Origin of the sequence: Marinobacter sp. AL4B (assembly GCF_019916045.1) — a bacterium.
Lineage (GTDB): Bacteria > Pseudomonadota > Gammaproteobacteria > Pseudomonadales > Oleiphilaceae > Marinobacter.
On the sequence record NZ_JAILWZ010000013.1, the window covers coordinates 802,898 to 1,264,270 of the forward strand.

General features: G+C 54.5%; 414 protein-coding genes, 2 tRNA genes and 2 riboswitches (2 of these 418 only partly in view). Of the genes, 210 read left to right on the plus strand and 206 right to left on the minus strand.

Annotation, left to right across the window (positions count from 1 at the left end):
• The 8 genes from K5L82_RS14040 to K5L82_RS14075 form a co-directional block, all read right to left on the minus strand.
• A protein-coding gene (locus K5L82_RS14040) for a hypothetical protein (protein WP_223134570.1) crosses the window boundary here: on the minus strand, positions 1–64 show its beginning. Its footprint begins 251 nt before the window's first position; only the first 64 of its 315 coding nucleotides appear in the window; the start codon lies at positions 62–64; the stop codon falls past the left edge of the window.
• A gap of 74 nt (positions 65–138) precedes the next feature.
• Positions 139–867, minus strand: coding sequence for a hypothetical protein (locus K5L82_RS14045; RefSeq protein ID WP_223134571.1), 729 nt, complete (start codon positions 865–867; stop codon positions 139–141).
• 96 nt (positions 868–963) lie between these two features.
• Positions 964–1,416, minus strand: a complete 453-nt coding sequence (locus K5L82_RS14050; RefSeq protein WP_223134572.1) for a hypothetical protein — start codon at positions 1,414–1,416, stop codon at positions 964–966.
• A gap of 101 nt (positions 1,417–1,517) precedes the next feature.
• Positions 1,518–1,808: an Ada metal-binding domain-containing protein gene (locus K5L82_RS14055; protein ID WP_316933402.1), complete on the minus strand. Its 291-nt coding sequence runs from the start codon at positions 1,806–1,808 to the stop codon at positions 1,518–1,520.
• Positions 1,809–1,913: 105 nt separating this feature from the next.
• Positions 1,914–2,339 (minus strand): hypothetical protein, encoded by a 426-nt coding sequence (locus K5L82_RS14060; RefSeq protein ID WP_223134574.1) that lies wholly within the window; start codon positions 2,337–2,339, stop codon positions 1,914–1,916.
• A 92-nt stretch (positions 2,340–2,431) separates the two neighbouring features.
• A complete protein-coding gene (locus K5L82_RS14065; protein ID WP_223134575.1) occupies positions 2,432–3,097 on the minus strand; it encodes a hypothetical protein in 666 nt (221 codons plus the stop codon).
• 74 nt (positions 3,098–3,171) lie between these two features.
• A complete protein-coding gene (locus K5L82_RS14070; RefSeq protein WP_223134576.1) occupies positions 3,172–3,540 on the minus strand; it encodes a hypothetical protein in 369 nt (122 codons plus the stop codon).
• A gap of 111 nt (positions 3,541–3,651) precedes the next feature.
• Positions 3,652–4,089, minus strand: coding sequence for a hypothetical protein (locus K5L82_RS14075; protein WP_223134577.1), 438 nt, complete (start codon positions 4,087–4,089; stop codon positions 3,652–3,654).
• Between the two features lie 241 nt (positions 4,090–4,330).
• On the opposite strand from K5L82_RS14075, the gene K5L82_RS14080 reads away from it, so the two are divergent.
• Both K5L82_RS14080 and K5L82_RS14085 read left to right on the plus strand, forming a co-directional pair.
• Positions 4,331–5,296 (plus strand): integron integrase, encoded by a 966-nt coding sequence (locus K5L82_RS14080; protein WP_223134578.1) that lies wholly within the window; start codon positions 4,331–4,333, stop codon positions 5,294–5,296.
• Positions 5,297–5,500: 204 nt separating this feature from the next.
• Positions 5,501–6,103 carry a cysteine hydrolase family protein gene (locus tag K5L82_RS14085; protein WP_223134579.1) on the plus strand — a complete coding sequence of 201 codons (603 nt, stop codon included), beginning with the start codon at positions 5,501–5,503 and terminating at the stop codon, positions 6,101–6,103.
• Between the two features lie 40 nt (positions 6,104–6,143).
• Here K5L82_RS14085 and K5L82_RS14090 read toward each other — a convergent pair whose 3' ends face one another.
• From K5L82_RS14090 to K5L82_RS14145, 12 genes are all read right to left on the minus strand, one after another.
• Complete coding sequence (locus K5L82_RS14090; protein WP_223134580.1) at positions 6,144–7,202, minus strand: ribonucleotide-diphosphate reductase subunit beta; 1,059 nt, start codon at positions 7,200–7,202, stop codon at positions 6,144–6,146.
• Between the two features lie 28 nt (positions 7,203–7,230).
• Positions 7,231–9,999 carry a ribonucleoside-diphosphate reductase subunit alpha gene (locus K5L82_RS14095; RefSeq protein WP_133007001.1) on the minus strand — a complete coding sequence of 923 codons (2,769 nt, stop codon included), beginning with the start codon at positions 9,997–9,999 and terminating at the stop codon, positions 7,231–7,233.
• A 174-nt stretch (positions 10,000–10,173) separates the two neighbouring features.
• A riboswitch (cobalamin riboswitch) is annotated at positions 10,174–10,381 on the minus strand.
• Positions 10,382–10,450: 69 nt separating this feature from the next.
• The gene (locus K5L82_RS14100; RefSeq protein WP_316933404.1) at positions 10,451–11,188 is read right to left on the minus strand and encodes a substrate-binding periplasmic protein; all 738 of its coding nucleotides are present in this window, start codon (positions 11,186–11,188) and stop codon (positions 10,451–10,453) included.
• Between the two features lie 171 nt (positions 11,189–11,359).
• Complete coding sequence (nhaB, locus tag K5L82_RS14105; RefSeq protein ID WP_223134582.1) at positions 11,360–12,865, minus strand: sodium/proton antiporter NhaB; 1,506 nt, start codon at positions 12,863–12,865, stop codon at positions 11,360–11,362.
• A 136-nt stretch (positions 12,866–13,001) separates the two neighbouring features.
• Positions 13,002–14,492 carry a tripartite tricarboxylate transporter permease gene (locus K5L82_RS14110; protein ID WP_228258994.1) on the minus strand — a complete coding sequence of 497 codons (1,491 nt, stop codon included), beginning with the start codon at positions 14,490–14,492 and terminating at the stop codon, positions 13,002–13,004.
• An 82-nt stretch (positions 14,493–14,574) separates the two neighbouring features.
• Positions 14,575–15,111, minus strand: a complete 537-nt coding sequence (locus K5L82_RS14115; RefSeq protein ID WP_223134583.1) for a tripartite tricarboxylate transporter TctB family protein — start codon at positions 15,109–15,111, stop codon at positions 14,575–14,577.
• 83 nt (positions 15,112–15,194) lie between these two features.
• Positions 15,195–16,187 carry a Bug family tripartite tricarboxylate transporter substrate binding protein gene (locus K5L82_RS14120; RefSeq protein WP_223134584.1) on the minus strand — a complete coding sequence of 331 codons (993 nt, stop codon included), beginning with the start codon at positions 16,185–16,187 and terminating at the stop codon, positions 15,195–15,197.
• 324 nt (positions 16,188–16,511) lie between these two features.
• Positions 16,512–17,291: an IclR family transcriptional regulator C-terminal domain-containing protein gene (locus K5L82_RS14125; RefSeq protein ID WP_228258993.1), complete on the minus strand. Its 780-nt coding sequence runs from the start codon at positions 17,289–17,291 to the stop codon at positions 16,512–16,514.
• A 159-nt stretch (positions 17,292–17,450) separates the two neighbouring features.
• Positions 17,451–19,556 (minus strand): 3-hydroxyacyl-CoA dehydrogenase NAD-binding domain-containing protein, encoded by a 2,106-nt coding sequence (locus tag K5L82_RS14130; RefSeq protein WP_410505868.1) that lies wholly within the window; start codon positions 19,554–19,556, stop codon positions 17,451–17,453.
• Positions 19,557–19,634: 78 nt separating this feature from the next.
• Positions 19,635–20,858, minus strand: coding sequence for a CaiB/BaiF CoA transferase family protein (locus K5L82_RS14135; RefSeq protein ID WP_133006995.1), 1,224 nt, complete (start codon positions 20,856–20,858; stop codon positions 19,635–19,637).
• A gap of 14 nt (positions 20,859–20,872) precedes the next feature.
• Positions 20,873–22,033 (minus strand): acyl-CoA dehydrogenase family protein, encoded by a 1,161-nt coding sequence (locus K5L82_RS14140; RefSeq protein WP_223134586.1) that lies wholly within the window; start codon positions 22,031–22,033, stop codon positions 20,873–20,875.
• A gap of 25 nt (positions 22,034–22,058) precedes the next feature.
• A complete protein-coding gene (locus K5L82_RS14145; RefSeq protein ID WP_223134587.1) occupies positions 22,059–23,417 on the minus strand; it encodes a hypothetical protein in 1,359 nt (452 codons plus the stop codon).
• Positions 23,418–23,641: 224 nt separating this feature from the next.
• Between K5L82_RS14145 and K5L82_RS14150 the strand changes: the two genes are divergently transcribed.
• Both K5L82_RS14150 and K5L82_RS14155 read left to right on the plus strand, forming a co-directional pair.
• Positions 23,642–24,640: a LysR family transcriptional regulator gene (locus K5L82_RS14150; protein WP_133006992.1), complete on the plus strand. Its 999-nt coding sequence runs from the start codon at positions 23,642–23,644 to the stop codon at positions 24,638–24,640.
• A 164-nt stretch (positions 24,641–24,804) separates the two neighbouring features.
• Entirely contained in the window at positions 24,805–25,944 is a 1,140-nt protein-coding gene (locus K5L82_RS14155) for a DcaP family trimeric outer membrane transporter (protein WP_223134588.1), read from the plus strand.
• Between the two features lie 128 nt (positions 25,945–26,072).
• Here K5L82_RS14155 and K5L82_RS14160 read toward each other — a convergent pair whose 3' ends face one another.
• Positions 26,073–26,852, minus strand: a complete 780-nt coding sequence (locus K5L82_RS14160; protein ID WP_133006990.1) for an IclR family transcriptional regulator C-terminal domain-containing protein — start codon at positions 26,850–26,852, stop codon at positions 26,073–26,075.
• Between the two features lie 196 nt (positions 26,853–27,048).
• Here K5L82_RS14160 and K5L82_RS14165 point away from each other — a divergent pair, with 196 nt between their 5' ends.
• Genes K5L82_RS14165 through pcaF form a run of 3 tightly spaced genes read left to right on the plus strand, consistent with a single transcriptional unit; the run spans position 27,049 to position 29,851 of the window.
• Positions 27,049–27,867, plus strand: a complete 819-nt coding sequence (locus K5L82_RS14165; RefSeq protein WP_223134589.1) for a CoA transferase subunit A — start codon at positions 27,049–27,051, stop codon at positions 27,865–27,867.
• On the plus strand, positions 27,864–28,640 hold the full coding sequence (locus tag K5L82_RS14170) for a CoA-transferase subunit beta (RefSeq protein WP_133006988.1): 777 nt from the start codon (positions 27,864–27,866) through the stop codon (positions 28,638–28,640). Before K5L82_RS14165 ends, K5L82_RS14170 begins: the two co-directional genes overlap by 4 nt.
• Positions 28,641–28,648: 8 nt before the next feature.
• Positions 28,649–29,851 carry a 3-oxoadipyl-CoA thiolase gene (gene pcaF / locus K5L82_RS14175; RefSeq protein WP_223134590.1) on the plus strand — a complete coding sequence of 401 codons (1,203 nt, stop codon included), beginning with the start codon at positions 28,649–28,651 and terminating at the stop codon, positions 29,849–29,851.
• Positions 29,852–29,906: 55 nt separating this feature from the next.
• Here the strand turns inward: pcaF and K5L82_RS14180 are convergent, their stop codons facing one another.
• Both K5L82_RS14180 and zigA read right to left on the minus strand, forming a co-directional pair.
• On the minus strand, positions 29,907–30,890 hold the full coding sequence (locus K5L82_RS14180; RefSeq protein ID WP_262492660.1) for a CobW family GTP-binding protein: 984 nt from the start codon (positions 30,888–30,890) through the stop codon (positions 29,907–29,909).
• Positions 30,891–30,964: 74 nt separating this feature from the next.
• Positions 30,965–32,167 (minus strand): zinc metallochaperone GTPase ZigA, encoded by a 1,203-nt coding sequence (gene zigA, locus K5L82_RS14185; protein WP_223134591.1) that lies wholly within the window; start codon positions 32,165–32,167, stop codon positions 30,965–30,967.
• Positions 32,168–32,365: 198 nt separating this feature from the next.
• Here zigA and K5L82_RS14190 point away from each other — a divergent pair, with 198 nt between their 5' ends.
• From K5L82_RS14190 to K5L82_RS14205, 4 genes are all read left to right on the plus strand, one after another.
• A complete protein-coding gene (locus K5L82_RS14190) occupies positions 32,366–33,670 on the plus strand; it encodes a hypothetical protein (RefSeq protein WP_262492661.1) in 1,305 nt (434 codons plus the stop codon).
• 82 nt (positions 33,671–33,752) lie between these two features.
• Complete coding sequence (locus tag K5L82_RS14195) at positions 33,753–34,868, plus strand: hypothetical protein (RefSeq protein ID WP_223134592.1); 1,116 nt, start codon at positions 33,753–33,755, stop codon at positions 34,866–34,868.
• A gap of 1 nt (position 34,869) precedes the next feature.
• On the plus strand, positions 34,870–35,793 hold the full coding sequence (locus K5L82_RS14200; RefSeq protein WP_262492662.1) for a metal ABC transporter substrate-binding protein: 924 nt from the start codon (positions 34,870–34,872) through the stop codon (positions 35,791–35,793).
• Positions 35,780–36,541: a metal ABC transporter permease gene (locus tag K5L82_RS14205; protein WP_223134593.1), complete on the plus strand. Its 762-nt coding sequence runs from the start codon at positions 35,780–35,782 to the stop codon at positions 36,539–36,541. The genes K5L82_RS14200 and K5L82_RS14205 overlap by 14 nt, the downstream gene beginning before the upstream one ends.
• Here the strand turns inward: K5L82_RS14205 and K5L82_RS14210 are convergent.
• The gene (locus K5L82_RS14210) at positions 36,518–37,849 is read right to left on the minus strand and encodes a peptidoglycan DD-metalloendopeptidase family protein (protein ID WP_262492663.1); all 1,332 of its coding nucleotides are present in this window, start codon (positions 37,847–37,849) and stop codon (positions 36,518–36,520) included. The two genes, K5L82_RS14205 and K5L82_RS14210, sit on opposite strands and share 24 nt — an antisense overlap.
• A gap of 351 nt (positions 37,850–38,200) precedes the next feature.
• On the opposite strand from K5L82_RS14210, the gene K5L82_RS14215 reads away from it, so the two are divergent.
• Positions 38,201–38,836: a DUF1826 domain-containing protein gene (locus tag K5L82_RS14215; protein ID WP_223134594.1), complete on the plus strand. Its 636-nt coding sequence runs from the start codon at positions 38,201–38,203 to the stop codon at positions 38,834–38,836.
• A 10-nt stretch (positions 38,837–38,846) separates the two neighbouring features.
• Here the strand turns inward: K5L82_RS14215 and glmS are convergent, their stop codons facing one another.
• The 18 genes from glmS to K5L82_RS14305 form a co-directional block, all read right to left on the minus strand.
• Positions 38,847–40,679 (minus strand): glutamine--fructose-6-phosphate transaminase (isomerizing), encoded by a 1,833-nt coding sequence (gene glmS / locus K5L82_RS14220; RefSeq protein WP_223134595.1) that lies wholly within the window; start codon positions 40,677–40,679, stop codon positions 38,847–38,849.
• Between the two features lie 29 nt (positions 40,680–40,708).
• A complete protein-coding gene (gene glmU, locus K5L82_RS14225) occupies positions 40,709–42,073 on the minus strand; it encodes a bifunctional UDP-N-acetylglucosamine diphosphorylase/glucosamine-1-phosphate N-acetyltransferase GlmU (protein ID WP_133006981.1) in 1,365 nt (454 codons plus the stop codon).
• Between the two features lie 150 nt (positions 42,074–42,223).
• Positions 42,224–42,646, minus strand: coding sequence for a F0F1 ATP synthase subunit epsilon (locus K5L82_RS14230; RefSeq protein ID WP_133006980.1), 423 nt, complete (start codon positions 42,644–42,646; stop codon positions 42,224–42,226).
• A gap of 37 nt (positions 42,647–42,683) precedes the next feature.
• Positions 42,684–44,078: a F0F1 ATP synthase subunit beta gene (atpD, locus tag K5L82_RS14235; protein WP_133006979.1), complete on the minus strand. Its 1,395-nt coding sequence runs from the start codon at positions 44,076–44,078 to the stop codon at positions 42,684–42,686.
• A gap of 54 nt (positions 44,079–44,132) precedes the next feature.
• Positions 44,133–44,993 (minus strand): F0F1 ATP synthase subunit gamma, encoded by an 861-nt coding sequence (atpG, locus tag K5L82_RS14240; protein WP_133006978.1) that lies wholly within the window; start codon positions 44,991–44,993, stop codon positions 44,133–44,135.
• A 70-nt stretch (positions 44,994–45,063) separates the two neighbouring features.
• Positions 45,064–46,608, minus strand: a complete 1,545-nt coding sequence (gene atpA / locus K5L82_RS14245; protein ID WP_133006977.1) for a F0F1 ATP synthase subunit alpha — start codon at positions 46,606–46,608, stop codon at positions 45,064–45,066.
• Positions 46,609–46,636: 28 nt separating this feature from the next.
• Complete coding sequence (locus K5L82_RS14250) at positions 46,637–47,173, minus strand: F0F1 ATP synthase subunit delta (protein WP_133006976.1); 537 nt, start codon at positions 47,171–47,173, stop codon at positions 46,637–46,639.
• Between the two features lie 12 nt (positions 47,174–47,185).
• A complete protein-coding gene (locus K5L82_RS14255) occupies positions 47,186–47,656 on the minus strand; it encodes a F0F1 ATP synthase subunit B (RefSeq protein WP_114335134.1) in 471 nt (156 codons plus the stop codon).
• An 88-nt stretch (positions 47,657–47,744) separates the two neighbouring features.
• Positions 47,745–47,972 carry a F0F1 ATP synthase subunit C gene (atpE, locus tag K5L82_RS14260; protein ID WP_014423137.1) on the minus strand — a complete coding sequence of 76 codons (228 nt, stop codon included), beginning with the start codon at positions 47,970–47,972 and terminating at the stop codon, positions 47,745–47,747.
• A gap of 54 nt (positions 47,973–48,026) precedes the next feature.
• Positions 48,027–48,881 carry a F0F1 ATP synthase subunit A gene (atpB, locus tag K5L82_RS14265; protein ID WP_223134596.1) on the minus strand — a complete coding sequence of 285 codons (855 nt, stop codon included), beginning with the start codon at positions 48,879–48,881 and terminating at the stop codon, positions 48,027–48,029.
• A 15-nt stretch (positions 48,882–48,896) separates the two neighbouring features.
• Positions 48,897–49,229 (minus strand): ATP synthase subunit I, encoded by a 333-nt coding sequence (locus tag K5L82_RS14270; protein WP_262492664.1) that lies wholly within the window; start codon positions 49,227–49,229, stop codon positions 48,897–48,899.
• A gap of 275 nt (positions 49,230–49,504) precedes the next feature.
• The gene (locus K5L82_RS14275) at positions 49,505–50,386 is read right to left on the minus strand and encodes a ParB/RepB/Spo0J family partition protein (RefSeq protein WP_133006973.1); all 882 of its coding nucleotides are present in this window, start codon (positions 50,384–50,386) and stop codon (positions 49,505–49,507) included.
• Between the two features lie 60 nt (positions 50,387–50,446).
• Positions 50,447–51,241, minus strand: a complete 795-nt coding sequence (locus K5L82_RS14280) for a ParA family protein (RefSeq protein WP_223134597.1) — start codon at positions 51,239–51,241, stop codon at positions 50,447–50,449.
• 23 nt (positions 51,242–51,264) lie between these two features.
• Positions 51,265–51,909 carry a 16S rRNA (guanine(527)-N(7))-methyltransferase RsmG gene (gene rsmG / locus K5L82_RS14285; protein WP_223134598.1) on the minus strand — a complete coding sequence of 215 codons (645 nt, stop codon included), beginning with the start codon at positions 51,907–51,909 and terminating at the stop codon, positions 51,265–51,267.
• A 9-nt stretch (positions 51,910–51,918) separates the two neighbouring features.
• The gene (mnmG, locus tag K5L82_RS14290; RefSeq protein ID WP_133006970.1) at positions 51,919–53,805 is read right to left on the minus strand and encodes a tRNA uridine-5-carboxymethylaminomethyl(34) synthesis enzyme MnmG; all 1,887 of its coding nucleotides are present in this window, start codon (positions 53,803–53,805) and stop codon (positions 51,919–51,921) included.
• Positions 53,806–54,198: 393 nt separating this feature from the next.
• The gene (locus K5L82_RS14295; RefSeq protein WP_223134599.1) at positions 54,199–57,315 is read right to left on the minus strand and encodes an efflux RND transporter permease subunit; all 3,117 of its coding nucleotides are present in this window, start codon (positions 57,313–57,315) and stop codon (positions 54,199–54,201) included.
• Positions 57,316–57,318: 3 nt separating this feature from the next.
• The gene (locus K5L82_RS14300; RefSeq protein ID WP_223134600.1) at positions 57,319–58,410 is read right to left on the minus strand and encodes an efflux RND transporter periplasmic adaptor subunit; all 1,092 of its coding nucleotides are present in this window, start codon (positions 58,408–58,410) and stop codon (positions 57,319–57,321) included.
• Between the two features lie 23 nt (positions 58,411–58,433).
• Positions 58,434–59,018 carry a DUF3833 domain-containing protein gene (locus K5L82_RS14305; protein ID WP_223134601.1) on the minus strand — a complete coding sequence of 195 codons (585 nt, stop codon included), beginning with the start codon at positions 59,016–59,018 and terminating at the stop codon, positions 58,434–58,436.
• Positions 59,019–59,238: 220 nt separating this feature from the next.
• On the opposite strand from K5L82_RS14305, the gene K5L82_RS14310 reads away from it, so the two are divergent.
• Complete coding sequence (locus tag K5L82_RS14310; protein WP_223134602.1) at positions 59,239–61,059, plus strand: acyl-CoA dehydrogenase C-terminal domain-containing protein; 1,821 nt, start codon at positions 59,239–59,241, stop codon at positions 61,057–61,059.
• A 59-nt stretch (positions 61,060–61,118) separates the two neighbouring features.
• On the opposite strand, the gene K5L82_RS14315 is transcribed toward K5L82_RS14310, so the two are convergent.
• From K5L82_RS14315 to K5L82_RS14330, 4 genes are all read right to left on the minus strand, one after another.
• A complete protein-coding gene (locus K5L82_RS14315; protein ID WP_223134603.1) occupies positions 61,119–61,874 on the minus strand; it encodes a substrate-binding periplasmic protein in 756 nt (251 codons plus the stop codon).
• Between the two features lie 147 nt (positions 61,875–62,021).
• Positions 62,022–64,136: a TonB-dependent receptor domain-containing protein gene (locus K5L82_RS14320; RefSeq protein WP_223134604.1), complete on the minus strand. Its 2,115-nt coding sequence runs from the start codon at positions 64,134–64,136 to the stop codon at positions 62,022–62,024.
• A gap of 153 nt (positions 64,137–64,289) precedes the next feature.
• Entirely contained in the window at positions 64,290–65,129 is an 840-nt protein-coding gene (gene fghA / locus K5L82_RS14325; protein WP_223134605.1) for an S-formylglutathione hydrolase, read from the minus strand.
• Between the two features lie 54 nt (positions 65,130–65,183).
• Positions 65,184–66,311: an S-(hydroxymethyl)glutathione dehydrogenase/class III alcohol dehydrogenase gene (locus K5L82_RS14330; protein WP_262492666.1), complete on the minus strand. Its 1,128-nt coding sequence runs from the start codon at positions 66,309–66,311 to the stop codon at positions 65,184–65,186.
• Between the two features lie 195 nt (positions 66,312–66,506).
• Between K5L82_RS14330 and K5L82_RS14335 the strand changes: the two genes are divergently transcribed.
• Positions 66,507–67,376 carry a LysR substrate-binding domain-containing protein gene (locus K5L82_RS14335; RefSeq protein WP_133006961.1) on the plus strand — a complete coding sequence of 290 codons (870 nt, stop codon included), beginning with the start codon at positions 66,507–66,509 and terminating at the stop codon, positions 67,374–67,376.
• A gap of 22 nt (positions 67,377–67,398) precedes the next feature.
• Here the strand turns inward: K5L82_RS14335 and mnmE are convergent, their stop codons facing one another.
• From mnmE to rpmH, 5 genes are all read right to left on the minus strand, one after another.
• Positions 67,399–68,769, minus strand: coding sequence for a tRNA uridine-5-carboxymethylaminomethyl(34) synthesis GTPase MnmE (mnmE, locus tag K5L82_RS14340; protein WP_223134606.1), 1,371 nt, complete (start codon positions 68,767–68,769; stop codon positions 67,399–67,401).
• Between the two features lie 71 nt (positions 68,770–68,840).
• Entirely contained in the window at positions 68,841–70,544 is a 1,704-nt protein-coding gene (gene yidC, locus K5L82_RS14345; RefSeq protein WP_133006959.1) for a membrane protein insertase YidC, read from the minus strand.
• Between the two features lie 4 nt (positions 70,545–70,548).
• Positions 70,549–70,842: a membrane protein insertion efficiency factor YidD gene (gene yidD / locus K5L82_RS14350; protein WP_223134607.1), complete on the minus strand. Its 294-nt coding sequence runs from the start codon at positions 70,840–70,842 to the stop codon at positions 70,549–70,551.
• Entirely contained in the window at positions 70,842–71,240 is a 399-nt protein-coding gene (gene rnpA / locus K5L82_RS14355; protein WP_223134608.1) for a ribonuclease P protein component, read from the minus strand. Before rnpA ends, yidD begins: the two co-directional genes overlap by 1 nt.
• Before the next feature lie 15 nt (positions 71,241–71,255).
• Positions 71,256–71,390, minus strand: coding sequence for a 50S ribosomal protein L34 (gene rpmH, locus K5L82_RS14360; RefSeq protein WP_008172542.1), 135 nt, complete (start codon positions 71,388–71,390; stop codon positions 71,256–71,258).
• 642 nt (positions 71,391–72,032) lie between these two features.
• Here rpmH and dnaA point away from each other — a divergent pair.
• The 5 genes from dnaA to gyrB all read left to right on the plus strand — a co-directional run bounded on the left by dnaA (position 72,033) and on the right by gyrB (position 79,684).
• Positions 72,033–73,502, plus strand: a complete 1,470-nt coding sequence (gene dnaA, locus K5L82_RS14365; RefSeq protein WP_223134609.1) for a chromosomal replication initiator protein DnaA — start codon at positions 72,033–72,035, stop codon at positions 73,500–73,502.
• Between the two features lie 54 nt (positions 73,503–73,556).
• On the plus strand, positions 73,557–74,660 hold the full coding sequence (dnaN, locus tag K5L82_RS14370) for a DNA polymerase III subunit beta (RefSeq protein ID WP_223134610.1): 1,104 nt from the start codon (positions 73,557–73,559) through the stop codon (positions 74,658–74,660).
• Between the two features lie 18 nt (positions 74,661–74,678).
• A complete protein-coding gene (locus K5L82_RS14375) occupies positions 74,679–75,950 on the plus strand; it encodes an ABC1 kinase family protein (protein WP_223134611.1) in 1,272 nt (423 codons plus the stop codon).
• A gap of 110 nt (positions 75,951–76,060) precedes the next feature.
• Positions 76,061–77,194: a DNA replication/repair protein RecF gene (recF, locus tag K5L82_RS14380; RefSeq protein ID WP_223134612.1), complete on the plus strand. Its 1,134-nt coding sequence runs from the start codon at positions 76,061–76,063 to the stop codon at positions 77,192–77,194.
• 75 nt (positions 77,195–77,269) lie between these two features.
• Positions 77,270–79,684: a DNA topoisomerase (ATP-hydrolyzing) subunit B gene (gene gyrB, locus K5L82_RS14385; protein ID WP_223134613.1), complete on the plus strand. Its 2,415-nt coding sequence runs from the start codon at positions 77,270–77,272 to the stop codon at positions 79,682–79,684.
• Between the two features lie 83 nt (positions 79,685–79,767).
• Here the strand turns inward: gyrB and K5L82_RS14390 are convergent, their stop codons facing one another.
• Together K5L82_RS14390 and gabT are read right to left on the minus strand one after the other, a co-directional pair.
• Positions 79,768–80,529: a VC0807 family protein gene (locus K5L82_RS14390; protein WP_133006951.1), complete on the minus strand. Its 762-nt coding sequence runs from the start codon at positions 80,527–80,529 to the stop codon at positions 79,768–79,770.
• 179 nt (positions 80,530–80,708) lie between these two features.
• Positions 80,709–81,986, minus strand: coding sequence for a 4-aminobutyrate--2-oxoglutarate transaminase (gene gabT / locus K5L82_RS14395; protein ID WP_223134614.1), 1,278 nt, complete (start codon positions 81,984–81,986; stop codon positions 80,709–80,711).
• A gap of 184 nt (positions 81,987–82,170) precedes the next feature.
• Between gabT and K5L82_RS14400 the strand changes: the two genes are divergently transcribed.
• The gene (locus K5L82_RS14400) at positions 82,171–83,979 is read left to right on the plus strand and encodes an ABCB family ABC transporter ATP-binding protein/permease (protein WP_223134615.1); all 1,809 of its coding nucleotides are present in this window, start codon (positions 82,171–82,173) and stop codon (positions 83,977–83,979) included.
• 97 nt (positions 83,980–84,076) lie between these two features.
• On the opposite strand, the gene recD is transcribed toward K5L82_RS14400, so the two are convergent.
• Genes recD through recC form a run of 3 tightly spaced genes read right to left on the minus strand, consistent with a single transcriptional unit; the run spans position 84,077 to position 93,665 of the window.
• Complete coding sequence (gene recD, locus K5L82_RS14405) at positions 84,077–86,356, minus strand: exodeoxyribonuclease V subunit alpha (protein WP_223134616.1); 2,280 nt, start codon at positions 86,354–86,356, stop codon at positions 84,077–84,079.
• Positions 86,353–90,075, minus strand: coding sequence for an exodeoxyribonuclease V subunit beta (gene recB, locus K5L82_RS14410; protein WP_223134617.1), 3,723 nt, complete (start codon positions 90,073–90,075; stop codon positions 86,353–86,355). The genes recD and recB overlap by 4 nt, the downstream gene beginning before the upstream one ends.
• Positions 90,072–93,665, minus strand: coding sequence for an exodeoxyribonuclease V subunit gamma (gene recC, locus K5L82_RS14415; RefSeq protein WP_223134618.1), 3,594 nt, complete (start codon positions 93,663–93,665; stop codon positions 90,072–90,074). The genes recB and recC overlap by 4 nt, the downstream gene beginning before the upstream one ends.
• Positions 93,666–93,753: 88 nt before the next feature.
• On the opposite strand from recC, the gene K5L82_RS14420 reads away from it, so the two are divergent.
• The 6 genes from K5L82_RS14420 to K5L82_RS14445 all read left to right on the plus strand — a co-directional run bounded on the left by K5L82_RS14420 (position 93,754) and on the right by K5L82_RS14445 (position 103,145).
• Complete coding sequence (locus tag K5L82_RS14420; protein WP_223134619.1) at positions 93,754–95,454, plus strand: VRR-NUC domain-containing protein; 1,701 nt, start codon at positions 93,754–93,756, stop codon at positions 95,452–95,454.
• Positions 95,451–97,706 carry an ATP-dependent DNA helicase gene (locus K5L82_RS14425; protein ID WP_223134620.1) on the plus strand — a complete coding sequence of 752 codons (2,256 nt, stop codon included), beginning with the start codon at positions 95,451–95,453 and terminating at the stop codon, positions 97,704–97,706. The genes K5L82_RS14420 and K5L82_RS14425 overlap by 4 nt, the downstream gene beginning before the upstream one ends.
• 144 nt (positions 97,707–97,850) lie before the next feature.
• Positions 97,851–98,849 carry an HlyD family secretion protein gene (locus K5L82_RS14430; protein ID WP_133006943.1) on the plus strand — a complete coding sequence of 333 codons (999 nt, stop codon included), beginning with the start codon at positions 97,851–97,853 and terminating at the stop codon, positions 98,847–98,849.
• Positions 98,842–101,577 (plus strand): ribosome-associated ATPase/putative transporter RbbA, encoded by a 2,736-nt coding sequence (gene rbbA / locus K5L82_RS14435; protein ID WP_223134621.1) that lies wholly within the window; start codon positions 98,842–98,844, stop codon positions 101,575–101,577. Before K5L82_RS14430 ends, rbbA begins: the two co-directional genes overlap by 8 nt.
• A gap of 2 nt (positions 101,578–101,579) precedes the next feature.
• Positions 101,580–102,698 (plus strand): ABC transporter permease, encoded by a 1,119-nt coding sequence (locus K5L82_RS14440; protein WP_223134622.1) that lies wholly within the window; start codon positions 101,580–101,582, stop codon positions 102,696–102,698.
• Between the two features lie 54 nt (positions 102,699–102,752).
• A complete protein-coding gene (locus tag K5L82_RS14445) occupies positions 102,753–103,145 on the plus strand; it encodes a globin (RefSeq protein WP_133006940.1) in 393 nt (130 codons plus the stop codon).
• Between the two features lie 66 nt (positions 103,146–103,211).
• Here K5L82_RS14445 and K5L82_RS14450 read toward each other — a convergent pair whose 3' ends face one another.
• On the minus strand, positions 103,212–103,583 hold the full coding sequence (locus K5L82_RS14450) for a VOC family protein (protein ID WP_223134623.1): 372 nt from the start codon (positions 103,581–103,583) through the stop codon (positions 103,212–103,214).
• Between the two features lie 133 nt (positions 103,584–103,716).
• On the opposite strand from K5L82_RS14450, the gene K5L82_RS14455 reads away from it, so the two are divergent.
• Positions 103,717–104,232, plus strand: coding sequence for a lipocalin family protein (locus tag K5L82_RS14455; protein WP_223134624.1), 516 nt, complete (start codon positions 103,717–103,719; stop codon positions 104,230–104,232).
• 19 nt (positions 104,233–104,251) lie between these two features.
• On the opposite strand, the gene K5L82_RS14460 is transcribed toward K5L82_RS14455, so the two are convergent.
• From K5L82_RS14460 to def, 7 genes are all read right to left on the minus strand, one after another.
• Positions 104,252–104,328, minus strand: a tRNA-Pro gene (locus K5L82_RS14460).
• Between the two features lie 88 nt (positions 104,329–104,416).
• A complete protein-coding gene (gene glyS / locus K5L82_RS14465; RefSeq protein WP_223134625.1) occupies positions 104,417–106,498 on the minus strand; it encodes a glycine--tRNA ligase subunit beta in 2,082 nt (693 codons plus the stop codon).
• Positions 106,498–107,523, minus strand: coding sequence for a glycine--tRNA ligase subunit alpha (glyQ, locus tag K5L82_RS14470; protein ID WP_133006936.1), 1,026 nt, complete (start codon positions 107,521–107,523; stop codon positions 106,498–106,500). Before glyQ ends, glyS begins: the two co-directional genes overlap by 1 nt.
• A 136-nt stretch (positions 107,524–107,659) precedes the next feature.
• Positions 107,660–109,063 carry a Trk system potassium transporter TrkA gene (gene trkA, locus K5L82_RS14475; RefSeq protein ID WP_133006935.1) on the minus strand — a complete coding sequence of 468 codons (1,404 nt, stop codon included), beginning with the start codon at positions 109,061–109,063 and terminating at the stop codon, positions 107,660–107,662.
• Complete coding sequence (gene rsmB / locus K5L82_RS14480; RefSeq protein WP_223134626.1) at positions 109,060–110,361, minus strand: 16S rRNA (cytosine(967)-C(5))-methyltransferase RsmB; 1,302 nt, start codon at positions 110,359–110,361, stop codon at positions 109,060–109,062. Before rsmB ends, trkA begins: the two co-directional genes overlap by 4 nt.
• A 2-nt stretch (positions 110,362–110,363) precedes the next feature.
• Positions 110,364–111,299, minus strand: coding sequence for a methionyl-tRNA formyltransferase (gene fmt / locus K5L82_RS14485; RefSeq protein ID WP_223134627.1), 936 nt, complete (start codon positions 111,297–111,299; stop codon positions 110,364–110,366).
• Between the two features lie 96 nt (positions 111,300–111,395).
• The gene (gene def, locus K5L82_RS14490; protein ID WP_133006932.1) at positions 111,396–111,899 is read right to left on the minus strand and encodes a peptide deformylase; all 504 of its coding nucleotides are present in this window, start codon (positions 111,897–111,899) and stop codon (positions 111,396–111,398) included.
• A 299-nt stretch (positions 111,900–112,198) separates the two neighbouring features.
• On the opposite strand from def, the gene K5L82_RS14495 reads away from it, so the two are divergent.
• The 8 genes from K5L82_RS14495 to K5L82_RS14530 all read left to right on the plus strand — a co-directional run bounded on the left by K5L82_RS14495 (position 112,199) and on the right by K5L82_RS14530 (position 118,906).
• Positions 112,199–113,212 (plus strand): LysM peptidoglycan-binding domain-containing protein, encoded by a 1,014-nt coding sequence (locus tag K5L82_RS14495; protein WP_133006931.1) that lies wholly within the window; start codon positions 112,199–112,201, stop codon positions 113,210–113,212.
• 105 nt (positions 113,213–113,317) lie between these two features.
• Entirely contained in the window at positions 113,318–114,457 is a 1,140-nt protein-coding gene (gene dprA, locus K5L82_RS14500; protein ID WP_223134628.1) for a DNA-processing protein DprA, read from the plus strand.
• 46 nt (positions 114,458–114,503) lie between these two features.
• Positions 114,504–115,076 carry an L-threonylcarbamoyladenylate synthase gene (locus K5L82_RS14505; protein ID WP_133006929.1) on the plus strand — a complete coding sequence of 191 codons (573 nt, stop codon included), beginning with the start codon at positions 114,504–114,506 and terminating at the stop codon, positions 115,074–115,076.
• Between the two features lie 8 nt (positions 115,077–115,084).
• A complete protein-coding gene (gene hemF, locus K5L82_RS14510) occupies positions 115,085–116,014 on the plus strand; it encodes an oxygen-dependent coproporphyrinogen oxidase (RefSeq protein ID WP_133006928.1) in 930 nt (309 codons plus the stop codon).
• Positions 116,004–116,831, plus strand: a complete 828-nt coding sequence (gene aroE / locus K5L82_RS14515) for a shikimate dehydrogenase (RefSeq protein ID WP_223134629.1) — start codon at positions 116,004–116,006, stop codon at positions 116,829–116,831. Before hemF ends, aroE begins: the two co-directional genes overlap by 11 nt.
• A gap of 35 nt (positions 116,832–116,866) precedes the next feature.
• Positions 116,867–117,640, plus strand: a complete 774-nt coding sequence (locus tag K5L82_RS14520) for a motility protein A (protein ID WP_223134630.1) — start codon at positions 116,867–116,869, stop codon at positions 117,638–117,640.
• A 3-nt stretch (positions 117,641–117,643) separates the two neighbouring features.
• Positions 117,644–118,477: a flagellar motor protein MotB gene (locus K5L82_RS14525; protein WP_133006925.1), complete on the plus strand. Its 834-nt coding sequence runs from the start codon at positions 117,644–117,646 to the stop codon at positions 118,475–118,477.
• A gap of 117 nt (positions 118,478–118,594) precedes the next feature.
• Positions 118,595–118,906, plus strand: coding sequence for a PA4642 family protein (locus K5L82_RS14530; RefSeq protein ID WP_223134631.1), 312 nt, complete (start codon positions 118,595–118,597; stop codon positions 118,904–118,906).
• A 13-nt stretch (positions 118,907–118,919) separates the two neighbouring features.
• Here K5L82_RS14530 and K5L82_RS14535 read toward each other — a convergent pair whose 3' ends face one another.
• Positions 118,920–119,459, minus strand: a complete 540-nt coding sequence (locus K5L82_RS14535) for a gamma carbonic anhydrase family protein (RefSeq protein WP_133006923.1) — start codon at positions 119,457–119,459, stop codon at positions 118,920–118,922.
• A gap of 211 nt (positions 119,460–119,670) precedes the next feature.
• On the opposite strand from K5L82_RS14535, the gene prlC reads away from it, so the two are divergent.
• Positions 119,671–121,716 carry an oligopeptidase A gene (gene prlC, locus K5L82_RS14540; RefSeq protein WP_223134632.1) on the plus strand — a complete coding sequence of 682 codons (2,046 nt, stop codon included), beginning with the start codon at positions 119,671–119,673 and terminating at the stop codon, positions 121,714–121,716.
• 55 nt (positions 121,717–121,771) lie between these two features.
• Entirely contained in the window at positions 121,772–122,023 is a 252-nt protein-coding gene (locus K5L82_RS14545) for a YheV family putative zinc ribbon protein (protein ID WP_223134633.1), read from the plus strand.
• Between the two features lie 160 nt (positions 122,024–122,183).
• On the opposite strand, the gene K5L82_RS14550 is transcribed toward K5L82_RS14545, so the two are convergent.
• Positions 122,184–123,506: a Na+/H+ antiporter family protein gene (locus tag K5L82_RS14550; RefSeq protein ID WP_223134634.1), complete on the minus strand. Its 1,323-nt coding sequence runs from the start codon at positions 123,504–123,506 to the stop codon at positions 122,184–122,186.
• Positions 123,507–123,617: 111 nt separating this feature from the next.
• On the minus strand, positions 123,618–123,851 hold the full coding sequence (locus K5L82_RS14555) for a DUF1653 domain-containing protein (RefSeq protein WP_133006919.1): 234 nt from the start codon (positions 123,849–123,851) through the stop codon (positions 123,618–123,620).
• A 101-nt stretch (positions 123,852–123,952) separates the two neighbouring features.
• Here K5L82_RS14555 and K5L82_RS14560 point away from each other — a divergent pair, with 101 nt between their 5' ends.
• On the plus strand, positions 123,953–125,722 hold the full coding sequence (locus K5L82_RS14560; RefSeq protein ID WP_316933405.1) for a diguanylate cyclase: 1,770 nt from the start codon (positions 123,953–123,955) through the stop codon (positions 125,720–125,722).
• A gap of 3 nt (positions 125,723–125,725) precedes the next feature.
• On the opposite strand, the gene K5L82_RS14565 is transcribed toward K5L82_RS14560, so the two are convergent.
• The 3 genes from K5L82_RS14565 to K5L82_RS14575 all read right to left on the minus strand — a co-directional run bounded on the left by K5L82_RS14565 (position 125,726) and on the right by K5L82_RS14575 (position 128,419).
• Entirely contained in the window at positions 125,726–126,112 is a 387-nt protein-coding gene (locus K5L82_RS14565) for a DoxX family protein (RefSeq protein ID WP_133006918.1), read from the minus strand.
• Between the two features lie 118 nt (positions 126,113–126,230).
• Positions 126,231–126,881, minus strand: a complete 651-nt coding sequence (locus K5L82_RS14570) for a hypothetical protein (RefSeq protein ID WP_223134635.1) — start codon at positions 126,879–126,881, stop codon at positions 126,231–126,233.
• A 197-nt stretch (positions 126,882–127,078) separates the two neighbouring features.
• On the minus strand, positions 127,079–128,419 hold the full coding sequence (locus K5L82_RS14575) for an MATE family efflux transporter (RefSeq protein WP_223134636.1): 1,341 nt from the start codon (positions 128,417–128,419) through the stop codon (positions 127,079–127,081).
• 191 nt (positions 128,420–128,610) lie between these two features.
• Between K5L82_RS14575 and coxB the strand changes: the two genes are divergently transcribed.
• The 4 genes from coxB to K5L82_RS14595 are packed head-to-tail and all read left to right on the plus strand — an operon-like array spanning position 128,611 to position 132,885.
• Positions 128,611–129,735 carry a cytochrome c oxidase subunit II gene (gene coxB / locus K5L82_RS14580; RefSeq protein WP_223134637.1) on the plus strand — a complete coding sequence of 375 codons (1,125 nt, stop codon included), beginning with the start codon at positions 128,611–128,613 and terminating at the stop codon, positions 129,733–129,735.
• A gap of 57 nt (positions 129,736–129,792) precedes the next feature.
• Positions 129,793–131,376 (plus strand): cytochrome c oxidase subunit I, encoded by a 1,584-nt coding sequence (ctaD, locus tag K5L82_RS14585; RefSeq protein ID WP_223134638.1) that lies wholly within the window; start codon positions 129,793–129,795, stop codon positions 131,374–131,376.
• 14 nt (positions 131,377–131,390) lie between these two features.
• Positions 131,391–131,981 carry a cytochrome c oxidase assembly protein gene (locus tag K5L82_RS14590; protein ID WP_223134639.1) on the plus strand — a complete coding sequence of 197 codons (591 nt, stop codon included), beginning with the start codon at positions 131,391–131,393 and terminating at the stop codon, positions 131,979–131,981.
• 16 nt (positions 131,982–131,997) lie between these two features.
• On the plus strand, positions 131,998–132,885 hold the full coding sequence (locus K5L82_RS14595) for a cytochrome c oxidase subunit 3 (RefSeq protein WP_223134640.1): 888 nt from the start codon (positions 131,998–132,000) through the stop codon (positions 132,883–132,885).
• Positions 132,886–132,898: 13 nt separating this feature from the next.
• Here the strand turns inward: K5L82_RS14595 and K5L82_RS14600 are convergent, their stop codons facing one another.
• Positions 132,899–133,102: a twin transmembrane helix small protein gene (locus K5L82_RS14600; protein WP_133006911.1), complete on the minus strand. Its 204-nt coding sequence runs from the start codon at positions 133,100–133,102 to the stop codon at positions 132,899–132,901.
• Positions 133,103–133,197: 95 nt separating this feature from the next.
• Between K5L82_RS14600 and K5L82_RS14605 the strand changes: the two genes are divergently transcribed.
• From K5L82_RS14605 to hrpB, 7 genes are all read left to right on the plus strand, one after another.
• Positions 133,198–133,899, plus strand: a complete 702-nt coding sequence (locus K5L82_RS14605; RefSeq protein ID WP_262492667.1) for an SURF1 family protein — start codon at positions 133,198–133,200, stop codon at positions 133,897–133,899.
• Positions 133,900–133,932: 33 nt separating this feature from the next.
• Positions 133,933–134,574, plus strand: a complete 642-nt coding sequence (locus K5L82_RS14610) for a hypothetical protein (protein ID WP_223134641.1) — start codon at positions 133,933–133,935, stop codon at positions 134,572–134,574.
• 16 nt (positions 134,575–134,590) lie between these two features.
• On the plus strand, positions 134,591–135,688 hold the full coding sequence (locus K5L82_RS14615) for a COX15/CtaA family protein (RefSeq protein WP_223134642.1): 1,098 nt from the start codon (positions 134,591–134,593) through the stop codon (positions 135,686–135,688).
• Positions 135,685–136,602, plus strand: a complete 918-nt coding sequence (gene cyoE, locus K5L82_RS14620) for a heme o synthase (protein ID WP_223134643.1) — start codon at positions 135,685–135,687, stop codon at positions 136,600–136,602. Before K5L82_RS14615 ends, cyoE begins: the two co-directional genes overlap by 4 nt.
• Positions 136,603–136,637: 35 nt before the next feature.
• Entirely contained in the window at positions 136,638–137,303 is a 666-nt protein-coding gene (locus K5L82_RS14625) for an SCO family protein (protein ID WP_223134644.1), read from the plus strand.
• 91 nt (positions 137,304–137,394) lie between these two features.
• The gene (locus K5L82_RS14630) at positions 137,395–138,597 is read left to right on the plus strand and encodes a YbfB/YjiJ family MFS transporter (protein ID WP_133006906.1); all 1,203 of its coding nucleotides are present in this window, start codon (positions 137,395–137,397) and stop codon (positions 138,595–138,597) included.
• Positions 138,598–138,684: 87 nt separating this feature from the next.
• Entirely contained in the window at positions 138,685–141,159 is a 2,475-nt protein-coding gene (hrpB, locus tag K5L82_RS14635) for an ATP-dependent helicase HrpB (protein ID WP_223134645.1), read from the plus strand.
• A 9-nt stretch (positions 141,160–141,168) separates the two neighbouring features.
• Here the strand turns inward: hrpB and K5L82_RS14640 are convergent, their stop codons facing one another.
• A complete protein-coding gene (locus K5L82_RS14640) occupies positions 141,169–141,540 on the minus strand; it encodes a DUF6746 family protein (protein ID WP_223134646.1) in 372 nt (123 codons plus the stop codon).
• A 282-nt stretch (positions 141,541–141,822) separates the two neighbouring features.
• Between K5L82_RS14640 and K5L82_RS14645 the strand changes: the two genes are divergently transcribed.
• Complete coding sequence (locus K5L82_RS14645; RefSeq protein WP_223134647.1) at positions 141,823–142,998, plus strand: type III PLP-dependent enzyme; 1,176 nt, start codon at positions 141,823–141,825, stop codon at positions 142,996–142,998.
• A gap of 64 nt (positions 142,999–143,062) precedes the next feature.
• On the opposite strand, the gene K5L82_RS14650 is transcribed toward K5L82_RS14645, so the two are convergent.
• From K5L82_RS14650 to K5L82_RS14665, 4 genes are read right to left on the minus strand one after another with little or no spacing between them, the layout of a single operon-like run.
• Positions 143,063–144,250: a CynX/NimT family MFS transporter gene (locus tag K5L82_RS14650; protein ID WP_223134648.1), complete on the minus strand. Its 1,188-nt coding sequence runs from the start codon at positions 144,248–144,250 to the stop codon at positions 143,063–143,065.
• A gap of 10 nt (positions 144,251–144,260) precedes the next feature.
• A complete protein-coding gene (locus K5L82_RS14655; protein WP_133006901.1) occupies positions 144,261–144,656 on the minus strand; it encodes an ectoine synthase in 396 nt (131 codons plus the stop codon).
• Between the two features lie 50 nt (positions 144,657–144,706).
• Positions 144,707–146,137 (minus strand): GTPase/DUF3482 domain-containing protein, encoded by a 1,431-nt coding sequence (locus K5L82_RS14660; protein WP_223134649.1) that lies wholly within the window; start codon positions 146,135–146,137, stop codon positions 144,707–144,709.
• Positions 146,134–147,549, minus strand: a complete 1,416-nt coding sequence (locus tag K5L82_RS14665; RefSeq protein ID WP_223134650.1) for a DUF2868 domain-containing protein — start codon at positions 147,547–147,549, stop codon at positions 146,134–146,136. The genes K5L82_RS14660 and K5L82_RS14665 overlap by 4 nt, the downstream gene beginning before the upstream one ends.
• A gap of 82 nt (positions 147,550–147,631) precedes the next feature.
• On the opposite strand from K5L82_RS14665, the gene K5L82_RS14670 reads away from it, so the two are divergent.
• The 8 genes from K5L82_RS14670 (at position 147,632) to K5L82_RS14705 (ending at position 158,261) form a co-directional block, all read left to right on the plus strand.
• A complete protein-coding gene (locus K5L82_RS14670; protein WP_133006898.1) occupies positions 147,632–147,988 on the plus strand; it encodes a DUF6164 family protein in 357 nt (118 codons plus the stop codon).
• A 19-nt stretch (positions 147,989–148,007) separates the two neighbouring features.
• Positions 148,008–149,426 (plus strand): sigma-54 interaction domain-containing protein, encoded by a 1,419-nt coding sequence (locus K5L82_RS14675; RefSeq protein ID WP_223134651.1) that lies wholly within the window; start codon positions 148,008–148,010, stop codon positions 149,424–149,426.
• A gap of 311 nt (positions 149,427–149,737) precedes the next feature.
• The gene (locus K5L82_RS14680) at positions 149,738–150,823 is read left to right on the plus strand and encodes a TRAP transporter substrate-binding protein (RefSeq protein ID WP_223134652.1); all 1,086 of its coding nucleotides are present in this window, start codon (positions 149,738–149,740) and stop codon (positions 150,821–150,823) included.
• A gap of 80 nt (positions 150,824–150,903) precedes the next feature.
• Entirely contained in the window at positions 150,904–151,521 is a 618-nt protein-coding gene (locus K5L82_RS14685) for a TRAP transporter small permease subunit (RefSeq protein ID WP_223134653.1), read from the plus strand.
• Between the two features lie 16 nt (positions 151,522–151,537).
• Positions 151,538–152,908, plus strand: coding sequence for a TRAP transporter large permease subunit (locus K5L82_RS14690; RefSeq protein ID WP_133006894.1), 1,371 nt, complete (start codon positions 151,538–151,540; stop codon positions 152,906–152,908).
• A 55-nt stretch (positions 152,909–152,963) separates the two neighbouring features.
• Positions 152,964–153,746, plus strand: coding sequence for a 3-hydroxybutyrate dehydrogenase (locus K5L82_RS14695; RefSeq protein ID WP_223134654.1), 783 nt, complete (start codon positions 152,964–152,966; stop codon positions 153,744–153,746).
• Positions 153,747–153,765: 19 nt separating this feature from the next.
• A complete protein-coding gene (locus K5L82_RS14700; protein ID WP_223134655.1) occupies positions 153,766–155,754 on the plus strand; it encodes an acetoacetate--CoA ligase in 1,989 nt (662 codons plus the stop codon).
• 263 nt (positions 155,755–156,017) lie between these two features.
• Entirely contained in the window at positions 156,018–158,261 is a 2,244-nt protein-coding gene (locus tag K5L82_RS14705; RefSeq protein WP_133006891.1) for an NADP-dependent isocitrate dehydrogenase, read from the plus strand.
• A 40-nt stretch (positions 158,262–158,301) separates the two neighbouring features.
• Here the strand turns inward: K5L82_RS14705 and ybaK are convergent, their stop codons facing one another.
• The 4 genes from ybaK to K5L82_RS14725 are packed head-to-tail and all read right to left on the minus strand — an operon-like array spanning position 158,302 to position 161,928.
• A complete protein-coding gene (gene ybaK / locus K5L82_RS14710; RefSeq protein ID WP_133006890.1) occupies positions 158,302–158,772 on the minus strand; it encodes a Cys-tRNA(Pro) deacylase in 471 nt (156 codons plus the stop codon).
• A gap of 57 nt (positions 158,773–158,829) precedes the next feature.
• Positions 158,830–160,134: a DSD1 family PLP-dependent enzyme gene (locus K5L82_RS14715; protein ID WP_223134656.1), complete on the minus strand. Its 1,305-nt coding sequence runs from the start codon at positions 160,132–160,134 to the stop codon at positions 158,830–158,832.
• A 6-nt stretch (positions 160,135–160,140) separates the two neighbouring features.
• Positions 160,141–161,553 carry a D-arabinono-1,4-lactone oxidase gene (locus K5L82_RS14720; RefSeq protein ID WP_223134657.1) on the minus strand — a complete coding sequence of 471 codons (1,413 nt, stop codon included), beginning with the start codon at positions 161,551–161,553 and terminating at the stop codon, positions 160,141–160,143.
• 9 nt (positions 161,554–161,562) lie between these two features.
• On the minus strand, positions 161,563–161,928 hold the full coding sequence (locus tag K5L82_RS14725; protein WP_262492668.1) for a c-type cytochrome: 366 nt from the start codon (positions 161,926–161,928) through the stop codon (positions 161,563–161,565).
• 153 nt (positions 161,929–162,081) lie between these two features.
• Between K5L82_RS14725 and K5L82_RS14730 the strand changes: the two genes are divergently transcribed.
• The 3 genes from K5L82_RS14730 (at position 162,082) to K5L82_RS14740 (ending at position 164,992) form a co-directional block, all read left to right on the plus strand.
• The gene (locus K5L82_RS14730) at positions 162,082–163,305 is read left to right on the plus strand and encodes a sensor domain-containing diguanylate cyclase (RefSeq protein WP_223134658.1); all 1,224 of its coding nucleotides are present in this window, start codon (positions 162,082–162,084) and stop codon (positions 163,303–163,305) included.
• Between the two features lie 71 nt (positions 163,306–163,376).
• A complete protein-coding gene (locus K5L82_RS14735; protein ID WP_223134659.1) occupies positions 163,377–164,663 on the plus strand; it encodes a serine hydrolase domain-containing protein in 1,287 nt (428 codons plus the stop codon).
• A gap of 101 nt (positions 164,664–164,764) precedes the next feature.
• Positions 164,765–164,992: a hypothetical protein gene (locus K5L82_RS14740; protein WP_133006885.1), complete on the plus strand. Its 228-nt coding sequence runs from the start codon at positions 164,765–164,767 to the stop codon at positions 164,990–164,992.
• Between the two features lie 3 nt (positions 164,993–164,995).
• Here K5L82_RS14740 and K5L82_RS14745 read toward each other — a convergent pair whose 3' ends face one another.
• Entirely contained in the window at positions 164,996–166,096 is a 1,101-nt protein-coding gene (locus K5L82_RS14745; protein ID WP_223134660.1) for a hypothetical protein, read from the minus strand.
• Positions 166,097–166,239: 143 nt separating this feature from the next.
• On the opposite strand from K5L82_RS14745, the gene K5L82_RS14750 reads away from it, so the two are divergent.
• Genes K5L82_RS14750 through K5L82_RS14760 form a run of 3 tightly spaced genes read left to right on the plus strand, consistent with a single transcriptional unit; the run spans position 166,240 to position 170,718 of the window.
• Positions 166,240–169,725 carry a 7TM diverse intracellular signaling domain-containing protein gene (locus tag K5L82_RS14750; RefSeq protein ID WP_223134951.1) on the plus strand — a complete coding sequence of 1,162 codons (3,486 nt, stop codon included), beginning with the start codon at positions 166,240–166,242 and terminating at the stop codon, positions 169,723–169,725.
• The gene (locus tag K5L82_RS14755) at positions 169,722–170,273 is read left to right on the plus strand and encodes a hypothetical protein (RefSeq protein WP_133006883.1); all 552 of its coding nucleotides are present in this window, start codon (positions 169,722–169,724) and stop codon (positions 170,271–170,273) included. Before K5L82_RS14750 ends, K5L82_RS14755 begins: the two co-directional genes overlap by 4 nt.
• A gap of 31 nt (positions 170,274–170,304) precedes the next feature.
• Positions 170,305–170,718 (plus strand): response regulator, encoded by a 414-nt coding sequence (locus K5L82_RS14760; protein ID WP_133006882.1) that lies wholly within the window; start codon positions 170,305–170,307, stop codon positions 170,716–170,718.
• A gap of 28 nt (positions 170,719–170,746) precedes the next feature.
• On the opposite strand, the gene K5L82_RS14765 is transcribed toward K5L82_RS14760, so the two are convergent.
• On the minus strand, positions 170,747–171,019 hold the full coding sequence (locus tag K5L82_RS14765) for a hypothetical protein (RefSeq protein WP_133006881.1): 273 nt from the start codon (positions 171,017–171,019) through the stop codon (positions 170,747–170,749).
• A 555-nt stretch (positions 171,020–171,574) separates the two neighbouring features.
• Here K5L82_RS14765 and K5L82_RS14770 point away from each other — a divergent pair.
• The gene (locus tag K5L82_RS14770) at positions 171,575–171,811 is read left to right on the plus strand and encodes a hypothetical protein (protein ID WP_223134661.1); all 237 of its coding nucleotides are present in this window, start codon (positions 171,575–171,577) and stop codon (positions 171,809–171,811) included.
• Here K5L82_RS14770 and K5L82_RS14775 read toward each other — a convergent pair.
• Positions 171,780–172,292, minus strand: coding sequence for a hypothetical protein (locus K5L82_RS14775; RefSeq protein ID WP_223134952.1), 513 nt, complete (start codon positions 172,290–172,292; stop codon positions 171,780–171,782). The genes K5L82_RS14770 and K5L82_RS14775 overlap by 32 nt on opposite strands.
• A gap of 148 nt (positions 172,293–172,440) precedes the next feature.
• On the opposite strand from K5L82_RS14775, the gene queC reads away from it, so the two are divergent.
• Positions 172,441–173,106, plus strand: a complete 666-nt coding sequence (queC, locus tag K5L82_RS14780; RefSeq protein WP_223134662.1) for a 7-cyano-7-deazaguanine synthase QueC — start codon at positions 172,441–172,443, stop codon at positions 173,104–173,106.
• Entirely contained in the window at positions 173,106–173,765 is a 660-nt protein-coding gene (queE, locus tag K5L82_RS14785) for a 7-carboxy-7-deazaguanine synthase (RefSeq protein ID WP_133006878.1), read from the plus strand. Before queC ends, queE begins: the two co-directional genes overlap by 1 nt.
• Before the next feature lie 10 nt (positions 173,766–173,775).
• Here queE and K5L82_RS14790 read toward each other — a convergent pair whose 3' ends face one another.
• From K5L82_RS14790 to K5L82_RS14805, 4 genes are all read right to left on the minus strand, one after another.
• The gene (locus tag K5L82_RS14790; RefSeq protein ID WP_223134663.1) at positions 173,776–174,819 is read right to left on the minus strand and encodes an AraC family transcriptional regulator; all 1,044 of its coding nucleotides are present in this window, start codon (positions 174,817–174,819) and stop codon (positions 173,776–173,778) included.
• Positions 174,820–174,956: 137 nt separating this feature from the next.
• On the minus strand, positions 174,957–175,844 hold the full coding sequence (locus K5L82_RS14795) for an alpha/beta fold hydrolase (protein ID WP_223134664.1): 888 nt from the start codon (positions 175,842–175,844) through the stop codon (positions 174,957–174,959).
• A 114-nt stretch (positions 175,845–175,958) separates the two neighbouring features.
• Positions 175,959–177,710 carry an ExeM/NucH family extracellular endonuclease gene (locus tag K5L82_RS14800; RefSeq protein WP_316933406.1) on the minus strand — a complete coding sequence of 584 codons (1,752 nt, stop codon included), beginning with the start codon at positions 177,708–177,710 and terminating at the stop codon, positions 175,959–175,961.
• A gap of 12 nt (positions 177,711–177,722) precedes the next feature.
• Positions 177,723–178,622 (minus strand): helix-turn-helix transcriptional regulator, encoded by a 900-nt coding sequence (locus tag K5L82_RS14805; protein ID WP_223134665.1) that lies wholly within the window; start codon positions 178,620–178,622, stop codon positions 177,723–177,725.
• Positions 178,623–178,864: 242 nt separating this feature from the next.
• On the opposite strand from K5L82_RS14805, the gene K5L82_RS14810 reads away from it, so the two are divergent.
• From K5L82_RS14810 to K5L82_RS14825, 4 genes are all read left to right on the plus strand, one after another.
• Positions 178,865–180,148, plus strand: coding sequence for an MFS transporter (locus K5L82_RS14810; protein WP_223134666.1), 1,284 nt, complete (start codon positions 178,865–178,867; stop codon positions 180,146–180,148).
• A 143-nt stretch (positions 180,149–180,291) separates the two neighbouring features.
• A complete protein-coding gene (locus K5L82_RS14815) occupies positions 180,292–180,717 on the plus strand; it encodes a MarR family transcriptional regulator (RefSeq protein ID WP_133006873.1) in 426 nt (141 codons plus the stop codon).
• Positions 180,718–180,720: 3 nt separating this feature from the next.
• Positions 180,721–182,112 (plus strand): DHA2 family efflux MFS transporter permease subunit, encoded by a 1,392-nt coding sequence (locus tag K5L82_RS14820; protein ID WP_223134667.1) that lies wholly within the window; start codon positions 180,721–180,723, stop codon positions 182,110–182,112.
• Between the two features lie 190 nt (positions 182,113–182,302).
• Positions 182,303–183,361 carry a L,D-transpeptidase family protein gene (locus K5L82_RS14825; RefSeq protein WP_223134668.1) on the plus strand — a complete coding sequence of 353 codons (1,059 nt, stop codon included), beginning with the start codon at positions 182,303–182,305 and terminating at the stop codon, positions 183,359–183,361.
• Between the two features lie 49 nt (positions 183,362–183,410).
• On the opposite strand, the gene K5L82_RS14830 is transcribed toward K5L82_RS14825, so the two are convergent.
• The 4 genes from K5L82_RS14830 to K5L82_RS14845 all read right to left on the minus strand — a co-directional run bounded on the left by K5L82_RS14830 (position 183,411) and on the right by K5L82_RS14845 (position 187,708).
• Positions 183,411–183,692 (minus strand): Lpp/OprI family alanine-zipper lipoprotein, encoded by a 282-nt coding sequence (locus K5L82_RS14830; RefSeq protein WP_133006871.1) that lies wholly within the window; start codon positions 183,690–183,692, stop codon positions 183,411–183,413.
• 214 nt (positions 183,693–183,906) lie between these two features.
• Positions 183,907–184,455: a murein L,D-transpeptidase family protein gene (locus K5L82_RS14835; protein ID WP_133006870.1), complete on the minus strand. Its 549-nt coding sequence runs from the start codon at positions 184,453–184,455 to the stop codon at positions 183,907–183,909.
• A 123-nt stretch (positions 184,456–184,578) separates the two neighbouring features.
• Entirely contained in the window at positions 184,579–186,291 is a 1,713-nt protein-coding gene (locus K5L82_RS14840; protein ID WP_133006869.1) for a potassium/proton antiporter, read from the minus strand.
• Between the two features lie 106 nt (positions 186,292–186,397).
• Positions 186,398–187,708 (minus strand): NAD(P)/FAD-dependent oxidoreductase, encoded by a 1,311-nt coding sequence (locus K5L82_RS14845; protein ID WP_133006868.1) that lies wholly within the window; start codon positions 187,706–187,708, stop codon positions 186,398–186,400.
• A gap of 322 nt (positions 187,709–188,030) precedes the next feature.
• Between K5L82_RS14845 and K5L82_RS14850 the strand changes: the two genes are divergently transcribed.
• Together K5L82_RS14850 and K5L82_RS14855 are read left to right on the plus strand one after the other, a co-directional pair.
• Positions 188,031–188,654, plus strand: coding sequence for a YbhB/YbcL family Raf kinase inhibitor-like protein (locus K5L82_RS14850; RefSeq protein ID WP_223134669.1), 624 nt, complete (start codon positions 188,031–188,033; stop codon positions 188,652–188,654).
• A gap of 99 nt (positions 188,655–188,753) precedes the next feature.
• A complete protein-coding gene (locus tag K5L82_RS14855) occupies positions 188,754–189,605 on the plus strand; it encodes a DUF547 domain-containing protein (RefSeq protein ID WP_223134670.1) in 852 nt (283 codons plus the stop codon).
• On the opposite strand, the gene K5L82_RS14860 is transcribed toward K5L82_RS14855, so the two are convergent.
• Entirely contained in the window at positions 189,597–190,373 is a 777-nt protein-coding gene (locus K5L82_RS14860) for a YiiX/YebB-like N1pC/P60 family cysteine hydrolase (RefSeq protein WP_223134671.1), read from the minus strand. The two genes, K5L82_RS14855 and K5L82_RS14860, sit on opposite strands and share 9 nt — an antisense overlap.
• A gap of 205 nt (positions 190,374–190,578) precedes the next feature.
• On the opposite strand from K5L82_RS14860, the gene K5L82_RS14865 reads away from it, so the two are divergent.
• Positions 190,579–191,331, plus strand: a complete 753-nt coding sequence (locus K5L82_RS14865) for a c-type cytochrome (protein ID WP_262492669.1) — start codon at positions 190,579–190,581, stop codon at positions 191,329–191,331.
• Positions 191,332–191,405: 74 nt separating this feature from the next.
• A complete protein-coding gene (locus K5L82_RS14870; protein ID WP_223134672.1) occupies positions 191,406–192,137 on the plus strand; it encodes a DUF6969 family protein in 732 nt (243 codons plus the stop codon).
• On the opposite strand, the gene K5L82_RS14875 is transcribed toward K5L82_RS14870, so the two are convergent.
• Together K5L82_RS14875 and K5L82_RS14880 are read right to left on the minus strand one after the other, a co-directional pair.
• Entirely contained in the window at positions 192,115–192,360 is a 246-nt protein-coding gene (locus K5L82_RS14875) for an anti-sigma factor family protein (RefSeq protein ID WP_133006863.1), read from the minus strand. The genes K5L82_RS14870 and K5L82_RS14875 overlap by 23 nt on opposite strands.
• On the minus strand, positions 192,354–192,974 hold the full coding sequence (locus K5L82_RS14880; RefSeq protein WP_133006862.1) for an RNA polymerase sigma factor: 621 nt from the start codon (positions 192,972–192,974) through the stop codon (positions 192,354–192,356). Before K5L82_RS14880 ends, K5L82_RS14875 begins: the two co-directional genes overlap by 7 nt.
• Positions 192,975–193,637: 663 nt before the next feature.
• On the opposite strand from K5L82_RS14880, the gene ectA reads away from it, so the two are divergent.
• From ectA to K5L82_RS14900, 4 genes are all read left to right on the plus strand, one after another.
• Complete coding sequence (gene ectA, locus K5L82_RS14885; protein ID WP_223134673.1) at positions 193,638–194,153, plus strand: diaminobutyrate acetyltransferase; 516 nt, start codon at positions 193,638–193,640, stop codon at positions 194,151–194,153.
• A 175-nt stretch (positions 194,154–194,328) separates the two neighbouring features.
• Complete coding sequence (gene ectB, locus K5L82_RS14890) at positions 194,329–195,597, plus strand: diaminobutyrate--2-oxoglutarate transaminase (RefSeq protein ID WP_133006860.1); 1,269 nt, start codon at positions 194,329–194,331, stop codon at positions 195,595–195,597.
• A 49-nt stretch (positions 195,598–195,646) separates the two neighbouring features.
• On the plus strand, positions 195,647–197,101 hold the full coding sequence (locus tag K5L82_RS14895) for an aspartate kinase (RefSeq protein ID WP_223134674.1): 1,455 nt from the start codon (positions 195,647–195,649) through the stop codon (positions 197,099–197,101).
• 235 nt (positions 197,102–197,336) lie between these two features.
• Positions 197,337–198,329: an RNA polymerase sigma factor RpoD/SigA gene (locus K5L82_RS14900; protein WP_223134675.1), complete on the plus strand. Its 993-nt coding sequence runs from the start codon at positions 197,337–197,339 to the stop codon at positions 198,327–198,329.
• 16 nt (positions 198,330–198,345) lie between these two features.
• Here the strand turns inward: K5L82_RS14900 and K5L82_RS14905 are convergent, their stop codons facing one another.
• From K5L82_RS14905 to pdxH, 3 genes are read right to left on the minus strand one after another with little or no spacing between them, the layout of a single operon-like run.
• Positions 198,346–198,930, minus strand: a complete 585-nt coding sequence (locus tag K5L82_RS14905) for a DNA-3-methyladenine glycosylase I (protein ID WP_223134676.1) — start codon at positions 198,928–198,930, stop codon at positions 198,346–198,348.
• Positions 198,931–198,938: 8 nt separating this feature from the next.
• A complete protein-coding gene (locus tag K5L82_RS14910; protein WP_223134677.1) occupies positions 198,939–199,700 on the minus strand; it encodes a 4'-phosphopantetheinyl transferase family protein in 762 nt (253 codons plus the stop codon).
• The gene (pdxH, locus tag K5L82_RS14915; RefSeq protein ID WP_223134678.1) at positions 199,669–200,304 is read right to left on the minus strand and encodes a pyridoxamine 5'-phosphate oxidase; all 636 of its coding nucleotides are present in this window, start codon (positions 200,302–200,304) and stop codon (positions 199,669–199,671) included. Before pdxH ends, K5L82_RS14910 begins: the two co-directional genes overlap by 32 nt.
• A gap of 156 nt (positions 200,305–200,460) precedes the next feature.
• Between pdxH and K5L82_RS14920 the strand changes: the two genes are divergently transcribed.
• Both K5L82_RS14920 and yfbR read left to right on the plus strand, forming a co-directional pair.
• Positions 200,461–203,274 (plus strand): DUF748 domain-containing protein, encoded by a 2,814-nt coding sequence (locus K5L82_RS14920; RefSeq protein WP_223134679.1) that lies wholly within the window; start codon positions 200,461–200,463, stop codon positions 203,272–203,274.
• A gap of 23 nt (positions 203,275–203,297) precedes the next feature.
• Complete coding sequence (gene yfbR / locus K5L82_RS14925; RefSeq protein ID WP_223134680.1) at positions 203,298–203,900, plus strand: 5'-deoxynucleotidase; 603 nt, start codon at positions 203,298–203,300, stop codon at positions 203,898–203,900.
• Positions 203,901–203,917: 17 nt separating this feature from the next.
• On the opposite strand, the gene K5L82_RS14930 is transcribed toward yfbR, so the two are convergent.
• Both K5L82_RS14930 and K5L82_RS14935 read right to left on the minus strand, forming a co-directional pair.
• A complete protein-coding gene (locus K5L82_RS14930; RefSeq protein ID WP_223134681.1) occupies positions 203,918–204,937 on the minus strand; it encodes an SPFH domain-containing protein in 1,020 nt (339 codons plus the stop codon).
• A gap of 2 nt (positions 204,938–204,939) precedes the next feature.
• On the minus strand, positions 204,940–205,401 hold the full coding sequence (locus tag K5L82_RS14935) for an NfeD family protein (protein ID WP_223134682.1): 462 nt from the start codon (positions 205,399–205,401) through the stop codon (positions 204,940–204,942).
• Between the two features lie 221 nt (positions 205,402–205,622).
• On the opposite strand from K5L82_RS14935, the gene K5L82_RS14940 reads away from it, so the two are divergent.
• The 4 genes from K5L82_RS14940 (at position 205,623) to K5L82_RS14955 (ending at position 208,957) form a co-directional block, all read left to right on the plus strand.
• On the plus strand, positions 205,623–206,438 hold the full coding sequence (locus tag K5L82_RS14940) for an SDR family NAD(P)-dependent oxidoreductase (protein WP_223134683.1): 816 nt from the start codon (positions 205,623–205,625) through the stop codon (positions 206,436–206,438).
• Positions 206,439–206,534: 96 nt separating this feature from the next.
• Positions 206,535–207,650, plus strand: coding sequence for a GGDEF domain-containing protein (locus K5L82_RS14945; protein ID WP_223134684.1), 1,116 nt, complete (start codon positions 206,535–206,537; stop codon positions 207,648–207,650).
• Between the two features lie 51 nt (positions 207,651–207,701).
• On the plus strand, positions 207,702–208,481 hold the full coding sequence (locus tag K5L82_RS14950) for a class II glutamine amidotransferase (protein ID WP_223134685.1): 780 nt from the start codon (positions 207,702–207,704) through the stop codon (positions 208,479–208,481).
• Between the two features lie 68 nt (positions 208,482–208,549).
• A complete protein-coding gene (locus K5L82_RS14955; protein ID WP_223134686.1) occupies positions 208,550–208,957 on the plus strand; it encodes an NINE protein in 408 nt (135 codons plus the stop codon).
• Here K5L82_RS14955 and K5L82_RS14960 read toward each other — a convergent pair whose 3' ends face one another.
• The 5 genes from K5L82_RS14960 to K5L82_RS14980 form a co-directional block, all read right to left on the minus strand.
• Complete coding sequence (locus K5L82_RS14960; RefSeq protein WP_223134687.1) at positions 208,958–210,325, minus strand: WS/DGAT/MGAT family O-acyltransferase; 1,368 nt, start codon at positions 210,323–210,325, stop codon at positions 208,958–208,960. It lies immediately after the preceding gene.
• A gap of 114 nt (positions 210,326–210,439) precedes the next feature.
• Positions 210,440–212,317: an MFS transporter gene (locus tag K5L82_RS14965; RefSeq protein WP_223134688.1), complete on the minus strand. Its 1,878-nt coding sequence runs from the start codon at positions 212,315–212,317 to the stop codon at positions 210,440–210,442.
• 84 nt (positions 212,318–212,401) lie between these two features.
• A complete protein-coding gene (gene nirD / locus K5L82_RS14970; protein WP_223134689.1) occupies positions 212,402–212,776 on the minus strand; it encodes a nitrite reductase small subunit NirD in 375 nt (124 codons plus the stop codon).
• Between the two features lie 167 nt (positions 212,777–212,943).
• Positions 212,944–215,451, minus strand: coding sequence for a nitrite reductase large subunit NirB (nirB, locus tag K5L82_RS14975; protein WP_223134690.1), 2,508 nt, complete (start codon positions 215,449–215,451; stop codon positions 212,944–212,946).
• Between the two features lie 26 nt (positions 215,452–215,477).
• Positions 215,478–216,707 carry an NAD(P)/FAD-dependent oxidoreductase gene (locus K5L82_RS14980; protein WP_223134691.1) on the minus strand — a complete coding sequence of 410 codons (1,230 nt, stop codon included), beginning with the start codon at positions 216,705–216,707 and terminating at the stop codon, positions 215,478–215,480.
• Between the two features lie 372 nt (positions 216,708–217,079).
• Here K5L82_RS14980 and K5L82_RS14985 point away from each other — a divergent pair, with 372 nt between their 5' ends.
• Positions 217,080–218,291 carry a nitrate- and nitrite sensing domain-containing protein gene (locus tag K5L82_RS14985; protein WP_316933407.1) on the plus strand — a complete coding sequence of 404 codons (1,212 nt, stop codon included), beginning with the start codon at positions 217,080–217,082 and terminating at the stop codon, positions 218,289–218,291.
• A 44-nt stretch (positions 218,292–218,335) separates the two neighbouring features.
• Here K5L82_RS14985 and K5L82_RS14990 read toward each other — a convergent pair whose 3' ends face one another.
• The 3 genes from K5L82_RS14990 to K5L82_RS15000 form a co-directional block, all read right to left on the minus strand.
• Complete coding sequence (locus K5L82_RS14990; RefSeq protein WP_133006841.1) at positions 218,336–219,196, minus strand: ABC transporter ATP-binding protein; 861 nt, start codon at positions 219,194–219,196, stop codon at positions 218,336–218,338.
• A gap of 70 nt (positions 219,197–219,266) precedes the next feature.
• Positions 219,267–220,265 (minus strand): ABC transporter permease, encoded by a 999-nt coding sequence (locus tag K5L82_RS14995; protein WP_133006840.1) that lies wholly within the window; start codon positions 220,263–220,265, stop codon positions 219,267–219,269.
• Positions 220,266–220,277: 12 nt separating this feature from the next.
• The gene (locus K5L82_RS15000; RefSeq protein WP_133006839.1) at positions 220,278–221,642 is read right to left on the minus strand and encodes a CmpA/NrtA family ABC transporter substrate-binding protein; all 1,365 of its coding nucleotides are present in this window, start codon (positions 221,640–221,642) and stop codon (positions 220,278–220,280) included.
• 376 nt (positions 221,643–222,018) lie between these two features.
• Between K5L82_RS15000 and K5L82_RS15005 the strand changes: the two genes are divergently transcribed.
• Complete coding sequence (locus tag K5L82_RS15005) at positions 222,019–224,805, plus strand: molybdopterin-dependent oxidoreductase (protein WP_316933408.1); 2,787 nt, start codon at positions 222,019–222,021, stop codon at positions 224,803–224,805.
• On the opposite strand, the gene K5L82_RS15010 is transcribed toward K5L82_RS15005, so the two are convergent.
• The 7 genes from K5L82_RS15010 to K5L82_RS15040 form a co-directional block, all read right to left on the minus strand.
• Positions 224,714–225,412 carry a hypothetical protein gene (locus tag K5L82_RS15010; protein ID WP_262492670.1) on the minus strand — a complete coding sequence of 233 codons (699 nt, stop codon included), beginning with the start codon at positions 225,410–225,412 and terminating at the stop codon, positions 224,714–224,716. The genes K5L82_RS15005 and K5L82_RS15010 overlap by 92 nt on opposite strands.
• Positions 225,413–225,518: 106 nt before the next feature.
• Complete coding sequence (locus tag K5L82_RS15015; RefSeq protein ID WP_133006838.1) at positions 225,519–226,037, minus strand: Hcp family type VI secretion system effector; 519 nt, start codon at positions 226,035–226,037, stop codon at positions 225,519–225,521.
• Positions 226,038–226,262: 225 nt separating this feature from the next.
• Positions 226,263–227,063 (minus strand): energy transducer TonB, encoded by an 801-nt coding sequence (locus K5L82_RS15020; protein ID WP_223134692.1) that lies wholly within the window; start codon positions 227,061–227,063, stop codon positions 226,263–226,265.
• Positions 227,060–227,470 carry an ExbD/TolR family protein gene (locus K5L82_RS15025; RefSeq protein ID WP_223134693.1) on the minus strand — a complete coding sequence of 137 codons (411 nt, stop codon included), beginning with the start codon at positions 227,468–227,470 and terminating at the stop codon, positions 227,060–227,062. The genes K5L82_RS15020 and K5L82_RS15025 overlap by 4 nt, the downstream gene beginning before the upstream one ends.
• The gene (locus K5L82_RS15030) at positions 227,467–227,853 is read right to left on the minus strand and encodes an ExbD/TolR family protein (RefSeq protein ID WP_223134694.1); all 387 of its coding nucleotides are present in this window, start codon (positions 227,851–227,853) and stop codon (positions 227,467–227,469) included. Before K5L82_RS15030 ends, K5L82_RS15025 begins: the two co-directional genes overlap by 4 nt.
• Complete coding sequence (locus K5L82_RS15035; RefSeq protein WP_223134695.1) at positions 227,840–228,640, minus strand: MotA/TolQ/ExbB proton channel family protein; 801 nt, start codon at positions 228,638–228,640, stop codon at positions 227,840–227,842. The genes K5L82_RS15030 and K5L82_RS15035 overlap by 14 nt, the downstream gene beginning before the upstream one ends.
• A 105-nt stretch (positions 228,641–228,745) precedes the next feature.
• The gene (locus tag K5L82_RS15040; protein ID WP_223134696.1) at positions 228,746–229,498 is read right to left on the minus strand and encodes a sulfite exporter TauE/SafE family protein; all 753 of its coding nucleotides are present in this window, start codon (positions 229,496–229,498) and stop codon (positions 228,746–228,748) included.
• A gap of 96 nt (positions 229,499–229,594) precedes the next feature.
• Between K5L82_RS15040 and K5L82_RS15045 the strand changes: the two genes are divergently transcribed.
• The 5 genes from K5L82_RS15045 (at position 229,595) to K5L82_RS15065 (ending at position 234,492) form a co-directional block, all read left to right on the plus strand.
• On the plus strand, positions 229,595–231,082 hold the full coding sequence (locus tag K5L82_RS15045; protein WP_223134697.1) for an amidase: 1,488 nt from the start codon (positions 229,595–229,597) through the stop codon (positions 231,080–231,082).
• A gap of 142 nt (positions 231,083–231,224) precedes the next feature.
• Positions 231,225–231,833, plus strand: a complete 609-nt coding sequence (locus K5L82_RS15050; protein WP_223134698.1) for a hypothetical protein — start codon at positions 231,225–231,227, stop codon at positions 231,831–231,833.
• 153 nt (positions 231,834–231,986) lie between these two features.
• Positions 231,987–232,994: a methionine ABC transporter ATP-binding protein gene (locus K5L82_RS15055; protein ID WP_223134699.1), complete on the plus strand. Its 1,008-nt coding sequence runs from the start codon at positions 231,987–231,989 to the stop codon at positions 232,992–232,994.
• Positions 232,994–233,671, plus strand: coding sequence for a methionine ABC transporter permease (locus K5L82_RS15060; RefSeq protein WP_133006829.1), 678 nt, complete (start codon positions 232,994–232,996; stop codon positions 233,669–233,671). Before K5L82_RS15055 ends, K5L82_RS15060 begins: the two co-directional genes overlap by 1 nt.
• Before the next feature lie 38 nt (positions 233,672–233,709).
• The gene (locus K5L82_RS15065; RefSeq protein WP_223134700.1) at positions 233,710–234,492 is read left to right on the plus strand and encodes a MetQ/NlpA family ABC transporter substrate-binding protein; all 783 of its coding nucleotides are present in this window, start codon (positions 233,710–233,712) and stop codon (positions 234,490–234,492) included.
• Positions 234,493–234,570: 78 nt separating this feature from the next.
• On the opposite strand, the gene K5L82_RS15070 is transcribed toward K5L82_RS15065, so the two are convergent.
• Positions 234,571–235,224 (minus strand): peroxiredoxin, encoded by a 654-nt coding sequence (locus K5L82_RS15070; RefSeq protein WP_223134701.1) that lies wholly within the window; start codon positions 235,222–235,224, stop codon positions 234,571–234,573.
• 178 nt (positions 235,225–235,402) lie between these two features.
• Positions 235,403–236,764 (minus strand): alanine/glycine:cation symporter family protein, encoded by a 1,362-nt coding sequence (locus K5L82_RS15075; RefSeq protein WP_223134702.1) that lies wholly within the window; start codon positions 236,762–236,764, stop codon positions 235,403–235,405.
• Positions 236,765–236,962: 198 nt separating this feature from the next.
• Between K5L82_RS15075 and K5L82_RS15080 the strand changes: the two genes are divergently transcribed.
• Both K5L82_RS15080 and K5L82_RS15085 read left to right on the plus strand, forming a co-directional pair.
• Positions 236,963–237,394, plus strand: coding sequence for a CBS domain-containing protein (locus K5L82_RS15080; protein ID WP_223134703.1), 432 nt, complete (start codon positions 236,963–236,965; stop codon positions 237,392–237,394).
• A gap of 293 nt (positions 237,395–237,687) precedes the next feature.
• Positions 237,688–238,668 carry a GGDEF domain-containing protein gene (locus tag K5L82_RS15085; protein WP_223134704.1) on the plus strand — a complete coding sequence of 327 codons (981 nt, stop codon included), beginning with the start codon at positions 237,688–237,690 and terminating at the stop codon, positions 238,666–238,668.
• A gap of 34 nt (positions 238,669–238,702) precedes the next feature.
• Here K5L82_RS15085 and K5L82_RS15090 read toward each other — a convergent pair whose 3' ends face one another.
• Complete coding sequence (locus K5L82_RS15090; RefSeq protein WP_223134705.1) at positions 238,703–240,097, minus strand: MATE family efflux transporter; 1,395 nt, start codon at positions 240,095–240,097, stop codon at positions 238,703–238,705.
• Between the two features lie 171 nt (positions 240,098–240,268).
• Between K5L82_RS15090 and K5L82_RS15095 the strand changes: the two genes are divergently transcribed.
• The 3 genes from K5L82_RS15095 to K5L82_RS15105 all read left to right on the plus strand — a co-directional run bounded on the left by K5L82_RS15095 (position 240,269) and on the right by K5L82_RS15105 (position 244,356).
• Positions 240,269–241,141: a carboxylate/amino acid/amine transporter gene (locus K5L82_RS15095; protein ID WP_223134706.1), complete on the plus strand. Its 873-nt coding sequence runs from the start codon at positions 240,269–240,271 to the stop codon at positions 241,139–241,141.
• Between the two features lie 87 nt (positions 241,142–241,228).
• Positions 241,229–242,803 carry a methyl-accepting chemotaxis protein gene (locus tag K5L82_RS15100; RefSeq protein ID WP_223134707.1) on the plus strand — a complete coding sequence of 525 codons (1,575 nt, stop codon included), beginning with the start codon at positions 241,229–241,231 and terminating at the stop codon, positions 242,801–242,803.
• Positions 242,804–242,973: 170 nt separating this feature from the next.
• On the plus strand, positions 242,974–244,356 hold the full coding sequence (locus K5L82_RS15105) for a sodium-dependent transporter (protein WP_133006820.1): 1,383 nt from the start codon (positions 242,974–242,976) through the stop codon (positions 244,354–244,356).
• Positions 244,357–244,451: 95 nt separating this feature from the next.
• Here the strand turns inward: K5L82_RS15105 and K5L82_RS15110 are convergent, their stop codons facing one another.
• From K5L82_RS15110 to K5L82_RS15120, 3 genes are all read right to left on the minus strand, one after another.
• Complete coding sequence (locus K5L82_RS15110) at positions 244,452–245,030, minus strand: QsdR family transcriptional regulator (RefSeq protein WP_133006819.1); 579 nt, start codon at positions 245,028–245,030, stop codon at positions 244,452–244,454.
• A gap of 63 nt (positions 245,031–245,093) precedes the next feature.
• On the minus strand, positions 245,094–245,816 hold the full coding sequence (locus K5L82_RS15115) for a 3'-5' exonuclease (protein ID WP_223134708.1): 723 nt from the start codon (positions 245,814–245,816) through the stop codon (positions 245,094–245,096).
• Positions 245,809–247,683 carry a putative nucleotidyltransferase substrate binding domain-containing protein gene (locus K5L82_RS15120; RefSeq protein WP_223134709.1) on the minus strand — a complete coding sequence of 625 codons (1,875 nt, stop codon included), beginning with the start codon at positions 247,681–247,683 and terminating at the stop codon, positions 245,809–245,811. The genes K5L82_RS15115 and K5L82_RS15120 overlap by 8 nt, the downstream gene beginning before the upstream one ends.
• A gap of 101 nt (positions 247,684–247,784) precedes the next feature.
• Between K5L82_RS15120 and cobU the strand changes: the two genes are divergently transcribed.
• Positions 247,785–248,318 carry a bifunctional adenosylcobinamide kinase/adenosylcobinamide-phosphate guanylyltransferase gene (gene cobU, locus K5L82_RS15125; protein ID WP_223134710.1) on the plus strand — a complete coding sequence of 178 codons (534 nt, stop codon included), beginning with the start codon at positions 247,785–247,787 and terminating at the stop codon, positions 248,316–248,318.
• On the opposite strand, the gene K5L82_RS15130 is transcribed toward cobU, so the two are convergent.
• Entirely contained in the window at positions 248,315–248,911 is a 597-nt protein-coding gene (locus K5L82_RS15130; RefSeq protein ID WP_223134711.1) for a histidine phosphatase family protein, read from the minus strand. The two genes, cobU and K5L82_RS15130, sit on opposite strands and share 4 nt — an antisense overlap.
• 6 nt (positions 248,912–248,917) lie before the next feature.
• The gene (gene cobT, locus K5L82_RS15135; protein WP_410505869.1) at positions 248,918–249,970 is read right to left on the minus strand and encodes a nicotinate-nucleotide--dimethylbenzimidazole phosphoribosyltransferase; all 1,053 of its coding nucleotides are present in this window, start codon (positions 249,968–249,970) and stop codon (positions 248,918–248,920) included.
• A gap of 131 nt (positions 249,971–250,101) precedes the next feature.
• Between cobT and cbiB the strand changes: the two genes are divergently transcribed.
• The 10 genes from cbiB (at position 250,102) to bluB (ending at position 261,093) form a co-directional block, all read left to right on the plus strand.
• Positions 250,102–251,037, plus strand: a complete 936-nt coding sequence (gene cbiB, locus K5L82_RS15140; protein ID WP_223134958.1) for an adenosylcobinamide-phosphate synthase CbiB — start codon at positions 250,102–250,104, stop codon at positions 251,035–251,037.
• The gene (gene cobD, locus K5L82_RS15145) at positions 251,034–252,080 is read left to right on the plus strand and encodes a threonine-phosphate decarboxylase CobD (RefSeq protein ID WP_316933409.1); all 1,047 of its coding nucleotides are present in this window, start codon (positions 251,034–251,036) and stop codon (positions 252,078–252,080) included. Before cbiB ends, cobD begins: the two co-directional genes overlap by 4 nt.
• Before the next feature lie 43 nt (positions 252,081–252,123).
• Positions 252,124–252,332, plus strand: a riboswitch (cobalamin riboswitch).
• Positions 252,333–252,488: 156 nt separating this feature from the next.
• Positions 252,489–254,282, plus strand: coding sequence for a TonB-dependent receptor domain-containing protein (locus K5L82_RS15150; RefSeq protein ID WP_223134713.1), 1,794 nt, complete (start codon positions 252,489–252,491; stop codon positions 254,280–254,282).
• A 28-nt stretch (positions 254,283–254,310) separates the two neighbouring features.
• A complete protein-coding gene (locus K5L82_RS15155; protein ID WP_316933410.1) occupies positions 254,311–255,195 on the plus strand; it encodes a cobalamin-binding protein in 885 nt (294 codons plus the stop codon).
• 39 nt (positions 255,196–255,234) lie between these two features.
• Entirely contained in the window at positions 255,235–256,194 is a 960-nt protein-coding gene (locus tag K5L82_RS15160) for a FecCD family ABC transporter permease (protein WP_223134714.1), read from the plus strand.
• The gene (locus tag K5L82_RS15165; protein ID WP_133006810.1) at positions 256,194–256,967 is read left to right on the plus strand and encodes an ABC transporter ATP-binding protein; all 774 of its coding nucleotides are present in this window, start codon (positions 256,194–256,196) and stop codon (positions 256,965–256,967) included. The genes K5L82_RS15160 and K5L82_RS15165 overlap by 1 nt, the downstream gene beginning before the upstream one ends.
• Positions 256,968–256,989: 22 nt before the next feature.
• Positions 256,990–258,321, plus strand: coding sequence for a cobyrinate a,c-diamide synthase (locus K5L82_RS15170; RefSeq protein WP_223134715.1), 1,332 nt, complete (start codon positions 256,990–256,992; stop codon positions 258,319–258,321).
• Positions 258,314–258,925: a cob(I)yrinic acid a,c-diamide adenosyltransferase gene (gene cobO / locus K5L82_RS15175; protein WP_223134716.1), complete on the plus strand. Its 612-nt coding sequence runs from the start codon at positions 258,314–258,316 to the stop codon at positions 258,923–258,925. Before K5L82_RS15170 ends, cobO begins: the two co-directional genes overlap by 8 nt.
• Positions 258,926–260,395, plus strand: coding sequence for a cobyric acid synthase (locus K5L82_RS15180; RefSeq protein WP_223134717.1), 1,470 nt, complete (start codon positions 258,926–258,928; stop codon positions 260,393–260,395).
• On the plus strand, positions 260,392–261,093 hold the full coding sequence (gene bluB, locus K5L82_RS15185) for a 5,6-dimethylbenzimidazole synthase (protein ID WP_133006806.1): 702 nt from the start codon (positions 260,392–260,394) through the stop codon (positions 261,091–261,093). The genes K5L82_RS15180 and bluB overlap by 4 nt, the downstream gene beginning before the upstream one ends.
• A 4-nt stretch (positions 261,094–261,097) precedes the next feature.
• On the opposite strand, the gene K5L82_RS15190 is transcribed toward bluB, so the two are convergent.
• The 13 genes from K5L82_RS15190 to K5L82_RS15250 are packed head-to-tail and all read right to left on the minus strand — an operon-like array spanning position 261,098 to position 272,478.
• Entirely contained in the window at positions 261,098–261,997 is a 900-nt protein-coding gene (locus tag K5L82_RS15190) for a F0F1 ATP synthase subunit gamma (RefSeq protein WP_223134718.1), read from the minus strand.
• Positions 261,981–263,585, minus strand: a complete 1,605-nt coding sequence (locus K5L82_RS15195) for a F0F1 ATP synthase subunit alpha (protein ID WP_223134719.1) — start codon at positions 263,583–263,585, stop codon at positions 261,981–261,983. Before K5L82_RS15195 ends, K5L82_RS15190 begins: the two co-directional genes overlap by 17 nt.
• A gap of 34 nt (positions 263,586–263,619) precedes the next feature.
• The gene (locus K5L82_RS15200; protein WP_223134720.1) at positions 263,620–264,390 is read right to left on the minus strand and encodes a F0F1 ATP synthase subunit B; all 771 of its coding nucleotides are present in this window, start codon (positions 264,388–264,390) and stop codon (positions 263,620–263,622) included.
• Positions 264,391–264,398: 8 nt separating this feature from the next.
• On the minus strand, positions 264,399–264,677 hold the full coding sequence (locus K5L82_RS15205; protein WP_022990721.1) for a F0F1 ATP synthase subunit C: 279 nt from the start codon (positions 264,675–264,677) through the stop codon (positions 264,399–264,401).
• The gene (locus K5L82_RS15210) at positions 264,674–265,372 is read right to left on the minus strand and encodes a F0F1 ATP synthase subunit A (RefSeq protein ID WP_223134721.1); all 699 of its coding nucleotides are present in this window, start codon (positions 265,370–265,372) and stop codon (positions 264,674–264,676) included. Before K5L82_RS15210 ends, K5L82_RS15205 begins: the two co-directional genes overlap by 4 nt.
• Positions 265,372–265,686, minus strand: coding sequence for an ATP synthase subunit I (locus K5L82_RS15215; RefSeq protein ID WP_316933411.1), 315 nt, complete (start codon positions 265,684–265,686; stop codon positions 265,372–265,374). The genes K5L82_RS15210 and K5L82_RS15215 overlap by 1 nt, the downstream gene beginning before the upstream one ends.
• Positions 265,683–265,985 carry an ATPase F0F1 gene (locus K5L82_RS15220; RefSeq protein WP_223134722.1) on the minus strand — a complete coding sequence of 101 codons (303 nt, stop codon included), beginning with the start codon at positions 265,983–265,985 and terminating at the stop codon, positions 265,683–265,685. The genes K5L82_RS15215 and K5L82_RS15220 overlap by 4 nt, the downstream gene beginning before the upstream one ends.
• Entirely contained in the window at positions 265,982–266,392 is a 411-nt protein-coding gene (locus tag K5L82_RS15225) for an ATPase (protein ID WP_223134723.1), read from the minus strand. Before K5L82_RS15225 ends, K5L82_RS15220 begins: the two co-directional genes overlap by 4 nt.
• Positions 266,389–267,765 (minus strand): F0F1 ATP synthase subunit beta, encoded by a 1,377-nt coding sequence (gene atpD, locus K5L82_RS15230; RefSeq protein ID WP_133006798.1) that lies wholly within the window; start codon positions 267,763–267,765, stop codon positions 266,389–266,391. The genes K5L82_RS15225 and atpD (K5L82_RS15230) overlap by 4 nt, the downstream gene beginning before the upstream one ends.
• Positions 267,766–267,784: 19 nt before the next feature.
• Complete coding sequence (gene arcC, locus K5L82_RS15235) at positions 267,785–268,708, minus strand: carbamate kinase (protein WP_133006797.1); 924 nt, start codon at positions 268,706–268,708, stop codon at positions 267,785–267,787.
• Between the two features lie 33 nt (positions 268,709–268,741).
• Positions 268,742–269,743 (minus strand): ornithine carbamoyltransferase, encoded by a 1,002-nt coding sequence (locus K5L82_RS15240; RefSeq protein WP_223134724.1) that lies wholly within the window; start codon positions 269,741–269,743, stop codon positions 268,742–268,744.
• An 18-nt stretch (positions 269,744–269,761) separates the two neighbouring features.
• Positions 269,762–270,991 (minus strand): arginine deiminase, encoded by a 1,230-nt coding sequence (locus K5L82_RS15245; protein WP_223134725.1) that lies wholly within the window; start codon positions 270,989–270,991, stop codon positions 269,762–269,764.
• A gap of 14 nt (positions 270,992–271,005) precedes the next feature.
• The gene (locus K5L82_RS15250; RefSeq protein ID WP_228258977.1) at positions 271,006–272,478 is read right to left on the minus strand and encodes a YfcC family protein; all 1,473 of its coding nucleotides are present in this window, start codon (positions 272,476–272,478) and stop codon (positions 271,006–271,008) included.
• 227 nt (positions 272,479–272,705) lie between these two features.
• Between K5L82_RS15250 and K5L82_RS15255 the strand changes: the two genes are divergently transcribed.
• Positions 272,706–273,377 (plus strand): DNA-3-methyladenine glycosylase I, encoded by a 672-nt coding sequence (locus K5L82_RS15255; protein ID WP_223134726.1) that lies wholly within the window; start codon positions 272,706–272,708, stop codon positions 273,375–273,377.
• Between the two features lie 12 nt (positions 273,378–273,389).
• Here K5L82_RS15255 and cobS read toward each other — a convergent pair whose 3' ends face one another.
• From cobS to K5L82_RS15270, 3 genes are all read right to left on the minus strand, one after another.
• Positions 273,390–274,151: an adenosylcobinamide-GDP ribazoletransferase gene (gene cobS / locus K5L82_RS15260; RefSeq protein WP_223134727.1), complete on the minus strand. Its 762-nt coding sequence runs from the start codon at positions 274,149–274,151 to the stop codon at positions 273,390–273,392.
• Positions 274,152–274,248: 97 nt separating this feature from the next.
• Positions 274,249–275,640 carry an ATP-binding protein gene (locus tag K5L82_RS15265; protein WP_223134728.1) on the minus strand — a complete coding sequence of 464 codons (1,392 nt, stop codon included), beginning with the start codon at positions 275,638–275,640 and terminating at the stop codon, positions 274,249–274,251.
• The gene (locus K5L82_RS15270) at positions 275,637–276,323 is read right to left on the minus strand and encodes a response regulator transcription factor (protein WP_223134729.1); all 687 of its coding nucleotides are present in this window, start codon (positions 276,321–276,323) and stop codon (positions 275,637–275,639) included. The genes K5L82_RS15265 and K5L82_RS15270 overlap by 4 nt, the downstream gene beginning before the upstream one ends.
• A 228-nt stretch (positions 276,324–276,551) precedes the next feature.
• Between K5L82_RS15270 and K5L82_RS15275 the strand changes: the two genes are divergently transcribed.
• From K5L82_RS15275 to K5L82_RS15300, 6 genes are all read left to right on the plus strand, one after another.
• Entirely contained in the window at positions 276,552–277,253 is a 702-nt protein-coding gene (locus K5L82_RS15275) for a thermostable hemolysin (protein ID WP_223134730.1), read from the plus strand.
• Entirely contained in the window at positions 277,237–279,441 is a 2,205-nt protein-coding gene (locus K5L82_RS15280) for an AMP-binding protein (protein WP_223134731.1), read from the plus strand. Before K5L82_RS15275 ends, K5L82_RS15280 begins: the two co-directional genes overlap by 17 nt.
• Entirely contained in the window at positions 279,428–280,210 is a 783-nt protein-coding gene (locus K5L82_RS15285) for an SDR family oxidoreductase (protein ID WP_223134732.1), read from the plus strand. Before K5L82_RS15280 ends, K5L82_RS15285 begins: the two co-directional genes overlap by 14 nt.
• Positions 280,207–280,827: a tetratricopeptide repeat protein gene (locus K5L82_RS15290; protein WP_223134733.1), complete on the plus strand. Its 621-nt coding sequence runs from the start codon at positions 280,207–280,209 to the stop codon at positions 280,825–280,827. The genes K5L82_RS15285 and K5L82_RS15290 overlap by 4 nt, the downstream gene beginning before the upstream one ends.
• A gap of 120 nt (positions 280,828–280,947) precedes the next feature.
• Complete coding sequence (locus tag K5L82_RS15295; protein WP_223134734.1) at positions 280,948–281,814, plus strand: MBL fold metallo-hydrolase; 867 nt, start codon at positions 280,948–280,950, stop codon at positions 281,812–281,814.
• Positions 281,815–281,821: 7 nt separating this feature from the next.
• Positions 281,822–283,558 (plus strand): SulP family inorganic anion transporter, encoded by a 1,737-nt coding sequence (locus tag K5L82_RS15300; RefSeq protein ID WP_223134735.1) that lies wholly within the window; start codon positions 281,822–281,824, stop codon positions 283,556–283,558.
• 1 nt (position 283,559) lies between these two features.
• Here K5L82_RS15300 and K5L82_RS15305 read toward each other — a convergent pair whose 3' ends face one another.
• From K5L82_RS15305 to gdhA, 4 genes are all read right to left on the minus strand, one after another.
• Complete coding sequence (locus K5L82_RS15305) at positions 283,560–284,087, minus strand: response regulator transcription factor (protein ID WP_223134736.1); 528 nt, start codon at positions 284,085–284,087, stop codon at positions 283,560–283,562.
• A 1-nt stretch (position 284,088) separates the two neighbouring features.
• Positions 284,089–285,357, minus strand: a complete 1,269-nt coding sequence (locus tag K5L82_RS15310; protein ID WP_223134737.1) for a sensor histidine kinase — start codon at positions 285,355–285,357, stop codon at positions 284,089–284,091.
• A gap of 63 nt (positions 285,358–285,420) precedes the next feature.
• Positions 285,421–288,003, minus strand: a complete 2,583-nt coding sequence (locus tag K5L82_RS15315) for a PEP/pyruvate-binding domain-containing protein (protein ID WP_223134738.1) — start codon at positions 288,001–288,003, stop codon at positions 285,421–285,423.
• Between the two features lie 7 nt (positions 288,004–288,010).
• Positions 288,011–289,360 carry an NADP-specific glutamate dehydrogenase gene (gene gdhA, locus K5L82_RS15320; RefSeq protein WP_133006782.1) on the minus strand — a complete coding sequence of 450 codons (1,350 nt, stop codon included), beginning with the start codon at positions 289,358–289,360 and terminating at the stop codon, positions 288,011–288,013.
• Between the two features lie 248 nt (positions 289,361–289,608).
• Here gdhA and K5L82_RS15325 point away from each other — a divergent pair, with 248 nt between their 5' ends.
• Positions 289,609–291,612, plus strand: a complete 2,004-nt coding sequence (locus K5L82_RS15325) for a TonB-dependent receptor domain-containing protein (RefSeq protein WP_223134739.1) — start codon at positions 289,609–289,611, stop codon at positions 291,610–291,612.
• Positions 291,613–291,698: 86 nt separating this feature from the next.
• On the opposite strand, the gene K5L82_RS15330 is transcribed toward K5L82_RS15325, so the two are convergent.
• The gene (locus K5L82_RS15330) at positions 291,699–292,073 is read right to left on the minus strand and encodes a potassium channel family protein (protein WP_133007634.1); all 375 of its coding nucleotides are present in this window, start codon (positions 292,071–292,073) and stop codon (positions 291,699–291,701) included.
• A gap of 193 nt (positions 292,074–292,266) precedes the next feature.
• Between K5L82_RS15330 and K5L82_RS15335 the strand changes: the two genes are divergently transcribed.
• Positions 292,267–293,508: an efflux RND transporter periplasmic adaptor subunit gene (locus tag K5L82_RS15335; RefSeq protein ID WP_223134740.1), complete on the plus strand. Its 1,242-nt coding sequence runs from the start codon at positions 292,267–292,269 to the stop codon at positions 293,506–293,508.
• Positions 293,505–296,627, plus strand: a complete 3,123-nt coding sequence (locus K5L82_RS15340; RefSeq protein WP_223134741.1) for an efflux RND transporter permease subunit — start codon at positions 293,505–293,507, stop codon at positions 296,625–296,627. The genes K5L82_RS15335 and K5L82_RS15340 overlap by 4 nt, the downstream gene beginning before the upstream one ends.
• On the opposite strand, the gene K5L82_RS15345 is transcribed toward K5L82_RS15340, so the two are convergent.
• From K5L82_RS15345 to K5L82_RS15395, 11 genes are all read right to left on the minus strand, one after another.
• A complete protein-coding gene (locus tag K5L82_RS15345) occupies positions 296,566–297,501 on the minus strand; it encodes a MotB family protein (RefSeq protein WP_223134742.1) in 936 nt (311 codons plus the stop codon). The genes K5L82_RS15340 and K5L82_RS15345 overlap by 62 nt on opposite strands.
• Before the next feature lie 5 nt (positions 297,502–297,506).
• Entirely contained in the window at positions 297,507–298,283 is a 777-nt protein-coding gene (locus K5L82_RS15350; protein ID WP_133006777.1) for a MotA/TolQ/ExbB proton channel family protein, read from the minus strand.
• 86 nt (positions 298,284–298,369) lie between these two features.
• Complete coding sequence (locus K5L82_RS15355; RefSeq protein WP_133006776.1) at positions 298,370–298,771, minus strand: YkvA family protein; 402 nt, start codon at positions 298,769–298,771, stop codon at positions 298,370–298,372.
• Between the two features lie 19 nt (positions 298,772–298,790).
• On the minus strand, positions 298,791–300,434 hold the full coding sequence (locus tag K5L82_RS15360; protein WP_223134743.1) for a phytoene desaturase family protein: 1,644 nt from the start codon (positions 300,432–300,434) through the stop codon (positions 298,791–298,793).
• 164 nt (positions 300,435–300,598) lie between these two features.
• A complete protein-coding gene (gene pelG / locus K5L82_RS15365; protein ID WP_223134744.1) occupies positions 300,599–301,975 on the minus strand; it encodes an exopolysaccharide Pel transporter PelG in 1,377 nt (458 codons plus the stop codon).
• Positions 301,975–303,516 carry a GT4 family glycosyltransferase PelF gene (pelF, locus tag K5L82_RS15370; RefSeq protein ID WP_223134745.1) on the minus strand — a complete coding sequence of 514 codons (1,542 nt, stop codon included), beginning with the start codon at positions 303,514–303,516 and terminating at the stop codon, positions 301,975–301,977. The genes pelG and pelF overlap by 1 nt, the downstream gene beginning before the upstream one ends.
• On the minus strand, positions 303,513–304,496 hold the full coding sequence (locus K5L82_RS15375) for a tetratricopeptide repeat protein (RefSeq protein ID WP_133006772.1): 984 nt from the start codon (positions 304,494–304,496) through the stop codon (positions 303,513–303,515). The genes pelF and K5L82_RS15375 overlap by 4 nt, the downstream gene beginning before the upstream one ends.
• Positions 304,493–305,827, minus strand: coding sequence for a PelD GGDEF domain-containing protein (locus tag K5L82_RS15380; protein ID WP_223134746.1), 1,335 nt, complete (start codon positions 305,825–305,827; stop codon positions 304,493–304,495). The genes K5L82_RS15375 and K5L82_RS15380 overlap by 4 nt, the downstream gene beginning before the upstream one ends.
• A 6-nt stretch (positions 305,828–305,833) precedes the next feature.
• Positions 305,834–306,367: a hypothetical protein gene (locus K5L82_RS15385; RefSeq protein WP_223134747.1), complete on the minus strand. Its 534-nt coding sequence runs from the start codon at positions 306,365–306,367 to the stop codon at positions 305,834–305,836.
• A gap of 11 nt (positions 306,368–306,378) precedes the next feature.
• Positions 306,379–309,579 (minus strand): tetratricopeptide repeat protein, encoded by a 3,201-nt coding sequence (locus tag K5L82_RS15390; RefSeq protein WP_223134748.1) that lies wholly within the window; start codon positions 309,577–309,579, stop codon positions 306,379–306,381.
• 3 nt (positions 309,580–309,582) lie between these two features.
• Positions 309,583–312,342, minus strand: a complete 2,760-nt coding sequence (locus K5L82_RS15395) for an endo alpha-1,4 polygalactosaminidase (protein ID WP_223134749.1) — start codon at positions 312,340–312,342, stop codon at positions 309,583–309,585.
• A 222-nt stretch (positions 312,343–312,564) separates the two neighbouring features.
• Between K5L82_RS15395 and K5L82_RS15400 the strand changes: the two genes are divergently transcribed.
• Positions 312,565–313,251, plus strand: a complete 687-nt coding sequence (locus K5L82_RS15400) for a cytochrome b/b6 domain-containing protein (RefSeq protein WP_223134750.1) — start codon at positions 312,565–312,567, stop codon at positions 313,249–313,251.
• Between the two features lie 6 nt (positions 313,252–313,257).
• Here K5L82_RS15400 and K5L82_RS15405 read toward each other — a convergent pair whose 3' ends face one another.
• On the minus strand, positions 313,258–313,722 hold the full coding sequence (locus K5L82_RS15405; protein WP_223134751.1) for a c-type cytochrome: 465 nt from the start codon (positions 313,720–313,722) through the stop codon (positions 313,258–313,260).
• 137 nt (positions 313,723–313,859) lie between these two features.
• On the opposite strand from K5L82_RS15405, the gene K5L82_RS15410 reads away from it, so the two are divergent.
• The 4 genes from K5L82_RS15410 to K5L82_RS15425 all read left to right on the plus strand — a co-directional run bounded on the left by K5L82_RS15410 (position 313,860) and on the right by K5L82_RS15425 (position 316,117).
• Positions 313,860–314,285, plus strand: a complete 426-nt coding sequence (locus tag K5L82_RS15410; protein WP_133006766.1) for a hotdog fold thioesterase — start codon at positions 313,860–313,862, stop codon at positions 314,283–314,285.
• 266 nt (positions 314,286–314,551) lie between these two features.
• On the plus strand, positions 314,552–315,016 hold the full coding sequence (locus K5L82_RS15415; RefSeq protein WP_223134752.1) for a YchJ family protein: 465 nt from the start codon (positions 314,552–314,554) through the stop codon (positions 315,014–315,016).
• Between the two features lie 7 nt (positions 315,017–315,023).
• Positions 315,024–315,911, plus strand: coding sequence for an EamA family transporter RarD (gene rarD / locus K5L82_RS15420; protein ID WP_223134753.1), 888 nt, complete (start codon positions 315,024–315,026; stop codon positions 315,909–315,911).
• Positions 315,908–316,117 carry a DUF3565 domain-containing protein gene (locus tag K5L82_RS15425; RefSeq protein ID WP_133006763.1) on the plus strand — a complete coding sequence of 70 codons (210 nt, stop codon included), beginning with the start codon at positions 315,908–315,910 and terminating at the stop codon, positions 316,115–316,117. The genes rarD and K5L82_RS15425 overlap by 4 nt, the downstream gene beginning before the upstream one ends.
• On the opposite strand, the gene K5L82_RS15430 is transcribed toward K5L82_RS15425, so the two are convergent.
• On the minus strand, positions 316,114–316,995 hold the full coding sequence (locus K5L82_RS15430; RefSeq protein WP_223134754.1) for a LysR family transcriptional regulator: 882 nt from the start codon (positions 316,993–316,995) through the stop codon (positions 316,114–316,116). The genes K5L82_RS15425 and K5L82_RS15430 overlap by 4 nt on opposite strands.
• Before the next feature lie 93 nt (positions 316,996–317,088).
• Between K5L82_RS15430 and K5L82_RS15435 the strand changes: the two genes are divergently transcribed.
• The 11 genes from K5L82_RS15435 (at position 317,089) to K5L82_RS15485 (ending at position 328,787) form a co-directional block, all read left to right on the plus strand.
• A complete protein-coding gene (locus K5L82_RS15435) occupies positions 317,089–317,865 on the plus strand; it encodes a cation diffusion facilitator family transporter (protein ID WP_223134755.1) in 777 nt (258 codons plus the stop codon).
• Positions 317,866–317,992: 127 nt separating this feature from the next.
• Positions 317,993–319,672, plus strand: coding sequence for a methyl-accepting chemotaxis protein (locus tag K5L82_RS15440; protein WP_223134756.1), 1,680 nt, complete (start codon positions 317,993–317,995; stop codon positions 319,670–319,672).
• A 113-nt stretch (positions 319,673–319,785) separates the two neighbouring features.
• On the plus strand, positions 319,786–320,856 hold the full coding sequence (locus K5L82_RS15445) for a TRAP transporter substrate-binding protein (protein ID WP_223134757.1): 1,071 nt from the start codon (positions 319,786–319,788) through the stop codon (positions 320,854–320,856).
• A 108-nt stretch (positions 320,857–320,964) separates the two neighbouring features.
• Complete coding sequence (potA, locus tag K5L82_RS15450) at positions 320,965–322,086, plus strand: spermidine/putrescine ABC transporter ATP-binding protein PotA (RefSeq protein ID WP_133006759.1); 1,122 nt, start codon at positions 320,965–320,967, stop codon at positions 322,084–322,086.
• Entirely contained in the window at positions 322,079–322,936 is an 858-nt protein-coding gene (gene potB / locus K5L82_RS15455; RefSeq protein ID WP_207924302.1) for a spermidine/putrescine ABC transporter permease PotB, read from the plus strand. Before potA ends, potB begins: the two co-directional genes overlap by 8 nt.
• Positions 322,933–323,703 (plus strand): spermidine/putrescine ABC transporter permease PotC, encoded by a 771-nt coding sequence (gene potC, locus K5L82_RS15460; RefSeq protein ID WP_133006757.1) that lies wholly within the window; start codon positions 322,933–322,935, stop codon positions 323,701–323,703. The genes potB and potC overlap by 4 nt, the downstream gene beginning before the upstream one ends.
• The gene (locus K5L82_RS15465) at positions 323,700–324,740 is read left to right on the plus strand and encodes an extracellular solute-binding protein (RefSeq protein ID WP_133006756.1); all 1,041 of its coding nucleotides are present in this window, start codon (positions 323,700–323,702) and stop codon (positions 324,738–324,740) included. Before potC ends, K5L82_RS15465 begins: the two co-directional genes overlap by 4 nt.
• A 151-nt stretch (positions 324,741–324,891) precedes the next feature.
• Positions 324,892–325,968: an extracellular solute-binding protein gene (locus tag K5L82_RS15470; RefSeq protein WP_223134758.1), complete on the plus strand. Its 1,077-nt coding sequence runs from the start codon at positions 324,892–324,894 to the stop codon at positions 325,966–325,968.
• Positions 325,969–325,973: 5 nt separating this feature from the next.
• Positions 325,974–327,068, plus strand: a complete 1,095-nt coding sequence (locus K5L82_RS15475) for an ABC transporter ATP-binding protein (protein ID WP_223134759.1) — start codon at positions 325,974–325,976, stop codon at positions 327,066–327,068.
• Positions 327,065–327,925: an ABC transporter permease gene (locus tag K5L82_RS15480; protein WP_223134760.1), complete on the plus strand. Its 861-nt coding sequence runs from the start codon at positions 327,065–327,067 to the stop codon at positions 327,923–327,925. The genes K5L82_RS15475 and K5L82_RS15480 overlap by 4 nt, the downstream gene beginning before the upstream one ends.
• A gap of 4 nt (positions 327,926–327,929) precedes the next feature.
• On the plus strand, positions 327,930–328,787 hold the full coding sequence (locus tag K5L82_RS15485) for an ABC transporter permease (RefSeq protein ID WP_223134761.1): 858 nt from the start codon (positions 327,930–327,932) through the stop codon (positions 328,785–328,787).
• A 60-nt stretch (positions 328,788–328,847) separates the two neighbouring features.
• On the opposite strand, the gene K5L82_RS15490 is transcribed toward K5L82_RS15485, so the two are convergent.
• The 7 genes from K5L82_RS15490 to K5L82_RS15520 form a co-directional block, all read right to left on the minus strand.
• Positions 328,848–330,260 (minus strand): alanine/glycine:cation symporter family protein, encoded by a 1,413-nt coding sequence (locus tag K5L82_RS15490; RefSeq protein WP_223134762.1) that lies wholly within the window; start codon positions 330,258–330,260, stop codon positions 328,848–328,850.
• Between the two features lie 148 nt (positions 330,261–330,408).
• A complete protein-coding gene (locus K5L82_RS15495; RefSeq protein ID WP_133006750.1) occupies positions 330,409–330,852 on the minus strand; it encodes a universal stress protein in 444 nt (147 codons plus the stop codon).
• A 32-nt stretch (positions 330,853–330,884) separates the two neighbouring features.
• Complete coding sequence (locus K5L82_RS15500) at positions 330,885–332,171, minus strand: TRAP transporter large permease (protein ID WP_223134763.1); 1,287 nt, start codon at positions 332,169–332,171, stop codon at positions 330,885–330,887.
• Between the two features lie 38 nt (positions 332,172–332,209).
• A complete protein-coding gene (locus K5L82_RS15505) occupies positions 332,210–332,806 on the minus strand; it encodes a TRAP transporter small permease (protein WP_133006748.1) in 597 nt (198 codons plus the stop codon).
• A 112-nt stretch (positions 332,807–332,918) separates the two neighbouring features.
• Positions 332,919–333,947 carry a TRAP transporter substrate-binding protein DctP gene (dctP, locus tag K5L82_RS15510; protein WP_223134764.1) on the minus strand — a complete coding sequence of 343 codons (1,029 nt, stop codon included), beginning with the start codon at positions 333,945–333,947 and terminating at the stop codon, positions 332,919–332,921.
• Positions 333,948–334,088: 141 nt separating this feature from the next.
• The gene (locus tag K5L82_RS15515) at positions 334,089–334,628 is read right to left on the minus strand and encodes an alpha/beta hydrolase (protein WP_223134765.1); all 540 of its coding nucleotides are present in this window, start codon (positions 334,626–334,628) and stop codon (positions 334,089–334,091) included.
• Entirely contained in the window at positions 334,618–335,616 is a 999-nt protein-coding gene (locus tag K5L82_RS15520; protein WP_223134766.1) for an LLM class flavin-dependent oxidoreductase, read from the minus strand. Before K5L82_RS15520 ends, K5L82_RS15515 begins: the two co-directional genes overlap by 11 nt.
• A 185-nt stretch (positions 335,617–335,801) precedes the next feature.
• Between K5L82_RS15520 and K5L82_RS15525 the strand changes: the two genes are divergently transcribed.
• The 4 genes from K5L82_RS15525 to K5L82_RS15540 are packed head-to-tail and all read left to right on the plus strand — an operon-like array spanning position 335,802 to position 339,920.
• Positions 335,802–336,974: a mechanosensitive ion channel family protein gene (locus K5L82_RS15525; RefSeq protein ID WP_223134767.1), complete on the plus strand. Its 1,173-nt coding sequence runs from the start codon at positions 335,802–335,804 to the stop codon at positions 336,972–336,974.
• On the plus strand, positions 336,971–337,798 hold the full coding sequence (locus K5L82_RS15530) for a (Fe-S)-binding protein (RefSeq protein WP_223134768.1): 828 nt from the start codon (positions 336,971–336,973) through the stop codon (positions 337,796–337,798). The genes K5L82_RS15525 and K5L82_RS15530 overlap by 4 nt, the downstream gene beginning before the upstream one ends.
• The gene (locus K5L82_RS15535) at positions 337,795–339,252 is read left to right on the plus strand and encodes a LutB/LldF family L-lactate oxidation iron-sulfur protein (protein WP_223134769.1); all 1,458 of its coding nucleotides are present in this window, start codon (positions 337,795–337,797) and stop codon (positions 339,250–339,252) included. The genes K5L82_RS15530 and K5L82_RS15535 overlap by 4 nt, the downstream gene beginning before the upstream one ends.
• Positions 339,249–339,920, plus strand: coding sequence for a lactate utilization protein C (locus tag K5L82_RS15540; RefSeq protein WP_223134770.1), 672 nt, complete (start codon positions 339,249–339,251; stop codon positions 339,918–339,920). The genes K5L82_RS15535 and K5L82_RS15540 overlap by 4 nt, the downstream gene beginning before the upstream one ends.
• 23 nt (positions 339,921–339,943) lie before the next feature.
• Here the strand turns inward: K5L82_RS15540 and nfsA are convergent, their stop codons facing one another.
• Positions 339,944–340,681, minus strand: coding sequence for an oxygen-insensitive NADPH nitroreductase (gene nfsA, locus K5L82_RS15545; RefSeq protein ID WP_223134771.1), 738 nt, complete (start codon positions 340,679–340,681; stop codon positions 339,944–339,946).
• Between the two features lie 113 nt (positions 340,682–340,794).
• Here nfsA and K5L82_RS15550 point away from each other — a divergent pair, with 113 nt between their 5' ends.
• Positions 340,795–341,085, plus strand: a complete 291-nt coding sequence (locus K5L82_RS15550) for a YebG family protein (protein ID WP_223134772.1) — start codon at positions 340,795–340,797, stop codon at positions 341,083–341,085.
• 32 nt (positions 341,086–341,117) lie between these two features.
• On the opposite strand, the gene K5L82_RS15555 is transcribed toward K5L82_RS15550, so the two are convergent.
• Positions 341,118–341,843, minus strand: a complete 726-nt coding sequence (locus tag K5L82_RS15555) for a TrmH family RNA methyltransferase (RefSeq protein WP_223134773.1) — start codon at positions 341,841–341,843, stop codon at positions 341,118–341,120.
• Positions 341,844–341,991: 148 nt separating this feature from the next.
• On the opposite strand from K5L82_RS15555, the gene rlmE reads away from it, so the two are divergent.
• The 3 genes from rlmE (at position 341,992) to K5L82_RS15570 (ending at position 346,068) form a co-directional block, all read left to right on the plus strand.
• Positions 341,992–342,615, plus strand: coding sequence for a 23S rRNA (uridine(2552)-2'-O)-methyltransferase RlmE (gene rlmE / locus K5L82_RS15560; protein ID WP_223134774.1), 624 nt, complete (start codon positions 341,992–341,994; stop codon positions 342,613–342,615).
• A 375-nt stretch (positions 342,616–342,990) separates the two neighbouring features.
• Positions 342,991–344,397, plus strand: a complete 1,407-nt coding sequence (locus K5L82_RS15565; RefSeq protein ID WP_207924301.1) for a hypothetical protein — start codon at positions 342,991–342,993, stop codon at positions 344,395–344,397.
• Positions 344,398–344,442: 45 nt separating this feature from the next.
• Positions 344,443–346,068 (plus strand): AMP-binding protein, encoded by a 1,626-nt coding sequence (locus K5L82_RS15570; RefSeq protein ID WP_133006736.1) that lies wholly within the window; start codon positions 344,443–344,445, stop codon positions 346,066–346,068.
• Positions 346,069–346,179: 111 nt separating this feature from the next.
• Here K5L82_RS15570 and K5L82_RS15575 read toward each other — a convergent pair whose 3' ends face one another.
• From K5L82_RS15575 to K5L82_RS15590, 4 genes are read right to left on the minus strand one after another with little or no spacing between them, the layout of a single operon-like run.
• Positions 346,180–347,601 (minus strand): NAD-dependent succinate-semialdehyde dehydrogenase, encoded by a 1,422-nt coding sequence (locus tag K5L82_RS15575; RefSeq protein WP_223134775.1) that lies wholly within the window; start codon positions 347,599–347,601, stop codon positions 346,180–346,182.
• Positions 347,602–347,624: 23 nt separating this feature from the next.
• Positions 347,625–349,403 (minus strand): acyl-CoA dehydrogenase, encoded by a 1,779-nt coding sequence (locus tag K5L82_RS15580; protein WP_223134776.1) that lies wholly within the window; start codon positions 349,401–349,403, stop codon positions 347,625–347,627.
• An 11-nt stretch (positions 349,404–349,414) separates the two neighbouring features.
• A complete protein-coding gene (gene phbB / locus K5L82_RS15585) occupies positions 349,415–350,158 on the minus strand; it encodes an acetoacetyl-CoA reductase (RefSeq protein WP_223134777.1) in 744 nt (247 codons plus the stop codon).
• A 28-nt stretch (positions 350,159–350,186) separates the two neighbouring features.
• A complete protein-coding gene (locus K5L82_RS15590) occupies positions 350,187–351,554 on the minus strand; it encodes a malonyl-CoA decarboxylase (RefSeq protein ID WP_223134778.1) in 1,368 nt (455 codons plus the stop codon).
• Positions 351,555–351,704: 150 nt separating this feature from the next.
• Here K5L82_RS15590 and K5L82_RS15595 point away from each other — a divergent pair, with 150 nt between their 5' ends.
• The 5 genes from K5L82_RS15595 (at position 351,705) to K5L82_RS15615 (ending at position 357,569) form a co-directional block, all read left to right on the plus strand.
• A complete protein-coding gene (locus tag K5L82_RS15595; RefSeq protein WP_133006731.1) occupies positions 351,705–352,136 on the plus strand; it encodes a MaoC family dehydratase in 432 nt (143 codons plus the stop codon).
• Between the two features lie 14 nt (positions 352,137–352,150).
• On the plus strand, positions 352,151–352,696 hold the full coding sequence (locus tag K5L82_RS15600; protein WP_223134779.1) for a hydrolase: 546 nt from the start codon (positions 352,151–352,153) through the stop codon (positions 352,694–352,696).
• Between the two features lie 98 nt (positions 352,697–352,794).
• On the plus strand, positions 352,795–354,315 hold the full coding sequence (locus K5L82_RS15605) for a PAS domain-containing sensor histidine kinase (RefSeq protein WP_223134780.1): 1,521 nt from the start codon (positions 352,795–352,797) through the stop codon (positions 354,313–354,315).
• Between the two features lie 6 nt (positions 354,316–354,321).
• Entirely contained in the window at positions 354,322–354,957 is a 636-nt protein-coding gene (locus K5L82_RS15610) for a response regulator transcription factor (RefSeq protein ID WP_223134781.1), read from the plus strand.
• A 287-nt stretch (positions 354,958–355,244) separates the two neighbouring features.
• Complete coding sequence (locus K5L82_RS15615; protein ID WP_223134782.1) at positions 355,245–357,569, plus strand: molybdopterin guanine dinucleotide-containing S/N-oxide reductase; 2,325 nt, start codon at positions 355,245–355,247, stop codon at positions 357,567–357,569.
• A 39-nt stretch (positions 357,570–357,608) separates the two neighbouring features.
• Here K5L82_RS15615 and K5L82_RS15620 read toward each other — a convergent pair whose 3' ends face one another.
• Positions 357,609–359,006: a cytochrome P450 gene (locus tag K5L82_RS15620; protein WP_223134783.1), complete on the minus strand. Its 1,398-nt coding sequence runs from the start codon at positions 359,004–359,006 to the stop codon at positions 357,609–357,611.
• A 72-nt stretch (positions 359,007–359,078) separates the two neighbouring features.
• Complete coding sequence (locus tag K5L82_RS15625) at positions 359,079–359,399, minus strand: 2Fe-2S iron-sulfur cluster-binding protein (protein WP_133006726.1); 321 nt, start codon at positions 359,397–359,399, stop codon at positions 359,079–359,081.
• A gap of 176 nt (positions 359,400–359,575) precedes the next feature.
• Between K5L82_RS15625 and K5L82_RS15630 the strand changes: the two genes are divergently transcribed.
• On the plus strand, positions 359,576–360,628 hold the full coding sequence (locus K5L82_RS15630) for an AraC family transcriptional regulator (protein ID WP_223134784.1): 1,053 nt from the start codon (positions 359,576–359,578) through the stop codon (positions 360,626–360,628).
• A gap of 4 nt (positions 360,629–360,632) precedes the next feature.
• Here the strand turns inward: K5L82_RS15630 and K5L82_RS15635 are convergent, their stop codons facing one another.
• A complete protein-coding gene (locus tag K5L82_RS15635; protein WP_223134785.1) occupies positions 360,633–361,655 on the minus strand; it encodes an AraC family transcriptional regulator in 1,023 nt (340 codons plus the stop codon).
• A 139-nt stretch (positions 361,656–361,794) separates the two neighbouring features.
• On the opposite strand from K5L82_RS15635, the gene K5L82_RS15640 reads away from it, so the two are divergent.
• Together K5L82_RS15640 and K5L82_RS15645 are read left to right on the plus strand one after the other, a co-directional pair.
• Positions 361,795–362,691, plus strand: coding sequence for a fatty acid desaturase family protein (locus tag K5L82_RS15640; protein WP_223134786.1), 897 nt, complete (start codon positions 361,795–361,797; stop codon positions 362,689–362,691).
• 117 nt (positions 362,692–362,808) lie between these two features.
• Positions 362,809–365,958, plus strand: a complete 3,150-nt coding sequence (locus K5L82_RS15645; protein WP_223134787.1) for a PAS domain S-box protein — start codon at positions 362,809–362,811, stop codon at positions 365,956–365,958.
• A gap of 305 nt (positions 365,959–366,263) precedes the next feature.
• Here the strand turns inward: K5L82_RS15645 and K5L82_RS15650 are convergent, their stop codons facing one another.
• Both K5L82_RS15650 and K5L82_RS15655 read right to left on the minus strand, forming a co-directional pair.
• Positions 366,264–366,707, minus strand: coding sequence for a hypothetical protein (locus K5L82_RS15650; RefSeq protein ID WP_223134788.1), 444 nt, complete (start codon positions 366,705–366,707; stop codon positions 366,264–366,266).
• A 156-nt stretch (positions 366,708–366,863) separates the two neighbouring features.
• Positions 366,864–367,055 (minus strand): DUF2892 domain-containing protein, encoded by a 192-nt coding sequence (locus tag K5L82_RS15655; protein ID WP_223134789.1) that lies wholly within the window; start codon positions 367,053–367,055, stop codon positions 366,864–366,866.
• Positions 367,056–367,191: 136 nt separating this feature from the next.
• Here K5L82_RS15655 and K5L82_RS15660 point away from each other — a divergent pair, with 136 nt between their 5' ends.
• The 3 genes from K5L82_RS15660 (at position 367,192) to K5L82_RS15670 (ending at position 370,324) form a co-directional block, all read left to right on the plus strand.
• Positions 367,192–367,812: a Crp/Fnr family transcriptional regulator gene (locus K5L82_RS15660; RefSeq protein ID WP_316933412.1), complete on the plus strand. Its 621-nt coding sequence runs from the start codon at positions 367,192–367,194 to the stop codon at positions 367,810–367,812.
• Between the two features lie 171 nt (positions 367,813–367,983).
• Entirely contained in the window at positions 367,984–369,318 is a 1,335-nt protein-coding gene (locus K5L82_RS15665) for a hypothetical protein (RefSeq protein ID WP_223134791.1), read from the plus strand.
• A gap of 409 nt (positions 369,319–369,727) precedes the next feature.
• Entirely contained in the window at positions 369,728–370,324 is a 597-nt protein-coding gene (locus tag K5L82_RS15670; RefSeq protein WP_316933416.1) for a response regulator transcription factor, read from the plus strand.
• Here K5L82_RS15670 and K5L82_RS15675 read toward each other — a convergent pair.
• On the minus strand, positions 370,321–372,036 hold the full coding sequence (locus K5L82_RS15675; protein ID WP_223134793.1) for a hybrid sensor histidine kinase/response regulator: 1,716 nt from the start codon (positions 372,034–372,036) through the stop codon (positions 370,321–370,323). The genes K5L82_RS15670 and K5L82_RS15675 overlap by 4 nt on opposite strands.
• A 186-nt stretch (positions 372,037–372,222) precedes the next feature.
• On the opposite strand from K5L82_RS15675, the gene K5L82_RS15680 reads away from it, so the two are divergent.
• Positions 372,223–373,812, plus strand: coding sequence for a hyalin (locus K5L82_RS15680; RefSeq protein ID WP_223134794.1), 1,590 nt, complete (start codon positions 372,223–372,225; stop codon positions 373,810–373,812).
• Positions 373,813–374,089: 277 nt separating this feature from the next.
• Here K5L82_RS15680 and K5L82_RS15685 read toward each other — a convergent pair.
• A tRNA-Arg gene (locus tag K5L82_RS15685) sits at positions 374,090–374,166 on the minus strand.
• 91 nt (positions 374,167–374,257) lie between these two features.
• The gene (locus K5L82_RS15690; RefSeq protein WP_223134795.1) at positions 374,258–374,803 is read right to left on the minus strand and encodes a YaeQ family protein; all 546 of its coding nucleotides are present in this window, start codon (positions 374,801–374,803) and stop codon (positions 374,258–374,260) included.
• 70 nt (positions 374,804–374,873) lie between these two features.
• Here K5L82_RS15690 and K5L82_RS15695 point away from each other — a divergent pair, with 70 nt between their 5' ends.
• From K5L82_RS15695 to K5L82_RS15765, 15 genes are all read left to right on the plus strand, one after another.
• Entirely contained in the window at positions 374,874–375,239 is a 366-nt protein-coding gene (locus tag K5L82_RS15695; protein ID WP_223134961.1) for a CidA/LrgA family protein, read from the plus strand.
• Entirely contained in the window at positions 375,232–375,954 is a 723-nt protein-coding gene (locus K5L82_RS15700) for an LrgB family protein (protein ID WP_223134796.1), read from the plus strand. Before K5L82_RS15695 ends, K5L82_RS15700 begins: the two co-directional genes overlap by 8 nt.
• Before the next feature lie 110 nt (positions 375,955–376,064).
• A complete protein-coding gene (locus K5L82_RS15705; RefSeq protein ID WP_223134797.1) occupies positions 376,065–377,351 on the plus strand; it encodes a sensor histidine kinase in 1,287 nt (428 codons plus the stop codon).
• Positions 377,348–377,791 carry a response regulator gene (locus K5L82_RS15710; protein ID WP_262492671.1) on the plus strand — a complete coding sequence of 148 codons (444 nt, stop codon included), beginning with the start codon at positions 377,348–377,350 and terminating at the stop codon, positions 377,789–377,791. Before K5L82_RS15705 ends, K5L82_RS15710 begins: the two co-directional genes overlap by 4 nt.
• Positions 377,778–379,502 carry a putative bifunctional diguanylate cyclase/phosphodiesterase gene (locus tag K5L82_RS16760; RefSeq protein WP_223134798.1) on the plus strand — a complete coding sequence of 575 codons (1,725 nt, stop codon included), beginning with the start codon at positions 377,778–377,780 and terminating at the stop codon, positions 379,500–379,502. Before K5L82_RS15710 ends, K5L82_RS16760 begins: the two co-directional genes overlap by 14 nt.
• Positions 379,503–379,534: 32 nt before the next feature.
• Positions 379,535–379,966 carry a hypothetical protein gene (locus K5L82_RS15720; protein ID WP_223134799.1) on the plus strand — a complete coding sequence of 144 codons (432 nt, stop codon included), beginning with the start codon at positions 379,535–379,537 and terminating at the stop codon, positions 379,964–379,966.
• A 165-nt stretch (positions 379,967–380,131) separates the two neighbouring features.
• Complete coding sequence (locus K5L82_RS15725) at positions 380,132–381,694, plus strand: ABC transporter substrate-binding protein (protein ID WP_223134800.1); 1,563 nt, start codon at positions 380,132–380,134, stop codon at positions 381,692–381,694.
• A gap of 80 nt (positions 381,695–381,774) precedes the next feature.
• Positions 381,775–382,824, plus strand: a complete 1,050-nt coding sequence (locus K5L82_RS15730) for an ABC transporter permease (RefSeq protein ID WP_223134801.1) — start codon at positions 381,775–381,777, stop codon at positions 382,822–382,824.
• Entirely contained in the window at positions 382,821–383,753 is a 933-nt protein-coding gene (locus K5L82_RS15735; protein WP_133006706.1) for an ABC transporter permease, read from the plus strand. The genes K5L82_RS15730 and K5L82_RS15735 overlap by 4 nt, the downstream gene beginning before the upstream one ends.
• A 4-nt stretch (positions 383,754–383,757) precedes the next feature.
• The gene (locus tag K5L82_RS15740; protein ID WP_223134802.1) at positions 383,758–384,756 is read left to right on the plus strand and encodes an ABC transporter ATP-binding protein; all 999 of its coding nucleotides are present in this window, start codon (positions 383,758–383,760) and stop codon (positions 384,754–384,756) included.
• Positions 384,753–385,763 (plus strand): ABC transporter ATP-binding protein, encoded by a 1,011-nt coding sequence (locus K5L82_RS15745; RefSeq protein ID WP_223134803.1) that lies wholly within the window; start codon positions 384,753–384,755, stop codon positions 385,761–385,763. The genes K5L82_RS15740 and K5L82_RS15745 overlap by 4 nt, the downstream gene beginning before the upstream one ends.
• A gap of 69 nt (positions 385,764–385,832) precedes the next feature.
• The gene (pepQ, locus tag K5L82_RS15750; RefSeq protein WP_223134804.1) at positions 385,833–387,125 is read left to right on the plus strand and encodes a Xaa-Pro dipeptidase; all 1,293 of its coding nucleotides are present in this window, start codon (positions 385,833–385,835) and stop codon (positions 387,123–387,125) included.
• Positions 387,126–387,224: 99 nt separating this feature from the next.
• On the plus strand, positions 387,225–387,431 hold the full coding sequence (locus tag K5L82_RS15755; protein WP_133006702.1) for a bacterioferritin-associated ferredoxin: 207 nt from the start codon (positions 387,225–387,227) through the stop codon (positions 387,429–387,431).
• Between the two features lie 151 nt (positions 387,432–387,582).
• Entirely contained in the window at positions 387,583–388,059 is a 477-nt protein-coding gene (gene bfr, locus K5L82_RS15760) for a bacterioferritin (protein ID WP_133006701.1), read from the plus strand.
• 9 nt (positions 388,060–388,068) lie between these two features.
• The gene (locus K5L82_RS15765) at positions 388,069–389,421 is read left to right on the plus strand and encodes a phosphomannomutase (protein WP_133006700.1); all 1,353 of its coding nucleotides are present in this window, start codon (positions 388,069–388,071) and stop codon (positions 389,419–389,421) included.
• Positions 389,422–389,552: 131 nt separating this feature from the next.
• Here the strand turns inward: K5L82_RS15765 and K5L82_RS15770 are convergent, their stop codons facing one another.
• Positions 389,553–390,659: a phospholipase A gene (locus K5L82_RS15770; protein WP_223134805.1), complete on the minus strand. Its 1,107-nt coding sequence runs from the start codon at positions 390,657–390,659 to the stop codon at positions 389,553–389,555.
• A gap of 11 nt (positions 390,660–390,670) precedes the next feature.
• Entirely contained in the window at positions 390,671–391,009 is a 339-nt protein-coding gene (locus K5L82_RS15775; RefSeq protein WP_223134806.1) for a hypothetical protein, read from the minus strand.
• 206 nt (positions 391,010–391,215) lie between these two features.
• On the opposite strand from K5L82_RS15775, the gene K5L82_RS15780 reads away from it, so the two are divergent.
• Complete coding sequence (locus tag K5L82_RS15780; RefSeq protein WP_133006697.1) at positions 391,216–391,623, plus strand: c-type cytochrome; 408 nt, start codon at positions 391,216–391,218, stop codon at positions 391,621–391,623.
• A 48-nt stretch (positions 391,624–391,671) separates the two neighbouring features.
• Here the strand turns inward: K5L82_RS15780 and rep are convergent, their stop codons facing one another.
• The gene (gene rep, locus K5L82_RS15785) at positions 391,672–393,690 is read right to left on the minus strand and encodes a DNA helicase Rep (RefSeq protein WP_223134807.1); all 2,019 of its coding nucleotides are present in this window, start codon (positions 393,688–393,690) and stop codon (positions 391,672–391,674) included.
• A 144-nt stretch (positions 393,691–393,834) separates the two neighbouring features.
• Here rep and K5L82_RS15790 point away from each other — a divergent pair, with 144 nt between their 5' ends.
• The 4 genes from K5L82_RS15790 to rmf all read left to right on the plus strand — a co-directional run bounded on the left by K5L82_RS15790 (position 393,835) and on the right by rmf (position 399,891).
• Positions 393,835–395,562: a putative bifunctional diguanylate cyclase/phosphodiesterase gene (locus tag K5L82_RS15790; protein ID WP_223134808.1), complete on the plus strand. Its 1,728-nt coding sequence runs from the start codon at positions 393,835–393,837 to the stop codon at positions 395,560–395,562.
• A 56-nt stretch (positions 395,563–395,618) separates the two neighbouring features.
• Positions 395,619–397,940 carry a Tex family protein gene (locus K5L82_RS15795; protein ID WP_223134809.1) on the plus strand — a complete coding sequence of 774 codons (2,322 nt, stop codon included), beginning with the start codon at positions 395,619–395,621 and terminating at the stop codon, positions 397,938–397,940.
• Positions 397,941–398,002: 62 nt separating this feature from the next.
• Entirely contained in the window at positions 398,003–399,559 is a 1,557-nt protein-coding gene (gene gshA / locus K5L82_RS15800; RefSeq protein ID WP_223134810.1) for a glutamate--cysteine ligase, read from the plus strand.
• A 113-nt stretch (positions 399,560–399,672) separates the two neighbouring features.
• On the plus strand, positions 399,673–399,891 hold the full coding sequence (gene rmf / locus K5L82_RS15805) for a ribosome modulation factor (protein ID WP_133006692.1): 219 nt from the start codon (positions 399,673–399,675) through the stop codon (positions 399,889–399,891).
• Between the two features lie 9 nt (positions 399,892–399,900).
• Here rmf and fliL read toward each other — a convergent pair whose 3' ends face one another.
• Complete coding sequence (gene fliL, locus K5L82_RS15810; RefSeq protein WP_207924300.1) at positions 399,901–400,362, minus strand: flagellar basal body-associated protein FliL; 462 nt, start codon at positions 400,360–400,362, stop codon at positions 399,901–399,903.
• Positions 400,363–400,421: 59 nt separating this feature from the next.
• Between fliL and K5L82_RS15815 the strand changes: the two genes are divergently transcribed.
• Together K5L82_RS15815 and rsd are read left to right on the plus strand one after the other, a co-directional pair.
• On the plus strand, positions 400,422–400,928 hold the full coding sequence (locus K5L82_RS15815; protein ID WP_133006691.1) for a disulfide bond formation protein B: 507 nt from the start codon (positions 400,422–400,424) through the stop codon (positions 400,926–400,928).
• A gap of 109 nt (positions 400,929–401,037) precedes the next feature.
• Positions 401,038–401,517, plus strand: coding sequence for a sigma D regulator (gene rsd / locus K5L82_RS15820; RefSeq protein WP_133006690.1), 480 nt, complete (start codon positions 401,038–401,040; stop codon positions 401,515–401,517).
• An 89-nt stretch (positions 401,518–401,606) separates the two neighbouring features.
• On the opposite strand, the gene K5L82_RS15825 is transcribed toward rsd, so the two are convergent.
• The 3 genes from K5L82_RS15825 to K5L82_RS15835 form a co-directional block, all read right to left on the minus strand.
• Positions 401,607–402,311, minus strand: a complete 705-nt coding sequence (locus K5L82_RS15825) for an FKBP-type peptidyl-prolyl cis-trans isomerase (protein ID WP_133006689.1) — start codon at positions 402,309–402,311, stop codon at positions 401,607–401,609.
• 123 nt (positions 402,312–402,434) lie between these two features.
• Positions 402,435–402,821, minus strand: coding sequence for a DUF4124 domain-containing protein (locus K5L82_RS15830; RefSeq protein ID WP_133006688.1), 387 nt, complete (start codon positions 402,819–402,821; stop codon positions 402,435–402,437).
• Positions 402,815–403,345: a TIGR02444 family protein gene (locus tag K5L82_RS15835; RefSeq protein ID WP_262492755.1), complete on the minus strand. Its 531-nt coding sequence runs from the start codon at positions 403,343–403,345 to the stop codon at positions 402,815–402,817. The genes K5L82_RS15830 and K5L82_RS15835 overlap by 7 nt, the downstream gene beginning before the upstream one ends.
• A 54-nt stretch (positions 403,346–403,399) precedes the next feature.
• On the opposite strand from K5L82_RS15835, the gene K5L82_RS15840 reads away from it, so the two are divergent.
• Positions 403,400–405,355 (plus strand): ATP-binding cassette domain-containing protein, encoded by a 1,956-nt coding sequence (locus K5L82_RS15840; RefSeq protein ID WP_223134812.1) that lies wholly within the window; start codon positions 403,400–403,402, stop codon positions 405,353–405,355.
• Here K5L82_RS15840 and ppx read toward each other — a convergent pair.
• Positions 405,336–406,868, minus strand: coding sequence for an exopolyphosphatase (gene ppx, locus K5L82_RS15845; RefSeq protein WP_316933413.1), 1,533 nt, complete (start codon positions 406,866–406,868; stop codon positions 405,336–405,338). The two genes, K5L82_RS15840 and ppx, sit on opposite strands and share 20 nt — an antisense overlap.
• A 272-nt stretch (positions 406,869–407,140) precedes the next feature.
• Here ppx and trxA point away from each other — a divergent pair, with 272 nt between their 5' ends.
• A complete protein-coding gene (gene trxA, locus K5L82_RS15850; protein ID WP_014420340.1) occupies positions 407,141–407,467 on the plus strand; it encodes a thioredoxin TrxA in 327 nt (108 codons plus the stop codon).
• A 65-nt stretch (positions 407,468–407,532) separates the two neighbouring features.
• On the opposite strand, the gene K5L82_RS15855 is transcribed toward trxA, so the two are convergent.
• The gene (locus K5L82_RS15855) at positions 407,533–408,417 is read right to left on the minus strand and encodes a helix-turn-helix transcriptional regulator (RefSeq protein WP_223134813.1); all 885 of its coding nucleotides are present in this window, start codon (positions 408,415–408,417) and stop codon (positions 407,533–407,535) included.
• A 119-nt stretch (positions 408,418–408,536) separates the two neighbouring features.
• Here K5L82_RS15855 and K5L82_RS15860 point away from each other — a divergent pair, with 119 nt between their 5' ends.
• The 7 genes from K5L82_RS15860 (at position 408,537) to K5L82_RS15890 (ending at position 414,090) form a co-directional block, all read left to right on the plus strand.
• A complete protein-coding gene (locus tag K5L82_RS15860; protein ID WP_133006684.1) occupies positions 408,537–409,235 on the plus strand; it encodes an ABC transporter permease in 699 nt (232 codons plus the stop codon).
• Entirely contained in the window at positions 409,232–409,978 is a 747-nt protein-coding gene (locus tag K5L82_RS15865) for an ATP-binding cassette domain-containing protein (RefSeq protein WP_223134814.1), read from the plus strand. Before K5L82_RS15860 ends, K5L82_RS15865 begins: the two co-directional genes overlap by 4 nt.
• Positions 409,979–410,021: 43 nt before the next feature.
• Entirely contained in the window at positions 410,022–410,828 is an 807-nt protein-coding gene (locus K5L82_RS15870) for a substrate-binding domain-containing protein (RefSeq protein WP_223134815.1), read from the plus strand.
• Between the two features lie 65 nt (positions 410,829–410,893).
• Positions 410,894–411,763: a formate dehydrogenase accessory sulfurtransferase FdhD gene (fdhD, locus tag K5L82_RS15875; protein ID WP_223134816.1), complete on the plus strand. Its 870-nt coding sequence runs from the start codon at positions 410,894–410,896 to the stop codon at positions 411,761–411,763.
• A complete protein-coding gene (gene mobA, locus K5L82_RS15880; protein ID WP_223134817.1) occupies positions 411,756–412,343 on the plus strand; it encodes a molybdenum cofactor guanylyltransferase MobA in 588 nt (195 codons plus the stop codon). Before fdhD ends, mobA begins: the two co-directional genes overlap by 8 nt.
• Positions 412,340–412,825 (plus strand): molybdopterin-guanine dinucleotide biosynthesis protein B, encoded by a 486-nt coding sequence (gene mobB / locus K5L82_RS15885; RefSeq protein WP_223134818.1) that lies wholly within the window; start codon positions 412,340–412,342, stop codon positions 412,823–412,825. The genes mobA and mobB overlap by 4 nt, the downstream gene beginning before the upstream one ends.
• A 17-nt stretch (positions 412,826–412,842) precedes the next feature.
• Entirely contained in the window at positions 412,843–414,090 is a 1,248-nt protein-coding gene (locus K5L82_RS15890; protein WP_223134819.1) for a molybdopterin-binding protein, read from the plus strand.
• Here the strand turns inward: K5L82_RS15890 and K5L82_RS15895 are convergent, their stop codons facing one another.
• The 4 genes from K5L82_RS15895 to K5L82_RS15910 are packed head-to-tail and all read right to left on the minus strand — an operon-like array spanning position 414,091 to position 418,109.
• Positions 414,091–414,567 (minus strand): DUF6505 family protein, encoded by a 477-nt coding sequence (locus K5L82_RS15895; RefSeq protein WP_223134820.1) that lies wholly within the window; start codon positions 414,565–414,567, stop codon positions 414,091–414,093.
• On the minus strand, positions 414,564–415,268 hold the full coding sequence (locus K5L82_RS15900; protein WP_223134821.1) for a biotin/lipoate--protein ligase family protein: 705 nt from the start codon (positions 415,266–415,268) through the stop codon (positions 414,564–414,566). The genes K5L82_RS15895 and K5L82_RS15900 overlap by 4 nt, the downstream gene beginning before the upstream one ends.
• The gene (locus K5L82_RS15905) at positions 415,265–416,110 is read right to left on the minus strand and encodes an Mrp/NBP35 family ATP-binding protein (RefSeq protein WP_223134822.1); all 846 of its coding nucleotides are present in this window, start codon (positions 416,108–416,110) and stop codon (positions 415,265–415,267) included. The genes K5L82_RS15900 and K5L82_RS15905 overlap by 4 nt, the downstream gene beginning before the upstream one ends.
• Positions 416,111–416,129: 19 nt before the next feature.
• Positions 416,130–418,109 (minus strand): 4Fe-4S binding protein, encoded by a 1,980-nt coding sequence (locus tag K5L82_RS15910; protein WP_223134823.1) that lies wholly within the window; start codon positions 418,107–418,109, stop codon positions 416,130–416,132.
• 141 nt (positions 418,110–418,250) lie between these two features.
• Here K5L82_RS15910 and K5L82_RS15915 point away from each other — a divergent pair, with 141 nt between their 5' ends.
• The 9 genes from K5L82_RS15915 to K5L82_RS15950 all read left to right on the plus strand — a co-directional run bounded on the left by K5L82_RS15915 (position 418,251) and on the right by K5L82_RS15950 (position 425,582).
• Positions 418,251–418,829: a DUF3305 domain-containing protein gene (locus tag K5L82_RS15915; RefSeq protein WP_223134824.1), complete on the plus strand. Its 579-nt coding sequence runs from the start codon at positions 418,251–418,253 to the stop codon at positions 418,827–418,829.
• A complete protein-coding gene (locus K5L82_RS15920) occupies positions 418,829–419,440 on the plus strand; it encodes a DUF3306 domain-containing protein (RefSeq protein WP_223134825.1) in 612 nt (203 codons plus the stop codon). Before K5L82_RS15915 ends, K5L82_RS15920 begins: the two co-directional genes overlap by 1 nt.
• 90 nt (positions 419,441–419,530) lie before the next feature.
• Positions 419,531–420,142 (plus strand): molecular chaperone, encoded by a 612-nt coding sequence (locus tag K5L82_RS15925; protein WP_133006671.1) that lies wholly within the window; start codon positions 419,531–419,533, stop codon positions 420,140–420,142.
• A 40-nt stretch (positions 420,143–420,182) separates the two neighbouring features.
• Positions 420,183–420,374: a twin-arginine translocation signal domain-containing protein gene (locus K5L82_RS15930; RefSeq protein ID WP_223134826.1), complete on the plus strand. Its 192-nt coding sequence runs from the start codon at positions 420,183–420,185 to the stop codon at positions 420,372–420,374.
• 86 nt (positions 420,375–420,460) lie between these two features.
• Positions 420,461–423,346 carry a molybdopterin-dependent oxidoreductase gene (locus tag K5L82_RS15935; protein WP_223134827.1) on the plus strand — a complete coding sequence of 962 codons (2,886 nt, stop codon included), beginning with the start codon at positions 420,461–420,463 and terminating at the stop codon, positions 423,344–423,346.
• 15 nt (positions 423,347–423,361) lie between these two features.
• The gene (fdh3B, locus tag K5L82_RS15940; protein WP_133006668.1) at positions 423,362–423,970 is read left to right on the plus strand and encodes a formate dehydrogenase FDH3 subunit beta; all 609 of its coding nucleotides are present in this window, start codon (positions 423,362–423,364) and stop codon (positions 423,968–423,970) included.
• 85 nt (positions 423,971–424,055) lie between these two features.
• Positions 424,056–425,222, plus strand: a complete 1,167-nt coding sequence (locus tag K5L82_RS15945) for a formate dehydrogenase subunit gamma (protein WP_223134828.1) — start codon at positions 424,056–424,058, stop codon at positions 425,220–425,222.
• Positions 425,219–425,347, plus strand: a complete 129-nt coding sequence (locus K5L82_RS16685; RefSeq protein WP_262492763.1) for a hypothetical protein — start codon at positions 425,219–425,221, stop codon at positions 425,345–425,347. The genes K5L82_RS15945 and K5L82_RS16685 overlap by 4 nt, the downstream gene beginning before the upstream one ends.
• Positions 425,340–425,582, plus strand: coding sequence for a sulfurtransferase TusA family protein (locus tag K5L82_RS15950; protein WP_223134829.1), 243 nt, complete (start codon positions 425,340–425,342; stop codon positions 425,580–425,582). Before K5L82_RS16685 ends, K5L82_RS15950 begins: the two co-directional genes overlap by 8 nt.
• 11 nt (positions 425,583–425,593) lie before the next feature.
• Here K5L82_RS15950 and K5L82_RS15955 read toward each other — a convergent pair whose 3' ends face one another.
• Genes K5L82_RS15955 through moaB form a run of 4 tightly spaced genes read right to left on the minus strand, consistent with a single transcriptional unit; the run spans position 425,594 to position 428,114 of the window.
• The gene (locus tag K5L82_RS15955; protein ID WP_223134830.1) at positions 425,594–426,043 is read right to left on the minus strand and encodes a molybdenum cofactor biosynthesis protein MoaE; all 450 of its coding nucleotides are present in this window, start codon (positions 426,041–426,043) and stop codon (positions 425,594–425,596) included.
• 1 nt (position 426,044) lies between these two features.
• Entirely contained in the window at positions 426,045–426,305 is a 261-nt protein-coding gene (gene moaD / locus K5L82_RS15960; RefSeq protein ID WP_223134831.1) for a molybdopterin converting factor subunit 1, read from the minus strand.
• Position 426,306: 1 nt separating this feature from the next.
• Positions 426,307–427,518, minus strand: a complete 1,212-nt coding sequence (gene glp, locus K5L82_RS15965; protein ID WP_223134832.1) for a gephyrin-like molybdotransferase Glp — start codon at positions 427,516–427,518, stop codon at positions 426,307–426,309.
• 23 nt (positions 427,519–427,541) lie between these two features.
• Entirely contained in the window at positions 427,542–428,114 is a 573-nt protein-coding gene (gene moaB, locus K5L82_RS15970) for a molybdenum cofactor biosynthesis protein B (protein ID WP_223134833.1), read from the minus strand.
• 370 nt (positions 428,115–428,484) lie between these two features.
• Here moaB and rho point away from each other — a divergent pair, with 370 nt between their 5' ends.
• The 3 genes from rho (at position 428,485) to K5L82_RS15985 (ending at position 432,454) form a co-directional block, all read left to right on the plus strand.
• Positions 428,485–429,747, plus strand: a complete 1,263-nt coding sequence (gene rho / locus K5L82_RS15975) for a transcription termination factor Rho (RefSeq protein WP_114334854.1) — start codon at positions 428,485–428,487, stop codon at positions 429,745–429,747.
• A gap of 213 nt (positions 429,748–429,960) precedes the next feature.
• Positions 429,961–431,448 carry a 4-hydroxy-3-polyprenylbenzoate decarboxylase gene (gene ubiD, locus K5L82_RS15980; RefSeq protein ID WP_223134834.1) on the plus strand — a complete coding sequence of 496 codons (1,488 nt, stop codon included), beginning with the start codon at positions 429,961–429,963 and terminating at the stop codon, positions 431,446–431,448.
• Positions 431,420–432,454 (plus strand): 2Fe-2S iron-sulfur cluster-binding protein, encoded by a 1,035-nt coding sequence (locus K5L82_RS15985; RefSeq protein WP_410505863.1) that lies wholly within the window; start codon positions 431,420–431,422, stop codon positions 432,452–432,454. The genes ubiD and K5L82_RS15985 overlap by 29 nt, the downstream gene beginning before the upstream one ends.
• A gap of 4 nt (positions 432,455–432,458) precedes the next feature.
• Here the strand turns inward: K5L82_RS15985 and K5L82_RS15990 are convergent, their stop codons facing one another.
• From K5L82_RS15990 to K5L82_RS16015, 6 genes are all read right to left on the minus strand, one after another.
• Complete coding sequence (locus K5L82_RS15990) at positions 432,459–433,700, minus strand: heme biosynthesis HemY N-terminal domain-containing protein (RefSeq protein WP_223134835.1); 1,242 nt, start codon at positions 433,698–433,700, stop codon at positions 432,459–432,461.
• Positions 433,697–434,785, minus strand: coding sequence for a uroporphyrinogen-III C-methyltransferase (locus K5L82_RS15995; protein WP_223134836.1), 1,089 nt, complete (start codon positions 434,783–434,785; stop codon positions 433,697–433,699). Before K5L82_RS15995 ends, K5L82_RS15990 begins: the two co-directional genes overlap by 4 nt.
• Positions 434,786–434,808: 23 nt before the next feature.
• On the minus strand, positions 434,809–435,612 hold the full coding sequence (locus K5L82_RS16000) for a uroporphyrinogen-III synthase (RefSeq protein ID WP_223134837.1): 804 nt from the start codon (positions 435,610–435,612) through the stop codon (positions 434,809–434,811).
• A complete protein-coding gene (gene hemC / locus K5L82_RS16005; RefSeq protein WP_223134838.1) occupies positions 435,593–436,531 on the minus strand; it encodes a hydroxymethylbilane synthase in 939 nt (312 codons plus the stop codon). The genes K5L82_RS16000 and hemC overlap by 20 nt, the downstream gene beginning before the upstream one ends.
• Positions 436,532–436,639: 108 nt before the next feature.
• On the minus strand, positions 436,640–437,395 hold the full coding sequence (locus K5L82_RS16010) for a LytR/AlgR family response regulator transcription factor (protein ID WP_223134839.1): 756 nt from the start codon (positions 437,393–437,395) through the stop codon (positions 436,640–436,642).
• A gap of 15 nt (positions 437,396–437,410) precedes the next feature.
• Positions 437,411–438,391, minus strand: coding sequence for a sensor histidine kinase (locus K5L82_RS16015; protein WP_223134840.1), 981 nt, complete (start codon positions 438,389–438,391; stop codon positions 437,411–437,413).
• A 182-nt stretch (positions 438,392–438,573) separates the two neighbouring features.
• Here K5L82_RS16015 and argH point away from each other — a divergent pair, with 182 nt between their 5' ends.
• Entirely contained in the window at positions 438,574–439,980 is a 1,407-nt protein-coding gene (gene argH, locus K5L82_RS16020) for an argininosuccinate lyase (RefSeq protein ID WP_223134841.1), read from the plus strand.
• 50 nt (positions 439,981–440,030) lie between these two features.
• On the opposite strand, the gene K5L82_RS16025 is transcribed toward argH, so the two are convergent.
• The gene (locus tag K5L82_RS16025) at positions 440,031–442,475 is read right to left on the minus strand and encodes an EAL domain-containing protein (protein WP_223134842.1); all 2,445 of its coding nucleotides are present in this window, start codon (positions 442,473–442,475) and stop codon (positions 440,031–440,033) included.
• 218 nt (positions 442,476–442,693) lie between these two features.
• Here K5L82_RS16025 and lptM point away from each other — a divergent pair, with 218 nt between their 5' ends.
• Genes lptM through K5L82_RS16060 form a run of 7 tightly spaced genes read left to right on the plus strand, consistent with a single transcriptional unit; the run spans position 442,694 to position 451,040 of the window.
• A complete protein-coding gene (gene lptM, locus K5L82_RS16030; protein ID WP_223134843.1) occupies positions 442,694–442,885 on the plus strand; it encodes an LPS translocon maturation chaperone LptM in 192 nt (63 codons plus the stop codon).
• 32 nt (positions 442,886–442,917) lie between these two features.
• Positions 442,918–444,168, plus strand: coding sequence for a diaminopimelate decarboxylase (lysA, locus tag K5L82_RS16035; protein ID WP_133006651.1), 1,251 nt, complete (start codon positions 442,918–442,920; stop codon positions 444,166–444,168).
• A gap of 14 nt (positions 444,169–444,182) precedes the next feature.
• Positions 444,183–445,097, plus strand: a complete 915-nt coding sequence (dapF, locus tag K5L82_RS16040; protein ID WP_133006650.1) for a diaminopimelate epimerase — start codon at positions 444,183–444,185, stop codon at positions 445,095–445,097.
• Positions 445,098–445,114: 17 nt separating this feature from the next.
• Positions 445,115–445,870 (plus strand): DUF484 family protein, encoded by a 756-nt coding sequence (locus tag K5L82_RS16045; RefSeq protein WP_223134844.1) that lies wholly within the window; start codon positions 445,115–445,117, stop codon positions 445,868–445,870.
• A 23-nt stretch (positions 445,871–445,893) separates the two neighbouring features.
• A complete protein-coding gene (gene xerC, locus K5L82_RS16050; protein ID WP_223134963.1) occupies positions 445,894–446,841 on the plus strand; it encodes a tyrosine recombinase XerC in 948 nt (315 codons plus the stop codon).
• 11 nt (positions 446,842–446,852) lie between these two features.
• Positions 446,853–448,250, plus strand: coding sequence for a diguanylate cyclase (locus K5L82_RS16055; RefSeq protein ID WP_223134845.1), 1,398 nt, complete (start codon positions 446,853–446,855; stop codon positions 448,248–448,250).
• 33 nt (positions 448,251–448,283) lie between these two features.
• On the plus strand, positions 448,284–451,040 hold the full coding sequence (locus K5L82_RS16060; protein ID WP_223134846.1) for an ATP-binding protein: 2,757 nt from the start codon (positions 448,284–448,286) through the stop codon (positions 451,038–451,040).
• Positions 451,041–451,045: 5 nt separating this feature from the next.
• Here the strand turns inward: K5L82_RS16060 and K5L82_RS16065 are convergent, their stop codons facing one another.
• Entirely contained in the window at positions 451,046–451,411 is a 366-nt protein-coding gene (locus K5L82_RS16065) for a hypothetical protein (protein ID WP_223134847.1), read from the minus strand.
• 241 nt (positions 451,412–451,652) lie between these two features.
• Here K5L82_RS16065 and K5L82_RS16070 point away from each other — a divergent pair, with 241 nt between their 5' ends.
• Both K5L82_RS16070 and K5L82_RS16075 read left to right on the plus strand, forming a co-directional pair.
• Positions 451,653–452,252 (plus strand): hypothetical protein, encoded by a 600-nt coding sequence (locus tag K5L82_RS16070; protein WP_223134848.1) that lies wholly within the window; start codon positions 451,653–451,655, stop codon positions 452,250–452,252.
• A gap of 16 nt (positions 452,253–452,268) precedes the next feature.
• On the plus strand, positions 452,269–454,479 hold the full coding sequence (locus tag K5L82_RS16075; RefSeq protein WP_262492675.1) for a patatin-like phospholipase family protein: 2,211 nt from the start codon (positions 452,269–452,271) through the stop codon (positions 454,477–454,479).
• On the opposite strand, the gene K5L82_RS16080 is transcribed toward K5L82_RS16075, so the two are convergent.
• From K5L82_RS16080 to K5L82_RS16090, 3 genes are all read right to left on the minus strand, one after another.
• Positions 454,473–455,132 carry a GntR family transcriptional regulator gene (locus K5L82_RS16080; RefSeq protein ID WP_133006643.1) on the minus strand — a complete coding sequence of 220 codons (660 nt, stop codon included), beginning with the start codon at positions 455,130–455,132 and terminating at the stop codon, positions 454,473–454,475. The genes K5L82_RS16075 and K5L82_RS16080 overlap by 7 nt on opposite strands.
• A gap of 69 nt (positions 455,133–455,201) precedes the next feature.
• Positions 455,202–456,638 carry a cardiolipin synthase gene (gene cls, locus K5L82_RS16085; protein ID WP_223134849.1) on the minus strand — a complete coding sequence of 479 codons (1,437 nt, stop codon included), beginning with the start codon at positions 456,636–456,638 and terminating at the stop codon, positions 455,202–455,204.
• The gene (locus tag K5L82_RS16090; RefSeq protein ID WP_133006641.1) at positions 456,635–457,678 is read right to left on the minus strand and encodes an AraC family transcriptional regulator; all 1,044 of its coding nucleotides are present in this window, start codon (positions 457,676–457,678) and stop codon (positions 456,635–456,637) included. Before K5L82_RS16090 ends, cls begins: the two co-directional genes overlap by 4 nt.
• Positions 457,679–458,065: 387 nt before the next feature.
• Between K5L82_RS16090 and K5L82_RS16095 the strand changes: the two genes are divergently transcribed.
• The 3 genes from K5L82_RS16095 to K5L82_RS16105 all read left to right on the plus strand — a co-directional run bounded on the left by K5L82_RS16095 (position 458,066) and on the right by K5L82_RS16105 (position 461,126).
• On the plus strand, positions 458,066–458,857 hold the full coding sequence (locus tag K5L82_RS16095; protein WP_223134850.1) for an alpha/beta fold hydrolase: 792 nt from the start codon (positions 458,066–458,068) through the stop codon (positions 458,855–458,857).
• Between the two features lie 107 nt (positions 458,858–458,964).
• Positions 458,965–460,053 (plus strand): SMP-30/gluconolactonase/LRE family protein, encoded by a 1,089-nt coding sequence (locus K5L82_RS16100; RefSeq protein ID WP_223134851.1) that lies wholly within the window; start codon positions 458,965–458,967, stop codon positions 460,051–460,053.
• Positions 460,054–460,145: 92 nt separating this feature from the next.
• On the plus strand, positions 460,146–461,126 hold the full coding sequence (locus K5L82_RS16105) for an NADP-dependent oxidoreductase (protein WP_223134852.1): 981 nt from the start codon (positions 460,146–460,148) through the stop codon (positions 461,124–461,126).
• Positions 461,127–461,145: 19 nt separating this feature from the next.
• Here K5L82_RS16105 and K5L82_RS16110 read toward each other — a convergent pair whose 3' ends face one another.
• On the minus strand, positions 461,146–461,373 hold the 3' portion of the coding sequence (locus tag K5L82_RS16110) for a cation:proton antiporter (protein WP_133006637.1). Its footprint extends 1,620 nt past the window's final position; 228 of the gene's 1,848 nt are visible here — the last part of the coding sequence; its start codon lies beyond the right edge, outside the window; it ends in the stop codon at positions 461,146–461,148.

Below are 461,373 nucleotides of genomic sequence, written 5' to 3' on the forward strand. Positions count from 1 at the left end.
CTTTGGTTAATGCGATAAGCTCATCTCGCTGGGAGGAACTTGATTCAAAGGAGAATTGTTTCATTGAACCTCCATGCATATAACGCCCGAGTAATAGGCATGAGCTTGCGAGCGTCTTAATTGACGCGCTTGTTAGGGCTAATCCAGATGAACGCACAGTTCCTCCGAGTTAACCACTGCTTCATAAGCTTTTCGAAGGGTTATTGATACCCTTTCTGCATAATCAGCGTTATAAATCCGAGCAGGATGCTGGGGTGATTTTAAGAATACAGATCCATTTAACTCTCCATGGCCCTCTATCAAATGTGCTTTTACCTCTCGATGATAGCTATTAGGGCTTGCTGTTCTAATTCTCACATTCTGACTTTTCAAGTCAACCAAACAATAATCTATTTTGATAACCTGGACTAAAGCTTTATATGCTTTTGTATCTAGGGCGACAATAATTCTAGGTTGAATTTCTTTCAATACTTTTAAAACAACAGCTTTTCCCTCATTAACTCTAGACATGGGCACTTGTGATGAGTCTGGATTTTGAATCCAATCGAAATTAACGAATGCAAATAGCTTATTTGAACCTTCAGATAACGGTAGCTGAAGGACAGTTTCGACTATCGGTTTTAACGAGGTCCTAAATCCATTACTCCATTCTTCAAATGGCTCATTAAATTCAAAATTCCAATAAGCGCCATTAGCATCAAAGTTTCTTGCAGAATATTCTGCATCTACTTCGCCGCCCCCTGGGCTCGGTCCAACAAAAACTAGGGGCGCGTTCGATGCTCCGTAGCATCCTTCGGGAAAGACTGTATTAGGTTTGTCTTGTTCTTTTTGCCGTTGTAATCGGTCACGAAACTCTTCAAGACTCACATATACTCCTCTATGCCCTAACGCCAAGCTAAGCGGTGCCCTCACAAGGGCATCCGGTGGACGGCCCTCGGGCCGGGAACGTACTTAAGCGATTGGTTATGTATTGGTTCCCGCAGTACGAAGTTTTCGGAATATCTGGGCTAATACGTTGTTACCAAGAATCAAGCCGAAAGACAAAATCAAAACCACACACCAACCATAATTTATCGGTGCCTGAGCGCTTAGCTGAGTCACCACAACACTAAACGAGCGGATGAGCCAATAAACGCCGATCAAAAACACTCCTGCGGCTACAATTCCACTCTCAGGAATTATCGGTCCTGGTGTTTCGGTAGAAAAAGCTTTCTTGGAAATTTTCGGGGCTCTAAGCCATAAAATAATGCCAATACCGATGGGTACCAAGACGCCTGCTGTCAAATATCCAATGTTTGGTGAATTTGGCCCACTCCAGGCCCCAGGAACAAACGCAAGAGGCACATAGTTTCCCACAGTGCTAAGGGCCAAGTACGCGGCAAAAACTTTAATAACGATCTCGATGAGTGCTCTCATAGTCCTCTATACATAACGCTGAGCTAAGCGGCGCCACGACAGTGGCGTCCGGTGGACGGCCGACAGGCCGGGAACGACCTTAAGCGGCTTGTTATGGATTGCTAATTCGGGAGTTGTTTCCATGGATAGCTTCCATTGCCCTCTGGACCAGATTTCCATTCTTTATATTCTGCACGCATGCACCTACCGCATGGTCTGTAGCCTGCTTCTATTGCGTCCTGCTCATTAGCGAAGAAGACACGGTGCTGCGCATAGCCTTTAGAAAGAGCACCATTGGCTGCCGTGCAATCCAGGCGACCGTAAATTCCAGCTTTAGAATTACCGCCCAAGGTTCCAGGTGTTTCGCTAATGATTGTGGTTCCATCAGCCGCCAACAATTTATAGGTCTTCACGAATACTCCCTTATCCATAACGCCAATATTCAGCGGCGCCCTGACTAGGGCGTCCGGTGGAGGCCCACCAGGGCCGTAACGAACTGGAATGACTTGTTAAGCATTTCAATGCCGGAGCTTAAGGAAATATTCAAACTTTTCCTCAAGCTCATGAAGGGTACATTCCATCCAATTCTTCACCTCTTGGGATTCCTGAACGAGCTGCTTCCGCTGCTGACCCTCGGCAGATTCAAGCTCTGCCTCGATTCGCTGTAGGTTGACCATCTTTTTATAAACATCATCGATGAGATACTTTACCCATAAGGCGCACCCAAATAGAAAATATGCCTTGTTCGTTTTGCGTAGGAAATCAAACTCAGCACCCGGCCTTACCTTTCCTTCCACGCCAACATTGGCCAAAGCTTCGGCTATCACCAGGTAAACCTCATAGCGGCGATCAAACAGCTCGAATTTGAGACGCTGTCTATTTGTAGACCACTCCCGCCAAGCAATGAACGCGATTAAAAAAGAGATGATTACGGCTGAATCCATTGCTCTTCCTTGTGCTTAACGCCAGCAATAAGCGGCGCCCTGACTAGGGCGTCCGGTGGAGGCCGTAAGCCGGAACGAATTTGATTGCCTTGTTACGTGGATATTGTGTAAATGGAAAGAGCTAGCGATAAAAGCCCGAAGGAAACCGTACCAACGGTACCCCAGCGGGTCCATCCAGCAGCTTTTGAATTTTCAAGCTGCAACTTCTTTATATCTTGATGTTTCAATTTAATGATGTCTGCGAGCTGCTGAGCTTTCTGTCGTGGTATTTCCTTGGATGGTTCAATCTCTTCAATTAAGTCGATAAGCAGAGACCGCTCAGGGTCTTCAAGGCCGTCAAATGGAACCCGTTGCCGAATTTCGTGAAGATTATCGGCGATTTCGTCCAAGAGTTTGAGGATACGCTCTTTGATTTCAGTGAAATTTTCCGACTCAATAGAATCGCGTAAAATTTCTCGCAGATCATTTTTTACACGTTCAAGCTTTATTTCTCTTGTAGATTTCCCCCTACCGAAAAAATAATGCCTTGGACTTGCGTCGGTAATTTCTTCTAATACGCGAAGCTCTACATCGCCTCGCATCACCAGCTTCTCAATATTGTCATTTTTCTTATTTTTTTCGTCATCTAGGTAGCTAATGCTCCTAGATATTTCCCTGAACTCAACCTCGGTTTTTCTTCTAAACCACAGAAAGACAGTCATAACGCCAGTAATAACTACTGGCAGAACATAAGAGAGGTTTTCGAGAATACTACTCATTGAATGCCCTTATACGTAACGCTGAACGAAGCGGCGCGTCTTACGCGTCCGCCTTCCGTGACTTGTTATGCAATTTACTGATAATCTTCAAAAACTCTGACGCCAGTTGCTCTTTGTCCATCCCAATCAACGGTTTTAAATCTCAAAGCCTCTGAGTTAAAAAATAAATACATTTTTTGGGAACCTGCATCTAAGATCACTTCGCGAGGCTGATTAACAACCCAACTAACACCAGACCAACTATTAAGTTTTTCTATACTGCCATCGGGGCTAAACGAAAAAATATACTCTCGATCTCTCCAGCGATATGACCATGTTGTGCCGACTATTTTTGATTTGAAAGCAACTGCATCTACAACTTTTTCATAATTTTTAGATTGCTCAGCGGAAGCTTGAGACATGACCAAAAGACTAAATAAAAATACTGATATTACCCGAAGCACGTCAGCTCCTTATTCGTGCATAACGCTTGCAGCATGCGCGCCTGCGAAATGGAGCCAAAGGCGCAATGTAGTGGGCGTCGCCGTGCCTGCACTGGTTATGTTTGTTGGCAATTAAAGCTTTTTTTCGAGCTTGGCTCTTTTATTTTGCAATCTCATTTTCGCTGCATCAATGTCTTTTAAACTGGATATATCATTGAATACGCTGAGGCATATGGCGGCGGCAGCGCCCCACGCTGGGACTGACATTGACCAGACAAAAACTTCAGCAGCCTTTGGCAAAGGATAAGGAAACACCTTGATTGCCAAAATCGCTGTTACCGATGAGAAAACCAGGAACAGGGAAAAAGAGATTGCCCTAAAGCCGTGCTGTATGAGACTTTTATAACCATTCCCAATACTATCTATAAGCTTCTCTTTGTACTCAAGCTCCCTAATTTTTTCATTAATTTTTTTCCCTCGACTCCGTTGATTCAGCCAAAAAAGCCAACTGGCTGCAAAACCAAAAACAACGGAAATGACACACGCCAAGATTATTTCACTACTTTCCATAGTTACTGTTACCCCCTAAACATAACAGCAACTAGACCGCGTTCCGCGATATTGCAAAAAAGTGCGTTCTCGATAATGCCACTTTTTCATATCCGCGCCGCGCCTCTAGTCTCAACTTTAACAACAGGTTAGCGCAGTTTTGGCTGCCCCACCACGTAATCGCTTGACTTCTCGTTTTCGTGAAACCAATAATACTGTACAAATAAACAGCATCAAAGATTACAATCAAAGGTACGCCAACATGGATGGCATACAACCTCAACCGCGCCTTCGGGATCAGGTTCGCGCGGTCATTCGGGTTAATCGCTACAGCATTCGTACAGAAAAATCCTATTGGTACTGGATCCGTTTTTATATCCGCTTTCACCAGATAAAGCATCCCAAGGATATGGGGCCAAAAGAAGTAAATGAATTCCTCACCTGGCTAGCCGTTAACCGCAACGTAGCTGCAGCAACGCAGGCCCAAGCTTTAAACGCTCTTGTGTTTCTGTACTCCAAAGTTCTCGACATCCCCCTCGGGGAAATCGGTTCCGTTGTCCGCTCAAAAAAACCAAAGCGCTTGCCCGTTGTGCTCACCCACGATGAGGCTATGGCAATAATCGCACACCTCAAAGAACCCTATCGCCTTTTAGCTTCGCTCATGTACGGTTCTGGCTTGCGGGTAACGGAAGCTTGCCGTTTAAGAGTGAAGGATATTGACTTCAGTAACCAGGTCATCATTGTGCGGGATGGTAAAGGCGCAAAAGACAGAACAACGCTCATGCCAAGCACGCTGATTTCTGAATTAGAAAGGCAGATTGCTTCCATTCGAAAGGCTTGGAAAGAAAAAGACCTCTCCCTCCAAACACCAGTCAGCCTTCCGTTTGCGCTTGCCCGCAAGTACCCCAGTGCAGATATGTCACTGGATTGGCAATGGTTGTTTTCTTCGCACAGTCTGTGCAAAAACGACTTCGGTAAGGTAGTTCGCCACCACATTCACACGAGTTCAGTGCAAAAAGCGATAAAGGTGGCGGTTACTGCGACCGGAGTCGGCAAACCTGCAGGGTGCCACACCTTCCGCCATACCTTCGCCACGGAACTTCTAAAACGCGGCAACGATATCCGTACTGTGCAAGATCTACTCGGCCACGCAGACCTGCGTACCACCCAAATCTATACCCACGTGCTGGGCCAGGGCTTTGCGGGGGTGCGCAGCCCGCTGGGTTGATGGTTTCAAACTCCACTGGATCCAGAACTTAAGTACTGATACCCGAGTCGCAGGCAATTCACCCGTTATGTCGATTCGTTTGCTACCAGCGGCCCGGTAACGTACCTGTATATAGGCCTCTTTGGCTGGGCTTTGAAGCCCATTATTCATAGCAACCCCATTAACTTACTGGCTTGGGCGGTTGCCAACAGTGAAGGATACATCATGAGCGATCTGACAACTCTGCGAGACATCGTGGGCTTGGGCAATGCCGCCAGCCCGATCAGCGATTCTGCCCTGGTCATTATCGATGCCCAGAATACCTATCGTGAAGGCGTGATGAAGCTTGATGGCGTGGAGCCAGCGTTGGAGGAATGCAAAGCGTTGCTGGAGCGCTTTCGCGCCGCCGGGCGCCCGGTTTTTCATATTCAGCACGATGCGGGTGAAGGCTCACCCTATGATCTGAATGCCCCGATTGGTCAAATAGCCGATGTGGTGGCGCCGGTGGCAGGCGAGCCGGTCATCACGAAGAATGTTCCCAGTTCATTCGCCCAGACGGATCTGGACGAGCAACTGAAAAAAGCGGGCATCCAGAATCTGATCCTGGCCGGGTTCATGTCGCATATGTGTGTGAATTCCACCGCCCGGGCGGCGTTTACCTTGGGATATAACCCAACGGTGGTGGCCTCTGCCACAGCAACCCGCGCCCTGCCCTCCAAAGCCTCCGGTAAGGTTGTTCCGGCGGATCAGGTTCAGGAGGCAGCACTGGCTGCTCTGTCGGATTTGCCATCTGCCGTGGTTCCTTCCGCGGCAGATGTCCCTGACTGACCGGATTATTCCGGTGGGCAAATAAGCCGGCAGCGCGGTCTCACCACTCCAGCTGAGCCCCGGTCTGGTACTCAATCACCCGTGTCTCAAAGAAGTTCTTTTCTTTGCGCATGGTGGCTTGCTCATCCAGCCAGGGCGAGACGTTTTTCGCGCCCGGGAACGGCTCTTCCAGCCCTACGGTACGGGCTCGGCGGTTGGCCACAAACCGGAATTGTTCGGTGTGGTATTCCGCGGAGTAGCCCAGTATCGGGTCGCGCAGGATGTAGTTGGCGTAGTCGTGTTCGGCGGCTTCGGATTCTTCCCACATCTCGCGCACCGCTTTGGGGTCCAGGCTGATGTTTTCTTCTTCCAGTATCTGGTTGACCACTTTCAGGCCGAAGGCGAAGTGCATGGCTTCGTCGCGCAGGATGTACTGGAACTGCTCACCGGTGCCGCGCATCAAACCGCGGCGTTGCAAGGCAAAGATCGGGCTAAAGCCGTTGTAGAACCAGCAACCTTCAAACACCGCTGCAAAGAACAGGTACGACATGACGAATTCTTGCAGATCGTCTTTGTTGCGCAGGTTGATGTCGGGGCGCATGGCGGCATCCAACCGGCGGTTAGCCATCTGGATTTTGGCGTTAATCTGCGGCACCACGCGGTAGCGGTTGTAGATTTCGCTTTGGTCCAGGTTCAGGGTTTCAATGCAGTGCTGGTAGGTCCAGGTGTGCAGGGCCTCTTCGTACACTTGGCGCGCTTGGTAGATTTGCAGTTCCGGCGCGGTCATTTTCTCCATCACCGCCAGGCCGATGTTGCGCATGGCCAGAATGTCGGAGGTGGTCAGGTAGGCCAGCACGTTTTCGAACACATGCTTTTCCGCCGGGTTCAGGCGGTGGTGGTAGTCGTGAACGTCTTGCGCCATGTTCACGTCCAGCGGCGTCCAGTGGTTTTTGTTGGCGTTCATGAAGAACTCCCAAGCCCACGGGTATTTGAACGGTGCCAACTGGTTTACGTCGGTTTCGCCGTTGATCACACGTTTATCGTCAACGTTTACCGGCGCCACGCTGCTGTCAGCAGCGGGCGTGCTTTTTGGTTTGGTTTCGTCGTCCCAATTCAACATGGTTATGCCTCTCTGAATAAGTAAGTGGTTACTGACAGGCTTCGCAGTCGGGTTCGTCGATGCTGCACACTTGTGGCTGCGGCGCGGCAACCGGGGCGGCTTGTTCGTTCACGCCGGTGGCACCCAGGGAGCGCAGGTAGTAAGTGGTTTTCAGGCCCCGTTCCCACGCCAGTTGGTACAGCTCGTCCAGTTTTTTACCACTGGGTTCGGCCATGTACAGGTTCAGGCTCTGGGCCTGATCCAGCCATTTTTGACGGCGGGAGGCCGCTTCCACCAACCAACGGGCGTCTATCTCGAACGCAGTGGCGTAGCGGGACTTCAGTTCCGTGGGTATGCGCTCAATTTGCTGCACGCTGCCATCGAAGTATTTGAGGTCGTTCACCATTACGTTGTCCCACAAGCCTTCGGCTTTGAGGTCGCGCACCAGTGAAGGGTTCACCACGGTGAATTCACCGGAAAGGTTCGATTTCACAAACAGGTTTTGGTACGCCGGCTCGATGGATTGCGACACCCCCACGATGTTAGAAATAGTAGCGGTGGGCGCGATGGCCATTACGTTGCTGTTGCGCATACCGTGCTGGGCGATGAGTTCGCGTACTGGTGCCCAGTCCAAACGGCTGTCGGTGTTCACGCTGATATCGCCTTCCCGGCGCGCGCTTTTCAACAATTCGATGGAGTCGATGGGCAGTATGCCCTGGCTCCACAAGGAACCTTCGTAGCTTTCATAGGCGCCCCGCTCTGCAGCCAGCTCAGCGGATGCACGGATGGCGAAGTAGCTCAGCTGTTCCATGGCCACATCGGCGAATTCCACCGCTTGCGGGCTGGTGTACGGCAAGCCCAATGCGTAGAGCGCATCTTGGAAACCCATCAGGCCAAGGCCGACCGGGCGGTGCTTCAGGTTGGAATTGCGCGCTTGGGGCACAGCGTAGAAATTGATGTCGATTACGTTATCGAGCATGCGCACGGCGGTGTTTACAGTGCGCTCCAGGCGCTGCACATCCAGTTCACCGTTGGCGATGTGAGCCGCCAGATTCACCGAGCCCAGATTACAGACCGCGATTTCATCGGCGCTGGTGTTCAGAGTGATTTCAGTACACAGGTTGGAGCTGTGAACCACGCCCTTGTGCTGCTGCGGTGAGCGCAGGTTGCAGGGGTCTTTGAAGGTGATCCACGGGTGACCGGTTTCAAACAACACGGTCAGCATTTTGCGCCACAGCTGTTTGGCCGGAATGGTTTTGAACAGTTCGATCTTGCCTTCGGCAGCCAGTGCTTCGTAGTGCTCGTAACGTTCGCGGAATTCGTTGCCGTATAGGTCATGCAAATCGGGTGCGTCGCTGGGGCTGAAAAGCGTCCAGTCGCGGTCCTGGCGCATACGCTCGATGAGCAAGTCCGGCACCCAGTTGGCGGTGTTCATGTCGTGGGTACGGCGGCGTTCGTCACCGGTGTTTTTACGCAGCTCCAGAAACTCTTCGATGTCCAGGTGCCAGCTTTCCAGATAGGCACACACAGCGCCTTTGCGCTTGCCGCCCTGGTTTACGGCAACGGCGGTGTCGTTGACCACTTTCAGAAACGGCACGACGCCCTGGCTCTGGCCATTGGTGCCTTTGATGCGGGAGCCCAGTGCGCGCACGGGTGTCCAGTCGTTACCCAAACCGCCAGCCCACTTGGAGAGCATGGCATTGTCACGGATGGCGCCGTAGATGTCTTCCAGATCGTCGCCCACGGTGGTGAGGTAGCAAGACGACAGCTGGGAATGGCGGGTGCCGCTGTTGAACAGTGTCGGCGTGGACGCCATGTAGTCGAACGAGGACAACAGGTTGTAGAACTCGATGGCTCGGCTGTTGGGGTCATCTTCACGCAGGGCAAGGCCCATGGCTACGCGCATGAAGAATACCTGTGGCAGTTCCAGACGGTCGCCTTTCCAGTGCAGGAAGTAACGGTCGTACAACGTTTGCAAACCAAGGAAACCAAACTGCTGGTCACGCTCGGGTTTGATTGCCGCACCCAGCCGTTCAAGATCAAACGCGGCCATAGCTTCATCCAGCAGCTCGTAACGAATACCGGCGTGAATGAACGCGCTCAGGGCCTGTGGATAAACGTCGGCAAGGCTCAGGCTAATATCAAGATTCAGTGCGGTGACGCTTGCAAGGCGCAACTGTTCCAGCAACAAACGCGCGGTCACGGCGCTGTAGTCTGGCTCGCGTTCGATACGGCCACGAGCGGTCATAATCAGGGCACTCAGGACTTCAGCTTCGTCGATGCCGTTGTAGAGATTGCGAATGGCTTCTTCCACCAACGAATCGCCTTCAATGCCTTCCAACCCTTCGGAAGCCTGTTCGACCTGGCGTTTCATCAGGCCCAGATCCAGCGGCACAGTGCGGCCACTGGCTTGTTTTACGGTGAGATGGGGGTGCGCTTCCACCGGTTCGTGCTGGGCGCGCTCACGGGCGTGTTCTTCACGGTATAACACGTAGGCACGTGCCACTTTCTGTTCTTCGGCGCGCATCAGGGCCAGCTCAACCTGATCCTGAATGTCTTCGATATGAACCCGGCCACCGGCTTTCAGGCGGCGGCTGATCGCCTGCACAACCTGTTCGGTCACGCGGTGGACGGCATCGTTAATACGGGCAGATCCTGCAGCCTGATCGCCTTCAACGGCCAGAAAGGCTTTGGTAACGGCTACGCTGATTTTAGAGGGGGTGAAACTGACCAGATTGCCATTGCGCTTAATAACCTGCAGGGCTTCTGTGTCGGATGGTGAGGCGGGCCGTGGTTCGGCCTGGGCTGTAGCAGACATACCGTTATCTCCTGAATACGCGTGAGTTCTATAACCTTCGCGTACGCAGGACGAACAAAGCATCAACCCATGCGGGCTGTCGCTGTGCCATGTTCGTTGCTGCTCACCTTAGGGTGCCAAAATGCAGGCGCCTGAGTCGCGAAGGTGCAGTCGAGCGGTTTTCTTCGTGGCGATAGAAAACAGCACGTCTCTGGCAGGTCTTCGGACTCAGGAGCGTGAACCTTGTGGTTCGGCCTTGTGTGGCGACTTCCCGGCGGTTGCCAGTGTCTGTATGCCACGCTCGTTCCCCAATACCGCTGCGCGTCAGTTCCGGATTCTCACCGGATTCCCGGCTACCTTTTGAACGATGTGTTTGAAATTCACTCAAAACACAACATCTGGTAGCTAGCCAGAGACACCACAACTATATACACGAAATGTGAGAGAAACAAGATGGAGAAAGTTTTACTCGTTAGGGCGTAGGAAAACCTTGCAGCAGGGTAGCTATGTCACCCGTGTCGGCCGGCGACAACTCGCCTCGCTCTGCCAAACGGTGATAGGCCGCATCAAATTCGGCCTTAAGGGTTTGCGCCTCGGGTATGGCTGCAGAAAACAACCAAGCGCCCGTTCGGGTTCGGATTTCGGTTTCCTGGATCAGCGCATCCGAAAATCTCATCAATTCTTCCCGCACCGGATCACGGTAATCCAACAGATAATCGCCACGGCCGCGCTTGAGCATATCAATGGCCGAGCGGTGATTGGGAGCATCGGTTATGCGGATGTCGTCCTGCCGCTCCAGCCACGACCGAAGGCCACCGTACGTGAACCCGTTGACCAGTATCACCACCTGATCGCGTAAATCGTCTATGTCTGTTAACGGCGCTTGGCCTTCCCGATACCAAGCACTCAAGACAACGGAAACCAGGTTGATTTCGCTGTCAATCACCGCACCGTCCAGTGTAGGAACTTCGGTTAAACCTAACGCGAAATCGATGCTGCCGTTTTTCAGGTAGAGATAGGTGCGGCTAACGGGAAGGTACAGAAATTTCAGCTCGTAGCCCGCTTCTTTGGCTACTTTACGCGTTATACCCACCATCTCGCCCTCTGGCTCTCCAAACGCATTCTGGTAGGTAACCGGCGGAAATTCCATATAAGCCACGCGCAGGGTGCGGGCGTCAGAACCGGTGTGCTGGATAGTTTCTGCTTGCACAGTACCCACCGCCCCAATGAGGCACAGTCCGCTTACGAATACATAAATAAAGCGGCGCAATGCTCTGGGCAGGAGAAGGTTAAGGCGCATAACAACCCTCTGGAATCTCTTTAATGATAGCGAAGAGTACCAGATCAGAAGATTGCCTGTGCAATCCAATAGTCAAAATGCTCAGAAAGCGCTGGTGACCATATACAACCCAACACCGCCCATCACCAATGTGTAGGGGAAGGCCATGATCACCATTTTGCCGTAAGACAAACGTACCAGCGGTGCAATGGCCGAAGTGAGCAAGAACAGGAACGCTGCCTGGCCATTAGGCGTTGCCACGCTGGGCAGGTTGGTGCCGGTGTTGATGGCCACGGCTAACGTCTGGAAGTGCTCGTAACTGATGCTGCCACTATCCAGCGCCTGCTTCACTTCACTGATGTAGACCGTCGCCACAAACACGTTGTCGCTGATCATGGACAAGATGCCATTGGCGAGGAAGAACATACCCGGCTGCTGGCTTTCCGGCAGGCTCAGAACGTAATCGATAATGGGCTTGAACAGGTGCTGTTCGTGGATCACGGCCACCACGGCGAAGAACACCACCAGTAACGAGGTAAACGGTAGGGATTCCTGGAAGGCTTTGCCGATTTTGTGTTCATCGATCACGCCGGTGAACGAGGTGATAAGGATGATCACCAGCAGACCAATCAGGCCCACTTCAGCAATGTGCAGCGCAAGCCCCAGTACCAGCACCACCGCCGCCGCGGCCTGAACCCAGAGTGCTGCTTTATCGGAAGCGGTGCGGCTGGTGCGCTCGTTTTCAGCAAATTCTTCCAACACTCGGCGCACGGGTTTCGGCAATCGGCCGCCGTAACCAAACCAACGCAGTTTCTCCAGTGCCCAGCAGGTGCACAAGCCAGCAACCAGAACCGGCAAGCTCACCGGGGCCATGTGCACGAAGAACTCCACAAAATCCCAACCTACCACTTTGGCGATCAGCAGGTTTTGAGGCTCCCCAACCATGGTGGCCACACCACCGAGTGCGGTACCGATAGCACCGTGCATCAGCAGGCTGCGCAGGAAGGCCCGAAAGTTTTCGAGATCTTCCCGGTGCAACTCGACAACTTCGGCATCGCTATTGGCGTTGTGATCTTTCTGTTGATAGCCCTTGCCGGAAGCCACTTTGTGGTACACCGAGTAAAACCCGACCGCAACACTGATGATCACCGCCGTTACTGTGAGTGCGTCCAAAAATGCGGACAAAATCGCGGCGGCAATACAGAAGAGTAATGAGAGTGCGGATTTTGACCGCACGCCCACCAGAATTTGGGTGAAGGTAACCAGCAACAGCTCCTTCATGAAGTAGATGCCCGCCACCATAAACATCAGCAGCAAAATAACCGGGAAGTTAGTAAGCACTTCGCTGTAAACCGCATCGGCCGTGGTCAGCCCGATCAACAAGGCTTCGATCGCCAGTAACCCGCCCGGCAGCAAAGGGTAACACTTGAGGGCCATCGCCAGCGTGAAGATAAACTCAGCAATCAACAACCAGCCCGCAACGCTCGGCCCGAACACGTACATTACGATGGGATTGGCAATTAAAAACAACAGGATGACTTGTTTGTACCAAACGGGGGCGTTGCCGAGGAAATTCTGGCTAAAGCCGGAGATCACGGTTTTGGGCATTGAAAGACTCTTCTAAAACTCGGGGGGCTGACAAGTCTAACAATTATTACATTTAAATCCGTTATTTTCCTTGATATATGCGATTAGAGGGTATGGTTTATCAATTAAACCATACCCTCGTTCTATGCCACTCTATTCACTCGGCAGCGAGTTCTTCCTTTCTGGAAGCCCAGTAACGGTGCACGGCAAAGATCAGAGATGCCGCGGTAAGGAGTATGAACACCCAAGTGATCGGGCCTCGGTAGAAAATCGAAGGATCACCTTTACTGATTAGGATGGTTCGTCTCAAATTGTCCTCGAACATCGGCCCCAGAATAAAACCGATCAGGAAGGGCGCCGCAGCAATGCCGGTGCGATTGAAAATGAACCCCATAACCCCGAACGCCAGCATCAGACCGATATCAAATGTATTGTTATTGACGGCGTATGCACCATAGATACAAAACATTAAAACAATGGGGAGCAGTATGGTTTTCGGTATATCCGCAATCAAAGAGAAATACCGAATCGCTGCATTTCCCACAAACACAAGAACAAAGGAGCTCACCAGGATGCCGCAAAACAACGCGTAAACCAGAGGCAGATTTTCCTGGAACAGGACTGGGCCTGGCGTCAGGCCATGAATCATGAAAGCTCCGAGGATAATCGCAGTGATCACATCACCCGGGATCCCAAGCGACAATAGAGGAATCAGCGTGGCACCTGCGACGCCGTTGTTGCCGGCCTCAGCGGCGGCAACACCCTCAACCTCACCTTTCCCGAAGTTGGCTTTGCGAGGCGATGTTCTACGGGCTTCACTATAGGAGATGAACGCCGCAGACGTAGCGCCCGTGCCCGGAATCGCACCGATAATGACACCGATGATGCTACCCCGAATAATTGTTTTCAGGGAGCCCTTAAATTCTTTCCACGTCAGGGAAGCTCCGGTCACCGCCGTGCGTATATGCGGTGCCACTTTGGACGTATAAAACTCGATAACTTCAGGAATAGCGAACAGACCGATCAATAACGGAATGAACGACACTCGATCCATCAGATTATAGTTATCAAAGGTCAGCCGCTGAGTGCCGTATACCGCATCAAGCCCGACGGTGGAGACGATAACACCGAGCCCAGCAGCGATAAGCCCTTTGATCACTGAGGTGCCCGAGACCGAAACAATAATCGTAAGAGAAAAACAGATCAGCCAAAAATACTCAGGCGGCCCGAAATTCAGCGCGATCTTGGCCAGATACCCTGCAAAGAAGATCAACGCGACATTCGAAATCAAATCCGCAACAACCGAGGAATAAAGCGCCGTTTTCAATGCTTTTTTAGCTTGACCCTGTTGGGCCATGGGATAACCGTCCAGCAACGTGCAGGCTGCCGCCGGCGATCCGGGGGTACGGATCAGAATGGCCGTGATAGAGCCGCCGTACATTCCACCTTTATAGATACCCACCAGCAGCAGAATGGCGGTTACCGGTTCCATGGAAAAGGTAAAGGGTAGAGCCAGCGCGACCGCCATTGTAGCGGTCAGGCCAGGAATAGCGCCCACCACGACCCCGATCAGAACGCCGGCCGCGATTGCAAGAAAATTATCGACGCTCAGAAAAAGCGTTAAGACTTCTGAAATATTTTCCATCATGTTTAATCCGAAATGTTCTGTCTGATACCAGATGGGAGCTCAAACTCTGCTTCGAGCCCCTATTCGTGGCCGCCGGGGTACCTCAGATCTGGAAGATCACTTCCCAAAGTGTTCCAACGGGAAGTGGGACATTCAGCACGTAGATAAAGAGCAGCGTCACAACCACCGGAAAGACAATCGCCAATGCGTAAATCCTAAGTCCACGGAGATCGCTGGCGAGAAACAAGAACGCGCTGGCAAGCATGCCGCTTCCCATGGCCCCCAATTCTTCAAAAAAGATCGCATAAATGACCCCGGCTGCCAGAAGTAGGGCTTGTCGGGTCAGCGGCACACCGCGCCGAAGATCGTCAGACTCAGCGCGTTTGGGTGGCTTCATTATTCCGTCAATCATCAGAAGAAATGACAGGCTAAATACTAACCAGCCGGCAACCTGAGGCAGAAACCGTGGCGAAAGCAACGCATTCTGCATGTAGGGGGGCATGTTGATATGGGTAGGAACCACATAAAACAGAAAGACTGCTGCCAAGATGCAGAAAGCCCCACCCAGCATCGAATTGGGATTCAAGCGACCATGATGGCTCGCCGCGGCTTTGACGGAGTGAATCTCAGATGTTTCCATGGATGACCTCTGTATACTGATCAGCCTCAAAGAAAAAGGCGGGACGACTCTGCAGCCAACCCCGCCTCACTTAGCAGTTCTTATCAGCGTTTCAGGTTCGCCTGCTCCGCCACTTCAGACCATTTCGCCAACTCATCCTGAACAAACTTGCGGAAATCATCACCCGCTTCCGTGCCGGCAACCGCACCAAACTGCGGCAAGAACTTCTGAAAGTCTTCACCTGACATCATAGTGTCCAGCGCTTTCTGAAGCGTCACCAACCCATCTTCCGGGAACGACTTATGGGCAATCAGACCAAACCACGCTGAGGTTTCGTAGTTTTCCAATCCGTAGCCTTCGCCAGCCTTTTGCATTGCTGGAACACCCGGCAGGAATTCAGATTCGTTGGGTGTTGTTACCGCCAAGGCCTTGAGCTTGCCGGACTGAATGTGAGGGTACACCGTCGGCATGTTTTCGAACGCAACATCTACGTCACCCGCCAACAGGGCAGGCAAGGCTTCACCTGACCCACGGAAGGGCACGTGCACAAGGTTGGATTTCGTCAGGTTTTTAAACAGCTCACCGGACATATGAATAGAGCTACCGATACCAGGGGAACTGAAAGACAGCTCTTGCTCACGGGCGGCTTCGACGAATTCGGCAACGGTGTTGTAGGGGCTGTCGCCCGGAACCACCATGACGTTCGGAATATTGATCACGTTGCGGACAAACACGAAATCTTCAACGGGATCGTAACGGAGGTTTGGATAAATCGCTGCACCGATGGTATGGCCCGGTGACGCCATAAGCAACATATGGTCAGAGCCACGCCCGCCTCGGGCCAACTGACCAGTGGCAACGGTAGAGCCCGCGCCTGGACGGTTTTCCACAATAACGGTGTTCAATTCGCGTTGCAGCAGGTCCGCTACTTTTCGAGAAAGCAGGTCGGTTGTGCCGCCTGCGGAGTATGGGACCACCAAACGGATGTTGTCCTCAGGCCACTCATCTGCCTGAGCTGTGCTACCCAGAGCCACGCACGCCGCACCCACAGCACACAAGATCGAGCGCGTTAAACGAAATTTCATTGCTTTAATCATTTTTATGATTGTCCTCATAAGACTCTAATATGTTCGAATATCGAACTTATGTTCGCTTATTGTTCGCGACGCTAATTTCACACATTCAATAACGAGGTGCAAGATTTTTTTACTGCATTAAACAGCCGCCATTACAATTCATAAAATCCCGTATTCGCTCACGGCGAAATCGTGGCAACGCAGAGGCGCGCCCTAAATGAAAGCTTCAGGCTAAGTAGAGTTCGCCCTGAGGCGGCGATCGAAGAGAACGGTTAGGTTGACCCCTCTTTTCCCAGAGCCGTGCTAGGGAGCGGACAACCTAAAACGAGATAGGGCTGGGGTTGGTTAGGGCAGGACTTCGGCAATTTTTCGGGCGGCGTTCTGCATGATCGGAACGTATTCATCGACAATCCGATCCAGGGAAACGGAGCTGACATGACTACTCGAGTTCAACGCAAATCGTGCCTGACCGCGTCGATCGAGCACTGGCACGGCCAGCGCACGCATGCCTAGCTCCAACTCCTGATCTACGATGGCGTAACCATTGGTGCGGATTTTCTCCAGTTCCTGGCGAAGCTCATCGGGACCTTTGGTATAAGCGGTCAGTTTTTCGAACTGAGTCTTTTGGAGTAGATCTTCCAACTCGGGATTCGCTAATGCCGACATCAGTACGCGCCCACCGGACGTTGCATACGCTGGCAACCTGGCACCGATCTGCAGGTTAAGGGGGATCAAACCACGCCGAGGAATTCGAGCGACGTAAACAATATCAAGGCCATCCAGCACCAGTGCGGAGCAGGATTCACCCAATTGATAGGTCACCTCTTCCATAAAAGGCGTGATGGTATCGGAAAAATCCAGTGATGCGAGATAGGAGTAGCCAAGTTCGAGCACCTTGGCGGTCAAACGAAACTTTTTGTCCTCCAGCGAAACATAACCGAGCTTTTGCAATGTCAGCAAAAACCGTCGGGCAGCCGCTCGCGACAACTGGTTTTTTTCCGCAACCGCTGACAGTGTCATGGAAGGCGTGTCAGTGCCAAAAGACCGAATGAGTTGGAGTCCTCGAGCGAACGTCGACATAAACTCTTTGTCGGCCTTATGAACATCGATTTCTTTCTGACTCACCCGACACCATCCCTCTCATCATTGACTGAAACGATCGTTCGATAAGCGATCAATTTCTAAAGATGCGGGATGATGACAGTGAAAAATCAGCTATGCAAGCGGCCCTGATCCTCTGCGTTCAGGGCCGGGAGCCCGACCCCGAGCACCTCAACCAGAGCCTCAATTCGTTGTTGCCACCCAATCATCCAGGCTCTGGCCCTCCAGAACCAACGTTTCAAGCAGTGATGCGGGCGCCCAGTGTGCTTCTCCCGTTTGCTTTTGGAGAGCAAGCAGGCGCTCATACACATCTCTAAGTCCTCTGCGAGCTGCGTAAAACATTGGCCCCCCCCGATATGACGGGAAGCCATAGCCACACAGATAGACCACATCAATATCGCTCGGGCGCTGGGCAATGCCCTCCTCTAATATCCGGAAACCCTCGTTGACCAAAGCCAACAAATGCCGGTCGAGAATTTCCCCATCCGTAAAGGTGCGACGCACCACTCCGTGCTTGCGTGCCTGGGCTTCAATAACCTCCAGAACGGCCGGGTCCGAAGAGCGGGCTCGGGTTTCAGGGTCGTATTTATAGTAGCCAGCCCCTGTTTTCTGACCGAGCCGGCCCATTTCCACGAGGGCATCGGCAATGCAATAGCTACGAGGATCACCTTTCTGATCATCGGTGAGTGCTTGGCGCGCCTTATAACCAATGTCCAAGCCCGCCAAATCACCAACGGCCAGAGGCCCCATTGCCATGCCAAAATCCATCAGCGCTCTATCGATCTGCTCAGGCTCAGCACCCTCAATCATGCACAGCTGTGCCTCGCGTGCGTATTGCCGAAGCATTCTGTTGCCAATAAACCCATAGCAAACGCCAGACAGGACCGGCACTTTACTGATGCGTTTACCCAGCGCCATCGCAGTGGCAATCACATCGTCCGCTGTTTGATCTGTGCGCACCACTTCCAGCAAACGCATGACATTCGCAGGGCTAAAAAAGTGCAGGCCCACAACATCCTGTGGACGGGAGGTAAAGGCAGCAATCTCGTTGATATTCAGATACGAGGTATTGCTGGCCAGAATCGCGCCGGGCTTACAGACCTCATCCAGACGGCTGAACACCTGTTTTTTGACGTCCATGCTTTCAAAAACGGCTTCAATCACCAGGTCAACGCTGGCCAATGCTTGGTAGTCGGTACTGCCGTCAATCAATGCCTGACGTGCCTCGGCCTCTTCTTGCGACAGTTTGCCCTTACGCACGGTAACGCCATAATTTCTGGCAACCAGAGCCATTCCCTTATCCAGACCCTCTTGGTTCAGCTCCAACAGCGTCACGGGGATGCCTGCGTTGGCGAAAGCCATAGCGATTCCACCACCCATGGTGCCAGCACCAATAATACCGACCCGCTTGAGGGCTCGAGGGCTCACTGTTTTATCGAGGCCCAAAACCTTCGGAGCCTGACGCTCGGCGAAGAAAACGTGGCGCAGCGCAGCAGATTGCCCAGACTGAGTGCGTTCAACGAAGCGAGAACGTTCAAAGGTCAAGCCTTCCTCAAACGGCTTGGCCATCGCCACTTCCACACAATCGACGATACTCTGGGGAGCTTCCTGACCTCGCTTTCGCTTTTTCAGCATATTGCGGTATGCCTCAAAGTCCTCAGAGCTGAAACTATCCTGCGGAATGTGGTTATCGCGGATACGCGGCAAAGGAGAGCCCTCCACGATGCAATCTCTCGCGAAAGCAAACGCGGCCTCGGGGAGCGGATCGTCCAGTACCCGATCGATCAATCCCATCGCCAGAGCATTATCCGCACTGATTTTTTGCCCACTGGTCATCATATCCAGCGCCGGCTTAACACCAACAAGTCGAGGCACTCTCTGAGTACCACCGGCACCTGGAATCAGACCCAGTGTCACTTCCGGCAATCCAACAAAAGCTGAAGGCACGGCGCATCGATAATGACAGCTAAGGGTCAATTCAAACCCGCCGCCCAGCGCGTTACCGTGAATTGCCGCGATCACCGGCTTGCTTGAGGACTCAATCGCCGCATTCACTTGGGGCAGAGAAGGTTCCTGTATCGGTTTTCCAAATTCGCTGATGTCGGACCCTGCAACAAACGTCCGCCCCTCACACAATATGACCAAGGCTTTAGAGTCATCTTCTTGGGCCTGGGCCACAGCGTCAAAAATGCCCTGACGTACGCCATGAGACAGTGCATTCACCGGCGGGTTATTAATGGTGATTACACCCAATTCGTCGATACGATGATAACTAACCAACATAGATATGGTTCTCGTGCGGTAAAAAAACCGTGGCCGACCTGTTAAACACGGCACGCCACGGTGGAGAAAAAAGTGCCGTCGACGTTACAGAACGCCACCGGCGCGTAACGCCTGAAGGTCATCCGCAGACTTGCCTAGAATGCGTTGAAGTACGCCATCGGTATCTTCACCCAATAAAGGAGGCGCTTTGGAATAATTCTGTTTCGTTTTTGAAAACTTGATGGGATTGGCGATCCCCGGCACCTTGCCCAGCTCAGGATGCTCGAGCTCCAGCTTCATGTTCCGTGCTTTAACCTGCGGATCCTCGAAGACTTCCGCAATGTTCTGAATCGGGCCACATGGGACGTGAACCTTTGCCAGACAATTCATCCAGTCAAGGCTGGTTCTGGTCCGGGTGTATTCGCACAATTTCCCGACCAGTTCCTGACGATGAATGACCCGCTGCGGGTTGGTAGAAAACCGTGGATCTTCCGCGAGTTCGGGACAACCGGCAGCCTTGCACAACCGCTGGAACTGCCCGTCGTTGCCCACCGCAACAATGACCTGACCGTCCTCGGTCGGGAACGGCTGATAGGGTGCTAGGTTTGGATGATATTCACCGGTACGCCCCGGCACATCGCCGCTGCAGAAATAGTTCAGGGCCTGATTGGCCAGCCAGCTGACCTGCACATCCAGTAGGGCCATATCAATATGTTGGCCTTCGCCCGTTTTCGACCGATGGTGGATCGCAGATAGAATGGCGATTACCGCATTCATACCGGTGGTCAGATCCGCCACGGCCATACCGACGCGTTGCGGGCCGGCACCTGGCTGCCCATCCGCGGCACCGGTGATGCTCATCAGTCCGGACTGGGCCTGAATCAGGTAATCGTATCCGGCGTAGTCTGCCATCGGGCCGGTATGGCCAAAACCGGTGACCGAGCAATAGACCAACCCAGGGTTGATTGCGGATAGATCGCTATAACCCAGACCTTTTTTATCCAGACCGCCTGTTTTGAAGTTCTCCACCAATACATCGCACTCAGCCGAGAGCTCTTTAATCAGTGCCTGTCCTTCAGGTTTACCGATGTCCACCGTTACCGAGTGCTTACCACGATTGGCTGACAGGTAGTACGCCGATTGTTGAGTCGGGTTACCCTGCTCGTCTTTCAGCCAAGGAGGCCCCCAGTGACGGGTGTCATCTCCCAGGCCAGGCCGCTCGATTTTGATGACCTCGGCGCCCAGATCAGCCAGGATCTGGGTACACCAGGGCCCGGCCATTACACGCGACAAATCCAGAACACGAATACCGGATAAGGGACCAGACATAACCGCCTCCTTGCTCACGCTGCACCATTTAGGTCGCGGATCATTTGTTTCGCAATAACCAGCTGTTGAATTTGAGAGGTGCCTTCGTAAAGGCGGAACAGACGAACGTCGCGATAGAAACGCTCAACACAGTATTCACTGATGTAACCTGCTCCTCCGTGAACCTGCACCGCTCGATCAGCTACCCGGCCCACCATTTCGGTGCAATAGAGCTTGCAGCTGGCTGCGTTCATCGACACGGCAGCACCCGAATCGTATGAGCGGGCGGTTTCTTCAACCATGCATTTTCCCGCGTAGTACTCGGTCTGACTGTCCGCTAGCATGGCCTGAACCAGCTGAAACTGAGCGATCTCTGTGCCGAACTGCTTACGCTGATTGGCGTACGCGAGGCTCTCATCGATCAGGCGTTTGGCCGTTCCAACACTCAGGGCACTGATGTGCAACCGACCCCTGTCTAGAACTTTCATCGCAGTTTTAAAACCTTGACCTTCCTTACCGCCTATCACCGCATCAGCCGGAACACGAACATTATCGAAAATCACATCGCAGGTATGTGCGCCTTTCTGGCCCATTTTCTTGTCCGGCTTTCCGAGTGAAATCCCCGGCAGCGTCGCGTCGACCAAGAAAGCTGAAACGCCCCGGCCACCTTCTTCTTTCGTACCTGTTCGGGCCATCACCGTAAAGACCCCTGCCCTTGGAGCATTCGTGATGAAGCGTTTGCTGCCGTTAATCACGTACTCGTCTCCGTCGCGGCGTGCCGAGGTCATCACCGACCCCGCGTCGGAACCGGCATCGGCTTCGGTCAGCGCAAAGGAGCCAATCAGCTCGCCACTGGCCAGCTTCGGCAGGTATTCGGCTTTCTGTTCCTCGGTGCCATCAATGATGATGCCTTGTGAGCCGATCCCCACATTCGTTCCAAACATGGAACGGAAAACGGGAGAGGTGTATCCCATTTCCTGAATAATAGCGACTTCCTCAGACATGCTCAGACCAAGGCCGCCAAATTCTTCTGGAATGGACAACCCAAAGAGTCCCATCTCCTTCATTTCGTCGATAACGTCTTCGGGGATTCGGTCTTCTTCAGCCACCTGCATTTCAAGTGGCACGAGGCGATCTCGGACGTACCGACGAACGCTATCAACGAATTGATTCAGGGTTTCTTGATCAAGTGCCATCACGGCCTCCACAGTGCTTAAATACTTACGAAGTCTGTCCCAGTATGGGAGCAGCAAGGACGAGGGCTGCGCAAAGACCGCCGCTCAATCCCAAAAAGAGAAATGAATACTTAAGGTTCCAGCCGTAGGCAGCTATGCGCGCGTGATACCCTGTGAACCGTTCCAAAAGCAGGGCATTCGCCGAATACGGTGTGCCCGCAATGGTGATGCCCCACCCCGTAACCATGCCGAGACCCAGTGCAACGAGACTGGCTTGCGGCCAGATCGGCCCCATCACGCCACCAATCACTGTGGCAGTGACAATCGGATTAACCGCCACCATTCCCCCCAGGTAAAACACCCAAGGGATGCAGCACGCCGCCAACGAATACGCTCCGGCTGAAAGAGCAAAGTCATCGCCCAGTGAATTCAACGCCGTGACGGCCAACGCGCCCCCTAGAAACGACGCTCCTCCCATAATGGCGAGCTCATTAACCACATTCGCCAGAGTAGGCAACCGGGCAGTACCCGTGGACACGCGCCGGACCAGCAGACACAGGGCCGCTACGGTTAAACAACTGATAGTCACCGCTTGTGAATATCTCAGGCCGGCCCAGGTATTAAATGCAAAAGCTTCCAAGGAAACGAACAGCGCGAGGCCAATAAAGCGGGCCCAGGCCCCCAGAGCCTCGGCTGCGTCTTCTGAACCCGACTCAACCATCTCGATGCTGTCTTTACCCGACGTTTCCTTCTCACGGAACCAGATGCCCATCATCAGATAAATCACCGCAAACGGTATGCTCCAAGCCAACAAACTCCAGCTCGCCAATCCAGGCAATAATGTAACGGTCATAACCACCGCTACAGACAATGGTGATCCCATCGGCGAGGCTCCGAACCCACGAATAACCGCTCGCGCTGCGTTCCGCGAGGCCGCGTCGTCACCCGATAGCTTTACCCGGGCACCAATCATCGAGGCGACCAAGCCGACAGAACCGAAGTTCAGGGGGATCGCCAAAATACCCGTGCCAAAGCTCAGGCCCATATACCGACTGGAAGATTGACCTCTAAACAAACTGCGGGAAATCACCTCCAGATCTTTAGAAGTGCCAAGAACGCCGGATAACACCATAACCGATAAAATTAACCCAACGATCCCGGCCATACTCTGCATTGCGCTGCCCAGGACCCTGGGATCAAAAGCCAGCGCCAAAACGGTGACGATCAGAATTAACGTCGCAATGGTTCGAGCAACCGGACGCAGTAAACCCCACCCGAGAAAAATGGCGGCGCAGGCCAGAATCACGGTGATGGCTGCGCTGGCTGGCAAAAAAACAGAAGCGCCGAAAAACAGAGCTAGGTAAGCGATGCCGGATCGGAACTGCGAAAGGGTGAATGCTGCCATCATACGATCGATGAAAAACCGAGAGCCGCTCGAAAGCCACTTAACCTTTCATTTTCTCTGTCTAGGTTCTGGTTATCCATCGTGTCGTCTCGCCGATCTTTTTAGGTATGCCGGCACGATAACACTGGGAACAGAATGCCACTATTATATACTTTATATATCTGCCATTTAATTAATGTATAGCTCGGTGACCCCTACCCTCCCCGAGCCGCAAGGAAACCACCATGGCCTTCCAGTTAAAAATTGATCTCCGGCAACTGAATACTTTTTTGACCATTGCCAACACCGGAAGCTTCAGTAGAGCCTCCGAAAAACTGTTTACAGCGCAACCCGCTTTAAGTCGACAAATCCGGCTGATGGAGGAAGCTCTGAATGTGGAAGTGTTTGTTCGGCACGGCAGGGGCGTCATTCTGACACCCGCGGGTGAGCTGCTCTACGAAAAAGCGGTCACCATTTTTCAGGATTTGGAGCGGACTCAGGCATCCGTGTCGGCCATTGCCGGTGAAGTCACCGGGCAGGTGGTTCTCGGCATACTGCCGACGGCCGCACACACATTTTCCGGCGGAATCATCGAAGAATTCCGTCGCAATTATCCACAGGTCAACCTCGCGGTTAAATCAGCGATGAGTGGCACCTTGCAGCAACTGGTGGCACAACATCGCGTTGATCTGGCAATTACCTATAACGACGGCAAACAAAAACACCTGAATTACACCCCACTCATCGACGAGCGCTTTTATCTGATCGCCCCTCCTAAAAGCGAGGTGGCAGAACGTCAGGACATATCACTGAGTGAAGTTCTGGAGCTACCTCTGGTGATGCCGGAAGAAAAGCACGGGCTTCGGGAGTTGATGGAACGAGAAGCCATGCGCCAGCAACAAAAACTTGAGCTGGCAATCGAGGTCAACGCTTGGCCACTGATGACCGATCTGGTTAGACGCGGGCTCGGATACACGGTTCTTTCTTATGCCTCAGTTCACGAAATGGTGGGTCGCTCGGAAGTGGTCGCCATCCCAATTGTTACTCCGGAGTTGTACCGGTCACTCGCGATCGTAACGCCGAAAGACCTGCCTCCATCCCTTGCCACCCTTAAGCTGGCAGAAACCGTGCGACACCAGGCAACCCAACAGATTGAAAAAGGCATTTGGAAAGGTCGAGCCCTGCTTGCCATAAACCAGCAAGATGATGCCGTTGTTCGCAACGACGAGAATCCCAGCCACTAACGAGGCCCAACTTATATAATTAATATATACACATTATCTAAATTAGATAATGGTGCGAAGTCTATAACACTGATAGCTTGCTGCCCGCTCTAACAACGGCACCTTAGCCCTTGGCGTCCGGTGCTCTAAAAACAGAAAAAATAACACTTTGTAAGGCAGCAACGATGAAAAAAAACAAGCTATCCCTGGCAGTAAAACTTTTTTCCGGTGCATTGCTTTTGGGCACCGCGAGCGCCGCCAGCGCCGTCGAAATCCAGACCGACGACGCCACTGTAAACATCTACGGCTACGCCCGTCTTAATGCCTCCTATGATATCAATGAAGACATCAGCAAAAGCACAGGTACTCGCTCAGGCGATTTCAGCCAAGTAAATACCGGATCGGCGGAAGACGACGAGGTGAGCGGCTATTTTGGTGCAGATGCTGTTCAATCACGTCTTGGTGTCACCACCACATTGACCAGCGGTGTAAAAATTAACGTGGAAGGCGATTTCCGGGGTGGTACCAGCGGAGGTCAGTTCCGCCTGAGACATGCTTACGGCCAATACAAAAACTGGTTAGTAGGCCGCACTTGGTCAAACTATAACAGCTTCGTGGGCAACACCTCGGTGCTGGAAATGGACGGCGTTGCGGGCAATGCTGGCCTGTATAACCGTACGGCTCAGGTTCGTTACACCACTGGCGGCCTATCTCTGGCTGTAGAGGATCCGAAATCCAAGATTGAGGGCCAGCCATCCAAAACTGGCTTCCCAACACTGACAGCGCGTTATGAAAACAAGAGTGGTCGTCTGAGTTATGCCACTTCAGCGTTGTTGCAGGAGGTCGGTTACGACACAGGCAGCGACGACGACTCCGCCATTGGCTTCGCCGTGTTTACAGCCGCCAAATTCCAGCTGACAGATACGGTCACGATCCAGGGTAATGTGAATTATACCGATGGCGCTAACGGCTATCTGTGGCGTTCAGGCACCAACTACTACGGCGAAGACGCCTATCTGAACGGTGATAGCGTGGAAACCATTGTTGGCTATAGCGCCAATCTGGGCACCACGATCAAAGTTGGGCCGGGTAGCCTTAGTGCTGTTTACGGCATGACTTCGATGGATTGGGACGACGCTGCTGATGATGGTCTTGACGTCAACGACAAGCACGAGCGCAACACCAACGCCTTCCTGACCTATAAATGGAGTCCGGTAAAAGCCGTCACGCTCGGTGTTGAATATGGCCGCTACGAAGTGAAGAAGGTCAGTGGCGACGAAGGCGACGCAAACCGCTTGATGTTCGCCGCTCAATACAACTTCTAGCCCCCTCCGCCTCCCAAAGTGGGGGCTTTGCCTGGACAGGCTTTCTGCTCTGTCCAGGCTTTTTTCCAAGCACTGATCACTAGCCAAGCACCATCGGCCCATACGATCCTGGAACCCGGGCTAAGGTATTACTGTGTGGCCCGCTGTACCGATTGTGCTGCGTCCTGCAACCGTGGCAGATAAACGCTGATCAACGTCTGCCTATCGACCCGAGCGGCATTGGTGCTGATATTAATCGCCCCGAGAAGCTCCCCGCTGCCCGAAAACACCGGCACGGCAACGGAACGGAGACCTGAATCCAGTTCTTCATCGACGATGGCATAGCCTTGTTCACCCGCTTTATCGATGGCATGGCCCAGCGCCGCTTTATCGGTAATAGAGGCCTCGGTGAAACGCTCCAGCTGGACCCGGTCTAGAAAAGCAAGCCGTTCCGGTTCCGGCAACTGCGCCAACAATACCCGCCCCATTGACGTGTAGGCTGCTGGCAGTCGCGTACCTACCGACAGAGTAATCGCCATCAAACGGTGCCGCGCTGCAGACCGCACCACGTAAACCACGTCGTCTCCATCCAGCACGGCCAGAGACGAGGATTCTCCCAGCTCTGCGGTGATGTCTTCCAGGTACTGCTGGATAACCGTCCGGTACTGATTCGACGCCTGATAGGCATAACCCAGCTGTAAAACCCGAGGGGTGAGTTCGAACTGCCGACCGCTGCGCTTTACAAACCCAAGCGCATGCAGGGTCAATAAAAATCGCCGCGCCTTTGCCCTGTCCATGTCTGTGCGCGCGGCCACCTCTGTCAGGGTCATTCGTGGAGACTCCGAGTCAAAAGCCTGAAGTACCTCCAACCCTGATGCCAATGCTCCTACGAAATCCCTATCCCCGGGCTTAAGAATCTGCTCGTCCATTTTCGCTCCTTCAATGGGCTTCGGTGTAAATAGCAGCTCAGGATACCAGATAGTTCGCAATGCGAACATCTGTTGATATTTTCCCATTCGTCGCATTTTACTCTTGACGAAGAAATCCAAATCACGACATCATGTTCGCATTAAAAACTTATGTTCGTATTACGAATTGGCATTATAACGTACTGGAGACACCGCAATGGCTGAATTTCTTTCCCTACGGGAAGCCGTGAGTCGTTATATCCACGACGGTGACGCGGTCTGCCTGGAGGGATTCACTCACCTGATTCCGTTCGCAGCCGGCCACGAAATCATCCGTCAGGAAAAACGTGAACTGACCCTCATCCGCATGACCCCAGACCTGATTTATGACCAGATGATTGGTGCGGGCTGTGCAAAAAAACTGATTTTCTCGTGGGGCGGCAATCCCGGTGTAGGCTCGCTTCATCGAATGCGGGATGCGGTGGAAAGAAACTGGCCCAATACGTTGGAAATCTTTGAGCACAGCCACGCGGCCATGGCCTGCGCCTATGAAGCAGGTGCCGCGGGCCTGCCATTCGCTGTTTTACGTGGTTACGTCGGCAGCGACCTGCCAAAAGTAAATACCCAGATAAAATTCATCAATTGTCCGTTCACTGATGAACGCCTGGCCGCTGTGCCATCTGTTCGTCCAGACGTTGCCGTCATTCATGCCCAGCGCGCTGACCGAAACGGTAACGTGTTGATCGAGGGCATTGTTGGTATTCAAAAAGAAGTCGTTCTGGCAGCCAAACGCAGCATCGTAACAGTCGAAGAAATCGTCGATGACCTTGGCGCCTCCGTTAACGCATGTGTGCTGCCTGCCTGGGCAATAACCGCCATCGTTGAAGCGCCCAAAGGCGCAAGCCCGTCTTATGCCTTGGGTTACTACGACCGAGATAACGCCTTCTACAAAAGTTGGGATGAGATCGCCCGTGACCGGGAAACCTTCCTGACCTGGCTTCAACACAACGTCTTCGAGAAAGGAGCCGCATCATGAACCTTGAGTTTACCTCCTCGGAAATGATGAGCGTCACTGCTGCCCGAGCATTGACCAACGATATGACGTGCTTCGTTGGCATTGGTCTTCCTAGCGAAGCAGCCAACTTGGCACGCCTGACCCATGCGCCCGACATCACTCTGATCTATGAATCCGGCACACTGCAAACCAAGCCCGACGTACTTCCCCTATCCATTGGTGACGGAGAATTATGCGAATCCGCTCTGACCACCGTAGCTGTGCCCGAAATGTTTCGTTATTGGCTACAGGGTGGGCACATCAGCGTTGGCTTTTTGGGCACGGCCCAGATCGACCGCTATGCCAACCTGAATACGACCTTGATCGGCGACTATAGAGAACCAAAAATACGTCTCCCCGGTGGCGGAGGCGCTCCAGAAATTGCCACCAACGCGAAAGAAGTCTTCATTACCATGAAGCATTCCAAACGCTCGTTCGTAAAGGACGTGGATTTTGTGACGACATTGGGTTTCGGACGAGACGGAAAAGCTCGGAATAAGGTGCCCAATATCGGGCGTGGCCCCACGATTGTCATCACCGACTTGTGCATTCTTAAGCCAGACCAGGAAACCAAAGAGTTGGTGGTTACGTCCCTGCATCCAAACGTGACTCGGGAACAGGTGATCGAGGCCACGGGCTGGGAGATCCAATTTTCGGATCGACTAGAAACCACTCCCGAACCGACCCCAAAAGAACTAAACGTCCTGCGTGATCTAAAGGCACGCACGAACGCCCACCATGCCAGCCAATTGTGAGGTTTAATATGACTGACGTTTTTCTCTGCCATCCGCGCCGTTCGGCGATCGGCCGCTTTGGTGGCACCCTAGCCAGCGTTCGCCCAGACGACCTCGCGGCACATATCTTTAAAGCAGTTTTGCAGGAAGCCCCAGAACTAAACCCGGCCGCTATCGACGAAGTGATGATGGGCTGCGCCAACCAAGCCGGTGAAGATAACCGAAACGTGGCGCGCATGTCAGCGCTACTCGCGGGGATGCCCAGCTCAGTACCGGGCACCACGCTCAACCGGTTATGCGGCTCCGGCATGGACGCCGTAGGCACCGCTTTCCGTGCCATTCGTGCCGGAGAAATGGAATTGGTTTTGGCGGGTGGCGTGGAATCCATGTCTCGCGCCCCTTACGTGATGGGCAAAGCAACGTCTGCCTATTCCCGAGGGCAGATGATCGAAGACACCACCATCGGCTGGCGCTTCATCAACCCACTGATGAAAAAGCAGTACGGCACCGACTCCATGCCGGAGACAGCAGAGAATGTTGCCGAACAATTCCATGTATCGCGGGAAGATCAGGACCAGTTCGCTTTCCGGTCTCAGCAGAAAACCGCTCGAGCACAGAACTTAGGAATGTTCACCGAAGAAATTGTGCCAATCTCCATTCCGCGCCGGAAACAAGACCCCCTCATTTTCGACACCGATGAACATCCGCGCGAAAGTTCATTGGAAAAACTTGCGGCCCTGCCAACGCCCTTCCGTGAAAACGGTAGTGTCACCGCGGGCAATGCTTCAGGCGTTAACGACGGCGCTGCAGCCATGTTGGTTGCTAGCCAAGAAGCCGTAGATAAACACGGCCTCAAGCCAATGGCGAAAATCTTGGGCATGGCCACCGCGGGTGTAGAACCCGGCATTATGGGTATCGGGCCAGTGCCTGCGGTTAGAAAACTGCTGGAGAAACAGGGGGTCAGCATCGATGAAGTCGACGTCATCGAACTGAACGAAGCCTTCGCCGCCCAAGGTCTGGCCGTTCTGCGTGAGCTGGGCGTCGCCGACGATGACCCAAGAGTGAACCCCAACGGCGGCGCTATCGCACTGGGGCACCCACTGGGCATGTCCGGCGCCCGTTTGCTGATGACCGCAGCCTACCAGCTCCAACGCACGGGCGGGCGCTATGCCGTTTGTACGATGTGCGTGGGTGTCGGCCAAGGCATTGCGACACTGATTGAAAGGGTGTAACCCAAGACCCTTTCCGTCATTTTAAGCAGTGGGTCGTGCCTCCTTTGGCCCACTGCTAGTCGACAGCAGCTGCCCGAAGCTGATGATCCAGATCGTTTTGGTCGAGCGTATGACTGATCACTTCCAGCCGTGATTCATCGGTGGGCTCGGTTTCCAGTAGGGTCAGTGAACCTTGCACGGCATTGAACATCCACCAGCCATCGGTTGTATTCACCACTCCTTTAAAGCGTTCAAATCCCTCGTTGCAAGCCAAGCTTTGCAGAGCGGTCAGATCAAACACCGTGTCTTTATGGATGCGCCAGCCCATACTGGTATAGCCATCCCCTGTATTGAAATACGACTGCCAGGGCTCATCCACCAACGATGGTTTTTCAGCCAGAGCTTTGTCGTGGTGATGATGGTGAGCTTCTGGAAACCGAGGCGAAAGCTGGTCAGATTCCCCCGCCAACCATGCCAGAGGAAGCTGCCCTCCGCTGATTTTTTCGATGCGCCGCTTTGCCGGTTGCCAGTCACTCGCCCAAGCATCAAACCGGGCTAGCTGTTCGGGTGTGCACAGATCGACTTTGCTCGCCACCAACAACTCCGCTACGGCTACCTGATCATGAAACTGCCGGCTGGCAAGCACTCGCTCGTCTTCGAGCCGGCGCGGATCAACCAGGCAAACGGATGTAGAAAGGTTCAAGACATCTCGATAAAACTCCCCCGTCAGTGTTTCGATCACCTGTGCCGGATGACCCAGCCCGGTTGGCTCAATGAACAACCGATCCGGGCGTGAAAAACTGATCAGGCTGTTGAGCCCCATCTGCATCGGCAGGCCCGACACGCAGCACATGCAGCCGCCAGGCACTTCTTTCACCGCGACACCGTGATTCGACAGCATGGCGCCATCGATGCCCACCTCGCCAAACTCGTTAACCAGCACCGCCCAGCGCTCGCCATCCGGCTTTTGCTTCATCAGATTAAGAATTGCCGTGGTTTTGCCAGCGCCGAGAAAGCCAAGCACCAGGTGAGTGGGAATACGTGTCCGGATGTCTGCCATGGGTTCGTCGTTCTCTTCTTACAATCCATTGATGTGTGCGAGTCTAGAGGCTCATTGATCGTCTGAGGGCTCGGTTACTCCCAGATTGGGAACGGATCATTCAGGGTTTGCCAGAAGGCTTTCCCCGCCAACAACTGTTGTTCATCCAAAAGGCAGTCGTCCAGCTCGCGAGTCACAGCCGCCTGATCGATGTTCTGGCCAATAAAAACCAGTTCCTGGCGCATATCACCGAAGGGCTCAACCCAGGTTTCCATAATAGAGTTACGGTACTCGGTATCCTCCGGCCAATTTTCCTTCGGCACGGCTTTCCAGAACATGCCGACGAACCCGTGCCGCGCCATACCGCCTGCTTGGCTCCAGTGGCCCGCATACTCTGGTCGAGTGGCGAGCCAAAAGTAGCCCTTGGAACGTATCAGTTTGCCATTAGAAACGGGTTGATGCAGAAATTCATAAAATTTCGCCGGATGGAACGGGCGCCTAGCACGGTAGACAAAGCTGGAAATGCCATATTCCTCGGTTTCCGGGATGTGTTCGCCCCGCATTTCCTTTAGCCAACCCGGCGCCTGCTGCGCGCGCTCAAAACTGAATCGACCGGTATCCAGCACTTTATCCAGTGGCACCGCGCCCTGCTCAATGGCAACGATCTCCGCCTCTGTATTCAGACTTCCCAGCACGCCCTTGAGTCGCTCCAGTTCTTCTGGAGCAACCAGATCGGTTTTGCTGATCAACAAGATGTCGCTGAATTCAACCTGATCCACCAGAAGGTCTGCGACACTGCGCTCGTCTTCTTCGCCCAGACTTTCCCCTGCTTCCTGCAACAATTGCGCTTCATCGAAGTCCTTGAGGAAGTTCATCGCATCCACAACGGTGACCATGGTATCGAGACGGGCGATGTCAGACAGACTGATTCCATCCTCATCCGCGAAGGTAAACGTTTCCGCTACCGGCAAAGGTTCCGAAATTCCCGTGGATTCAATAACCAGACAATCGAAGCGGCCCTCGTCCGCCAGCCTACGCACCTCTACCAGCAAATCCTCACGAAGTGTGCAGCAAATGCAGCCATTACTCATCTCAACCAGCTTTTCCTCTGATCGATTCAGGGTGACTTCTTGCTGGACCTGGGCAGCATCAATATTGACCTCGCTCATGTCGTTGACAATCACGGCCACCCGACGTCCTTCGCGATTGTTCAGGATGTGGTTCAGAACGGTGGTTTTGCCTGCGCCAAGAAATCCTGACAATACCGTTACCGGAAGGCGCGTATCTTGAAGGTTCATTTTTTGTCTCCGTGTTGCGTTAGCTGTTCCGCACTGAACGTTGCTTTACATTAATAATGTTATAACATAACATTTCCAACTCTTCGGCGATACGCCCTTTAAGGATCAACAAACCTTCGACACCCCACACCTGGTGTTTGGCCTTGATGGGTTTTCCATATGCTTTATTGCAACGTTATAACATGTATTGGAGATTGTATGACTTACCCACCTAAACCACTCTCGTCTGCTCAGCGCCCTTTGGCTGCTTCGTTGGTATTGGCCTCAGCCACATTGCTGTCTGCTTGCGGTGGAAGTGACAGCAGTTCAGACGACGCCCATACGGAAATAAGCATTGAGACCGGCGGGCGCCTCGCCTTGTTTGATTCCGATGCATCGGCGCTGAAGTTTCTGAACTTAGACGACGCCCAGGTACTGACTTCAATGAGTATCGACGGCGGTTCCCCAAGCCTCTATGCCTCACCGGATAACCGGTATGCCATTGCTATTCAACGTGAAGACGATCGAGTGTCGTTTTTTGATAGCGGGCTTTATACCGAAGATCATGGCGACCATCTGCACGACTACGCTGAAACGCCCAGCGCGCTGTCCCTGACGCTGAATAATCACAAGCCGACTCACTACACCGCGGGCGACTCCTACGGTGTGGTTTTCTTTGACGGCGGTGCCGCTGCCAGCTCAAAAGTAACCGTTTTCTCTGATACCACTTTGGGAAATAACGCGACCCTCTCCAGCCTTGAACTTGAGAACAACATGCACGGCGTTGCCAAGCTGATCGACGGTCACCTGTTCGTGACTTACCGGGATAGTGCCATTACCGACACCACGCTCCCTGCCGCCGTCGAGCGTTACCACCTTGATGGTTCCAATTTCGAATTCGAAGAGCGCTACGGCGAAGCCTGCCCGAAACTTCACGGTGCCGCCGAAAACGCTCACAGTCTCGGGTTTGGTTGCGGTGACGGCGTACTGGTGATCGACCTCCACTCACCCGGCTATCCCGCAACCAAGCTGGCGAATCCTGAAGGTCTTGACGCACCGGCTCGCATTGGCACCCTCGTTGGCAACCACGACGTCGAAGAGTTGGTCGGTATTGCGGGAAACCGATTCTTCGTCATCGACCCGGAATCAACGAGCGCTGTTTATCGTGAACTGACCATTGGTGAAGGCGTGGGACGGCTTGCCCAAGGCTTCACCACCCATGGTGAAGTGTTCTATGTGCTTGGTGATGACGGCGGCCTGCGACTGTTTGATCCTGCCGATAGCTGGGCGCTACTTAACACAGTTCCGTTAATCGACGCGCCCACCGACGGCGATACCTTGGCCACAGCCGTTTCAGCAGCCCAAGAGCGTCTGTTCGTGTTGCACAACCAAACGGTGATCGAGGTGGATACGTCCACCGGCCAAATCGTTCGAACCATCACGCTCGATTTTGAGGCCTCTTCCATTGCGTGGCTGGGGCTAACCGAGGAAGCCCACCATGACGATGATGAACACGATCACTAACGTTCCCACCCACCCTTTATGAACCTCCCAGGGCAGCTCGGTGCATGCCGGCCTGCCCTGCTGCGTTAACGTTGGAGTATTTATGATTCGCCGTACGATTTCTTTGACCGCCCTTGCGCTGACGCTGCCCGCAGCCGGAGCCGTTGCAAACGAATTAAACCCCGATGTGAGCCTGACCCTGGATGGCTATTACAAGCAGAATGACACCGCGCTGTCACACCGGGACCAAGGCTTTGGTCTCGGCCATACCGAACTTTCCTTATCTTCCCCCATCGATGATCTGTTCTCTGGGCGATTGACCGCCGTTTTCGAGGAACATGACGGCGCGAGTGAGGTGTTGGTTGAAGAAGCTTACCTGCAGACCAACGGTTTGCCCGCAGGGCTCAGTGTTCGCGCAGGTCGCTTCCTTTCGCAGGTGGGCTATCTCAACGGCCGGCATATGCACGAAGATGACTTTGTCGAACGACCGGCCGCCTACCGTGCGTTATTAGGAAGCCACTACTACGATACCGGCCTGCGTGTGAATGCCCTGTTGCCTGTGCCGTTTTTCTGGCAAGTCGGCGCAGAAGCATTCGGTGGCAACGAGCTCTCAGAAGGCGACGAGGATATCGGAGTCTATACCGTGAACACTCGGGTCGGTGGTGACCTTTCTATCTCCCAAAGCTGGCAGGCGGGGCTGTCCTATCTGCACAACCGTCAGACTCGTGTCGAGAGCAGCGAAACAGAAGATCACCACGACGACCATCACGATGATCACGATCACAGTCACGGTGCCTCCTACACCGGTGAGAATCTCTACATAGCCGATGTCGTTTGGAAATGGTCACCGAATGGCAACAACCGTGAGCAGCAGGTGACGCTCAGCGCAGAATACCTCTATGCCGATGACCTGAACGAATTCGCGACTTCCGATGACGATCACGAAGGCTGGTACGTGTCGGGTGTTCACCAATTTTCCCCACAGTGGTCTGCGGGTGTCCGGTATGGTGAGGTAGAGCTGAGTCAAGCCCACGGTGACCACTTCCACAAGCAAGACCTGCAAGAAACGGACGTCATGCTGAGCTGGTCACGCTCCCACTTTTCAACCGTCAGGCTTCAATACACGCATCAGTCCGCAACCGGGTTTAGCGATGCGGATAACACCGTGGCGATACAATATGTGATGTCGCTCGGTGCGCACGGCGCCCATGGCTATTGATATGCGCCACTCACGATCCCTCATTCTGTGTGTTCTGATCGGGCTGGTTTCTTTGCCAGCCCGGGCAGATTTCCATGTATTTGCCTGTGAGCCCGAGTGGGCAACCCTGACCCGAGCATTGATGCCAGACGCTCACGTCACAACGGCGACTAGTTATCTGCAGGATCCCCATTACATTGAAGCGAGACCAAGCCTGATCGCCGCCATGGGCCGGGCGGATATTGCCATCTGCACGGGGGCATCTTTGGAAGCTGGCTGGTTGCCGACACTGCTTCAGCGGGCCGGCAACGCACAGGTTCAGCCGGGCCGGACCGGTCTGTTTTTTGCCGCCGCTCATGCCCGATTGCATGCGCCTCATGATCACGTAGACCGCAGCATGGGGGACGTACACCCGGAAGGAAATCCCCATGTGCATCTATCGCCGGATCAGCTACCCAAGATTGCCGAAGCATTGGCCCAGCGCCTCGGCGAACTCAGGCCTGAACACTCGGCCGATATTTTTGCTCGTTACATAACGTGGCGCGTGAACTGGAACAGCCACCGGGAACAATGGCGCGAAAGTGCGAAAGCCTTGGAAGGGCACTCCGTTGTCGTGCAGCACACCGGCTTCAGCTACCTGTTGAACTGGCTGGGTGTGGGCTCCACCGTGGATTTAGAACCGAAACCGGGGTTGCCACCGAGCGCCAGTCATCTGAGTCAGTTGCTGACCGATCCGGGGCTGGACAAGGCATCGGCGATCCTGATTGCCAGCCACCAGGACCGAAAGCCCGCTGAATGGCTGGTGAAACAAACGAATAAGCCGATTCTCGTGTTACCGGGAACGGTGACCGACAATTCACCAAACGACAATCTGGCCGGGTTGATTTCTACCATTGTGGGCCGCCTCGAAGCGAGCATCACCGAGGTGTCAGATGGGAGCCTTTGAGTGGCTGCTTCTGCCGGTATTGGGTAGCGCCCTGCTTTGCCTGCTGTTGGTGCCGCTGGGGTATCAGGTAATTGCCCGGGGCGTGATCTTTGCCGATCTCGCGATTGCCCAATGGGCGGCACTGGGCACCCTCGCGGGGTTGTACTTCATGCCGCACTACACAATTGCCGGGGCGCCAGTGAGCAGTTTGCTGTTCGCCCTGCTCGCAGCCATGACGGTTCACCTGATCTTCAGGCGGCTCGGCGAAGCCAAAGAGGCCTGGATTGGCCTGCTGTATGTGGTAGGTGCCAGTCTGGCGATACTGCTGGTAAGTGACGACCCCCATGGCGCTCAGGCTTTGCAACGTGCGGCCGCTGGCGATCTGCTATGGGCGAATTGGGAGCTGGTCATGGCAACAGCGATACTGGCCGCACTTGTCTGGTTGCTCGGCTGGAAGTTATCTGGATGGCTTTCCAGCGCAGCGTTCATGCCGGTGTTTGCGATCGCAGTGACCTACTCGGTGTCGTTGGCGGGCATCTATGTTGTGTTCGCAACACTGATTGTCACCCCGCTGATCGTGGGATCCATCCTAGGCAAATCGCCAATAGCCGCTGCTCTCTGTGCGATCACCGGACATCTGGTCGCCATCGTTGGTTCCGTGATGTTCGATGTACCGGTCGGGCCCGCCATCGTTATAGCAACACTGTTTACTGCGCTGCTTTGGCTTGGCGTTCGATCATTGTGTTCAGAAAATGGTCATCACTTGTGATTCAGCAGTGACAAACTCCGATCGACTGATTGCGTGCGCCATAACAGACATCTGTTCTCTTAGATTTTCTTCGAAGCGTGCGGCAGCCGTCTCGGGTATGGCCGCGGCAGTCGGAATATCGGCGGTCAAAGGATCAACCGGGCGACCATTGATGTGCAATTCAAAATGTAGGTGAGGACCAGTGCTGCGACCGGTATTGCCAGAGAGCGCGACCTTTTGGCCACGCTCCACATGAGCGCCTTTGCGCACCAGTATTTTTTGAAGGTGGAGGTAGCGCGTGGTGTGGGAGCCGCCATGATCAATATCGATATATTTGCCCGCATAACGGTGGTTACCCACCCGCCTGACAATACCGTCTCCTGTGCTGAAAATTGACGTTCCTATTGGGGTGGCAAGATCCACGCCGTTATGTGGTGACCGCCGCCCTGTTATCGGGTGCAATCGGTTCCGGTTAAAAACAGAACTCACCCGATAGGGCTTGTCAGTAGGCCATCGAAGAAAGGCTGGCGTCACGCTTTCACCGCTTTCATCGTAGTAATTGCCGTCATCGAAACGGAAAGCATTGTAGGTTTTTTTGCCACGAGTGAAGGATACGGCTCCAAGCCGCGTATTTCCCGTTGTTTGCTCGCCCAACATCTCGTGATCAACAATCACGGCATAGGCATCCCCGGCGCGGAGATCTCTACGAAAGTTCAACTGATTTCCCAATAATTGATCGATTAATAGAACCTGGGAACGGGTCAGTCCAGAACGAAGGGCTGAATTATAAAAGCTGCCCTTAACCGATCCCCGGAGCACTTCAGAGACCCAGTGGGTATCTGCCTCGAATGTCTGGTGGACGAATGATCCATCCGATTGTTTGCTGTAAACCACCTTCCGGGCAACATCCAGATGGAGTGTCAGTGCCGAAAAATCACCCTCATGATCGAAGGTCAACGATAGCTTGGTTCCCGGCGTCAAGGTCTCGAGCGACAAGTATTCGGCGTCTGCCTCCATAATTCTGTACAAGTCTTTCACAGACGCGCCACTGGCTTGGAAAATACTGCTCAGGGTGTCACCGGACTGCACCCGACGTTCAAACGTTTCGTGGGCGGGGTGATCTGCGGATGGTTTGACCGGCTCGGCTAACAGTTCGGCGTTATCCAATTTCTCCGAAAGATCATGTTCTTCAATGTCGTGGAAGAACACGCTCCCCTGCGTCAACGCACGGGAAGTTTCCATCGGTAGCAAACTGGCAACAAGAAGAATCACACCTGAAATCGCAAGGAAATATTTACGGATTGGTGTGAACATTGGGGATTTGTTCATTGTCGCAACGACTCCCGATTATTCGTGAACACGTCTCTCATTATTGAGCCTCGGACCCATCTGCCGAAAGACCGGTTTGGTGAGTCATAAAGCGATCGACGGAATGTCGGCTTGCCAACTCCATTGGGACCAATAATGGTGATGATCTCGCACGGATCAACCCAGACATTCACGTTTTCGACTCTTCACCGGCGTGATTAAGCGTGAGGTTCCTAAATCTTATATTATGTTATAACATAACATTTATCGATTCATCTATAACGCCACTTGACCTCCAAAAATAGTCTCGAGTAACCGATGGAAACGGATCGATGAATAAAGAGTGCAACACTCGACAGGAGAATGCTTGTTATGTCCGGAGAGATAAAGGGAGCCGTCATACCGGTGGCTGTCCACGGCGATAAACCGGAGAGCCTGACAGCGATATTTCAGGAAAACGTCAATTTAGCCATCTGGCAACGAACACTGCCTAAACAGGTAACCAAATTCGCCACGCAGTTTGCACTGGAGGCTCGCCGATTTGAGCGTTTCTTGGGCCTGGATGCGAAAGATCAGCTCGACCAGATTTTGCCCGGATGGGCTCTTGAGCTGCCTGGGGCAAGCGCTTGGCTAGACGACGTACAAGAACTTATCGAAATGTACCGCTGCCTGTTTGAACCCGCGGCCGTTGGCGTTCGTTTGCATGTGTTACCGAACACCATGTGTCCGCGTTTTCATACCGACCGGGTACCGACCCGTTTATTGGTTACGTATAGCGGCCGAGGCACTGAATGGTTGCCGGAAAGGATCATCAACAGGAGAAATGAACCGGGGCCATTGCCGGATCAAGAGGTTAGTGACCGAGACATTCAAGTGATGCCCACTGGTGCGGTGTGTCTGCTCAAAGGAGAAGCTTGGGTGGGTAACGAAGGTCGTGGTGTGGTTCACCGTTCTCCGGCACCCAGTAACCAGCCCCGGTTGGTCTTGGGGCTGGACTGGTTGTCATAGCCGGGGCTGGTTATTCGACCGTCACGCTCTTAGCCAGGTTACGAGGCTGATCTACGTCGGTGCCTTTCAGTACCGCGACATGGTAAGACAGCAGCTGCAGGGGCACGGTGTAAACGATTGGTGCGGTGATTTCGTGTACCGAAGGTAACTGCATCACGTGAATACCGGGTTCGGCTTTCACGCCGGCTTCTCTATCGGCAAACACGAACAGCTCGCCACCGCGGGCCCGTACTTCTTCGAGGTTGGATTTGAGCTTCTCAACCAAGTCGTTGTTCGGGGCAACCGTCACCACCGGCATCTCACTATCCACCAGAGCCAAAGGCCCATGCTTCAATTCACCGGCAGGGTAGGCCTCTGCGTGAATGTAGGAGATTTCTTTCAGTTTCAGCGCACCTTCCATCGCCACGGGATACTGTGAGCCGCGGCCCAGGAACAAACTGTGGTTCTTGTCCATGAAGGCTTTGGACATGCTCTCGATTTCACCATCCAGCGCAAGCACATCGCTGACTTGACCTGGCACCAGGTGCAAAGCTTCAACGATTTCGGCTTCTTTCTCCTCGCTCAGGCCATTGTGACGGGCCAAGGCAACCGAGAACAACAACAAAGCCACCAGCTGAGTGGTGAAGGCTTTGGTGGAGGCCACGCCAATTTCCGGGCCGGCCTGAGTCATGATCACTAGGTCGGATTCCCGCACCAGGGAGCTGCCCGGCACGTTACAAATTGCCAGTGCGGCACGGAAGCCGGCTTTTTTAGCCTGACGCAGCGCCGCAAGGGTGTCAGCCGTTTCGCCCGACTGCGAAATGCACAGGAACAGGGTGTCCTGCTGAATCACGTGCTTGCGATAGCGGAACTCGGAGGCTACCTCAACCGAACACGGCACACCGGCCAGTTCTTCGATCCAATAACGGGCAACCATACCCGCGTGGTAAGACGTGCCACAGGCAATGATCTGAACGTGGCGAACGTTCTCTAACAGTTTCGCGGCGTCGGTGCCTAGGGCCTGTTCCAGAACTCGGCTGTCGGTGATGCGACCCGTCATGGTCGCTTTGACCACTTTCGGCTGCTCATAGATTTCTTTGAGCATGTAGTGGCGGTATTCGCCTTTATCGGCCGAATCCGATGCATGCTCGAAACGGGTGATTTTACGTTCAACCACATTACCGTCGCGGTCTTCGATAGCGATCTTGTCTTTGCGGATGTCGGCGATGTCGCCTTCTTCCATGAACATGAAACGGTCGGTCACCGGCAGCAGCGCCAATTGGTCAGAAGCAATAAAGTTTTCGCCAATGCCAACACCAATAACCAGCGGGCTGCCTTCACGAGACACCACCATGTGGTCTGGCTCGTCGGCGTGGACAACCGCCAAAGCATAAGCGCCGCGAAGGCGGGTCATCGCCGTTTTAACTGCTTTGTACAGGTTGTTGTCGGCTTGGTAATGCTTGTTGATCAGGTGCGCAACCACTTCGGTATCGGTCTGGGAGGTGAACTCGTAGCCTTCGGCTTTGAGCTCGTCGCGCAGTTCCTGATAGTTTTCGATGATGCCGTTATGCACGATGGCCAGACGGTCACCGGACATGTGCGGGTGGGCATTCAACTGTGACGGTTCACCGTGGGTCGCCCAACGGGTGTGGGCGATGCCCATGTGGCCCGCAACAGGGTTGGCTTCAATCGCGTCAGCCAGTGCAGCGACCTTACCGACTTCCCGGGCGCGCTGTATCTGGGCCTCGGCACCCACAACGGCCATACCGGCGGAGTCGTAACCACGATACTCAAGTCGGCGCAGGCCCTCCAGCAGAATCCCCTGGACATCCCGTTCAGATACCGCTCCTACAATCCCACACATGCTGCTATCACCTGTTCGTTAATCGGTCTTTACGCTTTTTTAGGCCGTTCCCAGCCTGAAATATTCCGCTGCTTACCCCGAGCGACCGCCAAGTCGTGCTCGGCGACATCGCGGGTAATCGTGGAGCCCGCGCCAATGGTTGCGCCTTCGTCGACTTTCACGGGCGCCACCAAAGAAGTATTAGAGCCCACAAAAACACCGTCACCCAGTTCGGTGCGGAATTTGTTAACGCCATCATAGTTGCAAGTAATGGTGCCTGCACCCACATTCACATTACGGCCAAGAGAGGCATCGCCTACGTAACTGAGGTGGTTGATCTTACTGCCCTCACCGACGATGGCTTTCTTAGTTTCCACGAAATTGCCTACTTTGGTATTGGCCGATAACTCGGTACCGGGGCGCAACCGTGCAAAGGGTCCGATTTGAGCATTTGCGCCAACAACCGCGCCTTCAATTACACTGTGGGCTTTGATCTCGGCACCATCGGCGATGGTGGCATCTTTAATGACACAGCCAGGGCCAATGCTAACGTTGCTGCCAAGGCTAACCTTGCCTTCAAACACCACGTTGACGTCAATCCACAGGTCGTTGCCAATAGTGAGCTCGCCGCGCACATCAATGCGGGCGGGGTCTGCCAGCGTGGCGCCTTCGGTCATCAATCGTTCTGCTTGCTGCTGCTGATACCACCGCTCCAGTTCCGCCAGTTGCAGGCGGTTATTCACGCCCTGCACTTCGAATGCTGTCTGTGGCTGGGATACCGCTACACTCAAACCGTGCTCGACCGACATCGCAATGATGTCCGTCAGGTAGTATTCACCCTGAGCGTTGCTATTCGAGAGCGTGGGTAACCAGCTCTTAAGGTGCCTGGCAGACACGGCCAGAATGCCCGTGTTTACTTCTTTGATCGCCTGCTGTTCTGCGGAGGCGTCTTTCTGCTCAACGATGGCCTGCACCAGACCTTCCGCACTACGCACTATCCGACCGTAACCCTGTGGGTTGTCCAGATCGACCGTGAGTAATGCCAGGCGCTCGTCGTTGAGCTCTTCCACCATGCCTTGCAAGGTGTCTTTGCGGGTTAGCGGTACGTCGCCGTATAACACCAGCACTCGTGCGTCGTCTGGTAAGTCTGGCAACGCTTGGGCAACCGCGTGCCCAGTCCCCAATTGCTCGGTTTGCAGCACCCAGTTTACGCTGTCGTCCTGCAGGGAAGCCCGCACCTGATCTGCACCATGACCGATCACCGTGTGTATTTTTTCTGCGCCCAGCTGTTTTGCGGTTTCAACAACATGGTGCAGCATGGCTTTGCCGGCTACCGGGTGTAACACCTTCGGCAGTGCGGATTTCATCCTTGAACCCTGACCGGCGGCCAGAATAACAACGTGTAGCGGACTCATGGGGCGATCAACTCCAAATTCGTTGGTCATCTCATAGTAAAAAACCGCATCCCGATGAGGGGCCGCTGGTTTCCTTTCGGAACACCAACGCCCACCACCTGCGGATGCGGTTCACTGTCAGGCCTGTCCGGGCACTGACGCAAGTACTGCTTATCGCAGGTTCTTGCGCAGTTTCTGGATAGTGCGCAGCTGAGCGGCGGCTTCTGCCAACTCTGCTGCGGCCCGGGAGTATTCAAACTCACCTGATTTGTTTGACAGTGCCTTCTCAGCTTCCTTCTGGGCTTCCAGAGCTGCAGCTTCGTCTACATCTTTTGCACGAACTGCAGAGTCAGCCATCAGAGTCACGAGGTTCGGCTGTACTTCGATGTATCCACCGGATACGTACAGAATTTCCTCAGCGCCACCCTGCTTGATGATCCGCACTGCGCCCGGCTTGAGCGCAGACAATAGCGGAGCATGGCCAAACTGAATACCAAGCTCACCCTCGGTGCCGGTGGCGATCAACATCTCCACCAGACCAGAGTAAATTTTCTCTTCGGCACTTACGACGTCACAATGTACGGTCATAGCCATTTCTTACGCCTCTTGCGTCTGAAAGTGAAGAAAGGTGTTACTTACCTTCCTTCGCCTTCATTGCCTTAGCTTTCTCAATTGCTTCTTCGATGCCGCCGCACATATAGAACGCCTGCTCTGGCATGTCATCGTAGTCGCCGTTAAGAATTCCTTCGAAGCTGGCGATGGTCTCTTTCAGAGACACGTACTTACCGGGGGAACCGGTGAATACTTCAGCAACGTGGAAAGGCTGAGACAGGAAACGCTCGATCTTACGTGCGCGGGATACGATCAGCTTGTCGTCTTCTGACAGCTCGTCCATACCCAAAATGGCGATGATGTCTTTCAGTTCTTTGTAACGCTGAAGAACGTTCTGAACACCACGAGCAACGTTGTAGTGCTGCTCACCAATCACCAGCGGATCCAGCTGACGGGAAGTGGAGTCAAGCGGGTCGATCGCAGGGTAGATACCCTTGGACGCGATGTCACGGCTCAGTACCACAGTCGCGTCAAGGTGCGAGAAGGTGGTGGCTGGGGATGGGTCAGTCAAGTCATCCGCAGGTACGTATACCGCTTGGATAGACGTGATAGAACCGTCTTTAGTGGAGGTAATACGCTCCTGAAGCTCACCCATTTCCTGGGCCAGAGTCGGCTGGTAACCTACCGCTGAAGGCATACGGCCCAACAGTGCAGATACCTCAGTACCGGCCAAGGTGTAACGGTAGATGTTGTCTACGAACAACAGTACGTCACGGCCTTCGTCACGGAACTTCTCAGCCATAGTCAGGCCGGTCAGTGCAACACGCAGACGGTTTCCTGGGGGCTCGTTCATCTGGCCGTAGACCATCGCTACTTTATCAAGAACGTTAGAGTCCTTCATTTCGTAGTAGAAGTCGTTACCTTCACGAGTCCGCTCACCAACACCCGCGAATACGGAGAGACCGGAGTGCTCTTTCGCGATGTTGTTGATCAGTTCCATCATGTTAACGGTCTTACCAACACCGGCACCACCGAACAGACCAACTTTACCACCCTTGGCGAACGGGCAGATCAGGTCGATAACCTTGATGCCTGTTTCCAGCAGGTCGGCAGAGGCTGACTGGTCAGCATAACCCGGTGCTTTACGGTGAATGCCCCAACGCTCTTCTTCACCGATTGGGCCAGCCTCGTCGATAGGACGACCCAGAACATCCATAATCCGGCCCAGTGTTTTTGTACCAACGGGTACAGAAATCGGCTTGCCGGTATTTTCTGCTTTCAGGCCACGCTTGAGGCCTTCGGTGCTGCCCATGGCGATGGTACGTACAATGCCGTCACCCAGCTGCTGCTGGACTTCCAGAGTTGTTTCGCCACCTTCAAGCAGCAGTGCGTCGTAAACGCCTGGCACGGAGTCACGTGGGAATTCCACGTCGATAACCGCGCCAATGATCTGAACGATGTGTCCGCTACTCATGCTCGGTTCCTCGTTATCTAGTAGTCAATAAAACCAGTAGGTTAGTGAGCGCGATCAAACAGATGCTGCGCCGCTCACGATCTCCGAAATCTCTTGTGTGATCGCTGCCTGACGGGCCTTGTTATAGGCCAACTGGAGCTCATCAATGATGCCACCAGCGTTGTCAGTTGCGCTCTTCATAGCGATCATCCGGGCGGCCTGTTCACAGGCCAGATTTTCTACCACACCCTGATACACCTGGGATTCGATATAACGTGGCATCAACCCGTCAAGAATCGGACGTGAGTCCGGCTCGTAGATGTAATCCCACTGGCGACCGATGTCGTCATCTGAACCTTCCGGCAGAGGCAAGAGCTGCTCTGACTTCGGGCTTTGCGTCATGGTGTTCACGAACTCGTTGCTGATCAGGAACAGGCGGTCAATCTTGCCTTCCTCGAACGCAGTCAGCATCACCTTAACACTGCCAATCAGCTGTTCCGCACTTGGGCTGTCACCCATGTGGGTTAGAGCTGCCACCACATTTCCGCCGTAGCTGCGGAAAAAGGAAGCGGCTTTCGCGCCGATGGCACAGATATCGGTCTCAATACCTTTTTCTTTCCATTCACGCATTTCGCGCACGAGCAGTTTGAACGCGTTTGTGTTCAAACCACCACACAGGCCACGGTCTGAGGAAACTACAATGTAGCCTACCCGTTTGACCTCACGCTCCTGCATGAACGGATGACGGTAATCTTTATTGGACTTGGCAATATGTCCGATTACCTGACGCATCTTTTCCGCATACGGGCGAGTCGCCTGCATACGTTCCTGAGCTTTACGCATCTTACTCGCCGCCACCATTTCCATGGCGGAAGTGATCTTCTGCGTGCTCTTGATGCTTCCGATCTGGTTACGTATTTCTTTTCCGACGGCCATAAGTCACTGCCTTTTCAAGTTAGACACTCAAAGGGACCAGCAGGCCCGCTTATCCGCGGGCCCAATGGATTTACCAGCTCTGAGTGGTCTTGAATTTTTCCAGAGCAGCTTTCAGGCCGGCAGCGATGTCGTCGTTGAACTTACCTTCAGGACCGATTTGGTCGAGCAGTTCTTTCTGCTCGGCACGCATCCAGTCGAGAAGTTGTGCTTCAAAGTTCACAACCTTGTCTACGTCAACATCGTCAAGGAAGCCTTCGTTCGCTGCGAACAGCACAGTACCCATTTCAGCCACAGTCATCGGGCTGTACTGGTTCTGCTTCATCAGCTCGGTTACGCGCTGACCATGCTCAAGCTGCTTACGGGTCGCTTCATCAAGATCAGAAGCAAACTGGGCGAATGCCGCAAGTTCGCGGTACTGAGCCAGTGCCAGACGGATGCTACCGCCAAGCTTCTTCATGATCTTGGTCTGAGCTGCACCACCTACCCGCGATACCGAAATACCTGCGTTCATAGCAGGACGGATACCGGAGTTAAACAGGTTGGTTTCCAAGAAGATCTGACCGTCGGTGATGGAGATCACGTTGGTCGGAACGAACGCAGAAACGTCACCCGCCTGGGTTTCGATGATCGGCAGAGCGGTCAAAGAACCGGTCTGGCCTTTCACTTCGCCGTTAGTCAGCTTTTCAACTTCTTCAGCGTTGATGCGAGAAGCACGCTCCAACAGACGAGAGTGAAGATAGAAAACGTCACCCGGGTATGCTTCACGTCCTGGCGGACGGCGTAGCAACAGGGAAATCTGACGGTAAGCAACAGCTTGCTTGGACAGATCATCGTATACGATCAGAGCGTCTTCACCGCGGTCACGGAAGAATTCACCCATAGAGGTACCGGAGTACGGAGCCAGGAACTGCATCGCTGCAGGATCGGCGGCGCCAGCGGCAACGATGATGGTGTGGTCCATGGCGCCGTGCTCTTCGAGCTTGCGCACAACCGCAGCGATGGATGACTGCTTCTGACCAACCGCAACGTAGATACACTTGATACCAGTGTTCTTCTGGTTGATGATCGCGTCGATCGCAACAGCGGTCTTACCAATCTGACGGTCACCGATGATCAGCTCACGCTGGCCACGGCCGATTGGAACCATGGTGTCGATCGCTTTCAGACCAGTCTGAACCGGCTCGTCAACAGACTGACGAGCGATTACGCCCGGTGCAACCTTCTCTACCGGAGCGGTCTGAGTGTTACCCAGCTCGCCCTTTCCGTCGATCGGGTTACCCAGACCGTCTACTACACGGCCCAGCAGTTCGTTACCAACTGGTACTTCCAGGATACGACCAGTACAACGAACTTTCTGACCTTCGGCCAGATCTTCGTAGTCGCCCAGAACAACCGCACCAACAGAATCACGCTCAAGGTTCAGCGCCATACCGTAAGTGCCGTTGGCAAATTCAATCATCTCGCCGTACATAACGTCGGCCAGACCGTGAATCAGTACGATACCGTCAGAAACGGAAAGAATCGTACCTTCGTTCTTTGCTTCGGAAGAGATGTCGAGTTTCTCGATTCTCTTCTTGATGATGTCACTGATCTCGGATGGATTCAGTTGCTGCATGCCTTTGTCCTCAAACCTTGTGCTGAAATCAGGAGCCCAGAGCCTTGGCCATTCTAGCCAGCTTGCCACGGACTGAAGCGTCGATAACCAGGTCGCCTGTGCGTACTACCACGCCGCCGATCAGAGACTGATCTACTGCGGCCTCAAGCTCAACCTTGCGCTCCAGCTTTCTGGACAATGCGTCAATCAGTTTCTGTTGCTCGTCGCCCGACAACTCGAATGCGGTATCGATTGTCAGCTTAACGGATTGCTCCAAATCTGCACGATACAGAGCGAATAACGCAGAAACTTCTGGCAACAGGGCCAGACGCTTGTTTTCAGCAAGAATCAACAGGAAGTTTCTGAGTGCTTCAGGCAGCGGCTCTTCAAAACAGTCTGCGAAGAGTTCCGCCTTGCGTTGCTCAGACAAGCCAGGATTGGCCAGGATTTTCACTACCTCTTGGTCAGCCGCAACCTGAGCTGCGAAAGCCAGAGCCTGATCCCACTGATCAACGGCGTTCTGGTCCTGCGCGGCTTTAAAAACGGCTTTCGCGTAGGGTCGGGCTAACGTAGTTAGTTCTGCCATGATGACCCTCTATTAGAGTTCTGCGGCCAGCTTTTCCAGCATCTCGCTGTGAGCTTTGCCGTCGACAGAGGTTTCCAGAATCTTCTCGGCACCGGCAACAGCCAAAGCTGCTACTTCGTTTCTCAGTGCGTCGCGAGCCTGAACACGCTCCTGTTGAATTTCTGCCCTTGCCTGTTCAATAAGCTTTTCGCCTTCTTTGCGAGCGTCGTCCTTGGAGGCTTCGACGATCTGGGCGGCACGCTTGTTGGCTTGGTCAATCAGGGCTGCAGCTTCTTCTTTCGCTGTGCGCAGTTCGTTTGCAGCTTTCTCTTGAGCAAGCTCAAGGTCCAGTGATGCACGATCTGCGGCGGAAAGGCCATCTGCAATTTTCTTCTGGCGCGCTTCCATGGCTGCCGTGATCGGCGGCCATACGAACTTGACGCAGAACCAGACGAAAATAGCGAAGGCAATTGATTGCCCTATCAACGTAAGGTTTATATTCACGGCAATATACCTCTTGCTATTCGTTGCGTCCTGGTTTCCGGAAATAGGGCGCGGTGACCTGCACCAACGCCCTCAATTCGCGGGCTTATTAACCAGCAACAACGAAGATCAGGTACATCGCGATACCAACACCGATCATGGGAACGGCGTCAAGCAGACCCGCCATGATGAATGCTTTAGTTTGCAGCTGGTTAGCCATTTCTGGCTGACGAGCAGTAGATTCAAGCAGTTTGCCGCCCAGCAGACCGAAACCGATACCGGCGCCCAAAGCACCCAGACCGATGATCAACGCAGCTGCGATAAATACCATTTCCATTGAGAACTCCTCAGTTTTTTCAGATAGTTAAGGGTTTGTGTATTTAAGGGTAAATCAGTGATCTTCGTGCGCTGCACTGAGATAAACCACAGTCAGCACGGTAAAAATAAAGGCCTGAAGCGGGATAACCAGAATGTGGAAAATAGCCCAAGGTACGTTCAACGTCCACTGAGCCCACAACGGCAACAAGGCAATCAGGATAAACACAACTTCACCGGCGTACATGTTACCGAACAAACGCAGCGCCAGACTGATTGGCTTGATGATCAAAGCCAAAATCTCGAGCATTAGGTTAACCGGTATCATGGACCAATGATTGAACGGGTTAAAGGCCAGTTCCTTACTGAAACCACTCACACCTTTTACCTTGAAGCTGTAGTACAAGATAAGCAGGAACACGCCAAACGACATGCCAAAGGTGGCGTTTGGATCGGTGGTCGGTACAATTTTGAAGTATTCCAGCCCCATGGCGTGCGCCAAAGACGGGATGAAATCCACAGGAATGAGCTTCAAGACGTTCATCAGGAAAATCCAGACGAAAATCGTTAACGCCAACGGCGCAATCAGAGGGTTTTTGCCGTGGAATACGTCACGAACAAGCCCTTGGATAAACTCGAAACTCACCTCTACCAGGTTTTGCAGACCGCTCGGCACACCTTCGGTTACCCGAGAAGCGGCAAAACGGAACAAACCCAAAAATAGAAGGCCCATTGCGAGGGACCAACCCATGGTATCCACGTGGATTGCCATGAAACCCATGTCGGTAGCTTCCTGGGCGGTGGTTGCAAATGACCAGCTGGTCTCTTGCACGACACTGCCATCAGCCCGCTCATAGCCAGCCGGAAGCTTGCCATAGGTAAGGTTGGTTAGGTGGTGTTTTATATACTCTACTGGGGTATCAGCTGCCATACTGCTCTCGTCCAGTCATCGCTGTGGTTGCGGCCGGATGAGCCAGCGCAATGCCGTACCCAAAACAACCATCACAGCAAAAGTGAATAACAGAGCCGGTACATGTACTGGCTCCATTAAAGTGAAAACGGCCGCAAAAAAAATTGCGGTAAGGGCGAGCTTGATGCTCTCAGCCCTGAACATATTTCCCACCGCCACATCAATTTGGCGGGCGCCCTGATACCGGAAGGTTCGATGGGCAAAGTACGCGTTTGGTATGACAAAAATAAGACCGCCGGTAAACGCGGAATAACTCGCCAAACGACTTTCTGTTAACCAAAACAAACTGAGAATGATCAGCGCGGCCATCTCAATGGTGAGCCACTTTGCCAGCGGCACATACGTGATGGCTTTCCTGTAACGGGTCATATCACCTACTGTCATTCCAAGCGCGCGGAATTATATGTGTTAACCGATAGGTGTTCAACTGAGTTGAACGGAAAATCAGGGTGTTTTTTGATCAATTCGAGCCGTTCAACGTTTCAGTATCACACAAGTTGTGGTCTGCAACCTAATGCACAACCACATCTGGTGTTTATTATCGAAACTAGGCCTTTAGGATGATTTTGCTAAATTTATACGTGTTAGCGAATATGGCCTAAAATCCCGTCGAGTTCATCCAGCGATGTGTACTCAATCACTAGCTTGCCCTTGCCGCGCTTGCCATGAGCAATAGAGACCCGGGCACCCAAACGATCGGACAGATCGTCTTGCAAGGCACGAATATTCGGATCCAGTGCTTTTTTATCAGCGTCTTTCTCGGCAGGGGTTTCCTGCTGTAGCCGGCGAACCAGTGCTTCCGTTTGACGAACTGAGAGGGATTTGGCGACGACTTGCCGGGCCGCCTGCATTTGCTGTTCGGGCGGAAGTGTCAGCATGGCTCGGCCATGGCCCATTTCCAGATCGCCGTGCTCCAACATGGTACGTACGTCTTCGGTTAGCCCGATTAAACGCAAAAGGTTGGTTATGGTTGTGCGGGACTTACCCACAGCCTCGGCCACTTGTGCCTGGGTAAGGCCAAACTCGTCTTGCAACCGCTGAAGGGCAAAGGCTTCTTCAATAGGGTTGAGGTTTTCACGCTGGATGTTTTCAATCAGCGCCATGGCAATGGCGGCTTCATCCGGCACTTCACGAATAATGGCGGGGATGCTGTCGAGCTCGGCCAGCTGAGTGGCACGCCAACGACGTTCACCGGCAATCAGCTCATAGCGACCATCGGCAATGGGGCGAACAACAACAGGCTGCATCACACCCTGTTGGCGAATGGAATCCGCCAATTCTTGCAGTGCAGCAGGATCCATATCGCGACGAGGCTGGTAACGCCCACGTTGAATGAGATCAACAGGAATATCCTGCATCTCGCCGTCGCGCGTTGTGGTTTCGTCGCTCTGATTGAGGTTCACTTTGGAACCCTGCAACAGAGCCCCTAAACCACGTTCGCCCAAGCCTCGCTTCTTCGCCGCCATGGTAGTTGTCATTCTTCCTAGTGAAATAATGGATGCATGGTTGCCTGACGGCGAACTATGTTACACCGCAACGGCGCTGGATGTCTTTTTTGTGCCGTGCCTACGGACCATCTCACCCGCCATAGCCAGGTAGGCAATGGCGCCTTTAGAGGCTTTGTCGTAGTTCAGTGCCGGCATGCCGTAGCTCGGTGCTTCCGCCAAGCGCACATTGCGGGGAATCACCGCCCGATAGACCTTATCGCCGAAATACTCTCGTAACTGACCGGAAACATCGAGTGTCAAACTATTGCGCGGATCGTACATGGTGCGCAGGATGCCTTCCATCTCTAACTGAGGGTTCACCGTTTCCTTGATTTGCTCCACGGTGTTCATCAAAGCCGCCAGTCCTTCCAAGGCATAGTATTCACACTGCATAGGAATTAACACGGAATCGGCAGCAGACAGCGAGTTCACCGTCAACAAGTTCAATGACGGTGGGCAATCAATAAGAATATAGTCGTAATTATCCCGCACTTCACTCAAGGCCAAACGCAGTCGGTGTTCACGGCCAATTTCGTTCATCAGCTCGACTTCAGCGGCTGTCAGGTCACCATTACCCGGCAGCAAATCAAAACCGGCCGGATCAGTTTTTACCAATACTTCGTCTGCCGTTGCGCGCTTTGTCAGCAAATCGTAGCCTGACAGCTCAAGGGTATTTTTATCCACACCACTACCCATGGTGGCGTTGCCCTGTGGATCCATGTCGACCAGCAATACCCGGCGCTTGATGGCAACCAGCGACGCAGCAAGATTGACGCAGGTGGTGGTTTTACCCACACCGCCTTTTTGATTGGTCACTGCAATCACGCGCGTCATGCTTTGCCTCCTGCTGTTGCGGGTTACCGGGGTGATGGGTGCGGGGTGATGATCAACAGATGTCGCTCACCATCTGCACCTGGCACTTTCAGAGAATGGTTGGATTCTACCTGCCAACGGCTTGGAAGGGCAGCTACTTCATCATCCGGATACTGACCTTTCATAGCAAGAAACTCGCCGTCTTGCGACAAAAGTTGCTCACACCAGGTCACCAGATTCTCTAACGCGGTAAACGCCCGGCTACTGATCTGGCAAAACGGCTGCTCGGGTTGGCAATCTTCGGCGCGGCCGTGGATAACGTCCACATTATTTAAACCCAACTCCAGCACGCACTGGTTCAGGAATCGGGTTTTCTTGCCGTTGCTGTCCAAAAGCGTAAAGCGCTTGTCCGGAAACGCTATAGCCAGAGGAATACCGGGCATACCACCACCGGCACCGACGTCGAGCAAATGATCGGTGGTGATCCAAGGCATGATGCTCAAACTGTCCAGTAACTGACGCGACACCATGACCCGTTCATCACGAACCGCGGTCAGGTTGTAGGCCTTGTTCCATTTGTTCAGCAAAGCGAGAAAAGCCAGCAACTGCTGTTGCTGGCCATTGTTGATGGAAAGCTGCATTTCCGCCAGCCCATCTCGGAGCTGGCTTTGCCATTGTGGATAAGTCATAGGTTTGGATCAGGCGCTTTGCTTGCGGAGAAGGTCCCGCTTTTTCAGGTGAACCAGAATCTGGCTAATGGCGGCGGGGGTAACCCCTTGGATACGGGAAGCCTGAGCGACCGTTTCCGGGCGCACTTCCTGCAGTTTTTGCTTAATTTCATTGGATAAACCGCCGATCACCTCATAATCCAAATCCACTGGCAGCCGGGTGTTCTCGTTTTTACGCAAGCGCTCGATCTCATCCGCCTGGCGGGAAATGTAGCCTTCGTATTTAACTTCGATTTCCACCTGCTCGGCCACGACCGGATCTTCCGCACACTCACCGCCAATATCGGCAATGTGCTGGTAAACAATTTCCGGGCGGCGCAGCAATTCGGCCAGAGACTGGTCACGGGTCATCGGTTGCTTGAGGAATCCGTTGGCGCGCTCCCCAGCTTCGGTGTTCGGGTGAATACGAGTTTCTTCCAGGCGCCGACGCTCGCCGATGATGGCTTCACTCTTTTCACAGAACTTCTGCCAGCGCTCGTCATCCACCAGCCCCAGCTTACGACCGGTTTCGGTCAAACGAAGGTCTGCGTTGTCTTCGCGCAGAATCAAACGGTATTCGGCACGGCTGGTGAACATACGGTAAGGCTCACTGGTGCCCATGGTGATCAGATCGTCAACCAATACGCCCAGATACGCTTCGTCCCGGCGCGGATACCACTCCTCTTTATCTTGCGCACGCAGCGCGGCGTTGATACCCGCCAGCAAGCCTTGCGCACCGGCTTCTTCGTAACCGGTGGTGCCGTTGATCTGGCCGGCGAAGTACAGGCCCTGGATAAACTTGGTTTCCAGCGTGTGGCGCAGATCCTGCGGGTTCAGGTAATCGTACTCGATGGCATAACCCGGGCGCAGGATGTGTGCGTTTTCGAAGCCGGGAATGGATTGCACGGCTTTAAGCTGAATATCGAATGGCAAGCTGGTGGAAATGCCGTTCGGATAAAGCTCGTTGGTGGTCAAACCTTCCGGCTCAACAAAGATCTGGTGTGAATCTTTGTCCGCGAAACGATTGACCTTGTCTTCGATCGACGGACAGTAACGGGGCCCAACACCTTCGATGTTGCCGGCGAACATGGGAGAGCGGTCGAAGCCGCTACGGATAATGTCGTGGGTTTCTTCAGTAGTCCGCGTAACGTAGCAGCAAACCTGCTCCGGGTGCTCATCTCTGCTGCCAATGAACGACATAACCGGTGCCGGGGTATCGCCCCACTGCTCCTGCATGACCGAGAAATCCACCGTGCGCGCATCAATACGCGGCGGGGTACCGGTTTTTAAGCGCCCAACGTTAAAAGGCAGTTCCCGCAAGCGCTTGGCCAAGGCATTGGCTGGGGCATCGCCCGCGCGGCCGCCAGCATGGTTCTGCATACCAATGTGGATAACTCCGCCCAGGAAGGTGCCGGTGGTGAGAACCACCGTTTTTGCATTAAAACGGATGCCGGTCTGGGTCACCACACCCACCACCTGATCGTTTTCCACAATCAAATCATCGGCGGCTTGCTGAAACAGTGTGAGATTCGGCTGATTCTCCAAGGTGTGGCGAATCGCCGCTTTATACAGCACCCGATCTGCCTGAGCGCGTGTTGCGCGAACAGCCGGGCCCTTGCGAGCATTCAATACTCTAAACTGGATACCAGACTGGTCGGTGGCTCGAGCCATGGCGCCGCCCAAGGCGTCGATCTCTTTCACCAGATGGCTTTTACCGATACCACCAATGGCGGGGTTACAGGACATTTGCCCCAAGGTTTCAATGTTGTGAGTCAGCAACAGGGTTGCTGAGCCCATGCGCGCGGCCGCTAGAGCAGCTTCAGTACCGGCATGGCCACCACCAATGACTATGACATCGAAACGGGTCGGAAAATCCACACTACACCTCGGGAATCGGGGGATAAAATCAGGTGCGGGAGTATACCGCTTCGTCGACGAGATTGCAGTCAGAATGTGCAATTTTTAACCAGATTACGTGTAATCACAAACCGCTCAAACGCCACTGACAAGAAACGCAACATAAAGTCAGGTTTAATTTTTGGGGAAGAAACCGAAATCTACGTTTTTTCAGAGACTTGAATACAGCTCTTTATAAGTTCTTAAGGTTTTTATCCACAGAAAAAAGATCTGAAAAACCTGTGAAAAATTAACTTAACTATCTAAAAAATATAACTTTATTGGAAGTAATCCAAAACTCTTCCCAAACTTATCAAACAATTTATCCACAAATTCGGGAAGGCATAATAGGCCATCTGCGATAAATCACGGCGTTCATATCTGGCCGGAATCCTCAACCTTCCCCCCGGACAACCGCTCCAGCTCTTTTTCCACAGCATTGGCGGATTTTGCATATCGGGCCAGCAAGTTATACAACACCGGGATAATAAACAGCGTTAACGTGGTCGCGAAAATCAGCCCACCCAGAATCACCACACCGATCGCAGCACGGCTCTCCGCTCCGGCGCCGGTGGCAATCACTAAGGGCACCGCACCGAAGACTGTGGATATCGTAGTCATCAACACCGGCCGGAAACGAAGAATGGCACCTTCCAGAATGGCATCTCTGACTTCGTACCCCTGGTCCCGGAGCTGGTTGGCAAATTCAACGATGAGTATTCCATTTTTGGCCATCAACCCTAATAGCATGATGATGCCGATCTGGCTGTATATGTTCAGGCTGATGCCCGACCAAGCCAACGCCAGCAAAGCACCCGTGACCGCCAAAGGCACGGACAACATGATAATCAACGGATGAATCCAGCTTTCAAATTGTGCCGCCAATACCAGAAAGACAATCACGAACGCCAAGGCGAAGGTGACTACGATGGCCGATGACGATTCCTCGAACTCCCGGGACAAGCCTCGGTACGACACTCGCGCTTCCGGCGGCAAGTTATCCACAGCCAGATTGTTCAGATAGTCGAGCGCGGTGCCCAGATCATAGCCATCGGCCAGTGACGCACTGATCACCACCGCGGGTAACCGGTCAATGCGCTTGAGATCCGGGTTAGCACCAATTTCATCCACCGATACTAAGGCTTTCAACGGGATCAACTGCCCCCCTGCCCTCGGCCGCATAAATATTTGCTCCAAGTCGTTCGGCGTTGCGCGTTGCGCATCATCAGCCTGAACAATCACATCGTATTCCTGGCCGCGGTCCATGTAGGTCGTAACTTGACGAGAGGCCAGCATGGTTTGCAGCGTCAGGCCAACGTCTTCCACCGTAATGTCGAGATCTGCCGCCCGATCCCGGTCGATGTTGACCCGCAATTCCGGGCGAGTCAGCTCAAAGTCGCTGTCTACGTTCAACAGATTCGGGTTTTCTTTAGCCCGCTCAACGATCTCATCACTCCAGGCTTGTACCGATGCGTAATCCGAGCCTGCTACCACAAATTCCACAGGCTGACTGAAACCGCGCTGACCAAGGCCCGGCGGGTTAATCACATTGATACGAACGCCGGAAATGTCTGCAAGCTTTTCTCGTATTTCAGAGGTTACCGCTTGCTGCTTCACAGTTCTTTCATCCCAGGGAGCCAGCCCCATGATCATGAAGGCACTGTCTTCCTCGTCACGGAAGCCAACGATCGACAATAATCGCTCTGCCGTATCGTCATCCAGGTATTCGAGCAACTCTTGTTCAGCTTGTTGAACAAAATGATCGGTAAACTCCACGGTGGAACCCCGCGGCGCACCCACCGGCATGATGATCACCCCGCGATCTTCCGTCGGTGCCAACTCCTGTGGAAGATTCGGGTAGATCGCCGCAGCCATTACCAGCCCAGCCAGGCCCACCCCCAACAATAAGCCGGATTGGCTCAAGGAAAACCGCAATGCTTTCTCGTAGCCACGGGTCAGGCCATTCAATACTTTTTCACTGAACGCCCACAAACGATGTCCTTCTTCCGTTTCGGGGCTGTGTCTGAGCCATTTGGAACACAACATGGGCGCTAGCGTTAGAGCCACTAGGCTGGAAACAATCACCGCTGCGGCCAGTGTAAAACCGAACTCCGCAAACAGCCGCCCGATGTTGCCGCCCATAAACGAAATCGGCACGAAAACAGCCACCAAGGTCAACGTAGTGGCAATCACCGCAAAGGCAACCTGCTTGGCACCATGATAGGCCGCCAGCAATGGCGGTTCCCCTTCATCAATACGACGCTGAATGTTCTCCAACATCACGATGGCATCATCCACCACCAGGCCAATCGCCAGAATCACCGCCAGCAGGGTCAGCACGTTAATGGAAAAACCTAAAAAGCCTAAACCGATAAAGGATCCTATAACCGCAACCGGTATGGTCACTGCCGGTATAAGAGTGGCGCGCCAAGAACGCAGAAACAGAAAAATTACCAATATGACCAGCGACACAGAGATCGCCAGTGTGATCAGCACTTCTTTGATGGAGGCGCGGATAAAGATAGATTCGTCATAGCTTTCGGCAATCGACACTTCGGGAGGCAAGGTTTCACGTATTGATTCCAGCTCGTTTTTCACGGCGTCGGACACAGCAACGGTATTCGCTTTTGACTGACGAATGATGCCCATACCGATCGCCGTACGCCCGCTGGCCCGAAGCCGGCCAACATCGGATTCCACGCCCATGTGTACGTTGGCTACCTCGCCCAAGCGCAAGAGATCGTTGCCATCCCGGCGCACCACCAGATTACGGAACTCGTCCACTGTGGATAATCGGCCTTCAGCTCGTACCGTGAAATTGCGGGTAGCTGAATCAACCGACCCAGCCGGGAGTTCCACGTTATTGGCACGAAGGGCCTGCTCGACTTCCGCCACAGTAATATTTCGCGCCGCCAGTTTTTCCCGATCCAGCCACACCCGGATGGCGTAGCGGCGCTCGCCCCCGATACGCACATCGGCCACACCGTCCAGTACCGAAAAGCGATCACTCAATACCCGGTCAGCGAAATCACTGAGTTCGGCGGCGTCCCAAACGTCACTGGTCAGAGTTACCCACATCATGGGTCGCGCGTCGGAGTCGGCCTTGCGGACTACGGGGGGATCGGCTTCGTCCGGTAGCCGGTTCAGAATTCGAGACACGGCGTCACGCACATCGTTAGCGGCGATGTCGATATCTCGGGAGGTGTTGAATTCGATGTTGGTACGGGATTCGCCCTGTTCGGTGGACGATTCAATCGATCGAATGCCTTCTATTCCGCTGATGCTGCCTTCAATCACTTGCGTGATTTGGCTATCCACTACCTCTGCCGCGGCGCCGGTGTATTCGGTAGATACCGACACTACGGGCGGGTCAATATCCGGGTATTCCCGCACCGGCAAACCAAACAGCGCCGAGAGACCAAAAACAACAATTAACAGGCTAAGAACCGTGGCAAAAACCGGGCGCTTAATTGAAATGTCGGAGAGCACCATAAATCAGGACTCCCGAACCGATTCGAACCGGTTTTCGGGAATCGAACGATCAGACTCAAGCACACGAATGCGGTTCCCTGAGCTCAGCCGGTCTTGCCCGGTGACCACAACAGAGTCTTCGAGACTCAATCCTTCTTTGATTTCCACCCACCCCGGCATGCGATTGCCAATCCGGACGAGCACCCGGCGGGCAAGGCCGTCCTCTGCCAGGAACACGTACTTCTCATCACCACGCACCATCACTGCCTGTTCCGGGACCACCAGTGCTTCTCGTTGCTGCAGGGTCAGTGAGGCCGACATAAACTGCCCCGGCCGCAGTTGTCCATGGGAGTTGTCAATCACTGCGCGCACCGCCAAGGTTCGGCTTAATTCACTGATGCGGGTGGCAAGTTCCACCAACTGGCCTTCAAATAATTGGTCGGGAAAGGCCGGCGACACCGCTGAGACCGGCTGGCCAATCTTTACCTGGCCAACAAATCGCTCCGGTACTGAAAAGTTCAACTCAAGCTGGCCGCTGGAATCCAGCGTGGTAATGCTGGTTCCGGCTTGCAAAAAGGCGCCGGGGCTAATGTCTGAAAGCCCAATCACGCCAGCAAACGGTGCTTCGATGCGGTGGTTTTCCAAACGAACTTTGGCGGCTTCCAGCTCAGCCACCGCAACAGCGACCGAGGTTTGCAGCTCATCAACTTGGGACTGGGACACACTGTTGTTGGCCCGCAAACTTCGAGACCTGTCGTACTGGCGCCGGGCATCGGAAAGCCGCGCCTTCAATACCGCCAAATCGGCACGGGCCTGTCGGTCGTCCAAGCGAAGCAGAACATCCCCTTGTTGAACCGGCTGGCCAGGTTTTAGATTCAGCTCCACCACCCGACCGCTGGCTTCCGTCATCAATTCAACAGAATCAACCGGCCGCAGGTTAGCGACCGCAGAAATCTCATCGCTAATCTGGCGCAAATGTGGCTGGCCTACATTGACTGTCGTCGGCTTGGCTTGTTGACTTTGCTCTTCCGAAACCGGTTGCTGGTTCAGATATACACCTGCTCCCACCAGCACTATGACGATGACCGCCAGACCAACCAACCACTGCTTCCACATGAATGTCGACAACCTGTCCGTTATTAATTTTGCGAGTAGGAGCCCGCCCCTTTTTTCTGGATAACCAGCACCACTTCTCCCACCTTAATCCCCCACTTCGTCATCGTGGTCTGATTAATCAGGGTATCCGGCGTAATCAAATACATCCAATCGTCCATGCGCACATCAATCGTGCCATCCCCGTAGGCGACTCTGAGCAGATAGTTCATATGCAATGCGTTACCTTGCCAACGCATGTTGCCAGGCTTCACGACATCTCCAGCGTCCGCATTGTAACTGTTGCCGTCCGGCGTTAGAGTCCAAACCCGTGTCTGAATTTCACCATCATTGAAACGAAATACCTCGTCCAACGTGCCCGTACCATCGACATCCCAGCTCGCGACAATGTCGGCATCGAAAGTACGAATCACCTCACCCGAAAAGTTCTTGACCACTCCTCGGGCTGAAAGTTCGCCATTAAAAAACACCTGCGGTACCAGGACAGGTCCGGCGTCCTGATGGTTATCCAAAGATGGTCCAGCACAGCCCCCGAGCACCACTACCATCAACAGTATAAGACCTGACAAGCTCAATCTACGGGCCTTTCGAGAAACCCAATGACTTTGCATGATATTTACACTCCCGCACTTAATAAATGATGGACGACTCAATGATTTACGTGCGCAGAGGCCTTCTCGATCATCCCAAAACCCCCACCGTCATTTCAGCCAATTGTCCAAACTGACAGTGCGCACGGGGCTTTTCGTCAATGGCAGCTTTCTTTGAATGCCGTACAACTAAAAGCATCAGGGTCGTCGAGCCCTCTAATGCACACGGGAAGGATTGGATATGCCTCAGTACAAAGCCCCCCTGCGGGATATGAAATTTTTGATGAACGACGTGTTTGATTATCCACGTCACTACGCGGGTTTGAGCTCGGGCGAGAACGCCACTCCAGACATCGTTGAAGCGATCCTGAATGAATGCGGCCGCTTCTGTGAAGAAGAGCTGAGCCCGTTGTACCAGGTAGGCGACGAAGAAGGCTGCAAGCTGGAAAACGGCGAAGTAACCACGCCAAAAGGTTTCAAAGACGCATACAACCAGTATGTGATGGGCGGCTGGCAAGGGCTTTCGGCTCCTGAGGAGTTCGGTGGCCAAGGTCTGCCAGCTTCTATGGGCTTGTTGAAGCAAGAAATGATGGGGACCGCCAACTGGTCTTTCGCCATGTACCCGGGTCTATCTTTGGGTGCGATGAACACTATTTTCCTGCACGGCAGTGACGAGCAGAAGCAAACGTATATGGTTCCCCTTACTGAAGGCCGTTGGGGCGGCACCATGTGTTTGACCGAGCCCCAGTGTGGTACCGACCTTGGCCAGGTGAAAACGAAAGCCGAGCCCCAGAAAGACGGCACCTACAAACTGACTGGCACCAAGATCTTTATCTCGTCCGGTGACCACGATCTGACCGAAAACATTGTCCACATCGTACTGGCTCGCTTGCCAGGCGCCCCGAAAGGCACGCGCGGCATCAGCCTGTTCATCGTTCCCAAATTCCTGCCAACTGCAGACGGTGGCGTGGGTGAGCGTAACGGCGTTAACTGTGGCAGCCTTGAAAAGAAAATGGGCATCAAAGCATCCGCCACCTGCGTGATGAATTTTGACGATGCTACCGGTTTCTTGATTGGCCCCGAAAACGAAGGCCTCGAGTGCATGTTCACCTTTATGAACACGGCCCGTATCGGTACCGCCATCCAGGGTGTTGGCCCTGCAGAATTGTCCTATCAGTGGGCGCTTGAGTACGCCAAAGATCGTCGTTCCATGCGGGCTCTGTCCGGAAAAAAAGAACCTGACCAAGTAGCCGACAGCCTGATCCATCATGCCGACGTTCGCCGCATGCTGCTGACTCAGAAAGCCATCGCTGAGGGCGGTCGTGCCATGCTTTACTACGCAGCTAAGACAGCTGACCACATGGTTGAAGCGCACACCGCCCACGACGACGAAGCAGCCCAAAAGCACGACGATAAGCTTGGCTTCCTAACGCCAATTCTGAAAGGTTTCCTAACCGAGCTGGGCAACGAAGCAGCAAACCTCGGTATGCAGGTATTTGGTGGCCACGGCTACATTCGGGAACACGGTATGGAGCAGATCGCTCGGGATACCCGAATTGCCACACTGTATGAAGGTACTACCGGTATTCAGGCGCTGGACCTGCTGGGCCGTAAAGTGTTGCTGATGACCCAGGGTGGCGCGGTACGTGAGTTCACTCTGAAAGTTGCGAACTTCGCTCGTAAGCACCTGACCAACAGCACGCTGCGCCCAATGGCTGTTGAGCTTCTGAAACTGACGGCTCAATGGAACCTGCTGACGGTTCGCGTGATGCTTGCTGCTCGCAAAGACCGCGATGTGGTCAGCGCAGCAGCATACGACTTCCTGATGTACAGCGGTTATGTGTCAATGGCGTATATGTGGTTACGTCAGGCTGCGGTCGCGACTGACAAGCTGGAGAAGGGTGGCGAAGAGTCAGAAGCCTTCTATCAGACCAAAATTAGCACTGCCGAGTTCTACTATGAGCGCCTGCTGCCCCGTGCTCAAAGTCATGCCACCAGCATGCTGAGCCCAACCCGTAACCTGATGCAGATCGAAGCGGATAATTTGGCCTTTACCGGATAACTCCACCGGTAACCTTTCTCCCGGGTAGACTCTTCTACCCGGGATTTTTTTACTAAAGCTTATAGCCCGTATTTAGTCTCAATAGCCTGATACATACCATTTTCCTTCATGGCTTCCAGGCTTTCTTGCAACTTCTGAATCACTTCATCCGGGGTGTTCGGGTTCATCGCGAGATACAGTTCAGACTCGTTAAACGAATAAACCGGTTCCAAGCCTTCCACATCTTGCTGTGACGCAAAGTAAGGTCCCGCCAGTCGATCCGAGATCCACAAATCTACCTGGCCCAGTTCCAAACGCTTGGGGTTGATGTCATCACTTTCCATTTCCGAGACTTTATAGCCACGCTCCAATAGGTAGTTGGTCATCACATCGTTGCGAAAGCCTCCGTATAACATACCTTTGGTATCTTCCAACTTGTCGATGTCCAAGTTGGTGCCGGCGGCTGCAAAAATTGTCCACAGGTTCTTCGTCAACGGCCCTACCCATTTAAAATTAGGCGCCCGCTCTTCGGTGTAGGTTGTGCAGAAAATGCCGTGGTTTCGTTTTCTCAGGGCACGCTTGTAGCCGTAATCCCAATTTCGCAGCTTGATGACATGGTCCAGGCCCGATTTATCCAGAATCGCTTTGACCATTTCAGAACAGATACCATCCACTCCGTCACCGTTATGCTCAAACGCACGGCCTGTGGCGCTCATGTTGTAGGGAGGAAAGTTCTCGGTGTAGATGTAAAGCTTGTCGGAAGCAGAAACAGTTGCGGCCCCGCCGCCCAAGACCAGAATGCTCACCAACGCTATGAATTGACCCAATTTACGCACGGATACTCTCCTTTTTCATTTATAACCTACTGCCAATCTAAAAACTCAGCGAATATAGGATGTTGCAGGCTGGAGAGTACCCGATTGCCGGTCAGTCGTTTAGTATTAAACTGTTAGTTTTCGTAATAGTGCTACGCTGAGCACACGTTAGAACGTGACGTTCGCGGATAGCCACAGGCGGCGTCCTTCTTCTGCATTCGCGTACCGGTTTCCATAGCCGCTACCGTTGTCATACGCTTTATAGTCAATGAAATCTTCGTCCAGAAGGTTGTAAATAGTAGCGCTTACCGTAAGATTTTCTGTTGCTTTAAATTTCCCGCCCATATGCACCAGAGTCACTGATTTGAAGTCGCCTAGATCCGAATAGGAAGGGGCTCCACGTACCCGTTCTCTGGCACGATAACGCTCACTTTCATACTGTGCTTTCAAGAAAGCTGACCAGCGCAATGAAGGTGTCCAACGCAGCTCGGCGTTGGCCATATGCTCCGGAGTATCGGTAAGAGGCTCACCTTTCTGCTCTCCGGATTTCTGTTCGCTGTCGGTATAGGTGTAGTTCGCTGCCAAGCGCCAATCTTGTGCGAAAGGCACTGAACCGTGCAACTCCACCCCCTGAGTGATGGCTTCATCAATATTCTTATCCTGACCAAACACGTCGGCCAATGGCCAGTTACCTTTATCCACACACCCCGGGCGATTCGGGTCCTGTGCATAACTGCAGTTCAACAGATCCGGGCCTTCTGCAATCTTGTCCGTAAACTCGTTGTAGAAAACGGTTGCGCCAACACGGTAGCCCGCGGGTTTTTCATACATCACCGCAAGCTCGGTTGAGGTTGAGGTTTCAGGTTGCAGATCCGGGTTCCCAAACATTGGAATGGTGCCTTGGCCGGTAAACCCGACAACACCAGATTCCAGTTGTTCAAGGCCGGGCGTTTTATACCCCCGACTCACACCACCCTTGACGGTTAATTCCGGCGTAGAATTCCAAACCAGATAGGCTCGCGGGCTAAATTGGCCACCAAAAGAATCGTGGTGGTCGTACCGACCTCCCAGAGTCAGCGCCAAATCATCCGCCAGGAACCACTCATCTTCGACAAACAACGCTTTGGTTTTTTGTTTGAATTCCTGCTCTGCCACACCATCGATCATACGGGCATCAAACCATTGGCCTCCCACCGTCAGGACATGATTTTCCATGGGCATAACCAACTTACTGTCGATGACCCGATTCTCAGCCTTCAGTTCCCGATGCGAGCCGGGCGCTTTCCCCGGAACTCCGTTTGGAATGACCCGGCCGCCGGTTTCAGTGACGTTTCTCATAATGCTGGTTTCAAGCGTCCCGACAGCAAATCGTCCTGTATGGCCAACAGCAAATTGATCCCGATCGAATTCCAGTTCCGGGCCATAGCCGCGGGGGCCCAGCGTGCCCAACTGCCCTTCCGAGTTGTCGTAGTCCTGCTTGCTGGTTTCTATATCAAGCCATAAGTCGTGAGCATCACCCGGCGTGACCGTGAGTCTTCCGCCCACGGTGTATTGCTCGGACTCTACCGGGCTCGGCCCACGGGTGCTGACTTCAATCGGGTCACCATTGAGGTCCAAAAACTCCAATTCCGATTCATCACGCTCAAACCAACGGCCCCGAAGTTGCAGACCAATCAAGTTATCCACAAGAGGACCGGTGGTGTACGCACTGTAGGCTCTGCTGTCACCAAAATCGCTGTCTTGATTAAGTGTGGTTTCTGCAGTCAGAGAAGTTGTCCACTCCGGGCTGACCTTGCGGGTGATGATATTAATCACGCCACCCATGGCATCCGAGCCATAGAGAGTGGACATAGGACCTCGGACAACCTCAATACGTTCAATGGATGCTGGAGGGGGTAGAAAACTGGTGGCTGTTTGCCCAAAACCATTAGGTGTTACGTTACCTGCGGTATTCTGCCGCCGACCATCAATCAGGATCAGCGTGTATTCGGCCGGCATGCCTCGCATACGAATATCAAAACCACCTGTTTTACCTGCAGAACCGCTAACGTCCACACCTTCTACATCGGCAAGAATATCGGTGAGACTAAACGCTTGTTTATTCTGAATTTCTTCATGACCTATCACGGTAATGCTGGCCGGAGCCGCGGACTGGCTCTGTTCAAAACCCGAGGCTGACACCACGATTTCATCCAGCTCGACCGGCTGCGCTGAAACTTGCAACGTAAAACCCGAAGATACAACGGCAACCGCAGCCGAGAGAATGGAAATCCTGAACCGCATGAGCCACTCCTTTAAGTTGAAAACAAATACTAGGGGCAAATGATAATCTTTTACATTTGATAATTGCAACAACTTAATGAAGAGGAAAGTTTTCTCGAAATAGGGGATCTATGAAAAAGCCCCGAAAGTGGTCACCTGCGGGGCGAAAGGGTGTTACTGATTCAAATACTTCGCATGAAAGCGAAGGTGCTCTTCAATAAAACTGGAGATAAAGTAATAGCTGTGGTCGTACCCGTCATGCCGGTTCAGTTCCAGCGGATAGCCACTTAGTTTGGCAGCGGCTTCCAACATTTCTGGTTTCAGCTGCTCGGTCAGGAAGTTGTCCGCTTCACCTTGATCCACCAACGCCGGTACAAACTTGCTTGCCTTTTGCATCAGCAAGCTGGCGTCGTATTCGGCCCAGCTGGCGGTGTCTTTACCGAGGTAAGCGCCAAAGGCTTTCTTACCCCACGGGCAATTGACCGGATTGCTGATTGGGCTAAACGCCGAGACGGACTGGAAACGCTCCGGGTTGCGCAGTGCCAGCACCAATGCTCCATGCCCGCCCATAGAGTGGCCAGAGATGGAACGCTGATCGCTCACCGGGAACATGTCTTCGATCAGTGTCGGTAATTCGTTGAGCACGTAATCGTACATGCGGTAATGCTGGCTCCAGGGTACCTGAGTCGCATTCACGTAGAACCCGGCGCCCTTACCCAGATCGTAGCCGTCATCATCGGCCACATCGTCACCGCGGGGGCTCGTGTCCGGGGCAATGATGGCCACGCCCAGTTCGGCTGCTATACGATGGGCACCGGCTTTCTGCATGAAGTTTTCATCGGTGCAGGTCAGGCCAGATAACCAGTACAACGCGGGTACCTTTTTGCCATTGGAGGCCTGCGGGGGCAGGTAAATGGCAAACCGCATAGAACAGTTCAGCGTCTCGGAGTAATGACTGTACTGCTTGTGCCAACCACCAAAACTTTTGTTACTGCTCAGGTTTTCAATAGTCATTGCAACCTCTCAACACAACGGTCGCCTGCCTGATTGGCAGGCGACCTGATTTTATTACTTGTCGTAGTGGATAACGGTACGGATGCTCTTGCCTTCGTGCATCAGATCAAACGACTTGTTGATATCCTCCAGCCCCATGGTGTGAGTAATGAAGTCATTCAACTTGAACTCACCTTCCATGTAACGCTCAACGATGCCCGGCAGCTCGGAGCGGCCTTTCACACCGCCAAACGCAGTACCTTTCCAGACCCGGCCGGTCACCAACTGGAATGGGCGGGTAGAGATTTCCTGGCCGGCACCGGCCACACCGATGATGACCGACTCGCCCCAGCCTTTGTGACAACATTCCAGGGCCGAACGCATCACATCCACGTTACCAATGCACTCGAAGGAGTAGTCGACACCACCGTCGGTCAGCTCAACAATCACTTCCTGGATCGGCTTGTCGTAATCTTTCGGGTTGATGCAATCGGTCGCGCCCAGCTGACGCGCCAAGTCAAATTTGCTCTCGTTGATGTCGATGGCAATGATGCGGCCGGCTTTTGCCATAGTGGCACCAATTACCGCCGACAGGCCGATGCCGCCCATACCGAAGATGGCCACGGTGGCGCCCTCTTCCACTTTGGCGGTGTTCATCACGGCACCCATGCCAGTGGTCACGCCACAACCGAGCAAGCAGACTTCTTCCAACGGTGCTTCTTTGTTCACTTTGGCCAGAGAAATCTCGGGCAGTACGGTGTACTCGGAGAAGGTTGAACAACCCATGTAGTGATAGATCGGCTCGCCGTTCAAAGAAAAGCGCGTAGTGCCGTCTGGCATCAGGCCTTTGCCCTGGGTTTCACGAATCTTCCCGCACAGGTTGGTTTTACCCGAGGTACAGAATTTACATTCGCCACACTCGGGGGTGTACAGCGGAATAACGTGATCACCCACTTTCAGACTGGTAACACCTTCGCCGATGGACTCAACAATACCACCACCTTCGTGGCCCAGAATGGTTGGGAAGATGCCTTCGGGATCTTCGCCTGACAGGGTAAACGCGTCTGTATGGCACACACCGCTGGCAATCACCCGAATACGAACTTCACCCGCCTGTGGCGGCATCACATCCACTTCTTCAATGGATAGAGGTTGCTTCGGGCCCCAGGCAATGGCTGCTTTGGATTTGATGGTCTGAGTCATGTTGTGTGCTCCAGTTTTTGTCGGGCTTGGGCAGAGACTTCTGCCATGTTGATGGGATCATTGTATTATTATTCTTATGATAGATAATCCACCCACCGTACAAATCACCTTTACTGTACAGTAATAATAAGCAAGTGATTTGCTGGCGGTATCTTGTATCTAAGCTTACCCAACTCGTAACTCAAGGAACTGAACATGTTTATTTGGGAAGGGGTCAGTGAGTTTGTTGCGGTCGCGGAAGCCGAAAGCTTTACCGCTGCGTCGAAACGTTTGGGCATTTCAACAGCGCAAGTCAGCCGACAAGTCAGCGCACTGGAATCCCGGCTTTCGACCAAGCTGCTTTATCGCACTACCCGTAAGGTTTCGGTAACGGAAGCGGGCCAAACCTATTATCAGTATTGCCGTCAGGTACTCGATGGTTTGGAAGACGCCGAACGGGCCATGACCAACCTGCAACTTATCCCCAAGGGCAAATTACGGCTGACAGCGCCAGTGACCTACGGAGAAAAAGTGATCGCGCCCTTGGTGAACGATTTCATACTGCGCTACCCAGAGTTGGAGGTGCAACTGAATCTGACGAACCAAAAGCTGGATCTGGTCGGTGGCGGTTACGATTTAGCGATTCGGCTGGGAAAATTGGACGATTCGTCCATGATGGCCAAGCGGTTGTCATCACGAACCTTATACGTGTGCGCCTCACCAGATTACTTATCCACCTACGGCGTTCCCCATTCGCTTTCGGAACTGGATCGACACAATTGTTTGCAAGGCAACCTGGATTACTGGCGATTTCAGGATCGGGGCAAGCCCCACAACGTTCGCGTCAAAGGCACTATGAAGTGCGACAGCGGTTGGGCGTTGCTGGATGCTGCCCTGAAAGGTATCGGGATCGTGCAACTTCCCGACTATTATGTTCAGCCATCACTGGCCTGTGGAAAACTCATGAGTTTGCTGGAACATTATCACGAAGCCGACGATGGGATCTGGGCGATTTATCCACACAACCGACACTTGTCCCCAAAAGTTCGCATGCTGTTGGATTTCCTGGACGAATCATTAAGCTAAGGGCAAGTGAGGCTTGATCGCCTTACTTGCCGATACAGAACGAGCTAAAGATTTTACCTAGCAGTTCATCCGGGGTCAGGTGCCCGGTGATCTCGCCAAGCGAATCTTGCGCCGCTTTAAGATCTTCTGCCAACAACTCCCCTGCTCCGTAGCCCTGTAACTGGGACTGCCCTTGCAGCAAGGAATCTCTGGCCCGCTCCAAAGCGTCGAGATGACGACGCCGCGCCAAAAAACCACCTTCGGTAGTACTGGCGAAACCGATACAAGCTTTTAGATGATCACGAAGGATATCTAAGCCTTCAGCTTCTTTGGCTGCCAGCCGAACTACGGGCGCTGCTTGTGCCGATTCATCGCGGATACCCACGGGTTCACCAGACAAGTCCACTTTATTTCGGATCACCGTAACCGGTGCATTCTTGGGTAGCTGGTCGATAAAATCCGGCCAGATTTCGTGGGGTTCGGTTTTATCCGTGGTGGTAGCATCGACCATTAGCAGAATACGGTCGGCCTGTCGGATTTCATCCCAAGCGCGGGCAATACCAATCTGCTCGACTTCATCCGGGCTGTCGCGAAGCCCGGCGGTGTCGATGATGTGCAACGGCATACCATCAATGTGAATATGTTCCCTGAGAACATCCCGAGTGGTGCCTTCAATGGCCGTTACAATGGCCGCTTCCCTACCTGCCAAGGCATTAAGCAAACTGGATTTTCCGGCGTTCGGGCGACCGGCGATCACCACTTTCATACCGTCGCGGAGAATGGTGCCTTGCTGGGCTTCCGAAAGAATCTTTTCCACACGCTGTAACAGATCGTCGAGGTCGGTGGCGACTTTGCCGTCGGCCAGAAAATCAATTTCTTCTTCCGGGAAGTCGATCGCCGCCTCTACATATATACGCAGATGCGTTACCGCATCAACCAGATCGTCTATCTGCCGAGAAAACACACCCTGCATGGAACGTACGGCGCAGCGGGCGGCCTGTTCGGAGCTGCTTTCAATCAGGTCGGCAATGGCTTCGGCCTGAGCCAAATCAAGCTTGTCGTTGAGAAACGCTCGCTCCGAGAACTCGCCAGGGCGGGCCAACCGTGCTCCAAGATTGCAAACTTCTCGCAATAGCAAATCAAGAATGACCGTCCCGCCGTGCCCCTGCAGCTCAAATACATCCTCGCCTGTGAACGAGTTCGGGTTCGGAAAGTACAAGCCAATACCTTCATCAATCAGCTCAGCTTGAGTATCCAAAAAAGGGCCGAAATGTGCGTACCGTGGTTTGGGGTCAAACCCCAACATGGCGCGTGCAATCACTGATGCTTTCGGGCCCGAAACCCGGACGATACCCACCCCGGCTTGGCCTGGCGCGGTGGCAATTGCGGCGATGGTGTCAGTGGCTGGCTGCATGATTTTTGTCCCGACTAAAACTGACAAAGGCTCCACAGAGGAGCCTTTGTTGGGTTAGAAGTACCGAATGATCAGTACTTCTTGCCTGCAACTTCCGCTTCAATCTTGCGAGTAATGTACCACTGCTGCGAGATTGAAAGAATGTTGTTTACCAACCAGTACAGTACTAGACCAGCCGGGAACCAGAGGAAGAACACGGTAAAGATCAGTGGCATCAGCTTCATGATCTTGGCCTGCATAGGATCAGGCGGTGTCGGGTTCAGGCTCATCTGGATGAACATGCTGGCACCCATCAAGATTGGCAAGATGAAGTATGGGTCCATCTGGGACAAATCCTGAATCCACAGCATGAAGGGTGCATGGCGTAGCTGAACACTTTCGAACAATACCCAATACAACGAAATGAATACTGGCATCTGAACCAGAATCGGCAAGCAACCACCCAACGGGTTAATTTTTTCCCGTTTGTATAGGGCCATCATTTCCTGGGACATGCGCTGGCGGTCGTCACCGTAAAGTTCTTTCAAACGGGTCAGTTGCGGTGCCACAGCACGCATTTTTGCCATTGAACGATAGCTGGTTGCGGACAGGTGGAAGAACACAGCCTTTACCAGAACCGTCAGCAGAATAATGGCTACACCCCAATTACCGACAAGGCCATAGAACCATTCCAGAATGATGAACAATGGCAATGAGATAAAGAAGAGCCAGCCGAAATCTACGGTGCGGTCTAGGTTTGGCGCTAAGGCTTCCAGTCGATCAATGATCTTGGGGCCAACGTAGGCGGTTGCGCCCACTTCCGTTGTTTCGCCTGCAGCAACCGTTGTTGCCGGATAAACAAAGCCCATCACATGCAATTGACCACGTTGTGTTGTCTGGAATTGCGCTGATGTTTCCGAATCGGGTACCCAAGCGGTAATGAAATAGTGCTGCAGGAATGCCAGCCAGCCATTGGTCACTGATTGGTTAATGCGAGATTCTTTGAGGTCGTCGAAGTCGTATTTTTCATACGGATCTTCTGGTGTGCTCATGACCATGCCCAAGTACGCTTTGATACCCATACTGGCTTGAGCAGTAGGGTCGGGAGCCTGGTCCCGAACAATTTTACCCGTGAAATTACCCTGCCACGGACTGTCGGATTGGTTGTCGATCAGATAACGAACTCCAATCTCGTAGCTATCACGCTGGAACTGGTAGCGTTTGGTTATCTTAACGCCGGCCTCGGTGGTGAACGCCAAATCCAAATTCAGTTCGTCACTACCTTCTGCCAGAACAAACTCATTGGCAGAAGCCTCGAAGACTGGAGGCTTAGCGGCACTGCGGCCATCGGGTCCGTCGCGTCCAATCAAACCACTTTCGAGGAAATAGGTGCGGTTATTGGTATTGGAAAGGAGCTTTAAGGGTTGCTCACTGTTCAAAGATTCGTCGAATTCAAGCAGGGAGCTTTCGACGATGTTACCGCCAATGCGATCAACTTTCAGGTTATAAACATCGGTCTTCACTGAAATGTAACGGTTACCGATGTTTTCGTCGGTTGTTGTATTAACCGCTGCAACGCCACCCGTTTCGGGTGTGGAAAACTCTTCTTCGCCGTTACTGGAAGATCCACTCTCAGGCAAAACCATACTGTCCGCAGACTGGGTGCCATTAGAAATAGATTCTGTCTGAACTACCTGTTCGGTTTGTGGCTGGTGATAATCTTCGTTCCAGGCTAGCACCATCAGATAACTGACAATCGCGAGGCCGGCAAACAAAACGATGCGTTGAATATCCATAAACTTAGTGTCTGGTCTGAGTAGTGGATTGGAACGGTTCAGTTGGGCTAGCTGTTACTTGAGGGTGTTTATCCCCGTTTGATTCAGTGCCTGGCACTGGATCATAACCGGCGTCCCCCCATGGATGACATCTCAACAAACGTGCACCAGCCAAGTAACTGCCTTTGAATGCTCCGTGATGTTGAATAGCCTCAACGGCGTATTGTGAACAGGTAGGAGTGTGTCGGCAATGGCTAACCATCATGGGACTGATAGCGTACTGGTAGAATCGTATAGGTAACAGCAGAAGTTGACGCATTACTCGTTGCCTTGAGCGCTAGCATCTGACTGGGCGATGGCAACCTGGCGATACTTTTTCTTCACCCTGCGCCAAATGTCGTTCAGTGATGAACGTACATCGGGATTTTCAAGCTTATTCAACCCTTGCCTGCCTAAAACAATAATATCGAGGCTCGGCAAATCTTGCTGCAGTCTGAAGGTTTCTCTTACTTGGCGCTTTATTCGGTTTCTTTGAACCGCATGACGCAAGTTTTTCTTTGAGAAAATTAGACCGACCCTGGCGTGACCGAGGTTATTCGGGGCAGCCAGGATCAGAAAATTCCTATGCGGAACTTTCAGCTGCACGTCATCAAAGACTTTGCCGTAATCAGCTGGCTTCAGAAGCCTAACAGATTTTGGAAACGTCAAAGCCTTCATGAGGCAGAAATCAGCTTACGCAGACAGACGTGCGCGGCCTTTGGCACGACGACGGGAGATCACCTTACGGCCGTTAGCAGTCGCCATACGGGCACGGAAGCCGTGAACACGCTTGCGCTTCAGGACGCTTGGTTGGAATGTTCTTTTCATGATGATGTTCTCACAAATCGTAAATTGAAATTTGTAACTGGCTGCAAAATAGACAGCTGAAACAGGAGCGGCATTCTAGTCAAATCTGAGGGGAAGATCAATCGAAGACTGTTGTGCTGACGAAGTTTTCTCTGTGGGTAGATACCACAACGATGAATAATAAAAGTATTAGGTTCTTTTAAATTTCTTTTAAAGATTAATTATTACTGTTATTACGCACCCATTTTTCTGTGGATAATGGTAAAAAAAACAATAGGAACAGATAGATACGGTAATGATAAGGCTTGTGACATGTGTACCTGAGCCCTGTGAGTAAGATCAAGACGGATTGTGAACAAGTAGCTTTTGGAATCATGGAGCGAGTTATGCATCGATCGGTGCAGAGCTTTCACACAGGCCTCTACCCCGGATGTGCACAAGGTTCTGTGTATAACTATTTTTTAGTGGATTTCTGTACACAAGGCTGTAGATATGTCTGTAAGAGCCTGAAAGGCGTATATAATTGTTTCCACAGGGTGTTCATTACCTAGATGAACGCTCTTTTCCTAGAGGGCTGGTCGGGGTAGAATTCGTGGTCATCTTGAATAACGGGCCGAGTTTTCCCGTTTAGAAGCATAGTCAGGTAGTTGGGAGCAGGCGGTCTTGCCTAATAGTATGTGGCATCAATGTCTTGAAGTACTTCGGGATGAATTTCCCGCACAACAGTTTAATACCTGGTTACGACCTCTTCAGTCTGATCATCGTGAAGGGTTGTTGATGCTGTTTGCTCCAAACCGCTTTGTTATGGATTGGGTCAACGAAAAATATCTCAGGCGCATCGAAGAAGTATTGAAGGACCTGAATGGCGGTCAGGCACCTCGGGTTCAGATGAAGGTGGGCTCCGCACCCAAACCCGATGACCCTGTGGTCAGGTCTGTTCCTGAAGTGGATGAGACCGGGCACGCCGTTACCGAGGAAGAAAAAAATGTTGCGGCTACCGCCGTGCAGCGTCGCGCGGCACCGAGCCAGCCCGCGAGTCAGCCAGCACCGACAACGCCTTCAGTGGGTGGCGGTCAGCGTCGGTCAGTGCAAGTAGAAGGCGATATTAAGCACCAGAGTTTTCTTAATGAAACCTTTACGTTCGATACCTTTGTCGAAGGTAAGTCGAACCAATTAGCTCGAGCAGCGTCCATGCAGGTTGCCGAGAATCCGGGCGGCGCATACAACCCATTATTCCTCTATGGGGGGGTTGGCCTGGGTAAAACTCACTTGATGCATGCCATCGGTAATGAAATTGTTCGCCGAAACCCAAAGGCGAAAGTCGCTTACCTGCGCTCGGAACGTTTTGTGGCGGATATGGTTAAGGCGCTGCAATTAAATGCGATCAACGAATTCAAGCGCTATTACCGCTCGGTGGATGCGCTGTTGATTGACGACATCCAGTTTTTTGCTCGGAAAGAGCGTTCTCAGGAAGAGTTTTTCCACACCTTTAACGCACTGTTGGAAGGTGGGCAGCAGGTCATTGTTACCTGTGACCGTTTCCCGAAAGAAATTGTGGATATGGAAGAACGCCTCAAATCGCGATTCGGTTGGGGTTTGACGGTGATGGTTGAGCCGCCGGAACTTGAAACCCGGGTGGCGATTTTGATGAAAAAGGCCGATCAGGCTAAGGTGAAACTGAGCAGCGAAGCCGCTTTCTTTATCGCTCAGAAAATTCGCTCAAACGTGCGAGAGTTAGAGGGTGCGCTACGTTTGGTGATAGCGAATGCTCACTTCACCGGTTCTGAGATTACTCCTCCCTTTATCCGGGAAAGTTTGAAAGACCTGCTGGCATTGCACGAAAAGCAGGTCAGCATGGATAACATTCAAAGAACGGTCGCTGAGTATTATAAAATCAAAGTGTCTGATCTGTTGTCCAAGCGTCGTACTCGAACGGTCACCCGTCCGAGGCAAGTGGCGATGTTGCTTTCCAAAGAATTGACCAACCACAGTTTGCCCGAAATTGGCGATGCCTTTGGTGGGCGCGACCACACAACAGTGTTGCATGCGTGCAAAAAGGTCCGCGAATTGCAGGAGACCGACCCGGGTATCCGGGAGGACTATCAAAACTTTATGAGATTACTGACCACCTGATGCGACGGGTGGCAAGTTAATAACATTCACTTCCGATAACTGAAGCCGAGTGCCATGAAACTGACAATCAGCCGTGAATCCCTGCTTACTCCGCTGCAAAGCATCGCTGGCGTTGTGGAAAAGAAACAAACCATGCCGGTTCTGTCGAACGTGTTGTTGGAAGCCGAAGACAACACGTTGACTCTGACTGGTACCAACATGGAAGTCGAACTGGTAGGCCGGGTTACGCCGGTACACGTGGACCAGCCAGGCAGAATTACGGTTCCAGCGCGGAAATTGTCCGATATTTGTCGTGCTTTGGGTGACGAAGCGCCGATTGATTTGGCCCAAGAAGGCGACCGGCTGCACGTACGCGCCGGAAATTCGCATTTCACCTTATCTACCTTACCGGCCGAACATTTTCCCAACGTTGAAGACGAGCCCGAAAGCTTCCGTTTGGAACTCCCTCAAAAAGAATTGGGCCGTATGTTGGATGCAACGGCGTTCGCGATGGCGCAGCAAGACGTGCGTTATTACTTGAATGGCCTACTGTTGGAAGTGGATGCGGGCCACGTACGGACTGTCGCGACCGACGGTCACCGGTTGGCACTGGCGCACTTTGATATGGACACTGGGTGCCCCGAGCCACGGCAGGTGATTGTGCCCCGTAAAGGTATATTGGAACTGGCTCGCTTGCTGGATGACAGTGAGTCTCCGGTTACCTTGGTGATCGGAGACAACCATCTGCGCGCGACGGTGGGTTCTTACACGTTCACCTCCAAACTGATTGAAGGTAAATTCCCGGACTATAACCGGGTTATCCCGCGCGGCGGCGACAAAGTAGTTATGGCTGACCGTGCCACGCTGAAAAACACTCTACAGCGTGCAGGCATCCTTTCGCACGAGAACATCCGTGGCGTGCGTTTGAATCTTAAACCTGGTCAGCTCGAAGTTTTCGCGAACAACCCAGATCAGGAACAGGCCGAAGATGCACTGCCTGTGGACTATCAGGGCGAATCCCTTCAGATCGGTTTTAATGTAGGCTACCTGATCGATGTGATGAATGCGCTCAGCGACGCACAGGTGAAGGTAACTTTATCCAACCCGAACAGCAGCGCATTGATTGAAGCTGAAAATGATAATGGCTGTATGTACGTTGTCATGCCGATGCGTTTGTAATTATAGCGGGAGGAGTTGATGGGACCTGTAGTGAATGGAATCAAAGGTGCGTTCAGGATTGGTCAAACCCTGAGCGTACTCGGCCGTACCGGCGTGAATTGGGTGCGAGGCGATCGCCCCCCTACTCCAAAGCTGTTGCGTCAAACCTTCGAGAATCTGGGTTCGACCTATATTAAGCTCGGACAGTTCATTGCCAGTTCACCAACTTTCTTCCCGAAAGAGTATGTTGAGGAGTTTCAGTTCTGCCTCGACAGCACTCCGAATCTACCGTTCAGTGTGATTAAAAAGATCATCCGGGACGAGCTTGGACGTCCGATTAACGACGTTTTTTCAGAGATTGACCCGGTGGCCTTGGCGTCGGCGTCTATCGCCCAAGTGCACTCGGCCAAACTGGTGACCGGTGAAGACGTGGTAATTAAGGTTCAGAAGCCGGGTGTGGAAAACATACTGCTGACTGATCTGAACTTTCTTTATCTTTCCGCGCGTATTCTTGAGACTTTGGCGCCCAAGTTATCCTGGACTTCTCTGTCTGGGATCGTGGATGAAATCCAGAAAACCATGATGGAAGAATGCGACTTCATCAAGGAAGCCGATAACCTGAAGGTGTTCCGGGAATTCTTGGAAAGCACCGGCAACGAAGACGCGACCGTTCCCCAAGTGTACGAACACTGCAGCAGTCGTCGCATTCTCACAATGGAACGTTTTTACGGTGTTCCGTTAACGGATCTTGAGAGCATTCGTGGTTATGCGAAAGATCCGGAACGCACCTTGATCACCGCAATGAACACTTGGTTCTCGAGTTTGACGCAGTGTGAATTTTTCCACGCTGACGTACACGCGGGAAATCTGATGGTGTTGAAAGATGGTCGGGTGGGTTTTATTGATTTCGGTATTGTTGGTCGAATCAAACCCGACACCTGGCAAGCGGTGAGTGATTTCATTTCTGCGATTATGGTGGGTAATTTCCAGGGCATGGCCGATGCCATGATACGGATTGGCATTACCCACAGGGAAGTACAAGCGCAGAATTTGGCCGCTGACCTTCAGCGATTGTACAAGCAGATGGATAGAATGGTGCCCGATGAAAGCGCCTACCAAATGGATCAGGCGGAAGACGACGTAAACCATATACTGATGGACATGGTGAAAGTGGGCGAAAGTCATGGCCTGCACTTCCCTCGGGAATTTGCACTGCTACTCAAGCAGTTCCTGTATTTTGATCGCTATGTTCACATTATGGCGCCGGAAATGGATGTGTTCATGGATGACCGGCTGACTATGCTGCATTAACGAGCGTAGAAGCATAGCTTCTTGTACACTAGGGCAATGCTGGTGATCAGCATTGCCTTTTGTGTTTTAAGGCTCCTTGATTTCCATCTGATATTGAGATTCCCTCCTTTATGGCGCTCGTCAAACTCCAGACTCAATGGTTTAGAAACCTGGAGCCTGAACCGGTTCGGTTCTCCCCTTCGTTTAATCTTCTTTACGGTGCCAACGGTAGCGGTAAATCCAGCGTGCTTGAAGCCATTGGGTATTTAGGGCTGGGCCGTTCATTTCGCATATCTCGGCATCAGGCCGTGGTTGCTCATGGTCAGAGCAAACTCACCGTTTTTGGAGCTCTGGATGCAGGTCTTGATGAGCAGGCCGATGGCGACGGCGGTAATGAGTTGGGCGAACACCGTGTGGGGATTTCCCGAGATATTGCTGCTAAAGAAACGTCTTTGCGGGTAAACGGTGAATCGGTTCGTAGCCTGTCGTCATTGGCGAAACGATTGCCCGTTTCGGTGATCGACCCCGGAGTGTTCGATATCGTAGCCGGTGGCCCGGGTAAGCGACGACAGTTTCTGGATTGGTTAGTGTTCCACGTGGAACCTTCGTTTTCATCTTTATGGCAACAATGCCAGAGAGTGACATCACAGCGGAATCAAACGCTCAGAAATGGTAGAATCGATGAGTCGTTGATGAGGGTATGGGATAATCAGTTTTCCGTGCTTGCTGAATCTCTCAGCGACACTAGAGTCGCGGTTTTCCACAAGTTCAAAAGTGCCTTCAATGAAGTGCTTGAAGAATTGGACGCTGGTTGGACCGATGGCCTGAAACTTGAGTTTTATCCCGGCTGGGATCGAAACCATTCTTTGGTCGATGTGCTGAAGAATCACAGAGAACAAGAACGGCGGATGGGGCATACGCTTTATGGCCCAAACCGTGCTGATATTCGTCTGAAATTGGGCGGGCGTCCTGTGGCAGAAACCTTCTCCCGTGGACAGCAAAAGACCTTGGTTATTCTTATGAAGATTGCCCAAGGCAAGGTTTTGAGTGATTTGGGTAAACAGGTCACTTTTTTACTGGATGATATTAATGCTGAGCTCGATATCCGTCATCGGATTATGTTAGCTCGGAAACTCCAGGATTTACGTTGCCAGGTGTTTATTACGTCCATCGAACACCCGGAACCAGACGTGTTGTGGACGGATGGACAAACACCAGATTACAGAATGTTCCACGTGGAACATGGAAAATTGACGGAAGAATAAACTGGGTAAGATTTCAGTAGATCCTTTATGTACTGCTGAATCTATTACCGGGTATCACCTTCAGGAGTCTCGTTAATGAGTGAGTCGAATTACAATTCCTCCAGTATCAAAGTCCTTAAAGGGCTGGATGCGGTGCGTAAACGCCCGGGCATGTACATCGGTGATACCGATGATGGCACCGGCCTGCACCACATGGTCTTTGAATTGGTGGATAACTCCATCGATGAGGCTTTGGCAGGTCACTGTTCTGAAATCGGTGTATTGATTCATCCGGATGAGTCCATCACCGTTCAGGATAACGGTCGCGGTATCCCTGTGGATATTCATGCAGAAGAAGGTGTTTCTGCCGCGGAGGTTATCATGACCGTTCTGCACGCAGGCGGTAAGTTCGATGACAACTCCTATAAGGTATCGGGCGGTCTTCACGGTGTGGGTGTATCAGTGGTTAACGCCCTCTCCTCCAAGCTGACCCTGACGATTCGCCGTAACGGAATTGTGTATGAGCAGGTTTATACACACGGCGTGCCTAACGCACCTTTAGGGGAAGTCGGTGAAACTGATGCCTCTGGCACCAAGGTTCACTTTATTCCGTCACCGGAAACCTTCACCCAGATTAAGTTCCACTACGATATATTGGCCAAACGCCTGCGCGAACTGGCTTTCCTGAACAGCGGTGTACGCATTCGGTTGACCGATGAGCGTTCAGGCCGAGAAGAAGTGTTCGAGTACGAAGGTGGCCTTCGCGCGTTCGTTGAGCATCTGAATACCAACAAGACACCGATCAACCAAGTGTTTCACTTCAACCGGGAACGTGAAGACGGAATTGCGGTAGAAGTGGCAATGCAGTGGAACGATGCGTTCCAAGAGAATCTTTACTGCTTCACCAACAACATTCCTCAGCGCGATGGTGGTACCCATCTCGCAGGCTTCCGGGCTGCCCTCACCCGTTCTTTGAACAACTACATCGAGCACGAAGGTTTGGGCAAAAAGGCAAAGGTTGCTACCTCCGGCGACGACGCCCGTGAAGGTCTGACAGCGATTGTCAGTGTTAAGGTGCCTGATCCCAAGTTCTCGTCTCAGACTAAAGACAAGCTCGTTTCATCGGAAGTAAAAACAGCTGTTGAGCAGGAGTTGTACCAAAGCTTTGCCGACCATTTACAAGAGCACCCGAACGAAGCCAAGCTGATCGTCAACAAGATGATTGATGCGGCTCGTGCTCGTGAAGCTGCCCGTAAGGCTCGTGACATGACTCGCCGCAAAGGCGCTTTGGACATTGCCGGTTTGCCCGGTAAGTTGGCCGATTGTCAGGAGAAAGATCCGGCTCTTTCCGAACTGTTCATAGTGGAGGGTGATTCTGCGGGTGGCAGTGCCAAGCAGGGTCGTGATCGAAAGACGCAAGCTATCCTGCCTCTGAAAGGTAAAATCCTGAACGTCGAAAAGGCGCGCTTCGATAAGATGTTGTCCTCTGCCGAGGTTGGTACGCTGATTACGGCACTGGGTTGTGGTATTGGCCGGGAAGAGTTTAATCCCGATAAGCTGCGTTACCACTCCATCATTATCATGACGGACGCCGACGTGGATGGATCTCACATCCGCACCTTGCTGCTCACCTTCCTGTTCCGTCAGATGCGTGAAATCATCGAGCGTGGCCACGTGTTTATCGCTATGCCGCCGCTGTACAAGGTCAAGCGCGGTAAGCAGGAGCAGTACCTGAAGGATGAGAAGGCTAAGGTGACTTACCTTACCCAGACAGCTCTAGACGGCGCTCAGTTATTCGTAAACCCGGATGCACCTGCGATTAAGGATTCCGCTTTGGAAACCATGATCAAGGATTACCAGGCCGTGATGAACATGATCGACCGTTTGTCCCGAGCCTACCCGGCCAAGGTCCTGAACCAGATGGTGTATAACGACACCCTGGCCTTTGAACAACTGAAAGACGAAGCCGCGGTGGCAGCTTGGGTTGGTCGTTTGGGTGAAGGTTTGGAGCTAGATACGCGTACCGGTACCAAGTACACCTTCTCGGTTACCCGGGATGAAGAGCGTAACCTGTTTTTGCCGAAGGTCACTGTGTTTATGCACGGCATCCCTTACGAGCACGTGTTCGGTCACGATTTCTTTGAATCTACGTCGTACAAGGCAATCGCCGATCTTGGCGAAACCCTCGAAGGCTTGATTGAAGACGGCGCCTACATCCAGCGTGGTGAGCGCAAGCAACCAGTTCTGTCTTTCGCGGGTGCTTTGGCGTGGTTGATGAAGGAAGCCCAGCGTGGCCTCAACATTCAGCGCTATAAGGGATTGGGCGAGATGAACCCGGAACAGCTTTGGGAAACCACGATGGATCCTGAAAGCCGCCGGATGATGAAGGTCACCATCGAAGATGCCTTTGCGGCAGACCAGATCTTTACTACTTTGATGGGGGATGATGTTGAGCCTCGCCGTGACTTCATCCAGACCAATGCACTGGAAGTGACGAACCTGGATATCTGATTTCCCAGAACATCCGGTATAAAAAAACGCTGGTCTCCGAGAGGAGCCAGCGTTTTTTTGTTGCATGAGAAAACGGAACGGCGTTACTTGGAGGACTGTGCCCTCTTTCGCTCTTTTTCTTTCTCTTTTTCAATCAGGTGCGGAGACATAACCTCTTCTAAAGTGTGCCCGGTGAGGCGGCGAATGGTGCGCCACAGGTACCAGAAAATCAGCATCATCATCACCATGGACGGGATGGCTATCATCGGGTAGCTGACGAGCGTCATGCGCCCCAGCTCTTCGTTGAAGGCTTGTGTCCCGGCCGGGCTCACCACAATCCATTTGGCCAGAACGTAGTTCATGATGGATGAGAACAGAAACGTGCCGGCGAAAAAATAGCTGGCTTTTAGCAAGCGGTTCTCGAACTCAGCCACACTGTCCCGCTCTTCCAGAGATTGGTGAATCTTATCCACATCCAGAACATTCGGGTTATACAACAGTGTTCTGACCAACGGGTACTTGGTTCGGGTGGAGATCAATACCGCCAAACCAATCACCGCAGGAACCGCTGCTTCCTTGATGGCCAGCCAGCCAGCATCCAGTTCCAGCAGCCCAATACCACCGGTTAAAGCGACACTGATCAGCCCCAAAAGCGCGATAAAGTTCTTTTTGCGGTAGCGAATCAGTTCAAACAAGCCCCAGCTAAGAGGAAACGCCAAACCGATGATCAGTGCGTTGACGCTACCCAGGTGTTCATCGCCACTGAGCTTCATAAGAATCACTGAAGGAATGACAATACTGACCAGAAGATCAATCCACGGGCGTGGTTGATGCTCAGGAATGGTCGGGGAATTCTGGGAGGTCATGGTTACCGCCTGATAAATAGATCAAAAAATGGGTAAAGCGTATCGTTAGCCGCAACGGGCATTGGCAGTATACGACGAATTGAAAGGCTAGGGTAACCGCCCTTTTGAGTCGCACAGTTTGGAAATTAGAGCGCGAAAGGCCGGGCAATGGCCCGGCCTGGTGGGATGACTCGACGGGGTCAGGCGCCGGTATCTTTAAGACATTCTTCGACGATGTTAAGGCCTTCTTCCAGCACGTCGTCCTCGATGGTGACGGGCATCAGAAAACGTAAGGTGTTGCCAAACATACCGCAGCTAAGAAGGATTAGACCTTTCTCTTTGGCCTTCTTGGTAATCGATGCGGCAAGCTCTGGCAGCGGCTTGCGTGAATCTTTGCTTTCCACCAGCTCGAAAGCGGCCATGGGCCCAAGGTTGCGAACGTTATCAACGTGGGCAAATTGGGTTTGCCATTGATCGAACCGTTTTCTTAAGGTTTCGCCCAAGCGCCGGCTTTTACCCAGAATGTCTTCCTCCTTGATGACATCGAATACCGCCAGCGCCGCCGCACATGCAGTGGGGCTGCCGGTGTAGGTACCGCCCAATGAGTTGGGCCCGGAGGCATCCATCACTTTATCGGTGCCAACCACGGCTGAAATTGGCATGCCGTCGGCCATGGATTTGGCCATGGTCATGATGTCCGGCTCAATGCCACTGTGTTCGATCGCAAACAGCTTGCCGGTGCGGCCAAAACCGCTTTGAACTTCATCGACAATCAACAAAATGTCGTTGTCATCGCAGTACTGCCGCAGAGCTTTCAAAAAACTTGTCGGAGCGGCGTAGAAACCGCCCTCCCCCAACACCGGTTCCAGAACAATGGCAGCGGTATCGTCAGCCGGTGAATCGGTCTTCACCGTCATCATCAGGCCGCGCAGAGCCTCTTCCTCGGACACACCGTGGTAGGGAACAGGATACGGCGCCCGGTAAACCAGGCCGGGCATGGGGCCGAATGAGGTTTGGTAGGGAGCGGCTTTGCCGTTCATCGCCATGGTGAAGAAGGTGCGGCCGTGATACCCGCCATCAAAACAAATGACGTTGTGTTTGCCCGTAGCGGCTCGAGCAATCTTTACCGCATTCTCGAGTGCCTCAGCCCCGGAGTTGGCCAGCATAACTTTAGCGTGGCCGCGAACCGGCGTGACCTCGCTTAGTTTCTGAGCCAACTTCACATAGCCCTCGTAGGGCATAACGGTCTGGCAGGTGTGCATAAGTTTATCGAGCTGTGCTTTGACGGCCTCCACCACTTTCGGATGGCGATGCCCTATGTTGAGAACGCCAATGCCCCCGGCGAAATCAATCATTCGCTTGCCATCGGCGTCCCATAATTCGGCATTTAGCGCATGATCGGCAAACTGTTCATTGGGGCTCGCTGCCCCAGCGGCCACGTAACGTTCTTTGAGTGCTTGCAGTTCTTGATTACTCACGTGTGTATTCCCCTGCTTCAGAGAGATGAATGTCTAACTTCAGTGTAGGAAGTTCGCGGCTAGTACACAAACCGACCATCGAGGTGGCAGGCACACACTTGCGTTCTGCAGTACACTCCAGCAATTACTGAATAACTTTATCCACAGCCCGATAACCGGTTTCGCTTTGAACTAAGGATGCCCTGTGCGCGCTTACGCCGATAACGATTACCCAGCCGACCACAAGCCCGACTGGAAGCTCATCGCCGGGCTTTGGCCTTATCTGGCCGAATATCGGGGCCGGGTTGCGCTAGCACTGTGCTTGTTGGTGTTGGCCAAACTGGCCACCGTCGCCACGCCGGTGGCGTTGAAATACATTGTGGATTATTTGGATCAGACACAAACCGCAGACATGCTGCTCTGGATCCCGTCGCTCTTGGTCTTGGCCTATGGAGGCCTACGCTTTGGAAGCACACTGTTCAGCGAATTACGCGACGCTGTGTTCGCTCGAGTGGCTGAACGAGCCATGCGGCGAGTATCGCTGCGGGTGTTCGAGCATCTTCACCAGCGTGAGCTGGGGTTCCATCTCGACCGTAAAACCGGCGGGCTGGCGCGGGATATTGAGCGTGGCACCAACGGCATCAGTTTCTTGCTCCGCTTTACCCTGTTCAACATTGTCCCCACCTTGCTGGAAATCCTGATGGTGGCAGGCATTCTTTTGGTGGTGTTTAACGTCAGTTACGTGCTGGCCATTATGGTGGCGGTGGTGGTGTATGTTGTGTATTCCATCAAGATTACCGAATGGCGTACCCGCTTTGTGCGCGAAGCAAACGCCCGGGACAACGAGTCCAACTCACGGGCCATCGACAGCCTGCTGAACTATGAGACGGTCAAATACTTCAACAACGAAGGTTACGAAGCCGAGCTTTACGATGAAGATCTGGATAACTGGGAGCAGGCGCGGCTCAAGAACCGCCTGTCTCTGGCGGCTTTGAACATCGGACAGGCCCTGATCATCGGTGTCGCGCTGATTGTCATCATGACCATGGCGGTGCGGGAGGTGGCCAGCGGCGAGATTACCTTGGGCGATTTCACCATGGTGAACGCCTATCTGTTGCAGCTATTCATCCCTCTGAACGCTCTGGGATTCGTGTATCGGGAAATTCGCCAGGCGCTGGTTAATGTTGAGCGCTTATTCAAACTGCTTGGGGATAAACCGGCGATTCAGGATGCACCGGATGCCACGAATTTGATTGTGGATAACTCGGAAGTGCGGTTTGAGCAGATTCACTTTGCCTACCGGCCAGACCGCCCTATCCTTCAGGATGTGAATTTCTCCATTCCGGCCGGCCATACTGTGGCTGTGGTGGGGGCCAGCGGCGCAGGGAAGTCTACCCTCGCCCGTTTATTATTTCGCTTTTACGATGTGGATAAAGGCCGCATCAGCATCGATGGTCAGGATATCCGCAAGGTAACGCAGGATAGCCTACGGTCCGCCATTGGTGTGGTGCCGCAGGACACTGTGTTGTTCAACGATACTCTGTACCGGAACTTGGCCTATGGCCGACCCGATGCTACTGAAGAAGAAGTGCACCGGGCTGCGCGCATGGCCCATTTGGATAACTTTATCCACAGCTTGCCAGAAGGCTATAACACCAAGGTGGGCGAACGGGGTCTGAAGCTATCCGGTGGGGAAAAACAACGGGTGGCCATTGCCCGGGTCATTCTGAAAAACCCACCCATACTGATTCTGGATGAGGCCACGTCGTCACTGGATTCGCTGTCTGAGCAGGCCATCCTCAGCGCGTTGAAAGAAGTCAGCCAGCAACGCACAACCTTGGTGATTGCTCATCGGCTTTCAACGGTGCGGGACGCCAACACCATTCTGGTCATGGATAGCGGCCAAATTGTCGAGAGCGGCAGCCATAACGAGTTGTTAGTGCAGGGTGGCTACTACGCTAACTTATGGGAACAGCAACACAGAAGTGACGACAACGCCCAATCTAGCCAGTGAGCGGGAGGCCCCGCCAAAACTGTGCGGAGCCACGGATGGCGGAGCTCAAGCGCCACAGGGAAGTGCCGAAGGAGCGTGTTTCGGCGGGGCCTCCCGTTTACTGGCGCTCCGTAGACTCGTTATCCACAAGCCGAAGCGCCAACCCTGAAGCGCGAACCACCCGCTGATTAACCGCTTCGCTGAGCACCTGAGCATCGCCGGTGATCAGACTGAACCAATGCCGGGCTCGGGTGATCCCGGTATACACCAGTTCTTTGGTCATGACCGGGCTGAGCCGGTCCGGCAACACCAGACAGGTGTGGATAAACTCCGAACCCTGAGACTTATGCACAGTCATGGCGTACACCGTTTCCAACTGCTGCAAACGGCTTGGAGCAATCCAGCGGATGCCTTGCGTACCATCGCCGCTCGGGAATGCCACTAACCGACTTTCTATGGGCATGCCGTTGGCATCTCGATCCCACGTCACTCTGAAGGTAATGCCAATGTCACCGTTCATCAGGCCGAGGTTATAGTCGTTGCCGGTAATTAACACCGGTCGGCCGTGGTACCAAGGGTGTTGTTCCTTGATCAGATGTTGGGTCCGCAAATGCTCTTCTACCCGTTCATTCAAACCATCCACACCCCAAGGGCCCCGGCGCAAGGCACACAGAATCTGAAAGTCGTTGAAGGCAGTCAGCACCTGCAATGCCAACGCATCCCAATCCTCGCGGGGACTGTCGGCGGTCAGCCTGTGGCCATTCATCATCGTCAAATAGTGGTGATAGCCGACCGGAGCCGCCAGTTCTTTGTTATTCACAACCCTGCCCTGCCCGGCATTGCGAAACGCTTCCGGTGTACCGGTAACCGCGTGCTGGCAAATTTTCTGCAGTGTGGTGTCAAGATCGGGCTTTGGCGTGTCGCCGTTGAGCCAGATCACGTCATCGAAGCCGGCTCTCCACATGTTCTGGCGCATCGAGTTATCCACAGCACTGTTGTTGACTGCCTCGGATAACGCGCGAATGCCGCTGCCCTCCTCGAAACGGTAACTCTTGCGCAGCATCGCCACGGCCTGGTCCAAGGCGAGCCCCTTGGCGTCGATCAAGGCCTCCGGCAATGGTGTACCTGTCATGGCCGCCAGCCAGGCCGACGTTTCGGGCGTGTAATGGCCTGCATAGGCGCGCTGGCACAACTCGCCCAGCACAGCACCGGCGTCCACCGAGGCTAGCTGGTCTTTGTCGCCTAACAGAATCAGTTGCGCCTGAGCTGGTAGGGCATCGAACACCGAGGCCATGAGATCAACATCCACCATGGACGCTTCATCGATCACCAGAATATCCACCATCAACGGGTTGTCTTGGTGGTGGCGGAATTTTCGGGAGTCCGGCCGGCTGCCCAACAGGCGGTGTAAGGTTGTCACTTTGGTGGGGATATCATCCTGCTGTAAGCCGCCGGGCAGTTCCGGCAAGGGTAATTTGTTCACCGCGCCGGCAATGGATTCGTTCAGGCGTGCGGCGGCTTTACCAGTCGGTGCCGCAAGCCGAATGCGGTATTTGCGCCCGGCCCGCTCTGGAGATTCACCTGCGATTGCCTGCAGTGCCGCGAGCAGCTTCACCACGGTGGTGGTTTTCCCGGTGCCCGGGCCCCCGGTGATCACCGAAAATCGGTTGCGAGCTGCCAAGGCACACGCCAGTTTCTGATAATCGGTGTCTTCGTTTGGTTTAAACAGCGTGTTCAGTGCCTGCGACAGGGTGCGCGCCGCGGGGGAATCGGGTTCCGCCACGGCTGATGGCAACGCCAATCGTTGCAAAATGCCCTCGGAAATACGTTGCTCGTAACGCCACAGGCGACGCAGATAAAGCCGGCCATCGGTCAGAATCAGCGGCGATATTCGGCTGCCGTCGCTGACCGCAAAGGATTCCGATAAGGCGGATACGCAGCCCGACAAAGTGATTCGGGCCAGTAGATCCGCCGGTTTCAAGTGGTGTAGATCCAGCGTCACGCCCGGATTCAATTTATCCACAACAGGCGGTGCCCCAGACGAAGGTTCCTCCGGCGGCAGCGACAAGGTGGAATCGGCATCGGCCAGAAGAGTGGCCAAATCAATGCACACATGGCCCCGGCCCACTTGGTGGGAAATCAGTGCAGCCAAGAGGAATACAAGGGGATGCAGGGGGGTACTACCCTGCTCGTCGGACAAATCCCGAAGCAAGCGGGCAAAGCCCAAGTCCAGTGGTCGGATCCATTCCGCGTGCTGCCAGTGTTCTAACAGGGCATCAATGTTATCCACATTGTCTAATAGACGAGAGTTATCCACAGGCGATTTCGCCGGCTCGGCTTGGGTTTCATCACCCAAGTCCATTGTCATTTGCTGGTCATGGTTCCGGGTACGGTTCATGCGGCCACCTCCCCTGAGGCTGAGTCGCCGTCAAACAAAGCGTCCAGTTGCTCGATCAGTGTTTTCGGTGGTTTGTCGGTGAAGGCTCCGCCGCTGGCCGAGTTCACGCCGCGCAGGAACAGATACACGGCACCGCCGATATGTTGATCATAGTCGTAGCCCTGTATTCGGTCTTTTAACAAGCGGTGCAGCGCCAAGAGGTAGAGCACGTATTGCAGGTCGTAGCGTTTGTCCAGAATTGCTTCCCCCATGGCCTGATCGGTGTAGGCACTGTCTTCTTCACCCAAGGCATTGGATTTGTAGTCCAGCACGTAATACTGCCCGTTGTGTTCGAACACCAAATCAATAAAGCCCTTGATCATGCCATTGAACGTGTTTGCCTGGGCTTGAGGCCGGTCGGCGCCGTTGAGCGTGTGCGATTTCACCAACTGATCGAGTTTACGCACATTGACGTTGCGGCTTTCGAACCAGAACTCAAGCTCCGGGCGCAAGCTGGTCAACTGGGCCAGGGTCACCTGTTCGTCGCCTGAGCGTTGCAGGGGTATAGGTCGGGTAATCAGTGCCAATACCCAGTGTTGCAAAGGTTCCACCCAATCGCTCCAGCCACGGGTGCTGCAGCGTCGGGTCAGTTGTTCCTGCAGTTGATCTGGGTTATCCACAACCCACTGGAAACCATGATGGGTACACCACTCCAGCAGTTCGTGCAGGAAGGTTCCGGGGCCGGCGCCTTTCGGGAAGTGGTGATGGTTGCGGACGGCCGCCTCGGATGAGGTAGCCTCATCGTCCAGGTGGGCGCTTTCTTCCAACAGGTTCTGAGTTTCGGCGTCTTCAATTTCACCGGTGAAAACAATGCCCGTGCCGGCCATGCCGGTGTATTCGATCGACGAATAACTGGCTATCCACCAGTCTTCTTTGGCCTCCCGGCCGGACACAAGTGCCGGGCCGAGCGCTTCCGGAGTCTGTTCGGTGTAGAGCGTGTTGTCCGGTTCCGGTAATGGCATCACGATGATTTCCGGCCTGTCCTCGGCCAGTGTGTTCAGGCTCTGGCTGAGACTGTCGGCACCGCTGCCGGAAATCAGATATCCCAACCCGCTTTGCTGCCAGTTATCCAGGGCGGCGGCGCCCACCCAGGTAGCGAACCTGGCCCGGGTTAGCGCCACGTAGATTTTACGAATGTCTTCACCCAGGCGTTCCTGGTCGGCTTTGGCGACGTCGTCGGCACTCGGGTCGAACACGGTCACCAGCTTGTTGCTGTTGTGATAGCTGACAAAAGACTGTTTTTCACTCTGGGCACGGTAGGCGGTGCCAAAGGGCAGGAACACCAGCGGGTATTCCAGGCCCTTGGACTTATGCACAGTAATGACTTTCACCAAGGCGGCATCGCTTTCCAGGCGCAGGGTTCGGTGCTCGTCTTCTTCATCGGCAGCGCGCAAAATCTGAGTGAAGTGGTGCACCAGAGCATGTTCACCGTCCAACTGCAGACTGTCTTGTTGCAGCAATTCGGCTATGTGCAGAATATCGGTCAATCGGCGCTCACCATCGGGCCGTTGCAGCAAACGCCCGGGCACGTCAAAATCCATCAGGAAGCTGCGCAGCAAGGGCAGCACGCCTTGGCTGTGCCATTGCTGTTGATAATCGATAAACCGTTCGATTTCCCGTTCCAGCGCCAGTTCATCGCTGAGCAGTTGGTTCATCGCTTGCCAGGACTGGCCCAGTGTCGGGGTTGCCAGCGCAGCCCGGATGTAAGCCAGTTGCCGGGGTTCGGCAAAGGCTCGCAGCCAGGACAGCACTTCTTTGGCTTCCGGCGAGGCCAGCACTGATCCCCGGTCTGACAGGTACACGCTTTTAATGCGCCGGCGGCCCAGGGCATCGCGCACGGCACTGGCTTCATTGCGGTTGTTGACCAGCACGGCAATGTCTTGCGGGCTGACGGGTTCCAGATCGCTCGGGTCGTCTTGCAATACAAAACCGGCTTTTTCGCCCTGCCCCAGCGTCAGCAGGCGGGCAATTTCACTGGCACAGGTCTCGGCTATGTCGGCGGTGGCGGCACCCTTTGTGATGGCTTTTGGGCTGCCGTCTCTATTGTCCTCGTCGGATTCCTGAGTCCAGAACAGCAGGCTCGGTTGCGGTTTTCCGTTGACTGACCATACCCGTTTGGTGCCGTTGGCGGCGACACCCTGGAACGGCAGCGGCGAAGTATCACCTTGCCCAAACAGGAAGGCCCCGTCGCGGCTGTGTTGGTCGCTGTATTCGAACACCCGGTTAACAGCAGAAACCATCGTATGTGCGGAGCGGAAGTTTGTTCCCAAGGTGTAAGTGCGGTCTTGCACCCCTTGGCGAGCCTGTAGATAGGTGTAGATATCTGCACCCCGGAAACCGTAGATGGCCTGTTTCGGGTCACCAATCATCAGCAGGCAGGTATCCGGATGGTTCTCTTCAACCCGGTAGATGCGGTCGAAAATCCGGTACTGAACCGGGTCGGTGTCCTGGAATTCGTCAATCAGCGCCACCGGAAACTGGCGACGAATGGTGGCGGCTAACTGATCGCCTCTTGGGCCGTGTAGCGCATCATCGAGCCGGGTCAGCAGGTCGTCGAAGCCTATTTCCGAGCGCTTTTGTTTTTCCTCTTCCAGCCGCTGCGCGATCCAGTGGCTGGCGTGGCGCAGGATGTCGGATTTCGCGCTGGGCTGGTTCTGGCCAAATGCCATCAGTTCGTCGATGGCGTCGAACGCCGGATGATGCGGGGCCGGGTCGTCGCCTTTCAGGATGTTATCCAGCCCTTCAGGAGTCTGGTTTTTGAAGCCCGCGGAGGAATCCAGTTTTTCCGGCAACAAGTCGTCGGAGTTGGCCCAGGCCACCAGGGCATCCCAGGCTTTCAGCATAGTTTTCTTGCTGTTGCCATGAAGCCGTTTGCTCTTGCTGAGATCATTGAGCAGGTCGGTGACTTCACCTTGCCACTTGGCCCAGTCGTAGCGTTTCAGTGCGCTGGATTGGTTTTCTCTGTCGGTGACGGCCTGTTCGATAGCGCTGTGCACATCCGAGGGGGGCGTGCCCAGGCTTTTCGGATCGCCGATCAGGTTACGGACGGCGGCACGCAGATCTGTTGGGGTTTTCCAGTGACTCAGGGCTTCATCCATCAGCGCCGGTGGCAGCGGGTAAACAAAGGTGCGCCAGTAATCCCGGGCGACTTCATCCAGCAGCTCGCTCTGGTCGGTTTCCAGGGTGAGCTTGAACAGGCTACCGCTGTCGAAGGCGTGCTCGCTTAACATGCGGTTGCAGAAGCCGTGGATGGTGGATACTGCTGCTTCGTCCATCCATTCCGCAGCGAGCAGCAGTTTTTTGCGGCAGTCCGGCCAGCTGGCCGGGTCCGGGTAACTGTCATCCCGCAGCTTGTGGATAAGTGCTGTTTCCGCGGATGGCTCAAGGTTGGCCGCGTGCTCGGAAAACACCTCGGCGGCTTGGGTCAGCCGGGTGCGGATACGGTCTCGAAGTTCTTTGGTGGCGGCTTCGGTAAAGGTTACTACCAGCAGGTTCGGTGGTAGCAGGTCTTGCAAAGGGCTTTGCTCTGTCTGGCCGTGGCCCAGCACCAAACGCACGTATAAAATGGCAATGGTGAAGGTTTTGCCGGTACCCGCGCTGGCTTCAATCAGCGCGCTGCCGTTCAGGGGCAGTGCCAACGGGTCGAGATTGGGGTTTCGGTTGCTCGTGTGTTCAATCATGCCATCGTCTCAATCTGTTCAGCCGCTGATTTGCCCTGCTCGGCTTCCCACAGGGGAACATATAAGTCGTGCAGGAGCGCTTCAAATTCCCCGCTGGCCATGAGGGATTCCGGCGTATCGAAAGCGCCGCGCAGGTAGCCGGTGTCCCGCTCCAGAGCGGTGTTGTAGGCCTTTTCTACTTCATCAATGGCGCGTTCATGATCGCCTATGTGTTTCTTGCCACCATAGAAACTGGTGACCCAGGCAAAGCCGGCGTCGCAATGAATGGGTAAGGCCCGAGTGGTGGCCTCCATCCAGCGTTTCAGCACGGTGTTGAAGTGTTGTTTGGCTGAGGCGATGGCCATGGGGGCGAAGGTGAATTTACGGTCTTCCTCTTTGCCCAGGATCAGAGTGGTAAATGGTTGGCCACTGAGCTGCCCGGCCAGATGAATCAGCCAGTCTCGCATCAGGTTGGCGTAGCGTACTTTTTTACTGTAGCCGGAGCCGGTCAGCAAACCGGAACTGGCCACCACCAAGCGGCACAGGTCGCCGTCAGCATTTCGGCGCAAGCCGTCAATCAGGTCGGCTACTTCTACTGTTCCGGTGGTGTTGTTAAACGCGTAGTTGAAGGCCAAGGGCTCCGCCATGGCTTCGGGCCATTCCGCCAATGCGCTTTGGTAGCGCTCGAACAGGTTCGGCAAGCGCCGGGACAGTTCGCTGCGCAGCCGGTGTTCGGTGACACCCATACCCAGATCCCCTCGCCGGGCCATGCGGTCCAGGGTGGTTTCCAAACGCTCGTGCAGTTCCTCTTCGGTACCCGCTTTGATCAGGCTTTGCTGAATCAGCTCGTTATCCAGCTGCCAGCGGTCCAGCCCGTTCAGGTCGAAGTTTTCGTTGTCGGTATCGTCGTCTTCCACCTCTTCAAAGCGCACTTGTAGGCGGCGTTGGTAGAAGGTTTCGACCGGCTTTTTCAGGAAGCCGGCCAGATCGTTCAGGCTGATGGGCTCTTCCGGTGTTTGGTAGGGCAACGGAGTGTTCGTGTGTTCTCCGGCCGTTACGCCATGGGCGCTGCGCCATTCCCGCTCGTAGGTGAACAGACTTCGGCTTTGCAGTATCTCAGCCAGTGGCTTGGCGGCTTCTTCCGGGCTGTTTTCTGACCGACTGGATTTCGGGAAATAATCGCGGCTGAACGGCTGTAACGGGTGTTGAGTGGTCAGCGCGTTCGTCACCTTCTGATCCGGCTGGCCGGATACGCTCCACAGACTGTCGAGATGGTCCTGAAGCTGGGCCACCAACACCGAGGGTGGCCGCTCTGAGTCGTCCTTGATACTGCGCCCTACCCAGCTGATGTACAGCTGCTCACGGGCCGACAATAAGGCTTCGAGAAACAGGTAGCGATCGTCCTCACGGCGGGAGCGATCCCCGGGTCGATAATCCTGCGCCATCAAATCGAAATCCACTGGCGGTCGGGAGCGAGGGTAATCGCCGTCGTTCATGCCCAGCAGGCACACCTTGCGGAAGGGTATCGCCCGCATCGGCATCAGCGTGGCGAAGTTGACCTTGCCGGCCAGGAAACGCTGGTTCAGGCCGCCTTCGTCCAAACCGGACAGTAGCACGTCTTTGACGATGTTGAGCGGCAGTGGTTGCTCGTTCAGCCCGGCGGCCAGCGTATTTTCCAGCCATTGCTCCAGATGTCTGCGGAAGCGGTTAAGCAGCAACAGGTCACTGCCTTCGACCTTGTGGAAAAACTGTCCCAGCATGCCCGAGAACAGGGTCTCCCACTGTTCGGGCGTGCGCTGGGTTTGCAGCGCCTGCCACAAGGTTTCCAGTTGATGCACAAAGTCGCTCAGCCGGCCGGCGAGATCCGCTTGCAAACCGCCGATCTCGCCATAGGGTTCCACGCCCGCCCATGGATCATCGTCGCCCATGCCGTAGCCCAGCAGCATCGACCTTAAGCCGGATTGCCAGGTGTTGCGGTCCAGTTCTGCCGGTAAATCCAGACTTTCCCGGTGTTGGCCGTGTAGGCCCCAGCGGATGTTGGCACCTTCCACCCAGCGCCGAGCCAGTGGGATGTCGTCTTCGGTGATGCCGAAGCGATCACGGATGCCGGGAACTTCCAACAGGCTGATGATCTCGCTCACGCCGAAGCGGCTGCGGGGCAACGACATCAGCGTTTCCAGGGCAATCAGCACCGGTTCGTGGTGGCGCTGTCCTTGGTCGGAAATAGTGAACGGAATGTGACGTTTACGACCGGGCTGGTAACGGCCGAACACCGCCTGAATATGCGGTGCGTAAACGTTTATGTCGGGCACCATCACGATGACATCCCGGGGCCGGAGGTCCGGATCGGCATTGAACGCGGCCAGCAATTGGTCGTGCAGTATTTCCACTTCACGCTGAGGGCCGTGGGCTTCGTGGAAGGCGATGGAATAATCCCGGGTCAGGTCCAGCTCTCGCGCTTGCTCGCGGATTTCCTGCAGCGGGGTCAGGCTGTAGATGTCATTCTGCAGCTGGTTCAACAGGCGGGGAGTCTCGCCGCTGCCGTGCTCCGAGAAGATGTCGATCTTCTGGTCCGGGGTCTGGAAACTGCTGCGGTATTCTTCCGGGTTGTCGAATTCGTCCAGCAGACGGATGTAATCCCGGCCTTGCTTGCCCCAAGCCGCCAGTAGCGGGTTGGCGTGTTGGTGCAGCTGGTCCTTGTCATCAATCTGCGACAGCACCGGATGGGCCAGACCGCGCTTGCGGTTGGCGCGGAGCAGTTCCCGGTCGCTGATAATATCCGCCCAGTAAAACTGACTGGGGTTATGCACACACAGCACCACCTGGCTGAAGCGGCTGAGCACGTATAAGGCTTCCAGCGCTTGTCGGGGTAACGAAGACACGCCAAACACCACAATCCGTTTGGGTAACCGGCCGGGGTCGGCCGGCGTGGTGATGCGCTGGCCCTGTTCCATAAAACGGGTGTGGATATGTGACCGGCTGGTACCGGCGGCTTCGCCCACATCTTCAACCAGTTTGCGCCACAACAATGGTTGCCACAGGGTTTCCGGTGTCAGCGATTTTTCTTCGCCCCGGGGCGTGATGAGAACATCCCTGCCCTGCTCCCAGGCGGCCAGCCAGTCGGCGCGGAAGACCTGATACTGGTCGAACAGGTCGGCGACTTTCTCCGCCAGTTGAAAATTACGCAGGTCGGTATCGCTGCCTTCCAGAAAGCGAGCGAGCGGTGTGAAGGCATCGTCCTGCCCGACCAGTTCCGGTAACAGCCGGTACAATCGCCAGACCAATCGGCTTTTATCGAAGGGTGACTGCTCAGGTACTTCGCCCGCTGGTAACACCGCCCGGTAGGCCTGCCAGATAAAACGGGCCGGGAACAAAAAATCCATACCGGCAGCAATGCCCAGCCCGCCTTCCATACCGTCGTCGGTGCGTTTCTCCGCCAGTGCCAACTTCAGCCACTGGGCGATGCCGTTACTTTGAACCAGGAAGGTTTCGCTCTCCAGCGGCGGCAGCGAGTTTTGTCGGCATATGTACACCACCGCCCGGCGTAGATCTTCCAGATGGTTGGCGTGAATGGCGTGAAAGCCGGGTTCAATACTGTTGGTGTCAGGCATACCAGTGTTATCTTGATTCCGGAAAATGGGTCTGGGTGACAGGTTACCCCAAACCCGAGTTTGTTTCGTCAGGCAGGATAGCCCTTTCATGCGACAAGTGCGGTCGTATCCAAAAACAGCGGACCTTGAAAATCCCCTGTACTACTTAGAAAACATGAATACCTTGGTGGATTGGGTCGCTGAACACCACGGTGATTTGCTGACCGAAGGCGAGCGTGCGTGGCTGATAAACTTTCGCCAACTGCCTATCGCAGCCCGGGCTCTGTTGACTCGAATGATTATGCGCAGCGGTGAATTGTTCCGAGTGGATAAGTTGAATTACCCGGAACTGCCACAGCCGGAAACCGAAGCTGTGGCCGAGCTGATCGCGCAGCAATGGCTGGAGCCTGCCCCGTTGCTCGGCCTGGATGATGTGTTCCGGTTGTTTACGCTGGCGGAACTGCGGCTGAAGTATGCGGACTGGCTGGCGGACAAAGGTTGGCCCAAAAGCCTGCCCAAAGCCCAATTACGAGAAGTGCTTGCCGACACAGAGCCTGAACCTAATACAGTTGACCAGTGGTTCGAGCAGCCGGCGCCGCAAGTCGTGCGAGTTCAGGGCATGGATCTGTTTGATCGTATCCGCTTGATGTTCTTTGGCAACCTGCGCCAAAGCTGGACCGATTTCGTGTTGGTGGAACTGGGCGTACAGCAATTTGAAACCGTGCCTTTCACCCCCGAATCCCGGGCCTTTCAGCACCGGGCGGAAGTAGACAGTTACCTGCAGATGCACCAGTGCCGGGAGCGCTTGGACGAAGGCGAACCGGCTGACGACGTTTGGGCAGATATTCCCGATCCTGTGGATAACTCTTGGCTCACCAGCCGCCGGAATCGTCTGCTCTTGGAGCTGGGCCGACAGGCTGAGCGGCAAAGCAACCCGGAATTGGCATTGCAGGCGTGGGCCGCCAGCGGGCATCGTGAGGCCAGGCTCAAGCAGTTGCGATTGCTGGAACGCCTGAAGCGGTTCGAAGAGGCCTGGGCCATCGCCGGTCAGTGGCAAACCGGTGAATTGAGCGATGCCGAAGCCCAGGGGCTGGAGCGAATTCTGAAACGGCTGGCACCGAAAATGGGTGAACCGAAACCTCAAGAGCCGGCCAAACCATTAATTCGGGAACTCACCGTTACCTTGCCGAAACCGGACACCGGCTCTGTCGAACATGCGGCCTTGGCGCATCTCAGTACCGACGAAGCGCCGGTGTTTTATGTGGAAAACACGCTGATCAATGCTTTGTTCGGCCTACTTTGCTGGCCGGTGATCTTCAAACCCATCGCTGGCGCGTTCTTCCACCCATTCCATGCCGGCCCGGTAGACCTGACCCGCGAAGACTTTGTCGCCCGTCGACAGGCGGATTTTGATCAATGCTTCGCGGTGTTGAAAACGGGAACCTATCGGGAAAAGATTCTAGGCACCTTTCGAGCGAAGCAGGGTATTGCTAACCCCTTTGTGGTTTGGCCGGTGGTGACCGAAGCTTTGCTGGAGCGAGCTCTGGATTGTATTCCGGCTGAGCAGCTAAGTGCACTGTTCCAGCGCTTGCTGACCAACGTGAAAGAACACCGAAGCGGCTTCCCGGACCTGATTCGTTTTATCCCTGACGCCAAAGCTCCCGAACACCGTTATGAAATGATTGAAGTGAAAGGGCCCGGTGACCGATTGCAGGATCACCAACGCCGTTGGCTCGCCTTTTTTGACCAGCAAGGCATACCCGCCAGTGTGTGTTATGTACGCTGGCAAGAAGCCGAGGTGAGCTCATGAAGGTGGCCGTTCGGACCCTGTGCGAGTTTGCAGCTCGCCACGGTGATCTGGACTTCCGGTACATCCCGGCCCCGAGCGCAGAAGAAGGTATTGCGGGCCACCAAGCAATTCAGGATAACCGCGGTTACGGCTATAAAAGCGAGTATTCACTTACCGGAGAGTGCTTGGGGTTAGAGCTATCCGGAAGGGCTGATGGTTATAATCCGCACAACGGACGACTGGAGGAGATCAAAACCCATCGGGGGGATGTGTCCCGGATTCGTGCGCATCAACGGGCGCTGCACCGCGCCCAGTTACGGGTCTATGGCGCGCTGTTATGCCGCCAGGAAAAGCGCAAGAAGCTGGAGCTGGCGCTGGTTTATTTCGACATCGGCAAGAGCAAAGAGACCTCGATGCTGGAAACCGCCAGTGCTGACGAGCTGTGGCAAGAACTCGAAGCCCTATGCACCCTTTATAAAGCCTGGGCTGAACAGGAAGAGCATCATCGGGAACAGCGTAATGCCCTGCTGACGGGCCTTATTTTCCCGTTCCCGGACTTTCGCCCGCGCCAGCGGCAGCTGGCCGAAACGGTGTATAAAAATGCCGTAAAAGGCGAAACCTTGCTGCTGGAGGCGCCCACCGGCCTGGGCAAAACTCTGGGCACCCTGTTTCCGGCCTTAATGGCCATGCCCGCGGCGGATCAGGACCGACTGTGCTACCTCACCTGCCGAAATACCGCCCGACAGTTGGCGCTGGATGCTGTGGATAAGTTGCGTTCAGCCCAGGACCCGTTGCAGCCATGGCCGTTACGCACGTTGGAGTTGGTGTCTAAAGACGACGCCTGCGAGCACCCGGACAAAGCGTGTCATGGCGATTCCTGCCCGTTGGCGCAAGGCTTTTTCGATCGTTTGCCGGATGCTCGGGCTGAAGCCGTTCAAAGCAGAAGTCCACTTACTCAGGATGTTTTGCAGCAAATCGCTGCAGGTCATGACATTTGCCCCTATTTCCTGGCTCAGGAAATGGCTCGATGGAGCGATCTGGTGATTGGCGATGTGAACCGGATGTTTGACCAATCCGCTCTGCTCCACGGGTTGATTCGCCAAAACAACTGGAAGGCCGGTGTGTTGGTGGACGAAGCCCATAATCTGGTGGATCGTGGCCGTGGTATGTACTCGGTGCGGCTGGATCAGCAGCGTTTGCTGAAGGTAAAGAAAACCGCGCCCAAACCGCTGAAGTCGGCCTTGGAGCGAACCGCTCGGGCCTGGCAAAGTCTAATCCGCGATTACGGAGAGCAAAGCCAATCGGTGTTTTTGGCCACCCTGCCCTCTCAGTTATTGGGGGCCTTGCAGGCAATGGTGTCTACTATCACCGATTACCTCGCCGATAACCCACCAGACTTGCCCTTACAGGAAGTACTGTTTGAAAGTGTGGCGTTTATGAAGCTGGCAGACAGCTTCGGGGATCACTCTCTGTGTGAATTCCAACGCAGCGGTCGGGGGCGTGCCAGCTTAACGTTGCAGAACCTTATTCCAGCGGATTTTCTCAGAGACCGCTTTGCCGCGGCCAACTCGGTGCTGTTGTTCTCCGCGACCCTGAGTCCCGGCGTTTATTACCGGGATCTGCTGGGCCTGCCGGAACATAGCCGGTTTACCTCCCTGCCGAGCCCGTTCAGTGCGGACCAGTTGCAGGTGAACTTCACGCCCGGCATCAGTACCCGACAGGTACACCGGGAAGCGTCGCTGCAACCCATCGCGGAGGTGATTGCCAGCCAGTACCGACAGCGTCCCGGTCATTATCTGGCGTTCTTCAGCAGCTTCAAATACGCCAACGAAGCCAGCAGGACGTTGGCAGAATACGCCCGGGATATTCCGCAACGCAGTCAGCAACCAGGCATGAGCCCGGAGCAGCGTCGGGAATTCTTGGCCGGATTCCAGAAGCCCAACGGCAGTGTGGCTTTCGCGGTATTGGGTGGGGTGTTCAGTGAAGGCATTGATCTGCCTGGTGATCAGCTCATCGGAGCGTTTGTCGCCACTTTGGGTCTGCCGCCCTTTGACGCCTGGCATGAAATTCTGAAGGCGCGGCTTCAGCAGCGGTTTGGCAACGGCTATGACTACACCTACTTGATTCCCGGCCTACAAAAGGTGGCCCAGGCGGCAGGCCGGGTTATCCGAACGCCAGAAGACCAAGGGGTGATCTGGCTGATTGATGATCGTTTCATGAAGCGTTCAGTGAATCGATTATTACCGGGGTGGTGGTTTCCTGACCGCCAGTAAGCGTTTGGCCGCCCAACGTCATCTGGCATAAAACGGGTTGAATTCAAAAACTTTGCAAGCTAATTGACCCCTGTCAGAACCACTATTCCATTTTTCCTTATACTAATGGCCAAGACCGAATTTCTTTTTTATCAAGGAAGGGCTATGGCCAGTAAAGGTATTCACACTTCTTCTAAGCTCATTATTACGCTGGTTGTTTTAGCTACTATTGCCATTGCGGTTTACGTCTTAATGCCGAATGGCGATGAATTGCCCGAGCACATTGCTTCTGGCAATGGCCGCATCGAAGCCACAGAAGTGGATATTGCGACCCGCATTCCCGGGCGACTGGAATCCTTTGCCGTGCGTGAAGGCGAGATGGTAGAAGCCGGCCAGCAGCTGGCGGTTATGGACACTGACGAAATCAAGGCTCGTTTGTCGGCTGCGGAAGCCAATTTACGACAGGCGGAACAGGCTCGCTTACTGGCAGATGCAGTGGTAGTGCAGCGGGAAAGCGAGCGTCGCTATGCCGAAGCTGAATTGGCACGGATTGAGACCCTGGTTGACCGTGGCCATGTCTCCCGAGAACAACTGGATCGCACCCGCACGGCAGCAGAGACTGCGGGCGCAGCCCTGCAAGCGGCTCGGGTGCAAGTGGCCTCTGCAGAAGCCGGTATAGAATCAGCCCATGCCGCCATCCGGCAAATTCAGACCAATATCGATGACAGCGAACTCACCACTCCGGTGGGCGGGCGAGTGTTATATCGCTTGGCAGAGCCCGGCGAGGTACTAGCGGCCGGCGGCAAGGTTGCGACCGTGTTGGATGTCAGCGATGTGTATATGACTATTTTCCTGCCGACTTCTCAGGCGGGTCGGGTTCGAGTGGGTTCTGAAGCCCGGATTATTCTGGACGCCCTACCGGATTACGTGGTGCCCGCAGAAGTCAGTTTTGTGGCCGCAGAAGCTCAGTTTACACCCAAATCCGTGGAAACTCGCAGTGAGCGGGAGAAGTTGATGTTCCGGGTGCGCATTCGCATTAATCCGGACCTACTGAACGCTTATCGGGATCGCGTGAAAACCGGCGTACCCGGCGAAGCCTTTGTCCGTCTGGATGAAAGCCAGCCGTGGTCTGAACGTTTGGACGTGAGATTGCCCAATGATTAATTCCGTGGCTCGGCTGGAAGGAATCAGCCACACCTACGGGGAAACCATGGCACTGTCCGACATCACACTGGATTTCCCCTCTGGCTGCATGGTGGGCCTGATTGGCCCTGACGGGGTAGGTAAATCCACCTTGCTGGGACTGATTGCCGGCGCCCGCCAATTGCAACAAGGCCGTCTGGAGGTATTCGGCGGCGATATGGGCAGTTCCCGATTCAGGAATCAGGCCGCTCCGCGCATTGCCTATATGCCTCAGGGTCTGGGCGGCAACCTCTATCACACTTTGACTGTTGACGAGAACATTGCGTTCTTCGCTGACCTGTTCGGCTTGACAGGCCCCGCCCGAAAGCAGCAAATCGGTCGATTGTTGGATGCCACCGGCCTTTTAGCTTTCCGGGATCGCCCGGCCGGTAAATTGTCTGGGGGTATGAAGCAGAAGCTGGGTCTGTGTTGTGCACTTATCCACAACCCGGATTTGCTGATTTTGGATGAGCCCACCACGGGGGTAGACCCTCTGTCCCGCAAGCGCTTCTGGGATTTGATTGATACCATCCGCCAGCAAAGCACCGGCATGAGCGTGCTGGTGGCTACGGCCTATATGGAAGAGGCGGAACGCTACGATTGGCTGGTCGCCATGGATGCTGGCAGGGTGTTGGCAACCGGTTCCCCCGAAGCACTGCGCAAGCAGACACAGACGGCCAATCTGGACGATGCCTTTATTGCCCTGCTGCCGGAAACTCGTCAGGAGGGTGAGCGGGGCGAACCCGTAGCCGCCGGCGCGCTGGAGCCTGCGGCAAACGGCAGAGCCACACCCGCCATTGTCGCCAGCGATCTGACGTTGAAATTTGGCAGTTTTACTGCGGTTAAAGACGTCAGCTTTGCCATCCCGAAAGGCGAAATTTTTGGCTTTCTAGGTTCTAACGGCTGTGGCAAAACCACCACCATGAAAATGCTCACCGGCCTGCTCACTCCCACCGAGGGTAAAGTCGAGCTGTTTGGTGAGCCATTGGATGCCAAAGACCTGGCCACGCGTCGAAAAGTGGGCTACATGTCCCAATCTTTCTCCTTGTACGGAGAGCTGACCGTGCGCCAGAACCTAGAGTTGCACGCCCGGTTGTTCCATCTGCCTGCGGCCAAAATCATTGATCGCATTAACACCCTGACCCGGCAGTTCGGGCTGGATGGAGTGCTCGACCAGCGTTCTGGTAGCTTGCCTCTGGGTGTGCGCCAGCGTTTGTCTTTAGCGGTAGCCGTTGTCCACGAGCCGGAATTACTGATCTTGGACGAACCTACCTCTGGCGTTGACCCCGGTGCCCGTAACCGGTTCTGGCAGTTGCTGATGCGCTTGTCCCGGGAAGATGGTGTGACCATTTTCATTTCCACTCACTTCATGAACGAGGGTGAGCGCTGCGATCGTATTTCGTTGATGCACGCCGGAGAGGTGTTGGCCTGTGACACGCCCGAGGCGTTGATTGAACAAACGGGCGGTGACAGCTTGGAAGAAGCGTTCATGACGACGTTGGAAGCGGTGGATAAAGAGCCCGAACCGCAAGCCCATGGCGCTCTGCTGGGTGAGGATAACGGGCACGGCTTCCGCCACAAAGTCTTCAGTTCTCGGCGCTTGTTGGCTTATGGTCGGCGAGAAGCCCGGGAATTGTTGAGGGACCCTATCCGCATGGCGTTCGCTTTTGTGGGCTCTGCGCTACTTATGTTAATACTCGGTTACGGCATCACCTTGGACGTAGAAGATTTGTCGTTCGCCGTGCTTGACCGTGACCAGACACCCCAAAGCCGGGATTATGTGAGGGCCATATCGGGTTCCCGCTACTTTCGGGAGCACGCGGTTATTACTTCGGCAGAGGAACTGGATCAGCGAATGCGTTCCGGTGAACTGAGTTTGGCTATCGAAATCCCCTCCGGCTTCGGAAAAGATCTGAAACGGGGACGGACCACCGAGTTAGCATTGTGGCTGGACGGTGCTATGCCCTTCCGGGGTGAAACTATCCTTGGTTATGTGCAGGGAGTGCACGTCAGTTACCTGAGTGAGCTTGCCCGGCAGACATGGGGCCAGGTGCCTGCAATAAGCCTGATTAACCTAGAAGCCCGGTACCGTTATAACCAGGACTTCCGCAGTCTGGACGCTATGGTGCCAGCGGTCATTCCGATTCTGCTGATCTTTATTCCGTCGATACTGATGGCGCTGGGGATTGTGCGGGAGAAAGAGCTGGGCTCTATCACCAACCTGTACGTAACACCGGTTACCCGCCTGGAGTTTTTGTTGGGCAAGCAATTGCCTTACATTGTTTTCAGCATGATCAGCTACGTAAGTCTGGTTTTGCTGGCGTTGTACCTGTTTGATGTGGAGCTCAAGGGGGGAGTCCTGACACTCACGTTGGGGGCACTGTTGTTTGTAACAACAACAACGGCTCTGGGCCAAGTGATTTCCACCTTTGCCTCCACCCAGATTGCTGCGCTGGCCGCCACGGCCATTATTACCATTCTGCCTACCGTGCAGTTCTCTGGTCTGACCGAACCGGTATCATCCCTTAGCGGTGCCGGTGCCTTGATTGGGCCGATATGGCCTGCCACCTGGTTCCTGCAGATCAGCCGAGGTGTATTTACCAAGGGCCTTACCCTGATGGATCTGCAGGGCGCATTTTTGGCGTTGACAGTCTTTATTCCCGTGCTGACCGGATTGGCTGTGGTACTGCTCAGAAAACAGGGACGCTGAAAATGGAATCTTTAGGCAATATCTGGAACTTGGGTATCAAAGAATTGCGTAGCCTATGGCAGGACAAAGTGCTGATGATCTTTGTTCTGCTGGCGTTCACTCTGATGATTTATACCGCGGGTTCTGCTGGCTCCATGGAGCTACACAACGCCCCGATTGCCGTGGTGGATGAAGACCAGACCGTGCTTTCCGGTAGAGTCATCAGCTCCTTGCAGGAGCCTTGGTTCCAACCACCGGAAATCGTACGTTATGATCAGATTGATCACTTGCTGGATAAGGGCAGTCATACCTTCGCTCTGGTGATCCCGGAAGGGTTTGAGCGCAAGATCCGGCAAGGCCAGCAAGTGGATTTGCAACTGAATATTGACGCTACCCGGATGAGCCAGGCCTTTATTGGCACCTCCTACATTGAGCGTTTCGTCATGACGGAAGTGGCGGAGTTTCTGCAGCCCGGGAGCTCCACCAAGGATTTGCCCGTTACCCTGGTGACTCGCGCCAGTTTCAACCCGAATCTGGATGGTACCTGGTTTGGTGGCGTCATGGAGTTGATCACACAGATCACTCTGATCAGCATTATCCTGACCGGTGCTGCGCTGATACGGGAACGTGAACACGGCACTGTAGAGCATCTAATGGTGATGCCGTTGCGGCCCTTCGAGATCATGGCCTCCAAAGTCTGGGCCAACGGCGTTGTGGTGTTGCTGGTCGCATCTATGTCGATCACACTGGTTATTCAGGGGTGGCTGAATGTACCCATCGCTGGCTCCATTTGGCTGTTTTTGTTCGGAGCCTTGATCCACCTATTCTCCACCACTGCCATTGGTATTCTGATTGGTACGGTGGCTCGTACCATGCCGCAATTTGGCCTGCTGTTGATTCTCACCATACTGCCGTTGCAGCTGTTGTCGGGAGGCATTACGCCACGGGAGAGCATGCCGGAGCTGGTTCAGAATGTTATGTTGGCAGCCCCCACGACCCACTTTGTGACCATGGCACAGGCGATTCTTTATCGCGGTGCAGGGTTTGACGTAGTTTGGCCACAGATGTTGGCACTGGTGGCTATTGGTGGGGTGTTTTTTACTGCAGCACTGGTTTTATTCCGGCGGCATTTGTCGGTGTGATTAACCGCCAGTTACTCCCGTTTACTTCACTTATCCCCAAGGCAGACACAGCAGATGAATAACACCGATCTTGTTTTCCAGAGCTATGGCCGCTGTTGCCGAAAAGAAGAGTTCTTTGTCGATTTTTACGATTTCTTCATGGCGAGTTCAGACGCTATTCGTAAGCGCTTTGCGGACACCGATATGTCCGCCCAGCGACATTTGCTCCGTCACGGCGTGATGCAAATTATTCTTGTGGCCCGAGGCATGCCCGACCGTAAACTCCGGGATTTGGGAGAGAGCCACAACCGCAACAATTATGACATCCAGCCGGAATGGTATGGCTTGTGGGAAGAAGCCCTACTGAAAACCGTGCGCATGCACGATCCGGAATATACGCCCGCTTTGCGCATAGCTTGGAAAGAGGTGTTGAAGCCGGGGATTGATCTGATTCGTGGAGCTTACTAAGGCTCTCGGTGTGTGTTCTGAATGTTTAAAAGGCCCTGCAGTGGTTAGCTGCGGGGCTTTTTTTGATCAACCGAACTGGAAGAAGGCCAGTTTGTTGCCGTCTGGGTCACGGACGTAGGCACCGTAGAACTGGTTCGGGATACGCTGTCCCGGCTCGCCATCGCAGGTGGCGCCCAATTCAAGGGCTTTCTTGTGGAGGCTGTCGACGACTTCTTTTGAGCCTGGCTGAATCGCCAGCATGTTGCCATTGCCCGGTTGGTTCGGCTCACCGTTGAACGGTGTGCACACGGCCAGCATTGGCGAGCTCATGTCTTTACCAATAAACGCTATGCGGCCCATATCCAGCAGCACTTTTGCACCCATGTCGCCCAGCAAGTCGCTGTAGAACTGCTTGGCTTTGTCCATATCGCTGACGCCGAGGGTTACATATCCGATCATAAAGATTCTCCGTTAGTCGTTGAGGTTTGGGTATACGCAAAAAATCGGAAGTCAGAGCAGTTCACAATGATAGCGGAGTTCTTCGCTTTGTAATGCTATCGTCTCGGAAGCATTTTAAGACTAAGGATACCCCATGAAGCGCTATGCTCTGTTAAGCACCATACTACTGTTATTGCAGGGTTGCACCGGTCTACCTAAAGACATCGTCCCGGTCACCGGTTTCGAGAAGGAGCGTTTTCTCGGCACCTGGTACGAAATCGCCCGCCTCGACCATTCTTTCGAATCGGGCCTGAGCCAAGTCACTGCAGAGTACACCGCCAACCAGGACGGCAGCATTCACGTTCTGAACCGTGGCTACAACGAGGCCAAAGATGAATGGACAGAAGCCGAGGGCCGAGCCGTGTTTGTGGGTGACAGCCATGTGGGCCACTTGAAGGTGTCTTTCTTCGGGCCTTTCTATGGCTCGTACGTGGTGTTTGAACTCGAAAAAGAAAACTACTCGCGCGCTTACCTAACCAGCTACAACCGGGATTTCCTGTGGTTTCTGTCCCGAACGCCGGAGGTGAGCGAGGACGAATTGGAAGCGTTTAAAGCCAGAGCGGTGGCGGAAGGTTTTGAATTGGGGGAATTGATTGTGGTGGAGCAGTAAAAAAAGAAAAGCGGGAAAATGGTCGGCGTGGCAGGATTCGAACCTGCGACCCCTTCGTCCCGAACGAAGTGCGCTACCAAGCTGCGCCACACGCCGATCAACGGCCGGTATTATACGGATTACCGGCCGTTTTGCTAGCCCCTTCCCTGGGGAAATACCTACTTAAAACTGCGCGTTAGCCTGTTTACCCGGCAGTGGGTAACAGGGAAATATCCGCAACGCGGAGGAACAGATTGCGAAGACGGTTGAGCAACGCCAAACGGTTGTTTTTAACGGCTTCATCATCCGCCATCACCATCACTTCGTCGAAGAAGTTATCCACAGGCTCGCGTAGGCTTGCCAAGGAAGTCAGAGCGGTGGCGTAGTCGCCTTGCTCGAACAACGGCAATACTTTCGCGGCCTGTTCTTCAACCTTCTGTGCCAGAACTTTCTCGGGCTCATCCTGTAGCAATGCGTTGTCAACGGTTTCGCCGATGCTGTCACCGCCTTGCTTGGTCAGGATGTTCGATACCCGCTTGTTGGCACCGGCCAAAGCCAGGGCTTCTGAAAGCTGGCGGAAGGCTTCAACGGCTTTCACGCGGCGATTGAAATCCAGTGGGCAGGTCGGGCGACGTGCGTGCACGGCCAGATAGACTTCGGCACTGATGCCCTGCTCGTCGTAGAAAGCACGGAAGCGTTCGAGCATGTAGTTGACCACGGTGCTGGCAGTGTTCTCTTCAGTCAGTACCGTGAAGTTCTCTTCTGCCCATTCACACAGGGTCTGCAAATCCAGAGGCAATTCGCGCTCAATGATGATGCGCAGCACACCGAGGGACGCACGGCGCAGGGCGAACGGGTCACGAGTACCGGAAGGCGGCTGGTTGATGCCAAACAGCCCTACCAATGAGTCGATACGGTCCGCGATGGCGACGGCGCAACCGGTCAGGGTCGTGGGCAGGTCGTCACCGGCAAAACGCGGCATGTACTGCTCGTTCAGGGCCTTGGCAACGTCCGCGTGCTCACTGTCGTCGGTGGCGTAGTAGCTGCCCATGATGCCTTGCAGATCAGTGAACTCCAGCACCATTTCGGTAACCAAATCGGTCTTGGCGAGCATGGCGGCACGCTCGGCCAGCGCGGGATCACTGTCGATCGCGTCGGCGATTTTCTTGGCCAGTGCAGCGACGCGCACAGACTTGTCGTAAATGCTGCCCAGCTTTTCCTGGAAGACAATAGGTTTGAGCGCATCGATGCGATCTTCGAGCTTGGTTTTTCGGTCGGTCTCGAAGAAAAAGGCGGCGTCCGACAAGCGTGGGCGGATCACCTTCTCATTACCGGCAACCACCTGAGCCGGATCTTTGCTCTCCAGGTTGGCGACGGTAATAAACAGCGGCAGCATCTGGTCGTTGCTGTCCACCACGTGGAAGTATTTCTGGTGCTCCTTCATGGAGGAGATCAGGGCTTCGGCAGGCACTTTCAGGAAGCGCTCGTCGAAGCGGCCCATCAGCGGCACCGGCCATTCATTCAGAGCCGTTACTTCGTCGAGAAGGTCTTCATCGATAACGGCAACACCACCGGCTTCGTTCTTGGCCAGTGCGTTCACACCGGCACGGATCTGCTCACGACGCTCGGCGAAATCCGCCAGTACGTAACCTTCTTGCTTGAGGACGGTTTCGTAGTCAGCCGGGGTTGGAATGATCAGTTCTTTCGGGCAGTGGAAGCGATGGCCACGGGTTTTGTTGCCTGGCTTCAGGTTCATGATCGGGGTTTCGATCACGTTGTTGCCGTACAGCATGATCAGCCAATGGACCGGGCGCACGAATTCCGTGCGGTGGGCCCCCCAGCGCATGCGTTTGGGAATGGGCAAGGCCGACAGAGACTGATTGACCAGTTCGGGCAGAAGCTCAACGGTGGGCTTGCCCTTTTCAACGGTACGGAACACCAGCCAGGCACCTTTGTCGGTTTCCAGCGTGTCCAGTTGATCGGGGGTAACGCCCAATGAGGTGGCGAACCCGGTCAGTGCGCGGGTCGGGTTGCCGGCATCATCAAAGGCGGCTTTAACCGCGGGGCCGCGCTTTTCCACAGACTTGTCGGGTTGGGCATCAGCGAGATCCCGAATACGCACGGCCAAACGGCGTGGAGCTGCGAACGCTTCTACTTTGCCGAAGTCAACGCCAGCGTCTTCCAAGCCTTTGGTGATGCCTTGGGTGAAGGCGTCAGACAGGCCTTTGAGGGCTTTCGGAGGCAATTCCTCGGTGCCTAGTTCGACTAGAAAATCCTGTGTAGCCATTATGCTTTCCCCTGTTCCTGCTGTGCCTTTTTCGCTTTTCCGGACTTCTTGCTTTTGGCTTTGGCGTCAGCCGCATCGGCTGCTGCCAATACCTCTTTGCGAAGGGCTTCCGGGGCCAACGGGAAACCTTGCTTGCGACGGCTTTCAAAATAAGCCTGAGCCACGGAGCGAGCCAGGGTACGTACACGCAGGATGAAACGCTGGCGCTCGGTTACTGAGATGGCGTGTCGAGCATCCAACAAGTTGAAGGTGTGGGAGGCCTTGAGTACCTGCTCGTAGGCAGGCAGCGGCAGGCCGGCTTCGATCAGGCGGGCACTTTCCCGCTCGTAAACGTCGAAGCTGTGGAACAGGAACTCGGTGTCGGCGTGCTCGAAGTTGTAGGTGGACTGTTCCACTTCGTTCTGGTGGAACACGTCGCCGTAAGTTACTACGCCATCCGGGCCGTTAGTCCAGACCAGATCGTAGACGCTGTCCACGCCCTGCAGGTACATGGCGATGCGCTCAAGACCGTAGGTCAGCTCGCCAGTGACCGGGTAGCATTCAAGGCCGCCAACTTGCTGGAAGTAGGTGAACTGGGTGACTTCCATACCGTTCAGCCAGATTTCCCAGCCCAGACCCCAGGCACCCAGAGTCGGGGATTCCCAGTTGTCTTCCACAAAGCGGATGTCGTGTACCAGAGGGTCTAGCCCCAACGCGCGCAACGAGTCCAGGTAAAGTTCCTGAATGTTGTCCGGAGACGGCTTGAGGACAACTTGGAACTGGTAGTAGTGCTGCAGGCGGTTCGGGTTTTCACCGTAGCGGCCGTCGGTCGGTCGGCGGCTGGGCTGCACGTAGGCGGCGTTCCAGGTCTCGGGCCCGATGGAGCGCAGGAACGTAGCCGGGTGGAATGTACCGGCGCCGACTTCCATATCGAGAGGCTGGAGTACCACGCAGCCATGCTGCGCCCAGAAATTCTGCAATGCCAGGATCAGACCTTGAAAGGTCTTGATGTCTGGCGCGGAGTTATTGGTTGCCTTGTCTGTCACGACGATTGCCTGCTGGTCAGTCTGTGTGTGGCGCTCCGTTTGAACGGAGCACTCCGAAAATTTAAAACGCGCATTATACGCTGGCTGGCGCTGCTTTTCTAAGTGCCAATCTGCGTATTGATTTGTTTGCGATCAATCAGAAGAATGTGAGCCCCACGTGGAATAGCTTCTCCACATCCCGGATCCGGGATTTATCAACCAAGAACAAAATAACGTGGTCGTTCGGTTGCACGCGTAAATGATCGTGTGCGATTAGAACCTCGCCATGGCGAACGATCGCACCGATGGTGGTGCCCGGCGGCAGGTGGATCTCATCCAGCCGTCTGCCCACTACTTTCGAGGATCGATGGTCACCGTGGGCAATGGCCTCGATGGCCTCGGCAGCCCCGCGGCGCAGGGCGTGTACGTTCACCACGTCGCCCCGGCGCACGTGGGTCAGCAAGCTGCCGATGGTGGTTTGTTGTGGCGAGATGGCAACGTCTATGACACCGCCCTGAATCAAATCGACGTAATCGGGGTTGTTGATCAATGTGAGCACTTTGCGGGCACCCAGACGTTTGGCGAGCAGCGACGCAATGATATTGGTTTCGTCGTCGTTGGTGACCGCACAAAAAACATCGGTATTCTCGATGTTTTCTTCCACCAAAATGTCTTTGTTAGCGGCGCTGCCTTCGAGCACGACAGTTCTGCGCAATTTTTCTGACAACATGATGCAGCGGTCATGATCCCGCTCGAGAATTTTTACCTGGTATCGGCTATCAAGCGCCCGTGCCAGCCGGTAACCAATGTTGCCGCCGCCGCAAATGAAAATGCGTTTATAGGGCTTTGACAGAGGTTGCAACTCGCTCATCACCGAGCGGATGTGGTCGGTGGCTGCGATGAAGAACACTTCGTCGCCGTCTTCGATCACCGTATCCCCTTTTGGGATGATGGCGCGATCTTTTCGAAAAATTGCAGCAACCCGGGTGTCAATTTTAGGCATATGGGTGCGCAGATAGGAAAGCTCTCGGCCAACCAGAGGGCCGCCTTCGATGGCTCTGATCGCTACCAGTCGGGTCAGGCCTTTGGAGAACTCCAGCACCTGAAGCGTGCCGGGGTATTCGATCAGCCGGGTGATGTGTTTGGTGACCAGCTGCTCTGGGCTGATGATGACATCAATGGGAAAGCCCCGGAGTTTATCCAGATCTTTCTCGCTATCTTTGTTGTAAAACAGCGCAGGATTGGCCAAATAGGAGCCCGCGCGCACCCGACAGATGGTGGTCGGGGTTTTGTGCAGCAGCTTGGCAACCTGGCACGCCACCATGTTGGTTTCATCGCTGTTGGTGACAGCGATCACCATGTCGGCGTCTTCGGCATTGGCCTCGTTCAGAACCGCCGGATAAGACGCCTTGCCATGCACCGTGCGAATGTCGAGGCGATCTTGCAATTCTCTAAGGCGAACGCTGTCGCTGTCGATGACGGTAATGTCGTTGGCTTCGTTGGCGAGGTGTTCGGCCAGCGTACCGCCGACCTGACCAGCACCGAGAATCAGGATGTTCATGCGTCAGGTTTCTCCAGCACGGCGTAGAAAAAGCCGTCATGGCTGTCCGGATCCGGCAACAAATTACGGCCGGCTTCCATATCCAAGCCCCAGCTCGCTTCGATGGGAATCAGCTGAGCTTGCTCTTGCTGCTTCAGGAAGCGTTGAATGATGCGGTGGTTCTCTTGCGGAAACACCGAGCAGGTGGCGTATACCAAACGGCCCCCGGGTTTCAGAATAGACCACATAGCGTTCAGCAGGCCAAGTTGAATACCAGCCAGTGGCACGATGTCGGATTCCCGGCGCAACAGTTTGATGTCCGGGTGTCGACGGATAACACCCGTGGCGCTGCACGGCACATCGAGCAAGATGCGGTCGAAGGCTTGGCCGTCCCACCATTGTTCGATGTCCGCTGCATCGGCCTCTAACAGGCTGGCGGACAGGTCGAGCCGGTCCAGATTTTCTTGCACCCGGGGCAAACGATCGGCCGATTCGTCAATGGCGACTACTTCGGAAAGCTCGGCACAGTTTTCCAGAATGGCGCAGGTTTTACCGCCTGGGGCTGCGCAAGCATCCAACACCCGTTGGCCCGGCTGCAAATCCATCAAAGTGGTGCTTAGCTGAGCGGCTTCATCCTGAACACTGACCGCGCCGTCTTCAAACCAAGGCAGATTGTCTACTGGAACCGGGCGGTCCAATTGAATGCCAAGCGGGGCGAAGCGTGTAGCTTTGGCGCCAATGCCCGCATCGCTCAGTAACTTCAGGTATTCGTCGCGGCTAAAACGCAGGGCGTTAACGCGCAAGGTCATCGGTGCTTGGGTGTTGTTGGCATCGAGGATGGTTTGCCAGTGGTCGGGCCAGTTATGACGCAGTTTTTCCACCATCCAGACCGGGTGGCTGTAGCGGCTGCTGTCGTCGCCCAGCTCTGGGGCACCTTCCCGCTCGGCCGCTCTTAATACGCCGTTGACCAGCCCAGTCAGGTGTGGCCTATCGAGTGCACGGCACGCTTCTACGGTTTCGTTGAGTACGGCATAGGTGGCCTGCTCACTAAAGCGAAGCTGGAACAGGGCAACCAGCATTAAATGGTGAATCACCCGATCGGGTTTGCGAATCGGTTTTTTCAGTCGTTGGTTGAGCTCACCGTCGAGCCGGTGAAACCAGCGGCAGGTGCCGTAGCAAATGGCCTGTAACTGGGGCCGTTGCTCTGGTGGCAGCTGGCTCAGAGCATAGGGCAGGCATTGTGACAGCGACTGTCCGTTCTCGACGGAGAGCAGCACGTCGGCGGCCACAGCGCGAAACGGCAGGGAGTCATAGAACATAATCAGTTCAGCTCCTGTTCGGGCATCAGGACGGGTTTGCCGCCGTTAATCAAATCGTTCACGCTCAGGGCGCGGGTGCCGGGCAGCTGCACTTTGCTGACTCTCAGGCTACCAGTACCGCAGGCGATGTCGATGCCTTCACGTTCACGGCGAAGCACGGTGCCGGGGGCTTTGTCGCTACGCTGCTCTATGGCTTGAGCCTGGTGCAATCGAATGCGTTGTTCGCCCAGATCGGTGAAGGTGCCGGGCCAGGGGTTGAACGCCCGGATCAGCCGCTCGATGTCGGTGGCGCTGTTATGCCAGTTAATATGGCCTTCCTCTTTGGAAAGCTTGTGGGCGTAACAGGCTTCGTCGTCGTTCTGGGGATCGCCGGCCAGCGTGTTCTGGTTCAGTTTGGCCAACGCCTCCACAATCGCGTCGCCACCCATATCCGCTAGCCGGTCATGCAGGCTGCCACCGGTATCGTCCGGGTTAATCGGTGTCGCGGTTTTCAGCAGCATGTCGCCGGTGTCCAGGCCCACATCCATCTGCATGATGGTAATGCCGGTTTCTGCGTCACCGGCCGCAATGGCCCGCTGAATCGGCGCGGCACCGCGCCAACGAGGCAATAACGAAGCGTGGATGTTCAGGCAGCCGTGGCTCGGTATCTCAAGAACCGATTTTGGCAAGATCAGACCGTAAGCTGCGACAATCATCACGTCCGGTTTCAGGGCGGCCAGCTCTTGTTGCGCCTCTTCGGACTTCAAGCTCTGGGGCTGGAGCACCGGGATGTTGGCATCCAGCGCTACTTGTTTAACCGGGCTCGGCATCAGTTTGCGGCCCCGGCCTGCGGGCCGATCAGGCTGACTGTAAACGCCTACGACAGTGTGCCCTGCCGCAAGAATGGCTTTCAGGGCGATGGCAGCGAAATCCGGAGTTCCGGCAAAAACAATGCGCACGTTGGTGTTATCTCTGTGTTGTTGAATACGAAAAAACCGGGTCGTAACCCGGTCCTGAATTCGATGTGAAGCTGAGCGACATGATCCGGCTCGGACTCAGGCGCTCTGCTTGTGGAGTTTTTCCAGCTTCTTGCGAATACGGTTGCGCTTGAGAGAGCTGAGGTAATCCACAAACAACTTGCCGTTCAGATGGTCCATCTCGTGCTGGATGCAAACCGCCAGAAGTCCGGTGGCTTCAATCACGAACTCTTCACCGTCTCTGTCTTTGGCTGTGATCCTGACGTGTTCGATGCGTTTTACATCTTCGTAAAAACCGGGCACCGACAGGCAGCCTTCCTGCATGGCTTCCAGATCGCCATCCAGTACGTCCACTTTCGGGTTGATGAATACCCGCGGCTCGCTTTTGTCTTCGGACAAATCCATCACGATGATCTGCTTGTGCACGTTGACCTGTGTCGCCGCCAGGCCAATGCCGGGGGCATCGTACATGGTCTCGAACATGTCGTCGATCAGCGTTCGGATTTCGTCGGTTACCTCGTCGACCGGCTTGGCAATGGTGCGAAGACGCGGATCCGGGTACTCAAGAATATCTAAAATCATAGTGCTCTGGCTTCTCTGAAATGCGACAGCGTACTGCGCAAATTTTCTTCACAAATCTATTATGAAGGATGTGTGATGGGGGTATTATCCGATAAATTACCGATTGAGTACAAACTGATCAGTTAATAGTGGAATTCTATCGAGTATTCCGCAGAATTTACTGGAAGAACAAAAGATAACATCACAAATCCCCATACATCTTCTATAGTAACGGGAATAACAGTGTAACAAGCTGCGGATCATCTGTGGTGATGTTACCGAACGCTAAGATTCAAGGCACGCGATCAAGGATACAGACGATGAGGAAATTGTTGTACGCTCTGGCGGCTACTGCGCTGCTATTTACCTCTTGGGCCCAGGCACAACCCGAGTTCAAGGCTGACTATCCTGAGCGTTACACGGTCGTCAAAGGGGATACCCTTTGGGACATTTCAGGGCGTTTTTTGAACAACCCCTGGTATTGGCCGGAAATCTGGCACGTTAACCCTCAGGTTGCCAACCCTCACCTGATTTATCCGGGCGACCGTTTGGCGCTGGTTTACATTGATGGCAAGCCGCGCATTACCAAGGTGGCGTCCGGCGACGTGAAACTGTCTCCGCAGATTCGTTCTGAAGCTATTGATACGCCTATCCCCGCGATTCCGCTGGATGCCATTGCCAGCTTCCTGACTGACACCCGCATTGTCAGCCCCGAAGAAATTAACGGCGCGCCTTACGTTCTGGAAGGTGAAGACGGCCGCATCATCACGGGTGCCGGCGACAAGATCTATGCTCGTGGTGAAAAACCCGCTGATCGCGTCGGCGTGTTCCGCCGCAGTCAGGAGTTTGTTGATCCGGATACTGGCGAGTTCTTGGGGCTGGAGGCGCGGAGCATCGCCCGGGGTAACGTAGCGGCCGAGAACGGTGACGTACTGACCGTTAACTTGACCCGCTCCAGCGAAGAGGTTCGCATTAGCGACCGCTTGCTGGTGAGTGAAGACCGTCGATTGACCACTAATTTTATGCCTAGCTCACCCGATGATGAGATTGAAGGTAAGATGATTTCGGTCGATGGCGGCGTTAACCAAATTGGCCAGTACAATGTAGTGGCCATTAACCGCGGAGCCCGTGAAGGCATGAAGGCAGGTAATGTGCTGGCGGTGCTGAAAGCCGGCAACCGGGTTCGTGATCCCATTACCGGCGAAACCATTGAACTGCCCTCCGAGCGGGCCGGCCTGCTGATGGTGTTCCAGGTTTACGAGAAGATGAGCTACGGTTTGGTTTTGAAAGCAACCCGTTCGCTGTCGGTGGGTGACAAGGTCGTTAACCCCTGATATTTCACTATCTGCGCAGCGCATACAGGCTGCGCGTGATGGTAAGCAGTACCATTGAATGGCTGGGCTGGAGCGCCCGGCCATTATTGTTTTCAAGGATGAAAAATGTCGGAACAGGAATTTCTGCAGTCTGAAACCGGCCGCTGGCTGGTGCTTTCGCTTCTTCCCCGGTTTGGGGTGCGAGTTCGTGAACGCGTGCAAGCCAATACCCCCAGTCTGATTGATGCCCTCGATCTGAATACCGCGACCCTCAAAGCGTTGGGTATGGGTGCCGAAGCCATTGAGCTGGTGCATGCCTGGCAAGCGAGGGATGTTCATCATCCCAAAATCCAGCACGCGCTCTGGATTCATCAAGCGTGCTTGCAGTATGGCATTGAGATCATTGGCCAGAGTCATCCCGATTTCCCGGAGGCGCTGCGGCAGATACACAGTGCGCCGCTGGTGCTTTATTTGTTGGGCGATAGCCGGTTGTTGTTGCAAGATCAGATTGGCGTAGTCGGCAGTCGCAATGCCACTCGGCAAGGCTTGGATCACGCCCGGCAATTTGCCGCGGAACTGAGCAAGCGCGGCTTGCTGATCACCAGTGGCTTGGCGCTGGGCATTGACGGAGCAGCCCATGCCGGGGCGCTGGATGCCGGACACCCGACCATTGCTGTGGTGGGTTGTGGTCTGGATCGGCTTTACCCGGCGCAGCATCGTAAACTGGCGCACCGAATCGTGGATAACGGGTTGATTGTGTCGGAGTACCCGCCGGGCACCCAGGCACGGGCCGCCTATTTCCCGCAGCGAAACCGAATTATCAGTGGCTTGAGTCGTGGCGTACTGGTGGTAGAGGCAAGTTTGAAAAGTGGCTCGTTAATTACGGCGAGAACCGCTCTTGAGCAAGGCCGTGAGGTATTCGCGATTCCCGGTTCCATTCACAGCGCGGTCGCAAAAGGCTGTCATCAACTGATCAAGCAAGGAGCGCGACTGGTCGAAACCGCGGATGATGTGCTGGAAGAGTTAGGCACCTGGTGGTCGATGCAGGAAACGCCCGCGCCGGAGGTTGCCAGTCCGGTTAAAAAATTGGATCTGGATGGCCGGGAAATCGCGGTATTCGAGGCTTTGGGGTATGATCCACAGTCTACCGATGCACTGAGCCTTGCCACCGGATTACCGGCCGATCAGTTGATGCAGTCGCTTTTGCTTCTTGAATTGGAAGGTTTGGCGTGTTCCGCCCCGGGCGGGTACTTGCGGCGAGGCTAAACGGTGCATTTCCATTATCTGATCAAGCAGGTTGTACGATTTCTTTATGTCGCCAACGTCGTCCTTGAATGCCTGGCAACTGCACTGTGCCCGCCGCACCGTGTTGTCCGGCGGAGTAATTGCTTACCCCACTGAAGCGGTATGGGGGTTGGGGTGTGACCCTTGGAATCAACAGGCGGTAGAACGCATCTTAGAGCTGAAACAGCGGCCGATGGCAAAGGGCATGATTCTGGTGGCATCGTCCATTGATCAGGTGCGGTTTCTTTTGGACCCTTTGCCTCGAGTGTTGCAATGGGAAGCCGAGCAACACTGGCCCGGGCCCATCACCTGCTTGATTCCGGATGTACTAGAGCAAATTCCCGAATGGGTGCGGGGACAACACAGCACCATCGCCGTTCGGGTGTCTGATCATTCCTTGGTGCAGGACCTGTGTGAAGCGGCCGGAATGCCACTGGTTTCAACCTCATGTAACCCAGCAGGACGCGCTCCAGCGCGCAACATTTGGCAGGCACGGCGTTATTTTGGAAAGGAACTCGACCGAGTGATACCGGGCGCACTCGGGGGCAACCGTAAGCCCAGCCGCATTATTGATATCCTCACCGGAAAACAGTTTCGTTAGGAGCAAGCATGTCACAACAGCCGGATTCTCAGGTCGTTAAAGCGTATTTACTGGGCCTTCAGGATCGTATTTGCCAGCGTTTGGACGCGTTGGATGGTCAGGCTTCTTTCATCGAGGACAGCTGGGAGCGCCCCGAAGGCGGTGGCGGTATCAGCCGAGTGATTTCTGAGGGCAAGGTGTTTGAAAAGGGCGGCGTGAATTTCTCCCACGTGATGGGCGCCACCATGCCACCCTCGGCCACAGCGCATCGTCCTCACTTGGCCGGTGCACCTTGGCAGGCGATGGGGGTATCTCTGGTGATGCACCCGGAGAACCCTTATGTTCCGACCTCGCACGCCAACGTTCGTTTTTTCATTGCCACACCTGAAAAAGGCGAACCGGTGTATTGGTTCGGGGGCGGCTACGACCTGACCCCTTACTACGGTTTCGACGAAGACTGCGTGCATTGGCATCGCACCGCGCGCAGTGCTTGTGAACCCTTTGGTGACGACGTCTACTCGCGCTTCAAAACTTGGTGCGACGAGTACTTCTATTTGAAACACCGACAGGAACCTCGCGGTGTCGGCGGCCTGTTCTTTGATGATCACAACACCGGGGACTTCGAGCGGGATTTTGCCTTTATGCAATCCGTGGGCGACAGTTACATTGAAGCCTACGAGCCTATCGTGCAGCGACGGGTGGGTCATGCCTGGGGCGAGCGTGAACGCGATTTCCAGCTATATCGCCGTGGTCGTTACGTGGAATTTAACCTGGTGTATGACCGTGGCACGCTGTTTGGCTTGCAATCGGGTGGCCGGACCGAATCCATTCTGATGTCGTTGCCGCCGATGGTGCGTTGGGATTACAGCCGCCAACCGGAGCCCGGCAGCGAAGAGGCCCGGCTGACGGATTACTTCCTCACGGACCGAAATTGGTTGGAGGGTCTGGATGAACAATGAACTCTACGCGGTCATTGGAAATCCCATTAACCATAGCAAGTCGCCCCGGATTCACAGCTTGTTTGCCCAACAAACCGGTGAGCCGGTGGAGTACACCGCCATTCAGGCGCCGCTGGACGATTTCACCGGAACTGTAAAACGATTCTTTGAAGGCGGCGGCAAAGGCCTGAACGTGACTGTGCCGTTTAAGGAGGAGGCGTGGGCCCTCGCCGAGCACAGAACGCCCAGAGCAGAAAAGGCCGGAGCGGCCAATACGCTGTACCTAGATCAAGAAAATGATCTTGTGGCCGATAACACAGATGGTGTCGGTATTGTTCGCGATTTGCGCGATAACCAGAACGTACCGCTCAAAGGCGTGCGCATTCTTGTGCTGGGCGCGGGTGGTGCCGTACGGGGCGTATTGGGTCCGATCCTGGCGGAACAGCCTGCAGCGTTGACCCTCGCCAACCGAACCGTCGCCAAGGCCGAAGCATTGGTCCGTTTGTTTGCCGACGAGGCCGCCGACGCTGAGTTGTCAGCCTGCGGTTTCGAGCAGCCGGCACAGCCGTTCGATGTCATTATCAACGGCACCAGCGCCAGTTTGCAGGGTGATCTGCCGCCGATCTCCGGGAATGTGATCGGGCCGGATACGGTGGTGTACGACATGATGTACTCTCTGCAAACCACCACGTTCAATCAGTGGGCGCTGGATAACGGAGCGCAGCGGGTGTACGACGGGTTGGGCATGCTGATCGAGCAAGCGGCTGAAGCGTTTCAGGTGTGGCGGGGTGTCCGTCCGGAAACCGCTCCGGTTGTGGACGAACTGAGAAACGACTGAGCCGGGTTGGATAACCTCGGCCAAAAGGGAAGGTCATGGATATTCTGACGTTGGTAGGGCTGCTAGCCGGAGTTGTTATCGTTGTGCTTGCCATGCTGGCAAATGCCTCGATCATGACCTTCTTAAACTTGCCAGGCCTTGCGATCGTGCTGGGCGGCACCTTCGCGGTTACGTTGATCAAGTTCCGGTTGCCCACCGTTGCCAGTGCATTCCGGCTGGCGGCGAAAACGGTGTTCACCGATCGTCTTCCCCGTCCATCTTCGTTAATTCTCGAAGTGGGCGAGCTCGGGCGAATGGTGCGAAAAGAAGGTATTCTGGGTCTCGAAGAGCACGAAGCCAGCGATGAGTTTTTAAAGAAAGCCATTACCCTGTGCGTTGATGGTCACCCACCGGAATTGGTTGAAGAAGCCTTGCTGCAGGAAAGCCAGCAAATTGCCGAGCGTTACGAAGTGGCTGAGCGGGTGTTCCGCGGTATTGGTGAATCTGCACCTGCGATCGGCATGCTGGGCACCCTGATCGGCTTGGTGCAGATGTTGAATACTCTTGATGACCCTTCCACCATCGGGCCCGCCATGGCCATCGCTCTTCTGACCACCCTGTACGGAGCTTTTCTGGCCCAGTTGATTGCCCTGCCCTTAGCGGAAAAGTTGCAGCTGAAAGCCGAAGACGACGCTCGAAACCAATTGCTGATCATCACCTCGATCAAAAGCATTATGCGGGGTGAAAACCCAAGGGTGATGACCGAGTTTCTGGCTTCCTACTTGCCCCCCGAGCATCGAACCGATCTTGCGCCTGAAAAGGAGGCATAAGGTTTGTTGCTGCCCCGGCCACGTAAACGGCAAAAAGCCAAAAACGGTGCGCCAGACTGGATTGTCACCTTTGCTGATCTAGCTACCTTGCTGTTGACCTTCTTTATCTTGCTGTTGTCGTTTGCCGAAATGGACGTGGAAAAGTACAAAGCGATGGCGAACTCCATGTCGGTAGCGTTCGGTTCGCAAAACGTTATCGGTGAAGGTATTGGCGGTTCGCCGATCACCTTGGTGGAATCCGACACGGTGTCGCTGCCCGAACCGTCAGATAACTTGCAAGACCAGCCTGACTTTATTGACGAACGATCGGAGCAGCCGGAAATTCGCAAGATTCCGGGTGGTGTTCTGGATTTGAGTTCCAGACTGGTGCGAGAGCTGGAACCGGAAGCGGCGGCCGGTACGTTACAAGTGAACTACGACGAAGATCAGGTGGTTATCCGCTTTGCCGAGGAAGCGACGTTTCGGTCAGGGGAAGCGGCGATTAAGCCCAGTATGATTCCGATCCTTGAGCGAGTAGTGACGGTTTTAGCCGGTTGCGAGGGTGATGTGGTGGTATCTGGCCATTCCGACGACCGCCCTATTTCCAGCAGTAAATACCGCTCTAACTGGGACCTTTCCGCGGCACGGGCCGTATCGGTGGTGCATGAGTTGGTGATGAATCGGCAAATTCCCGCAGACCGGGTAATGGCAGCCGGGCGAGCTGAAACCCGCCCGTTGGCAGCGAATGACAGCCCGGAAAACAGGGCCTTGAACCGCCGAGTGGAGATATCCATCCGAAATCCCGAATGTGAGACGAACGAAGCGGTGGCAGATCTTCCGGTCGAAATTCTACCCTGACATGCGCAGCCTTATGCTTGCAGCGTAGATCCTCATAGTACTTTCATATAACTGACACAGTTTCAAAGCCTTATACTGTGCAGCCTTAATACTTGGAACCCATGGGGAGTAAGATCAATGAGCGGACCGGATAAACCGAAAGTCCTTGATGAATTGTGGAATGACGAGCGCGTTAAAAGCTTCCTGGATCTGGAGCCCTATGACAAAACGTTGCAGGCGGATCACTTCGTCCTACTGCGTGCCTATGAAGCCATGCGTGCCGAGGATTTCGAGCGTTTCGTCGGATTCTTTGTCGCTGCTGGCCGTAATCTGGATGCCACCGACGAGCACGGTGAAACCATGCTGGATCGCATCTCCCAGCATGGCCGCAGCGGCGATTACGCCCGCGCTTTAGAAAACGCCGGCGCCAAAACGCCAGCCGGAAACTGAGTTCCGGCTGAAGTTATTCTGAAGCGTCGAGGTATTCGTTCTTCAGCTTCACGTAGTTGGCAGCGGTGTACTTGAAGAAGGTTTTCTCTTTGTCGCTCAACGCTCGCGCTTGTTTACAGGGTGAGCCGACATAGAGGTAACCGGACTCAAGCCGCTTGCCCGGCGGTACCAGTGTTCCTGCTCCGATGATCACCTCGTCTTCAACGATGGCCCCGTCCATGACGGTGCAGCCCATGCCGACCAGCACTCGACTGCCAATGGTGCAACCGTGAAGCAGCGCTTTGTGACCGACGGTGACATCGTCACCGAGAATCAGCGGCCAGCCACCTGGGTTGAAATCACTGGCGTGGGTGATGTGCAAAACCGACCCGTCCTGAATACTGCAGCGATCGCCAATGCGGATTTTGTGCATGTCACCGCGGATCACCGTCATCGGCCAGACTGAGCAATCGTCGCCCATTTCCACATCGCCGATCACCACGGCACTCTCGTCTACCCAGGTACTTTTACCAAATTTTGGTGTGCTACCCTTGTGAGTTCGTACATTCGCCATTACATATACCTTTTACAGGCCTCGAATTGAGGCGAAGGAGTCTTTGGGAGGTAGGCTTTCCAAAAAACGCTCCTGCGGCACATCCATGTGGCGCTTCTGCTCCGCCATCCATGGCTACGCACATTTTTGAAAAGCCTACCTCCCAAAGACTCCCCCAAGCATTGGAGTTGCCTGAAAATACCTTAAACTGGAATAGCTGAGAAGGGGACCTATGAATAACCCGCTACTGACTGACGATCTGCTGCCGAAGTTCGAGCACATTCGCACCGAGCACATGGAAACGGCGATTGACCAGATTCTCAGCACGAATCGGATGAAGATCCAAGCGCTGGCTGAACAGGACGATCCCACCTGGGATACGTTGGTGCAGCCTATGCAGGCGATGGAAAACGCTTTGAGCAATGCCTGGTCGGTGATTTCTCATTTAAACGGTGTGATGAACAACGACGACCTGCGCAAGGTATACAAAAACTGTCTGGAAAAACTGACCGAGTACAGTACTGAAATCAGCCAGAACGAAGCCCTGTGCAATGCCTATAAGAAACTGGCCGCCCGGGACGATTACCAGAACCTCAGTGAAGCCCAGCGCAAGTCCATCGAAAACACCCTGCGCGATTTCCATCTGGGCGGTGTTGACCTGCCGGAGGACAAGAAGAAGCGTTACGCGGACTTGTCCCGCGAATTGGCAGAGCTCTCCAACAAGTTCAGTGACAACGTGTTGGATGCTACCCAGAACTGGTTCAAGCAGATTACCGATGTCAGCGAATTATCCGGTGTGCCGGAAAGCGCCATCGACGGTGCCCAACAGGCCGCTCGCCAAAAAGAGTTGGACGGCTATGTCATCACTCTGGATTTCCCCAGCTTTTATCCGGTGATGACCTACTGCGATAACCGCGAACTGCGTCGGGAAGTATACGAAGCCTTTGTGACCCGCGCGTCGGATCAAGGCCCGGATGCCGGTACTTGGGACAACACCCCGGTGATGGCCGAGATTCTTAAACGCCGCCACGCGTTGGCGCAGCTGTTGGGCTTTAACAACTACGCCGAGCGTTCATTGGCTACCAAGATGGCCCGCGGTGTGGATGAGGTGCTGGAATTCCTGAGCCAGCTGGCGGAGAAGTCCAAGCCCCAAGCCGAGAAAGAGTTCGCCGAGCTGAAGGCATTTGCCAAAGACGAGCACGGTGTCGACGACCTGCAAGCTTGGGACGTAGGCTATTACAGTGAAAAGCTGCGCCAGAAACGCTACGACATATCCCCCGAGACCCTGCGTCCCTGGTTCCCTGTGGATAAAGTGGTGCCAGGCCTGTTCCGGGTAGCGGAAAAGTTGTTTGGAGTGCAAATCGAAGAAAAAGCCGAGGTCGAAACCTGGCACGAAGAGGCTACGGCTTATTGCATCAGCCGCAACGGCGAGCCGATTGCCTGGTTCTACCTGGACCTCTTCGCCCGCCAAGGCAAGCGAGGCGGAGCCTGGATGGCTGATTGCCGGGTACGCTGGCGCAATATGCGCGGCCAGTTGCAGCTGCCGGTTGCCTTCCTGACCTGTAACTTCACCCCGCCGGTAGATGGTAAACCGTCGCTGCTGACCCACGATGAAGTGACTACCCTCTTCCACGAGTTCGGTCATGGCCTGCATCACATGCTGACGCAGGTTGAGGTGATGGATGTCTCCGGCATCAACGGCGTGGCGTGGGATGCCGTTGAGCTACCGTCCCAGTTCCTGGAAAACTGGTGCTGGAACCCGGAATCTCTGGCGCTGATTGCCAGCCACCACGAAACCGGAGAACCACTGCCGGAAGACCTGCTGCAGAAACTGCTGGCGGCGAAGAACTTCCAGTCCGGCATGGGCATGGTGCGGCAGTTGGAGTTTTCGTTGTTTGATTTCCGCCTGCATGCGGAATTCACTGATGAAGCCCCCACTAACCCGCTCGATATGCACCGGAAGGTACGTGAAGACATAGCCGTGGTTCAGGCGCCGGAGTTCAACCGCTTCCCGAACGGTTTCTCTCACATCTTCGCGGGTGGTTACGCAGCGGGTTACTACAGCTACAAATGGGCCGAGGTTCTGGCGGCGGATGCCTTCTCACTGTTCGAGGAAAAAGGCATCTTCGATCCAGAAACCGGTAAGGCGTTTTTGCAGAACATTCTGGAAAAAGGCGGCTCGCAGGAGCCCATGGAACTGTTCAAAGCCTTCCGGGGCCGCGAACCACAGGTGGATGCGTTATTGGAACAATCCGGCATCACTGGCGAAGTCGCCTGATACAATGAAAGCTGGCCGTGCTGATGCGGCCAGCTGGTTAATCTGGAGTTGAGTTATGCCGAGTCCAAAGCGTTTTATCGCCGGTGCGATTTGTCCGCGCTGTGCGGAGATGGACAAAATTACGATGTTCACGGATGACAAAGGCGATCAGGTGCGCGAGTGCGTGGCTTGTGGTTATACCGATGCCTTGTCTGAGGTTGAGCAGCCAGCGGCACCTGAAATTGAAACCCGGGTGAATACGCGGGGCAATGAGGACGACCATACCGTTAAGCAGGTGGTGTTTTTTAAGGCTGGTTCCGAGGACTGACTTGCTTGGGCTACTGGCTTTGTAGCCTGGTTGTTTGGGGGATGGTCGGGGTTCGGGAGAGGGGGCCAAAACGGAAAACGTGGTTTTCCTGATAGTTTTGGCCCCCTCTCCCGAACCACCCCGCAAAAAAGCAGGCTACAAAGGCAGGCTACGAAAAAGGTTAAAGAACCATAGCCGCCAACCACCCAAAGCCAAGTAGTGGCAGGTTGTAGTGCAGGAAGGTAGGAACAACCGTATCCCAAATGTGGTTGTGCTGACCGTCTACGTTCAGACCAGCTGTCGGCCCAAGGGTAGAGTCAGAAGCCGGGGAGCCAGCATCACCCAGAGCACCGGCGGTGCCTACCAAGGCAACAATGGCCAACGGGCTGAAGCCCATTTGCAGTGCCAGCGGAACGTACAACGCCGCGATGATGGGAATGGTGGAGAACGACGAACCAATACCCATGGTAATCAGCAAGCCCACCACTAGCATCAACAAGGCTGCGAGTGGCTTATTCTCACCAATGGCGGCAACCGAGCCTTCGACCAGATTGGCAATATCACCGGTTTCCCGCATTACTTCCGCAAAGCCGTTGGCAGCGATCATGATGAAACCGATCATCGCCAGCATCTTCATGCCTTCGGTGAACAAGTCATCCGCTTCCTGCCATTTAACAACGCCCGACAAGTTGAACAAAACGAAACCTGCCAGCGCGCCCAGGATCATAGAGCCCAGCCACAGCTGAACCACGAAAGCCACCACGATGGCAATCAGTGCCATGATCAACGTTTTCGGGCTGTATTTCACATCCACCCGTTCGGTTTGGCTGATCAGTTCTAGGTCGTAGCCACGACCGCCGCGGTAGCTGAAGAACACCGCGATCAACAGTCCCACCAGCATGCCCAAAGCGGGTAAAGCCATGGCAGACATAACATTTAATTCACTAGCATCGACACCGTTGTCTGCTACGTTCGCCAACAGTATTTCATTCAGGTAAATGCCACCGAAGCCCACCGGAAGGAACATGTACGGGGTGATCAAACCGAAGGTCAGTGCACAGGCCACCAGGCGGCGGTCCATGTGGAGTTTGGCCATCACATACAGCAGCGGCGGGACAACCAGTGGGATAAAGGCAATGTGGATGGGCAGGATGTTCTGGGAAGACATCGCAACCGCGACCAGCAGGCCGATAATCATGAAACGTATGCCGGTTGCTGCGCCGCCTTCGTCCTGTTTTCCGACCAGCGCCAAAGCCTTGTCAGCCAATGCGTGGGCCAGCCCGGATTTGCCGATAGCAACAGCGAAGGCACCCAAGGTAGCGTATGATAAAGCTACAGTTGCGCCGCCGCCCAAACCGGCGTTAAAGGCATCAATCGTGGATTCTAAAGACATCCCTGCGACAAGGCCGCCAGATATGGCGCCGACAATCAGGGCAACAACAACGTGGATACGGCACAAGCTCAGTACGAGCATGATCAGTACCGCGGCAACAACGGCATTCATGGCAAACTCCGGCTAAAAACTGAAGGTGAGCTGGCACCTTCAAGGCACCAGCGGTACGAAAAGTGGGCTAATGTGCAGGAAATGGCCGTGTCAGTCAAAGTGCTTATGTAACTAATCGTTGGAGTCTAACCGGGCAAACCGAGGTACGTCTTCCCCAGCAACCTGAACGGTTTCACGAAACATACTGAGCGGCCGCACCCATAAACTGTGGTCGCCGTATAAGCAACGGTAGACCACAAGCGACTCTTCGGTTTCGCTGTGTTGGGCCAAGCCAATGACCTCGTAATCCCGGCCCTTATAGTGGCGGTAGCGGCCCGGTGTAATAGTTTGCGGCGATCGGCTCATAGTGTTGCCCCGTGCGAAGTGAGCTATGCTCAGTGTGTGCGTAACGTCCAGCCAGTCGAACCAGAATTTTCAGCCGGCCGATGAGCAATGGTAGACGTCTTGTGAGAGCTATTCTATTTATTTTACTGTATCTGATTAGCCCAGCAGCTCTGTCGGGCAACATGGCTTTTCAATGGTTAGAAGTGCCCTATGGTGAGCTGTCTCTAGATGAAGTGCGAACCGTATCTTCGAATCAGTGGCAATCAGTGTCTGCTGATGAAACTTTCAACCAAGGCTTCAGCGACAGTGATTATTGGTTGAAAGTCTCTTTGCCTGTGGTTAAGCGCAACCGGCTTCTGGACATCGGCTATCCGCTGCTGGATGAAGTGTCTGTTTACTGGACGGTTGCCGGGCAAGTGATTGAAACCCATCACACGGGTGACACGCTTCCATTCGACAGTCGCCCGATTGTTCACCGTAACTTTGTGTTTTTGGTCCCCACCTCTACCAAACCGTTAACCGCTTGGGTGCGTGTGCACACGAATGGCTCAGCTCAGATACCGGTCTCAGTAATGCCCTCTGCGGATTTTCTGGCGAAGGAACAAGCGTCGTTTGGTTGGCAAGCCATGTTTGTTGGTGTCGTTTTAGCGCTGGTTTTGTATAACTTCTTTTTGTTCGCGATGGTCCGTGACACAACCTACTTGTGGTACGTGGCGACCGTACTCACCACGAGCTTGGTTCAGCTGAACTTTAATGGCCTTTTGTTCCAGTGGTTGTGGCCAAACATGCCGTGGTTGAATCAATTCGTAACCGCTCCGCTCGTGGGGGCCGCTTTAATTTTCGCGCTCACCTTCACCATCAAGTTTTTGGCGTTAAGGCAATTCAGTCCGACCAGCTATCGCCTGTTTTGGGTGTTTCGAGTGCTGGCGTTCGTATTCATTGGGTACAGCACTTTTGTGTCGTATCACTCCGGGATTGTACTGGTGAGCGCGTTGGCAGCTATCGGCACACCAGTGGTTTGGTTGGTGGCGCTGCGGCTCTGGCGTCGAGGGCAGGCGCTGGCGGGTTACTATGTTCTAGCCTGGACGCCTCTGTTAGTGGGACATTTGGCGTTGGCCACCAGCAAGTTAGGGCTAGTGCCCCGGAGTTTGTTTACGGAAATGGCTCCGCAAGCCGGGGTTGCGATTGAAGCGGTGTTGTTGTCTTTTGCTTTGGCCTACCGAATCAACATTGAGCGCGAGAAGCGTCAGGAAGCCCAGGATCATGCGTTGGCGGTTCAGCGCGAAGCTAATCTAATGCTGGAGAGCAGGGTTCAGGCACGGACTGAGGAGCTGCAAAGTGCCAATGAGTTGCTTAAAGCGGCGAGTTTGACCGATGGTCTGACCGGTGTTGCCAATCGTCGTCGTTTTGACGAGAAATTGAATGAGGAATGGCAGCGGGCCGTGCGTCATGGTCAGGAACTGAGCCTGATAATGCTGGATGTCGATCACTTCAAAAAAGTGAATGACTCCTTGGGCCACCTAACCGGAGACGATTGCCTGGTCGCGGTCGCCCATGCCATCGATAACGAAGTGCAGCGTTCTATTGATCTGCTTGCCCGGTACGGCGGAGAGGAGTTTGCGGTACTACTGCCAACCACTGATAGCGAGGGTGCTGCGATTGTTGCGGAGCGTCTGAGGGTGGCGGTTGAACGTTCTTCGGTGGAATCGGGTGGCGATAAAATTTCGGTAAATCTTACCATCAGTCTCGGGGTTGCGACCCTTCTGGCGAGCCAACATACCGACCCGCAAGAGATGATACGGCGCGCGGATGAAGCGCTTTACCGAGCCAAAAATACAGGTCGAAACCGGGTAGTGGTCTGGCGTGATAGCCAGACAACCACCGTTGATTGATGCTCAGTTTTTCAGTTTGTATCGGCCCGGGCCGAGGAAGATGAGCGCTAAAGCCGAGAATAAGAAAAAGCCTTGCAGTTCTAATGACCAGCCGCCATTGCTTCCGAGAGAAAGAAGTTGATGGCTGTGCACCAGCGCGATGGCCACAATCATGTTGAAGACAACGATGAGCGCACCGATACGAGTCTGGTAACCCAGAATAATCATCAAGGGTGCAAGAATTTCACCGATGTAAACGCCATACGCCAAGATGGTCGGTAGGTTGTGGCTGGCTAACTGGCCTTCGATAAAGCCAACGCCGTTGAGCAACTTAGACACCCCGTGGAATAGCAGAAGGCCGCCAAGAGTGAGTCGAATAATCAGTTTTCCCAAGTCTGCATTGTCCAACACGACAGTGTATCTCCTTAATTATTTCAACCAGTAAGGTAAGTTGCGCGCTTAGTTTAGCGTGTTGCTGAGTAGTCAGGAAGCAGCGGAGTAAAGCGAGGACTGGATCATTCCCGGAGGGTTAAAGCATACCTGGTCTGAGTGAAAACTGAATGTGGTTTCGATCCAGCAGGTGCTCCCAAAATTGGCGCATCCAGTCCCAGGCACGGTTGTTGACCTGATTTACGAAAGGTTCGAGATCAAGGCTGTAGTAATCGGGCGTTCCGGCAATCTGAAGTACCGTGATGGTAATGGCATCATCGAGTTCATTCGCAAAGGGTTCGCCAATTAACTCATGGACCAGCAAGTTGGCCCGGGTGGCCTCCAGGTCGATGAGTTCGCTGGCACGAATAGAACGGTTGTTGTCGTGCATCTCCTCCATCAGACGATGGCACATGTAGGCGCGGATGAGCAGCCCATCCAAACCGTCGTACTGAACCAGTAAAACCGAAGGCTGGGTGAAGTATTGGGCCGCGCCGGCGATGAACGGTTTGAACAGTTCTCTGATGCCGGCTTCCTGAGCGCATGCGTCTACGCATTCGATCAAACGAGGGGCCATTTCGATGTATTCGATGGCGAACTGGAACAGGCTGGTAGCAGGGTTCGCCCCCCCCACCACAATCGACGCCGGTAACCGGGCCACTTTTTCCTTCATCTGGCGCAGAAACTGGCCGGAACGAGCTTCTTTTCGTCGAGCCTGAGCAATAATCTCGAGTACTGCTTGTGGTGTCATTGCAGGAGACGCCGCTTTGTGTACGAGTTGAGGTCGCAAGGCCCCTCCTTGGTTTTACTAAGAGCAACCGGAAGCAGGTGATGGGGTGGCTGGCCGCCACGACATGCCTGCCATTTCTGGTTATTGTAGCCAAAATTCTCGAGGTTGCTGCCGCCGAGTGTTAAATAACGTTACAACTGCGGACGTTCGATTTTGGCTTATTGAGATCGAAACCAGAGATCGTGGCGCGTGTACTGCCAGCATAGCCAGCCCATGCTGGCGGCTCGGGCCAGCATCAGGCTGATCAGTGACAGCCACAAACCGTGATTGCCCCAGCCGGTTGTTAGCCACCAAATCGGAAGAAACACCACGAGTGCTGAAAACAACATCGTGTTTTGCATCTCCCGGGTGCGGGTAGCGCCGATAAAGACGCCATCCAGAAGGAATCCCCAGACTGCGGCGAAAGGCAGTAACCAAAGCCAAGGTAGATACTGCCAAGCTGTGAACTGCACTCCCTCAATGTCAGTCAGCAAACTGATCAACCAACGACCGCCAAGCACGAACGCAATCGTAAGTAGCAGTGCACCCCATATCGACCAGCGTAGGGCGCTGCTGAATACGGTTTTAAACTGATCTTTGCTGTTTTTGCCAATGGCTTCGCCGATCAATGCTTCGGCGGCATTGGCAAAACCATCGAGCGCGTTGGAGATAACCAGTAGGAAGGTGATCAAGACCGCATTGGCGGCAAGAATAATGTCTCCTTGCCGGGCTCCCTGCGCGGTGAAAAAGGCTAGCACCAGCAGTAAAGCGATGGTGCGCACCATAATGAAACGATTGACCTGAAGAATGCGTAAATAATCGGAAATTTGTCCGAACAGCTCCTTGGTCAGCGTTTGACCCTCGGGCATGCGCTTGAGCACGATGACGAAACCGATCGCGGTGGCGCCGTACTCGGCCAGAACGGTGGCCATGGCAACGCCACGGCTGTTCCAGCCCAAGACAGTCACGAAGAAAATATCCAGTGCTATGTTGATGCCGTTGGCTATGATCAGCATCACCATTGGGCCCCGGGGATACTGGGTACCAATCAGCCAACCCACTAACGTGTATTGGCACAGAACCGCGGGGGCGCTCCAGATACGAATCGAGGCATACTCAGCCGCCAGCTCCGCCACAGAAGGGCTCGGGTTCATCAAATGCAAACCAAGGGTGATCAGAGGCTGATGAAACAGAATCAGTAACAGGCCTATGCCTACCGCAAGCATTAATGAGCGCACCAACAGCGCAACTTGGGCGAAGGAATCCTGTTGGCCCCAAGCTTGGGCGGCGAGCCCGGTGGTCCCCATGCGCATAAAACCGAAGGTCCAGTACAAAATACTGAACAGGTTCGCGCCAACAGCAACTGCGCCGAGATACTCCGGGTTATCCAGATGGCCCAGCACGGCGGTATCCACCAACCCCAGAAGTGGCACCGTGAGGTTCGTCAGCATCAGCGGCCAGGCAAGCAGCCAAAGGCGATGGTCCGTTGGGCTGAAGATCTTTTTATGCAAATTTCTCATTAAAACGGGCCATTTATCTCATTTAGGTTTAATGGGATTTTTAGTGTTTTGCTAATCAGTGTCTACACTGATTATCGATGTATCCATAAGCAGGCTTTCACTCGCGGATGTTCTGGTGTTGCGAGCATTAGAACGAACCGCTGAGGGATGACGCAAAATCCGACAAGAATAACACTCTGTGGAGACACAGTATGCGCGTGCATGCCAAGCGGGCACTTGCCCTAGTTACTGGTCTGTTGCTTCCGACTGTTGTCATGGCCGACTGGACCATGAATATGACGCCGGGTGTAACCGGTACCAGCAATCAGATTTTCAGCCTTCACATGACCATTTTATGGATCTGCGTTGCCATCGGTGTGGTGGTGTTCGGGGTCATGTTTTGGTCGATCTTTGCCCACCGCAAGTCGCAGGGCTATAAAGCGGCCAACTTCCATGAAAACACGTTGGTGGAAGTACTCTGGACCGCCATTCCGTTCGCGATTCTGGTCGCTATGGCGGTGCCAGCCACGGCTACCCTCATCGAAATGTACGACACCACAGAATCCGAGGTCGATATCAAGATCACCGGGTATCAATGGCGCTGGCAGTATGAGTATATCAATGACGACTTCGGTTATTTCTCCAGCTTGTCGACTCCTCGTGATCAGATTGAGAACCGTCAGGCGAAGGGAGAAAACTATCTGCTGGAGGTCGATAAGCCGCTGGTCATTCCGGTTGGTAAGAAGGTTCGTTTTCTGTTGACCGCTAACGATGTCATCCACTCCTGGTGGGTGCCCGAATTTGGCGTGAAGAAAGACGCTATTCCGGGCTTTATCAATGAAACCTGGACCCGAGTGGACGAACCCGGGATTTACCGTGGGCAGTGCACGGAGCTGTGCGGCAAGGACCATGGCTTCATGCCTGTGGTGGTCGAGGCCGTACCTGAAGAGGAATATGTTGCTTGGGTGGCAGAGCAAAAAGAGGCCGCCGAAGCGGAGCGGCAGCTTACCCAAAAAGATTGGACCTTGGATGAGCTGATGGTGCGTGGCGAGAAAGCCTATGCCAGTGCCTGTGCGAGCTGTCACCAGCCAGACGGGGCGGGTATGCCCCCGGCCTTCCCGGCGTTGAAGGGTAGCCCGATTGCTACTGGCGATATGGCGGCCCACATCGATATTGTGGTGAACGGCGTCTCTGGCACCGCAATGCAGGCTTTTGGTGGGCAGTTGAGCGAGGTCGACCTGGCGGCTGTGATTACCTACGAGCGGAACGCGTGGGGTAACAACACCGGTGAGATGGTCACGCCGAAAGAGATCTTCGATTTCAAGAATAAAGAGTAGTTGACGCCAGATAACAACAATCACCAGCCATAAAAAACGGCGGTAACGGGGGTTTTCATGAGTGCGGTTGCAGATACCCACAACCAGGAACATCACCACGGCCCAGCCAAAGGCATCAGCCGTTGGTTGTTGACCACCAACCATAAAGACATCGGGTCTATGTACCTGATTTTCAGCTTTGCTATGTTCCTGCTGGGTGGCAGCATGGCGATGGTCATACGGGCGGAATTGTTCCAGCCGGGTTTGCAGATTGTTCAGCCCGAGTTTTTTAATCAAATGACCACCATGCATGGGCTGATTATGGTGTTCGGTGCGGTCATGCCTGCGTTCGTAGGTTTGGCTAACTGGATGTTGCCGCTGATGATTGGTGCGCCCGATATGGCGTTGCCACGGATGAATAACTGGAGTTTCTGGCTGCTGCCCTGTGCCTTCCTGATCCTGGTATCCACACTGTTTATGGAAGGCGGCGCACCCAACTTCGGCTGGACCTTCTATGCGCCGTTGTCCACCACCTACGGGCCACCAAGCACCACCTTCTTCATTTTCGCCATCCACATTATGGGCGTGTCATCCATCATGGGTGCCATCAACGTAATCGCCACCATCCTGAACCTGCGTGCGCCGGGCATGACCCTGATGAAAATGCCGTTGTTCGTCTGGACCTGGTTGATTACCGCGTTTCTGTTGATTGCTGTGATGCCGGTATTGGCAGGCGCGGTCACCATGATGCTGATGGATATTAACTTCGGCACCAGTTTCTTCGATGCCTCGGGCGGCGGAGATCCGGTGTTGTTCCAGCATGTGTTCTGGTTCTTCGGGCATCCTGAGGTTTACATCATGATCCTGCCGGCGTTCGGGGCCATCTCCCATATTGTGCCGGCGTTTTCCCGCAAGCCGCTGTTTGGCTATCCGTCGATGGTGTACGCCACCGGTGCGATCGCGCTGCTGTCGTTCTTGGTCTGGGCGCACCACATGTTTACCGTTGGCATTCCGCTGGCGGGGCAGCTGTTCTTCATGTACGCAACTTTGTTGATTGCGGTACCCACCGGGGTGAAGGTGTTCAACTGGGTAACCACCATGTTCCGGGGTTCGCTGAGTTTTGAGGCGCCTATGTTGTTTGCGGTGGCCTTTATCATCCTATTCTCGATCGGCGGATTTTCCGGTTTGATGCTGGCCATTGCGCCGGCTGACTTTCAGTATCACGACACCTACTTCGTAGTGGCGCACTTCCACTATGTGCTGGTGCCGGGCGCTATCTTCGGTATCTTTGCCTCCGCTTATTTCTGGTTGCCCAAATGGACCGGCAACATGTACGACGAAACGCTCGCCAAAACACACTTCTGGTTGTCGTTTGTGGGCATGAATCTGGCGTTCTTCCCCATGCATTTCCTCGGTTTGGCGGGCATGCCACGGCGGATTCCGGATTATGCGCTGCAGTTCGCGGACTTCAATATGGTGTCGAGCATTGGCGCCTTTATGTTTGGCGCCACTCAATTGTTGTTCCTGTTTATCGTAGTGAAGTGTGCCCGGGGCGGTGAGAAAGCGCCGGCCAAACCGTGGGATGGAGCAGAAGGTCTGGAGTGGACTGTGCCCTCGCCTGCTCCTTATCACACCTTCACAACCCCCCCTGAAGTGAAGTAACCGGGAGTTTTGTCATGGCTGATCAGCAGCAAGGCAAGCGCAGTAACAGCCGGGTCATTGCCTGGTGCATGACCGGCGTGGTGGGTATGTTCGCGTTTGGATTTGCCCTGGTTCCTTTGTATGACGTGTTTTGTGACATCACCGGAATAAACGGCAAAACCAGTGGCCGCTATGAAGCGGGAACCAGTGAACAGGTGGATGAGAATCGAACGGTTACCGTTCAGTTTCTGGCCAGTAATGGCCCCGGTATGAGCTGGGAGTTCCGGCCAGTGGTGCGCAGTGTGATGGTCCACCCCGGTGAACCGATGACCGTGAAGTTCTTTGCGGCCAATCCCACCGGCAATGACATGGTGGGGCAAGCAGTGCCCAGCCTGTCACCCTCGGAAGGCACCCTGTATTTCCACAAGACCGAGTGCTTTTGCTTCAACCAGCAGCCACTGGAGGCTGGCGAAAGCGTGGAGATGCCGCTGGTTTTTATCGTGGACCCAGAGTTGCCTGAACACATCACCAAGCTGACGTTGTCTTACACCCTGTACGATCAGGGTAAGCCCGTGGAAGTTTCTGGCCCTGCAACGGCAGACACAATAACCAACAATAACGGCTAAGCCATCGGAGAGAACTATGGCGGATCACCAGACCTACTACGTTCCCGAACAGAGTAAGTGGCCTATTGTCGCCACCGTTGGCCTTGGGGTCACCCTCTACGGTGCCGCATCAATCATGGTCAATGGCAATCAAGGTGAAAGTACCACCGGCTCATGGGTGATGTTCTGGATTGGCGCATTGATTATGGCTTACATGCTGTACGGTTGGTTCGGCAGTGTGATTCGTGAAAGCCGGGCTGGCTTGTACAGCGATCAGATGGACCGTTCGTTCCGTTGGGGCATGAGTTGGTTCATTTTCTCTGAGGTGATGTTCTTTGCCGCGTTCTTCGGCGCGCTCTTTTACGTTCGAATGTTTGTCGTGCCCTGGTTGGGTGGCGAGGGGGACAAAGGCAGCACCAACATGCTCTGGGAAGGCTTTCAGGCCAGCTGGCCTTTGGTAAATAACCCGGATCCGGAGGCCTATCGGGGGCCTAAAGAAGTCGTTGGCCCTTGGGGACTTCCGTTGGTGAATACCCTTTTGCTGGTTACGTCTTCTTTTACGGTGACCATAGCCCACCATGCGCTTAAAGCCGGTAATCGGGCCAAAGTGAAATTGTGGCTGGGTCTGACGTTGGCACTGGCCGTGGTGTTTTTGTTTGTACAGGGATACGAATATGCCCATGCCTACAGTGACCTAGACCTAACTCTGCAGTCCGGAATATACGGCAGCACTTTCTACATGCTGACCGGGTTTCACGGGGCACACGTGCTGTTGGGTACCATTATGCTGGCGGTCATGCTGATCAGAATCTCCAAAGGCCACTTTACCGAAGACAACCATTTCGGCTTTGAAGCCGCATCTTGGTATTGGCACTTTGTGGATGTGGTGTGGCTTGGGTTGTTCGTGTTTGTTTACGTACTTTGAGCGCCGGAGTCGATTACGGTGTCGGGTTGAGGGTAATCGAACCGGACCAGAGCGCGATCAATAACAGGACGAGCAACATTACGCTTAAGGCAACCCGGACCGCCAGGGAGTTCACCACTCGCCGGGTTTTGCCGCCATCGTGGATCAAGAAAAACAGACCGCTGAACAAGCTCGCGATGACGGCAAACAGCAGTATGACGATGGCGATTTTAAGCATGGGGGGATCCCGTTGTTATTGATTGTTTTGGCATTGGCGGAAGAGGTTTAGCCCCTCGCCTTATCTTCACTATAGCAAAGCATAGGTAGGCCGTTTTGATAGATCGCCGATGGCATTTTGATTGGCGTTTGCTTGTTTTCAGCGGGTTACTCCTGCCACTACTATTGAGTCTGGGCATCTGGCAATTGAACCGGGCTGATGAAAAGCAAACTTTGTTGCAAGTATGGCAACAACGAGCGAACGATAGGCCTTGGGCGGAAGTTGTGACGGGTGATTTACAACCCGGTTTGCCGGTCTATCTGACGGGGTTTTACGATAAGCAAAGCTGGTTGTTGGATAACCGTACCCGAGACGGAATGCCCGGTTATGAGGTGCTAACGCTATTTCGGCCGCTGGAAGGGCCCGCCGTCGTGGTCAATCGAGGCTGGGTGCCGGGCCTGCGAACCCGAGACCTGTTGCCGATGGTTGAAACCCCTGATGAACTTCTTACATTGGAAGGCCGTTTGGCGGAGTACCCGGAACCCCCGGTCTTGGCCGAAGTAAATTCATCCGAAACCGGTTGGCCGAAACGAGTGCAAGCATTGCCGAAAACCAAGGTTGCCGACTTCGTGCGCGAACCCGCTCCGATGACGGTCATGCTCTCTGACCCAAAACAACCCGGAGCCTATCGCGCCGACAGGGTGCCGGATGTGATGGGACCACAAACTCATTATGGATATGCGGTGCAATGGTTTGCGCTTGCCGCAGTGCTGACTATATTGACTGTAGTAGCGAGTTATAGGCGTAGCGAGACATAACAATAAAGAAAGCCTGAAAGGCAGGAGCCGATCATGACAACGACAACGGCTGACTCCATGAGTGGTCGAGAAACCCCTAGCCCCGAACAAACTCGACGTGGCCGGCGCACAGCGATTCTGCTGTTTGCTGTGGGCTTTGGGCCTATGGTGCTGGCAACCATCATGTTTTACACCGGTTGGCTGAACCCGGCCGGTCACACGAACAGTGGTGAGCTGTTGCAGCCGGTGGTTCCGGTACAGGTATTGAGCCTTGAAACTCATACTGGGGAGCCGTTAGCCGATCGATTTGGTTCTGACAAAACGGATCCCGAGTGGTTAATGCTGGTGACAGCGTCCAATTGCACTGACGATTGTGAGCAATTGCTGTACTTGGCGCGGCAAGTGAACATTGCCCTCGGCAAAGAGGCTGCGCGAGTCAGCCGTGCCGCTTGGTTGGGCGCGATGCCCGCAGCGCTGGATGCGCGCTGGGAGCAGGAATATCAACGTATGGAACGGCTGACGCTGATGCCAGGCACCACGCCGGACTGGCCGGAGGGTGTTAATCCAGCCAAAGAGCCCCGTATCTTGCTAGTTGATCCCTTTGGTAATGTCATGATGCATTACGGCACCGAACACACCGGAAAACAGATGCTGAAAGACATCAAGCAACTGCTGAAGTTATCGCAGATTGGCTAACCGGGAGGGCGATGCGGTGAACCAGACTTCAACCGAGGCCTTGGCCCGAAAACTGGTTGCTTGGTCCACATTGGCCTGCGCACTGGCGGTGGTTGTGATCATGCTGGGGGCATGGACGCGTTTGGTACATGCTGGCCTGGGCTGCCCGGACTGGCCCGGCTGTTACGGCTTTCTGACAGTGCCCCAAGGCGAAACCAACATCGCCATCGCGAACGCGCGTTTCCCCGGTACCCCCGTGGACGTTGCCAAAGGCTGGCCAGAAATGATCCATCGATACGCCGCTGGTACCTTGGGGCTGATAGTTTTTGGCTTGGCCATTGCGGCTATTCGCCATCGTCGCGAACGTTTGCCTTTGCGGTTGCCGTTGTTCATCGCGGGTTTCATTGTGCTGCAAGGCGCTTTTGGCATGTGGACGGTTACCCTGAAACTATGGCCGCAAGTGGTAGCGCTGCATTTGTTGGGTGGATTTACCACGCTTAGCTTATTGCTCCTTTTGACTTTAAGACTACGCAAGAGCGCAGGCATTCAGAATCTGGCGGCGGGGCGAGTGGCAGCCAGCCTCACCAAACTTCGTCCATGGCTATACGGTGGCTTGTTTTTGGTTGTGCTACAGATTGCCTTGGGCGCATGGACGGCCGCGAATTACGCGGCGGTGGCCTGTACAGATCTACCGACCTGCCAAGGTCAGTGGTGGCCGGACGGCATGGATTTCCAACATGGATTCGATATTGCGCAGCAGGTGGGGCCGAATTATCTGGGCGGGCAACTGACAGATGATGGCCGTATCGCCATTCATGTGACCCATCGAATGGGGGCTATGATTGTGCTGCTCTACTTGGGGCTGCTGTTAGCTCGACTTTGGCGGCATCGGGGCAGCAGTGGTCTGAACCGCAGCATCATGCTGGTGGCCTGCGTTCTGGCGCTTCAGTTCAGTCTGGGATTGGCTAACGTCTGGTTGCATATTCCGCTCGGCATTGCGGTGGCTCATAACGCCATGGGAGCCGGGCTACTGCTGTCGATGATCAACCTGATTTGGCGGCATTTCCAGTTACCGCATTCAAATACAGCGATGGCATCCCCTACAACAACCATAACTCGGGAGGTAACGGCATGAGTGAGCAAGCGAAAGCACTGCCGGTGCAAGAATCTACGGGCTCAGTAACACACATCTCGTGGCGCGATTATCTAGAGCTCACCAAGCCACGTGTGGTGGCATTGATGATTCTGACCTCTCTGATCGGCATGTTGCTGGCGGCCCCGGGTGTACCGGGCTGGGGCGTTCTGTTGTTTGGTAATCTCGGCATTGCTTTTTTGGCCGGCGCGGCGGCCGTGGTTAATCACGTAGTGGATCAGAAAATCGATACCGTTATGGCTCGCACCCGCAAGCGCCCGGTTGCCACAGGCCGGATAACTCCCTTTGACGCGATTCTGTTTGCTGTGGTGTTGGCGGCGGTGGGAATGGTCGTGCTCATGTGGCAGGTGAACGAGCTTACGGCCTGGCTCACTCTGGCCTCCTTGGTGGGCTACGCCGGTATTTATACCTTGTTCTTGAAACGCGCTACGCCGCAGAATATAACCATCGGCGGTCTTGCGGGGGCCATGCCGCCCTTGCTGGGCTGGACTGCGGTAACCGGGCAGGTGGAAGGACACGCGTTGCTGCTGGTGTTGATCATTTTTGCCTGGACCCCTCCGCATTTTTGGGCATTAGCCATTCACCGAAAAGAAGAATATGCCAAAGCAGGGATACCGATGCTGCCAGTCACTCACGGCAACAAATACACCGAGCTGCACATTGTGTTGTATACCGTCATGCTGCTGGTGGTTAGCCTACTACCGTTCGCTACCGGCATGTCGGGAGGCATCTACTTGGTGGGCGCTCTGGTTTTAGGCTTACGGTTCCTGCAATATGCCATTCGTTTGCTGAAAGGCGATGATCGCCGGGTAGCCATGGACACCTTCAAATATTCCATCGTTTATCTGATGGCGTTGTTTGTGGTGCTGCTGGTGGATCATTTCGTCTTTTTCTGAGCACTGGGCATAACACTTATCTGACAGGGGGCCTCATGGGGCGTTCGCTACGTATTACGCTGATCGCGTTGTTTCTGATCGTTGCTCTTGTTTTCGGCTTAACGGTAGGGCGCCAGGTGTTTCTGGCGAACAGCGAACCGGCACCGGCGCCAGACTTGAGCGAGTACAACACGTATGTGTACGACCAGCCGCGTGAGTTGACGGAATTCACCCTGACTAATGAACAAGGGAAAACCGTGACTCGGGACGACTTGAAAGGCCGGTGGAGCTTTGTGTTTGTGGGCTACACCAACTGCCCGGATATCTGCCCCGCGGCCATGGCGAATCTGCGTCAAACCGATAAATTACTGTCTGCCGAGCTACCACAGCCGGATTATTTGCTGGTGACCGCAGACCCAAAACATGACACTCCGGACACCCTGAAAGCGTATACCGGCTTTTTTGGCGAACATTTCCACGGACTGACCGGTGAGCTGGACACTCTAAGAGCGCTGGCGAAAAGCCTGAGTGCGGTCTTTGTGCACCGAGAAGTAGACGGTCAGCTTCTGGTGGATCACAGCGGTCACTTTGCGTTGTTGAATCCGGATGGCAAACTTCAGGCCTTGATTCAGCCCCCGCACAAGCCAAAAGAATTGGCGGAAGCGTTTGAACGGATTTACAGCTGGGCCAAGGAAAATCATGCCAGAGCTGCGGGTGCCTGAGCGTATAGGGGCAGAGTCCAGCTGACACAGATAACCGACTATCTTATACTCCGCGGCTATAACCTAATTCTGGCATAGTCGGGTCTTAACCATGAGTTCCTCATCGCAGGTTTCCAGCAAACAGCTATTCACCGTGTTATTGGCCGGCGGTTTGTTGCTGTTGGTGGTACATACCCTTGGCCGATTTATCTACACGCCTTTGTTGCCTTATTTGGTGGCGGATAACCAGATCAGTGCGTCCCAAGGCGCTGCGGTGGCTACCTGGAACTACTTGGGTTACCTGGTGGGAGCCCTGTTGGCTATTCGCTGGCACCGGATCGACCAGATCCGCTTCCTGTTACCGTTGTTCATGGCGGTGCATGTCATCACGACACTGATCATGACTCAAACTGACCATCTCACGGTGATGTCGGTGGTCCGCTGGGTGAATGGTGTCGCCAATGGCGTGATCTTCGTTCAGGCCCCGGCCCTGATTCTGGAATGGTTGGTTCTACGAAACCGCGCGTCTCTGAGCGGGCTGGTGTATATCGGTGTGGGTACAGGACTTTTGGTGTCCAGCGGTTTGGTGACCGGCCCTGCCGATGCTCTTGAAGGTGCGCAGCGCTGGTGGCCTGCCCTGTTGGTATCTATCCCGTTGGGCTGGTGGGGCGTTGTGCAACTGCGAAAGCTTGATGTGCCCGTTCGAGAGCAAGATGATTCCGGCAAAGCGATAACCACCACGCCATTGCTGGATCGCGCCAGTGTGCCGCTGTTCCTGAGTTACGCCGGCGCAGGCCTTGGATACATTCTGCCCATGACCTTTTTGCCGCTGCTGGCTAACCTCGAATTACCGGCCGACCATTTTCTGCAAGACGGCACCTGGATGCTGGTGGCCATCGTGACGATTCCTTCGCCGTGGTTCTGGAACAAACTCGGTGCCGTTATCGGCGATCTCCGAGCGTTAAGACTGAATTTCATCATCCAGTTGGCGGGCGTATTGGCGGCCGTCGTTTGGCCGGGCGCGGTTGGTTTGGTGTTGTGTGCCGTGCTGGTGGGTGGCACCTTTGTCGGGACGGTTTTACTCACCCAAAGAACCGGCCGTGCGTTGCATCCGCATCAAGGGCCAAGGCTGTCGGCAGCGATGGTGGCGTTGTATGGCTTTACCCAAATGGTCGGCCCATGGTTAACCAAGCAGTGGCTGGATGCCGGTGGCACGTTGTTATCTGCATTTGGGATTGGTGTAGCGGCACTGGCCTTTGGATTGGTGTTTGCGTTCTTTGTGCCTCGCCCGGAGGTTTGGCATTCTCGGTCGTGAGCTTAACTTGGCCAACTGAACCTTAGCCCGACCATGGTAACGTCCCGCACCACCCCCAAACCAAAAGGCTAAACCCAACAACAGCCCATGCTCCCAATAGAAACCATACTCCCAGAGCTAACCCAAACGCTGAACCAAAGCACCACAGCCTTGCTGCAAGCCCCCCCGGGAGCCGGTAAAACCACCAGGGTGCCATTGGCGTTGTTGGAAGCCGAATGGCGGGATGACCGAAAAATTCTGATGTTGGAACCGAGGCGGCTAGCGGCCAGATCTGCGGCGCGGTTTATGGCGAAACGGTTGGGGCAAGCCCCGGGGCAGATTGTAGGCTACCGGACCCGGTTGGATACCAAGGTTTCTGCGAACACCAAGATTGAAGTGGTCACCGAAGGCATTCTGACGCGCCTGATTCAGAACGACCCCATGCTGGAAGACTACGCTGCCGTGCTCTTCGATGAATTTCATGAGCGGTCCCTGCAGGCCGACCTGGGCTTGGCGTTGGTGCGGGAAACCCAGCAGGCGTTGCGGGAGGATCTTAGGATACTGGTGATGTCGGCGACTCTGGATACCGCGCCAATTGCCAAAGTACTGGGTGATGTGCCAGTGATCAGCAGTGAAGGCCGGGCGTTTCCGGTAGACGTGATGTACCGACCGCTGCCACGCAATGGCCGGGTGGTGGATCAGGTGGTGGCGGTGGTGCAGGAGGCTCTGCAGGATCAGACCGGGTCGGTGCTGGTGTTTTTACCGGGGGCTGGTGAAATTCGGCGGGCCGAACAGCAATTGCAGCGGCAGTTACCCGCCAATGTTCTGCTCGCCCCGCTCTACGGCAATTTGAAATCCGAGGAACAGGACCGCGCCATATCACCTGCCCCCGAGAGGGCGCGAAAGATTGTGTTGGCCACCGCCATTGCTGAAACCAGTTTGACCATTGAAGGTGTGCGGGTGGTGATTGATGCCGGCCAGCAGCGTCGGGCGGTTTTTAATCCTAACAGCGGCATGACTCGCTTGGTGACCGGCCGAGTCTCCAAAGCTTCTGCAGAACAGCGGAAAGGCCGGGCGGGGCGTATCGAACCGGGTGTGTGCTACCGACTGTGGAGTGAATCCGAACAGTTTGGGCTCGCGGATTTTACCCCGCCAGAGATTCAAGAAGCTGATCTGGCGCCTTTGGTATTGGAGTTGGCTCAATGGGGCGCTCGTACGCCTGATCAGGTGGCGTGGATTGACTCTCCGCCTCTCGCCCACTGGCAGCAGGCGGTCACGTTGTTGCAGTGGCTGGATTTGCTTGATGCCGAAGGTGCCATAACCGACCACGGCAAGGCCGCTCGGGAACTGGGGATGCATCCGCGCTTGGCGCACATGGTGCTTAAAGGGCGTGATTTGGGGTTGGGGCAACTGGCGGCTGAGTTGGCCGCGCTGCTGGAAGAGCGGGATTTGTTGAGCCCCGGTTCCGGGGCGGATCTGCACGAACGCATCCGGGTGTTGCGCGGCGAACGCGGTCATCGCGGGCTAGATGTGGCGCGGTTGAACGCGATCAAACAAGCAGCGAAACGACTTCACCGAGGGGAAACAGCTTCCGGGTTGCCGACCGAAACCGACGTCGGCCGGGTGTTGGCGCAGGCCTACCCTGACCGCATTGCCCGCCGCAGACCGGGCTGTACGCCCCGTTACCAATTGAGTAACGGGAAAGGTGCGGTGTTGCGGGAAGATGACGCTTTGGCACGCCACGAGTGGTTGGTCGCTGCCGATCTGGACGGCAAAGCCCGGGAAGCGACCATATACTTGGCGACACCGGTGGATCTTGCTGACCTAGAGCAGGACCTCGCGGCTCATATTGAGGATCGGGAAGAAGCCCTGTGGGATGATAAACGGGGCACCGTCGTGGCGCGAAAAGTTCGCATGCTGGGTTCTTTAGTGTTGGCTGAGAAGGCTTTGGCTCAGGTCGCGCCAGAATTGTTTCAGCAAGGACTGTTAGACGCGGTGCGTCGTAAAGGTTGGGATAGCCTGCCCTGGACTCCAGCAGCCCGGCAATGGTGCGCCCGAGTGCGATTACTGGCAGGAGAGTATCCCGGCGAATGGCCAGAGGTCAGCGGTTCTGCGTTGCTGGACACCTTGGAAATTTGGCTGGCGCCTTATTTAACAGGCATGAAACGTTGGACCGATTTGACCGGTCTGAATCTGGTTCAGGCGCTGAATACACTGCTGGATTACCCACAACAACAGCGGTTGGAAGAACTTGCCCCCCGTGCGCTGACGATACCCACCGGCCAGAGCGTCACCCTCGATTACAGCGCCGACAACGGTCCCGTGCTGGCGGCCAAGCTGCAGGCGTTATTTGGCTGGACGGAAACCCCCAAAGTTGCCGGGGGCCGCGTACCGGTGGTTATCCATCTGCTATCACCGGCCCAGAGGCCGTTGGCGGTCACCGCAGATTTGGCCAGCTTCTGGCGTAATGCATACCCCGAGGTGCGTAAGGACACTCGAGGGCGTTACCCCAAGCACCCTTGGCCGGAAGACCCGCTGACTGCGCAAGCACAGCAAGGCATCAAAAAACGACCGGCCAAGTGACGCAGTCGGCTATTTAATAATTGTGCGAGTTTTGGTCAGGTAAATCTGGCCTTCTTTTTTTACGGTGTCCGGGTCCGCGTGCTCTGAGGCCTTGTGCACCTTCTCGAGCCGCTCGGCAATATCTTCCAGCTCGTCATCCAGTTTGCCTAAGGCGTTTTCCAGGGTGTAGGTCAGCTGATGGACTTCGTGCAGCGACTCCGGGGTTAAATCCCTGGAAAGCACCTGTTCCAGCTTGTTGTTGTAGTCGGACAAATTCACAACGGCCTGGGTCAGAGTTTCCGCGGGTTCGCCTTTGAAATGGTTGTAGTCCTCGCCTGCAAACGCCGGAAAAGTAAACAGCAAGGTGGCAGCCGCGGTGGCCAGTTTTAGTGTTAGTGCCATGACAGGTTCCTTTACCCAGTTAGTGTAATGAGAATGATTAACGATATCGTTTGCGCTGTCTTTGAGATAAGTTAAGTTTTCCCGACCACCTGGAAAATTCCACCATGGCCCGCTGACATTGGCGGTTTTACTCGCTCCAAAAAACAGGGTTTATTATGGGTATATCTGCGCATTTGTAGTGTTTCAGAAAAAGCCCGATGATCGCGCAATCAAGGGGGTGCTGCAGCCGTGCTGCAGTGCCTTTTTTTATGTCTGCTTTCCCTATGGAGGGATGCACCACTGATGATCGACGCAGCCAACGCGAATATTGCTGATTACTACAACGCCGACACTTTTCAGCGTATCAAGGCTTTCTCGGAAACTAAGGAAACGCCCTTTGTTGTGATTGATACCGCCACCATTGACCGTCAGTACGACGAATTGGTGGAAGGCTTTCCCTACGCGAAGGTGTATTACGCGGTAAAAGCGAATCCGGCCCCGCAGATTCTGACTCTGCTGAAAGACAAAGGTGCCAATTTCGATATCGCATCGGTGTATGAGTTGGAAAAAGTAATGGCGTTGGGTGTCACCGGCGATCGAATCAGCTATGGCAACACGATCAAGAAGGTGAAAGACGTTCGTACCTTCTATGAAAAAGGTGTGCGCATGTTTGCCACGGATTCCGAGGCGGATCTGCGTAACATAGCGAAAGCTGCGCCTGGCTCGAAGGTGTACGTGCGTATTCTGACAGAAGGTACGCTCACGGCAGACTGGCCTTTGTCTCGGAAGTTTGGCTGCCAGACCGACATGGCGATGGATCTGTTGATTCTGGCCCGTGACCTGGGTTTGGTGCCTTACGGTGTGTCGTTCCACGTGGGCTCTCAGCAGCGTGAAATCGGTGCCTGGGATGCCGCGTTGAGTAAGGTAAAAGTCATCTTTGAGCGTCTGAAAGAAGAAGACGGCATTGAGCTGAAAATGATCAATATGGGCGGTGGTTTTCCGGCCAATTACATCAGCCGTACCAACGAGCTGAGTGTTTATGCCCAGGAAATTGCCCGTTTCCTTGAGGAAGACTTCGGTGCCGATCTCCCGGAAATCATCATTGAGCCGGGCCGTTCGCTGATTTCCAATGCCGGTGTGTTGGTGAGCGAGGTGGTGCTGATTTCGCGAAAATCACGCACCGCATTGCACCGATGGGTGTTTACCGACGTGGGTAAGTTTTCGGGTTTGATCGAAACATTGGATGAAGCGATCAAGTTTCCGATCTGGACAGAAAAGGAAGGGGTGGGCGAAGACTGCGTGATTGCCGGGCCAACCTGTGACAGTGCCGATATTATGTACGAGCATCACAAGTACCCGTTGCCTTTAAATCTGGCGAACGGCGACCGGATGTATTGGTTGTCTACAGGTGCCTATACCACTACTTACAGTGCGGTAGAGTTCAACGGATTCCCTCCGCTGAAGGATTACTACATCTAAAAGGTGTGGCGGACTGGCCGAGGTTAGCTGCCTGGGCGACCTCGGCCTAGGCCGCATCATTGAATCAGGTGCGGTTCAGCTTTAACCCGAAGGCGATGGGCAATACCAATACGCCGTAGGCAAAAATGGCCCAGACCGCATGACGGATATCGCCGGTCCAGTCTGCCAGAACCCCGCCCAGCATCGGCACGGAAAACGCCAGCGTGTAGCCGACCAGAAAAGTACCAGCGGACAGCCGTCCGGTTTCTTCGGACGGCACCAGAAGTGGCGGCAAGGCCACGAGAAGGATCAGCAATATTCCCGCACAAAAGCTCATGAAGGTGGCGCTGATGATCGACGGCCAGCCGGTTAGTAGAAGTGCACCGAGAGTCCCGCTAATGCTCAGAATGGCCATAATGACGATCAAGCTGCGGAGTCCTACCCACCGCCGTGCCATTTTTAGCATAACCAGAGAGGCGAAGACTTGCGCAAAGTTGTACCAGAACAACGCGTCCGGGAGCATGTCGAAGTTCCCCTGTTGTTCCAGCAGGTTGCCCATGTAAGCGTTGAGCCCAAAGAAGGATGAGCCGGATAGCCCCAGCAGTAAGCCCAAGCGAAGGGTCAGTGGGTTCTTCCAGTCAGGTAGCCAAGCGGTTTTCCGTAGCGGCCGAGCCAAATCCCGCTTGGGAAGAAACAGCGCTGCAGCGACTAACAGTGCCGGCAGCGACCAGGCCAGCAGGGTGGCACGCCAACTGTTTTCCAGCAAAGGCATCAGCACCGGCAGAGTAATGCCGGCCCCGATGAACTCGCCCATCAGCATGCCATTCATGTAAATAGCGGAGCCGATGGCCAGATGATGCGGCTCAAGCCACCGCGGTAACAGAGCCGGTAAGGCCGGCTGCATCATGGCCACACCAAGCCCCATGATCGCGCTGGCGATCATCAGTGTCAGGGTATCGGGCACTAACCCCCTGCCCGCTGAACCAATCACCATGATCAACATGGCTAGCGCCAGAGTGTTACGCGGGCCTATGCGGGAAATGGCGAGTGAACCGGGCATAGCGCCAATGGCGAGCATCAGAATAGGGAGAGTGGTCAGTGCGCCGGTGAGAGCTTGAGTCAGGCCCAGCTCGTCACTGATGAACGGTGCAAGCGGCGGCGCCACCAGCACAGGAATTCGTAAGTAAACACCGGCTAACCAAAGCAACACCGCCACCGGCAGCAGCTTGGCTGGCGATGGCGATGTGCTTGTTGCGGCGAGTTTTTTTGCCACGACGCGCGAATCAGTCTTCGCTGGTGTCGGGCAAGTAGGCACCGTCTTCGTCGTGAACTTCCTGGCCGGTCACTGGCGGGTTGAAAGAACAGATCAAACGCATGTCTTCAGTGCCACCGCGCAGGGTGTGTTGGTCGTGCTGGTCGAGTGCGTACAAAGTCCCGTCGGTGATTTCATGGGTTTCACCGGTGGCTTTGTCCGTAATGGTGCCATTACCGGCTACGCAGTAAACCGCTTCCAGGTGATGCTTGTACCACAGGTTCAATTCGGCACCGGCCGGGATGATGGTTTCGTGGAAAGAGAAACCCATGCCGTCTTTTTTCAGAAGCATGCGGCGGCTGGTCCAGCCCGGGCCCGTTACTTCGCGTTCGGTACCAATAATGTCTTGCACTCGTACGATTTTCATTCACATTCCTCATTGTGTGATGGAATAGCCTTACAGTATAAACATGCCCCTCAACCGCGGTTCAACCGCCAGTTGTCATAAGCGGCCATCGCCTGACCAATCGCTTGTGCGAGATTTTGCCGCTGCGAATGGCTCAAGGCTCTTTGTTTTCGGCACCGGTCCAGCGCTCGTTGGATCTCTCGCCGACTGGTTTTATCAAGCTGTTCCAGCCAGTGCTGATCGGCTGGCTCCAGTGCCAGCAAGTCGCGCCCTGCGTGGTTTCGGCGGCTGATGTGCCACCAGTGGTCGACGGCTCGCCCGAGAATGACATAGCCAAACTGGCTGTCCTGAACCGGGCCAAAGGTGGCGGACTGCAGTCCGTTCTGCAGAGGGCCGATATTGAGCGCTGGCAGCACCAAGCGATCGCCGTAAAAATAACTTCCCGCTGCGCCAATCAAGCCACCCACGAGAGCCCCCGTGCCCAATGAGGAGCCAAAGGTAAGCGCATCTACACCTGCGCCGCCCATGGCCCCGGCCCCGAACCCGGCGGTAGCCAGATACTTTTTGCTGACCGCCCAATGTTGGCGCGTATCTTCCGAAAACAAGTCGTGCTGGTTAGCCCATTCCAGCTCGGCTTCCTGACGAGTGATACGTTGGTGCTGGTAAAGGTGTTCGATGTCGATGCGCAGGGATTGCTCGCGCCGGCGCTGTCGTTTGTACCAGCGGTCTCGAAGAATTTCAGCGAGTGTCGCTTCGCTGGTGCTGGCGACTTGGTCCAGCGTAAGCGTGCGTTTCTCCTGATAGCTCATCAATTCTTCCAGAGCCCGGGCGATCATGCTGGCCGCCAGGCGCTGGCGCTGGCTTCGCTGCTCGGCCAGTAGCTGCGTGGCTTCCCCCAGAGGCTGTTCCCAGTCTGGCTCTAGCTGACCAAAGGTTCGCAAAAGGCCTAGATGTTGCTCAAACGGAGCGCGAACTGCATCGAATTTGCGTACAACTTGAAAGAACTGGCCAAGCGCTGATTGCCACACATCGCTGTAATCATCGGGACCAATGCTGTTGATCAACGCCAAGCTCGGGCGTCCGGTCCAGCGCAGGATGGTCATTTCCGCTTCGTGCTCGGCGCTGTACGGCACAGAGCCATCGACCACGTAAATAACGCCGGCACCTTCGATGATGGGGGTAAGCAACTCGCATTCGTCCACGTAGCGTTCGTCGCCTTTGTGCTGAAGTACGAAGGCTCGAACTGTATCGGGGTGGTCTGATGCCGACAAACTGTGAGCTTCCAGCCATTGCAGTACGCGTCTTGGGCGCTGAAAGCCGGGGGTGTCGGTCAGCGTATAAAGCTGTCGGCCATCCACCGTTAACGGGTAGCGCTGGCTGGCTCGGGTGGTACCGGGTTCGAGTGCGATGGCGATGGCGTCATTCTGAGACAGGGTCGCGACGACGCTGGATTTGCCTTTGTTCGGATGGCCGACAACCGCAAATACGGGTGATTGGGTCATAAGGTGGACGCTCCCGTGATCTGATAGGGGGTATCCGGCGGAGGTGGCAGCAAAGCTACCGTGGCAAAACCTTCGGGAAGCCTTTCGGTAAAGCGTAACCAAGGCTGAATTAGAGGGTTTTTCGGACACTGATTGGCATCGTTGGCCAACGGCAAAATCATGACTCGAGTGCCGGCAGGCCATTGCTCCCAAGCCTGTTCCAGAAAATCATGTAACTCGCCGGTGGGCGGCTCCCAGCAACGGGTAACCAGGATGACGGCTGGCGAGTTTTCCTGCGCAAAAGTCTTGGCCAAGGTGGCTAAAACGTGATCGTCTTCGGCTAACGAAGCTCTGCCCCCCGCTTTCAGAATTTGGCTGTCGTGCATGGTTAATTGCAGGGGCAATTCGGGCTCGCCGGCACCAGCCCAGCAAATCAGGTGACGGGTGTCGCACAAATCGCTGGCGGTGGTTCGAGTGCGGATATCCGGCAGGTCGTCGGCATCATTATGTTGGTTGCCGGTGTCGAGTGTGGGGGTTTCCATTCGGTACAGCAGCGCTTGCATGCCTGGGTGGCCGCGCAGCAATTGGCGCGCTTTACGGGCTGTTAGCCAGTGGCCCAGTCCTAACAGTAGCATTCTTGGAAGCATTACCCAGGTGACCCAGAGCATGACCACAAACGGCCACCAGCTGCCCCATTGCTCCGGGGTTGCTCCTTGGCTGGCGGGTGCGGCCCGGAAGAAACGAGTTGCTTCAACAAGCTCCAGAGATGGCACGGCAGAAGGCCACAACAACGACCAGGGTGTGGCGATGGTTTGAACTAAGCGGTGATAGCTAGCGGCGGCGGTATCGAGCGTGGTACTCCAGCCAAATGCCAAATCCTGAATGACCAGTAAAATGAATAAAGTGAACAAGCCGGTCAGGGCAAAGGCAACACCACCCGTGTGTCCGGCACGAGCCATGAGTGCCGGTTGTAGAGGAGCCAATGCACTTTCCGGCGCTTGCAGATTAAGGCGTTTGGTAAGCCAGGACCATGGCTGCCAACCCATCAGCGATTGCGCAGTGGTCGCAAGAGCCAGCAATAGTTGTAAAAGAACGAAGGCAAGAAACACGGTGATGTTGATACGTTGGCCGCCGTCGTAGAAAAGCAGGCCAGCCATCGCGAACACACCGAAAAACGCACCAACGGTAGCGAACCCGCTGTTGATGCGTTGCCACTGTTGTTGCACTTTGCGCCCAGCTTGCTCTTCGCTGCCGGGGCCGCTGAGTCGCCGCATATGATCGAGCCAACGCTCAGGAGTCGGGCTGATTCCCTGTTGTTCACAATCAAGTGCAAAGCGACGGTCCCGGCGGTGCAGAAATGCCGGGGATTGGTCCCTGTCCCGCTGGAAGCGGCTGTCTACGTCCAGCAATAGACGGAGGGTGTTCTGGCTCATGCAGAGTCCTGATAAATTCGATCGGGTTTGCTTTCCTGCTAGGATATAGCCAACGACGCTAACGAAGCCAGCCGGAAACCCTATGCCCCACCACTTGATGAATCTTCGCAACGTACCGGATGATGAGGCCGATGACATCCGCGCGCTGTTTGAAGAGCACGATGTCCGATACTACGAAACACCACCGAGTCGATGGGGCATCAGCATGGGCGGTTTTTGGGTGCATGATGATGACGAAGCGGCCCGGGCAAGAGCATTGTTGGATGACTACCAAGCGCAACGCTTGGCCCGGCAGCGCCAGGAATACGATGCCCGTTGTGAGCGGGGTGAGACCGGCCTTTGGCACCAGTTCCGTTCCCGGCCGGTAACATTTCTTGCGGCAATCATTGCGATTGCCGCTATTCTGAGTTTGACGTTGCTACCATACATTCGTCTGTAGTGACGATGGCGAGCCTTTCATGAAGCAAATTTTTCCTGATAAAAACAAAACCGGTTTGACCCGTGAGCTAATCGACGCAATGGCACCCATGTTTGAGCAGGCCAGTGCCGGAGCCATCGTTATTGATGTGGAGAGTCGCATCACCTGGATCAATCAATGTTATGCCGATTTGTTGCAATTACCGTCTCCCTCGTCGGTGGTTGGCAAAGAAATCTGGCGTGTGATTCCGCATACCCGAATGCCGGAAGTGGTTGCGACCGGAAAACCAATGCTGCTCGATATCATGGAGCACAATGAACAGCAGTTGGTGGTTTCTCGTCTGCCCTTTTATGACAATAAAGGCGCGGTCGTTGGTGCCGTGGCCTTTGTGCTTTACGACGACGTTCAGCCGTTGACGCCACTGGTTTCCAAGTTTCGGCGTTTGCACCAGGATTTGGCCGCTGCCAGAAAAGCGTTAGCCAAAAAGACCCGCGGCACTCGCTACAGTCTGACCGATTTTGTGGGTGCTAGCCCCCAGGCATTGGAAGTAAAACGGAGGGCTCGACTGGCATCCGGCCGAGATGTGCCGGTGTTGTTATTGGGTGAAACCGGCACAGGTAAAGAAGTGTTGGCACAGGCGATTCACTCCGCTTCGGAACGAGCGGAAAAACCGTTTGTCGGGGTTAATTTAGCGGCGGTGCCGGAAAACCTGCTCGAAGCCGAATTTTTCGGCGTTGCACCAGGGGCCTATACCGGTGCGGACAAGCGCACACGAGACGGCAAGTTTCAGCTGGCCAATGGCGGCACGCTGTTTTTGGACGAAGTCGGTGACATGCCCTTACCACTGCAAGCAAAGCTGTTACGTGTGTTGCAGGAAGGCGAAATAGAGCCGCTGGGCTCGAACAAACTCAGTTCTGTGGATGTTCGGGTGATTGCAGCTACCAGTCGGAATCTTGACGAGATGATGGCTGAAGGCAGCTTCCGTTCCGATTTGTATTACCGGTTGAACGTACTGGAAATTTGGATACCGCCACTGCGTGAGCGCTTGGTGGATCTGGGGATTTTGTCTGAGGTACTGTTGGGTGAAATCTGTGAAAGCCAAGGCCTGCGTGGTGAAATCACCGATGCCGGTATTGCGGCTTTGGGCGCTTATCATTGGCCGGGGAATATTCGGCAATTGCGGAACGTGCTTGAGCGGGCTCTGACCATGAGCGAAGAAGGTGAGCTTTTGGATGCAGATGCTATTCTGAAAGTATTACCCGGTGGCGATGCGGAGTCGGTCGCTAAAACGCCGTTCCGCCCTGTACGACCGCTGGCTCGGGTTGTTGCGGTGGCGGAAGCTCAGGCAATAGAAGAGGCGTTGGCGGCGTGTCGCGGTAATCGTACGCGAGCGGCGAAGCTGCTTGGGGTTTCGCGTTCGGTTCTGTATGAAAAACTGGCGAGATTGTCCGGAAAATAGGACGCATGTCCGGATTTCCAGACATTCAACTAAGACCTTTTGCGTTTTTTGTCCGGATTTCCGGACGTCCATATCGCACGTTTAGCATTGTGATTTGGTAAATTTCATTAAAATTCAGTGACTTATGTTGTTTGGCATAAGGGTTGCTGTATTGCGGGTGTAGTACGTCAGAACAACGCTTGAATAACAACTGACGCAACACTGTTGGACCACATAACCGCGCCAGTTGGATTTCCAGCGTTGTCTGATTCTATAAAAAGCCTACCGGCGGAATGACCGGATGGCGGACAACAACAAGAAGGATCCAATACATGTCGATCAAGCAAAAGCTCTCTCGTCTTACGTATGGCATCACTGCCGCGGCAGTGATCAGTGGCGGCCTCGCCAGCAGTGATGTACTCGCAGCCGAGAAAGTGCGCTGGCAAGTACCTCTGGCCTTCCCCTCGCATCTGATTGGTCTGACCACTCCGGTGAAGCATTTGAGTGAAAATCTCAAAGCAATTTCCGATGGCGACATTCAGTTGCGTTACTACGAGCCCGGGGAGCTGGTTCCACCGTTTGAAATTATGGATGCCGTTGGTAGCGGCAAATACCCGGCCGGTTATACCTGGGTCGGATATGATCAAGGCACCATTCCCTCCCTGCCGCTTTATTCCGGTGCGCCCTTCAATATGGAGCCACCCGCCTATCTGGCTTGGTATTACCAGGGTGACGGCCGTGAACTGCTGGAAGAAATCTACGCCGAACGCAACATTCACCCCATGCTATGTTCCATCATAGGCCCCGAGGGTGCAGGTTGGTTCGCGGAACCTATCAAAGGCGTGGAAGATTACGACGGCCTGAAAATTCGTTTTGCCGGCATCGGCGGCAAAGTTCTGGAAAAGCTGGGAGCTTCGGTGACCATGGTTCCTGGCGGCGAAATCTATCAGGCGCTTGAACGTAAGACCATTGACGCGACCGAGTTCTCCCAGCCTGCGATCGACAAGATGTTGGGGCTTGATCAGATCATCAAGAACTACATCATGCCGGGTTGGCACCAGACCCTGACCACCTCTCACCTGCTGGTGAACAAAGATACCTGGGAAGGCCTGGAGCCCGCGTCTCGCGCGTTGATCGAGATGGGTTGCGAAGCCGCCACGCTTAAGGGCTTTGCCCAGAGCGAGTGGGCGCAGCCTACGGCCTTGCGTGATTACGAAAAGGAAGGTGTAAACGCCCAAACCCTCCCAGAGCCAGTTCTGCGTGAGTTACAAAAGGTCACCGCCGAAGTGTTGGACGAAATCGCGGCCAAAGATCCGATGTTTAAGCGGGTTCTGACCAGCCAGCGCGACTTCATGGAACACCACTCCATCTGGCACTCCAAGGGCTACCTGCCCCGGGATTTCTACCAGTACGACTGATCACTGGATGATGATCATGACAGGCAGCGAATCAGCGCTGCCTGTTGTTCTCTCCTGCATCCGAAAGAATCGAGGTAAACGTGACGGACTCCAATACACCGGTGGGCGATCCAACCCTGCCCTACGATAAAGAGGGATTGCCCTCCAATGCACTTTCAACGCGACTGGATTGCCTCGTGGTCGCTGTCGGCCGACTGAGTTCCTGGCTATGGATAGGCGTGCTTTTGGTGGTACTGACAAATGTGTTCTCGCGCTATGTACTGCAACAAGGGTCGATCGCTCTGGAAGAGCTGTCCTGGCACCTGTTCGGGATCGCCACCATGCTCACGCTGGGTTACGCAGTGGTTCTGGATGACCATGTCCGGGTTGATGTGTTGAAAGAAAAGTTTCCGCTGAAGGCCCAAGCCTGGATAGAGCTGCTGGGAATCTTTTTTCTGGCGCTGCCGATTATCTATCTGATGATCGATGCACTGGTGCCATACGCTTGGAAAGCCTGGATCTATCAAGAACGTTCGCAGGCGCCCAGTGGCCTGCCGTACCGGTTTATTTTCAAGAGCATGCTGCCTCTTGGCCTGCTGCTTGTCATGGTGGCTTTATTCTCACGAGCCACCCGGTGCTCCACCTTGCTGTTTGGTTTTCCGAGAGCCATAGCGCCCACCCACGATGATCGCCGTTCCGCCGGCCATCCCAATCCTTGAGAACGAGACAGACGCTATGGGTGTAGAAGCAATTCTAGTTATCGCCATGTTTGCCAGCTTCATGTTTTTGCTGTTGCTGGGTTTTCCGGTGGCCTGGTCGCTGGCCGGTATTGGTCTGGTGTTCGGCATCGTCGGCCACGTCATGGTCGAGTATTTCGACTCCCCGATTTGGTATACCTGGCAAGGCACCATCGGTGTACTCGACGCCAGAATCTACGGCATTGTCGCCAATGAGTTAATGGTCGCGCTGCCGATGTTTATTTTTATGGGCATTATGCTGGACCGCTCCGGCATTGCTGAGAAACTGATGCACAGTCTGGTGCGGGTCTTGGGCCCTTTGCGCGGCGGCTATGCCGTGACCGTCGTCATCGTCGGAGTGTTGCTGGCGGCCTCTACCGGCATTGTCGGTGCCTCCGTTGTGCTCTTGGGCATGCTGTCGCTGGGACCGATGATGCAGGCCAAGTACAACAAGTCGCTGGCGGTGGGTACCGCATGTTCGGTGGGTACTCTGGGCATTTTGGTGCCGCCCAGCATCATGCTGGTGCTGATGGCCGATCGGCTGGGTACGTCTGATGCGTCTGTAGGCAAGTTGTTTATGGGCGCCCTGATCCCTGGGGTAATGCTCGGTGCCATGTACATCCTGTACATCCTGATAGCTTCCTTCATCAAGAAAGATCTGGCGCCGGCGCCGGAGAATCGTGAGCCGCTCGATGCCAAAGCGATTCTCGGTGTGATCCAGGCGGTGTTGCCGCCGATGGTGCTAATCATCGCGGTGTTGGGGTCGATTTTCTTTGGTATCGCCACCACCACCGAAGCTTCTGCCGTGGGTGCCGGGGGCGCGTTGTTGATGGCTTTTGTCAGCAAGCGCTTGAGCATGGAAACACTGAAAGAGTCGTTGTATCAGACCAGTCGCACGTCAGCGTTTATCTTTGGCATCTTCATTGGCGCCACGGTGTTTGCGTCGGTGCTGCGCGGATTGGGAGGTGACGAGGTCATCGAAGGCGCCATTACCGGTTTGCCCTTTGGCACGACTGGTGTGTTGCTGACGGTGCTGTTGATCACCTTCCTGCTGGGCTTCTTTCTCGACTGGGTTGAGATCACCTTGATCGTGCTGCCGCTGGTGGCGCCGGTGTTGTTCAAGATGGGCGTGGAGCCCGTGTGGTTCGCGATCATGTTTGCCATTTGCCTGCAAACCTCGTTCCTGACCCCTCCGGTCGGCTTTTCACTGTTCTACATCAAAGGTGTGTGCCCACCGGAAATCACTACTCGGGACATTTACCTGGGCGTATTGCCCTTCATTGCATTGCAAATACTGGCGTTAGCGTTGGTGTTCTGGTTTGAGCCGCTAGCAACCTGGCTGCCCAACGAAGTCTATGGCGGCTCTTGAGCCCACTTGCAGTGTTAACGACAGATCATAACGAAACAACAATAAGGGAACTGTGATGAAGCGTCTTCAACAGCAAACAGCGCTAGTAACAGGGGCTGGACGAGGTATTGGTCGGGCTATTGCGGAACACTTCGCCCGCGAGGGTGCCTGCGTGGCCGTCGCCGATCTCACGCTGGAAAGTGCGGCAGATACTGTAGCCGTGATTGAGCAGGCGGGCGGCACGGCGATGGCTCTAGCTATGGACGTGACCGATGAAGAGGCGGTAAGCCAAGGCGTTGCCGCGATTGTGGAAAAGTGGGGGCGGCTGGATATCGCCCTCGCGAATGCTGGTATTCAGCACATTGGGCCGGTACATAAATTGGCCTATGCCGACTGGAGTAAGGTGATGCATGTGCATTTGGACGGTGCGTTTCTGGTTACCAAAGCGGCGCTGAAGCAAATGTATGAGCAAAACAGTGGCACCATGCTATACATGGGGTCGGTGCATTCGCTTGAAGCGTCGCCCCTGAAAGCACCCTATGTAGCGGCCAAGCACGGCATGCTCGGATTGTGTCGAGCGGTGGCAAAGGAAGGTGCGGAATTTGGCGTGCGCAGTAACATCATCTGCCCGGGCTTTGTACGCACCCCGTTGGTGGATAAACAGATTCCTGAGCAAGCCAAAGAACTGGGAATCTCGGAACAAGACGTCATCAGCAAAGTCATGTTGAAGAACACCGTCGATGGCGAGTTTACAACTGTGGACGATGTGTCGGAGCTCGCGGTCCACTTGGCGGCCTTCCCATCCAATGCTCTAACAGGGCAATCTATGGTGGTCAGCCACGGTTGGCATATGCAGTAATAATTATCTGGAGGGGCCGATGAGTACAGCAGAACAATCAACGGTGGTTTGGACTCCGACAGAAACCACGTTGGCCAGTTCCCGGATGGGTCAGTTTAAACGCTGGCTTGAGCTCGAGGGATACGGCCCCTTCGTGGATTACCACGCGCTGCACCAGTGGTCGATCGACGAACTTGAAAGCTTCTGGCAGAAAGTCTGGGATTACTGTGGGTTGGTCTGCGACACCCCGGCTACTCGAGTGCTGGGGAGCCGAAAGATGCCGGGTGCCGAATGGTTCCCGGGTATGAAGCTGAACTTCGCCGCCAATTTGCTGCGCTGGGCGGACAATGATCACGCAGACAAAGAAGCGGTGGTCGCCTACTGTGAAACCCGTTCGGTGTTGCGAAAAAGCTACCGGCAACTGAAAGCCGATACCGGCGCGTTGGAAGCCTTCCTGCGCAGCGCAGGCATTGGCAAAGGCGACCGGGTTGCCGGTGTCGTCACCAATGGCTACGAAGCTTTGGTGGGCATGCTGGCCACAACCAGTATGGGCGCCATCTGGAGTTCCGCGTCACCAGATTTCGGAATCGGTGCCATCAACGATCGTTTCGGCCAGATTGAGCCGGCAGCGCTGATTGTGGTGAACGGTTATGGCTATGGCGGCAAAATCTTTGCGCGTCAGCAAGACTTCGCTGGTCTCATTGCCGGCTTACCCTCACTGAAAACAGTCATCAGCGTTCAGCAACTGCCTGAAGAAGCGCCGGTATCCGGCGATCGGGTGACGACCTGGGAGAAGGCTCTTGAACATGGCGCCGGACAAGCGCCATCGTATACTCCGGTGGGGCCGGATCATCCTGTTTACATCCTGTATTCCTCCGGTACCACCGGAAAACCCAAGTGCATCGTACACGGCACCGCTGGCCTGCTGATCAACCACGCCAAAGAACTGATGCTGCACGGCGATGTCGGCCCGGAAGACCGCTTCCTGTACTTCACCACCTGTGGCTGGATGATGTGGAACTGGCAAGCCTCAGCCCTGATGACCGGTGCCGCCGTGATTACCGTAGACGGCTCACCCGGCTACCCCAGCCTCGACTTTCTTTGGGAAACCGTGGCCAAAGAACGCGTTACTCACTTCGGCGCAAGCGCGCGCTTCATCGCCAGCTGTCGAAAAGCCGGGCTCAAGCCCGTGAAAAGCCACGACCAAAGTGCCTTGCGAGTCGTATTCTCCACGGGCTCACCGCTGCTTCCTGAAGACTACGATTGGGTCTACAGCGATGGCGCACCGAACGTATTGCTGGGCTCCATCGCCGGCGGCACCGACATCTGCGGCTGCTTCGTGGGCGCAACGCCGTTGTTGCCGGTACGCCGTGGCGAAATACAGTGCCGCATTCTCGGTGTGGATGCCGTTGCTTATGACGACGAAGGCAAACCGGTCAGCGGCGGCCGCGGCGAACTCGTCTGCCGCCAGCCGCTGCCGTGTATGCCTGTCAGCTTCTGGCAGGACCCGAACAACGAACGCTACCAAGACGCCTATTTCAACACCTTCTCCGGTGTATGGGCCCACGGCGACTTCATCGAATTCACCGAACACGGCGGCGCCATCATTTACGGCCGCTCTGACGCCACCCTGAACCCCGGCGGCGTAAGAATCGGCACCGCAGAAATCTACCGTCAGGTCGAAACCGTGGCGGAAGTGAAAGACAGCCTCGTGGTTGGTCGCCAAATCGAAGGCGACGTAGAAGTGGTTCTGTTCGTCGTGCCCGTCGAAGGCCGGAGTGTCACCGACGAGCTGATAAAAACCCTGAAAGCCAAAATTCGGGAAGGCGCCAGCCCAAGACACGTACCTAAGCACATCGTCGAAGTGCCCGATATTCCCTACACCCGTAGCGGTAAGAAAGTGGAGCTCGCGGTGGCCCGCCTGATGAACGGTTCAAAAAAAACTGATAACCGGGATGCGCTGGGTAACCCTGAAGCGTTGGATAAAATACGGGGGCGGCTAATGGAATCAGGCCTGCTGCCGGAATGATCTCAAGTTCAGTAACGCGTCAGCACGAAGCATGGAAATGTTAGAAAGTTTCGTAAATTCCCGCCGTTTCATCCAGTTGTAGTGAATGATCTGGCATTGTTCGTACGTTCTTATACTAAGATCGTAATCCATAAGCCGCAAAAAATGCTATCTTATTAGGTCTATCAAAAGTTCCGAATCAGTCATTGCCCCGGCCAGACGTTCACAAGACGACCGGCCTAGCCATGACCGTCCTGAACCCACCCTTTAGCCTGAGGACGAAAATGACCACATCCAAATCCAAGATCATTTACACCCTGACCGATGAAGCCCCCGCACTAGCCACCCGGTCACTGCTCCCCATTCTGGAATCTTTCGCCAAGCCGGCAGGCATCGAATTCGAAACAAGCGATATCTCTCTTGCAGCTCGTATTCTGGCAGGTTTCCCGGATTTGCTCGAAGAACACCAGCGAGTCACCGATGACCTGGCCGCATTGGGCGAATACACCAAAGACCCTGATGCCAACATCATCAAGCTGCCGAACATCTCTGCCTCTATTCCGCAGCTGCGCGCAGCGATCAAAGAACTGAACGAACACGGTTACAATCTTCCTGAGTACAAAGAGCACCCAGAGACCGACGAAGAAAAAGACGCCAATGCTCGCTACTCCAAAGTGCTGGGCAGTGCGGTAAACCCGGTTCTTCGTGAAGGGAACTCCGACCGCCGTGCCCCGGCAGCGGTCAAAGCTTTCGCTCGTAAATACCCGCACACCATGGGCGAATGGAGCCCGGCGTCGCGTACTCATGTTGCTCACATGAATGGCGGTGATTTCTACTCCAGCGAGCAGTCCGTTACTCTGGAAAAGGCCACAAACGCCCGCATCGTGTTCGAGAATACAAAGGGTGAACAGACCGTACTGAAAGCTGACCTGCCTCTGCAGGAAGGTGAAGTCGTCGACGGCATGTTCATGAGCAAGAAAGCGCTCTGCAAATTCTTCGAACAAGCGATCGAAGATTGCGAAAAGACCGGCGTGATGTTCTCCCTGCACGTGAAAGCAACCATGATGAAAATCTCTCACCCGATCGTATTCGGTCACGCGGTGAAGATTTACTACAAAGAATTGTTCGACCAGTACGGCGATCTGTTTGAAGAAATCGGAGTGAACCCGAATAACGGTCTGTCCTCCGTACTCGAGAAGATCAAGCAGTTGCCGGAGTCCAAGCAAGAAGAAATCCAGGAAGCGCTGCATAAGACTTACGAGCACCGTCCTGAAATTGCCATGGTTGACTCCGTGAAAGGTATTACCAACCTGCACGTGCCGAGTGACGTGATCGTCGATGCGTCGATGCCAGCAATGATCCGTAACTCCGGTAAAATGTGGGCCCGTGATGGCAAGCTGAAGGACACCAAGGCGATCATGCCTGAGTCCACCTATGCCACCATTTATCAGGAAACCATCAACTTCTGTAAGACCCACGGTGCGTTTGACCCCACCACTATGGGTACCGTGCCGAACGTTGGCCTGATGGCGCAGAAAGCCGAAGAATACGGCTCGCACGACAAGACCTTTGAAATCCAGGAAGACGGTATTGTTCGCATCGTTGCTGAGGACGGTACGGTACTGACCGAACACAACGTGGAAGAAGGTGATATCTGGCGTGCTTGCCAGACCAAAGACCTGCCCATCCGCGATTGGGTCAAGCTGGCTGTTAATCGTGCCCGCGCGACCGGTATGCCAGCGGTATTCTGGCTCGACGATGAGCGTGCCCACGATGCTGAACTGATCAAGAAGGTCAACACCTACCTGAAAGATCACGACACCGAAGGTCTGCACATTCGCATCGAGTCTCCGGTGCGCGCTATTCGCTGGACCATGGAACGTCTGATTCGCGGTCTGGACACTATCTCGGTCACAGGCAACGTGCTGCGTGACTACCTGACTGACCTGTTCCCGATCCTGGAGCTGGGCACCAGTGCCAAGATGCTGTCGATCGTGCCTCTACTCAATGGCGGTGGTTTGTACGAGACCGGTGCTGGCGGTTCTGCGCCCAAGCACGTGCAACAGTTGGTTCAGGAAAACCACCTGCGTTGGGATTCTCTGGGTGAGTTTCTGGCGACGGCTGTGTCACTGGACGAGCTGGGTGAGAAGCATGACAACGCCCGTGCCCGTATGCTGGGCCAAACCATGGACAAAGCGACTGAGCGTTTGCTGGAGAACAACCAGTCTCCATCCCGCGTAACCGGCGAGCTGGATAACCGTGGTTCCCACTTCCATCTGGCCCGTTACTGGGCAGAGGAACTGTCCAAGCAGGACAGCGATAAAGAGCTGAAGGAATTCTTCACCAAGTTGTCTGAGCAGTTGGAAGCCAACAAGGACAAGATTCTGGAAGAGATGACGGTGGTTCAGGGTAACCCGGCGGACATCGGCGGATACTACTACGCACCGGCTGAGAGGGTCTCTGAAGTGATGCGCCCAAGCGCTACCTTCAACAAGATCCTTGAGGATGCGGCTGCAGCCGTGAAGTAAGGTTCGACTCAGGCCGGGGATAAAACCCCGGCCTGTTTTCTTAGTTTTGCTGCAAAGGTGCGAAACCTGCACCAGCCAGTTGTGCGAGATCCGCCGGGGCGAGTTCGATTTCCAGTCCCCGTTTACCCGCACTGACGAAAATGGTGTCGTACTGCTCCGCAGTCGCATCGATGAATGTCTTCAAACGTTTTTTCTGGCCCAACGGGCTAACCCCTCCCAGTACATAGCCTGTGCTGCGCTGCACATCCTGCTTGTCGGCCATGCCGGCTTTCTTCGCACCTGCCGCTTTTGCGATCAGTTTTAAGCTGAGCATGCCGGTCACCGGCACCAGGCCTACCGCCAGTTCCTTGCCATCTACGGCCACGACCAGTGTTTTAAAAACCCGGTTCGGGTCAACGCCCATCTTGTCGGCGGCTTCATTACCGTAGCTTTCGGCCGACGGGTCGTGTTCGTATTCGTGCACGGTGTAGCTGATCTTCGCTTTTTTAGCGGCGAGAATTCCGGGAGTCATGGGTAATCCTGTTGCCTGAACGATGTGCCGGAATTAAAGCACGGACGGTAGCGGAGTTCACCCCCGATCAAACACTGGCCACAGCTCTGAAATTTCGCCCTTTGTTGCGTCGAAAACAGCCAGGTCTCCGAACTCAAGTAAGACGGCCTCGCTTTGGTGGGGGCGCAGGAATACCCGGTCACCGACCTTGAGCGGAACGCCTTCCGCGAGATTCAGCATTTCCTGATTGGTGGAGCGGCCGTAAAAGTGGTTGTTCAGCAAACCAGCCGGTGACACCGGGTTGGCCTTCCAGTAGCCGCCATAGATAAACGCGGTACGCGCGTGATTGGGGTTCCACAGCGCTTGCAGGCGGCCCAACCCGGGCGCCCCGGGGATGCGGGTACGACCCAAAAGCTTCAGTACCGGTGTCGCAATGAATGCAGCGCGTTGGTGGTCGGACAACGTTGGCACATCGAAATCGGTGGGCAGAACCAGCGCAGAACCTGCCGCCAGTTCATTAGCGGGGATTCGCCCGGCCATACCCTGATACAACTGATACGTCGTGGAGCCACCGGTGTTCAGGGTCAGGTCTGAAATGCTGCGGCCCAAGGTGCGCTCTGCGGTTTCCACAAACTGCTGATAACGAGCCATGGCTTGGTCGCGCAGCCAGTCCGTCGGTCCTGGTGCTTTGGCAATGTGGGGTTCGTACCCCATGAACCCGCTGAAGGTGAGCCATGTGGAACGTTCGATGCTCGAAAGTGCCCAAACTAACGCTTCCTGACGGGTAAACCCGCCCCGGTGCAGACCAATATCGATTTCAAGATTTATCCGCATTGGTTGTTTGAGCTGCTCGGCCAGTTGCTGGTACTCGGTCAGTCGTGCCGGAGAATCCACCAGCCATTGCAGTTGCGTATCGGGTTTGAAACCGCTTGGGGCCGCCTCAAGCTGTTTATAGAAACGGGCAGCACAGGTTACCGGAAGCGGTTTGCCGAGCAGGATGTCAGAGTCAGTCAAGGCTCGGGCTACCTGGTTGAGACTCGGTTGATGAAACAACATCAGTTTACGGGTGCCGACGCCCGTCATGGTGTGTTGGAGCAAGGGTATTGATGGCAAGGACTTGGCGACGATCCGGTAACCGAAACCCTCCCCAATGCGACGTTTTAAAACGGTGATGTTGTGGTTTAAGCGCTGGCGGTCGATCACCAGGGTTGGCGTTGCCAGGCCTTTTTCGCTCAGGGCTTTTTGCAGGGTTAGGAAGTAACGGGAGTGCCCGGCGGTTAGCGCTTCAGGCTTCAGTAAGCCGGCAGCGCCCAAACCACCCACTGCGACGCCGGCCAGCAGCAGATTGCGGCGTTGTTTGCGAAACGCTTCGCTGTGAGCCATGTTTGCTTATCCCGTCCTCGTGGGTTGGCTGAACAGGCGAGCCAGATAGGGGTTCAGGAAACGGCCGTTCGGATCAAGTGCTTCCCTCACTTCGCAAAATGCCTGCCACTGCGGATAAAGTGACTCGAAATCGGCCCCGGTGAGCGTGTTCAGTTTGCCCCAGTGTGGTCTTCCCCCATGTCGTTTCAGAATCGGTTCCACGGCCTCGAACAAGGGCGTATGGTCTTCTTCAATGAACCGATGTACGGCGATAGAAACAGAATCGCGCTGGTAAAAAGGGCTAAGCCAGGCATCGTCTGACTTTACAAACCTTACCTCAATGGGGAAGAACACCTCGGGGAATTGGCTTTCGATGGTATCGATTACTTCACGAAGCGCCGCCTGCCAACTGTCTCTCGGCAGGTGATATTCCATTTCATTGAAACGCACGTTCCGGGCGCTGGTGTAGTTCTGCCAGGACGAGGCTACCTTTACCTCGGTACTGAGGGTGCGCATGTAGCTACCAAGTATGAGCCGGCGAAGGCGTGGCGACCATGACAGATAATCGCGGGCTTGCTGGAGGTCCCGGGCGCCGTCATTCTGGTCGATGGCGTCGGTTTCCGATAGCGGCTCATCGGTGATGTCGTGGGTGCTGGTAAAACCCATGCCCGAGAACGGAATATAGAAGAACTCGTAGTTTCGGTGCGCTGTGGCCCGTGCGTCGGCGTTTTCGAGAATGTCTTCGACGGCCAACCATTCGGTGGTTTTTTTGAGCCGGTAGGGGCGCCGATTCTGCAGAGTTACATCGGTTACGAAGCCCAAGCTGCCTAGCCCGACTCGTGCTGCCTGGAAGATGTCTGGATTCTGGTCTCGGTTGCACGCCAGTACATCTCCCTGCGCGGTTACCAGGGTGAGTCCCTCAATATAGCCCGACAAACTCATCAGTTCAGCCCCGGTGCCATGGGTGGCTGTTGCCAGTAAGCCGCCGAGGGATTGTTGATCAATATCCGGCATGTTGAAAAGCGCTTGGTTGATGCTTTCGAGAGGTTGGCCAAGTTGGCCGAGCAGCGTGCCAGAGGCGATGCGGGCACGGCACAGGTCATCGTTGTGATCGAGGATACCGTTCAAGCGGGCCAGTGACACCAACACATCGTTGGTGGGCACCAACGGCGAGAACGAATGACCGGAGCCGACCGGGCGAATCTGGGCGTTTTTGTGGGCGGGGTCATTCAAGATATCCAGCAGTTCGCTGATCGAACGCGGCGCGAGCCGGTGGCTCGGGTTCGAGTTCTGCGAACCGGACCAATTTCGCCAAGTCATTGGGCCTGCGATGGTTGTTTTTTGGCCGGACGACGTTCGAGCATGGCTGAGTTCGGGCCATCCCGCTTGACTGGCAAGAGCGCTACCTACCAGTAAATTCAAAAACTGCCGTCGTTGCATGGTGCGCTCCTATATCTGTGCCGGTGTTGCCATGAAGGTGATCAGCGCCTGGAATTCTGCGGCGTTGCAATCCATGCATAGGCCATAAGGGGGCATGCCGCCCGTGCCCGACACGACGTTATTCAGCAGTGTGTCCATGCCTTTTTTCATGCGGGGTTGCCAAGCGTTCGTATCCCCGGTAAGTGGCGCATCGGAGGTACCGCTGCCATGACAAGCCATGCAGGAACGCTGATAAACCTCAGCAGTTTCGGGGTTCTCGGGGGTCGCTGAGCGAGCGTACTCGATGACCTCTTCAGATGGACTGGACGTTTTTGTGCAGCCAGATGACAGGCTGATCGACAGCAGCGCAAGGATAGCGCACGAAACAGATTTCAATGAACAGTGGGGTCGCATCATGGTGTATAAACGTGATTGAGTGTCACATTTATTTTTGACTAACTCGACATTAAAATCAAGCCATACTCGACTCTGCACCCGACAGTGACTATTTTTGAAGAGGGCCATAGAACTGTCAGGCAAGGTGTTTTCATGAGTCAGGGGCAACCAGAGGACAGCGGTACAGCGCCGTTGCAGGCAAATCGCAGTCCGCTGCGACGCGCGCTGTGGGCGGTCTTTGTGTACCTGCTGGTGGGCCTGGCCTGGATCCAGTTCTCCGATCAGCTGGCGGAAACTTGGTTTCAGGATGCCCGTGCGTTGTCGAAGGTTCAAACCTGGAAGGGCTTTTTATTCGTTGGCGTGACAGGCCTCACTTTGTTTATCGTCATGTTTCGCCAACTCCGCAAAGACCGGTTGCTTCTTTTGCTGCAGATTCGCCAGCGCAAGGTGATGCGTGAGCATGAGCGGCAGTTGACGGTTTTGCTGAATAACTTGCCCGGTATGGCTTTTCGCTTCAGAAATGATCTTCTTGGCAGCTTTATTTTTATTTCTGATGGTTGTGAAGAGTTGACCGGTTACAGCGCAGAAGAGCTGATGACAAAAGGCTCGCTCAGTAAATCGGGCCTGATGGGTGACGAACGCCGTATGGCGATAGCTCAGGAAGCAGCAGAATCGATTCGCCAGCAGGGTTTCTTTTCGATCGAATTTCCGATTACCCGAAAATGTGGACGGGACATTTGGGTTTGGGCCAGAGGGACCGGTTTGACCGACGATGATGGTTCTCGACTGCTTGAGGGGATCGTGCTGGATGTGTCCAAGCGAAAAGAACTGGAGCAGGAGCTGGAGGAGTTAGCCACAAAAGACGCGCTCACCGGGTTGCTGAACCGTCGGGAGCTGAGCCGCGTTCTTGCAGAGGAATTAGAGCGTGCGCACCGTTATCACCGGTCATTAGCAGTATTGTTGGTCGATTTCGATCATTTCAAAAAGGTAAATGACGGTTACGGCCATGCCGCCGGTGATCTTGTGTTATCCACCGCCAGCCAAATTCTGGAAGATAGTGTTCGTGCCGTAGATTCCGTAGGCCGATTTGGGGGCGAGGAGTTTGTGGTTGTCTTGCCGGAGAAGGGACAAATCGAAGCTTTGGATACGGCCGAAAGATTGCGACAGGCCGTACGTGAAAAACCGGTTATTCTGGCGACGGGTGAGCGTGTGTTGGTCACTGCAAGTATTGGTGTTGCGGTGTATCCGATACACGGTACGAGTGTCGAAGAGTTGTCAGCAGAGGCCGATAAAGCGATGTATCGGGCCAAAATGCGAGGGCGTGACTGTGTGGCCATAGCGCAGCCGGCACAGCCCATACATAATGAAACGACATAAGATCATACCTCAGGGGTAAGCAGCTCCCGGAGGAAGTGAAACCCGTCATTCTGATAATAAAGGCGCTTGTTATGCATTCACTCGCCCGTCGTGCTTTGCACACCTGCAAGGTGCCCCAAGACCTTTCCTCCCTTATTTTTCGTGACAGCTCAGGTGAACACCCTGAGCGTGTAAATCTGTCTCAAGGTGCGGTGGAGTCTATCTGGCAGAGTGTAGAGTCACTGTATCGTACCGGTGTTCATCCGGGTATACAGCTTTCGTTGAGGTACCGCGGCGAGCAAGTATTGCACCGGTCCATTGGCCACGTTCACGGCAACGGCCCGAATGATGGCTCGGGTGCGCCGAAAATTCCGATGAGTACGGAAACCCCTATTTGCTATTTTTCGGCATCCAAGGCTGTAACTGCGCTGCTCATCCATATGTTAGCGGAGCAAGGTCTGGTTAATCTGATGGACCCTGTGTCGTATTACTGCCCGGAGTTTGCGAAAAACGGTAAGCGCACCATCACCGTGCATCAGATTTTGTCGCACCGGGGTGGCATCCCCGCGATCCCTAAAGATACCCCCATTGATGTGCTGTGGAACAGAGACGAAGTGTGGCGTTTACTGTGTGAGGCCAAGCCGGTAGAAGTGGATGGCGCCAAGGTAGCCTATCATGCGATTACCGGCGGCTTTGTGCTCCAGCGGGTGTTGGAGAAAGTCACAGGTGACACCATCGAGAATTATTTGGACAAGTATCTGCGCAAGCCCATGGGCATGAAATGGTTTACCTACGGTGTGGCGCAGGACCATGTGCATGAATTGGCATCGAACTACGCCACCGGTCCAACGCCTCGTTTCCCCGTATCTTGGGTGGTGAATCGAGCTTTGGGGGGCGATATTAAAACCGTTGAGCAGGTAACCAATGACCCGCGTTTTCAGGAAGCGGTCATTCCGGCGGGTAACCTGTGTGGTACGGCGGAGGAAATGAACCGCTTTTTCCAGATGATGCTGGACGGCGGTATGTGGCAAGGCAAACGAATTTGTAGCGAGTTGACTATTCGTCGAGCCATTCAGCAATTTGGTTCCATGCAGCTGGACCGCACTATGTTGGTGCCTATGCGATTCAGCGCCGGGATGATGCTGGGTGGCAATCCGGTTGGTCTATGGGGACCGCAAAGCCGCCATGCGTTTGGCCATATTGGCCTGATCAACAAAATGTGCTGGGCGGACTCCGCTAGAGATATTTCGGTCAGTCTGCTTAACACCGGGTTCCCGATAGTGGGTCATCACATCCCGTCGCTCGCCCGATTTGTCTATACGGTTACCAAGCAGTTTCCAATACTGCCGGAGCAAGAAAGGCGGCTAACATCCGTATAAAATGGAACTTTTTCCATTTTATTGTTTTTTGTCTGACAGTTGGGCAAAATGGCAATTGGGTTTAGGATCGCCCATGATCTCAATGGATGAGGTGCCGCTGTATGAACCGATCAAATATGCCGATTGCCGATGCCTCTCGCGTTGAGTTGGGGCAGTACGACAGTGTCCGCACTCACGTGCGACAACAGGTGTGTGATGAAGTCCGGAAACTGGAACGCCGGATCGAAACCTTAAAGCTGACCCAAGCTCCACACGCCGAGATCATCATCTCGGCCTATGAGCGGATGATCGAGCGAAAACGAGGCTTTTTGCAGAATTGGGATATGTAGTGCCTACTGGCGGTGAGCCGTAGGCACTGTGCTCCAAACGACTTTTGCCTGATCTACGCTCTGATTGACGCAGTAGTCCGGATTAGGCACGGTTGGTACATCTTCCGGGTTTTCATCATCGTCCGGATCTGCTTCCGGATCTTCTATTCTGGCCGGCTCGTTATGTGAGGTGTAAATTTTCACCTGACTCGTGGTGTAATTCAGTTCGACACGCTGGCAGTCCGGGTTAGTTTCCTCAAGTATCACCCCGTGGCGGCGGTAGTCGATGACCGGCTGTTCGCTGTTTTTGATGAACAGCGCATCTTTCTCTTCTTGTCCGATGAACTCCTGACGTAATTCAATCCCGCCATAACTGCGGCTAACAAAGTCAGCCGTGGCCAGCTCCGGCTCGTTATACCCCGAAGCGCTGAAATGCGTTGCGCTGAATCGCGCGCCGGCGAGCAGACTTATTAATTCCGGTTGTTGATCTTGTTGGGCCGCATCGACGCTGCGCGCTACGTATTGGATGGTGCGGTAGACCTTTTCATCCAAACTGCTTTCATTGGCGGTTTTCGGGACATAGCGCCAGTCGAGCGTTTGGTATCGCCATTCGCGGTCGTTGAGGGCTAGCTGAGCGTTCGTGGCCGCTTGATCGGTGAAACGAATGCTGGCACCCGCACTGCGTGTGTTGTAGGTGCCCGCTATGCTTTGACCGATACGGTCGCTGATGTACTGGCGCCCATCGTCGAAGTTTTGCACGTTGCCCACGCTGATGATCTGGTTCATCAAGTCCAGAGGGTTCCGTACCTTGGTGTAACTGTTGCCGTCCTCGGCTGGCATAGCGCCAATGAAGATATCGATATGGCGGCGGATGTCTTTAGTCGTTTGCTGGTTTTCGGGGCTGTTACTGTCTCCGCTGGGCTCTATGCCGGCGTAGTAGTCACTAAACAGAGTGTGCTTGAGTGTTTCGGGTGCCTGGGGAGTGTCGGTTAGATCAAAGGTTGAAAAGGTAAGGTCAACATCACTGGCAGGGTTTAGCGCAGACGAACCGGAGCTGTCTGAGCCGCATCCTGAGACTGTGGCGACGGCCATGGAAAGCGTGGCATAGAGAAAAACAGATCTCATTTCGAGTGACCTCAGGGTGCGAAAACCATTGCGAACAGCTAAAGTAATGATTGCTGACAATAAACGATAAAGTAGACAGCTGCCCGCTCGGAGATCACATTTTGCAGCAACGGTTACGCGATACTTGGGTCCGGGCGCTCCTGATGGGCCTGTTTTTGGTTGTGATTGCCCTACCTTCCCAAACCTTTGCACAGTCCGGGTGTCGTGATGGCGTGTTGTCGTTGGGGAATGGCAGCGAAGGTATTCGAGATCTTAACGGGTGTCTGGCCTATCTAGAGGACCCTGACCAAAGCTTCAGCTTCGAAGACGTACGCAATCTGCCCCTTGGTCAATTCAATCGCCACTATGAAGGCGTGCTCAACTTTGGCTACACAGAATCGGCTTATTGGACTCGGCTGGATGTCAGTACTCGGGAGCTGCAAGGTCCTGCTGATTGGATGCTTGAGCTGGCTTTGCCGTTGGTGGACGATGTCCGTTTGTATGTTGTACGTGATGGTCGCTTGGTGGAGGAGCGCCGCGCCGGTTACTACGATGATTGGAGCGAGCGTGATTTAGCGGTTCCAAACCCGACGTTTCAGATTTCTTTCGCACCGGAGACGACAACGACGGTTTATCTTCGGGTAACCAACATCAACACGTTTCGATTGCCCATCACCCTGTGGCCTCGTGAGGGTTACATCGCCAAGGTGTCGTTTGATGAAGCCGTTCGAGGCATCCTGCTTGGCGCTATTCTGGCGATTCTTGCCTACAACTTGTTTGTTGCCGTCTCCGTGCGTGAGCGAAGCAATATTTACTACTTACTGTACCTGGTTTCCGCCGTGCTCTTTACAGCCACCGAACAAGTCCATGGGGTTCAGTTGTTCGATGAGCGCCCGGCACTGTTGAACAAAGATTACCTCCACTACCACATCATCTTTACGCTGTTTTTCGGGTTGCTGATGGCCCGTTCGCTCTTGGAAACCCGTCACCGATCGCCGGACCTCGATAAGGTGCTTGTAGTTTGCTTGTATGCGGTGGTGGCGACGTTCGTTTTAGCGTTGTTTATGCCATATGCGGTCACTATGGAGTGGATTGTGGTGGCATCCATTCTGATGAGTAGTCTTTTGATTGTTGTCAGTTATCTATCGTGGCGCTATTACAACCCCGCGGCTCGTGCGTACTTTTTTGCATGGGCAGCCGCTTTAATCGGATTTGGGGTTTATGGTCTGACGGTGATTGGCTACCTGCCGCTCAATACGTTCACAACTTACACGCCGCAATTTGGCCTTACGGCTCAGGTTATTCTGTTTTCGTTTGCCTTGGCTGATCGAATCAAACAGGTGCAGGGAGAGGCATTGGCGTGGAACAGGAAGGCTTTGGCCAACCTCCAGCGTTACCAGTCTTTATTCGATAATGTGATTGAAGGCGTCTTTCAGATGTCCCCAGAGCGGCGCTTCGTAACCGCGAACCCAGCGATGGCCGAATTGTTAGGTTACCGGAGTCGGCACGAACTGCTGCGTGCTAATCCCGATGTATTGGAAACCTTTATTGAGGATGGTTTGCTGAGACGCCTGGTTGTCGAACAGTTGGAGAGAGCTGGAACGGTGAAAGGCGTGGAAGCGAAATACCTGACCCGGAGTGGAGATGAGCGCTGGGCGACGATTTCGCTGCATACCGTTTATGACGCAGAAGGTATGCCGATGCATTTGGAAGGCACCTGCATTGATACCACTGAAAGTCATCAGCGACTGCAGATTGAGCGCGAGCGAGAGCAAGAGCGATTGGAAAAAGAACTGGCCCGGAACTCGGCGCAGGCAAAAAGTCAGTTCCTGGCCAACATGAGTCACGAGATCCGGACACCTTTGGCGGCGATTATTGGGTATGGGGAGACGCTGCTTGATAACGAGCTAAGCGAAAGCGAAAAACGCAGAAGCGCGGAAACCGTGGTACGAAGCGGTCGGCATTTGCTTGAGTTGGTAAACGATATATTGGACCACTCGAAAATTGATGCCAATAAACTCGATGTCGATGTGGTCCCGGTCAGTTTGCCGGAAATGCTGGATGAGATACAGGCATTTTTTGAGCCAAAAGCCAACGAAAAAGGCCTCGATTTCAGTATCATTTGTGACTACCCGCTGCCTGAAAAAATTCAGACGGACCCTACGCGTTTTCGACAAATAATTATTAATTTGTGCGGAAATTCTCTGAAATTTACCGAAAAAGGCTCGATTTCGTTGGTTGTTCGTTGCGATCGTGAGAACGAAATGTTGCACGCTCGTGTCGTTGATACCGGTATCGGTATGAAACCCGAGCAAATCGACCGGTTGTTTGATCCGTTTGCTCAAGGCAGCAGTGCGATTGCTCGGCAATATGGTGGCAGTGGCTTAGGCTTGAGCATTTCTCTTCGCTTGGCTGAATTGTTGGGCGGCAACATTCGGGTTGATAGCAGGTATGGCGAAGGCAGCGAATTTGAGGCAACGGTCAGCACTGGCTCGCTGCATGACAGTCACTTTTTAAAGGATGCTTCAGAATTTATTGAACGACGCCGGGCGATACCGATGGTGGCCGCACCAACGTTGAGTGGTTGTATCCTGTGTGCTGAAGACAACGAACTGAATCAACGGCTGGTATCGCTTTTGGTGGAACGAACAGGAGCCGAGTTGGTGCATGTTCTCAACGGTGCAGAGGCGCTGGAACGGGCCACCAAAGAAGCGTTCGATCTAATTCTGATGGATATTCAGATGCCGGTCATGAACGGTCGCGACGCGACGCTGGCTTTGCGGGAAGCGGGGGTAAACACTCCCATTATCGCGCTCACGGCCAATGTGATGACTGAAGACATCGTTGAATATCGAAAAGCCGGGTGTAACGGTTATCTGGCGAAGCCCATTGATAAACAGCAGTTCTATCAATCGTTGGCAAAGTATTTGGGGCGGAATGCAGGGGCCATGCCGACCACGTTTAGTGGACGGGTGTTGGTGGTGGAAGAGAACGATGATAACCGGCGCCTGGTTGAGCGCATGCTCAAGCGTATTGGTGCCGATCCTATTTTAGCGAGCAATGGCGAAGAGGCGGTGCGCACGGCCTTGGCCGACACTGTGCACTTGGTGTTGATGGGTCGGTTTTTGCCTGGAATGGATGGTGTGGACGCCACCCGGTTGTTACGGCAAACCGGATTCCGGCGACCGATCATCGCGTTTACCGGAGGCGATCAATCGGAAACGGACGCACTGATCAGTGCGGGTTGTGATGGTGTTTTGCGCAAGCCCACTGATTACACGCACTTGCAGGCGCTGCTGGATCGTTACTTGAACAGAGATGCAGGCGATGCCGTTGATGAAGATATCGGCTATTTATCGTCGCGATTTCTGGCCGGGCTGGCTGACCGGCAACAGCGCATGAACGAGGCTTTCGCCAGCCACGACTTGCCCAGTCTTCAGCTAGAAAACCATCAGATTAAGGGCACAGCGGGCGCTATGGGCTATCCGCTGATGACTGAGCAGGCGGCGGTTTTAGAACAGCACATCCGCAAAGAACTCCCGGATTGGCAGCGTATTCACGCCGGGCTGGATAAGCTAAACGACATGATTAATCGCGCCTTGGCAGAGACGGACCAAGGGCATGCTGATAACACAGGATCCGATGTATGAACCACAGCCAACACCGACAGGAACAGCATTCACTGAGCATGATGTACGGCACCTACGCTGACATCCTGTTCGTGCTTTTTCCTTTTTTGATTATTGCCATGCAGCGGCTTTGGGATGGAAATCTGTACCATACCTTAATGCAGCCGGACCTCAGCATTGCTGCCATTATTCTCGCCGGGTTGGCGATGGGGAAGTTTGTATTGGGGTTGGTGACTAATCAGGACCTGGGGCGCTATAAAGAGCGTATAGTGTTCTTTATCGCGTTGACGCTGTTTTTGGTGCTGGGGCCGGCCATCATATTGTTATTGAGCCTAACGAGTGATGCAGAAGTCCCCCGATTTGTGGCCTTCGTGCAGCCGGTTTTGTTGATTATTGCCATTTCGCTTTACACCACTGCAGTGAGCATTGCTAATCTTCTGACACGCACGAGTGACGGTGGCGGGCGGGTAGACCTGGATCAGCCCTATCCAGACAGCGCCGTGTCACGGGGGGCGGTAGACCACCCCCCGTTGGATTTGCCGAGACGAACCAACAACGACGCGCACTGAGTGAGCAGAATAACAAGTGAGGTACTGTGAAATGAGTGATCTTAGAGTCTTGGTGGTTGAAGACGAACCGTTGATGCGCGAACGATTGGTCGGCATGTTGCATAAAGCGGGTGCGACAGAGGTTAAAGAGTGTGGAGATGCCGCGTCAGCACGTGCTGCGTTCGATGCCAGCGAATTTAATATTGTATTACTGGACCTGGGCTTGCCGGACGGTAACGGCCATGAGTTGATGGCCGCGTTTAAAGCGGAGCGAAAGGAGCAACACATTGTGTTGGTAACGGCTGACGACTCGATTGAGAGTATTCAAAGGGCGATCAGCGCGGGTGCAAACGGTTACGTTGTAAAACCGTATTCACAGGAAAAAATTCACGATGTGGTTAATAACTTTGCCATGGTGCATGGTGGCGATATGTCCGTTATTGAAGGACTGAACCGGCACCATTGACCGGTTCAGTCGCTGACCAAGCTATAACTTACGCGACCTGGCGAGCAATCCATGAATTGTAGCGGGTTGCCAATGCTTTGACGTACCGAGCCTCGGCACCGTCGAGGTTGCTCAAGACTCCGTTAAAAATCCAGCCTCGTTCATAAACACCCAGTACGCGCTGTTCGTCGTCCAGATTGACGCGCTGATTCAGCTTCTTGCAAATGGCATCGAGCAGCGGCAGCTTCTCTGGTCTTCTGACCGAGGCATTGCGGTTGCTGCTTGGCTGGTTAGCGGCCCGCCTCATTGGTTGTCTTTTCATTGTCTTCTCCTTGCCTTTTGCTGCTGCAACAACAGAAAACCCCGGAGCTTGAAGCAACCGGGGTTTGGCAGAGAAGCTGCCCCGGTCGCTGCAATGGCTCCCGGGACTTGACCGAAAGCCGTTAGATGTCTTTCACCATGGCACGCTGGGCCTGCCCAATCGGGCAACCTGCGAATGTGTAAACATTGTGTTGGAAACGCATGATGGTCATATCAACTCTTAGAATTCGGTTCAGCTGTCAGTGTATAGCCAATTGCAGGGTTTGCAATAGCCTGGCCTATTCGGCAAACGCGTACAGACAGTTTTTCGGTTAGACCCCATAATTCTCATCGTCACGTGTTTTTACGTTGTGTAATCCGCGACACCTGCCTGGTGTCGATTGGATCTCTCCTTTCTGGCGCAGTCTTATGACTGCGCTTTTTTTTGCTTCAGAAAAAGTCATCTCGGTTAGTTCGTAGCCACTAGTTCGTACAGCATTAATGTTCCAAATTGGTGATAATTTGAGCACTAAAGAACATCAAACTGAAATGAACGAAGAGGTTGAAACCTAAGAAAATGCCCGAAGACCGCGCACGCGCCGTTAAGATATTTGTGTCTGACTTTATCGTGGAAATTGCTCTGGTTATTGCCGTTGCTGTGTACTTTGCGATGGCTCAAGGACAATCTGTTGGTGAGAACCTGACCTTCACTATGGTCGGCGCAGGATTGATGGCTGTCGCGACATACTGGACCTTGCACACTGCACGCAAAGGTCTGGAAGTTATCGCGCTTCGACTTCATCCGAGCAAATAATACGCTGCCAGGTCTGATGAAGGATTAAGGCATCGTTAGAGGCCCTGTGAACCGGTAATCCCAGCTGTTCAATCACTTGCTGACGAATAGCTGGCCATTGTCGGACCTGTTCCGGATTGAGCAGCGAAGACACCGATTCCAGTTGAAAGGCGGGCGTCATGCCCGCGGCACGGAACAGCCGGTGCAGCCAGAAACTGTCGAAGGTCCAAGCATCACAGAAAACCTGCTCTGGCAGTATCGCATTGAGCTGCTCGGCAATATGCCAAATGGAATGACCCTCTTCTTCGAGTTCTTGACGACTGATACCGTGAATCGCTTCTGCCCGAGACGACCAGTCGTGCCACGTTTTGTGCGGATCAATCAGCCAGCTGTGCTGGGTACCATCCGCCAAGCACACGCCCACCTCGATCGGATAGCCTGCGATCAAATCCAGACTGGATGCTTCGAAATCGATGAATGCCGGTTTCGTGGTAACGGTCATGAATAAGCGCTGATTGTTGCCGATTTTCACCCGAGTTTACTCCTGATCTTTCTTCTGTGCGAACCCAACAAGCCGCAGCGCTGTTACAATGTACCCTCGCTATGTATAACCTTGATGACAAATCCTCTTTTAACCCGGTGACCGTTCCATGACTGACACAGTTGTTGTTATTTTTTCCGGAGGCATGGACTCCTTTACTCTGCTTCATCTTGCCCGTGCCCGGGGCCACAAGGTGCATGCCCTGTCGTTCAACTATGGTCAGCGCCATGTGCGTGAACTGGACGCTGCTCGGGCCGTGTGTGAAGCCGAGGGGATTCCTCACAAGGTCATCGACATCCGGGCGATGAGCGAGGTGATGTCGGGGTCGGCTTTGACCTCGGATGCTGAAGTGCCCGAAGGGCACTACGAAGAGGACAGCATGAAAGCGACGGTTGTGCCCAATCGCAATATGATTCTGCTGTCACTGGCTACCGGTTATGCTATCACCGTGAATGCACAAGCCGTTTGGTACGGCGCTCACGGTGGCGATCACGCAATCTACCCAGATTGTCGCCCCGAGTTTGTCGAGAAAATGGATGCGGTATGCCGGGTGGCCAACTACGAACCGGTCGCCGTGAAAGCGCCGTTTATGGCGTTGGATAAAGGCGAGATTCTGGCGGAAGGGTTGAAGCTAGGGCTCGATTACGGTCAAACCTGGACCTGTTACAACGGGCGCGAGAAGGCTTGCGGCTTGTGTGGTTCCTGCGTTGAGCGGCTGGAAGCATTCGCTACCCACGGCATTGAAGACCCTTTGATGTATGAGCGTGGTATCTGATGTACCGGGTTAAAGAAGCGTTCTACACCTTACAAGGCGAAGGTGCCCAAGCAGGCCGCGCCGCGGTGTTTTGCCGGTTCAGTAAATGCAACCTGTGGAACGGGCGTGAGCGTGACCGCGTCAGCGCGGTGTGTAATTTTTGCGACACGGATTTTGTCGGAACCGATGGCCAGAATGGTGGCGTCTTCGAAACGGCTGAAGCACTGGCCGCGCATATTGGTGCACTCTGGCCTGAGGGGTTGGGAAAGCCATACGTTGTGTGCACCGGTGGTGAGCCGCTCTTGCAACTGGATGCAGAGTTGATTGCGGCATTTCATGACGCGAACTTTGAGGTAGGTGTCGAAACCAATGGTACCTTGCCTGCGCCCGAGGGGATTGACTGGTTGTGCGTCAGCCCCAAGGCAGATGCAGAGGTGGTGATTACGGAATGCGATGAGCTGAAACTGGTGTATCCGCAACCGCTGGCGATGCCGGAGCGGTTCACTGGGCTTATCCAGGCAAATCATTACTTTTTGTCGCCGATGGCCTCGCCTTCGATACCCGAACAGGCAGCAGATCCAGTCAAACAGAGTAATACCCGTAAAGCGACGGATTACTGCCTGGCCAACCCCCAATGGCGATTGACCTTGCAGATGCACAAAATCATCGGCATAGACTGACGGAGGGGGATCAGGCCCGCTTCGCCAGATTCGAGTTTGCGATTCTGTACTGGCTTGGGCTGTTCCCTGTCCAGCGCTTAAATGCCCGAGTGAAGTTCGCCGCATCGGCATAACCCAGAGCATCGGCAATCTGGGTCAGGTTCATCGAGGTGTTCTCCAGCAAGTCCTGAGCGCGTTCCAGACGCACTTCGTCCACAAGACTCTGAAAACTGGCGCCTTCCTCTTGTAAACGCCGTTTCAGTGTTCGCTCCGAGACGAAAAGCGTACTGGCCGCCCGAGCCAGTTTGGGCGGAAACGGGTGGCTGGCTTCGATTACTCGACGCACTTTGCTGGCCACCCCGGCGACCTCTCCTAGCTCTTGCAATGCTTGTTCGCACTGCTCTCGGGATGTTTCAGCTAGATGTTGATTGGCGAAGCGGGTTGATTGGCTGAGATGGCTGACGGGCACCACCAGGGCGTCTTCGGTTGCACCGAACTCAACGGGCACGCCAATCATGCGTCGGAAACGATTAAAGTGGCTCGGTTCTGGCCCTCGCCTCATGATTCTCAAGCCCGGCAACGTGGTGCCAAGGAGCTGTGTCCCCATAGATATGCAGCCGAACAACACGGCATCCAGAATAAAATTGAGAATCGAGCCGAGTTGAGTTTCGCAATTCACGGCATACCAGACGCTGGTCCCGGTCATGTGCTTTCGAACTTTTAGATGGGGCACCCGAAGCGTTAGATAGCGAGTCATTAGCTCGAGGGCTTCTTCAAGCGTGCGGCTGCTCATGATTGCCGTACCTAAAGCGCCGTGTAACGGCAGTTCAAGTTCTCGTGCCAACAAGATGCCCAGCCCTGGTTCGCCGCTTTCAACAATGGCTCGGGTAACGAATTCCGCAGCCTGAGCCTCGCTGACTCTGAGGTCGGTGGATTTCAGCCGCGTTGGGTCCAGTCCGACGCGTTGAATCAAGTCCCTTTCATCCACTCCAATAGTGTGGAGCAGCTCGGCCAGAGTGTGTAGATAGATGGCCGGCATGCCCAGATCCTGTGTGTTAGAAACTGAGACGCCCATGAGTTTCCTCGATCGTGGCGGTTATTGTTATGTATGTGGCAAAGATTATGGCCGCTTCGTGGCCTTGGTCCCATGACTTGGATGACGGGTCAATTAGCTGAAGAGGCCAATTCGGGGTGGTGCCGGAAGTAATCGACCTAGTTATTGTGGTGCTCGATAAAGCTGGACAACACCGCTGCAGAGCGCCTTGGGTTCTCGAGCATCGGAAGGTGACCAACACCGCGAAAGACCTGTATGTCAGCTTCCGGTGTGGCGGACTTGAACCAGTCAACACAGCGTGTAGGAGTAATGGTGTCTTTGTCGCCCCATTGCACTTGAAGCGGGGGCGTTTGACTTCCGAGATACCGGGTGGGTGCCATCGGGTCTGCAACCATGTCGTTAAAAATATGCTGCAATGAATGCCGCCGTTTCATCAGATCTGGGCCGAGCAAACCGGTCATAGCGATGCCGGGTAGCGTCGGTTTGCCACTCCCGACGCTGTTGAACATACGATAAACGCCCGCCCAATCCTGCGGAATGAGTACGGAATCTATGGTCGGGCGTGTGGGTGTGTTTTGTACCATGCCGGGAGACTCCGGGATGCCTGCGCTGTTCAGCAGGGTGAGTGTGCGGGGAGGTGCTTTAAGTTGGTGAGCCAGCAACGCGGCAATCGCGCCCCCCATGGAACTCCCGGCAATATGCAGGTGGTTGCTGCTGTATCCGGCCAGCCACTGACTAAGACGCTGGGCCTGGCTTTCATAGCCGTAATTAGCATCAGGGCGGTATTGGCTTTCGCCGAGCCCCGGTAAATCGGGCACTAATAAATGCCAATGCGAAGGTAATTGTTGCATCCAGAAGGCCCAGTTCTCCTTCATAGACGCAAAGCCATGGAGGAGGACTAGCGTAGGTGCGCCCGGCTGTGCTTGACCTCGTTCCAAAAACACCATTCGGTGACCATCCACCGAGGTTTCTCTGCGTTTGGCCCGTAACAGCAGGCGTTGGCCAGTGCGAGCTAATGGCCAAACGTTGGGCATGGGAAGTTTCATGGCAGATTCACCTGATCACGATGCATGGAATGTCAGTGTAACGGGAAGAACGATGGGTGCTATTGCTGCGAAGCCTGGTACTGCAGGCAGCAAGGTCACTTGGGTGGCTGGGTGTTAAAGCCGCAGATCGGTGATCACAGGATTGTGGTCGGAAGTCCGCCAGGGACCGTTAAGCTCAGGGGCGCTCTGGTAGCCCAGTGCCCGGGGTTCATCGGCGTTAATGTTCCAAATGTATACGTCTGCGACGTGAGGCATGAGCGCTTTATTGGCAAGCGCATAATCCAATGAGCCCTTCTCGCCTCGATAACGATAGCTGTGATATCGGCAGTCGTCGGGCTGACATGGGTGAAAGTGATGTAGCAGACTGGTGAAGCCAGCGGCGTAAAAGGTATCTAACGGCGTTTCTTGAGCATAGCTGTTGAGATCACCGGTGATAAGGGTGCCAGCCAGATGATCTGCCGTGGATAAGTTGGAAAGCCAGCCGATGATGGCGCGTGCTTCGCGGGTGCGGTGGGCGCTGAAGCAGCTTTGGCCGTCGTTCTGATCGGAATTTGGCCCCTTGGCGTTGCGGCAGGATTTCGATTTCAGATGAGGCACCACTACCCGTATAGCTTGGCCCCCCGTCACAGGCGTAAATATCTGCGCCAGCGGCGGACGACCTCTGTGTCGGTAAATGTCTTGTTTTAGCCGCAGCGCTTTGCCTTCGGGCCGTACCCGATCGTTGCGGAACACAAGGGCTGTTCGAATGGCATCGGAGCCGTCCCGTTTGGGCGTTTTTATAAAGTGCCAGGCTGGTCCAAGCGCCTGTGTGAATTGGGCTAACGCGCTGCGTGGGCCATAGCCATCGTTTTCAAGTTCCGTGACTGCCACGATATCCGGAGCAACCTGATGGATGGTGCCGACCAGACGGTGGAGTTGGTTGTTATGGGCGCTCAGGGTTTTGGCACCCCTGGGGGTTGGAAAACCGCCACGCTTCCCGTCGCCGTTGAAGTAGTTCTGAAGGTTCAGGGCCATGATCCGGGTGATATCGCCCGAAGGCTTAGGTTGAGCATCTGGCCTTGGTTCCGGTCGGGAAAACCTGGGATTGTCGTCGGGCTGAACCCGCCACTGGCCAAATCGGTAATCCAGCACACCACGGACCTTAGTCACCTGATCGCCGGCTCGGACCGTGTTGTCCTCACCCAGATCAAGCCAAGGCGTCGGAGCGGGGTCTTGGATGCTTTTACCATCGTCCAGAAGAACGCGATGCTCATGGTTTTCGAGCCTTTTCTGAACCGCCTGGTCACCGGGTGCCAGATACTCCGTAGGGATAATTTGATCGACTTTGGCCAGCGTCAGCTCACCAAAACGGGCCAGATTTTGATGTGCTATGACGGTCAGCGGAGCATTGAATGATACCCGCATATTTTCAAAGCTTTCCGGTGCTTGTGGCCACGGCAGCGAAAGCTCAACGGGCTCAGGGAGTGACGTCTGGCCGCAAACGGTGAGCCGGCTGACTTTCACCAGTTCTGTCAGGTCATGGAACTCTTTGACGATGCCGGTCAGTCGCAGCCGTTGGCCGGGGGTGGCCTTGCGGCGAGTATAGACGAACAGTGCTTCCGAGGTGGCCGGGTCGTTGTCCGTTTCTGCATCCGTTTGTTGAATGTAAAAACCGTTAAAGCCGTCTTGGTCGCTGGATGTGTAGGTTACAATGCCTTCGATCGAGACGGTTTGGCCCACCAGCGGTGAATGTGAACTCGCACTCTGGATCTGGTGGATAGCGGTGGCGGGTGACCCGCACTCTTGTGCAGCGGGCGCTACCGGGCTGGCTGTCAATAAAAACAGCCCGGCGACGGCGAGGAACATTCGGAAGAAAGGCTTGATCACAACGCCTGTCTGCTAAAGACCGGCGACCGCTTTAAGGGCTTGTTCACGTTTGCTTCCAAAACCTAGCTGGTCTGGGTTGACCAGTTCCAGTTGCTGCACCAGAGGATCCGGGTGGTCGCGGTCAAAGGTAATGCCCAACTGTGACAGCACGTAGGGCGCAAGGGCTGCACGAGTTTCAACCTGCAGGCTGCCATTCTGCATGCCGTAGTCACGCGCTACGATTTGTTGCTGGGCATCGGTTAGCCGTTGGTCCGGTGCGATATCAAGAGTTACTCGGCGCTGCCAGTCTTCATCGTGCTGAGCGTTATAGCGAGCTTTTTGGCGCAGTGCTTCCGGGGTGCTCTGAAAACGGCTGAGCGCGAAATCACGGAACTCCCGGTTGGAGCTGCACCAGGCACGTAGGTGCCAGTTGTTCCCTGCGCACACCAAAGAATGGGGTTCGAGCACACTCTCAACGGCTTCGGGGCGGCTGAGCGAAACGTAGCTGGCTTTGAGCAGACGCTTGTAACGAGTGGCGGCGACCACAGCGCGCATGGTTTCTGGCGCAACGTATCGGCCGGGGCCGGTAATAACCTTGTTCCCGGGCATTCCCAGTTCAAGCTCGGCGAGAGAATCATTGAGATTCTGCTGTTGGGCAAGCAGGTCCTGATATTCAGAGGCTTCGCCATGGGTAACCACAGGCTTGAAGTGGCTGGATGGCACATAGCCTTTGAGATGCCGGTCGTACACCAGGTTACCGGGTGCCACCTCTCGCAAGTAAGTGTTGATATCCTTGGAGGCCTGCTGGCGACCAATGCCGAAACTGTGGCAGATATGGTTGGTGGTCAGGCGTCCTTCCCATAGTGCTACGGTTTCGATGAGTCGATAGCGAAGCAAAAGATCCCAACGAATGGGCCAATCCGTTTTCTTCATAACCAGGCGCTCACAATTCCAGAAAATAGCTTCTTAATTATCTTACCCGTTAAGGGTTTAGGGGTCTGTTACGGCCCATTAATGTAAAACAATGTCAAATTAGGCCCAGTGTAATACAAGTCTCGGCATCTCCCTAGTTTCGGCTATCCCATAGACTGATTAAATGCTGGTCAACCGCCCAAGGATAATGCTGCTATCCTTCTCTTGAGCATGCCCACCTTGTCGATTATGCGGAGTCAGTCATGACCCGAATGGTAGCTTCTTTATCAGCACTGCTTCTGAGCATTGTCTTTCTAGTTAGTGGTAATGCATTTCTGATGACGCTGCTTGGCATTCGGCTGAGTATCGAGGAAGTGTCGCCAGATATCATCGGTTGGATTCTGGTGTGCTATTCCATCGGATTTGTCGTTGGCACCCTCTATGTCCATCGCATCATAGGCCGCGTGGGTCATATACGAGCGTTTGCCGTCTTTGCAGCAATGGCTGCCGCTGCTGCGTTGTTGTATCCGATGGCTGTGTCGGCCTTTTTCTGGGCGGCATTGCGAGTATTGTCGGGCTTCAGCGTCGCAGGGGTATTGGTGGTTATCGAAAGTTGGTTTTCTAGTCGCGCAACCAACTCCAACCGCGGCTCAATGTTCGCGGTTTATCAGATTGTGTTTTACCTGTCGGCAGCCGGTGGCCAGCTCGTGGTGAATGTAGGCAATCCTGCCGACTTTTTGCCATTTTCTTTGGCCGCCATCCTGCTGACGTTAGCCGTCATTCCGTTGTCGCTAACCCGAATGGAAGCGCCTGCGATAGAACACACCAATCGGATGTCGGTGTTCAAGCTGGCCCGGGAATCGTTTTCAGGTGTCGCGGGGGCCTTGGTGAGCGGGGTGATGATTGGTGGTTTTTACGCGCTGGGGCCGGTGTATGCCACCTTGGTGGGGCTGGATGTTGGAAAGACTTCTACTTTTATGGCTTCGGCAATTGTCGCAGCTATGTTATTGGCGTGGCCCATGGGGCGCATCTGTGATTTTTTTGATCGCCGCCGGGTTATGTTTTGGGTGGCTCTGATGGCTTGTTCGGCGGCCATTGGGGTTGCGGTGGTTGGCGCAGAGAGTTTGTTGATTCTGACTCTGCTGGTCGGACTGTTTACTGGTTTGTCCGCCACCCTGTACCCCATTGCTGTAGCGATCACCAACGACCGAATGGACAGCAATCGTATTGTGGCCGCCAGCGCGACACTCTTGCTCAGCTACGGTATCGGCAGCGTGATTGGGCCTATTACCATGGCTGAATTGGTCAACTTGTTGGGTCCGTCCGGACTGTTTTACGGCAATGCTGGTTTTCTAATCTTGCTGGCCGTGATTACCCGCTACCGGATCACGCAGACCGATGACGTTCCGGTGAATGAACAGGAACACTTTGTGCCTGCGATGCCGGAAGCTTCCGCGGTGCTATCAGAAATTGATCCGCGGAATGAGGAATTCTGCGAGTCCCCCGAAGCCGAGACGATGCAGGAGGAGATGCGCTCCGCTCATTAGGGAATTTCGTGCGTTTTTGGGGTTGGTTTCGCATTTGAATCTTTTCTCATTCCAACCGGTAGCTTACTATTGGTGAAAGTCTTGTACCGTTAGCGTCTTGCCCTATCTATAAGCAAACGCGACGTCATTGAGGAGTGAATATTGTGAGAGATCAATTTCCGTTTGCGGTTGCCCGTGTTACTCGCCGCTGGCGCAAAATGCTGGATGAGCGCTTGAAAGATCTGGGAGTTACTCAAGCTCGCTGGAGCACCATGGTTTATCTGAAGGAAGGTGGCGAAGGTCTGACCCAGCGAGAGTTGGCCAGTTTGATGGCGATCGAGAACCCAACGTTGGTTAGGCTGTTGGACAGCCTGGAGCAGCAGAACTTGATCGAGCGTCGCGCCTGCCCTAAAGACCGTCGTGCCCGAAGGTTGCACCTGACTGATGAGGGGGTGAGCTTTATGGAGGAATTGACCGAACGCGCAAACGAACTTCGTGAAGAAATGCTCGACGGCATTTCCGACAAAGAGATCGAGAGCGCACTGACTGTATTCCATAAGATCATGGAAAACGCAGAAGCGCAGAAATAAGCTTTGGCGGATAATACGATTGCCGGGCTTGAGGCCCGCTACGGTGAACGTTGGCGGTGGCTAGCTGTTGCCACTGTTGTACTTGGCACGATGGCAACGGTACTCAGCGCGACTGTCGTCAACGTCGCGCTTCACGATATTATGCTGGAGTTCGGTTTGCGCCAAGGAACCGTTCACTGGTTAGCCACCGGTTTTATTGCGGCTATGACCACCACCATGTTGGCGTCCGCTTGGTTGCTTGACCGCTTCGGTGTGCGTAAAACCCTCGCGATCGCAATGGCGTTGTTTGCTGTGATTTCGGTGGCCGGTGGTTTTGCCCAAACCCCAGCCCAATTGATCTCTGCTCGAGTGGGCCAGGGTGCTATGGCGGGTTTGATGCAGCCGATGGGCATGTACCTTGTGTTCCGAATCTTTCCGGCCGATCGGCGGGGTCAGGCCATGGGTATATACGGCATGGGTGTCATTTTGGCGCCTGCGTTGGGGCCTGTGCTCGGTGGTTTTCTTGTCGATCAATTCAATTGGCGTTATGTCATGTTCGCCCCTGCCCCGGTGACCTTAATAGGTGTTTTGATGGCCTGGCGCTTTCTGCCGGTTCCTGTATCCCGGCCTGCGCGTTACGCCTTTGATTGGCCGGGGTTGGTGATGTTGGGTGCGATTGTCGGCTTGACCCTGGATACCCTGACACGGCTTCAGATGCTCGAAGGCCATGAACTTAGGTTGCTTGTGCAGGCCGTTATGGTCTTGCTTCTAATGATGACCTTCATCAGACGTGAGCGAACAATCAAGCATCCGCTGGTGAACCTCGCGTTGTTGCGACAGCCTGTTTTTCTGTATGCCACCATCGGTGCTATGGCACTTGGGCTGGCGCTTTTCGGTTCTACTTATCTCATTCCACTTTTTGTGCAAACCACGTTGGGATTTTCGGCTACCGAAGCAGGTTTGCTGATGCTGCCTGCGGGTGTGGTGCTTGGCTTTATCTTCCCGCTCTCCGGCCGGCTAGCGGATAAGCGGAGTGCACGCAGTTTGGTGTTGTTCGGCATTGGCGTATTTGCGCTTTCCGCGGTTCTGTTTGCCTCAACAGGGCACTTTGCCGGTTTTGGTTGGCTGACGTTGTGGGCAGTGCTTGGTCGTATTGGCATAGGTTTTATGTTGCCAGCTCTCTCAATGGGTGCCTTAAACCCATTGCCGCCGGAACTTATGGGTGCAGGCTCCAGCAGTATCAATTTTGCCCGTCAGCTTGGTGGTGCGTTGGGTGTGAATATGGTGGCATTGACCATCGAGTTTGGTGAACATCAAAATGGTATACCTACGCTGCAGGCGTTCGAGTCTGCTTGGTGGTTGGTCGCCACTTTCGTCGCGCTGGCGGCCATACCGATCTGGAAAATGCGCGTTTAGTCAGCGTCTCCGCGTTACGAAACGGCAAGATACCCGCGATTGTCCACCGCCGATGGATGTTGACGGCGATTGATGCCGATATAATAGGCAGCTCTTGTTTAACGAGAACGCGTCCCGGCGATCCAAAATGAACTCTGAAGCCGAGTACCGGTCAGTCTTACCAACCGGCCCTGAACCGATGTGGAGTGTTATGCTGTTGAAATACGTTGTTTCTCTGGTGCTGAGCCTTGCTCTATGGGCTCCTACGCTGGCGGCGGCCGAAACCAGCCAGGCATCGCCTGCTGGAACGTCTAAGGATGCGAACAGCGCCAAGGTTGATCGCTCACCCCGCGTGCCTACCTTTTCCCTGAACGGCGATCTGGCCGGTGATCTGCAGGTGTTCACCACCGCCTATGAAGATACCTTTGCCGGTATCGGCAACGAGCTGGCCTTGGGGTATCTGGAACTGGTAAAAGCGAATCCGGGGATTGATCCGTGGTTACCGGGGGAAGGTACCCATATTACCTTGCCGAGAATGTATGTACTGCCGGATTCCAATCGCGAGGGTATCGTAATCAATCTGGCGGAATACCGTCTCTATTATTTCACCGACAGCGGTGTGCAGGTGTATCCGGTCGGAGTAGGCACGGAGGATAACCCATCTCCGCTGACCAACGCCAAGGTCACCATGCCGTTGGAATCACCAGCCTGGTATCCACCCGCAAGCATCCGTGCGGAGTATGAAGCATCCGGAGATTATCTGCCGCGGATGATTCCACCAGGGCCGGACAACCCCTTGGGTTCGCACGCTCTGATGCTTAGTGAAAAAGGCTATCTGATTCATGGCACCAATAAGCAGTTCGGTGTCGGAATGGCGGTTAGCCACGGTTGTTTTCGCATGTATAACGAAGACATTTCCCGCTTTGCTTACCAGGTATCCAAGGGCACACCTGTGCAGGTGATCCGTGAGCCGGTGAAGGTTGGCGCTTCTGGCGGTGAAATCTGGCTGGAAGTGCACCGTCCCCGTGAAGATTACACGGCGGAGGATCGGGAAGAGCTATGGCGTGAAACCATGGTGAAAGTCGAAGCATTCCAGAAGCAGCATCCGAATACTCAGGTTAAACGAATGGCTATTGAGGTTGCGGTTGATCAGGCTGATGGGATTCCCAGAATGATCGGTGAGAAGCTGACGCAAGTCGCTGCGGATGAGAGCACGGATAAAGCTAAGCCCGAAAAAACCGCAACATCCGGGCAAACCCTGTATTTCTGACACAAAAAAAGGCCGGTTTTACCGGCCTTTTTCGTGCTAAACGTTAGCCTTACTTCTGGCTAGCGCGCTGCAGCATGCGCTTGGCGCGCTCGTTCGCTTCGTTAGCGGACTTCTGAGCGGCACGGGCAGCGGCCAGAGCTTCTTCAGCAGTCTGCTGAGCAGTGCGAGCAGACTTGGAAGCACTGTTCGCAGTGTTCAGAGCGTTGTTAGCAGTTTGCTCGGCGGAGCTTGCAGTTGCATTCGCTTCGTCGATAGCAGCTTGATCAGTTGTGGCACAACCTGCAGTTAGAGCAGCGGCCATTGCAAACCCAGCGATCGTCAGTTTACGCATAGTAAATCCCCTTATTGGTCGTTTTATTTCCTGAGACCCGGAAGTCAGTCGGACGACTTCCTGTCAGTCAAGCCAGTAGGCAATGACTACCGGAGTCGTTAAACAGTGTAAAACACTCTGGAAGAAAATGTTAACTGCGTATACGGGAATTTGCATAGCTCATGACAGCAACGTAATGCACTGATGTCATGGCGTTAATCATCGATTGCGACGTTTAGGGCAAAATCCTGATCGGGGTTCCGTCATCAACCAGCTCCCAGATCTCGTCAATTTCTTCATTGGTCACCGCAATACAGCCGTTGGTCCAGTCCAGCCCCGTGAAGGCGAATGCCAGATCGCCTGCGTCATTGGGCAAGCCGTGAATCATGATGCTTCCACCAGGCTTCAGACCCCACGCTTCAGCCGCTTCTCTATCGTCCGGATTGGGGTAAGAGATGTGAATTGATTTGTAGAAATCGCTGTTGGAGTTGCGCCAATCAAGGAGATAGCTGCCTTCGGGCGTACGTTCATCGCCTTCGTAGAGCTTGTGGCCGACAGGGTTGTCACCCAACGAAATCCGGTAACTTTTTACCTTTTCTTCACCGTTAAGCAAGTACAGGCGGCGCTCGTTTTTCTTAACCAACACTTCGGTGATATCGAACGACAGAGGCGCTTTGGGTTCGGGCAGAATCATCCGCTCGTCGGCCCGAGCTAGCAACTCGGTGGCTGCCACTAAGCTTGGCAGAACAAGGAATAACACTGGCAGAAGGGATCGAAAAATCATAAAGCCGTACTATCGTCAGAACGTTAAATTTTGTACATGGAACTTATAGCATAGGGTGCAAGGGTGTGGGTAAGAGGATTTTGTTACATTTGTTGGCTTTACGTACCCTTGCACAGTTTTCGGTCAGGATTCCATTTTGAGGCCGACTTTGGTCACACGATCGGCCTCAATCGCTCTGGCAACTAACGAAACTGGGCCAAGGGTCACAATATCGCCGACCACCGGATGCCCTTTGGTGCGCTGGGCAAAGCACTTGGCGAGCGTCAGCTCTGAAGGCATTTCTTTGAGTTCGATGCCATAAACCTGTTCGACATCGCCGAGCAAAGCGTCTCCATTGAGCACGAAGTCCCCGAAGAAGGTCCGTTCCGCCAGGTGTTTGGGGATGTCTCGTGTGCTGAGCACCTTACTGAGTTCCGTCACGCCCACGGGTGTTGCGAACAGTGCGAGTACATCTCCGGCGCTGACGGTTAAGTCTGGACGTGGCTGAAGGCATTCACGGTTGCGAAAAACACCGGCGATAGCGGTGTGATCGGGCAGGCGCAACAAGCTGATCTCTTTCGGCTGATTCCAGCTCTTACCGCGAAGGGGAAAAAGCATCAGTTCGTGGTCCCCTGTGGCGGGGACATCCAGAGGAAACCGCCGGAAAGGTGCTTCAGTCGCTGGCACTTCCAGTTTTAGTTTTCTGGCCAGAGGCGCCATGGTAGTACCCTGAACAAGAAGCGAGACGAGCACGATAAAGAAGGCCGCGTGGAATACCAGCTTGGCGTCTGGTAATCCGGCAAGTACAGGGAAAAGGGCAAGTACGATAGGTACTGCGCCGCGCAAACCCACCCAACTGATAAACCCAATTTCTCTCCGGTTGAAACCGAACGGCCAAAGGGTGGCAACCACGGTAATGGGGCGGATCACAAAGATCAGAGCGAAGGCCAGAATCAAGCCGCTTCCAACCAGCGGAACCAATTCCGATGGGCTAACCAGCAGGCCGAGAATCAGGAATAGGCAAAGCTGTGCCAGCCAAGCCAGTCCGTCATGGACCTGAAGGATCAGGGGCATCATTTTCACCTGACGGTTCCCAACAACCACGCCGCTTAGGTAGATGGCCAAGAAGCCACTGCCCCCCACGGCATTGGTGGCCGCGAACACCGCCAACCCCGCCGCTGCTACCAGCAGAGGATAAAGCGCAGGGGTTAGATGAATCCGGTTTACCAAAGCCACAATCAAATAGCCGCCCAGCAAGCCGGCTGGGGCGCCAATGCCAAATTGCTGAAGTAGCATTAACAGCCCGGAAGCAATGGCCCCGTCTTGATGTTCGCTGATGAGAGTGACCAGCATCAATGTCAGGAAGATGGCCATCGGGTCGTTGCTGCCCGACTCGATTTCCAGGGTTGCGCTCACCCGTTCGTTCAGATGCAGGCCTCGACCTTGCAACAATGAGAATACGGCGGCTGCGTCGGTGGATGAGATAATGGCACCGATCAGTAACGCCATTAGCCAATGAAGGTCGAAGACCCACCAGGCAACAATGGCCGCGCCAACGGCGGTCATGGCCACACCCATCGTGGCCAGTAGTAATGCCGGTTTCAGGCCGACCCGGAAGGTTTCGGCCCGGGTGCGCATGCCGCCATCCAGCAGGATGACCGCCAGAGCCAAACTCGCGATGATGACCGCAAGCTCGACATCGTCAAACTCGATACCGCCAGGACCGTCTTCGCCCATCAGCATGCCCACACCCAAAAATACCAGAAGGACCGGCATGCCGACCCGGCTGGAAAGGGGGCTGAGGACGATACTGAAAACCAGCATCAGGGCGCCGATGAGTGTGAACGTGGGATCCATGAGACTCCAGATCAGAAGGTATGCCCGAGCTTCGGCCCAAACAAAGTGTTGCTTAAGTTGGCATTATGCAGGGGGACTTACCGCATTGATAGCGTCCCCGTGTTGCCTAATGGAGCTTAAGTCGTGGGTGCATCGCACGGCTGATTTTGTCCATCAGCCAGATTACTCCCGTGCGCACAAAACCGTGCAACGCAACTTGATGCATCCGGTACAACGAGACGTAGAACAGCCGTGCTACCTTGCCCTCAATATACATGCTACGACCAGACAGGTTGCCCATCAGATTGCCTACGGTCGTGTAGTGGCTGAAGTTGATTAAGGAGCCGTGATCTTTGTAGACAAAAGGTACCGGGTCTTTGCCTTCCAGACGGTTACACAAGGTTTTGGACAGAGCATCCGCTTGTTGGTGAGCCGCCTGAGCCCTTGGTGGTACCGGACGTTCCGAATTGGGTTGCGGGCAGGCCGCGCAGTCGCCAAAGGCGTATATATGGTCATCGTGGGTGGTTTTCAAGGTCTGCTCGACCACCAGTTGGTTGCCTCGGTTGGTTTCCAAGCCTTTCAGCTCAGTAAGAAACGCCGGAGCTTTGATGCCGGCGGCCCAGATGGTCATATCGGACGGGATTTCCGAGCCGTCTTTCATCACAAGGCTGTCGCTTCGTACTTCGCTCACCGGTTGGCCTGTCAAAACCTTCACTTCCTGTCGCTCAAGCTCTTGCGTGGCCGCGGCTGACAAACGGCCGGGCAAGGCTGGCAAAATCCGGTCGGCGGCTTCAATCACGCTAACTGAGACGTCTGAAGACTTGAGATGGTTCATGCCATACACCGGCAGCTCGCGGGATGCCAAGCGCAGTTCGGCGGCCAGCTCCACACCGGTAGCGCCGGCCCCGATAATGCTGATATTCAGGGCGTGAGGGTTGCCTTGCAGCGCTTCATGGTTTTTGCGGAGGAACGCGTTCAACAGCAGGCTGTGAAAGCGTTGGGCTTGGTGAAGGCTATCCAGGAACAAACAGTGATCTTGCGCGCCGGGTGTGCCGAAATCGTTGGCGGTGCTGCCAACTGCGATAACCAATGTGTCGTACTTGAGATGCCGCTCAGGCACCACTTCGTTGCCTTCGCCGTCGTGAAAGGCGGCAATTACGATTTCCTTGTTGGTGCGGTCGAGACCATTCATTCGACCCAGTTGGAATTCGTAGTGGTGTTTGCGAGCGTGTGCCCGGTAATTAACTTCGTTCGTGCTGGCATCCAGCGAGCCAGAGGCCACTTCGTGTAGCAGGGGTTTCCAAACGTGGGTCAGGCCATCATCGACCAGAGAAATGCGCGCTTTTTTCTTTTTACCGAGTTTGTTGCCTAGGCTGGTAACGAGCTCCAGGCCCCCGGCGCCGCCGCCAACGACGACAATGTGGTGCAGACTTTCCATAACGGTGAAACCTTAAAGAAGTGAAAGCCAAACACTCTTGATCAGATCAAAAACGCTTGGCTATCGCCTCTGGTTCCAGTTGGGCGGGGGCACGTGCGGACTCCAATACTAGCGGCAAAGTTGGTTCAAGGCAATTGCCCGCCCGATGGTATTGCATCTAAAGTATATAGTTATCAGTCGGTTGTGCTTTCCGACAGTGGTTTCAAAGTTTTGTTAATCTGAATCGGTATACTGGCTAGACAGCGAATAACTGTGAACCCATATCGCTTGGGTATAAGCTAGTCTAAGACAATAAAAGGACCGAACAGCAGGAGATACTATCGTGAAATTAGAGGTTGGTGGTGTTGAAGAAGGACGCCCGGTACCAGAGAAGTTCGCATTCGGTGTGTTCAATCCCGATAACCATATGAGCTTTGGGCCCAACCGTAACCCGGAAATGAGTTGGGAGGGAGCCCCTGAAGGCACCAAGAGCTTTGTTGTGATGATGTTTGATCCGGACGTGCCCAGTATTGCGGATGATGTGAACCAGGAAGGCAAGACCATACCCGCGGACCTGCCCCGGGTAGATTTCTTTCATTGGCTGTTGATAGACGTGCCCGCGACGACCAGCAGAATTCCGGAAGGCGAAGACAGCGATGGCGTCAGCCCGAAAGGTAAGCCGTTTGGCCCGGGAGCGGTGGGGGTACGCGGGATTAATACCTACACCCAGTTTCTGGCAGGCAACCCCGATATGGCCGGCACGTATGCCGGATACGATGGCCCATGCCCGCCATGGAACGATGAAATCATCCACCACTATCACTTTGAAGTGCACGCACTGGATGTCGAAAGCCTGAATCTGTCCGGCGAATTTGACGGCAACGCTGTGCGTGAAGCCATGGCCGGCCATGTATTGGCCAGTGCTCGGGTAACCGGTACCTACACTCTCAACCCTGAGTTGCGCTAAGCCCTCCGCACCCTCCTGCAGGACGGTCTGTCGGCGGAGGGTGTAACAATCTGGCCCTGAGTGAGTCTGGTATCTGTATCCACAGTTCGGAGGTGCCCGATGTCATTTAAGCTTCATTGTTCAACTTGGTTAGTCGCGTTGTTGCTGATAGGTGTGATGCCCGTGCGGGCCGACTCCTCAGAAGCCCTGTATGCCCCCTTCCAGACATTGCTTAGCCAGCACGTTATCGAACGAGCGTTGCCCGGCAACGGGCTGGTGACGGCCTTTGATTATGCCGGAGCGCTTGCGGATGACCGCACCGACCGCCTGCTGCTGACGCAGAGACAGGCTTTGGTCAATTTTGATCCGACCAACCTGAAAGACCGAAATGAGTCGATCGCCTTCTGGATCAACGCCTATAACTTTTTCATGATCGATAAAATTCTGTCCGATCGGCCTAATGGCCAATTGGTGTCATCTGTATGGGACTACGGCGGGCGAATTAATCCGTTTGTGGATTCGGTGTTCGAGCGTGAAATTTTTAACGTGGGTGGTCGTGACCTGAGTCTGGATGGCATCGAGAAGCGGATCTTGCTCGGCGATGAATATAAAGCTAAAGGCTGGAAGGATGCCCGGGTTCACTTTGCGGTGAATTGCGCGTCTACCGGTTGCCCTCCACTGAGAAATCGAGTGTATACAGAGCATAATCTGGAGGCCTTGTTGGCAGAAAACACCCGGAGGGCTTTTAATACCCCGCGCCATCTCGCGCTTGAGTCAGGCGAACTCTTTGTCACCGAGTTGCTTAACTGGTACGAGAACGACTTTATTGAGGCTGAAGGTTCGCTCCGGGCGTTCATTCTCAAGTGGGCAGAGCCTGAACGGAAAACACAGATTGAACAAGCACAGGGCCTCGATTTTAGCGTCTACGAATGGCAACTGAACCGGCCAGAAAACTTCCCGGAACTACGGTAGTGTTGCTCCTGGATCGTCATCGTTCCAGTTCAGAACGCGGTAATCGAAGTCCATCTCGATCGTCGGTTTCACGATCCGGAAATAAGGTGAAGCGTCGAAGTCTCTTGGGGTGAACAGAGAGTGATGTTTGACTCGATATTGCTCCCGAAGACAGTTGTCGCAGTCCGGATCATTCGCCGGCAGCATTTCTACCACCGGTAGAATGGGGTATCGCAGCAATTGAAAGGCCTCTGCGATAAAGGTTGAACAGATTGCCCGTGTGGGATCGCCACTGCCAAAGACCAGCAGTTTATGCCGGTGGCGTGATGGCACGGGCGGCGTGGGGAGCAGGTAGCGCGCCAGATCAAAGATGTTCCTCATATCGTACTGGTGGCCAATGCGGCTGCGGGCGTAGTCGGTCAATGTTCCAATCTCTGGATCAGAGAGCCCCACCGGGCGGCAGATCCGAGTATGCGATTGTCGGTAGTGTGACAGGGGTAATGGCCGAATACCTTTTTCAAGGTCAGCTTCAACCAATGTGTACGCTTCTCCGTCAGCCGAAGTGCCGAGCCCGGCATTCGGTCCCAGATACAGTGCTGCGTGAGACCAGGTCGATTGGGTCAGGTACTTGATGGCCACACTGATTCTCGTGGTTCCTTCCACCAGTAATACATCGCCGGGTTGCAGGGCGTTTACCAGCGCATCCCAGGTCGAAGTTCGAATGGAATTACGAGAAACCTCTTTCGATAAGTAAGTTGCCAGTCGCCGCGTTAACCAACTCAGTAGCATGGAACCTCCCGATCAGAAACCTTTGTTTATTAGTAGCACAGACACCGCTGTAAAGCCTGTCTTGAGGCAAGCCCCGTTCGCGCTGAGGCTTTCCATAAAATCTGTAACAACTGGATGGTCAAGGTGTCTAAACATTAACCGCTCCGGTGAGCGGGGGATGGACTGTGAGGGTCCGCTATATAACTCCTGAACGGAGAGAGATGTCATGATAAAAACACACGCTCTAGCGCAAGCAATTCATAACACCGGTCAACACCGGCGCGCCGCTTGGTGGTCGGCGGCCGTGATGACGGCCCTGTTGGGTACTGGCGGCGGTCTGGCCATTGCAGCTTGTGGCCCCTGCTCCCCATGCAAAGGAAAGTGTAAGGCCGGGCAGTATTGTAAGGCCGGCTGCAAAGCCGGGTGTAAACCCTGGGGGGCAAAGAACCCATGTGCCAGCAAAAACCCCTGTGCCGTGAAGAACCCTTGTGCCATGAAAGACGCCATGAACGCCCCCTGCGCTGGCAAAAATCCGTGCGCGATGAAAAAGAACTGCGCGCCGAAGGGCTGTAATCCTTGTGCAGCGGCGGGTAAGTGCGGCGCCAAAGCCAACCCCTGTGCTGCCAAGAAGGTAACTCGGCCAGCCGACTATCAAGCCTATAGCGGCGACCCCGCCACATTAGCGGCTTTGGGTGAGAAGCTGTTCAACGACACTTCGCTCAGCAGTAACGGTCTCGCCTGTGCCAGTTGTCATAACGACGGCGCAAGTTATAACGCCACCTTTACCAACGAATACCCTCACCCGGTCGCTATGGCGAAAAACATCTTCGGCATGGATCAGGTACATCTGGATGAGATGGTGCAAATCTGCATGGTGCAGCCATTGGCCACCGAACCCTTCCCGTGGGACAGCAAAGAGCTTGCTGCGCTGACCGCCTATATGGCCACGGTTCAGATGAACAAGGTTCAGGCTAATTAGGCTGAATAAACGATGAGAGGAGGAGCGCTGTTTTCGCTGTAACGGGCGAAAACAGCGTACCAAGGAGCAAAGCTATGCCTGAAACAATCCAGATTCCTGAGCTCACAAGCCTGAGTGATCACCAATTGGCGAAGAGCCTTGCTGCCATAGATGAGATTCGCGAATGTTACCGGGTGCTGGAGAAAGGCGGCTTGAACATCGTCGGTGAAGTGCTTAAAGACCAAGGCCCGTTTTATGAAATGGACCACTACCCGAAAGATGATGTGTATGACCGGGAAACCGATTCTCAGTACTACTACCATGCCCATCGGGAAGATCATGACGAACATGGTCATTTTCACCTGTTTGTGCGCGACTCGGGGCTATCGGACAGCGTGAAACCTGTACTCGGACCGACGGAGGGCGATCGGGTGGCGCATCTGGTCGCCATTTCCATGGATGCCTGGGGCTATCCGACCGATTTGTTCGCGGTAAACCGCTGGGTCACGGATGAAAGCTGGCTGCCGGCGGAATCGGTGATTGCTGCACTGGATCAATTTGCCATTGATCATGCGCATCCCAGTTGGCCGGTGAACCGATGGCTGACAGCGATGGTGCGCTGTTTTAGACCTCAGATAGCGGCGTTGTTGAGTCATCGGGATGCGGTGATCGCAGGTTGGCAGGGGCAACAACTGGAGCAGGTATTGGAGGACCGTTCTTTGGAGATAACCGGCAGTATTCCCATTGACCTGGAGAGTTGGGCGGCCAAGCTGATAGTAGAGCAAGTCAACAGGGCCGAACGGATCAGTTGTCCTGCCGGGTCTTGAGCGCGTCGGCGACGCGTTGATCAATTCTGCGTATCAATTCTTCGTCAGGCTCTACCGATGAGTGTGCTTGTATGAGGTCTGTGCTGGCACGGAGGTTGCCGATAAACGAGCGGCAATGCTGGCACATCATCAAGTGCATTCTGACGGCCAGGTTTTGACGCTTGGTCAGCTCACCATCAATGTAATCGCTGGCGATTTCCGCCAGATCTTTGCACATTAACATTTACCAGACTCCTGGAAGGTTTCCACCATCAGAAAGATTTTCTGCCTCGCTCGGTGTAAGAGCACCCGTAGGTTAGATGCACTGACATCCAGAATGTTACAGACATCTTCAGATTTGTGTTGGTGGGCCTCGTACAGCATCAACGCAGAACGCTGGGTTTCGGGCAACGCTGACAGATGTTTGTTCAGGCAGTCACTCAACGCGCCGTTTTCAAGCAACGTGTCGGCGGATTCATCAAAACGCAGAAGAGGCGGTTGCTCCCAGCGGCGTGAGCTATTGAATCTATCGGCTAACTCTGGATCCAGCGTTTCCGTGAAGTCGGTGCTAACTTCACGCTTGATCGTGCGGAGTTTGTTTTTGCAGCGGTTGGCCACGATCCGGTGCAGCCAGGTTTTCAAGCCGGATCGCGCCTCAAATTTATGAATAGCATCGATCACTGTGACCCAGCAGTCCTGAACAATTTCTTCTGCGCTTGAGGAGTCCAGGTAGAAACGGGCAACGGCGAGCATACCGGATGAGTATTGGCGCACAGCCTTTTCATAGGCGATGTTGTCGCCTTGCTTGAGGGCTTGTATTAAGGCGTATTCGGAGTCTTTAGGTGCCGCTGTATCCATGAATAGTCGTCCCGGGCGCGCTTAACTGGCTTATTAGAGTTATTGATAGTGTTTTGGAACGGAAAAAAGTTCCTTTGTTGTGGAACTGTTACTCAAAAAGATTAGGGCAAGACCGGTGTAATATCCAGCGTTTGAGTATGTCACGGTGAGCATAACGACACTTTCGCACCCCCAAACCAAAAGACCTAAAAGACCTAAGTAGGTTTTGTTAAGGCCGTCTTGAAGCCAATACAAAAGTCTGGCGGCATCAGTCGGGAGTAGGGGGTCAAAACTATCAGAAAATCCACGATTTTCGTTTTGAGCCCCTACTCCCGACTGATGCCTTCCCCCTCTTTAAACCAGCAGGCCAATGTAAAGGAATGAATTCAGTGAATGCGCCAATACTTGGAGCCCTAAAGGTTTTGCTGCCCGTTATTTTAAATTAACGAGTTTTAGGTGCCTGGGCTACGTTTAGGGTAAGTGGGTTGAAGTGCGCTTAAATGCCCGTGTTGCAGGGGCTGTGGCGCTTTTTATGGATGATTTTTGGTCCTTTTAAGCGTATACATGGCGAGAATTAATCCAAGGCTTCGGGGAGCGATCTCTGATCGAAATAGGTCTTTTGCTTGAAATATATTTCGTGCTCTATATAATTTATGCCTAAATTTTGACGTGAAACGACAAAACATGACCTCAGAAGGATCGAATACCACCGCCATTACCCTGCGTACACCTAGCAAGGATGATGGCTTCAGGCTCCACCAGTTGGTGGCGGAATGCCCTCCGCTAGACCCCAACTCGATCTACTGCAATCTCCTGCAGTGTAGCCACTTTGCCGAAACTGGCGTGGCTGCGGAGAAAGACGGCGATTTGGTCGGCTTTATCTCCGGATACATCCCTCCCCAACAGCCCGAAACAGTGTTTGTCTGGCAGGTGGCCGTGCATGAGAAAGGTCGTGGACAGGGCTTGGCCAAGCGGATGCTGAAAGAAATCGTGGGTCGTGACGCTTGTAAGGGCGTTACCCACATGGAAACCACGATTACGGAAGACAACGACGCTTCTTGGGCTTTGTTCCGCTCGTTCGCACGTGACCTGGGTGCCGAGCTCACCTACCACGAGCACTTTGAGAAAGGTATCCATTTTGGTGGCAAGCACGATTCCGAGTTCTTGCTGCGCATCGGCCCTTTTACAAAGTCTGTCTGAGAGCTCTGATTCACAGCGAGTGAATTATTGACCGCGATTTTATACAGCCCGGGCCGCCCGAGGTGGGCCTGTTATGTGGCTGAAATAAACGCCCGGTAGGTTTGTTGCGACCGATACGTTTTACCAGCAAACCGCCGCGCACAACCTCGAACCTACTATGCTAAGAGGCAAGACAATGGAAATTTTTAAGTCTACAGAATCCGAAGTACGTGTTTATTCCCGCGCCTTTCCGGTGGTTTTTAACCGCGCCAAGAACGCTCATTTGTACACCGAAGATGGCAAGCAGTACCTGGATTTTCTGGCCGGTGCTGGTTCATTGAACTATGGCCACAACAACGACATCCTGAAAAAAGCGCTGCTCGAGTACATCGAAGCTGACGGTGTGAGCCAAGGACTGGACCTGTTCACCACCGCCAAGCAGGACTTCATGGAGTCCTACAAGAAGAATATCCTTCAGCCCCGTGGCTTGAACTACAAAATGCAGTTTACCGGCCCGACCGGTACCAACTGTGTCGAAGCCGCGATGAAGTTGGCGCGCAAGGTGAAAGGTCGTACCAACATCATTTCTTTCACCAATGGTTTCCACGGTGTAACGACCGGCGCTGTAGCGGCTACCGGTAACAAGCACCACCGTGGTGGTGTAGGCATGCCGCTGGGCAATGTCGACTTCATGTTCTATGACGGTTATCTGGGTGAAGATGTGGACTCCCTGGCAATCATGGACAAGGTGCTGTCAGACAGTTCCTCCGGTATCGAAACTCCGGCTGCCGTAATCGTGGAAGCGGTTCAGGGCGAAGGTGGTTTGAACGCTGCTCGTGCTGAATGGTTGAAAGGTTTGTCAGAGCTGTGCGAAAAGCACGACATCCTGCTGATTCTGGACGATATCCAAGCAGGTAACGGCCGTACTGGTGAGTTCTTCAGTTTTGAATTTGCAGGCATCAAGCCGGACATCGTTACCGTGTCTAAGTCCCTGAGCGGCTATGGCCTGCCAATGGCCTTAGTGCTGTTCAAGCCAGAGCTGGATATTTGGGAATCCGGTGAGCACAACGGCACGTTCCGTGGCAACAACATGGCCTTCGTCACCGCCCGTGCTGCCATCGATACATACTGGAAAGACGACGCCTTTGCCGACTCGGTGAAAGCCAAGTCCAAACTCTTGGGCGAGGAACTGCAGGCGATTTGTGACCGGTACCCAGGCGAGTTCAAGGTGAAAGGCCGCGGTCTGATGCGCGGTATCGAAGCGGCAAATGCCGATGTCACCGGTCCGATCACCCAGTTGGCGTTCGAGAAAGGCCTGATCATCGAAACCAGTGGCCCGAACGACGAAGTGATCAAATGCCTGATGCCGTTGACCACCAGTGAGGACGATCTGCGCCGTGGTGCCCAGCTGCTGGGCGAAAGTGTCGATGAAATCATGCAGAAGGAAATCAGCAAGGCGTCTTAAGGCGCTTGCACTGATTTACTCCTATTCTGTAGATAGCAGAGGCAAATTTATGACTACGGCACAGCACACCGTCGAGAAAATCGGCGGTACCTCCATGAGCAACTACGAGGCCGTGCGCGACAATATTATTATTGGTAATCGCGATAAGACGGACCTCTATCAGCGGATCTTCGTGGTTTCTGCCTACGGCGGCGTCACCAACGAACTGCTGGAACATAAGAAGACCGGTGAGCCGGGCGTTTACGCCCTGTTTGCCGATGCAGAATCGGATTGGGCTTGGGGCGATGACCTGACCACCCTGATCAAGCTGCTGACCGACATCAACGGTGACCTGTTTGTCGACCCGATGCTGAAACAGCAGGCCGACCAGTTCATTACCGACCGCATTGAAGGGGTCCGGGGTTGCCTGATCGACCTTCAGCGCCTGTGTTCCTATGGCCAATTCCAGTTGGAAGAACACCTGCTGACGGTACGGGAAATGCTGGCGGGTATTGGTGAGGCCCACAGTGCCTTCAATACGGCGCTGAAACTTCAGCAAGAAGGCATCAACGCTCGCTTTGTTGATCTGACCGGCTGGCGTGACAGCGAGTTATTACCGTTGGATGAAAAGCTGCAGCAGGCGTTCGACAATGTCGATCTGAGCCGCGAACTGCCGATCGTGACCGGCTACGCCCAGTGTAAAGAAGGTCTGATGCGTACCTTCGATCGTGGTTACAGCGAGATGACGTTTAGTCGTATTGCGGTCATGACCAATGCCTGCGAAGCGATTATCCACAAAGAGTACCACCTGAGCTCTGCGGACCCGAACATCGTGGGCGAAGATAAGGTGGTTCCGCTGGGTCGCACCAACTACGACGTAGCCGACCAGCTGGCCAACCTGGGTATGGAAGCTATCCACCCCCGTGCCGGTAAGGGATTGCGCCAAAACGAGATTCCCCTGCGGGTGATGAACACGTTCGAGCCAGAGCACACCGGTACGCTGATCACCGGCGACTATGTCAGTGAAAAGCCGCAAGTCGAAATTATTGCGGGTGCCAAGGGTGTCTTTGCCATCGAAGTGTTCGATCAGGACATGCAAGGTGAGCCGGGTTCTGATCGAGCTTTGCTGGATATTCTGTCACGTTTCAAGGTGCGTTTTATCTCTAAAGACACCAACGCCAACACCATTACCCACTACGTGGATACAACGCTTAAGCATGTGAAGCGTGTGGTGAAAGCGATGGAAGAAGCCTTCCCGAATGCTGAGCTGAGCACCCGAAAGGTTGCTTTGGTTTCGGCCATAGGCAGTGATATGAAAGTGCCAGGTATTCTGGCTCGTTCAGTAAAGTCGCTTGCAGATAAAGGTATCAGCGTACTGGCGATTCACCAGTGCATGCGTCAGGTGGACATCCAGTTCGTGATCGATGAAGACCACTATGATTCTGCGATCGCTGCGTTGCACGGCGCTCTTATTGAGCCCCACAACCATGAGTACGCGATCGTCGCGGCGTCCGAGACGCCCTGAAAATTACCCGCAGACGAACACGGTCGCTTCGTCTGCGGGTAATGGAGGTTGTCTTGCCTCCCGATCGGGCGCCCGGCCGGCCGTCTCACATTCTCTGAGACCTATTGGTCGGGCGGTTCGATCCCTTCCGTTTCCCCACATCCATACTTCCTATTTCGGTTTTCCGCTGTTCGTGGGGAAATCCATGCCACCCCAATCGGCGTATTGTCAGTAAATATTAAATCGGTACTGAACGATGCGGATACTGGGCCAGCCAAGGTTGCATCCGACTCCGCCCTACGATGGTGAAAGGGATTCTCTGGTAGGGCTGTATTTCAAGGATGCGTCTCGTTATGACCTCTTGAGTGAAACTGCCGAACGGCGTCTGGCCAAACGGCTGATCCGGTCGCTACGGATCATTCATGCTGAACTGGCAATGCCTGAAGACACGCCACCCACCCTGCGGGAGGCGATTGGTAGTCTGGGCGACCTATGTGCCTTTTCACCCCGCTTTCGACGGGCTTATCGTCTCGCCATGGCCTGTCGTGAGCGTCTGATACAAAGTAATCTCAGGCTGGCGGTGCATATCGCACGCCGGTACGGCCATTATGGCATTCCGATGTCCGACCTCATCCAGGATGCCAACGTCGGCCTGATCAAGGCGGTTGAGAGGTACGACCCGAGCAAGGGATTTCGATTCTCGACATACGCTTACTGGTGGATCAGCGAGGAAGTCCAGCGTTGTCTGCAACGGGGAATGCGCGTGGTGCACACACCGGAGAATGTGGTGGAGGAGATCCGGCGTTTGCAGAAGGTTTCTATGCGTTTGCATCAATCTCTTGGTCGGGAGCCCACTCAGTCCGAACTGGCCCATGAAATGGAGGCCACACCCTCCAGAGTTGGTCAGTTGAGAGCCTTGGCATCGAGGGAGGTATCTACCGATGTCCCGCTGGTCGAAGACGGCTCATTCACTCTGGCAGACAGGCTCGACGCCGGCGTGCTTACCCGCCCAGATCAACCGTTCCAGGCGCGAGACCGGATGGTCCGTCTTGAGCGCATGCTAAGTGAACTGTCAGATCGGGAGCGGGATATTCTCACCCGGCGATATGGACTTGGCTTGATTGAACCCGATACCTTGCAAACGATCTCGGAACAGATTGGCCTCAGTCGAGAGCGCGTGCGACAGATCGAAAAAAGTGCGCTAAGAAAATTGCAGGCTCTGTTCGGTTCCAATTCTGACGGCGTCTAATTCGGGCTTGATAAGATCATTGTGCCAGCTGTTGGCATTCGATGTGGGCGTGGCAAGACACAAGGTGATCATTAACCATGCCGCAAGCCTGCATGAACGCATAGACAATGGTAGGGCCAACAAAATTGAAACCGACCTTCTTCAAGGCTTTGGACATAGCTTCGGATTCGGGCGTGCTGACAGGGACTTCTTCAATCGACCGCCAGTGGTTTTGTATCGGACGATGTTCGACGAACTGCCACAGAAACTCCGCAAACCCGGTGCCCTGCTCTTTCAGGGCCAGATACGCTTTTGCATTTCGAATAATGGACTGAACCTTCAGGCGGTTCCTGATAATCCCGGGGTCCTTCAACAATCGGGCCTGATCGTGCTCGGTGAACCGGGCGATTTTCAGCGGATCAAAGTTGGCGTAAGCTGCCCGGTAGGTGTCGTGTTTGCGTAAAATGGTTAACCAGCTTAGCCCGGCCTGCTGGCCATCCAGACACAATTTTTCAAACAAAGCCTGATCGTCATGCTCTGGTCTGCCCCAGACCGTATCGTGGTAATGTACGTAGAGCGGATCGGTACCACACCATGGGCATCGTTGTTGAGTGTCAGGCATAGTTGTTCCTAGCGTTTGGCTCGAATCGTCCGATGGTAGAGCGGGTCCCAAATGGTGTCCAGAGATTTGGCCGGCGCGAGGCTGTAATCCTCCGGGGGTGGCTCCAGCAAGGTAATAGCGGGCCAATTGGCTTCCTGGCCGGAGTCTTTGGTCTGATACACTAGCGTGGCGAGAAAGCCCTCTACGTAACAGCCGCAGCTTTGCCATTGTCGGTCGGGTTGGTCACCGTACAGCTCAAAGTCTTTTCGGACTTCCAGTGTTTGTAGGTTGCCGGCGATACCGCGGTGCGTTGCCTTCAGCCAGGCTTCTTTCAGAGTCCAGACCTTCAGGAACTCGTAGGGGTCGTTTGCGCGCATTAACCATTCTTGCTCTACCGGCGAAAACCAGCGTTTGGCAACGCCTTGCCAATCAGGCTTGCGCTGGCTGGGCTCAACATCGATGCCCAAAGGGCTTGGGCCAATCGCAACGGCATTAAGTCCCTGACTGTGACTGAGTGACAGGTACCACCCGGCCGGAAACTGTGAAGCTATAGGACGGCCATCAACAGGATGGCACTGTTCCGCTGGTGTGTTGCTGGCTTGGCTCAAACCTTGGCGAATCAGCCAGCGGCTGGACAGGTATTCGCCGCGGCGCGGGCCCTCCAGTTTTGCAAGCGTGTCGCGCTCAAACGTCGTTAGCCATTCCGGCAAAAAATCCGGTACACGCGAGATTTGGTGGCACAGCCAGATTTTAGGGGTGTCAGGGTTGTAGTCGTTGGATTGTCCAGGCATCCGCTTCTCTCACGTATTCAAATCGGTCGTGAAGCCGGCTGGGTCGTCCTTGCCAGAATTCGATTCGCTCCGGAACCACTCGGTATCCACCCCAGAAATCAGGAAGAGGAATTTCTCCAGAGCTGAATTTGCGTTTCATTTCCGCAACTTTTTGCTCGAGCAAACCCCGTGATGTAATCGCTTTGCTTTGTTCGGAAACCCAAGCGCCGATCTGGCTGCCCCGGGGTCTTGAGGTGAAATACCTCAATGACTCCGCTTTACTGACTTTCTCCACCGTGCCTTGAATCCGAACCTGACGATTCAGACCGATCCAGGGAAAGAGCAGAGCGGCGCGCGGATTCTGATCAAGTTCGCGAGCCTTTCGACTGCTGTAATTGGTGTAAAAAACAAAACCGCGGTCGTCGAAATACTTTAGCAGCACGGTCCGGATATCGGGCATCTGGTCTGCGCCGCTGGTAGCCAGAGACATAGCATTAGGTTCCAGAATACCAGCCTTACGGCTGTCTTCGAACCAATTCTGGAATTGAATCACCGGGTCGTCATGCACATGTTCGCGGTCAAGACCCTCACTTTCAAATTCCCGACGCATATCGCCGATATCCATAGAGCTATTCTCCGTTGGCGGTCACAGGAGTTTTTAAGGAGTTGAGGATATCCGGTTCTGCGGCTGCTGTCAGGTTTGGCTGACAAAGCCGCTGTCTGAACGCTATGCTTGAGTGGTGATCGTAGTGTATGAACATATCGAGTAAGGGAGAGTTTTGTGGGCCAATCAGCGGCAGGAAGTCATAGGGTCAGAAACCTGTTGATCGGGTTGTGTGTGTTACTGGTGCTGTACGCACTGGCCGGATTCCTGTTACTGCCATGGTGGCTGGAGAAAGAGCTTCCGAGTCAATTCAAAGACAAAATGGGATGGCAGGCCCAGATTTCCGACATTCGCTTTAACCCGTTTCTATTCAGCCTGGAAGCAGATGTGTTTTCGGCTCAAGACGCCGAAGACCGGCCCGTTGCCGCGTTTGAACATTTGCGAGTCAATCTGGATGTGTTGCAGCTTGCCAGGGGTGTGGTGGGGTTTGATGAAATACGCCTTATCAAGCCCGACGTGCGGCTGGATCTGCTGCAGGATTATTCCGTCAATTTCGTGCGGGACTGGAAGCAAGCGAATCCGGAAGCAGGGGGGGATGCACCTAAGGCGAATAAAGAAGCGTCTGAGCCACCTAAATTCTATTTTGGGCACTTGGCTATTGAGGGCGGCCAGTTATTATTCCGAGACTTTACTCAGGATGACACCGTCGAATTGGAGATTGAGCCTCTGGACCTTGCTGTTGACGATCTGGCGACTTGGTCGCGGGGTGAAGAGGATAGTCGCTACTCCATTCAGGCCGCCATCGGTGAGCAAACCCTTGAATGGGAGGGTGAGCTGAGTATTAACCCGCTGTATTCCGAAGGACGGATTCGGTTTTCCGATGTCAATTATAAGACCTTGGCCAAGTACCTTGAACCGTACCTTCCCTGGCAGTTAAAGGGTGGACGGGTCACCGTTGAGTCGAACTATTGGCTCTCGAACGAACGTGGTTTTCAACTCGAAACCTCCGGCGGAAAATTGGAGCTTAAAAAGCTGGCGCTAGCGTTGGCCGAGGGTATTGAAGAGCCTGCGCTGAATATTGAAGCCTTATCAGTAGATGGCGTGGGCTTCGATCTGACCGGTAAAGAAGCGCAGGTCGGTACGGTAAGGATCGAACAGCCGATGGTGTCGGCAGTCCGGCGATCTGACGGCAGTATTGACTGGCAAGCTTCGTTGCCGCCAGCCGAGACAACGCCAGCGGCTGAAACACCGCAGAGTCCTGATCAGTCGTTCCGCTGGGAGGTTCAGGGTGTTGAGTTAACGCAGGGTCGCTTGCGCTGGCGGGATGAGGCGGCTGCTCAGCCCGCGGAGCTGGAGTTGGTGGATTTGTCCGTTACCATCGGTAAGCTTTCTCACCGGACGGATGAGCCTGCGGCCTACGAACTATCCACCAAACTGGCCAGTGGCGGCCAAATTACCGCAAAGGGCCAGCTTACTCCCACTCCATTCAATTTTGAAGCCGCTTTGGCGGGATCCGGCATTGCTCTGGCAGCGGTTGAGCCCTACATACAGCTTGGCGCCAATGTCGAGGTGGAGGATGGCACACTGGGCTTTGATGGCAATCTGGATCTGGATGGACAAGATGCTCCGGTAACCGGCACCTTCAGCGGTTCGGCACAAATTACCGGCTTTGATCTGCGCCTGCCTGACCTAGAGGGCGAGTTGGTGTCTTGGCAGTTGCTGCGATTGGCACCGGTGGAATTCAATGTTAACCCGGCGCGCTTGGAAATCGGCACGGTCACGCTTGAGCAGCCCTCTCTTAATCTGGTTCGAGTAAAAGGCGGGGCTCACAATATTGAGCGCATTGTTAAATCCGATCCGGATGCTGGGGCCCGCGAGCAATCCGCCAATTCTGCATCCGAAAAGCACGGAGACAGCGAACCCGCATTTATTTTCCGGATTGGCGAGTTGCTCATTGATGGCGGCTCGGTGGGTTACACCGACCGAACGCTCACGCCCGTTTTCACTACCAGCTTTGAGGCGTTATCCGGTTCTGTGAGCGGCATCAGCAACGTGCCGCCCCAGCAGGGACTGGTTAATTTACAAGGCGAATTGGCCGGAGGAGCCCCGGTGAAATTCGAGGGCTCGTTGGGCGCTTTGGGCACGGATGAAACCAGTGATCTGAAGCTCACTATGGAAGGCTTGTCTTTGCCGGTACTTTCGCCTTACATCGGCCGATATTTAGGGTACGCAGTGGATGCCGGAAAGCTGAATCTTGAGCTGGACTACGAGATTACCGGCACGAGCTTGAAGGCCTCGAACCAGCTCCGTCTGGACCAAATGCGATTGGGCCAAGCGATCGCCAGCGAAGAAGCTGTCAATGCGCCAGTGAAGCTGGGTCTGGCACTGCTCACGAATCGAAACGGCATTATCGAAGTGGATTTGCCCATAAAAGGGGATATCGCCAATCCCGATTTCCGAATGGGTCAGGTGGTGATGAGCACCTTCGTGAATCTATTGGTCAAAGCGGCAGCGTCGCCGTTTAGTATACTCGGCTCGCTGGCGGATTTTGCCGGCTTCAACAGCGAAGAACTGGGCCGGGTGAGTTTCGTGCCCGGTAAAATTGCTTTGGCGGACGGCGAGGCGGAAAAAGTCGCCGCATTGGCCAAGGCTTTGAACGATCGGCCGGATTTACTGCTGAGTATTCGTGGCGCCGCGGCACCCAAAGCGGATGGCCTGGTGTTGTTAAAAGCACGGATGAGGACCGCCGGTGAAACCGTCACGGACGAGGCCTGGGCACGAGCGCAGCAGGAGTATCAAACTGGCGAACGCCAATTGCCACCGGAAGCTTTGAGTCAGCTGGCAGCCATGCGTGGGCAAACTGTTCATCGGTTGTTGCAAGACACCCACGGTGTGCCCGATGACCAGCTTTTCACACTGGATACCCTGCAACACTCGGAATTGGATGAACAAGGGAACGTGATCGTACCTTTCACGCTGGATGTGCGCTAAGTGCAGCCCAACAGGAAACTTGAATGAGTCTGAAGAAAACGCCCGTGAGCCATTTTTTTGCCTATGTGTCCCGGCTGCGCTGGATCAAACGCTGGGGCTTGATGCGTAATGCCATTGAAGAAAATGTGGCAACCCATTCGTGGGAAGTGGCGACCATTGCCCATGCACTGGCGCTGATCCGAAACACCAAATTTGATGGCCAGATAAACGCCGACAGGATTGCGACCGCCGCGCTCTATCACGATGCCACTGAAGTGATTACCGGGGATATGCCGACTCCGGTGAAGTACCACTCGAAAGTGATGCGGGAGGTGTTCGGCGACATTGAACACAAAGCTGAAACCGAGCTGTTGGCGTTGTTGCCAGATGAATTGCAGGATGCTTTTGCGCCCTACCTGCGGGAATCGCAGTGGACCGCGGAAGAACAAGAGCTGATCAAGTCAGCGGACCGGTTGTCGGCGCTGTTGAAATGTCGAGCCGAAATCCAGACCGGTAACAAAGAATTCGAGCCGGCAGCGGAGCAGATACTCCGGCGCCTGCAAGAAGACGCGTCACCCGAAGTGCAGTATTTCCTTGAGGTATTCGCGCCCAGTTACGAGCGCCCGCTGGACCACCTGTTGGGTTAGCGAGCGCCTGGTTACTTTTAGTTGGTGCCGGCTGAGGCAACCATGCCGCTGCGCAAGCTATCACGTACGGTATCTTCGGGGCTGCCGGCCAACTCTCGGAACATGCCCATAGAGCCCAGCAACGCGGTCGATTCATAAGGCACGAACACGCGCTCGCCGTCTTTGGCCATGGTCGGCAGGGCTTTGATGTAGCTTTGGCCCAGCAGATAGCCCACAACGGTACGCTTGTTCTCTTCATTTTCGCCGATGGCATTCAGTACCAGGCGGATAGATTCTTGCTCACCCTGAGCGCGCAGGATCGCGGATTCCTTATCACCTTGGGCATTCAAGATGGCAGACTCACGCTGGCCTTGAGCCATGGCAATAGCTGCGGCTTTTTCACCCTCAGCTTCCGTCACCGTGGCACGGCGCTTTCGTTCCGCGGCCATCTGCAGGCGCATGGCCTCCTCAACTTCTTCCGGCATGCTGATGTCTTGCACTTCCACTCGCGTGAGCTTTACGCCCCACTTTGACGCAGCTTCTTCCATTTCTGCCTGGATGGCGCTGTTTACTTCACTTCGGGATTCAAACAGTTTGTCCAGCTCCATTTTGCCCACCACCGACCGCAGAGTGGTTTTAGCCAGCACCTCTACCGCCTGGCTCATGTTGGCAACTTCGTAAACGGCCCGGCGAGGATCGATGATCTGGTAGTAGAGCGCGCCGTTGATTTTCACGGTCACGTTGTCGGTAGTCACTACCGGCTGGCCCGGGAAATCCATCACGGTTTCACGGCGGTCGATGCGGACTTCATCACTGGTCACCGGGTGGTATTCCTCACCCATGCGCATGTAACGAATCATGCTGATTGGGCGGGGCTTTTCGATAAAAGGAATGATGATGTTGATGCCGCTCTCGAGTACGCGGTTAAATGAACCCAGCCGCTCGATAACCATCACCTCGGACTGACGGATAATCACCAGACCTTTGGCAATAATGAAAATGCCGACAGCGACAATAATTAAGCTGATAACCAGCCCCGGAGTAATGAATGCTTCCATGTTTAACCTTCCTGTTTGGGTTGAGCTAGATGCACGATGGCGGTGGTGCCATCAAATTTTTCGAAAATCACTGCGGTGCCTTCCGGCAATTCGGGGCTGCTGCCATCGGACAGCTTCAAACGATAGAAATCACCGTTGACCTTGATGCCGGTAGCCCCATCAAAGTCACGCAGTTGCGTTCGATAGGTCATTCCGTGTTCGACGCCGGTGCCGGTGGTGCCGTAGGCCACGCCTTTGGGTGAAAAACGAGGGCGTATCCAGCGAATGGCAACGGGCACCGAAATGCCGGACATGACGCCCATGGTGACCAGTTGCCATTCAAACGGGGCGCCCAGAAAAGACACTAAGGCCGTTAGTGCTGCCGCAATGCCAAGCGCCAACAGCAAAAGTACACCGGAGGTGAGCTCAGCAAGGCTGAGGACCAAGGCCAGAATCAGCCATAAATGGGTAAGACTCCATTCCATAATCAGTTCCAAGCGAAGGGCATGAATTCAGAAGAAGCTTGATTGTAACCAATGAACTCGATGCCGTCTCTGACTCGCTGCACGGATTGTTTGTAAGTGTTGTGGCCGGAATGACAGCCTCAAGGGATGTTTGATGCCATGGCGAGGCTTCAACCAAGTATTACAGTGGAGGGGTACTACAGTATCCTGATTAACCAACAATAAAACAAAAGGCTGTCCGAATGAAAAATCTCAAAAACAAAGTCGCGGTGATTACAGGTGCGGGTTCAGGAATCGGCCGCGGGTTAGCCAAGTTGTTGGCCTCGAAGGGATGTCGTTTGGCGCTGTCTGATGTTAACGAAATCGGTTTGGCAGAAACGGTGGCTGCCTGTCGAGGGGCAGATGTCAAAGCCTACTACTTGGATGTCTCGGAGCGCGATGCGATATATGCCCATGCAGAGCAAGTGCAGGCCGATTTTGGAGCCGTTAACCTCGTCATCAATAATGCAGGCGTCGCTTTGTCGGCATCGGTTCGGGAGATGACCGATGACGATTTTAAATGGATCATGGATATCGATTTTTGGGGTGTGGCTCACGGTTCTCGTGCTTTTCTCCCGTACCTGATCGCGTCTGGTGAGGGCCACGTGGTAAATATCTCCAGTGTGTTTGGCTTTATCGGGGTGCCGAAACAGAGTGCCTACAATGCCGCTAAATTTGCTGTGCGTGGGTTTACGGAATCGTTGCGACAAGAAATGAAGCTTGAACGCCAGCCAGTTCAGGTTAGCTGTGTCCATCCGGGCGGAATTCGGACGAATATAGCCAACTCAGCTCGGATGGGTAAAACTGAAAATGCAGAGGCTCAACGCAAGGGGTTTGATAAATTGGCTATCACAACACCAGAAAAGGCCGCCGAGATTATCGTTAAAGGGATTCTGAAGAACGAATCCCGGATTTTGGTCGGGCTTGATGCCTGGGGAATCGATGCTATCAACCGGCTGTTGGGAGCAGCATATCAACCCTTAGTTGAACGTTTCTCTAGAAAGAACCTGTATAACTGAGCGTTTTCAAAGCCGTTAGGGAATAACACGGCTCCGTGTTTTATAGTCGGTCAATGTACTAGACTAAGTAGAAGCCTGATCTAGGTCAGAACCATTATGGATATGTTAAACCACCCGGACTTGGGCAAAGCGATGACGCTGAGCCGTTCCGGGCTAAGGGATAACCACCGCCGATCGCTCGCCCGGTTTTTGCTTTGGGTGACGGGATTGTCTCTCATGGTGTTCGCCACTCTTCAGCTGTTCAGTGGCTACCCTTGGGTATCGGCTGTTGAATGTGTAATTGGCGGTTTGGCCTTTGTTGGTGTTGCCAGAATCAATCACACTCCGCATTTTGAACGCTGGGTTTACGGCTATCTGTTTATCCTGTTCTCATTTTTCATTGTCATCATGCTCTTGCCGGACGCCTCCATGGCGGCGTTTGTTTGGGTGTTGATGATGCCTGTACTGGCTTATCTGTTGTTGGGTAGGCGCGAAGGCATGACGCTTAGTGTGCCTTTCATGGCCTTGGGTTGCGTTGTATACGTCGTTTTCCTGAGTGGCATCGAGGGGCTTAGTACGGCCGATTTCGTCATTGATTTCCTGAACATGGTGCTGTGTAGCAGCTTGATGCAGGTGTTCATGTATATGTATGAAGCCCGGCGCGAGGAAGCCGAACAACGATTGATTGAAGTGGCGCAGACGGATGCACTGACTGGGTTGGCTAATCGTGGGAATTTTCAGTCTACGCTGACTCGAACCATCGCTGAAAGTGAACGCAGCAACGCAGCTTTTGCGTTGGTGATGATGGATATTGACCACTTTAAAGTGATCAACGACACCCATGGCCATGAAGCCGGCGACTATGTGCTACAGGAAATCGGCCAGTGCCTGCGGGAACGGCTGCGTGTGACGGACTTTGTTGGCCGCTTGGGTGGTGAAGAGTTCGGCCTCATCTTGCGGGATGTTCAGCCTGACGCCGCCTATGAACTCATTGAAGAGCTCCGGCAGCGAATAGCCGCCCGAAGGTTGAACCTTGGCAATGCGGATATGGCGGTCACCGCGTCGTTTGGTGTGGCGCAATGGCCAGAAGATGGCCGTCAGACAGACACTTTATTCTCGGTGGCCGATCAGTATCTTTACCGGGGCAAGCGGGCCGGCCGTAACCAGGTAACCTCGTCGTTCAAAGCGCAACCCGCTCGCGAGAATGATGCCGCGGCTGGAGGTGAGGGCTGAATACGGTATGCTTGCGCCGACCGATGATTTTGCTCGAGGAACCACCGAAATATGTGTGAACTGCTGGCCATGAGCGCCAATACCCCGACAGACCTGTGTTTTAGCTTTACCGGCCTCACTCGCAGGGGCGGCGAAACCGGGCCTCACAAAGATGGTTGGGGCGTGGCCTTTTACGAAGGCAAGGGCATTCGCTGCTTCCACGACTCCGATGCCAGCGCCAGTTCGCGTCTTGCCGAAGTGGTCCAAACCCATCCGATCAAAAGCGAAGTGGCGCTTTGCCACATCCGGCAAGCCAATGTCGGCGAGATCTGCCTGGCCAATACGCACCCGTTTATTCGGGAACTCTGGGGCCGTTACTGGGTGTGTGCCCACAACGGTCAGCTCACCGGCTTTCGGACACCGGAGGGTTTTTACGAGCCGGTCGGCAGTACCGACAGCGAGGCGTTATTCTGCGACATGCTTAATCATCTGCGCAGCCATTGCGACCGGGACGACAGCTTGGAACAGATGGTTGAACGGTTGGTCAAATTGTCTTCGCAATACGCCAGCCAAGGTGTGTTTAATCTGTTGCTGAGCAACGGTGATTGGCTGTTCACCTATTGCACCACCAAGATGGCCAGCATCACCCGCCGAGCCCCTTTTGGCCCCGCGCGATTGAAAGACACCGATGTGACCATCGATTTCGAAGCGGAAACCACCCGAAACGATGTGGTCAGCGTGATCGTCACCGAACCTTTAACCACCGATGAAAAATGGGACATTTACCAGCCCGGGGAATGGCGTTTGTGGCGTCAAGGTGAGGTAGTCATGAAAGGTGGCGCAGATAATTAGGTGCGAGCTTTTCGGAACTTTCAACAGAAACCAATTTATAGCAAACATCCGGGAGGATGCAGACAAACATGATCGAAAGCAGGAATACCCACAGTAAGATTATTGGTTACCTACTCTGGATTTTCGGGTTTTTGGGTTCACACCGGTTTTATTACGGCAAGCCCATTACCGGCACCATCTGGTTCTTTACGTTGGGCTTGTTTTTGATTGGTTGGATCATCGACTTGTTTCTGATACCGGCGATGGACCGTGAAGCCGATAGCCGGTTTCAGGAAGGCCAAACCGACTATAACATCGCCTGGATATTGCTCACCTTCCTAGGTGTTTTTGGTGTGCACCGTATGTACATGGGTAAGTGGATAACGGGCATCATTTACTTGTTTACTGGTGGTTTGTTTTTCATCGGGGTGCTGTACGATTTCTGGACCCTCAACAGCCAGATTTCCGAGCGGAACAGTAACCTTCGCTTGAGTTGATTACAGGCCGGCGGCAGCTTCAAGCTCCGCCAAACCGTCCTCTAGGTAATCCAGCATTCGTTGAAGGCTTGGCAAGGTACGCCGGCATCCGATCAGGCCAAATTCGATTTGATCGTTGTAGCTGGTCAGGGTCATGTTCAACGCCAGGCGATCCATGGCGATGGATACAGGATACATACCCTCCAGCTTGGCGCCGTTCCAGTAACGGGGGGTATTCGGTCCAGGCACGTTAGAAATGACCACGTTAAAGGTTTGCCACTTGGGTGCCATGCCGGTTAGCAAATGGAAGGCTGCGGGTGCCAGGGTCAGGGCTGTGTAGTTAATAATCTCTTCGGGTGACATCTGGCGATAGCGCTGTTTGGCTTCTTGCATGCCTTGGTGAATTTTCTTCAGCCGTTCGCTCGGGTCCGCGAGGTCGGTATGCAGGTTGGCGAGAATCACCCCGACTTGGTTTCCGGAAGAGTTGTCGTCGTGGTGTAGTGAAACTGGCACCATCGCAATCAGTGGTTTGGCCGGAAGCGCACCTTGGTTGATTAGATAGGTGCGCAGGGCCGACGCAGACATGGCGGTCACAACATCATTAACGGTCGTTTCGTAGGCTGAGCAAACGGCTTTAATGCGCTTCAAGTCATAGGACTGCGCTGCAAAACGGCGCGACCCCGTGATCTTCTGGTTCAGCACGCTTCGGGGCGCGTGGAAAATGGAGCCATAGGCCGGGTCTTTACGGGCCTGATTGATGGTCTTTAGTAGCTCTTTTGCTACCGCTGGAATGGTGTTGAGTTGTCGGCCGGAATTTCCCAACAAATGCGCCACGCTGCTCCACAGGGATGTCGAGCGGTCGCTTGCTCCGGATCGGCTGCGCTCTGGCATGGCCCAAATTGGTGCCATGTTGGTTTCTTGCGGGTTGTCACTGAGCATTCGAGTGGCCATTTTCATGGCGGAGACACCATCCACCAATGAGTGGTGAACTTTCGTGTAGAGCGCAAACTGCCGGTCTTTCAGGCCTTCAATCAGATGCACTTCCCACATGGGCCGCTCCCGGTCCATCAGGTGCGAATGCTCGGCCGACACAAACGACAGCAGTTCCCGGATACGCCCGGGGGTTGCCAAGGCCTCGAAGCGAAAGTGATGCTCAAGGTCCAGATGCTCGTCCTCTACCCATCCCGGTTGGCCCAGCTTATAGCTTAAGCGCTGATTGAATGGCGGGGTGATGTGCTCTTGCTTCCGAAGTTGCTCGGCCAGCTGGGCAACATAGTCGTCCGGAGCTCCCTCCGGAAACGAAAAAATCTGAAGGCCACCCACATGCATTGGTTGCTGGCGTTTTTCCAACCAGAGGAACAGTTGGTCTGTCGGGTTCAAAGGCTTCACGGCAGATCTCTTATTATTGATATTGAAACCGATTCTAACGCGATTATCGCTGTACGGGATTGACCCAACACTCGTCGGATTTTGCACAGGAAGCAAGTCGCCGGATAAAACGCGTTAGGGGTGCGAGCCCCTCAACGTTTTAACGTTTTCTTCCAGTGCTTCGGCCGTTGCTGCTTCTGGACGGACAGGCTCGTCGGCAAGAAGATGAATACGCGACCAGAAGCGTTTTGGTAAGTGCGTGAGCGCCGGCCCACCGTAATGACTGAAAAAGCTTCCCCACAGGCCCCGAAGGGCGAGTGGCACCACCGGCACTGGCCGACGCTGTAAAATCAGCTCCACCCCGGCTCTGAACGCCGCGACTTCGCCATCCGAAGTCAGTCGACCTTCCGGAAAAATGCACACCAGGTTCCCAGCGGCCAGTTCCTCGTCGATTTTATCAAACGCCGCTTCGTAGATTTCCGGTACCTTCACTTTCGAGCCGATCGGGATGGTTTTGGCCATCCGGAAGAAGGTGCCCATCACCGGCGTGGCAAAAATGTGGTGGTCCATCACAAAGCGAACCGGACGACGCACCGCGCCGGCGATCACCGGTGCGTCCATATAGGACACGTGATTGCACACCAGCAGCGCTGCCCCCTCTTCCGGAATCCGGTCCAGATTGTGGTGTTTAACCCGGTAGATCGTGTGCGACATCATCCAGATCACAAAGCGCAGCGCGAACTCCGGTACCTGCTGGTACACGAAGGCCGCGACCATCAGATTCATGATCGACAACACCAGGAAAAACTCTGGAATGCTGAGCCCGATCACGCCGAGCACCAACATGCCCAACAGCGCACTGGCCACCATAAACAGGGCATTGAACACATTCAGCGCCGCAATCACGCGGGCCCGGGTTTCTGGCGGGGTTTCCTGCTGAACGAAGGCGTACAGCGGCACGATAAACAGGCCACCGGAGACACCAATGCCCAACAGATCCAGTGCGACCCGGCGGTAATTGCTATCGGTGAAGATCATCCACCAGTCGGAGGGTACCGGCTGTGCGGGCATGTTCAGGTAGAGATCAATACCGAACAGACTCAGCCCCAATGAACCAATGGGGACAATGCCCAACTCCACCTTGTGGCCGGACATTCGCTCACAAATCATGGAGCCCACCGCGATACCGACCGTAAAAATGGCTAAAAGAACCGTGACCACGGTTTCATCACCGAGCAGTTCATCCTTGGCGAAGCCGGGGAACTGGGTCAGGTAGGCGGCACCCAAAAACCAGAACCAGGAAATGGCCACAACGCTCAACAGCACGTTGTGGTTTTCTTTGGCAATGGCCATCAGCTTCCAGGTTTCTTTCAACGGGCTGAAGTTGATCTTCAGATCCGGTGCCGCAGCCTCGGCCTTGGGTATTTTCAACGCAGAAAACAGACCTGCCCCGGCAACCACCAACACCGCGATGGCGATCATTGGCCCCGGCAAAGGCGCTTTCATCATCACCCCGGCTACCAGCGTTCCGAGCAAAATAGCGACGAAGGTGCCCATCTCCACCAGAGCGTTGCCGCCCACTAACTCCGAGTTATCCAAAGCTTGGGGAAGAATCGCGTACTTAACCGGACCAAAAAAAGCGGACTGAACGCCCATCAAAAACAGCAGCAGTAACAACATCTCATGCCAGCCAAACCACAGCCCGACCGCGGCCACCGCCATGATCGCGACCTCCGCGAACTTGACCCAGCGAATGATTCCGGATTTCTCATAGCGGTCTGCAATCTGGCCGGCGACGGCAGAAAACAAGAAGAACGGCAGGATGAAGAGCATGGCGGCCAGATTGACCACCACGCTGGAAGACAGCCCAAACAGCCCACCGGCGTTATAGGTCACCAGCAACAAAAGAGCATTTTTGAACAGATTGTCGTTAAACGCACCCGCAAATTGGGTGACAAAAAACGGTGCAAACCGCCGTTCCGACAACAAACGAAACTGGCTGTGATCTTCCATAACCTGGGGCACTCCGAATCCGCGGGGGTTTGCCGCAGACTATACGCGGCACCACACCCGGTCAAGCGCCTTGAAATGCCCGCATCAGGCTGCCTGGAATTCTGCGCGACCGACCGAAACAGGAAGCTCCAACAGAATTCGATCACCGTCCAGCAGCACAGGGTAAGTCTTAAGCTGCACGCTGTCGTCCTCGAGACAGAGCCCAGAGCGCAAACTGAAATGCTGCTTATATAACGGCGAAGCCACCACCGGTTCACCATTCACATCCCCGGTAATCCCCCGCGCTAACACGTTTGATCCACTGAACGGGTCGGTATGGCTGACCGCGAACAGCGCCGGTAACCGATGCGGCAAATAAAACACCGCAATCGGCCCGTCTTTCGTCCAAACCGCAATGCCTGAATCCGGTACCAGGTCTTCAACGGTACAAATCAAATCCCAATGAGTACGAGCTTTCATAACGTTCTCCAACTGTCTGTCATGCCCCGTCGGGCCACCAAATAAGTTCCTGAGTGAGGTGGTGTGGGGCTGCTTTCTGCAGGAAAAAAGATGTCTGAGCAAAGCGAGTTATTTTTTCCGGAAGAAAGCAGCCCCATGCCGCCTTGCTTCTGCACCAACCCAAAGCTCTAGGCAGATTCCAAAACAGGCCGACGTTGCCCACGCTCTGAAGTCCACTGCTGCACCGGGTCCTTCTGCTCGGGCGCATTCACAAACTCCCGGAAGCGCTTACGCTTCTCCGGATCCTCAACCGCCGTCTTCCACTCACACTGATAGGTGTCGACAATCTCCGCCATGTGCTGCTCCAGCTCTGCACCAATACCCAGACTGTCCTCCAGCACCACCTGCTTCAGATACTCCAAGCCGCCTTCAAGGTTCTCCAGCCAGACACTGGTCCGCTGCAACCGATCCGCCGTCCGGACATAGAACATCACAACCCGGTCAATCGCTTGAATCAGCTCTTCATCGGACAAATCTGTCGCGAACAGGTCCGCGTGCCGGGGCCGCATGCCGCCATTGCCGCACACATACAAGTTCCAGCCCTTCTCCGTGGCAATCACCCCAAAATCCTTGCTTTGCGCCTCGGCACACTCCCGAGTGCAGCCCGACACCCCCATCTTCACCTTGTGAGGCGCTCTCAGGCCCTTGTAGCGGCTCTCTAGCAGGATCGCCATGCCGACACTGTCCTGCACGCCATAACGGCACCAGGTACTGCCAACACAGGACTTCACTGTACGCAGCGACTTGCCATAGGCATGGCCGGTCTCGAAACCCGCAGCGATCAGCTTTTCCCAGATTTCCGGCAACTCGCTCAAGGTGGCCCCGAACAGATCAACCCGTTGACCGCCAGTGATTTTGGTATACAAGTCGTATTCCTTGGCTACCTCACCCAGCACAATCAGCTTGTCCGGCGTGATCTCGCCGCCAGGAATGCGCGGCACGATGGAATAGGTGCCGTTCTTCTGCATGTTGGCCATGAACGTGTCATTGGTGTCCTGCAAAGGCACATGATCGGTGGCCAGAATGTGATCGTTCCAGCAACTGGCGAGAATAGAGCCCACCGTGGGTTTGCAGATGTCACAGCCCTGACCCTGACCGTATTGATTGAGCAGCCCGCGGAAGGAGCGAATGCCGTTTACTTTAACCAGATGGAAAAGTTCCTGACGGGTGTAGGCGAAGTGCTCGCAGAGATCGGTGCAGACTTCCACGCCCCGCTTCTCCAGTTCGCTGTCGACCACCTTCTTCAGGAGTGCCGTACAGCCGCCGCAGCCGGTGCTGGCTTTGGTCTCGGCCTTTACTCCTCCGAGGTCTGTGCAACCGGCATCGAGAGCACTACAGATATCGCCTTTAGTGACGTTGTGGCACGAGCAGATGGACGCCGTATCGGGCAGTGCATCGGCACCGAGGGTGGGTGCTCCGCCCTCGCTTTCCGGCAGAATCAGCACTTCCGGATTGCTGGGTAAGTCCAGCCCGTTGAGCGCGTATTGCAGCAGAGTATCGTAGTGGCTGTTGTCGCCTACCAGAATGGCGCCCAAGAGCTTCTGGCCGTCCTGACTGACGACCATGCGCCGGTAGTGGCCGGTCTGCTCATCGTGGAAGCGAATATTGCGCGCGCCGGCTGTTTGGCCGTGAGCATCGCCAATAGAGCCGACATCCACACCCAGGAGTTTCAGCTTTGTACTCATGTCGGCACCGGTGAAAGCGGCCTCGCTGTCGTTATTGAGGGCCGCCGCGAGCGTCCGGGCCATGGTGTAGCCCGGTGCTACCAACCCAAAGATACGGTTGTTCCACAGCGCGCACTCGCCGATTGCATGAATGTGGGGGTCGGAGGTAGTACATTGATTGGTAATGACGATGCCACCGCGCTCCCCAATCTCGAGACCGCAATCCCGGGCAAGCGTGTCCTGAGGCCGGATGCCGGCGGAGAACACAATCAAGTCGGTTTCGAGGTGGCTGTCATCGGAGAAATTCATACGCAAGCGGGCTTCATGGCCCGGCACGATGGCGTTGGTTGCCTTCTCGGTATGCACTTGAACGCCTAACTCTTCGATCTTGTGTCGCAGCAAGGCGCCGCCTTGGTCATCCAGTTGAACGGGCATCAGACGAGGGGCGAATTCCACCACACTGGCTTGCAAGCCAAGGCTCTTTAGGGCGTTGGCGGCTTCCAGTCCCAGCAGGCCTCCGCCCACTACGACACCGGTTTTGGCCTCGCTGGCACTGGCACGAATGGCGTCCAGATCTTCCAGCGTGCGGTACACAAAACAGCCGTCGTGCTCATTGCCGGCAATCGGAGGTACGAAAGGATAGGATCCGGTCGCGAGTACCAACTGGTCATACTGATAGACGCCTTTAGGCGTACTGACCACCCGATTGCAGCGGTCGATGGTGGTGACCTGCTCATTCAAGTGGAGGTCGATGCCGTTGTCTTCGTACCAATCGGCTGTGCCCATCGCCAGGTCAGCGTGGCTGGAGCCTGTGAAGTATTCAGACAGGTGAACCCGATCATAGGCCAGTTGTTTCTCTTCGCCAAAAACGAGAATCTGGAACGACTCCGCCGCAGGGGTCTGGACGAATTGCTCGAGAAAATGATGGCCGACCATGCCGTTGCCAATCACGATCAAGGTTTGTTTACTCATGGTATGTTCCTCTCCCAAGGCAGCGTTCACGCTGCTGCTTCACAATAGGGTTTGCCGAAAGCGATGGCGCTTCGGTAGTCGGTAATGTCTTGGGCGCTGCGAATCAGATCGGTGTACCAAGCGCCGTTCGCGGTGTCGCCGAGCAACAGGGCGCCGACCAAACGATCCTGTTCGATAAACAGGCGGCCATAGCGGTGCTTGGGACCGTCGCGCCATTGAATGGTTTGGGTGTCCGGGCCCGGTTCTACGCGGCCACAGGAGTAAATGGGAATGCCGCTGATCTTCAGGCGTGTGGGTATTTCAACCGGTTTAAAGCCTTGGTCATCCTCATGCCGGCAGAGGTGCTCGGCGAGTACTTGTGCCTGATGAAAGCCCGGTTCAACCAGACCGAACGTCTCGTTGCCGAATTGACTGCACTCCCCAAGTGCGTAGATGGAGGAATCGGATGTGCGCATCTGGCGATCAACGCAGATGCCTCGGTCACAGCGCAAGCCGGCTGCGGCAGCCAGTTTCGTGCTCGGAGCAATGCCCGTGGCGATCACCACCAGATCGGTGGCGAGCACGGTATCGTCTTGCAGTTGAACCGCCCGCACCTGTTTTTTTCCGAGCAGTGCTTTCGGCGCGTAACCGGTCAAAATGTTGAGGCCGCGACGCTCTAACAGTCTCTTCAGCATACCGCCGGAGGTGGGGTCCAGTTGCCGGTTCAAAATGCGATTGCTTCGGTGCAGCACAGTCACCGCCATGCCCCTTGCGCGCAGGCCTTCGGCCGCTTCGAGTCCCAGGAAACCACCGCCGATCACGACGGCGCGTTGGTAGTTGCCGGCTTTTTCGATCATCGCTCGGGTGTCCGCCAAGCTGCGAAACATCAGCGCACCGTCGAGACCTTCGCCCGGTATGCCAAGGGTGGACGGACTCGAACCGGTTGCCAGTATCAGCTTGCTATAGGGCTGTACATGGCCATGCGCAGTCTCGACTTGGCGTTGTTCAACATCAATACGAGTGACCGGTGTGTGGTTGTGCACTTGGATCCGGTGCTGTGAGAACCAATCATCGGGCTTGAGGACAAGGTCCGTCTCAGTGATTTCATTGGCCAGCAGGGAGGACAGCTGGATGCGGTTGTAGGCCGAAACCGGTTCTCCGTTGAAAACCACAATCTTGCTGAAAGGATGACCATTAGCGACGAGTTGCTCGATCAAGCGCTGAGCCACCATGCCGTGGCCGCAGATCACCAAGGGAGCGTTTTCGGTTGCGGTCATAATGAGCCCCTTTCCGGATTCCAAAAAAAACGCCGGCATCCCGCTTTCCTGAGAAAGCACGATGAACCGGCGCCAATGCCAACAACAATGATCAAGTGTTCAGCCAACCGTGGCCGAAGTTTCGTCCTTGATTTACGTAATGCGATCTCCGTGCCAGTTTTTTAAGGCTATATATTTCAATGGCTTAAAGAAATTGATTTGTGGGTTTGTTGTAAGGGCTGCCCTTTGGTAGGGCGTGATGCCCGAAGATGGGGCCTCAGAGGCTGGTCTGTTAATTGCTCAGTTTTAGGTTCAGCTATGTGAATAAGCGTTGGTGGACAGAGGCAGCGTTGCCTGAAACCTGTCAGCTGGTGCAACAACAGGAGCAATAACGTGAGCAAAACATCCGGTTCAGCTCGATCACAGACTGCCACCGCGGCTGATTTCCTGATCGCTTCGCGGCAATGCGAAGTCCGAAGTCTGGAGTACTTTTTGTTGATGGGACGATTGGTGCAGAGCGTCGGGCACCTGATCCATGGTTTGCAGCGTGAGCGAGGTGTCACCAGTCTATATCTGGGGTCGGACGGTCAGCAGTGCGCGGGTGAGCGAGCTGCCATTCTCCAGCAGACGGACAAGCACGCAGCCGACTTCGATCAGGCCTTGAGCGATATCCAGCAAGAGTTGATCGGCCATCCGGTCAGCAGTCCGTTGCTTAGCCATATTGCCAGTGCACTGCACGGCTTGGGGCAGCTTGCAGGCGTTCGCCAGCGAATTGAGCAGCAGGGGATCGCGGCAGAAGAGGTTGTCGATTGGTTTGGTGAGACCATTCATCAATTGATTACGGTGGTTTGCGAGGCGGCAGAGACCGTTGTGGAACCGTCGATTGCGGGCCTCCTCGTTGCCATGGTTCATGTGATGACCGGGAAAGAGTATTGCGGACAGGAACGGGCGGCTGGCTCGAACGGTTTTGCCCGAGGGCACTTTGATCGTGCACTGTCACGGCGCATGGCGCACCTTTTCGAGGCTCAGGATCGTTGTTTTGAGGTGTTCGTTGCCCACGCTCCTGAGGGCAGTCTTGCGCTTTGGCAGCAGCTTCGCGAGCATCCGCGGGAGCTTGAGATAGAACGGCTGCGCCAGATCGGTGTGTCGGTTGGGCCCTACAAACCCCTGGACCCGAAGTTGGCGGAACGTTGGTTTATGTTGATGACGGAACGCATGGACGATCTGAAAAAGATGGAGGATTCGGTCGAAAGTGCCTTTCACCATCGTTGTGTGGAACGTTATGCCGAGGCTCGGAGTTCATTGGCTGATCAGGCAACGCTGTTGGCTTCCCTTGAGGAAGGGGTGCAGGGGAGCCGGTCGATCCTGGATTTGATTCAGGAACAGAACCAACGTTTGCAGCAGATGTCTGAGGAGCTGCAAAGTGCGAAAGAAGCGCTGGAGGACCGGCGGGTTCAGGAAAAGGCGGTTCTGCTTTTGATGGAGCACCGCAAGATTGATGACGATGAGGCTCACCGGGTGTTACGCAAGTTGGCAATGGACCAGGGTAAGCGCTTGCCGGAGGTGGCGCGTGCGCTCATCTCCATGGCGAACGTGTTGACTTGAGTGCGGACCCCCCGGGCCCTGCTGGTGCAAAACCCGGGATTGGATTATGCCCTGGCCTTGGCCGGGGAGGTGTCAGCAAACGCCTTTTGCGGGCTGCTTCGACGGGTGTTGATGGTTTCAAGCTTTCGCTGTTTTTCGTACAGGAATGAAAGTACTTCCTGACGGTAATGAACGTACTGGGGGTTGTCCGCCAGAGCGACCCGGTCGCGAGGCCGGGGCAAGTCGATCCGCAAATCCTCACCGACGGTCGCTGACGGCCCATTGGTCATCATAATGATGCGGTCAGACAGCAACACGGCTTCGTCGACGTCGTGGGTGATCATGATCACGGTATTGTTTAATTCCTGCTGGATGTCCATCAACGAGTCCTGAAGATGGGCCCGGGTCAGCGCGTCCAGTGCCCCGAACGGCTCATCCATCAATAGCACGCTTGGCTTCATGGCCAAGGCCCGGGCTATGCCCACTCGCTGGGCCATGCCGCCGGAAATTTCACCGGGCCGCTTGCTGGCAGCGTGGGCCATATTGACCAGTTCCAGATTGTGCATAATCCACTCTTTACGCTCCTGCCGGCCCATCGTCTTTTTGAACACCTGGCGTACCGCCAGCTCGACATTCTCATAGACCGTCAGCCAAGGCATCAGTGCGTGGTTCTGAAACACCACAGCGCGCTCCGGGCCGGGAGAGTTCACTTCATGCCCGTCCAGCACGCAGCCGCCTTTGGAGGCTTGCAAGAGGCCGGCCACGATATTGAGTACAGTGGATTTGCCACAACCGGAGTGGCCAATCAGTGAAACAAATTCGCCCTTTTGTATTTTCAGGTTCACGTTATCCAGCGCAATGAATGGCCCTTTTGCCGTATCAAACGCCATTTCAACGCCCGTCAATTCAAGATGTAACTTAGCCATGGAATTCCCCTTATTCGCTTGCGGAGTGCCGAGACCGGCCTCTTCCGGAGTCAGATTCACAGAGTCGTATTCAGCGTCCTTCGTTCCAGGCCACCTTTCGTTGAATCAACTGCATCACTCGATCCAGAATAAATCCGATAAACCCGATGGCGAGCACCGCCACCATAATGCGGCTGAGTGATTGGCTGCTGCCATTCTGGAATTCGTCCCAGACAAATTTGCCCAGTCCCGGGCTTTGCGCCAGCATTTCAGCGGCGATCAGAACCATCCAGGCAATCCCGAGAGACACCCGCAGCCCGGTGAAAATCATCGGTATCGATGATGGCAGGACCACTTTACGAACATGGCTCCAGAACGACAGGTTGAGCACCCGAGACACGTTCAGCAGATCCGGGTTAACCGCTGTTACGCCAACGCTGGTGTTGATCAGTGTGGGCCATAAGCTGCATAGGGTGACGGTGATCATCGAGGTCAGGAAGGATTTCTCGAACATCGGGTCGTCGCTGACATAGGTGGCGGAAACCACCATGGTAACCAGTGGTAGCCAGGCCAGAGGTGACACGGGTTTGAAGATCTGGATCAGTGGGTTCACCGCCGCCTGAAAGTGCCGGTTTAGCCCGAACACGATGCCCAGTGGAACGGCGATCAGTGCCGCGACAAGAAAACCCGAGAGTACCGTCACCAAACTGGTGCCAATTTGATCGATGAAGGTCGGCGCGCCAGGGTAGTCGCGGATGCGAACTTCGGCGTCCGGATTATCCGCCAGAATGCGCGCGTTGCGTTCTTCTTGCATGGTGGTGAATCGGTCGGCTTTGGCCCGCTGTTCGGAGTGTTCCTGCCACAGCTGGCCGGTTTGTTCCCAGACCTGCGCCGGTCCGGGGAAAGCGCCCAATGACGTGTCGACCTGAGGCGCAGCGAGATGCCAGAAACCCACGAACACCAAAATGCCGATAAAGGGGAGTATCAATTGGCGGCCTGATGACGCTAGATTCGCTGGCGAAAAGTTCTCAAACAGCTGCCTGAGGCTGAAGCTCATAGATTGACCGAGTTTTCCGGTTAACGAATTCATCTGCATTCCCCCTTAAGGCGTCTGGTCAGCTTTCAGGCCGATCTCGAAACGATCGATGTAAGCGTTGGGTGTTTCCGGAGTGAACGGGACACCGTCGATTAACGTGCCCTGGTGCGGACGCTTGAAGTTTTCTCCGGAAAAATCCGGGAAGTCGCTGGCGGCCATCAGACCGTCGTCGACAAGTGATTGGGCTGCCTGAGCGTAAATGTCACCCCGGTATACTTTTGCGGCGGTGTCCATGTACCAGCTATCGGACTTGGGTTCAGGAATCTGGCCCCAGCGACGCATCTGCGACAGATACCAAATGGCATCGGATGGATACGGGTAAGTCGCGTGGTAGCGGAAGAAGACGTTGAAATCGGGCACCTCTCGGATATCCCCTTTCTCGTACTCAAAGGTTCCCGTCATGGAGTTGGCAATGACCTCCCGGTCGGCACCCACATAGCTCGACTGTGAAAGAATGCTGACCGCTTCGGCCCGGTTGGCGTTATTGTCCTGGTCTAGCCAGTGCGCAGCGCGGATCAGGGCGCGCAGCAGTCGCAGATGGGTATTCGGGTACTTTTCCGCCCACTCGGCCGTGACCCCAAAGACTTTCTCCGGGTTGTTGGGCCAGATTTCGAAATCGGTGATCACCGGTACGCCGATGCCTTTGAATACCGCTTGCTGATTCCAGGGTTCACCGACGCAATAGCCTTGAATGGTGCCGGCTTCCATCGTCGCGGGCATCTGTGGCGGGGGCGTCACGGACAGGTGTACGTCGGCTTCCAGCGTGCCGCTGGTGTCGCCTCGCTGAGGTGCGTAAAAGCCGGGGTTCAGGCCACCTGCTGCGAGCCAGTACCGTAGCTCATAATTATGAGTTGAGACCGGGAAAACCATGCCCATTTTGAAGCGCTCGCCTCGGTCCCGGTACTCATCGATGATGGGCTTCAGGGTTGCCGCGCTGATCGGATGTGCCGGTTTGCCACCTTCGTCGGCAAGCTGGGGTTTAATGGTTTCCCAGACGGCATCGGATACGGTGATGCCGTTGCCGTTAAGGTCCATGCTGAAGGCCGTGATGATATTGGCTTGCGTGCCGTACCCGATGGATGCACCGAGAGGCTGACCAGCGAGCATGTGGGCACCGTCTAACTCGGAGGTGATGACGCGATCCAGCAAGACCTTCCAATTGGCTTGGGCTTCCAGTTCAACAAACAGGCCTTCATCAAGGAAGTACCCTTGTTCCCAGGCGATGGCCAGAGGCGCCATGTCGGTAAGCTTGATGAAGCCTAGCTTGAGGTCCGGCTTTTCTGCCGGCCCAATCTCGCCGTGTGCCAATGAAGCCAATCCCAACAGCAGTGCCGTTATACCGGACCTTAGGTGTTTCGGGGTTCTTGCCATGATGTCGCTCGCTCTGAATAGTCAGCACCCCTTTAATAACGCAAAAGCGCCTGCCCTCCGTTTCCGGAAAGCAGGCGCCTTTGCCTGAATAGAGTGCTGATTTGTTTTAGTGATTCACAGAGTTTTCAGCACAAGCTGTGCCAGCTCCGGAAAACCCTTGAGATAATGGCGCTCAGACGGGTTGGTGGTGCTTAAGTAGATGACGCTCCGTCACCTCGGCTTGTCGTGTTCTGGTGCAAGAATGAGTGCTTTGCACCAACGTGAATCGTTTTCCAGAGACGGAACCTTGCGTTGGTGCGGTGTACAAGGGATGGCCCTTAAATTGCTTCAGACAGGGCAAGTCGAATAGGTAAAAAGCCAACAAAGAGGACACACTGTGAGCCGTCACCAGAATACGTCGATACCCACTGCGACCACTTGCCCGTATTGCGGTGTAGGCTGCGGCGTCCTGGCCCGAGTGGACGGTGTTGAGGGCGATAGCCGTCACCCGGCGAATCAGGGCCGTTTGTGTGTGAAAGGTTCGGCGCTGCACGAAACGTTGGCTACCGATAGCGAACGATCCTTTGGTCCCAGAGTTGACGGCAAAGAGGTTGATTGGGGGCATGCTATCGCTCGTGTCGCCTCAGCCATCAGCGATGCCGTGAGGAACCATGGGCCAGGGTCGGTAGCCTTTTACTTGTCCGGTCAACTTCTGACTGAAGACTACTATGCAGCCAATAAGCTGGCGAAGGGCTTTATCGGCACACCCCACGTGGATACCAACTCGAGGCTGTGTATGTCGTCTGCGGTGGCGGCCCATAAACGGGCTTTCGGCGAAGATTGCGTGCCGGGTTGTTATGAAGATCTGGAGTTGGCGGACCTGTTGGTGTTGGCTGGCAGTAACGCGGCTTGGGCGCACCCGGTGTTGTATCAGCGGATGAAGGCGGCGCATCGGGCTAGCCGCAAGGTGGTGGTCATCGACCCCCGGCAAACCGCAACAAGTGAACTGGCGGATTTGCATCTGAAACTCCGGCCCGGTACCGATACCCTGCTCTTCAATGGACTCCTGGTGTGGCTGGATGAACAGCAGGTGCTGGATGTGGAATACCTGAGGCAGCACTGCAGCGGGCTGGAGAGCACTCTTGAAGAGGCAAGATTGTCAGCGCCTGACACCGCGGCGGTTGCCCAAGGGTGCGATCTGGCGGTGAAGGATGTGGAAACCTTTTATCAGTGGTTTGCGGAAACGGAGCGAACCGTCACAGCATTCTCGCAGGGCATCAACCAGTCAATTGCCGGCACGGACAAAGGTAATGCCATCATCAATTGCCATCTGGCGACCGGCCGCATCGGAAAGCCCGGTGCCAGTCCCTTCTCATTGACCGGGCAACCAAACGCCATGGGAGGGCGTGAAGTGGGTGGGCTGGCGAACACGCTGGCCGCCCACATGGATTATGACACGCCGGGCGCCCGACAGCGCATGGCGGACTATTGGCAGACGGATAAGCTGGCGGATGGGCCGGGACTCAAAGCGGTGGATCTGTTTGAGGCGGTACACCGGGGCGAGATCAAAGTACTGTGGGTTATGGGCACTAATCCCGCTGTCAGTCTGCCCGAGAGCGCGCGGGTTCGGGAGGCCTTAGCGCGTTGCGACGTTGTGATCGTTTCAGACTGTGTGAGTGAAACGGATACCATAAGCTTCGCTGATATTCTTTTGCCAGCGGCTGGCTGGGGTGAGAAAGATGGCACCGTCACCAACTCAGAGCGGCGAATATCACGGCAACGCCGGTTTCTTCCGCTCTCGACCGGAGTGAAGCCGGATTGGCAGATTATCAGCGAGGTTGGACAGGCTCTAGGCCACACACAGGCGTTTAGTTACCGAAAACCCGCGGATATCTTCCGGGAGCATGCAACCTTGTCGGGGGTTGGCAACACCGGTGACCGGATGTTCAACATCGCTGCGCTGGCAAGCCTTACTGACGATGGCTACGAACAGATGCAGCCGATTCAGTGGCCCGTTAGTAACACTGAGTCTGGCGGTTTTGAGTCGACGGCTCGTTTGTTCAGCGACGGTCATTTTTCCACGCCAGATGGCCGTGCCCGGCTGGTGCCGGTTCAGGCGCGGCCGGCTGGCCAGCAACCGGGGGCTAGTTACCCGCTGGTAGTGAACTCCGGTCGCATCCGGGATCAATGGCACACCATGACCCGCACCGGACTGGCGTCGAAGCTGTTTGCCCACCGGGAGGAGCCGTTCATTGAGGTCCATCCGGATGATGTGGCCCGTTTCGGGCTGTCAGAGGGAGGGCTGGCCACCCTGACCGGGCCGTCAGGCCAGTTCGTCGGCCGTGTTCGGGGTACTGTCGGCCAAAGGCCGGGGGAAGTGTTTGTTCCAATCCATTGGAACGGCCAGTTTGCATCGTCGGCTTTGGCGTCTGAACTCATGGCTGCAACGGTCGACCCAGTATCCGGTCAGCCTGAGAGTAAGTATGGCATCGCGGCCATCAAACCGCTGACCGCCCAGTGGCAGGCCCGGCTGATACAGCCGTGGGGCCAGACGGACTTGCCTACGCCGATGGCGGCGGCCTTTGATTATTGGAGCCGCCAGGTGCTACCCAATAGCACCGGATGGTGGCTGGCGGGTAAGCACCGGGCAGACTGGAGCGAATTGGGCTGGCAGTGTTTCGGGCGTGAGCCGGAGCTCGTCATGGAGGACGAATCGAAAGGTACGTTTCGCGCGGTATGGTTAAAAGAAAACCGGTTGGAGGCCGTGCTTCTGGTGGAGTCCGAAGCCAGCTCCATGCCCGGAGTGGAATGGCTGGATCAATGTTTTGCCGACGCTGGCTTTGAGCTTGAACACCGGTGGTCTCTGCTTGCGGCAGGAAGTGCGGACATAGAGCCTGCCGGCGCGTTGGTGTGCAGTTGTTTCCAGGTCGGCGAAAACGCTATTTTGCGCGCCATTGGTGAGGGTTGTAACAGTGTGGAAGCGCTAGGAACCACACTGAAATGTGGTAGCAACTGTGGCTCCTGCCTGCCGGAAGTGCAGGCCCTGCTCAATTCGGCCCTTGAACAAGACACCGAGGACACCAGCCAGCCAGTCAGTCTAGAGGCTTTAACAGGGCGAAAGGCACCCGATACAGCAGATTCCGGGGCTGGTGAGAGATCTCGACGGTGCAGGTTTTTCGGTTAACACGGATGATTTTGCCTTGTTGCTGCTTGCGGCCAGTTCCGAAACGCGCATGCTCGCCTACTTGCCACTGACTGCTTTGCAGATGCGGGTTATGCATTTCAAAGACGTCGCGAGATAGCACGAGTTCTGCTTTGTTCGCCTGTTCCTTCAGAAACTGCCGTGTCGCATCGGCGGCACCGCTGGCGTGTAGCTGGTCCAGCACCTCATAGAACTGCCGGTTGTGAACCGAACCGTAGCGCCGCTGCCCGGCGCTGTATTGCAGAAGATGGGCAAATTCATGGCAGCAGGTATGCGCCAGCAGGTTCAATTCACTGACTTCCCCATCGAAATAGCCTCGCTCACGAATTTCCCGGGTAGACAGCCAGCCTTGGGCCGTTTCCGGCTGGCGTTTGGCGGCAATCATGCGCACGCCGTAATTAATCAGGTGTTGTTTGGTGCGTGGGTCGTAGCGGTGATAGGTGGCTTGTCCGGAACCGATCCGCAACACCAAGTCTGCCCGGCTATTACGCTCGCGCACCCAATCCCGGGCCGGCTGCCAAAGAATGTTCCGGGTGGCGTGGCACATGAGAGTGCCAATTGTCTTGCTTGTGTGTATGGAGTTGGACATGAGATCCCCGAGCGTCAGGGAGCATGTTAGTCAGGAAGGCTTGTGGGCTCAATCAAAAACGGCCAGCACAAAGGCCAGCCGTTTTGGTGAAACCGAACGCGAGGAATCAGGCCTCGATCGGCGAGCGCCAGTCGTCAGCACCGGAAGTACCGGCAACGGCGTGCTCCCAGGTCACCTTGCGGTAGGACAAAGACACGGTCACCAGCTGAGTGAAGTCAGCGTTGGCGGTGTCCTGGCAGTGGGGCATGTTGCAGTCGATGTCGATGATGGTGGCATCTTCCAGGATGGTGGAGAAGAAATGCTCCTGTTTCCCTTCTACGGAAGTGCGGTACCACTTAAGCTCGACTTTCGGCAGCATTTCACCAGAGGCAAGAGCGTTGTACATCAGCGGGGTGGACTTGTTCAGAGCGGAGGTGAATTTGAAGGGTTTGTGCACGCGCTGGCCGGAAGGCTGGCCAGACTGAGGGTCAGTCGGAACGGTAACAACGTGGCTGAATTCCTGAACCAGAACTTCGTCTTCGTGACCTTCAACGTAGATGTTGCCTACGGAATCCGAAGTGAAGGCACCAGCGGTGATGTTGCCCTGAGTTTTACCTTCGATACTGATATAACAAGGAGTTGGCATAGTCTGCTCCATGACGTGTGAATGAATAATGGTCCTTTGGGTAATCCCTGGACGCGATTATAGATTACAAGGACCGTGCCAGATTAGTTAATCAGTTCAAAAACAATGATTTGTGGCGTTTGTCGGTGGCGTAGGCAATTGGCTAGGCAAGTGATTGCTTAGAGGGTGGGCGAACACTTGCTGATCAGGCGAAAAGTTGCCCGCGCCGATCGACGGGGAGTGGAGTCAGCGCAGCTGGAAGCGAACCGGTAATGCATAGGTGAAGCTTTCGCCGCGCATTTCCGCGGGAACTTTCGGTAAGGGCGCAGCCTTAGCCAACATTTGCATCGCTGCGTCATCCAATAGGGTGTGACCGGAACTGTCGCGCAGCGAGTGGTCAACTAGCGAACCATCCCTACGGAACTCGAATACCACAACCGGAGCGCCCTGCTGACCGAGGCGGCGCGCTCTTCTGGGGTAGTTGTAGTAGCGGGCCAAGTGCTGGCTGAGTTTATTAAGATAACTCTGAATTTCTGACGCACTGCCTGCTGTTTGAAGTGGCACAGATGTCTGTTGTTGTTCGGCTTGGCCTTCTTCGCCAGAAGACACTGCAGCTTCTGTGGTTGGTGCTTTCGCGGTTTCCGGTTCTGATGTTTCAACCGGGGCTGGCACAGGCTCCGGATCCGGATCGACAATGGGCTCTGGCTCTGGCTCTGGCTCTGGCTCTGGCTCTGGCTCTGGCTCTGGCTCTGGCTCTGGCTCTGGCTCTGGCTCTGGTTCTGGCTCTGGCTCTGGTTCTGGCTTTGGGTTCGGTTCAGGTTTGGCGACCGGCTTGGGAGCGGGGGACGGCTCGGGCTCAGCAACAGGCTCCGGGGTATGGCGGCCAGCCAGGCTGATTTTAATGGCCGGGGCGGAATTTACCGCGTTGTCTCCCAGTGTGGGGAGTTGCAGTGGTTTGTTAGGCACTGCGAGCGCCAAGGCGGCCACCGTGGTGCAAAGGGCAATCACCAGGAACAGAGCTTTGAGGCCTTTGGGTGGCGTGTTCATGTGCCCGGCTCCGTTAATAACAGCACTTCCGTGTAGCCCCCATCTTCCAGCAGCCGCAACAAGCGCTCCAGATCGTCCATTGTGAGGCTTTGGTCTGCCGCGAGTTTCAGAGGTTCCGAAGCGTTTGGTTCCGGTAGTGCTGCCAGCAATGTGTCTTCCGTGAGTGTGTTGCCGCTGACCTGCCACTGGCCGCCGGCTTTCACAATTAGATCAGCCTCCGGTGCCTGTTGTTGTGCAGATTGAGCGCCGCCGGGTAATTCCGGTAGAGGTTCGTCGGTTAGCTGCCCGGCCACAATGAAGAACATCAGCAAAAGAAAGACTAGGTTGATTAACGGCAACAGTGCATCTTCAACCCGGTCCAGCAGACCTTTTCCAGACGTGGACGGTGGTGGTACCAGCGCGTTCATGGGGTTTCACGCTTCCAGTGAGCGGTAATGCCCGCGTGATCGAGAGCGCTTAAGGTGCTTGTGAAATTGGCCAATGCGGAATCAGGCGCGGCGGCCAGATTAGCTTCATTGACGCCGGCTGCCTTCAGCGCTGGCAACAATTCCGACAGTGAGTACTGACTTTCTTGCCACTTAACCGAGCCGCCTGCGGATATCAGAAGCTCCGGCAAGGGCTCGCCTGCAGCGTTCTGGCGGTCTTTGGTGCTGTTGGCCAACTCAAGATGATCCAGTGGCATCAGCCGAGTGGTCAGCATGAAAAATACCAACAAAATAAACACCACATCAATCAGAGGTGTAATCCGAATGGGCATTGGCCGGCTAGGCCGGGGATCAACCAGCTGCATGGGCAAAGCGCGGGTTGTTGTCGAAATTAGTGGGCGAGTGGTTTGACTCTTCTACGGGTGCTTCCGCTTTTTTGAGCTCGGGTTGAGTCGCATCAGCAGTGGTAACGTTGCCGTCAGCCGGCATCACGTTAAACACACTCACTAATGCACTGTTGATGGTTTTGTGGATCCGGCGCAAGCGAAACTCGATCCATGCAGCCAGTGCTGCAAAAGGAATTGCCACCACCAACCCGGCTGCGGTTGTCGCCAACGCTTCGTAAATGCCCCCGCTCAGCTGGCTGGCGTTGGCCCGGCCCTCGGTAGCGGCCATCGCACTGAAGGCTTCCATCATCCCCATAACCGTGCCGAGCAGCCCCAGAAGAGGTGCAAGTGCGGCAATCACTTCAATGATTTTAAGGGGGGCTTCAAAGGGTTCCAGCGAGTTCTGGGCATCCCGTACCGCGGTTTCCCGTACCGCCGCGATGTTGGTGCCGGACTGGCAAGCCGACATGGTATTGACCAGCAGGTGCATCAATGGATTAGCGCGCCCCAAGCGGCCCGCATCGGCACGGGTGGCTTCTACCCGGGTATCGGAGGGGGCTTGCTGCCAGTGTGCAACGAGTTGCTGCAATGGCTTGGTAAACCGGGGCGTGTAAAACGCGCCGAACAACATAAGATAGAGAAAGGTAGCCACGCCGATAAACGCAATAGCGATCAAAACGACCATCACAGGGCCGCCCATGCTGATTAGCTCGGCAAGGGGGCCATTATCGGTTAGGGCGGATAGAGTGCCTTGGGATGAAAACATACGTGCTGCCCGATCAATGGATAATTGATCGAAATGGTAATGATTATCAATTGAATTGCAAGTTACAATTCCGGAGAGTTCAGGTGGCTATAAGCGGCCCCTTGATCATCCAGTGGCCGCTTGCCACAACAGTCTCAGCGCCAGTAAGGTGAGTACCACATTGAAGGCGGTGCTGAACCAGCGGTTGCTCATGGTTTTCAAGATATGAAGCCCAATCCAGGTACCCGCGAAGCCGCAGGTAATCATGGCGAGGATGAACGGCAGCCAATCGGAAAAAACAAAACCGGTAAAGCCGAATATGAGCGCTTTTGGGGCGTGTTGCAGGGTCATCGCGGTGGCGAATGTCGAGACGGTTTTGAAGCGGTCTTCATGGATCTGTTTGATAAATGCGGCCACAAACGGACCGGTGGCGCCAACAAACAGGCTGATAAAGCTGGTAATGCCGGACGCAATAAAAATGCCGGCAGGGCCGAAAGAGGTTTTTGGCAGCTTTGGCCCCCAGCAGAGATACAGTACAAACACAGCAATGGATAGCTGCCAAAGCTGGGCCGGCATATCGATCAGCAGCCACGCGCCTAGCGCCGCGCCCGCCAGCACGCCGGGGGCAAATGCGAGGATCACGCGCCAGTCTATATGACGCCAGGTTAGCATCGCACGGCCAGAGTTTGAGCCCAGTTGAATCATGCCATGAACAGGAATAATAGCAGCCGCGGGCAACCACGACGCCATTAGCACCAACAGCAATACCCCTCCCCCGGCCCCCAGCATGGCGGTGAGCCCGGAAGTCACGACAGACGCCGCCAACAGGAATAAGGCGACTGCAGGGCTGAGGGCTTCGGGTAGTAGAGTCGGGTCCATGGCGCTCACTTAGGTAATGACGTAAGCTCCTGAGTTTCCGGTTTATACGACAAATGTCCATAGGTCTTTGGGTAGATAACAACAACAGGATTGCCGATGAAACAGTCTGAATATCTGTGCTATGACGCCACGGCCTTGGCGGATTTGATTCGCAGAGGCGAAGTGACATCGCAGGAATTAGTCGAAGCGGCCGTTGAGCGCGCCAATACCGTCAACGGCAAATTGAACGCAATTTGCCAGCCACAGTTCAGTGAAGCGAAGGCGCAATCGTTCCCTGCTGACGGGCCGTTTGCCGGTGTTCCTTTGCTGTTGAAAGATCTGGCTCAGGAACAAGCGGGCTATCCTTGTACCTACGGAAGCCGAGCTTATCGCGACCACGTGCCAGCCCAAGATTCAGAGTTTGTTCGTCGTGCTCGCAAAGGCGGCTTGGTGTTTCTTGGCCGTACTGCGACCCCTGAATTTGGTTTGAAGGCGGTGACGGAGTCAGAGCTTTGGGGTCCTACTCGAAACCCGTGGGATCTGAGCCGAACGCCCGGTGGCTCCAGTGGTGGTTCCGGTGCAGCGGTTGCTGCCGGCATTGTGCCGATGGCGGGCGCCAACGATGGTGGAGGTTCGATTCGCATACCCGCCGCTTACAACGGATTGTTTGGTCTGAAGCCCTCTCGGGGGCGCATTTCGCCGGGGCCCAATGTGGGAGAAGCCTGGACAGGCGCCTCTGCAGACCATGTAGTGACCCGCACGGTACGGGATAGCGCGGCCATGCTGGATGTTCTGGCTGGCCCGGCCAGCGGCGACCCGTTTCGAATTCCCGAGCCGGAAATGCCATGGCTTAAGTCGATGCAGCAATCGCCGGGTAAACTGAAAATTGGTGTATTTACGGCATCGCCCTACGACACCGACGTTGCTCCGGAGTGCGTGGCGGCGGTAGAAGAAACCGCCCGCCTGCTGGAAGGTATGGGGCACGAAGTGGAGTACGCCCGCCCCGAGTTTGACGGACTGGCCTTGGCCCGTTGTTACCTCTCGTTGTACTTCGGCGAGGTCTCGGTGATGGCCCAGCGCGCTAAAGAACGCTATGGCGCGACCGACAAAGAATTTGAGCTGGATACTCGCCTGCTGGCGATGCTGGGCAACACCATGCCGTTGCCCGACTACGTCGCGCGGCGGCAACAGTGGAATGACTTTTCCCGTGCGCTGGGGGCTTATTTCGATCGGTTTGATCTGTATTTGTGCCCCACAGCCGGACAGCTTCCCGCCAAAATTGGTGAGCTCGATACTCCGGCGCATCTGAAAGTTGCCGGGAAACTGATGTTGGCTCTGAAGGCCGGTAAGTGGGTGCATCGCAGCGGTCAGGTTGACCAGATTGCAATGGAAAGCCTGGCTCGTACCCCGTTCACCCAGTTGGGTAACCTCACCGGCACGCCTGCCATGTCGGTGCCGATGCACTGGACTCAAAGCGGCCTGCCTGTTGGCGTGCAGTTTGGTGCCGCGCACGGTGGAGAAGCACGTTTGCTTCAGCTCGCAGCCCAGTTAGAAGAGGTCAATCCGTGGTTTGATAACTACGAGCGGTTAAACAACGCGTTCTGACTTGCCCAGATGTATTTGGGCGCAGGGTTGAGATCTGCGCCCAAGCCCCCACGTTTATCTTTTCTTCAGTGAACACGCTATGCTGTAAGTCAGGGGTCAGGTCCCCTGACCACTCTGATGGCATCGAGGAGGCGAGCATCTTATGAACCAATCGATGGCAATCGACGATCTGGTATCCGTAGCACAGGCGGAAGCTATGGGGGAGTTAGATGCCCCGATGATGGCGATCGTGTTGTCCAGTGACCAAAGCTATGACCTACCCATCCAATCTCTGGAGACCGATGCCGACAAGGCCCGTTGGGGATTGATTCTGCGGGCTGCGCGAGAACACGTAGAGGCTGATGCGGTTGCTGTACTGTACCCGGCCTGGACAACGGTTCGGCGTAAACCCACCGAAGAGCAAGCTGTGGAAGCGGCAGTCGACGATGAAGAGCACCCGGAGGACGACGCTGGCCCCATCGACACTTTGTTTGTGCAACTGCACACGCGGGAGCGCATCTATTGGCGAGGTTTTGAGCAAATCAGGGACCCCCGGCACCAGCGCATCATCGGTTTTCGACGGATCAAGGCGTTATCATCCGACTACGATCGGGACAGCGCCCCCAACATTGCGGCATGGCTGAATACCCTGTTTGAGCCTTTGCCTGATGAGGGCGAAGAAACGGCGATCGATCGCGAGCTGGCAGATCTGCTGGAAGAGCCAGAGGTCAGTGCCGCACTTTACCCCAGGCAGTTGCGTTCCTTGCACTGATGCGGGTGAACGCCTCACGCTACGGGTAAGGGCAACTACCCACAAACGGCCCTTGGACAGTGGTTCGGGTTTGGCCGCCGAATACGTTATAATCGGCGGCTTTCACTCTGCCCCACGACGCTTTGACGAAAGCGCTTATCCAAGGCACTGACCATGATTGTATTTGACGAGGTAAGGAAGTCGTACCAGGTAGGTGGCCGGGACATTCCCGCGTTGCGCCCGACCAGTATGACCATAGAAACCGGTGAAGTTTTTGGCATTGTTGGCCACTCCGGCGCAGGCAAATCTACACTGATTCGATTGATTAACAAGCTCGAGCCTGTATCCGGTGGCCGCATTCTGATTGAAGGCGAAGACATTACCGGCTATTCCGCCGCGGAACTGCGTGCTTTTCGCCGCAAAGTTGGGATGATATTCCAGCATTTTAATCTGCTGTCCTCGAAGACGGTTGCCGATAACATCGCGTTTCCGATGAAATTGGCCGGCATTTATAGCAAAACCGAGATCAGGGAACGGGTCGAAGAGCTACTGGCCCGGGTGAGCTTGAGCGATCACGCCAATAAATACCCTTCGCAGTTGTCTGGCGGCCAGAAACAACGAGTGGGCATTGCGCGCGCGTTGGCTTGCCGCCCGACCGTGTTGTTGTGCGACGAAGCAACCAGTGCATTGGACCCCCAAACCACTCAGTCTGTATTGAAGTTGCTGGCCGATATCAACAAAGAGCTGGGCCTGACTATCGTACTGATTACCCACGAGATGGATGTGGTACGCCGGGTGTGTGACCGGGTCGCCGTGATGGATGCCGGGCGTGTGGTTGAAATGGGGCCGGTCAGCGAAGTGTTTTTGCACCCCCAACACCCGACCACCCGGGATTTTGTATTGGAAAGTGAGAGCATCGACGGCGATGAGCTGCAGGAAAACCTGCAGAAAGCGGATGGCCGAATCCTACGCCTGACCTTCAAGGGCGAATCGACCTACAAACCTCTATTGGGTAGCGTAGCCCGACAGTCCGGTGTTGATTTTAGCATCTTGTCGGGGCGCATCGACCATATTAAAGACACTCCCTATGGCCAGCTGACTCTCTCACTGATCGGCGGCGATGTTGAGGTGGCGTTGAAAGCGCTCGAAGCCGCAGATGTACACGTGGAGGTGGTGCGCTGATGGAAGCTTTAATGGAAAGCCTGATGGGCAACGTCGACTGGGCCGAGATTGGTATTGCCAGCTGGGACACCCTGGTGATGGTGGGCATGTCGCTGCTGTTCAGTGTGCTGATTGGCCTGCCGATCGGAGTGCTGCTGTTTTTGTTCGGCAAGCGTCAGTTGCTTGAACAGCCGGTGGCCTACGCGGTGTTGTCGTTTGTGGTCAACGTACTACGGTCAGTGCCGTTTATCATTCTGTTGATCGTGATGATTCCGTTCACGGTGATGTTGATAGGCACCTCCTTGGGCGTGGCTGGCGCGATCCCGCCTTTGGTGGCAGGTGGTGCGCCGTTCTTTGCCCGCTTGGTTGAAACGTCGCTTCGAGAAGTAGACCGGGGCATTATTGAAGCCACGCAGGCGATGGGCGCAAACATTCGCCAGATCGTATTTGGTGCCTTGCTGCCTGAAGCACTTCCGGGCATCATCGCGGGTATTACTGTTACAGCGATCACATTGGTTTCTTATGCCGCCATGTCGGGTGTTATCGGCGGTGGTGGCTTGGGTGATCTGGCCATTCGATTTGGTTACCAGCGTTTCCAAACCGATGTGATGGTTATTACCGTCGCTCTGCTGGTGATTTTTGTGCAGTTACTGCAAATGGCGGGTGATCGTTTGGTGCTGTATTTCAGTCGTCGGTAATCAAGAATAGTGAGCTTTTAAAGCAGGAGTATGTGTAAATGAACTTGAAGAAAACACTGGTGGCTTTGGCCGCCGCAGCGACTTTTTCAACCGCGGTATCGGCAGAGTCATTGTCTGTAGCCGCGACTCCGGTACCTCACGCCGAGCTGCTGGAATTTGTGAAGCCGGCATTGGCTGAGCAAGGCGTAGAGCTGGATGTGAAAGTGTTCACCGACTACGTTCAGCCAAACATTCAGGTTGACCAGAAGCGGATGGATGCGAACTTCTTCCAGCACCAGCCGTACCTGGATGAATTCAATGACGGCCGTGGCACCAGCCTGGTCACCGTAACAGGCGTTCATGTTGAGCCGTTCGGTGCCTATTCCACTAAGATCGAGTCTCTGGACGATCTGAAAGAAGGTGCGGTTGTGGCTATTCCGAACGACCCTACCAACGGTGGCCGTGCCTTGCTGCTGCTTCAGAAAGCCGGCCTGATCACTTTGAAAGATGAAAGCAAAATCACCGCGACTCCGCGTGACATTGCCGACAATCCGAAAAGTCTGGACTTCAAAGAGCTGGAAGCAGCCACTCTGCCGCGTATCCTGAATCAGGTAGACGTTGCCCTGATCAATACAAACTATGCGTTGGAAGCAGGTCTGAACCCATCTGAAGATGCTCTGATCATTGAAGGTTCAGAGTCTCCCTACGTCAACATTCTGGTTGCTCGTCCGGACAACAAAGACAGCGAAGCTATGCAGAAGTTGGCCAACGCATTGCAATCCGATGCCGTTAAAGACTTCATCATGGAAAAGTATGAGGGCGCGGTTGTTCCGGCATTCTGATCACCGGCAACTGTTTACTCTCAGACATAAAAAAGGGCAGGTATCACCTGCCCTTTTTACGTTTATAGCCCGCAGTGATTAATCACCGCCCCAGTTGGTTTTGGGATCTGGAGTCATCCGCAGGTAAGACTTAACGGCTTTATAGCCTTTCGGGAACCGCTCTTTGATTTCGTCTTCATCTTGAAGCGAGGGCACGATCACGACATCGCCACCTCGTTCCCAGTTACCGGGTGTCGCTACCTTGTGGTCGTCAGTCAGCTGCAGCGAGTCGATCACACGGAGAACTTCGTTGAAGTTCCGGCCAGTTGATGCCGGGTAAGTGATGATCAGGCGAACCTTTTTGTTCGGGTCGATCACGAACAGAGAGCGAACCGTCAGGCTGCTATCCGCATTGGGATGAATCATGTCGTACAGCTCGGAAACCTTGCGATCCTGGTCTGCAATGATCGGGAAGTTCACCTTGCAGCCTTGGGTTTCGTTGATGTCTTTGATCCAATCATGGTGAGAGTCGACCGGGTCAACACTCAGGGCAATTGCTTTCACGTTGCGTTCGGCGAACTTGTCTTTCAGCTTAGCCGTCAGACCCAGTTCGGTTGTGCACACAGGGGTAAAATCGGCCGGGTGCGAGAATAAAACACCCCAGCTGTCTCCTAACCATTCGTGGAAGCGGATAGTGCCTGCACTGGATTCCTGTTCAAAATCCGGTGCGGTATCTCCTAGGCGTAAACTCATGCTTGGTCTCCTTTCACGCATTGTTGTAAAACAGACGTTTTTGGCGGCGCTTGTGCCTGCCAACTGGATAACCCAGTTTATACAAGTAACCATGGAGTCGCAGGGGGCTAAATGCAAGGGGGCTTGATCTACCTCATCTGCAACACCCACTTCCGTGTGGGTGAATTCTTAGTTTGAATCAGTGCGTCCCCTGGCTCATCTGTTTATCGAAATAGTCTTTGGTTAGGCGGAATACCACCGGGCTGAGTAGCAGCAGAGCGATCAGGTTGGGTAGGGCCATCATGGCGTTCAGCGTATCGGCTAGCAGCCAGATGAAGCCCAGATTAACGGTGGCACCGACAGGGATCGCAATGATCCAGACAATCCGATAAGGCACAATTGCTTTTACACCGAACAAAAATTCGATGCTGCGCTCGCCGTAAAAGGACCAACCCAGAATAGTGGTAAAGGCAAAGATCGCCAGTGCGATGGCCACCATGTAATTGCCCAGACCCGGAAGACCGGTTTCGAAGGCCAGAGAAGTCAAGGCGGCGCCCGTTTCGCCCGATGTCCAAACGCCGGACGTGATAATCACCAAGCCGGTAATGCTGCACACAATGATGGTGTCGATGAAGGTGCCGAGCATGGCAACCATGCCCTGGCGAACCGGGTCTTTAGTTTGCGCAGCTGCGTGGGCGATGGGCGCAGAACCCAGGCCCGCCTCGTTGGAGAAGATGCCGCGTGCAACACCAAAACGGATGGCGGCCCAAACAGCTGCGCCGGCAAAGCCACCCTCGGCAGCCGCAGGACTGAAGGCATAGCTGAAAATCAGATCGAACGCTGCGGGAATTTCATGGGCGTTAATGGCGAGAACCACCAGCCCGATCATCACATAAGACACCGCCATGAAGGGTACCAGCGCACTGGCAACCTGACCGATGCGCTTGATGCCGCCGATCAGAACCATACCCACCAGCACCATTAGCACCAGGCCGGTAACCCAGTGTGGAATGCTGAAATTAACTTCCAGCACATCGGCGACTGAGTTTGCTTGCACGGTATTGCCAATGCCGAACGCCGCGACCGAGGCGAAAACAGCGAATAACACACCCAGCCACGCCCACTTTTTACCCAAGCCGTTGCGAATGTAGTACATCGGGCCACCTACGTGAGAGCCGCGTTCATCCACCTCACGGAACCGAACGGCTAGCACAGCTTCGGAATATTTGGTCGCCATGCCCACCAGCGCCGTCAACCACATCCAGAACAACGCACCGGGACCACCCAAAAACACCGCGGTGGCCACGCCGGCGATGTTACCTGTGCCGACGGTCGCCGACAGCGCGGTCATCAGGGCCTGAAATGGCGGAATATCCCCTTCGTCGTCACCGCCGCGAGCACGGCCGTTCCACATCAGGCGGAAACCTGCGCGGAGCTTCATGATGGGCATGAGTTTGAGGCCTAGACTCAGGAATAGGCCAACACCCAAAATCATGACCAACATGGGGGGTCCCCATACCAACCCGTTGATTTCACTTACAAAGTTAGAGATTGCTTCCATGAGGGCTCCCGGTGTTTGCGATGGATTGTGCGGCGGCTTTGGTGTGTTAAGAGATAACTGCTTGAGTTTAGTCGATAATTTCCACCTATGAAATGCTTGGCTGTGACGGTTTCCTATTTCGCAAAGAATTGCCTATGTTTAAAGAGAGGTTTGTCGGTCAGATAAGAGATTCTTTACCGTGATCAAAGGGGGTTGCCGATGCATACATTGAAGGTTTCTGAAGTTATGTGGAACCACATCGAGCCGATTCGGTGCGGGGAACCACTGACCAATGTGGTCAAAACGTTGTTGACCAATCACGTTACCGGATTGCCTGTGGTAGATGCACAGCGACGAGTATTGGGATTTGTGTCTGAACAGGATTGTATTCACGCGCTGTTGGTCAGTAATTATCACAGCGAAGGTGAGCCCAACGTAGACGATGTCATGTTTCGCAACCCAGTGACGGTGAATCCGGATACGTCTGTGGTGGATTTGGCGCAGAATCTGGGCGCGGGCAAACCGAAAGTTTATCCGGTGGTGGAAGACGGTAAACTCGTTGGGGTGGTTACGCGTTCAGCCATATTGGCTCAGTTGGCCAAAGCGGGCCAAACCATGGAGCGGTCTCGGTTTGCGAGCGCGGAAGATTAGCGAACTCGGGTAAATATCCCAAGGCAGGGGTTTTCTGATGACCTGCGCTCCAGACGCAATGCGAACTAGGTTGGTCAAAATTCACATCTTTTATGATGTCGTCAAGAGATACATGCCGTTATTATCGTCGCATGCTCGTTGCCAGTACAATGTAGATCGTTTTAGTGGATACTTTCTGACAATAATGTGTCTTTCGATGCATATTTGTTAAGAATCGTAGTCACTTGACGACCACCGCCCGGACGTACGCTAGGCTCTGGATTCCTCACCACTTTTGCTGGTCACTGCACTGCATGCTCTACCGCCTGAAAAATGATTTCCGGTTGTCCATCGTTACTCTGCTATCGGGCAGTGCGATTCTTGGTATCACCCCTTTTGCCATCATGCGGTTTTTGGATGGCAACTTGCTCGCAGGTTTCATTGATCTCGGCGTTTTGGTGGCTCTTGCCGGAAGCTTGATTTACGCCTGGATAACCCACGATACCTACCGCTCCGGAATTTTTCTCGCCATAGTCTGTTGCTCCGGTGCGGTCGCGGTGGGTATGTGGGTGGGTGAAGTCGGTTTGTTTTGGCTCTACCCTTGTTTGGTGACGACGTTCTTCTTAGCGCCCAGTCGAATTGCGGCGGTTCTCAATCTGGTATCTGTTCTGGCGATGATGACGGTTGAGAGTGCGTTCACCTCCTCTGTGAAAATGTGGACATTCTTTGCCAGCACCACGATTGTGAGTGCCTGTTCTTACGTATTTGCTATGCGCAATAAAGATCAGCGAAATCGCCTTGAGCAGTTGGCGACGATTGATCCATTGACCGGTGTGAAGAATCGCCGATCAATGGATCAGGAGTTGGATATGGCGGCGGCTAATGCAGAACGCACCGGCTTGTCTTATGCTCTGGTGATTCTGGATATTGATTACTTCAAGAAAATTAACGACGAGTATGGTCACGGTGTCGGTGATAACGTCCTGCGTGATTTGGTCGGTTTGATTGAGGAAAATACCCGCCGTACCGACCAGCTGTTCCGGTTTGGTGGGGAAGAGTTTGTGGTGTTGTTTCCGGGATTGGATGAAACCAACTTGAAAACCGTCGTTGCTAACCTTCAGCAGGGATTGCGAAAGTGGCTCAAAGGGCCGGGAGGCCCCGTCACGTCGTCCTTTGGAGTGGCCATGCTGCGTCATGGCGAGAGTGTGGCGAGCTGGTTGTCGCGAGCCGATCACGCACTTTATCAGGCCAAAGAATCCGGCCGTGATCGGGTGGTATATGGCGATGATTTCTGAAGAAATTGTCTGACCCCGACACTTCCCTCGCCTATTAATCTGCCTCCGCCTGCGGTTGGTAGCGGAACAAACGCCATCCCAGGAATACACTGGCGGACGTTAAACCGGCGGTAAGCCCTACCCAGAACCCCGCAGCGCCAAGCGAAGGAGCGATCCAGTCGGTAAACGTCAACACGTATCCCAGCGGCAACCCGACCACCCAAAATGAAAACAGCATGATCAACATGGGTACGCGGGTATCTTTATAGCCCCTCAGAGCACTGATGCAGGTAACCTGGATGACGTCAGCGATCTGGAACATGGCGGCAAAAGAAAGTAACCGAATGGTCACCGCTTGGACCTGTGGATCGTTGGTGTAAAGCGCCGCAATAGAGCCGGAAAAAACGAACAGCAATGTTGCAAACACTAAGGCGACGGCCGAAGCCAGTAATAGCGAGCTGCGTGAGATCAGCCGGGCGCTGTCGGGCGCTCGGGCACCCACCAAAAAACTCACCCTTAACGTGAGGGCCATGCCGATACTGAGCGGTAGCATGAACAGCAACGACACAACGTTCAGAGCGATTTGGTGGCCGGCGACGATCACTGGCCCCAGCGGTGCCAGAAACAGTGCGATCACGGAAAACATGCTGGCTTCGACAAAGATGGTAAAGCCGATAGGCACGCCCAGCTTTAGAATGTAACGAATGCCCGCCATATTGGGCTTAACCCGTTCTGCCAATAGGTGAAACTGCTTGAAGGTTTTGCTGCGATTTAAGTAAATCAGTAGAGCAATGGCCGCAATGCCGTTTGATAACGATGTCGCCCAGCCACAACCCACACCGCCCATGGCGGGAAGACCAAGCTTGCCGTAGATGAAAATGTAGTTAAGCGGCAAGTTAATCAGAGTGCTAAGCACCGAGAACATCATGATGACCCGGGTGTAGCCCAAACCGTCCGTGAGCCCTCGCAGCGCATTCATTAACAGCATGGCGGGAATGCCCCAGGCAAAGGCATTTAGATAGCCTTGGGTGATGAGCGCCGTATCGGTATCCATTTCCAGTAAGGCAAGAACCGGGTGCACGTTGGTTAAAAGCAACGCCATGATGACGGTGCCGCCCAGCGCAATGTAAATGCCCTGCCAGGTTGCAGGCATGATTTTGTTGGTGGTGCGAGCACCGTTGTAGCCGGAAATGATCGGCTGAAGCGCCCCAAGCAGGCCCATGAAAAACAGGAACAGTGGCATCCACAGGCTGCTCCCGATGCCAACGGCCGCCAGGTCCTCGGCACTGGCGTGGCCTGCCATCACGGTGTCGATAACGCCGTTAGCCATTTGCGCCACTTGCGCGATCAAGATAGGCCCGCCGAGCAACGCCAAGGTTTTCCACTCGGTGAGTGTACGGCTCATTAAAGGTTGTCGGGTTTCGGGTAACGGCTGGTGTGACTCGTCCATGGTGCTTAGGGCTTTTGCTGCATGTGTGTGAAAAAGCGAGGTTCAAAAAGAATAGGCAATCTTACTGCATTCATGTGAGCGGCGCTTATACGGAGTTGCACCGCTTGGTGCGCTGCACAATGCGGCTAAAACAAGTAAAGTACGACCCCGGATCTTCTAAGGTATTGCGATATGGTTTTTTTGATTCTCGTGACGGTCTTGTGGGCCTTCTCGTTCAGTTTGATCGGCGAGTTTCTTGCGGGGCAAGTGGATAGTGATTTTGCGGTATTGAGCCGGGTATTATTGGCCTCTTTGGTGTTTCTGCCATTTACGCGTTGGCGCGGTGTGCCGACCGGAATGAAACTCAGCATCATGGCCACCGGTATGCTGCAATTCGGCATCACCTATGTGTGCCTGTACCGTTCCTTCGCCTATCTATCGGTGCCTGAAGTTTTATTGTTTACCATCTTTACGCCTTTATACGTCACGTTGATTGACGATGCATTTTTTCGCCGCTTTTCCCCGATTGCTTTAGTGGCTGCGCTTGTTGCAACCTTGGGAGCAGGCATCATTCGGTACGATGGCTTAAGCGAGGACTTCCTGACCGGCTTTTTATTGCTACAGGTGGCTAACATCGCATTTGCCGCTGGCCAAGTCGGCTATAAACACGTAATGCGGAGGTATCCGTTGGATCTTCCTGGCTATCGCACATTTGGGTACTTCTTTTTTGGTGCGCTGGTGATCGCGTTGCCGTCGTTCCTGGTTTTTGGTAACCCCGACAAGTTACCTGCGACCACACTGCAATGGAGCATTCTTGCATGGTTAGGGCTGGCGGCATCCGGCCTGGGCCTGTATCTCTGGAATCGCGGAGCTTGTGAGGTGGATGCCGGCACGCTGGCGGTGATGAATAACGTGTTGGTGCCCACAGGCTTGTTGGTTAATTTATTGATCTGGAACCGGGACGCGGACCTCGCTCGGCTCGCACTCGGTGGCGCAGTGATCGCGCTTTCACTTTGGGTGAACGCAAGGTTCCACCCTCGTGCACGAATGCAGTTGGCCAGTTAATGTCTGAAAATCAGAGGTTTACTTTGTCGCCACTCAGTGCTTGCTATGCCTGCAACATTTCCACGATATCTCGGGGCGCTTTGTACTATGCGTGAAAATCTACCGGTCACCGATAAAGAAATCGACGTGGCCGCTGGCATGCGGCTGATCAGTACCACCGACCTCAGGGGCGTGATCACCTACTGCAATGATGATTTCGAAACCATCAGCGGGTATCCGCGCGATGAACTGATTGGCCAGCCACACAACCTGATTCGTCACCCCGATATGCCGGTAGCGACCTTTGCCAACATGTGGGGTTACCTGAAAGCGGGTAAAGCCTGGATGGGTGTTGTGAAAAATCGCACCAAGTGCGGTGACTATTACTGGGTTAGCGCTTACGTTACCCCTATATGGGAAGCTGGCGAAAAAGTCGGCTACGAATCGGTACGTGTCGCCACCACCCTGGAGCAGGTCGAACGAACGCAAAAGCTGTATGCACGGCTTTCGGCAGGCCGGATGCCGTCGGCGCGTATCAGCCGCATAATGTCTACGCTGCGCTCAGGCGCTCCATTCATCGTATCATTAGGGCTTACGTTGCTGGCGTTACAGCTGACGTCGCCTGTGTGGGCCGTGGTTGTTGCTACTCTGGGGCATGGTTTGGCGGCGTGGTGGATGTATGGTTCGGTGACCAAACGCCTGAAAAGCGTTCTGGGGCTTCGAAAAGACGCGTTTCAGGATCCGTTGATTGCTCAGACCTACTCCAGCGAGCAAGGGCTTTTTTCGAGGCTGTCTTTGGTATTGGTGAGCGAGGAAGCGCGTTTGCGGACGGCGCTGGCCAGAATTGATGATCAGGCTGAGTATTTGAACGATCAGGCGCAGGCTTCACGCACCTTTATTACTGACGGCGCCGGGGCTATTGCTCGTCAGCGCGCTGAAACGGATCAGACAGCGTCAGCGATCAATGAAATGACCGCCTCCATTCAGGAAGTGGCTTCGGCCGTCAACGACAATGCCCAAGAAGCCGAGCAGGCGAATCGTCTGGCCCATGACGGCAGTGCGCGCAGTACCGAAGCTCTGGCAGCCATTGAGCAATTGGTTGATCGGGTTGGCAGTATTGGTGCCTCGGTTAGTCGTTTGGGCGAGTCTACTCAAACCATTGGCGAAGCAGCTAATCTGATTTCAGACATCGCTGATCAAACCAACCTGCTTGCGCTGAATGCGGCGATTGAAGCGGCGCGAGCCGGAGAACAAGGGCGTGGCTTCGCCGTGGTCGCCGATGAAGTACGTTCTTTGGCTCAGCGCACGCGAGAGTCTACGGTTAAGATTCAGGAAGTCATCGAAAGTTTTCGAGCTCAGGTCGAAGAAACCAATGAGGCCGTTCGGGCCGGTGAGGCCATCGCGGGTGACGGGCTGAGCAAAGTCCAAGGCGCAGTTGGTGCGCTGAATGCGATTGTCAGCTCCGTTGATTCCATTTCTGACAGTTTCATCACGATGTCGGCGGCGTTCGAAGAGCAGAGCCAGGTATCCGATGAAATTAATCAACAGATTGTGAACATTGCAGGTCTGGCGGATCAGAGTGACGAGCAGGCGGAAGCCGCTCGGAGCAGTAGTGACAAACTGAGTACTATGGCTCACGGTTTGAAAGACTTGGTTGCCCGTTTTATCGATAAAACCCGTTAAACATCGGTAGTTTGAGAAGAATAAGTGGGCGCCTTCGAGCGCTCCTCAAAAGGCCAGCACTGGCATCATGTCGCCAGTGCTGGCAGAATTCTGCACCAACTGCGACGGTACCTTAAACCGGCGTGCATAAATTGTAGTTTCCTCAGCCAAAAGCACAGGAAGAAAAACACATGACACAGTCTAACTCCGCAGCTGGTTCGCGCGGACTTTGGTCGTCAAGACTCGCGTTTATTCTGGCGGCGACCGGGTCAGCCGTCGGCCTGGGTAACGTTTGGAAGTTCCCGTATGTAACCGGTGAGAACGGTGGCGGTGCCTTTGTACTGGTATACCTACTTTGTATTTTCATTATCGGTATCCCCATTATGATGGCGGAAGTGTTTATCGGTCGAAATGGCCGTCATAACCCGATCGCCAGTTTCCGTCTGGTGGCAGAGCGCAACCTCGCGTCTCCAGCCTGGCGGATATCTGCGATTGTCGGCATGTTCGCTGCGTTTATTATTCTGTCATTCTATTCGGTGATCGGTGGCTGGGCCGCTTCCTACATCGGCCATTCTGCTATGGGCGATTTCACTGGCGGCACCGCTGAAACCGTTGGCAAGCTGTTCGGCGATCTTTTAGCCAGCCCGGTGCAGCTATTGGCGTGGCACACCTTGTTTATGGCCCTGGTGGTATTTGTTGTGTCCCGCGGTTTGAAAGGCGGTCTGGAGCGTGCGGTTACTATTCTGATGCCAGCCTTGTTCGTGTTGTTGCTGGTTGTGGTTGGTTATGCAACCACAACCGGCCATTTCGGCGAGGCAGTCAGCTTCCTGTTCACTCCGAATTTTGAGGCGCTGACTGTTAAAGGTGTACTGGTCGCACTTGGCCATGCCTTCTTCACGTTGAGTTTGGGTATGGCCATCATGATGGCGTATGGCTCGTATTTGAGTCGTGATGTACCCATTGGCCGTACCGCCGTGAGCGTTGCTTTGATGGACACGGTGGTTGCCCTGTTGGCCGGTTTGGCCATTTTCCCCGTGGTGTTTGCCAACGGTCTGGAAGCGGGTGCCGGCCCTGGTCTGATTTTCCAAACGCTGCCGCTTGCCTTCGGCAACATGCCGATGGGTGGTCTGTTTGGCACTCTGTTCTTCGTGCTGCTGCTGTTTGCAGCTTGGACATCCGGTATCTCGCTGCTAGAGCCTGTGGTTGAGTGGGTTGAGGAAAAAACCGAGATGGGTCGTACGTTCAGTGCGATTCTGGCCGGTGGTGCGTGTTGGGCGCTGGGCATTGTGTCCATTTTGTCCCTGAACGTTTGGTCAGATGTCACGCCGCTGGGCATGTTTGCCGCGTTTGAGGGCAAAACTATGTTCGACCTGCTGGACTATTTCACAGCGAACATCATGCTGCCGCTATCCGGTTTGCTGACCGCTCTGTTTGTGGGTTGGTTTGTAACCAAGGAAACACTGCAGTCTGATCTAGTGATGAAAGGCGCTGCCTTTACGCTTTGGCACGTGCTGATTCGCTATGTCACGCCAGTCGCTGTTGTGATTGTGTTTGTCTACAACCTGATGGGTTAACAAGCACTAGTCTGATAAAAGAAAACCCGGCGCTGAGAACAGCGCCGGGTTTTTTTGTGTCTGCTCAAATGACGTTGGTTCGAGCGTGCAGCGGGCTAAACTTTTCCACCGAGCAAAATCCGTACGGCCGTGCAGGCGTCTTCCAGCTCCTCTTCTCTGGGTTCGCGGCCGCCGATAATGTCACTGTAAAGACAGGACTCCGCGATGCGAACCATGAAGTACGACAAGCTCTGAATGTTCATGGGCGGAGTCAGGTGCCCGGTGCGTATTTCATCCTTCAGTAAGCGGGTATTCACTTCTACGGTTCGGGCGTGCAGCGTGGAGTGCGACGAGGTGAGCATCTTCAAGGCGTATTCCGGGTCTTGATGCAGGAACTTTCGCAGTGGTGAGAAATGCAGAATGGTGATGTTGATATGACGAAACACACCAACCACGTAATCAACGCCATGCCCGGGGGTTATCTCGCGAGCTTCTTTGTACAGAGGTTCGTAAAGCGACCATAAAATTTCACCAATCAGCAGATCACGATTGCCCACCCAGCGGAACAGGGTCGCACGGCCGATACCTAAGTCGTCGGCAAGGGCGGCAAGGCTGATCTTTTCCCCTTTTAACCACATTCTTCGAGCCCGTTTGAAGGCATCGATAGGGGTTTTTTTAATGGTTGATTCGGTCACTTTGAACTCTTTGGTAAATGTGATTCCATTCTAGCGGTTGCAAAGGGCTTGGGCTACGGTCACCTATACCCATAGGTCACCGACGGGCGTGTCCGGGCTGAAATGATGAGCAATCTGGGCTTGTAACAGTTCGGCAGTCGCAATGGCATCAATCAGGGCACTGTGGCCGGCGTAGTGAGGCAAACCATAGCGGGTTCGGCTATCGGGCAGGCGGATTGATGTGGGCTTTTTGCCCACGAGTTGTTGCCAGCGCGAAGGCCGCCGCCGGGGGTGCAGGTAAGCCTCGATGGCCATGGTGTCGATGACCGGAAAACGCAGTTGTTCGTTTAACCGCCATTGCAAAGCGGTATTAAGAAAAGGGCGTTCGATATTACGATAATGCACCACCGGTATTCGCCCAATCAGGTGTTCAAACAGAGGGTCGAGCACTTCTTCCAGATCAGGTGCGTCTTGAATTTCAGCGTGGGTGATGCCGTGAATGGCGACCGACTCCTGATGCAACGGCAGTTTCGGGCGTACAATCTGGTGCCACGCTTTGCCAAGCTGGATGCCTTTCAGCGTGAATGGAACCAAGCCGATACTCACGATTGAGTGTTGGGTAACATCCAGCCCGGTGGTCTCAAAATCCAGTGCCAGCAGCGGAACGTCTTTGATCGGCGTTTCCGGGTTGGGGCAACCGGCTTCGTAAAATGCGCGAATTCTTGGGTCAACGGCTTTCTGAACTTGCGTGCGATAATTTTCCGGCCAGTTTTGTTTGCTATTCCGACTCTTGATGTTACTAGGCATTCCTGACCGTCCCTGCGTTGTAGCGGAATCTGAGGAATCTTTGAGCATTGCTGACAATCTGAAAGGCGTCTTTCAGATGGCTTCGTTCAAAGGGGGACAAGTCTTCAGGACGCACGTTGTTGTCGGGCTCGCGACCTTCTTCGATGGCTAAGGCCTGATGGCGAACTCGGACAATGGATATAAATTCCAGGGCATCACGCAGGTTGCCGGCATCGTCATCGACCAGCAGTTTGGTTTCGGCAATGTCTTTCAAGCGCTCAAACGAGTTCTGGGAGCGAGATCCGCAGGCCAGTGCGTGCACGCGGATCAGATCGGACAGCGGCGCGGTGCCCCGCCGCTTCAGGTTGAAGGTTTTTTGGTGCTTGCCGTCTTCTTCCAGCACGAACGTGCGGAAGAAGCCAAGTGGCGGTGTGCGGTTCAAGGCATTGCGTGCCATCAGCGTCAGAAATCTCTGGCTGCTGGAAGCTTTGTCGGCGACCAGGGTTTTCAATTGCTCGGCGAAATTGGTTTCACCGTGAATGCCATCCAGGTCGAAGAAAATGTTGCTGTTGAGTAGCGTTTGGCCGTTAGGATTATCAATCCAGTCGGTGAAGTATTTTTTCCACACCTTGAGGGGCTGGCGCCATTTTGGGTTGGTGGCCATGATGTCACCGGTGCAATAGGTGTAGCCACACTCGGCGAGGCCGTCTGACACGAACTTGGCCATTGCCAGGAAATATTCGTCGTGTTCTTCCGGAGTGAAACTGTCGTCGAGTATCAGGGCGTTATCCTGATCGGTTACGACCAGTTGTTCGTCCCGTGCCATCGACCCCAAGGCCATGTAGCAGTATGGAATGGGCGGGGGGCCGAGTTTTTCTTCCGCCAGTTCCAGCAGGCGCTGGCTGAAACTGCGGCCAATGCCGGCCATGGCGCTGCCGACCATGTGGGAATTGGCATCTTCGTTGACCATGCGCACGAAACTGTCGCGCACGTCTACACTGATTTTCTTCAAGCCCTTCACATTCTGTTGGCGGAAGATGTTGCTGACCAGATAGATACTGCTCTGGCTTTCGTATTTGATGATGTCCGATAGAGCGATAACCCCGCGCACTTCATTGCCGTCCATCACTGGCAGGTGGTGCACGTTGTTGTGCAGCATGGTCAGCATGGCTTCGAAGATAAAGGCCCGGCTACGGATGGTGATCAGCTCTTCCGTCATGATCTCACAGACGGGGGTTTCAGAGGCTAAGGCGTAGTTCACGGCCCGGGTGCGTAGATCCCGGTCGGTAATAATGCCCACTAGTTTTGGTGTGTCGCCGCTTTCGTCCATCAGCGGCAAGGACGATACGCCGTTGTCAGTCATAATCCGCGCCGCTTCTTGCAAACGCACTGTAGTAGGCGCGGACACCAGCGGTCGGGAAATCAGCCGGGTCACTTTCGCCGTCATGAGCTCGTTCGATTTTTCCCGGCGCGAGACGGCGGAGCGCAGACGACTGCGGTCCTCGATTTCAACGAAGTCGGCGAAGTTGTCGTCATGCTCCCAAAGGTAATGAAAGATATGATCGGGAATTTTGTAGATCAGACTGTCTTCGATGGCTTTGACCGGGAAGCGCACTTTTTTGTTCATCATCAGGCCGAACTGACCGAAAATCTCGCCCTCACCAGCCCGGCTGTATAGCTCACCCGAGCGCCGATAGATCTCGACAGCGCCACTGCGAACGTAATGCAGGCTATCGGCTTGATGGCCGAGCTCGACAATGTGCGTTCCTGCACGGACGTAAACCACCTCGATGTTGGTGACGATTTTGTCCAGCAACTCGTCGGACATTTCGTCAAAGGGCGCGTGTTGGGTAATGTGATTTTGAATGTCCAGCAGTTCGGCCTGCATGTTCTCTCCAGCGAATACAAGTTCTGGCCAAACTATAGCAGTTGTGGTTTTTTTTGGTGTACCTTTGGCACCCTTTCTCTCGGGTCTTCAGGAGGCTTGGCATGGCGGTGAAATTGCTGGTAACCGGAGGCATTCGTTCTGGCAAAACGGCGATGGCAGAACAGCGCGCGCAGGCGGCGGAAGCGTCTGTCGTGTATGTGGCGACGGCCACAGCGGGCGACGATGAAATGGCGCAGCGTATTCGCCGCCACCAACAGCAGCGGCCGGCTGGTTGGGGCTTGGTGGAAGAGCCGTTGCATTTGGCTCACGTGCTCAATGATTATCAGGAGCAATCAGCCAAGCCGCCTCTGTTGCTCATCGATTGCATGAGTCTGTGGTTGAGCAATTTGTTGTTTGCCGAAAGCGGGGTGTTTGAACAGGAACGAGCGGCTTTTCTGACAGCCGTGGAGCAGTATGCCGGCTCTGTTGTGGTGGTTACCAATGAGGTCGGGTTGGGCACCATTGGCATGGACCCGCTCACCCGGCGCTTTGCGGATGAGCTGGGTTGGTTGAATCAGGCGCTGGCCCAGCGCTGTGACGAAGTGGTGATGTCGATCGCTGGTTTGCCACTGACTCTCAAAGGTAGCCACACTTAAGGTTGGTGGCTGATCACGCTGCGAAAGATGCCAAACTCGGATTGATCAACCTGTATGCGGCTGCGGCAGGCGTAAGGCACCGCAAAGCCGGTGAAGGATTTCTCCAGCGGTATGCCCAAAACATCAGCCAGAGCCATTCGAATAACGCCACCATGGCAGACCACCAACACCTTTTGCCCGGACAGCTTCTCCTGCCAGTGATGAATGCTGTGGATCACTCGGTTGTAAAAGTCGGCGACCGGTTCACCGCCTGGTGGCAGGAAGTTAATAGGGTCTTTCCAGAAACGATTCAGACGATCACCGTAACCTGCCTCGACCTGTTCCGCGGTCAGTCCTTCCCACTCGCCAAATCCGATTTCCCGAAGCTCCTGTTCGATATGCAGCGGAATGTTCTGTTGCTTAGAAAGGGTTTCCGAAAACCGTTGGCAGCGGGCCATGGGCGAACTCACGATGGCATCCCAGTGGTCGGTGCTGGTGATGGCGGCGTGCATTTGCTGCCAGCCCAGTTCGCTTAACGGATCATCTTTGCTGCCCCGGAACATCGGGCCGCCTTCGGGTTCGCCGTGGCGTATCAGGTCGAGAATGGTGGTCATGGTGGTTTACTCTTCTGATTTTCCGCTGATGTTGGCATCTGCAAAGCTGGCCATTTGATTGTGCAAAGCGCAGGCGGAACGAAGCAGAGGTACCGCGACAGCCGCTCCGCTACCTTCGCCCAAACGCATACCAAGATCCAGCAAGGGTAACGCTTCCAGCGCCTCCAGAACGGCATTGTGCCCGGGTTCGGCTGAGCGGTGGGCGAACAGCAGCCAGTCGCGCACGCGCGGTTGCTGATGAACGGCGATCAGTGCAGCGGCCGACACGATGAACCCGTCCACAAGAACCGGAATACCCCGGGCCGCACTGCCCATAATAGCGCCGACTAAACCGGCGAGTTCAAATCCGCCCAATGAGGTCAGCACCGTCAGTGGGTCTTTGGAGTCACCGTGGCGGGCCAGGGCGCGCTCCACCACGGCGGCTTTTCGAGAGACGCCTTTGGCGTTCAGGCCCGTTCCAGGGCCAACTAACGGCTGTGGGCTGTGGCCCAGAAGAGCGCAAGCTATAGCCGAGGCGCTGGTGGTGTTGCCAATGCCCATGTCGCCACCAATAAACAGCCGGCAGCCAGCTGCTTTAGCACGTTTCGCAGCGTTGTCACCGCTGGTCAGCGCCGCTTCCACCTGTTCGCGGGTCATGGCGCAGGTTTCTGCCATGTTCGCTGTTGACGGTGCGATAATCTCGCTAATCACACCGGGCAGTTCCGGCACGTCTGCAACGGTGCCCAGATTCACCACCTCCAGACTGGCACCAAGTTCTTTTGCCATGACGCTGATGGCTGCGCCGCCATGGGCGAAGTTGGCAATCATCTGCGCGGTAACAGCCTGCGGAAAAGCGGATACGCCTTCAGCGCAAACGCCGTGATCACCGGCGAAAATGGCCATGCGAACCGGATCAACCGTAGGCGTTTCACTGCCCGACAAGCCCGCAAGTGTAATGGCAATCCGCTCCAGATTTCCCAGAGATCCGGGTGGCTTTGTGAGTACTTGCTGGCGAGCCAAGGCAAGTTCTGAATGTGCGTGGGACGGAGTGGGTGGCTGCTGAAGCCAGCTTTGGGGCAGAGGCATGGAGTGTTCCTTGTGAACGGAAAGAGAGGATGGTCTATCTGTGGCCCAATGGTGTCAAGGTAAGGCTTGAGTCGGGTAGACTTGCCGGCATTCTTCATGAGGGTGTGGTCTTGGAAGCGTTTTCGATGTCGGTAGCCGCGTGCTGTGTCGCGGTTTTGTTCGATGTATTGGTGGGAGAGCCGCGTCGCTGGCACCCGTTGGTAGGCTTCGGCCGTGCGGTTGTTTGGTTTGAGCATCGCTTTAATCGTCGGCCGCAACAAGCGGGTCGTAGTGTAGCGCTCGGTGGGATTTCAGCCGTGCTGTTGATGGCCCCAGTGGTTGCCGTGGCAGTACTGTTACAGGAACTGTTGAGTGGTTGGGCGGCGTTATGGGTGCAGGCAGCTGTGCTGTGGCTGGCCATTGCGCTGCGGGGCTTAGCCGAGCATGGCAAGGCGGTATCGGACGCTTTGCTGCAAGAGAATGGAGAGCAAGCCCGTGAAGCGGTAAGGCGCATTGTGAGCCGCGATGCCGAATCGCTCTCCGACAGCGGTGTGGCCGCTGCGGCCGCCGAATCTATGTTGGAGAACGGTGCGGATGCAGTCTTTGCCAGTTTGTTCTGGTTCCTGGTGGCTGGCTTACCGGGTGTGGTTTTGCACCGCCTGGTGAATACGCTGGACGCTATGTGGGGTTACCGTAACGAGCGCTACCTCTACTTTGGACGCTTTGCCGCCCGACTGGATGACCTTATGGGCTGGGTGCCTGCGCGGCTGACCGCCCTTACCTACGCGCTGATGGGCAACACGCGGCTAGGGATGTCGTGTTGGTTTCGTCAGGGAAAAACATGGGACAGCCCCAATGCCGGCCCGGTGATGGCGGCAGGGGCCGGAGCGCTGGGCGTTTCCCTGGGCGGCCCGGCACCCTACGCCAACGGAGTTAAACAACGCCCCCGGTTGGGCCGCGGCCCTGAGGCAAACGCCCAGACGGTTGATGGGGCCGTCGGGCTGGTTCAGCGAGGTGTGGGCCTGTGGTTGATTGTCTTGGCGCTGTTCGCCTTTGGTTTTCTGGCGGGAGGTGCAGTGTGATTCCGTTTCGTTCACCTGAGCGCCCGGAACACGGCGGCAGGCTGGAAGCCGCGGCCCGGAAATGGGGGATACCCCGAGACCAGTGGCTTGATCTTTCAACCGGTATAAACCCCGTGCCCTACCCTATTCCCGAGATTCCGTTAGAGGTTTGGCAACGCCTGCCCGAGCCGGATGACGGTTTGGAAGAGATTATTCGGCACTGGGCCGGGGCACCGGCTGATGCAGTCTGTCTGCCCGTGGCTGGAAGTCAGCAAGCCATCATGGCGTTGCCTGCAGTTCGTAAACGCGTGCATGGGCTTGGCCGGGTGGCGGTGCCCATACCGGGTTACAGGGAACACGGCCATGCCTGGCAACGGGCGGGCTTTGAAGTGGTGGGTATTTCCGCGGAGCAGGCATTGGCGGATGATCTGGACTGGCTGGCTTCAGTAGATGTGATGGTTTGGGTTAATCCAAACAATCCGACTGGGCAGGTGCTGATGCCAGAGCGATTGTTGGCCTGGCGGGAAAGGTTGGAGCGGCACGGTGGATGGTTGGTTGTGGATGAGGCGTTCATTGACGGACTTCCCGATCATACGCTCGACCCATGGGCAGGTTCAGCCAATCTTCTGATACTGAGGTCGTTAGGGAAGTTTTTTGGGTTGGCGGGAATTCGGGCCGGCGCTGTGCTGTTGGAACGTGGGCTGGCAAAACAATTCAACCACGAACTTGGGCCTTGGCCTGTAAGTGGCCCGACGCGATATTTAATGAAACGGGTTTTGGAAGACGAGACCTGGCAAGCAGGAGCATTGGCCAAGCAGCAAGAAGCCTCGATGAGATTGTCCGCTCTGCTTGAACAACATGGTCTGGGATCCCTTTCCGGCACTTTGTTGTTTCAGACGGTACAGCATTCGAAGGCAGCGGAAATTGCAGATCGTCTCGCCCGGTGCGGAATTCTGGTGCGGTGCTTCGATGCTCCCCAGGCTTTGCGCTTTGGTTTGCCCGCCGATGAGGCCAGCTGGCAGCGCCTGGCTGACGCTCTGTCGGGAATTTATATATGTCATTGACCACCCCCACCCCGGTTGGTAGTCTTGCCCGCGATTTCAGGTGCTCTGCATTTTCATTTCAGGCTGGCGATAGTCGGATGAATCCATAGAGTGAAACGGGAAGCTGGTGAGAGTCCAGTACTGCCCCCGCAACGGTAATCAGGTTAATAGCAATCCGTTACGCCACTGTGCCATAGGCATGGGAAGGTGATTGCTCCGGAGCACGGTCTCCGCCTGAAAGTCCGGAGACCGGCCTGAAAGACGGAGTTTCTCAAACTCCGTACACCAGACGTTGCGGAGGGCGACGGCGGTGGGTGATCCGGCTCATCAGCACTACACGCCCTCCACCCCCGTCCGAACACCTTAATTGTCCTTCGCAGTAACCAAGACCGACCGCGCGGGTGCGTGCGGTGAACTGTGAGTGATGATATGAACCCTTCGAAGGCCATTCCGGCGTTAATTTTGTTGCCTGTATTTGCAGCGACAGCCGATGCTAGCCAGCAAGAAACTCAAATATTGAACCCAATCGTAGTGACCGCCACTCTGGCTCCCAGTACTCAGGGCGAAAGCTTATCATCGGTGACGGTGCTTGAAGAGGAAGAAATTACAAGGCAACAGGCACTGCAGTTTTCGGAACTGCTGGAAAGTCAGCCGGGTATAAACGTTACGAATACCGGCTCATTTGGTAAGCAAACCAGTGTGTTCATTCGGGGGCATGACTCGTCGGGCGCAGTGTTGCTGGTAGATGGTATTCGTTTGCGCTCAGCAACTTCGGGTGCTCCAGCATGGCAGCACTTGCCGCCTCAAATGATTAAACGAGTAGAAATTGTTCGAGGTAGTCGCAGTAGCTTGTACGGCGCGGATGCGACCGGAGGTGTGATTCAGGCATTTACCTTGCCAGAGACCAAGCAGTCGGCCGGCGGTTGGGTGGAAGTCGGTGCAGGTAACTTTGATAGCCAGCAGTACGGTGCTGGGTTCTCCTTTGCTGAACGTGACACCAAAGTTAACGTAGGCACTCATTATTTTCGAACTGACGGCGCGCCAGTTGTCATTGGTGGTGAAGATAAGGCATACGACAACCATTCCTCCGTGGCGAGTGCGAGCCATGTATTTTCAAATGGCGTGAAAGTTTCCGGTTTATTCCTCAACGCGAATGGAACGACAGAATACGAAGGTGGCGAAACGGATTTCACTCTACAAACTGCAGGCGCCAGTTTAGATGCCCCGATCACTCGTTATTGGCGTGCAAAATTGCAGGTTTCCGATGCAAGAGATGAAGGCGAATCTTTTGCGCCGGGTAGCTCTCCTACTTTTTTCGATACTCAAAGCCGCACAACGAGGCTAGAGAATTGGCTGACTTGGGGCGTGCATGAATTTGTCGTAGGCGCTGAAAGAATGACGGATCAGGTGAGCAGCACAACAGCTTACGAGGAAAGCAGCCGTGCGAATAACGCCTATTTTGCTCAAGCTTTGCTCGGCTTTGGACCTGCAGACCTCCATTTGAGTATTCGCAATGATGACAATGAAGCCTATGGCAAACATACAACATGGGGCGCTGCGGCGGGCTACCAATTTGATCGTCAGCATCGTGTCCGCGTGAGTGCTGGAACCTCATTCAAAGCACCGTCGTTTAACGATTTATACTGGCCTAATTACGGAGATCCAACCCTGGAACCCGAAGAGGCGATCAGTTATGAAGTGGGGCTTGCAGGACGCTATACATCTTGGTTCTGGGACGTGGCGTTGTTCCAAAGTGACGTGGACGACCTGTCACTGTCCAGCAAGAATGGTGTCGATAATGTTCCTGAAGCTCGCCTACGGGGAGTTGAGGCATCGGCAGGACTAGAAGTAGACAAGTGGCTGATGAAACTGGCTGGAACCTTTGGGGATTACGAAGATAGTCAGACAGGTGATCAGTTAAGGCGCCGTGCAGAGCAATCGATACGCTTAGATGTCGATCGATTGCTGGGGCGCTGGAGTGTTGGCGGTACCGCTCGCGCAGAGAATCATCGTTTTAACGCTGCCGGTGAGGAAGGCCGCCTGCCAGGCTACGGGCTTGTTGACCTAAGAACAAGTTGGTCTTTTGCGCCAGATTGGGTGGCGAAGTTGTCGGTTAAAGATGTGTTCGATAAAACATACCATACCGCTAGTCGATGGACCGGAGATGTCTATACAACCGCAGGCCGCACGGCCATGCTGACTGTCCGCTACGACATTCGATAAACGATGTGATAACAGCGAGGAGGTGCCAGTGATAAAGCTGAAAGCTATAGCAATGGTGTTGAGCTTGATGCTACTGGCGCCATTTGGGTTGGCGGCGCCTGTTTGTGTTACGGATGATCAAGGGGAAGAAATTTGCCTGGATCAACCGGCCAAACGCATCGCTACCCTGTCCCCCGGTGCTACAGAACTGGCGTTTGCTGCTGGAGCGGGCGACAAGGTAGTCGCTGTGGTGAATTACAGTGATTACCCCGAAGCAGCCCTCAAGTTACCTTTGGTGGGCAATCATACCCGAATAGATTTGGAAGCGCTGTTGGCGCTTAAACCCGATTTGGTGATCACGTGGCGAACAGGTAATCCACCCGCGCAAATGGAGATGCTGCAGGCATTGGGTTTGCCCATGTTTGCCATTGAACCACGCACCTTCGAGGGCGTTTCCAAAGTCATTGAACAGCTTTCGATACTGGCGGGCACGGAACAGGAAGGTTTTGCGGAAGCGGAACGTTTCCGTAAAGGGATCGCTGTGATTGCAAAGCAGTACCGCGACGCAAAGCCCATACCGGTCTTCTATCAAGTCTGGCAGACGCCGCTGATGACCATCAACAATGATCACCTGATTGGCAAAGTGGTTCAGCTTTGCGGAGGGGTGAATGTTTTCGGCGACATGCCGCGGCTGGTGCCGAGAATCAGTGCCGAAGTGGTGCTGGCGGCAGACCCTCACGCAATTATTACCGGAAGCGTTGAGGGTATCGAAGATAACCAGCTTGATCACTGGAAGAACTACCCGGGAATGAGCGCTGTGGCAAAAAACAACCTGTTTTTTGTGCCGGCATCACCGATATCAAGGCCGACCCCCAGGCTTCTTGAAGCGAGTCGTGATATTTGCCAAAGGCTGGACGTTGCCCGTGGACGCTAGTAAAACCTGCAAAAACCTGGGTAAACAGGTGCCTGCACTATGACAAGATCTTTGTTGGTGCTCAGTGGGATTTCTTTGGCTGCTTTTATGTTGGCGCTGGCGATAGGCAGCGTAACGATTGCACCTTCGGAACTCTGGGCTGTCATTCAGGGTGAGGGCAGCAAGCTGAACCAGACCTTGCTGCTGGAGTTGCGCCTGCCACGTACCCTTGCCGCATTTGCGACTGGTGGTCTGTTAGCGGTGGCGGGAGCCTTGATGCAGGTGCTGCTACGCAACCCGTTGGCTGACCCGTATGTGCTGGGGCTGTCCGGAGGTGCCGCGGTTGGTGCGCTGTTGGCGATGTTGACAGGGATGGGGGCGTTGCTGATCTCTGGCTCAGCCTTCGCCGGCGCCATGTTGGCAATGGTGTTGGTGTTCGGTCTTGCCCATGGTACCGGCAGTTGGACCGCCTCGCGTCTGCTGCTGACGGGTGTTGTGGTGGCGGCTGGCTGGGGAGCCGTGATTACGCTGATGCTGGCCATTACCCCATCATACAAACTACCCGGCATGCTTTACTGGCTGATGGGCGATGTTTCCTACGCTCGTACCCCTTGGCCAGCGGTGATGGTGCTTGTGCTGGCTATTCTGGTGATTATGCCGCTTGCCAGAAATCTAAACGTGTTGGCGCGTGGCCCGATGCAGGCAGCGGTACTCGGAGTATCGGTTCGCCCGCTTGAGTGGACTATTTATGTGCTCGCCAGCCTGCTGACCGCGACGGCGGTAACAACAGCAGGCAGTATCGGGTTCGTAGGCCTGATTGTGCCGCATATGCTTCGTCTGGTACTGGGCAACGACCAGCGCATTATTTTGCCGGCCAGTGCCTTGGCCGGCGGCACTCTGCTTGTCTTGGCGGATACCCTCGCCCGCACTGTGATCGCGCCTGAGCAGCTTCCCGTGGGCGTAATTACCGCATTACTGGGCGTACCGACCTTCCTGTATCTACTGCACCGGAGCCGTTGATGAGCACGCTGCATACTTGCGATCTGATCATCAATGTACCCGGTAGAGCAGACGGTTTTCCTCTTAATTTGAGTGTGAAACCCGGTCAGACGTGGGGCGTGTTGGGCCCTAATGGGGCCGGAAAAACCACTCTGTTGCATACCCTCGCTGGCTTGTTACCTGCACGCAGTGGCCGAGTTGTATTGAACGATTCGCCGCTGATAGAGCTAAAGCGTCGTGACGTAGCGCAGCAGCTGGGCTTGGTGTTTCAGGAGCGTCAAGACAGTTTCCCTGCAACGGTTATGGAAACCGCATTGATTGGGCGTCACCCATGGTTGTCGCCTTGGGAAAACGAGCAAGCTGATGATCAAACTCGCGCGCAACAGGCATTGGCGACGATGGATGTTGATCATTTGTCTGACCGTTTGCTCAGTACCTTGTCGGGCGGTGAGCGTCAGCGGGTTGCGATCGCAACACTGATGACCCAGAACCCCGACATCTGGTTGCTTGATGAGCCGACGAACCATCTGGACTTACACCATCAGGTCAAAGTCATGCGTCTTCTTAGAAGCCAGTCTGTTACCGGAAAGGCCGTGTTCATGTGCCTGCACGACCTGAACCTGGCCGCACGGTGGTGTAGCCATGTATTGCTGCTTTACCCCAACGGTGATGCTTGTTGGGGGCCCGCTGACAGTATGTTGAAACCATCCGCACTTGAACAATTGTATAACCAAAAACTGGTGACCGTAGAGGCCGACGGCGCACCGGTGTTTGTTCCTGTGAGCTCCGGTTAATAACGATGACAATGGTGAAACTATGAACAAGTTCGTCCCGGCAGTAATGATTACCGGCCCCGCCTCGGGGCAGGGGAAATCCATGGTGACAGCGGCATTGGCCCGTCTACACCGGAATGCCGGGCGTAAGGTGCGAGTGTTTAAGCACGGGCCGGATTATCTCGACCCGATGGTGCTGGAGGTTGCATCCGGACACCCCGTCTATCAGTTACACCCTTGGATGACCGGAGAAGATGAGTGCCGCTGGCGGTTGGCTGAGGCAGCACAAGATGCGGACCTCATTTTGATCGAAGGCGCGATGGGATTGTTTGATGGCGATCCATCCAGTGCTGATTTGGCGAAACTTATGGGTATTCCAGCCCTGCCCGTTATCGACGCAGGCGGCATGGCTCAAACCTTTGGTGCTCTCGTGTTGGGTCTTGTCCGCTTTGACCCGGAGCTATCAATTTATGACGTGATTGCGAATAAAATTGGTAGCCCTCGCCATGGTGAAATGCTGAAAGAGCGGCTGCCTGAAGGTGTTCGTTTGTTAGGGGCTATCCCCAGAAACGATGCCATGAACATACCCGAGCGACATCTGGGGCTAATGCAACCGGCAGAGCTCGGTAATCTCGACCAGAAACTGGATGACGCTGCCCAAGTGTTGAAAGAGGCGGGGCTCGACGAATTGCCAAAAGCGGTGGAGATTCCCGCAGTTGAATCGGTAAATCGGCCCCAAGCACTGCTGGCCGGCGTGCGTATTGCGATCGCTCGTGACGCCGCCTTCAGCTTTATCTATCGCGCCAACACCGAATTACTGCAAGCAATGGGCGCTGAACTGCACTATTTCTCCCCGCTGGATGACTCGGAACTGCCGCCCGCGGATGCCCTTTGGCTTCCTGGCGGGTACCCGGAGCTGCATGGCAATACGCTGGCGGAGAATACTGCGATGGCGAATTCAATTCGTGCCTTTCATGGCGCGGGTAAGCCGATATTGGCGGAATGCGGTGGCTTAATGGCCTGTGCGCAAGAACTCTCGGATAAAGACGACGTGGTGCATTCGCTGTATGGCCTGATACCGGGCCGCGCGGCTATGGCTAAGCGTTTGCAAGGCATCGGCATGCACAGTCTGAAAACGGAGCAAGGCGATTTGCGAGGCCACACGTTCCATCGCTCTACGCTGGATACCTCGTGGCAGCCATCTGCTTATAGCCATAAGCAAGCAGGCACCGGCGGTGAGGCCGTTTTCTGCCAAAATGCTTTGGTGGCCAGCTATTTCCACGGTTATTTCCCGTCAGCTCCCGAATTGGTAGCCGCTATTTTTCGCGGACAGGCGCTGACTTTCTGTACTGACAAGGAGAAGACCTATGCGTGAACGCGCTAAAGACCCAGAACGCCACGCCAAGCGCATGGCGGCCAAGCAAAAAATCATGCAGGACCGCATCGCTCGGGCTCAGAAAGAGCAAGGTGTGTTACTGGTGCTGACCGGTCCCGGTAAGGGCAAAAGTAGCTCCGGCTTCGGCATGGTGGCTCGGGCTTTGGGGCATGGCATGAAGGTAGGCATTGTGCAGTTCATCAAAGGGGCGTTCAGCACCGGTGAAGAAGCGTTCTTCCGGGATCTGCCCAATGTGACCTACCATGTGATGGGCCAAGGCTACACTTGGGATACCCAAGATCGGGAGCAGGATGTTAAGAGCGCCAACGAGGCTTGGGACATCACCGCGGCCATGTTGAAAGACGACAGCTACGACTTGATCTTGCTGGACGAGCTGAACATTGCACTCAAATACGATTACATTGATCTTGATCGGGTGCTGGACGATCTGCAGGGCCGTCCGGATATGCAGCACGTCGTTGTAACCGGCCGCGGTGCACCCCAAGAACTGGTTGATCTTGCGGACACTGTTACAGAAATGGGCGTAGTGAAACACGCCTTCAAAGATCAAGGCATTAAAGCCCAGAAGGGTGTGGAACTGTAAATGCCCACCTTGATGGTTCAGGGCACCACTTCGGATGCAGGGAAAACCACTGTTGTGGCTGCCCTTTGCCGCTGGTTGGCCCGCCAAGGTGTGTCGGTTGCTCCTTTCAAACCCCAAAACATGGCTTTGAACAGTGCGGTAACGATGGATGGCGGTGAAATTGGCCGGTCCACCGCGCTGCAAGCCTTGGCGTGTGGCCTTGAACCGCACAGCGATATGAACCCGGTTCTACTGAAGCCCCAAAGCGACTGCGGCGCCCAGGTGATCTTGAGAGGCAAAGTCCACGGTAATATGGATGCCTTGGACTATCACGCCTACAAGGCTGAAGCCATGGCGTCGGTGATGGCCAGCTGGCGTGCGCTGAGTGGGCGCTACGACGTGATCATTGCCGAAGGTGCCGGCAGCCCAGCGGAGATTAATCTACGAGCCAACGACATTGCCAATATGGGCTTTGCCGAAGCAGCGGATTGCCCGGTGCTGTTGGTGGGTGATATCGACAAAGGCGGTGTTTTCGCACAGCTGGTCGGTACCCTCGAGTTGCTGTCTGAAACCGAGCGGGCAAGAACGGCGGGCTACATCATCAACCGCTTCCGGGGCGATATTGCGCTGTTGGAGCCGGGGCTCGACTGGCTTGAAACGCACACAAGCAAGCCGGTCTTCGGCGTGTTGCCATTCCTGCACGGGTTGGTGGTGGATTCCGAAGACAGTGTCAGCACTGAAGGCGATAGCCAAGCCGGCGCGTTGAACGTGGTGGTGCCGGTACTGCCGCGCATCAGCAATCACAATGACTTTGACCCGTTGCGGCTGCATCCGGGTGTAAATCTCACGTTTGTCGGCCCAGACCAACCCATACCTCCTGCTGATTTGATCATCCTGCCGGGCAGCAAAAGTACCCGTCACGACATGCAGTGGCTGAAACACCAAGGTTGGCCGGATGTTCTGCGCAAACATCTGCGCTATGGCGGCAAGGTGTTGGGGATATGTGGCGGCTTTCAGATGCTGGGGCAATGGGTTGACGACCCGAAAGGCCTTGAAGGCGAAGTCGGCCGCACAGAAAGCTTGGGCTTGCTGGAAATGAGTACGCGAATGGTGTCCGGCAAGCAGTTGAAGCAGGTGTCCGGCACCTTGACGGCGAGCGTGGCCGGGGCGAATACAAGCGTGGCGATGCAGGGCTATGAAATGCACAACGGGATTACCGAAGGCCCAGCACTGGCTCGCCCTTTTGCAGAACTGGAAGGCCGGCCGGATGGTGCGGTCAGTCACGATGACCAGATAGCCGGCACCTATATACATGGCCTGTTTGATGCGCGCGAAGCTTGTGATGCTATTTTGACTTGGGCGGGTTTGAACCAAACGGTTGCGCAGGCGGTAGATTACCAGAGCCACCGTTTACAGCAGTTAGATCGTTTGGCGGATCAAGTAGAAACCTGTTTGGATACCGGTCGGCTAAGGAGCCTGTTGCAGTTATGAGCAACCACAACGACCCGTTTACTGAAGCCCAGCAAGAAGGGCTGTACCGGGCTATTTTTGAACGCCGTGACGTGCGCTCGCAGTTTCTTCCCCACCCTATTCCGGACGATGTTTTAGCCCGAATCCTGAAAGCGGCCCATCACGCGCCGTCTGTTGGCTTTATGCAGCCGTGGGACTTCATCGTGATCGACAGTTTGCCGATACGGGAGCAGGTGCTGGCTAGTTTCAATGACGAGAACGCCAAGGCCGCTGAGAACTACACCGGCGAGCGGAAGGAATCCTATCGGAGCTTAAAGCTTCAAGGCATTATCGAAAGCCCGATCAACCTGTGCATCACCTGTGACCGTTCCCGGGGTGGCCCTCATGTGTTGGGCCGAAACTCGATCATGGAAATGGATCTGTTCAGCACCTGTCTGGCGGTACAAAACCTCTGGCTGGCGGCGCGGGCGGAAGGCATTGGTGTGGGCTGGGTCAGTATTTTGGACCAGAAGCAGTTGTCAGATATTCTGCAGTTGCCCGACCAGGTCTACCCCTTGGCGTATCTGTGCATGGGTTATGTCAGCGAGTTTTTGGATCAACCAGAACTGCAGGCGAAAGGCTGGCGCTCTCGTCTGCCGCTGGAGGAGCTGGTGCACGGAAATGGTTGGGGTAAGCCGATAGATCAAGTTAGCTTGATTGAGCAGTTGAAGAAAATCTGAAATTTTAGTCTGGTTGGCCGTGAGGTTTTTGTTTCTTCTTTAATGCTTCAAACCCAATAATCACATCCATCAACTCGTTGGTGATTTCTGTTTGACGCACCGATCGCATCTCCCCTTTTACCGCCTCAGCGCGCTCATTCACCGATTGCTCTGCCTGCTGCATCAGCGCTAGCCGAGCGGAGTTTTCGGTTACCATCGCTTCCGCGGAGGCGCGAAATACGCTGGCGAAGATGTGGCCATGAATCAGCGATGATAACAACGCGTCTGCCTCCATGGTGTAATCCGGAAGTGAGCGTGAACTCCAGTGCTTTTCACGCTGTAGCAGCAAGGGTGCCAGCGGAAGAAGACGCTGTATGCTTGGCTCCCGTGTGCCATGCTCGCCGCGTTGGGTAAACGCCAGGGTGACAGCCAGATTCTGTAGCGGTTGGTCCCGACTGAAGTGGTCTATGCGAGCAGCAATATCACCTGCAAGACGGCCGATACCATCCGCAGAGGCCGGTGGCAGTAAAACAGCTTCTGGCATCAGACCTTGATCACCGAGGGCATCGTTCATTTGCGCGCCGATACAGAGTAGGCGTTGCCTGCCGATCGTTTGGCTTTGGCAATGCAGCTGCACGGCGTCGGCGAGCACTTCATTGTAATTGCCGCAGAGGCCGTGGTCGGAGCCGAACACGATGACCAGATGCTCTGCTGCATCTGCGTGTCGCAGATTGATGCCGCCAGTTCGATAAGCGAAGGCGGCAAAGCCCTGTAGTATTGTCTGGTGATAGGCCTCAATAGAGCGGGCCGCGTGCTCATAGGGTGCCGCGTTAATTGCAGACAGGGTTTTCATGGTGTGGACGATGCCGTGAATGCCGGTCAGGGTCTTGCTGTGCCGGGTTAGCGCTTCAAGCGTCTGGGCCATAGCTGCCCCCGTCTGTATATGATGTTTGATCGCTGCGCGTTGCAGACAGCGCGGTGCGAGCGGCGATTATAATTCGGTCGCGGTCTTCTTTGCTCAGTTCTTTGTTTTCGCTGATGCGTTCGCCGATGAACTGAAAGCGCTTCCGGGGAGTGGCACGGATGCGGCTGATAGCATCGCTCAGTTGTTCTTCCGGCAAGGCATCGAAAAGCCCTTCCATTGCCGCAATCAGAACCGCCAGTTGTTCGGCAGCGGGCATGGGGTCACGCTCGGCCTGACGCAGCGCAGTGCGAACGGCGGCACCGCGGGTGAGGCGGGCACGGGTGGTGTCGTCCAGCCGGGTTCCGAAGCGGGCGAAGTCTTCCAGTTCTTCGAACTGCGACAGAGTAACTCGCAAGTTGCCGGCTACTTCACGCAGGGTGCGGCTTTGTGCCTTACCGCCCACGCGAGATACGGACAGGCCCAGATCTACGGCAGGAAACTGGTTACGGCGCACCAGCCTTGGAGACAGGTAAATTTGACCATCGGTGATGGAAATCAGATTGGTGGGAATATAGGCCGATAGATTCTCCGCCTGGGTTTCCACTACCGGCAAGGCGGTAATCGAGCCACCACCGGCTTCTTGAGTAAATTGGCCGGCTCGTTCCAAGAGGCGGGCATGCACGTAGAAAATGTCGCCGGGGAAGGCTTCACGCCCCGGTGGCCGGCGCAACAGCAACGACAGTTCCCGGTAGGAGCGAGCGTGATGAGTGAGGTCATCAAAAATCACCAGCACATCCTGGCCTTGATCGGAAAAGTATTCCGCCATGGCCATGGCGGAATAAGGCGCAATGTAAGCCAGTCCCGGAGTTTCTTCGTCGCCCGCCGACATAACGATGCTGCGGACCATCATGTCGCCCTTTTTCAAGGCTGCGATAACCCTCGATACGGCATCGCCACGCTGGCCAATGGCGCAATAGACACAGGTCACCTCTGATCGCGCCTGATTGAGTATGGTATCGATGGCGATGGAGGTTTTGCCGGTTTGGCGATCACCGATGATCAGCTCGCGCTGGCCTAGCCCCACTGGAACGGCGGCATCAATGGCTTTAAGGCCGGTGGCTAGTGGCTTGAAAATGGCTGAACGGCTCAGAATACCCGGTGCCTCTGCTTCGATAGGCGTTTCCGCTATGGCTTCAATAGGCCCCAAACCGTCTCTTGGGTGGCCCATGGCATCGACCACGCGACCGAGCAAAGCAGGGCCAACCGGCACGCTGACTACCTTACGGGTGCGGCGCACGTCCTCCCCCAGAGTAATGAACTCGGATGGCCCGAGTAGAATCACCCCGAGCCGACCAGGTTCCAAGTCCAGCACGATGCCGTGCACACCACATTCGAACACCAGTAATTCATCGGCCAGTGCACGGGCGAGGCCGGTGACGATAGCAACACCGCCGCCGACTTCGGTTACCTTGCCAACTTCAGTTATTACCGGTTTAGGGGCAGGCATTGCAAGCAGACGTTCCCGCCATGCCTCGAATTGCCCGGCCGAGTGCAGCCCAACGTGCGGTTGAGGCGGGGTTACGGCAGCAAGGGAATCGGTTTTGGACATAGCGGTTTATCTATCCTTATGTGAACAACCGGATTTAGGCCCCGCCGGGCTGAGTTCGCCCGGAAGCTCCGGCAGCCAACCGTTCATTTAACAACGCATCAAATTCTTCAGTGTAGCTGTCCACCGTCCAGGCCACCTGGGCACCGCCAACCCGCAGAACCAGGCCAGGTGACTGCTGAGAGTCGGTGTCAAATCGCAGGTTGATGCCGGGGAGTAGATCCTTGATATCGGCCCGTAGCAGCGCCTGTGCCGCCTCAGGCAGTGTGTCGCGAGTGGTTGCCACCGCTTCCTTGCTGTCGCCCGCCGCTTCAGATAGTTCGCTGGCAATCGGTCGCAATCGCGAGCTGACATGGCGAACGATGGCTTCTTCCAGGGATTCATCCGCGAGATCCCGCAGCGCTTTACGGGTGAGCTCCAGCAGGGTTTCTTCTCCAGCTCGCTGTAATTGCGCTGTGAACTTCTGGCGCTCGTGCTCAAGGTGCTTGTGCCAGTCTTGCTGTTCCTGCTCTAGCGTGGCGCGGGCTTCGGTCAGCAGGCTGTCGCGCTGGTCTTCCGATTCCCTTAGGGCCTGTTTGACCGCAGCATCCTGGTCAGACAAGAGCTGTATTTTCTGCTGGTGAAATTCCACTTCGGCGGCCTGGGCTTTTTTCTCGGCCTCTCCGGCTTCAGCCATGCGGCGGGTTATTTCAGCCTCGCGGGCATCAATTCCGTCGAGAATTGGACGATAGAGAAAGCGCTTCAACAGCCACACCAGTACCAGAAAGTTGGCGATCTGAGCGATAACGGTAATCCAGTCAATGGACATGATCGGCTCTAGCCTCCTGCGGCAACCTGCATGGCATCCCAGAATGGGTTGGCAAAAATCAGAATCATCGCCACCACAAAACAGTAGATGGCGGTGGATTCAATCATCGCCAGACTCACAAACAGGGTTCGTGACAGGGTTGGGGCGGCATCCGGCTGCTGCGCAATGGCGGCAATGGCTGCGGCGGCGGCGCGGCCTTCGCCAAGCGCCGGACCAATGGCTCCGATGGCAATGGTCAGGCCGGCGGTAAATATGGAAATGGCCGCAATAATGGCAAGATCGGTCATGATTTATCCTCTCTCTTGAGCGCTGGGTGGTCTGACTCTGCGGTAGCAGATGAAATATAGACGGTGGCTAGAATGGCGAATATGTAGGCTTGGATCATGCCCGTTAATAATCCCAGCATATCCATGATGACCGGGAAGAAAAACGGTGCGACCGTTAGCAGGATGGCTGCAATGACCGCGCCGCTCATTACGTTGCCGTAAAGGCGGATAGCCAGCGAAATACCCCGGGAGAACTCACCAATGATGTTGAACGGCAGCATGAGAACCGAGGGTTCAATAAAGGTTTTGAGGTAGTGCCCTACACCCCCACTAGCGATGCCGAACACAGGTACCGCCACCAGCACAGACAAGGCCAGTGCCGCTGTGGTGGAGAGCGACGATGTGGGTGGTGAAAACCCGGGTACCACCAACATCAGGTTTGATAACGCGATGAACAGGAACAGAGTGCCGGAAAAGTACATCACATGGCGCGCGGAGTTTCGGGTAACCTCTTCGATCTGGCTCTGAATCAGCTTTACAATTACTTCCAGCGCGGTGCGCCCGCGATGGGGCGGCATATCCGGGCGCAGGTTGCGGGTAATCAACATGGAAATGCCCACCAGCACCGCCATCACAATCCAGGTGTTAACGATGGTGGCGTTGACCTCCCAGCCCGCCAGCGTAAAAACGATAATGTCATCGGGGGTAAGCTGCATTACGCGCCATCCTGTGTTGCTGCTGTGGGTGCCTTGCTGATTCTGGCCCAGCGCACAGCAACAAGCCGCGCCAGCAAAAACGCCAGCGCGTAGCCGGCGATGGCCCAGTTACTGCCAGCAGAAGCCGTTACCAGAAAGCCAGCACCCAGCAGCACCGCTATCCGGCAAAACGAGCTGGCCATCAGCCAAAGCCCGGGCCGGTCAGCGCTCAAGGCGTGTCGCATGCCCCAAGCCAGCCCAACAAAGAACAATGCGCTGACGGGCAAGCCAAATGAAAAACCCAGCAATACTGCTGGCCAGTTTACTGTTATCACCGCTTACCTCCCTTATGATCCGGCCCTTCTTTTTCGATCCAGCCCCAGGCAATGATGCCACCCACCACCACGCAGCCCAGAATCAGTGCAATGGGCCAGGAAAAGTTCTGGGGCGCTACGTCGTTCAGCCACAACCCCAGGAAAGCACCCCCGACGGTTGGCACTGCAATTGACCAGCCAATGATTCCGAAGGCTCCCAGCCCGCGCAGAGGGCTGACCCCTGGCTCATCCCGTGACCGCTTCATGCGCTCGGCACTGCGCCGGATACTTTCTGCTGAGTGGTCGTTTTTCATGCTCATACCGTGGGTTTCTGCAAGTCTCCAAAACGCCGTACTATGCCCGCTTCCAGTCGAGACAAGGCTGAGCGTGCGATACGCTCTTCTTCATCCACTTCGATAAATGCAGCTTTGACGGTTTCATTTAAGGAGTCTAGATCCTTGCCTTGAACGCCGCGACGTATGGCGACGTCTACCTGAAAGCCTATTTTCACCAGCAGCCCTTCGTCGATGCCAAAAAAACGTTCGATACCGTCGACGCAGGTGAGAGTCAATACTGAGGGCACTAGCGCCGTCACGAAATCGGTATGGTTTGGGAGCATGCCGAAAGCACCGTTTTGCGCGGTAGCGAATAGCCGCTGCACATCGCCTTCGAACAGCGTCCGATTTGGCAGGCGCAGCGTTACCTGCATGGATTCGGCAAGGCTCATGACGTTTTCTCCAGATCTTTCAGGGAGCCAATCATGTAGTAGTCGGTTTCATTGTCGTGAAATTCGGTCTGGCTCAGGATGGTTTCGCACCCGTCGAGGGTGTCGCTGATGGGCACTCGCCTGCCGCTGTCGCTGGTCAGCGCACCGACGGTGAAAAAGGGTTGAGTGAGAAAGCGTTCAAGCCTCCGCGCTCGCGCAACGGTGGCCCGGTCGGCAGCCGCAAGTTCTTCCATACCCAGCATGGCAATAATGTCGCGCAGATCCTCGTATTCGGCCAGGGTGCGCCGTACTGCTCGGGCAATGTCGTAGTGGCGTTGGCCAACCAGGGCCGGCGTCAGCATGACTGAGGCGGAGGCAAGGGGATCCACCGCCGGGTAGAGGCCTTCACTGGCGCGCTTACGTGACAACACAACTGAGGCAGAAAGGTGCGAGAAAATATGAGCTGCGGCCGGGTCGGTAAAATCATCGGCCGGCACGTAAACCGCCTGAATAGAGGTGATGGTGCCGTTGCGCGTGGATGTAATCCGCTCCTGAAGTGTTGCCAGTTCCGTAGCCAGGGTGGGTTGGTAACCGACCCGGGAAGGCATACGTCCCATCAATCCGGAAACCTCAGAGCCCGCCTGCACAAAACGGAAAATGTTGTCGATGAGCAGCAGTACATCCTGCTTCTGCTCGTCGCGGAAATACTCCGCCATAGTGAGCGCGGTTTTGCCCACTAGAAACCGCACACCCGGGGCTTCGTTCATTTGCCCGAACAGCATCACAGTTTTATCCCGCACACCGGCGTCACCCATCTCGCGATAAAGTTCTTCCGCCTCTCGCGAGCGTTCGCCAATGCCGCAGAACAGGCTTACGCCCTGATAGTGTTGAACGGTGTTGTTGATCAGCTCGGTGATCAGTACGGTTTTACCCACGCCCGCACCGCCGAACAGACCGGTTTTGCCGCCGCGCTCAATGGGGGACAGCAGATCGATGGCCTTGATGCCGGTTTCCAGGATGTCGCTGTGTATGACGCGGTCTTCCAGTGCTGGAGGCGGTTGGTGAATGGAGCGTCGTACCGTGGCGGCAGGGGCAGGTTTGTCGTCAATAGGCTCGCCAAACACATTGAGCATGCGCCCCAGCACGGTATCACCTACTGGAACCTGAATGGGCATGCCGGTGGCCTGCACCGGCATGCCAAGCCCCAGCCCACGTACGGGAGCAAGTGCCATGCAGCGCACGGCGCCATTATTCAAAAGTGAGTTCACCTCCATCGCCAGACTGCCCGCGTAAACCAGATCGTGAATGCGAGGCGATGTCGTCGGAAACTTAACGTCGACAACGCCGCCGCGAATTCCAACAACCTGCCCACTATCTACGATCTGATTCGACATGCGTAACGGGCCCTAGTGATTAAGAGTTATTGATGGCGCCTTTACCGATGAGTGTGCCTGCGCGTCCAGTCAAAATGTCGAGAGCATCTTCCAGCCGGCCAATGCCGCTGATGCCGCCGAAATCTGCAAAATCAGCAGCTGCGGTCACCTTCGGCCCCATGGAGCCGGCGGGCACATCCAGTGTTCTGGCCTGCTCGGGGGTCACGTTTCGAACGGGTGCGGCGGCAGGCGCGCCAAAGTTACGATAGACCGCATCCACGTCGGTTAGCAGTAGCAAGGCATCGGCGTTCAGTTCTCTTGCCAGCAAAGCACTGGCGGCGTCCTTGTCGATCACGGCTTCCACACCGGTCATACTGCCGTCGTTACGGCGTAGCACCGGAATGCCTCCGCCTCCCGTACAGATAACAACGACGCCCTGATTAAGGAGTAGCTTCAAGACCCGCATGTCAGGGATTTCTTTGGGTGCAGGCGAGGGTACTACTCTGCGCCACTTGTCGCCGTCAGCCGCAATATGCCAGCCGGCGGCCGCTGCCCGGGATTCCGCTTCTGTTTTATCATAGACCGGGCCGATAAATTTGGTGGGTTTTTTGAAGGCAGGGTCGTCCCGGTCGACAACGACCTGAGTGAGCAGTGTTGCCACCGGGCGGTCGTGGCCGAGGGCGTTCTCTATTTCCTGCTCAATCATATAGCCGATCATACCGCCGGTTTCTGCGCCCAGCACATCCAGCGGATACACTTCTTCAGGTTTGTAAGCAGCGCCTTGCAACGCTAGCAAACCCACCTGCGGGCCGTTGCCATGGGTAATGACCAGCTGGTGCCCAGCGCGCACCAGTTTGGCCAGTGACTTTGCGGCGGCCTGCACGTTGGTGCGCTGGGCTTCCGCGGTGAGTGGCTCGCCGCGTTTTAACAGCGCGTTTCCGCCCAGAGCTGCAACAATCAGCATACAGTCATCCTTTATCTGCAATTCGAACCAGCGTCAGGCCCCGAGTGTAGCTACCAGCACTGCCTTGATGGTATGCATGCGGTTTTCGGCCTGATCAAACACGATGGATGCAGGGCTTTCGAAAACGTCGTCCGTCACCTCCATGGCGGTAATGCCGAACTCGGCTTCTATCTCTTTGCCTACTGTTGTTTCGGTATTGTGAAAAGCGGGCAAACAATGCATAAAACGGGCTCGCGGGTTGCCGGTTTTTTCCATCAGAGCGGCGTTCACCTGATAAGGCATTAACAGCTTGATCCGCTCGCCCCACCTCTCTTTTGGCTCGCCCATGGAGACCCAGACATCGGTGTAGACAAAATCTACCCCGGCGACGGCAGCAGCCAGATCCTCTGTAATCGTGATGCGGGCACCGGTTTCTTTGGCGAGTGTGTGGGCTTCTTCTATGATTGCCTGCTTGGGCCAGCAGGCTTTTGGTGCGCACAACCGCACGTCCATTCCCATTTTTGCGCCCCCGATCAACAAGCTGTCACCCATATTATTGGCGGCATCGCCAACATAAACATAGGCCACCTCATGCAAGGGCTTCTCAACGTGCTCTTGCATGGTTAGAAAGTCGGCGAGAATCTGCGTGGGGTGGAACTCATCCGTCAGGCCGTTGTAAACCGGAACTCCGGCATACTCTGCGAGTTCTTCAACAATTTTTTGGCCAAAGCCGCGGTACTCTATGGCATCGTAAACACGGCCCAACACCCGAGCAGTGTCTTTCACGGATTCCTTGTGGCCGATGTGAGTACCGGTAGGTCCAAGATAGGTAACTCTCGCGCCCTGATCGTAGGCAGCCACCTCAAACCCCACCCGTGTTCGGGTGGAGTTTTTTTCAAAGATCAACGCAAGTTCTTTACCATTGAGTTGAGGAACCTCAGTACCGGCGTATTTCGCTGCTTTAAGATCTTTGGATAGCTGTAACAGAAAACTGATTTCTTGCGGGGAGAAATCCCGTAAGGTCAGGAAGTGACGATTCTTCAGGTTAAACGCCATGATTTATATCCTCTACCGTCAGATGGGGTCACGCATTGTGGGGCAGCTCATGCAACGCCCACCGCCGCGGCCACGGCCTAGCTCGGCGCCAGGAATAGACAGCACTTCAATGCCTGCTGATTTCAAGGCTGCGTTGGTGTCGTCGTTGCGGTCGTAGCCGATAACGACTCCTGGGCTTAGCGCCAGCACATTGTTGCCATCGTTCCATTGCTCCCGCTCACGTTCGGCTGGGTCATGACCACCTGTTGCGACAACTTCCAGAGATTGATAACCGAGTACTTCTGCAACCACATCAAACAACGGTCTGGAATCCTGACGGAAAGCTAAGTGCTTATTACCGGTTCCCGGAGTGAGGTCGTAGCAGACCACTTCATCCGCAACCTCTTTGAACGCGGTGACAACGTTGCCGCCGCAGAATGTGAAAATGGTGTCCAAGTGCATGGCGGTTCGTGATTTCGGGATTTGACAGGCAATTACCCGTTCAGCCGTACCTGTTTCGAATAAGGCATTCGCCAGTTGCCCTACAGCCTGTGGCGATGAGCGCTCGCCCATACCCACAAGCACAGCACCGTTGCCCACGGGCATCACATCGCCGCCTTCGAGCGTGGCAAGGCCATGGTGTTTCGTAGGGTCACCCCAGAGCACGTCCACCTTGCCAGCAAATTTCGGATGGAAGCGATATATGCCCGCCATCAACAGGGTTTCGGGTTGGCGCGCAGCCCAGTACATGGGGTTTAGAGTTACACCGCCGTAGATCCAGGCGCTGTTGTCCCGTGTGAACAGGTAGTTGGGCAGCGGCGGCAGTACGAAGCCGTAGTGGCCCAAGTGATTGCCGAATAGTCCGGTAGGGTCGAACGGCAGGTCTCCCACTTCAAGTCCGCCAATCAGGTATTCCGATAGTTTGCTGCCTGGCAATTCGTCCATCCAAGCGCGTAGATCAGAAATCATCCCCACGCCTATGCCGTTCCAAGTAATTCGGTGGTCCAGAATCCATTTTCGGGCTTCTGGGATGTTCAGGGTTTCGGCCAGCAAATCGTTAACATCAAGAACCTCAACACCCCGATCCCGCATCACTCCAGCAAACACATCGTGATCTTTTTGAGCTTGCTTCACCCAGAAAACGTCATCAAACAGCAGAGCGTCGCAGTTGGACGGGGTTAGCCGTCGGTGTGCCAGACCCGGTCGGCAAACAACCACCTGCCGCAGTTTTCCGGTTTCTGAATGTACTCCAAGCTTGTGATCGGACATGGTCTGATCCTCCATTAAATGAGTGCAGCTGCACTGATAACCACCGAAATGAAAATGGTAAGAATTAAAAGCAAAGGCCAGATAAAAGCGATCCAGCGGTCATAGGACACACGGCCTATCGCCAGGCCACCGACCACTACCGCAAAGGTGGGGTTGATCAGGTTCACCAGGCCGTTGGCAGACTGGAAGGCAGTGACGACAAGATCGCGGCCCACATTGGCGAAATCAGCAAGCGGCGCCAGAATCGGCATGGACAGAACCGCCAGCCCGGATGAAGAGGGCACAAAGAAGCTCATGCCTATCTCAATCCAGAACATCAAATTAATAAACGCCAGTTCGGGGAGCCCGCCAAGGGATGTTTCGGCACTGTGCAAAATGGTGTCTGCAATCATGCCTTGGTCCATAATCACCACAATGCCTCTTGCAAGGCCCACTACCAGAGCAACACCCAAAAGATCGCGTGCACCGTCAACAAAACTGCCGGTGAGTTTCTTCTCGCCAAGGCGAGCAATAAACCCGATTACGATCGCTGCACCAAAAAACAGCGCACCCATGCGGGCCATCCACCAACCCTGTGACGAAACGCCCCAGATCATGACGACAAAGGTTGCAGAAAAAATCAGCAGGGCAACAATCTGTGTTCTGGTAAGTGTGGAGTCATCGACTTCATTCTCGTGCTTGCCCAGAAAAAGCCGTCGGTGAGCATCCCATTGCCTGGAAACAACCGAACGAGAAGGGTCTGCTTTTACACGAATGGCGTATCGCATAACGTAAGCTGAGCAAATTATTAGGCCGCCTATCAGCAGAACAAAACGCACGACAATGCCGTCAGTAAACGGAATTTGAGCCGCGTTGGCTGCGATGACCGTAGCAAATGGGTTAATGGTAGAGCCGAGTACACCGATTCCGGCACCGACTAGAATTATGGCCACCCCTGTTACTGCATCGTATCCGGCGGCCATCATTACCGGGATCAAAATGGCATAGAAAGCCAGCGTCTCCTCGGCCATGCCATAGGTTGTGCCGCCAATGGCAAAAAGGGTCATCAATATCGGGATCATCCAGACTTCATGGCCCTTGAGGTGTCGCATAGCGCTGCGTATCCCGGTATCTATGGCCCCTGTGGCGTTCATTACGCCGAGGAAGCCACCCAGGAAAAGTACGAAGAGGGCGACATCAATAGCGTTGGCTACGTAACTGTCCGGATCATAAAACCCGGCTGTGGGTGCGAGCATCACCTCTATAAAACCCTGAGGATTTGGCTCTACTGTCTGGTAAGTGCCGGGAACGGCTACTTCGCGACCGACGTCTTCGTTCATCGCCCGATCGTACTGACCTGCAGGTATAATCCATGTTAGGGCAGCAACAAGGATGATCAGTAGAAACAAGATGGTATAGGCGGTGGGAAACCGCGTAGCCAGATCCTGTTCCGGGTCAGCTTGTGAGTTGTCTGTTGGGAATTCCGGGGGTTGGGTTTTATCATTCACAGCGCATCTCCTTTTATCTACACAGTTCGATGTGTAGAGCTAGTGAAGGGACTCGGCTCCGGCTGAGAACAATTTGCTAGTGTGCAGCGAGGAGGTTGAGTACGATTTCCGGATCGTTAATCCTCAAGTTAATAGAACTGCGGGAAAAATGTTTGAGCTAGGTCACTATTAATACGAAAGCGATGTTAACTTTTGTCAATTTATCACTAAGCCAACGATGAGAAACTATGGGGTTTTCAAAAATTCAGGAACGCGCCATTGCACGTAAAGGCGGCATCGAAGAACTGAACGCCCTCCTGCCCAAAATGCCGTCAGCCGTGGCGCTGGCGGCGCGAACGGACGATCGCTATCTTTCGGAAATAACGCGATGCGTATTCAAGGCGGGCTTTGTCTGGCGGGTGATTGAGAACAAATGGCCAGATTTTGAAGCGGCCTTCGAAGGGTTTGTGCCCGCCTATTGGCAACAGGTGCCGCCAGAAGTTCTGGAAAGACTGGCCGAAGATACGCGGGTTGTCCGAAACTTGCAGAAAATTCGCACGGTGCCAGAAAACGCTCGGATGATTATGGATGTGGCGCAAGATCACGGCAGCTTTGGCCGTTTTCTGGCCGAATGGCCCCACGGAGATCAGGTGGGCTTGTTGATGTACTTGAAGCGCAACGGCGCCCGGCTGGGCGGTAATACCGCCCAGTATTTTCTGCGCCGGGTGGGCTGGGACGGCTTCATTATGTCCCACGATGTGGTGACCGCCTTGACTCGAGCTGACATTCTGGACGCATCACCCACCAGCAAGAAGGGGCTGACTCAGGCCCAGAACGCGTTCAATCAGTGGCACCAGGAAACGGGCTTGCCCATCAGCCACTTATCCCGGATTGTCTCCTTTACTGTGGATAACGATTAAGTCAAAAACACCTTACAAAAACATCAGCAGCACCAGCTCGCTGAACACCACGCTCGCCCCCAGAGCGTCGCCGGTATGACCGCCCAGCTGGCCGCGCAGGTATGCGCCCCAGCACAAGGCCACCAACAGCACCGCAGGCAGGGTGCCGATAATCAACAGAGGGTGCCAGAATGACAGCGTAGCGCTCAGAATCAGCACGAAGGCAGCAGCGATTGTTAGCCGAGCGTTAGAGAATTCGTCTGGTACGGGTTTGGATTTGCTTTTGTCCGGATCGGTGACATAAGGCAGTGTTGCCATGAGCAGCAAGGGCGTTAGCCGGGAAATGGCCGGAGCGGCCAGCAGCGCCAGCCAGATATGCTCAACCTCCATCAGCAGCGCAACCTTGAGCAGCAGGGCCATCACCAGCGCTACGGTGCCGTAGGTGCCGATCCGGCTGTCTTTCATGATCTCCAGTCTTTTCTTAACGGTATAGCCACCGCCCAGTGCATCGATACTGTCGGCCAGACCGTCTTCATGAAACGCCCCGGTGATAAACAGGTGCGCGATGAGGACGAGAACGATGGCAACTAATGGGCTGGCAACCAGCGAGAACAGCGTGAAGGCCACAACGTAAATAATGCCCAGCAGCAAACCGACCAAAGGAAAGTAAAGGCTGCTCTTGTTCATCAATCGCTGAGAATAGTTGATCTGTGCCAGCATCGGAATGCGGGTAAGGAAACCAACGGCCAGCCAGAAGGCCTGCCACTCGTTGTTCAGGGAAGGTTTGGTCGCCATGAAAACTCCGCTAAGTCGTAAACGGAGCATTGTACATTTCAGAGGGTGTGGATTCGCGTTTCTCTGCCCCGTATTATCGATAGCTAGACAAATCGTTTTACGGCTTTGCCGGAAGCCAAATCGTTACACAGAGCCCGTGCTTCCCGTCAGCTCTTCCCTCAAGGGACAACTTGCCTCCGTGGAGTTCTACAATACGCTGGGCGATAGCCAGGCCTAAACCCGCCCCCTGACCCTGTCGCTGATCGAGACGAGTGAAGCGGCTGAGTGCGCGCTCCCGATCTTTCACTGGGATGCCCGGCCCTTGATCGCAGATGGAGACTTTGAAGCCGCCGTTTACTTTACGCATGGTTGTGCTGACCTGAGTGCGCGGAGGGCTGTACTGAATGGCATTGGCCAGCAGTGAGCGCATCATGGTCGTGATGAGCGCGTTGTGGCAGTTGACCATGGCAAGTGGATAAGGGTTATCCAGCTCCGGTTCGATCTGTTTTTTCAGCGCCAGAGGTGCAACATCGGCAATACTTTGCTCCACGAGCTCGGCTAGATTTTGGGGCTCGGAGCGAAAATCGACCCCGGCATCGACCTTACTTAACAGCAGTAGCTGTTCAACCAGATGGACCATGCGATCAACGGCGGCCGTCAGGTTTTCGAATTCGCCGGGAAAACGTTCGGCTTGTTGCTCCAGATTCAGGCGTAAGGCAGCTAAGGGCGTTCGCAACTCATGGGCTGCATCAGCGGAAAAGCGACGCTCCCGTTCCAGAGCCTGATTCAGCCTTCTCAGAAGGCCATTTACGGCATGGACAAGGCCGGCGACTTCGCGAGGGGCCTGCCGGTCATCCAAGGGATGGATGTTCTCAGGCGCCATATTGCGAACGGGTCTTTCCAATTTCCGCAAAGGTTGGAACCCCAGCTGGATAGAGCCCACCACGGCAAGTGCAAGCAGGGGCAAAGCGAGAAGAAAAGGTAGCAGATTGCCCACCGCAATTTCCTGACTGAGTTCATCACGGACGTCTTCTCGCTGAGCGGATCGGATCCAGAAACCGGTTTCCGGGTCGTTCAGGGTGAATGTGCGCCACTGATAGCCCGCCACCTCTAGCCAGTCGAATCCCGGTTTAAGTCCCTGATCATCGTTAGCATTAAGGGTATCCAACACGGGATTACCATCTGGCGTCCATACCTCGAAAGCAAGTTTGCGTTCGTATTTGTGGCCCGCGCCATCGGCGAGAATTTCGTCTTCTTCTTCAGGGCCCTGATACGTGCTTTCAGGCAGTTGCAGGGTCAGCGACAGAGTGCGGGACAGTTGCTCAAATGATTGGGTGTCGGAAAGATGCTCTACAAGGCCCTGCACAATACGTGTGCTTTGCGCGAGTTCTGCATCAAACAGCTCTTCCATCTGGTGATCACTGACGTAATAACCCCAGCCAGCTGCAATTAACGTGATGAAAAAAACCGTGCCGGTTACCAGTAACGTCAGCTTGCGTGTCAGGCTCATTCCAAAGAATCCTTTCCTACAGCGTCGCTGTCCAGAAGATACCCAACACCCCTGAGTGTTCGAATGGCGGTTTTTCCTATCCTCCGGCGAAGGTGGTGCACGTGAACTTCCAATGAGTTGCTTTCCGCGCCGTGCTCCCAACCGTACAATTGATCTTCCAGTCGGCGGCGGGTGGCTACCTGGTCCGGATGGCGCATGAGATAGTGCAGTATCTGGAATTCACTGCGGGGCAGCATTACGGTGTCATTTCCGATGCTCAGGTTTCCTGTTTCCGGGTTCAAAGTGAGGCGACCAACACGAATCCCGACGATTGAATTATCTGCTCTCCCGCGCCGGGTCACAGCTCTGATGCGGGCTTTTAACTCCGCCATGGCAAAGGGTTTGGTGAGATAGTCATCAGCGCCGGAATCCAGACCTTGCAGCTTCTCGTCCAGATCGGTTCTTGCAGTCAGAATGATGATGGGCGTCTGGTTACCGTTCTGGCGGGTGCGCCGGACAATATCGAGCCCATCAACCCTGGGTAGGGTCAGGTCCAGAATGGCCAGATCAAAGTGCTCATCCGCAAGGGCGTTCAGGGCTTTCTGACCGTCATCCAGCCAGTCCACGGTATTCTGATCCTCCCGCAGCATGTCGAGCATGGTGAGGGCGAGCGGGTGGTCATCTTCTACCAAGAGTATGCGCATCAAACGTCGTCCATTTCTGAAAGTGCTCACGTTGAGTGTAATGGAACCTCACGAAAGAAAAGTACTTTACTTGGTCATTCTTAAGCGAGCCTTAATACGATGTTCCGTAAAACCTTAAGACGCTCTTAAGATTTCTACAGTGTTGGCTTAAGGCTCTATTAAGCCTCGTTCTCTAATCTGGCAGCCATGTTCCAAGGCCTTGTGCCCGACTGCTGTTGGAGAACGCATATGACTGACCCGATGACCCTGTCCATTTGTTGCCCGCCCGATTCCCCGGAGGTGTTGCCGACTGTGCGCTGTGCTGGACGTTGGTTTAGCGAGATCGTGCCACAAACAGCCATGGCGGAAACCGTTGCCGGGTTTATCCGTCGCCGGTTTTTGCAAGCATATGGGGCGGAACCCAGTTTGCGTATCCCTTCACTGCTGGCGCTGACCACCGTTCAGGGCAGCTTGATGGCAGCCGTGGGGGTGCGTAACGCCAGTCACGCTCCACTGTTTCTGGAGGATTACCTGTCAGTTCCGGTTGAGACAATGATGCCGGAAACGGGTGTTGATCGAAGCAGAATCGCGGAAATTGCCCACCTGGCCGGAGTGGAAGCTGGTGTCAGTCGTTACTTGTTTGCTTCTCTATCCGTCTGGTTGGACCGCACAGGTTATGACTGGGTGGTCTGCACCGGTACGAACCAGTTGCGAAACAGCTTTCATCGGTTGGGCATTGCCACTTCAGTGTTGGCGAAAGCCGACCCGTCGCGATTACCGGATGGTGGCGCGGGTTGGGGCTGCTATTACGACCATCATCCTGTGGTGATGGCTATTCGGGTCGCTGATGGTATCGCCGCATTGCGTGAGGCCGGCCTGCTGAGTTTGATTCAACACGTTGAGCGCGCGGACCACCTGACTGGCGGGAGGGCTTATGGTTACCCTGCCTGACTTGCTGCTCTCCCGGGTACAACGGCACCCTGACCGCATTGCTCTGAAAGGACTGGATACTGAGCTCAGTTATCAGCAGATGTGGCAATCCATCGAGGAACTGGCTGAGCGGTTGCAACAAATGGGTGTCAAGCGAGCCGGATTGTGTGGCGACAACACCGTTGCCTGGATACTGGCAGATCTAGCCTGTCTTGTGGCGGGGGTGGTCTGTGTGCCGGTGCCTGTGTTTTTCTCGAAAAGCCAGACATCCCATCTGGTGGAAAGAGCCGGGCTGGAATACCTGCTATTCAGTGGCGAAACGGATGGTGCCGAGTCTCTGGGCCAAGGGGTCTGGTTACAGCATTTACCGGCTTCTCTAGCGCCGGCATGGATGCCAAATCAAACAGCAAAAATTACGTTCACCTCTGGCAGTACGGGCACCCCGAAAGGCGTGTGTTTATCCGCCGGACAGATGGCTGCGACCACCCAAGCTCTTCGCGAACGGATTGGAGACGTGGCGCTGCAGCAACACCTCTGTATTTTGCCTTTGGCTACACTGCTGGAAAACATTGCTGGTGTGTACCTGCCGTTGCTGATGGGCGCGACGGTGACGGTTGTGCCACTGAAAACGTTGGGAATGACCGGCAGTAGTGGGCTGAATCTAAGCTGTTTGGTGGCTGGGCTTAACCGGTACCAGCCCCACTCCATCATTCTCGTGCCAGAGCTGGCTATGGCGCTGGTGAGCGCTGCCGAGCAACGAATCTTGTGCGGCGCACCATTTCGTTTTCTGGCGGTCGGCGGCGGCCGGGTTTCACCAGACTTGCTGGCGCGAGGACGTGCCGTTGGCCTGCCTTTCTATGAGGGCTATGGCCTGTCTGAGTGTGGTTCGGTCGTGGCGCTGAATGTGCCGGATGCCGAATGCGAAGGCACGGTTGGCCGGCCGTTATCTCATGTGAACGTTCGGGTGGATGGCCAGCGCCGAATCCTGGTTCGTGGCAACACGCACCAAGGCTATCTGGGCGATGAGCCGGTGGATGACGATTGGCTCGATACTGGCGACCTCGGAGCTATTGATGAAGACGGCTATCTCGTGGTTGATGGCCGGGCCAAGAACCTTCTGATCACCAGTTTCGGTCGCAATATCAGTCCGGAATGGCTGGAAAGTGAGTTGGTTCAGGCGCTTGGCGCCGCACAAGCGGTGGTGTTTGGTGACGGCGAGCCACAACCCAGGGCTCTATTGACCATTCAGGATGCACGTCCCTCGGGGGATTTGCGCCCAGCCTTGCTGGCCTTGAACACGCGCCTGCCGGATTACGCTCAGTTGCAGGCGGTGTACATCCGAAGCATCCCCCTGGCTCAGTCGGAGAACCACATTACCGCCAATGGCCGCCCCGTCCGTCATCAGATTCAAATGGATTTGCCTCTGCTGATAAAGAACTCCCACCCCTTATTTTTGAGCCCCGTCGGGGCAACTTCCACCTCCGGGGATACGAAACCTGGTCACGAAACGAGAGGAATATCCGATATGAATTTTTTCGACAGACTGCAATCCGAAACCGAAGAAGCCCGCGCCCATGTCACTAATGCGCCCGTGGTAGAAGCCATCCGTGAAGGTCGATTTAGTTTGGAAGGCTACAGCTGGTTTCTGACTCAGGCCTACCATCACGTGAAACATACCGTTCCTCTGATGATGGCTTGTGGTGGACGCTTGCCAGAGCATTTGGAGTTCGTTCGCAAAGCTTTGGTTGAATATATAGAGGAAGAGTACGGCCACCATGAATGGATCCTGAATGATCTGGAAGCCTGCGGTGAAAACAAAGAAGAAATCCGTCAAAGCAGCCCGGACACCTCCATCGAGCTGATGGTGGCCTATCTTTATGATCGCATCCAGCGTGGTAACCCGGCCGCATTTTTTGGCATGGTACAGGTGCTTGAGGGCACGTCGATTGAACTGGCCACACCGCTGGGCGAAGCCATCCAAAAGCAACTGAGCCTGCCTGATACAGCGTTCAGCTACTTGTACTCCCACGGCGCGCTGGACCAAGAGCACTTCGAGTTTTTCCGTAATCTGATGAATGATATTCGTGAGCCAGAAGATCAGCAGGCCATTATCGAGGCTGCCCGGATGGTCTACCGGCTGTATGGCGACATGCTGCACAGCATTCCGCTGGCTGCGGGTCATGAGGAGAGTCGTCATGAGGCTGCATGATCGGGCTTTCCTCTTAATAGGTGGAACTGGCGGTATCGGGAAAGCCTTGATAGATCTGTTGCTGGCGGCCGGTGCTCGGGTCGTTGTGGCTACTCGGCACCCGGAGCGCCTGGAAAACCGTACCGGTGTCTCGCCTGTGTATTTGGAATTATGCAGCCCGGAGCTAGATCAACAGCTGCAGCAGTTGAGTGAAGCCTGCCCCGCTATCGACGGGGTTATTCATTGCGCAGGCCAGAACCGGTTTTCGGCTCTCGAGACCATGGCGGTCAGTGATCTGGAAGCCCAACTTAATGTGAACCTTCGTTCGGCCATGCTGGTGGCCAGACATTTTGCTCCGCGTTTCCGAAAGGCGGGAACGGGGGCTTTGGTCTTTGTTGGTTCCACTTTCGGGAGCATTGGTTTTCCGGGTTATACGGCCTACTGTGCCAGCAAGTTTGGTTTGCGGGGGTTTACCGAAGCTCTAAGACGAGAGCTGGCGGATACCTTATTACAGGTTATCTATGTGGCTCCGAGAGCCACCGCAACAGCCATGAACCCGGATGGAGTGATAGAAATGAACCGGGCGCTTGGCAACGCGATGGACGCCCCGGAGAAGGTCGCTGCGGAAATCCTGACAGCCATGACGAAGGATGAGCGCCGACGCTTTTTAGGCTGGCCGGAAAAGCTGTTTGTCGTGATCAACGGTGTCCTCCCGCGGATTGTAGATAAAGCCATGTTGAAGCAGTTACCGCTGATTCGACGTTTTCTAGACTCAGGAGCGGTGTCATGAGATGGATCGTAATGATAGTGGTTTGGCTTGTGGCAGTGCCTGCCTGGTCGGCAGACTTCCAGGCTGAACTCTCGGAAATTCAAAAGCGCTGGGCCGAGATTCAGTACCAGATGCCCGAGAACGATCAGGAAAAGGCCTTCGAGAGGCTAACGACCGATGCGGAGGCATTTGCTGAGCGTTATCCGGAGAAGCCAGAGCCGCTGATTTGGCAAGGTATCGTATTGAGCACCTACGCCGGTGCCAAAGGCGGTCTGGGGGCTTTGGGTTTGGTCAAGCGGGCTCGAGCCGCATTGGAAGCGGCTTTGGCAATAGACGCTAGGGCTTTGGCGGGTTCGGCCTACACTTCGCTGGGGAGCTTGTATTATCAGGTACCGGGTTGGCCGCTGGGGTTTGGTGATGACGAAAAAGCCGAGAAATTCTTGAAAAAAGCCTTGGCCATTAACCCGGAGGGCATGGATGCGAACTATTTCTTCGGGGACTACCTGATTGAGCAAGGTGAGCCTGAGCGAGCCCGGGTGTATCTACAGAAGGTGATCGCCGCTCCCGGACGACCGGGCCGCGATCTTGCAGATGCAGGGCGCAAGGCCGAAGCTAAGGGCCTTCTGAACAAACTATAACCGGATACATGAGTCGATGAAGTGGGGCTGTCTCACGCATTAACCAACAAGCCTTCACCTGATATAGCTATACAGTATATACTTATATTTAAATTAAAGGTCAGGTCAGAGGTATGTGCCATGAGTCAGCCCATCGTTCAACACTTTTTCGATGAACCTACCAACACATTCAGCTATCTGGTGCGAGATCCGGACAGCCAGGCTTGTGCCATCCTTGATTCGGTTCTGGACTTTGATTACGCCGCAGGCCGCACCGATGTTCGTTCCGCCGACACCATTATCCAGTATGTTCGCGACAATGATTTAAAAGTTGAGTGGATTCTGGAAACCCACGTGCACGCGGATCATTTATCCGCTGCCCCGTATCTGCACGAGCAACTGGGTGGTAAAACTGGTATTGGCGCCCGTATTACCGATGTTCAGGAAATCTTCGGTAAGGCTTTTAACGCAGGCACCGAGTTCGCCCGAGATGGCAGTCAGTTTGACCGGCTGTTCAAAGAAGGCGACACCTTCACCATTGGTGGACTGGAAGGGCACGTGCTCCATACTCCCGGTCATACCCCGGCCTGCCTGACCTACGTCATCGGCGATGCCGCCTTCGTAGGCGACACCCTGTTCATGCCAGATTACGGTACGGCCCGCTGTGACTTCCCCGGTGGTGATGCCCGTACCCTGTTCCGCTCGATCCAAAAAGTGTTGGCCCTACCGGAGCAGACTAGAATTTTCCTGTGCCACGACTATAAAGCGCCGGGCCGGGAGGAATTCCATTGCATGACCACGGTGGCTGAACAGCGCGAAGCCAACGTGCATGTGCACGAAGGGGTTTCCGAGGACGAGTTCGTTAAGATGCGCACCGAGCGTGACGCGACATTGGATATGCCGCGTCTGATCTTGCCTTCGGTTCAGGTGAACATGCGGGCCGGTGAGATGCCTCCCGCGGAGGATAATGGTCAGGTTTATCTGAAAGTTCCCCTGAACCTGTTTTGAGCCGGGTATGAACCTGAAACGTTATTTGCCAATTCTGCAATGGGCTCCGGCGTACGGCCGTGGTGAGGCCGCCAGCGACTTAATTGCGGCAGCGATTGTGACGGTGATGCTCATTCCCCAATCGCTAGCCTATGCGCTGCTGGCGGGGCTGCCGGCGCAGGTCGGTCTGTACGCCAGCATTTTGCCGTTGGTGGCTTATGCGGTATTTGGTACCAGCCGTACTCTCTCGGTTGGGCCGGTGGCGGTGGTTTCGTTGATGACGGCGGCGGCTTTGGCACCCTTGGCGGCATTGGGCTCGGCGGAATACATGGCCGGTGCCGTGTTGATCGCCATTATGTCTGGCTTGATGCTCACCGTGATGGGCATTCTAAGGCTCGGTTTTTTGGCGAATTTCTTGAGTCATCCGGTGATTTCCGGATTTATTTCAGCCTCCGGTCTGGTCATTGCAGCCAGTCAGCTAAAGCATCTGTTGGGTGTGCAAGCGTCCGGCCATAACCTGCTGGATATTGGCCAATCTTTGCTGAGTGCTTTTGGCGACATGAATACCCCGACTTTGTTTGTGGGCGCAGGCACGCTGCTGTTCTTATGCTGGGCGCGGCACGGCTTGAAACCGTTGTTGGAAAAACTGGGCCTGACATCCCGCCTAGCTGATATCCTGACAAAAACAGCCCCTATCCTTGCCGTTCTTTCAACGACGTTGCTGGCCTGGCTGTTCAGACTGGATCAGCAAGGTGTGCGCTTGGTTGGGGAGATTCCTTCAGGCCTGCCTTCGTTAACATTACCGAGTTTGGATCCCGCGCTCTGGTCCCAATTGGCAGTCAGCGCCCTGTTAATCAGTATTGTCGGTTTTGTTGAATCCGTGTCGGTGGGCCAAACGTTGGCCGCTAAACGGCGCCAGCGTATCGATCCGGATCAGGAATTAATCGGCTTAGGTACGGCTAATCTCAGTGCCGGGTTTTCCGGAGGGATGCCGGTGACCGGTGGTTTCTCTCGCTCCGTAGTGAATTTCGATGCGGGTGCTGAAACGCCGGCGGCGGGCGCTTATGCCGCAGTCGGTATTGGGCTAGCAACCTTGTTTTTGACTCCGGCGATTGCGTGGTTGCCTCAAGCTACCTTGGCAGCAACCATCATTGTGGCCGTGGTCACCTTAGTTGACCTACCCGCCCTGCTCCGCACCTTCCGATACTCGCGCACCGACTTTGGCGCCATGCTGGCAACCATTGTGCTGACGCTGGTACATAGTGTTGAAGCGGGCATTATCGCTGGCGTGGGCTTATCGATCAGTTTGTTCTTGTACCGTACCAGCCGCCCGCATTGCGCGGTGTTGGGCCGAGTTCCGGGCACGGAGCATTTTCGGAACGTTTTGAGACACGATGTGGAAGTGTGTCCAAAAATCACCTTCCTGCGGGTGGATGAAAGTCTGTACTTCGCCAACGCGCGCTTTCTGGAAGAGACAGTCATCGAGCTTGTGGCCCGGGAGCTGGAGTTAAAAGATTTGGTGCTGGTGTGCCCCGCGGTCAATCTGATCGATGCGTCGGCGCTGGAAAGCCTTGAGGCGATGAATGAACGCCTTTCAGATGCGGGAGTCCGGTTGCATTTGTCCGAGGTGAAAGGGCCGGTGATGGATCGCCTGAAAGGCACCGAGCTGCTGCAGCGAATGGGTGGACAGGTTTTCTTAAGTACTTATCAAGCATGGAAAACGTTGAACGGGCACCATAGTGCGGCAGCGCCTTTCGAAGGCTGAGTCAACGCCACCGGGAATGCTTTTGCAGTTTTCGTTGCAAGGTTCGGCGATGCATATTGAGAGAGCGTGCTGTGGCGGAAATATTGCCATCGTGCTCGTTTAACACACGCTGAATGTGTTCCCACTCCATTTCTTCAACCGAAGGCGGTACAGGCCGCAGTTCCGGTTCGCCTTCAACGGGATCAAAACCGCGCATCAGTTGCTGAACGGTGACCGGTTTGCACAGGTAGTTCACCGCACCGCGACGAATTGCTTCAACTGCGGTGGCAATGCTGCCGTAACCGGTCAGCACCAGAACTTCCAAGTCCGGCTTTTCTTTGAGCAGTTCCGGCAGCAGCTGCAAACCACTTTCGCCGGCCAAGTTCAGGTCCAGCACGCAACGGTTAAAGTTCGTCTCAGTGACGGCTGCCAACGCGGAGGTATGATTGTGGGCCACCGCTGCGGTTATATCCTGGCGGGCAAGCGATCGAACCAGCACCTGAGTAAAAGCCTGATCGTCATCCACCAATAACCATTGTTCTTCGGGCATATTATTGAGCTCCGCTCGTATCGACGGTAATTGCAGGCAGAACGATCGTCATTGTGGTGCCTGACCCGCTGGTTTGGGCTTTCAGGCTTCCGCCAAGCCTTTGAATGGTGGCATTTGATAGAAAGAGCCCAACCCCCAAGCCATTGCGAGAATCGACGATTTCCTCGCCCGGCGCACCTTGTAGGGAGGATTCCAGCCCGTCCCCGTGATCTTCAACAATCAATTCAACCCGACCGTCACCTGACAGCCGGCTGCTGACCGATACCCAGTCCGGGCTTGCGGTCAGAGCGTTGGCAAGGAGGTTAAGCACCGCTTGGTCCAACGTTGTATCCACTTTCACGCGGGTGTCAGGATGGTTTTGGGACCAGTGCAACGGGCCCGAAGGCCACAGCAAAGTGGCTGATTCTCGCAGTCGCTCCAGCCAGCGTTTAACCGATACCGTTTCCTGTTGCGCGGTTTTGGCTTCCACTGCGGTTTTGGTGAGTTGTTGCAAGTGTTCACTGCAGAGCTGCACTTGTTGCTCCAGCATGTCCAAATCTTCAGACAATTCCGGAGTAGTCTTGCTCTGGGTGTGCGCACGGATTTCGTCAATCAGCAGCGTCATTGTGTTTAGGGGCGTACCCAAACGGTGCGCTACTGCAGCAGAGGACAGCCCCAAAGCGATTACTTGTTCATCCTGAAGCCGGCTTTCGCGAAAGGTTGAAAGCTGGCTCTGTTGATGACGAAGGTGACGGGCAAGCGTGCCCACCACCAACAAGAGAATGGCGGCCGTCAGGGCAAAAGTCGCCCACATTCCGATCAGATGCAATTGGGCCAGATCGCCGTCATGGTGATGGAGTACCACCGGGGTATGCCACAGAGCCAATGCGGTGTAGACCGCAATGCCCGCGAGTGTAAGCACAAAACTCTGGCGTGTGGGCACAAGAATAATGGCCACGGCGATGGGTAACAGCAAAAGGGAAACCAACGGATTGGTATAGCCGCCGGTAAAATACAGCCACCCGCCGATCAGTGCCAGATCCATGGCCAGCGTCAGGCTAACGGGTGAAGATGCCTGTGGAGGCCGACGGTTGAACCAGAGCCATCCTAAAGCCGCAAGTACACCGTACAACAGGCAAACCAGTAGCGCTTCAGCCCGGTTGGCCAGCTGAACCATGGTTTCGGCAACAGCAATCGCCACCAGCTGTATGGCTATGATGGCCAGCCGCATGCTCAGCAGATAGCGAGCCGCCTGACGAAAACCGGTTTGAGAGTAAGTGAACCATTCCATGGCCGCATTCTAACAGCAAGCAGCATGAAGGCCCTTGGATAAGGTGCGACTTTTTGTCTCGGATCAAACCGTGAAATAGCACACCAACTGCTGACTAAGAACATCTCCGGTCAGTTGCAAATGACCGGATGACAGGGAGTGCACGTGAACAGCTGCTGTAACGGGGTTGTCGGGTTCTATGGCGCTGTCAGCCTCAGCGGGTCTTAAGCGGTCGGGGTGGTATTGGCAGTGTGGCATGTCCGGGAACAAGGCCCCGTAGGCTATGCCGCTTTCAACCAGGTCCTGAAAGAAGTGAGAACCGTAGGATAAATCAGGCACCATGTCGCCGGCGTTCTCCGATACTTCAATCAGTGCGGCGACGCCGGCAATGTCGGAAAATCGTACGGGTACGCCGAGCTCCGGGCTGCTAGTGCCCCAGCGACCGGGTCCGATCAGCATGGTAGGTTCGGATGACAAACGCATGATTCGTCCAATCAGCCGGGCCACTTCGTAACGTTCGCTGGTGTTCAGATTGGCATAAACCGAAGCATCCACACGAATGATTCGAGTAATGGCGAGGCTGATATTGCCCCCCATAAAATGACCTCGGGTTTGGAACAGCAACCGGGATCTCGGCAAGGAATCAGGAATCTGAACGGGCCCGGTTTCGCCGATGGTGGCCAATGGGCGACATTGCACCAGATTGAACGAAGTTTCGCCTTGGTCATTCAAGTGCAGGGTAAACTCCACGTCTACGGGATGTCGGTAACCGGCTTCAAGAGTGGCCAATAGGCTCGATAATTGGGCAATAAAGCGACTGCCTTTCACTAGCGGTCGAAATGTCAGGCGCCAGACCGGGCCCTCAAGGCCGATTTGTTCCGCTCTATTCGTGGCGGCTCGGTCTAACTCGGCCAAATGTTTCATGGGCAGAGTTTTTGATGTACCAAGAAGCTGGCTTAGCGGACGGGTTTCGAGGTGTCCCGTTTCCAGGTCCAGCAAATCGACCAGATGCTGGGAATATTGGAAATTTTCATCCTGATTGCGAAACGGCTGCCGGGTGGGATGATCCAGAGCCATCACGCAGGCGTGGTCGCCTTCGATGCGGTCAACCGCCCGTGTGCCCAGCCCCATTACCAGCCGAACCATGCCGGCTTTGGGGTCCATTTTGCTGTCCCAAGCGAAGGTGTTACGCGATACGCCTACGCCGGCCGCGTCTGGTAGGTAATACCGGCCATGGAAGCGGCCGTTCACGCGCTGGATCAGCAAAGCCATGGGTTCTTCCCGCTGGTCCAGCCCGCGTCGTTTTCGGTATACCAGCGCTTCTTCGCTCATGGATGAGGCGTAGACTTCCCGAATGGCGTTTTCTAGCGCGGCCAGACGTTGCTCGGGAGAGCCTTGATTGACCAGAAAAACACTGTCGTATTTTCCCGCAAAGGCGTTGCCAAACCCATCTTCCTGTAGGCTCGAGGAGCGCACTAAAATCGGGTATTGCCCATAGTGATCCAGCAGTCGTTCCAGGTCCGCCCGAATTTCATCCGGAAACTGGCCATCCCAAATCCTTTGTTGCAAAGCCGGTGCTTCGCTCAGGTAGCCGCCTTCGGAACGTTGCCGCATGATGGCCGGCCAGAGGCCGTTGTGGACCAAAAATGAATAGTACGCATCGGTGCCCAGATAGTTGGAATCGTGCGGTTCCAATAACTCGGCCCACTGCTCAGGGTCGTCTGTGAACAAGATATTACGAGCCACCAGCATGCCTGTGGCTTTGCCGCCAATATAACCGCTGCCAATAAGCCGGCTGCGGATGCTGAGCAGATCTTCCAGTGTTAAATAGCGCCGGGCCAACTCCAGTATTTGCGGGTCCCGGCTGACCAGCACCTGTAGGACTTGTTCGTGCAACGCGGCGATGGCGCTGGGGTCCTGGTTGGCTAAGGCTCGGCTGGCATCCTGAAACAGACGATCCCAATAATCCAGAAGAGGTTGGTTGTGGAGGCGTTCCTGCTCGAGAGAAGCTTGGACTCTCGTCGCATCGCTACTGTAGGTGATGGGGTGAAACTGCCCATGGAGCTCGCGATGCGGCAAGAACATAGTGGGTGATTGTCGCCGCCAGACCTTGATCGGTTGCACCTGCACATCGTCCCCATGGCGGTGTACATCTAGAAGCACTTGGGTGGTCTGCCGGATACGGTCCAGCGTCATTCGGGAATGACGGTCTGGATGCAGAGCAAACCAGGCAACGGTATCCAATTCGAACAGGAACGGGCAAATCACGCGGAAGAAATTGCCCACCATGGCATCTGTGGCCCAGGCGTTCAGCAGCTCGCTCAGGCTGTCGCTGATGTAGAAAGCACCTCGGCCATGTTGTTCAATCAGTCGCCAAACCCGGCTGGTAAAGCTTTCAAAGCCGCCCAGAGCGTCTATCTCGATGGTGCGCACAGCGGGGTGGTTTTCAATGATCGGCGAATGATCGCCAAAGCGAAGATAGAGAATCTGTCGGCCTGAATTTGCGGCCGCTTCTACAAAGGGGAGGACGAAGCGGCGATAGTCATCGAGGTGGGAAACCCGCCAGACAACGTTATCGCCGATTCTGAGGTGATCCAGAACCTCGTCTAGCCCTGCCAGGCCGGTGGATACCCGGTCCGGGGACTGACGAGACTCTTCGCTGTTCATAGCAGGATCAGATAACGCCCATGGCGTCCATCGCTTTCGCTACCCGCAGGAAGCCGTTGATGTTGGCACCCACAACATAGTTACCTTCGGCACCGAACTCGGCGGCGGTTTCGTAACAGTTCTTGTGGATATCGATCATGATTTCCTCAAGGCGTTTCTGGGTGTAGTTGAAAGTCCAGGAGTCGCGGCTGGCGTTTTGCTGCATTTCCAGTGCGGAGGTTGCGACACCACCGGCGTTGGCGGCTTTACCTGGGCCGTAACAAATCTTGGCTTCTTGGAACAGCAGGATACCTTCCGGAGTGGTCGGCATGTTTGCGCCTTCAGCCACTGCGATACAGCCATTTTCTACCAAGATTTTGGCATCGTTTGCGTTCAATTCGTTCTGAGTGGCGCATGGCAGAGCCACGTCGCACGGAACGCTCCAGATGTTGCCATCTTCAACGTACTTGGCGTGCTTATGGATTTCAGTGTAGGCGCTGATGCGGCGACGCTCAACTTCCTTAATCTGCTTGAGGGCTTTCAGGTCGATACCGTTTTCATCAACGATGATGCCCTGAGAGTCGGAGCAGGCGATAACCTTCGCGCCGAGCTCGTGACACTTCTCGATGGCGTAGGTGGCAACGTTACCTGAGCCGGACACAACAACCGTCTTGCCTTCCAGTGAGTCGCCACGGGCTTTCAGCATTTCGTGGGTAAAGAACACAGTGCCGTAGCCAGTTGCTTCGGTACGGGCACGACTGCCGCCCCAATCCAGGCCTTTGCCGGTAAATACGCCAGACTCGTAGCGGTTGGTGATGCGTTTGTACTGGCCAAACATGTAGCCAATTTCGCGACCGCCTACACCGATATCGCCGGCTGGCACATCGGTGTACTCACCCAGGTGGCGATACAGCTCGGTCATCAGGCTCTGGCAGAAACGCATGATTTCGTTGTCTGAGCGGCCCTTCGGATCGAAGTCACTGCCGCCTTTACCACCGCCGATAGGCAGGCCAGTCAGGGCGTTCTTGAAAATCTGCTCAAAGCCCAGGAACTTGATGATGCCCAGATAAACAGACGGATGGAAGCGCAGGCCACCTTTATAGGGGCCCAGTGCACTGTTGAATTCAACACGGAACGCACGGTTGATGTGGATCTCGCCTTGATCGTCCTGCCAGGGCACACGGAAAATAATCTGACGCTCAGGCTCGCAGATGCGCTGAATAATTTTCTTGTCTGCGAACTCCGGGTACTTCACCAGAACGGGGCCGAGAGTTTCCAAAACTTCGTGGACCGCTTGATGGAACTCCTTCTCGCCCGGGTTGCGGTGAAGGACGTCCTGGTAGATCGGTACCAGCTTTTCGTCGAGTTTTGCTGTCATAGGAATAGCCCTCGGGATACGCGTATTGAAACCCAAAAAAAATTCGGGCGCCCAAAAAAAGGGCAGTGATTGCACCACAATCGCGCACCGTTTGGCAAGTCGATTGGTCAATTCTTGGCGCTTCCCTCATTAATAGGTACCTAAAAAGAGGTGCGGCATCGTGTCTCAAGTCAGGCCGCTTAGGGTCCTTTATGATTTTTATCATCCTCGCAACGTTTTGATGATTACTCCTAAAAGGATTCTTTTGAATGCTGAAAAATCTCCTGCCATGTTCTATTGGCTATGTTGTGGCTGGTTGCACGTTGGCTTTCCCGGCTCTGGCACAAGTTAGTGCAGATGCAGCTGTGTTGATTCGGGTAACCGAAGGTCAGTCGGCAGAAGCTGCTCGCCTTTCTGCTGCTGCAATTCAATCTGAGCCAGTGGCGCGATTGTCGTCCGATGCTTCCGTGTCGCTATCTCGCATGGGGGGGCGAGGTCTGGACCCGGTCGTTCGGGGCCAGAATGAAGACCGCGTAGATGTTCTGTTGGATGGCATGCGCGTAGAAGGCGCATGTCCAAGCCGTATGGACCCGGCGACCAACCGGCTCAGCGTGGCGTTAGCGCCGACGCTGGAGGTACGTACCGGCAACCGCACCCTGCGATGGGGCCCGATTGCCGGTGGCCAGATAGTGGCGACCACGGCAGCGCCAGTATTTGCGGATGACAATGTAACTGCCGGGCATTTAACCATCGGTGGTGCTGATAACGGTGAAGGAAAGTTGGTGAACGGCAGTGTGGCGGTGGGTCATAAAGAGACTTTTCTCCGTTTGGCCGGTGGATACGATGAATCCGGTGATTACGAAGACGGCGACGGCAAAGACGTTCGCAGTTCCTATGAAAACTCTGAAGGCCGCATAGATGCGACATGGACCGCGGAGAACGGTTTCTTTATCAAAGGCATGGCTAGCCGGCAGGAAGAGCGAGATGTCAGTTTTCCCGGCCGGGGCATGGACGCGCCGATCACGGATACTGATCTTTATCGCATGGAAATGGGTGCTCCCGTTTCAGGTGGCAGCTGGAATTTGATGGTTTGGCAGGCTGATGTCGATCACGTGATGGATAACTTCAGTCTGCGGCAGTCAATGATGAAAATGCAGACCAACTCGAAAACCCGCACCCAAGGTGCCCGGCTGGTACTGGATCAAACCATTAATTACACCAAAGATTTTGCTGTGGGTATCGATGTCGAACGTAATGACTGGGATGCCACTATGTTCAATGGTATGAGGCTCGATAATGAGGCTTCCCTTATGTGGCCTGGCGTAGAGCGAGAGCGGTTGGGCGTTTTTGTGGAAGGCTTTCACCAGATTCGTGCAAATGCGCGTTTGGGGGCCGGTATTCGTTATGATCGCATAGAAATGGACGCTACCCGCGCGGAGCAACGTTTCACACCTATGGCGGGCGGAATGATGTCATTCGCACCGGCTGAGTTGTATGCCAATGAGTATGGTGCAAAGACAGTCGCCGCTAACGATGACAATGTCAGCGGTTTTGTGACGGGTGAATGGCGTTTTTCACCGCAGCAGGCTCTTGAAGTTACCGCCAGTCACAGCGCACGCTCGCCCGGTGTTAACGAGCGTTATGTGGCTCGGAAAACCATGTCTGGCTCATGGGTCGGTAATCCAGGTCTGGATGTGGAAAAACATAACAAACTCGATGTAACGCTTTCCGGGCGGTCCGGAAATTGGCATTGGCGTCCGTCGATTTGGGTTGATCAGGTTGATGATTACGTACTGCGCTCTGAAAACCGTTATTACAACGTGGATGCCCGCTTGCTCGGTGTAGAGGGCGTGCTCGGTTGGAGTAACGGGACGTGGAGTACGAACAGTCGCTTTGCCTCGGTTCGTGGAGAAAACCGGGATGAAGATCAAGCGCTATCCCGCATTCCACCGATTCAGTTTAATCAGACCGTGGCTTGGACTCACCAGGGCCATGTCTTGGAAGTTGAGTGGGAGTTGGCCCGCCGGCAAGACCGGGTTTACCTGGAAGAAGACGGTGGTTTAGACCCGGATTCCTCCCCTGGTTACGGTGTGCTCAACCTGACGGGTTCCCATCCCGTAATGAAAAATCTCAGTCTGACTTGGGCGGTGGATAATGTGTTTGATAACACATGGGCTCGGCATGTCAGCAAAGACAATATTTCGGACGGAGGTATTTACCGTGTCAACGAGCCGGGCCGTACCGTTCGCGCCGCTTTAACGGCGCGCTGGTAAGTTTAGATATGGCGGTTGCCCGCTTCTCATAGCCGGCGGGTGACTCTTCCCCGGGCAGATGTTGAGTCTGTCCGGGGTTTTTTTGTTTAACTGCCCTTCCAATACCTCTGCATCTTCATAAACAGGAACGAAGCACTCCAAGTAATCAGCACCAAACCTGTGAGCCCTTCGATTCCGGTCAAAAAACGCAGTGCGCCAACGGGCTCTATGTCGCCATAACCCACGGTGGTGAATGTGCTGAAAGAAAAGTAGACACAGTCCAAAAAACTGCCGTTAAAGTTACCTTGTAGTGAGCCCCAAGTATCGGCGTGGTGCATAAGAAAGTAGGCAATAGCAAACACCCAAACCTGAGCAGTGTGGGCAATTAGTATGCCTAAAACAGCCGTCACCAAGCGTAGGTTGTGGCGAGCGTGCATGATTTTTAACAGGGCACTCAGGCGAACGAGCGCCTCACGGTGCATAAGCACGACAAGCACTACAATGAAAGCATTGATGAGTGTGGCGCTTGGAAGGTTGGCATAATCTGCTGACAACAAACGTATAGTACTCCTGACCGTGCTGTTTATTGCAATCTGGGGATGTCTCTAGGAAGTATAATGCTATTCGTCGCCTTGTTATGGCGGAACTTAATTTACCTTAGCCGGCTAACTCGCTATGTCCAAACGAATTATACCCGTCATTATTCTGATCGCCGGGGGGCTCGGATTTCTCTTTTTGAAAATGACCCGCCCAGAGCCTGCTCAGGTAACTGCTCTCGAGCGTAGCTGGCGGGTGCAGGTTCAAGTGGTTGAACTCGAAACCCACAGGCCTGTGCTACCCCTCTATGGCGAAGTCGTTGCGCCCGGAACGGTATCGGTGGTCGCTGCCATGGCAGGGCGCATTGCGGAGCGACCGGTGGCCGAAGGCCAGAGGGTTGAGCCGGGTGCTTTGTTGGTTGCGCTGGACAGTCAGGATGTCGAGCCTCTGCTGACGCAAGCGAAATCTCAGGTATCCGATCTTGAAGCGCAAATTCGGTCAGAACAGGTGCGCTTCCAGAATGATCTGAGTTCGTTAAAAAGTGAGAAGGCAATTCTGAACAATGCCCGTCGGCAAAGGGATCGTACTCAGGCGCTGGTTGAACGCAAGCTGGCCTCTCGAGAAAACTTGGAGGCAGCAACAGATTCAGCCGCGCGGGCGGCACTTACACTCAATGGGCGGCAACGAGCCGTTAATGAACACCCCGCGCGCTTACAGAGCCTGGAGGCCCGACTGGCGCAAGCGGAAGCCACCTTGGCAAGCACGCAGAGAGATGCCGAACGTGCCCGGGTTGTTGCCCCTTTTCAGGGAGTGGTGACCGATTTACAAGTTGCTGAAGGCGACCAGATAGCTCGAAACCAACCACTGCTGTCGATCTACAACATAAATGGCTTGGAGCTTCGTGCCAGAGTCCCTGACAGATATCGGGAAGAGTTGAGTGCGGCTTTGACTGCCGGCGACCAGCTTGCGGCCTACGACGAGCGGCGGCAGGTTCGTTTTCGGTTGGAGCGCTTTGCCGGGACCAGTGATCCAGCTGGAACCGAAGTCATTCTCACTCCGATCGGCGGAGCGGAGGGGTTGCGCCCCGGGGCGCTGCTGCCCGTTAGCCTTGAGCGGCCCGAGCGGGAGCGAGTGGTAGCCATTCCGTTCAGCGCGTTGTATGGCGCCGACAGTGTGTATCTGATGTCTGGCGAGCATCGCCTGAAGCGGATTAAGGTAAACCGAATCGGCGAAGCTCAAAGCAATAGCGGCGAACGCCGGTTACTGATATCCGGAGAACAGCTAACGCCCGGGGCACAATTGATCACTACGCATCTGCCCAACGCAGTGACAGGACTCAAAGTTGAAGTAGCCGATGCAGCGGGAGGTCTCTCCCGGTGAAACGTAAAAAAGGCGTAATTGGATTTTTTGTTCATCACCGGGTTGCCGGCAACCTGGTGATGCTCGTTATGCTTTTGGGCGGTGTATTGGCACTGACTCGAATGAACATCCAGTTTTTTCCGACTTTCGCCTTGGACATGGTGAGCGTTCGGGTGGTCTGGAGTGGGGCCTCTGCCGAGGATGTAGAGCTGGGCATTACCGATCCACTGGAACAAAAGCTACGAAGTGTAGACGGGTTGAAGAAAATGACCTCAACCTCTGCCCAGAGCGTGTCGTCGATCACGCTGGAGTTTCACGAAGGCACTGACCCGGTCCAGGCCGTGGATGATGTGCGTCAGCAAGTGGATGAATTCAACAACCTTCCAGCGGATGCGGAAGAGCCCCGGGTCACGCGGATAGAGCGGTACGAGCCGGTTGCTCGGTTGCTGGTATACGGCGACGTGGATCGCAGTGAACTGCGTGACATGGTGTATCGCTTTGAAGATGAGCTGCTGAGTCGGGGCATCGACCGGATCAGCATCCGCGGTTTGCCGGAACAGCAAATTAGTATCGACGTGCCGGTAGATCGCCTTGAAACCTTGGGGCTGACGTTGGAGCAAATCGCTGACCGGGTCGCATCAGTATCTAGAGATCTCCCTGCTGGAATGATGGCTCAACAGGATGCGACCCGGGAGCTACGCTCGGTGGAGCAGCGCCGGAGCCCTCAAGAATTTGAAGCGTTACCTCTTCTGAGTAACGATCGTATCCGGCTGCAACTGGGTGATGTTGCCATCATCCATCAAGAGAGTCGCGACAACCAGACGGTGATGGAAAATGCCGGCCATCCCGCCGTTGAGCTGCAATTGCAGCGAGTGGAGAACGGTAATTCTCTGGAGGCAGCCAGAGTGTTGGAGCGTTGGCTGGAGGATACTCGCTCGGGCTTGCCGCCTACTATCAAACTCGACGTTTACGACGAAACCTGGCAATTGCTGGAAGACCGAATTTCCTTGTTGGTAAACAACGGTTTGAGTGGTTTGGTTATTGTTATCACCCTGTTGTATTTGTTCTTGCCCGGGCGTGTGGCAGCTTGGGTTGCTATTGGTATCCCCACGGCATTTATGGCGGCGTTAGCGGTGCTGTGGCTGTTGGGTGGCTCCATCAACATGATGTCGTTGTTTGCATTGATCATGGCGCTGGGTGTGATCGTGGACGACGCCATTGTGGTGGGTGAAGACGCCGACGCCCACGCGCGATTGGGGGAAGAATCTATTTATGCTGCGGAAGGGGCTGCTAAACGGATGGTTTGGCCGGTACTGGCTTCTTCAATGACAACCGTTGCGGCGTTCATGCCGCTGTTGGTGGTGGGTGGAATTATCGGCAATATCTTGGGAGATATTCCGCTGGTGATGATCTGTGTGTTGGTGGCATCGCTGCTGGAATGCTTCATAGTGTTGCCTTCACACTTGCGGCGAGCTTTTATAACCACGACTAAACCAGATCAAGGCGGCGCCGATCACCGGAATCTCATAACTCGCTTTCGAGATCGATTTGAACAGGGTTTTGACCGTTTTCGCCACGGTCAGTTTCGACAATTTTCCCGCAGCAGTCTGGAACACCGAGGCGCCACCGTTGCCACAGCGGTGGCGCTGGCTTTGTTGACTGCGGGTTTGTTGGCTGGCGGGCGACTGGGGTTCAATTTCTTTCCGACGCCGGAACCTTCGGTGTTTTATGCTAACGCCAGTTTTGTTGCCGGCACGGATAAACGCACCGTAGAGAACTTCATTCACGATATGCAGCAGTCGCTCGCAGAAACCGATAAGGCCCTTGGGGGTGGTCTGATTTTAAACGCGGTAACCACCTATGGCGCCACTTTAGGTGCCGAAGGTAGCTCTCGAAACGACGATGAATTGGGTGCGATGTTGGTTGAGCTGGTGCCTTCTGATCAGCGTTCGGTCCGTAATCCGGATTTTATCCGAGAGTGGCGCAGCCGACTGAACTTACCTGCTGGCCTGGATGCTTTGAACATCACCGAACGACAGGCCGGGCCACCGGGGCGCGATGTGAATGTGCGATTGACCGGCAATAATGCGCCCGACCTGAAAAAAGCCGCAGATGAACTGGCGCAAGCCTTAAGTACTTTGCCCGGCGTGCTGGATGTGGAAGATGACATGCCTTGGGGACGGGAGCAGTTGATCTATCAAGTGAGCGCCTATGGCGAGGCTCTGGGTTTGACCACGGTTGACCTGGGCCGGCAGCTTCGAGCGGCGTTTGATGGTCGTGTGGCGCAGATTTATCAACAAGGCCGCGACGAGATTGAAGTGCGCGTGCAGCTACCGCAAAGCCAACGCGAAGAATACTCCACATTGGAACGTATGACCGTGCGTGCTCCGGATGGACGCTTTGTTCCTTTGATGCAGGTGATGAATCTGGATCATCGTCAGGGTTTTCAGGCGTTGCGCCATGCGGATGGTAAGCTAGCTGTGGAGGTGACATCGGCGCTAAATACCCGGATAGCCACCACAGACCAGGTGTTAGAAAGCTTGGAAGCCAAGGTGTTGCCTGATGTTGCCAGCCGGTATGGCGTGCGCTATAGCTTCGAAGGCCGGTCCGCCGACCAGCGTGAAACCATGGATGATATGAAAGCAGGGCTGATCATCGGTGTCGGACTGATGTACGTGGTATTAGCGTGGGTTTTTGCCTCTTGGCTGCTGCCTGTGATCGTCATGGCGATCATTCCGTTTGCCTTGGTGGGCGCGTTGCTGGGGCATTGGTTGATGGGCTTGCAACTGACGATCCTGTCGTTATTCGGCCTGTTTGGCCTGTCTGGAATTGTGGTGAATAACGCAATCATTCTGGTGGCCTTTTACAATCAACAGCGGCAGAAGGGGCTCGAGATTACCGATGCGTTGAACGAAGCAGTCGTTCAGCGGGTTCGCGCAGTGCTACTGACTTCGCTCACTACCATTGGCGGGTTGATGCCGCTGTTATTCGAGACATCACTGCAAGCTCAGTTCCTGATTCCCATGGCCACGTCTATAGCGTTTGGTCTGGCTTTGTCGACGGTGCTGGTGCTGCTGGTTATTCCGGCCCTATTGTCGTGGGTTGAGCACTTCCGGGCGTGGCGGAGCGAACATCGATGATGGTTTCGCCCTGTTCGCTACTCCTATGAATCAGCTCCCTCAGGCGCATGCGCTCTTCTTCTTGCGGTTCGTACATATCAACAATAATCTCGACCCGGCGATTCTTGGCGCGGCTTTCTGGGGAGTCATTTTCAACCCGCGGTTCGGTATCCGCGAGCCCCTTAACGGCCAGCCTCGTGGGCTCAACCCCGCCGGTTGCCAGCAACGCATTGGCAACGGCTGCGGCGCGGGCCGCTGACAAATCCCAGTTGCTGTAAAAACGGGAATTGCGAATTGGAATATCGTCGGTGTGACCCTCGACCGTCAGCTCGCCCGGAATATCCGCCAGTACCTCAGCCATTTCCAGTAGCAAGGTTTCGAACTCCCAGGTTAGCTCTGCCGAACCTGACGGGAAGGACCCTTTTTCCTCAACCCGAATAACGATACGGTGCTGATCTAAGTCGGCTTCGACTGTAATTCGCCCGTCTTCAAGCGCTTCAGCCAGTACCTCACGAATACGTGCTGCGTTGGCTTCGAGCGCTTCCTTTGCAGCCTCTTCCCGGGCTTCCTCCGTCGGGCTCTTGAGCGTCTCCAGCTCGGGTTTCTGATCGGTGGTGGTTTGGCGGATTTCATTGACCACTGTCGGCTCGGGCGGAGCCGGGGAGAACTTGTCAAAAATAGGGCTGGTCCCTTGAGGTATCTCCAAAGCGGGCACCTCGCGCTGCACACCAAAAGCTTTCGATAGCTCGCCGGCAATCTGCTTGAACTTCATTGCGTCGATCTCGGAGAACGACAACAAAAGCACGAAGAAGCACATCAGCAAAGACATCAGATCGGCGAAGGTAACAACCCACGCCGGGATTCCCGGTTTTTCCTCTTCTGGCAGCTCATCCATAGTGCTTATCCGCCGCTCGCCTCTTGCTCAGGTGCTTTATCGCGCTGATTCGGGGGCAAATAGCTCGAAAGCATCTGTTCGATAACGCGGGGGTTGGTACCTTGTTGTATGGCCACCAGAGCGTCGGTGTAGAGCATTTGCATGCGAGCCTCTTCGGTCATCCGCAGCGAGAGCTTGTCGGCAATGGGCGAGGCAATCATGGTGGCGATCATCGCACCGTAAAGCGTGGTTAGCAGTGCTACCGCCATGGCCGGCCCGATGGATTTCGGGTCTTCCATGTTGGACAGCATCTGTACCAGACCGATTAGCGTTCCGATCATGCCCATCGCCGGGGCCACGTCAGCCAAAGCGGTGAAGACTTTGGAACCGGAGCGGTTGTAATCCAGGGTCATCAATCGCTCTTTATCCAGCAGTTGTTTGATGGTTTCGTCGTTCTGACCATCGACCAGCATCTGGATGCCACTGGCGAGGAACGGGGAACTGACCTCCCGGCCCTCCAGACCCAGCGGCCCCTCTTTACGGGCAATGCTGGCAATCTCGACCAGTTCTTCGATGCTGTTCTGAGTTTCCGGAAGTTTGAACTTGAATGCCCGAGCTGCGGCCTTGAAAGCGCCGAGAAACTGGGGAATGCTAAATTTGGCTAATACCACCAAAAGACTGCCGCCTACCACAATCAGCAGAGACGCTGAATTGACAAAAACGTCTGGAGAAACGCCAAGAATCACGGCAGAAGCGATGAGTAAGATGGCGCCGACAAGGCCGATCAGAGTAGCGAAATCCACGAGCGCTCCGGAGAGTTTATTGGTTGCGAAAAGGACGAGAAGTGAGATTACCTTTAGTTAACAAAACGATCAATTTGCTTTGGTCTTTATTCTGGTTTTTCCGACAATTCTTTCCACGCTGCGTATTTGTGAAGGTCCGATTCCACCAGCTTCAGGCAAAGAGCCACTACACCTGCATCGTCGAGTAAGCCAAACCCAAAAATTAGATCCGGGATCAGATCGAGCGGATTCAACACATACAGCAAAGCGCCTGCGACTGCGGCAATGGTTTTCCATGGCACGGCGCGGTAACGACCGTTCCAATAATCCCGGATCAGGGAAAACATCAGTTTGATGTCGGTGCCGAAGCGCTGGAGGCGGCCGCTGCTTTTCACTTTGGCCTCGATCGCCTCCTGCCGTTGCAGCAGTGTTTCCAGATCGTCTTTACGGACCTTGCCCGCTTCTTGATTTAGTTGCTGTTCTGCGGTCCTTTTGGAAAACACTGCCATCGCTTTATACCTATCAGTTTTAGCCTACGAAAATACGTTTGGCCAATCCGGCGCCTTTCAGGCCCTGGATGGAGAGCGTGGTAATTAACCCCCCAATCATCGCGCCCACAAGTCCGCAGGTCAAAATGTCCTGCCCGGTCAGGTACAGGCCGGGGATGTCGGTTTTGGGCTTCAGCCAGCGCTGTTCAAATCGTTCAGGGGTATGGTCCAGACCGTAGAGCTCGCCTTCCTCGTAACGGCAGAACCAGGCGGTTGACAGCGGGGTGGACGTTTCTACGTAATCGATTTTGCCGCGTAGCTGAGGCAGCTTGTCATAAACTTCTTCTAGCAGCCTGTCGGTAATCTCGGTTTTAAGGGCCTCGTAATCCTCGCCGCGCTTGCCCCAGGTACTTCCTTGCCAGCATTCGAACATCTCCCAGGAAGTAGGTGCCACCACCTCCAGCGTTGAGGTGCCGGGCCAGCGATTCTGGTAATCCGGATCTTTTGCTGCGGGAAACGACAAATACACCACCGGGAAAGGTGCGTTGTGTGGGTCTTTCAGGAAGTTGCCCACACTGGCATCGTGGTCGGGCCCTGGATAAATCCAGAAGTTGGTGCGAGGCAAACCGAGTTCTTCCGGTGTTCCTTTGAGGCCGATGTACAGTCCGATATGTGCCATGGACGGTTTAATGTGCTTACGGTCTTGTGGATAACCGACCTTTTCCGAGACTTCTTTTGGCAGCAACCGCTCATAGGTGTTGATGACCCCGGCACCACTGATGATTTTCGGGGCCCGGATTTCTTCGCCATCGGCCATGCGAACGCCTACGGCTTTGCCCTTCTCAATCAGAATGTCGGTGACATCGGCGTAAGTAAATACTTCACCGCCTGCGGCCTGGATGCCCGGGATGATGGTTTTCGCAATTTCGGATGCACCGCCGACCGGGTAATAGCCACCGTGCAAATAATGTTTCGCGATGATGGCGTGAATCATAAAGCTGGACTGCTTGGGCGTTACACCACAGTCGCCCCATTGGCCGGTGATGGCGCCGATGAGTTCTTCGTTATCGGTCAGCTCCTTCAGTACATCGTACGTGGTGCGGTTGAAACAGTCCGGCAGGACTTTATTCAAGCCTTTAGAGACGAAGGGGCTAATCAGCGACGGCGAGAGTTTAGACAGGGTATACCACTGCATACCACTGGTAACCTGATCGAGCAGAGCCACGTAACGGTCGATGGCTTCGCCCTCTTCCGGAAACGCGTTCAGTAAGGAGTGTCGAAGGCCTTCTTTGCCCGCCCGCAAATTAACGACTTTATCACCGAGGAAAAAGCGGTCGTAGTTTTCATCCATCGGAGCCCACTTGAGATTGCTATCGGTGATGTAGTCGAACAAGCGACGGGCAAGCGTGGTGCTCACGCCCATATCACCAATGTAGTGAACGCCCACGTCCCATTCGTAGCCGTTACGGGCGTAACTGTGAGTGTAGCCACCTGCGGTGTAATGTTGTTCCAGAACCAGAACCTTTTTACCTGCGCGGGCGAGACATGCCGCAGCTGTTAGTCCGCCAATGCCGGAACCGATGACGATGGCATCGTAAGGGCCTTTTAAACGGTTAGCTCGGTATCGGGTGCCGATTCGGATGGTGCTGGGTTTGAGTTTTTTTGGAGTTATTGCCTCTGTCACTGCGGTATCCTCACGATCATGGATCGGGGCGGTCTGCGGATGCACTTCCAGTCAGCCGTCTCGGTATTATTTTTAGAATATCTTTTAGGATCCTACGGTTCGTGTTGCTTGTCCAGATACGCGCTCTGAAGCTTTGACGAGCAGCGCAATTACCTGGCTTGCGGTTAGCGCCCTTGTAACATGAAGGTTTCGTACTCAAGCCGGTCAAATTTACGGGACAGCAATGCCAGCCCGATGACCGATGACAGGAGGGTCGCGCCTGCGTATCCGTAACCGTAGAAATTTGCGCCCAGTTCGATGGTGGTTAAGGTGAAAATCAGGTTGCTGGCGAAAAAGATGACGCACAGAGACACGTTGATGTGGCGCGAATCCAGATAAAACAGCACGTTCTGGATCGCCAGCAATATCAGCTGCATGCTCACTGATACCAGATCGATGTAGAACATAGGCAGATACAAGGTGGAGATACCGATAGCGGCGAGAATCTCGTCGGCCCAGATGAACAGAATGATCAGTGTGAAGCTTTGCACCTTACAGATTTCGTAGATGCCGTTGCGCGCTACCCGCACCATCTCATCCCGAAAGCCGTTAATGTGGGCGAGGGTATCGCCTTCTCGGACGGCGGTGTAGAAACGGTCATAGGCTTCAGAAAAATCGGTTTCCATACGGACGAGAAACACCGCCATGCCTGGAATGATGGCCAGATAAGCCAGAAAAATTGAAAGATCGTAGATGGCCGAAGCCCGCAGAGTGCCAATCACGTGCTGCGAGGTGTCCGGGTGGAACCAGAAGATGAACTTGTCGGCCCAGACCGCGGCGTTGAACAACAGCCCGGTTGCAATCAGCGTAGGGAACACTTGTGAGCGCCGGGTGAAGCTGAAATCGATCAACTTGTCGCTGGGGTATTGTCGAATGATGCTGAACAGAAAACTGAACAGCAACAGGCTGTGCCCCAGAAGCAGACCGCCTAATAGACCCTCAAGGCCTAGGCTGGATAACAGCAAAGCGGCGACAATCGCGGTGGTGTAGCCAACGGCGAACAGCACCACAATCAGGTAATAGGATTTCATCCCTGACAGGAAGATGGTAACCGGCCAGAGGTTACACAGCACCACGAAATTGGCCAGCATCAGCAACTTATACAGCGTGCTGGTGTCTGGCAGCAAAAATAGTATTGCCGGCAACCCGCCCAGCAGTGCCAGTAGGGTTGAGAGCCAAAGCACGCCCATCAGATTGGGCAGAATCAGATCGTTGCGCTTCTCATAGAGCCGGTCGGCCACCCAGCGGGTAAACACATGTTGGAATAACCCCGAAAGCACCAGTGAGATGGCCATCAGGTAGGTCACCGACACTAAAAACTGCACGATCTCTAAATCACGGACCGCCAGTGTCAGGCTGACGATACCGATCAGCATCACTCCGAGTACCGAAAGCACCCAAGGGCCTGAACTGATGACGCTGGCAAGTCCGTAGGCGCCGATCAGACTGCTAAGGCTGTCGCGTTTAAGTATGCGTCTGAGTTCGAATCCAATACCCGCCATCAGTCTTCCCGGTTTTCGGCCGATAACGCCGTGTCGTAAATGTTTCGATACGAATCGTACATAGATTCCAAGGTGTAAAATTGTTTAACGCGAGCCAGCCCGGCGGCACTGGCTGTTTGCCAACGTTGTTTGTCCAGCAGAAGCCGGGTGGCTGCTCTGGCGGTGGCTTCCGGGTCTGCGATGGGCACCACCGCGCCACTACTTCCTAAACGTCTGTCTTTAACGGTGCCACCTTCGATTAACTCACGGCAGGCACCCACATCGGTGGCAAGGCAAGGCAGGCCCGCGGCATTGGCTTCCAGTATCACCAAGGGTAAGGCTTCGGAAATCGAGGTCAGCACCATCAGGCCCAGCTTCGGGAGGATGTCGTTTACGTTCTGGAATCCCAGGAATTTGACGCAGTTTTCCAAGCCCAGACTGCTGACCAATTCCCGACACTCTTTCACATAGACAGGGTCCTCTTCTTCCGGCCCGACGATCCAGCCTTCCACGTTGGGGATCACCTCGTAAACGGCGCGCATGGCCCGGATAAAGGTTTTGATGTCTTTGATCGGAACCACACGCCCGACAAGCCCCATTACCATGGGCACTTCATCGGGACGGGCAGCCAAAGCGCCTTCAAACCGGCTGGGATCAATCCCGTTGGGAACGATCTGGGTGAGAGCCGGTTCTGCGCCGTCGGCGAGCTGGCGTTGCTGGTTGCCTATGTAGAGCGAGATGATGGGGTCGGCCATTTGATAGGACATACGCCCCAAAGATTCGAAAAAACGGATCCAGAGTTTGCGAATGTACCCTAAATCATCATTCAGGTTGGTGCTGACCTTATCGGTAACATCTTTGATCCAATCAGCCTGTGACAGGTCGATTTTGCGTTCTTTGGTATAGATGCCGTGCTCGGTCAGAATGTAAGGAATACCCCGAGTCTCTTTTAGCATGGCACCCATCAAGCCTGCGTAACCGGTAGACACCGCATGAACCGCCCGGGTGGGCGGAATGTTCCGGGCAATTTCGGCGATTCGAAAAAGCGGCCCGTGCATGATTTTGATGGTCCAGAAATAATCGATGAACGAAGGGTCTGTGCAATATTTGTTATAACTTTCGTCGATCACCTTCCAACTTTCTTCGCTGTGCAGAAAGTCTTCTTTACTGATGCCACCTTTGCGGCCGAGGCTTTGAAAAATGTCACTGAATACCCCTTTCGGTACAGGGGCTTTGTTACGAAGCTGGCTGTGTAGCTTGCGCTGGGTGTCGAACGCTGCCCGATTGCCTTTGCGGGCTTTCGGCTTCGATTCCACTAACGGGTCCATCAGATAGTGACATTCAAGATGAATCACGTTCTCGGGCAGTTGGTATTGTTGTTCACCGTAATGGCTGCGGTCACCGCCTAGAAAGATCAGCGAGAAACGGTATTGGGGTAAGCCAGAGATGATTTGATGTACCCAGGACGAAACGCCGCCCCGGACAAAGGGATAGGTGCCCTCAAGCAACAATGTAATGTCGGCAATGGATGTTTCCGGTGCTGCCGGTTTTCGCCAGATCATAGCCAACCCTCCATTAATTCCTTTACCGGTGCGGACGGGCCGAAACGTGAACAGTTGGCCAGATGGAAACGCACTTTTTGGAAGTCTCGTGCCAGAAAAGCGACTTCGGCCAGGTACGGATATATCAGCTCGGGGGGGGCGCCGTTAGTCAGCGCGGCTTCAAATGCGTTGCTGGCGGCTTCGGTATGGCCCAGCGCCAACTCAATACGGCCTAGCAAACGCCAGTCGTTGTGAAACGACTTTGCCTCGGTCAGTTTGACCAGAACACGGTGGGCATTCTCAAGGTAATACTGTTTAAGCCCGCCTTGGGCAAGGCCCAGATACGCAATTTCCCACCAAGTGTGGGCGAGTCGGCGGGTCAGTCGGTGCCGGTCAGGATGCTCGGGGTCGTCGAGCAGCTTTTTCAGTTCCTGAGCACGGGTGGCAAGTTGCTTTTCCTTTTGTTCTAGCATCGAATAAGCCAACAGCCGTATGTCGTCGGAAGGGTCTTTGAGTGCTTCTTTCAAAATATCGACGGCTTCCTGATCAGTTAATTGCCGAGACGCGAGCAAAGCTTTCAGGCGTTTTTCGGACGAGCTTGCCTCACGCAGCACTTCCCGCAGACCGCCGTCACTAAAACCCAATTGATCACCCATATCCACCGGTCGGTAAGGCAACTCGGGTATGTCGGTTTCTTGCCAAGGGTTATGTCGCTCGGTTCGGGGCAAGCGAAGTGGCAGCAAAATGCCGGCGAACACGCCAATGCTGCCGATGACGGGCATGGCGAATTGCAGGGTGAATAGAAACAGACCAGATAATATCAGTTTGCGTCTATAGCTGGCGGGTAAAAGTGGCAGGCATACCACTGTGAACACCAATGTTGCCAATGCGTGCGCTGTTAAATAGGCTGACAGCGCCAGCAGTGAAGGCAGGTCGGTAAACAACGCAGCGAGGCCACCGGCCTCCAGCGTTAGCCCAAGCGAAATGAGCCAACCGCTCATGCCAGTTCCTTTTGTTGGCGCTCGAGCCATTCTGTGGGATGGGTCTTCTGTCCCAACGGCAATTGCTGAATGCGGGCGAACGATTCAAGATAACGCCCGGATTGCTGCTGCACGGCATCGGCAAGACGCTGCAAGTAGGCGGCAGCGCCAAGCTCGTCGGTCAGCGGCAGTAATACGACAATTTGGGTGTCTTCCGCTTCTGGGGGCTGAGTAATCACGTCTAAGCCTCGACGCATCTGTTGCATCATTTGGTAAACGTGAGTGGCTGAAGCTGCGCTGTTGAAGTTGAAATGCACAAGCGTGGAAGGCAGGTCGTGGTCGCGGGCGTCGCTATTTACCCGCGCAAGCTGGAACAGGAAGTGACGCCAATCAGCCTGTACTTGACCAGAAACCTGGCTGTGTTCCAGCAACATATCGGTCATGTGTCCCGTCATGATTGCCAGTAGGCGAAGTGTTTTCGGCTGAAAGCTGAAAAAAGGCATGGCCTCGACAGTGACAACGCCGATCATGTGCTGTTCAGAATCAATCAAAGGAAGCGCGAGTAGCAGCTGAGTATCCAGATCGCCGAGGTTGTTGCGGTATTCGGTGTGCACCGAAACCAGTGTTCTTTGTTCCAGTGCATGCACTAACAGAGGGTCATCAGGATCAAGCGGACTTGAGTTGCCCACGGTTGCGATGGGTTCTTTTGCCAGCTCACCTGCGTGGATCGGGTAGATTGCCGCTACCTGTAATTGCCCGTAGCGGACCAGCAAACGCATGATCAGCGCTCCGGTTTCTGCGTTGAGTCCGGTACCCCGGGCATGAGAAATCTCGCTATACAGCCGCCGCAACGCTTCGCGAAGGCTGTTGGAGTTACCGGCAAGCTGCTGCTCGAGACGGTCATGGGAAACTTTGAGAAGGTAAAAGTTACGAGTAAATTCTTCCAAACGCACGTGGCGGTATTGATTGGCGGCGACCAGTTTTTCAATGCGCCGGTCCCAGTAATCCCGAAACTCTCCGGCCAGTAAGCTGGTTGCCAGAATGCCAACCCCCCAGGTGTAAGGCAGCTGCTCGCCCGGCACGACGCTGGCCCGATACATCAGTGCGGCACCGGTGAACATGAGACTGGAAGACACCAGGGCCATCATGAACCCGTATCTCAGGCCAGCAACCAACGCAGCAAGCACCGGCCACGGGAAGGTTTCCCCGATAAACAACGGGTTTTCCGGGTTCAGCCAAACCCCTACAGCGAGAAAGAGCAGGGTCATGAGAATGGTTTCCAGCCACTTCACCCACACTGCCGTTTCTTTGCTTGAGAGACCAAGATCGCCGTATACGTCGGATTTTGTCATGTCGGTTTAACGCGCCGCTTCGATTACAGGCATTTCGTCCAGCAGATCTTCTAGTACTTTGTGGCCGGCAACCGCCACGCCCTCTCGGCCCCAGCCGGTGCGGGCTCCGGTGCCGGACCAGATCACTGAGTTGTCTTCGGCATCACGGAACACCAGCGTAAGGCCAACGGCCGGTTCGCCGTCGAGGCCATTCTTGTAGCGCCATTCATCAACGGTGCCTTCCACGATGATGTCAGCGCCTTGATCCATAGCCGTGGCAATCGCATCTTGCTGGCGATCGTGGTTATCGTAAATCAGTGGATTGTCGTCAGCTGGGAGGTAAAGCTCAACTTCAGAAGCGCCTCGAGCGCGAAGCAAGGCACTGAGAATGCTGGCCGCTTGGTCGCCGGCTTGCGGTGTCTGCGACAGGTTGCCCAGCGGAATCACAGCAAAGCGACTATCGAGATCGACAGGCTCGGATTGGGTTTGGCTTTGCATGACTGAGCAACCGGCCATAAAGGCCAGAGAAAGCCCGAGAGTAAGGGATCGCATGAGCATCATAAAAACTCCTGTTAATGACCTAAATAAAGGGTATACGTAAATTTTGCGTTTGCACGGGGTTGACCGCCCAGACTGTCGGAGCTGTAGCCAGCGGACAGAGCTAATTCGTCATCGCCCAATACGCGCCAGCCCAGGCCGACACGGGCACCAAAATCAAAGCTTGCGTTGGAAAGCACATAACCGGTGTCCAACGCTAAAAAGTAACGAGGCGAAGGCCGGGTTCGATACAGAGCATGAGGTTCACCGTGGGACCATTCGGATGTAAAACCAATGCGCTCATAATCCTCGCTCAGCAAGTCGCCAGGAGCGAGTGGCGTTTCCAGTAGAGACACGGTTTTAGATGACAAATCGTCACCAACGTCTAAAGACTGGTGTTGATAGTTCAGTGACAGACGCCAAGCGGGATCACTTTCGAACAGACGATGGGTGGCTTGCAGATTAGCATTGTACCCGGTGCCTATCTGACCACCGAAGGCTTCATCGATGGTACGGTAATCAAGGTTTCCGCTGACCGTCAGTCTGGACCACGGGGTGTAGCTAGTGGCAAGCGACAGTCGGTTGCCTGAGGTAAGCCACCAGGCCTCGGCGCTGTCGCTGACGCGCTCGTTAAAGGCGGCGCTGGCGGAAAGTGTCACGCTGTCAGTGGGTTGGCTGTCTAGCTTGATCTGGCCGGCTGCTTGCTCTCCGCCCGCGAAGGTGTAGGTGCCGATTTCAGCGGTGAACAAGTGATCCACAAAGTTGTTCTGCCATTGCAGTGTTCCGCCCGTGCCCGGTTTCGGCGTTTGTTTGAGCTGGCCCTGATCGTTGGCGCTGCTGTGTTCCGCCGAAAATAGCCAGCGGTATCGGTCGTGACTGAATTGGCCGGATACGCCAGCAGTGTTCAGAGAGAAACCACCGAGGTCCCGTAGCTCGATACCTGCTTGCAAGGCCCGATTGTCGGATTGGTAAAGCGGTTCGCGAGGTGATTGTTCCGGGTCCCGGAGCTTTGCATAAAGACGGTCGGTCACATCCGGGGGCAGCGTTTCGCGTTCGCTGGCGTGCAGAATGGCCTGTTGCCGCAGCGCGTCGGCTTCCGCATGTTTACCGGTTTCGTAGGTTTCTGAGTAATCGGCCAGAGCCAGCAGTTGGTTTGGTTCATCGGATAGTTGTTGGCGTGCGGCGCTTAACCAGGCGTTCGCTTTCCCGGGCTCCCCCAATGCGAAGTGGCCATAAACTTGAAGGGCGTAATCATTGGCTGCGGGTGAGTCCTCCAGCATGGCTAAGATGCGAGGTAAGCGCCCGGGTAAAAGCTCAGGTTGACCGATCAGGAACCAGCCCCAACTGGCCAGTATTCCGGTGTTCTCAGGTGCTAGGCGATAGGCCTGAACATACGCTTGTTGAGCTGCTGCGGTCTTGTTCTGGTGTTGGTGCATGCGTGCACTGAGTCGCCAGAACAGCGGGTCGCGTTTTGTTTGGCCTAAGCGTTCGTTCCAGGTTTTAAGCGATTTGGACAACTCCTTGAAGCGGCCAAGCGAGGCTTGCAGCTCGGCGGTGATGGCCAGATAGCGGGTTTCTCCGGTTTCCTGATATTGCTCCTCACTCAGACGAAGTGTTTCTTCAGGAGTGCCGAATTGCCAGGAATAGCCAATCAGTTGATCTCTTGTATCGACCGTCAACGTTCCTGCAGGCTGAGTGATGATTCGATGGTAGTACTGCTCGAGAACATCGGTTCGATTCAGAATGCGGGCCAGATCCAGTCGCATGATTTCGACTTCCTGTGCTAATGCTGGCTCTGTAGGCGTGAAATCCAACGCGGCTAAAGCGGCTTCCGGATTTCGAGTGCGCCAATGCAGGTTGGCTAGTTGAACTTGTTCTTCATCGGTCAGGTTCGGCGCCGTTTCCAACAGATCAATCGCCTCAAAAAACTGGCGATTGTTTGTTAACAGGGCAAGTTCACGTTGCCGGAGAGTGGAGCTGGCGGGATATTGTTGGGTGCCTTCCAGCAGGTACCGGTTCGCAGCTTGCCAGTCGCCAACGCTGACCAGTGCATCGGTCAGTTGTATGTAACCCTCTTCGGACAGCTGCCGACGCTTGGCCTGAATCTGATGCAATTCAACCAGCGTCGGCCACTGAAATAAGCCTTCAGCCAGATTGGTGGCTCGGTCGTAAGCTTGCGTAGAGTTGTCAGCCGGGGATTGTTCTAAAAACAGCGTGCGCCAATACGCCAAGGCTTTTTTCGGTTGATTGCTCCATTCATAGAGCTGGGCCAGTTGTTTCTGATCGGTTCGGCTGAGGCTCTGGCTAATGCTTTCCATGCGCTGTGCCGTTTCTAGTGCGTTACCCAGGTTGTTTTGCCCGAGCTGGTGCGCCAGCAACTGACGTTGAATCTCTATGTCTGACGGTTCGGCTTTCGCCAGCTGCGCTAACCAGCGACTGCCGATGTCGGGCTGTCCGGCAAAGTTGGCCAAGCGGATGCCCTGGCGTAATTGTTGTGTATTCAGTTTGTTTTCCCGGTGCAGCGCGAGGAACCGTTGTAAGGCGCGCTGTGGATTGCTAGTCGCCAAATCAAGTCGTATCAGGTTTGCTACAAAGGCCTCTGTTTCCTTGGGTGGCACGAGCTTATAAACAGAATCCAGTGTGTAGGCAGCGTCCCTTGGGTTACCTGTTGCCTCCTGAAGTTTTGCGAGCGATTGGCCTGCCCTCAGCCGTTTGGTCCCGGTTGCCAGTTCAAAGAACTGCTGTCGAACGATCAGTTGATCGTTGATCGTCAGTAGTGGCAAGTTGTCTGCCATGAGCGTTTCTTTGTCGCCAATGGCATAGGGCTGTAACAGGGCTTGCTTTATCGTGGTGGCAAGTTGGTTGCGAACCAGTACTTGTCCTAGCGTCGTTTGAGCGCGAAAAAATTTCCCTCGAAGTAGCTCGGTGAAAGCGGACATAGCCTCGATAGGTACATCGGCTTGCTTGATTAGGGGGGAGAGTGTGCCGATTGCGTTCGTGTGTTCACCAACTTTTTGTTGCATTCGGCCCAGTGTCAACCGCAACACCTGGTTGTCCGGGTCAGATTTGAGCAGGGTTTCTAGATAGGCGAGAGAAATACTGTCGGGTGATTCGAGGTATCCGGGGTCTTCGTAAATTGCCTGCCTCGGAAACAGTAGGTACAACGTCACCGTAATCAGCGCAGCCAAAGCCAGCAATGCAGGTATGCTGAAAAAAGCAGGTTTACGTTGGCGCATGGATCAACGGCACTCCATTTCGAAGCGGCCTGCTTGCTGCGTGTTCGAACGGAAGTGCAGCAAGTCGTTGACGGTATTTTGGCTCAGCTTGGTTCCTGTGACGCGGCATTGCGAGGTGCCCGACAACGCAAAATCCAGGGTCTGGTAGCCGTGTAATTCCATTTGAATATGCCAGCGTCCGTTTTTTCGGCTGCGCTGCCAGCTAACGAGCTGTGCGTTGGCGGAATCCAGCATGGGACCTGGTGACGGTTCAGATGCTAAAACTAGCATCGGGTCGTTTCCGGCGAGATGCACGAAACGCACCTTACCCACATCATGATAGCCCGCCACGCCTCGGCTCAGTGCCAGGTCGGGATACTGATTTTGGCTGATCCGAACGGTGGAAGGTGGCCGAGTGCCACGCCAGCGGTAGCTATTCTCGTCTGGCTGCAACAGAACGGAATAGTACTGCCCTTGCACGCGCTTGGCATAGTCACTCAAATACAGAGGCGTTACCGGCTGTGACAGGGCGTAATCGTAGATTTCTTTTAAGGCTTGAATCGCCTCGGGCTTGGTGCCGGAGTAAAAATGATAGTAGATCCCCAAGGGCTTCAGGCGGTTGTGGGATTCCAGAATCTTGAAGCTTTCGATCACGTTTCGAAAGCCGAAAAACGGGCCAGTCCATAGGTTGGTATACACGTTTTCATTCATCACCGGTGCATAAACCTGTAATTCATCCCCTATTGGCCGTGCATCCGGCCAAACACCGGCCAATTCGGAATCGAAAGGCAGCGGGTGGGTGTTGCCTCCGTTCACGTTCACCAGGCCCAATTCGCGCACGGCTCTTAGGGCTTCTGCCCCGGGGCGGGCATCGCCGGTCCAGAGAAACACCGATGCAGGTTTATTTTTCGGTGCCAGTCGCCGGTTGATGTAGGCGACGGAATCGTTGATTTCACGGTTTACGTTGGGCGTATATTGAGGCACAGCCATGGAATAGCCGTAAAGAGTTTCGTCCAGATTGGGCGCGGTACTGGTATCGCCCTCAAGCCGGGCCCAGAAAAAGGGGTGACTATAGGAGTGTGACGCCACTTCTACCTTGTCCATTGCGAACATGGATCGGGCACTGGCTTCGGCTTCGGCGCTGACATCAGGATAAAGGCCTTTTGGCGAGGTTTCGGCCTCAATCACTGACAAAGTATGAGGAATATTGTAGACCTGCAGGATTTTTTTCTGGATGGCCTCAGAGCCGAGTGGCCGGCCGGGCAGTTCGGCACGTGAAACCAAACCGTCACCGTCAATGTGCGCGGTGAGTATGCGCCGGCCACTTTCCGTAGTGCTATCGATAGCGGGGAACGCGGACAGTTTTAGCGCCTCCTTGAGGAAGGCGAATGGATCAAACAGCCAATAGGCTTGATCATCCGGTCCTTTTTCAAAGATAAAGCCAGCGGTGGCGACGGCACCTTTTTCGTGGGTATAAACCGGGCTGTAGTGTGCGCCGGACGCGTCGGTGACTGTTAGCCATGAATTCGCAGCGCCGGGTTGGGGTAATGGGGCAAAAGCGGCTGAGGGAATACGAGTGCTCTCGAAGTTGCCCATGGATGGGTGGCCTTCGGACACTTTTAGCTCTCCCTGAGGGGCAGCGGTACGACGGCTTTGCATCAACTTGTTGCACTGGATTGCAGTGGGGCGGAGGCCGAACAATACCACCGGGAAATCGGCCGATTGTGCTTTGCCGGCCCAGCGGCAAAAGCGGGATTTTCTTGCGTCAGTTTCCCACCAGGTGACGATGCCAGCGTATCGATCGGTTACCGGCTCTTTCGGCAAAGGCTGTTCGAGGGAGCGGTAAACCGGCACCAGCCCCAGCCGCTCCAGAACAATACCCAGCCGTCGATGGGCTGCGCTGCGGTCGGATTGGCCTTCTGGCAAGTCGTGATAAACCAGAACGTGGCGTTTTTTAACCACGGGGTTGGTTGGGCCAAGGCGGTTCAGGTTGTGGTCAGAGACATACGGAATAAAGCCGTCCTGCCGGAGCTGTTCCGATAATTCGAACGCGTTGGTCTTTGCATGGGCATAGTCGATGGCAATGATCGGTAGCTCAGGGTGTGCTTCACGCCAGTGGCTGAGTTGGCTCGTTAGCCATTCGCGGTCTTGATCAGATACCTTGTAGTATCGGCGCCCACCCGCCTCGAAACCATTGCGCCAAGACTCGAAAGCAAGGGCATCAACGTTGTTATGGGCCGATTCGGGCAAATGGAAGCCGCGATTGATGATGATCCGGCTATCCGGGAAGCGTTCGCGCATCGCGGCGATCAACAGCCCTTGCGCTTCTGCGAAAGCTTCAGGGTTCTCCCGGCCTTCATCGGTCAGAAGATGGCTGTCCAGTGTATCGAGAAAAACACCTTTAAAACCGCGTGCCATGGCCGGAGCCACCAATTGCTCGAGCATGAAATTGCGCACATCTTCTTTTCGGATGTCGAGCACATAGCTCTTCCACGCCGTGTTTTCCCCGAGCACCCAGTCTTTTTTCAGGCTTTGTGCAGCCTGGTCCGAATGCGCCATTTCACCGGCACTTAAGTAGGCAATCGGACGAGTGTTGCCTTTGTGGAGTAAGTTGAGACGGGCGTTGGTGGTCTGGCTGGGTTGGAGCACCAGCCAATCATAAGCATAAAGGTTGCCGATAGGGGCTTCGTGACCGTAATAAAAGCCGACATTCCGGGGCGAACCGGAGCTTGGTGAGCTGGCCGCCAGTGTGTGTATCGATAACAGCAGCGATGTGAGAAACAAAATATATCGATACATCGTGTGCAGAATAAGCTCTCTTTTATGCGGTGGGGCGGTCGTTCGACAGTCCGCCCCTGACTTTGCTTTTACGATCCAATGAGATTATAGAATTAAGGCTGGGTAGACAAGGCACACTGGGGCTCGAGGCGCGACAGGTGGGGATGCTTGCGGAACTAACAGCGACCGATTTGGTCCCTTAGCGAATCGAAAAGAAAAGGAACTGGTATGAAAACCATTCGGTTATGGGATTTGCCCACGCGATTGTTTCACTGGCTGTTGTTGCTGGCGATCGTGGGTGCGGTGATTACAATGAAATTAGGCATGCCCGAATGGCATGGCCGGTTTGGCCTGTTTGCAGTCGGTTTATTGAGTTTTCGAATATTGTGGGGCTTTGCCGGCTCGACTTACGCGCGCTTCGCTTCGTTTGTGCGCGGGCCCTCAGCGGTTTTTCGGTATCTCAGGGGGCAGTGGCAAGGGGTGGGTCATAATCCGCTGGGAGCACTCTCGGTGTTGGCGTTGCTGGGCTTGTTCGGGTTTCAGGCCGTAACCGGCTTGTTTGCTAATGATGAGATATCTTTTCAAGGGCCGTTATATTCGTTGGTGTCGTCAGACTGGAGCGATACCCTGAGCAGCTGGCATCGACAGACCGAATGGTACCTCTACGGTTTGGTCGCTCTGCACGTTCTGGCGGTGCTGTGGTATTCAAAAGTAAAGAAAGACAATCTTCTGCAGCCAATGATCACGGGTAAAAAACAGGTGACTGCTGGTGTCGCATCGGATGCAAAGGGTGGGGGGATTGTGGCTTTTCTGGTGTGTTTGGTGCTGGCCGGAGGGGTTGTTTTGGGTGCCAGCGGTCGATTTGTGTCACCGCCGCCGGCTCCCGAGCCGCCACCCCAGAGTTTGGGATGGTAATCCGCGTTACTTAGCGCGGAAGTTGTCGTGGCAGGCTTTGCAAGTCTTGCCCACGGCGGCAAACTGGCGTGCCAGCGCGGCTTTGTCACCCTCGGCGGCAACGGCTTGAAGCTTGTTGGCTTCACGGCCAAAGTTCATGCCCACTTCGCGGGCTTTTTCCGGTTGTTCAAAAAAATCGGGCTTTAAGCGGGTGTCGTCTGCTTTGTCCAGGGATGACCCTGGGCTGTACAGTGCGCCCATGCCGGAATTAGCAACAGCGGCAATGGCGTTCGCGGCTGCTTTCATCTGCTGATCGTTGTAGGCAACGTCGCCATCGACGGCTTGTGCTTTAATTTTCCCCATGTTCCATGACATGAACTGGTAAGCGCTTTTACGAGCCGTGATTTGGTCTTCAATGCTCATTTGGGCGGCTGCAGGTAGGGCAATCGTCAGTGCCAGAGCAGCGGTGGCGATTAGGCGTGTTTTTTTCATTTTCGATCCTTCTCTTTCTTGATCTGGTAGTAAATGGTAAAAGCGTTTATAAAGGCGTGGTTCTAAGCATGCTACCTGTATAGACTCACCCCATGACAAACGTATGCGTTTAAAGTTCAACCCGGAGACGTTTCACAATGGCAATTTGGACAGTAACCCCCAGTATTGAACAGATGACTGCGGCCAGCAAGAATACGGCGGTCGGTCATATGGGTATTGAATACCTCGAAATCGGTGACGATTATGTGAAAGGCCGCATGCCGGTGGATGAGCGCACCATTCAGCCGTTTGGCGTTTTGCATGGTGGAGCTTCGGTGGTGCTAGCGGAAACACTGGGCAGTATGGCCGCCAACTGTGTTCTGAGGGATAAGGGTACTGTTGCTGTAGGGCTGGATATCAACGCGAACCATATCCGCCCAGTGAGTGGTGGTTGGGTATATGGTACGGCGAAGGCCCAGCATATCGGCAGTGCAACTCAGGTTTGGGAAATTCGCTTGGAAAATGAGCAGGGTAAGCTGACCTGTGTTTCCCGTTTGACCATGGCTGTCACCAAACGCCGATAATCGGGTTGTGCCAGGGGGCAGGGTCAGTCGGTATACAGCGGGATTCGCTCGCGACCCTGCTCTTTGGATTGATACAGCGCCTTGGCGGGCTTTGTCGCTGAACGTTTCGGGTAGTAGCAGTACGAATTTCTCTCCGCCCATTCGGGCAATAAGATCAATTCACGCAACCGTGCTTGCATGGCGTACTAAACGCAAACAAGTACTTCGTCACTAATTAGACAATAGCCGCGCAGGCGATGCCTGATATTTACTGGAGTGATTGCTTTATGGAGGCAGCAAGTTCGTCTGAGATTTGCCCGTGCGGCAGTGGTGCAGATTACTCACGTTGTTGTCAGCCTTGGCACCTTGGCCAGCCTGCGCCCACGCCGGAAGCGTTGATGCGTTCCCGATATGCTGCTTTCGTCAAGCACAACGCCGAATACTTGCTGGCGACCTGGCACTCATCTACTCGCCCTCCGGAGTTGGCGCTGGAAGGCTCGCCGGCGTGGACGTCACTGAACATTATGGATAACAGTGAAAACGCAGATCGTGGAACGGTGCATTTCCGGGCGCTTTATCGGGCCGGCTCAGGTTGGGGCTACCTCGAAGAACAGTCTGATTTCATAAAACAAGACGGGCGCTGGTACTACGTGAGCGGCGCAACGAGTGAGGGCGATCACAAACCGGGTCGAAACGATGTCTGCCCTTGTGGCAGCGGCCGAAAATACAAAGTGTGTTGTCTGCGCAAGTGAGTGATTCATGAACAAGGCAGTTTCGGAAACCAGCAAAGGTGTGGCGTTTGGGTTGGCGGCTTACACCATGTGGGGCAGTTTTCCGCTTTATTTTGCGCTCTTTGAGGGGATTCCCGCCTGGGAGGTGCTGATTCACCGGGTGGTGTGGTCCTGTGTGTTTCTTGCGATGGTTATATCACTGCTGAAACGCTGGTCCCCGGTTAAAACCGCTTTGAAACGCCCAAAACGGTTGGGTTTTGTATTGGGGTGCGCCATTTTCATTGCTCTGAACTGGGGTATTTACATCTACGCGGTGGAAACCCGGCAAGTGATGCAGGCCAGCTTAGGTTACTTCCTGACACCTTTAGTTAATGTGGCCATGGGGCTGCTAATACTGGGCGAACGGATATCCCGGTTGCAGGTGGCCGCGGTTGCCTTGGCTGCCGTGGCCATCGTTTATCAAATCGTTCTGTTGGGCGTTTTGCCGTGGATAACCCTTGCGTTGGCCTTCAGCTTTGGCACCTATGGGCTGATGCGCAAAAAGGTGGATTTGGATGGCCTGTCTGGGCTGTTTGTTGAAACGCTCTTGTTATTACCGCTCGGCCTGCTGGCGTTGGCGTGGCTGTCGGCCCAGGAGTTGTCACATCTGACGGATAGCTCCCGCAGTGCCTTGCTGCTGATGTCCAGCGGAATTGTTACGGCGATTCCGCTGTTGGCCTTTGCCGGTGCGGCCCGTCGGTTGCGGCTGTCTACCGTCGGGTTTCTTATGTACATCAACCCTACCCTGCAGTTTTTAATTGCGATTTATGTGTTCCAAGAGCCGTTGGGTACCGAGAAGTTGATCAGTTTCGTGATGATTTGGGTGGCTTTGGCGATATACTCCTGGTCGGCATGGAATGGCAGGGCTCGGGCATGAAACAGCAGATTGCGGGTTACCACAAAGATGATGAAGATCATTGGGTTGCCCAACTGGCGTGCGGGCATAACCAGCATGTACGCCATGATCCGCCTTGGGTGAATAGGCCGTGGGTCATCAGCCCCAAAGGCCGGGAATCTATGTTGGGGTTCGAGTTGGATTGTAAAAAATGCGATCTTGCCGCCCCGGCGGATGAGCAGCCTTAGGCCATGGTTTCCAGATAGGCTTCCAGCTCGTTTGCCAGCCAGCCGACCACGGCACCCCCTTGGGCTTGCTCCGTTTCCAATGCACTGAAAACCTTCCACCATCGCGCGCTTCGGTGGTTGATGGTTTTCAGTTGTTCTTTTTTCAGTGCCTCTGCAATCAGTGGTAAGGGCAAGTCTGCCCAGCCAGCGCCCTCTATAACCGCATCCCGAATCAGTTCGTATTGTGTGAAAGCGAGATAATTGGCGGTTTCAGGTGACTCCGCCACCAGCTGATCGTCTTTCATGTAGGCCATAGTGACCTCTGTGTGGGCTACGAGCTGATCCTGAGTGACACGTTTCAGCTGGCACAGCGGATGGTCTGGTGCGGCGACGGTGAGCATGCGCACGTCAGCCAGTTCCCGGAACCATTGATAGCCCTCGCTCAACATTTCGGGCATCAAACCGTAGGCGACGTCGACGGATTGGTTTCGGACCAGGTTTGCGAGCTCCCGGGGCGGTGCCAAGTACACCGACAAGCTGGTTTGAGGGAATCTAAGTTTCAGATGTCTCAGAAGATCTCGCCAGATCACTTCTGGTATCGCATCGTCTCGAGCGATGCGCAGCACCGACTCCGCACCGCTTAAATGGTGCTGGCAACGTGACCGAATCTGGCCCGCTACTTGGTCGAAACGCCGGCAATCGGTCACGATGGATTGGCCAATCGCTGTCAGGTGTAACTGGTTGCCGCTGCGTTCGAACAGTCCGACTCCCAGCTCATCTTCCAGGGCTGCCAATACGGTGCTGACGGTGGTGCGGCTGCGATTAAGGTGCCGAGCCGCAGAGGCAATGCTGCCGTGATCGACCACCGATAGAAATGTTTTGATTTGTGATGCTTTCACGATGACTTCTTTCCGACGGATTTTCCGTCGCTCAGTGACTCACGCCGACGAATATATCCCGATAATATGGCCGCTTATTCACAGGAGGTCAAAATGTTTACTTCTCTAGCGCGGGAAAATATGGCGCTGAAATTATCTGCGGTCGGCGCCGGTTTGTTTGCGGTTGCCGGTATCGTGTGGGGCCTTTGGGTCGATTCTCTGGTTGTTCTTTTCGATGGCGCCTATTCGTTGGTTAGCTTGGCGTTATCCCTTTTGTCGCTGTATGCGGCACGCTTTATCCGCAGCCCCGCAACGGAAGACTATCCGTTCGGTATGGGTGCCGTAGAGCCGCTGGTTATTGCGGTTAAGGGACTGGTTATTGGGTTGGTGTGTGTGCTTTCGTTTGCATCGGCGGTGGTGTCTATTTTACAGGGTGGCCGCCCGGTGGAGGCCAGCATGGCGCTGATTTTCGGCGCTGTCAGTGTTGTGGGTTGTTTGGTGGTTTGGGTTTATTTGCGTTGGACCAGTCACCGCAACGGCTCTGGCCTGGTGCTGGCCGAGCAGGGGCAGTGGCTGATGGATACGGTATTAAGTGCTGCGGTAATGCTCGGCTTTGCTATCGCATGGCTGATAGAGCGCAGCGAATGGTCCGCGTTGGCGGTGTATGCCGACCCGGTCATGATGTTGCTGATCTCCGGATATTTCATGACCGTTCCCGTGAAAATGGTTCTGGGTGCCGTTCGAGAGTTGTTGCTTGCTGCGCCTGCAGAGGAGGCCATGGATGACATTCACAGCGCCCTGAAAGATCTCGGTGTGAATCCCGAGGCAGTGAAGGTGGCTAAGCTAGGACCAAACCTGTTACTAGAGGCGAAATTGGTGCGTATGGGCTGAGTTTGCACTCCGAGGTGAAAATTTGGTGAGAATGCGCTTAAGATGCGGCCATAATGGTCGATACCTATGACAACTAAAGCCGCCCATTGGCTATCGCCCACACCAACAATAACTCGGAGTCTCCGATATGCCCCTGATAAGCGCCCTGCGAATACGAACTCGATTGTTAATTGGTGTGTTGGTGCCGGTACTTCTCACCGCGGGAGCTATCGCCTGGATCACGGCTATGGAAATTAACGCCAATGGCCAGGCCGAGCTGGAGCGGCTGGAAGCCGAGTTGTTTGCAGCAAAGAAGCAGGGGCTTGAGGATCTGATTGAAGCCGTTAACGATGTCGTTGAAGAGGCTAAAAATAACCCCGCGCTCTCACCTGAAGAAGCCAAAAACGAGGCGCGAAAGCGTATTCGTACCATCTCGTTTGGTGAGTCCAATTACGTGTTTGCGTACACCCGGGATGTCTTTAATCTGGCGTATGCACCAAGCCCTGACAAAGAAGGCCCGACCACCAATCCTAAGGTTCGCCGGCTGGTAGGCGATCTGTTTCAGGCGGCAAGCCAAGATGGCTTTTTCCAGTACGAGTGGCCAAACCCGGCTTCGAACGGCGCTATTGAAGCAAAACTGTCGTACACCACGCTGGTGCCGGGGTGGGACTGGATGATCGGTGCAGGTGTCTATGTTACCGATATTAATCGGGTGCTGGCTGCGGCCGAGCGAGATATTGACGACACCATATCCGAGGCCATGTTATTTACCTTGGTTGCAACCATCGTTGTTGTGATCGTTGCGCTGATTGTGGGGTTGTTGATTGGTCGCACGGTGACTGTGCCGCTGAAGAACGTCAGTGACATGATGCAGGAAATCGCAAATGGCGACGGCGATTTACGCCATCGCCTGCCGGAAGATGGTACGGATGAATTGGCGGAGTTAGGGCGTCGGTTCAATCAATTTGTCATCAAGATGCAAACGACTATTCGCGAGGTAGGTATCACCACCGACCAGGTGGCCTCCGCCGCCGAGGAACTCAGTCGAGTGGCGAATGAAACCAGTCAGTCGGTGCAGGAACAAGGCTCTGAAACCGATCAGATTGCCTCGGCGATTAATGAAATGGCCGCCACCATTCAGCAAATTTCCGGTAACACCAACGAAGTAGAAAGCGCTGCATCGGATGCAGATCGCATGGCCCGTGAAGGGGGCGAGACCATCGCCAGCGCCCAAGGTGCGGTCACACAATTGTCGGGTGAAATCGAAAGCACCGCTGCCAGCATTAATGCGCTGGCTGATAAATCCGGTGATATTCAGCAGGTGTTGGATGTGATTCACGCGGTAACAGAACAGACCAACTTGTTGGCATTGAACGCAGCAATCGAAGCCGCTCGAGCGGGGGAGCACGGCCGTGGTTTCTCGGTAGTCGCCGATGAAGTGCGCCAGTTGGCGCGCCGGTCAGCGGAATCGGCGGATCAGATTGGCGAGATGATTGGTGGTTTTGTAGCGGAAACCAAAGCCTCGGTTGATCGGATGAATCATTCGCGGCGAAGCTCCGAAGAAACGGTTGAGCGGATTAACCACGCCACATCTGCTCTGAACACGATTGTCGGTTCGATCGCACAGATTCATGATCAGGTGACCCAGATTGCCACTGCGGCAGAGCAGCAAAGCCAGGTCGCGGAAGAGGTGAATCAGAACGTGGTGCGCATTGTTGATGCGGCGCAGCGAAGCGATACCGGTGTGACTCAGACCAACGAAGCCAGTCACGAATTGGCACGCTTGGGTGAGAGCCTGCGCGAGTTGGTCGCTCAGTTTAAGGTGTAATGCCGGCAGCAGTCTTGCCCATAGCAGCTGAAAGGGCGAGACTGTCCGTTTATTGTGGTTTAATAACAGGTTACTACATGTGATCCAAAGCGATAATAACGGAACCCTTTACTATGTTTATGCGTAATACCTTTATGGCAGCCCTCGCTGCGGTTGCTGTTCTCGCCAGCCCGTTCGCGGCAGCCGACAAAACCTACACCATTCGCCTGGCGGAAACTTGGGGCCCTAACTCCGGACTGCTTGGCGATACGTCCCGCAATATGGCCGCCATGGCTGAAAAGATGTCCAATGGCCGATTAAAGTTTCGAATTGATTCTTCCAACAAACACAAAGCTCCGTTTGGCATCTTCGATATGGTGCGCAATGGTCAGTACGATATGGGGCACACCGCCTCGTACTACTACAAGGGCACCATTCCAAACGCCATGTATTTCACCACCACACCGTTCGGCATGATTGCGCCGGAAATGTACGCTTGGTTCTACCATGACGAGGGTATGGAGCTGATGCAGAAGGTGTACGAGCCGTTCGGCTTGTTGTCCTTCCCGGGTGGTAATACCAGCAACCAGATGGGCGGCTGGTTCCGTAAAGAGATTAATTCACTGGACGACCTGAAAGGTCTGAAAATCCGGACGCCCGGGTTTGCTGGTGAAGTTATGTCCGAGCTGGGTGTCGCGGTTACCAACTTGCCTCCGGGAGAGCTGTATACCTCACTGGAGCGCGGTACCATTGACGCAGTGGAATGGGTGGGTCCGGCGCTGGATCTGAGAATGGGCTTCCACCAGATTGCTGATTATTATTATTCCGGCTGGCAGGAGCCGAGTGCCGAAGTTCAGTTCCTGATAAACAAGAAAACCTGGAACAAGCTGCCGGAGGACCTCCAAGAAGTCCTGCGAGTGGCGATGCGCACAGCAGCTTATGACATGTACATTCAAAGCACCCATGAAAGTGGGGCTGCCTGGGCTAGCATGAAAGAAGAATATCCGAATGTGACCCACAAAGTATTCCCGCGGGAGGTGATCGAAGCACTTCGCGAGACCACGAACCGTTTGCTGAACGAGTTCGCAGCGGAAGACGAGCTGGCAAATGAAATCATCACGTCTCAACGCGAATACCTGAAGCAGGTTCGTCCCTGGACAAACATTTCAGACAAGGCGTATTTGAACAGCGTAGCTGACCAGTAAACCGTCCTGTAAGGCCAAGGGGCGCGGGGTTGTGGAATACCCTGACGCCCCTTTTTGTTGGCCGGGGTTTCTGGAAAAATACGCTGCTAACTTTTTAGGCGGCGGCCAATGAAACAGACACTGCTTTCTTTGAGTAAACTCTCTAAGCAATTTGATGACCGCAAGGTATTGGATTCGCTGGACCTTGAGATCCTTGATGGTGAGTTTATAACGTTGCTGGGTCCTTCAGGCTGTGGAAAAACCACGCTTCTGCGCATGATGGCGGGGTTTGAACACCCGGATGATGGTTCAATTACCCTCGGTAGTCAGGACCTGACCCATACGCCTCCTGAGGCTCGTCCTCTGAATACCGTATTCCAGAATTATGCGTTGTTTCCGCATATGTCGGTTTTCGACAATGTTGCCTACGGCCTGAAAATGGAGAAACGCCCGAAGCCGGAAATTCAGCAACGGGTAGAAGAAGCGTTGGCCATGGTGCAGCTGGAGGAGTTTGCCAAGCGCAAACCGCACCAGCTTTCCGGTGGTCAGCAGCAGCGGGTCGCCATCGCCCGGGCGGTGGTCAAGCGCCCAAAAATGTTGCTGTTGGACGAACCCTTATCCGCGTTGGATTACAAACTGCGCCGCACCATGCAAGTGGAGCTGAAGCGTTTGCAGCGAGAGCTGGGCATTACCTTCGTGTTCGTCACCCACGATCAGGAAGAAGCCTTGTCTATGTCTGATCGCATTGTGGTGCTGAAAGACGGCCTGATTCAGCAGTTGGGCACCCCGCGTGAAGTCTATGAACGCCCTGCCAACCTCTTTACTGCCCGGTTTGTGGGTGAAACTAACTTCTTCCCGGGCCGCGTAGATTCCCTTAATGAAGACGGCACCATTATTGTGGATGTCTTCGGTTTGAAACGCAGGTTCCGTAAACCAGACTTTTCCGTTGTAGAAGGACAATCCTTGCACGTATTGCTGCGGCCGGAAGACATCCGGGTGCTGGCGCCGGGTGATGACGACGGCGTAGCCGGTAAGGTGGTGGAGCGGAACTATAAAGGCAGCACCCTGGATTCGGTGATCCATTTAACTGACGGCACCGAAGTGCTGGCGTCTGAATTCTTCGATGAGGATGACCCGACGTTCGACTATCGTTTGGGCGAGCCGGTCCGAGTCAGCTGGGTAGACGGCTGGGAATGGTTGTTGCCGGAAGAGCCGACGGTTGTCACCGAGGAAGGCTCCATTGATGGGTAACGCATTGCAGCAACCGTTCAGAACCGCCGTGTTGGTTCTGGTGTGGGGTTGGTTGCTGTTTTTGGTGTTTACCCCCAACCTGTTGGTGGTTGGTGCCAGTGTGATGACCCGGGACCCGAGCAACTTTATTGCTTTCCCGCTTAATCTGGATGCCTACCGCCAACTGCTAAACCCGCTCTATCTGGATGTGTTTCTGCACTCCCTGTATATGGCGGCTATGACCACGTTAATTTGCTTGCTGATCGGCTACCCGTTTGCGTGGTCCTTGTCGAAAGTGGCCAGAAAGAATCGAGTGTTATTGATCTTCCTGTTGATCGTGCCTTTCTGGACCAACTCCTTGGTGCGCACCTACGCCCTGAAGCTGATTTTGGCGACCAACGGATTGCTGAATAACGGTCTGATGGCGATGGGCATCATCGATGAGCCCATGCAGATGTTGTACACCGAGGGCGCCGTCATCATTGGCTTGGTGTACCTGTTGTTGCCGTTCATGATTTTGCCGTTATACACGGTGTTTGAGGATCTGCGCGAAGATTTCCTGCGGGCTTCTCACGACTTGGGTGCGGGCCGATGGTCAACGTTCGTCCATGTCATCGTGCCATTGACCCTGCCGGGCGTTTTGGCCGGCGTCATGTTGGTGTTGTTGCCGGCCATGGGCTTGTTCTTCGTGCCGGACGTGTTGGGTGGTTCGCGCAACTTGCTGGTGGGTAACGTGATTAAAAACCAGTTCCTGGATGCCCGAAACTGGCCCTTTGGTGCAGCGGCTAGCATCATGTTGACCTTAGCTATGGCATTTTTAATGTTTGCCCACAGGTTAAGTAAACGCCGAATCGGGGAGGACGGCGTATGAGCCGCTGGCTGCCCCGGACCTACCTGACTCTCGTCTATCTGCTGTTGTACGTGCCCATTGCCGTGCTGGTGGTGTTTTCGTTCAACGATTCACGCACCGGCTATGAGTGGGGTGGGCTCAGCCTGCGTTGGTATGAGGCGTTGTTTAGCAACCGCGCCATGGTTCAGGCCATGTGGAATTCCCTGTGGCTGGCGCTTTCGGCTGCGACGGTGTCTACCCTGATAGGTGCGCTTACGGCACTGGCCTTGCATCGGTACCGATTCCGCGGCAAGCAGGTACTGAACGGTATGTTGTTTATCGTGATGATGTCGCCGGAAATTGTGCTGGCGATCTCGCTGCTGGGGTTGTTCCTGATGGTGGGGTTGCAACTGGGTTATGTGTCCTTGCTGCTCGCGCACGTTACTTTCTGTCTGCCCTTTGTGGTCATCACGGTGATGGCTCGCCTGAGTGGTTTCGACGAGCGCTTGCCCGAGGCGGCCCGCGATTTGGGTGCCAGTGACTTCACCATGACCCGCACGGTGTTGATTCCGGTGATCATGCCGGCACTGCTGGCGGGGTGGCTGCTCGGTTTTACTCTATCGCTGGACGATGTGGTGGTGAGCACCTTTGTTAGCGGCCCCAGTTATGAAATTTTGCCTTTGCGCATCTACTCTATGGTGCGAGTGGGTCTGAAACCGGAAGTAAATGCTCTAGGTACCCTGTTGCTGGTGTTTTCACTGGTGATGCTGATGTTATCCCAATGGATCCTGTTAAGGAGTAAACGATGAAGAAACTGGCACTGGCCACGATGCTGGCGGTTGGCCTGACTGGCTGCAGCAGTTCTGAAGAAACCCAAGTGTTGAACCTGTATAACTGGTCGGAGTACATGCCGCAGGAAGTCCTCGATCGTTTCACCGAGGAAACCGGCATCCAGGTGGTTTACACGACGTACGATAGCAACGAGGCTATGTATGCCCGGTTGAAACTTCTGGACGACGGCGCAGCCTATGATTTGGCTGTGCCATCGACCTATTACGTCAGCAAAATGCGTCAGGAAGATCTTCTGATGCCGATCGACCGCAGCAAAATCGAAGGTTTTGATAATATCTCCCCCGAGTTGGTCAACCTGGACATCGACCCGGAAAACGCATACAGCGTGCCTTTCTTGTGGGGCACCACCGGCCTTGGTGTAGATACCTCAGATGTGGAAGGCGAAGTAACCGCCTGGGCAGACCTGTGGGATGAGCGCTTCGAAGGGCGCATCGTGCTGACCAATGACATGCGTGAAGTGTTCCACGTTGCTTTGCGTGTGTTGGGCCATTCTGGCAACAGCACCGATCCCGAGCAAATTGAAGAAGCGTATGAGAAGTTGACCGAGCTGATGCCGTCGGTTCGCACCTTTAACTCTGACGCCCCGCGTATGCCCTTCCTGGAAGGCGAAACCGACATTGGCATGATCTGGAATGGCGAAGCCGTAATGGGTCGTGACGCTTTGCCGACTCTGGAATACGTTTACCCGGCCGAGGGCATCATTGCGTGGCTAGACAGCTTCGTAATCCCGAAAAATGCGAAGAATCCGGAGGCCGCGCACAAATTTATCAGCTTCGTACTGAAGCCTGAAATTTCCGCGCTGATCAGTGAAGACATCGGTTACGCCACGCCAAACCTCGCAGCTCGTGAGTTGCTGGATGAATCGATTGCCAGTGATCGCGCCAGCTACCCCACCGCGGAAGACATGATTAATGCCGAGTTCCAGACCGATATCGGTGACGAAGCGTTGCAGGTTTATGCGAAGTACTGGGAAAAGCTGAAGTCTGGTCTTTAAGGCGTTTTCGCACATTGAATTGAAAAAGGGAGGCCTCGGCCTCCCTTTTTCGTGGGCCGTTTTCACACAACCGTCATATATGGTCTATAACTTCCTGATAACAAGAAGTTAGCGAAGTGCTTCGCTACAAAAATCAGAGGAAGGAACGACCATGAACGCGAATAAAACACGGAATGCGGCACTGCTGTGTACCTCTCTGTTGGCCGTAACAGCTGCCAGCCCGTTGTTAGCTGAAGAGCTCCGGCTTATTACATGGGGTGGCTACGCGCCGGACGAGGTAGTGGCGCAGTTTGAAGACGAAACCGGTATCGATGTGAAGATTACCTTGTCGAACAACGAAGACATGATTTCCAAGCTTCGGGCCACCGGCGGTGCCGGTTTTGATCTGGCTCAGCCGAGCCAAGACCGGATCGTGGGCGTTCAGCGTCAGTTCAATGTCTACAAACCCATCGATTACAGCCGAATCAATACCGACCAACTGCAGCCGTCTATGGTGAAGGCAACTCAGGAAGCCACTGCCTTAAATGGTAAGTCCTTCGGTGTTCCGGCCGTGTGGGGCACCAGTGGTTTGATTGTGCATAGCTCTGTGGCGGATACGGTTAAGGATTACACCGACCTGTGTGATCCGGCGGTCGCTGGCAAAGTGAGTTACCGGCTGAAGCGCCCCACCCTGATGGGCTTCGCGTTTGCGATGGGGATGGACCCGTTCGCGGCATACAACGATCGTGACGAATATGCGTCGATCATGGCGAAGGTCGAAGACAAACTGATCGAGTGTAAAGCCAACGTGAAAACCTACTGGACCGGTGGCGATCAATTGTTGTCGCTTCTGCGCACCGGCGAAGTGACCGCAGCCATGGCTTGGGATGCCGGTGGCTGGAAACTGAATGCAGAGAATCCGGAGATACAATTTGTTGCTCCGGAGTCCGGTGCTTTGGGTTGGATTGATACCTTTGCTATCCCACGTCGCAGCGAAAATGAAGAAGCGGCCTATAAGTGGATTAATTTCGTGATGCAGCCGGAAATTGCCGCGAAGATTACCAACGCCTCCGGTAATTTCACCGCGTCTAAAGCTGCGGACGAATTTGTGAAGGCGGACCTTCGTGATGCTTACCGCGCCAGCTTTGGCGAGCAAGCCATCACCAACATCAAGTGGTACCCACCGGTGCCACCAGGGCTGGAAGCCACTGAAGGGCAAGTGCTGGATCGTGTTCAAGCGGCGAACTGATCTGTATGGCTACACAATCAGATCTTTCCTGTAACGGGCTGGTGCGGCGCTTCGGCGCCCACAAAGCCGTCAATAACATTTCACTGGACGTGCCGGCAGGCACGTTCTTCTCCATTCTCGGCCCTTCCGGTTGCGGCAAGACGACGCTGCTGCGTCTGCTGGCAGGCTTCGATAAGCCGAACGAGGGTGATATCTATATCCGTGGGGAGCGGATGAACGATGTACCGCCCAATCGCCGGCCGGTGAATATGGTGTTTCAGCATCTGGCTTTGTTTCCCACCATGTCAGTGGGCGACAACATCGGCTATGGCCTGAAACGCCGGAAAGTGCCCGCGGCCGAACGCCGGAAACTGACCTCAGAGGTGCTGGAGCAGGTTGGACTACCCGGACTTGAACACCGTAATCCGATGGAATTGTCCGGTGGCCAGCGCCAACGGGTGGCTCTTGCCCGGTGTTTGGTACTGAAGCCTACCCTGTTGTTGCTGGATGAACCGCTCGGTGCGCTTGATCTTAAACTACGGGAACAAATGAAGGTGGAGCTTAAGCACCTTCAGAAGCAATTCGGTACAACCTTCGTTTACATTACCCACGATCAGTCGGAAGCCATGGTGATGTCGGATCAGGTGGCAGTGATGAAAGACGGCCGCTTTGATCAGGTGGCGCCACCAGAAGAACTCTACCGGGAACCAGCGACCCCGTTCGTGGCGGGCTTTGTTGGCGATAACAATCGACTGGCGGGAGACGTCATCTCGCTGGCCGACAATTTGGCGCAGATTCGGCTGGAGAACGGCGAGCTGGTGCGCGGGCGCGTGGCCGCAAGTGACCTTCAGCTCGGCGAACGTGCAGAATTGTACATCCGCCCTGAATCTCTGGTGTTCAACGATTCTAGGCCGGATAACCACTATTCGGTGATGCAAGCCAGAGTGAAGGCGACACTTTTTGACGGCGCGAACAGTCGGGTTGAAGCGGAGAGCAGTGGCAGCCCGATTTATGCTCGGTTGCCTCAAGACGGTTCGGCGCCGGCCTTGAACGCCGATAGTGCGATCAAGCTGGCTTGGGACCCTATGCTGGCTCGGGTGTTCAGAGCAGATCGGTCATGAAGTCTTCGGCGAGTCGTTTGTCACTCTGGCTGTTGCTGACACCCTTCCTGCTGTGGATTGTGTTGCTGGTGTTGGTGCCGCACATGCAGATGCTCAGGGTCTCGTTTCAGGTTCGCGAGAGCTGGGATACGCTGGCGTGGGGGCTGGAGCAATACCAGAATTTTTTCACGGAATCTTATTACTGGCGAACCTTTGTTCGCACCGGGGTAATGTCGCTGTTCACCACGTTTTTAACACTGCTGGTGGCTTTCCCCGTAGCCTGGTACATCGCCAAAATGGCCCGAGGCCGCAGCAAAGGCATTCTGTTTCTGGCTTGCCTGATTCCGTTTTGGGCCAGTGAGTTAGTACGTACTTACGGCTGGATGATTCTGCTGCGTGAAAGTGGCTTGTTCAGCTCCTGGCTGCAGGCGTTGGGTTGGGCCGATGGCCCAGTGGAAATGCTTTACAACGATGTCGCGGTCATTATCGGTCTGGTGTACAACGGCTTGCTGTTCATGGTGGTGCCTCTGGTGACCACGCTGGATGGCATGGATGAGAATCTGGTGGAAGCCGGCTACGACCTTGGCGGCGGTCACGCCACGGTGCTGCGGGAAGTCGTGGTGCCCTGGGCCATGCCCGGTATTGTTTCCGGGTGCATAGTGGTGTTCATGTTAACGCTTGGCAGCTATTTAACCCCTGTTTTGATGGGAGGCAAAGACAGCGCCTGGTTCACGGAACAAATCTTTACCCAGTTTATTACCCGTTTTAATTGGGAACAGGGGGCCGCTTTAGGGGTTCTGTTGCTGCTGCTGTCGTCGGTGATGGTGTGGTTGGGGCTCAAATTGTCTGGTCAGTCTCTTCGTAAGGTAATGGGGTAAACCTATGATTCGCTCCGTACCTCGTTCCCGTTTGTTTGATGGCCTCTACCTAGCCTATTTAGTGACTTTTTTTATTTACTTGGCCATGCCGCTGTTGGTGACCGCCGCCTTTGCGTTTAACGATTCCCAGTTCCCCTCGTTGCCATGGAAAGGGTTCACGTTGGATTGGTATTTGGCGAATGGTAGCGAAGGTCGAACGGGCCTTTTCCATGACAATGGTTTGCTCAATGCTTTGTGGGTGAGTACGAAAATTGCCTTTTGGGTGACTTTGGGCAGTGTGGCGCTGGGTTGCGTCAATGCCGTGTTATTTGAACGCCTGCAGTTTCGAGGCAAGGAATTCTTGTATTTGCTGATGCTGTTGCCACTGGTGATTCCCGGTGTGATTCTGGGGGTTTCTATTTTGGTGTTCTACAGCGGTACCGCGAACGAAGTGTCCCGGTTGTGGGGATTTGAGCTGGATGTCTTTCGACCGGGTATGACGCTGGTGGTGATGGGGCAGGTGGCCTTTATAACAACACTGGCTACGTTGGTAATTGGTGCGCGGTTGCGCAAGTTTGATCCACAACTGGAAGAAGCCGCACTGAACTTGGGTGCAACGCCATTGGTGGCTTGGTTCACCGTGACTTTACCTTGGTTATTACCATCAATATTCGGGGCGGCGGCAATGGCGTTTCTGATGTCGTTCGAGAACTTCAATACCACGGTCATGCTTACGGGTAGTGACACTCCACTTACCGTAGCGCTATTCAATCGGTTGCGAGAGGGATCTACGCCGGTACTCAATGCGGTGGCGTTGTTCTTGATGGCCGTATCCGGCTTGTTAGCGATGCTGACTTTGCGGCAAAAGCGAGGGGACCAATAGATCGCGGAAAGGAAAGAGTTGCCCTGCAGCTATCACTGGAAAGCTGCAGGGCATTACACATTAGCGCCAGATAGTGCTGTCGATTTTCTCGTCCAGCTCTGGGTAATCTGCGGATTTGAACTGCGGTACTACACCTTCTTTACGCTGAGCCAGATAGTCTTTCGTCAGCTTAATCACGGTGCCTGACAAGAGCACAATGGCAATCAGGTTGATCACCGCCATCAGACCCATAGACGCATCTGCGGCATTGAATACGGTGACGACGGCTTCGTAGCCACCCCAAATCACCATGCCCAAAGCAGCTAAGCGGAGAATGGTCAGGCCCAGTGTGTTGCCGCCTTTCAAGTACACCAAAGCGTTTTCAGCATAGGTGTAGTTCGCAACGATGGAGGTAAAGGCAAAGAACAGGATGGCGACGGCAATGAAGTAGCTGCCAAACTCGCCGAGGTGAACTTCCATAGCCTGCTGAGTCAGCTGGGTACCGGTCACTCCTGAACCTGGCTCCAGAACACCTGCCAGCAAAATCATGATGGCTGTGGCTGTACACACAACAATGGTGTCAACGAACACGCCGAATGCCTGTACCAGGCCTTGCGATGACGGGTGGTGCGGTGCCGGTGTGGCTGTAGCCGCAATGTTGGGCGCCGAGCCCATGCCGGCTTCGTTGGAGAACAAGCCGCGCTTGATGCCGTTCAGCATAGCCGCTGTGACGGAGCCAACCGCACCACCGGCTGCTTCTTCAAGGCCAAATGCACTTTTTACGATCAGCGCCAGAATGCCCGGAACTTCCGTGATGTTCATGGCCATCACGCCCAATGCTAGCAGCACATAGGCTCCGGCCATAAAGGGCACCACGAATTCAGCAAAACGAACGATCTTGCGCAGACCACCGAAAATCACCACACCCGCACAGGCTGCAATCACTACGCCCACGCCGAGCTTGGGCGCGCCGAATGCGCCTTGCATGGCATCGGCAATAGAGTTGGCTTGAACGGCGTTGAACACCAAACCGAAGGAAATAATCAGGCAAACCGCGAAAATGGCAGCAGCCCACGGTGCGTTCAGGCCCTTGGCGATATACACAGCGGGCCCCCCGCGGTATTGGCCTTTGCCGTCACGAACTTTGTAGAGTTGAGCCAGGGTGCTTTCCGCATAGCCTGTGGCCATGCCCACCAGAGCGACCATCCACATCCAGAAGATAGCTCCGGCGCCGCCCAGATAAAGAGCAACTGCTACACCGGCAAGGTTGCCGGTGCCAACGCGTGAGGCGAGGCTGGTACACAGAGCTTGGAATGGGGAAATACCGTGAACGTCGCTTTCGCGGGAACCACGGATGGCGCGTACCATCTCTCCGAAATGACGGAACTGCAGAAAGCCGAGGCGAACGGTGAAAAAGATGCCTACGGCGAGCAAACCGTAAACGAGAACATAGCCCCAAATAATAGAGTTGAGAAAATCGACAATTGCGGTCATCGACAAGCGCCTTGTGATTTGTGAATGTAAGGTAACCTAGAGGCGCGGCAGTTTAGCACGGTGAAATTTCACGCAGCTTGCGGATATCCGTGATACCCCGACAGCCAAAAATCTGCTGTCGGGGTTGTTCAGAGTGGCGCGAAAAGCGTCATACGACCAGTACGGGGCATTTGGCTTGGGAGGCCACCCGGTGAGAAACGCTGCCCAAAAACATGCCGTCTTTGTCGCTGTTGGTGCCTTTGGTACCGACCACGATGAGGTCGGTCTCCTTTTCCTTGGCGAACTTCACAATCACCTTGGAAGGCCTGCCCGCTTTCACGAAACCGCGCACTTTTGTGGCGCCGTGCTCCTTCGCAAACTCTTTCGCGTGGTTAACCACCTCTTTAGCGTATTCCGACAAAACCTTATCCGGGATGTCCATGTCGTCGGGCCGCCCGATGGATAAGGAGGCTTCGAATAAGCTGTGATGCTTGTAAACGCAGATGATGAAAATCTCAACCTCTGGTAACAGCCGTTGCAGTTCGATTGCCTTGTCTAGTGCCCGAAGCGATGTTTTGGAACCATCCACGGCCGCCAGAATTCGATTAAACATAGCAGTCTCCTGTTATTGGCCGGGTATCCGGCTTACTGCGGGTAAGCCAGATCCCTCAGGAACAACGCAATTTGCGGGAAGGCGATGATCAAGCCAGCGGCTGCCACCAGCATGAAAATGAACGGCGGCGTGCCACGGATAACTTCCAGGTATGGCCGTTTGAAAATCGCAATTGCGGTGAATATATCGCAACCGAAGGGCGGTGTGGCAGAGCCAATGGCCACCTGCAAAGTGATCAGAACACCCACCAGAACCGGGTCAAGGCCCGTAGACTGGATCGCGGGCGCGAAAATCGGAGTGAGCACCAGAATCACCACGATGGGGTCAACAAACATACAGGCGACGAAAAACGCGACACAAATCGCGATCAGAACCCCGACAGGCCCCGCTTCGTTGACGCCAACGGATTCGAGGATGGCTTGCGGAATCTGGGCAAAGGAGATGATCCAGGAGAAACCGTTACCTACAGCAACGAGAATGAAGACCACGGCGGTGATCAGGCCGGTTGATTTGGCAATCCGGTAAACATCGGTAAGTTTCAGCGAACGGAAAATCACGAATTCCAACAGAAATGCATAAAGCACGCACACGGCGGCCGCTTCCGTAGGGCTGAAAATGCCACCGTAAATACCGCCGACAATAATGACCGGGAACATCAGTGGCCAAGAGGCATCCCGTACCGACAGTGCACGCTGTTTCCAGCTGGCTTTTTCTTCCGTGGGCACGTTGTTCTTGTACGCATAAATCAGGCAGTACACCGAAAACATAAACAGGATTAACAAGCCCGGGCCAATGCCTGCAATGAACAATTCGGCAATAGAAGTTTCCGAAATAACCCCGTAGATAATCATCCCGATACTGGGCGGGATTAGAAACGCGATGTCACTGGCGTTAATGATCAAGGCCAGGGTAAAGGAATCAGAGTAACCGGCCTTCAACATCTTCGGGCGCAATGGCGAACCCACTGCAACCACAGTTGCCTGAGTTGAGCCAGATACCGCACCGAATAAGGTGCAGGAGGTAGCGGTACTGATCGCCAGCCCGCCTTTAACGTGACCGATAAACGACATGACCATGTTGATCAGCCGGTCTGCAGACTGGCCACGAGTCATAATGTCGGCTGCCAGAATAAACATCGGTACTGCGATCAACGACGCCGGCCGGATGCCGCCCATCATCTGTTGGATGAAGGTGCCCATCTGGCCGAAGCCGTCAAACATCATTACAAAACCAACCACCGCAGCGGTGATTAGCGGAATCATCATCGGGAAGCCCAGAAGCAGCAGCCCGATCATGATGAGCATCATAATAGTTGCCATAGTATGCGTGTCCTCAACCTTCCAGGTTTGTGCTGCTTTTAAACTTCCGATTCTGTGTCGGCATAACCGTCAACTACCCCTGTTGAAAGGTAAACATCCTTGCTGGTGAAGTTCTTGATGGCGGTGAGGAAGTACTGAATGCCTGTTATGGCAAAACCGATAGGTGCCCAGATATAAATCCACCAGATGGGAAGGCCCAAGGCTGGCAGGATTCGGCCCCGGCCGTGCAGTGTTTCGATGTAGCCGTATGAGTAGTAACACAGGAAAAACATAACAACGGATGTGAAGAGTGCGATGACGATCATCAGAACTTTGCGGCCACTGGCAGGAAAAGCATCGTAGACCGCTGACATGCGAATATGGCGACCGTGCCTAGCGGCATAACCAATGCCGGCGAAGGTGATCAGAATAATGAGGATTCGGTTGATCTCGCCGGAGAAAAACAAACCTTCTCCGAAAACAAAACGGCCTATAACGTTAATGCAGGTGTTGATGGCCATCAGGATAACGCCAGCAGCCAGCATGACTGCTTCGGTTTTGGCTATCCATTCGTCGATGGTGCCAAGGATGCCGGGTAAACCGGATTCATAGGTGCCGGTATCGTCTTCAACAGCCTCTTGAGGATGCTCAGACATGGGTGGTGCTCCACAACTAATTGCTCCCGGCCGTTAAAGCACACGACGGGGCAGATTTAAACCTTAGCCGGACAACAAAGGGTGGCCAGAGCCACCCTTTGAAACCTGCCGTTTATTCGCCTTTAACAGCTTCAAGGTCGGCTTTGAATTGCTTGAGGAGTTTCTTGCCGCCGTCGCCAGTCATCTCGATGAATTTTTCTTCAACTTGAGGTGCCCGTTTACGGAACGCTTCAATCTGTTCTTCGTTCAGACGGGTAACGGTAACGTCATCACCTTTTTCGACAATCTTCTCAAGTGCTTCATCTGCCAGGCCATCGATGTGTTCGATGATTTCTTCAAAGGCGAAGTCAGCGGCGTCTTGCACCAGCTTTTTGTCTTCGTCAGACAAACCGTTGTAAAAGTTTTGGTTTGCCATCATGGCGGTGGTGAACCAGCCGTGGCCAGTGAAAACCAGGTTTGGGGATACTTCGTACAGGCCACCAGATTCAATCCAGAAAATTGGGTTTTCTTGACCTTGAATCATGTTGGTTTGCAGCGCGCCGTAAACTTCACCCCAAGGCAGAGGCGTGGGGGTGGCACCAAACGCGGAATAGGTTTCAGACAACAGCGGGTTAGTCATCACCCGGATCTTTTTGTTCTGAAATTCTTCTGGCGATGTCACCGGCTCATCCACGGTGACCACGAATTCGCCTTCCGGGTACATCTTCAACAACTCCAGACCTTGTTCGGAATAGAGTTTGGGGAAATCTTCGTTGATCGCCTTGGACTCACGGAAAAAGTCGATCACCGTACCCATGTCGGTCGGCAGCAGGTAAGGGATGAAGAAGATCTGAGCTTCAGGAATCAGTGAGCCGGTGAAGCCAGGGGACTGATTCACGAAATTCAGGATGCCTGCCTGGGTCTGCTCCATGATGTCATCAGATTCACCCAGCTCACCAAAGCGGAAGACCTGCAATGAGTGGTCTGAGTTCTCTTCGATGTACTCTTTGAATTTGTAGGCGTAAACGTCTTGAACATCACCCTCGTATTCTTCGTGGGCGTAACGCCAGTTGGCGGCATTTACTGCGTTGGCAGCGGTCAGCCCGGCAAAAGCCAAAGCTGAAATACCGACCAGTTTCCGGAATTTGTTTGTGCTGTTCATTACGTGATCTCCGCTCGCTTTTTTTAGTTAGTTCCTTGTTAACTTTATAAAGACTGGCAAAACAAAGCGGTTTTCGCAAGGAAACAGCCAAAATTAGAATAAATGAAAAAGCGAATGGCGGGAGTGTGCAACGCTCTGATTTTAGTCCGGATTCTGTTCTACTAGACACGTTTTCAGGAACCGCCGAAACTCTCCCGATACCCTGCCTACGCTGTTTTCAAGCCGATGTCCGTCGGCTAAAACCAAGGTTTCCAGCTGCTGTTGATGGGCGAGCTCAAGAACGGGCATAACCGGCACAACATCGTCGTTCCAACCATGAATGATTTTTACGTGTTCGGCCTGAAGGGTCGGGCTGGATTGCGGGTACTTCGCCAAGGCAAGCGCCGGGGCCAGGAGAAAACAACCCAGTACCGGCGTGTTGGCACTGGTTTGGGCACAAACCCAGCCGCCCATGCTGGAGCCGGCCAGAATGGTGCGTGCCGGAGTGGCCCCTGCGGCGGTCATAGCGTCCCGCATTTGTTGAAGGCGGGTTTCCGGGTCTCTGGTACTGGTGTGGTCGATCGCCTCAGCGATAACGCCGGGGAATTCTTCAGCGACGGCTTTCATGGCTAGAACTTTTGTGCCTTTCGGGCCGCTTTCCAGCCCGTGAGACAGAAACACGAAAAAGCGATCATCCTTCATTGGATAAACTCTCGGCTAGAATGTTGAGTGCATGTTGGCGTTTCTCTGGCTCGTAAATATCGACGGTAAACATCAGTTCCTCGACTTCGATATCGGACAGCAAGGTATCAAGCTGTTGTGTAATGTCGGCCGAGTTGCCGAGTACTTGTAAGCCTAGGAAATCTTTGACACCGGCTTCTTCGGCGGTGTTCCACAGGCCATCCATGGAGTCGACGGGTGGCTTCATCCACAACGGCTGCCCGCGGAACAGTGCCAGAATACGCTGGTAACTGGTGGTGGTCAGGCGTTTGGCTTCGTTCATGGAGTCAGCCGGTATGGCCGGAATCGCCAGCATGGCGTAAGGCTGTTGGAGCTGTTCCGAGGGCTGGAAGTTGTCGCGGTATACTCGCAGAGCTTCCCGGTACAAACGCGGCGCAAAATGCCCGGCGAAGGCATAGGGCAGCCCGCGCATGGCGGCCAGCTGTGCGCTGTACAGACTGGAACCCAACAGCCAGATGGGTACGTTGGTACCGGCACCCGGAATGGCTTTGACTTGTTGTCCGGGCTGTAATGGGCCAAGCAAATTTTGCAGCTGTGCGACATCTTCCGGGAACTGCTCGGCACCAATGCCATCCCGGCGCAAAGCGCGGGCGGTAATCTGGTCGGTTCCTGGCGCGCGGCCAAGCCCCAAGTCAATGCGGCCCGGGTAGACACACTCCAGCGTGCCGAACTGTTCGGCAATGACCAGCGGCGGATGGTTAGGCAGCATGACACCGCCGGAGCCGACTCGAATACTCTTGGTTTTGCCAGCGATGTGGCCCACCAACACCGAGGTCGCGGAGCTGGTGATGCCTTCCATATTGTGATGTTCGGCCAGCCAGAAGCGTTTGAAACCCAGGTTTTCAGCGTGCTGGGCGTAGGCAACGCTGTTCGCTAATGTGCTGGAAACGGAATCACCTTCGCGGACGGAGGCCAGCTCAAGTAGCGAATAGTCGAGTTTTTTGGTCATGTAGCTCCCGGATCATGAGAAAGGTGTGACGTTACCATCTCAACATGGCGTCGATGGGAAAACTCTTCAAGGGCTCCACTGGAAATGGTTAGTCGAGAATCCGCTACTATATATGTATTGCGCAAGCACTTGCCCCAACGATAGTTTGAAAGTCTTCCGCGCTCATTTGTTGAAGGACAGGGTTGATGATCGAATTTACCGAAGTCGTGGTCGAGCAATTAAAGAAAAACCTTGGGGATACGCTGAGTGCCTTTGGCGGCCATGAGTATGAATGGCGTGAGGTGGGAGCGTACGTTCTCAGTCAGATGCTGATTTCGATTCTGTATTTGGCTTTGTTTTTCGGGGTGTACTTGGTGTTGATTGGGCTTATTCGGCTGGTGGTCGGTAAGCGCAATGTTAATAGCTCTACCTTTAAACACGGGAGAAGCGGGCTAAGGTATTTAACCGGGCTGGGTGCCTTGTTGGTGATACTGGCGCAATTCGGAGCGGGAGTTGAATTCTTAAAAGCGGTCGCGAGGGCGGGTTTGCTGGCGCTGGGTTTCTACGTGGCCTGGTTGGTTATCCGTCGCGTGACCGCCGAAACGCTGCGCCGAAACCGGTTGGATGCATCTATTCAGCAGTTGGCGGGCAATGTGTTGTCGGTGGTGATGACGACCTTTGCGGTGGTCACTATCCTCGCACAGTTCGGTTTTGACCTGTTGTCGATTGTGGCGGGCCTGGGGATTGTCGGTATAGCCGTGGGATTTGCAGCTCAGTCGACGCTTTCTAACTTTATTGCCGGTATTACTTTGTTGATCGAGCGACCGTTTCGTATTGGTGATTGGGTCACCATTAATGGCCAGGATGGCAAGGTGGTGAAAATTGCGCTGCGCACCACGTGGCTGCGGACTCGCGACAATATCTTCACCATGATTCCCAATGACAGTGTCGCTTCTTCAGAGATCGTTAATTACAGTGCCGAAGGCGCTACCAGGCTCAATATTTCGGTGGGTATTGCTTACAAAGAATCGGCCAAGGCGGCAAGAGACGTGATTATGCCGGTGCTTATGGCGCACCCGGAAGTGCTGCAGTCGCCGGGCATGGAGCCACGGGTGGTGCTTAAAAATCTGGGCGATTCCTCGGTGGATCTGGAAGTTAAAATCTGGATTACACCGGATAACCTGGATGTGCAGCCAACCATCATGGCGGACGTGTTGGAGCAGATTAAAGAGACACTGGATGAGGCCGGTATCGAAATACCTTTCCCGCATCTTCAGCTTTTTGTTGATGAAGCTAAAGGCTTGAAGCCGCTGATCGAGCCGCTTTACTCCAAAAATTGCATAGATCGTGCCACAGAGTCCGGAGGTGATAACGCGTGAGTGAACGGTTCTACGATGCCGCACCCAATGCCACCCGGGTCGCGCCAGCAAGGCCTGCCCCAAGAGAGTATCCAGCGAAGCCCGCCGAGGTGACACTGTTTGGAACCTGCGTGGTGGACCTGTTTTTTCCTGAAGCCGGGCTGGATGCCATTCGTTTGTTGGAACGCGAAGGTATTCGGGTGCATTTTCCACAGGAACAATCCTGTTGCGGTCAGCCGGCCTGGACCTCCGGTTATGTGAACGAGGCGAGAGACGTTGCCCGTTCCCAACTGGATGTGCTGGATAACGGCTTGCCGGTGGTGGTGCCTTCCGGATCTTGCGCCGGCATGTTTCGCCAGCACTATCGTGAAGTCTTTGCGGAGGAGCCAGAAACGCTGAAACGGGTCGAGGATTTAGCTGGCCGAACGTTTGAGCTGATCGAGTTTTTGCTGCATGTGTGCAAGGTTGAATGGAAGGATTTAGGCCAATCAACGCAGATTGCCTTGCACACGTCTTGCTCTGCTCGCCGGGAAATGAACACCCACCTGCATGCTCGGGAATTGCTGGCCAAACTGGATAATGTGGAAAGGCTGGAGCACAACCACGAAAGTGAATGCTGTGGTTTTGGTGGCACCTTCTCTGTGCGCATGCCGGAAGTGTCTGGCGCGATGGTACTCGATAAAACTCGCGCCTTGCGGGACAGCGGGGCAGCCGAAATGGTGACCGCCGATGGTGGATGCCTGCTGAATATCAATGGCTCGTTAGATAAGCAAAAGCAGACTTTCCGAGGCCGGCATCTGGCCAGTTTTCTGTGGGAGAGAATCAGTGGCGAGGGTGCATCATGAGCCAACGCATCCCCATGACAGAACTCACCAGCAGCTTCCGGGGCCGCGCCACAGAAGCTTTAGCGGACAGTCAGCTGCGGACCAATTTCCGTGTCGCTATGGACTCGTTGATGCAAAAACGAGCCGACGCTTTTCCTGATGAGCAGGAGCGTGAGCGGTTGAGGGAGCTGGGCAATCACATCAAAGCCCGAGCCTTGTCCCAATTACCGGATGCGCTGGAGCAACTGGAAGACAAACTCACAGAAAACGGCGTCCACGTGCACTGGGCTGAAACCACCGAAGAAGCCAACCGCATTGTCCATTCCATCATCGAATCAAAACAGGGCTCGCAGGTGGTAAAAGGCAAGTCCATGGTCAGCGAAGAGATGGAGATGAACGACTATCTGGCGGATCGGGGTATCGAGTGCCTGGAGTCCGATATGGGGGAGTACATCGTCCAGCTCGATGGTGAGAAGCCATCTCACATCATCATGCCCGCGATTCATAAAAATAGGCGGCAAGTGTCGCAGCTTTTCCACAATAAACTGGGCGTGGAAGAAACCGACGATGTGAACGAGCTGATTCAGATTGGCCGACGTACGCTGCGTAAAAAGTTCCTGGAAGCCGATGTAGGCGTATCGGGCGTCAACTTTGCCATCGCGGAAACCGGCACCCTGCTATTGGTGGAAAACGAAGGTAACGGGCGCATGAGCACGACGGTTCCGCCGGTGCATGTGGCGGTCACCGGGATCGAAAAGGTGGTGGCCAACCTGCGTGATGTGGTGCCGCTATTGTCCTTGTTGACGCGCTCGGCATTGGGCCAACCGATCACCACTTACGTCAACATGATCTCGGGCCCCCGCAAGCCAGACGAACTGGACGGCCCGGAAGAGGTGCATTTGGTGCTTCTGGATAACGGCCGAAGCGGGGCCTTTGCTGACGCGCAAATGCGCCAGACTTTGAACTGTATCCGATGCGGTGCCTGCATGAACCACTGTCCTGTGTATACGCGGGTCGGCGGCCATACCTATGGTGAAGTGTATCCCGGGCCGATTGGCAAAATTATCACGCCGCACATGGTGGGCTTGGATCATGTGCCTGATCATCCCAGCGCTTCATCATTGTGTGGCGCTTGTGGTGAAGTCTGCCCGGTGAAAATTCCGATTCCGGAATTGTTGCAACGACTGCGGCAGGAGAACGTAAAAGGCCCGGACGAACCGCCGGTTGTAAAGGGAAGTGGGACCAAGCACTCCCGCAAGGAACGCGCTCTTTGGCGTATCTGGGCTGCGCTGAATAGTCGGCCAGGGTTGTACAAAGGTTTGCTTTGGGCCGCAACTCGCTTTGGCAAGCTGACCCCCGGCAAGCTTGGCCCTTGGACTGAGAACCACACCGCACCGATACCGGCCCGCCGGTCCTTGCATGATTTAGCGAAAGCCCATCTTAACGCTGAGCAGAATCAGGGAGGGCAATCATGAGCGCCCGCGACAACATCTTGAACAAGCTCCGGGCTGGTTTGGAAGGAACAACACCAAGGCCCGACGAGTTCGACGAAGCGCTGGTAACTCAGCCCTGGCAGTACCCGCCGGAAGACCGAATCCAACGCCTGCGCAGTCTGATGGAAGCGGTTCATACTGAGGTGTACACGCTGGCGGCGGCGAATTGGCCGGCGAAGGTGCAGGAACTATTGGCTAGCCGAAAGCTCGCTAACCTGCTGTACGCACCGGGTACCAGACATGGGCAGCAGCTGGCGGAGTTCTGGGCGAAAGCCGGTGCCGAGCAAAACCTGCTGGCCTACGACCGCCCGATCGAGGAGTGGAAAGAAGAGCTGTTCTGGCAAGTGGATGCCAGTATCACCGGCACCGCAGGCGCGATCGCCGCAACCGGCTCCTTGGTGTTGTGGCCAGACCGACATGAGCCACGACTGATGAGCCTGTTGCCACCGCTGCATATCGCCTTGCTGAAGGCCAGTGAGATCGAAGATAACCTGTACGGCATGATGGAAAAACAGAGTTGGTCAGCGGGCTTGCCCACCAATCTTTTGCTGATATCGGGGCCTTCGAAAACCGCAGATATTGAGCAGGTGTTGGCTTACGGTGCCCATGGCCCGAAAGAGTTGGTTGTCCTCATCCTTGAGGACGCTTGAGTGCAGACATACCGGTTCGGTACTTACTTAATGCCGAATCCGCGTTTGTTCAAAAACTCTTTCATGTGGGCGCGCAGCTTACTGGTGAACAAGGGCTTCAACTGCTCGGACCAGTTAGTGTTTTTATTGCCGCCCGTACGCTCTTGGTAATAACGGGTCATGGTGTCGTCAAACTCGGCAACCTGAATTTCATCGTCAGAGTCGTCGTAAACGTCTTGTTTCAAAATGCTAGTCAGTGGCAGGCGCGGCTTCACTTCCGGGTTTTGGTCCGGGTAGCCCAGGCACAAGCCGAATACTGGATAGACATGCTCGGGCAGCTGCAATAGTTCGCTGACTTCCTGCGGATTGTTACGAATGCCGCCGATGTAACAAATACCCAGACCTTCCGACTCCGCCGCAACCACCACGTTTTGGGCCATCAAAGCAACATCGATACTGGCGACGAGTAGTTGTTCGGTCATGCCACGGGTGACCTCTGCACCGGATCGTTCGGCAGCTTCAGTCGAGCGTTTCATGTCGGCACAGAACACCAGAAAATCGGAGGCGCTTTCGACATAGGGTTGGCCGCCCGCCAGCTCCGCCAAGCGCGCTCGGCTTTCTGGGTTTACCACATGAATTACGGTGTAAGCCTGCACGTGACTGGACGTGGCTGCGCTCTGGCCAGCCTGAATCAGCTCCTCAAACAGCTCTTTGGGGATCTGCTGATCTTTGAACTTGCGGATGGAGCGGTGCGACTTCAGAAGTTCGATTGTTGGATTCATAGCCCCTCATCGGTTGTGATTAAAATCGTAAGCAAGGTTCCTATCCTCGGCTAATTGCGTGTACTATGCTACTGTATAAATATACATGCATTTAACGACTGCGAGGACGCCTCATGGCAGTGCAATCATTATACTTTTCTGATCGGGACGGACTGGAAATGGCGCTAAGCAACCCAGACACCATGCTCTTTCAAAGTAAGGCTGAAGCCGATGCCCGGGACAAGGTGCTGGAACTGGCAGAGAACGTAGCGCTCTGGTTGGAGAAAAACGTAGAAGGGCTTTCTGAAGACTTGGCTGAGCAGTGCGCGATGAGCATTGCCGAGCACAAAGACCTGTTCGCGAAAGCCATGAAAAAGCCGGAATTGCTGGCCGAGGCTACCGAGCCCGAGCCTGCGGAAAGCTGAGAGGCTGGTTCAGCGCCAGCCGGGGCAAACTATTAACGGTTCAGTTCGTAAGTCGCCATATTCACGGCTGAGGCCAGATTCAGGGACTCAATCGCCGCCGCGCCAGGGATGCTGTATCGATGGGCGTTGAGTTTGGTTAAAGCTGCGGCAGGGATGCCACGGGCTTCGTTACCGAACAGGTAACAATCGTGGCTTTGAAAGCCGGGCTGGGTAAGTTTGTCGCCGCCGATGTCCAAACAGGCAATACTCCGGTAACGCTGACTCAGAGCATCCAAACTGATATCGGTTTCCAGAGGCACATGAAAAATAGCTCCCATGCTGGAGCGGACTACCTTTGGGTTGTAAGGGTCAACACTGCCGGGGCTGAGCACGCAACGCATGCCGCCAAACCACGCCAGCGTGCGTAAAATGGTGCCCAGGTTGCCCGGGTCCTGAACTTCGTGCAGGTAAACGGCTTTTTTGCCGTCTACAGAATCGATGCTGGCGGCGGGGGGCAGAGGAACCACCGCGAGAATGCCTTGCGGGGTTTTGGTGTCTGCCAGCTGAGCCATTTGCCGATCACTGATCACCTGCTTGGGCCAAGGGCTACGCCAGTCTTGGTAAGTGCTGGTGACAAGCAATTGAGCCTGTTTCCAATGCGGGTTGCTGGCCGCCGCCTTTTCCAGTTCGAGCACCAGGTGCTCGCCTTCCACCAAGAAATGCCCCAAGGATTGGCGATATTTCTTTTGATGCAATTTCTTGATGTCGTCCAGCTTCACGGTTGGCTTCCAGTGTTAAGCAATGCTTGGCGTTGTGATGCCATTGTACTGGTGCGCCTGATGCTTGTCAGGCGCTTCGCGGCTTTTGCGGTCGCGTAGGCAGCGGCGTACAATGGCGCTTTCCCGCAGTAAACAGAAGACTATTCCGATGGCCCGTTCAAAAAGCAGTAACCGCTGGCTCGAAGAGCACGTCAACGATCCCTTTGTGAAACAAGCTCAGTTGGACGGCTATCGCTCCCGCGCCAGCTATAAGCTCCTGGAAATAAACGACAAAGATCGCCTGATTCAGCCCAGTGGACTGGTGGTAGACCTGGGTTCTGCGCCGGGCGGATGGTCGCAGGTGGCGGCGAAGCTGGTGGGCCACAAAGGCCGGGTGCTGGCATCGGACATCCTTCCCATGGATAACATCGCCGGCGTTGAGTTTATTCAGGGCGATTTTACTGAAGAATCGGTGTTTGACGAACTCATGGGCGCATTGGACGGAGACAAAGCGGATGTCGTTATTTCCGACATGGCACCCAATATCAGCGGCGTAAATGCTGCGGACCAGGCCGCGTCTATGTATTTGGTGGAGCTGGCGTTGGATATGGCGTGTCAGGTTCTGAAGCCGAAAGGCAGCTTTGTAGCCAAAGTGTTCCACGGTGAAGGCTACGATGAGTACGTTAAATCGGTACGCGCAGCTTTTGATAGGGTGTCGGTGCGCAAACCGGATTCCTCAAGAGCTCGCTCCCGTGAAGTTTATTTGGTGGCGAAGGGGTTTAAAGATGGCTGATGGGGATCTGCTCTGCCTGCTTCCCCAATCCTGAATTCCCTTGAGGTATTGTATCCCCCAGCCCCTGCGTTGGGTGGAGCCAATAACTGTTCTATCTCTCTTTCCATTGTTCTTGAATTTCCCCTCCGAGTTTCATTCTGCAAAACACGTTCACAGAATGTTTAGTTATTTCTTCTCTGATTTCTGGCTGCCTTTTAACTTAATGAATTTATTGGATATTTTTTTTCCTCTGAAGAATTTGTTCGTTTTCAGATAAAAACACCCTAAAAACCAAGTAAAAACCATTGATTGAGTGGGTGGTAATGCTTAGTATTCTGCTGGGGTTGAGCCTCAACTTTTGCATTTCCACATTCCGCTGGATGGAGAACAAAAACAATGTCCTTACAGAAGAGACCAACGGGCGGTGAGCAGCCGTCGACGTTAGGGGCGTTAAAATTACGCGTGCCCTTCGTGCACTACAAACTAGAAATTCCGGATATTCTGCAGGGTGCGATTCTTTGTGTTGTCCCTTTGAGTATCACCGCACTTATGACGTCCGTGTTAGGCATTCCGTTTGAAATCGCGGTTGCTTTCGTACTCTTCAACAACATACTTTACTTGTTGCATACGCACTTTGGTGACCCAACGGTGGCCGGTTGGATTACAGCGGGTATTCCTTTGTATGTGGCATTTTTGATGGGTTATCCCGAGGGGGAAGCCAGAATACTGGCGCTCATTGCGCTCCAGTTGACCGTTGCCCTGGTTTTCTTAGGACTCGGGGTTTTTAAGGGGGCGGATTCGTTAGTACGAAAAATGCCGATGTCTCTAAAGGCGGGCATCCTTATCGGGGCGGGGGTCTCTGCGGTGATGGGGGAATTCGCTGCAGACGGTCGTGTTTGGACCATGCCGATCACTATTCTGACGGGGGCCGTCCTCGGCTTCTTTATGCTCTTCTCTGAAACGGCGGGACCACTGCGTGCACGCTATGGCTTTTTCCGTTTTGTGGCTCAGTACGGTATAGCGATTCCATTCTTGATCGCCTACGTGTTCGGTCTGATCATCGGAGAGGTCGAAATGCCCGTGGTCGAGTGGGGCTTCACGACAATTCCGATGGGGACAATCCTTCAGGAATACAGCATCATCGGTCTAGGCCTGCCGCCGTTTCAGTACTTTATTGATGCGATTCCACTGGCTTTAGCTGCCTATATTATTGCTTTTGGCGACATCCTGGTTATGGACTCGCTGTTCAAGAACGCTGATAGTGTCCGTAAGGACGAAAAACTCGTTTTCAGTCCGCGCCGCAACAGTATCATCGTAGGGATTCGAAACACTCTCCACGGCATTTTTGCCCCTTTCATCAGCCTGTCTGGACCAGGTTGGACCGGCGGTCAAGCGCTCGTTATCAATCGTTATATGAACAACCCGCGTTCGGTTATGGACAGCTATTGGGGTGGTGCAACCAGTCTGTACTGGGGGATGACTATCGCCATTGTGTTGGTGCCCGTTGTGACCTTATTTAAGCCAGGGCTCAACATTGGTATGGCATTGACGTTGCTGATTCAGGGTTATTTGTGTGGATATCTGGCCATCGAAATGCTGGAACGTGAAACCAATCTTGAACGAGGCGTTGCGATTATTGTTGGGTCGGTTCTCGCCGTTAAAGGCGCAGCATGGGGGTTAGGTATCGGTCTCGTGTTATGGCTAGTGTTGGAAAAAAACTGGTTCGCAGACGCCTACAAAGCAACACATCACCAAGATGACGAACCTGCACCGGATACAGATGCTGTCGTCGACCGAAGTTAAAGGCAGCAAAGCGTCATCTAAGGGAACAACAAGAGGTTAAACGAAATGGAAAATATGTTTGAGGTCGGACTCGATAAAACAGAGGCGAATTATACGCCTCTGACACCGATCACCTTCATTCAGAGAACGGCCCTGGCGCATCCTTCGCGCACAGCGGTTATTCATGGGAACATCCGCCGGAATTGGCTGGAAACCTATGAGCGCTGCCTGAAAATGGCCTCGGCGCTGCGCAAGCTCGGGGTGCGTAAAGGCGATACGGTCGCTGCCTTGTTACCGAACATCCCTGAAATGCTGGAATTGCATTTCGCGGTGCCGATGATCGGTGCGGTTTTGAATGCCCAAAACACCCGGCTTGATTCAAAGACCATGACCTTCATGCTCAATCATAGTCGTGCCAAGGTATTCTTTACCGATAAAGAGTACAGCGACCGAGCTCGGGAAGCGCTCCAGGGTTGTGATGCCAAACCCACAGTCATTGATGTCGACGACCCGAACTTCGACGGTGGTGAACTAATTGGCACCTTGACCTATGACGCTTTGTTGGCGACCGGTGACGATGATTTCCAATGGGATATGCCTGACGATGAATGGCAGGCTATTGCCCTGAATTACACCTCTGGCACTACCGGTAACCCCAAAGGCGTTGTCTATCATCACCGTGGCGCAAATTTGAATGCCATGAGCAACGTCATTGGGTTCGGGCTCCCTGCAGGTGCTGTTTACTTGTGGACTCTTCCGATGTTCCATTGCAACGGCTGGTGCTACCCGTGGGCAGTGACCGCTGTGGCGGGCACTCATGTTTGCCTGCGTTCACCGCAGCCCAAGGCCATCTATGAGGCGCTTTCAACACATGGTGTGACACACTTTTGTGCCGCCCCGGTGGTTATGAACATGCTCATTAATGCCCCCGAAGAAGACAAAAAACCGTTTGACCAGCACGTAACAGCCGCAACTGGGGGGGCAGCGCCCCCTGCCGCAACTATTGAGGCTATGGAAGCCATGGGTGTGCAGGTGGTGCACTTGTATGGCTTGACGGAGACCTACGGTCCAAGCCTGATTTGCGAATTCCAGGACGAATGGAACTCGATGGATGCCAAGAGCAAAGCGGCCAAGATGGCACGGCAAGGCATTATCTCTTTGTCTATGACCGATATGATGGTTGCAGACCCGGTTACGCTTGAGCCCGTTGCAAAAGACGGAGTGAGCATTGGCGAGCTGTTTGTCCGAGGCAACTCCGTGATGAAGGGTTATCTCAGTAACCCAGAGGAAACTGCTAAGGCCTTTAATAACGGTTGGTTCCATACAGGTGATTTGGGGGTATGGCACAACGATGGCTATGTGGAAATCAAAGACCGTTCCAAAGACATTATTATCTCCGGCGGTGAGAATATTTCGACGTTAGAAGTCGAAAGTACTCTTTATGAGCACCCGGCGGTACTGGAAGCGGCGGTGGTTGCAGCCCCGGATGACCATTGGGGTGAAATTCCTTGTGCCTTTATAACTCTGAAATCCGGGAATGAAGGTTTGACGGAAGAGGATGTGGTGACTTTTTGTCGAAGCAAGCTGGCCGGTTTTAAAGTGCCTAAGAAGATCGTATTCGCAGATAATCTGCCGAAAACATCAACCGGCAAACTGCAAAAGCATGTGTTGAGGAGTCAGCTGACGGCATAGTGGTAGACTTGTTGTAATGCTGTAGCTATGTTCCCCCGGCCTCGGCCGGGGGCTTTTTTTTGGTCCAAAAAAACCCGGCTAGAAGCCGGGAATAAACAATGGGGTGGGAGGTTAAAGGGCGAAGCCCCCTAATTTGGTTTCCAGATATTCTTCAATGCCTTCCTGAGCCCCTTCCCGTCCGAGACCGCTGTTCTTCATGCCGCCAAATGGCGCGGCAGCGCTGGTGGGATTGATGTCGTTAATGCCAACAATGCCGAAATCCAGAGCTTCAAACGCTCGCATGGCGGTGGTCATATTGTTGCTGTAGATATAGGCAGCTAGGCCATACTCGGTGTCGTTGGCCATAGCGATGACATCATCTTCTGAACGATAGGTGATGATCGGAGCAACCGGGCCAAAGGTTTCCTCCCGATAGATTTTCATCTCAGGGGTTACGCCGGATAGCACGGTTGGGGCGTAGAAGTAACCGTCTGACAGGCCGTTATTCATCAAACGCAGGCCACCGGTCTCTACCTTTGCGCCTTTGGCAACGGCGTCTTTAATCTGGCTATCAACCTTTTGGATGGCCTGGTCGTTGATCAACGGGCCAATACCCACGCCTTCGGTCATACCGTTACCGGCCACCAGACGGTTGGCGCGGCTGGTGAGTTCTTTAATGAACGGTTCAAGGTGATCTTCGTGCACGAAAATACGGTTTGGGCTGATACAGGCCTGGCCAGTGTTCAAGAATTTCACCAGAGACAGGCCTTTGGCGGCATGCACTGGATCGGCATCAGGGAAGACAATGGCGGGCGCATGGCCGCCGAGCTCCATAGAGACACGCTTCATGTTAGCAGCGGCCAAACCGTTCAGTTTTTTACCGACAGGCGTCGAGCCTGTGAAGGTCAGCTTGCGAACCCTCGGATCGGTACAAAAGGCATCGCCCACCCGGGATGGATCCTGCACGGTCAGCATGTTAATCACGCCAGCTGGGAAGCCTGCTTCGGCGAAAATTTCCATCATAGCCTTTGCACACAAGGGTGTGCTTTCAGCTGGTTTCAGGATGACGGTACAGCCGGCGGCCAATGCGGGAGCAAGCTTGCGGGTAATCATGGAGATCGGGTAGTTCCAGGGCGTGATCGCGCCGACCACGCCAACCGGTGATTTCTGTACCATAAAGCGCTGGTTTTCCCTACCGGAAGGAATGCTTTGCCCGTATACGCGTTTGGCCTCTTCGGCAAACCACAGTAGGAAATCTGCACCGTACTGAACTTCGTTAAGGGATGCTTTCAGGGGTTTTCCCTGTTCGCGAGTCATCAGCTCTGCCAGTTCTCGCTTCTGCCGGATCATCAGTTCCCAGGCCCGGTAGAGCAATTGGGAGCGGTGATACGCCGTGGTTTTTTTCCATTCTTTAAAAGCACAATCGGCGGCCGTGATGGCCGCCTCAATATCCTGATCTGTGCAATCGAGCACTAACCCGATGACGTCACCTGTTGCAGGGTTGGTTACCGGGAGCTCAGAGCGTCCGGTTAACCATTCTCCGTTAATGTACATGAGGCGATACCTCTTGGTTGTTATTAAAAGTCTGTTTCCGATAGCGCCATGATGGCGTCGTCCCCGGATCGAATCGAGCTCAGGTGCGCAGTGCAGCGAGGCAAGATGTGATCGACGAAAAAGTTCGTGGTGGCCAGTTTGTTTGCTGCAAAAGAGCTTTGGTCAGCCGGATCATTTTCGGCGGCGGTAGCGGCTTTGAGCATCAGCCAGCCTGCGGTCACGATGGAACTAAGCATCAGGTAGTCGAAGGCAACGGCACCTGTGAATTGGTCGTCATTGCCGCGTTCCAGAACGATTCTGGTGGCATCTTCGAGGAACGCCACCGCTTGGTCAAATTTAGCCTGACGGTCAGCAGAGAGCACGGAGCGACTTTGCACCGGACCGGTGGACGGGCGAATATCATCCATCAGCTCGGCCATGGCTTGGCCATTGTCCCGGATCGTTTTACGACCGATCAGATCAAGGGCCTGAATGCCATTTGTGCCTTCGTATATGGGTAAAATTCGAGCGTCACGATAGTGCTGCGCGGCGCCGGTCTCTTCGATGAAGCCCATGCCGCCGTAACATTGAATGCCCAGGGAGGTAACTTCCTGCGCGATTTCTGTACACCACCCTTTAACCAGTGGTGTCAGCAGGTTAGCCCTTCGCGTATAGCGACTTTTGATGTCGTCAGGCAGACTCTCGGCGTTGGCATAATCCATCGCCACACAGCCTGTGTAGGCGAGCCCCCGAGCGGCTTCTGTCAGGGTTTTCATGGTCATCAGCATGCGGCGGACGTCCGGGTGCTTGATGATCGGTGAAACACCTTTTTCGCCGGGCGCTGTGCCTTGAGTTCGCTCGAAGGTATAGTCGCGCGCTTGTTGGTAGGCGCGCTCGGAAATGGAAACGCCCTGCAGGCCAACGGTCAGCCGTGCATTGTTCATCATGGTGAACATACAGGCCAGGCCCCGATTCTCCTCGCCCACCAGATAACCGATGGCGCCTTCGTTGTCGCCATAAGCCATGACGCAGGTAGGGCTGGCATGGATACCTAGCTTATGTTCCAGTGACACGGCGCGGCAGTCGTTTCTTTCCCCCGGTTCTCCGGACGCATCCGGGAGATACTTGGGTACGGCGAACAATGATATGCCTTTGACGCCGGGAGGCGCATCGGGAAGGCGAGCAAGCACAAGGTGGATGATGTTCTCCGCCATGTCGTGCTCACCCCAGGTGATGAAAATCTTTTGACCTTTGATCCGGTAGACATCGCCGTCCGGACGGGCTTGGGTACGAATATTTGATAAGTCTGAACCGGCCTGTGGTTCGGTCAGGTTCATTGTGCCGGTCCAATGCCCGGAAATCATTTTCGCCAGCAACTGCGCTTTCAGAGCGTCGCTGGCGTTCTCGGAAAGCGCCTCTACGGCGCCTTGAGATAACAAAGGACAGAGCCCCCACGCCATGTTGGCGGCATGCCACATTTCCTGAACCGGAATCGCCAATGAGAACGGCAGGCCCTGACCGCCAAACTCCGGGTCGAACTGCAGGCTGGCCCAGCCGCTGTCTGCGTATTGCTGGTAAGCTTCTTTAAAGCCTGCCGGGGTAGCCACTTTGTAGTCGCCATCCAGGCGTACACCGGTTTGATCGCCGGTGACGTTCGTTGGAGCGATGACGGAACCGGCAAAACGAGCGGCTTCTTCAAGAATGGCGGAAACGACATCCTCGGAAGCATCTTCGTAGCCGCAGGCTTTCGTCATTTCTGAAAACCCCGCGACGTGCTTCAGGGTAAACGCCATCTCACGGGTGGGTGCTCTGAACTCTGTCATGGTGTGCTCCCTTAAGCCATGTACTGGCCGCCGTTAACCGACATGTTGGTGCCGGTCACGAAGCTGGCTTCATCAGCTGTCAGGTAGGCTACGGCTCTGGCGATGTCTTCGGGCTTGCCAAGGTGGCCAACCGGGATGCCAGCAACAATGTTGTTCAGGACTTTTTCGGGTACCTGGCGAACCATAGGGGTATCGATATAGCCAGGGGAAACTGAGTTGGCGGTTACGCCTTTGCGAGCACCCTCTTGAGCAATGGATTTGGTGAAACCATAAATGCCGGCTTTGGTTGCGGCATAGTTAGACTGGCCGAACTGCCCCTTCTCGCCATTCAACGATGAAATGTTCACGATACGGCCAAATCCACGCTCACACATGCTTTCAAATACCTGTTGGCACATGTTGAACATAGACGTCAGGTTTACGTTGATGACCTGGTTCCACTGTTCGGGTTGCATTCTTTTTAGTGGAGCATCATTGGTGATGCCGGCGTTGTTAACAAGAATGTCGATTGGGCCAAGATCTTGTTCAACGGCGGCAACAAATGCTTTGCAGCCGTCAAAGTCGGTGACGTCTAGTGCGTAAATGGCGGCATCGATGCCTTCCTCGCGGAGGTTTGCCTGCCAGTCATTGGCTTGCGCCTCTTCGCCGGGCAAGTGAGTGCCTACTACTTTGCGACCCTGAGCGGCCAGCGCTTTGCTCATGGCGGTACCCAGACCACCGTTTGCTCCGGTAATAACTGCGATGCGATTAGTCATGGTGTTCTCCTTTCGTTTTACGGTTTGTCTATTTCAAGAGTTTCTTGATGTGTGATGACTGGGAAATGGTTCCCTCTGCTGTGTATTGCATACTGCGGTCAACAATCTTCGGAAGTTCGTACAGGTAATTCACCATCAGGCCGGCGGATTGCTTCAGGCCCTTGTCTGAGGTGTCAGCCATCCAATTCAGTCTCGCAACCTGAGCGCCGTTGCTTAAATGGAAGTGGGCTACCGGGTCGTTGGCCCGTGGCTTACCGGGTTTCAAGGAGCATAGGTAGGACGCCGCCAATTTCATGATGGCTTCTTGCTGGGCGCCGGTGGCATCAGCTTGGCCTGCTCGCACTGGATCCCGGGGTGGAGGAGTGTTTAGCCATTCTTCTCCGCCCGGCAGTTGGCTTAGCTGATCCGCCGGTGTGTTCTCCAACCAGCGACGGAAACCCGGAATGGGTGAGAGAGTGGCAAACTGTTTTAGCTGGGGGAACTCCACCTGAAGCTTGCTGACCACTTGCTTAATCAGGAAGTTGCCGAAGCTGATGCCTGCCAATCCCTGTTGGGCGTTGGAGATTGAATAGAAAATCGCGGTATCCGCTTTATCGATATCTTGAGTGGGGGCGTGTTCGTCCAGAAGCTTTTGAACGTTATCAGCGAGGCCGTTCACCAAAGCCACTTCGACGAAAATCAGCGGTTCGTCTGGCATATTGGGATGGATAAAGGCAAAGCAGCGACGGTCGAAATCAAGGCGGTTCTTGAGGTCGCTCCAGCTCTTGATGGCATGAACGGCCTCATAGGCGATTAGTTTCTCCAGAATGGCCCCGCTAGAATTCCAGCTGATTTCTTCCAGTTGCAACAAGCCGATGTCGAACCAGGTTGCCAGCAGATCGCGGAGGTCGGTTTCCAGCGGTTTCAGTTCCGGATAGTCTTTGCAAAGCTGTAACAGCTCTTCACGCATATCCACCAGAAACTTGACTCCGGAAGGCACGCCGTTGAATTGCTTCAACAGCGCGGTTCGGCTAGGAATTAATGCCTTGCGTAACGCCTGTGCGGCTTTGGTTTTCTCGTTGGCTTTGGCGTTATGCCATTGATCTATGGCGCCCTCTACGCTGGTTTCGTTCACGCCATAGTGTTCTGCAAGCAGGCCCAAAAAACGGGTTCTTCCTGTTATAGACAGTTTTAGGTAGGCCCGGCCGAGCAAGGCTGCGCGCTTGCGAGCTTCTACCTGGCCGCCGTTTTCGGCAAGGCAGTCGTCAATCCATTCCTTAACAGTGGCAAGGTCCGACTCCGGCAAATCTTCGGCGATGTTCATGATGTCTGAGCCGCGACGGCCCATTGATTCCAATCCGCCCGGAACCAGCTTTTTAAAGGCTCTTTCAAAAATGCTAACCGGTTGCCTCTGCATAACCGCGACTCCCTATGTACAAAGCGGTGTTGTCTTTGTGGATGACAGAAGGCTACCAGAGCATTTTCTAAAAACCAAGTAAAAGTACTTGGTTTGATGGATATAAACCAGTAATGTAGTGGGTGTATGGATCAATGAGAGGAAGAGACAATGCAAGAATTACACGGCTATTACCTGGAAGACCTTGAAGTTGGAATGGAGGCGTTCTACGCCAAAACGATCACCGAAGCAGATGTAGTGTTGTTCGCTGGTATCAGCGGTGATGACAACCCGGTGCATATTAATGCTGAGTATGCGAAGACCACGCCATTCAAAGAACGCATTGTGCACGGCATGTTCAGTGCAGCGCTGATTTCTGCCGTGTTGGGTACACGTATGCCGGGCCCTGGCGCCATCTATATCGACCAGCAGATTAAGTTCAAAGCGCCGGTTCATATTGGGGACACCGTTGTCGCCTCGGCAAAGATTATTGAGATCAATGAAGAACGACGTCGAGTGAAACTGGAAACCGTCTGTAAAGTGGGCGACACCGTAGTCGCTGAGGGCGTTGCTACGAACATGGTTGACCGCCGCCCGGCGTAAGTCTGGAGAGTATTATGTTAATGGATCAAGAGAAGTGCATCGTTGCCGTGATTGATGTGCAGGCCCGCCTGTTGGGCGGGGTGCATGAAAACGAGAAGCTGGTAAACAACTGCAGTTGGCTGGTACGCCTTGCCGGGTTGATGAACGTACCGGTGATTGGATCTGAGCAGTATCCTGATGGCTTGGGCCATACGGAAGAGGGTTTACGGGAATTGGTGGGGCCTGCCCACATCTACGGTAAGACTTTCTTCGCGTGTATTGATGACCCGGGTTTTGAAAAGGCGTTTCAAGCGCATGATCGCAAGCAAGTCGTTTTGTGTGGCATGGAGTCTCAAGCTTGTGTGATGCAATCGGCGATAAGGCTTCTGGAGAAGGGGTTGGAGGTGTTTGTGGTGGCGGATGCTATTTCCGCGCGCAACGCCTACGATACGGAAGTAGCGCTACGCCGGATGGAACAGGCCGGAGCCAGAATCGTGACCAAAGAAATGGTCGGATTCGAATGGCTTCGCCGCTCGGACGCGTCCCAATTCAAGGCCTTCAGCAAGGAATATTTGCGCTAGGCCGTCGCGGGGCCCAGGCACGCTGTGGCCAAGGGCCCCGGAGACCTTCAGAATAGGGGCTGATTAACGCAACCCGAGCTCCAGAGAATCTTATAGCAATGAAAAACCGCACCCCGGAAGAAGGGCGAACTGCTCTGACGGACGATGCCGAACGTAACCGCTTGTTGGCGGAAATGGCGGAACAATCTACTGACATGATCTCCCGGCATACCCCGGAAGATTGGCGGTTTATCTATGCTTCTCCGGCGGTAACGCACTTGCTGGGGTATTCGGTTGAAGACATTGTGGGTATCTCCGCCTACGACCTGTATCACCCCGATGACGTGGAGGATTTTCGCTTACGGGCGCCTACGGTTAACTACGACCGGGGTTTGTATACCCACACCTATCGGTTTCGGTGTAAAGATGGCCATTACACCTGGCTGGAAAGTACCAGTCGAACCATTCGAGATCCTGAAACCAATGAAATTCGGGAAATTCTGGTGGTGTCCCGAGACGCGAGCCACCGAGTCAAGGCGGATAAAGCCAGCCGTCGGCTAGCGCGAGTTCTGGAAAGTACTCAGGATCTGGTTATTTTTGCGAACCTTGATTTCACGGTTTCACATCTGAATGAAACGGCTCGAAATGCGTTGGCGCTGGAGCATACCGACTATAGCGCTTTCCCGCTTTCTTGCTTTGTGACCGAAAAAGGCCTCGGGACTTTGATGGAAGAAGGGTTCCCTACCGCAAAAAAAACGGGGAACTGGCGTGGCGAACTGACCATGCAGAGCCTGAAATCCGCCCGTATACCGGTCATGCTGGAATTGCTTGCCCACCGTTCTTTGCATGGGGATATCGAGTATTTCTCACTGGTCGCCCACGATCTGACAGAGAAGAAAGCCGCGGAAGAACAACTCAAGCAATACCAAGCTGATATCAATCACGCGAGCCGGTTGGTCACCATGGGCGAGTTGGCGTCTAGTCTTGCCCACGAGTTGAACCAGCCACTCTCGGCGATGGTGAACTACCTCCGGGGCATTGAGCGACGGTTTGCGGATAAGCCCACTCTTACCTGGAAAGATGTAGAGTTACCCATTACCAGAAGCATCAAGACAGCGTTGAGAGCGGGAGAGATTATTCATCGAATGATGGACTTTACCCGCAAACAGGAGCCGGTTGTTACCCGTCTTAATTTGTCGGAGTTGATCGGTGAAATGATCGATTTTTGCGAGAACATGGCGGAACGGCATAACGTGCGGATCGTGTTTGAACAACCTTCAGAGTTGCCGCTTGTTAAAGGCGACAAGATTCAGCTGGAACAGGTGTTATTGAATCTGGTTGTGAATGCAATAGAAGCAAGCCTATCAAAAGACGATGAAAAAGTGACCACCGTGACAATCAGCGTTAAGCCCCATGAGAACGATCAGTTGCGGGTTGAGGTGGATGATCAGGGGCGGGGCGTTTCGGAAGCGGATCGGTCTCGCCTTTTTGACCGCTTTTTTTCAACCAAGGAAGCCGGTCTTGGAATGGGGCTGGCCATCAGCCGTTCATTGGTAGAGAATCTCGAGGGTGAACTCTGGGCAGAAAACAACCCTGCCGGAGGAGCTCGCTTTTCATTTACTCTTAATATTGCTGATTGATCACTCATGAACCCGAATAAAGATGCACAAACAGTTTTCGTTATTGATGACGATACGGACGTAAGAGACTCTTTAAAGTGGCTGCTTGAGTCTGTTGGCCTTAACGTGCAGTCCTACGAAAATGCGTTGGCTTTTTTCGAGGGTTTCGATGCGCGTGCGAGCGGTTGTATTGTGATGGATGTGCGAATGCCCGGTCTTAGTGGTATTAACGCTCAAAAGAAGTTGCCTGAATACAATATCGAACTGCCTGTAATCATGATTTCCGCCCACGGAAATGTGGATATGGCAGTGACAGCGTTGACGCAAGGCGCGATTACGTTTATTGAAAAACCGTTTGATGATCAAGTGCTTATTGATCACGTTCACAATGCTCTGGAGAAAGATCGGGCCCGATTTGCTCAGCGTCGCTCGCAGTCGAGGATCCGGGAGCGCTATGACAGCCTGACCCGCCGAGAACGCCAAGTTTTGGAGCTGATTGTGAAAGGTCTATCGAATCAGGATGCGGCCGATGAACTCGGTATCAACAGGAAAACGGTTGAAGGGCACCGGGCGAACATGATGGCTAAGATGAAAGTTGATTCATTCGCCGAACTGGTGCAAGTAGCCATTGCCTTGGGGCTCGTTCGGGGCATAGCTCAGTAATTCAGTCTAATCGGTGCCTGCCCCTGCCGATCTCTGTGGGCACCGTATTTTCTCAAATTTTGTAGCTCACCTCCCTGGTGCGTTTTCAATTTTCTCCCATGACCGACGACGTGCACGACATCCTGAGTGTTTGCGCTCGGCTGCTTTTGCCTTTACATCGTTTGAGGCCTGATCTCTTGAAATTTATCAAGTAAAAATAATTGGTTTTTATTTCGATTACCGAGTACATGTACTCGGTTTTGTCCTATGATGTTGTGAGAAAACAACAACAGTAAGAGGCTTGATCGATGAAACCTGAGCATAAAACCGAAGGAACCCTGACCAGCAGCCATTGGGGAACCTACCGTGTTTGTACCAAAGATGGGCGTGTTGTCGCGCTCAAGGGATTTGAGAAGGACGAAGATCCTTCTCCCATTGGTCAAGGTATTGTGGATGTATTGGATGGTCCGACACGTATCAAGGCGCCAATGGTTCGACGCGGATGGCTTGAACATGGCCCGGGCCACGCGGATGGGAAGCGCGGTGCCGATGAATTTGTCGAAATTTCATGGCCTAGGGCGATCAAGCTGGTCGTAGCAGAGCTAAATCGCGTTCGAAATCGCTACGGCAACCCAGCCATTTTCGGCGGTTCTTATGGGTGGTCTAGCGCAGGGCGGTTTCATCATGCACAGAGTCAGCTCAAACGGTTTCTCAACTCGATTGGGGGCTATACGTACTCACTGAATACTTATAGCTATGCCGCTGCAGAAGTCACGTTGCCGCACGTACTTGGAGACTTCTACTCCATGGTAAATGGTGCAACCAGCTGGGATGTTATTAAGGAACACACGGATCTGTTCGTCGCGTTTGGCGGGGCTCCGACAAAGAATGGCCAGGTAACGAATGGCGGAGTAGGTCGTCACGTGCAGAAGCGAGGCATGCGGGAGGCCGCTGCCAATGGAACGAAGGTGGTAAATGTCGGCCCGTTGCGCTCAGACGTTCTCGAGGAAATGAATGCTGACTGGTTAGCAATTTATCCTTGCAGCGATGTTGCATTGCTGCTCGGCATTGCTTACACCCTCCAGGACGAGGGGTTAGCCGACACAGAATTTCTCTCCAAGTATACGGTTGGTTATGAGACGTTTCAGGCATACCTGGTGGGAAGGACCGATGGTATAAAAAAAGACGGTGACTGGGCTGCGGTCAAAACGGGCATACCTGCAGAGCGTATCCGCGACCTTGCGCGCGATATGGCTCGCAAGCGTACGATGATCTCTGTGAGTTGGTCCCTGACACGTCAGGACAACGGCGAACAACCCTATTGGGCTGCGATAGCGGTCGCATCAATGTTGGGGCAACTTGGGCTTCCAGGCGGTGGCATCGGCTTTGGTTACAGCGCCATGAATGCTATCGGAGCTAATTACCAAGGCATTCCCGGGGCGGCCCTGCCCCAAGGAAGCAATCCTGTAGAGAGTTTTATTCCCGTTGCTCGAATTACCGACCTCCTGATGCATCCGGGTGAGACTTTCGAATACAACGGGAGAACCGGAACCTATCCTGAGATCAAACTGATTTATTGGGCGGGCGGAAACCCGTTTCACCACCATCAGGATCTCGTTCGAATGAGGGCTGCGTGGCAGAAACCGGATACGGTGATTGTTCATGAATGGTGTTGGAATGCTCAGGCGAAACACGCGGATATTGTGCTGCCGGCAGCGACGTTTTTGGAGCGCAATGATATTGCATCTTCCAGTCGAGATCCTTTCCTTGTCTATATGCAAAAAGCGGCGGAGCCCGCGGGCCAAAGCCTGTCGGACTATGACATTTTTAGTAAACTGGCAGAAGAACTTGGAGCACGAGAAGCCTTTACGGAAGGTCGGGACGAAGAGCAATGGTTGAACGTGATTTACAACGAAACCCGGGAAAAAGCGGGTAAGAACGGCATCGAATTACCGGGTTTTGAGGCGTTCAAGAGTAAAGGCTGGTTTGAAAATGCGATGCCATCAGAACCTCAGGTTCTTTTAAAAGCCTTTCGCGATGACCCGCAGGCAAACCCATTGCGAACACCCAGCGGAAAAATAGAGATCTTTTCTGAAACGGTGGCAAGTTTCGGCTATGAAGAATGCCCGGGATACCCTTTCTGGAATGATCCTGAGGAGTGGTTGGGGCAAGAAAGCCCTGAATACCCGATGCACCTGATTTCTAACCAGCCAAAAACGAAGCTGCACTCTCAGTTGGATCACGGTTCTCTCAGCCGAAACTCAAAGATAAACGGGCGTGAACCGGTTGTTATTCACCCGATCGACGCAGCGAATCGGGATATTCAGGATGGCACCCTGGTACGTATCTTTAATGGCCGGGGCGCTTGTTTGTGTTCAGCGGTAGTGAGTGACGAAGTGCGCCAAGGTGTTTTACAGGTAAGTACCGGGGCTTGGTTTGATCCGCCAGAATCGGGCAATTTGGATGTGTCTTGTCGGCACGGTAACCCGAATGTTTTGACGCGAGACGAGGGAACCTCGCGTCTGTCGCAAGGCCCGAGCGCCATGACCTGCCTGGTCGACATTGAGGCATACCGTGGTGAGGTGCCGCCCATGAAAGCGCACACACCACCAGTGATCAGGCGCGATACCTAAAGGCGCTAAAGCCCTCGACACCTCGTGAGGCCGAGGGCTTTAGTCTGTTTTCTTAAGCTTCACTATCATTTTGGTATAGCCGCGAACAAAGTTCGACTGCACGTACTCAGGCTCTTCCAACACTTCAATGTCGTCGAAGCGCTTCAGGATTTCCTCCCAAAGAATACGCAATTGCATTTCCGCTAAACGATTGCCCATGCAGCGGTGTACGCCAAAGCCAAAAGACAGGTGTTTGCGCACGTTCTTGCGGTCAATGATGAACAGATCTGGATTTTGCTCGAACGCCCGTTCATCCCGATTGCCTGAGGCGTACCACATCACCACCTTGTCGCCTTTTTTGATCGTTTGGCCATTCAGTTCAACGTCCTGCTTTGCAACGCGACGCATGTAAGCCAAAGGCGTTTGCCAGCGAATAATCTCCGACACCATGCTGGGGATCAGGCTTGGATTCTGTTTGAGCTTGGAGAATTCGGCCGGGAATTGATTCAGTGCTAGCACCCCGCCGGTCATGGAGTTGCGAGTGGTGTCATTGCCGCCCACGATTAGCAGTACCATATTGCCCAGAAACTCCATTGGGCGGTTAATCATGGTACGCGTGTTCTCATTCGCCAACAGCAAGCTGATCAGGTCGAATCCGGGCTCTTCGCCAGCGGCTTTCCGGGCTTCTTTCTCCCGCCACAACAACGACATCTGTCTGGCCATGTCAGCGGATGCTCGGAAGGATTCGTCGATGTCGGCGGTGCCGCCGGTCGATTCCGGTGGGGCTGCGGCCATATCTGACCAATACGCCAGTTTATGACGTTGGTCATAAGGGAAGTCGAACAGGGTAGCCAGCATGCGGGAGGTCAGATCGATCGACACGTGTTGCACCCAGTCAAAGGGTTGGTCTATCGGCAAATGATTCAGTACATCCGCTGTCCGGCTGCGAATCAGACTTTCCATTTGCGCCAGATTTTTAGGCGCCACCACGCCCTGAACCGCCTGACGTTGAATATCATGCTTGGGTGGATCCATGGCAATGAAGGTTTCGATTTCCAGGCCCGGCGGCGGTGGGCCCAGCGAAATAATGGGTTCCGCCGAGAACAGTTCATGGTGGGTATCCACGAACATGATGTCTTCGTAGCGGGTTACCGACCAGAAAGGGCCGAAAGGGCTGTTCTTCTGATAATGCACCGGGCATTCGTCTCTCAATCGTTTGAAGTAGGAATGCCATAGGCCTTGCCGGTACAGAAACGGGTTGCTGACATCGATGTCCTCCAACGCGAGTGAAGACACATCGGGTAGCGGAATCTCTTTGAAAACAGGCGGGTTTTCACGTTTTCCTGCGCGTTTCTTGAGGTTTTGAAACGTGTGCATACCTTTGATTTGCCAGTGGATAGGTACCGCGGCAGCGGCTTTGTTTGCTACAGGTTCAAGTAAGGGGCTAAGTAGGCTCATGCAAACCTCCGGGGTCAGCTTTTTTTATTGAATAATGATCATCGAATAAAAACCGGTTTCGTGGGTGCGTGCCTACATTTGAAACTCCGGCAGCCGCACGACCAGCCCGTCCAAGGATTCCGAGAGGGTGACCTGGCAGGACAAGCGTGAAGTTTCGGATTTGTCGGGAGTGAGTTGCAGCATGCCCAGCTCATCGGCATTGATGTTACCGGTGGCCTGAATCCAGTTGTTGTCCACAATGACATGGCAGGTGCCACAGGCGCAGGCTCCCCCGCAGTCTGCGTCGATTCCGGGAATGCCGTTATCCACGGCTGCCTGCATCAGGGATTGGCCCTCTTCAATCTCCACCACATGTTCTGCGCCTGTGTGCTCGATGAACGTGATCTGCCCCATAAACACCTCGTTTGTGTTATTTCAAGGAATTGTTGTTCTCAGCGCAGGTTACGTTTTGCTGTGTTCCTCAGGCAGGTCATTACTTGACAGGTGGGGGTCATTAAAAGACTCTTGATTAATGTGTGAGCGATAAGCTGCACGTTTCAGCAACACATTAACGAACGGATATAACAAACATGACGAGCGCAGTTGATGTTGATGGGCCCAGCATTCCCTCCAGCTATAGCCGCTTAGCTGCGCGAGAGTTGGGCTTGCTGTCCCGTGACGTGTCGGAGGTCCTGCTGGGTACGCAGCTGTCTGTGGAGCAGTTTTTACAGGAAAGCACGTTGCTGACGCCGTATCAGCAACTTCAGATTCTGAGAAACTGTTTACGGATTGCTAAGGATGACGCCTTCGGGCTGCGTTTAGGTCAAAGGTTGACCTCACCCACTCATGGCGCACTGGGTTTTCTGGTGAACAGTAGCCCGGATTTGCTCACGGCTCTGCAGGCGTTCCAGGCCTATTTGCCAACGCGTATGAATCTGGCTCGGCTTGATTTGGTCGTTGAGGGCGAATGGCTGGAACTAAGCTGCGAATACGCCGTGGAACTGGAAGAGGAACTTCTTCGCCTACTGAGCGAGATATTCACCGTGATTTTTTTCGACACGGCCGAGTTCATCGTAGGGCGGCCGTTGCGTGAGGCCTGTATCAATTTCATGCACCAAGAGCCTGCATACTCGGCGCGTTATGCCGTCGATATTCCGGCAGCCATCGGATTTGGTGCCGATGCCTATGTGTTGAGAGTCCCTCTTGATGTCTGCAAGGTCCCGAATGCTTCTGCCAACCACGAAAGTTATGTCATGGCACTGCGCCATTGCGAGGCGATGCTGGCGCAGTTGAATCCGAATAAAAGTGCCTGCAAGTATCAGGTGCAGAAGATGATGCTGTCGCACCCACCTGGCGTGTTGAATGAGGAGGAGGTTGCAGCGGCTCTGTTTATTTGTAAGCGCACGTTGGCCCGGCGGCTGAAGCAGGAAGGCACCAGTTTTCGAGAGGTGCGGGATGATATTCTGTCGAAACAGGCGGTGGGGTACTTACTGGACAGTACACTGTCGGTGGAGGCGGTCGCAGGGTTATTGAATTACCACGACAGCGCGAATTTTCGGCGGGCGTTTAAACGCTGGTTTAGCCTCACACCGGACCAGTATCGCCGTCAGTATTCGGCTTCTGAGAGGTGCGTGTTGAACTGATTTTTCAAGAACTATGTTGGTTCTGCCTGCGATACTCACCCGGTGACACGCCCATCCATCTTCGGAATGCGCGAGTAAAGCTGGCCGTATCGGTGTAGCCCAAGTGGATGGCCAGCTCATCCAGCTTCATTTCGCTGCCGCTGAGTATTTGAGTGGCAGTTTGGCGCCGTTCTTCTTCAACGATTGCCCGAAAACTGCTGCCTTCCTGTTCCAGTTTTCGGCGCAGGCTACGGGGTGACATAGCGAGTTTACTGGCGACTTCGTCGAGCGTGGAGACCAGTCCTAACGAACCCAGTACTTGTTGCCGCACCAGTCCTGTCAGGCCGCTGGTTTGCCTTTGTTCAAGCTGGATTCGACACTGATCGTCCAGCATGCGAACGAGTCTTGGGCTAAACGTGGGCAGAGGTTGGTCAGCTGCTTCCGCGGAAACTAACATGGCGTTTCGGCTACTTTGGAATCGGGGTGCTACGCCCATGGTGTCCGTGAACAGTTCTGCATAGTCGGGCGGTGAGCCCTGCAATTCGGCGGCACAGATGCTTAGCCCAGATAGGCTAAGTTCTTTCAGTAGATTGATTCCGGTGGCCAGATCTCGTTCAAGCAGGAACTGGCTTAAATGAGAGGGGATAGGTTCCGGGTCCAGGCCTATTCCGAAACAACCATCCTCTTCAAACGTGTACATACGGCAGTAGGCGGTGCTTAAGGGTAGGTAACGAAGTGCAGTGTTGGCGGCATCCCGCAAAGTTCGGCTGGTTCGCAGGGCGAACCCCCACACTCCGAACGTTGACACGTTGTACTGCAGTCCCAGCTTGAACCCTAGGGCGGGCTCCTCCGGGATTGCCTGAATCAGGTTCTCGATCAGCCGAATTTCCTGTGCCCGAGTAATCAGCGCTTCCCCGTCCTGTAAATCCTCGCGAGTGATGGTCGTTCCGTTCAGGCAAATGTTCTCCGCGATACCGTGACTGGCAGCAAAGTTAATCATGACCTGGCTGATGGCAATTGGGTGAAGCGTGGGTTCTTGTTTTCGCATGGGCAAAGTGTATCGGTTTAGGTGCCTGCATGGTACTTGGCCTAAAGAGTCCCGTGATTGGCCATAGATGCCCTTGGGCAAAGTGTCGCGGGTGACTAGATTGATGGGGTGTTCGAATCCTTCCCATGAGACCAGAGCTATGTCGCAAGAAAATAAGAGTCCAAACCGCGAAGCGGTAAAATTTGCCAAACTTTATATGGGCGAGATGGCGTGGCCAACGGTGGTGCTGGTTGTTTTGGTGCTAGCGGGCTACGTGACCGGGTTGTGGTTGTTTGCGATTGGCTGGCTGAGCCCGGTGCCGGCAGTGTTGGTGTTGGCGGCGTTAACGTACATGTCGTATACCCCGGTGCACGAGGCCGTGCATGGCAATATTCACGGTGAACACGAGAACTTGCGTTGGCTAAACGACGCTTGCGGCTATCTGATGGCCCCCTTGATTGCTATTCCCTACGCTTCCCATCGCCTGGAGCACATGACTCACCACCGGTACACCAATCAGCCCGACAAAGATCCGGATTATATGATCAGCGGAATGGGCAAGGGGCTGAGGGGGGCTGTGGTCACTGTTTTCCGCTTTCTCTGGCTGCAAAACACGTTCTTTTTTCGCACACACTGGCGTAAAGCGACCCTCAAAGAACGTTTGGTCTATGGCACCGAAATTGCTATTTCACTGGGCTGGCGAGTGGTTTTTGTCATGCTGACGGATGCGGCTTATGCCGGTTGGGTGCTGTTCGTGAGTTATTTTATGGGCGGCTTTTTCACTGCCTACTGGTTTGCCTATCGGCCGCACATTCCCTATCAGGACCCGGCCCGTTACCGCAATACCAACAGCTTGATCATGCCGGTCTGGATGAAACCGTTGGGCTGGTTTTGGCTAGGACAAAATTTGCACTCCATTCACCATCTCTTCCCGCGTGTGCCATTTTATCGGTATCAAGCTCTGCACGATGACATCGAGCCGGTCTTAAGGGAGCAGGGCACGCCAATCGTGGGGATATTCAGCCGCAAGCCGGTGCCCGAGCGGCCCGCTAGGTAGGCGGTCCCAACTCACCCCGGAAGAGAGAAAGTGATGGAAATAAATGCGGTAACTGGCTAGATTCGGAAGGTTAGTCGGGATTTATAATAAGAGCCAAGAAACCATTTGAGAGGATCAATGGCCGCCAATCGCTTCCGCACCGCCAAACTTACTGACGACGAGCCCCTGCGTCTACGTGAACTGAACAAGCTTAGGGTGCTCGACTCCCCTCCGGAACGTCATTTTGATGACCTGGTCGAGCTGGCCGCTCAGATCTGTGAAAAACCGATCGCGCTGGTGTCGTTGGTCGATCGGGACCGGCAGTGGTTCAAGGCGGCCAAAGGAGTTTCGTTCCAGCAAACAGGGCGTGACGAATCATTCTGTGCTCACGCTATTCAGGGCTCCGGTATCCTGGAAGTGTTGGACACGAAGGCTGATGAGCGTTTCGCAGAGAACCCGTTGGTCATTGGTGAACCGCATATTCGGTACTATGCCGGTGCTCCGCTGGTCGGTCGCGCGGGTTTTGCCTACGGCACTTTGTGTGTGCTCGATACTTCGCCGAATCGCCCTCTTACGGAAGCACAGCGGGCTGGCTTGGAGCGGCTGGCGTTACTAACCGTTGACCGCCTTGAGGATTGGAGCTATCAGCAACAAGCGGATGTTAGCTCGAGAATCTTGTCGACTCTCCTCGATTCGATGCCAGACGCCGTGGTTTCCTGTGACAGTGACGGCAATCTCAGAGAGTTTAATCTGGCCGCAAGGCAGTGGCACGGTGTTGATCCAAGATTACTGGCGCCAGAACATTGGGCGAAGCATTTTGATCTGTATGAACCCGATGGCAGTGCTTTGCTGGCCACGGAAAAGGTACCGCTTCTGCGCGCCTGGCGGGGAGAGCTGGTTCGTAATGCGGAGCTGATGATCCGAGCGAAGGGTCAACCACCAAGAGTGGTTCTTTGCAATGGTCAGCGCCTCGTGGATGCGTTCGACCGGCCAATCGGTGCGGTTGTGACCATGAGCGATATCACTGAACTCAGGGCCGCCTCCAGTGATCTGCAACAGACGCGCGCCTATCTAGAGTCCGTTATCGACGCGTCTGTGAGCGTTGCCATTATTGCTACCGATACCCGTGGTTATATCTCACTTTTTAACTCAGGAGCAGAGAGGCTGCTGGGATATAGCTCCGAAGAAGTGGTAGGAGCCCAGACGCCTGCGCTATTTCATCTGGAATCCGAAGTAGCGGCACGGAGCGCAGAGCTTTCCAAAAAGTTCGGAAGGCAGGTCGAAGGTTTCGATGTGTTTGTCGCGTCGGCACGTGAAGGCATTCCGGAAACCTCAACATGGACGTATGTCCGCAAAGATGGCGAGCATCGTACTGTGCAGTTGTCGGTGAGCGCTCTTAAAGATGATGAGAATGCAACGACTGGCTATCTGGGCATGGCGGTTGATGTGACCGACCAGAGGCGGGCGGAACAAGAAGCGCAGCTTGCCAACGAGCGGTTTGGTGAAGCATTCAAATCTGCGGCCCAGGGCATGGCTCTGGTGTCACTGGAGGGGCGCTGGATGGATGTGAATGAAGCCATAACCAAGCTGTTTGGTTATTCGCGCGAGGCGTTGCTGGGGACCGACTTTCAGACTCTGACACACCCGGAAGATCTGGTCTCAGATCTGGCGTTGCTGAACGATTTGCTGGCTGGTCGAATTGATCAATATCAGATGAAAAAACGCTACTACCGTCGCGACGGTTCGGTCATGCACGCCTTGCTATCAGTAGGCTTGGTTCGCGATGAGAATCGACGGCCGCTGCATTTCGTGTCGCAGGTTCAGGACATCTCTGTCGAACACCAGGCCCTGCAGGAATTGGAGGAAAACGGTGCTTTTCTGCTGCAGCTATTCGATTCTCTGGCCGATGCGGTACTGGTGATCGACAGGGACACCCAGATTGTGGGCCACAATCTGGCGGCCGTGACGCTTTTCGAGCTACCGACTGATGCCACCGGCTCGCTTTTGAGTGCTCGTTTGCCAGAGTTAACCGAGCGACTGGACGGATCAAGCGGTCAGGGCTCTGCAGGATTGCTTGCGCGCTGGAATACGACGCTGACAATCGTGGGCAAGCAGCCCCTGCCCTTGGAGCTCAGTCTAACGCAGGTGCTGAGTCCCAGCGAGCAGAATCCAAGGTGGGTGCTAGTCGCCCGGGATTTGTCCGAAAGCCAGCGAAACGAATTGCTTAAAAATCAGTTCGTTTCGACAGTTAGCCATGAATTACGCACACCGCTGACGTCCATTTCCGGGTCATTGGGCCTGATTGCCGGAGGGGCGCTGGGGGAAATTCCGGAGCGGATAGGTGGCATGCTGCGCATTGCTCAACAGAATACGCAGCGATTAATCCAGTTGGTTAACGATCTGTTGGATCTGAATAAACTGTCGGCCAACGAAATGAACCTCGAAATACAACGCATTGAGGTTGCGGCGATTCTGGAGCAGGCCATAGACCAGATGAAAGGTTACGCCATACCTTACGGCGTGGAGCTTAGAATCACCGGTGATACTTCGGGGCACGTCAACGCCGACCCGGACCGGCTCTTGCAGGTTTTGTTCAACCTTGTGTCTAATGCCTGCAAGTTTTCACCGCGCGGTGCAATGGTGGACATCCATTGTGAACCCAATGCAGAGGATGGCGCCTTGATTAGTGTTGTGGATAGCGGCCCAGGTATACCGAAAGCGTTTCGGAGTCGCATATTCGAGCGCTTTGCGCAGGCGGATTCTTCAGAAAATAGAGTCAAAGGTGGTACCGGTCTGGGCCTTGCGGTCACCAGAGAGTTGGTTGAGCGAATGGGTGGCGTGATTGGGTTCGAATCGCAGGAAGGTGACGGGGCGCGCTTCTGGTTCCGGTTTCCGCGTGCAGAGGTACGCCTACCAATGGAGTCTGTTGTTGCCCGAGTGCTGCACGTGGAAGATGACGACGACCTGGCAGCGGTGGTCAGGGGTCAACTGGCTACAGTCGCACGGGTCGATCGCGCGGAAACGTTACGGGAAGCACACGAACGGCTTCGGCAGGTTTCTTATGATTTGATTCTTCTGGATTTGAAGCTGGAGGATGGCGATGGGCTATCGCTCTGGGAAACATTGCATCGATCTCAGCCTGACGTGCCGGTTGTCATCTTGTCAGGGTACGAAGTGCCAAGGGCAATCGCAACGAAGGTTGCCGCTGTAGTACAGAAAGCATCGGTCACGCCGGATGAGCTTGAGACTCGAGTGGTTGCTTTGCTCAAGAATAGAAGTGAAACCTAACCGTATTTGAACTTGGGTCGAAGACTCTCCTGACGGTTCATATAAAAAGCGATACCCCAAGCTTCCTGGTTGGACAAAGAGTTGGGCTGCCCCAATGGCATGAAAAAGGCGTGAGAAATGTAAATGGCTGGCAGAACGACGGCCTGCCATGCTCCATTACGCCCAACCCCGAGAAGATCTATCGTCCGTAATCCGGATCATCTCCTTACCGACTCTGAAGTCGCGTCAGCAGGGAGCCTTTGAAGTCTGTTATGGGTCCTTGAGCAGGGCCATCCCTGCGCCTGCCGGATCGGGCGACCATGTATTTAGAACGTGAACGTCCTGATTTTCGGGTTCAGCATTTGGCCAGACATTTCAGGCGGCATGGCAACGCCGACGCCGTCGATCAGGTCATCTTTGCCATACGGGCTGTTGGGCAGGTAGAGCGCACAAACCTTTGCTTGGCCGCCTTGCTTGAGAAGACTTCGTAGCATTTGCCCCGGGGTCACATTCTTTGGCTTGAGCGCCGGCGCTTCGTATGACTTCAGCGCCAGATCCCCGGCTTGGTCGCAAAGCAGTACGTTTACCTTGGCCCCTTGTTGGGCCATGGTGTTTGAAAGAACCATGGCCATGCCTTGGGTTTGCAGGGAATCGCTGGACAGAATTACCAGCACTTCTTCAACGCTGCCGTTATGGCTGTCGGCTTGGACACCGAAAGGTACGGCGGCAATCAGCGTAGCCGCGGCCAAGGCTTTAATGGATTTGAACATGGGGAAGCTCCTCAAGGAAATTTTTAAATACCGACTGCCTTTAGCTGTTGGCCTCCAAATTGGCCACCGCTTTAGATTGCAGGGTTAGGCGGTTGTAGGCTTGCTTTCACCCTGTAACGGTACTTTGGTCGTTTTACACCTTTCTCTAGACTCGTTTTATGATCGTTTTTTGCAGGTCTTTATGCCGAGCAGTGAGTAAGCAGGACAATTGCCGGCCGCAGCGGTTACTAGCGGGATAATCCCAATCCAGCCCCAGGGTGTCTGCGGGCCAAAGAAAACGAGCGACAGAAGTAAAACGCCGACAAGAGCTCGAATGACACGGTCTGCTGATCCCATATTGATACTCATTGTGTGCACTCCAGTGTGGTTGAAAGATGATATAAAAAGTGTAGCGCCGACTACTAAGCTCAGTCAGTGATAAAGTCACACAAGCTCTAGCCAGCTTTGATAACCGAGGTGCGGTTTTTTCATGGGAGTCCCGAGGGTGCGCCATAGCATTTTTGATACGTTGCCCGAGAGCTTGCGCAGCGAGATATTGGGTGTTTTTCAGACCATGCATTTTGAGCATGGAAAAATTTTGTTCCGTGCGGGAGAGCCCTGTTCTGGTCTTCCCCTTGTGTTGAGCGGAGTCGTAAAGGTTCAAATGACCGGGTTGTCCGGCAATAATATAGTGCTTTATCGAATGGGTGCAGATGAAATCTGTACCTTGTCTATTGGGTGTCTGATGACGGGCGAGGGTTTCAGGGCAGAGGCCGTCGTTGAGGAAGACACGGAAGTGTTCATGATGCCGAGAGATGTTTTCGACCGCCTGATGGATCAGTCAGTGGGCTTTCGGCGCGGCATTATGGATTCCTACGGTCGTCGCCTGAATGATTTGATGCTTTTGGTTGAGGAAGTCGCATTCCGACGTATGGACGAACGTCTTTTTTGCTGGCTTGAAGCCCGGGCTGGGCAGGGATTTCTCATGATTACCCATCAAGAGCTTGCCACAGAGCTGGGTACTGCCAGAGAGGTGATCAGTCGCCTGCTGAAGGAATTGGAACGCAAAGGCAAGCTGAGACTCGCCCGCCGGAGGATTGAATTCACCCGTCAGTTTTTTGATTGACATGCACTTACCCTGATCTGCATAGCAAACGAGCCTCCGTAGGCTATGAGTATCCACTGCACCGGGATAAGTCCAGCTGCACTTTGCGCTTGTACATGAAATGCTCAAGTTAATGGTTCATCAGCCGATACGTGATTTGGTACCTAATGAGCTTTGAGGTAAGCAGCTGCCATGATCGTATCCAGCCAAATATCCTTTCTTCAGGGGAGCTCACGCCAAGAGACGGCTTTTAGCAAAAGCCAACTGCGGATTAACCAGCAGCCCCTTTCCAGCGGCCTTCCAGATGCGCAGAGTGGCGGTAGGCAGCTCAACCTTGTGCGTGATGTCAGTTATCGCTACAGCAGTCAGGAGCGCCTTGGGTTTGCGAGCTCCGGTACAGTTAGTGGTGGCGATAGCAATAAGGTGTATTCCAGTGCGGAGCTGGTAGAGAAAACCACAGACTTATACCTCCGTGGTCAACAGGCTCTCAGTGTAGGTCGTGCCGCCTTGAGCGGCGATGCCACTACCCAAACGAGTGGCAGTATGTCCATTGAAGCGAATCGCTACATGTTCTATTCGCAAAGTGAGACCCGGTCGTTTACCTCTACTGGAAGCATCTCACTTGAGAATGGTGAAACCATTGATTTCACCCTGTCGCTTCGCCAGTCGCAATCGCAAACCTACGAATATTCCGAAAACCTGCGGATTGAAGAGCGTCCGATGACGGATCCATTGGTGATTAACTTTGGCAGTGCCACTGCACAGTTGACCGACACACTTTTCGAATTCGATATGGAAGGAAACGGAGAAACTGCGCAGTTCGCCAGCCTCGGAAGTGGCAGTGGTTATCTTGTGTTTGATCGAAATGGCAACGGCGAAGTGGACGACGGCACGGAGCTGTTTGGGCCACAAAGTGGATCGGGCTTCAGTGAACTTGCAAGGTTTGATGACGACGGCAACCAGTGGATTGATGCCAACGACGACATGTTCTCTTCACTGTCTGTGTGGGTGCAAGCGGCTGATGGCTCTGAAACGCTAAAGTCGCTAGCGGAAGTGGGCGTGCAAGCATTGTATGTAGGTAGCGCAGAAGACAGCTTTACCCTGACGAATCGGCAAGGCATTCCCTTGGGGCAGATACAGGCCTCTGGTATCTACCTGACGACAGAGGGCGAAGTTCGCACGCTCGAAGAAATTACCCTGGCCGAGCAGAATACGGAAGAGATTCCTTTGGCCGTTCAGCGCATCGGTAGCAACGGTGCCGTCGTACCAGAGGGTGGTGAAGGAGAGGGCGAAATTGGTGGGCTCTTAGGTGCTCGTATCGAAGCCATTCGCGGTGCGCTGAAAAAGCTTAACGAGATTCGAGAAAAGCAAAAAGCCTTTATCGAAGAAACCAAAAACGCAGGGGAACAGGACTCACCCCTCGACGGCTACATGCTTATTATCGACCGGTTAAGGCTAGAGCTATTAAACAGCCAAGACGAGAAAAAACAGGCCGCCAGTCGATATCTGGAGTTTGCTAAGGGCTGACTTTCAAATGCTAACCTATTCCCATTCAGCAAAAAGATTCTGCGATTCCGCGTAAGGCCTTGAGATCTATGGCCTGCCCAAGCAGAGTGCCAGAACAAGAAGCGCAAGACGCGCCCCGAGATCTTTCTGGAGCGGTTGGACAATCTGATTCCGTGGAAGCCGCCGGAGAAGAAGGTAGTCCGTTATTTACCCCAAGGGTCAGGACGAACGGCCTCCGTATCCCTTGTCCGTCATGCTGCGTGAAGGCAGAATTGTTGATGCCATCATAATCTCAGCACCAAGCTCCACGAAGAGCAATAGCCGGAGGTTAGCATCTAAATTTTCGATTTATTGCCGGCTTATGCCGATGTCGGTGAATCTTAGCTGTTAGTCAAACATTTCCAAGGTAGTATGTTTGAAAATTTTAATTGTGGATGACCACCAACTTTTCGCTGATGCTTTAACTCTCACAATAAAGAACAGCTATGCTGATGCGATTATTGACACCTGTCACCAGCCCGGGTGGTTACTGAACAAACGGCCTTTATTGCGAGGATATGATCTGGTGATCCTTGACCAGGCCATGCCGCACTTGGATGGCCTGAGCCTGTGGCACCTGATTGGGGGGGGGATGGCCGATGCACGCGTGCTGGTGTGTTCAGGCTCTGCCACGGAGGTTACGGTTCGTCGTGCGCTGCAACTGAAGGTCAACGGCTTTGTAGACAAAAGTGAACCTGTGGACAGGATCCTGTTTGCCATCCGTGAGGTAATGGCTGGCAGAAGCTATTTCTCAGAGTCCTTTCTTCTGATGTCTGGCTCCACTCCAGAAGAAGCGCTTACCCTGACTCGTCAGCAGCTGGCGATTCTGGTGATGATGCAGGAAGGTCACAGCAACAAGGAAATTGCACGCCAGTTGTTTGTGAGTCTTAACACGGTAAAGACCCATTTGCGGCTTCTGTACGAAAAGCTGGAGGTCGTTAACCGTACTGCCTGTATAGCAAAAGCCCGCAATCTGGGGCTGCTTTAGGCGGCTCCCCGCAGCGACAGCATTTCCGCCAATTTTGCCGTCAGTGCGTCGGCAGTTACAGGTTTGAACAGCACATCAATATCATCCGGTAGTGTCTGGATAAATTCAGGGCTGGTATTGCCTGTAATGATCAGCGTTGGCACTGGCTGGCGAAACAGGGCAGTGATCGCTTCGATCACAGAGCCTGCATTGGTGGTCGGACCTATCTGGTCATCGGTAATCACTACCGAAGGCGGGTGGCCTCTCTCGTTCAGTGCCTGAAGAGCCGATTCCAATGAGTGGTGGGCTGAGACTGTGGCCCCCCGACTTTCCAGTAACCCGCCAAGTGCTTCGGTGATGTCTTTATCATCATCAATCAGTAGCACTGTGACTGTTTCGAACAGTGGCAGGTGCTGGACCAGATTGTCGGCAGGCTGAGGCTGATGGGTTGCGGCAGCAGCCAGTGATAGGGTGAATGTGGTTCCTGCCCCCTTGCGTGACTGCATGTTTACAGGGATATCACACAGGACCGAAAGTTTACTGACGATGGCCAGTCCCAGCCCCAAGCCGTTCTGGAGGGAGCTGTGATCATCGTCGATCTGCATGAACTCCTCGAATACCATGGACTGATAGGCTTCGTCGATACCGATACCTGTGTCGCTGATATTTAGCAGCAGCTGATTCCCTTCCTGTCGTGCACTGAGGCGAATCTGCCCTCGGGGTGTGTATTTGAGGGCGTTGCTGAGCAGGTTACGGACGATACGGGTGAACATGACCGCATCTGTAAAAATGTGCTGGTCATCCAGGTTATTCATTTCCAAGGTCAGGCCTTTGGCCCGGGCCTGAGGGGTGATTTCGTCGATGACGGGTTGCAGTGTTTCGGCAAGGTTAATGATCCGTTTACGGGGTTTCAGCCGCTGGGACTGAAGCCGTGAGAGCATTAACAAATGTCCAAGCAGTTCATTGCACGAGGCAATGGCACTATCCAGTTTGCGAACAATATCCGGCTGGGGTTCCGGGTTGTTCTTGAGCATGGCGGAATACAGGGTGGCGGCCTGCAAAGGCTGGCGCAGATCGTGGCTGGCGGCAGCGAGAAAACGGGTTTTACTGTCACTGGCTTGGTGGGCGAGTTCGCTGGCCTTCTCCGCTTCAATTCGCAAGGCAATGGTGCTGATCTGGGATTTATGAACGTAAAGACTGAACAGCACCATGGAAAGCAGGTTGGCAAGGGGTATAACCTTGATAATAAAAGGTGATTCCGGAACAAAAAGTAGGATGAAAGCCAGCCAGGCCAGAAAAACCGGAGTGATAAAGCTGATAAAAATATCCGGGTAAACACCCATGGAAACAGAAGGCACAGAAGTGGCCACGGATAGGAGCACCAGGCAGGTCAGCAGGATGACAGGGGTAGTGCCCTGAAGGAAAAGATAAGGAAATGCAGACCAAAGGATGGCCCAGATCAGGGCCAGGTAAAGATTGATCCGGTGCCATTTTCCGGTTTTCTGTGATTCCTGTTCCCTGTTGCCATTGTAAAAACGGGTAATTGCAAAGGACTGTATCCCAACGCAAAAGAGCAGCGCATACCAACCAAAAAAAGAGGGCTCCTTGAGCATATCCATAAAGAAAAGGGGAAGTGCCGCGGCGATGCAGAATGACAGGATCATGCGAGACCCAACCTCATTCATGAATAGGTTGTGGCGCTCCTGAAGAATGCGTTCGCGATTATCTGTCATCTCATGTCGGAAGGACTTTGGCATGTTTGGCGCACAAACAAAATAAAGGTGCTCAGTCTAGCCCGATTCTATTCTCCTGTAAGTGTTTTCTGAAGGAATTCACCCATCAGGGTGAAGAAAAAAAATTCGCCCCGGTGCTCTAATGAATCCTTCTTTGGGACAATCAGGACTGTCGGGGTAAACGTGATGAACAAGAAACAACTTTCCAAACTGGGAGCCGCCATTGCGGTAGCAACCATGATGACTGCATGTGGCGGAGGCTCCTCGGGTTCAGGTGGGGGAGGTTCTTCCGAGTCAAACACCGGAGAGACTGGCACCACAGTGACAGAAACCGGAAATGGTTTTGTAGTGTTTCCTGCTGCTGAGGCGAGTAGTGCTGTGGCCATTGCCAAAGTCAGCACTCGGGCCAACGTCAGCCCTAAGGCCGCACTGCCTGCTGAGTACCTGTATAAAACTGATGGTACTGCCGCCGGTACCGTCAAGATTGTTGATGACAATAACAACGGTTTTGAAGTGGGTCGTTATCGCAGTGGTTACATGGCGGAGCTGGACGGCACGTTCTACTTTGCAGGCAAGGACAGCAATGGTGATGTAGAGCTGTGGGCCACCGACGGCACCGGCGCGGGCACCGAGCGTGTGGCGGATATCTATGCCAACGGCAGTGCCCAGCCGTACGATATGGTGCCGGCGGCAGGGAAGTTGTTTATGAATGCAGTGGTGGATGACGCCAGTGGTGTGGGCCGCGAGCTGGTAGTTTTCGATCCTGCTTCCGATGCTCACCAAGTACTGACGACGATTGTTGGTAATGACGATCTTGAATCTCTGACCGCGGTGGATGGCGGCTTGTTCTTCTTTGATGAATCGGCCAGCAATAACGATGTCTACTTCACCGATGGTACAGTGGCTGGGACCGTGAAAGTCGCTACCGAGGCTGGCGCCGCCCCCGCTGGCAGCCCGCTGTCGACATACCCGCATGATATTTATGACAGTGATTGGCTGGGTTACAACGGCAAGTTACTGTTTACCGGGTATAAAGACTCATCAGATTATAAAAAGCGCCTCTACGAGCTGGATCAAGATGGCAACATCAAGGAAATTGCCTTTAATGATGGTGGCAGCACGGTGCAGCTTGAGATCACTGAGAATGTGGTGACTAGCAACGATAAGGTCTATTTCGTTGCGGATAAGGGAACCAGCACCTCAGACCTGAATATCTTCGAGTATGACGGCAGCACGGTGACCAACCTGAGCGCCAGCGAAGCCAACAAGCCTTATGAAGATCGGCTGGTAGGCACGTCACTGGGTGTGTTTATGTACGTGGAGCAATCCGGTGTAACCCCGTATCTTTTGCGCGTGAACAATGCCAATAGCCCTGCAGGCATTGCTGCGGCGTTGCGTAGCACGGGAGATTATTCCTTCTCTGATGTGGAGTACATGGTGGAGGCTAACGGTACCGTGTTCTTTGCGGCTGATACCGAGGGCACCGGTGGCGCTGATTTCGGTACCGAACTGTGGAAGACTGATGGCACCTCCCAGGGAACGGAGCTGGTCAAGGATATCAATGACACCGGGGTGGACGAAGGTTCGGAGCCTTTCCCGCTGACGTTCATGTATCAGGTGGCTCCGGCCGTGAATGGCGACCTGGGTAGCAAATACCTGTTTGTTGCGAATAATGGCAGTGACGGTTATGAGCCTTGGGTATCCGATGGCTCGGAAGATGGCACGGTTATCCTGAAGGATATCAGCGCCGGATCGGGGAGCAGCGTTGGCGACTGATTCCCCATGTGAAAAAGGTAGAAGTGCGCATGTAGAGACTTTGTAGAGACCTGTTTCTACAGTGGGCAGAAAAATACCCCGGACAGTATCCGGGGTATTTTTTTATATGGATTCGGAGTACTGAGTCTTGTGTCGGAAACTATCAGTATAGGGGGCTTTGAGTGCCTTAATGGCTGTGCTACGCGTGTTAAAACTTTCGCAGTAAGAAAAAGTAATTTAAATCTTGGACACCATAAAACAAAAGGCCCTACGCTTTCACGTAAGGCCTTGAAATCTATGGCGCGCCCGAGAGGATTCGAACCTCTGACCTCCGCCTCCGGAGGGCGGCGCTCTATCCAGCTGAGCTACGGGCGCATTCGAAACCGGTGAGTGCTCATCAATTTCGAGTGCGCAATCTTACGTGCGCACGGGGTTTCTGTCTAGCCCTTGAGCACAAGTCGCGTCGTCATTGTTGTGGTAAACGTTGCTCCGGTGTGATGCTCACCAGAGCTTTGTCGTTGCTGAACGTCACCTCGCCATCCTGAATAGAAACCTGAAGTGTCATCGACCGCTCTGCCAAAGCGGCCAACTCAATCAGAGGGTCGGCTGGCAGGTCGACAATTGTCAGGTTGCCAAATCTCTTTAGCTTGTTATGGTGTTTTTCCCACCACACGGGCACCGCTCGACTGCCGTAGGTGTAAAGTATGACTTGTTGCGCGCGGTTGCAGGCTTTGCGGATGCGGTCTTCGTCGGGCAAGCCCAGCTCTATCCAGAGTTCGATTTCGTCCGACAGGGACTTTTGCCAAAGCTCCGGCTCGTCGTCACTGCTGAGCCCTTTGGTAAACTCCAGTGTGTCGTTGGCATTCAGGGCGAAGGCTAATAGCCGGATCATCATGCGCTCGTCGGTTTCTGACGGGTGGCGCGCGACGGTCAGGTGGTGATCGTTGTAGTAATGCCTGTCCATATCCGCAATATGGAGTGTGGCTTTGAAGATAGTGGCTTTTAGTGCCATTGAGAATCCTGTCTGTTAAGTCGGGCAGGGCGTAGTGTAAAGCAAATTAGATGAGGCAGTGCATAGCAGTATGGTGATGTTGCGCGGTTTTCTGGTTTTGGTGGTGTTCTTTTTATTGGGTGAGGCGTTGCGATTGATCGCTGGGCTGCCGGTTAGTGGTGGTGTGCTCGGAATGATCATGGTGACGTTCACATTGATGCTCCGCGGAAAAGTCAGTGACGAACTCGCTGAAGCCAGCCGAGGGTTGATCTCGGTTTTGGTACTTCTCATTACACCGGGGGTCGTAGGCGCCTTTTTTATCGTGGACCAGTTCAGCGGGTACTGGACAACCGTTTTGGTCGCGCTGATCCTGGGTACCTTGCTCAGTGTCTTTACGACGTTGCTGTTGATGAAGACAGTTGCTGGCGTGGTGGAAAAAGGAGGTGAGCATGACTGAACCATCACTAACCAAGGATGCATTGGCGGCGTTGACAATTGGGCCTATGTTGTCCGTTGCGTTAACCCTTGGTGCGTTTATCGCTGCGCAATGGTTGTTTGCCCGTTTCCGAAAACCCCTATGGATGCCGCCGGTATTGATTGCGGCGGTTTTATTGGCCGTGGTGGTGGCCGTCTCCGGGCTGGGATTTGAGCGATATTACACGGGGGCTGCCTGGCTGACCGTCCTGCTGGGGCCAACCACCGTGGCTTTGGGCGTGCCTCTGTACCAGCAGATGCACCACATTCGCGCGCTCTGGAAGCCTATCGTGATGACCTTACCTGTTGCGGCCACGCTGGCGGCGGTGTATGCGCTCGGTATTGCCTGGCTGATGGGCGCAACGCCATTGGTACTGGCCTCCCTGGCGCCTAAATCCGTGACCGCACCGATCGCCATGGGGATCGCGGAACAGGTCGGCGGCTCCATTTCACTCACGCTGGGCGCATTGCTGATTACCGGTGTGCTGGCGTCGTTGTTCGTTGACTGGATGGCGAAGTGGTTGAACATCAAAGATGACCGGATTATCGGTTTTGCGCTGGGCTTGAATGGCCACGCAATTGGCACTGCCAGGGCCTTTGAAATCAGTCCCATGGCCGGTGCGTTCGCGTCTTTGGGGATGGGGTTGACTGGGGTGTTCACGGCGCTATTTTTACCGTTAATGTGGAGTTTGAGTTAGCGCATAGACTTTCGGCTGGCCGCTCCTTGGTTCATTGACTATTGTTAAAGCAATAACCAATCAATCGATCTCGTGCATGTTGCGAGTAGTCAATGTCAACGGGGAAGGCCATGGCTGACACAGGATCCCTCCTGCCGGAGTGGCTGGATATGACGTTCATGGGGCATGGCCATTGCTACCTCTGGCGTTCTGACCTCTTAGCCCTTCATGCTATTTCCGATACGCTCATCGCGGCCGCCTACTTTACCATTCCCCTGGCTTTATACGTGCTTCTCCACAAACGCAAAGACATCGAGTTTGAATGGATGTTTTTGTTGTTTGCGCTTTTTATATTTTGTTGTGGCGTGACCCACCTAATGGCGGTCTACAACATCTGGAACGGAGCCTATTATCTCTCCGGGTTTCTCAAGGCGCTAACGGCGGTGGTTTCCTTGATAACCGCGGCTCTTGTTTGGCCTCTGATCCCACGGGCGTTGGCTTTGCCTCGACCGGCAGAATTGCAAGCTGCCAACATGGGATTACAGTCGGAAATTGTTCGCCGCACTGAAATAGAACAAAACCTTGAAAAGGCGCGATTTGATCTGGAAGGGCAGATCGAAGAACTGACCCGCACCAAGCAAAGGCTGGAAGAAGAAATTGAGCAGCGCCGACGCCTGGAGAAACAGCAGCAGCACCAGACGCGTGCGCTTGAACGTTCCAACGAAGATTTAGAGCAATTTGCTTTTATAGCGTCCCATGATCTTCGGGAACCGCTGCGAAAACTGATGGCGTTTACCCAAATGCTGATGACCGGTAAGTACGGAGAATTCAACGAAAAAGGCGAACAGTTTGTACGGTATATACGGGAGGCGGCCGAGCGTATGGATGCCTTGCTTAACAGCTTGCTCAGTTACAGTCGAATCAGTTCCAGCGACGAAGGTCACGGAGAGCTGAGCTTGCAGCAGGTTGTTGAAGACGCAACCCGGGATCTTCAGCTCCGTATCGAGGAGAGCCAAGCGACGATTAAGGTGGGTGACTTGTGCTGGGTTCGCGGTGATCCAGCGCAGCTTCGGCAGCTGATGCAGAACCTGATCGGCAATTCATTGAAATATTGCCCGCCCGAGACCCCGCCGGTGATCGAGATAACTGCTCGCCCGAGTATGTTGCCCGGTCGCTGCGAGGTGACCGTCACAGACAACGGGATTGGGTTCGACGGCGCCTATAAAGATCAGATCTTTGACGTGTTTAAGCGGCTACATGGTCGGGGTGAATACGAGGGGACCGGAATGGGCCTTGCCATTTGCCGCAAGATTGTGGAACGGCACGGTGGCTCAATCATTGCTGAGAGTGAGGAGGGTAAAGGTGCCCGCTTCCGGTTTGACCTGCCGCAGGCTGCTGGCTCGGGAGACAGCTTTTGAAGTCCGTACCGATTCTAATGGCTGATGACGACCCGCTCGATCAATTGCTGACGAAAGAGGCCTTTGAAGAGGCAAAGGCGGTGAATCCACTCTACTTCGTCGATAATGGCGTTGAGTTGATGCGCTATTTAAGGCGCGAGCCGCCGTATACCAATGAGGTTGAGTATCCCATGCCGGGGCTGATCCTCCTGGACCTGAATATGCCGAAAATGGATGGGCGAGAATGTCTTACTGAAATCCAAAAAGACCCGCGTCTCCGGTTTCTGCCGATCATCGTGATGACCACCTCTAATAGAGAAGAGGAGGTGCTCAAAAGTTATCAGTTGGGAGCCAATTCTTACATTGCCAAACCAGTGGATTTCGAAAAACTGGTGGCCCAGGTGAAAGCATTTCACGCCTATTGGTGTTCAGTAGTGGAGTTGCCTAGTGGTAAGCAATAAGAAAACGATTCGGGTTCATATTATCGACGATGACCCCGCTGATTTCCTTATTCTGGACGAGTTGCTCCTAGGCTCGACACGTTATCGGTTTCAGTTGTGCCATTTTGGCACGCTGGACGAAGCGCGCCAGGAATTGTTGGCGCCGGAATGCGATGTGTTTCTGGTGGATTATTTTCTGGGGCGGGAAACCGCCTGTGACATCCTGCGCGAAGCCCGACGGATCCATTGCGAAGTTCCGATTGTGGTTTTGACTGGGGCCGATTCGCAAACAATAGACGATGAGGTGCTCGAACTGGGCGCCGCCGATTTTTTGCCCAAGGGTGAAATCAGTTTGTCGTTGCTGGAACGTACGATTCGCCATGCGATCCGGCACAAAGAGGCTGAGTTAGAACTTCAGAGTTTGGTGAAGCGAGACCCGTTAACAGGATTGGGCAATCGCCTGCTGTTTGAAGAAATTCTTGAAAGCTCGCTGGCACGGTGCAAGCGCTCAGGCGGTAAATTGGCCGTGCTGTTCCTTGACCTCGACCGCTTCAAGGAGATCAATGATTCGCTGGGCCACCCCACAGGTGATTTGTTGTTGTTGTTGATATCGGATCGCTTGAAAGCGGTTGTTCGTGAGTCTGATTTCATTGCGCGGATTGGCGGTGATGAGTTCACTATTCTCATCGATGATCTGCACAGTGTTGGTGATGCCTTGGCCGTCGCCGATAAAATCGTACTTGCCTTATCACGCCCGTCACCGGTGGGCGCTCACGAGTTAAATATCACCGCCAGTGTAGGTGTCGCGTTGTATCCGGAAAACGGCGATACACCGATCAAACTGATGCAAAAAGCGGACATTGCGCTTTATGAGGCGAAACGAAACGGGGTTAGTAAGATTCAGTGCTTTACGGCCAATTTGCAAACCCAGCTAGAGCGACATCTCTATATCGAAAAAGGGTTGCGGTACGCGTTGGAGCACGACCAGTTTGAATTGTATCTGCAGCCGCAGTGGGCGCTGGAGGACCAGCGTTTAACGGGGTTTGAAGCTTTATTGCGCTGGCATGTGGGTGCCGATGAGATGATATCTCCGTTCGAATTCATTCCGGTTGCCGAGAAGACTGGCCTGATTGTCCCCGTTGGAGAGTGGGTGGTATCGAAAGTCTGCGAGTACTTGCGAGAGTGGTTACAGCAGGGTGTATCGGATTGCCGAATTGCCCTCAACGTATCGCCACTGCAACTGAAGTCCGGCAGGTTTGTGGATGCGCTAGAAACGCTGGCGGCATCAAACGGGATAGCGCTGGAGCAGCTTGAAGTTGAAGTCACCGAGGAAAGTTTGCTGGACAGTGGTGAGGAACATGGGCGGGTAGCAAACGAGCTGGTTCGGTTGCGTGCCCTGGGCGTTAAAATAGCCATCGATGATTTTGGGACCGGGTACTCCTCCCTGCGTTATCTACGGCAATTCCCAGCTGACATCGTGAAAATCGACAAAAGTTTTGTATCGGAAGGTTCGGTTGAATTGAAGGAACCGGAGATCTGTACCGCAATTGTGACCATGGCAAAGTCCTTAGGCATGGAGGTCATAGCCGAGGGCATCGAAACACCCCAGCAGTTGGCGTCCCTTCGTGAAATAGGATGTTCGCTGGGTCAGGGATACCTCGTGTCCGAACCCCAGAATTTTAAAGAAGCCAGTGAATGGGCTTTGCGGGGGCGGGCGGACGGTAAGGCATAGTGACGACCCAGGCAGAAAGTTAGGGAGAAACGATGTTATATCCACGGAAAGCCGGTTTGAACGTGTGGTTGATTGCCGCGAGCAAAGAAGGTGACGACCTCGAAGAAGCATTGCGCATGAACGCCTTGGGTCACAATCTGACGGTGATGGCTAGCGAGGGGGAGTTTGATGAGCGTGTCGCTGATCTCTCAGAGGATTCCGATGCGTTGCCGCATTTGTTGATGTACTTGATCAGGGACGAGGCGGCCGGTGTCGATGATTGGCTTATGAAAGTGAAATCATCGAAGCGATTCAGTCACGTGCCCGTGATCATTTTTTACTCGGAACAGGCGACATTTGACCTCGCCAGACTGTATTCGAACGGCGCAGCGTCAGTGATCCGAGTTCCCGTCCGTTTTCAGGGGTTGGTTGAGGTTATGCGTGTGATTGAGGCCTATTGGTTCAAAGTAGCGCTAACCGCATAAGCTACAAACACATAGAACAGGCCCTCGCCGTTTCATCCAGCCAGACTCCTGACGAATAATTACTATTGATGTAATGTGCTTTGCCAGCTAGCTTTGAGCTTAGACGTCGAATGCATATAGAGCATCGATGCGTCCAAAATTCTTATAATGATGATGGGATACGCGATGAAAAAATTATTAGCAGCTTTTGTTGGTTCCATGGCGCTGGCGGCTGCGCCGATAGCTATGTCCGCCGAAGCAACGAAAGAACTGAAGATAGCGTACGATTCCGACCCGGTTACACTGGATATCCATGAGCAACTGTCTGGCGGTATTTTACAGTTGTCCCACATGGCATTTGATCCGCTCGTGCGTTGGACAAAAGATCTCGGGTTCGAGCCGCGTCTGGCTGAAAGCTGGGAGCGTGTTGATGAGAACACCATGCGCTTTACCTTGCGCAAAGGCGTGAAGTTTCATTCTGGTAACGAGCTCACCTCGGCGGATGTAAAGTTTACTTATGACCGCCTGAAAGAAAGCCAAGACTTTAAGGCCATCTTTCAGCCGTTCAGCGGCATTAAAATCATCGATGATTATACCTTCGAGCTTATGACCGCTGAGCCGTTTCCGCTTCTGCTGAACACGGCGACCTACATTTTCCCGCTGGATAGCCAGTTTTACAGCGGTGAAACCGAAGACGGCAAAGATAAAAATGCCATCCTTAAACACGGCAACTCCTTTGCTTCCGAGAACCTCTCTGGTACTGGGCCTTTCACCGTTGCGGATCGTCGCCAGGGTGTGCGCGTTGAATTTGAACGCTTTGACGACTACTGGGACACCGGGTCCCCGGGCAATGTGGGCAAAATTGTCCTGACACCGATTAAGGAAAATGCAACTCGTGTATCAGCTTTGTTGTCCGGCGGTGTGGATTTCATTGCGCCGGTGCCGCCGAACGATCTGGACCGCATCAAGCGTGATCGCAACAGTGAACTGGTGACCATGAGCGGTACCCGCATCATTCTGTTCCACATGAACCAGGAACGGGTTGAAGCCTTTAAAAACCCGAAGGTGCGTCAGGCGGTTGCCTACGCCATCAACCAGGAAGGCATTGCGGCCAAGATCATGAAAGGCTTTGCCACGCCAGCAGCCCAAATGTCACCAGCGGGTTATCAGGGCCACAACGAAAATCTGAAGCCGCGATTTGATGTGGCCAAAGCCAAGCAGCTGATGAAAGAGGCAGGTTACGAGGACGGCTTTACCATCACTATGATGTCGCCTAACAACCGTTACGTGAATGATGACAAAATTGCTCAGGCGGCTGCAGCAATGTTGGCTCGTATTAACATCAAAGTGGATCTGAAAACCTTGCCGAAGGCGCAGTACTGGCCGGAGTACGATAACCGCTCAGCGGACATGATGCTGATTGGCTGGCATGCCGATACCGAAGACTCAGCGAACTTCTTCGAGTTCCTGACCTTCTGCACAGAATCCGATTCTGGCGCTGGTCAGTACAACGCGGGCAACTACTGCAACCCGGAAATCGACGCACTGGTGAAGAAAGCCAACGTCGAAACCGATCTCGACAAGCGTGCTGCCATGTTGCAAGAAGTTGAGCAGCGCTTGTACGATGACGCCGCTTTTGTACCTTTGCATTGGCAGGATCTGGCCTGGGCGTCTAAGAAAGGCGTCAACATTGCACCTGTACTCAACGTGATGAACTTCCCGTATTTGGGTGATCTCGTTGTTGAATAACAGGCACTAGTTCCTGCATTCAAACCCTTCTCCCGCAATGGGAGAGGGGTAAACTAGTACTCACCAACGGTAAAACCTCCATGCTAGCGTTTTTGGTTCAGCGGATATCCCAGGCGTTGCTGGTCATGTTTGTGATCAGTGTGATTGCCTTTGCCATACAGGATGGCCTCGGGGACCCGCTTCAGGAAATGGTAGGCATGTCCGTTTCAGAAGAGGAACGGGAAGCCATTCGAGAAGAATTGGGATTGAACGATCCTTTCTTGGTCCAGTATTTCCGGTTCGCCGGGAACGCTATTCAGGGCGATCTGGGCAACTCTTATTTTTACAGCAAACCGGCACTTGAGGTCATTGCCGAGCACCTGCCTGCAACGCTTGAGCTCGTCATCGGCGCCAGTTTGATGATTATACTTTTATCGGTTCCGATCGGGGTTTATGCGGCCATACGGCCACAAGCCTGGCTGTCTAAATTCTTCATGGGTGTGAGTACAGTGGGGATCTCGATCCCGGTGTTTCTCACGGCCATTGTCTTGATCCAACTGTTCTCCATCGGCGTTACCGTGAATTGGTTCCCGAGTGACACCGGGTGGGGCCAATGGATGAACGAATTTCTCACCACCGAAGGCGGCTTGCCTTCCTACGGCCGCGGCGATGATCTCGTTCATCTGTTCGGCACCTGGCATTCTGGATTGTTTACCCGCGAAGGGTTGGCGCACCTGTTGCTGCCGTGCATCTCTCTGGCCTCGATCATGTTGCCGTTGTTTATCCGCTTGATCCGCGCGGAAATGATGGAAGTGTTACAGAGCGACTACATCCGTTTTGCCCGAGCAAAAGGTTTGAGTGCCGGCCGGATTAACTTCCTTCATGCTTTGAAGAACACCATGCTGCCGGTGATTACCGTTGGCGGTGTGCAGATTGGCATCATGGTGGCTTATACAATTCTAACCGAGACGGTGTTCCAGTGGCCCGGATTAGGGCTGATGTTCCTGGAAGCCATCACTCGCAGTGACATCCCGCTGATCGTGGCTTATCTGATGGTGGTAGGTCTGATCTTCGTGATAACCAATACTCTGGTGGATTTGATCTACGGATTGGTCAACCCCACCGTCAAACTGGCAGGAAAGAAAGCATGACAACGGCAACGGTTTCCCGCTGGGACCGCTTCCGCGAGTCCTTTTTCTGGTACAGCTTCAAGCGCGACAAGGTGGCTATCGCCAGTTTTATCGTCTTGCTGCTGATGGTGTTGGCGGCGGTGTTCGCGCCCATGCTGGCGCCGGCTGACCCTTATGATCTGGCCCAGATCGACATCATGAATTCTGAGTTGCCGCCGGCCGGGCTGGATGGCTCCGATCCGGCATTCCCTTTAGGTACCGATGCCCAAGGCCGGGATATGCTCTCGACCATTTTGTACGGCACCCGGGTGTCGCTGATGATTGGCTTCGGCGCGGTCTTGCTGCAATCGATTTTGGGTGTGCTGTTCGGCCTGTTGGCTGGCTATCTAGGGGGTAAAGTTGATGCGGTGCTGATGCGTATTGCTGATGTTCAGCTGTCCTTCTCGACTCTGATGGTGGCCATCATCGTGGGTGCGGTCTTCAAAGCCAGTTTCGGTAACCTGATGTTCGGTGAAATCGCCATCTACATGTTGATCTTCATCATCGGTGTGGCCGAATGGCCACAGATTGCCCGTACCGTGCGCGCCTCGGTGCTGGCGGAGAAGAAGAAAGAGTATGTCGATGCCGCCAAGGTAATGGGCTTTGGCACACCGCGCATTATGTTTCGTCATATTTTGCCGAATACGCTGTCGCCGATTTTTGTTATTGGCACGGTGCAGATCGCCAACGCCATTATTTCAGAAGCGGCGTTGTCGTTTCTCGGCCTGGGTATGCCGGAAACCCAGCCGTCGTTGGGCTCCTTGATTAAATCCGGTTTTGACTACATTCAGAGTGGCTCCTGGTGGATCACATTGATTCCGGGGTTAGTGCTGGTGGTGCTCGTACTGGTCATCAATCTGTTGGGTGACTGGTTGCGGGATGTAATGAACCCACGGCTGTATAAGGGGTAACGCCATGGCACTGTTGGAAGTAAAAAATCTGGATGTGCGTTTTGCTGTGCGTGGTGGTGATTTAACGGCCTTGCGCGGCATCAGTTTCAGCCTGGATAAAGGCGAGCGTCTTGGGTTGGTAGGGGAGTCCGGTGCCGGTAAATCGGTGGCGGCGTTCTCTATCCTGAACTTGATCGCCAAGCCTGGCTACATTGCCGGTGGCCAGATTCTGTTCGAAGGCAAAGATTTGGCGGCCATGAGCGAGCGGGAATTGCGCAAGATTCGTGGCAACCGTATTGCGATGATCTTCCAAGACCCGATGATGACCCTGAATCCAGTGCTCACCATTGGCACGCAAATGGTCGAGGCCATTCTGGCGCATCGGAAAATCAGTAAGAAAGAAGCTCGTGCGATTGCCTTGGACCGGCTTCAGAAAGTGCAGATCCCGTCGCCGGAGAAACGGTTGGATCAGTATCCCCACGAGTTGTCTGGTGGCATGCGCCAGCGCGTGATCATTGCCATCGCCCTGTTGCTGGATCCGGAAGTCATCATCGCCGATGAGCCAACCACCGCGCTGGATGTCACCATTCAGGCCGAAATCATGGACTTGCTGCTCAATCTGTGTGAGCAGGAAAACGTCGCACTGATGCTGATCACCCACGATCTGGGGGTGGTATCTCAGGTGACGCAGCGGATGTTGGTGATGTATTCAGGCCGAATTATCGAACAGGGCCCGACCCGCGACATCATCAACAACGCTCAGCACCCCTATACCGGTGGTTTGATCAGCGCTTTGCCACAAATGGGCGAGCCCGGAGCAAGACTGTTCCAGATTCCAGGCTCGATGCCGTCCCTGAAAAAAGTACCCACCGGTTGCCCGTTCCACCCTCGTTGCGAATATGCGACCGATGAGTGCCGGCAGGTTATGCCGGACTATGTGCAGGCAGGGAAGGTGGACGTGGCATGTTTCGAAGTCAGCAAACGGATTGAACAGGAGAAACACATGCAGGAGGAGTGCCCATGACCTCCCCCTTGGTTGAAATTCGTGGCTTGGAAAAACAGTTCGATCTGTCCGGCAGTTTGCTGGAGCAAATCACCTTCAAAGACGGGCGCTTCCAGCGTAAACAGGAAGCCGTTCATGCCATTAACGGCGTAGACCTTCAGGTGCACAAAGGCGAAGCGTTGTGTGTGGTGGGTGAATCGGGTTGCGGCAAATCAACGGTGGCACGTACCGTGATGGGGCTGCTATCGCCGACTGCCGGCGAAATTCACTATGACGGTAAGCGCATTGATAACCTGACGGGGCGTGATGCGCTGCCGTACCGTCGTAAAATGCAGATGATTTTCCAGAACCCCTATGCGTCATTGAACCCGCGTATGACCATTCAGCAAACTCTGGAAGAACCGGTACGCTTTCATCAGCCGGATTTATCTCAAAATGAAATACGCGCCAAGGTTCAGGAAGTGATGCAGTCGGTCGGGATTGATCCGGATTGGGGCGCGAGGTTTGGGCACGAATTCTCTGGCGGTCAGCGCCAGCGTATCGCGATCGCTCGCGCGCTTGCGGTAGATCCTGAGTTTATCGTAGCCGATGAGCCTATTTCCGCGTTGGACGTTTCTATTCAGGCGCAGGTGCTCAACCTGATGATGGAAGCGCAGGAAACCCGCAACCTGACTTACCTGTTCATCACCCACGACTTGGCGGTGGTTGAGCACTTTGGTACCCGGGTGGCGGTGATGTATCTGGGCCGGGTGTGTGAGCTGGCGGACACGAAAACCTTGTTCGCTAATCCTCGACATCCTTACACGCAAGCATTGTTGTCTGCTATTCCAAAATTGGAAGATGAGCGGCCCAACTACATTCGTTTGCAAGGAGAAGTGCCAACGCCGGTGAATTTGCCTTCAGGGTGCGTTTTCCACGGCCGTTGCCCGCACGCCAACGAACGCTGTCGCATCGAGGTGCCGAAGCTGATCGCGACCGATGCCAGCGTTCAGGTTGCTTGCCACGGAGTGGAAGAAGGACGGCTGTAACAACCCCAGGTTTTACGGAAGGCAGCAGGGAGGCTCTCTTCAACGACACTAACTGAACAGGAACCCGAGATGCCGGACACCGATTTGCTGATGCTTCAGCGAGATCACATCAAAACGCTTCAAACCCGATACCAAGCCGCGTTGGCGGAACACGGGTACGATGGGTTGATGATCAGCTCCGGAGCGTCGCCTCTGCAATACGGTGACGATCAGGGTTGGGTGTTTCAGGGCTATGGTCCGTTCTTGCACTGGACTGGCTTGGCCGGGTTTGAACACGCTTGGCTGTTGATCCGGCCGGGGCGCAAACCGTTGTTGTCGTTGTATCAACCGGTGGATTTCTGGCATGCGACCTTGGAACTGACAACGGAGCCTTGGCACGAGGAAATTGAGCTCACCTACCGCGACCATCGTGCGGCGCCGGAATTCGATGACGTGAGTGAATTAGCCGTTATCGGCGATCCCAACCTGCTCGTCGGTTTACCCGGCACTCACAACCCAGAGACATTGTGTGTCGCACTGGATGAAGCTCGAGTGCACAAAACTCCCTACGAAATCGCTTGTCTGGCCAAGGCCAACGTAATAGCGGTGGCGGGTCACCGCGCCGCACGCGATGCCTTTTTGGCGGGTGCCAGCGAGTTTGATATCAGCTTGGCTTACCAACAGGCAACCCGGCAGCGTGAAGCTGAAGCGCCGTATAACAGCATTATTGGCATCAACGAACACGCCGGCACGCTGCATTACCAGTACTACGATACGGCAACCCCGACTAAATCTCGCAGCCTGTTAATTGATGCCGGTGTGCGTTACCGGGGCTATTGCTCTGATATTACCCGCACCACCGCCGGGGTAGAGGAAGGTCGTTTTGCCGCTTTGGTGCACGGGCTTGAGCAGCTGCAGTTTCGTTTGTGCGACATGGTCGCACCGGGCGTGGAGTATGTGGATATTCATCGCCGCACTCATCAGGGCATTGCGGCCCTCTTGAATGCCGCGGGTCTGGTGACCGGGCTGAGCGACGAAGACATGGTGACTGAGGGAATCACTCGGGCATTTTTCCCCCATGGCATTGGTCATTTTTTGGGAGCGCAAGTGCACGATGTGGCCGGTAAGCCGGTCCCACCTCCGGACGACGCTCCGTTCCTTCGTCTAACAAGAACATTGGAGCCCGGGATGGTTGTGACCATCGAGCCTGGACTGTATTTCATACCCTCTCTGCTTGAACCGATACTGGAAGGGCGTTTGGGACAGTACCTAAACCGCGAACGGTTGGGTGAACTGAGGGGCTGCGGAGGTATCCGCATCGAAGACAACGTGGTGGTGACCGAGACGGGGAATCGCAACCTCACCCGCGAAGCCGAATCCTAATTTGGCATATCGCACAAAAATAACGCAACTGGGGTTGCAATTGGGGATGTGAATGACAATAATTATCACTAACATTGTTATCGTTAGTGAGAGCCCTCTATGTACGTATGCCTTTGCCACGGAGTTACCGACAGAGACATCCGCGAAGCCGCAGAAAACGGTGTTTCCTCTGTGCGCCAGCTTGGCAAAGAGCTGGGCGTGGGCACCCAATGCGGCCGCTGCGCCAGCATGGCCCGAAGCATTCTGAAAGAGACCCGTTCTTCAGACTATCTTGCGATGGCCAACCTGCTGGCGATGCCAGCCTGAGGGGTTTTTTACCCCTCTGATTTCGAAATAGGTTCTAACACGCTATCCTTGTCTCGTACTACGCGAAATCGAAAAGAGTTCGCTGAACCCGAAACAGCCGCCGGTCACCGTTTACAGCTTGAAACGGCCGCGGCGATCAAGGAGCGCTGCAATGAAAGGTGATAAAAAAGTCATCCAGTACCTGAACAAGGTACTCGCTAACGAACTGACGGCCATCAACCAGTATTTCCTGCATTCACGCATGTACAAAGACTGGGGCATCACCAAACTCGCCGCCAAAGAATACGAAGAATCCATCGATGAAATGAAGCACGCCGATCAGCTGATCGAGCGTATTCTCTTTCTCGAAGGCCTGCCTAACCTGCAAGACCTGAACAAGCTTTTGATTGGTGAGCATGTGCAGGAAATGATCGAATGCGACCTGAAAATCGAACACATCGCTCACGTTGATTTGAAAGAAGCGATTGCCTACTGCGAGCAGGTGAACGATTACACCAGCCGCCAACTGTTCCGCAGCATTCTGGACAGCGAAGAAGAGCACATTGACTGGCTGGAAACTCAGCTGGAAATGATCAAACAGATGGGCATCCAGAACTACATTCAGCTTCAGTCATCCGCAGCGGAGTAATTACTTACAATGGATCTGTCTTGCTTTAAGGCCTATGACCTGCGCGGCAGCGTGCCGGAGCAACTGAACCCGACCCTGGCCGAGAAAATCGGCCGAGCGTACGTCGAAGTCACCGGAGCGAAAAAGGTTATCGTTGGATACGACATCCGCTTGTCCAGCCCGGAAATCGCCGAGGCATTGAGCTCCGGTCTGATGGCTGCCGGTGCCGATGTGCTCGACATCGGCTTGTGCGGAACTGAGTACGTGTACTTCGCAACCAGTCATTACGGTGTGGACGGCGGCATCATGGTCACCGCCAGCCACAACCCCAAGCATCACAACGGCATGAAAATGGTGGGCCCGGAATCCCGGCCCATCAGCTCAGACAACGGCCTTAACGAAATCCGTGATCGGGTAAAAGAGCCGTTTGGCGATGCTCCGGTGCAAGGCAAATACGAGACACTGGAAGTCACCAGCGCCTACATCGACCACCTGTTGGGCTACATCGACGCGGCAGCCCTGAAACCGATGAAAATCGTGGTCAACGCCGGTAACGGTGGTGCAGGTTTGGTGATCGACGAACTCGAAAAACACCTGCCGTTCGAATTCATCAAAGTGCACCACCAGCCGGATGGAAACTTCCCGAACGGCGTGCCGAATCCTATCCTCGAAGAAAACCGCGCAGCCACCGCGGATGCCGTCAAAGAGCACGGAGCCGCCATGGGCATCGCCTGGGACGGCGACTACGACCGCTGCTTCTTCTTCGACGAAAACGGCCGCTTCATCGAGGGCTACTACATCGTCGGCCTGCTGGCAGACCAATTCCTCAGAAAAACCGGCCCGGGCAGCGTCATCCACGACCCCAGACTGGTCTGGAACACCCAGGACTTGGTTGAAGCCGCAGGCGGCAAAGCCATCGAAAGCAAAACCGGACACGCCTTCATCAAACAAAGAATGCGCGACGAAGACGCCGTGTACGGTGGCGAAATGAGCGCTCACCACTACTTCCGCGACTTCGCCTACTGCGACAGCGGCATGATCCCGTGGCTACTGATCGCCGAACGCCTGTGCCAGTCCGGCCAAACCCTGTCGTCCCTCATCGACGCCAGAATCGAAGCCTACCCGGCCAGCGGCGAAATCAATCGCACCATCAACGACCCAGCGAAAGTGATCGCAGCCATCGAAGAGAAGTACTCCTTCGGCGCGAAAAGTATCAGCTTCGTAGACGGCCTGAGCATCGAATTCGACAACTGGCGCTTCAATCTGCGCATGTCGAACACCGAACCGGTAGTTCGCCTGAACGTAGAATCCAGAGCGGATATCGCTCTGATGGAAGAGAAAACCAAAGAGCTGCTAGAAGAAATGGAAAAGCTGAACGCGTAACGAATGGCGTCCAGCACAAAGGTCGGGGCCGAGGTATCGGGTACACTGTCTAAAACATTCAGGGAAACCACGTTTTCCGTTTTAGACAGTGTACCCGATACCTCGGCCTTACTCTTTTGCTTAGCGAAGTGTTAGAGCCAGTCGTTCAACATTATCCCAATGCCAAACCGCTCAATCCGCACGTTATAGTCAATCAAGCTCTCCCCATACCCGTTGTAATACTGGAAGAACCCCTTCAACGAATCCCCCATAGGAAAGCTATACCCAAACTCAACCGACGTCCGATTATCTGACCGTAAATTATTCAACAGCTTCAAAGAAAACGTACGATCCTCCGTCAGCTTATACACCGCATGATAGCTGGCGTGCCCCAAATACCGCTCAATGTCTGCATTATCATCATCACTGCTTCGTTCAGGAAGTCGCAGCCAAGGCTTTACCATAAACAGCCATCGGTTATAGCTGTAAGCCGCTGAGCCGATAAGACGATTCCAGCTTCGCGAACGCGGATCCGCCTGCCCATTGGACTGATGATTCAGCCCTAACGACACCGTGTTTAACGTACCCGGACCAATGTTCCAATTCAGTTGATGGCGAAAAAACAACTCCGGCTCATAATTGGTTTCCCGAAACGGAGCCGATTCATCTTGGTTATACACCTGCCAAAGTGACTTCTGGGTATAGCCAAACCAGAACGTGGTCTTTTCATCGAAAATCCCCGTCAACAATGGAATCTTGAAGCTAAGTTGGTATTTCGCCTCCTCTCGGGTGAGATCATAATCGTAAAAGGTATGGCCTAACCGGGGGCTGTAAGGAGTGTAATTCGGGTCTTTCACCCAGGTCAGGGGCAAAATGTAATTGGGCTTGTGTGACACAAAACTGCCGGTGAAGTGGAACAGGCTCTTCTCTGCTTCTAGGTAACTGCTGACCAGCGAATCCATAACGCCGGCATCCGGATCATCCTCCAAAGCATTACCCACGATCTCCTCACGCTTCTCCTTGTCTATGGCCAAGACATCGGCACGTTTGTTTGCTTGCTCGACAGATTCCTCCTTTGCGTCTTCCCGAGCCGCCTTCGGATTGTGTTGAGCATCGTAACAAGCAAGCCGGCGAACGCCGTCTAGGATGAGCGCGCACTCCACGTTGTCCGAGTTTTTTTTATTGTCGGCCCAGGCGGGTAGCGCCGGAGCCAGAGTGACAAAGCACAGTGAAAAGGCAAGGTGAAATCGAAACGTCATGGGGGATTCCTTTAGCGGGCGTTGAGGCTAATCCATGTGTTGCCGATGCCGAACAGCCAAACACCCAGCAGCGTGATGGCGAGTAACGTAAAAATCACCTTGTGGCGGCCACGGCGCTCATCGGTGACGGCCGCGACCCAGCGTAAATACATCAAACCAATAAAACTTAAAAAGACACCGAGGCTGGCGATTGCTGGAACTAACAACCAGGCCGGACTGATAGGGTTATCGGCGTTGGATTGATTGCTGAACCAGCCCATCGAAAACAGAAGAATCGCCAAAGAACTAAACTCGAGAATCAGCAGGGGCTTGCGCCGTTTATCGGGTTGCTGGTCAGGTATTTGGGGCATATTTAGGCTCACAGATCGTGAAGGGTGGTACAGTAGTGCCTATGGTAACCGGAAACGAATAGCATTGGGTTGCAGCCTACAAAACTGTCATTAAATGGGTTGAAATCAAATTCTGATTCTGCTGTTTGGTTTTTTTGCAGGGGCTCAATCGCTATAATGCTGCGACCGAAATATTATAACGCTCAAATGCGAGGTGCATTGTGAAGATGAAGAGAGTCCTGGCTGTTGGTTTGCTTGGCTTTAGCTTGGCTGCCGGTACGGCACTGGCAAGTGTCGAAGATGAAATCCGTGAGCGCATCAAACCGGTAGGCGAGCTGTGTTTGCAGGGTGATGATTGCGGACAAGCGGTTGCCGCTTCGGCCAGCTCCGGACCGCGTTCAGGCAGTGAAGTTTATGAAGCTTCCTGCACGGCATGTCACGCTACGGGTGCTGCTGGTGCGCCGGTTGTTGGTAATGCCGATGCCTGGGCTCCTCGCATCGAGAAAGGCTTGGAAACCTTGTTTGAACACGCGCTCAACGGTTTCAATGCCATGCCTCCGAAAGGTGGTTGCGCCAGCTGTGGGGATGAAGAGATCACCGCAGCGGTTGAGCACATGGTCGAGTCAAGCCAGTAAGATTGGCTTGCAATGCAACAAAGCCCCGCAATGCGGGGCTTTGTTGGTTTATAGGCCAAGATCTCCGATCAGTGCGCTGAGAGTGGCCTTGCCTTTTTTCTGATTGGCCTCTTTATCCTGATCGCCCATGCCTTCCCACTTCACGTCTTCTTCCGGTAACTCGTCCAGAAAACGGCTGGGGATGGTTTCCAGCTTTTCGCCGTATTGTTTCCGTGAGGCGGCATAGGTCAGCGACAGAGTTTCTCGCGCGCGGGTGATGCCCACGTACATGAGTCGCCGCTCTTCCTCGATATTGCCTTCTTCAATACTGCTCCGGTGTGGCAGAATTTCTTCTTCAAGCCCCATAATAAACACGTGCGGAAATTCCAGCCCTTTCGAGGCGTGCAGCGTCAGCAGCTGTACCTTGTCGCTGTCATCTTCCTCCTCCCGCTGTTCCATCATGTCGCGCAGAATCAGTTTGGCGATGGCGTCTTCGATGCCCAGCTCGTCCGCAGTACCTTTGCCGTCGTCCAGCATGCGCTGGATGGACTCCACCAAATACCAGATGTTTTCCATCCGACGCTCCGCTTGTTTCGGGCTGCCGGAGTGTTGGTGTAGCCATTCTTCGTATTCAATATCAGTGAACAGCTGCTTGACCACCGGAATCGGATCTTCCGAAAACAGCCGCTCGCAGGTTTTGTCTACCCAATGGGCGAAACGCCGAAGGCGATCCAGCCCTTTCTCGGTAACGTGGGTTTCTGCGCCCATGTCGCTAAGGGCTTTGAACAGACTCACGTTGCGAGACCGGGAGTAATGGCTCAACTGTTCCAGCGTGCGAGGGCCGATTTCCCGGCGAGGTACGTTCACCACTCGCAGAAACGCCGCATTGTCGTCCGGGTTAATCAGCAACCGCAGGTATGACATGGCGTCTTTGATTTCGCTTTTGGAAAAGAAAGACTGACCGCCGGATAACCGATACGGGATCTGGTAGGCCTGCAATTTCATTTCCAATAGACGGGCTTGATGGTTACCCCGGTAGAGCACTGCAAAATCCTGGAAATTCAGTCCATTTTTAAGTTTTTGGTCCAATATTTCGGTGGCAACGCGTTCCGTTTCCGCATCTTCGCTGCGGCACCGGATGATGCGGATTTCCTCACCGATGGTGTGGTCACTCCACAGTGCTTTCTCAAACACGTGCGGATTGTTGGCGATAACGGTGTTGGCGCTGCGCAGAATCCGGGCCGTGGAACGGTAGTTTTGCTCCAATTTAACGATTTTCAGGCTCGGGAAGTCTTCTTTCAATTGCACCAGATTCTCTGGGCGTGCGCCCCGCCAAGCGTAAATAGACTGGTCGTCGTCGCCGACCACGGTAAACGCGGCGCGCTCGGCTACCAATTGCTTGACCAGCTCATACTGGCAGACGTTGGTGTCCTGATACTCATCCACCAGCAGGTAGCGAATCTTCTTGCGCCACTTCGCCAGTACGTCCGGGAAATCCCGGAATAGCTGCACGGGCAGCAGAATCAGGTCGTCAAAATCAACGGCGTTGTAGGCCTTCAGATACTCATTGTATTGCTTGTAGATAATGGCAATGCGTTGTTCCCGTTCGTCGGCGGCTTTGCTGTAGGCCTCGGCTGGACTGCGCAGTGCGTTCTTCCAAGACGAAATGGTCATCTGCACATCGTTCACTTCGTCGCCAGCCTCGGCACTACCGCCACGCATCATCAGATCTTGCAGCAGGGCTTTAGCGTCTTCGGCATCGAAAATCGAGAAGCCGGGGTGGTAACCCATATGCGGGTGTTCATCCCGAATGATGTTCAGGCCTAGATTGTGAAAGGTCGAAACAATCAGGCCTCGAGCTTTTCCACGGTCAACAATCTTGCCGACTCGCTCTTTCATTTCTCGAGCGGCTTTGTTCGTAAACGTCAGCGCGGCGATGTGGCGTCCGGGAATGCCCAGATCTTCAATCAGGTGGGCGATCTTTCGGGTGATCACACTGGTTTTGCCACTGCCTGCACCAGCCAGTACCAATAGGGGGCCGTCTGCGTAACGAACCGCTTCTCGTTGTCTGGGGTTGAGCTTGTTCACAGTATTGAGGCCAAATAAAAGAATCGTGCAGGAGGAGTCACTGTTTTTCTATTCTACACCAGCCCGGCAGTATGTACCTTCGGGATCTATACGCTATGCTAGAAACTACGGACGTTTCGCTTAACGATACATGGATCCCGTGCGATGACTTTGCCCCCCGACAGCAGGCACGACCGCCTGCGTCTTCTTGTTTTGACCCCTGAGTACACAGATTTTTTGTGGTATCAGGACATGCTGAGCGGTGATGCGGAACTGAGTCCCGATGCGACTTGGTGCCCCGATCTAATTGATTGTGACGACCTGATCTATAACGCCAGTTTTGATGTCATCGTTTGGGATTGCGTGTTTCATGCCGGATGTGAATCTTCCTTTCTTCAATATTTAACCGTCTCCGGTGGTGATAAGCCGGTTCTGGCGATCAGTGCTGAATCCAGCGAAGACAAGGGGCCGGAGATGCAAGCTGGCGGAGCGGCGGATTATTTGTGCCGGCAAGGTTTGGAAGCTTGGGGTTTTCGGCGTGCTGTAAAGTGCCTGTGGTATCGGGAGCAGCTTTCGGGGTTGTCGCACGGTCAGTTAGGTCGTGAAGTGGCCTCCGGCTTTATCAATCGGGATCTGTTTTTTGACCGTTTGCAGCAAGCTCTGTTACGCGCTGAGCGGACTAAAAGCCGGCTCGCGCTGATGCACTTGAATGTGGACAGCTTTCGCAGCATCAATGACTCCTTTGGTTACCAGAAAAGTGACCAACTCATTGTCCAGCTGGCTGATCGGCTGAGGCAGAAGTTGCGGCGCGTGGATTCTTTGGTCCGTATTGGCGGTGACGAGCTGGCGATTATTATTGAGAAAGTCGAGGATGCTCTGGATCTTAGTCAGGTCATTCGAAAGTTGGTCATGACTGTGCCAGAGCCAGTTGTGATTGATGGCCAGAGTATTGTGATCAGTGCCAGCTTGGGAGTGGCGACCTATCCGGAAGCCGGCGACAGTCCCGAGGAATTAATGCGCCGAGCAAATCGGGCTATGTTTGAGGCGAAACAGGATACCGGCACCAGTTACCGTTTTTATAATCGTGAATTGCACATTTCGACCGGGTATCAACTGCGGTTGGAAACCGACCTGCGCCATGCAATCCGGGCGCAGGAGCTGGAATTGTATTACCAGCCGCGGATAGACTTGGCGACGGGTGAGGTGCGCGGAATGGAGTGCCTGCTGCGCTGGAATCACCCGAAGCGAGGCATGATCGGGCCCGATGAGTTCATCCCGGTGGCAGAGCGCAGCGGGCTGATTGTGCCCATTGGCTACTGGGTGATCGATCAGGCGTGCCAGCGCTTGCAGGAGAGCGCCGAACTGGGCTTTCCCGGGTTGGTACTGGCGGTGAATTTATCGTTCCGGCAGTTCCACGATCCCAAAATGACCGAAACCATATTTCGGATTATTTTCAACGCCAATGTGGATACCAGTTTGCTGGAGCTGGAACTCACCGAAAGCGCCATGATGCACGATCCTGAATACGCCCAGCGTTGCCTGCGTGAGCTTAACCAACTGGGCGTTAGCTTTGCGCTGGATGATTTCGGTACCGGGTATTCTTCCTTGAGTAACCTGCAGCACCTGCCCATTTCATTGGTAAAAATCGATAAATCGTTTATTCAGGACTTGGGAAAGTCCGCGGATGCCGAGCACATTATTCGAGCCATTATTACGCTGGCCCACAGCCTGCACATGAGTGTCGTAGCTGAAGGTGTCGAGACTAAAGAGCAGCTGGCATTTCTGCAGCAGCAGCATTGTGACGAAATTCAGGGTTATTACTTCGCACGCCCCATGCCGTGGGATGATCTTGTTCAATTTTTGACCCAACAGAACCGGTCCGCTTGCCTGTAAGAGTAAGCCGCTGTACCTTTGCGCTTTAATTTCGCAAGCGATATCACAGAGGTTGCATGAACAGTATCTCCCAGCGCATTGCTGAAGAACTTGGAGTACGCGAGCAACAGGTTAACGCCACGGTTGCTATGCTGGACGAAGGAGCCTCGGTTCCGTTTATTGCCCGCTACCGGAAAGAAGTGACCGGCTCGCTGGACGACAATCAGTTGCGAACCCTGGAAGAGCGCTTGCGCTACCTGCGAGAACTTGAAGATCGTCGCGGGGCGATTCTTAAAAGCATCGATGAGCAAGGCAAACTGACAGATGAGCTGCGCGCCAGCATTGGCTCGGCCGACACCAAAAACCGGCTCGAAGATTTGTACCTGCCTTATAAGCCCAAGCGCCGAACCAAAGCTCAAATAGCTCGTGAGGCGGGTTTGGAGCCTTTGGCCGATGCCCTGTACGACGACCCCACACTCGATCCCGAAAGCACCGCTGGCGGTTACCTGAATAGCGAAGCCGGCATTGATGACATCAAAGCGGCTTTGGATGGGGCACGCTACATTCTGATGGAGCGGTTTGCCGAAGACGCAGAGCTGTTAGGCTCACTGCGAAGCTTTGTTTGGCAAGACGGGCAACTGAAAGTAACGGTAGTAGCCGGTAAGGAAACCGAGGGGGCCAAGTTCCGTGATTATTTTGATCATGTCGAACCGCTCAAGAAGGTGCCGTCGCATCGGGCACTGGCCATTCTGCGCGGCCGTAACGAAGGCGTGCTGACGTTTTCTATTGTCATGGGCGATGTGGAAGACGATCGCCGCCAGCCGCACCCGGCTGAACAGCGCATTGCCGCACATTGGAACATTCGTGATAACGGTCGAGCCGCTGATAAGTGGCTGGGCGATGTGGTGCGTTGGACCTGGCGTGTGAAACTGTCCACCCAGATCGAAACCGACCTGATGGCTCAGGTGCGCGAAGCCGCCGAGGCCGAAGCCATCAATGTATTTGCCGCCAACCTGAAAGACCTGCTGCTGTTGGCTCCTGCCGGGCCTCGACCTACGTTGGGCTTGGATCCCGGCCTGCGTACCGGTGTTAAAGTAGCGGTTATCGACGGCACTGGCGAGGTGCTAGATCACGGTGCGATATACCCACATGCGCCGAAGAATCAGTGGGATCGTTCGATCGCCCAGCTGGCGGCTTGGTGTCAGAAATTCAAGATTGAACTGGTCGCCATTGGTAACGGCACGGCGTCCCGCGAAACCGAAAAACTGGTGGCCGACCTGACCAAACTTCACCCGGAATTGAAGCTCGCACGTATTGTCGTGAACGAATCCGGCGCCTCCATTTATTCCGCGTCGGAATTTGCCTCCCGGGAGCTGCCAGATTTGGATGTAACCATCCGTGGCGCAGTCTCCATCGCCCGCCGCTTGCAAGATCCGCTGGCGGAGCTGGTGAAGATCGAGCCGAAATCCATCGGGGTGGGTCAGTACCAGCACGACGTGTCTCAGGTGCAGTTATCCCGTAGTCTGGACGCGGTGGTTGAGGACTGTGTAAACGGCGTCGGTGTGGATTTGAACACCGCATCCGTTCCGTTGTTGGCAAGAGTGTCGGGCTTAAGTCAGACCATCGCGCAGAATATTGTGGATTTCCGCAGCCAGAACGGCGTATTCAAAACCCGTAAGCAGCTAATGAAGGTTGCCCGCTTGGGTGAGCGCACATTTGAGCAAGCCGCGGGCTTCTTGCGCATCGCCAGTGCAGAAAACCCGCTGGACGGCTCTTCCGTGCACCCGGAAGCCTACGGTGTGGCCGAAGCGATCGCCAAGCGCAACAATCGTAAGGTGGAAAACCTTATGGGTGACACCAGTTTCTTGCGTAGCTTGAACCCGCAGGACTATGTCACCGAACAGTTTGGTTTGCCCACCGTGAAAGACATTATCGCGGAGCTTGAAAAGCCGGGCCGGGATCCGCGCCCGGAATTCCGCTTCGCCAGTTTCGAAGAGGGTGTTGAAACCCTGAACGACCTGAAGCCTGGAATGGTGCTCGAGGGCTCCGTCACCAATGTGACCAATTTCGGGGCTTTTGTGGACATTGGGGTGCATCAGGACGGTTTGGTACACATCTCGGCTTTATCTAATACTTTCGTCAAAGATCCCCGCGAAGTGGTGAAGGCGGGTGATATTGTGAAGGTCAAAGTTATGGAAGTGGATATTCCCCGTAAACGGATCGCCCTGTCTATGCGCATGGACGATCAGCCGGGCGCTGATACATCCACCAAGGCTTCCAAAGGCAATGATCGGGCGGGTAAACGTTCCAGTAGTAAGCCGCAGGGTAGCCAAGGCCAGGGTGCCATGGCTGGTGCGCTGGCTCAGGCTTTGGCCTCGGCGCGAAAAGACGGTCGCTGACCCCTATACATGATTCAGGTGGCATGCCTAATGAAAGCATGCCGCCGCTACAGGAGCTTACGATGGCTGATTCCCGCCACTCCCTGTTTTACCAGTTTTCCGCTTCCGATTGGGGCGGCTTTCTGAAAGGTGTCGAAAAAGAAGGTTTGCGGGCAGATGCCAACGGCTTTATCGCCCAAACACCGCACCCTTCCGCTCTGGGGGCCGCATTAACGCATCCTCAGATCACTACGGACTACTCTGAAGCCTTGTTGGAGTTGATCACGCCGGTGTTCGGTAACACCGAGGACATGCTCGCGTCGCTGCGGGATACCCACCAGTTCGTGCAGCAGAATCTCAAAGATGAGGTATTCTGGGCGGCCAGTATGCCGTGTGAGATCAACGGCAATGAGAGTATCCCGATTGCTGAATTCGGCACTTCCAATACCGGCCAGCTAAAACACGTCTACCGCCAAGGCCTAGCCGTGCGCTATGGCCGTATTATGCAGAGTATTGCGGGAGCTCACTACAATCTTTCGCTACCCGATAGCTTCTGGAAAAAATGGCAGGAAGTGACCGGGAATACCGGTGCGCTGAAAGACTTTAAATCCGAGCAGTATTTCTGGTTGATTCGGAATTTCCGTCGCCGGAGTTGGTTGTTGATGCTGTTGTTTGGAGCTTCGCCGGCACTGGATGCCAGTTTTGTGGCCGGTGTGAAACACGATCTTAAGCGTTTCGACGATCGCACTTGGGCCGGCACGTATGCGACCTCGCTGAGAATGGGCGATCTGGGGTACCACAACAATGCCCAGGCCTCGTTGAACATTTGTTTCAACGAGCTGACCACCTACACTCAGACGCTGGATCAGGCCATTCACACCGACTGGCCAGCCTACGAGACAATTGGTACGCGCCGGAACGGTGAGTTCATACAATTAAATACCAGCATCCTGCAGATTGAAAACGAGTACTACAGCGCCATTCGTCCCAAGCGTACGGCGGAACGTGGCGAAAAGCCGATTCAGGCGCTGGATGCCCGCGGAGTGGAATACATTGAAGTACGGTGCCTGGACCTTGACCCGTTCTCGCCGATTGGCATCAATCGGGAGCAAGTGGATTTTCTGGATCTGTTCTTGTTGGATTGCCTGCTTTCAGAATCTCCAGTGATCGGCAAAGACGAGTGCGACCGCTTGGATGACGGCTACAAAGACGCTGTTGCACAGGGTCGCTGGCAGGATTTGACCTTGTGTCAGGACGGTACGCGGGTGTCGGTAGGCCCAGCAGCCAAAGAGCTTCTGTTGCGTTTGCAGCCATTAGCTGAACTGCTGGACAGCTGGCAGGGCGGTGAAACGTATCAGGCGGCGCTGTCTGCCCAGCAAGCTAAAATTGAGGGCGACGACTGGTCAGTGCCTTCGGCGCGGGTGATGGAAGCCATGAACGCTTCGGGGCTAGGGCATCGTGATTGGGTGCTGTCTGTGTCGCAGCAACATAAGCAGACACTGACCGAAAATCCGCTGCCAGCGGAAACCTTGGCGCGCTTTGAAACCATGACCCGAGATTCCAAAGCCGAACAGGTCGCTATGGAAGCCGCTGATACCCAATCCTTCGCTGAGTTTTTGGAGGATTACCTGAAATCCTGAGCAGTACTGTGCGTCACAACTAAAAAGGGACGTGACGCACAGATTGCTGATCTGGGTTTGCGGCCTCAGTTACCTACTGTTACGTTGTGTAATACAAAGTAGGGAGACACGTTATGGCAAAGGACGGTGGGCTCGGTTGGGATGTCGAAGCGCTTAACAAAGCGTATCGCCAAGGTGCGATGGCTGGGTCTATGGGGATGGATAAGTCCCGTTGCCCTTATCGTGGAGAGGTGGTGATCGCAGCATGGGAAGCAGGCTGGGACGATGCGCAAGAGGCTGCGAAGGCTCAGAAACAGCAGAAGAACGACAACCTGTTCGCACGCATCGCCTGAATCAATGCGTTAACGCTGAACCACAAACTCCGTAAACAGCACCCCGGTGATTTGCTCCCCGGTTTGTTGCTCTTCAAGTACGCTGTTAATTCTTCGTGTGGCTTCTTCCCGCAAGGCTTGTTGCCCTTCCATCGATGACAGCTCGTCTAAATCCGTCTGTTCCCCAAACAGCATCACCAGTTCATGGCGCAGCCTTGGGGTGTGGGCTTCTACCTCCGGCCTTACCGACTCTCCGGAGGCTCGCAGAGTAACCGCGGCCTTCAGGTAGTTTATTTTGTTGCCCGGTTTGCCTATGTGGGTAACAAAAGCAGGTTTCATTTCGATGTAGTCAGTTACAGCCTTCTCCGCCGAAGCGTCTTCCTCTGTCTCCTCAGCCACAGCGGCGTTTTGCCACAAACTCACCGTGCAAAGTACCAATAGCAGGCGTAAGAAAAAAATCCGGTTCTTGGTCATGTGCTTAGCGTTATTCATAGGTTACGATTGGGTCCATCGAGTATTTGTACCTAACATCATGATTCCGAGGTGACGTTTTGACAAGCAGATGGGTGTTCGGCTTTGTGTTTTTGCTGTGTGCGGCGCTTTTAGGCGTAGCGTTTTATATGGAACACATCATGGGAATGAAACCGTGCCCACTTTGCTGGTTGCAACGTTTCGCTTTTATGGGGGTAGGCTTGGTCAGTTTGATCGCTTTTCTGCATGGTCCCGCAGAGATAGGCCGCCGAATATACGGGTTCCTCCTGGTCATCACGTCGGGTGCAGGTGTGGGTATCGCCGGTCGGCAGCTTTGGCTGCAGAACCTACCAGCGGATCAGGTTCCGGCGTGCGGGCCTTCGGTTGATTACCTGTTGCAGGCTTTGCCTTTGCTCGATGTCCTCAAAACCGCGCTCCGAGGCACCGGCGATTGCGCCGAAGTGGTATGGCGTTTCCTTGGTTTAAGCATTCCGGGTTGGACCGCTGTATTCTTTGCCGGGTTGGTTCTGATGGGTTTGGCTATGTTGTTTTGCCCACGCTGGTTCGGCCATAAGTTGCAGAACTGAAATAGTTGCGACTCACGGTAGCCTTGGGGTAACTTGATTAGACGAAAGCGAAGCCACTCGAATAATAAAACCAGTGAACTGGTTGCTTGGTCGAAGGGAGACAGGCGTCATGTTGGAGAATTGTCGGAATGCCAAGGAACGCTGGGGCGGCGTCAGTGAGCTGATTGACCGCTGGTTGAAAGAGCGGCAGCAGCTGCTGGTGCATTACTGCGAGTTGTCCGGCGAAAGCGAGCGCAGCCCATCAGAAGCGCTGAGTAAAAAGTTCATCCGGTTGTGCGAAGCGCTGGTGGATTATGTGTCGGCTGGCCACTTCGAAGTCTATGAACAGTTGATACAAGAAGCTCGGGACTTTAACGACGGTGGCTTGGAGTTGGCTGGCAAAGTGTATCCGGAGATTCAGAAGACCACCGAAGTGGCGTTGGCTTTCAATGATCAAGTGGATGGCCGAATCCTGACGCAAGAAGACATCGATACTTTGTTTAATGATTTGTCGCGCTTGGGTGAGGTGTTGGAAAGCCGGTTTGAGATGGAAGATTTTCTGATCGAGAACTTACACGATGCCCACGCGGAAAAGGTAGCCTCTGCCTGAGGCTGGAATTGCGTTGAGGCGTTGTTGAGTTCAATAAAAAGCCGGTCCGGGGTTGCCCCTCAGACCGGCTTTTTAGATGCTGATCGCGATTATTCGGCTTCTGGATTAATTTTTAGAAGCTCAACATCGAAGACCAGAGTTTCGTTCGGCGCAATGGCTTGGTTACCGGCGGCACCGTAAGCCAGTTCGGCCGGAATATACAGCTTGTAGCGAGCGCCCTCGCTCATCAGCTGCAAGCCTTCAATCCAACCAGGGATCACCTGACCAACGCCAAAGGTTGTCGGCTTGCCACGCTCCCGTGAGCTGTCGAATACTTCACCGTTGAGCAGCTCGCCGGTGTAGTGCACTTGAACACGGTCTGAAGCCGTTGGCTTTTCACCTTCGCCTTCTTCAATCACTTCGTATTGAAGCCCGGACTCTGTGGTTTTTACTTCGTCACGCTCGGCGTTTTCAGCCAGGAAAGCTTCACCGGCTTCTTTGTTCTTCTGGGCCAGCTCGTCGTACTGTTCTTTCTGCTGGCTTTGCAGCTCTTCCTGATAGGCCATAAGCGCGGTTTGGATTTCTTCGCGAGTCAGACGTTTGGCATCTTCTTCGCCAGATTGACCATGCTCAAAGCCTTGGATGAACTGTTCCAGTTGCAGGTCGGGCAGATCATTGCTCATGCGCTCGCCCATCACCAAGCCCATGCCGTAGCTGACTTTCTCGGGTGTGCTCTCCAGCGAAGGATCTGGCTCGGTGGTTGAACAACCGGCAACAACACCGGCCATGGCTACGGCTAAGAGTGTTTTTTTCATGAATCGTTCCTTTGCACATGTTTCAGGGCTCTGCGGCCCTGTTGGAAATTTAGGGTCAACAACTTAACGGGTTCTGTAAGAGGATGCTACTGAACAAGTGTTAAGACTGCGGCATGATGATTGTCATGATTCTCTTTTATAGGCGGGGCTGTTCAGCGAGAAGGGTGCGCTGTAGGGCGTCTGCCAATCACCACCTGCGTTGCCAGCGGGCGTCTTCTTAGAGGAAGGTTCGCTGCGCTCGATGGCCAAAGCGTTCCACTGGCCCTGGGCGGGTGGTTGATCGGCGTAGTGCCAGTGGCCGTCCGTGTCTTTCCACTTGAACACGATATCAGGCCCATTAGCCGGGACTGGAGAGGGAACGAGCCCTTCGAAGGGTGGCAGTGTTTCCTGAGTTTCTGCGTTGCGTACCGGCTCGGCCACGTTTTCAGGATCGCCCAAACCGAAAAAAATCAGTAATAGCAGTAAACCAAGAGCAGGAAACGATAACCGTATCAGCCATTTCATTAACATGGCTCGATGCTCCGGCGAGAGTGCTCAGCCAGCAGGCCGGCAAGTTTGGTGATTTGGGTCATTGATTGCAATTCCCGTGTCGTGAGTGGAGCTGCGGTAAGTAAATTCTGCACGGTAATCGCCGTGCAATTTTGCATGCTCGCAACTTCCGGGTTGCGTTCATAAAGCGTTTGCCATGCAAGCGCCAATTCTGTTTGCTCTGCTTGTAACTCAGCTTTCGCGAGAGCGTTCCGGAGTTCATGAGTTGGGCCATGGTCCCGGGGAATCGATTTCCGTGTGGAGCGAATGCGACCGGTTACATGCTCGCGCCACTCTGTTACCTTAGCGTCCTCGATACCGGTGAAGGTACGCCCGTTCACGCCTAACCAGCCAGCGCAAAGGATACGGGTTACGCTCCAGCCTTGCGTTTGAAGACGCAAGCAGGCTTCGGCCAATTCCGGTTTTTGCCAGCAGGCCAGTGCATATCGCCAAAGGGGGTTGTCCGGTTTCATTAAGGCCGGCAGAGTCAATGGATCTGTCTGCATAATGGTCACGGTAGCCCTCTTCCTTGGCTGACATCCATGAATTAAAGTTACTCTATGTTAACGATAACCGATCTCAGTTTACAACGGGGCGGCGTCTGGTTGCTAGAAAACGTCAGCGTGACGGTTCAGCCGGGCCAGCGTGTAGCCATTGTCGGCGCCAATGGTGCCGGTAAATCCAGTTTGTTTCAGCTCTTATTGGGCCATTTGAGCCCAGAGCAGGGCAGCGTTTCGTTGCCGGGTGGGTGCCGGATTGCGCACATGGCGCAGGAGGTGGCCTCATCGTCCCGGTCAGCGCGGGATTTTGTGCTCGATGGCGACTTGGAATTGCGGCGACTGGAAGCTGAGCTGGAGGTTGCCGAAGCTCGCGGAGATGATTACGCCGTTGCGCACATTCACGGGGAGCTCGACATCCACGAGGCTTGGTCGGCTACACGCCGCGCTGAGGCGCTGATACGTGGGCTGGGTTTTGCCGACAGTGATGCAGACCGCCCGGTTTCTGCTTTTTCGGGTGGCTGGCGTATTCGTCTCAACCTGGCTCAAGCGCTCATGCGCCCGTCGGATCTGCTTTTGCTTGACGAACCAACCAACCACCTTGATCTGGATGCCTGCCTCTGGCTTGAGAACTGGCTGCGCAAGTATCAGGGCACCCTTCTGTTCATCTCCCATGACCGGGATTTCATGGACCGGGTTTCTACCCATCTGGTGCACTTCGACCAGAAGAAACTGGAGCTTTATACCGGTAATTACTCAGCGTTTGAGATTCAGCGCAGTGAGCGGTTGGCCCAGCAACAAGCAAGCTTTGAGCGGCAGCAGGCGCGCATTGCTGAAATTCAGCGCTTTATCGATCGATTCAAAGCGAAAGCCACCAAAGCTAAGCAAGCGCAAAGTCGAGTCAAATCGCTGGAACGTATGGAACGGATTGCGCCTGCACATGTGGACTCGCCGTTCAGCTTCGAATTCCCGGTTGCCGACAAGGTATCGAGCCCGTTGTTATCGATTCGTCACGGATCGGCGGGTCATGGTGATACTACGATACTAAAAGACATCAACATATCGTTGTTACCGGGTTCCCGTATTGGCCTGTTAGGTCCCAACGGCGCTGGTAAATCGACTTTTATGGATGCGCTTCGTGGTGAAGGAACTCTGATGTCGGGTGAGCGCGCAGCAGGTGAAAACCTGGCCGTCGGCTATTTTGCCCAGCATCAACTCGAGTCTCTGGATTTGGATGCCAGCCCGTTCCTTCACCTACAGCGCCTTTCCCCTCAGGCATCTGAGCAGAAGGTGAGAAACTTCCTCGGTGGCTTCGATTTCCACGGTGACGAAGCGCTGAGTCCGATCCGTTCATTTTCCGGCGGTGAAAAAGCCCGGGTAGCGTTGGCCGTGATTGCGTGGCAGAAACCCAATCTGTTGCTGTTAGACGAGCCCACGAACCATCTGGATCTGGAAATGCGCCAAGCACTGACCATGGCGCTGCAGAATTTTGATGGCGCTATTGTGGTGGTGTCTCACGATCGTCATTTGCTACGTAATACCGTCGATGAATTTTGGCTGGTATACGATGGCACGGTGCAGGAATACGATGGTGATCTGGAAGATTACGAGCGTTGGCTGGCGGATCGGCGAAAAGACGACGAAGAGCCGCCCCAGCGGCAGGTTGTGGAAGAAAAGACGGGTAATAAAGCTAGCCCGGCTACTCTGAGCGCAGACGAACGTAAAGCCAGGAAACGGCAAGAAGCAGAGGTTCGTAAGAAAATCAGCCCGTGGCGCAAAAAACAGAGCACACTTGAAGCGCGCATGGATCAGTTGCAGGAAAAGCTGACTTCGGTTGAAGCGTCGCTGTCTGACCCTTCGGTCTACGAAGACAGCAACAAAGTGCGCTTGAAGCAGTTGTTGGCGGAGCAAGCCGGATTCAAGCGCGAACTAGAAGATGCCGAAGCAGAATGGCTGGAGGTCAGTGAAACGGTTGAGAGCCTCGAAGAGGAATTGACGCTCAGCTCTGCTGAGTCCTGATGTCCAGAGTAAAATTTTGGCGGGCAAGATAATCCTGCTCGTTGTAAAGGTCGGCTAGCGTCAGCGGTCGCTCGTCCAGCCATCCTTCAGGAAACTCGACGGTGAGTTTGTCTTCTTCTGCGCGGAGGATGAAGTCAGGGGCCGGCTCCAGATTTCGGGAGTGCTGGATGACCACCGCCAGCCTCAGCAGGATGCACAGGTACCGTAGACGGGGTTTGTCCTCTGGTTCCACGTACTCGAAGACGGTGGGTGCCAGTTTGCGCCGGTGCCCGCGCACTAAAGTGGCCAATGCTTTTTGGGATTGTAAAGTGAAGCCCGGCAAATCCGAGTAATGCAGCAAGTAAGCGCCGTGTTTGTGGTATTGCGAGTGGGAAATGGTCAGGCCGACTTCATGCAGTCGGCAGGCCCAGCGCAGGGCGTCTTCGTCTGCCGGGGTATGTAAATCCCAAATGTCTGCAACTTGCTCCCAGGCGGCAAGCGCGGTGTGTTCTACGGCGGTGCCATGAGCCTGATCGACATGATAGCGTTCCTGCAACGCGGTAATGGTTCGCTCACGAACGTCTTCATGCTGAATTCGTCCGACCAGATCGTACAGCAGGCCCTCCCGAAGCGCGCCGTCGGCGAATTCCATCTCTTGAATGCCCAGTGCCCGAAACGCGGCCAAAAGAATGGCAAATCCAGCCGGGAAAATGCTTTGTCGGTCTTCCCGAACGCCCAGCTCCGCAAGCTTATCGATATTGCCCATATCCACCAGACGCGTGCGAAGTTCGTCCATTGCGTCACGGGTGATTTTGCCATCTGTGAGTTTCAGCGTGGCAAGAACACTGGCTATGGCTTTGATCGAGCCGGAGGAGCCAACGGCACTTTGCCAGCCAACTGCTCGATAGCGCCGCCAAATGCTCTGCAGTTCTTGCTCGGCGTGGATGATCGCTTTATCCATCTGTTTTCGAGTGATCTTGCCATCGGGAAAGTACAGATTTCGGAAAGATACACACCCCATGTGCATGCTTGACAGTTCTTGCGGTTCGAAACGCTCGCCGATGATAAATTCGGTACTGCCGCCGCCGATATCGATCACTAGCCTACGGCCTTCGTCGTCCGAAAGCGTGTGGGATACGCCCAGATAGATCAGTCGCGCTTCCTCTCGGCCGGCAATCACCTCGACAGGATACCCAAGTACCTCTTCCGCTTTGTCGATAAACTCTTGGGAGTTACGGGCCACACGCAGTGCATTGGTGCCGACAATCTGCACGCCCTCGGGGGGCGTTCCCTTGAGCCGTTGGGCAAATCGCCGCAGGCATTCAATGCCTCTCTGTTGTGCTTCTTCGCTCAGATTGTTGTGCTCATCCAGGCCCGCGCCCAGCTGAACTTTCTCTCCCATTTTCTCTACGGTACGGATTTCACCGTGGACCAGGCGGGCCACAACCATGTGGAAACTGTTGGACCCCATATCAATGGAAGCCAGCAGGTCCGGAGTGGGGGTGTCGTACTCGGCAATAGATGCGGCCGTCACGGTGATAGGCGTCCTGTGTAGAGTGAACTTGGCTGTACTATAAGGGAAACATCAGCAAAGTGTCAGTAGCCGAATGCGGACAATACTGACACCAATCAAACTGGCCGTGGATACAACTTACTTCACATACACGCCGCCAATCGCGTAAAGTATCGCTTATCGACTTTCGGGTAGACGGCTTCCATGAACAGAAGATTAACTGTCTACTATAGCCAACAGCGACTCCATGGCTGATACGAAAACAGCTGGGGCGCCTGAATCAGGAATAGGTAATGAGCGGAAATATCGTTAATGTCACCGACGCTTCCTTCGAGCAGGACGTATTGAAATCCGACGTTCCGGTACTGGTAGATTACTGGGCTGAGTGGTGTGGTCCTTGCAAAATGATCGCGCCGGTTCTGGAAGAAATCGCCGACGAATACGAAGGCAAGCTCAAAGTCTGCAAGCTGAACATTGATGAAAACGAGCAGACGCCACCCAAGTTCAACATTCGTGGTATCCCGACTCTAATGCTGTTCAAGAATGGCAACGTGGATGCGACCAAAGTAGGCGCGCTGTCCAAGTCACAGTTGGCCGCCTTCCTGGATAGCAATCTCTGATTGCAACCGGATAGCCTGAAAACCGCCCAAGAACTAAGTTCTTGGGCGGTTTTTTTATGGGCTGCTCAAGCGTTATAGATGACCTGCCCCAGCTCACTTATGTCGTAGCCGCCCAAGGCTTCGGCCCTTTGAATGAAGCGCTCACTTCTGGCGAATGCCAATAACCGTTGCAGCGTCGGTTCAAAGTAGTGACGCCTGCGCATGGCCAAGTCGAAGTGTTCCTCCTGAAGAGGAATGAATGCCAGCCCCTGACGCCTGGCAGCGGCTTCAATTCCCACCCCTATATCCGCTTCGCCCTGGCGAATAGCCAACGCAAGATCATCTTCACTAAGCGATGGATGAGCGGCCCATGCCAGTTTACTGGCATCGATGTGGTGGCGAGCCAGCAAACTCTGCAGCAAATGGCTAACACCGGCATCGGGTTGGCGATGCGCAATGCGCAGGCCGGGGCGAGTAATATCCTCCAAGCGGTTTATTTGATGAGGATTGTCTAGTGTTAAAAGCAGTCCCTGCTGACGTTTGGCCCATCGGATCAGCACCAGATCGCGCATTCCGCTTAGCCCCAAGGTGGCTGGCTCATTGTAACGCCGGGTGCTGGCGTGCCAGATGTGCATGCCGGCCACCATGGCGCGGCCATCAACCAATCTCTGTACACCGTCGCCGCTGCCTTGGCACAGTAGCGCCAGTTCCGCGCCGCTTTCTTTCACAGCCCATTCCAGAAGCGGGTCCTGACTGCCGGCCAGTACCGGGGGTGTGGACGAGCTGACAGATTCGTCGCTCTCGAGATGGTTCATCAGCCAGAGATCAATACGCTGGCGCGGAAACAAAAGCTTTCCCGTTACCCGCACACAGGGAATAACGCCCTGGCTGACCAGGTCGTAGATTTTGCGCTCTTTCAGACGCAAATATTCAGCGGCTTCGGCTGTTGTGAGGTACGTGGGAAAGGGCATCGCTTCTCCTGATGTCCGGCAGTGCATAGAGCTGTTTTTTGTTGCATCTTTTCCGAAAGGCTGTGCAAAGCGTAGTTATAAACGCCACGATGCTCAAATAATAACAAGGAGACGCACCTTTGGAAGATAATGCGTTCTACGTGGCACTCTCACTTCTTGCCAGCCTGGATGCCTCGTTGTTTCAGATCGTGGTGCTATCGCTGAAGGTATCCCTTATGGCGGTGCTGATTGCGGCAATCTTGGGTTTCCCGTTAGGGGCGGCGGTGGCCTTGTGGCGTTTTCCCGGTCGCGGCGGGATGATTGTGATGCTCAATGCCTTGATGGGCTTGCCTCCCGTGGTGGCGGGGCTTGTAGTGTATTTGCTGCTGTCTCGGGCAGGGCCGCTGGGAGAGCTGGGGTTCCTGTTTACACCGGGCGCCATGGTGATTGCTCAGGTGGTGTTGGTGCTTCCGATTTTGGCCGCACTATCGCGTCAGAAAATCGAAGAAATGCTAGGTGAATATCGAGAGCAGTTTGTTTCCCTCGGTATGTCACGAGCACGAATGATGCCTACTTTGCTGTGGGACGCTCGTTTTGCCTTGTTGACCGTTCTGCTTGCTGGCTTCGGCCGTGCCAGTGCCGAAGTGGGGGCGGTGATGATGGTGGGTGGCAACATCGACGGGGTGACCCGGGTCATGACCACCGCTATTGTGTTGGAAACCGGTAAAGGTAATCTGCCTCTGGCGCTCGGGTTGGGCATTGTTCTATTGACGTTAGTCATGCTGATTAACGCCGCAGCGTACCTAGTAGGTGAAGTGACCCGGAGGCGACTCGGATGACGTCGCTGAACGCTTCATGCCTCTCCTCATCGGCCCTTTTGGCGCCGCCCGCATTGTATTTTCACGATGTCTCTTATAATCATGAGAATAAACACCTGCTGGGTCCTTGTTCGTTCACCCTGGATGGTATTGGTCCTACTTTGGTGATGGGGCCGAATGGTGCAGGAAAAAGTCTGTTGCTGCGATTGGCCCATGGTTTACTGTCCCCAACTCAGGGACAAATTTCCTGGTCAGGCTCTGATGGCTGCCCACGGCAAGCGATGGTCTTTCAGCAACCGGTGCTTCTGCGCCGCTCGGCAATTGCCAACCTCATACATGCACAAGCAGTCAATGGTGTCCGGCGCAGCGAGCGCATGAGGCGTGCGATGGAAGCGCTCGAGCGTTTTGGCTTGACGGCCTGTGCCAAAGTGCCTGCCAGAGTGCTTTCCGGCGGGCAGCAACAGCGTCTGACTTTAGCGCGGGCCTGGCTACTTTCGCCCCAAGTATTGTTTCTGGATGAACCCACTTCCGCACTTGATCCCGCTGCGATCAAAGCCGTAGAAGCGGCCGTGCTCGAATTTCACCGTCAGGGAACGCGAATTGTGATGACCACCCACGATATTCACCAGGCTCGGCGACTTGCCGGGGATGTGCTGTTTTTTTCCGGCGGAAACCTGTGCGAACACACCTCTGCCGACACCTTTTTTAACCAGCCGGTTTCTTCGAAAGCACAAGCATTTGTGGCCGGAGAACTGGTCGAGTAGATGTAACCAACGAAGCTGTTATCCGTCAAAAGGAGAAGACAAGATGAACAAGACTTTGAAACTATTGCTCACGGGTGTTCTTGCGATGGGCGTTGTGCTCAGCGCGCACGCGGAAGACTACATCACGCTGGCCTCGACAACCTCCACCGAGAACTCCGGATTGTTTGATTCCATCCTGCCGAAATTTAAAGACGCCACTGGTATTGAGGTGCGCGTGGTGGCGGTGGGCACCGGGCAGGCGTTTGAAATAGCGCGCCGGGGCGATGCCGACAGTCTTCTGGTGCACGATACAGCAGGTGAACAGCGCTTCGTGGAGAACGGCTACGCGAGCGAACGAGCCGATGTTATGTACAACGATTTCGTGGTGATTGGGCCCGCAGAGGATCCGGCGAGTATCCGTAACACGCAGAGTGCTGCTGCCGCTTTCTCCGCCATTGCCAAGGCCGAGGCTCCATTCGCGTCACGGGGCGATGACAGCGGCACCAATCGCGCCGAGTTGCGCCGATGGGAAAGTGCCGGCGTTGAACCGGGCGGGGACTGGTACCGTGAACTCGGCAGCGGTATGGGGCCTACCCTCAACACCGCAGCGGCCATGGATGCCTACGTCATGTCTGATCGCGCCACCTGGGTAGCCTTCGGAAACCGTCAGAATCTAACGTTGCTTTTTGAAGGCGACAAGGTGCTGTTTAATCAATACGGTAGCCTGCTGCTTTCTGAAGAGAAACACCCGCATCTAAAGCATGACCTCGCCAAGCAGTGGCATAGATGGCTCCTCTCCGAAGAGGGACAGAAAGCGATTGCCGACTTTGAGGTTGATGGGCAGCAGTTGTTTTTCCCGAATGCCAAATAGACGAATCTCTGGCATGATCGTTACATATTCCATTCTGTGGCGATCATGAAACGGCTATAACAAAAATGACGATTGAGCCCATATATCCAGACCCGAAAGACCCTCGTCTGTCCCGTGGCGTTGAGGGCGTTGATGAAAACGGCAAAAACAAATCCATCAGTGTGATCGAAGAACGCCCGCTGACCATCTACCTGAATAGTCAGGAGATCGTCACTGCCATGACCATCGGCGATCATCCGGAGTACCTGGCTCTTGGTTTTTTGCTGAACCAAGGCATGCTGAAAGAGAGCGATCGGGTTACCGGAATCGACTTCGACGAAGAGCTTGAAGTTGTCGTGGTGCGCACGGCGGGCGTAACCGACGTTGAAAGCAAGCTGGAAAAGAAAACCCGCACCTCGGGCTGCGCCGTGGGTACGGTTTTTGGCGACATGATGGCGGGGCTCGAAGGGCTGTCATTACCCGATACACCGGTCCACACCAGCACTTTTTACGAGCTCTCCTACCAGATCAACCACACCCCTAGCCTGTACATGGAAACCGGTGCCATTCATGGCACGGCCCTGTGCCAGGGGCGCGACATTCTCGCTTACATGGAAGACGTCGGTCGTCATAATGCTGTTGACAAGATTGCCGGCTGGATGCACCAGAATGGCGTGCCGGCCTCCGACAAGGTGCTCTACACAACCGGCCGGTTAACGTCTGAAATGGTGATCAAAACCGCCCTGATGGGCATTCCGACACTGATCAGCCGATCAGGCTTTACCGCTTGGGGGGTCGATATTGCCCGACAGGTTGGCCTGACGCTGATTGGGCGCATGCGCGGCAAGAAGTTCACCTGTCTCAGTGGCCAGCATCGGCTGGTGTTCGATCAGGATCTATCGCAGGTGCCTGATGAAGAGAAAAAGCTGCGCCGAAAAGGAGCAGGGCATGACTGAGTGCGCGGTGATTCTGGCCGGAGGTCAAGCCAATCGCATGGGCGGTGGAGACAAAGGGCGATTGATGCTTGGGAACCGGTCATTAATTGACCGTGTTATCGAGCGCATCACCCCGCAGGTTGAAGCGGTAGTGCTGAACGCCAATGGTGACCTGAGTCGTTTTGATGATTTGAGCCTACCCGTGGTGGCGGATTCTATCCAGGATTTCCCTGGGCCGTTGGCCGGCGTGCTCGCGGGCATGGATTGGGCGGCCGAGCAGGGCCACGAATGGTTGATCAGCGTGGCGGCGGATACGCCGTCTTTTCCACGGGACCTGGTGCAGCGGCTGGGCGGTTACGATACCCCGGTGGTGTTGGCCGCGACTCCGCACCCCGAGCGAGGCCGGCTGCCTCAACCAACCTTTGGCCGCTGGCAGGTTGCCCTGCGGGAAGAGCTGAGAGCTGCCTTGAATGACGGCGTGCGCAAAATCCGTCAGTGGACGCAAGCCCAGGGGGAAACCCTGGTGATTTTCAACGAAGATGATTTCTTCAACATCAACACCCCAGACGATCTGGCTTGGGCGGAGCAACATCTTAAGTGAATGTTATCGGTATTGTGGGCTGGAAAAACTCCGGGAAAACAACGCTGGCCAGCGCGTTGATCAGTGAGCTTTCCGCGCGAGGCATGACGGTCAGCTCGATTAAGCATGCGCATCATCTGGTGGATGTCGATCAGCCTGGTACGGACAGCTACAAACACCGCAATGCTGGTGCCCGGGAGGTCATTTTGGCGGGCGGTCAGCGTTTCGCCATCATGCACGAATTACGAGGTGCCAAAGAGCCAACGCTGGATGAATTGCTGGCCCGGCTGGGCCCTTGCGACTGGGTCGTCGTGGAAGGCTACAAAAGCCACTCACACCGAAAGATCGAGGTGCTCCGGCAAGAAAATGAACGAACCCCCTTGTATGTTGAAGATTCCTGCATCGTCGCGGTGGCTTCGGACTATGGCGTCGAGTTCGCAGGCCCCGTTTTTGATCTGAACGACGTATCCGGCATTGCTGACTTTGTTCTGAGTTGCGAATAACAAACATCGGGAGAACCATGAAACCGCTCCGTAATGACTGTTTTGCCTTGCCCCCCGGGGTTAACTGGACACCGGTAGACGAAGCGCTTGAACGTTTACGCGCTCGTTTGCACACGGTGGTGGACGTGGAGTGTTCGGTTCCGCTGTCATTGGTGAGCGGCCGGATATTGGCAAACGATGTTTATGCGCCTCGGGCTCACCCCCCCAGCAATAATTCCGCGGTAGATGGCTATGCCCTTGCCGGACCGTTAACCAAGGTGCCCTGTACCCTGCCTTTAGTTGATGGCCGCAGCGCTGCCGGGGAACCCTACATGGGGCAGGTTCCGAAAGAGCATGCTATCCGGATTTTGACCGGTGCGGTGATCCCGACGGGCACCGATACGGTGGTGCTGGAAGAGGATTGCGAGGTTATTGGTGGGCAGCTGCATTTGCAAGGCACCTTAAAAGCGGGAGCCAACGTGCGTAAGGCTGGAGAGGATATTCATGCACACGACAAAATTCTCACGGAAGGTACTCGCCTGACACCAACCGAGATTTCGGTTCTTGCCAGCGTGGGTGTCGAGTCAGTTGATGTTTATCAACGGCTCCGGGTTGGTGTTCTATCCACAGGTGATGAAGTGAAGCCGGTCGGCTCGGTTGTAAGCGATTGGCAAATCTACGATGCCAACCTTCCGATGCTGAGCGCATTGATAGAGCAGCTTGGTTATGAGCTGGTAAACCTTGGCCACGTGCTTGACCGGGCTGAGGATGTTAGAGCTGCTTTGGGGCGCGGGGCACAACAGTGTGATCTGATCCTGACCAGTGGCGGCATATCCGCAGGCGACGAGGATCATGTGTCAAAAACACTAAAAGCCCACGGTGATATCAGCAACTGGCGGATTGCAATAAAGCCGGGCCGGCCCCTTGCGCTGGCCATGTACCAAGGTACGCCAGTGCTGGGTTTACCGGGCAATCCGGTGGCTGCGTGGGTCTGCGCGCTACGCTTCGGTGCTCCGGCTATGGCACTGCTAGCCGGTAGAGGGTGGTTTGAACCCCAGGCCTACGTCATGCCGGCCAACTTCAGCAAGAACAAAAAGCCAGGGCGCAGCGAAATGTTACGTGCCCGGGTGCGGGATGGCCAGGTCGAAGTTTTCGGTTCTGAAGGCTCGGGCCGAGTGACCGGTCTGGCTTGGTCCGAGGGGTTGGTCGAGCTGGATGAAAGCGCTCAGCAAATTGAACCGGGAACCCCGGTTCGGTTCATGCCTTACGGCAGCTTCGGGCTGTAATTACTCAACACTGCCGTGTACCGCAAAGGCCTCTAACGATGCCTCTTGTGGGGCTCGGGAGCGATAAGTTTCCTCCACTCCCAATTCGGTCAGCCGGCGGCTGACCATGAGCAGGGTATTTTCCTCGAAGTCCTCACACATTTCACACATCTGGTCGATTTCTTCGCTGGCGACAGGGTAGGCCGCATCAAGGTTTGGTGCGCCATAATGCTCGACAAAGGTGTGCGCCAGCGTTTTCTTGAGCTGTTCTAATTCGCTGTCGGTGATTTTGCATACGCCAACAAAGCTGGCTCGGCCGCCAGATTCGATGCTGTACCAACCATTGCTGAACGCTTGTCGGGCTTTGCCGGTCAGGTTCGCCTCTGTCCAGTTGGAAAACTCGAATCCTCCTGAAATCGCCCATTCACCGCTAGGAGCTGGCCATTCAAAGACGTTTTCATCCGATATATCCAGGCGCAGGGTTCGGGCGAGTTTCATACGTGCTCCGCGAAAGTAATTAAGCTCAATGTCTCGGTCATGGCACCCTGGCGCAGCAACATCCGTCCTTTATCATCCAATCCGACAAAGGTGCCGGGTTTGGGATAGTCGATCACTTCCCCCAAGGTGTCGCAGCGTGGCCGCCACTCGTTGTGTACGCGCTCGAAACCGCTATCCATGAAGTAGGTTAGCCACAATAAGGTGTGTTTGGACCAGCTTTCCAGCAGTGCCATCGGAGTGATGTCAACGCAGCCTTCTTCGGTAAGACAGGTCTGGTTAGGGTTCTCGCCGGGTTCGTTCCGAGCTAGTTGGAAAGGTACATCAATGCCAATCACCAGCCAGCTGGGCTGAGCCTTGGGGTCTGCTGCATCGGTTGCAAAGCGAACCTCGCCACAGAGTGCACCGTTGACCTTAATGCGGTCAGGCCATTGGAAGTGCACAGGAACTTCCGGTGGTGCCAGCGCACCGAGGCTTTCGGCAAGGCCAATCTGGGCGACGTAAACGGCTTGGATGGCTTCCTCGAGAGGTGTTTCAGGTGCCAGCACCAGAGCTGCCCGTAAGTTTTCGACCGCGTCGGAGTAGAAGATGGTGCCGGAATCGATGCCCGCCATGGCCCGGCTCACAGCTTTGTTAAACGGGTCCGTGTGCTGGGGGACGACTTCTCCCGTCAGGAGCGGAGGGAACAGGGGAGATTCGATCATAGAACGGCCCGGGCGTAGACGTCAGAAGCGGTGACCTCGTCGGCGATGCGCTGGAAGGCTTTCGCTTGCGGGCTTTCCGGTTTTGACACCACGATAGGTACGCCACCGTCTGAGCCGACACGGATGTCCAGATCAAGAGGAATCTCGCCCAAAAACGGAGCCCCAATTTTTTCGGCTTCGGCTCGGGCGCCGCCGGACCCGAACGGATGGTGCTCTTTGCCGCAGCCGTCACAGACAAACGAGGCCATGTTTTCAATCACGCCGAACAACGGCACATCCATGCGGTTGAACATGTCGATGCCTTTGCGAGCGTCCATCAGCGCGATGTCCTGTGGTGTTGAAACAACAATGGCACCGGCGACAAAAAACTTTTGGCTGAGCGTCATCTGAACATCGCCCGTGCCGGGCGGCAGATCCACCAGCAACACATCCAGCCTGCCCCAGTCCACTTGGTTCATCATCTGCTCCAGGGCGCCCATCAACATGGGGCCGCGCCATACAATGGCTTCTTCTTCGGAGGCCATCAGGCCCAGCGACATCAGGGTCACGCCATGATTGCGCAGGGGCAGGATGGTGTGCCCATCGGGGCTGGATGGGCGACCCGAAACACCCAGCATACGAGGCTGGCTGGGGCCGTAAACGTCGGCATCCAGGAGTCCCACTTTCAGCCCCTTCGATGCCAATGCTACCGCCAAATTGGACGCGACGGTCGATTTGCCCACACCGCCTTTACCTGACGAAATAGCGATGATGCGGCTGATTCCCCTTGGGTTTTTGTCTTGTGGCCTGGGCGCATCTGTGCCGATCAGGTTTGGTTTTCCGACTTCGGTGTATTCAACCATGCTGTACCCTGTTTAATTATTAGCTGTCTAGGTAGTCATCGCTGGTGCGAACCCGAGGGCGATCGCCCCCTGCCATCGGAGCCCGATCGCTATGGAATTGGGCTTTCACACGGCAGTTATCACACATTCTGATGAGTTGAACATTGTCAGAGTTCTTGTACATCCAGTGCTGGTTTTCCAGCTTTTCAATAATGCGGTTTATGGTGCTGGCGACACCAAACGGAGTGCCGCAATTGATGCATTCGTAAGGCTCCTCGCTATGAAGTGGTCGGGCAGTTAGGGCATTCTTGGACAGATCCAGCTGGGGAATCAGCGTGATGGCTGTCTCGGGGCAGGTGCTGTCGCAGACCCCGCATTGGACACAGGCGTTTTCGGTGAACTGAACTTCAGGCCTATCGGGGTGGTCGCCAAGAGCGCCGGTAGGGCACAGAGACACACACGCCAGGCAGAGCGTGCATTTATCGGAATCAATGTTGATTGCTCCGTAGGGTGCGCCCACGGGCAGAGGAACGGGAGCCTCTATTTTGTCGGTCATAGCGGCAGCCGTCACGCGTGTGACGTCCCGGCGGCCACCGACCAGCAGAACGGGATCGCTCACTCTGCCGGCGTTGTCGCCTGGATTGCAGAGCTCGATCGGCTCGATAACCCGAATCCGACTCGGTGCGTTGTGGGTTCCTTCAAGCATGGCCTGAGCCAGTTCGATTTCTGCTGCCACTGCCCGGCGGTCTATTTCGTTATCGACCAGAATCAGAACTTCGGCATAGCCTGCTCCGAAAGCAGCCATGATTTCCGCATGGCCAATCCGGTCTGTATGTTCCAGCCCCATCGGGATTAAATCATCGGCCAGGCCATTATCGTATCGGGCGAGGTAGGTGATGGCCTCGGCTCCGGCGCTGAGGGTGTGGAACACCAAACGCGGGGATTGGTGGGTATGCTCGCGATACACCTTGGCCATGACCTCCAGAGCCTTGGTCAACGCCTCGAACGGGGTTTCGGTCATACTGATGGCAGAGGTCGGGCAAACTGCCGCACAAGAGCCGCAACCGGCGCAGATATCTGAATCAATCTGGACATGATCTCGGGCTGAGAAGATGGCTTCGGTTGGGCAAACATCCAGACAGCGGGTGCAGCCGGGTTTGTTGGCCCTAGAATGCGCGCACAAGGATTCTTCTAATCGGAAATATACGGTTTTTTCGAATTCACCGACACGATCCCGGGCCGTTAGCGCAATGCGCTCCAGCTCTCCCGTTTTGTTCGGGTCGGCCCAGAAATACCCGTTGCGTTTTTGGTGACTGGGGAAGGCTGGGTTGCCTCCGCGCAGGTCGATAAATACGTCGCAATCGCTTCGGGCGGTGGCTTTTACTTCGCCGTAGCCCGGTTCGCCTCGGCCAGCCGGATTCAGTGCTTGTAGCTGGGAAAATTCTAACTGGAAGTTGCCTAGTGCGCCGTAAGCCGACGCGAGCTGGCCTTTCGCGACATCGTACGCCGCGGAAGGCAGCGTCACAGGGCCTGCATCATTAACGATGCACGTGACCCCCAGTTCGTCTTTGACCAGTTCAGCCATCCTGAGGGCCTCCTCGGTCGGGCCGATAATGCAGCACACGCCGTTGGACTGAATGGTTTTCGCGGGGGCTATCGGTGGGGGCAGCTGAGCGGCGGCAACCAAAGCTGCCTGCTTGGCGGCCAAGCGCTCGGGCTTGGCATCGGGTGAGCTCCAGCCCGCCCGATCCCTGATGTCGATGGTGTTGAGTGGTGCCGCGTGTTGAGTCTCGGCGTAAACATCCTCAGCGAGGCGCTCAAACAAGACAGACTGCTGACCGCAGGCGATAAGCACTTTGTTGTTCGCTGACAAGTGTTCAGCGGCAATGCCCAGATCGTTGCCACATAATTGATTCGCTTCGACCACGTGTTCGGCGCCTGCGGCTGTCTGCAGCAGCTTCGAGTCGAAGCGCTGAGTCTTGTCACAGGAGCATAACAGTAAGGTTTTATGTGCTGTCATCAGGAATCCAGCCCGTTTCGTTGTTGTTATCTGTATGCGAATTGGCTTTACTTCATGAGCATGCCACAGCCATTTACTTTTGGACAATTGGTTAAGTGTCGGATCCCTACTAAAGTCAGTCGATAATAAAAGAGAAGGGTCATGAGCAGTCGAACAGAGCAGTGGAGACGCGAGTTACAGGTCGGGGCCGTGGTTCGCCGCTCGCCTGGCGTAACCCGTTGGGAGCGAGAAATCTGGACACCGGTCGCGATTATTCCCGGGGCACCGCAAGCCTTTTGGAAAGAACTGGTTCACGAAGGCGAGGTGATTGATTACCACGCGGGCACGGTGACCATGGAATTGTACCGTGCGGATGTCGAGGGCTATCTGGTGTCGCTCAACATGGAGGTACCCTCCGTTTGGGTCATCATGGATAAAGACGCAACCAGTCAGTCTCCATCGGGGTGGGTTGTCAGTTCTGTGACCGCCAGCGCCCACGAGGCATTGGATTCTCTGGACAGCGGCGAGAGCATTGTCGAAGCGGTGCCGGTTCCAGAGTCCTTAGCGGCCTGGATTAAAGAGTTTATCGACATGCACTACATCGAAGAGCCTTTCAAAAAACGCCGCCGTGACGAGATTCGTGTAGATGGTGTCGAAGATGCGAAAGGCGACCCGCGTATTCGCCAGGAAAGCGATGTTTATCGTGCGCCCGCCAACATGAAAAAACCGAGGTTTCAGTGATGGCAGAGTCACGTTTGCAGCGGTGGTCACGCTTAAAAACGCAAGCCGACAGAGAGTTGGAGTTGCCACCTGCCCAAGCGCCCTCGCCGAAGGCTGACCTCGCTCCGGAGGAGCAAGAGTTGGCCCGCAACGAGGCTTTGTCTGAGCAGGACATCCTTGAGAAATACGGTTTGCCCGACCCGGACAACATTGAGCTGGGCACCGATGTGACCGGGTTTATGCGCAAAGAAATCCCGGATTTTCTTCGCCGAAAAGCGTTGCGATCGCTCTGGAGATCCAATCCCGTGCTGGCGGTACTGGATGGGCTCAACGACTATGACGAGGATTTCACGGCCGCAGGCCCCACCGTCAAAGGCGCGCAGACGCTATACAAGGTAGGGCAAGGGCTGATTGATAGAGCAAAGAAACCGGATGAACGGCTCGATGAGCAAAGCGAGGCACCGGTGCAGATTCCGGATGTGGTTCTACCTGATACAAAGACAGAACCGTTAGCGCTCAAGGCTGAAGAGGAAGCTGAGTCCGCTCCCGAAAGACTGCGTACGGAACCCGAAGTGGGGGAGCCTGAGCCTGAAGTCGCGCAGCAGTATCGCCCCAGGATGCGTTTCGAGTAAGCGCCCAGCGGCGGAGTTGCGTTGGCGTTGGATCAGGGCTATAACGATGAGTAGTACATAATTCAAACAACAAAGGCTAAGGACAGACTCTTGGTTAATACAGCTGAGGTTCAATGCCCTCGCTCAATCAGTGATGAAGACCGAGCGAGGGCGCAAATATATCAGTTGCTGGGTACCTTGCTCGGCAACCCGCCTTCAAACAAGCTGCTTGAAGGATTAGCCTCGTTGCAGGGCGATGACACCCCTCTGGGCTCCGCATCCAGACATCTGGCCGCTCTTGCTGAACGCACCTCTCCTTTTGATGCCGAGCGCGAGTACAACAATCTGTTCGTTGGGCTTGGCCGCGGTGAACTGTTGCCCTACGCCAGCTATTACCTGACCGGTTTTTTGAACGAGAAACCCCTCGCCGAATTGCGAACCGACCTGATGGCCCGTGGCATTAGGGCTCGTAACGACATCAAAGAACCGGAAGATCACATCGGCACGCTTTGCGAAACCATGGCGGGCATTATTGCCGGCGATTTCCCATGCGACAGCGATCTTGCTTCGCAAAAATCCTTTTTCGATGCGCACCTGGCAAAGTGGGCCGGGTTATTTTTTGCCGATTTGGAAGAAGCGCAAGGCGCTATTTTCTACGCGCCTGTAGGTTCGCTTGGGCGAGCTTTTATGGCCGTTGAAACGGATGCTTTTGCCATTCAGTAACCGGAGCCAGTATGGCTCCTTAGCCCCTGGGGAGGGTCCTATGGATAGCCCGAAACATGAAAACAGTCGCCGCCGTTTCTTGCAATTGGCGGCTACTGCAGCCCCGGCGGCTGTTGCAATGGCGGTTGCACCAAACGCCGCAGCTGAGGTCGTCAAAAACGACGCGCCCAAAAGCCGGGGACTGCGCGACACGGAGCACACACGAAAGTATTTCGAATCGGCTCGCTTTTGAGGATGTGTGAATCACCCAAGGTTGCGTGATGCTCTTGGGTGATAACGCCTCCTAATAAAGAGAATAAAAAGAGAGAGGTAAGAGACATGTTAAGGAAGAAGACCAACGGGGTTGCGAAAGGCCCCCGTGCAGGATCTTTGCTTTCATCTCTCGCTGCTAAAACATTGGACCGCCGCCAGTTTTTGACGGCTTCTGGTGTTGCAGTGGGTGGCATGGCCGCTTTATCGCTGACGTCAGGGCGGGTTGAAGCGGCAGCGCCTTCAGCCGAAGGCGGAAAAATTGTTCGGAAAAAGTCTGTGTGTACCCACTGCTCAGTGGGATGTACTGTCGAGGCGGAAGTCCAGAATGGTACCTGGATCGGGCAGGAGCCAGGCTGGGACAGTCCCTTCAATTTGGGCTCGCACTGTGCCAAAGGTGCGTCAGTGCGCGAGCACGCTCACGGCGAGCGTCGTCTCAAATCCCCGATGAAAATGGTCAATGGCCAATGGCAGAAGATTCCCTGGGATCAGGCGATCAATGAAATTGGCGACAAGATGCTGCAAATTCGCGACGAAAGCGGCCCGGATTCGGTCTATTGGCTGGGCAGCGCAAAGTTCAACAACGAACAGTCTTATTTGTTCCGAAAGTTTGCTGCCTACTGGGGCACCAACAACGTTGATCACCAGGCGCGGATCTGCCACTCCACTACGGTAGCCGGCGTAGCCAACACCTGGGGCTACGGGGCCATGACCAACTCTTACAACGACATCCACAATTCCAAGGCGATTTTCATCATTGGGGGAAACCCCGCAGAGGCGCACCCGGTTTCGCTACTGCATGTGCTGAAAGCCAAAGAAGAAAATAACGCGCCGCTGATTGTGTGTGATCCCCGCTTCACGCGCACCGCAGCCCACGCGGATGAGTACGTCCGTTTTCGGCCCGGCTCAGATGTTGCGCTGGTGTGGGGCATTCTCTGGCACATCTTTGAGAACAAATGGGAAGACACGGAGTTCATCCGCACCCGAGTTTGGGGAATGGATGAGATCCGTGAAGAGGTAAAACAGTGGAACCCGGAAGAGGTCGAACGTGTAACCGGTGCGCCGGGGGCCCAGCTTGAGCGTGTTGCTCGAACTCTGGCCAATAACCGCCCGGGCACCGTGATCTGGTGTATGGGAGGGACTCAGCACTCGAACGGCAACAACAACACGCGGGCCTACTGCATCTTGCAGCTCGCACTGGGCAACATGGGGGTACCAGGCGGCGGCACCAACATCTTCCGTGGCCACGATAACGTGCAAGGCGCGACCGATCTAGGTGTTCTGGCAGACACTTTGCCGGGATACTACGGCCTGAGCGCGGGTGCTTGGGCCCACTGGACGCGGGTCTGGGAAGAAGAGCCCGACTGGCTTAAGGGCCGGTTTGCCGTGTGGGACAAAAACGGCAAGTCCAAAGCAATGATGAACGAAAAGGGCATTCCGGTGTCCCGTTGGATTGACGGGGTTCTGGAGGCAAAGGAAAACCTCGAGCAGCCCGACAACACCCGAGCTATGGTTCTGTGGGGCCACGCACCCAACTCCCAGACCCGTATGCTTGAAATGAAAGAGGCCATGGAAAAGCTGGATCTGCTGGTGGTGGTCGACCCTTTCCCGACGGTTTCTGCAGTGTTGCACGATCGCAAGGATGGCGCTTATCTGCTGCCAACGACCACTCAATTCGAAACCAGTGGTTCTGTCACCGCCTCGAACCGTTCGCTGCAGTGGCGTGAAAAAGTGGTTGAGCCATTGTTCGACTCAAAGGTTGACCACGAAATCATCAAGCTGTTTTCGGACAAGTTCGGTTTTACTGATCGCATGTTCCGGAATATCGCCATTGAAGGCGACGAACCGGTGATTGAGGACATCACCCGGGAGTTCAACCGTGGCATGTGGACCATTGGTTATACCGGGCAATCGCCTGAGCGCTTGAAGAAACATATGAAGCATCAGCACCATTTCGACCGGACCACCTTGCGTGCCAATGGCGGGCCTTGCGATGGCGATATCTATGGTTTGCCGTGGCCTTGTTGGGGCACCGCAGAGATTAATCATCCGGGCACACCGAATCTCTACGATATGTCGCTGCCTGTGTCTAAGGGCGGCCTCACCTTCCGCGCCCGGTTCGGTGTTGAGCGTAACGGCGAGAACCTGCTGGCCGAAGGCGTTTACTCGAAAAACTCGGACATCAAGGACGGCTACCCCGAGTTCACTATGCAAATGTTGATGGATCTGGGCTGGGATGGGGATCTTACCTCTGAAGAACGTTCTTCTATAGATGCGGTGGCTGGTCCCGAGACGAACTGGAAGACGGATCTGTCGGGTGGCATACAGCGTGTTGCGATCAAGCACGAATGTGCACCTTTTGGTAACGCCAAAGCGCGAACGGTGGTTTGGAACTTTCCTGACCCCGTGCCGCGTCACCGCGAGCCGCTTTATACGACGCGTCGTGACTTGGTTAAAGACTACCCGACCTACGAAGACAAAACGTTCTGGCGCGTTCCGACTTTGTATGAATCTATACAGAAGAAGGATTTCAGTAAGGACTTCCCCATCATTCTGACCTCTGGTCGTCTGGTCGAATACGAAGGTGGCGGTGACGAGACACGCTCGAACCCATGGTTGGCTGAGTTGCAGCAAGACATGTTCATTGAGGTGAATACGCGGGATGCGAACAACCTGAATATTCGTGATGGCAAGGATGTCTGGGTGACCGGGCCGGAAGGAGGGCGAATTAAAGTCAAAGCGTTGGTGACAGAGCGAGTTGGTGAGGGCGTAGCCTTTATGCCGTTCCACTTCGGTGGGCATCTGGAGGGCAAGTCTCTGAGGGATAAATACCCCAAAGGCTCTGACCCCTATGTTCTGGGTGAATCTACAAACGTTGTTCAAACATACGGGTACGACTCGGTCACGCAGATGCAAGAGACCAAAGCCACCCTGTGTTCGATCATGCCGGCATAACAGGAGGTGTAGACCATGGCACTTGAAGGACAAGCGCGCGCAAAATTCCTTTGCGACGCCGAACGCTGCATCGAATGTAATGCCTGCGTGACGGCCTGTAAGAATGAGCACGAAGTCCCTTGGGGCATCAATCGTCGGCGAGTGGTCACCATCGACGACGGGAAACCGGGCGAGCGTTCGATCTCGGTTGCTTGCATGCACTGTTCAGACGCGCCTTGCATGGCTGTTTGCCCGGTGGATTGCTTCTACCAGACCGAAGACGGCATCGTGTTGCATTCCAAGGATCTATGCATCGGTTGTGGGTACTGTTTCTACGCTTGCCCCTTCGGCGCACCTCAGTTCCCCCAAGCGGGTAATTTCGGTAGTCGGGGCAAAATGGACAAGTGCACATTCTGTGCAGGTGGTCCGGAAGAGGATCATTCCGCGGCCGAGTTCTCCAAATACGGACGTAACCGTATCGCAGAGGGGAAATTGCCTCTGTGTGCGGAAATGTGTTCGACCAAAGCTTTGTTGGCCGGTGATGGCAACGAAGTGGCGGACATCTATCGCCAGCGCGTGGTGAGCCGTGGATTCGGTTCGGGCGCTTGGGGATGGGGCACAGCCTACGAGAGGAAGGGTGCATAAGTTTGCCTGAGTTTTCCGGGGCCCTGGGGCCCCGGAACCCATTGAGGCAACGAATGCTTCTTGTTTATTCCGTTGGAGCGCTCTCATGAATGCAAAACTATTGGCTGCCGCTCTGTTTATGCTGGCAGTCCTGTCGTTCAACTCTGCGTGGGCAGAAACTGCGGTGGACCGGACAGCAACCGGGGGTGCGCAAACCCTGGAAGACATCATGGCCCGTCAACAGCAGTTAAAACTTGACGAGTCTTTTCGGTCTGAAAATCTGGGCGACCCTGCCAACGCTGCGCCTGCCAGCGAGCAATTGGGCACTCGGGGCGGGGTTTCACTTTCAGACACCTACCGATCCATTCGCTATAACGAATTTGATGCCAACACACAGGTGCGAGGGCCCGCGGCTGACGTCCTGATCCAAGACGGAGGCATGCCGTGGCTTAAACTGCGAGAGGGGCCCATCATTACCTATGGCGGTGGCGCGCTTCTCGTATTTATCGCCGTGCTGGTGGTGTTTTACCTCATCCGTGGAAAAATCAGGATTGAGGGTGGGCCGTCTGGTGTGACGATCCAGCGCTTTAAAGCCGTTGAACGGTTTGGTCATTGGTTGTTGGCAGGGTCGTTCATTGTATTGGGTCTAACCGGGCTCATTACGCTGATGGGCAGGAGCTTTCTGATTCCCGTTTTCGGGGTCGATGCCTTTGCGACTCTAGCGGCCGGCTCCAAGTGGATACACAACAACATCTCCTGGGCCTTTATGCTCGGTTTGATCATGACCTTCGTGATGTGGGTGGCGCATAACATTCCCAACAAATTAGATTGGCAGTGGCTCAAGGCCGGGGGCGGAATTTTCAGTGATTCACACCCGTCGGCAAAGAAATTCAACGCCGGTCAAAAAATCGTTTTCTGGACGGTTATGGTGCTGGGCGTTTCGGTGTCGTTATCCGGTTTGTCGCTGCTATTCCCGTTCCAGATGCCGATGTTTTCCGATACATTCAGTGTCGTTAACAGTGTATTTGGAACTGACCTCGATACGGCTCTGACCCCGCATGAAGAGATGCAGTATGCCAATATCTGGCACTCGATTGTGGCCTTCGTCATGATGCTGGCGATTATCGCCCATATCTATATCGGCACCGTCGGTATGGAAGGTGCCTATGATGCGATGGGGAGCGGTCAGGTAGATACGAAGTGGGCGCGTCAGCATCACGATCTTTGGGTGGCAGAAGTCGAAGCGAAACAGGGCAAAGGAGACGTTCCGTGAAAGTAATGATTGCTGCATTTGCAGCGGCTTTATTGATCGCTTTCACAGCTCAGCTGGTGCTGGGCCAACTCGGGTGGTCATCAGCCGAACAAGGAAGCAGCACAACGAGCGTTCGTCTTGACTGAGCAAACGACAGCACACCAAATCGATGCGATCGGTTTGGTGTGCCCGCTCCCGATTTTGCGCTTCAAAAAGCGTATACGGGGGTTGCCCGGTGGCACGCAGGTTGAATTCTTGGCCGATGATCCAACCAGTCGCCGGGATTTGCAGGCCCTTTGCGACATGGTTGGTCACAGGTTGGAGTGGGTTCGGGAAGAGGACGGAGGCGTTCTGCGTTACGGTATTTGCTTGGCGGAATGAAGGCTAGGGAGCTATTTGCTCCAGGCTTCGCCCCGGGCAACATCCGAAGCTTTTTGCTCAACCCAGTGCTCGCCTGTTTTAGAGAGTTCTTTCTTCCAAAACGGCGCGGAGGTTTTTAAGGCGTCCATAATAAACGCGCACGCAGCAAACGCATCTGCCCGGTGGGCACTGCACACGCCGACAAACACAATTTGATCTTGTAGTTGCAGCTGACCGACTCGATGAATAACCCGGGCTTTGCGCACGTCCCAACGTTGCGACGCGTCTTCGATTAAGGATGCAATCACGTGTTCGGTCATGCCCGGGTAGTGCTCCAGAAACAACCCGGAGACATCCTGGGTGTCGCCAGAATCGCGAACCAGCCCGGTAAAAGTGGCAATCGCTCCTGTACCCGCACCACTGTCGCGAAGGGCTGTGTACTCAGCGCCCGCATCGAAATCTTCGGTCTGAATGCTGATCATGTTAACCCCCGGTTACCGGTGGAAAAAACGCAACTTCGTCTCCGGCCTGGACCGGCGCAGTGGATTTCACCATTGCCTGATTGATGGCAATCATCACGGGTTGGTCGCCTTGAAGCTGCGCCCAAGGACCGCCACGGCTGGCCAGTTCTGCCAGCAGATCCCCGGCGGTCTGATGCTCGGTGGCTGTCAGTGTGAGTTGCTCTGTCCCTAATTCTTCGCGGAGGCGGGCAAAAAAACGGACGGTAACGGTCTTGTCTGTCATATCAGCTCTGCAGCTCCGTAAACGGGTAATAGGTGATCAGGCTGCCTTTGGCAATGGTGCTGTGCTCTGGAATAACGGCCAAACCGTCAGCCCAGCAAGCCGAGCTCAACATGCCTGAACTCTGGTTCGGGTACGCGCTGACTTGAGTCTGGCCGTTCACCGATTCTGTGCGTGCACGGACAAATTCTCTGCGCACGGACGGTGCGTCAACGTCAAAGCCGGCCGGCATTTGCTGGCCGATCGGATGAACCCGCTGTCGCCCTTGTCGGGTGCGAATATAGGGCATTACGATCATCAGAAAGGTAACCAGTACCGACGCCGGGTTGCCGGGCAAACCGAAGACCGGCGTTGCATTAACGGAGCCAAACGCCAGAGGCTTGCCGGGCTTGATCGCAAGACGCCACAGCGACAGCTCGCCGAACTCTTCCAGCGTCGCCCTAACGTGGTCCTCTTCGCCAACCGAAACGCCGCCGCTGGTGATGACTAAATCCGCTTGTGCGGCAGCTCTCTCCAGCGTTTCCCTGGTTGCTGCCCGAGTGTCGCGCAGGGTTTCACACAACACAACATCACATCCGGCTTCGGTCAGCAGAGCGTGCAGGGTGTAACGGTTCGTATTGTAGATCTGGCCCGGGCCCAGAGGTTTTCCCGGATCGACCAGTTCATCGCCGGTGGACAGAATGGCGACCCGGAGCTTTTTCACCAGCGCAACCTTTGCCAACCCCAGGGACGCTAAAAGGCCCATTTCCTGAGCGCGAATTTTTGTGCCTTTACTCAGTGCCAAACTGCCTTTTTTAAGGTCTTGGCCCCGCCGGCGGATATTCTGGTCCGCTTTTACATGGGCATCAATCAAAATGCCGTGTTCGGTCACCTCAACGCGTTCCTGCATGATAACCGTATCGGCCCCCTCGGGAATTTCCGAACCGGTAAAAATGCGGGCAGCGGTCCCGGGTTCCAGGGGGGGCGGAGCAGAGCCTGCTGGAATCCTGTCAGAGACAAACAGTGCCTGGCCTGGAATGTAATCCTCGGCACGCAAGGCATAGCCATCCACCGAACTGTTGTCGGCCGGGGGCACATCTGCCGGAGCCTGATAATCTTGTGCCAGTATCCGGCCATGGCTTTCTATGAGCGGTAGAACTTCTGTCGCCTTGATGACAGGCGCTTGATCGAGCAGGTGAACCAGGGCGTCTTCGAGCGACGTGAGCGGGGCTGTCATAATGCGTGTCTCCGTGTGCTGAACTAACGTGTCGCGCGATTTCCAATAATGTCCTGAAGCCGTTCGACCGCGCGCTGCGGCTTGCGGCTAACCAGAGTCGAAAAGTTGCAGGGGGCGTGGCGGCTGTCTAACTGTGTATTCAGAATGCCGTTCCAGCCGGTGCGACATGCGCCAGTGGAGCCGGGTAGACAGAAAATGACCGTATAATTGGCGAGACCGGCAAAGGCCCGGGACTGAATGGTGGAGCTGCCAATTTCCGAAGCCGATAGACGTCGGAACTCTTCGCCAAATCCTTCAATCGATTTGTCTAAAAGCGGAATAACCGCTTCTGGTGTGCTGTCCCGTTCGCTGAATCCGGTACCACCTGTGATGATGATGGCGTGGATATCCGGATCTGCAATCCAGGAGGACATCGCGGCACGTATCAGATAAACATCGTCAGGCAGGATGCGCCGTGAAATCAATTGATGGCCGGCCGCCACCGCACTGTCTTCAAGAAATTGACCAGAAGCATCTTCATCAAAGCCGCGAGTATCGGAAACGGTAAGAATCGCTATATTGAGGGGGGTGAGTTCGTTCGTGGGCTCAGTACTCATGGAAAAGCGCTCCGAAAATCACAGAGGAAATATAGACTCTCAGTATCTCTTCCAATCGCGGGTAATGGAAGGGAGCAACCCGACAGAGAGGGCATTCTGAGCTTGAACGCTGGCATTTTGGGCAAAAGTTGATGTTAATTTGTTCAGTGCACTTGACAGATCCGGTCAAGGTGGTCGATTATGCTGACTGCCCGGCGAACAGTTGTTCCCACTCTACTGGCACAAGCAATTATATCCGGCTTCCCTCTGCACCGGATGCTCCATCGGCCAGCACCTTGTTTCAATATATATTTTTATGATCAACGCGTTCAGGGGCATCCCTGCAATTTCAACCGTCGTTTACTTCCATTCCTGAAAAATCCTACAAATTATGAATCTTACTGAACTCAAGCAGAAATCTGTGCCCGAATTGCTCGAAATCGCGCAAGAGATGGGCCTCGACAACCTCGCCCGTTCGCGCAAACAAGACGTCATCTTCAGCATCCTGAAGAAGCACGCGAAGAGCGGCGAAGACATATACGGTGATGGTGTACTGGAGATTCTGCAGGATGGCTTCGGCTTTCTACGTTCTGCTGACGCGTCCTACCTAGCTGGTCCTGACGACATTTACGTGTCGCCCAGCCAGATCCGCCGTTTTAACTTGCGGACAGGCGACACCGTTGCCGGCAAGATCCGCCCACCAAAAGACGGCGAGCGTTACTTTGCTCTGCTGAAAGTGAGCGAGATCAACTTCGATAAGCCCGACAACGCTCGCAACAAGATTCTGTTTGAAAACCTGACGCCGTTGTTCCCGGATGAACGTTTGGTGCTGGAAGTGGGTAATGGCAGTACTGAAGACCTTTCTTCACGAGTGCTCGACCTGGTATCGCCGATCGGTAAAGGCCAGCGTGGTCTAATCGTATCACCACCCAAAGCGGGTAAAACGCTGTTGATGCAGGGTATCGCCCAATCCATCGTCCGGAACAACCCAGAGTGCCACCTGATGGTGCTCCTGATTGACGAGCGTCCGGAAGAAGTCACCGAAATGCAGCGGACTGTGCGCGGTGAAGTGATTGCCTCTACCTTTGACGAGCCGCCAGCCCGTCACGTTCAGGTAGCTGAAATGGTGATCGAAAAAGCCAAGCGTCTGGTTGAGCACAAGAAAGACGTTATCATTCTGCTGGACTCCATGACCCGTCTGGCTCGCGCTTACAACACCGTGATTCCGTCTTCCGGTAAAGTATTGACCGGTGGTGTGGATGCCCACGCTCTGGAAAAGCCGAAGCGCTTCTTCGGTGCTGCCCGTAACGTTGAAGAGGGTGGCAGCTTGACCATTTTGGCGACCGCGCTGGTAGACACCGGCTCTAAAATGGATGAGGTCATCTACGAGGAGTTTAAAGGTACCGGTAATATGGAAGTCCACCTGGACCGTAAGATTGCCGAGAAACGCGTTTATCCGGCCATCAACGTGCGTCGCTCCGGTACTCGCCGTGAAGATCTGTTGATGTCTGAATCGGAAATCCAGCGCGTTTGGATTCTGCGCAAGTTGCTGCACTCTATGGATGACGACACCGCATCCCTGGAATTCCTGCTGGACAAGCTGCGGGATACCAAGACCAACGACGAATTCTTCCAATCTATGAAGCGTCGTTGAGTTTGAACTTCGGAGTAGGGCGAATTCCGCCAAAGTGCGGAACCCAAGCCTAATACTGGAAGAGCTAAGCCGGGCGAGGGTGCCAAAATATTCAGGAAAACCACGTTTTCCGTTTTGGCACCCTCGCCCGGCTTGGTTCTAACTCCCCAGTCCAAACACTGACTTTAGCCCTCCGAACGCTCAAAGCATGGAAGGCTAAATGCGGAGCATAAGATGAAATACAACGACCTGAGAGACTTCATTGCCCAGCTGGAAAAGATGGGAGAACTAAAGCGCATCAGCGTAGAAGTTGACCCTCATCTGGAAATGACCGAAATCTGCGACCGCACCCTGCGGGCAGGTGGTCCGGCGTTGTTGTTTGAAAACCCTAAAGGCTATGACATGCCCGTGTTGGCCAACTTGTTCGGTACGCCGAAACGGGTTGCGCTGGGAATGGGGCAGGACGATGTCAGTGCTTTGCGAGAAGTCGGCAAACTGCTGGCGTTTCTGAAAGAGCCGGATCCCCCTAAAGGCTTTAAAGACGCGCTGGAAAAATTGCCCATCTTCAAGCAGGTGATGCGAATGAGTCCGAAAGTGCTCCGCTCTGCACCTTGCCAAGAGGTGGTGATCGAAAAAGACCAAGTCGATTTGTACCAGATTCCGGTTCAACATTGTTGGCCCGGGGATGCCGGTCCGTTGGTGACCTGGCCGCTTGTCATTACCCGCGGGCCCAATAAAGACCGCCAAAATCTAGGCATCTACCGGCAGCAGGTGATTGGCCGTAATCGGTTGATTATGCGCTGGCTCAGTCACCGTGGCGGCGCTTTGGACTATCAGGAATTTCGCAAAGCGAATCCCGATAAACCTTACCCGGTCGCGGTGGCGCTCGGTGCCGACCCCGCCACCATTCTCGGAGCCGTAACGCCGGTGCCGGATAGCTTGTCTGAATACGCGTTTGCGGGCTTGCTGCGCGGCTCACGTACCGAGCTGGTGAATGCAGGGCTCAGCGATTTGCAAGTACCGGCCAGCGCCGAAATCGTGCTGGAGGGCTTCATCTATCCGGATGACACGGCGCCAGAAGGGCCGTTTGGTGATCACACCGGTTATTACAACGAAGTGGATGAATTTCCGGTGTTTACCGTTGAACGCATCACGCATCGTAAAAATCCGATCTACCACAGTACCTACACCGGCCGTCCGCCTGATGAACCTGCTGTGCTGGGCGTGGCTCTGAACGAAGTGTTTATTCCGATTCTGCAAAAGCAGTTCCCGGAAATTGTGGACTTCTATCTGCCGCCGGAAGGCTGTTCGTATCGGCTGGCGATTGTCACCATGAAAAAACAGTACCCGGGCCATGCCAAGCGCGTGATGATGGGCGTATGGTCGTTCTTGCGTCAGTTTATGTACACCAAGTTTGTGATCGTGACTGACGATGATGTGAATGCTCGCAGCTGGGAAGACGTTATCTGGGCAATGACCACCCGGATGGACCCAACACGAGACACGACCTTGGTGGAGAACACGCCCATTGATTACCTCGATTTTGCCTCGCCAGTGTCAGGGCTCGGCTCCAAAATGGGGCTGGATGCGACCAACAAATGGCCCGGTGAAACTGATCGTGAATGGGGTGAAGCCATCACCATGACTGATGAGGTGAAGCAGCGGGTGGACGATATCTGGGAAAGCCTCGGGATTGAAATTCCGGAAAACTCCCCAAAATGAAGAGGTAGTCACCTTGCATTGCGTGCGTTTGCGCCCTGCAGATCTGAGCTACCCGGTCAGCAGCACCAACGATATGCTATCAGCCGCAGTAGAAGCGGGCATTCAAGCGCCGGCGGCATGTCGTAATGGCGTTTGTGAGATTTGCGAAGCTCGCTTGATTAGCGGGCAAGCGCTGAACACCCGCAATCAGCAACTCATTTTAACTGGAGGACGCCTGATGATGTGTCGAGCACAGGCTCTCTCCGATATCGAATTGGAGATACCCGCCGTTATGGCAACAGGAAATCATCAGCCCCGTCTATATCAAGCCAAGGTGGTGGACGTCAGCTCCATCAACCACGACGTATATCGGGTAGAGTTGAAGTTGCCTCGGCGCCGGGATGTGAGCTTTCATGCCGGTCAATACCTCTCCGTTAATCTGCCAGACGCAGATCCCTGTTACTTCTCGATCGCCAGCAGCCCTGCGGAGGAGAACATCGTTCTGCACATACAAGCCACGCCGGAATGGGTTTCGGCGCAGAAGGTGATTGATGCACTGACCTCAGGTGAAGATGTCTCGGTGCAGTTGCCGCATGGCAAGGCTTGTCTGGGGGCAGCCCCGGATAAACCGCTAGTGCTTGTGGCAGCAGGTACGGGCTTTGCCCAGATGAAAAGTTTGGTAGAGTACCTGAAGGGTACAAATTTCAGCCATAGCATCAAGCTGTTCTGGGGAGTCCGTAAACACGAAGATATGTATCTGCGTTCGTTGGCCCAGCGCTGGCATGACGAGTGGGATGCCTTCAGTTTTATGCCGGTGGTCGGTGATGATGAAGACAACGACTGGGGTGGCCACCACGACCAGTTGGTGCGAGCGGTACTGGCAACAGGCATTGACTGGAGCACGGTAGAAGTTCACGCCAGTGGTTCACCCACCATGGTGTACTCATTGATGGACGCGCTGGTTGATGCGGGGCTTTCTGAGCAGGACTTCTTGTCGGATGTGTTGGAATATGCCCCAAGGGCCTGAGAAATCAGGCCTTGGGCATAGGTAGCTCGGGCAGGGCGTTGTCTGATTCAAGCTCTTGCATGATCAGTTTAACGCTACTTTCTTCCTCGCCCATATGGGCATTCAGTCGGCTTAATTCGGCCATGGTTTCACGATCCCGCTTCAGCTTCAGGCTGGCGGTAAAGTATTCTTTGGCTTTGCCCCAAAGTTGATTCCGCAGGCTTAAGCGCCCCAGCGCCAATAACAGTTGCGGGTTGTTGGGGCGATCTTTGTACCATTGTTCTGCGGTGAGCAGTTGTACTTCGGGATCGTTGCCTTCCAGCCGCCCGTAGAGGTTTATCAACTCATCGTTCCAGTGGTTTCTAAGCACCTTGCGCAGCAGGGTTTCCGCTTGCTCTTCGTCGCCCAAGCGAGCGAGTAAGCGTGCGTAGTCATGAATGGTGTGTTCGTCTCGGCGCACGAAGCGGGGCAGTTCGTCCCACAAGCGGGTGAGGAGCTCTAAAGAAGCTTCCGGATCGCTCTCACGTTTGCGCTCGCAATCTTCGGCGGCCCGTTCCAGTAAATTCTTCCACACTTCGCGTTCCAGGTCGTCCAGTTCACGTTCGGTGAGCACGCTGCGCTTACGCAGTTCTGGCACAAGCTTGGACAACTCTTTCCAGTCTTCCAGCCGCAAGTAGGTGGTTTTCAGCAGCTTTAACACGAAAGGATGGTGAGGCGCTTCTTTGCGCAGGCGAAGCAGTGTTGCTAGTGCCTGCTCCAAACGGTTGGCGGACAGCTGCAGCTGGGCTTGGGTGATACCAACGGCAAGGCTGGAGCCCGGAGTGCTTTCAAAGGCAAGTCGCAACAACTCATCAGCACCTTCATGATCACCGGTTTCCGAGGCTGCTTGGGCGGCCGCCAAATAGTTGATCAGGGGAGTATCGGCGTGATTCGCTGCACTGGATAGTAGTTTGCGAGCTCTTGGCCAGTTGCCTTCGGCCAAGGATAAAAGCCCCTTGGTGGTGCGACGCCTGGCTCGGCGTTCATGACCCCGGCTAACCCAAGTTGCCATCAGGCTGGTGCCGTTGCGGAATCGCTTGATGGTATTGATCACCAGCAGGCTCACAACCACTAGCAAAACAATCAGTGTCAGCCCGACCCAGAAATTGGTTTCGACCAGGTAGTTGCCCAAGCTGATGCGGATGTAGCCCAAATCGTAGGCCAAACCAAGGGATAGACCGGTTCCGATCAGCAGCGCGGCCAGAATGATCAGCAGCAAGACAATCATGAATCGTTACCTTCGCTGTTCGTTGCCAGTCGGCCGGCCAGGCGTTCTTTAAGCAATCCGAGCGATCGGCTGACATCCGGCAATTTGGGGTCAACGTGTTTATCGGCCAGCCCCGAAAGGATATCAGACAAGCCTTGGACGGCCGGGTTGCTCGAGTCGTACCATTCGCTGACGGTGCGGCGGGCTTTTTCAAGAGCGCGCTCGTAAAGCGTTTGGTTGCCCCGAAGTACGGCCATTTCTGCTTCTTCCAGCATGAGTTGGAGGTTCAGGCGAGCCCAAGCACTTTGATCCGGCGACATTAAGGGTTTGACTGTTTCATCCATCCTGCGCACAACAACGACGTCTTTCAGTGTGCTCAGGAAGCGGTTCCAGCCCCGGGTGAATACATTGCTGCCATCTTCAGGGGCGTTGCTGTCTTCGGTCATATTAAACCCCGGCGCCTGATCGTGGATGAGCGCTTGAGTTGTTAACTCGCCCACACTGGCTATAGCCGCTTCGAGCTTCAGGTATAGGCCAGTGCGATCCACATCCTGAATACTCTTGAGGGCTAGGATTTCCTTAGCCAGCTGTTCCCGAACCGGGTATACCCCAATGTCATCGGACTCTGCCAACACTTCATCGGCGGACTCCAGCGCGGAGAGCGCGCCCCGAATGTCTTTCTCAATCATCAGGCGCTGGTTGCCCACGCGCAGAAGGTATTCGGCTTCCGCCAACAGCCAGTCGGTGCGAGTACGATTGCCGGCTTCCAACAGTTCCCGAGCGTTGTGGTCGATTTGCCGTTGTTGGGTGGCAATCAATTCGCGCTGTTCGGCTAGTTTGCTTTCAAGGGTTTGAATGCGTTGGCTTTGCTCGCTGCCACGACTGCCGTAGAGGCTCTCGAGTTGTTCAGTGTCTTGTTTGAGATTCTGCAGTGCCTGCAGGCTGCTGTTTTGCCTGTTCCACTGCTGCCAATTCCAAAGGGCAAGCAAGATCACAAGGATCAAGGCAACGATGGCAATGATCCAGACAGGCCAAAGGCGCGGTTTTTTGGTGTCGGTTTCTTCAACCGGGGCGGGCAATTGGTTCGTTGTCTCAGTCACGGGCATCCTTACTCGGTTATCCGTTGTTGTTAGCTTCTCGCTGCAAGCGTTGACGCGACACTGACTACCAGATTTTGATCGTCTAAACCGTCAGGTACGATCAGATTTCGGAATCCAGCTTTCTCGGCCTGCTGAGCTACTCGTTCGGCCGGAACCACCACCAGAGTACGGTGCAAGCTGGCGTGGTAATCAGGCGCAAGTGAATTGAGATTGTTCAGGGTTTCTCCGGAAAGCGCAATCACCACTTCAGGCCGGAAATCGCCAAAAATCTCATTTACCTGTTCTGGAGGATAGTACGGCTGAGCCCGTCGGTACAGTGGCATAACGGAGACTTTTGCGCCGCGCTGCTCCAAGGTCTGGCGAATGAGCTCCCGGCCTTGCTCGCCTCGAGCCAGTAAAACCTTGTCCCCGCCCAGACTTTGCAGAGATGGAAGCTCAAGCAAAGCCTCGCTGGTCCAGCCTTGCTTGGGCTGGCGTGTTTTCAGGCCGTGGCGGGCAAAAACCGAAGAAGTGCCTGAACCTACACCGTACCATTGCAGGCCCATCGGGATTTGCGGCCACCAATTGTCAATGTGATCGAGTAACAGATTAGCCGCAAAAGGGCTGACAGCAATGACGTGGCTGAAGTTGTCCAGTTCCTGAAGCAGCGTGCGCTGTTCGGGCGTCTCGGGTAGCGGCTCCCTGATCAGCAACGGCAGGGTACGGCATTCAGCGCCGGCGGCACGGAATGCCTCGGCCAGTCGCGAGGCTTCCGGCTCCGGCCGGCAAATCAGAATGCGGCGCTTCGCCAATTCAGGGAGGCGTTGCTGTGAGTCAGGTTGGGGTGTGGCCATACACTTCAGCCAACACTTTATCTGCACCCATGCCCAAGAGTTGTTCCGCGAGCTCACGGCCCAAGCGTTCGCCTTCCGCTCTCGGTGCGCGTCCTTCAACCCGAAGAATTTTCGTGCCATCTACGGAGCCTACCAAGCCGCGAAGCCACAGTGTGTCGTCGTCCAGCAGTGCGTATGCCGCGATCGGCACTTGGCAACCGCCTTCTAAACGGCGGTTCATAGCGCGCTCTGCTTTTACGCGGTCGGCAGAATCAGCGTGATTCAGAGGGTCCAGCAGTTCCCGTAGTTCGTTGTCGCTCAAGCGACATTCAATACCGAGCGCGCCCTGACCGACGGCCGGTAGGCAAAAGGTATCGGGCAGGCAGTACCGGATGCGGTCGCTGAAACCAAGACGCTTCAAGCCGGAGCTTGCCAGGATGATGGCGTCATAGTCACCGGCATCAAGCTTGGCCAAACGGGTGTTGACGTTGCCGCGAAGCATTTTGATTTCGAGATCCGGGCGATTGGCGCGAATTTGCGCTTCACGTCGCAGGCTCGATGTTCCGACCACGGCGCCAGCAGGTAGTTCGTCGATATTGGCGTAGTGGTTGCTGATGAAGGCATCGGTGGGATCTTCACGCTCGCAAATGGCGACCAGGCCAAGACCTTCGGGGAACTCCATCGGTACGTCTTTCATGGAGTGAACGGCCAAGTCGGCGCGGCCGTCCAACATAGCTTCTTCCAGTTCTTTGACAAACAGGCCCTTACCGCCAACTTTCGCCAAAGGCACATCAAGGATTATGTCGCCTTGAGTCTTGATTTTGATCAGTTCGACGGTGATATGGCTGTGAAGCCTTTCCAGTTCGGACTTGATGAATTCTGCCTGCCACAATGCCAGGGCGCTGCTGCGGGTTGCGATGCGAAGAATACGTTTGGACATTGCACTCACTGTCGTTGAGAAAAATGTATCTACAAGGTTACCTTGAGAGATTAGAAAAGTCCCGTAAGGTGCCGGGATGTACCTCTTTTGGGTATTTCGAACACCCCGTCAGGGGGAGGGCTGGTGCTCCTGCAGCCACTGGCGTACTGCACTGGCGTGTCTGCGGCTAACGGCGAGTCGGTTGGCTACGCCTCGCAGTTCGAGTTCGTTCTGGCCATCGGCGGTACGCCGCAGGGCTTGAATGTAACGCGCGCCCACCAGCGTGTGCCGGTGGATGCGTAATAACTGTTCGGGATAGGCCTGTTCCAGTTCTTTCAGGGTGTAGTCACACACGGTTTCACCGCGGCTATGATGCAGGGTGACGTACTTCTGGTCAGCCTCGCAGTAGTGAATATCCGCCAACTCGATTAATTCGGTGCCGCGATGAGTGCGAACCGCAATCTGTTCACCGGTTGTTTCCGGTTCGCGGTTCAACGCCTGAAGCTGTACCCGGTTGATCTTCCCGGCCCGGGCCAGCGCGTCCGCCAAAGCTTCGCGCCGCACAGGTTTTAGTAAGTAAGCGACGGCGTGTACCTCAAAGGCTTGAATGGCGTAATGATCATAGGCAGTACAAAAAATGATGGCCGGCGGGTTGTTCAAGTGGCTCAGTTTTTCGGCTGTTTGCATGCCATCCAGCCCGGGCATGCGAATGTCCAGCAAGACGATGTCAGGCTCAAGTTCGGCGACCTTGTGCAGCGTGTCGTTGCCATCGGCGGCTTCGCCGCACACCTGATAGTCGCCTTGGGCCTCCAGTAATCGCTGTATGCGTTGGCGGGCAAGCGGTTCGTCGTCAGCGATGAGGATGCGCTGTGGTGCTGTGCTCATGATGACCCTGTATCTTTAACGTTGGCTCTGTTGATTGGCCGTCCGGCGCGGCAGACGCAGCGTGACGGTGTAGATGTCGCTCTGGTGACTTTGCTTAAGTATGGCAGGCTCGCCAAACAGAGCTTGCAGGCGGGCCCGGGTGTTGGCCAGAGCAACCCGATTGCCTTGGTGATGTTGTTGGTCGCTATCGGGTTTCGGATTTTGCACCATCAAATACACAAAATTACCCTTTGCGTAAGCTTCAATGCGAACGGTGCCTCCGGCTGCTCGGGGTTGAATGCCGTGGTAGATAGCGTTCTCCACCAGCGGTTGCAGAGTCAACGGGGGGATGGCCTGGTGCTCTAGGCCGGTTTGTATCTGCCATTCAAGGGTTAGTCGGTCCCCCAATCGTAACGTTTCGATGGCTAAATAGCGTTTGCACAGCTCCAGCTCTCGTTTCAGCGGCACCAATTGGTCGTCCGTGCGAAGGCTGGCGCGAAACAGCTCTGACAAATCCAGAACCGCCTCTTCCGCCCGGTCTGGGTTGCTGGCGATCAGGCTGGCGATGGTATTCATGCTATTGAACAGAAAGTGGGGTTGGATCCTGGCCTGCAGTGACGTGAGTCTTGCCTGCATCTCTGCCTCGGTTTGCTGTTGCCACTGGAATTGCAGGTAGAAATACCGGAGTACCATAAGTGAAATCAGTAGCGCCAACAGGAGTTTCTTGGCAATGCTTTGCCACGGCGTGGGGGTATGGTCCGGGTGCAGAACACTGTCGGCGAATAAACTGAAAATCAGCACGTCAAGCAGCACAATGCTGACAATCACGACAGTCGCGTGAGCAACACTCCGGCGGGCCAGCCAGGGCCGGAGCAAACAGATTAGTGCGGTACTGGTGAGCGTGGTCCATTGCACGAATAGCGACAGTAGGCCGAAGTAGTTCCAATCGATCCAGCTCCGTTCGGCTTGCACGATGGCAAGCACCAATACCAACAGTTCGCTGGTAACCAACAGCATGAACACCGCTCGTACCCGGCATAAGTCGGGTACGAAAAAGCTGGCAGTGCTAGAAGCTGGAGAGGCATTGCTCGGTTTCAGGGAAGTCTCCTTAACCCGGGTCGGAATGTTATACTGCCCAAAATTTCATGTACCCACGGCCGGCGTGATGATAGCCGGGCTATCAGCAGGAAAGATAGACCATGACGGATCAGAAAAAACCTGACCAGACCACATCCTCCGAAAAACCTTGGGGCGGCCGCTTCAGTGAGCCGACCGATGCCTTCGTTGAACGCTTCACGGCATCGGTGGGTTTTGATCAGCGTCTTTACCACCATGATATTACCGGCTCCATCGCCCACGCCACCATGTTGGCCAAAGTAGGTGTGCTGACCGACGCCGAGCGCGACCAAATCATCGAAGGCTTGAAGGGCGTTAAGGAAGATATCGAAGCCGGTCGTTTTGAGTGGTCTGTGAGTCTCGAAGATGTGCATATGAACATCGAAGCCAAACTCACCGAACGCATTGGTATTACCGGTAAGAAACTGCACACCGGCCGCAGCCGGAATGATCAGGTGGCTACCGATATTCGCCTGTATCTGCGCGATGAAATTGATGTTATTGCCGAAGAGTTAACGCGACTGAGAGCTGGGTTGCTGGATCTGGCGGAGCGCGAAGCCGCTACCATCATGCCGGGCTTTACCCACCTGCAAACTGCCCAGCCAGTCACCTTTGGCCATCATCTTCTGGCTTGGTACGAAATGCTGGTTCGGGATGCCGAGCGCCTGCAGGACTGCCGCAAGCGAGTGAACGTTATGCCGTTGGGCGCGGCGGCGCTGGCGGGCACCACCTACCCGATCGATCGCAACATGACGGCGGAACTGTTGGGCTTTGACCGTGCCTCCGAAAACTCGCTGGACTCAGTCAGTGACCGGGATTTCGCTATCGAATTCTGCAGCTTTGCGTCCTTGTTGATGACGCACCTGTCGCGTTTCAGTGAAGAATTGGTGTTGTGGACATCGGCCCAGTTTGATTTCATCGATCTTCCAGACCGTTTTTGCACCGGTTCGTCCATCATGCCGCAGAAAAAGAATCCGGACGTTCCGGAATTGGTGCGTGGCAAGACCGGCCGGGTGAACGGCCATCTGATCAGCCTGTTGACCCTGATGAAGAGCCAGCCGTTGGCTTACAACAAGGATAATCAGGAAGATAAAGAACCTCTGTTTGATACCGTGGATACGATTAAAGGCTGCCTGAAGGCTTATGCCGATATGATTCCGGCGATCAAGGCGAAAGCGGACAACATGCGAGTGGCAGCCAAACGTGGCTTCTCAACGGCGACGGATTTGGCGGATTACCTGGTCAAAAAAGGCGTGCCGTTCCGCGATGCTCATGAAATTGTCGGTAAGTCTGTGGCGTTTGGCGTTGCTGAAAACCGCGACCTGTCGGAAATGACGCTGGAAGAACTTCAGCAGTTCTCTGATGTTATCGGCGAAGATGTATTTGAAGTGCTGACACTGGATGGCTCAGTACAAGCTCGTGACCACTTGGGTGGTACGGCGCCGAATCAGGTGCTGGCAGCGGTTGCCCGTGCCAGATCTGCGCTTTAACGCATAAGTGTCTGATGGAATACCGGCGCCCATTGGGGGCCGGTATTCCATTACCCTCCAATTCGCCCGGTGCTTAACTCCACCACTGCGGGCGTGAGATCTTCCAGAGGTTGAGGTCGTGCCAGCCGGTAGCCCTGCCCGAAATGAATGCCCAGTGAGCGTACTTTTCGAAGGGTTTCGTCGCTCTCGATAAAAGTGGCAACGGTTTCTTTACCCGTAGTTTCGGCAATTCGGTGTAGAGCATCTACCATGATCTGTTGAACTGGGTCACTCTCCAGCTGATGCATCACCCGCTTGTCGAGTTTGATGATATCAACGGGGAGATTTGCTGCCAGACTGTAGCTTTCCACCGAGGCTCCCGCACCTTCCAATGCCACTCGGCATCCGATCTGATGCAGGGCGTCACAAAGAACTGCAACTTCGTCGGGATACCGCGTCGCGTGGGATTCCCGAATCTCCAGATAAAAGCAACTGGCGGCAAAGGGCGTCATAGCGACAGCGTGTTCCATAAAATCGGTAAAAGTGTCATCCAGAACCGAAGCCAGAGACAGGTTGAAGCCGCAATATTTCAGGCGAGGCACCAGCAAACGATGTTGGCTGAGCCAGGCTAGAGTTTGCCGGATAACCTGCCGATCCAACATTTTGGCCAAGTCGTAGCGTTCGGCCACCGGCAGAAAGTGCTCGGGTTTGAGTGGATCGTTGTTCGGGCCAGCTGGTATGCGACATAAAATTTCGATGTGATCGCCCCAGGTCACACTGGCCACGGGTTTCAGAGCCTGGAACTCCAACACCAAAGCCTCATCGTCCAGCGCCTGACGCAGCTGTTGTAATCGCAGCTCGCTCCCGCTGTCGTTGTCCTTTTCTGTCGGTAAAGCATGCGCGGTGTGAATCCGGTCCCGGCCGGAAGTCTTCGCGGTGTGGCATAAATCGGCAGCTTGGCTCAGGAGTATGTCGGGTTGTTCCGGGGCATCTTTGTCAATGACGAGCAAGCCGCCGCTGACGGTTGTTTGAAGTACGGTTCCCTGCCATTCGAATTGAAACTGAGCGATTTGCTCTCGGACTTCATCGGCAATTCTCCGCGCGCGGGATTCCGGGCAGTTTTCGATAAATAAGGCAAAGGTATCTCCGCCCAAACGCGCGAGTGCGTCACGCTTTCGTACTCGTAGATTCAGTGTGCTGGCCAATTCACGAAGGTAGCGGTCACAGGTTCCCGTGTCAGCGATCTCGCTGAAACTGTCAAAATCGTCAATGTCGAGAAACAACAGGCTATCGACCTGCTGGCGTTTATGACGATGACTAATGGCGCGCTCAAGATGGACACTGAAAGCGCGGCGGTTCATTAGGCCCGTGATCGGATCATGACGCATGCGATGATCACCACCACTGTTTTCCAGAGCACCACAGCTAATGTCTCTAGCAATACGCACGGCACCAACAACTTCGCCGTTATCGTTGCGGATTTGCTGAAAATGAAGCTCGAATAAAGTGGACGACGCTCCGTCACTGAATAGTGGCATCTCGGCGATGAAGTGTTCACGTTCGAACGCTTTCTGCCACAAACTTTCCATCAGGCGACGTTCATTGGGGAAGCCCTTGAGGAGCGCTTTTAGGTTGTCTCCGGGCTGAGGATCCAGGTCGAAGGCGGTTCTGAATTGCTGCTCCCAAACGGCATTAAAATGCAGTAAGTCAAAATTCGTGTCGATCGCTACCACCAGGTCAGGAGTGGCGGTTGTCATGGCTTCGAGCAGGCGTTGAGCTTGTTGTTTTTGCTCGTCGTGGTACATGGCAGAGCTATGATTGACAAGCACACCGCCTATTCGGTGCGCTCGCTCGCCACTTTTTAGTGCGCGGCCGGTTAGTGTGGCTCTTACCAGTCGCTGCTGGCTGGTGATGATTGGTAACTCAATGCTGAAGGATTGGCCTGAGCGGATACATCGGCGAATCAACGCTCGCACGCGGTTCTGATGGGACTGGCAGTAAAATAACGCTTGTTCGGGGGAAAGGTCCGTCCCCACGCGCAGCTCTAGCAACTGATACATGGCTTCAGACCAGAACACGTCATTGGAGGCTACGTCGAGTTCCCAAAAACCAAAGCTGGCACTGCGTTCAGCGAGCGCGAGCAAGCGACCGTCTATTTGTTGGCTGTCTTTTTGAGTAATGGAAGCGCTGGTTTCAGGATTGCTTAGCAGTGTTTCGAGTTTTAGACCAAGCGATGCTGTGAAGAAGAAGCCCTCTTTGTGCTTGAACGTGACCAGTACGGTTTGACCGTTGGCCAGGCGGTGGCGGTGGGCCGGCGCGAAGGGGTCATCCTGACGAGAGGCGAGAATGTGTTGCACGGACAGCCGCGGGAGTTCACTGGCATCGTACCCGAACATAGTTTCTGCGTGCCTGTCCGCGTGAACGATGCGGCCGTCAACGTCCACTCGGAGCAGCGTTGGGTGAATGACAGGCCCGGAAGGGTCGGGGCGATAGCGTTGGATCAGGAACTCTTTCAAAGCGCGGGTGCCTCATGATGATCTAGCGGTGCCGGAATTCGCCCGGAACCGAGTGTTCTTATGGTTGTTCGCCTGAGTTACGACCAAAGCCTCATCATACTGGCTATCCAGATGAAAAAAACCTCTTGGCCAAGGCGTTGTTTTGATATGGCGGTGACCTCGCGGTACGGGAGGGGACTCGGGTATACTTCGCCTATTATTCACGCAAGGGTAAACGTATGCAGACGATGAAAGCGCTTCGGTTCGGCTATGCGACATTGTGTCTGCTAGTCATATTCGCCGTGAGTGGCTGCGGACAGAAAGGCCCACTGTACCGGGAAGCGCCGGTGGCAGTAGACGCTTCCGAAATCGCCTCGAAAGAGCCGGCAAGAGATTCGGATGCCCGTGATGATCAGCAAAAGACGCGTTGACGTTTACCTCACTTAACGAGTTCAGGAAAAGAATGGATTATTTTAATTATCGCGATGGCGAGCTTTACGCCGAGGATCTTCCGGTTGCCCGGATTGTCGAGCAGTTTGGCACTCCGGCTTACGTGTATTCACGCGGGACTTTGGAGCGACACTACCGGGCCTACGACGACGCCCTGAGCAATCGCCCTCACTTGGTGTGCTACGCCGTAAAAGCGAATAGCAATCTGGCCGTGCTGAACGTTTTGGCCAGGCTCGGTGCCGGTTTTGATATTGTTTCGGCCGGTGAGCTGGAGCGAGTGATTCGGGCAGGCGGCGATACCAGCAAGGTGGTGTTCTCTGGTGTGGGCAAACAAGAGTGGGAAATGAAGCGGGCGCTGGAAGCCGGTGTACGCTGCTTTAACGTGGAGTCCGATACCGAACTTGACCGGTTGAATGCGGTGGCCGGTGAACTGGGCGTGAAGGCGCCGGTTTCCTTGCGGGTGAACCCGGATGTGGATGCCGGCACGCATCCCTACATTTCCACCGGGCTTAAAGAAAATAAGTTCGGTATTGATATCGCGGAGGCACCGCAGGTATATGCTCGTGCAGCGACTTTGCCGAACCTGGATATTAAAGGTGTGGATTGCCACATCGGCTCGCAGCTGACCACTGTTGAACCGTTTCTGGACGCACTGGACCGGGTGTTGGCATTGGTAGATGGCCTGGCAGAGCAAGGCATTAACATTCGTCACCTCGACATGGGCGGTGGACTGGGTGTGACCTACGATCAGGAATCACCACCTGAGCCGTCTGAGTACGTGACGGCTTTGTCTGAGCGTATGGGGGACCGTGAACTGGAGCTTATTCTGGAGCCCGGTCGCTCCATCGCCGCGAACGCCGGTATTCTGGTGACCAAAGTGGAATTCCTCAAGTGCACCGAACATCGCAACTTTGCCATTATTGATGCGGCCATGAACGATCTGATTCGCCCGGCACTTTACAGCGCCTGGCAGGCCATCGTGCCGGTTCAGCCCCATAATGATGGTGAGCAGAAAGTCTGGGATCTGGTAGGTCCGGTTTGCGAAACTGGCGATTTTCTTGGGAAAGATCGCCCGTTGACCTTGAAGGCGAACGACTTGCTGGCAGTTCGCTCAGCCGGTGCTTACGGATTTGTGATGGCTTCTAACTACAACACACGCAACCGTCCGCCCGAGTTGATGGTTGACGGTGATCAGGTACACGTTGTACGCCGCCGGGAGACGCTGGACGAACAGCTGGCGCCGGAAAGTTGCTTGCCGGAATGAGCGGGGAGCCGGATATGACGCAGCAAAGGCGAGGGCAAGGCCCGTTGCTTCGGTTTACCAAAATGCACGGGCTGGGCAACGATTTTATGGTGGTGGATGCCATCAGCCAGCAGTTTCGACTGAACTCGGAGATGATCCGTGAACTGGCTAACCGGAATTTCGGCATCGGCTTTGACCAGTTGTTGGTCGTTGAGCCGCCAGGGCTGCCGGACGTTGATTTCCGTTACCGTATTTTTAACGCAGATGGCTCGGAAGTGGAACAATGTGGCAACGGAGCGCGATGTTTCGCCCGCTTTGTCCGGGATCAACGCTTGACGAACAAGCGGGTGATTCGAGTGCAGACCGCGAAAGGCATCATTGAGCTGCGTGTTAGCAAAGACGGCCAGGTGTTGGTGAATATGGGCGTGCCGGAGTTGAATCCGCCGGCGATTCCCTTTGCCGCCAATTGCCAGAAAACCGTGTATACCGTTGATGTTGACGAGCAGACGGTGGAGCTTTCAGCGGTGTCCATGGGCAACCCCCATGGAGTTCTGGTTGTTGAAAATGTCGATACTGCGCCGGTGTCTACCTTGGGGCCATTGCTGGAAAAACACCCGCGTTTCCCGGCTCGGGCCAACATTGGTTTTCTGCAAATTATTGATCGTGGTCACGCCCGGTTGAGGGTGTTTGAACGGGGTTCTGGTGAAACTCTGGCGTGCGGTAGCGGTGCTTGTGCTGCAGTGGTCGCCGGCCGATTGCGTGGTTTGCTCGATGAGCGGGTGAAAGTGGAGCTGAGAGGTGGCCCTTTGGTGATTGAATGGCAGGGGGAAGGGACCCCTGTTATGATGGAGGGCCCCGCCTCAACAGTCTTTGACGGCCAGTTGCGGCTGCCGGGCGATACCCCGCCCCGCCGACGGAAAAGCTCAAGAGCGTATAAAAACAGGGCCTGACGGTTCAGGAGAACGTGATGACAGAACAAACGGCCCGCCAGAAGGCCGGCGAACTTACCCCGGAGCAGGTTGCGGATTACCTTCGCGCTAATCCTGATTTCTTTCTCGACCAAGATGAGCTGCTACGGAGTTTAACCTTGCCCCACGACAGTGGCCGCGCGATTTCGTTGGTTGAACGCCAGGTTCACTTGTTCCGGGAACAGCGGGATACTTTGCGCAGCGAAATGATGGAATTGGTCTCCATCGCTCGCCATAACGATCGCTTGTTTGAAAAGAGCAAGCGGTTGTTGATGCAAGTGATAGAGGCCAAGAATTTGCAGGACATGGCTTCGGCCATCGACGACAGCATTCGTGGTGACTTCGGTTTGGATGCGGCGTCAATTTTATTGTTCGGTGACGTGAATAAGCTGGGTCAGTCTCATGGTGCTCTGCACATTGTGGGTAAAAGCCAGGCTGAGCAGCGGCTGGGTGCATTACTGGACGGTGATCGGGCAGTGTGCGGTCAGTTCCGGGAGACGGAGCGGGCCTTCCTGTTTCCGGACCGTGATGAGCCTATCGCCTCGGTGGCTGTGGTGCCACTCCGGTACGAAGGCTTGGTGGGTGTTTTTGCGGTCGGCAGCTGTGAACCCGGTTACTTCGATCAGAACATGGGTTCGCTGTTTCTAAGCTACATCAGCGATACGCTCAGCCGCTTGCTGCCACCGGTGTTGAAACGGCATGGTTCCGATGCCGCAAAAGTTGCCGAGCTAACCGTGGAGAGTGGTCAAGGGTGACCAACGCCGCTTCCGAAGAGCAAATGTCAGAGGCGCTTTCCGTTCCTCTGGCAGATTTTGCAACGCATTTGTCTTCTGAAAAACGTCACTCCCCCCGCACCTGCGAACACTACCTCCGAGATTTAAAGCGTTTAGGTGCCTGGCTCACCATAATGGGTATCGATCAGTGGTCCAAGGTGACCAATCACGATATGCGTCGGTATGTTGCCAGCCTGAGTAAAAATGGGCTATCTGGCCAAAGCATTGCGCGGCATTTGTCTTCAACGCGACGTTTTTACCAGTTTTTGCTCAGAGAAGGGCGCTCCAAAGATAATCCGGCTCTGGATATCCGTGCCCCGAAAAGTGGCCGTCGTTTGCCAAAAGTTGCCGATGTAGATCAACTCAACCAGTTACTTGAAGTAAACCCCGATGACCCGTTGGAAGTGCGTGACTTGGCGATGTTTGAACTGATGTATTCGTCCGGTCTTCGGCTGTCAGAATTGGCCGGTCTCAATCTGGATGCTGTGGATTTGGTCGGCGGAGAGGTCCGGGTTTGGGGCAAAGGCAGTAAAGAGCGGCTGTTGCCGGTTGGGGCGAAAGCGGCAGCAGCGATTCGTCGGTGGCTTAAATGCCGTGCCCAGTTTGTGGTGGGCAGTGAGCTCGCTATGTTTGTTAGTCAGCGGGGTGGTCGTATAAGTCGGCGCAGCATTCAAGCGCGTTTGGCGCGATGGGGTTCGCAACAAGGAGCCGAGCAACGGCTGCATCCTCATATGCTCCGGCATTCGTTTGCTAGCCATATGCTGGAATCGAGCGGAGATTTGCGAGCGGTGCAAGAGCTGCTGGGGCATGCGGACATTGCCACGACTCAGGTCTATACTCATTTGGACTTTCAGCATCTTGCCCGGGTTTATGACCAAAGCCACCCTCGGGCACGTCGGCGTTCGGGAGCGCATACGTCCGACGCGGTTGGCAGCGATTCGGCTGGCCAATAATGGAGCACGGCATGGCATCGGAGCAATCCTGGAAGAACAAATATCAACAGGTTCTAAAAGAAGCAGAACAACAAGAGCAGCAATGCAAGGAACAGCGCGACCTGCTAGAGCGAATGTTGGTGCGAACCAGTGTGGCCTCCGAAGGCCAACGGCCTGAATTAGATCGCTTGTTAAATCAACTTAGGGCCGATCTTCGCCGAAAAACACTGAACGCGAAAAAGTGGCTCCATTTGCAGGAACAGATTGACCGTCAGATCGCACTATTGGATGAAAAACCTGCACCGCCCCATGATGAAACGGCTGCTCCAACGCCGTCTTTTCCGGCGCCACCCAACGACGGTATAGACATTTCAGATCAGGATCATCGCCTTCTTATTGCTCGGCACGTAGGGCAGTTGCTCAGCAAGGTGTTGGAACAGGTCACGCTTGAACCTGAGGCGGAAGCAAAAGCCAAAGAGCTCCAGCAGACCCTGCTTTCCAGTATTGATTGGAGCACATTGCGTACGAGTTTAGAGTCGGTATCCGAACTGTTGATCCGGGCGATTACCCGTAATCAGCGTGAACTCGAGGCTTTTTTAACACGCCTTAACGCCCGACTCGAAACTCTGCGGGAGCATTTTTCCCAACAGTCTGATTGTAATTCGTCACGTAAAGATGACACGGCTATTCTCGATCGGGAAATTCGCGGAGAAATCGATTTGGTCAGCGAGGACCTCCGGGTTGGTGCAGATTTAGACACTCTGAAGTACTCGGTGGGGAAGCGACTTGATCAGATTGCTAGTGCATTAGGCCGTTTCAAAGATAAGGAAACTGAGCGAGAAAGCTGGATGGCGGAGCAACTCGAATCCATGCAGCAGAAAATGGCTGCAATGGAAGCAAGCTCCGAGCAAATGCAGGAACAAATTCGCCGGGAGCGTGCTCGCGCTATGACGGATCTGCTGACTCAACTGCCCAACCGTGAAGCGTGGCAAGAGCGGCTGCATTTTGAGTATAACCGGTGGCAGCGATATGGCCATCCGTTAACCGTATCGGTGGTCGATATCGATTTGTTTAAACGGGTTAATGATACCTACGGACACAAAGCCGGCGACCGAGTGCTGCAATTGGTTGCCCGTGAGCTTCAGGGGCGCTTGAGAGCTACTGATTTTATTGCCCGTATTGGTGGCGAAGAGTTTGCACTGCTGCTACCGGAAACCAGCATGAACGAGGCGGTTTCAGTACTGAATAAGCTCAGAGGTTATGTCGAGAAATTACCATTCCATTTCGGCGGTAATCCGGTCAGCATTACGTTTTCTTCCGGGTTAGCGCAGTTTGTTCGTGGTGACAGTGAAGACAACGCCTTTGATCGTGCTGATCGGGCACTATATCGAGCCAAAGCGACGGGGCGGAATCGAGTCGTAGCGAATTAATGAGCCGCAATGGTGGCTCCATGAGGGTGTGCAGTGACGTTTTTTCTCCAGCTCGTGTTGTTCCTGTTGGTAAGCTTCTCAACCGCAGCGGCGCAAGCTGACCCCCCACAAGAAACCCCTGCCCCAGTTTTGAGTCTTGAAGACTTGCTGTGGCTTGGAGAGCTCGACCGTATTCGAGTCGGTATTCGGCAAACACAGATGCCGTTGATTTTCGAAAGCGGGAACGACCAGTTAGTGGGCTTGCTGGCGGATTATCTGGATCTTCTTTCCCGAAAACTGGACCTTCCAGTTGAACCCTTCATGCTGGATGAGCAGGAGCAGCCTGCCGATCTCACGTTGACCACCCGTGTTCCGGGTGCGCCCGTGATACCAGGATTGCGGCACACCACACCGATCATGAGCCTCACTTACGGCGTGTTTGTGAACGCGGGTGATGCCGGTTTTCGCACCTTAAAAGATCTGGAAGCCGCCAATGTTGCGATCATCGGGGACGACCCAAATCAATTTCCTTTACTTGATCCCGTTAATAATTTTACCCCTGTACCGGTGGAAGATCTGGGCGAAGCCATCAGTCAAGTGCTGGCGGGTAACGCCGATGCTTTTTTGGCACCGGTGCCGGTAGTATCGGATTACCTTGAATCAACAATGGTCAATGGCATTGGATTGGCTGTTTTGCTGGATAATCGGCCTGTGGAAGTGGTGCTTCAAGTGCCAACCGATAAGCATCAATTATTTCGAGTCGCCGATAGAGCTGTGTTATCGATTACTCATAAAGAGCACCGCGAAATCCGACAGGCTTGGTTACAAGGCGATATACCGATGATGGAAGGTCGGGGCGTTGCCTTGACCGCGGCGGAAAAAAGTTGGCTCGACAAAAATCAGGGGCTTGAAGTGGGGTTGCGCAGGGATTGGCCGCCGTTTGAGTTTCAACAAGATGGCCGGCCGGCAGGCTTGGTTGCCGACTTGATTGGCCGGCTGGAAGAAAATCTCGGGGTACGCTTCAACAAGAGGATTATGGACACCCGGGCTTCCGCTGAAGAAGAGTTGAAGGCGGGAACAGTGGATATTCTGCCTGGGTTGTCCCGCACTCCTCGCACCGAGCAGGAGTATCTGTTTACCCGCGCTTATGTAACCGTACCCATTGCCTTGGCAATCCGTGACAGCGGCCGGTTTATCGGCGATCTACGTGAGTTGCGCGACGAAAAAGTTGGCGTTGTTAACCGACAAGCCAGCCATGATTACTTGCTGATTAACCACCCGGATCTTGATCTCTACCCTCAGGCCACGGTTGCCGATGGTTTGCTGGCGTTATCTAACGGTGACCTCGATGTGATGGTGACGCATATTCCTGCCGTCAGTTATACGGTTGCACGGCTGGGGTTGTCGAACCTCAGGATTACCAGTATCACTCCCTACCAGTACGATTTGCGCTTAGCGGTGCGCAAGGACAGCCCGGAGCTGCATCGTATTTTGAACAAGGCGTTGGGCGGTTTGCCCGAGTCTGAGGGCGAAGCCGTCTACAATCGCTGGATTCATTTGGATATTGAACAAGAAACCGATTACACGGTTGTCCGGCGAATCATTCTGATTGCCATCGTGGTTGTGCTGATCTTCCTGTACTGGAACCGAAAATTATCGCTGGAAGTTGATGAGCGTATTCGCTCGGAAAACGCGCTGCGTCGCAGTGAGGATGAACTGCGCGCAGCCAAACTGGAAGCCGAACGACTGGCTCGGGAAGCCGAACTGGCCAACCGTGCGAAAAGCGAATTCCTAGCCAATATGTCCCATGAAATTCGAACGCCGATGAATGCGGTGATCGGTTACAGCGACTTGCTTTATAACTCCGTAACCGATCCCCAGCAGCGAAATTATCTGAACGCCATTCGTGCCGGCAGTCGCAGCCTGCTGATGTTGATCAATGACATTCTGGATTTGTCGAGGATTGAGGCAGGTAAAATGCGATTGGATTTTGCGCCCGTCTCTGTACGGCGCTTGCTAAGCGACGTTCGTCATATTTTCGATCTTCGGGCAACGGAGCAGGGCATTGCTTTGGAAGTCAGTGTAGGCGCCGGTTTGCCATCAGCGATGATGCTCGATGAAACCCGGCTGCGTCAGGTGCTGTTTAATTTGGTGGGAAATGCCATTAAATTCACCCATCAAGGCGAAGTCACCGTTCGTGTGGTCGCCGAACTTCTGGGCGACCAAGAGGACAGCGACGGCGATGCCCGATACTACCGAATGGCCGTGACGGTAACGGATACTGGGATCGGCATAGCTCCGGATCAGCAAAGCAGAATTTTTGATGCCTTCGAGCAACACGAAGGACAAAGCTCAAGGCGATACGGTGGTACCGGCTTGGGGCTAGCCATCAGCCGCAAACTGGTGGAAATGATGGGGGGGGAGTTAACGCTCGAGAGTGAGGCCGACGCTGGGTCGACCTTTACCATTGTATTGCCCCGGGTTGCAGCGACCGGAGAAGAAGCGGAAGAAGAAGGCGCACCAGAAGAATCCGAGCGTTTGCTGGCCCAGACCATGAGCATGCAGGAGCGAGGTTGGCTACGGGAAAGCCTTGCGAGGGACTTTGGCAATGAATGGCAAAACGTTCGGGAGAGCGGTGACCCGGAGCAAATGAAAGAGTTTGCCTTGAGAATTATTGATTGGGGACAGCGTCATCGTTCACTGTCGGTTACTCGTTACGGCGAAAAACTGTTGGCGGATGTGGAAGCTTTTAATCTGGATGCAGTGAACACTGCGCTGGAGGCATTTCCCCGTATACTGGGGCAAAGCTAGCGTTGTTATAGACAATCGAACTGAGATTGCCGATCAAAAGCCACGGAGACCATGTCGTATCCGGACTCTGACAGCGATTGCATCAGTTGCTGATCCCTAAACAGGGTCATGCATACTTTGTGTACCTTGGCTTGCAGCGTCTGTGTCGATGGCAGGTTTCCTTTAAAGCGAAAATCCACGATCAGGTATTTACGGTCGACATCCGCACTTACGGGGATGTCTTCGCGCTCTATGCTTTCATAGCCGATGTAGGTGGCTTCTGCAGTTGGGAAGACCTGCTGCATAAGAACGTCCAGATTTCCGGCTTGCGCATAGGAGCTTGTCGCGCCGAACAGCAGTGCCCAAGACAAGATGAAGGTTCGAATTCGCATAAGCGTATCTCATTGGACGTTTAAAGCGACACCGTAACCAAGTGTAAATTTTGGTTACAATTAATTATCGCAGAGAGCGCCGGTTTTTTCTGCTTAAAACGGTGGTATTTTTCAATTGTTTGCAATGCTGACACAATCGAAGCTTGAAGGTCGAGCGCATTGCCTTGAGCGCGTCTCCTGCCATCGTGTTTTCAGCTATGATAAAACCGGGCTTCCTGAAAAGAACAAATGAGGTAACGTCATGTTCCAGCTCGTATTCAAGGGCGAGTGTACGTCAGGCACAGATTTGCTGACTGCCCGTGCCAATGCCAAAGCGTTGTTTAAGGCCAGTGTCGAGCAGCTGGACCGCATGTTCAGTGGTCAGGCGGTGGTGATCCGTAACAAGCTGGATCAGGAACAAGCCGAGAAATACCAAACGGTACTCAAGAAACACGGCATGGTGGTCTATGTTCAGGCAATGGCCGTTGCTGGCGGGCAACCATCAGCTCCCTCACGCACGAGCGCGCCCGAAACGCAGCCGCGGGGCGCGTCGTCGGATCATAAAAGCACGCTGAATCCCAACGCAGGGCCTGGCAAAGTGCCGGAGGTAGAGCCCGGTGACCGTTTGTCTGTCGCTGGTGAGAAAGTGGATGAGATTCTCGCTGGCTCGGGTCTGAGTCTGGACCCGGTAGGTGTCACTCTTGCGGAGCACCAGGAGATCGAAACCCCTATGTTCGAACACCTGGACGATTGGAGTATAGCGCCTCCGGGCACTGATTTGGGCGTTGAGCGGGAGACTCCCCCGCCCATCGTGCCTGATACCTCTCATATATCGTTGGTCGACGATGATAAACCCAACTAATCTGCACTGAGATATTTTGCAAATTCTATTCAGACTTTCCGTCTTTTTTGCTGTCGTGGTGGTGTTTGTTGCGTGGCCAACTCTGAGTGCTGCCCAAGAAAGTCGCCCGAAAGTGGGGTTGGTGCTGAGTGGGGGCGGCGCCAAAGGCATGGCCCATGCTGGCGTGCTCCGGGTTCTGGAAGAAATGAAGGTGCCGGTGGATATGGTTGTCGGTACCAGCGCAGGCTCTGCGGTTGCAGCTTTGTATGCATCCGGCATGTCGGTGAACGAAATTGAACAACGTTTCATCGATCTGGACTGGCTGTCCAGCTTCAGCGATGACCCGGGCCGCGCTTACAAGCCGGTGCGCCGTAAACAGTCCGATTGGCGCTTGCCAATCACACCGGGCATTGGAGTCGATACCGATGGTATCCATGTCGGTGGCGGATTGGTGACAGGCCAAAATCTTGGCCTGATTCTGAACGAGCTCACTCGCAATGCTGCACTGGTTGATGACTTTGATCAGCTCCCCATCCCTTTTCGCGCGATCGCGACGGATCTGGAGACCGGCGTTGAAGTCATCATTGATAGCGGCAATTTGGCGGAATCGATTCGCGCCAGTATGAGTATTCCAGGTGTTTACGCGCCGGTGGAACGCGGCGGTCGTTTGTTGGTAGATGGCGGGATCGCCAATAATTTGCCCGTCAGTGTGGCCCGGGATATGGGGGCCGACATAATCATCGCGGTGGACATTACGGATCCGTTGCTGAAAACCGACGAGATCAAGGAAGCTTTTTCGGTTGTAGGTCAGTTAACGACGCTCCTGACCCGGCGAAACACGGAAGATCAGCTCGCCTTGATCACCGATAACGACGTACTTATTCGGCCCCAGTTGGAAGGGTACGGCTCTGCTGATTTTTATGATGGGCCGGTATTGTTCGAGTTGGGTGCTACCGCTGCCAGAGAGCACGCGGTGGAACTCAACCGTCTGAAGGTGTCAGCGGAGGAATGGCGGTCTTTCCGCGAGGGGTTGGAGCAACGGGCAGTGTCGGTTGCGCAGGTGGCCCGTATTGAGTTCGCGACTGGGCGCCGATTATCGACGGCGTTTTTGAAAGAGCGAATACGCCAGAAGGCGGGCGAACCTCTGAATGTCGAACAACTCGAATCGGATCTGAAGCGTATCTATGGGTTGGGGTATTACGAAACCGTGTCTTGGTCTTTGAGGCCCTCAGAGCAAGGTCCGGTGTTGAATATTCAGGCACGTGAGAAACGATGGGGGCCGAATTATCTTTCATCGGGGTTGAGCTACGAAGATAATTTCAGTGGCGGCACCCGTTTTAATCTTGCGGCCGGGCTTCGAATGACAGAACTGAACAGTCTGGGGGCCGAGTGGCATGTCGGAGCTCAGTTAGGCACTCAGCCCTGGTTTCGTACCCAATGGTACCAGCCGCTGGATTTTGGTTACGAAAGATTTGCAGTGATTGGTATAGAGCACGAGCGTGATGACTACCGTGTGTATGAGGACGGTGCCCGTATTGCAGAGATTGATGTCTCACTGACGCAGGTCGATGCGGCAATTGGCATGGAGCTGGGCGGCGACGGTGAAGTGCGTATCGGTTATGTGCGAGGCTCTGCGAGATTGGAGGATTCGATCGGTGAACAAGTGGCGCCATCGGACAGAGTTCATCAAGGCTACGCTAAAGTTCAGTTGGTGCACGACTCGCTCAGTGATTCGTTCTACCCGAAATCCGGCGGTTTTGCGGGAATACGGGCGCGTTTTGAACGTCCCGGACTGGGTTCAGACCGCGACTTTGATTCCATCACGGGCATGTTGTTGGGAACGGCCAGTTGGCAACGATTCAACGTCACCGGTTTGCTGTTTACGGAACAGGTTGTTAGCGGCCAGTCTGGCATAGAGAATGCCGCGCGTCTGGGCGGATTCCGGCGGCTGTCGGCCTATGCGGCCGGAGAACTAAGTGGTAACGACGCAGCTTTGGCGGCTGCCTATGCTCGACGCGAGTTTGGCGGCCCTTTCATGCCTTGGTTCGCTGGGGTCGGCTTTGAAACGGGTAATACTTGGGATCGCATCGACGACGCGCGCTGGGGCAACTTGGTTCGATCGTGGAGTGTGTTTGCGGGTGTCGATACGTTCGTTGGGCCGGTCCAGTTCTCAGTCGCCTACAACAACGAAGATGATTGGACGGCCTACATGAATATCGGTTTCTCTTTTACCCAGTTGTTCTACTGAGCTAAAGCCGTCAGTACCTGCTGACATTGTTGCAGGGCGTAGCGGTGCAGAATCGCGGTTAGAGCTTGTTCATCCCGAGCTTCGATCGCTTTTATGGATTGCTCCATATGGGCCAAATTGTCTTCAATTACTTGCTTGCCGCCGTGGCGGAAGGCCACAAATGCGCATCGCTTTGCCGAAGGCCATAAATCGTCAATGGCCGAAACGATGAAGTAGTTGTCTGCATAAACCAGCGATGCCTGGGTGTACTCTATGCCTAGCTCCAAAAACGCCAACAGATCGTTTTGCTCGTAACAACGCTGCATTTTATCGCGCAGGGAAACCAATCGTTCCATATCCTCTGGCTGCCACTGTCTGACTAATTTCCGGCCCGTGTGGGTGAGGTACAGTTCCAGGGTTTCATACAAGCTGTGTACAAAATGCTCATCGAGGGTGGTCACAAATGCGCCTTTGCGAGCAACGTTTTTTACCAAGTGCCGTTTCTCGAGCAACAACAAGCCTTCCCGCACGGAGCCCAAACTGACATTCAGTTCCTTGGCCATGGCACTTTCGTAAATTCGTTCGCCCGAGCGCAGCTGCCCGAAGGCTATTAGGTTCTCAACGTGGCGGGCGACTTGCTCGGTCAGGGTTTCTTTCGGCTTGAATGCGTTCATGTTCGTTCTGTGGCTACTTCGGAGTTGTCAGAAGCGCCATAGTCGCACAAGCCCATACTGAGGACCAGTTCAAAGCAACGGTGCGAGCAGGCGAACGGTACGGCACCACAAGCGGAACAGTAAAGAGCGATCTTCGTAATCGCTTTCGGTCATTAGCCTGCTGTGCTTCAAGTCGTCTTCCAGCATGGCCTCAACTTCTTGAATGAAGCTAGGGCTCGTATTGATCGCCATAATTTCAAAGTTCAGTCGCATGGAACGGTTATCGAGATTCGCGGTGCCAATCGATGCGTAGCGATCGTCTACCAAAACGACTTTTTGATGCATAAAGCCGGGTTGGTAACGGTAGATGCCGATTCCGGCTTGACGGGCCTGAATGAGATACGAATAGGCTGCCACTCGGATGAGTAAGCTGTCGGACTTTTCAGGGATCAGAATACGAACATCCACCCCGCGCAGCGCCGCCAATTGAAGTGCGTTGATGATCTGAACGTCGGGCACGAAATAGGGCGAGGCAATCCAAACGCGGGTTCGGGCGTTGTTAATACTGTTGAGGAAAAATAACGCACAGGTTTCCCAAGTGTCCGCCGGGCCAGTAGGCAGCACCAGCACCTTGTCGTCGCCGGGGGAGTTAAAGCTCGGGCACCAATTTAACTTCGGTTTGGTGTCGCTGGCCCAGTGCCAGTCTTCCAGCCAGGCCAGTTGCAGGCCGGTGACGGCGGGACCGTCGATTCGACAATGAGTATCACGCCAAGGTTCCTGGTCCATGGCGGTGCCCAGGTACTCATCGCCGAGATTAATACCACCCACGAAGCCTGTAACGCCATCACAAACCAACAGCTTCCGATGATTTCGGAAGTTGATCTGAAAGCGGCGACGGCGAATGTTGCCTTTGCCAAACGAAGCAACTTTGGCTCCGGCCTCCGCCAATTCCTTCAGCCAACGGCGAGACAGCGACAGGCTGCCGATGTCGTCGTAAAGCAGCCATACCTCCACGCCTTCAGCCAACTTGCGTTCCAGAACCGTTTTGATGCGCTGGCCAACGCGGTCAGAGCGGACGATGTAGAATTCCAGAAGGATGTAGCGCTCAGCGTCTTCCATAGCTTGAAAAAGCGCATCGAAGGTGGCTTCACCATCTTTCAGCAACGTGACCTTGTTATCGCTGGTGAAGGGCTGGCGGCTCAATTTACACAGAACCTGTAGCTCATCGCCGAACTCTTTCTGATTCGGATCCGGTATTGAGGTTGTCCGGCATTCGAACTCTTCGAGAAGGCCGCTGAGGGCTTTGTTGCCGGAGCGTCTTGCCTTCATATAGCCGCCAAAACGATATCGGCCGAATAGAATGAACAGGGGGACGGTTACATACGGCAATGCGATCAACGTGGTGATCCAGGCGATGGCGCCTTGAGTGGTACGGTAAGTCAGCAGGATGCGATAGATGCAGGCCAGCGCGGCCAGATAGAGTAGCCCAAGCGGGATCGCCAGTAAGGTGAAAGTATCCTCGATCATGATGAGCTGCCCTTATGTTCGGCTCGAAATTGGGCCGGCGCAACGCCGGTCCAGCGCTTGAATGCACGGCTGAAGGCGCTAAGTTCGGAAAAACCAAGTAGAAAAGCAATCTCACCCAGCGCGTATTGATCGTTTGCCACGTACCGGAGTGCTTTGTCACGGCGGACTTTTTCCACCAAATCCTGAAAGCTTAACCCCTCTTTTTTTAAACGGCGATAAAGGGTCTGCCGGCTCATATGACATTGACGGGCCAGAGTGTCTGCGTCAATTTTGTCGGTTGCCATCTGCCGGGAGATGAGCCTTCGCACCTTGCGGCTGAATGAACGCCGAGTTTGGAGTTTCGCCAGCACAGCGTTGACCTGCTGCAATACAGCGGAATACACGTAAGGATTACGGTGTGGAATGGGGTGCTCCAGGTGCTCGCTAGAGAATGCGATCCGGGTAATGCCGCAGCCGAAGAAAACGGGGCCACCGAACAGTTTTTGGTATTCCTTCGAATAAGGTGGCTCAGGGTGCGCGATTTCGAGCCAATCTGCGGTAATGCCTTTGTGGATAAAGTGGCGTGTTCTGCAGATCGCCGCTGCAAGGGTGCGATCCATATCAAGGCGAGAGTAATACGCAGGGTTGTCAGGCTGCCAACTCAAGATCGCCTGAGTGGCTGTTTGCTCAAAATGGAGCGTGACCGATTCGTTAATCAGCCGGTACAACCGGACATATTGGATAACCGCTTCGCCGAGGGTGTCACAATTGAAGAATACATGCCCAACCAGTCCCATTCGCTCGGGGTCGATAACCTGGCCCGCGTGCAAACCCACTCCGGGATCTCGGGTGAGCTGCTCTGCGAGCTCCCAAAGCCGGTAGTGGGCGGTGGCGGGAATGCGTAGGTCAGGATCTTCCAGAGCGTTGAGCTGAAGGCCTGTCTCACGCTCTATCACTGGGGAATCAAGAAGTCCTCTCGTATCCAGATAATGCACCAGCGCGAGCGTGCTTGAAGCCGCAACGTGGGGGATTTCTGTGTTTTCTGAAGGGACATCGGTCATGCCAAGGCCTGAAATCAGTGGTTTTGTGAAAAGTGTTACAAAATGTCAAGCAAATGGCACCGCGCGTCAACGGCCTATCACCGTTTAAACGATAGCATGTGTGGCAACAGGTTGAAGTAACCTTAAGGTCATGGTGGAGGAATTGTATGCAACAGGAAATCTTTGTACCCCATAGCCAAAGCGAACGTGAGAACGTTATGGCTCTTGCAGAGTACCTTGGTGGTATTTACTACTGCTAAGCGATCAGGCGTACGGACGACATGATTATAGCCGGGCTACATGCCCGGCTTTTTTATGGGCGAACATCTGCCGAAATTTGCTCTTGCCTCGATATCTGGCGATGGTAGTGTAGTTGGCTATGTTTTGTAAGCCGGAGACTGCCGCACTATGAGTGTTGAACTGAATCACCGGATATCCGGGCAAGGTGAACCGTTAATCCTGCTGCACGGATTGTTTGGTTCGCTCGAGAACTTGGGGGGTGTTGCCCGCCGACTTGAAGACAGCTGGCAAATACATGGTCTGGATCAGCGCAATCACGGCAGCTCTCCACACACGGACGAAATGACGTATCCGGCGATGGCTGCCGATGTGGTGGCGTACATGGATGCCCAAGGCATCGATCAAGCTCACCTGCTTGGCCATTCTATGGGTGGTAAAGTCGCGATGCAGGTGGCGTTAAGCTATCCGAAGAGGGTGCGAGCAACCATCGTTGCGGACATTTCCCCCGTCAGTTACCAACCCCGACACGATGCCATTCTTGAAGGCATGAACAGTTTGGATCTTCGGGGCGTAAAATCACGAACCGAAGCGGATGCCCGGCTGGCCGAGTATGTTGAAACGCCCGGTGTGCGTCAGTTCTTGCTGAAAAATCTTGAGCGCATCCCCAAAGACGAGGTCGAACAGGGCGATCTTCTGTTCCGGTGGCGCCTGAACCTACCTGTGATAGAGGCAGCCTATACGAACCTTTTAGCCGCACCGGAAGGCAACGGGCCCCACGAAGGCGAGGTTTTGTTTCTCAAAGGGGCAGATTCCGCCTACATTCAGACTAAGCATCAAGACACTATTCAGACTCTGTTTCCGAATGCCGAGCTCAAAATCATCGAGGGCACCGGGCATTGGTTGCATGCAGAAAAAGCGGACACCTTTGCGACCTTGTGTCGGCAATTTCTGGAGCATTAACTGCGGACCATTCCTGGATTTGTTGAAGATTTTGATGGGTAAGGAGCCCTAATAAGTCGCTGCAAGGCGTAAGGAAGAACAATGATAAAAATAAAGGGTTGTGCATTATGAAGTGGTTGTTAATTGGCGTGCTAGCGTTGTTTCTGTTGTTTGGCGGTTTTTTATTAACGCCGTCCCCTGTTGATAGCGAAGCCTGGCAGGCGCCAAAACCACCACCGATGACGGGTGCTTATGTACCCAATGGGCATTTGCACCAAGCCGAGTTATTGGCGAAGGGGCAGGTGTATGGCCCCGAGGATACCACTGTCGGAGCTGACGGAGTTCTGTACGCCGGCACTCAGGATGGCAAGATCATTCGAGTGTTCCCGGACGGTAGGGTGGATACCTGGCTTGAAACCGGGGGCCGGCCACTGGGTATGGTCATGGATGAACAGGGCAATCTGCTGGTGGCAGATTCCGGGAAGGGATTGTTATCGATTACGCCGGAAGGCGAAATCAATGTGCTTAGCCGGGAGGCTGCCGGTACGCCGTTCCGGTTTACCGATGATGTGATCATCGCACCCGATGGACGAATCTACTTCACCGATGCCAGTTCTCGTTTTGGTCAGCAGGACTATCTGTTGGACCTGTTGGAAATGCGCCCTCATGGTCGCTTGCTTCGGTACAACCCGAAAACCCGAAAAACCGAAGTGCTGCTGGCTGATTTGCACTTTCCCAACGGCGTCGCCGTTTCCCCCGCAGGCGATTACCTGCTGGTTAACGAAACCTGGAAGTATCGCATTCTGAAATATTGGATTACCGGCCCGAACGCAGGAAAAACCGAAGTGTTCGCCGATAACCTGCCGGGGTTCCCGGATAATCTGGCCATCGACCATGAGGGCCGATACTGGGTTGCCTTCCCAACGCTACGAAACGCCCAGATTGATGCTATGCACGCCAAGCCCTGGCTGAAGAATCTGGTGGCAAAACTGCCTGACGGCTTAAAACCCAAGCCTCAAGAATACGGTCTGGTGGTTGCCTTTGATGCAACCGGCAAGGCACTGCTTAGCCTGCACGACACCAAAGGCACGCATTTGCAGGAAATTACCTCGGTGAATCCTCACAGTGGCTATTTGTATTTTGGCTCGCTGCACAACGACCGCATCGGAAAACTGTCGCTAGAGGCCATTCCCGATGTCGAGGGAAGCCATGAGTGAGCGGAAAACGCGCCGGGTAGAAATTCTGCTAGGCTGAACTTGAACACGATCGCCTTTGTAGGCATCTGATGCAAACCCGTCTGGAGAACCCCATGGCCCCCACTGAAGCAACGGAAGTCGAAACGATGCGCCAAGTGGTTTACGACCGATTTGGCGACAGCGATGTGCTGCAGGTCGTTGATGCACCGATTCCGGAGCCCGGTGAGGGCGAAGTGCTGATTCGTGTTCATGGTGCGGGGCTCAATCCGATCGATTGGAAAACTCGCCTGGGTATGGGCTTTGTCGCGACTCAAATTGAAGACGATCTGCCTTGGGGGCCGGGTTACGATGCCGCCGGAGAAGTTGTAGCGGTGGCCGACGATGTCACCACCCTTGCCAAGGGCGACCGGGTGATGGGCATGATTGGTTTCCCCGTAGCGGGCGGTGCCTATGCGCAGTTTGCCGTTGCACGCGCCGATGAATTAGCCATTGTGCCAGAAGAGCTGGATTTGGTGACTGCAGCCGGCGTGCCTTTGGCCGCGCTCACCGCTTGGCAGGGTTTGTTTGAAATTGCTCGCTTGGAGCCCAATCAAAAGGTGCTCATACATGCGGGTGCCGGCGGGGTTGGCCACTTTGCGGTGCAGTTTGCGTTGGCTCGGGATGCCCACGTGATTGCCACCGCGTCTGCCAGCAATCGGGACTTCTTGGCGGAATTTGGCGTTCACGAAGTGATTGATTACAAAACCATGGATGTTGCCGATGAGTGCTTCGGGCTGGATGTAGTGTTGGATCTGGTCGGGGGCGAGGCTGGCAAACGCTCCTTGCACACGTTAGGCGCGTCCGGTGTTTTAGTCACCATCCCGACGGTGACCGCCGATGACGTTATCAGTACGGCTGAAGAGATGGGAGTTCGGGCTCACGGAATGCGTGTGCGCCCTGATGTCTTTCACCTGGAAGAAATCGCCGAGTTGATTGAAGACGGAGACGTGCGAGTACACATCGACAAAGTGTTCACCATGGATCAGGTGCGTGAAGCCCATGACCTTCTGGCAGAAGGTCATGTTCGCGGCAAACTGGTGCTCGATTGTCGCTAATCCGCGCCAGGGTGGCGCTTTAATCGTCAGCTTTCTCGCCTGAGTTCTGGCTGGCATTACTGTCCCGTTCTTTCTGGGGCTGCGGGGGCACAAGACTGATCAAGACCCAGTCGTCTTCAGGTTCTAATGAATCCATGTCTTTCACCGGGTGAATGTGCTCTTTGCTGTCGATGATAAACAGCACCAGAGCCTGTTGCTGGTATTGCTCCAGAAACTGCTGGTAGCTGAATTCTTCGCTCAGCTGGGT

Coding starts and splice junctions, on each gene's coding strand:
- K5L82_RS15830 (WP_133006688.1), bottom strand. CDS start 402,821: ATGTTAATGAAATGGCTGATACGGTTATCGTTTCCTGCTCTTGGTTTA.
- K5L82_RS15095 (WP_223134706.1), top strand. CDS start 240,269: ATGGTTTTTTTGATTCTCGTGACGGTCTTGTGGGCCTTCTCGTTCAGT.
- mnmE (WP_223134606.1), bottom strand. CDS start 68,769: ATGCAGCCAGCCACTGACACCATCGCCGCAATTGCCACCGCGCCAGGC.
- K5L82_RS15190 (WP_223134718.1), bottom strand. CDS start 261,997: ATGGCCCAGACGCTTGAAGCGCTAACCCGGCACAGCAAGACCCTGACC.
- nirD (WP_223134689.1), bottom strand. CDS start 212,776: ATGAAAGCTCGTACTCATTGGGATTTGATTTGTACCGTTGAAGACCTG.
- ybaK (WP_133006890.1), bottom strand. CDS start 158,772: ATGACTCCCGGAATTCTCGCCGCTAAAAAAGCGAAGATCAGCTACACC.
- K5L82_RS14305 (WP_223134601.1), bottom strand. CDS start 59,018: ATGCAAAGTCATTGGGTTTCTCGAAAGGCCCGTAGATTGAGCTTGTCA.
- K5L82_RS15515 (WP_223134765.1), bottom strand. CDS start 334,628: ATGAAGGATGATCGCTTTTTCGTGTTTCTGTCTCACGGGCTGGAAAGC.
- K5L82_RS15080 (WP_223134703.1), top strand. CDS start 236,963: ATGCATACATTGAAGGTTTCTGAAGTTATGTGGAACCACATCGAGCCG.
- K5L82_RS15700 (WP_223134796.1), top strand. CDS start 375,232: ATGACTGAACCATCACTAACCAAGGATGCATTGGCGGCGTTGACAATT.
- K5L82_RS15735 (WP_133006706.1), top strand. CDS start 382,821: ATGACAACGGCAACGGTTTCCCGCTGGGACCGCTTCCGCGAGTCCTTT.
- K5L82_RS14320 (WP_223134604.1), bottom strand. CDS start 64,136: ATGCGGTTCAGGATTTCCATTCTCTCGGCTGCGGTTGCCGTTGTATCT.
- K5L82_RS15520 (WP_223134766.1), bottom strand. CDS start 335,616: ATGACCAAAAAACTCGACTATTCGCTACTTGAGCTGGCCTCCGTCCGC.
- K5L82_RS15905 (WP_223134822.1), bottom strand. CDS start 416,110: ATGGTTGAATACACCGAAGTCGGAAAACCAAACCTGATCGGCACAGAT.
- K5L82_RS15655 (WP_223134789.1), bottom strand. CDS start 367,055: ATGAGTATCAATATGGGATCAGCAGACCGTGTCATTCGAGCTCTTGTC.
- K5L82_RS14170 (WP_133006988.1), top strand. CDS start 27,864: ATGAACCTTGAGTTTACCTCCTCGGAAATGATGAGCGTCACTGCTGCC.
- recD (WP_223134616.1), bottom strand. CDS start 86,356: ATGAACCGTACCCGGAACCATGACCAGCAAATGACAATGGACTTGGGT.
- K5L82_RS16065 (WP_223134847.1), bottom strand. CDS start 451,411: ATGCGAATTCGAACCTTCATCTTGTCTTGGGCACTGCTGTTCGGCGCG.
- K5L82_RS15405 (WP_223134751.1), bottom strand. CDS start 313,722: ATGAAAAAAACACGCCTAATCGCCACCGCTGCTCTGGCACTGACGATT.
- pelF (WP_223134745.1), bottom strand. CDS start 303,516: ATGATCTGGCGAAAACCGGCAGCACCGGAAACATCCATTGCCGACATT.
- K5L82_RS15330 (WP_133007634.1), bottom strand. CDS start 292,073: ATGCACCGTGAGGCGCTCGTTCGCCTGAGTGCCCTGTTAAAAATCATG.
- recC (WP_223134618.1), bottom strand. CDS start 93,665: ATGCCTGACACCAACAGTATTGAACCCGGCTTTCACGCCATTCACGCC.
- yidC (WP_133006959.1), bottom strand. CDS start 70,544: ATGGATATTCAACGCATCGTTTTGTTTGCCGGCCTCGCGATTGTCAGT.
- mobA (WP_223134817.1), top strand. CDS start 411,756: ATGACTGAGTGCGCGGTGATTCTGGCCGGAGGTCAAGCCAATCGCATG.
- K5L82_RS15600 (WP_223134779.1), top strand. CDS start 352,151: ATGTTAATGGATCAAGAGAAGTGCATCGTTGCCGTGATTGATGTGCAG.
- K5L82_RS15500 (WP_223134763.1), bottom strand. CDS start 332,171: ATGGCAACTATTATGATGCTCATCATGATCGGGCTGCTGCTTCTGGGC.
- K5L82_RS15075 (WP_223134702.1), bottom strand. CDS start 236,764: ATGGAAGCAATCTCTAACTTTGTAAGTGAAATCAACGGGTTGGTATGG.
- K5L82_RS14205 (WP_223134593.1), top strand. CDS start 35,780: ATGGGAGCCTTTGAGTGGCTGCTTCTGCCGGTATTGGGTAGCGCCCTG.
- K5L82_RS14600 (WP_133006911.1), bottom strand. CDS start 133,102: ATGCTTAAAATCGCCATCGTCATACTGCTGTTTGCCGTCATCGCGAGC.
- K5L82_RS15335 (WP_223134740.1), top strand. CDS start 292,267: ATGTCCAAACGAATTATACCCGTCATTATTCTGATCGCCGGGGGGCTC.
- K5L82_RS15180 (WP_223134717.1), top strand. CDS start 258,926: ATGCCCACCTTGATGGTTCAGGGCACCACTTCGGATGCAGGGAAAACC.
- K5L82_RS15650 (WP_223134788.1), bottom strand. CDS start 366,707: ATGTTCAAATCCATTAAAGCCTTGGCCGCGGCTACGCTGATTGCCGCC.
- trxA (WP_014420340.1), top strand. CDS start 407,141: ATGAGCGGAAATATCGTTAATGTCACCGACGCTTCCTTCGAGCAGGAC.
- K5L82_RS14735 (WP_223134659.1), top strand. CDS start 163,377: ATGCATTCACTCGCCCGTCGTGCTTTGCACACCTGCAAGGTGCCCCAA.
- K5L82_RS15060 (WP_133006829.1), top strand. CDS start 232,994: ATGGAAGCTTTAATGGAAAGCCTGATGGGCAACGTCGACTGGGCCGAG.
- K5L82_RS15445 (WP_223134757.1), top strand. CDS start 319,786: ATGTTTATGCGTAATACCTTTATGGCAGCCCTCGCTGCGGTTGCTGTT.
- K5L82_RS15205 (WP_022990721.1), bottom strand. CDS start 264,677: ATGACCGATCTTGCCATTATTGCGGCCATTTCCATATTTACCGCCGGC.
- potA (WP_133006759.1), top strand. CDS start 320,965: ATGAAACAGACACTGCTTTCTTTGAGTAAACTCTCTAAGCAATTTGAT.
- K5L82_RS15010 (WP_262492670.1), bottom strand. CDS start 225,412: ATGTCCAACTCCATACACACAAGCAAGACAATTGGCACTCTCATGTGC.
- K5L82_RS15505 (WP_133006748.1), bottom strand. CDS start 332,806: ATGTCTGAGCATCCTCAAGAGGCTGTTGAAGACGATACCGGCACCTAT.
- K5L82_RS14830 (WP_133006871.1), bottom strand. CDS start 183,692: ATGCGTAAACTGACGATCGCTGGGTTTGCAATGGCCGCTGCTCTAACT.
- K5L82_RS15740 (WP_223134802.1), top strand. CDS start 383,758: ATGGCACTGTTGGAAGTAAAAAATCTGGATGTGCGTTTTGCTGTGCGT.
- K5L82_RS14790 (WP_223134663.1), bottom strand. CDS start 174,819: ATGGGCGTCTCAGTTTCTAACACACAGGATCTGGGCATGCCGGCCATC.
- gyrB (WP_223134613.1), top strand. CDS start 77,270: ATGAGTGAGTCGAATTACAATTCCTCCAGTATCAAAGTCCTTAAAGGG.
- fliL (WP_207924300.1), bottom strand. CDS start 400,362: ATGAATAACGCTAAGCACATGACCAAGAACCGGATTTTTTTCTTACGC.
- K5L82_RS15210 (WP_223134721.1), bottom strand. CDS start 265,372: ATGCAGCTTACCCCCGATGACATTATCGTTTTTACGCTGGCGGGCTGG.
- fdh3B (WP_133006668.1), top strand. CDS start 423,362: ATGGCACTTGAAGGACAAGCGCGCGCAAAATTCCTTTGCGACGCCGAA.
- K5L82_RS15480 (WP_223134760.1), top strand. CDS start 327,065: ATGAAGTCTTCGGCGAGTCGTTTGTCACTCTGGCTGTTGCTGACACCC.
- K5L82_RS14910 (WP_223134677.1), bottom strand. CDS start 199,700: ATGCCTGGACAATCCAACGACTACAACCCTGACACCCCTAAAATCTGG.
- rsmB (WP_223134626.1), bottom strand. CDS start 110,361: ATGTTCTATGACTCCCTGCCGTTTCGCGCTGTGGCCGCCGACGTGCTG.
- K5L82_RS15310 (WP_223134737.1), bottom strand. CDS start 285,357: ATGGAATGGTTCACTTACTCTCAAACCGGTTTTCGTCAGGCGGCTCGC.
- K5L82_RS14270 (WP_262492664.1), bottom strand. CDS start 49,229: ATGGCCGCGCTGATCATTCTCAGTTTGTTTTGGTTAACAGAAAGTCGT.
- K5L82_RS14140 (WP_223134586.1), bottom strand. CDS start 22,033: ATGGCACTTGATCAAGAAACCCTGAATCAATTCGTTGATAGCGTTCGT.
- moaD (WP_223134831.1), bottom strand. CDS start 426,305: ATGACAGACAAGACCGTTACCGTCCGTTTTTTTGCCCGCCTCCGCGAA.
- K5L82_RS14535 (WP_133006923.1), bottom strand. CDS start 119,459: ATGGCGAATGTACGAACTCACAAGGGTAGCACACCAAAATTTGGTAAA.
- K5L82_RS14700 (WP_223134655.1), top strand. CDS start 153,766: ATGAGTACAGCAGAACAATCAACGGTGGTTTGGACTCCGACAGAAACC.
- K5L82_RS15610 (WP_223134781.1), top strand. CDS start 354,322: ATGAACCCGAATAAAGATGCACAAACAGTTTTCGTTATTGATGACGAT.
- cobS (WP_223134727.1), bottom strand. CDS start 274,151: ATGGCGACCAAACCTTCCCTGAACAACGAGTGGCAGGCCTTCTGGCTG.
- K5L82_RS14905 (WP_223134676.1), bottom strand. CDS start 198,930: ATGCCTGACACTCAACAACGATGCCCATGGTGTGGTACCGATCCGCTC.
- K5L82_RS15695 (WP_223134961.1), top strand. CDS start 374,874: ATGGTGATGTTGCGCGGTTTTCTGGTTTTGGTGGTGTTCTTTTTATTG.
- K5L82_RS15640 (WP_223134786.1), top strand. CDS start 361,795: ATGTCGCAAGAAAATAAGAGTCCAAACCGCGAAGCGGTAAAATTTGCC.
- K5L82_RS14765 (WP_133006881.1), bottom strand. CDS start 171,019: ATGAAAAGACAACCAATGAGGCGGGCCGCTAACCAGCCAAGCAGCAAC.
- K5L82_RS14805 (WP_223134665.1), bottom strand. CDS start 178,622: ATGAAGAAAACGGATTGGCCCATTCGTTGGGATCTTTTGCTTCGCTAT.
- K5L82_RS14810 (WP_223134666.1), top strand. CDS start 178,865: ATGACCCGAATGGTAGCTTCTTTATCAGCACTGCTTCTGAGCATTGTC.
- K5L82_RS15120 (WP_223134709.1), bottom strand. CDS start 247,683: ATGCAGGCCGAACTGCTGGACATTCAAAATCACATTACCCAACACGCG.
- K5L82_RS14880 (WP_133006862.1), bottom strand. CDS start 192,974: ATGGATACAGCGGCACCTAAAGACTCCGAATACGCCTTAATACAAGCC.
- K5L82_RS15955 (WP_223134830.1), bottom strand. CDS start 426,043: ATGATCAGCATTCAGACCGAAGATTTCGATGCGGGCGCTGAGTACACA.
- nirB (WP_223134690.1), bottom strand. CDS start 215,451: ATGAGTAAACAAACCTTGATCGTGATTGGCAACGGCATGGTCGGCCAT.
- K5L82_RS15400 (WP_223134750.1), top strand. CDS start 312,565: ATGAAAACCATTCGGTTATGGGATTTGCCCACGCGATTGTTTCACTGG.
- K5L82_RS15465 (WP_133006756.1), top strand. CDS start 323,700: ATGAAGAAACTGGCACTGGCCACGATGCTGGCGGTTGGCCTGACTGGC.
- K5L82_RS15635 (WP_223134785.1), bottom strand. CDS start 361,655: ATGCGAAAACAAGAACCCACGCTTCACCCAATTGCCATCAGCCAGGTC.
- atpD (WP_133006979.1), bottom strand. CDS start 44,078: ATGAGTAGCGGACACATCGTTCAGATCATTGGCGCGGTTATCGACGTG.
- K5L82_RS15295 (WP_223134734.1), top strand. CDS start 280,948: ATGAGTCAGCCCATCGTTCAACACTTTTTCGATGAACCTACCAACACA.
- fdhD (WP_223134816.1), top strand. CDS start 410,894: ATGACGATTGAGCCCATATATCCAGACCCGAAAGACCCTCGTCTGTCC.
- K5L82_RS15375 (WP_133006772.1), bottom strand. CDS start 304,496: ATGAGCGGTTGGCTCATTTCGCTTGGGCTAACGCTGGAGGCCGGTGGC.
- K5L82_RS14775 (WP_223134952.1), bottom strand. CDS start 172,292: ATGACCGTTACCACGAAACCGGCATTCATCGATTTCGAAGCATCCAGT.
- rpmH (WP_008172542.1), bottom strand. CDS start 71,390: ATGAAAAGAACATTCCAACCAAGCGTCCTGAAGCGCAAGCGTGTTCAC.
- rho (WP_114334854.1), top strand. CDS start 428,485: ATGAATCTTACTGAACTCAAGCAGAAATCTGTGCCCGAATTGCTCGAA.
- K5L82_RS14900 (WP_223134675.1), top strand. CDS start 197,337: ATGCGGATACTGGGCCAGCCAAGGTTGCATCCGACTCCGCCCTACGAT.
- lysA (WP_133006651.1), top strand. CDS start 442,918: ATGGATTATTTTAATTATCGCGATGGCGAGCTTTACGCCGAGGATCTT.
- gshA (WP_223134810.1), top strand. CDS start 398,003: ATGGCTGATTCCCGCCACTCCCTGTTTTACCAGTTTTCCGCTTCCGAT.
- K5L82_RS14610 (WP_223134641.1), top strand. CDS start 133,933: ATGACAACGACAACGGCTGACTCCATGAGTGGTCGAGAAACCCCTAGC.
- K5L82_RS15730 (WP_223134801.1), top strand. CDS start 381,775: ATGCTAGCGTTTTTGGTTCAGCGGATATCCCAGGCGTTGCTGGTCATG.
- K5L82_RS15380 (WP_223134746.1), bottom strand. CDS start 305,827: ATGACAAAATCCGACGTATACGGCGATCTTGGTCTCTCAAGCAAAGAA.
- K5L82_RS14655 (WP_133006901.1), bottom strand. CDS start 144,656: ATGAAAATCGTACGAGTGCAAGACATTATTGGTACCGAACGCGAAGTA.
- K5L82_RS15900 (WP_223134821.1), bottom strand. CDS start 415,268: ATGATCGAATCTCCCCTGTTCCCTCCGCTCCTGACGGGAGAAGTCGTC.
- K5L82_RS15910 (WP_223134823.1), bottom strand. CDS start 418,109: ATGACAGCACATAAAACCTTACTGTTATGCTCCTGTGACAAGACTCAG.
- K5L82_RS15065 (WP_223134700.1), top strand. CDS start 233,710: ATGAACTTGAAGAAAACACTGGTGGCTTTGGCCGCCGCAGCGACTTTT.
- K5L82_RS14530 (WP_223134631.1), top strand. CDS start 118,595: ATGAGCGGACCGGATAAACCGAAAGTCCTTGATGAATTGTGGAATGAC.
- potB (WP_207924302.1), top strand. CDS start 322,079: ATGGGTAACGCATTGCAGCAACCGTTCAGAACCGCCGTGTTGGTTCTG.
- hrpB (WP_223134645.1), top strand. CDS start 138,685: ATGCTCCCAATAGAAACCATACTCCCAGAGCTAACCCAAACGCTGAAC.
- K5L82_RS15720 (WP_223134799.1), top strand. CDS start 379,535: ATGTTATATCCACGGAAAGCCGGTTTGAACGTGTGGTTGATTGCCGCG.
- argH (WP_223134841.1), top strand. CDS start 438,574: ATGACGGATCAGAAAAAACCTGACCAGACCACATCCTCCGAAAAACCT.
- K5L82_RS15105 (WP_133006820.1), top strand. CDS start 242,974: ATGACACAGTCTAACTCCGCAGCTGGTTCGCGCGGACTTTGGTCGTCA.
- K5L82_RS14230 (WP_133006980.1), bottom strand. CDS start 42,646: ATGGCTATGACCGTACATTGTGACGTCGTAAGTGCCGAAGAGAAAATT.
- K5L82_RS15220 (WP_223134722.1), bottom strand. CDS start 265,985: ATGAGCATGAAAAACGACCACTCAGCAGAAAGTATCCGGCGCAGTGCC.
- K5L82_RS14375 (WP_223134611.1), top strand. CDS start 74,679: ATGGGACCTGTAGTGAATGGAATCAAAGGTGCGTTCAGGATTGGTCAA.
- K5L82_RS15200 (WP_223134720.1), bottom strand. CDS start 264,390: ATGTCCATTGACTGGATTACCGTTATCGCTCAGATCGCCAACTTTCTG.
- K5L82_RS15015 (WP_133006838.1), bottom strand. CDS start 226,037: ATGCCAACTCCTTGTTATATCAGTATCGAAGGTAAAACTCAGGGCAAC.
- K5L82_RS15325 (WP_223134739.1), top strand. CDS start 289,609: ATGCTGAAAAATCTCCTGCCATGTTCTATTGGCTATGTTGTGGCTGGT.
- K5L82_RS14505 (WP_133006929.1), top strand. CDS start 114,504: ATGTCGCCAACGTCGTCCTTGAATGCCTGGCAACTGCACTGTGCCCGC.
- K5L82_RS15245 (WP_223134725.1), bottom strand. CDS start 270,991: ATGTCCGATCACAAGCTTGGAGTACATTCAGAAACCGGAAAACTGCGG.
- K5L82_RS15765 (WP_133006700.1), top strand. CDS start 388,069: ATGGATCTGTCTTGCTTTAAGGCCTATGACCTGCGCGGCAGCGTGCCG.
- K5L82_RS14570 (WP_223134635.1), bottom strand. CDS start 126,881: ATGACACCACAAGCAGTACTCGAGATTATTGCTCAGGCTCGACGAAAA.
- phbB (WP_223134777.1), bottom strand. CDS start 350,158: ATGACTAATCGCATCGCAGTTATTACCGGAGCAAACGGTGGTCTGGGT.
- K5L82_RS15270 (WP_223134729.1), bottom strand. CDS start 276,323: ATGCGCATACTCTTGGTAGAAGATGACCACCCGCTCGCCCTCACCATG.
- trkA (WP_133006935.1), bottom strand. CDS start 109,063: ATGAACATCCTGATTCTCGGTGCTGGTCAGGTCGGCGGTACGCTGGCC.
- K5L82_RS15255 (WP_223134726.1), top strand. CDS start 272,706: ATGGGGTTTTCAAAAATTCAGGAACGCGCCATTGCACGTAAAGGCGGC.
- K5L82_RS15775 (WP_223134806.1), bottom strand. CDS start 391,009: ATGCCCCAAATACCTGACCAGCAACCCGATAAACGGCGCAAGCCCCTG.
- dprA (WP_223134628.1), top strand. CDS start 113,318: ATGTCGGAACAGGAATTTCTGCAGTCTGAAACCGGCCGCTGGCTGGTG.
- K5L82_RS14390 (WP_133006951.1), bottom strand. CDS start 80,529: ATGACCTCCCAGAATTCCCCGACCATTCCTGAGCATCAACCACGCCCG.
- K5L82_RS14745 (WP_223134660.1), bottom strand. CDS start 166,096: ATGAGATCTGTTTTTCTCTATGCCACGCTTTCCATGGCCGTCGCCACA.
- K5L82_RS16000 (WP_223134837.1), bottom strand. CDS start 435,612: ATGGCCACACCCCAACCTGACTCACAGCAACGCCTCCCTGAATTGGCG.
- atpB (WP_223134596.1), bottom strand. CDS start 48,881: ATGGCAGCTGATACCCCAGTAGAGTATATAAAACACCACCTAACCAAC.
- K5L82_RS15115 (WP_223134708.1), bottom strand. CDS start 245,816: ATGCCTAGTAACATCAAGAGTCGGAATAGCAAACAAAACTGGCCGGAA.
- K5L82_RS15285 (WP_223134732.1), top strand. CDS start 279,428: ATGAGGCTGCATGATCGGGCTTTCCTCTTAATAGGTGGAACTGGCGGT.
- K5L82_RS15045 (WP_223134697.1), top strand. CDS start 229,595: ATGAAACAGTCTGAATATCTGTGCTATGACGCCACGGCCTTGGCGGAT.
- K5L82_RS14755 (WP_133006883.1), top strand. CDS start 169,722: ATGAACCACAGCCAACACCGACAGGAACAGCATTCACTGAGCATGATG.
- K5L82_RS14280 (WP_223134597.1), bottom strand. CDS start 51,241: ATGACGCGCGTGATTGCAGTGACCAATCAAAAAGGCGGTGTGGGTAAA.
- K5L82_RS15770 (WP_223134805.1), bottom strand. CDS start 390,659: ATGACGTTTCGATTTCACCTTGCCTTTTCACTGTGCTTTGTCACTCTG.
- rsmG (WP_223134598.1), bottom strand. CDS start 51,909: ATGACTTATCCACAATGGCAAAGCCAGCTCCGAGATGGGCTGGCGGAA.
- K5L82_RS15665 (WP_223134791.1), top strand. CDS start 367,984: ATGATCGTATCCAGCCAAATATCCTTTCTTCAGGGGAGCTCACGCCAA.
- K5L82_RS14495 (WP_133006931.1), top strand. CDS start 112,199: ATGAGGAAATTGTTGTACGCTCTGGCGGCTACTGCGCTGCTATTTACC.
- K5L82_RS15440 (WP_223134756.1), top strand. CDS start 317,993: ATGCCCCTGATAAGCGCCCTGCGAATACGAACTCGATTGTTAATTGGT.
- K5L82_RS14545 (WP_223134633.1), top strand. CDS start 121,772: ATGCCGAGTCCAAAGCGTTTTATCGCCGGTGCGATTTGTCCGCGCTGT.
- K5L82_RS15590 (WP_223134778.1), bottom strand. CDS start 351,554: ATGCAGAGGCAACCGGTTAGCATTTTTGAAAGAGCCTTTAAAAAGCTG.
- rmf (WP_133006692.1), top strand. CDS start 399,673: ATGGCAAAGGACGGTGGGCTCGGTTGGGATGTCGAAGCGCTTAACAAA.
- K5L82_RS15625 (WP_133006726.1), bottom strand. CDS start 359,399: ATGGGGCAGATCACGTTCATCGAGCACACAGGCGCAGAACATGTGGTG.
- K5L82_RS14980 (WP_223134691.1), bottom strand. CDS start 216,707: ATGACCGCAACCGAAAACGCTCCCTTGGTGATCTGCGGCCACGGCATG.
- K5L82_RS14095 (WP_133007001.1), bottom strand. CDS start 9,999: ATGTCTGCTACAGCCCAGGCCGAACCACGGCCCGCCTCACCATCCGAC.
- K5L82_RS14085 (WP_223134579.1), top strand. CDS start 5,501: ATGAGCGATCTGACAACTCTGCGAGACATCGTGGGCTTGGGCAATGCC.
- K5L82_RS14050 (WP_223134572.1), bottom strand. CDS start 1,416: ATGAGAGCACTCATCGAGATCGTTATTAAAGTTTTTGCCGCGTACTTG.
- K5L82_RS14965 (WP_223134688.1), bottom strand. CDS start 212,317: ATGGAAGATCACAGCCAGTTTCGTTTGTTGTCGGAACGGCGGTTTGCA.
- pepQ (WP_223134804.1), top strand. CDS start 385,833: ATGCCGGACACCGATTTGCTGATGCTTCAGCGAGATCACATCAAAACG.
- K5L82_RS15725 (WP_223134800.1), top strand. CDS start 380,132: ATGAAAAAATTATTAGCAGCTTTTGTTGGTTCCATGGCGCTGGCGGCT.
- K5L82_RS15050 (WP_223134698.1), top strand. CDS start 231,225: ATGAACCAATCGATGGCAATCGACGATCTGGTATCCGTAGCACAGGCG.
- fghA (WP_223134605.1), bottom strand. CDS start 65,129: ATGACTATTGAAAACCTGAGCAGTAACAAAAGTTTTGGTGGTTGGCAC.
- K5L82_RS15070 (WP_223134701.1), bottom strand. CDS start 235,224: ATGAGTTTACGCCTAGGAGATACCGCACCGGATTTTGAACAGGAATCC.
- K5L82_RS15865 (WP_223134814.1), top strand. CDS start 409,232: ATGACGTCGCTGAACGCTTCATGCCTCTCCTCATCGGCCCTTTTGGCG.
- K5L82_RS14115 (WP_223134583.1), bottom strand. CDS start 15,111: ATGGAAACATCTGAGATTCACTCCGTCAAAGCCGCGGCGAGCCATCAT.
- K5L82_RS14145 (WP_223134587.1), bottom strand. CDS start 23,417: ATGGCAGCATTCACCCTTTCGCAGTTCCGATCCGGCATCGCTTACCTA.
- K5L82_RS15890 (WP_223134819.1), top strand. CDS start 412,843: ATGAAACCGCTCCGTAATGACTGTTTTGCCTTGCCCCCCGGGGTTAAC.
- K5L82_RS15895 (WP_223134820.1), bottom strand. CDS start 414,567: ATGAAACTCGCCCGAACCCTGCGCCTGGATATATCGGATGAAAACGTC.
- K5L82_RS14945 (WP_223134684.1), top strand. CDS start 206,535: ATGGATATGTTAAACCACCCGGACTTGGGCAAAGCGATGACGCTGAGC.
- K5L82_RS15920 (WP_223134825.1), top strand. CDS start 418,829: ATGGCAGAGTCACGTTTGCAGCGGTGGTCACGCTTAAAAACGCAAGCC.
- cyoE (WP_223134643.1), top strand. CDS start 135,685: ATGAGTGAGCAAGCGAAAGCACTGCCGGTGCAAGAATCTACGGGCTCA.
- arcC (WP_133006797.1), bottom strand. CDS start 268,708: ATGCTGATTGTTGCAGCTCTGGGCGGAAACGCGCTGTTAAAACGCGGC.
- K5L82_RS14210 (WP_262492663.1), bottom strand. CDS start 37,849: ATGAACAAATCCCCAATGTTCACACCAATCCGTAAATATTTCCTTGCG.
- moaB (WP_223134833.1), bottom strand. CDS start 428,114: ATGAGTACTGAGCCCACGAACGAACTCACCCCCCTCAATATAGCGATT.
- K5L82_RS15085 (WP_223134704.1), top strand. CDS start 237,688: ATGCTCTACCGCCTGAAAAATGATTTCCGGTTGTCCATCGTTACTCTG.
- K5L82_RS15315 (WP_223134738.1), bottom strand. CDS start 288,003: ATGAACAGCGAAGAGTCTCGTCAGTCCCCGGACCGGGTATCCACCGGC.
- K5L82_RS15280 (WP_223134731.1), top strand. CDS start 277,237: ATGGTTACCCTGCCTGACTTGCTGCTCTCCCGGGTACAACGGCACCCT.
- queC (WP_223134662.1), top strand. CDS start 172,441: ATGACTGACACAGTTGTTGTTATTTTTTCCGGAGGCATGGACTCCTTT.
- K5L82_RS14155 (WP_223134588.1), top strand. CDS start 24,805: ATGAAAAAAAACAAGCTATCCCTGGCAGTAAAACTTTTTTCCGGTGCA.
- K5L82_RS14135 (WP_133006995.1), bottom strand. CDS start 20,858: ATGTCTGGTCCCTTATCCGGTATTCGTGTTCTGGATTTGTCGCGTGTA.
- rarD (WP_223134753.1), top strand. CDS start 315,024: ATGAACAAGGCAGTTTCGGAAACCAGCAAAGGTGTGGCGTTTGGGTTG.
- atpG (WP_133006978.1), bottom strand. CDS start 44,993: ATGGCCGTCGGAAAAGAAATACGTAACCAGATCGGAAGCATCAAGAGC.
- K5L82_RS15130 (WP_223134711.1), bottom strand. CDS start 248,911: ATGACCACCATTCTCGACCTGATACGCCACGGCGAACCCGAAGGCGGC.
- K5L82_RS14680 (WP_223134652.1), top strand. CDS start 149,738: ATGTCGATCAAGCAAAAGCTCTCTCGTCTTACGTATGGCATCACTGCC.
- K5L82_RS14730 (WP_223134658.1), top strand. CDS start 162,082: ATGAGTCAGGGGCAACCAGAGGACAGCGGTACAGCGCCGTTGCAGGCA.
- K5L82_RS15855 (WP_223134813.1), bottom strand. CDS start 408,417: ATGCCCTTTCCCACGTACCTCACAACAGCCGAAGCCGCTGAATATTTG.
- K5L82_RS14075 (WP_223134577.1), bottom strand. CDS start 4,089: ATGGAAAGTAGTGAAATAATCTTGGCGTGTGTCATTTCCGTTGTTTTT.
- K5L82_RS15565 (WP_207924301.1), top strand. CDS start 342,991: ATGTCCTTACAGAAGAGACCAACGGGCGGTGAGCAGCCGTCGACGTTA.
- pelG (WP_223134744.1), bottom strand. CDS start 301,975: ATGGCGGGTATTGGATTCGAACTCAGACGCATACTTAAACGCGACAGC.
- K5L82_RS15030 (WP_223134694.1), bottom strand. CDS start 227,853: ATGCAGCTGGTTGATCCCCGGCCTAGCCGGCCAATGCCCATTCGGATT.
- K5L82_RS14665 (WP_223134650.1), bottom strand. CDS start 147,549: ATGAGCCAGAACACCCTCCGTCTATTGCTGGACGTAGACAGCCGCTTC.
- K5L82_RS14705 (WP_133006891.1), top strand. CDS start 156,018: ATGACCACATCCAAATCCAAGATCATTTACACCCTGACCGATGAAGCC.
- lptM (WP_223134843.1), top strand. CDS start 442,694: ATGCAGACGATGAAAGCGCTTCGGTTCGGCTATGCGACATTGTGTCTG.
- K5L82_RS14295 (WP_223134599.1), bottom strand. CDS start 57,315: ATGGTGCTCTCCGACATTTCAATTAAGCGCCCGGTTTTTGCCACGGTT.
- K5L82_RS14065 (WP_223134575.1), bottom strand. CDS start 3,097: ATGAGTAGTATTCTCGAAAACCTCTCTTATGTTCTGCCAGTAGTTATT.
- K5L82_RS15935 (WP_223134827.1), top strand. CDS start 420,461: ATGTTAAGGAAGAAGACCAACGGGGTTGCGAAAGGCCCCCGTGCAGGA.
- bfr (WP_133006701.1), top strand. CDS start 387,583: ATGAAAGGTGATAAAAAAGTCATCCAGTACCTGAACAAGGTACTCGCT.
- K5L82_RS15150 (WP_223134713.1), top strand. CDS start 252,489: ATGAACCCTTCGAAGGCCATTCCGGCGTTAATTTTGTTGCCTGTATTT.
- K5L82_RS15495 (WP_133006750.1), bottom strand. CDS start 330,852: ATGTTTAATCGAATTCTGGCGGCCGTGGATGGTTCCAAAACATCGCTT.
- K5L82_RS14215 (WP_223134594.1), top strand. CDS start 38,201: ATGTCCGGAGAGATAAAGGGAGCCGTCATACCGGTGGCTGTCCACGGC.
- K5L82_RS15790 (WP_223134808.1), top strand. CDS start 393,835: ATGACTTTGCCCCCCGACAGCAGGCACGACCGCCTGCGTCTTCTTGTT.
- K5L82_RS15615 (WP_223134782.1), top strand. CDS start 355,245: ATGAAACCTGAGCATAAAACCGAAGGAACCCTGACCAGCAGCCATTGG.
- K5L82_RS15425 (WP_133006763.1), top strand. CDS start 315,908: ATGAAACAGCAGATTGCGGGTTACCACAAAGATGATGAAGATCATTGG.
- K5L82_RS15745 (WP_223134803.1), top strand. CDS start 384,753: ATGACCTCCCCCTTGGTTGAAATTCGTGGCTTGGAAAAACAGTTCGAT.
- K5L82_RS16080 (WP_133006643.1), bottom strand. CDS start 455,132: ATGAACGCATTCAAGCCGAAAGAAACCCTGACCGAGCAAGTCGCCCGC.
- K5L82_RS15040 (WP_223134696.1), bottom strand. CDS start 229,498: ATGGACCCGACTCTACTACCCGAAGCCCTCAGCCCTGCAGTCGCCTTA.
- K5L82_RS14720 (WP_223134657.1), bottom strand. CDS start 161,553: ATGCAACGACGGCAGTTTTTGAATTTACTGGTAGGTAGCGCTCTTGCC.
- K5L82_RS15035 (WP_223134695.1), bottom strand. CDS start 228,640: ATGTTTTCATCCCAAGGCACTCTATCCGCCCTAACCGATAATGGCCCC.
- K5L82_RS14835 (WP_133006870.1), bottom strand. CDS start 184,455: ATGATTTTTCGATCCCTTCTGCCAGTGTTATTCCTTGTTCTGCCAAGC.
- K5L82_RS14440 (WP_223134622.1), top strand. CDS start 101,580: ATGGAATCTTTAGGCAATATCTGGAACTTGGGTATCAAAGAATTGCGT.
- ctaD (WP_223134638.1), top strand. CDS start 129,793: ATGAGTGCGGTTGCAGATACCCACAACCAGGAACATCACCACGGCCCA.
- K5L82_RS15170 (WP_223134715.1), top strand. CDS start 256,990: ATGAACAAGTTCGTCCCGGCAGTAATGATTACCGGCCCCGCCTCGGGG.
- K5L82_RS14080 (WP_223134578.1), top strand. CDS start 4,331: ATGGATGGCATACAACCTCAACCGCGCCTTCGGGATCAGGTTCGCGCG.
- K5L82_RS16070 (WP_223134848.1), top strand. CDS start 451,653: ATGTTCCAGCTCGTATTCAAGGGCGAGTGTACGTCAGGCACAGATTTG.
- K5L82_RS14590 (WP_223134639.1), top strand. CDS start 131,391: ATGGCTGATCAGCAGCAAGGCAAGCGCAGTAACAGCCGGGTCATTGCC.
- K5L82_RS14825 (WP_223134668.1), top strand. CDS start 182,303: ATGCTGTTGAAATACGTTGTTTCTCTGGTGCTGAGCCTTGCTCTATGG.
- K5L82_RS15840 (WP_223134812.1), top strand. CDS start 403,400: ATGTTAACGATAACCGATCTCAGTTTACAACGGGGCGGCGTCTGGTTG.
- K5L82_RS14165 (WP_223134589.1), top strand. CDS start 27,049: ATGGCTGAATTTCTTTCCCTACGGGAAGCCGTGAGTCGTTATATCCAC.
- K5L82_RS15755 (WP_133006702.1), top strand. CDS start 387,225: ATGTACGTATGCCTTTGCCACGGAGTTACCGACAGAGACATCCGCGAA.
- K5L82_RS15550 (WP_223134772.1), top strand. CDS start 340,795: ATGGCAGTGCAATCATTATACTTTTCTGATCGGGACGGACTGGAAATG.
- recF (WP_223134612.1), top strand. CDS start 76,061: ATGGCGCTCGTCAAACTCCAGACTCAATGGTTTAGAAACCTGGAGCCT.
- glmS (WP_223134595.1), bottom strand. CDS start 40,679: ATGTGTGGGATTGTAGGAGCGGTATCTGAACGGGATGTCCAGGGGATT.
- ubiD (WP_223134834.1), top strand. CDS start 429,961: ATGAAATACAACGACCTGAGAGACTTCATTGCCCAGCTGGAAAAGATG.
- K5L82_RS15835 (WP_262492755.1), bottom strand. CDS start 403,345: ATGCAGACAGATCCATTGACTCTGCCGGCCTTAATGAAACCGGACAAC.
- K5L82_RS14195 (WP_223134592.1), top strand. CDS start 33,753: ATGATTCGCCGTACGATTTCTTTGACCGCCCTTGCGCTGACGCTGCCC.
- K5L82_RS14275 (WP_133006973.1), bottom strand. CDS start 50,386: ATGGCGGCGAAGAAGCGAGGCTTGGGCGAACGTGGTTTAGGGGCTCTG.
- rnpA (WP_223134608.1), bottom strand. CDS start 71,240: ATGAAGGCTTTGACGTTTCCAAAATCTGTTAGGCTTCTGAAGCCAGCT.
- dctP (WP_223134764.1), bottom strand. CDS start 333,947: ATGAACAGCACAAACAAATTCCGGAAACTGGTCGGTATTTCAGCTTTG.
- queE (WP_133006878.1), top strand. CDS start 173,106: ATGTACCGGGTTAAAGAAGCGTTCTACACCTTACAAGGCGAAGGTGCC.
- K5L82_RS15645 (WP_223134787.1), top strand. CDS start 362,809: ATGGCCGCCAATCGCTTCCGCACCGCCAAACTTACTGACGACGAGCCC.
- hemF (WP_133006928.1), top strand. CDS start 115,085: ATGTCACAACAGCCGGATTCTCAGGTCGTTAAAGCGTATTTACTGGGC.
- K5L82_RS14550 (WP_223134634.1), bottom strand. CDS start 123,506: ATGAATGCCGTTGTTGCCGCGGTACTGATCATGCTCGTACTGAGCTTG.
- K5L82_RS15690 (WP_223134795.1), bottom strand. CDS start 374,803: ATGGCACTAAAAGCCACTATCTTCAAAGCCACACTCCATATTGCGGAT.
- K5L82_RS15605 (WP_223134780.1), top strand. CDS start 352,795: ATGAAAAACCGCACCCCGGAAGAAGGGCGAACTGCTCTGACGGACGAT.
- xerC (WP_223134963.1), top strand. CDS start 445,894: ATGTCAGAGGCGCTTTCCGTTCCTCTGGCAGATTTTGCAACGCATTTG.
- K5L82_RS15025 (WP_223134693.1), bottom strand. CDS start 227,470: ATGAACGCGCTGGTACCACCACCGTCCACGTCTGGAAAAGGTCTGCTG.
- K5L82_RS15290 (WP_223134733.1), top strand. CDS start 280,207: ATGAGATGGATCGTAATGATAGTGGTTTGGCTTGTGGCAGTGCCTGCC.
- gdhA (WP_133006782.1), bottom strand. CDS start 289,360: ATGACAGCAAAACTCGACGAAAAGCTGGTACCGATCTACCAGGACGTC.
- pdxH (WP_223134678.1), bottom strand. CDS start 200,304: ATGGATATCGGCGATATGCGTCGGGAATTTGAAAGTGAGGGTCTTGAC.
- K5L82_RS14895 (WP_223134674.1), top strand. CDS start 195,647: ATGACTACGGCACAGCACACCGTCGAGAAAATCGGCGGTACCTCCATG.
- rbbA (WP_223134621.1), top strand. CDS start 98,842: ATGATTAATTCCGTGGCTCGGCTGGAAGGAATCAGCCACACCTACGGG.
- cobU (WP_223134710.1), top strand. CDS start 247,785: ATGGCGGTGAAATTGCTGGTAACCGGAGGCATTCGTTCTGGCAAAACG.
- pcaF (WP_223134590.1), top strand. CDS start 28,649: ATGACTGACGTTTTTCTCTGCCATCCGCGCCGTTCGGCGATCGGCCGC.
- K5L82_RS15475 (WP_223134759.1), top strand. CDS start 325,974: ATGGCTACACAATCAGATCTTTCCTGTAACGGGCTGGTGCGGCGCTTC.
- K5L82_RS15620 (WP_223134783.1), bottom strand. CDS start 359,006: ATGAGCCTACTTAGCCCCTTACTTGAACCTGTAGCAAACAAAGCCGCT.
- K5L82_RS15000 (WP_133006839.1), bottom strand. CDS start 221,642: ATGGCAAGAACCCCGAAACACCTAAGGTCCGGTATAACGGCACTGCTG.
- K5L82_RS14875 (WP_133006863.1), bottom strand. CDS start 192,360: ATGTTAATGTGCAAAGATCTGGCGGAAATCGCCAGCGATTACATTGAT.
- hemC (WP_223134838.1), bottom strand. CDS start 436,531: ATGTCCAAACGTATTCTTCGCATCGCAACCCGCAGCAGCGCCCTGGCA.
- K5L82_RS15410 (WP_133006766.1), top strand. CDS start 313,860: ATGGCAATTTGGACAGTAACCCCCAGTATTGAACAGATGACTGCGGCC.
- K5L82_RS15165 (WP_133006810.1), top strand. CDS start 256,194: ATGAGCACGCTGCATACTTGCGATCTGATCATCAATGTACCCGGTAGA.
- K5L82_RS14760 (WP_133006882.1), top strand. CDS start 170,305: ATGAGTGATCTTAGAGTCTTGGTGGTTGAAGACGAACCGTTGATGCGC.
- K5L82_RS14250 (WP_133006976.1), bottom strand. CDS start 47,173: ATGGCAGAACTAACTACGTTAGCCCGACCCTACGCGAAAGCCGTTTTT.
- def (WP_133006932.1), bottom strand. CDS start 111,899: ATGATTTTAGATATTCTTGAGTACCCGGATCCGCGTCTTCGCACCATT.
- K5L82_RS15535 (WP_223134769.1), top strand. CDS start 337,795: ATGAGCCAACGCATCCCCATGACAGAACTCACCAGCAGCTTCCGGGGC.
- K5L82_RS14060 (WP_223134574.1), bottom strand. CDS start 2,339: ATGGATTCAGCCGTAATCATCTCTTTTTTAATCGCGTTCATTGCTTGG.
- K5L82_RS14180 (WP_262492660.1), bottom strand. CDS start 30,890: ATGGCAGACATCCGGACACGTATTCCCACTCACCTGGTGCTTGGCTTT.
- K5L82_RS16055 (WP_223134845.1), top strand. CDS start 446,853: ATGGCATCGGAGCAATCCTGGAAGAACAAATATCAACAGGTTCTAAAA.
- K5L82_RS14865 (WP_262492669.1), top strand. CDS start 190,579: ATGATAAAAACACACGCTCTAGCGCAAGCAATTCATAACACCGGTCAA.
- coxB (WP_223134637.1), top strand. CDS start 128,611: ATGCGCGTGCATGCCAAGCGGGCACTTGCCCTAGTTACTGGTCTGTTG.
- glp (WP_223134832.1), bottom strand. CDS start 427,518: ATGACAGCCCCGCTCACGTCGCTCGAAGACGCCCTGGTTCACCTGCTC.
- K5L82_RS14955 (WP_223134686.1), top strand. CDS start 208,550: ATGATCGAAAGCAGGAATACCCACAGTAAGATTATTGGTTACCTACTC.
- K5L82_RS15225 (WP_223134723.1), bottom strand. CDS start 266,392: ATGAGCCTTGCCGAATCCATGCAGGTAACGCTGCGCCTGCCAAATCGG.
- atpE (WP_014423137.1), bottom strand. CDS start 47,972: ATGGAAATGGTATTTATCGCAGCTGCGTTGATCATCGGTCTGGGTGCT.
- K5L82_RS15780 (WP_133006697.1), top strand. CDS start 391,216: ATGAAGAGAGTCCTGGCTGTTGGTTTGCTTGGCTTTAGCTTGGCTGCC.
- K5L82_RS15345 (WP_223134742.1), bottom strand. CDS start 297,501: ATGGATGAGCTGCCAGAAGAGGAAAAACCGGGAATCCCGGCGTGGGTT.
- K5L82_RS16090 (WP_133006641.1), bottom strand. CDS start 457,678: ATGACCGATGTCCCTTCAGAAAACACAGAAATCCCCCACGTTGCGGCT.
- K5L82_RS15265 (WP_223134728.1), bottom strand. CDS start 275,640: ATGAGCCTGACACGCAAGCTGACGTTACTGGTAACCGGCACGGTTTTT.
- K5L82_RS15525 (WP_223134767.1), top strand. CDS start 335,802: ATGATCGAATTTACCGAAGTCGTGGTCGAGCAATTAAAGAAAAACCTT.
- dnaN (WP_223134610.1), top strand. CDS start 73,557: ATGAAACTGACAATCAGCCGTGAATCCCTGCTTACTCCGCTGCAAAGC.
- K5L82_RS14840 (WP_133006869.1), bottom strand. CDS start 186,291: ATGGATCCCACGTTCACACTCATCGGCGCCCTGATGCTGGTTTTCAGT.
- K5L82_RS15305 (WP_223134736.1), bottom strand. CDS start 284,087: ATGCCCGAAGAACAATGGTTATTGGTGGATGACGATCAGGCTTTTACT.
- K5L82_RS14450 (WP_223134623.1), bottom strand. CDS start 103,583: ATGATCGGATATGTAACCCTCGGCGTCAGCGATATGGACAAAGCCAAG.
- K5L82_RS15240 (WP_223134724.1), bottom strand. CDS start 269,743: ATGGCGTTTAACCTGAAGAATCGTCACTTCCTGACCTTACGGGATTTC.
- prlC (WP_223134632.1), top strand. CDS start 119,671: ATGAATAACCCGCTACTGACTGACGATCTGCTGCCGAAGTTCGAGCAC.
- K5L82_RS14715 (WP_223134656.1), bottom strand. CDS start 160,134: ATGGCTCACAGCGAAGCGTTTCGCAAACAACGCCGCAATCTGCTGCTG.
- cbiB (WP_223134958.1), top strand. CDS start 250,102: ATGTCGGTAGCCGCGTGCTGTGTCGCGGTTTTGTTCGATGTATTGGTG.
- K5L82_RS16015 (WP_223134840.1), bottom strand. CDS start 438,391: ATGCTGTTGGTTACCAGCGAACTGTTGGTATTGGTGCTTGCCATCGTG.
- K5L82_RS14645 (WP_223134647.1), top strand. CDS start 141,823: ATGATCGACGCAGCCAACGCGAATATTGCTGATTACTACAACGCCGAC.
- K5L82_RS14200 (WP_262492662.1), top strand. CDS start 34,870: ATGCGCCACTCACGATCCCTCATTCTGTGTGTTCTGATCGGGCTGGTT.
- K5L82_RS15415 (WP_223134752.1), top strand. CDS start 314,552: ATGGAGGCAGCAAGTTCGTCTGAGATTTGCCCGTGCGGCAGTGGTGCA.
- K5L82_RS15930 (WP_223134826.1), top strand. CDS start 420,183: ATGGATAGCCCGAAACATGAAAACAGTCGCCGCCGTTTCTTGCAATTG.
- nhaB (WP_223134582.1), bottom strand. CDS start 12,865: ATGCCCAAAACCGTGATCTCCGGCTTTAGCCAGAATTTCCTCGGCAAC.
- K5L82_RS14795 (WP_223134664.1), bottom strand. CDS start 175,844: ATGAAACTTCCCATGCCCAACGTTTGGCCATTAGCTCGCACTGGCCAA.
- K5L82_RS15195 (WP_223134719.1), bottom strand. CDS start 263,585: ATGTCCAAAACCGATTCCCTTGCTGCCGTAACCCCGCCTCAACCGCAC.
- K5L82_RS14845 (WP_133006868.1), bottom strand. CDS start 187,708: ATGGAAAGTCTGCACCACATTGTCGTCGTTGGCGGCGGCGCCGGGGGC.
- K5L82_RS14150 (WP_133006992.1), top strand. CDS start 23,642: ATGGCCTTCCAGTTAAAAATTGATCTCCGGCAACTGAATACTTTTTTG.
- atpD (WP_133006798.1), bottom strand. CDS start 267,765: ATGTCGAATCAGATCGTAGATAGTGGGCAGGTTGTTGGAATTCGCGGC.
- K5L82_RS14430 (WP_133006943.1), top strand. CDS start 97,851: ATGGCCAGTAAAGGTATTCACACTTCTTCTAAGCTCATTATTACGCTG.
- K5L82_RS14855 (WP_223134670.1), top strand. CDS start 188,754: ATGTCATTTAAGCTTCATTGTTCAACTTGGTTAGTCGCGTTGTTGCTG.
- K5L82_RS15355 (WP_133006776.1), bottom strand. CDS start 298,771: ATGGCAGTGTTTTCCAAAAGGACCGCAGAACAGCAACTAAATCAAGAA.
- nfsA (WP_223134771.1), bottom strand. CDS start 340,681: ATGAATCCAACAATCGAACTTCTGAAGTCGCACCGCTCCATCCGCAAG.
- K5L82_RS15020 (WP_223134692.1), bottom strand. CDS start 227,063: ATGAACACGCCACCCAAAGGCCTCAAAGCTCTGTTCCTGGTGATTGCC.
- K5L82_RS15945 (WP_223134828.1), top strand. CDS start 424,056: ATGAATGCAAAACTATTGGCTGCCGCTCTGTTTATGCTGGCAGTCCTG.
- K5L82_RS14740 (WP_133006885.1), top strand. CDS start 164,765: ATGAACCGATCAAATATGCCGATTGCCGATGCCTCTCGCGTTGAGTTG.
- K5L82_RS14520 (WP_223134630.1), top strand. CDS start 116,867: ATGGATATTCTGACGTTGGTAGGGCTGCTAGCCGGAGTTGTTATCGTT.
- K5L82_RS15385 (WP_223134747.1), bottom strand. CDS start 306,367: ATGATGCTCATGCGATCCCTTACTCTCGGGCTTTCTCTGGCCTTTATG.
- cobO (WP_223134716.1), top strand. CDS start 258,314: ATGCGTGAACGCGCTAAAGACCCAGAACGCCACGCCAAGCGCATGGCG.
- K5L82_RS15485 (WP_223134761.1), top strand. CDS start 327,930: ATGATTCGCTCCGTACCTCGTTCCCGTTTGTTTGATGGCCTCTACCTA.
- K5L82_RS14990 (WP_133006841.1), bottom strand. CDS start 219,196: ATGGCTAAGTTACATCTTGAATTGACGGGCGTTGAAATGGCGTTTGAT.
- K5L82_RS14770 (WP_223134661.1), top strand. CDS start 171,575: ATGCCCGAAGACCGCGCACGCGCCGTTAAGATATTTGTGTCTGACTTT.
- bluB (WP_133006806.1), top strand. CDS start 260,392: ATGAGCAACCACAACGACCCGTTTACTGAAGCCCAGCAAGAAGGGCTG.
- K5L82_RS14950 (WP_223134685.1), top strand. CDS start 207,702: ATGTGTGAACTGCTGGCCATGAGCGCCAATACCCCGACAGACCTGTGT.
- K5L82_RS15580 (WP_223134776.1), bottom strand. CDS start 349,403: ATGACAGAGTTCAGAGCACCCACCCGTGAGATGGCGTTTACCCTGAAG.
- K5L82_RS15570 (WP_133006736.1), top strand. CDS start 344,443: ATGGAAAATATGTTTGAGGTCGGACTCGATAAAACAGAGGCGAATTAT.
- K5L82_RS14190 (WP_262492661.1), top strand. CDS start 32,366: ATGACTTACCCACCTAAACCACTCTCGTCTGCTCAGCGCCCTTTGGCT.
- K5L82_RS15435 (WP_223134755.1), top strand. CDS start 317,089: ATGTTTACTTCTCTAGCGCGGGAAAATATGGCGCTGAAATTATCTGCG.
- K5L82_RS14555 (WP_133006919.1), bottom strand. CDS start 123,851: ATGAGCCGATCGCCGCAAACTATTACACCGGGCCGCTACCGCCACTAT.
- K5L82_RS15470 (WP_223134758.1), top strand. CDS start 324,892: ATGAACGCGAATAAAACACGGAATGCGGCACTGCTGTGTACCTCTCTG.
- K5L82_RS14660 (WP_223134649.1), bottom strand. CDS start 146,137: ATGACCCAATCACCCGTATTTGCGGTTGTCGGCCATCCGAACAAAGGC.
- K5L82_RS14930 (WP_223134681.1), bottom strand. CDS start 204,937: ATGGAAGCATTCATTACTCCGGGGCTGGTTATCAGCTTAATTATTGTC.
- K5L82_RS14110 (WP_228258994.1), bottom strand. CDS start 14,492: ATGATGGAAAATATTTCAGAAGTCTTAACGCTTTTTCTGAGCGTCGAT.
- K5L82_RS14445 (WP_133006940.1), top strand. CDS start 102,753: ATGAATAACACCGATCTTGTTTTCCAGAGCTATGGCCGCTGTTGCCGA.
- recB (WP_223134617.1), bottom strand. CDS start 90,075: ATGATTGAACACACGAGCAACCGAAACCCCAATCTCGACCCGTTGGCA.
- ectB (WP_133006860.1), top strand. CDS start 194,329: ATGGAAATTTTTAAGTCTACAGAATCCGAAGTACGTGTTTATTCCCGC.
- K5L82_RS15705 (WP_223134797.1), top strand. CDS start 376,065: ATGGCTGACACAGGATCCCTCCTGCCGGAGTGGCTGGATATGACGTTC.
- atpA (WP_133006977.1), bottom strand. CDS start 46,608: ATGCAGCAACTGAATCCATCCGAGATCAGTGACATCATCAAGAAGAGA.
- K5L82_RS14335 (WP_133006961.1), top strand. CDS start 66,507: ATGTTTATTTGGGAAGGGGTCAGTGAGTTTGTTGCGGTCGCGGAAGCC.
- K5L82_RS14670 (WP_133006898.1), top strand. CDS start 147,632: ATGCCCCACCACTTGATGAATCTTCGCAACGTACCGGATGATGAGGCC.
- yidD (WP_223134607.1), bottom strand. CDS start 70,842: ATGCGTCAACTTCTGCTGTTACCTATACGATTCTACCAGTACGCTATC.
- K5L82_RS16100 (WP_223134851.1), top strand. CDS start 458,965: ATGAAGTGGTTGTTAATTGGCGTGCTAGCGTTGTTTCTGTTGTTTGGC.
- K5L82_RS14330 (WP_262492666.1), bottom strand. CDS start 66,311: ATGACTCAGACCATCAAATCCAAAGCAGCCATTGCCTGGGGCCCGAAG.
- K5L82_RS14935 (WP_223134682.1), bottom strand. CDS start 205,401: ATGGAATGGAGTCTTACCCATTTATGGCTGATTCTGGCCTTGGTCCTC.
- K5L82_RS15100 (WP_223134707.1), top strand. CDS start 241,229: ATGCGTGAAAATCTACCGGTCACCGATAAAGAAATCGACGTGGCCGCT.
- K5L82_RS15795 (WP_223134809.1), top strand. CDS start 395,619: ATGAACAGTATCTCCCAGCGCATTGCTGAAGAACTTGGAGTACGCGAG.
- yfbR (WP_223134680.1), top strand. CDS start 203,298: ATGAGTCTGAAGAAAACGCCCGTGAGCCATTTTTTTGCCTATGTGTCC.
- K5L82_RS16105 (WP_223134852.1), top strand. CDS start 460,146: ATGGCCCCCACTGAAGCAACGGAAGTCGAAACGATGCGCCAAGTGGTT.
- K5L82_RS14870 (WP_223134672.1), top strand. CDS start 191,406: ATGCCTGAAACAATCCAGATTCCTGAGCTCACAAGCCTGAGTGATCAC.
- K5L82_RS15390 (WP_223134748.1), bottom strand. CDS start 309,579: ATGCGCCAACGTAAACCTGCTTTTTTCAGCATACCTGCATTGCTGGCT.
- glmU (WP_133006981.1), bottom strand. CDS start 42,073: ATGAGTCCGCTACACGTTGTTATTCTGGCCGCCGGTCAGGGTTCAAGG.
- K5L82_RS14595 (WP_223134640.1), top strand. CDS start 131,998: ATGGCGGATCACCAGACCTACTACGTTCCCGAACAGAGTAAGTGGCCT.
- K5L82_RS15675 (WP_223134793.1), bottom strand. CDS start 372,036: ATGACAGATAATCGCGAACGCATTCTTCAGGAGCGCCACAACCTATTC.
- K5L82_RS15090 (WP_223134705.1), bottom strand. CDS start 240,097: ATGGACGAGTCACACCAGCCGTTACCCGAAACCCGACAACCTTTAATG.
- K5L82_RS14995 (WP_133006840.1), bottom strand. CDS start 220,265: ATGAATTCGTTAACCGGAAAACTCGGTCAATCTATGAGCTTCAGCCTC.
- K5L82_RS14695 (WP_223134654.1), top strand. CDS start 152,964: ATGAAGCGTCTTCAACAGCAAACAGCGCTAGTAACAGGGGCTGGACGA.
- K5L82_RS14120 (WP_223134584.1), bottom strand. CDS start 16,187: ATGATTAAAGCAATGAAATTTCGTTTAACGCGCTCGATCTTGTGTGCT.
- K5L82_RS14160 (WP_133006990.1), bottom strand. CDS start 26,852: ATGGACGAGCAGATTCTTAAGCCCGGGGATAGGGATTTCGTAGGAGCA.
- K5L82_RS14640 (WP_223134646.1), bottom strand. CDS start 141,540: ATGGCACTAACACTAAAACTGGCCACCGCGGCTGCCACCTTGCTGTTT.
- zigA (WP_223134591.1), bottom strand. CDS start 32,167: ATGAACCTTCAAGATACGCGCCTTCCGGTAACGGTATTGTCAGGATTT.
- K5L82_RS15055 (WP_223134699.1), top strand. CDS start 231,987: ATGATTGTATTTGACGAGGTAAGGAAGTCGTACCAGGTAGGTGGCCGG.
- rsd (WP_133006690.1), top strand. CDS start 401,038: ATGTTGGAGAATTGTCGGAATGCCAAGGAACGCTGGGGCGGCGTCAGT.
- K5L82_RS16045 (WP_223134844.1), top strand. CDS start 445,115: ATGACAGAACAAACGGCCCGCCAGAAGGCCGGCGAACTTACCCCGGAG.
- K5L82_RS15915 (WP_223134824.1), top strand. CDS start 418,251: ATGAGCAGTCGAACAGAGCAGTGGAGACGCGAGTTACAGGTCGGGGCC.
- K5L82_RS14455 (WP_223134624.1), top strand. CDS start 103,717: ATGAAGCGCTATGCTCTGTTAAGCACCATACTACTGTTATTGCAGGGT.
- K5L82_RS15300 (WP_223134735.1), top strand. CDS start 281,822: ATGAACCTGAAACGTTATTTGCCAATTCTGCAATGGGCTCCGGCGTAC.
- K5L82_RS15990 (WP_223134835.1), bottom strand. CDS start 433,700: ATGATTGTCTTGCTGCTGATCATTCTGGCCGCGCTGCTGATCGGAACC.
- K5L82_RS15540 (WP_223134770.1), top strand. CDS start 339,249: ATGAGCGCCCGCGACAACATCTTGAACAAGCTCCGGGCTGGTTTGGAA.
- K5L82_RS15630 (WP_223134784.1), top strand. CDS start 359,576: ATGACGAGCGCAGTTGATGTTGATGGGCCCAGCATTCCCTCCAGCTAT.
- cls (WP_223134849.1), bottom strand. CDS start 456,638: ATGATCGAGGATACTTTCACCTTACTGGCGATCCCGCTTGGGCTACTC.
- K5L82_RS14425 (WP_223134620.1), top strand. CDS start 95,451: ATGAAGGTGGCCGTTCGGACCCTGTGCGAGTTTGCAGCTCGCCACGGT.
- ectA (WP_223134673.1), top strand. CDS start 193,638: ATGACCTCAGAAGGATCGAATACCACCGCCATTACCCTGCGTACACCT.
- K5L82_RS14675 (WP_223134651.1), top strand. CDS start 148,008: ATGAAGCAAATTTTTCCTGATAAAAACAAAACCGGTTTGACCCGTGAG.
- K5L82_RS15575 (WP_223134775.1), bottom strand. CDS start 347,601: ATGTACATTAACGGAGAATGGTTAACCGGACGCTCTGAGCTCCCGGTA.
- K5L82_RS14420 (WP_223134619.1), top strand. CDS start 93,754: ATGCGACAAGTGCGGTCGTATCCAAAAACAGCGGACCTTGAAAATCCC.
- K5L82_RS14690 (WP_133006894.1), top strand. CDS start 151,538: ATGGGTGTAGAAGCAATTCTAGTTATCGCCATGTTTGCCAGCTTCATG.
- dapF (WP_133006650.1), top strand. CDS start 444,183: ATGACGCAGCAAAGGCGAGGGCAAGGCCCGTTGCTTCGGTTTACCAAA.
- K5L82_RS15490 (WP_223134762.1), bottom strand. CDS start 330,260: ATGACCGCAATTGTCGATTTTCTCAACTCTATTATTTGGGGCTATGTT.
- K5L82_RS15870 (WP_223134815.1), top strand. CDS start 410,022: ATGAACAAGACTTTGAAACTATTGCTCACGGGTGTTCTTGCGATGGGC.
- glyS (WP_223134625.1), bottom strand. CDS start 106,498: ATGGCTACACAGGATTTTCTAGTCGAACTAGGCACCGAGGAATTGCCT.
- K5L82_RS15160 (WP_223134714.1), top strand. CDS start 255,235: ATGACAAGATCTTTGTTGGTGCTCAGTGGGATTTCTTTGGCTGCTTTT.
- K5L82_RS16095 (WP_223134850.1), top strand. CDS start 458,066: ATGAGTGTTGAACTGAATCACCGGATATCCGGGCAAGGTGAACCGTTA.
- K5L82_RS15825 (WP_133006689.1), bottom strand. CDS start 402,311: ATGAAAAAAACACTCTTAGCCGTAGCCATGGCCGGTGTTGTTGCCGGT.
- K5L82_RS15680 (WP_223134794.1), top strand. CDS start 372,223: ATGAACAAGAAACAACTTTCCAAACTGGGAGCCGCCATTGCGGTAGCA.
- K5L82_RS14750 (WP_223134951.1), top strand. CDS start 166,240: ATGGGCCTGTTTTTGGTTGTGATTGCCCTACCTTCCCAAACCTTTGCA.
- K5L82_RS14625 (WP_223134644.1), top strand. CDS start 136,638: ATGGGGCGTTCGCTACGTATTACGCTGATCGCGTTGTTTCTGATCGTT.
- K5L82_RS14860 (WP_223134671.1), bottom strand. CDS start 190,373: ATGCTACTGAGTTGGTTAACGCGGCGACTGGCAACTTACTTATCGAAA.
- K5L82_RS15275 (WP_223134730.1), top strand. CDS start 276,552: ATGACTGACCCGATGACCCTGTCCATTTGTTGCCCGCCCGATTCCCCG.
- K5L82_RS14090 (WP_223134580.1), bottom strand. CDS start 7,202: ATGTTGAATTGGGACGACGAAACCAAACCAAAAAGCACGCCCGCTGCT.
- rlmE (WP_223134774.1), top strand. CDS start 341,992: ATGGCCCGTTCAAAAAGCAGTAACCGCTGGCTCGAAGAGCACGTCAAC.
- K5L82_RS15595 (WP_133006731.1), top strand. CDS start 351,705: ATGCAAGAATTACACGGCTATTACCTGGAAGACCTTGAAGTTGGAATG.
- K5L82_RS14630 (WP_133006906.1), top strand. CDS start 137,395: ATGAGTTCCTCATCGCAGGTTTCCAGCAAACAGCTATTCACCGTGTTA.
- potC (WP_133006757.1), top strand. CDS start 322,933: ATGAGCCGCTGGCTGCCCCGGACCTACCTGACTCTCGTCTATCTGCTG.
- K5L82_RS14940 (WP_223134683.1), top strand. CDS start 205,623: ATGAAAAATCTCAAAAACAAAGTCGCGGTGATTACAGGTGCGGGTTCA.
- K5L82_RS14575 (WP_223134636.1), bottom strand. CDS start 128,419: ATGAGAAATTTGCATAAAAAGATCTTCAGCCCAACGGACCATCGCCTT.
- K5L82_RS16010 (WP_223134839.1), bottom strand. CDS start 437,395: ATGAGCACAGCACCACAGCGCATCCTCATCGCTGACGACGAACCGCTT.
- K5L82_RS14310 (WP_223134602.1), top strand. CDS start 59,239: ATGCCTCAGTACAAAGCCCCCCTGCGGGATATGAAATTTTTGATGAAC.
- aroE (WP_223134629.1), top strand. CDS start 116,004: ATGAACAATGAACTCTACGCGGTCATTGGAAATCCCATTAACCATAGC.
- K5L82_RS14300 (WP_223134600.1), bottom strand. CDS start 58,410: ATGTGGAAGCAGTGGTTGGTTGGTCTGGCGGTCATCGTCATAGTGCTG.
- K5L82_RS15995 (WP_223134836.1), bottom strand. CDS start 434,785: ATGCCCGTGACTGAGACAACGAACCAATTGCCCGCCCCGGTTGAAGAA.